General features: G+C 56.7%; 328 protein-coding genes, 13 tRNA genes, 1 other RNA gene, 1 pseudogene and 1 other annotated feature (1 of these 344 running past the window's edge). Of the genes and pseudogenes, 164 read left to right on the top strand and 179 right to left on the bottom strand.

Annotated features, from left to right (window positions below; all coding sequences use genetic code 11):
* Positions 1–53: 53 nt before the first annotated feature.
* From N037_RS15575 to xseB, 4 genes are all read right to left on the bottom strand, one after another.
* Positions 54–1,028: an aldo/keto reductase gene (locus tag N037_RS15575; protein ID WP_023334695.1), complete on the bottom strand. Its 975-nt coding sequence runs from the start codon at positions 1,026–1,028 to the stop codon at positions 54–56.
* A 64-nt stretch (positions 1,029–1,092) separates the two neighbouring features.
* A complete protein-coding gene (dxs, locus tag N037_RS15570) occupies positions 1,093–2,955 on the bottom strand; it encodes a 1-deoxy-D-xylulose-5-phosphate synthase (RefSeq protein WP_023334696.1) in 1,863 nt (620 codons plus the stop codon).
* A 24-nt stretch (positions 2,956–2,979) separates the two neighbouring features.
* On the bottom strand, positions 2,980–3,879 hold the full coding sequence (gene ispA, locus N037_RS15565; RefSeq protein WP_023334697.1) for a (2E,6E)-farnesyl diphosphate synthase: 900 nt from the start codon (positions 3,877–3,879) through the stop codon (positions 2,980–2,982).
* The gene (xseB, locus tag N037_RS15560) at positions 3,880–4,122 is read right to left on the bottom strand and encodes an exodeoxyribonuclease VII small subunit (RefSeq protein WP_008503331.1); all 243 of its coding nucleotides are present in this window, start codon (positions 4,120–4,122) and stop codon (positions 3,880–3,882) included.
* Between the two features lie 191 nt (positions 4,123–4,313).
* Between xseB and thiI the strand changes: the two genes are divergently transcribed.
* A complete protein-coding gene (gene thiI / locus N037_RS15555; RefSeq protein WP_032642000.1) occupies positions 4,314–5,762 on the top strand; it encodes a tRNA uracil 4-sulfurtransferase ThiI in 1,449 nt (482 codons plus the stop codon).
* Between the two features lie 120 nt (positions 5,763–5,882).
* On the opposite strand, the gene yajL is transcribed toward thiI, so the two are convergent.
* Together yajL and panE are read right to left on the bottom strand one after the other, a co-directional pair.
* A complete protein-coding gene (gene yajL / locus N037_RS15550; protein WP_032641998.1) occupies positions 5,883–6,476 on the bottom strand; it encodes a protein deglycase YajL in 594 nt (197 codons plus the stop codon).
* Entirely contained in the window at positions 6,439–7,350 is a 912-nt protein-coding gene (gene panE / locus N037_RS15545) for a 2-dehydropantoate 2-reductase (protein ID WP_032641996.1), read from the bottom strand. Before panE ends, yajL begins: the two co-directional genes overlap by 38 nt.
* 121 nt (positions 7,351–7,471) lie before the next feature.
* Here panE and N037_RS15540 point away from each other — a divergent pair, with 121 nt between their 5' ends.
* A complete protein-coding gene (locus tag N037_RS15540; RefSeq protein ID WP_023334701.1) occupies positions 7,472–7,963 on the top strand; it encodes a YajQ family cyclic di-GMP-binding protein in 492 nt (163 codons plus the stop codon).
* A 30-nt stretch (positions 7,964–7,993) separates the two neighbouring features.
* Here the strand turns inward: N037_RS15540 and N037_RS15535 are convergent, their stop codons facing one another.
* The 8 genes from N037_RS15535 to N037_RS15500 all read right to left on the bottom strand — a co-directional run bounded on the left by N037_RS15535 (position 7,994) and on the right by N037_RS15500 (position 16,931).
* Positions 7,994–9,355: an MFS transporter gene (locus N037_RS15535; RefSeq protein ID WP_023334702.1), complete on the bottom strand. Its 1,362-nt coding sequence runs from the start codon at positions 9,353–9,355 to the stop codon at positions 7,994–7,996.
* 213 nt (positions 9,356–9,568) lie between these two features.
* Positions 9,569–10,456 (bottom strand): heme o synthase, encoded by an 888-nt coding sequence (gene cyoE, locus N037_RS15530; RefSeq protein WP_013095848.1) that lies wholly within the window; start codon positions 10,454–10,456, stop codon positions 9,569–9,571.
* 11 nt (positions 10,457–10,467) lie between these two features.
* Complete coding sequence (locus N037_RS15525; RefSeq protein ID WP_006176899.1) at positions 10,468–10,794, bottom strand: cytochrome o ubiquinol oxidase subunit IV; 327 nt, start codon at positions 10,792–10,794, stop codon at positions 10,468–10,470.
* Positions 10,794–11,408, bottom strand: coding sequence for a cytochrome o ubiquinol oxidase subunit III (locus N037_RS15520; RefSeq protein ID WP_023334703.1), 615 nt, complete (start codon positions 11,406–11,408; stop codon positions 10,794–10,796). Before N037_RS15520 ends, N037_RS15525 begins: the two co-directional genes overlap by 1 nt.
* Positions 11,398–13,389: a cytochrome o ubiquinol oxidase subunit I gene (cyoB, locus tag N037_RS15515; protein WP_014168864.1), complete on the bottom strand. Its 1,992-nt coding sequence runs from the start codon at positions 13,387–13,389 to the stop codon at positions 11,398–11,400. Before cyoB ends, N037_RS15520 begins: the two co-directional genes overlap by 11 nt.
* A gap of 16 nt (positions 13,390–13,405) precedes the next feature.
* Entirely contained in the window at positions 13,406–14,353 is a 948-nt protein-coding gene (gene cyoA / locus N037_RS15510; protein WP_014882770.1) for a cytochrome o ubiquinol oxidase subunit II, read from the bottom strand.
* Positions 14,354–14,830: 477 nt separating this feature from the next.
* On the bottom strand, positions 14,831–16,306 hold the full coding sequence (gene ampG, locus N037_RS15505; RefSeq protein ID WP_023334704.1) for a muropeptide MFS transporter AmpG: 1,476 nt from the start codon (positions 16,304–16,306) through the stop codon (positions 14,831–14,833).
* 46 nt (positions 16,307–16,352) lie between these two features.
* Positions 16,353–16,931: a lipoprotein gene (locus tag N037_RS15500; protein ID WP_032641993.1), complete on the bottom strand. Its 579-nt coding sequence runs from the start codon at positions 16,929–16,931 to the stop codon at positions 16,353–16,355.
* 305 nt (positions 16,932–17,236) lie between these two features.
* Here N037_RS15500 and bolA point away from each other — a divergent pair, with 305 nt between their 5' ends.
* The 11 genes from bolA to N037_RS15445 all read left to right on the top strand — a co-directional run bounded on the left by bolA (position 17,237) and on the right by N037_RS15445 (position 28,323).
* The gene (bolA, locus tag N037_RS15495) at positions 17,237–17,554 is read left to right on the top strand and encodes a transcriptional regulator BolA (protein ID WP_021241655.1); all 318 of its coding nucleotides are present in this window, start codon (positions 17,237–17,239) and stop codon (positions 17,552–17,554) included.
* 330 nt (positions 17,555–17,884) lie between these two features.
* Positions 17,885–19,183 (top strand): trigger factor, encoded by a 1,299-nt coding sequence (gene tig, locus N037_RS15490; RefSeq protein WP_023310569.1) that lies wholly within the window; start codon positions 17,885–17,887, stop codon positions 19,181–19,183.
* A gap of 260 nt (positions 19,184–19,443) precedes the next feature.
* Positions 19,444–20,067 carry an ATP-dependent Clp endopeptidase proteolytic subunit ClpP gene (gene clpP / locus N037_RS15485; protein WP_010428105.1) on the top strand — a complete coding sequence of 208 codons (624 nt, stop codon included), beginning with the start codon at positions 19,444–19,446 and terminating at the stop codon, positions 20,065–20,067.
* A 126-nt stretch (positions 20,068–20,193) separates the two neighbouring features.
* Complete coding sequence (gene clpX, locus N037_RS15480; protein WP_023334705.1) at positions 20,194–21,468, top strand: ATP-dependent protease ATP-binding subunit ClpX; 1,275 nt, start codon at positions 20,194–20,196, stop codon at positions 21,466–21,468.
* A gap of 182 nt (positions 21,469–21,650) precedes the next feature.
* A complete protein-coding gene (gene lon / locus N037_RS15475; RefSeq protein ID WP_023334706.1) occupies positions 21,651–24,005 on the top strand; it encodes an endopeptidase La in 2,355 nt (784 codons plus the stop codon).
* Positions 24,006–24,215: 210 nt separating this feature from the next.
* Positions 24,216–24,488, top strand: a complete 273-nt coding sequence (hupB, locus tag N037_RS15470) for a nucleoid-associated protein HU-beta (RefSeq protein WP_002444653.1) — start codon at positions 24,216–24,218, stop codon at positions 24,486–24,488.
* Between the two features lie 212 nt (positions 24,489–24,700).
* On the top strand, positions 24,701–26,572 hold the full coding sequence (ppiD, locus tag N037_RS15465; protein WP_032641990.1) for a peptidylprolyl isomerase: 1,872 nt from the start codon (positions 24,701–24,703) through the stop codon (positions 26,570–26,572).
* 148 nt (positions 26,573–26,720) lie between these two features.
* On the top strand, positions 26,721–27,101 hold the full coding sequence (locus N037_RS15460; RefSeq protein ID WP_032641988.1) for a helix-hairpin-helix domain-containing protein: 381 nt from the start codon (positions 26,721–26,723) through the stop codon (positions 27,099–27,101).
* Between the two features lie 99 nt (positions 27,102–27,200).
* Complete coding sequence (locus tag N037_RS15455) at positions 27,201–27,599, top strand: YbgC/FadM family acyl-CoA thioesterase (protein WP_023334709.1); 399 nt, start codon at positions 27,201–27,203, stop codon at positions 27,597–27,599.
* Positions 27,600–27,647: 48 nt separating this feature from the next.
* Complete coding sequence (locus N037_RS15450) at positions 27,648–28,007, top strand: type II toxin-antitoxin system RelE/ParE family toxin (protein WP_032641986.1); 360 nt, start codon at positions 27,648–27,650, stop codon at positions 28,005–28,007.
* Positions 27,994–28,323 carry an addiction module antidote protein gene (locus N037_RS15445; RefSeq protein ID WP_050511259.1) on the top strand — a complete coding sequence of 110 codons (330 nt, stop codon included), beginning with the start codon at positions 27,994–27,996 and terminating at the stop codon, positions 28,321–28,323. Before N037_RS15450 ends, N037_RS15445 begins: the two co-directional genes overlap by 14 nt.
* Before the next feature lie 2 nt (positions 28,324–28,325).
* On the opposite strand, the gene queC is transcribed toward N037_RS15445, so the two are convergent.
* Entirely contained in the window at positions 28,326–29,021 is a 696-nt protein-coding gene (queC, locus tag N037_RS15440) for a 7-cyano-7-deazaguanine synthase QueC (RefSeq protein WP_032641982.1), read from the bottom strand.
* Between the two features lie 66 nt (positions 29,022–29,087).
* Positions 29,088–30,788, bottom strand: coding sequence for an SgrR family transcriptional regulator (locus tag N037_RS15435; protein ID WP_032641979.1), 1,701 nt, complete (start codon positions 30,786–30,788; stop codon positions 29,088–29,090).
* Between the two features lie 101 nt (positions 30,789–30,889).
* Here N037_RS15435 and cof point away from each other — a divergent pair, with 101 nt between their 5' ends.
* Positions 30,890–31,708, top strand: a complete 819-nt coding sequence (gene cof / locus N037_RS15430; RefSeq protein WP_032641977.1) for an HMP-PP phosphatase — start codon at positions 30,890–30,892, stop codon at positions 31,706–31,708.
* A 41-nt stretch (positions 31,709–31,749) separates the two neighbouring features.
* Here cof and N037_RS15425 read toward each other — a convergent pair whose 3' ends face one another.
* A complete protein-coding gene (locus tag N037_RS15425; protein ID WP_023334715.1) occupies positions 31,750–32,796 on the bottom strand; it encodes a PLP-dependent cysteine synthase family protein in 1,047 nt (348 codons plus the stop codon).
* Positions 32,797–32,911: 115 nt separating this feature from the next.
* On the opposite strand from N037_RS15425, the gene N037_RS15420 reads away from it, so the two are divergent.
* The 5 genes from N037_RS15420 to amtB all read left to right on the top strand — a co-directional run bounded on the left by N037_RS15420 (position 32,912) and on the right by amtB (position 38,828).
* Complete coding sequence (locus N037_RS15420) at positions 32,912–33,370, top strand: Lrp/AsnC family transcriptional regulator (protein ID WP_023310581.1); 459 nt, start codon at positions 32,912–32,914, stop codon at positions 33,368–33,370.
* A 30-nt stretch (positions 33,371–33,400) separates the two neighbouring features.
* Positions 33,401–35,173, top strand: coding sequence for a SmdA family multidrug ABC transporter permease/ATP-binding protein (locus tag N037_RS15415; protein ID WP_032641975.1), 1,773 nt, complete (start codon positions 33,401–33,403; stop codon positions 35,171–35,173).
* Positions 35,166–36,947: a SmdB family multidrug efflux ABC transporter permease/ATP-binding protein gene (locus tag N037_RS15410; RefSeq protein WP_032641974.1), complete on the top strand. Its 1,782-nt coding sequence runs from the start codon at positions 35,166–35,168 to the stop codon at positions 36,945–36,947. Before N037_RS15415 ends, N037_RS15410 begins: the two co-directional genes overlap by 8 nt.
* A 220-nt stretch (positions 36,948–37,167) precedes the next feature.
* Entirely contained in the window at positions 37,168–37,506 is a 339-nt protein-coding gene (glnK, locus tag N037_RS15405; protein WP_008503304.1) for a P-II family nitrogen regulator, read from the top strand.
* A 35-nt stretch (positions 37,507–37,541) separates the two neighbouring features.
* The gene (gene amtB / locus N037_RS15400; protein ID WP_023334718.1) at positions 37,542–38,828 is read left to right on the top strand and encodes an ammonium transporter AmtB; all 1,287 of its coding nucleotides are present in this window, start codon (positions 37,542–37,544) and stop codon (positions 38,826–38,828) included.
* A 95-nt stretch (positions 38,829–38,923) separates the two neighbouring features.
* On the opposite strand, the gene tesB is transcribed toward amtB, so the two are convergent.
* Positions 38,924–39,784, bottom strand: a complete 861-nt coding sequence (gene tesB, locus N037_RS15395; RefSeq protein WP_032641972.1) for an acyl-CoA thioesterase II — start codon at positions 39,782–39,784, stop codon at positions 38,924–38,926.
* A gap of 200 nt (positions 39,785–39,984) precedes the next feature.
* Between tesB and N037_RS15390 the strand changes: the two genes are divergently transcribed.
* Complete coding sequence (locus N037_RS15390) at positions 39,985–40,512, top strand: YbaY family lipoprotein (RefSeq protein ID WP_023334720.1); 528 nt, start codon at positions 39,985–39,987, stop codon at positions 40,510–40,512.
* Positions 40,513–40,545: 33 nt separating this feature from the next.
* Here N037_RS15390 and N037_RS15385 read toward each other — a convergent pair whose 3' ends face one another.
* Entirely contained in the window at positions 40,546–40,857 is a 312-nt protein-coding gene (locus N037_RS15385) for an MGMT family protein (protein WP_023334721.1), read from the bottom strand.
* A 170-nt stretch (positions 40,858–41,027) separates the two neighbouring features.
* Between N037_RS15385 and ffs the strand changes: the two genes are divergently transcribed.
* From ffs to N037_RS15375, 3 genes are all read left to right on the top strand, one after another.
* An RNA gene (ffs, locus tag N037_RS24120) (signal recognition particle sRNA small type) lies at positions 41,028–41,124 on the top strand.
* 261 nt (positions 41,125–41,385) lie between these two features.
* Complete coding sequence (locus N037_RS15380; protein WP_023310587.1) at positions 41,386–41,637, top strand: hypothetical protein; 252 nt, start codon at positions 41,386–41,388, stop codon at positions 41,635–41,637.
* A complete protein-coding gene (locus N037_RS15375; protein ID WP_023334722.1) occupies positions 41,634–41,849 on the top strand; it encodes a hypothetical protein in 216 nt (71 codons plus the stop codon). The genes N037_RS15380 and N037_RS15375 overlap by 4 nt, the downstream gene beginning before the upstream one ends.
* An 83-nt stretch (positions 41,850–41,932) precedes the next feature.
* Here N037_RS15375 and yczR read toward each other — a convergent pair whose 3' ends face one another.
* On the bottom strand, positions 41,933–43,354 hold the full coding sequence (yczR, locus tag N037_RS15370) for a MocR-like transcription factor YczR (protein ID WP_032641970.1): 1,422 nt from the start codon (positions 43,352–43,354) through the stop codon (positions 41,933–41,935).
* Positions 43,355–43,440: 86 nt separating this feature from the next.
* Between yczR and yczE the strand changes: the two genes are divergently transcribed.
* The 3 genes from yczE to N037_RS15355 all read left to right on the top strand — a co-directional run bounded on the left by yczE (position 43,441) and on the right by N037_RS15355 (position 48,391).
* Positions 43,441–44,052, top strand: coding sequence for a membrane protein YczE (gene yczE, locus N037_RS15365; protein WP_023334724.1), 612 nt, complete (start codon positions 43,441–43,443; stop codon positions 44,050–44,052).
* Between the two features lie 76 nt (positions 44,053–44,128).
* Positions 44,129–45,199, top strand: a complete 1,071-nt coding sequence (locus tag N037_RS15360; protein ID WP_032641968.1) for a LacI family DNA-binding transcriptional regulator — start codon at positions 44,129–44,131, stop codon at positions 45,197–45,199.
* A gap of 102 nt (positions 45,200–45,301) precedes the next feature.
* The gene (locus N037_RS15355) at positions 45,302–48,391 is read left to right on the top strand and encodes a beta-galactosidase (RefSeq protein ID WP_032641966.1); all 3,090 of its coding nucleotides are present in this window, start codon (positions 45,302–45,304) and stop codon (positions 48,389–48,391) included.
* Positions 48,392–48,429: 38 nt separating this feature from the next.
* Here N037_RS15355 and N037_RS15350 read toward each other — a convergent pair whose 3' ends face one another.
* On the bottom strand, positions 48,430–49,242 hold the full coding sequence (locus N037_RS15350) for a nickel/cobalt efflux protein RcnA (RefSeq protein WP_032641964.1): 813 nt from the start codon (positions 49,240–49,242) through the stop codon (positions 48,430–48,432).
* A gap of 134 nt (positions 49,243–49,376) precedes the next feature.
* On the opposite strand from N037_RS15350, the gene N037_RS15345 reads away from it, so the two are divergent.
* Positions 49,377–49,649 (top strand): metal/formaldehyde-sensitive transcriptional repressor, encoded by a 273-nt coding sequence (locus N037_RS15345; protein WP_028012182.1) that lies wholly within the window; start codon positions 49,377–49,379, stop codon positions 49,647–49,649.
* Here N037_RS15345 and N037_RS15340 read toward each other — a convergent pair.
* Positions 49,642–51,207, bottom strand: coding sequence for an EAL domain-containing protein (locus tag N037_RS15340; protein ID WP_032641962.1), 1,566 nt, complete (start codon positions 51,205–51,207; stop codon positions 49,642–49,644). The genes N037_RS15345 and N037_RS15340 overlap by 8 nt on opposite strands.
* A 219-nt stretch (positions 51,208–51,426) precedes the next feature.
* On the opposite strand from N037_RS15340, the gene N037_RS15335 reads away from it, so the two are divergent.
* Complete coding sequence (locus tag N037_RS15335) at positions 51,427–51,687, top strand: type B 50S ribosomal protein L31 (protein ID WP_010428154.1); 261 nt, start codon at positions 51,427–51,429, stop codon at positions 51,685–51,687.
* A gap of 2 nt (positions 51,688–51,689) precedes the next feature.
* Entirely contained in the window at positions 51,690–51,830 is a 141-nt protein-coding gene (gene ykgO, locus N037_RS24115; RefSeq protein WP_003859006.1) for a type B 50S ribosomal protein L36, read from the top strand.
* Here the strand turns inward: ykgO and N037_RS15330 are convergent.
* Entirely contained in the window at positions 51,827–52,537 is a 711-nt protein-coding gene (locus N037_RS15330) for a GNAT family N-acetyltransferase (protein ID WP_023334729.1), read from the bottom strand. The genes ykgO and N037_RS15330 overlap by 4 nt on opposite strands.
* Positions 52,538–52,638: 101 nt before the next feature.
* Between N037_RS15330 and pdxR the strand changes: the two genes are divergently transcribed.
* Positions 52,639–54,099 (top strand): MocR-like pyridoxine biosynthesis transcription factor PdxR, encoded by a 1,461-nt coding sequence (gene pdxR / locus N037_RS15325; protein WP_032641960.1) that lies wholly within the window; start codon positions 52,639–52,641, stop codon positions 54,097–54,099.
* Here pdxR and N037_RS15320 read toward each other — a convergent pair.
* The 6 genes from N037_RS15320 to acrA all read right to left on the bottom strand — a co-directional run bounded on the left by N037_RS15320 (position 54,071) and on the right by acrA (position 60,908).
* Positions 54,071–54,538 (bottom strand): YlaC family protein, encoded by a 468-nt coding sequence (locus N037_RS15320; protein WP_032641958.1) that lies wholly within the window; start codon positions 54,536–54,538, stop codon positions 54,071–54,073. The genes pdxR and N037_RS15320 overlap by 29 nt on opposite strands.
* Before the next feature lie 117 nt (positions 54,539–54,655).
* The gene (gene maa / locus N037_RS15315; RefSeq protein ID WP_024906845.1) at positions 54,656–55,207 is read right to left on the bottom strand and encodes a maltose O-acetyltransferase; all 552 of its coding nucleotides are present in this window, start codon (positions 55,205–55,207) and stop codon (positions 54,656–54,658) included.
* 207 nt (positions 55,208–55,414) lie between these two features.
* Entirely contained in the window at positions 55,415–55,633 is a 219-nt protein-coding gene (locus tag N037_RS15310; protein WP_010428174.1) for an HHA domain-containing protein, read from the bottom strand.
* 27 nt (positions 55,634–55,660) lie between these two features.
* On the bottom strand, positions 55,661–56,035 hold the full coding sequence (gene tomB, locus N037_RS15305; protein WP_008499288.1) for an Hha toxicity modulator TomB: 375 nt from the start codon (positions 56,033–56,035) through the stop codon (positions 55,661–55,663).
* A gap of 510 nt (positions 56,036–56,545) precedes the next feature.
* A complete protein-coding gene (acrB, locus tag N037_RS15300) occupies positions 56,546–59,692 on the bottom strand; it encodes a multidrug efflux RND transporter permease subunit AcrB (protein WP_023334733.1) in 3,147 nt (1,048 codons plus the stop codon).
* Positions 59,693–59,714: 22 nt separating this feature from the next.
* Positions 59,715–60,908: a multidrug efflux RND transporter periplasmic adaptor subunit AcrA gene (gene acrA / locus N037_RS15295; RefSeq protein ID WP_023310601.1), complete on the bottom strand. Its 1,194-nt coding sequence runs from the start codon at positions 60,906–60,908 to the stop codon at positions 59,715–59,717.
* Positions 60,909–61,048: 140 nt separating this feature from the next.
* Between acrA and acrR the strand changes: the two genes are divergently transcribed.
* Both acrR and mscK read left to right on the top strand, forming a co-directional pair.
* Positions 61,049–61,702 carry a multidrug efflux transporter transcriptional repressor AcrR gene (acrR, locus tag N037_RS15290; RefSeq protein WP_023334734.1) on the top strand — a complete coding sequence of 218 codons (654 nt, stop codon included), beginning with the start codon at positions 61,049–61,051 and terminating at the stop codon, positions 61,700–61,702.
* A 113-nt stretch (positions 61,703–61,815) separates the two neighbouring features.
* Complete coding sequence (gene mscK, locus N037_RS15285) at positions 61,816–65,163, top strand: mechanosensitive channel MscK (RefSeq protein WP_032641956.1); 3,348 nt, start codon at positions 61,816–61,818, stop codon at positions 65,161–65,163.
* Between the two features lie 484 nt (positions 65,164–65,647).
* Here mscK and rsmS read toward each other — a convergent pair whose 3' ends face one another.
* Together rsmS and priC are read right to left on the bottom strand one after the other, a co-directional pair.
* A complete protein-coding gene (gene rsmS, locus N037_RS24110) occupies positions 65,648–65,806 on the bottom strand; it encodes a pleiotropic regulatory protein RsmS (RefSeq protein WP_032641955.1) in 159 nt (52 codons plus the stop codon).
* Between the two features lie 14 nt (positions 65,807–65,820).
* Positions 65,821–66,348 carry a primosomal replication protein N'' gene (gene priC / locus N037_RS15280; RefSeq protein WP_032641953.1) on the bottom strand — a complete coding sequence of 176 codons (528 nt, stop codon included), beginning with the start codon at positions 66,346–66,348 and terminating at the stop codon, positions 65,821–65,823.
* Positions 66,349–66,398: 50 nt separating this feature from the next.
* Here priC and N037_RS15275 point away from each other — a divergent pair, with 50 nt between their 5' ends.
* The 9 genes from N037_RS15275 (at position 66,399) to N037_RS15235 (ending at position 75,798) form a co-directional block, all read left to right on the top strand.
* Positions 66,399–66,776, top strand: coding sequence for a DUF454 family protein (locus tag N037_RS15275; protein WP_032641950.1), 378 nt, complete (start codon positions 66,399–66,401; stop codon positions 66,774–66,776).
* 150 nt (positions 66,777–66,926) lie between these two features.
* Complete coding sequence (gene apt, locus N037_RS15270) at positions 66,927–67,478, top strand: adenine phosphoribosyltransferase (protein ID WP_000127359.1); 552 nt, start codon at positions 66,927–66,929, stop codon at positions 67,476–67,478.
* An 88-nt stretch (positions 67,479–67,566) separates the two neighbouring features.
* Positions 67,567–69,495 carry a DNA polymerase III subunit gamma/tau gene (gene dnaX, locus N037_RS15265; protein WP_032641948.1) on the top strand — a complete coding sequence of 643 codons (1,929 nt, stop codon included), beginning with the start codon at positions 67,567–67,569 and terminating at the stop codon, positions 69,493–69,495.
* Positions 68,825–68,889: a sequence feature (DnaX frameshifting element), on the top strand. (Overlaps the previous gene by 65 nt.)
* 53 nt (positions 69,496–69,548) lie before the next feature.
* Positions 69,549–69,881 carry a YbaB/EbfC family nucleoid-associated protein gene (locus N037_RS15260; RefSeq protein WP_003858972.1) on the top strand — a complete coding sequence of 111 codons (333 nt, stop codon included), beginning with the start codon at positions 69,549–69,551 and terminating at the stop codon, positions 69,879–69,881.
* The gene (gene recR / locus N037_RS15255; protein WP_008499298.1) at positions 69,881–70,486 is read left to right on the top strand and encodes a recombination mediator RecR; all 606 of its coding nucleotides are present in this window, start codon (positions 69,881–69,883) and stop codon (positions 70,484–70,486) included. The genes N037_RS15260 and recR overlap by 1 nt, the downstream gene beginning before the upstream one ends.
* A gap of 110 nt (positions 70,487–70,596) precedes the next feature.
* The gene (htpG, locus tag N037_RS15250; RefSeq protein WP_032641946.1) at positions 70,597–72,471 is read left to right on the top strand and encodes a molecular chaperone HtpG; all 1,875 of its coding nucleotides are present in this window, start codon (positions 70,597–70,599) and stop codon (positions 72,469–72,471) included.
* A 228-nt stretch (positions 72,472–72,699) separates the two neighbouring features.
* Positions 72,700–73,344 carry an adenylate kinase gene (gene adk, locus N037_RS15245; protein WP_006809841.1) on the top strand — a complete coding sequence of 215 codons (645 nt, stop codon included), beginning with the start codon at positions 72,700–72,702 and terminating at the stop codon, positions 73,342–73,344.
* A gap of 124 nt (positions 73,345–73,468) precedes the next feature.
* Positions 73,469–74,431, top strand: coding sequence for a ferrochelatase (hemH, locus tag N037_RS15240; protein WP_029741031.1), 963 nt, complete (start codon positions 73,469–73,471; stop codon positions 74,429–74,431).
* A gap of 62 nt (positions 74,432–74,493) precedes the next feature.
* Positions 74,494–75,798, top strand: a complete 1,305-nt coding sequence (locus N037_RS15235) for an inosine/guanosine kinase (RefSeq protein WP_032641943.1) — start codon at positions 74,494–74,496, stop codon at positions 75,796–75,798.
* A 104-nt stretch (positions 75,799–75,902) separates the two neighbouring features.
* Here the strand turns inward: N037_RS15235 and ybaL are convergent, their stop codons facing one another.
* Positions 75,903–77,579: a YbaL family putative K(+) efflux transporter gene (ybaL, locus tag N037_RS15230; protein WP_032641940.1), complete on the bottom strand. Its 1,677-nt coding sequence runs from the start codon at positions 77,577–77,579 to the stop codon at positions 75,903–75,905.
* A 229-nt stretch (positions 77,580–77,808) separates the two neighbouring features.
* Positions 77,809–79,017, bottom strand: coding sequence for an MFS transporter (locus N037_RS15225; RefSeq protein WP_032641938.1), 1,209 nt, complete (start codon positions 79,015–79,017; stop codon positions 77,809–77,811).
* 169 nt (positions 79,018–79,186) lie between these two features.
* Between N037_RS15225 and ushA the strand changes: the two genes are divergently transcribed.
* Complete coding sequence (ushA, locus tag N037_RS15220; RefSeq protein ID WP_023334744.1) at positions 79,187–80,839, top strand: bifunctional UDP-sugar hydrolase/5'-nucleotidase UshA; 1,653 nt, start codon at positions 79,187–79,189, stop codon at positions 80,837–80,839.
* Between the two features lie 92 nt (positions 80,840–80,931).
* Here ushA and ybaK read toward each other — a convergent pair whose 3' ends face one another.
* The 3 genes from ybaK to copA all read right to left on the bottom strand — a co-directional run bounded on the left by ybaK (position 80,932) and on the right by copA (position 84,954).
* Positions 80,932–81,411: a Cys-tRNA(Pro)/Cys-tRNA(Cys) deacylase YbaK gene (gene ybaK / locus N037_RS15215; RefSeq protein ID WP_023334745.1), complete on the bottom strand. Its 480-nt coding sequence runs from the start codon at positions 81,409–81,411 to the stop codon at positions 80,932–80,934.
* Positions 81,412–81,610: 199 nt separating this feature from the next.
* On the bottom strand, positions 81,611–82,405 hold the full coding sequence (locus N037_RS15210) for a TraB/GumN family protein (protein ID WP_032641935.1): 795 nt from the start codon (positions 82,403–82,405) through the stop codon (positions 81,611–81,613).
* A gap of 50 nt (positions 82,406–82,455) precedes the next feature.
* Positions 82,456–84,954 (bottom strand): copper-exporting P-type ATPase CopA, encoded by a 2,499-nt coding sequence (gene copA, locus N037_RS15205; protein WP_032641932.1) that lies wholly within the window; start codon positions 84,952–84,954, stop codon positions 82,456–82,458.
* 108 nt (positions 84,955–85,062) lie between these two features.
* On the opposite strand from copA, the gene cueR reads away from it, so the two are divergent.
* Entirely contained in the window at positions 85,063–85,473 is a 411-nt protein-coding gene (gene cueR, locus N037_RS15200) for a Cu(I)-responsive transcriptional regulator (protein WP_032641930.1), read from the top strand.
* Here the strand turns inward: cueR and N037_RS15195 are convergent.
* Genes N037_RS15195 through N037_RS15185 form a run of 3 tightly spaced genes read right to left on the bottom strand, consistent with a single transcriptional unit; the run spans position 85,470 to position 87,728 of the window.
* Positions 85,470–85,922: an NfeD family protein gene (locus N037_RS15195; RefSeq protein ID WP_032641928.1), complete on the bottom strand. Its 453-nt coding sequence runs from the start codon at positions 85,920–85,922 to the stop codon at positions 85,470–85,472. The two genes, cueR and N037_RS15195, sit on opposite strands and share 4 nt — an antisense overlap.
* The gene (locus N037_RS15190; protein ID WP_023310620.1) at positions 85,919–86,833 is read right to left on the bottom strand and encodes an SPFH domain-containing protein; all 915 of its coding nucleotides are present in this window, start codon (positions 86,831–86,833) and stop codon (positions 85,919–85,921) included. Before N037_RS15190 ends, N037_RS15195 begins: the two co-directional genes overlap by 4 nt.
* Positions 86,834–86,876: 43 nt before the next feature.
* Complete coding sequence (locus tag N037_RS15185) at positions 86,877–87,728, bottom strand: hypothetical protein (RefSeq protein ID WP_032641925.1); 852 nt, start codon at positions 87,726–87,728, stop codon at positions 86,877–86,879.
* A 143-nt stretch (positions 87,729–87,871) separates the two neighbouring features.
* Between N037_RS15185 and fetA the strand changes: the two genes are divergently transcribed.
* Entirely contained in the window at positions 87,872–88,543 is a 672-nt protein-coding gene (gene fetA / locus N037_RS15180) for an iron efflux ABC transporter ATP-binding subunit FetA (RefSeq protein ID WP_032641923.1), read from the top strand.
* Positions 88,536–89,318 carry an iron efflux ABC transporter permease subunit FetB gene (gene fetB / locus N037_RS15175; protein ID WP_032641920.1) on the top strand — a complete coding sequence of 261 codons (783 nt, stop codon included), beginning with the start codon at positions 88,536–88,538 and terminating at the stop codon, positions 89,316–89,318. The genes fetA and fetB overlap by 8 nt, the downstream gene beginning before the upstream one ends.
* 87 nt (positions 89,319–89,405) lie before the next feature.
* On the opposite strand, the gene N037_RS15170 is transcribed toward fetB, so the two are convergent.
* From N037_RS15170 to tesA, 3 genes are read right to left on the bottom strand one after another with little or no spacing between them, the layout of a single operon-like run.
* Entirely contained in the window at positions 89,406–90,260 is an 855-nt protein-coding gene (locus N037_RS15170; protein ID WP_023334754.1) for a co-chaperone YbbN, read from the bottom strand.
* 58 nt (positions 90,261–90,318) lie between these two features.
* Entirely contained in the window at positions 90,319–91,089 is a 771-nt protein-coding gene (locus tag N037_RS15165; RefSeq protein WP_032641918.1) for an SDR family oxidoreductase, read from the bottom strand.
* 28 nt (positions 91,090–91,117) lie between these two features.
* The gene (gene tesA / locus N037_RS15160) at positions 91,118–91,741 is read right to left on the bottom strand and encodes a multifunctional acyl-CoA thioesterase I/protease I/lysophospholipase L1 (protein WP_032642013.1); all 624 of its coding nucleotides are present in this window, start codon (positions 91,739–91,741) and stop codon (positions 91,118–91,120) included.
* Here tesA and ybbA point away from each other — a divergent pair.
* The 3 genes from ybbA (at position 91,712) to N037_RS15145 (ending at position 96,138) form a co-directional block, all read left to right on the top strand.
* Entirely contained in the window at positions 91,712–92,398 is a 687-nt protein-coding gene (gene ybbA, locus N037_RS15155; protein WP_032642011.1) for a putative ABC transporter ATP-binding protein YbbA, read from the top strand. The genes tesA and ybbA overlap by 30 nt on opposite strands.
* Entirely contained in the window at positions 92,395–94,809 is a 2,415-nt protein-coding gene (gene ybbP / locus N037_RS15150; RefSeq protein WP_032641916.1) for a putative ABC transporter permease subunit YbbP, read from the top strand. The genes ybbA and ybbP overlap by 4 nt, the downstream gene beginning before the upstream one ends.
* A 183-nt stretch (positions 94,810–94,992) precedes the next feature.
* Complete coding sequence (locus N037_RS15145) at positions 94,993–96,138, top strand: porin (RefSeq protein WP_023334757.1); 1,146 nt, start codon at positions 94,993–94,995, stop codon at positions 96,136–96,138.
* Between the two features lie 90 nt (positions 96,139–96,228).
* Here N037_RS15145 and mnmH read toward each other — a convergent pair whose 3' ends face one another.
* The 5 genes from mnmH to ppiB all read right to left on the bottom strand — a co-directional run bounded on the left by mnmH (position 96,229) and on the right by ppiB (position 100,297).
* On the bottom strand, positions 96,229–97,299 hold the full coding sequence (gene mnmH, locus N037_RS15140) for a tRNA 2-selenouridine(34) synthase MnmH (RefSeq protein WP_032641914.1): 1,071 nt from the start codon (positions 97,297–97,299) through the stop codon (positions 96,229–96,231).
* Between the two features lie 84 nt (positions 97,300–97,383).
* Positions 97,384–98,451 (bottom strand): 5-(carboxyamino)imidazole ribonucleotide synthase, encoded by a 1,068-nt coding sequence (gene purK / locus N037_RS15135; protein WP_032641912.1) that lies wholly within the window; start codon positions 98,449–98,451, stop codon positions 97,384–97,386.
* Complete coding sequence (gene purE / locus N037_RS15130) at positions 98,448–98,957, bottom strand: 5-(carboxyamino)imidazole ribonucleotide mutase (protein WP_023334760.1); 510 nt, start codon at positions 98,955–98,957, stop codon at positions 98,448–98,450. The genes purK and purE overlap by 4 nt, the downstream gene beginning before the upstream one ends.
* A 119-nt stretch (positions 98,958–99,076) precedes the next feature.
* Entirely contained in the window at positions 99,077–99,799 is a 723-nt protein-coding gene (lpxH, locus tag N037_RS15125) for a UDP-2,3-diacylglucosamine diphosphatase (RefSeq protein ID WP_032641910.1), read from the bottom strand.
* A 3-nt stretch (positions 99,800–99,802) separates the two neighbouring features.
* Positions 99,803–100,297: a peptidylprolyl isomerase B gene (gene ppiB / locus N037_RS15120; protein WP_023334762.1), complete on the bottom strand. Its 495-nt coding sequence runs from the start codon at positions 100,295–100,297 to the stop codon at positions 99,803–99,805.
* Positions 100,298–100,471: 174 nt separating this feature from the next.
* Here ppiB and cysS point away from each other — a divergent pair, with 174 nt between their 5' ends.
* Positions 100,472–101,857 carry a cysteine--tRNA ligase gene (cysS, locus tag N037_RS15115; RefSeq protein ID WP_032641908.1) on the top strand — a complete coding sequence of 462 codons (1,386 nt, stop codon included), beginning with the start codon at positions 100,472–100,474 and terminating at the stop codon, positions 101,855–101,857.
* Between the two features lie 90 nt (positions 101,858–101,947).
* Here cysS and N037_RS15110 read toward each other — a convergent pair whose 3' ends face one another.
* The 5 genes from N037_RS15110 to folD form a co-directional block, all read right to left on the bottom strand.
* Positions 101,948–102,469 (bottom strand): metal-dependent hydrolase, encoded by a 522-nt coding sequence (locus tag N037_RS15110; RefSeq protein ID WP_023334764.1) that lies wholly within the window; start codon positions 102,467–102,469, stop codon positions 101,948–101,950.
* A gap of 73 nt (positions 102,470–102,542) precedes the next feature.
* Entirely contained in the window at positions 102,543–103,559 is a 1,017-nt protein-coding gene (gene malI / locus N037_RS15105; RefSeq protein ID WP_023334765.1) for a Mal regulon transcriptional regulator MalI, read from the bottom strand.
* An 83-nt stretch (positions 103,560–103,642) separates the two neighbouring features.
* Positions 103,643–105,142, bottom strand: a complete 1,500-nt coding sequence (locus N037_RS15100; protein ID WP_023334766.1) for a PTS transporter subunit EIIC — start codon at positions 105,140–105,142, stop codon at positions 103,643–103,645.
* Positions 105,143–105,425: 283 nt separating this feature from the next.
* Positions 105,426–105,638 carry a ribosome-associated protein YbcJ gene (gene ybcJ / locus N037_RS15095; RefSeq protein ID WP_023334767.1) on the bottom strand — a complete coding sequence of 71 codons (213 nt, stop codon included), beginning with the start codon at positions 105,636–105,638 and terminating at the stop codon, positions 105,426–105,428.
* Between the two features lies 1 nt (position 105,639).
* Positions 105,640–106,506 carry a bifunctional methylenetetrahydrofolate dehydrogenase/methenyltetrahydrofolate cyclohydrolase FolD gene (gene folD / locus N037_RS15090; RefSeq protein ID WP_023334768.1) on the bottom strand — a complete coding sequence of 289 codons (867 nt, stop codon included), beginning with the start codon at positions 106,504–106,506 and terminating at the stop codon, positions 105,640–105,642.
* A 310-nt stretch (positions 106,507–106,816) separates the two neighbouring features.
* On the opposite strand from folD, the gene fimA reads away from it, so the two are divergent.
* The 6 genes from fimA (at position 106,817) to sfmF (ending at position 112,828) form a co-directional block, all read left to right on the top strand.
* Positions 106,817–107,380: a type 1 fimbrial major subunit FimA gene (gene fimA, locus N037_RS15085; RefSeq protein WP_023334769.1), complete on the top strand. Its 564-nt coding sequence runs from the start codon at positions 106,817–106,819 to the stop codon at positions 107,378–107,380.
* A 68-nt stretch (positions 107,381–107,448) separates the two neighbouring features.
* Positions 107,449–107,994 (top strand): type 1 fimbrial protein subunit FimI, encoded by a 546-nt coding sequence (gene fimI, locus N037_RS15080; RefSeq protein ID WP_032641906.1) that lies wholly within the window; start codon positions 107,449–107,451, stop codon positions 107,992–107,994.
* 34 nt (positions 107,995–108,028) lie between these two features.
* Positions 108,029–108,721, top strand: a complete 693-nt coding sequence (fimC, locus tag N037_RS15075) for a type 1 fimbria chaperone FimC (protein WP_032641904.1) — start codon at positions 108,029–108,031, stop codon at positions 108,719–108,721.
* 14 nt (positions 108,722–108,735) lie between these two features.
* The gene (locus N037_RS15070; RefSeq protein ID WP_032641901.1) at positions 108,736–111,297 is read left to right on the top strand and encodes a fimbrial biogenesis usher protein; all 2,562 of its coding nucleotides are present in this window, start codon (positions 108,736–108,738) and stop codon (positions 111,295–111,297) included.
* Entirely contained in the window at positions 111,290–112,297 is a 1,008-nt protein-coding gene (fimH, locus tag N037_RS15065; RefSeq protein ID WP_032641899.1) for a type 1 fimbria D-mannose specific adhesin FimH, read from the top strand. Before N037_RS15070 ends, fimH begins: the two co-directional genes overlap by 8 nt.
* A 9-nt stretch (positions 112,298–112,306) precedes the next feature.
* Positions 112,307–112,828: a fimbria assembly protein gene (gene sfmF / locus N037_RS25240; RefSeq protein ID WP_032641896.1), complete on the top strand. Its 522-nt coding sequence runs from the start codon at positions 112,307–112,309 to the stop codon at positions 112,826–112,828.
* 51 nt (positions 112,829–112,879) lie between these two features.
* On the opposite strand, the gene fimZ is transcribed toward sfmF, so the two are convergent.
* From fimZ to N037_RS15045, 3 genes are all read right to left on the bottom strand, one after another.
* Positions 112,880–113,512, bottom strand: coding sequence for a fimbria biosynthesis transcriptional regulator FimZ (fimZ, locus tag N037_RS15055; RefSeq protein ID WP_023334775.1), 633 nt, complete (start codon positions 113,510–113,512; stop codon positions 112,880–112,882).
* A gap of 800 nt (positions 113,513–114,312) precedes the next feature.
* Positions 114,313–115,041 (bottom strand): helix-turn-helix transcriptional regulator, encoded by a 729-nt coding sequence (locus tag N037_RS15050; RefSeq protein WP_023334776.1) that lies wholly within the window; start codon positions 115,039–115,041, stop codon positions 114,313–114,315.
* Between the two features lie 24 nt (positions 115,042–115,065).
* A complete protein-coding gene (locus tag N037_RS15045) occupies positions 115,066–115,761 on the bottom strand; it encodes an EAL domain-containing protein (protein WP_032641894.1) in 696 nt (231 codons plus the stop codon).
* 278 nt (positions 115,762–116,039) lie between these two features.
* On the opposite strand from N037_RS15045, the gene N037_RS15040 reads away from it, so the two are divergent.
* From N037_RS15040 to yahO, 5 genes are all read left to right on the top strand, one after another.
* Positions 116,040–116,116, top strand: a tRNA-Arg gene (locus N037_RS15040).
* 348 nt (positions 116,117–116,464) lie between these two features.
* Positions 116,465–117,481, top strand: a complete 1,017-nt coding sequence (locus N037_RS15035) for an iron ABC transporter substrate-binding protein (RefSeq protein WP_032641892.1) — start codon at positions 116,465–116,467, stop codon at positions 117,479–117,481.
* 24 nt (positions 117,482–117,505) lie between these two features.
* Positions 117,506–119,080, top strand: a complete 1,575-nt coding sequence (locus N037_RS15030) for an ABC transporter permease (RefSeq protein ID WP_032641890.1) — start codon at positions 117,506–117,508, stop codon at positions 119,078–119,080.
* Position 119,081: 1 nt separating this feature from the next.
* A complete protein-coding gene (locus tag N037_RS15025) occupies positions 119,082–120,113 on the top strand; it encodes an ABC transporter ATP-binding protein (RefSeq protein ID WP_032641889.1) in 1,032 nt (343 codons plus the stop codon).
* A 149-nt stretch (positions 120,114–120,262) separates the two neighbouring features.
* A complete protein-coding gene (gene yahO / locus N037_RS15020) occupies positions 120,263–120,538 on the top strand; it encodes a DUF1471 family periplasmic protein YahO (protein WP_023310654.1) in 276 nt (91 codons plus the stop codon).
* A 41-nt stretch (positions 120,539–120,579) separates the two neighbouring features.
* Here the strand turns inward: yahO and N037_RS15015 are convergent, their stop codons facing one another.
* From N037_RS15015 to N037_RS15005, 3 genes are all read right to left on the bottom strand, one after another.
* On the bottom strand, positions 120,580–121,473 hold the full coding sequence (locus N037_RS15015) for an EAL domain-containing protein (RefSeq protein ID WP_231686691.1): 894 nt from the start codon (positions 121,471–121,473) through the stop codon (positions 120,580–120,582).
* Complete coding sequence (locus N037_RS25340) at positions 121,458–123,395, bottom strand: methyl-accepting chemotaxis protein (RefSeq protein ID WP_032641885.1); 1,938 nt, start codon at positions 123,393–123,395, stop codon at positions 121,458–121,460. Before N037_RS25340 ends, N037_RS15015 begins: the two co-directional genes overlap by 16 nt.
* A gap of 131 nt (positions 123,396–123,526) precedes the next feature.
* Positions 123,527–123,997 carry a winged helix-turn-helix domain-containing protein gene (locus N037_RS15005; RefSeq protein WP_023334786.1) on the bottom strand — a complete coding sequence of 157 codons (471 nt, stop codon included), beginning with the start codon at positions 123,995–123,997 and terminating at the stop codon, positions 123,527–123,529.
* A 537-nt stretch (positions 123,998–124,534) separates the two neighbouring features.
* Between N037_RS15005 and N037_RS15000 the strand changes: the two genes are divergently transcribed.
* From N037_RS15000 to pheP, 4 genes and pseudogenes are all read left to right on the top strand, one after another.
* Positions 124,535–125,329, top strand: coding sequence for a winged helix-turn-helix domain-containing protein (locus N037_RS15000; protein WP_050511258.1), 795 nt, complete (start codon positions 124,535–124,537; stop codon positions 125,327–125,329).
* Positions 125,316–125,780 (top strand): hypothetical protein, encoded by a 465-nt coding sequence (locus N037_RS14995; protein ID WP_023334788.1) that lies wholly within the window; start codon positions 125,316–125,318, stop codon positions 125,778–125,780. Before N037_RS15000 ends, N037_RS14995 begins: the two co-directional genes overlap by 14 nt.
* Before the next feature lie 25 nt (positions 125,781–125,805).
* Positions 125,806–126,272, top strand: a pseudogene (locus tag N037_RS24675) (hypothetical protein); the annotation flags it as partial.
* A gap of 103 nt (positions 126,273–126,375) precedes the next feature.
* Positions 126,376–127,764, top strand: coding sequence for a phenylalanine transporter (gene pheP / locus N037_RS14985; RefSeq protein WP_023334791.1), 1,389 nt, complete (start codon positions 126,376–126,378; stop codon positions 127,762–127,764).
* An 86-nt stretch (positions 127,765–127,850) separates the two neighbouring features.
* On the opposite strand, the gene N037_RS14980 is transcribed toward pheP, so the two are convergent.
* Positions 127,851–129,095: a mechanosensitive ion channel family protein gene (locus N037_RS14980; RefSeq protein ID WP_032641881.1), complete on the bottom strand. Its 1,245-nt coding sequence runs from the start codon at positions 129,093–129,095 to the stop codon at positions 127,851–127,853.
* Between the two features lie 65 nt (positions 129,096–129,160).
* Positions 129,161–130,597: an MFS transporter gene (locus N037_RS14975; protein ID WP_032641879.1), complete on the bottom strand. Its 1,437-nt coding sequence runs from the start codon at positions 130,595–130,597 to the stop codon at positions 129,161–129,163.
* 107 nt (positions 130,598–130,704) lie between these two features.
* On the opposite strand from N037_RS14975, the gene N037_RS14970 reads away from it, so the two are divergent.
* From N037_RS14970 to N037_RS14960, 3 genes are all read left to right on the top strand, one after another.
* Positions 130,705–131,574 carry a helix-turn-helix transcriptional regulator gene (locus N037_RS14970; protein ID WP_023334794.1) on the top strand — a complete coding sequence of 290 codons (870 nt, stop codon included), beginning with the start codon at positions 130,705–130,707 and terminating at the stop codon, positions 131,572–131,574.
* Between the two features lie 139 nt (positions 131,575–131,713).
* Positions 131,714–132,043 carry a type II toxin-antitoxin system RelE/ParE family toxin gene (locus tag N037_RS14965; RefSeq protein WP_032641877.1) on the top strand — a complete coding sequence of 110 codons (330 nt, stop codon included), beginning with the start codon at positions 131,714–131,716 and terminating at the stop codon, positions 132,041–132,043.
* Positions 132,024–132,311 (top strand): helix-turn-helix domain-containing protein, encoded by a 288-nt coding sequence (locus N037_RS14960; RefSeq protein ID WP_023334796.1) that lies wholly within the window; start codon positions 132,024–132,026, stop codon positions 132,309–132,311. The genes N037_RS14965 and N037_RS14960 overlap by 20 nt, the downstream gene beginning before the upstream one ends.
* Positions 132,312–132,347: 36 nt before the next feature.
* Here the strand turns inward: N037_RS14960 and nfsB are convergent, their stop codons facing one another.
* The 3 genes from nfsB to N037_RS14945 all read right to left on the bottom strand — a co-directional run bounded on the left by nfsB (position 132,348) and on the right by N037_RS14945 (position 134,070).
* A complete protein-coding gene (gene nfsB, locus N037_RS14955; RefSeq protein WP_032641875.1) occupies positions 132,348–133,001 on the bottom strand; it encodes an oxygen-insensitive NAD(P)H nitroreductase in 654 nt (217 codons plus the stop codon).
* A 120-nt stretch (positions 133,002–133,121) separates the two neighbouring features.
* The gene (locus tag N037_RS14950; protein WP_032641873.1) at positions 133,122–133,490 is read right to left on the bottom strand and encodes an MmcQ/YjbR family DNA-binding protein; all 369 of its coding nucleotides are present in this window, start codon (positions 133,488–133,490) and stop codon (positions 133,122–133,124) included.
* The gene (locus tag N037_RS14945; RefSeq protein WP_023334799.1) at positions 133,480–134,070 is read right to left on the bottom strand and encodes a TetR/AcrR family transcriptional regulator; all 591 of its coding nucleotides are present in this window, start codon (positions 134,068–134,070) and stop codon (positions 133,480–133,482) included. The genes N037_RS14950 and N037_RS14945 overlap by 11 nt, the downstream gene beginning before the upstream one ends.
* Positions 134,071–134,260: 190 nt before the next feature.
* On the opposite strand from N037_RS14945, the gene N037_RS14940 reads away from it, so the two are divergent.
* Positions 134,261–135,364: an MBL fold metallo-hydrolase gene (locus N037_RS14940; protein WP_032641871.1), complete on the top strand. Its 1,104-nt coding sequence runs from the start codon at positions 134,261–134,263 to the stop codon at positions 135,362–135,364.
* Between the two features lie 32 nt (positions 135,365–135,396).
* On the top strand, positions 135,397–135,738 hold the full coding sequence (locus N037_RS14935; RefSeq protein WP_010428317.1) for a RamA family antibiotic efflux transcriptional regulator: 342 nt from the start codon (positions 135,397–135,399) through the stop codon (positions 135,736–135,738).
* A gap of 107 nt (positions 135,739–135,845) precedes the next feature.
* On the opposite strand, the gene N037_RS14930 is transcribed toward N037_RS14935, so the two are convergent.
* Complete coding sequence (locus N037_RS14930) at positions 135,846–137,990, bottom strand: TonB-dependent siderophore receptor (RefSeq protein ID WP_032641870.1); 2,145 nt, start codon at positions 137,988–137,990, stop codon at positions 135,846–135,848.
* A gap of 123 nt (positions 137,991–138,113) precedes the next feature.
* On the opposite strand from N037_RS14930, the gene N037_RS14925 reads away from it, so the two are divergent.
* On the top strand, positions 138,114–139,682 hold the full coding sequence (locus tag N037_RS14925) for an alpha/beta hydrolase-fold protein (protein ID WP_032641868.1): 1,569 nt from the start codon (positions 138,114–138,116) through the stop codon (positions 139,680–139,682).
* On the opposite strand, the gene N037_RS14920 is transcribed toward N037_RS14925, so the two are convergent.
* Positions 139,668–139,916: a DUF1158 domain-containing protein gene (locus N037_RS14920; RefSeq protein WP_032641866.1), complete on the bottom strand. Its 249-nt coding sequence runs from the start codon at positions 139,914–139,916 to the stop codon at positions 139,668–139,670. The genes N037_RS14925 and N037_RS14920 overlap by 15 nt on opposite strands.
* Before the next feature lie 478 nt (positions 139,917–140,394).
* Between N037_RS14920 and N037_RS14915 the strand changes: the two genes are divergently transcribed.
* From N037_RS14915 to N037_RS14905, 3 genes are all read left to right on the top strand, one after another.
* Entirely contained in the window at positions 140,395–143,103 is a 2,709-nt protein-coding gene (locus tag N037_RS14915; protein ID WP_032641864.1) for a cation-transporting P-type ATPase, read from the top strand.
* Between the two features lie 105 nt (positions 143,104–143,208).
* Positions 143,209–144,273 (top strand): efflux RND transporter periplasmic adaptor subunit, encoded by a 1,065-nt coding sequence (locus N037_RS14910; RefSeq protein WP_032641862.1) that lies wholly within the window; start codon positions 143,209–143,211, stop codon positions 144,271–144,273.
* 9 nt (positions 144,274–144,282) lie between these two features.
* Positions 144,283–147,417 carry an efflux RND transporter permease subunit gene (locus tag N037_RS14905; RefSeq protein WP_032641860.1) on the top strand — a complete coding sequence of 1,045 codons (3,135 nt, stop codon included), beginning with the start codon at positions 144,283–144,285 and terminating at the stop codon, positions 147,415–147,417.
* Here N037_RS14905 and N037_RS14900 read toward each other — a convergent pair.
* Positions 147,368–148,489 carry a YbdK family carboxylate-amine ligase gene (locus N037_RS14900; protein WP_032641858.1) on the bottom strand — a complete coding sequence of 374 codons (1,122 nt, stop codon included), beginning with the start codon at positions 148,487–148,489 and terminating at the stop codon, positions 147,368–147,370. The genes N037_RS14905 and N037_RS14900 overlap by 50 nt on opposite strands.
* 105 nt (positions 148,490–148,594) lie before the next feature.
* Between N037_RS14900 and N037_RS14895 the strand changes: the two genes are divergently transcribed.
* Positions 148,595–149,485, top strand: coding sequence for an oxidoreductase (locus N037_RS14895; protein WP_023334808.1), 891 nt, complete (start codon positions 148,595–148,597; stop codon positions 149,483–149,485).
* Here the strand turns inward: N037_RS14895 and N037_RS14890 are convergent.
* Positions 149,482–150,276: an AraC family transcriptional regulator gene (locus tag N037_RS14890; RefSeq protein ID WP_032641856.1), complete on the bottom strand. Its 795-nt coding sequence runs from the start codon at positions 150,274–150,276 to the stop codon at positions 149,482–149,484. The genes N037_RS14895 and N037_RS14890 overlap by 4 nt on opposite strands.
* Positions 150,277–150,352: 76 nt before the next feature.
* Between N037_RS14890 and N037_RS14885 the strand changes: the two genes are divergently transcribed.
* From N037_RS14885 to N037_RS14875, 3 genes are read left to right on the top strand one after another with little or no spacing between them, the layout of a single operon-like run.
* On the top strand, positions 150,353–152,320 hold the full coding sequence (locus tag N037_RS14885) for an FUSC family protein (RefSeq protein ID WP_050511257.1): 1,968 nt from the start codon (positions 150,353–150,355) through the stop codon (positions 152,318–152,320).
* Entirely contained in the window at positions 152,313–152,528 is a 216-nt protein-coding gene (locus tag N037_RS14880; protein ID WP_032641854.1) for a DUF1656 domain-containing protein, read from the top strand. The genes N037_RS14885 and N037_RS14880 overlap by 8 nt, the downstream gene beginning before the upstream one ends.
* Positions 152,525–153,388 (top strand): efflux RND transporter periplasmic adaptor subunit, encoded by an 864-nt coding sequence (locus N037_RS14875; protein ID WP_032641851.1) that lies wholly within the window; start codon positions 152,525–152,527, stop codon positions 153,386–153,388. Before N037_RS14880 ends, N037_RS14875 begins: the two co-directional genes overlap by 4 nt.
* An 86-nt stretch (positions 153,389–153,474) precedes the next feature.
* On the opposite strand, the gene N037_RS14870 is transcribed toward N037_RS14875, so the two are convergent.
* Positions 153,475–154,026 carry a GNAT family N-acetyltransferase gene (locus tag N037_RS14870; RefSeq protein ID WP_072163981.1) on the bottom strand — a complete coding sequence of 184 codons (552 nt, stop codon included), beginning with the start codon at positions 154,024–154,026 and terminating at the stop codon, positions 153,475–153,477.
* A gap of 212 nt (positions 154,027–154,238) precedes the next feature.
* On the bottom strand, positions 154,239–154,694 hold the full coding sequence (locus N037_RS14865) for a hypothetical protein (protein WP_032641845.1): 456 nt from the start codon (positions 154,692–154,694) through the stop codon (positions 154,239–154,241).
* Positions 154,695–155,315: 621 nt separating this feature from the next.
* On the opposite strand from N037_RS14865, the gene cspE (N037_RS14860) reads away from it, so the two are divergent.
* On the top strand, positions 155,316–155,528 hold the full coding sequence (gene cspE / locus N037_RS14860) for a transcription antiterminator/RNA stability regulator CspE (protein ID WP_022647355.1): 213 nt from the start codon (positions 155,316–155,318) through the stop codon (positions 155,526–155,528).
* A gap of 209 nt (positions 155,529–155,737) precedes the next feature.
* Here the strand turns inward: cspE (N037_RS14860) and N037_RS14855 are convergent, their stop codons facing one another.
* The 6 genes from N037_RS14855 to N037_RS14830 form a co-directional block, all read right to left on the bottom strand.
* Complete coding sequence (locus tag N037_RS14855) at positions 155,738–156,328, bottom strand: hypothetical protein (protein WP_032641842.1); 591 nt, start codon at positions 156,326–156,328, stop codon at positions 155,738–155,740.
* Between the two features lie 558 nt (positions 156,329–156,886).
* A complete protein-coding gene (locus N037_RS14850; RefSeq protein ID WP_032641840.1) occupies positions 156,887–157,321 on the bottom strand; it encodes a hypothetical protein in 435 nt (144 codons plus the stop codon).
* On the bottom strand, positions 157,318–157,674 hold the full coding sequence (locus tag N037_RS14845; protein ID WP_032641838.1) for a tlde1 domain-containing protein: 357 nt from the start codon (positions 157,672–157,674) through the stop codon (positions 157,318–157,320). The genes N037_RS14850 and N037_RS14845 overlap by 4 nt, the downstream gene beginning before the upstream one ends.
* Positions 157,675–157,684: 10 nt before the next feature.
* On the bottom strand, positions 157,685–158,176 hold the full coding sequence (locus N037_RS14840; protein WP_032641836.1) for an Hcp family type VI secretion system effector: 492 nt from the start codon (positions 158,174–158,176) through the stop codon (positions 157,685–157,687).
* Positions 158,177–158,668: 492 nt separating this feature from the next.
* Entirely contained in the window at positions 158,669–158,947 is a 279-nt protein-coding gene (locus tag N037_RS14835) for a hypothetical protein (protein WP_032641834.1), read from the bottom strand.
* A gap of 271 nt (positions 158,948–159,218) precedes the next feature.
* Positions 159,219–160,103, bottom strand: coding sequence for a LysR family transcriptional regulator (locus N037_RS14830; RefSeq protein ID WP_032641832.1), 885 nt, complete (start codon positions 160,101–160,103; stop codon positions 159,219–159,221).
* A 120-nt stretch (positions 160,104–160,223) separates the two neighbouring features.
* Between N037_RS14830 and gstA the strand changes: the two genes are divergently transcribed.
* Entirely contained in the window at positions 160,224–160,829 is a 606-nt protein-coding gene (gstA, locus tag N037_RS14825) for a glutathione transferase GstA (RefSeq protein ID WP_032641830.1), read from the top strand.
* A gap of 81 nt (positions 160,830–160,910) precedes the next feature.
* Here gstA and N037_RS24090 read toward each other — a convergent pair whose 3' ends face one another.
* Both N037_RS24090 and N037_RS14820 read right to left on the bottom strand, forming a co-directional pair.
* A complete protein-coding gene (locus N037_RS24090) occupies positions 160,911–161,177 on the bottom strand; it encodes a hypothetical protein (RefSeq protein WP_072163978.1) in 267 nt (88 codons plus the stop codon).
* 246 nt (positions 161,178–161,423) lie between these two features.
* Complete coding sequence (locus tag N037_RS14820; RefSeq protein WP_032641828.1) at positions 161,424–162,305, bottom strand: LysR family transcriptional regulator; 882 nt, start codon at positions 162,303–162,305, stop codon at positions 161,424–161,426.
* Positions 162,306–162,410: 105 nt separating this feature from the next.
* On the opposite strand from N037_RS14820, the gene budA reads away from it, so the two are divergent.
* The 4 genes from budA to N037_RS14800 all read left to right on the top strand — a co-directional run bounded on the left by budA (position 162,411) and on the right by N037_RS14800 (position 166,279).
* Positions 162,411–163,190, top strand: a complete 780-nt coding sequence (gene budA, locus N037_RS14815) for an acetolactate decarboxylase (RefSeq protein ID WP_023310680.1) — start codon at positions 162,411–162,413, stop codon at positions 163,188–163,190.
* A gap of 13 nt (positions 163,191–163,203) precedes the next feature.
* Complete coding sequence (gene alsS, locus N037_RS14810) at positions 163,204–164,883, top strand: acetolactate synthase AlsS (protein WP_032641826.1); 1,680 nt, start codon at positions 163,204–163,206, stop codon at positions 164,881–164,883.
* A 20-nt stretch (positions 164,884–164,903) separates the two neighbouring features.
* Positions 164,904–165,674, top strand: coding sequence for a (S)-acetoin forming diacetyl reductase (locus N037_RS14805; RefSeq protein ID WP_024906954.1), 771 nt, complete (start codon positions 164,904–164,906; stop codon positions 165,672–165,674).
* Positions 165,675–165,805: 131 nt separating this feature from the next.
* Positions 165,806–166,279, top strand: coding sequence for a cold-shock protein (locus N037_RS14800; RefSeq protein ID WP_032641824.1), 474 nt, complete (start codon positions 165,806–165,808; stop codon positions 166,277–166,279).
* Positions 166,280–166,387: 108 nt separating this feature from the next.
* On the opposite strand, the gene N037_RS14795 is transcribed toward N037_RS14800, so the two are convergent.
* The 5 genes from N037_RS14795 to N037_RS14775 all read right to left on the bottom strand — a co-directional run bounded on the left by N037_RS14795 (position 166,388) and on the right by N037_RS14775 (position 171,421).
* A complete protein-coding gene (locus N037_RS14795) occupies positions 166,388–167,092 on the bottom strand; it encodes an ABC transporter ATP-binding protein (RefSeq protein ID WP_023334823.1) in 705 nt (234 codons plus the stop codon).
* Positions 167,079–167,915 carry an ABC transporter ATP-binding protein gene (locus N037_RS14790; RefSeq protein WP_032641822.1) on the bottom strand — a complete coding sequence of 279 codons (837 nt, stop codon included), beginning with the start codon at positions 167,913–167,915 and terminating at the stop codon, positions 167,079–167,081. Before N037_RS14790 ends, N037_RS14795 begins: the two co-directional genes overlap by 14 nt.
* Complete coding sequence (locus N037_RS14785) at positions 167,908–168,741, bottom strand: ABC transporter permease (RefSeq protein WP_032641821.1); 834 nt, start codon at positions 168,739–168,741, stop codon at positions 167,908–167,910. The genes N037_RS14790 and N037_RS14785 overlap by 8 nt, the downstream gene beginning before the upstream one ends.
* Positions 168,741–169,754, bottom strand: a complete 1,014-nt coding sequence (locus N037_RS14780; RefSeq protein ID WP_032641819.1) for an ABC transporter permease — start codon at positions 169,752–169,754, stop codon at positions 168,741–168,743. The genes N037_RS14785 and N037_RS14780 overlap by 1 nt, the downstream gene beginning before the upstream one ends.
* A 98-nt stretch (positions 169,755–169,852) precedes the next feature.
* Entirely contained in the window at positions 169,853–171,421 is a 1,569-nt protein-coding gene (locus N037_RS14775) for an ABC transporter substrate-binding protein (RefSeq protein WP_032641817.1), read from the bottom strand.
* A gap of 201 nt (positions 171,422–171,622) precedes the next feature.
* Between N037_RS14775 and N037_RS14770 the strand changes: the two genes are divergently transcribed.
* Positions 171,623–172,321, top strand: a complete 699-nt coding sequence (locus N037_RS14770) for a GNAT family N-acetyltransferase (protein ID WP_032641815.1) — start codon at positions 171,623–171,625, stop codon at positions 172,319–172,321.
* 33 nt (positions 172,322–172,354) lie between these two features.
* Here the strand turns inward: N037_RS14770 and N037_RS14765 are convergent, their stop codons facing one another.
* The 8 genes from N037_RS14765 to betI form a co-directional block, all read right to left on the bottom strand.
* Positions 172,355–174,049, bottom strand: a complete 1,695-nt coding sequence (locus tag N037_RS14765) for a thiamine pyrophosphate-binding protein (protein ID WP_032641812.1) — start codon at positions 174,047–174,049, stop codon at positions 172,355–172,357.
* Positions 174,050–174,082: 33 nt separating this feature from the next.
* Positions 174,083–174,823 (bottom strand): SDR family oxidoreductase, encoded by a 741-nt coding sequence (locus N037_RS14760; protein WP_023334830.1) that lies wholly within the window; start codon positions 174,821–174,823, stop codon positions 174,083–174,085.
* A 275-nt stretch (positions 174,824–175,098) separates the two neighbouring features.
* Positions 175,099–175,746, bottom strand: coding sequence for an anti-sigma factor (locus N037_RS14755; RefSeq protein WP_032641810.1), 648 nt, complete (start codon positions 175,744–175,746; stop codon positions 175,099–175,101).
* Positions 175,743–176,297 carry an RNA polymerase sigma factor gene (locus tag N037_RS14750; protein ID WP_023334832.1) on the bottom strand — a complete coding sequence of 185 codons (555 nt, stop codon included), beginning with the start codon at positions 176,295–176,297 and terminating at the stop codon, positions 175,743–175,745. The genes N037_RS14755 and N037_RS14750 overlap by 4 nt, the downstream gene beginning before the upstream one ends.
* Positions 176,298–176,340: 43 nt before the next feature.
* On the bottom strand, positions 176,341–176,904 hold the full coding sequence (locus N037_RS14745; protein WP_023334833.1) for a fasciclin domain-containing protein: 564 nt from the start codon (positions 176,902–176,904) through the stop codon (positions 176,341–176,343).
* 536 nt (positions 176,905–177,440) lie between these two features.
* Positions 177,441–179,105 carry a choline dehydrogenase gene (gene betA / locus N037_RS14740; protein WP_032641808.1) on the bottom strand — a complete coding sequence of 555 codons (1,665 nt, stop codon included), beginning with the start codon at positions 179,103–179,105 and terminating at the stop codon, positions 177,441–177,443.
* 13 nt (positions 179,106–179,118) lie between these two features.
* Positions 179,119–180,591, bottom strand: a complete 1,473-nt coding sequence (gene betB / locus N037_RS14735) for a betaine-aldehyde dehydrogenase (protein WP_032641806.1) — start codon at positions 180,589–180,591, stop codon at positions 179,119–179,121.
* A 13-nt stretch (positions 180,592–180,604) separates the two neighbouring features.
* Positions 180,605–181,192, bottom strand: a complete 588-nt coding sequence (gene betI, locus N037_RS14730; protein WP_032641804.1) for a transcriptional regulator BetI — start codon at positions 181,190–181,192, stop codon at positions 180,605–180,607.
* Positions 181,193–181,320: 128 nt separating this feature from the next.
* Here betI and betT point away from each other — a divergent pair, with 128 nt between their 5' ends.
* Complete coding sequence (gene betT / locus N037_RS14725; protein WP_029741651.1) at positions 181,321–183,354, top strand: choline BCCT transporter BetT; 2,034 nt, start codon at positions 181,321–181,323, stop codon at positions 183,352–183,354.
* Between the two features lie 138 nt (positions 183,355–183,492).
* A complete protein-coding gene (nadS, locus tag N037_RS14720; RefSeq protein WP_032641802.1) occupies positions 183,493–183,777 on the top strand; it encodes a NadS family protein in 285 nt (94 codons plus the stop codon).
* Between the two features lie 73 nt (positions 183,778–183,850).
* Here nadS and entD read toward each other — a convergent pair whose 3' ends face one another.
* Together entD and N037_RS14710 are read right to left on the bottom strand one after the other, a co-directional pair.
* Entirely contained in the window at positions 183,851–184,498 is a 648-nt protein-coding gene (gene entD / locus N037_RS14715; RefSeq protein ID WP_032641799.1) for an enterobactin synthase subunit EntD, read from the bottom strand.
* A gap of 112 nt (positions 184,499–184,610) precedes the next feature.
* The gene (locus tag N037_RS14710) at positions 184,611–186,854 is read right to left on the bottom strand and encodes a TonB-dependent siderophore receptor (protein ID WP_032641796.1); all 2,244 of its coding nucleotides are present in this window, start codon (positions 186,852–186,854) and stop codon (positions 184,611–184,613) included.
* 146 nt (positions 186,855–187,000) lie between these two features.
* On the opposite strand from N037_RS14710, the gene fes reads away from it, so the two are divergent.
* From fes to entF, 3 genes are read left to right on the top strand one after another with little or no spacing between them, the layout of a single operon-like run.
* Complete coding sequence (fes, locus tag N037_RS14705; protein WP_032641794.1) at positions 187,001–188,203, top strand: enterochelin esterase; 1,203 nt, start codon at positions 187,001–187,003, stop codon at positions 188,201–188,203.
* Positions 188,204–188,213: 10 nt separating this feature from the next.
* Complete coding sequence (locus N037_RS14700) at positions 188,214–188,426, top strand: MbtH family protein (protein WP_032641792.1); 213 nt, start codon at positions 188,214–188,216, stop codon at positions 188,424–188,426.
* Positions 188,423–192,280 carry an enterobactin non-ribosomal peptide synthetase EntF gene (entF, locus tag N037_RS14695; RefSeq protein WP_032641790.1) on the top strand — a complete coding sequence of 1,286 codons (3,858 nt, stop codon included), beginning with the start codon at positions 188,423–188,425 and terminating at the stop codon, positions 192,278–192,280. The genes N037_RS14700 and entF overlap by 4 nt, the downstream gene beginning before the upstream one ends.
* Before the next feature lie 87 nt (positions 192,281–192,367).
* Here the strand turns inward: entF and fepC are convergent, their stop codons facing one another.
* The 3 genes from fepC to fepD are packed head-to-tail and all read right to left on the bottom strand — an operon-like array spanning position 192,368 to position 195,152.
* Positions 192,368–193,162, bottom strand: a complete 795-nt coding sequence (gene fepC, locus N037_RS14690) for an iron-enterobactin ABC transporter ATP-binding protein (RefSeq protein WP_032641788.1) — start codon at positions 193,160–193,162, stop codon at positions 192,368–192,370.
* Entirely contained in the window at positions 193,159–194,151 is a 993-nt protein-coding gene (gene fepG, locus N037_RS14685) for an iron-enterobactin ABC transporter permease (protein WP_032641786.1), read from the bottom strand. Before fepG ends, fepC begins: the two co-directional genes overlap by 4 nt.
* Complete coding sequence (gene fepD / locus N037_RS14680) at positions 194,148–195,152, bottom strand: Fe(3+)-siderophore ABC transporter permease (RefSeq protein ID WP_032641784.1); 1,005 nt, start codon at positions 195,150–195,152, stop codon at positions 194,148–194,150. Before fepD ends, fepG begins: the two co-directional genes overlap by 4 nt.
* A gap of 108 nt (positions 195,153–195,260) precedes the next feature.
* Between fepD and entS the strand changes: the two genes are divergently transcribed.
* Positions 195,261–196,487, top strand: coding sequence for an enterobactin transporter EntS (gene entS, locus N037_RS14675; RefSeq protein ID WP_032641781.1), 1,227 nt, complete (start codon positions 195,261–195,263; stop codon positions 196,485–196,487).
* A gap of 77 nt (positions 196,488–196,564) precedes the next feature.
* Here entS and fepB read toward each other — a convergent pair whose 3' ends face one another.
* Complete coding sequence (gene fepB / locus N037_RS14670) at positions 196,565–197,524, bottom strand: Fe2+-enterobactin ABC transporter substrate-binding protein (RefSeq protein ID WP_032641780.1); 960 nt, start codon at positions 197,522–197,524, stop codon at positions 196,565–196,567.
* Positions 197,525–197,712: 188 nt separating this feature from the next.
* Between fepB and entC the strand changes: the two genes are divergently transcribed.
* The 5 genes from entC to entH are packed head-to-tail and all read left to right on the top strand — an operon-like array spanning position 197,713 to position 202,539.
* Entirely contained in the window at positions 197,713–198,888 is a 1,176-nt protein-coding gene (entC, locus tag N037_RS14665) for an isochorismate synthase EntC (RefSeq protein WP_032641778.1), read from the top strand.
* 9 nt (positions 198,889–198,897) lie between these two features.
* Complete coding sequence (entE, locus tag N037_RS14660) at positions 198,898–200,508, top strand: (2,3-dihydroxybenzoyl)adenylate synthase EntE (RefSeq protein ID WP_032641775.1); 1,611 nt, start codon at positions 198,898–198,900, stop codon at positions 200,506–200,508.
* A 10-nt stretch (positions 200,509–200,518) separates the two neighbouring features.
* Positions 200,519–201,373, top strand: coding sequence for an isochorismatase (locus tag N037_RS14655; RefSeq protein WP_032641774.1), 855 nt, complete (start codon positions 200,519–200,521; stop codon positions 201,371–201,373).
* Positions 201,373–202,125, top strand: coding sequence for a 2,3-dihydro-2,3-dihydroxybenzoate dehydrogenase EntA (entA, locus tag N037_RS14650; protein ID WP_072163977.1), 753 nt, complete (start codon positions 201,373–201,375; stop codon positions 202,123–202,125). Before N037_RS14655 ends, entA begins: the two co-directional genes overlap by 1 nt.
* Positions 202,126–202,539, top strand: a complete 414-nt coding sequence (gene entH / locus N037_RS14645; RefSeq protein WP_023334856.1) for a proofreading thioesterase EntH — start codon at positions 202,126–202,128, stop codon at positions 202,537–202,539.
* A gap of 89 nt (positions 202,540–202,628) precedes the next feature.
* Here entH and N037_RS14640 read toward each other — a convergent pair whose 3' ends face one another.
* Genes N037_RS14640 through N037_RS14630 form a run of 3 tightly spaced genes read right to left on the bottom strand, consistent with a single transcriptional unit; the run spans position 202,629 to position 204,911 of the window.
* Entirely contained in the window at positions 202,629–203,741 is a 1,113-nt protein-coding gene (locus N037_RS14640; RefSeq protein ID WP_032641771.1) for a M20 family metallopeptidase, read from the bottom strand.
* A gap of 13 nt (positions 203,742–203,754) precedes the next feature.
* Positions 203,755–204,219: a YjiG family protein gene (locus tag N037_RS14635; protein WP_023334858.1), complete on the bottom strand. Its 465-nt coding sequence runs from the start codon at positions 204,217–204,219 to the stop codon at positions 203,755–203,757.
* On the bottom strand, positions 204,216–204,911 hold the full coding sequence (locus N037_RS14630; RefSeq protein WP_032641769.1) for a nucleoside recognition domain-containing protein: 696 nt from the start codon (positions 204,909–204,911) through the stop codon (positions 204,216–204,218). Before N037_RS14630 ends, N037_RS14635 begins: the two co-directional genes overlap by 4 nt.
* Positions 204,912–205,179: 268 nt before the next feature.
* On the opposite strand from N037_RS14630, the gene cstA reads away from it, so the two are divergent.
* Together cstA and N037_RS14620 are read left to right on the top strand one after the other, a co-directional pair.
* Positions 205,180–207,285 (top strand): pyruvate/proton symporter CstA, encoded by a 2,106-nt coding sequence (gene cstA / locus N037_RS14625; RefSeq protein ID WP_032641767.1) that lies wholly within the window; start codon positions 205,180–205,182, stop codon positions 207,283–207,285.
* 59 nt (positions 207,286–207,344) lie between these two features.
* The gene (locus N037_RS14620; RefSeq protein ID WP_006809671.1) at positions 207,345–207,542 is read left to right on the top strand and encodes a YbdD/YjiX family protein; all 198 of its coding nucleotides are present in this window, start codon (positions 207,345–207,347) and stop codon (positions 207,540–207,542) included.
* On the opposite strand, the gene N037_RS14615 is transcribed toward N037_RS14620, so the two are convergent.
* The 4 genes from N037_RS14615 to N037_RS14600 all read right to left on the bottom strand — a co-directional run bounded on the left by N037_RS14615 (position 207,539) and on the right by N037_RS14600 (position 210,294).
* Positions 207,539–207,943 carry a helix-turn-helix domain-containing protein gene (locus tag N037_RS14615; protein ID WP_010428455.1) on the bottom strand — a complete coding sequence of 135 codons (405 nt, stop codon included), beginning with the start codon at positions 207,941–207,943 and terminating at the stop codon, positions 207,539–207,541. The two genes, N037_RS14620 and N037_RS14615, sit on opposite strands and share 4 nt — an antisense overlap.
* On the bottom strand, positions 207,915–208,220 hold the full coding sequence (locus N037_RS14610) for a type II toxin-antitoxin system RelE family toxin (RefSeq protein WP_032641766.1): 306 nt from the start codon (positions 208,218–208,220) through the stop codon (positions 207,915–207,917). The genes N037_RS14615 and N037_RS14610 overlap by 29 nt, the downstream gene beginning before the upstream one ends.
* Positions 208,221–208,404: 184 nt before the next feature.
* Positions 208,405–209,148, bottom strand: a complete 744-nt coding sequence (locus N037_RS14605) for an SDR family NAD(P)-dependent oxidoreductase (protein WP_032641764.1) — start codon at positions 209,146–209,148, stop codon at positions 208,405–208,407.
* A gap of 57 nt (positions 209,149–209,205) precedes the next feature.
* Complete coding sequence (locus tag N037_RS14600; RefSeq protein WP_032641762.1) at positions 209,206–210,294, bottom strand: oxidoreductase; 1,089 nt, start codon at positions 210,292–210,294, stop codon at positions 209,206–209,208.
* 159 nt (positions 210,295–210,453) lie between these two features.
* Between N037_RS14600 and N037_RS14595 the strand changes: the two genes are divergently transcribed.
* The 4 genes from N037_RS14595 (at position 210,454) to N037_RS14580 (ending at position 215,357) form a co-directional block, all read left to right on the top strand.
* Positions 210,454–211,956 carry a sugar ABC transporter ATP-binding protein gene (locus N037_RS14595; RefSeq protein WP_032641760.1) on the top strand — a complete coding sequence of 501 codons (1,503 nt, stop codon included), beginning with the start codon at positions 210,454–210,456 and terminating at the stop codon, positions 211,954–211,956.
* The gene (locus N037_RS14590) at positions 211,953–212,948 is read left to right on the top strand and encodes an ABC transporter permease (protein WP_023334863.1); all 996 of its coding nucleotides are present in this window, start codon (positions 211,953–211,955) and stop codon (positions 212,946–212,948) included. The genes N037_RS14595 and N037_RS14590 overlap by 4 nt, the downstream gene beginning before the upstream one ends.
* A 19-nt stretch (positions 212,949–212,967) precedes the next feature.
* Positions 212,968–214,032: a sugar ABC transporter substrate-binding protein gene (locus N037_RS14585; protein ID WP_032641757.1), complete on the top strand. Its 1,065-nt coding sequence runs from the start codon at positions 212,968–212,970 to the stop codon at positions 214,030–214,032.
* Positions 214,033–214,115: 83 nt separating this feature from the next.
* On the top strand, positions 214,116–215,357 hold the full coding sequence (locus N037_RS14580; protein ID WP_032641754.1) for an LVIVD repeat-containing protein: 1,242 nt from the start codon (positions 214,116–214,118) through the stop codon (positions 215,355–215,357).
* 62 nt (positions 215,358–215,419) lie between these two features.
* On the opposite strand, the gene mtnK is transcribed toward N037_RS14580, so the two are convergent.
* The gene (mtnK, locus tag N037_RS14575) at positions 215,420–216,619 is read right to left on the bottom strand and encodes an S-methyl-5-thioribose kinase (RefSeq protein ID WP_032641752.1); all 1,200 of its coding nucleotides are present in this window, start codon (positions 216,617–216,619) and stop codon (positions 215,420–215,422) included.
* Positions 216,620–216,723: 104 nt separating this feature from the next.
* On the opposite strand from mtnK, the gene mtnA reads away from it, so the two are divergent.
* Together mtnA and N037_RS14565 are read left to right on the top strand one after the other, a co-directional pair.
* Positions 216,724–217,740, top strand: a complete 1,017-nt coding sequence (gene mtnA, locus N037_RS14570; RefSeq protein WP_032641750.1) for an S-methyl-5-thioribose-1-phosphate isomerase — start codon at positions 216,724–216,726, stop codon at positions 217,738–217,740.
* A 42-nt stretch (positions 217,741–217,782) separates the two neighbouring features.
* Entirely contained in the window at positions 217,783–218,253 is a 471-nt protein-coding gene (locus tag N037_RS14565; RefSeq protein WP_032641748.1) for an SRPBCC family protein, read from the top strand.
* Between the two features lie 96 nt (positions 218,254–218,349).
* On the opposite strand, the gene N037_RS14560 is transcribed toward N037_RS14565, so the two are convergent.
* Genes N037_RS14560 through N037_RS14550 form a run of 3 tightly spaced genes read right to left on the bottom strand, consistent with a single transcriptional unit; the run spans position 218,350 to position 220,189 of the window.
* The gene (locus N037_RS14560; RefSeq protein WP_032641746.1) at positions 218,350–218,892 is read right to left on the bottom strand and encodes a 1,2-dihydroxy-3-keto-5-methylthiopentene dioxygenase; all 543 of its coding nucleotides are present in this window, start codon (positions 218,890–218,892) and stop codon (positions 218,350–218,352) included.
* Positions 218,889–219,578, bottom strand: a complete 690-nt coding sequence (mtnC, locus tag N037_RS14555; protein ID WP_023334872.1) for an acireductone synthase — start codon at positions 219,576–219,578, stop codon at positions 218,889–218,891. The genes N037_RS14560 and mtnC overlap by 4 nt, the downstream gene beginning before the upstream one ends.
* On the bottom strand, positions 219,575–220,189 hold the full coding sequence (locus tag N037_RS14550) for a methylthioribulose 1-phosphate dehydratase (RefSeq protein ID WP_032641744.1): 615 nt from the start codon (positions 220,187–220,189) through the stop codon (positions 219,575–219,577). Before N037_RS14550 ends, mtnC begins: the two co-directional genes overlap by 4 nt.
* A gap of 247 nt (positions 220,190–220,436) precedes the next feature.
* On the opposite strand from N037_RS14550, the gene N037_RS14545 reads away from it, so the two are divergent.
* Complete coding sequence (locus N037_RS14545; RefSeq protein ID WP_032641741.1) at positions 220,437–221,597, top strand: pyridoxal phosphate-dependent aminotransferase; 1,161 nt, start codon at positions 220,437–220,439, stop codon at positions 221,595–221,597.
* Here N037_RS14545 and N037_RS14540 read toward each other — a convergent pair whose 3' ends face one another.
* The 3 genes from N037_RS14540 to citR form a co-directional block, all read right to left on the bottom strand.
* Entirely contained in the window at positions 221,598–222,224 is a 627-nt protein-coding gene (locus tag N037_RS14540; protein WP_023334875.1) for an IbrB-like domain-containing protein, read from the bottom strand. It abuts the gene before it with no gap.
* Positions 222,209–223,432 (bottom strand): phosphoadenosine phosphosulfate reductase, encoded by a 1,224-nt coding sequence (locus N037_RS14535; protein ID WP_032641739.1) that lies wholly within the window; start codon positions 223,430–223,432, stop codon positions 222,209–222,211. The genes N037_RS14540 and N037_RS14535 overlap by 16 nt, the downstream gene beginning before the upstream one ends.
* A 128-nt stretch (positions 223,433–223,560) precedes the next feature.
* Positions 223,561–224,481 (bottom strand): DNA-binding transcriptional repressor CitR, encoded by a 921-nt coding sequence (gene citR / locus N037_RS14530; protein ID WP_023334877.1) that lies wholly within the window; start codon positions 224,479–224,481, stop codon positions 223,561–223,563.
* 623 nt (positions 224,482–225,104) lie between these two features.
* On the opposite strand from citR, the gene ahpC reads away from it, so the two are divergent.
* Together ahpC and ahpF are read left to right on the top strand one after the other, a co-directional pair.
* Complete coding sequence (ahpC, locus tag N037_RS14525; protein WP_008501015.1) at positions 225,105–225,668, top strand: alkyl hydroperoxide reductase subunit C; 564 nt, start codon at positions 225,105–225,107, stop codon at positions 225,666–225,668.
* 188 nt (positions 225,669–225,856) lie between these two features.
* Positions 225,857–227,422 (top strand): alkyl hydroperoxide reductase subunit F, encoded by a 1,566-nt coding sequence (ahpF, locus tag N037_RS14520; RefSeq protein ID WP_032641737.1) that lies wholly within the window; start codon positions 225,857–225,859, stop codon positions 227,420–227,422.
* Between the two features lie 60 nt (positions 227,423–227,482).
* Here the strand turns inward: ahpF and uspG are convergent, their stop codons facing one another.
* The 3 genes from uspG to rnk form a co-directional block, all read right to left on the bottom strand.
* Positions 227,483–227,911 carry a universal stress protein UspG gene (gene uspG, locus N037_RS14515; protein ID WP_023310731.1) on the bottom strand — a complete coding sequence of 143 codons (429 nt, stop codon included), beginning with the start codon at positions 227,909–227,911 and terminating at the stop codon, positions 227,483–227,485.
* Between the two features lie 125 nt (positions 227,912–228,036).
* Complete coding sequence (yldA, locus tag N037_RS25355) at positions 228,037–228,126, bottom strand: small membrane protein YldA (RefSeq protein WP_023334879.1); 90 nt, start codon at positions 228,124–228,126, stop codon at positions 228,037–228,039.
* 139 nt (positions 228,127–228,265) lie between these two features.
* Positions 228,266–228,676, bottom strand: a complete 411-nt coding sequence (rnk, locus tag N037_RS14510; RefSeq protein WP_032641735.1) for a nucleoside diphosphate kinase regulator — start codon at positions 228,674–228,676, stop codon at positions 228,266–228,268.
* 244 nt (positions 228,677–228,920) lie between these two features.
* Here rnk and N037_RS14505 point away from each other — a divergent pair, with 244 nt between their 5' ends.
* On the top strand, positions 228,921–229,538 hold the full coding sequence (locus N037_RS14505; protein ID WP_032641733.1) for a flavin reductase family protein: 618 nt from the start codon (positions 228,921–228,923) through the stop codon (positions 229,536–229,538).
* Here the strand turns inward: N037_RS14505 and rna are convergent.
* Together rna and dcuC are read right to left on the bottom strand one after the other, a co-directional pair.
* Positions 229,532–230,305: a ribonuclease I gene (gene rna, locus N037_RS14500; RefSeq protein WP_435786250.1), complete on the bottom strand. Its 774-nt coding sequence runs from the start codon at positions 230,303–230,305 to the stop codon at positions 229,532–229,534. The genes N037_RS14505 and rna overlap by 7 nt on opposite strands.
* Before the next feature lie 130 nt (positions 230,306–230,435).
* Positions 230,436–231,803: an anaerobic C4-dicarboxylate transporter DcuC gene (gene dcuC / locus N037_RS14495; RefSeq protein WP_032641727.1), complete on the bottom strand. Its 1,368-nt coding sequence runs from the start codon at positions 231,801–231,803 to the stop codon at positions 230,436–230,438.
* Between the two features lie 393 nt (positions 231,804–232,196).
* Between dcuC and pagP the strand changes: the two genes are divergently transcribed.
* The gene (pagP, locus tag N037_RS14490) at positions 232,197–232,814 is read left to right on the top strand and encodes a lipid IV(A) palmitoyltransferase PagP (protein WP_023334885.1); all 618 of its coding nucleotides are present in this window, start codon (positions 232,197–232,199) and stop codon (positions 232,812–232,814) included.
* Between the two features lie 190 nt (positions 232,815–233,004).
* Complete coding sequence (cspE, locus tag N037_RS14485; RefSeq protein WP_002439184.1) at positions 233,005–233,214, top strand: transcription antiterminator/RNA stability regulator CspE; 210 nt, start codon at positions 233,005–233,007, stop codon at positions 233,212–233,214.
* Between the two features lie 219 nt (positions 233,215–233,433).
* On the opposite strand, the gene crcB is transcribed toward cspE (N037_RS14485), so the two are convergent.
* Positions 233,434–233,817 carry a fluoride efflux transporter CrcB gene (crcB, locus tag N037_RS14480; RefSeq protein WP_008501029.1) on the bottom strand — a complete coding sequence of 128 codons (384 nt, stop codon included), beginning with the start codon at positions 233,815–233,817 and terminating at the stop codon, positions 233,434–233,436.
* Between the two features lie 67 nt (positions 233,818–233,884).
* Here crcB and N037_RS14475 point away from each other — a divergent pair, with 67 nt between their 5' ends.
* Both N037_RS14475 and tatE read left to right on the top strand, forming a co-directional pair.
* Entirely contained in the window at positions 233,885–234,673 is a 789-nt protein-coding gene (locus N037_RS14475; RefSeq protein WP_032641722.1) for a deaminated glutathione amidase, read from the top strand.
* Between the two features lie 125 nt (positions 234,674–234,798).
* Entirely contained in the window at positions 234,799–235,002 is a 204-nt protein-coding gene (tatE, locus tag N037_RS14470; protein WP_023310742.1) for a twin-arginine translocase subunit TatE, read from the top strand.
* Between the two features lie 81 nt (positions 235,003–235,083).
* On the opposite strand, the gene lipA is transcribed toward tatE, so the two are convergent.
* From lipA to leuS, 14 genes are all read right to left on the bottom strand, one after another.
* Entirely contained in the window at positions 235,084–236,049 is a 966-nt protein-coding gene (lipA, locus tag N037_RS14465) for a lipoyl synthase (protein ID WP_023334887.1), read from the bottom strand.
* 207 nt (positions 236,050–236,256) lie between these two features.
* On the bottom strand, positions 236,257–237,210 hold the full coding sequence (locus tag N037_RS14460) for a YbeF family transcriptional regulator (protein ID WP_032641720.1): 954 nt from the start codon (positions 237,208–237,210) through the stop codon (positions 236,257–236,259).
* Between the two features lie 291 nt (positions 237,211–237,501).
* Positions 237,502–238,143, bottom strand: a complete 642-nt coding sequence (gene lipB, locus N037_RS14455) for a lipoyl(octanoyl) transferase LipB (RefSeq protein WP_023334889.1) — start codon at positions 238,141–238,143, stop codon at positions 237,502–237,504.
* Positions 238,144–238,238: 95 nt separating this feature from the next.
* The gene (gene ybeD, locus N037_RS14450) at positions 238,239–238,502 is read right to left on the bottom strand and encodes a DUF493 family protein YbeD (RefSeq protein ID WP_006177135.1); all 264 of its coding nucleotides are present in this window, start codon (positions 238,500–238,502) and stop codon (positions 238,239–238,241) included.
* A 106-nt stretch (positions 238,503–238,608) separates the two neighbouring features.
* Positions 238,609–239,820, bottom strand: coding sequence for a D-alanyl-D-alanine carboxypeptidase DacA (gene dacA, locus N037_RS14445; protein WP_014069323.1), 1,212 nt, complete (start codon positions 239,818–239,820; stop codon positions 238,609–238,611).
* Positions 239,821–239,959: 139 nt separating this feature from the next.
* On the bottom strand, positions 239,960–241,108 hold the full coding sequence (gene rlpA, locus N037_RS14440) for an endolytic peptidoglycan transglycosylase RlpA (protein ID WP_032641716.1): 1,149 nt from the start codon (positions 241,106–241,108) through the stop codon (positions 239,960–239,962).
* Positions 241,109–241,124: 16 nt separating this feature from the next.
* Complete coding sequence (gene mrdB / locus N037_RS14435) at positions 241,125–242,237, bottom strand: peptidoglycan glycosyltransferase MrdB (protein WP_023310746.1); 1,113 nt, start codon at positions 242,235–242,237, stop codon at positions 241,125–241,127.
* A 2-nt stretch (positions 242,238–242,239) separates the two neighbouring features.
* A complete protein-coding gene (gene mrdA / locus N037_RS14430; protein ID WP_023334892.1) occupies positions 242,240–244,141 on the bottom strand; it encodes a peptidoglycan DD-transpeptidase MrdA in 1,902 nt (633 codons plus the stop codon).
* Between the two features lie 28 nt (positions 244,142–244,169).
* On the bottom strand, positions 244,170–244,637 hold the full coding sequence (rlmH, locus tag N037_RS14425; RefSeq protein ID WP_003858701.1) for a 23S rRNA (pseudouridine(1915)-N(3))-methyltransferase RlmH: 468 nt from the start codon (positions 244,635–244,637) through the stop codon (positions 244,170–244,172).
* Positions 244,638–244,640: 3 nt separating this feature from the next.
* Positions 244,641–244,958 carry a ribosome silencing factor gene (rsfS, locus tag N037_RS14420; RefSeq protein WP_023334893.1) on the bottom strand — a complete coding sequence of 106 codons (318 nt, stop codon included), beginning with the start codon at positions 244,956–244,958 and terminating at the stop codon, positions 244,641–244,643.
* 268 nt (positions 244,959–245,226) lie between these two features.
* A complete protein-coding gene (gene nadD, locus N037_RS14415) occupies positions 245,227–245,892 on the bottom strand; it encodes a nicotinate-nucleotide adenylyltransferase (RefSeq protein ID WP_032641714.1) in 666 nt (221 codons plus the stop codon).
* Positions 245,885–246,916, bottom strand: coding sequence for a DNA polymerase III subunit delta (holA, locus tag N037_RS14410; RefSeq protein ID WP_032641712.1), 1,032 nt, complete (start codon positions 246,914–246,916; stop codon positions 245,885–245,887). The genes nadD and holA overlap by 8 nt, the downstream gene beginning before the upstream one ends.
* Positions 246,916–247,485 carry an LPS assembly lipoprotein LptE gene (gene lptE, locus N037_RS14405; protein ID WP_032641710.1) on the bottom strand — a complete coding sequence of 190 codons (570 nt, stop codon included), beginning with the start codon at positions 247,483–247,485 and terminating at the stop codon, positions 246,916–246,918. The genes holA and lptE overlap by 1 nt, the downstream gene beginning before the upstream one ends.
* Positions 247,486–247,499: 14 nt before the next feature.
* On the bottom strand, positions 247,500–250,082 hold the full coding sequence (gene leuS / locus N037_RS14400) for a leucine--tRNA ligase (protein ID WP_032641708.1): 2,583 nt from the start codon (positions 250,080–250,082) through the stop codon (positions 247,500–247,502).
* A gap of 214 nt (positions 250,083–250,296) precedes the next feature.
* Between leuS and N037_RS14395 the strand changes: the two genes are divergently transcribed.
* Positions 250,297–250,779, top strand: coding sequence for a zinc ribbon-containing protein (locus tag N037_RS14395; protein ID WP_029740138.1), 483 nt, complete (start codon positions 250,297–250,299; stop codon positions 250,777–250,779).
* A gap of 54 nt (positions 250,780–250,833) precedes the next feature.
* On the opposite strand, the gene rihA is transcribed toward N037_RS14395, so the two are convergent.
* The 10 genes from rihA to miaB all read right to left on the bottom strand — a co-directional run bounded on the left by rihA (position 250,834) and on the right by miaB (position 261,107).
* Positions 250,834–251,775 (bottom strand): pyrimidine-specific ribonucleoside hydrolase RihA, encoded by a 942-nt coding sequence (gene rihA, locus N037_RS14390; RefSeq protein WP_032641706.1) that lies wholly within the window; start codon positions 251,773–251,775, stop codon positions 250,834–250,836.
* Between the two features lie 120 nt (positions 251,776–251,895).
* Positions 251,896–252,621 carry an amino acid ABC transporter ATP-binding protein gene (locus N037_RS14385; protein ID WP_029740140.1) on the bottom strand — a complete coding sequence of 242 codons (726 nt, stop codon included), beginning with the start codon at positions 252,619–252,621 and terminating at the stop codon, positions 251,896–251,898.
* Positions 252,621–253,295 (bottom strand): glutamate/aspartate ABC transporter permease GltK, encoded by a 675-nt coding sequence (gltK, locus tag N037_RS14380; protein ID WP_023334900.1) that lies wholly within the window; start codon positions 253,293–253,295, stop codon positions 252,621–252,623. The genes N037_RS14385 and gltK overlap by 1 nt, the downstream gene beginning before the upstream one ends.
* Positions 253,295–254,035: an amino acid ABC transporter permease gene (locus tag N037_RS14375; RefSeq protein WP_023310756.1), complete on the bottom strand. Its 741-nt coding sequence runs from the start codon at positions 254,033–254,035 to the stop codon at positions 253,295–253,297. The genes gltK and N037_RS14375 overlap by 1 nt, the downstream gene beginning before the upstream one ends.
* A gap of 155 nt (positions 254,036–254,190) precedes the next feature.
* Positions 254,191–255,096 carry an amino acid ABC transporter substrate-binding protein gene (locus N037_RS14370; protein ID WP_023334902.1) on the bottom strand — a complete coding sequence of 302 codons (906 nt, stop codon included), beginning with the start codon at positions 255,094–255,096 and terminating at the stop codon, positions 254,191–254,193.
* Positions 255,097–255,496: 400 nt separating this feature from the next.
* On the bottom strand, positions 255,497–257,035 hold the full coding sequence (gene lnt, locus N037_RS14365) for an apolipoprotein N-acyltransferase (protein WP_023334903.1): 1,539 nt from the start codon (positions 257,033–257,035) through the stop codon (positions 255,497–255,499).
* Positions 257,036–257,040: 5 nt separating this feature from the next.
* Positions 257,041–257,919: a CNNM family magnesium/cobalt transport protein CorC gene (gene corC / locus N037_RS14360; RefSeq protein WP_021242574.1), complete on the bottom strand. Its 879-nt coding sequence runs from the start codon at positions 257,917–257,919 to the stop codon at positions 257,041–257,043.
* 89 nt (positions 257,920–258,008) lie between these two features.
* Positions 258,009–258,476 (bottom strand): rRNA maturation RNase YbeY, encoded by a 468-nt coding sequence (gene ybeY / locus N037_RS14355; protein ID WP_008501052.1) that lies wholly within the window; start codon positions 258,474–258,476, stop codon positions 258,009–258,011.
* Positions 258,473–259,519: a PhoH family protein gene (locus N037_RS14350; RefSeq protein WP_008501053.1), complete on the bottom strand. Its 1,047-nt coding sequence runs from the start codon at positions 259,517–259,519 to the stop codon at positions 258,473–258,475. Before N037_RS14350 ends, ybeY begins: the two co-directional genes overlap by 4 nt.
* A gap of 163 nt (positions 259,520–259,682) precedes the next feature.
* The gene (gene miaB, locus N037_RS14345) at positions 259,683–261,107 is read right to left on the bottom strand and encodes a tRNA (N6-isopentenyl adenosine(37)-C2)-methylthiotransferase MiaB (RefSeq protein WP_032641703.1); all 1,425 of its coding nucleotides are present in this window, start codon (positions 261,105–261,107) and stop codon (positions 259,683–259,685) included.
* Positions 261,108–261,242: 135 nt separating this feature from the next.
* Here miaB and ubiF point away from each other — a divergent pair, with 135 nt between their 5' ends.
* Entirely contained in the window at positions 261,243–262,418 is a 1,176-nt protein-coding gene (gene ubiF, locus N037_RS14340) for a 3-demethoxyubiquinol 3-hydroxylase (RefSeq protein ID WP_023334905.1), read from the top strand.
* 123 nt (positions 262,419–262,541) lie between these two features.
* On the opposite strand, the gene N037_RS14335 is transcribed toward ubiF, so the two are convergent.
* The 12 genes from N037_RS14335 to nagB form a co-directional block, all read right to left on the bottom strand.
* Positions 262,542–262,616: transfer RNA gene (locus N037_RS14335), tRNA-Gln, on the bottom strand.
* A gap of 37 nt (positions 262,617–262,653) precedes the next feature.
* A tRNA-Gln gene (locus tag N037_RS14330) sits at positions 262,654–262,728 on the bottom strand.
* 40 nt (positions 262,729–262,768) lie between these two features.
* Positions 262,769–262,845: transfer RNA gene (locus N037_RS14325), tRNA-Met, on the bottom strand.
* Positions 262,846–262,862: 17 nt separating this feature from the next.
* Positions 262,863–262,937, bottom strand: a tRNA-Gln gene (locus tag N037_RS14320).
* Between the two features lie 32 nt (positions 262,938–262,969).
* Positions 262,970–263,044, bottom strand: a tRNA-Gln gene (locus tag N037_RS14315).
* 23 nt (positions 263,045–263,067) lie between these two features.
* Positions 263,068–263,152: transfer RNA gene (locus N037_RS14310), tRNA-Leu, on the bottom strand.
* A gap of 8 nt (positions 263,153–263,160) precedes the next feature.
* Positions 263,161–263,237 (bottom strand) — tRNA-Met (locus N037_RS14305).
* Positions 263,238–263,463: 226 nt separating this feature from the next.
* Complete coding sequence (asnB, locus tag N037_RS14300) at positions 263,464–265,128, bottom strand: asparagine synthase B (protein WP_014069343.1); 1,665 nt, start codon at positions 265,126–265,128, stop codon at positions 263,464–263,466.
* A 248-nt stretch (positions 265,129–265,376) separates the two neighbouring features.
* Complete coding sequence (gene nagD, locus N037_RS14295; protein WP_023310763.1) at positions 265,377–266,129, bottom strand: ribonucleotide monophosphatase NagD; 753 nt, start codon at positions 266,127–266,129, stop codon at positions 265,377–265,379.
* Between the two features lie 45 nt (positions 266,130–266,174).
* Positions 266,175–267,395, bottom strand: coding sequence for a DNA-binding transcriptional regulator NagC (gene nagC / locus N037_RS14290; RefSeq protein WP_021242995.1), 1,221 nt, complete (start codon positions 267,393–267,395; stop codon positions 266,175–266,177).
* Between the two features lie 8 nt (positions 267,396–267,403).
* A complete protein-coding gene (gene nagA, locus N037_RS14285; RefSeq protein WP_032641701.1) occupies positions 267,404–268,552 on the bottom strand; it encodes an N-acetylglucosamine-6-phosphate deacetylase in 1,149 nt (382 codons plus the stop codon).
* A 55-nt stretch (positions 268,553–268,607) separates the two neighbouring features.
* Positions 268,608–269,408, bottom strand: a complete 801-nt coding sequence (nagB, locus tag N037_RS14280; protein ID WP_032641699.1) for a glucosamine-6-phosphate deaminase — start codon at positions 269,406–269,408, stop codon at positions 268,608–268,610.
* Between the two features lie 327 nt (positions 269,409–269,735).
* On the opposite strand from nagB, the gene nagE reads away from it, so the two are divergent.
* The 4 genes from nagE to chiQ all read left to right on the top strand — a co-directional run bounded on the left by nagE (position 269,736) and on the right by chiQ (position 275,756).
* Positions 269,736–271,688 carry a PTS N-acetyl glucosamine transporter subunit IIABC gene (gene nagE, locus N037_RS14275; RefSeq protein WP_032641697.1) on the top strand — a complete coding sequence of 651 codons (1,953 nt, stop codon included), beginning with the start codon at positions 269,736–269,738 and terminating at the stop codon, positions 271,686–271,688.
* A gap of 179 nt (positions 271,689–271,867) precedes the next feature.
* Positions 271,868–273,535 carry a glutamine--tRNA ligase gene (glnS, locus tag N037_RS14270; RefSeq protein ID WP_032641696.1) on the top strand — a complete coding sequence of 556 codons (1,668 nt, stop codon included), beginning with the start codon at positions 271,868–271,870 and terminating at the stop codon, positions 273,533–273,535.
* Between the two features lie 446 nt (positions 273,536–273,981).
* Positions 273,982–275,379 (top strand): chitoporin ChiP, encoded by a 1,398-nt coding sequence (gene chiP, locus N037_RS14265; RefSeq protein ID WP_023334910.1) that lies wholly within the window; start codon positions 273,982–273,984, stop codon positions 275,377–275,379.
* A gap of 47 nt (positions 275,380–275,426) precedes the next feature.
* On the top strand, positions 275,427–275,756 hold the full coding sequence (gene chiQ / locus N037_RS14260; protein ID WP_032642003.1) for a ChiQ/YbfN family lipoprotein: 330 nt from the start codon (positions 275,427–275,429) through the stop codon (positions 275,754–275,756).
* A gap of 95 nt (positions 275,757–275,851) precedes the next feature.
* Here chiQ and fur read toward each other — a convergent pair whose 3' ends face one another.
* The 4 genes from fur to ybfF form a co-directional block, all read right to left on the bottom strand.
* Positions 275,852–276,298: a ferric iron uptake transcriptional regulator gene (fur, locus tag N037_RS14255; protein WP_023310771.1), complete on the bottom strand. Its 447-nt coding sequence runs from the start codon at positions 276,296–276,298 to the stop codon at positions 275,852–275,854.
* 291 nt (positions 276,299–276,589) lie between these two features.
* The gene (gene fldA / locus N037_RS14250) at positions 276,590–277,120 is read right to left on the bottom strand and encodes a flavodoxin FldA (RefSeq protein ID WP_008501067.1); all 531 of its coding nucleotides are present in this window, start codon (positions 277,118–277,120) and stop codon (positions 276,590–276,592) included.
* Positions 277,121–277,275: 155 nt separating this feature from the next.
* Positions 277,276–277,563, bottom strand: a complete 288-nt coding sequence (gene ybfE / locus N037_RS14245) for a LexA regulated protein (protein ID WP_023334913.1) — start codon at positions 277,561–277,563, stop codon at positions 277,276–277,278.
* Between the two features lie 128 nt (positions 277,564–277,691).
* Positions 277,692–278,465 carry an esterase gene (gene ybfF, locus N037_RS14240; RefSeq protein ID WP_032641693.1) on the bottom strand — a complete coding sequence of 258 codons (774 nt, stop codon included), beginning with the start codon at positions 278,463–278,465 and terminating at the stop codon, positions 277,692–277,694.
* 183 nt (positions 278,466–278,648) lie between these two features.
* Between ybfF and seqA the strand changes: the two genes are divergently transcribed.
* Both seqA and pgm read left to right on the top strand, forming a co-directional pair.
* Positions 278,649–279,197, top strand: a complete 549-nt coding sequence (gene seqA, locus N037_RS24890; protein ID WP_023334915.1) for a replication initiation negative regulator SeqA — start codon at positions 278,649–278,651, stop codon at positions 279,195–279,197.
* Positions 279,198–279,221: 24 nt separating this feature from the next.
* The gene (gene pgm, locus N037_RS14230) at positions 279,222–280,862 is read left to right on the top strand and encodes a phosphoglucomutase (alpha-D-glucose-1,6-bisphosphate-dependent) (protein ID WP_032641691.1); all 1,641 of its coding nucleotides are present in this window, start codon (positions 279,222–279,224) and stop codon (positions 280,860–280,862) included.
* A gap of 143 nt (positions 280,863–281,005) precedes the next feature.
* Here pgm and potE read toward each other — a convergent pair whose 3' ends face one another.
* The 9 genes from potE to kdpF form a co-directional block, all read right to left on the bottom strand.
* Positions 281,006–282,319, bottom strand: a complete 1,314-nt coding sequence (gene potE, locus N037_RS14225) for a putrescine-ornithine antiporter (RefSeq protein WP_032641689.1) — start codon at positions 282,317–282,319, stop codon at positions 281,006–281,008.
* The gene (gene speF, locus N037_RS14220) at positions 282,316–284,514 is read right to left on the bottom strand and encodes an ornithine decarboxylase SpeF (RefSeq protein ID WP_032641687.1); all 2,199 of its coding nucleotides are present in this window, start codon (positions 284,512–284,514) and stop codon (positions 282,316–282,318) included. Before speF ends, potE begins: the two co-directional genes overlap by 4 nt.
* A 254-nt stretch (positions 284,515–284,768) precedes the next feature.
* On the bottom strand, positions 284,769–284,873 hold the full coding sequence (gene speFL / locus N037_RS24670) for a leader peptide SpeFL (protein WP_003858645.1): 105 nt from the start codon (positions 284,871–284,873) through the stop codon (positions 284,769–284,771).
* A gap of 278 nt (positions 284,874–285,151) precedes the next feature.
* Entirely contained in the window at positions 285,152–285,829 is a 678-nt protein-coding gene (kdpE, locus tag N037_RS14215) for a two-component system response regulator KdpE (protein ID WP_008501074.1), read from the bottom strand.
* Positions 285,826–288,513 carry a two-component system sensor histidine kinase KdpD gene (kdpD, locus tag N037_RS14210; RefSeq protein ID WP_032641685.1) on the bottom strand — a complete coding sequence of 896 codons (2,688 nt, stop codon included), beginning with the start codon at positions 288,511–288,513 and terminating at the stop codon, positions 285,826–285,828. Before kdpD ends, kdpE begins: the two co-directional genes overlap by 4 nt.
* A complete protein-coding gene (gene kdpC, locus N037_RS14205; protein WP_023334921.1) occupies positions 288,514–289,089 on the bottom strand; it encodes a potassium-transporting ATPase subunit KdpC in 576 nt (191 codons plus the stop codon).
* A gap of 12 nt (positions 289,090–289,101) precedes the next feature.
* Positions 289,102–291,150, bottom strand: coding sequence for a potassium-transporting ATPase subunit KdpB (gene kdpB / locus N037_RS14200; protein ID WP_032641682.1), 2,049 nt, complete (start codon positions 291,148–291,150; stop codon positions 289,102–289,104).
* A gap of 18 nt (positions 291,151–291,168) precedes the next feature.
* Positions 291,169–292,848, bottom strand: coding sequence for a potassium-transporting ATPase subunit KdpA (gene kdpA, locus N037_RS14195; RefSeq protein ID WP_032641680.1), 1,680 nt, complete (start codon positions 292,846–292,848; stop codon positions 291,169–291,171).
* Entirely contained in the window at positions 292,848–292,937 is a 90-nt protein-coding gene (gene kdpF / locus N037_RS24665; RefSeq protein WP_082440898.1) for a K(+)-transporting ATPase subunit F, read from the bottom strand. The genes kdpA and kdpF overlap by 1 nt, the downstream gene beginning before the upstream one ends.
* 308 nt (positions 292,938–293,245) lie before the next feature.
* On the opposite strand from kdpF, the gene N037_RS14185 reads away from it, so the two are divergent.
* The 7 genes from N037_RS14185 to nei all read left to right on the top strand — a co-directional run bounded on the left by N037_RS14185 (position 293,246) and on the right by nei (position 299,353).
* Positions 293,246–293,452, top strand: coding sequence for a YbfA family protein (locus tag N037_RS14185; RefSeq protein WP_014069366.1), 207 nt, complete (start codon positions 293,246–293,248; stop codon positions 293,450–293,452).
* Positions 293,453–294,052: 600 nt separating this feature from the next.
* Positions 294,053–295,465 carry a deoxyribodipyrimidine photo-lyase gene (phrB, locus tag N037_RS14180; protein ID WP_032641675.1) on the top strand — a complete coding sequence of 471 codons (1,413 nt, stop codon included), beginning with the start codon at positions 294,053–294,055 and terminating at the stop codon, positions 295,463–295,465.
* Between the two features lie 10 nt (positions 295,466–295,475).
* A complete protein-coding gene (locus N037_RS14175) occupies positions 295,476–296,219 on the top strand; it encodes a type 2 GTP cyclohydrolase I (protein ID WP_023334925.1) in 744 nt (247 codons plus the stop codon).
* A gap of 14 nt (positions 296,220–296,233) precedes the next feature.
* Positions 296,234–296,890: a 5-oxoprolinase subunit PxpB gene (pxpB, locus tag N037_RS14170; RefSeq protein WP_032641673.1), complete on the top strand. Its 657-nt coding sequence runs from the start codon at positions 296,234–296,236 to the stop codon at positions 296,888–296,890.
* Positions 296,884–297,816, top strand: coding sequence for a 5-oxoprolinase subunit PxpC (pxpC, locus tag N037_RS14165; protein ID WP_032641671.1), 933 nt, complete (start codon positions 296,884–296,886; stop codon positions 297,814–297,816). Before pxpB ends, pxpC begins: the two co-directional genes overlap by 7 nt.
* Positions 297,803–298,543: a 5-oxoprolinase subunit PxpA gene (gene pxpA, locus N037_RS14160; RefSeq protein ID WP_032641669.1), complete on the top strand. Its 741-nt coding sequence runs from the start codon at positions 297,803–297,805 to the stop codon at positions 298,541–298,543. The genes pxpC and pxpA overlap by 14 nt, the downstream gene beginning before the upstream one ends.
* A gap of 18 nt (positions 298,544–298,561) precedes the next feature.
* Complete coding sequence (gene nei, locus N037_RS14155; RefSeq protein WP_032641667.1) at positions 298,562–299,353, top strand: endonuclease VIII; 792 nt, start codon at positions 298,562–298,564, stop codon at positions 299,351–299,353.
* Positions 299,354–299,437: 84 nt separating this feature from the next.
* On the opposite strand, the gene N037_RS14150 is transcribed toward nei, so the two are convergent.
* Positions 299,438–300,721 carry a citrate synthase gene (locus tag N037_RS14150; RefSeq protein WP_023310788.1) on the bottom strand — a complete coding sequence of 428 codons (1,284 nt, stop codon included), beginning with the start codon at positions 300,719–300,721 and terminating at the stop codon, positions 299,438–299,440.
* A 639-nt stretch (positions 300,722–301,360) separates the two neighbouring features.
* On the opposite strand from N037_RS14150, the gene sdhC reads away from it, so the two are divergent.
* The 26 genes from sdhC (at position 301,361) to pnuC (ending at position 323,416) form a co-directional block, all read left to right on the top strand.
* Complete coding sequence (sdhC, locus tag N037_RS14145; protein WP_020684965.1) at positions 301,361–301,765, top strand: succinate dehydrogenase cytochrome b556 subunit; 405 nt, start codon at positions 301,361–301,363, stop codon at positions 301,763–301,765.
* Complete coding sequence (gene sdhD / locus N037_RS14140; protein ID WP_008501088.1) at positions 301,759–302,106, top strand: succinate dehydrogenase membrane anchor subunit; 348 nt, start codon at positions 301,759–301,761, stop codon at positions 302,104–302,106. Before sdhC ends, sdhD begins: the two co-directional genes overlap by 7 nt.
* Complete coding sequence (gene sdhA, locus N037_RS14135) at positions 302,106–303,872, top strand: succinate dehydrogenase flavoprotein subunit (RefSeq protein WP_003858619.1); 1,767 nt, start codon at positions 302,106–302,108, stop codon at positions 303,870–303,872. Before sdhD ends, sdhA begins: the two co-directional genes overlap by 1 nt.
* Positions 303,873–303,887: 15 nt before the next feature.
* Positions 303,888–304,604, top strand: coding sequence for a succinate dehydrogenase iron-sulfur subunit SdhB (gene sdhB, locus N037_RS14130; RefSeq protein ID WP_008501090.1), 717 nt, complete (start codon positions 303,888–303,890; stop codon positions 304,602–304,604).
* A 239-nt stretch (positions 304,605–304,843) separates the two neighbouring features.
* Positions 304,844–307,651 carry a 2-oxoglutarate dehydrogenase E1 component gene (gene sucA / locus N037_RS14125; RefSeq protein WP_023334931.1) on the top strand — a complete coding sequence of 936 codons (2,808 nt, stop codon included), beginning with the start codon at positions 304,844–304,846 and terminating at the stop codon, positions 307,649–307,651.
* Between the two features lie 14 nt (positions 307,652–307,665).
* On the top strand, positions 307,666–308,886 hold the full coding sequence (gene odhB, locus N037_RS14120; RefSeq protein ID WP_008501093.1) for a 2-oxoglutarate dehydrogenase complex dihydrolipoyllysine-residue succinyltransferase: 1,221 nt from the start codon (positions 307,666–307,668) through the stop codon (positions 308,884–308,886).
* 94 nt (positions 308,887–308,980) lie between these two features.
* Positions 308,981–310,147, top strand: coding sequence for an ADP-forming succinate--CoA ligase subunit beta (gene sucC / locus N037_RS14115; protein ID WP_006809579.1), 1,167 nt, complete (start codon positions 308,981–308,983; stop codon positions 310,145–310,147).
* Complete coding sequence (gene sucD, locus N037_RS14110; RefSeq protein ID WP_032641665.1) at positions 310,147–311,016, top strand: succinate--CoA ligase subunit alpha; 870 nt, start codon at positions 310,147–310,149, stop codon at positions 311,014–311,016. Before sucC ends, sucD begins: the two co-directional genes overlap by 1 nt.
* A 731-nt stretch (positions 311,017–311,747) precedes the next feature.
* A complete protein-coding gene (gene cydA / locus N037_RS14105; RefSeq protein WP_023310795.1) occupies positions 311,748–313,316 on the top strand; it encodes a cytochrome ubiquinol oxidase subunit I in 1,569 nt (522 codons plus the stop codon).
* 15 nt (positions 313,317–313,331) lie between these two features.
* Entirely contained in the window at positions 313,332–314,471 is a 1,140-nt protein-coding gene (gene cydB, locus N037_RS14100) for a cytochrome d ubiquinol oxidase subunit II (RefSeq protein WP_023334940.1), read from the top strand.
* A 14-nt stretch (positions 314,472–314,485) separates the two neighbouring features.
* Positions 314,486–314,599 carry a cytochrome bd-I oxidase subunit CydX gene (cydX, locus tag N037_RS14095; RefSeq protein ID WP_003858598.1) on the top strand — a complete coding sequence of 38 codons (114 nt, stop codon included), beginning with the start codon at positions 314,486–314,488 and terminating at the stop codon, positions 314,597–314,599.
* Positions 314,599–314,889 (top strand): cyd operon protein YbgE, encoded by a 291-nt coding sequence (ybgE, locus tag N037_RS14090; protein WP_008501100.1) that lies wholly within the window; start codon positions 314,599–314,601, stop codon positions 314,887–314,889. Before cydX ends, ybgE begins: the two co-directional genes overlap by 1 nt.
* Positions 314,890–315,037: 148 nt before the next feature.
* Positions 315,038–315,442, top strand: a complete 405-nt coding sequence (ybgC, locus tag N037_RS14085) for a tol-pal system-associated acyl-CoA thioesterase (RefSeq protein ID WP_003858593.1) — start codon at positions 315,038–315,040, stop codon at positions 315,440–315,442.
* Positions 315,439–316,131, top strand: coding sequence for a Tol-Pal system protein TolQ (gene tolQ, locus N037_RS14080; protein ID WP_008501101.1), 693 nt, complete (start codon positions 315,439–315,441; stop codon positions 316,129–316,131). The genes ybgC and tolQ overlap by 4 nt, the downstream gene beginning before the upstream one ends.
* A gap of 3 nt (positions 316,132–316,134) precedes the next feature.
* Positions 316,135–316,563: a colicin uptake protein TolR gene (gene tolR / locus N037_RS14075; RefSeq protein WP_003858589.1), complete on the top strand. Its 429-nt coding sequence runs from the start codon at positions 316,135–316,137 to the stop codon at positions 316,561–316,563.
* A gap of 28 nt (positions 316,564–316,591) precedes the next feature.
* On the top strand, positions 316,592–317,878 hold the full coding sequence (gene tolA, locus N037_RS14070) for a cell envelope integrity protein TolA (protein ID WP_029740419.1): 1,287 nt from the start codon (positions 316,592–316,594) through the stop codon (positions 317,876–317,878).
* 134 nt (positions 317,879–318,012) lie between these two features.
* A complete protein-coding gene (gene tolB / locus N037_RS14065; protein WP_013097529.1) occupies positions 318,013–319,305 on the top strand; it encodes a Tol-Pal system beta propeller repeat protein TolB in 1,293 nt (430 codons plus the stop codon).
* Positions 319,306–319,340: 35 nt separating this feature from the next.
* A complete protein-coding gene (gene pal, locus N037_RS14060; RefSeq protein WP_003858578.1) occupies positions 319,341–319,862 on the top strand; it encodes a peptidoglycan-associated lipoprotein Pal in 522 nt (173 codons plus the stop codon).
* 9 nt (positions 319,863–319,871) lie between these two features.
* Positions 319,872–320,666, top strand: a complete 795-nt coding sequence (gene cpoB, locus N037_RS14055; RefSeq protein ID WP_032641663.1) for a cell division protein CpoB — start codon at positions 319,872–319,874, stop codon at positions 320,664–320,666.
* Between the two features lie 161 nt (positions 320,667–320,827).
* Positions 320,828–320,903: transfer RNA gene (locus N037_RS14050), tRNA-Lys, on the top strand.
* A gap of 126 nt (positions 320,904–321,029) precedes the next feature.
* Positions 321,030–321,105, top strand: a tRNA-Val gene (locus tag N037_RS14045).
* Positions 321,106–321,108: 3 nt separating this feature from the next.
* Positions 321,109–321,184: transfer RNA gene (locus tag N037_RS14040), tRNA-Lys, on the top strand.
* A 41-nt stretch (positions 321,185–321,225) separates the two neighbouring features.
* A tRNA-Lys gene (locus N037_RS14035) sits at positions 321,226–321,301 on the top strand.
* Positions 321,302–321,332: 31 nt separating this feature from the next.
* A tRNA-Lys gene (locus tag N037_RS14030) sits at positions 321,333–321,408 on the top strand.
* 222 nt (positions 321,409–321,630) lie between these two features.
* Positions 321,631–322,674, top strand: a complete 1,044-nt coding sequence (gene nadA / locus N037_RS14025; RefSeq protein WP_032641662.1) for a quinolinate synthase NadA — start codon at positions 321,631–321,633, stop codon at positions 322,672–322,674.
* Positions 322,675–322,696: 22 nt separating this feature from the next.
* A complete protein-coding gene (gene pnuC / locus N037_RS14020; RefSeq protein WP_032641660.1) occupies positions 322,697–323,416 on the top strand; it encodes a nicotinamide riboside transporter PnuC in 720 nt (239 codons plus the stop codon).
* On the opposite strand, the gene zitB is transcribed toward pnuC, so the two are convergent.
* Together zitB and N037_RS14010 are read right to left on the bottom strand one after the other, a co-directional pair.
* Positions 323,413–324,351: a CDF family zinc transporter ZitB gene (gene zitB, locus N037_RS14015; RefSeq protein ID WP_032641658.1), complete on the bottom strand. Its 939-nt coding sequence runs from the start codon at positions 324,349–324,351 to the stop codon at positions 323,413–323,415. The genes pnuC and zitB overlap by 4 nt on opposite strands.
* Positions 324,352–324,455: 104 nt before the next feature.
* On the bottom strand, positions 324,456–324,836 hold the full coding sequence (locus N037_RS14010; protein ID WP_032641656.1) for a protein YbgS: 381 nt from the start codon (positions 324,834–324,836) through the stop codon (positions 324,456–324,458).
* A 304-nt stretch (positions 324,837–325,140) separates the two neighbouring features.
* On the opposite strand from N037_RS14010, the gene aroG reads away from it, so the two are divergent.
* Positions 325,141–326,193 (top strand): 3-deoxy-7-phosphoheptulonate synthase AroG, encoded by a 1,053-nt coding sequence (aroG, locus tag N037_RS14005; RefSeq protein ID WP_032641653.1) that lies wholly within the window; start codon positions 325,141–325,143, stop codon positions 326,191–326,193.
* Positions 326,194–326,253: 60 nt separating this feature from the next.
* On the opposite strand, the gene gpmA is transcribed toward aroG, so the two are convergent.
* The 7 genes from gpmA to modE form a co-directional block, all read right to left on the bottom strand.
* Positions 326,254–327,006, bottom strand: a complete 753-nt coding sequence (gpmA, locus tag N037_RS14000) for a 2,3-diphosphoglycerate-dependent phosphoglycerate mutase (protein WP_023310804.1) — start codon at positions 327,004–327,006, stop codon at positions 326,254–326,256.
* Positions 327,007–327,280: 274 nt separating this feature from the next.
* On the bottom strand, positions 327,281–328,324 hold the full coding sequence (gene galM / locus N037_RS13995) for a galactose-1-epimerase (RefSeq protein WP_032641651.1): 1,044 nt from the start codon (positions 328,322–328,324) through the stop codon (positions 327,281–327,283).
* Positions 328,318–329,466 carry a galactokinase gene (galK, locus tag N037_RS13990; protein ID WP_023334948.1) on the bottom strand — a complete coding sequence of 383 codons (1,149 nt, stop codon included), beginning with the start codon at positions 329,464–329,466 and terminating at the stop codon, positions 328,318–328,320. Before galK ends, galM begins: the two co-directional genes overlap by 7 nt.
* Before the next feature lie 3 nt (positions 329,467–329,469).
* Positions 329,470–330,516 (bottom strand): galactose-1-phosphate uridylyltransferase, encoded by a 1,047-nt coding sequence (gene galT / locus N037_RS13985; RefSeq protein WP_023334949.1) that lies wholly within the window; start codon positions 330,514–330,516, stop codon positions 329,470–329,472.
* A gap of 9 nt (positions 330,517–330,525) precedes the next feature.
* Positions 330,526–331,542: a UDP-glucose 4-epimerase GalE gene (gene galE, locus N037_RS13980; protein ID WP_023334950.1), complete on the bottom strand. Its 1,017-nt coding sequence runs from the start codon at positions 331,540–331,542 to the stop codon at positions 330,526–330,528.
* Positions 331,543–331,743: 201 nt separating this feature from the next.
* Positions 331,744–333,216 (bottom strand): molybdate ABC transporter ATP-binding protein ModF, encoded by a 1,473-nt coding sequence (modF, locus tag N037_RS13975; RefSeq protein WP_023334951.1) that lies wholly within the window; start codon positions 333,214–333,216, stop codon positions 331,744–331,746.
* 67 nt (positions 333,217–333,283) lie between these two features.
* Positions 333,284–334,072, bottom strand: coding sequence for a molybdenum-dependent transcriptional regulator (gene modE, locus N037_RS13970; RefSeq protein ID WP_032641649.1), 789 nt, complete (start codon positions 334,070–334,072; stop codon positions 333,284–333,286).
* Positions 334,073–334,199: 127 nt separating this feature from the next.
* On the opposite strand from modE, the gene N037_RS24080 reads away from it, so the two are divergent.
* From N037_RS24080 to modC, 4 genes are all read left to right on the top strand, one after another.
* A complete protein-coding gene (locus N037_RS24080; RefSeq protein WP_008501118.1) occupies positions 334,200–334,349 on the top strand; it encodes an AcrZ family multidrug efflux pump-associated protein in 150 nt (49 codons plus the stop codon).
* A gap of 178 nt (positions 334,350–334,527) precedes the next feature.
* A complete protein-coding gene (gene modA, locus N037_RS13965; protein WP_032641647.1) occupies positions 334,528–335,301 on the top strand; it encodes a molybdate ABC transporter substrate-binding protein in 774 nt (257 codons plus the stop codon).
* Positions 335,301–335,990, top strand: a complete 690-nt coding sequence (modB, locus tag N037_RS13960) for a molybdate ABC transporter permease subunit (protein ID WP_032641645.1) — start codon at positions 335,301–335,303, stop codon at positions 335,988–335,990. The genes modA and modB overlap by 1 nt, the downstream gene beginning before the upstream one ends.
* A 2-nt stretch (positions 335,991–335,992) precedes the next feature.
* Positions 335,993–337,051 (top strand): molybdenum ABC transporter ATP-binding protein ModC, encoded by a 1,059-nt coding sequence (gene modC / locus N037_RS13955; protein WP_029742082.1) that lies wholly within the window; start codon positions 335,993–335,995, stop codon positions 337,049–337,051.
* Here modC and N037_RS13950 read toward each other — a convergent pair whose 3' ends face one another.
* Positions 337,052–337,870, bottom strand: coding sequence for a pyridoxal phosphatase (locus N037_RS13950; protein WP_032641642.1), 819 nt, complete (start codon positions 337,868–337,870; stop codon positions 337,052–337,054). It abuts the gene before it with no gap.
* Between the two features lie 140 nt (positions 337,871–338,010).
* On the opposite strand from N037_RS13950, the gene pgl reads away from it, so the two are divergent.
* A complete protein-coding gene (gene pgl, locus N037_RS13945; protein WP_023334957.1) occupies positions 338,011–339,006 on the top strand; it encodes a 6-phosphogluconolactonase in 996 nt (331 codons plus the stop codon).
* 87 nt (positions 339,007–339,093) lie between these two features.
* On the opposite strand, the gene N037_RS13940 is transcribed toward pgl, so the two are convergent.
* Positions 339,094–340,377, bottom strand: a complete 1,284-nt coding sequence (locus N037_RS13940) for a putative acyl-CoA thioester hydrolase (protein WP_023334958.1) — start codon at positions 340,375–340,377, stop codon at positions 339,094–339,096.
* A 223-nt stretch (positions 340,378–340,600) separates the two neighbouring features.
* Between N037_RS13940 and hutI the strand changes: the two genes are divergently transcribed.
* The 5 genes from hutI to hutH all read left to right on the top strand — a co-directional run bounded on the left by hutI (position 340,601) and on the right by hutH (position 346,846).
* Positions 340,601–341,824: an imidazolonepropionase gene (gene hutI / locus N037_RS13935; RefSeq protein WP_032641640.1), complete on the top strand. Its 1,224-nt coding sequence runs from the start codon at positions 340,601–340,603 to the stop codon at positions 341,822–341,824.
* Positions 341,821–342,759 (top strand): formimidoylglutamase, encoded by a 939-nt coding sequence (gene hutG / locus N037_RS13930; RefSeq protein ID WP_032641638.1) that lies wholly within the window; start codon positions 341,821–341,823, stop codon positions 342,757–342,759. Before hutI ends, hutG begins: the two co-directional genes overlap by 4 nt.
* A gap of 19 nt (positions 342,760–342,778) precedes the next feature.
* The gene (locus N037_RS13925; protein WP_024908773.1) at positions 342,779–343,513 is read left to right on the top strand and encodes a histidine utilization repressor; all 735 of its coding nucleotides are present in this window, start codon (positions 342,779–342,781) and stop codon (positions 343,511–343,513) included.
* A 127-nt stretch (positions 343,514–343,640) separates the two neighbouring features.
* Positions 343,641–345,326, top strand: coding sequence for a urocanate hydratase (gene hutU, locus N037_RS13920; RefSeq protein ID WP_032641634.1), 1,686 nt, complete (start codon positions 343,641–343,643; stop codon positions 345,324–345,326).
* Positions 345,326–346,846, top strand: coding sequence for a histidine ammonia-lyase (gene hutH / locus N037_RS13915; RefSeq protein ID WP_032641632.1), 1,521 nt, complete (start codon positions 345,326–345,328; stop codon positions 346,844–346,846). Before hutU ends, hutH begins: the two co-directional genes overlap by 1 nt.
* Positions 346,847–346,931: 85 nt before the next feature.
* Here hutH and N037_RS13910 read toward each other — a convergent pair whose 3' ends face one another.
* Both N037_RS13910 and bioA read right to left on the bottom strand, forming a co-directional pair.
* Positions 346,932–347,408: a kinase inhibitor gene (locus N037_RS13910; protein ID WP_008501131.1), complete on the bottom strand. Its 477-nt coding sequence runs from the start codon at positions 347,406–347,408 to the stop codon at positions 346,932–346,934.
* Between the two features lie 48 nt (positions 347,409–347,456).
* Positions 347,457–348,746: an adenosylmethionine--8-amino-7-oxononanoate transaminase gene (gene bioA / locus N037_RS13905; protein WP_072163974.1), complete on the bottom strand. Its 1,290-nt coding sequence runs from the start codon at positions 348,744–348,746 to the stop codon at positions 347,457–347,459.
* A gap of 86 nt (positions 348,747–348,832) precedes the next feature.
* Between bioA and bioB the strand changes: the two genes are divergently transcribed.
* Positions 348,833–349,400 carry the 5' portion of a biotin synthase BioB gene (gene bioB / locus N037_RS13900; protein ID WP_032641628.1) on the top strand. Its footprint extends 473 nt past the window's final position, so only the first 568 of its 1,041 coding nucleotides appear in the window; it begins with the start codon at positions 348,833–348,835; its stop codon lies off the right edge, out of view.

Genomic DNA, 349,400 nt, shown 5'->3' with positions numbered 1-349,400 from the left:
AAACAGGGGGCGATCGTAGGCCGGGTAAGGCGAAGCCGTCACCCGGCAAGTGTTTACTTAAACCCCACCACCGGATGCTGCTGATACGGCGTCTCCAGCTCGGCAATCTGCTCCGGCGTCAGCGTGATATCCACCGCATTCAGCAGCTCATCCAGCTGTTCTTCCCGCGACGTTCCAATAATCGGTGCTGCGACCCCGCGCTTGCCCAGAAGCCAGGCCAGCGCCACCTGGGCGCGGGTTGCGCCGGTATCGTCGGCAATTCCGGCTAAGCGTTCGGCAATCAGCGCATCGCTGGCTTCTGTAGCGGCATAGAGATTTTTTCCCACTTCATCCGATACCAGACGGGCCGTGGTTTCCCCCCACGGACGGGTCAGGCGGCCGCGCGCCAGCGGGCTCCACGGGATCACCGCCACGCCCTCCTGATGGCACAGCGGCAGCATCTCGCGTTCTTCTTCACGATAGATCAGATTGTAGTGATCCTGCATGGTGACAAAGCGCGCCCAGCCGTGCTGCGCCTGGAGATCCAGCGCCTGAGCAAACTGCGACGCGTGCATAGACGACGCGCCGATGTAGCGTGCTTTCCCGGCTTTGACCACGTCGTTCAGCGCCTCCAGCGTTTCTTCAATCGGGGTGTTGTAATCCCAGCGGTGAATTTGCAGCAGGTCGACGTAATCCATGTTCAGGCGTCTGAGGCTGTCATCAATAGAGCGCAGGATCTGCGCGCGAGAAAGGCCTTCAGTCAGATCGCCTGACGGATAGTAGACTTTGGTGGCAACGACGATGTCTTCCCGGCGGGCAAAATCGCGCAGGGCGCGGCCGACAATCTCCTCGCTGCTGCCGTCGGAGTAGCTGTTGGCGGTATCAAAGAAGTTAATGCCGCCTTCAATGGCGCGTTTGATAATCGGACGGCTGCTCTCTTCCGGCAGCGTCCAGGCGTGGTTTCCCCGATCGGGCTCGCCAAAGGTCATGCATCCCAGACAAAGTCGGGAAACCTTAAGGTCGGTTTTTCCTAATGTTGTGTATTGCACGGTTCCGCTCCTGCTGTTTAAACACCAGGTTTAAGCATAGCAGGAGCGGAAAAGAGGGAAGGGGTCAGTCCAGCCAGGCGCGGATTTTGGCTTCGATACCGGCGGCGTCCAGGCCAATCGCCGCACGGGCTTCATCCTGGGTACCCTGAGGAATGAAATGATCCGGCAGGCCGAGGTTCAGCACCGGCACGGCTTTACGGTTTGCCACCAGCACCTCGTTCACGCCGCTGCCCGCACCGCCCATAATCGCGTTCTCTTCCAGCGTGACCAGCACGTCATGGGTCTCAGCCATACTCAGGATCAGAGAGTCGTCGAGCGGCTTCACAAAGCGCATGTCCACCAGGGTGGCATTCAGCGTTTCAGCCACTTTCGCGGCCTCCGGCATCAGCGTGCCGAAGTTCAGAATTGCCACTTTCTCACCGCGACGTTTGACCAGACCTTTACCGATCGCCAGCTTCTCCAGCGGCTGCAGCTCAACGCCCACCGCATTGCCGCGCGGGTAGCGAACCGCGCTTGGGCCATCCTGATAGTGGTAGCCGGTAAACAGCATCTGACGACATTCGTTCTCGTCGCTGGGCGTCATGATGACCATGTCCGGGATACAGCGCAGGAACGACAGGTCAAACGCGCCCTGGTGCGTCTGGCCGTCGGCACCGACGATGCCCGCACGATCGATAGCAAACAGCACCGGCAGCTTCTGGATCGCCACGTCGTGGATCACCTGATCGTAGGCGCGCTGCAGGAAGGTGGAATAGATAGCGACAACCGGTTTGTAGCCGCCGATCGCCAGGCCCGCTGCAAACGTCACCGCGTGCTGCTCGGCAATGGCCACGTCGAAATACTGGTCAGGGTATTTTCTGGAGAACTCCACCATGCCGGAGCCTTCACGCATGGCAGGCGTCACCGCCATCAGCTTATTGTCTTTTGCGGCGGTTTCGCACAGCCAGTCGCCGAAGATTTTTGAATAGCTCGGCATGCCGCCGCTGCTTTTTGGCAGACAGCCGCTGGACGGGTCAAATTTCGGTACCGCGTGGAAGGTAATCGGATCTTTTTCCGCCGGTTCGTAGCCACGCCCTTTTTTGGTCATGATATGCAGGAACTGCGGGCCTTTCAGGTCACGCATGTTCTTGAGCGTGGTCACCAGACCCAGCACGTCATGGCCGTCAACCGGGCCGATATAGTTAAAGCCCAGCTCTTCAAACAGGGTGCCCGGCACGACCATACCTTTGATGTGCTCTTCGGTACGCTTGAGCAGCTCTTTGATCGGCGGTACGCCGGAGAAGACTTTCTTGCCGCCTTCACGCAGCGAAGAGTAAAGCTTGCCGGAGAGCAGCTGTGCCAGATGGTTGTTCAGCGCGCCGACGTTCTCGGAGATCGACATTTCGTTATCGTTAAGGATAACCAGCATGTCTGGCTTGATGTCGCCCGCATGGTTCATGGCTTCGAAGGCCATCCCTGCGGTGATGGCGCCGTCGCCAATCACGCAGACGGTGCGGCGCTGCTTGTTCTCTTTTTCGGCGGCAACGGCAATACCGATGCCCGCAGAAATGGAGGTAGAGGAGTGGCCGACGCTCAGCACGTCATACTCGCTCTCACCGCGCCACGGGAACGGGTGCAGGCCGCCTTTCTGACGAATGGTGCCAATTTTATCGCGACGTCCGGTCAGAATTTTGTGCGGATAAGCCTGATGGCCCACGTCCCAGATGAGCTGATCGAACGGCGTGTTATAGACATAGTGAAGCGCCACGGTCAGCTCTACCGTGCCAAGCCCGGAGGCGAAATGGCCGCTGGAGCGGCTTACGCTGTCGAGCAGGTAGCGACGCAGCTCGTCGCACAGCTTCGGCAGGCTCTCTTTCGGCAACAGACGTAACTCCTGGGTGGAGTCAACTAACGCCAGTGTCGGGTATTTGGCAATATCAAAACTCATCAAAGGCTCATCGAGATATATAGTTTATTTATTACGCTGGATTATATAGTCCGCTAGCGCTTCCAGTGCCGAGGTATCCAGCGATTGCGCGGCCAGTTTATTTAGCGACTGGCGGGCATCGTCAATCAGATCCCGGGCTTTACGTTGGGCTTGCTCAAGGCCCAGCAGGGCGGGGTAGGTACTTTTGCCAAGCTGCTGGTCCGCACCCTGACGTTTACCCAATGTTGCAGTATCGCCCACCACATCCAGAATGTCATCCTGAACCTGGAATGCCAGACCGATACTTTCTGCGTATCTGTCCAGAATCGGCAGGGCTTTGCGCCCTTGTTCACCCGCGCTCAGCGCGCCCAGGCGAACGGCGGAACGAATCAATGCCCCGGTTTTATGGCGATGAATACGCTCGAGCTGTTCCAGATTAACCTGACGTCCTTCCGCTTCAAGATCCAGTGCCTGTCCGCCGCACATGCCGGCCACGCCGCTGGCCATTGCCAGCTCGGAGATCATCGCCAGGCGGTCGCGGTCGGCCACTTCCGCCATCGGCGCGTCGCTCAGAATCGAGAACGCCAGCGTTTGCAGGGCATCACCCGCCAGAATGGCATTCGCCTCGCCAAACTTGATATGGCAGGTGGGTTGACCCCGACGCAAATCGTCGTCGTCCATGGCCGGGAGATCGTCGTGGATCAGCGAGTAGGCGTGGATGCACTCAACGGCGGCTGCCGGGGCGTCCAGCGTGTTATCGCTGATACCAAACATATTGCCTGTGGCGTACACCAGGAACGGGCGCAGGCGCTTTCCACCCAAGAGTGCGCCATAGTGCATGGCCTCAACTAGTGGAGTGTTCTGAAAAGGCTGTGGCGCAATAAAACGGCGCAGGGCGTCGTTGGCGCGTACGACACGCGCCTGAAGCTCATTGGCAAAATCCATTTACTCGGCGTCCGGTGTGAAAGGCGTGGTTTTCGCGTCTTCGCTGTCGGAAAGCAGGATCTGCACGCGCTGTTCGGCCTGCTGCAGTTTGACCTGCCCCTGGCGCGCCAGCTGCACGCCACGCTCGAATTCGTTGAGCGCCTCTTCCAGCGGGAGATCGCCGCTCTCGAGGCGGGTAACAATTTGCTCCAGTTCACTCAGCGCAGTTTCGAAACTGGCCGGTGCGTCGTTCTTCTTCGGCATAGTGAATTGACTCTTATATTCTCAGCCCCGACATGGTAACGGACTCAGGGCAATTATCAAATAACGCGCAATGTGCACAGGAGCGGCGCGATGGTGGTATACTTGCGCGCCTGGATGCAGCCACGGGTGTGGGCTGCTGTACTCTTTTCCATTACAAGCCTTAATACGCTTGCCTAAGAAACATTGCCGCCATGAAGTTTATCATTAAATTGTTCCCTGAAATCACCATCAAAAGCCAATCTGTGCGTTTGCGCTTTATTAAAATTCTCACCGGGAACATTCGTAACGTATTAAAGCACTACGACGAAACCCTCGCCGTGGTGCGTCACTGGGACCACGTTGAAGTGCGCGCCAAAGACGAAAACAAACGTCAGGATATTCGCGACGCGCTGACCCGTATCCCGGGGATCCACCATATCCTTGAAGTGGAAGATGTTCCGTTCAGCGATATGCACGACATCTTCGAGAAAGCATTGGTCCAGTACCGCGATCAGATCGAAGGCAAAACCTTCTGCGTGCGCGTGAAGCGTCGCGGCAAGCACGAGTTCAGCTCCATTGAAGTGGAACGTTACGTCGGCGGCGGTTTGAACCAGCATGTTGAAACGGCGCGCGTGCGTCTGACCAACCCGGACGTGACCGTGAACCTTGAGATCGAAAACGATCGCCTGCTGCTGGTTAAAGGGCGCTATGAAGGTATCGGCGGCTTCCCGATCGGAACCCAGGAAGACGTATTGTCCCTGATCTCCGGCGGCTTCGACTCCGGCGTTTCCAGCTATATGCTGATGCGTCGCGGCTGCCGTGTGCACTACTGCTTCTTCAACCTGGGCGGTGCGGCGCATGAAATCGGCGTTCGTCAGGTCGCGCATTACCTGTGGAACCGCTTCGGCAGCTCCCACCGCGTGCGTTTCGTCGCGATCAACTTCGAACCCGTGGTCGGCGAAATCCTCGAAAAAGTGGACGACGGCCAAATGGGCGTGGTGCTGAAGCGCATGATGGTGCGTGCGGCGTCCAAAGTGGCTGAACGCTATGGCGTGCAGGCGCTGGTCACCGGCGAAGCGCTGGGCCAGGTTTCCAGCCAGACGCTGACCAACCTGCGTCTGATCGACAACGTGTCTGATACGCTGATCCTGCGTCCGCTGATCTCCCACGACAAAGAGCACATCATCGATCTGGCGCGCGAAATCGGCACCGAAGATTTTGCCCGCACCATGCCGGAATACTGCGGCGTGATCTCAAAAAGCCCGACCGTCAAAGCGGTGAAGGCGAAGATCGAAGCGGAAGAAGAGAACTTCGATTTTGCCATCCTGGACAAAGTGGTGGAGGAAGCCTCCAACATTGATATCCGTGAGATTGCCCAGCAGACCGAACAGGAAGTGGTTGAAGTTGAAACCGTCAGCGGTTTTGGTGCCAGCGATGTGATTGTGGATATTCGTTCTATTGATGAACAGGACGCTAGCCCGCTGAACGTCGAAGGCGTTGAGGTGGTTTCTCTGCCGTTCTATAAGCTGAGCACGAAATTTGGCGATCTCGACAAGAGCAAAACGTATCTGCTGTGGTGCGAGCGCGGGGTGATGAGCCGCCTGCAGGCGCTGTATCTGCGCGAGCAGGGCTTTGCGAATGTGAAGGTGTATCGTCCGTAGTGTGCGGCCTGATGCCCTCACCCCGACCCTCTCCCACGGGGAGAGGGCGCAAACATTAAAAACGGCAACCTTTGGTTGCCGTTTTGCTTTTACCTCGCGCCACCCGGCTTTTTTTATGCACTACTCTTCATAGTAATTATAAATTCCCGCCGGCATTACCAGCGACGACGCCACTTCGTACGCCTTCTCGCGCCCGACCAGCAGGTCAATAATCTTTAAGCCAAAATCAATCGCGGTGCCTGGCCCCTGGCTGGTCAGCAGGTTGACGCGCGGGTCCCAGACGACGCGTTTATCCACCCAGTGCTCTTCCGGGATCGTATCCTTCAGCCCCGGGAAGCCTGTCATATTGCCGATGGGGAAGATATCGTGCGGAACCAGAACCGTTCCGGCGGCGGCACAGATAGCCGCGACGATACGGCCGGATACGTGAAACTGACGCACGGTCTCAACCAGCAGCGGGCTGTCGCGAAAACATTCCGCGCCTTTTAAGCCGCCGGGCAGCACGATGATGTCATAATCGCCGTCAGCCACCTGAACAAGGGGGGCATCCGCGAGAATTTTCACCCCGCGTGAACAGGTGATTTCCAGATTGCCGTCGCTGGCGACGCTGGCGGTGGTGACCTTAATGCCGCCGCGCACCATCAAATCAATGGTGGTGACCGCTTCCATCTCTTCGCTACCAGGGGCGAGGCAGATCAGGGCTGACGCGCTCATATTCACTCTCCTTACGTTTAACCAGGTCATACAGACGGGCGTTTTCCGGCACGGCGATGCCGTGTGCGCGGGCGCGTTTTAGCAGATAGCCGGTGATGTAGTCGATCTCCGTGTGGCGTAATGCCCGAACATCCTGCAACATCGAGGAGATGTTTTCTGCGGTACTCTCAATGACCTGCTCGACATAGCAGCGCAAATCGTCCGCTGAGGTATGCAGGCCTTCCCGCTCAACGACCGCTGCGACTTCCGCACACAGCGTCGCAACGTCCTGCGGATGATTTTTCAGCTCCCCGTTCGGGCAGTTCCATAGCGCCGTCAGCGGATTGATCACGCAGTTTACCGCCAGCTTCCGCCACAGCTGAGGGAGGATGTTGTTGTGCCAGGCCACGTCCGGCAGCACCTTTTGAAGCACATCGGCCAGATAGCTGTAGTCGCCATCCTGTGTTCTGGCGGGGCCGATATGCGTCACCCCGCTGGCGACATGCACGATGATGTTGCCATCGCGGCGGGCAGCGTGCGTGGTTGTCGCCATCAGCAGGGGCTGCGGGACGCTTTTTAGCTCATCAAGGGTCCCCATGCCGTTATGCAGCAGCAGTATGGGGGAAGTGGGGGGGAGCTGCGCGGCCAGCGTCTTTACCGCGTCTGAGACCTGCCACGCTTTGAGCGTCACCAGTAAAAGGTCGCTTTGCGCCAGGAAATCCGGATCGTTCGCGGTGAGGGATTCGTTAAAGATGCTTCCGTCTTCGCCAATCAGGTTTACACTGCAATAGGGCTGGGGCACGCGCAGCCAGCCCTGAACCTCATGTCCGTGCTTGCACAGCGCGGTCAGCCACAGCTGACCAAGCGCTCCGCATCCGAGCACCGTAATTTTCATTGTTCCTCCTCACCTGCAACTGCGCCAGGTGTTACAGCTTAATTATACAGCTAAGCTTCTGTTGAGTTATGCCTCGTAGCGGGTATTATGCAACGCAACAAAAGTGAAGGGAGAAGAAAAGATGCCATCTTTCGATATTGTTTCCGAAGTTGATATCCAGGAAGTTCGCAACGGCGTTGAGAACGCAACCCGCGAAGTTGAGTCACGTTTCGATTTTCGTGGCGTTGAGGCGTCGTTTGAGCTGAACGACGCAAATAAGACCATTAAGGTGCTGAGCGAGTCTGATTTCCAGGTGAATCAGCTGCTCGACATTCTGCGCGCCAAGCTGTTAAAGCGCGGTATCGAAGGGACGTCTCTGGACGTGCCGGAAGAGTTTGTACACAGCGGTAAAAACTGGTTTGTTGAAGCCAAACTGAAGCAGGGCATCGAGAGCGCGGTGCAGAAGAAGATCGTTAAGCTCATTAAAGACAGCAAGCTGAAGGTGCAGGCGCAGATCCAGGGCGAAGAAATTCGTGTGACCGGTAAGTCCCGCGATGACCTCCAGTCCGTAATGGCGCTGGTGCGCGGCGGCGATCTGGGGCAACCGTTCCAGTTTAAAAACTTCCGCGATTAATATAAAAAGCCCGGTTTAACCGGGCTTTTTTTACGCTTTGAGCGCCTGCTCGACCTCGAAGCGGTTGGTCATTTTACTGTCTATTTTGACGTAAGCGCTGCGTTCTTCAGGAACAATAAGCACCTCGGTCACACCCTCTTTGGCTTCCAGACGCTGTTTCAGCGCATCGCTAATCTCCACATCATCCGGGATTTCTACCCGCAGGCTGCTCACGTAGCGCGGCTCTTTCATGGTGCTGGCGACCAGCAGCCATACTGTCGCCAATAGCGCACCGGCGAGGAACACGGTTTGTGAATCAAACAGACCGTCCACCCAGCCGCCGAGCGAGCCGCCGATCGCCACGCCGAGAAACTGGCTGGTGGAGTAGATGCCCATCGCCGTGCCTTTATACCCGGCGGGGGACTCTTTGCTGATCAGCGAAGGCAGCAGCGCTTCCATCAGGTTAAAGGCCAGGAAGAACAGCTGTACGCCGGCAATCAGCTCCCAGAAGTGCGGGCCGGCGCCCCAGAGCACAATTTCGGCAATCAGCAGGACCGCCACGCAGCCCACGAAGACGCGCTTCATTTTGCGCTTCACTTCGGCGTAGATAATGAACGGCACCACGGAGACAAACGAAATCAGCATCGTGACGAGATAGATTTTCCAGTGCTCAGCCGCCGGAAAACCCGCCGCGGCAAGCTGGCCTGGCAGGGCAACGAATGTGGACATCAGCAGAATGTGCAGACACATGATGCCGAAGTTCAGCTTCAGCAGGCGCGGCTCGACAATCACTTTGCTGAAGCAGCCTTTTACCATCCCCGATTCACGGTTCAGAACGTGGTTCTTGCTGTCCGGCACGACCCACAGGGTTAAGGCAATACCGATGGTTGCCAGCACGGCAATCATCCAGAACAGGGCGTGCAGACCCAGCGTGTGCGTAATGATGGGGCCCAGCACCATCGCAATCGCAAAGGTAACGCCAAAGCTCACGCCGATGAACGCCATCGCTTTGGTGCGGTTCTGCTCGCGGGTTAAGTCGGACAGCAGCGCCATCACCGCGGCGGCAATCGCGCCGGAGCCCTGCAGAGCGCGACCGAGAATAATCCCCCAGATGGAGTGGGAGAGGGCGGCAATGACGCTTCCGAGCACAAAGACCAGCAGCCCGCCGACGATCAGCGGCTTTCGGCCTACCCGATCAGAGAGCAGGCCAAACGGGATCTGGAATACCGCCTGCGCCAGACCGTAGATGCCGATCGCGAGGCCAATCAGCGCCTCGCTGGCCCCCTGCAGCGCCATACCGTACGTGGTCAGAACAGGCAGGACCATAAACATGCCAAGCATCCGTAGCGAGAAGACAGTCCCTAAGCCCCAGGTCGCGCGTAGCTCGCCTGGCGTCATTTTATAATCGTTCATTGCCACCTCAGTTCAAAAGCAGGCACTAGTTTAGGCGGGGTGTTAATTGCGGTAAATAGGTGTTTGTTTAAGAGATATTACCATCGTGCAAAACCGCGTCGGGTGGCGGCGATGCCTTACCCGACCTACCGATCCCGTAGGCCCGTGCAAGCGTAGCGCCGCCGGGCAAAAAAAAAGCCAGGTGATTAACCTGGCTTTTTCAATTCAGCACACTTACCAGACGTAAGTCAGCAGGTTGTGTGAATCTGGCACCATGAAGTCCACGGACATCATCACGGACAGCGAGGTGATGGCCACAATCGAGAACACAAACAGTTTGCGCGCCCAGACTTTGTCATCTTCCACTTTGTAACCGCGCAGCGCCATACCGAGCCACCAGACGCTCACCGCAGCGGCTACCGCCAGATATTTGTATCCAGCGTAACCGCCCAGAGAGAGCATCAGCGTTGCCACGGCAAAGGCGATGATGTACAGCGTGATGTGGTTCTTGGCAACCGAAATGCCCTTCACGACCGGCAGAACCGGAATGTTCGCTGCCTGATAATCCTTAAAGCGGAAAATCGCGATGGCATAGGAGTGCGGCATCTGCCACAGGCTAAAGATAGCCAGCAGGATCAGCGCACCGCTGTCGAACTCGTTCGTGACCGCGCAGTAGCCAATCACCGGCGGCGCAGCGCCGGAGAGAGAACCAATTAGCGTGCCGTAGACGGAGTGGCGTTTCATATACAGGCTGTAGACGCCCACATAGACCACGAACCCCATCACCCCCAGCCAGCAGGCCAGCGGGTTAGCACCAAACCACAGCAGCATAAAGCCAGCAATACCCAGCAAGGTGGCGTACACCAGCGAGACGGAAGGGGCGATCAGGCCTTTCACCAGCACCCGATTTTTGGTCCTTTCCATCTTCTTGTCGATATCCATGTCGATGTAGTTGTTAAATACACAACCGGACGCAACAACCAGTGACACACCGACCAGCGTGTAGATGAAGAGGGTGTAATCAATGCTGCCCTTAGAGGCCAGCAGGAACCCTCCGATCACGGAGATCAGGTTGCCAAAGATGATGCCTGGTTTCGTTACTTGCAGGTATTGCTTAAACATACTCGCCGCTCTTAGTGAACCATCATGTTGTAGTTGAGGTTCCACATAATCCAGATGGAACCGACTACCAGGATAGCGATGATAATCACGGTAAAGATAAAGGCGGTCATATTCCAGCCTTCATCGGACTTGGTGTTCATGTGCAGGAAGCAAACCAGATGCACCAGAATCTGAATCACCGCGGTCACCAGGATTGCACCCAGAATAACCGGTTTAGACGCAGAACCGCTCATCACCATCCAGAACGGGATTACCGTCAGGATGATCGACAGGATGAAACCTGTCATGTAGGTTTTTACGCTACCGTGGGAAGCGCCATGATCGTTTGAATGACTCATTACATCGCCCCCATCAGATATACAACAGAGAACACACAGATCCACACCACGTCCAGGAAGTGCCAGAACAGGCTCAGGCACATGATACGGGTACGGTTAGTGCTGGTCAGGCCGCGACGGGATACCTGGAACATCAGTACCGCCATCCAGATCAGACCAGAGGTGACGTGCAGACCGTGGGTACCGACCAGCGCGAAGAACGCGGACAGGAAGCCACTGCGATCCGGACCGAAACCTTCCAGAATCAGGTGATGGAATTCATAGATTTCCATCCCGATAAATCCAGCACCAAACAGCCAGGTCAACGCCAGCCAGGAAACAACCTGGCTCTTGTTGTTTTTGTACATGGCGATAGCCGCCATGCCGTAGGTGATGGAGCTGAATAACAGCAGTGCGGTTTCAACCAGAACGAACGGCAGTTCAAAGATGTCCTTGCCAGCCGGGCCGCCCGCCGTGCCGTTCACCAGAACGGCATAGGTCGCGAACAGACAGCAGAACAGAATGCAGTCGCTCATCAGGTAGATCCAGAAACCGAAGACTTTGGTCGGTCCTGTATCGTGGTGCGCATGCTCATGCGCGTGGGCAGTTGAGTGCGCCAGAGTATCAGTTGCCATTTTTCAGCCCCGCTTTAGAAATCTCGTCGAAATGCTGATTTTCCAGCTTCTCAACTTCACGGACTGGTACGTAGTAGTCCACGTCCTCGTCAAAGCTCTTCACAATCCAGCTGATTACGATGCCGGCGAAGCCAACAATCGCCATCCACCAGATGTGCCAGATCATTGCGAAACCAAATACCGTTGCGAAGGCGGCAATGACAATGCCCGCACCGCTGTTTTTCGGCATGTGGATCTCTTCGTAATGAGCTGGTTGCTTGTACGCTTCACCTTTCTCTTTCATTTCCCAGAATGCGTCGCGTTCATGAACCTGCGGCACGATGGCAAAGTTATAGAAAGGAGGTGGAGAAGAGGTTGCCCACTCCAGCGTACGGCCACCCCATGGGTCACCGGTCAGGTCACGGTTCTGATCGCGGTCGCGAATAGACACGTAGAACTGAATCAGCTGAGACGCGATACCACAGGCAATCAGCACGGCGCCGCCCGCTGCAACCATCAGCATTGGGTGGAACTGCGGATCGATCTGCTGGCTCAGACGACGGGTCATACCCATGAAGCCCAGCACGTACAGCGGCATAAATGCCACGAAGAAGCCGATGATCCAGAACCAGAATGCGCGTTTACCCCATTTTTCGTTCAGCGTGAAGCCGAACGCTTTTGGCCACCAGTAGGTTACGCCAGCGAAGCAGCCGAAGACCACGCCACCGATGATAACGTTATGGAAGTGCGCAATCAGGAACAGGCTGTTGTGCAGAACGAAGTCAGCACCCGGTACCGCCAGCAGTACGCCGGTCATCCCACCTACGGAGAAGGTCACGATGAAGCCGATGGTCCACAGCATTGCTGAGTGGAACACGATACGGCCCTGATACATGGTGAACAGCCAGTTGAAGATCTTCACCCCGGTAGGGATGGCGATAATCATGGTGGTAATACCGAAGAAGGCGTTTACGTTCGCGCCCGCACCCATGGTGAAGAAGTGGTGCAGCCAAACGATGAACGACAGAACGGTAATACACACGGTTGCCCACACCAGAGAGGTGTAACCAAACAGACGTTTACGCGAGAAGGTTGCCGCGATTTCGGAGAACACACCGAACACAGGCAGAACCAGAATGTACACTTCCGGGTGACCCCAGGCCCAAATCAGGTTGATGTACATCATCATGTTGCCACCCATATCATTCGTGAAGAAATGGGTGCCCAGGTAGCGGTCCAGGGTCAGCAGCGCGATGGTGACGGTCAGAATTGGGAAGGAGGCAATAATCAGGATGTTGGCGCACAGAGATGCCCAGGTAAATACCGGCATCTTGAACATGGTCATGCCAGGGGCACGCATCTTGATAATGGTCACGAAGAAGTTGATACCGGTCAGGGTAGTACCGACACCGGAGAGCTGAAGCGCCCAAATCCAGTAGTCGACGCCAACGCCCGGACTGTACTCAATTCCTGACAGCGGCGGGTAAGCCAGCCAGCCGGTCTGCGCGAATTCGCCCACACCCAGTGACAGGTTAACCAGGATAACGCCGACAACCGTGAACCAGAAGCTCAGGTTGTTCAGGAACGGGAACGCCACGTCGCGCGCGCCGATTTGCAGCGGAACGACAACGTTCATCAGACCGATAACCAGCGGCATCGCCACGAAGAAGATCATGATAACGCCGTGGGCGGTAAAGATCTGATCGTAGTGGTGCGGCGGCAGGAAGCCGGCTTCACCCGCAGAAGCGAGCGCCTGCTGGCTACGCATCATGATCGCATCCGCAAAGCCACGAATTAACATGACGATACCGACGATGCAGTACATGATACCGAGTTTTTTGTGGTCAACCGAAGTCAGCCACTCGTTCCACAGGTAGCTCCACTTACCGAAGTAAGTGATCAGGGCCAGTAAGGCCGCGCCACCAATGATAATTGCAGCCACCGTAACCACGATAATCGGTTCATGGTAGGGCACTGCATCCAGTGTCAATTTTCCGAACATTTTCTTCCTCGGCCCCTTAGTGAGCGGTTTCCGCGTGGCTCATGTCCATGCCTTCCATACCTTCGTGCGCGCTGTGCTCGCCTTCAGGCTGGGTCATGTCCATGCTCTTGCCGTGATCCATAAATTTGCCAATAACGTCTTTGAACAAATCTGGTTTCACATTAGAGAAGTACTCCACCTTGTTGTATTCGCTTGGTGCAGCCACTTTTTCGAACGCCGCCATGTCAGACATGGTGTTTGGAGACTGCTTCGCTTTTTCAACCCACTGGTCGAAAGCGGCACGGTCTGGCGTCGCAATAGCTTTGAACTTCATACCTGAGAAGCCCGGGCCGCTATAGCTGGCGGAGATACCATCATAGGTGCCTGCTTCATTCGCGATCAGGTGCAGGTTGGTCTGCATTCCGGCCATCGCGTAGATCTGGCTACCCAGACGTGGGATGAAGAAGGAGTTCATTACGGAGTTGGAGGTCACTTTGAACTGAACCGGAGTGTTCGCCGGGAAGGCGATTTCATTCACGGTAGCAATACCCTGCTCCGGATAGATGAAGAACCATTTCCAGTCCATGGAGACCACTTCAATGGTAATAGGTTTCTCATCGTGAACCAGCGGTTTGCTTGGCTCAAGTGCGTGAGTGGTTTTCCAGGTCAGTACGGCAAGGAACAGGATGATCAGAATAGGTACCGTCCAGACCACAGCTTCCACTTTATTGGAGTGTGACCAGTTAGGGCTATACTTCGCATCTTTATTGCTCGCACGATACTTCCAGGCGAAACCAACAGCCATCAAAATGGCAGGAATAACCACAATCAACATCAGGCCAAAAGCCGTCAATATCAGTGAACGTTGTTCCAGTCCAATCTGTCCTTTGGGGTCTAGTAGTGCAGAATCGCAGCCACTGAGTAATACAGTGCCCGCGAATAATGACAACCATCCCAAACTTTTATTGTATTTCCCGAGTCTCATTTAACGACCTCAATTCCACGGAGTCTGGTGGCGTTTAAAGTGTGCGGGCATTTTACGGGAAGGTTACATTACTGTAAACATCATTAGGCCTGTGTCAGGAAGGTGTTACCGGGTTCTGCCGCACGTGTCACAAGTGTTGCAAATTATGTCGGTTTTTATGACCGAAGCCGCATGGCGCGGGCTTTATAACGAAAGGACCCCCAAGCATACCCTAAAAGGGGCAATTGGTATAACCATTGTTAAAAATAAACAAAAAATTAACAATTAATTATCAATAAAAAGACATCTAAAAAACGAAAAATCAAACTCTCGTATGCTGAATCGTTTAATGAAAAATAGCGTTTTGGAATGGGAGCCAATAATTTCCAAATCCTATCCCGCACAAAACAACAAATATTTTTTTAGCGGGTGGTGGCTATTTCGCCGTTATAATTTCGCTTGGTGATTACAACGGGAAATAACCTTTCGCATTTTTCTTCAGGTCATCTGCGTTTTACGCAACGCCATGAAATCGAGCAGACCCCCTGTCAGGATCCCGGCGATAGCCAGCAGGGCTCCGACGTCCAGCAGCAGGGCTTCTATGGGAAGTGCGAGTGACGTGCTGGCATTAAGAATAAGCACCACAAGCCAGAGTGCCAGAGCAGCGCAGCCCACCATTAACAGACGTAACGCAAAACGGTAGGCGCGGTGATATTCGGTTCGCGGCATAAAGTGTTCGGTCCGCTGGGTATATTCCAGCGTCTGACGGCAGACCAGCAGCAATAAAATTCCCGGCACGGCAGCCACGACTGAAAAGAGATAAAATGTTGGCCAGCCGTGGGCTTCCACGAACCAGCCGGCAATTGGGCCCACGTACACGCGGCCAACGGCGGAGAGCGCCGAGAGCAGCGCGAACTGGGTAGCAGAAAATGATTTGTTGCACAGGGTCATCAGCAGAGCGACAAACGCCGCGGTGCCCATACCGCCGCAGAGGTTTTCGAAGAACACCGCCGCGGCCATGCTGATCGTATGTTTGTCGGTAATCGACAGCAGCCAGTAGCCTGCGTTAGAGGCGCCCTGAAGGATGCCGAAAATCAGCAGCGCGCGAAACAGCGTCAGACGCTGCATCAGCACGCCGCCATACAGTGCGCCGACGATGGTCGCAAACAGCCCCAGCGTTTTATTCACCACGCCCACTTCACCGGCGTCAAAACCGACACCCCGGATCAGGAAGGTGGTGGTCAGGCTCATGGCAAAGGCATCGCCCAGCTTATAAAGGACGATGAGCAACAGGATCAGCCAGGCGTTGTTGCGGCCAAAAAAGTCGCGTAGCGGTTCGGCGACCGCCTGCTCCAGCGAGCGGGGAACCGGGATGACATCACTCGGTTCGGGCGCGAACAGCGTCGCGATAATGCAGGGGATCAGCAGGGCGGCCATCAGCCAGTACATGCCCTGCCAGCCGAGGTAACGGTCGGCGAGCCACAGCGCCAGCCCGCCGGAAACCAGCATCCCGAGGCGGTAGCCCAGCACGCTGATTGCCGCACCGGCGCCACGCTCTTCCGCAGGTAACACATCCGTCTTCCAGGCGTCGAATACGATATCCTGAGAGGCGGAGCAGAAGGCTATCACCACCGCAAGCGCGGCCATCCAGCGCAGCTGCGTGGCGGGCTCAAGAAAACCCATCGCCGCAATGGCCAGTAGCAGCAGGATCTGCGTCATCACTAACCAGCCGCGCCGACGCCCGAGGAAAGGCGGCGTATAGCGATCCATGACCGGAGACCACAGGAACTTAAAGACATAGGCCTGGCCCACAAGCGAGAAGAAACCGATGGTTTTAAGATCGATGTTCTCAACCGTCATCCACGCCTGAAGCGTGCCGGAAGTGAGTGCGAGGGGTAAACCCGAGGCGAAGCCGAGGATCAGCAGAATCGCTGATTTCGGTTGCTGGAAAATGCGTAAGTAATGGCTGGACATGTTTTTATAAAACTGACCCGGTGATACACCGGGTCAGAGAGCGGGATTAACGCGCGTTCTGTTTGATGAAGTCGTGAATGCTGGTGTCCTGCGCCATGTCGGAAATGGTATCCGTCAGCACGCTGTTAACCGCATCAGCAATATTTTTATTCGATGCCTGGAACGCACCCTCAACAGAGTAGCTGGCGCGGTAGTTTTTGGTCATCTTGTTGCCATTCTTCGCGGTGGCAATGATGGCGATATCCGCTTTAGTCGCGATGTTGTAGCGCACGTTGCCCTGAGACACGTCAGCGTACAGGTTGTTCACGATGATCTGCAGATCGACCGCGCCGCTTGGGCCAATCATGTAGCCGCGAGCGGTCATCTGTTTCTCCAGCACTTCCTGGAGCAGGAAGCGCAGGTCGCGGGACGCGGTGAGGGTAACCTGCTGGTTATCGCGGGTCACTTTTGCCAGCGCCTGGTCCTGACGCTGATCGGCACTGTTAATGCTCACAGTAACGCCCATCAGGCTTGGGTCCTGCTGAGGCAGGGTGATTTTTGGTGAGACATCAATGGTGGTTGGCGGGGTAGCGCAGCCTGCCAGCATAAATAGGGCTACCAACGGAAAGAAGAGTTTTTTTAACATTTTCGGGTTCTCAACGAATCGTAAGCATATAAAGAGAAAAATTGTCGCCATCATAACATCGCCAACGGCGAGGGGAAGTGGTCAACGCATGTAAATTCATCGCCTTGTCCGAAAACTGACCAATTCACCGTTTTTCCCAATCCGTGTATGACAAAACGCATGAGTCTCACAGTGAACTTCATTCGTTTGAATGAGAAAATCAGACGAAAGCTAAATATTTGTTGTCAAGGTGTAATGGAAACGGTAAAAGCGGCTAACATTTAAAGGGATGGGTGACATCCTGGCGTTGTCGGAGGAGTAATTTCATGATGATACGTGAGCATATAGAAGATAAATTAAGGGCAGCGTTCAACCCTGTGTTCCTCGAAGTCGTCGACGAAAGCTATCGTCATAACGTACCGGCAGGTTCTGAAAGCCACTTTAAAGTGGTTCTGGTTAGCGATCGCTTCACGGGAGAACGTTTCCTGAATCGACACCGCTTGATCTACAGCACCTTGACGGAAGAACTCTCCACGACCGTGCATGCGCTGGCACTGCATACCTACACCATTAAGGAATGGGAAGGCTTGCAGGATACGGTTTTCGCATCGCCGCCCTGTCGCGGTGCAGGCACTATCGCCTGATAAATCGGATTTGCAACGGCTGGAGCTTTTCCAGTATGTTGCTTACAGATTTCCTCAAAACGGCCTCCGGGCCGTTTTGTTTTGTCTGAGTTTTGAGCGGATGGTGCGATTTTAAGGCTAAAAATAGCCTTAAAGTGTGAAAAAAGCCGCAGCAACATGCCCCAACCGTTCTCGACTCACCTAAGTGATGCCGCTATAATGCCGCGTCTTATTGAATGTCTTCGGGATGATTCTGGCGACAGGGAATGTGAATCTGCACTAAGAGAGCATCCCGGTATAACAGACAGATTCAGAGTTGACCGAGCACTGTGATTTTTTTGAGGTAACAAGATGCAAGTTTCAGTTGAAACCACTCAAGGCCTTGGCCGCCGTGTAACGATTACTATCGCTGCTGACAGCATCGAAACTGCTGTGAAAAGCGAGCTGGTCAACGTAGCAAAAAAAGTACGTATTGACGGCTTCCGCAAGGGCAAAGTACCAATGAATGTTGTTGCTCAGCGTTATGGCGCTTCCGTGCGTCAGGATGTGCTGGGTGAACTGATGAGCCGTAACTTTATTGATGCGATCATCAAAGAAAAAATCAATCCGGCCGGCGCGCCAAACTACGTCCCAGGCGAATACAAACTGGGCGAAGACTTCACCTACTCCGTAGAGTTCGAAGTGTACCCGGAAGTTGAGCTGAAAGGTCTGGAATCTATCGAAGTTGAAAAACCCGTTGTTTCCGTGACTGACGAAGACGTTGACGGCATGCTGGATACCCTGCGCAAGCAGCAGGCGAACTGGAAAGAGAAAGAAGGCGCTGTTGACGCTGAAGACCGTGTCACCATCGACTTCACCGGTTCTGTAGACGGCGAAGAGTTCGAAGGCGGTAAAGCGTCTGACTTCGTACTGGCAATGGGCCAGGGTCGTATGATCCCAGGCTTCGAAGACGGTATCAAAGGCCACAAGGCTGGCGAAGAGTTCACCATCGACGTGACCTTCCCTGAAGAATACCACGCTGAAAACCTGAAAGGGAAAGCAGCGAAGTTCGCTATCAACCTGAAGAAAGTTGAAGAGCGCGAACTGCCAGAACTGACTGAAGAATTCATCAAGCGTTTCGGCGTAGAAGATGGTTCCGTAGCGGGTCTGCGTACAGAAGTGCGCAAGAACATGGAACGCGAACTGAACGGTGCGGTGCGTAACCGTGTGAAATCTCAGGCGATCGAAGGTCTGGTGAAAGCCAACGAAATCGACGTTCCAGCTGCCCTGATCGACAGCGAAATCGACGTTCTGCGCCGTCAGGCTGCACAGCGTTTCGGTGGCAACCAGCAGCAAGCGATGGAACTGCCGCGCGAGCTGTTCGAAGAGCAAGCGAAACGCCGCGTTGTTGTTGGCCTGCTGCTGGGCGAAGTGATTCGTACCCACGAGCTGAAAGCTGACGAAGAGCGTGTGAAAGGCCTGATCGAAGAGATGGCTTCTGCATACGAAGATCCATCAGAAGTGATCGAGTTCTACGGTAAGAACAAAGAGCTGATGGACAACATGCGCAACGTTGCCCTGGAAGAGCAGGCTGTTGAAGCGGTACTGGCGAAAGCGAAAGTGACCGAAAAAGCGACCTCTTTCAACGAACTGATGAACCAGCAGGCGTAATTTCGCCCCAAAGGTTTAAAGTTTGAACAGAAAACCCGTTGCCTTGCGGCAGCGGGTTTTTTTTATCGCAGCGATAGCCCAGGAAGAGTGCTAAAACGCCCTTTCGGTGTTAGCGTAACAACAAAAGGTTGTTATGCTTGAAATAGGGCACTGTGAACCCCATAAGTACGTAATCATGATGAATGAGACTGGCTGATAATCCGTCCGTAAGGTTACAATCAGTACAGCAGGTGTTTTCAATTTTGATCCAGGAGACGGAAATGTCATACAGTGGCGAACGAGATAACTTTGCACCCCATATGGCTCTGGTGCCAATGGTTATTGAACAGACCTCACGTGGTGAGCGTTCTTTTGATATCTATTCCCGTCTGCTCAAGGAACGCGTTATCTTTCTGACCGGCCAGGTGGAAGACCACATGGCTAACCTGATCGTGGCGCAGATGCTGTTTCTGGAAGCGGAAAACCCGGAAAAAGACATTTACCTGTACATTAACTCCCCGGGTGGCGTGATTACAGCAGGTATGTCCATTTATGACACCATGCAATTCATCAAGCCTGATGTAAGCACTATCTGTATGGGTCAGGCTGCATCGATGGGCGCATTCCTGTTAACAGCAGGGGCGAAAGGTAAGCGTTTCTGCTTGCCAAATTCCCGCGTGATGATTCACCAGCCGCTGGGCGGTTACCAGGGGCAGGCGACGGATATCGAAATCCACGCCCGCGAAATTCTGAAAGTAAAAGCGCGCATGAATGAACTTATGGCGCAGCATACGGGTCAACCACTCGAGCAGATCGAGCGCGATACCGAGCGCGATCGCTTCCTCTCTGCTCCAGAGGCAGTTGAGTACGGCTTAGTCGACTCCGTGTTGACCCATCGTAATTGATGCCCGTGACGCGAGTGTGCCGCTATACTAAGGTAGGGCGGCACGCTGCTGATTGCAGCTTGCGTCTTAGAATGGCATTTGCGTCGTCATGTGCGGCACAAAGAACTTAAAAAGAGGTTTGGACTCATGACAGATAAACGCAAAGATGGTTCGGGCAAACTGCTGTACTGCTCTTTTTGCGGCAAAAGCCAGCATGAAGTGCGTAAACTGATTGCCGGGCCGTCCGTGTATATCTGCGACGAATGTGTCGATTTATGTAACGACATCATCCGCGAAGAGATTAAAGAAGTCGCACCGCACCGTGAGCGCAGCGCGCTGCCAACGCCGCATGAAATTCGTCATCACCTTGACGACTACGTCATCGGACAGGAGCAGGCCAAGAAAGTGCTGGCGGTAGCGGTCTATAACCACTACAAACGTCTGCGTAACGGCGACACCAGCAATGGCGTGGAACTGGGTAAAAGTAACATTCTGCTTATCGGCCCAACCGGTTCCGGTAAAACGCTGCTGGCGGAAACCCTGGCGCGCCTGCTTGATGTTCCGTTCACTATGGCGGATGCCACCACCCTGACCGAGGCCGGTTATGTGGGTGAGGACGTCGAAAACATCATCCAGAAACTGCTGCAGAAGTGCGATTACGACGTACAGAAAGCCCAGCGCGGGATTGTTTACATCGATGAGATCGACAAGATCTCCCGTAAATCAGACAACCCGTCCATCACCCGTGACGTATCGGGTGAAGGCGTACAGCAGGCACTGCTGAAGCTGATCGAAGGTACGGTTGCCGCCGTTCCGCCACAGGGTGGTCGTAAACATCCGCAGCAGGAGTTCCTGCAGGTTGATACCTCCAAGATCCTGTTCATCTGTGGTGGTGCGTTTGCCGGTCTGGATAAAGTCATCTCCCACCGTGTTGAAACCGGCTCCGGCATTGGTTTCGGCGCAACAGTGAAAGCAACGTCCGAAAAACCGAACGAAGGCGAGCTTCTGTCTCAGGTTGAACCGGAAGATCTGATCAAATTCGGTCTGATCCCTGAATTCATTGGCCGTCTGCCGGTTGTGGCAACGCTGAATGAACTGAGCGAAGACGCGCTGATCCAGATTCTGAAAGAGCCGAAAAATGCGCTGACTAAACAGTATCAGGCGCTGTTCAATCTGGAAGGCGTTGATCTGGAATTCCGCGACGAAGCGCTGGATGCTATTGCCAAGAAAGCGATGATCCGTAAAACCGGTGCCCGTGGTCTGCGTTCAATTGTTGAAGCGGCACTGCTCGACACCATGTACGATCTGCCGTCGATGGAAGACGTTGAGAAAGTGGTGATTGACGAGTCCGTCATCAGCGGCCAAACCAAGCCGCTGCTGATTTACGGCAAACCGGAAGCGCAGCAGGCATCTGGCGAATAATTCACCAAATCATACAAGCAGTTAATCAAAAAGGGGGGATTTTATCTCCCCTTTACTTTTTCCGTATTCATAGCGTTGAATGTGTGGCAAACATCCCCATATACTGGATACATGTTAATGGTTATGTGAAGCACAGCGACATGACCAGTTTACCTGGCGGACACTAACTAAGAGAGAGCTCTATGAATCCTGAGCGTTCTGAACGCATTGAAATCCCCGTATTGCCGTTGCGCGATGTGGTGGTTTATCCGCACATGGTCATACCCTTATTTGTAGGGCGGGAAAAATCTATCCGTTGCCTCGAAGCCGCCATGGATCATGATAAAAAAATCATGCTGGTGGCGCAGAAAGAAGCATCAACGGATGAGCCGGGTGTAAACGATCTTTTCACCGTCGGGACCGTGGCCTCTATTTTGCAGATGCTGAAGCTGCCTGACGGCACCGTGAAGGTGCTGGTAGAAGGCCTGCAGCGTGCGCGTATTACCACTCTGTCAGATGACGGCGAGCACTTCTCTGCGAAGGCAGAGTACCTTGATTCGCCTGAGCTTGACGAGCGCGAGCAGGAAGTGCTGGTACGCACCGCGATTAGCCAGTTTGAAGGCTATATCAAGCTGAACAAGAAAATCCCACCAGAAGTGCTGACGTCGCTGAACAGCATCGACGATCCTGCGCGTCTGGCGGACACCATCGCTGCCCATATGCCGCTGAAGCTGGCTGACAAACAGTCCGTGCTGGAAATGTCCGACGTTAACGAACGTCTGGAATACCTGATGGCGATGATGGAGTCTGAAATCGATCTGCTGCAGGTTGAGAAGCGTATTCGCAACCGCGTGAAAAAGCAGATGGAGAAATCTCAGCGTGAGTACTATCTGAATGAGCAAATGAAGGCCATTCAGAAAGAACTGGGCGAGATGGACGACGCGCCGGACGAAAACGAAGCGCTGAAGCGTAAGATCGACGCGGCGAAAATGCCGAAAGAGGCAAAAGAGAAAGCCGAAGCAGAACTGCAGAAGCTGAAAATGATGTCTCCAATGTCGGCTGAAGCGACCGTTGTTCGCGGCTACATTGAGTGGATGGTGCAGGTTCCGTGGAACGCCCGCAGCAAGGTCAAAAAAGACCTGCGTCAGGCGCAGGAAATCCTGGATACCGACCACTACGGCCTGGAGCGCGTGAAAGATCGCATTCTTGAGTACCTCGCGGTACAAAGCCGTGTTAACAAAATTAAAGGCCCAATTCTGTGTCTGGTAGGACCGCCGGGGGTGGGTAAAACCTCTTTGGGTCAGTCCATCGCCAAAGCGACCGGACGTAAGTATATCCGTATGGCGCTGGGTGGCGTACGCGATGAAGCGGAAATCCGCGGTCACCGCCGTACCTACATCGGCTCTATGCCGGGTAAACTGATCCAGAAGATGGCGAAAGTAGGGGTTAAAAACCCGCTGTTCCTGCTCGATGAGATCGACAAGATGTCGTCGGACATGCGTGGCGACCCTGCGTCTGCACTGCTGGAAGTGCTTGATCCAGAACAGAACGTGGCGTTCAGCGATCACTACCTGGAAGTGGACTACGACCTAAGCGACGTGATGTTCGTGGCGACCTCCAACTCCATGAACATTCCGGCCCCGCTGCTGGACCGTATGGAAGTGATCCGTCTCTCCGGTTATACCGAAGATGAGAAGCTGAACATCGCTAAGCAGCACCTGCTGCCGAAACAGATTGAGCGTAACGCGCTGAAAGCCAACGAGCTGACCGTCGAGGACAGCGCGATTATCGGCATCATTCGCTACTACACCCGTGAAGCGGGCGTGCGTAGCCTTGAGCGTGAAATCTCCAAACTGTGTCGTAAGGCGGTGAAACAGCTGCTGCTGGATAAGAGCCTGAAACACATTGTGATTAACGGCGACAATCTGCATGCGTACCTGGGCGTTCAGCGCTTCGACTACGGTCGCGCGGACAACGAAAACCGCGTTGGTCAGGTCACCGGCCTGGCATGGACGGAAGTGGGCGGCGATCTGCTGACCATCGAAACCGCCTGTGTGCCGGGCAAAGGCAAACTGACCTACACCGGCTCGCTGGGTGAAGTGATGCAGGAGTCCATCCAGGCGGCGCTGACCGTGGTGCGCGCGCGCGCGGAGAAACTGGGTATCAACCCTGATTTCTACGAAAAACGCGACATCCACGTGCACGTTCCGGAAGGGGCGACGCCGAAAGATGGCCCAAGCGCGGGTATTGCCATGTGTACCGCTCTGGTTTCCTGCCTGACAGGGAACCCGGTGCGTGCCGATGTGGCAATGACCGGTGAAATCACGCTGCGTGGTCAGGTTCTGCCGATTGGTGGTTTAAAAGAAAAACTGCTGGCGGCACATCGCGGTGGGATCAAAACCGTATTGATCCCTTACGAAAACAAACGCGATCTGGAAGAGATTCCGGACAACGTGATTGCCGATCTGCAGATCCATCCTGTGAAGCGAATTGAGGAAGTTCTCAGTCTCGCATTGCAGAATGAACCCTCCGGAATGCAGGTTGTAACCGCAAAATAGTGACCTCGCGCAAAGAGCGTCAATAAAAACAAGGCTGGTAAGTCATTTCGCACTTGCCAGCCTTTTTTTGTATAGCTAATTTAGATTGCTGATTAGGTCAGCCATCAACAACGGGTGTTGTAAGGTCATGGCAGGCCTGATATAACTGCTGCGCGGTCGCGTTGTGAAGGATTCAGGCGCGATATAAATTATAAAGAGAGGAAGAGAACAGTGAATAAATCTCAACTGATTGACAAAATTGCTGCTGGTGCTGATATTTCTAAAGCTGCAGCTGGACGTGCGTTAGATGCATTAATTGCTTCTGTTACTGAATCTCTGCAGGCTGGAGACGACGTTGCACTGGTAGGCTTCGGTACTTTTGCTGTTAAAGAGCGTGCTGCCCGTACTGGCCGCAACCCTCAGACCGGTAAAGAGATCACCATTGCTGCTGCTAAAGTGCCGGGTTTCCGTGCAGGTAAAGCGCTGAAAGACGCAGTAAACTGATTGCTCTCCCGTTTCAGGGAAGCCGGAAAGTACAAGGGCGCATCATTTGATGTGCCTTTTTTGTTTGTCCAGACCTGATTTGTGCGAGTTTATGCGAGTTGTGGGCTGACAATCGCCCCGTTTTCTTGTCACAATACGTCTTCACGCGCGACGGGCAGGATTTTCCGTCAGCGTCAGGTAACCAGTCACCTACAGCGGAGTGTTGTTACACCATGATGGACAGCTTACGCACGGCTGCTAACAGTCTCGTGCTCAAGATTATTTTCGGTATCATTATCGTGTCGTTCATATTGACCGGCGTGAGCAGTTACCTTATTGGCGGTGGCGCAAACTATGCCGCAAAAGTGAATGGCCAGGAAATCAGCCGTGGTCAGTTCGAGAATGCTTTTGCCGGTGAACGTAACCGTATGCAGCAACAGCTGGGCGACCAATTCTCTGAACTGGCGGCGAACGAAGGGTACATGAAGACCCTGCGCCAACAGACACTGAACCGTCTTATCGACGAAGCGCTGCTTGATCAGTACGCCAAAAAACTGGGCCTTGGCATCAGTGATGAGCAGGTGAAAAAAGCCATCTTCTCCACCCAGGCCTTCCAGTCTAACGGTAAATTCGACAACGCGCGTTACAACAGTATCGTCAACCAGATGGGGATGACGGCCGATCAGTACGCTCAGGCACTGCGTAACCAACTGACCACCCAGCAGCTCATCAATGCCGTCGTAGGCACCGATTTCATGCTCAAAGGTGAAACGGACGAACTGGCCGCGCTGGTGGCGCAGCAGCGTGTTGTTCGCGAAGCGACTATTGATGTGAACGCCCTGGCGGCGAAACAGCAGGTCAGCGATGCAGACGTTAACGCCTGGTACGAGCAGAACAAGAATTCCTTTGTTTCTCCAGAGCAGTTCCGTGTGAGCTATATCAAGCTGGATGCAGCCGCGCTGCAGGAAACCGCGTCTGATGCGGAAATCCAGTCTTACTACGACCAGCATCAGGATCAGTTCACTCAGCCGCAGCGTAACCGCTACAGCGTGATTCAGACGAAGACCGAGGCTGATGCCAAAGCGGTACTGGAAGAGCTGAACAAAGGCGCTGATTTCGCGACCGTTGCGAAAGCGAAATCCACCGACATTATCTCCGCGAAAAACGGCGGTGATATGGGCTGGCTGGAAGACGCGACCACGCCTGACGAGCTGAAAAATGCCGGTCTGAAAGAGAAAGGCCAGCTTTCAGGCGTTATTAAGTCTTCCGTTGGTTTCCTGGTTGTCCGTCTGGACGACATCACCGCGGCGAAAACCAAGCCACTGGCTGAAGTTCGCGAAGATATCGCGGCGAAAGTGAAACAGGAAAAAGCGCTGGATGCCTACTACGCGCTGCAGCAGAAGGTGAGCGATGCTGCCAGCAACGACAATGAATCTCTGGCTGGTGCAGAGCAGGCGGCGGGCGTGAAAGCGGTTGAGACGGGCTGGTTTGGCCGTGACAACCTGCCGGAAGAACTGAACTTCAAACCGGTTTCTGATGCCATCTTCAACGGTGGTCTGGTGGGCGAAAACGGCACGCCGGGCAGTAACTCTGACATCATTACCGTCGACGGCGATCGTGCGTTTGTGTTGCGCGTCAGCGAGCACAAGCCAGAAGCGGTCAAACCGCTGTCGGAAGTGAAGGATCAGGTTGTTGCTCAGGTTAAGCACAACAAAGCGGAACAGCAGGCGAAACTGGATGCTGAGAAGATTCTGTCTGACCTGAAAGCGGGTAAAGAGGACGCGTTGAAAGCGGCTGGCCTGAGCTTCGGTGAAGCGAAAACGCTGAGCCGTACCGGTCAGGATCCGATCAGCCAGGCCGCGTTTGGTCTGACTCTGCCTGCGAAGGACAAGCCAAGCTTCGGTACCACCACCGATACGCAGGGTAACGTTGTTCTGCTGGCGCTGGATGAAGTGAAAGCCGGGACCCTGCCAGAAGCGCAGAAGAAAGCGATGGTTCAGGGGATTACCCAGAACAATGCTCAGATTGCCTTCGAAGCGATGATGAGCAACCTGCGCAAAGATGCCAAAATCAAGCTGGGTGATGTGATGACTCAGCAGCAGTAATTACGTGTCTGCTCGCAGATTTTCGTAACGCTCTGCAATAACTAAAGGCCGCTTTCGCGGCCTTTTCCATTTCTGCAATCTGCTGTTTGTGCCGGTTTTATCTGGCGGCTATCGTGACGTGGCTGTCAACAAACAAGGAGATAACAGCATGAAATGTGGAATCAAAGCACTGTTAATTACGCTGGCTATTGCCACCACCGGGATGAGCGCGGGTGCGATGGCGTCGGCCCCCGCCGCCAAAACACAAACTACCCAGAGCAAGTCCGACGCGGCAGCGCCGGTGCAAGGGCAAACCAAAGCGACAGGAGCCGGCAAAAATGCGGATGATGACGGTACGCGGGTCAGCATCAATTCGGCCTCAGCGGAAGATCTCGCCCGTGCGTTGAATGGCGTGGGCTTGAAAAAAGCGCAGGCCATCGTCAGCTACCGCGAAGAGTATGGTCCTTTCAAAACGGTCGACGATCTCAAGCAGGTGCCGGGCATGGGCAGCGCGCTGGTTGAGCGCAACCTCTCACACCTGACGTTGTAATTACGCAATTTCTTGCACTGCGGCAAAATTTTGCCAGGATAAAGAGGTCATACCAGTTATGACCTCACATCCTACAATAACAGTAAAGGCTATTGCGCTATGCAGACAAAAATCAAAGTACGCGGTTTTCATCTCGACGTTTACCAGCATGTGAACAACGCTCGCTATCTTGAGTTTCTTGAAGAAGCGCGCTGGGACGGGCTGGAAAACAGCGAAAGCTTTCAGTGGCTGACCGCGCACAACATCGCGTTCGTGGTCGTCAATATCAATATCAACTACCGCCGTCCGGCCGTGCTGGGCGATGTACTGACGGTGACCAGCCAGGTGCAACAGATCAATGGCAAAAGCGGGGTGTTAAGCCAGGTGGTGACGCTCGACCCGGAAGGGCAGGTGGTCGCTGATGCGATGATTACGTTTGTCTGTATCGATCTGAAAACGCAGAAAGCGCTGCCGCTGGAAGGGGAACTGCGGGAAAAGCTGGAGTTGATGATCGCTTAGAAAGTTTGTCTTTTATAAAAGACAAAAGGATTTTTCAGGGATAGAATAATGGACAGGGACTACGTTGTTGAACGTTACCGGACCCGTGACGGGAAAGTACCGTTTGAGGAGTGGGTTGCCAGAATGAATCGAAAGGATCCGGATCCGGATATGGTTTTCCGGATCCTTATGCGGATTAACCGTGCGATAAAATATAATTTTGGCGATTACAGGTATCTCAGGGAAGGTGTTTGGGAGATGCGAGTCGACAGTGGCCCCGGCTACAGAATCTATTTTTCAGTAGAAAATCGGCAGGTTTTATTGTTACTGATAGGTGGTGACAAAAAGAGCCAAAAAGCAGATATCAAACTGGCAATAGATTACTGGAAAGATCATCAAACAAAAGGACATTCCAATGAGCGCCGCTGAACGAAAATATTCGAGCTCTGTTAGCCACCATGATGCTGTTGTGAAAATGCTGCGAGAGAATCCTTCCTACGCTCAGCGTTATCTCCAGACAGCCCTGGAAGAGATCTATGAAGACCAGGGGATCCCTGCCTATCTCATTGCACTCCGTCAGGTCATCGAAGCGCGAGGCGGTATCGGAGAAATTTCTACCAAAGCAGGTCTGTCCCGTCAGCAGCTATACCGAACCTTATCAGACAACGGCAACCCAACGCTGACAACGCTGATGAAAGTCACCCGTGCTGCCGGTGTGAAACTGTTCGACAGCACGGTCAAATAACCCTATTTAAGCCCGGTTTTTTTTTGCATCGCGGCCATCACGCCGACTTTATCGGCAAGATAGTGGTTCAGCCCGTTAGCGCGTAGGTTACAGGCCGCGCACTGGCCGCAACCGTCGCCTTTGATGCCGTTATAGCAGGTGAGGGTTTCGCTGCGAACAAGGTCCAGCTTGCCCCAGTAGTCCGCCAGCGCCCAGGTTTCGGCTTTATCCAGCCACATGAGCGGGGTTTCAAAGCGCGTCTCTTTCGCCATCCCCAGATTGACGGCGTGGTTTAACGCTTTCACGAACTCATCACGACAGTCCGGGTAGCCGGAGAAGTCGGTCTCGCATACGCCGGTTATCACCGCTTCGGCTTTTACCTGGTAGGCGTAAATCGACGTCAGGGTCAGGAAGAGGATATTACGGCCCGGCACGAAGGTATTCGGAATGCCGCTGGCATCGGGTTCGTAGTCCGGGACGGGAATACTGTCCCGGGTGAGGCTGCTCACGGCCAGTTCATTTAACAGCGTAACGTCCAGCACCTTGTGCGCGCGTGCGCCCAGTTTCAGGGCAAGTTCACGGGCAACGTCGATTTCAGCGCGGTGACGCTGACCATAATCGAAAGTGACACAGTGAACTTCATCGTACTGATGAAGGGCCTGGACCAGGCAGGTAGTAGAGTCTTGTCCTCCGCTGAATACGACGACGGCACGTTTCATAAATCATCTCGACTGTTACGGTAAAAACGTTATGTTACCGTCTGACCACGACGGCGACCAGCTTCTTCACGATTTCGGGGCGGGTAGCCAGGCTTCGGTAAAATCAAACCACCCGCGGGTGTTAAGACGTATACCGTTAACCCCCGGCGGGGCGCTGATCTGGTATTGATAATTGAACAGGGGCGTTATCACCGCCTTTTCCATGAGGCGGGAGAAAATGGCCCTGAGCCCGGCATGTCTGGCCTGTTCGTCGGCCTGGGTCTGTACGGCATCCAGGGTGGCCTGCAGATGAGCATATTGCGGTGCGCTAAGCACGTGTGGCCAGAGGGCATCACAGCGTAGCCACTGTTCAAGCGTATATTCCGGCGCTTCGCCAATCAGCCTGTCACCCATCATGATGTCCGCATCTGCCAGTTGCTGGCACCCGTCCCAGGTTTTCGCATCGTAAAAGATCGCCGTAAGCTCGCAGCCGTGTTGTGCAAGGTACTGTTTTAGCTGGCGCGCCATCGTGTGTAACTCAACCGGTAAATGATAAATCAGGGTTAATTTCTTGGGCAGAGAGACATGTGTTAAATCCGGCCACTCAGGGATTGCCCAGCCGGGGAGTAACTCCTCTGTCGGGGTAATCAGCCCTTCATTGAGCGGAAGCGTATGCAGAAGCGTTGAGAGATGAATGACGTTGATGAGTCGTCGAGCCTGCATTTCGCTCAGGCGCGGGCTTTGCTTCAGGGTGAGATAACAAAAGCCCAGGCTAGTGCTGTTCGTCACCAGGCGTAGGCTCTCCAGTTCATCCGGCTCGCCAATGGCGATCTGCACCGGATGGCGACAGCTGGTGCCTAACCCATAGTCAAACAGCGACGGTGTGATCCAGTACTCGATAGCCTTAAGCAGCGGATGGCTGAGATGGTACTGCTCATGGCTTTCCAGACGAACCAGATCCGGTTCATACACGCTGACTCTGAAGGGGCCGCTGCCCGTCATGGGCTGTTCGGGATGTGCAAGCCGACTACAGTAGGTGGCCAGGCGATGCGCCAGCCAGTAGTCCGGCTGGTGCAGCGTAAACGTCAGACACTGAGGATGGGTAACGTCAACGCGTAAGACGCTCTGGAACAGTTTACGCAGGGCAGGCAAGGCGAAAAGCGCATCCAGGCTTTGCTGAAGCTGTCCGGTTTCGATTTTATCGCCGTTATGCCAGTGCAGCGTGGAACGAATGTAGAAATGCCAGCGCAAACCGTCCTTCGACACCTCCCAGTGATGAGCAAGATCGCCCGCGGGTTCACTGCTGTTGCCGTGAAATCGCGTCAAACCTGAGAATACCTGTCCTGCCAAATGCTGCTCCGCCCGGCCAGGTAAAAACCCCGGCTGAAGCGGATCCAGCGAGCGGTAATAGGGGATGCGCAGCGTCGGCGTGTCGTTTTGCCACTGCCCGCCCAAAAACGGATGCAGCAACGATCGTAATTCTGCGGGCGCAAGCTGGGCCAGTTCCAGCGCGTTATGCTGCTGCCCGCTTTTCAGCGCCTCCTCCATCATTGCATTGCGCAGTGACTCCGGCGCGACATGGAACGTCAGCTCGCCCCGCTTACCGCGGCCAGACTGCGCTCGCCAGCTCAGCCAGCCCGCCTCCTGGGCCTGACGCAGCAGCGTTCGCACATGCCGCTCGCTACAAAAACAGCGGGCGGCCAGTTCGCCGATGGTGACCTGTTGTGTTGCCCCCAGGGAAGGCTGCCACAGGCGGTGATACTGATTGAGTCGATTGAGCTGGCGCATAAGAAACCCGGAACAATAATTATCATCTATTCACTATTACTTCCGTATATCTCACGCGATACTGATGCACAAGTTAACCGCATCACATTTCGGGAGTAATCATGGCTCGGCTCGCTGCATTTGATATGGACGGTACGCTGTTGATGCCGGATCACCGTTTAGGGGAGAAAACCCTTAACACGCTGAAGCGCCTGCACGAGCGTAATGTCACTCTGACGTTTGCCACCGGGCGTCATGTGCTGGAGATGCGCCATTTGCTGGGGGCATTTTCCCTCGACGCTTTTCTGATCACCGGCAACGGGACGCGAATTCACTCCGTAGAAGGCGACGTGCTGCACCGGCAGGATCTCAACCCGGAAGTGGCGGACATTGTGCTGCACAGCACCTGGGACACGCAGGCCAGCGTCCACGTCTTTAACGATCGGGGCTGGTTTACCGGAAGCGAAATCCCGGAATTATTGCACGCGCATGTTTACAGCGGCTTTAAATACCAGCTTATCGATCTGCGTCGGATCCCTGCCCATGCGGTAACCAAGATCTGCTTCTGTGGCGATCATGACGATCTATGCCGCTTACGGATTCAACTGAATGAGGCGCTGGGCGACCGGGCGCACCTGACCTTCTCGGCGGTGGATTGTCTGGAAGTGCTGCCGGTAGGCTGTAATAAAGGTTCTGCCCTGGCGGTGCTGAGCGACCACCTGGGCGTAACGCTGCAGGAGTGTATGGCGTTTGGTGACGCCATGAACGACCGCGAAATGCTGGGCAGCGTAGGTCGCGGTCTGATCATGGGGAATGCGATGGCGCAGCTAAAAGCAGAACTTCCCCATCTGCCGGTTATTGGCCACTGCCGCAATGAAGCAGTGTCCCATTTTTTGACGCATTGGCTGGACAATAACAACCTCCCATATTCCCCCGAATAGTGAGACCCTTCCAGCAAGCCAGACTTCGGTCTGGCTTTTTTTTATTTCACAAGCTGTGCAATCTGCGCTTTCCACGGGGCGATATCGCCGATGTTGGCCTGCACCCACTCCGCGTTGTAGTAAGTTTCAAGGTAGCGCTCGCCGCTGTCGCACAGCAGCGTGACGATGGAACCGGTGCGGCCTTCTTCGCGCATACGTGCGGCAAGCTGCAGTGCGCCCCACATATTGGTGCCCGTCGATGCGCCCACTTTGCGCCCCAGCTGCGTTTCCAGCCAGTGTGCGGTGGCCACGCTGGCGGCATCCGGCACGCGCATCATCTCATCCACAACGTCGGGGATGAAAGAGGGCTCTACGCGCGGGCGGCCGATGCCTTCAATTTTGCTCCCTACCGGGCTGCGCAGACCGGCATCGCGGTTTTGCCAGTAGTCGAGGAACACGGAGTTCTGCGGGTCAACCACCATCAGCTGGGTATCGTAGCCCTGACAGCGGATATAGCGTCCAATCGTGGCTGACGTGCCGCCGGTACCGGCGCTCATGACGATATAGGATGGAACCGGATGCGGTTCGTGGGTCATCTGGCGGAAAATACTGTCGGCAATGTTGTTATTGCCGCGCCAGTCCGTTGCGCGCTCGGCGAAGGTGAACTGATCCATATAGTGGCCGTTCAGCTCACGGGCCAGCATTTCGGAGGCGGCGTAGATTTCGCAGGCGCTTTCCACAAAGTGGCAGCGACCGCCGTAAAATTCGATCTGTTCGATTTTGCGTTTTGCGGTGCAGGACGGCATCACCGCGATAAACGGCAGGCCCAGCAGGCGGGCAAAATAGGCTTCGGACACCGCCGTTGAACCGGATGAGGATTCTATGATGGTGGTGCCTTCTTTGATCCAGCCGTTACACAAACCGTATAAAAACAGCGAGCGCGCCAGGCGATGCTTCAGGCTACCGGTAGGATGGGTGCTTTCGTCTTTCAGATAGAGCTGAATGCCGTCAAATCCCGGCAGGGAAAGGCGAATCAGATGCGTATCCGCCGAGCGCTGATAGTCGGCATTGATTTCGCTGATCGCATGTTTAACCCAGGTGCTATTCATCGTCGTTATCCGTTTGTCATTTTGTGCCTAGCATAGCGAAAAGCACAGAAAAAATTGTTGCTATCTGGCCTTTAAAATAGAATGAAGGGAGAAAATTTTTCTCTGTGAGGTGGGTATGCTAGATAAAATTGACCGCAAGCTCCTTTCATTGCTGCAGAATGACTGTACCCTCTCTTTGCAGGCGCTGGCAGATGCCGTTAATCTGACCACCACCCCGTGCTGGAAGCGCCTTAAGAAGCTGGAAGATGACGGCATTCTTCTGGGGCGCGTCGCGCTGTTAGATCCCGAAAAGCTGGGGCTTGGGCTGACGGCATTTGTGCTGATAAAAACCCAGCATCACAGCAGCGAGTGGTATTGCCGCTTCGTCACCCAGGTGTCGGAGATGCCCGAGGTGCTCGGTTTCTGGCGTATGGCCGGAGAGTACGATTACCTGATGCGCGTTCAGGTGGCCGACATGAAGCGCTATGATGATTTCTACAAGCGGCTGGTGAACAGCGTACCGGGTTTGTCGGACGTCACCTCAAGCTTCGCCATGGAACAGATTAAATACACCACAGCATTACCTATTGAATAACTTCGTAAAATACCTTCAGGAACAAACCGCGTGCGATTATTTGCCCAACTAAGCTGGTACTTTCGTCGGGAGTGGCAACGCTACCTCGGCGCAGTATTCCTGCTTATTATCATTGCCATCCTGCAGCTGATCCCGCCAAAAGTGGTGGGGTACGTCGTGGATGGCGTCACCGAACAGCATTACACCACCGCACGGGTGTTGATGTGGGTCGGCACGCTGGTGCTGACGGCGGTCATTGTTTATCTGCTGCGCTACGTCTGGCGCGTGCTGCTGTTTGGTGCGTCCTATCAGCTGGCCGTTGAGCTGCGTGAAGATTTTTACCGCCAGCTGAGCCGACAGCATCCCGAATTTTATCTGCGCCATCGCACCGGGGATCTCATCGCCCGCGCGACGAACGACGTCGATCGCGTGGTCTTTGCCGCCGGGGAAGGTGTATTAACGCTGGTGGACTCGCTGGTGATGGGTTGTGCGGTGCTGATCGTCATGTCCACGCAGATCAGCTGGCAGTTGACCCTGCTTGCCCTGCTGCCGATGCCGATTATGGCGCTGGCGATCAATCGCTATGGGGAACAGCTGCACGAGCGCTTTAAGCTGGCCCAGGCGGCATTTTCATCTCTGAACGATCGCACCCAGGAGAGCATGACCAGCATCCGCATGATCAAAGCGTTTGGCCTGGAAGACAGACAGTCCGCGCTGTTTGCCGCCGATGCGGCAGACACGGGAGCGAAAAACATGCGCGTTGCGCGTATCGATGCCCGCTTTGACCCGACCATTTATATCGCTATTGGCATGGCGAACCTTTTGGCGATTGGCGGCGGGAGCTGGATGGTGGTGCAGGGCGCGTTAACCCTGGGGCAATTGACCAGCTTCGCGATGTATCTGGGGCTGATGATCTGGCCGATGCTGGCGCTGGCCTGGATGTTTAACATCGTGGAGCGCGGCAGCGCCGCCTACAGCCGCATTCGCGCCATGCTGGCCGAAGCGCCGGTGGTCATTGACGGTAGCGAAACCGTACCGGAAGGGCGCGGCGTCATGACCGTCGACGTCCGGAGGTTTGTCTACCCGCATACCGAGCATCCGGGGCTGGAAAACGTCAGCTTCACCCTGCAGCCAGGGCAGATGCTCGGCATCTGCGGCCCGACGGGTTCCGGCAAAAGTAGCGTGCTCTCTCTGCTTCAGCGCCACTTTGACGTCACCGAGGGCGATATTCGCTTCCACGATATCCCCCTGACGAACCTGCTGCTGGACGAGTGGCGTGGCCGCCTGGCGGTCGTCAGCCAGACGCCGTTTTTATTTTCCGACACGGTGGCGAACAACATTGCCCTGGGACGCCCTGCGGCAACGCAGGAAGAGATTGAGCATGTGGCGCGTTTGGCCAGCGTACATGATGATATTTTGCGTCTGCCGCAGGGCTACGACACGGAGGTTGGGGAGCGGGGCGTCATGCTGTCCGGAGGACAAAAGCAGCGTATCTCCATTGCCCGCGCGCTGCTGCTGAATGCTGAAATCCTGATCCTGGACGATGCACTTTCCGCCGTGGACGGCCGTACCGAGCATCAAATTCTGCATAACCTGCGCCAGTGGGGCGACGGACGCACGGTGATTATCAGCGCCCACCGTTTGTCAGCGCTTACTGAGGCCAGCGAGATTCTGGTATTGCAGCACGGACACATTGCTCAGCGCGGGCAGCATGAAACGCTTGCCGAGCAGCCGGGCTGGTATCGCGATATGTACCGCTATCAACAGCTTGAGGCGGCGCTGGACGATGCGCCGGAGCAGAATGAGGAGGCCGCCAATGCGTAAGCTCGGAACGATGTGGCCGACGCTCAAACGTCTGCTGGCCTACGGCTCGCCGTGGCGTAAACCGCTCTCCGTGGCCGTGCTTTTACTCTGGATAGCGGCGGTTGCTGAGGTGAGCGGTCCACTGCTCATCAGCTATTTTATCGACAACATGGTCGCCAAAAGCTATCTGCCGCTGGGGCTGGTGGCGGGCTTAGGCGTGGCCTACGTTGGCTTACAGCTGACGGCAGCAGGGTTGCACTATGCTCAGTCGCTGCTGTTTAACCGTGCAGCCGTGGGTGTCGTTCAGCAGCTGCGTACGGATGTGATGGACGCGGCGCTTCGCCAGCCGCTCAGCGAGTTTGATACCCAACCGGTCGGACAGGTGATTTCGCGCGTGACCAACGATACCGAGGTGATCCGCGATCTGTACGTCACCGTGGTGGCAACCGTATTGCGCAGCGCAGCGCTGATTGGCGCGATGCTGGTCGCGATGTTCAGCCTTGACTGGCGGATGGCGCTGGTGGCAATAACCATCTTCCCGGCGGTGCTGATTGTCATGGTCATTTACCAGCGCTACAGCACGCCAATCGTGCGTCGGGTGCGTGCTTACCTGGCCGACATCAATGATGGCTTTAACGAAGTGATCAACGGCATGAGCGTCATCCAGCAGTTCCGCCAGCAGGCGCGTTTTGGCGAGCGCATGGGCGAAGCCAGCCGTTCGCACTACATGGCGCGTATGCAGACGCTGCGCCTCGACGGTTTCCTGCTGCGTCCGCTGCTTAGCCTTTTCTCTGCGCTGGTGCTTTGCGGGCTGCTGATGCTCTTTGGCCTGAGCTCAAACGGTACGATTGAAGTGGGCGTGCTGTACGCCTTTATCAGCTATCTGGGACGCCTTAACGAGCCATTGATCGAGCTCACCACCCAGCAATCAATGCTGCAACAGGCGGTTGTCGCCGGTGAGCGCGTGTTTGAGCTGATGGACAGGCCGCGCCAGGCCTATGGCAATGACGAGCGGCCTCTGCAAAGTGGGACTATCGCCTTTGATAACGTTTCGTTTGCCTATCGCGAAGACCGGCTGGTGCTGCAGGACATCACGCTTGACGTTCCGTCGCGCGGTTTCGTGGCGCTGGTGGGGCATACCGGCAGCGGTAAGAGCACGCTTGCCAGCCTGTTGATGGGCTATTACCCGGTCACGCAAGGTGAAATCCGCCTCGACGGGCGCCCGCTCGCGTCTCTCAGCCACACAGTGTTACGCAAAGGCGTTGCGATGGTGCAGCAGGATCCGGTCGTGCTGGCCGATACCTTCTACGCCAACGTGACCCTGGGCCGAGACTACACCCAGGAGCAGGTCTGGGACGTGCTGGAAAAAGTGCAGCTGGCAGAGCTGGCGCGCGGGTTTAGCGACGGGATCAATACCAAACTGGGCGAGCAGGGGAACAATCTCTCCGTCGGGCAAAAGCAGCTCCTGGCGCTGGCGCGGGTGCTGATTGAAACGCCGCAGATACTGATTCTGGATGAAGCGACGGCCAGTATTGACTCCGGCACCGAGCAGGCCATCCAGCAGGCGCTGGACGCGGTACGCGATCATACGACGCTGGTGGTGATTGCCCACCGTCTTTCCACCATCGTCGACGCGGATACCATTCTGGTGCTACATCGCGGACAGGCAGTTGAACGCGGTACGCACCGTGAACTGCTGGAAGCAAAAGGGCGCTACTGGCAGATGTACCAGCTGCAGCTGGCGGGCGAAGAACTGGCGGCCAGCGTGCGCGATGAAGAGTCGCTTAGCGCCTGATGCACTAAAATGAGGCGACGCGCTAACAGTCATTCCTGTTGGTGCAAAACTGAAACGCACCCTGCACCGGCATGGTGCGTTTTTTTTCACCTGGCCGTTTAACAGTACCGTGTAACGCTCATCGCACCGTTGTTCCCCCTCGTTTTCATTTCTGGCACACCCCTTGCAATACCTTCTGCGTAAGCTGCGGCCATTACCGAATTCTGACTGGAGGGGATCTATGAAGCTGGTTACGGTTGTAATCAAACCATTCAAACTCGAAGACGTTCGCGAAGCGTTGTCTTCAATGGGTATTCAGGGACTGACTGTCACCGAAGTGAAAGGCTTTGGTCGTCAGAAGGGGCATGCCGAGCTTTATCGCGGGGCGGAATACAGCGTTAACTTTCTGCCAAAAGTAAAAATTGATGTCGCGATTGCTGACGATCAGCTTGATGAAGTCATTGATGTCATTAGCAAAGCGGCCTATACCGGCAAAATTGGCGACGGCAAAATTTTCGTTGCCGAACTGCAGCGCGTCATTCGCATCCGTACCGGCGAATCTGACGAAGCGGCTCTGTAAGTAACTCCTGGCACACAGTGATAGGGATCGAGAAAATGAAGATAGCAACACTCAAAACGGGTCTGGGTTCGCTGGCACTGCTGCCGGGCCTGGCGCTGGCTGCTCCTGCGGTGGTCGACAAAGCCGATAACGCCTTTATGATGATCAGCACCGCGCTGGTGCTGTTCATGTCAATTCCAGGCATTGCGCTGTTCTACGGCGGCCTGATCCGTGGCAAAAACGTTCTCTCCATGCTGACGCAGGTTGCCGTGACGTTCGCACTGGTCTGCGTGCTGTGGGTGGTTTACGGTTACTCGCTGGCGTTCGGCACGGGCAACGCGTTCTTTGGTAACTTCGACTGGGTGATGCTGAAAAATATTGAGCTGACCGCGCTAATGGGCAGTTTCTATCAGTACATCCACGTTGCGTTCCAGGGCTCTTTCGCTTGTATTACCGTCGGGCTGATTGTGGGCGCGCTCGCCGAGCGTATTCGTTTCTCTGCCGTCCTGATCTTCGTGGTGGTCTGGCTGACGCTCTCCTATGTGCCAATTGCGCATATGGTCTGGGGTGGCGGTCTGCTGGCAACGCACGGTGCGCTGGACTTCGCGGGCGGTACCGTTGTACACATCAACGCCGCGGTAGCGGGTCTGGTGGGTGCCTACCTGATTGGCAAACGCGTGGGCTTCGGTAAAGAAGCGTTCAAACCGCACAACCTGCCGATGGTGTTTACCGGTACGGCTATCCTCTACTTTGGCTGGTTTGGCTTCAACGCCGGCTCAGCAAGTGCCGCGAACGAAATCGCCGCGCTGGCCTTCGTGAACACCGTTGTGGCCACGGCGGGTGCAATCCTCTCCTGGGTGTTTGGCGAGTGGGCGGTACGCGGTAAACCCTCTCTGCTGGGTGCCTGTTCGGGTGCCATTGCCGGTCTGGTTGGCATCACCCCGGCGTGTGGTTATGTCGGCGTAGGCGGTGCGCTGCTGGTCGGTCTGGTGTCCGGTCTGGCGGGTCTGTGGGGCGTGACCGCACTGAAACGTGTGCTGCGCGTTGACGACCCATGCGATGTGTTTGGTGTCCACGGCGTGTGCGGCATCGTGGGTTGTATCATGACCGGTATCTTCGCCGCGAAATCACTCGGTGGCGTGGGCTACGCAGAAGGCGTCACCATGGTTCATCAGCTGCTGGTACAGCTGGAAAGTATTGCTATCACCGTTGTCTGGTCTGCCGTTGTCGCTTTCATTGGCTATAAGCTGGCGGACATGACGGTCGGTCTGCGTGTCCCTGAAGAGCAGGAACGCGAAGGTCTGGACGTCAACAGCCACGGCGAGAATGCGTATAACGCATGATCTGAGCGATTTGCCGGGTGGCAGCTTCGCCTTACCCGGCCTACAACTGCACAATCCGTAGGCCCGGTAAGCGTAGCGCCACCGGGCTTTTTACATCAACCTCTGTTACGCATCACCCCTTCCTGCACCGTAGAAGCGACAAGCACGCCGTCCTGGGTGTAAAACTCCCCGCGCACAAACCCGCGAGCGCTCGACGCTGACGTACTCTCCACGCTGTAGAGCAGCCACTCATTCATGTTGAAGGGACGGTGGAACCACATGGAGTGATCGATCGTCGCGACCTGCATCCCTTTTTCAAGGAACCCGACGCCGTGCGGCTGCAGCGCCACCGGCAGGAAGTTGAAATCTGACGCATAGCCCAGCAGATACTGATGCACGCGGAAATCTTCCGGCACGGTCCCGTTGGCACGGATCCAGACCTGGCGCTTCGGCTCGGCGGGGTGACCTTTCATCGGGTTATGGAACTCAACCGGGCGGATCTCTAGCGGTTTATCGCAGAGAAACTTCTCTTTGACCTGCGGCGGAAGCAGATGTGCCAGCGCGCGGGCGATATCGGTCTCTGATTTGAGATCGTCAGGCGCGGGTGCCGGCGGCATCACTTTTTGATGCTCGTAGCCGGGTTCCGGCGCCTGGAAAGAGGCGGTCATGTAAAAGATCGGCTTGCCGTTCTGAATGGCCGCTACGCGGCGAGCGCTGAAGCTGTTGCCGTCTCTCAGGACCTCAACGTCATACACGATTGGTTTTGCGCTATCGCCAGGGCGTAAGAAGTAGCTGTGGAATGAATGCACCAGACGGTCTGCCGGGACAGTCTCCTTGGCTGCGTACAGTGCTTGTCCGACGACTTGCCCCCCGAAGACCTGGCGTAAGCCGAGATCTTCGCTCTGTCCGCGAAAGAGTCCTTCCTCAATTTTTTCCAGATTCAGTAATGTCAGCAGATTGTTCAGTGCCTGACTCATAGTTGTCCTCAATAAACGCCGTAGCGAAAGATAGGCAGAGTATAACGCAGAAATGAAAGTGGTCCGATGGGTAGAATAATCTGAATATCGGCACGTTTTCAGGCATAAATCGGTGATCTGTGCCACACTTGAATACGTTATGTGATTGAAACGACATCGGATGGGATCGATCCCGCTGGTGCATTGATAAGGAGACTTCAATGAAACTCGTGCCCATGCTAAGTGGTGTAGCTATTGCGGTGGCGTTGTCCGCCTGTGCCGGTAAGAGCGCCCAGGTGCCGGTACCAGCAGCAGACCCGAACGGGATTAACACCCTTTCGCAGCAATCCATTCAGCAGCCTAACGTTTCCGGTACCATCTGGATTAAACAGAGAGTCGCTCTGCCGCCGGATGCGGTATTAACGGTGACGCTGTCTGATGCTTCTCTGGCGGACGCGCCGTCGAAAGTCGTGGCTCAGCGCGCCGTCCGTACCGAAGGCAAGCAGGCGCCGTTTAGCTTCGTGTTGCCGTATAACCCGTCGGACGTGCAGCCTAACGCCCGTATCCTGCTGAGCGCAGCGGTAACCATCAACGGTAAGCTGGTCTTTATCACCGATACGGTCCAGGAAGCGATTAATAACGGCGGAACCAAAGTCGACCTGAACCTGGTGCCGGTGCAGCAGACCGAAGTGCCGGTCGCACCGCAGACCAATCAGCCGTCCCTGCCAACCCCACCGACTCAGATGTAATGTCTGCATTGCCCCTCTCCTCCGGGAGAGGGGTCAATATACCCAGCGAAATTTCTGCAAATCGATTTGACCCGACCCTGACACCTGCACACCCTCTGAAAGTAACGCCTGACGCTGACGCTGAAGATCCGGCCCGGTGAGCGAAATGGCGCCATGACGATTCACCACCCGATGCCAGGGCAGCGTACTGCCTTCCGGCAGCCGTTTCAGGACGCCGCCAACCTGTCGCGCCGCGCGAGGGGAACCGGCCAGGCGTGCGACATCACCATAGGTGGTGACGTAGCCTTCCGGGATTGAGGCCACAATTTGCCATACGCGCTGTGGAAAGGAGTCGTGTGCGTCCATACCTTCACCTGTGGGGAGTTTCTGGAAAGCTATGGTAAACGAAGATCTTCATGATTGCTGCGCCTGTTTGCGCAAGAAACCAGCATCCGGTTCCTGGTCGCTTGCAATTGGGCCTTAGCACAGGGATAATGCGCCAGCGCGTTGGTTATCAACGCTCTCAATGGGGGCTCTGTTGGTTCTCCCGCAACGCTACTCTGTTCACCAGGTCAGGTCCGGAAGGAAGCAGCCAGGGCAGACGACGTGTGTGCCGGGATGTAGCTGGCAGGGCCCCCACCCATTTGCGGCCTCATAAGATTCTTCAGCTTTACCTCTCCCCTTAAATCGCTATCCCACAATAATACTGCGCCTATATTGTGTAATATATATTTCATTGTACTGAAATATTATTGTCATAAACCTGTAATAATAGACTGTCATTTTATAATTGGATGGTTATTTTCTTCCATAACTCAAAAAAATATATATCTGGATAACATTGTTAACTTCGTGTATTAAATAAAGTACTTATTCCGAAGGGAAGTGACAAACATGGCTACAGCGGTATTAAACGTTAAGATTGATGATGCGCTGAAAGAAAGACTTCGCCACTATGCGGAAGTGAATAACGAGAATTTAAGCGTGACGACAGAGAAACTGCTGCTGCTGGCGTTCGAAGCAGTAGAAGAGGCGGGAGTATCGGAAGAGGATATTGATAATCAGCATACGGAAGAAGAGAGTGTTTCTCCTTTTACTCCTAAAGAAATCAAAGCTCTACGTAAACTTCTGAAGAAGAGAAAATGAAACAACAACTGTCAACTGCCAGTGACTACAAAGAGGCCTGCGATCTGTTGCGTTCAGGCTATGTTAAGCACGTACGTCTTGGCTGGAATGTCGGAAGTGATGAGTTCTTTCGTATTGCGTCTGACTGGTGTGATACCGGTGCGAAAATAAAGAAAGACGGTGAAAGCTTCGTTATTTCACTGAAAGGTTTTCCTATTCCTGCTCAGCACTAACTCCTGACCGGTGAAAACTGCTGACTGCCTCCGTGACAGTCAGCAGTTTTTATTTTTTATGATCGGCTTCAAAAATTTTAATATTAGATCACGCTGCGTTTCATTGATGGCACGTTTTTATTCAGGGCGAGCCATAGCGGTTTTATCCTCAGCAACGCCTGCTCAAGCTCTGTCGATTCGAGCGAGAAGGGCATCCGCAAATAGCGGTCAAACGCGCCGGATAAACCAAACCGCGTACCGGTCCCCAGGTTGATCCCCAGAATCTCAGCCCGCGCGGCAAGCTGTGTCGCCAGCATGCCCGGGAGTTCTATCCAGTAAGAGAGCCCGCCTTCCGCTTCATGGAATTTCCAGTCCGGAAAATGTTCGCGCAACAGCTCACCGCATCGATCGCGTCGCTCTGCCAGCATCTTCCGGCGTGCGGGCAGAAACGTCTCGCTATTGTTAATGAGCCACTCCATCGCCAGCTGTTCCAGCAGCGGAGAGCCTAAATCGAGGGTGTCCCGCGTCTGGGCAAGCGTGGCGATGGTGCGCGAGGAGGCGCGGATCCAGCCGAGACGCAGCCCGCCCCAGAAGCTTTTTCCGGCAGAGCCTAAGGTAATGACGGTGGCCTGCGGGTTGAACGCGGCCAGCGGCGGCGGGGGAGGCGCGTCAAACCAGAGATCCACCATCGTTTCATCCACCACCAGCGCCGTGCGGGTTTGGGCTGCAATATCCGTGATCGCCCGACGGGTTGCGATATCCATACAGCGCCCGGTGGGGTTATGAAAATCAGGCATCAGATACGCCAGGCGCGGCGCCGTCTGGGCAAGCGTTGCCGCGAAGCCATCCGTATCCCAGCCGGTTTCCGGCAGCGACACGCCTACGGGTCGACACTGCGCTCCCTGAATGGCGGCAATCGCCAGCGGATAGGTGGGATGATCGACCACGACGCGATCCCCCGGCCCGGTCATCATCCGCAGTACCAGCGCAAAGCCGCTGACCGCGCCATTGACCACCATCACTTCGTCTGCGCGGGTGGGAAGACCCCGCGCGGTATAGCGCGCAGCAATGGCCTCCCGCAGCGTCGGCAGCCCAAGCTGATCGTAGCCCGTCAGCGAAAGGTGCTGCGTAATGGCCGTGAGCGCATGGGCATAAGCCTGATGGATCTCCGGCCCGGCATTGAGTGCGGCAGTGGAGAGATCCAGTGCCGCACTTGCCGCTGAAAGGGTGGGAATGGCGCGCGTATCCGGGAGGAGCACGCGTGATCCGCTGCCGTGGCGGCTTTCAAGATAACCCTCTTCTCGCAGGTGGGCGAGGGCGCTGCTGATGGTGGTCCGGCTCACGTCCAGCGCAGAGGCCAGCTCACGCTCGCCCGGTAGACGCGTATTCAAAGCCAGACGTCCATCAAGGATTAACAGACGCAGCGCGTCGGCCAGCTGTCGCCAGAGCGGAGTGCGGGATGAGGTTTGCTGCCAGTGGCCTAAAAGGCGTACCAGAGACTGGCTTCCGAAGCGGCGTGATGACATATGCAGTCCACTATTTGAAAACTGGACATTAATCATAGTGCCATTTTAGGTCAGGATGAAAGCCTGGTTCACTGGAGAAGATAAAAATGGTACGTCGTCTGCTACAACTCTATGTCGGTTTAGGACTGTATGGCCTTTCCACCGCAATGTTTATTCGCTCCGATTTGGGTGTCGATCCCTGGGATGTGTTTCACCTTGGGGTGGGGATGCAGCTGGGGATGACTATCGGGACAGTAATTATTTTAGTCGGCGCTGCGGTGCTGCTGCTGTGGATCCCGCTGCGTCAGATGCCGGGGCTTGGCACGATCAGCAACGTGATTTGTATCGGCCTGGCGGCAGACGCCAGCATGGCGCTTATCCCAGAACTGGATTCATTACCCGTTAGAATCGCTTTTCTGGTGTCGGGCATCGTGATGAACGCAATTGCGACCAGCATGTACATCGGCGCAGGTTTCGGGCCTGGCCCGCGCGACGGCCTGATGACCGGCATTCATGCCCGTCTGGGGTGGTCCATTCGCAGCGTGCGCACCTCAATTGAGGTGTCCGTCCTGCTGATTGGGTGCGTGCTGGGCGGCACGTTTGGGGTGGGAACCGTACTGTATGCCCTGACCATTGGCCCGCTTATTCAGCTCTGTCTGCCCTGGTTCCGCCAGAAGCCGCGCATTGCGGAAATTCCTCAGCCGGAGCGGGTTGTTTAATTTTGCGAAGCGCTCACATGCTTTAACGGTGTCGCTGTGCCAGAATAGGGGCACGATAAACGCGATGCCAGAATGCATGAAAGCTATCACTCTCTATGATGTCGCCCTCCTTGCGGGGGTTTCTTACCAGACCGTCTCCCGCGTTATTAACAACGCGGAACATGTGTCTGCCCGCACGCGAGAAAAGGTGCAGCAGGCGATGGCGGAGCTGCACTACGTTCCCAATCTTCGGGCACAGCAGCTGGCGGGGAAACGCACCCGTACGCTGGGCCTCATCACTACCGACCTGGCCCTGCACGCGCCTTCACAAATTGTGTCGGCGGTAAAATCCCGTGCGGAGCAGCAGGGGGCGAGCGTCCTTATCTCCATGGTGGAGCACCCCTGGCAGTGTCAGGCTGCGCTTCAGGCGCTGCTGGCACAGCGGGTGGACGCGCTGCTGGTGAATGTGCCGCTTGACGATACGCACGCCGAAGAGCTCAGGGCGCTGGCGTCGCCTGTTCCAGTGCTGTTCCTCGATGTATCACCCTCAGCGCAGGTACATAGCCTCGTGTTTAACGCCGAGCAGGGGGCGCACCTGGGCGTTGAGCATCTGCTTTCGCTGGGGCATCAGCGCATTGCTCTGCTGAGCGGGCCGGAAAGCTCGGTCTCTGCACGGGCGCGCCTGGCGGGATGGAAAACCGCTCTGACCTTCGCGGGGCTTGAAGCCGCTGCGGTGGCCTACGGTGACTGGAGCGCGGCCAGCGGTTATGAGAAGGGGCATCTGCTGTTGTCTGCGGCGACATTACCGGACGCGATTCTGGTGGCGAACGATCAAATGGCGCTCGGGGTGATGCGCGCCTGCGCGGAAAAAGGGGTAGCGGTTCCGGGCCAGATATCGGTGGTTGGGTTTGACGATACGGCCGACAGCGCCTGGTTTTCCCCGCCGCTAACGACCATTCGTCAGGCGTTTCGCGAGGCGGGCGAACGCAGCGTGGAGTGGCTGCTGGCCCCCTCCGGGGACGAGGCGTGCTGGCAGGTTCAGCTGCCGGTGACGCTGGTTACCCGTCATTCCAGCGCGCGCCGCGCGCCGTTGCAGGCCCAACGCGAGGAACTGGCGCAGCAGCTCAGAAGCCTGGCACTCCTTGCCGAGCAGCTTGCCCGCAAATAAAACTTTGTGATCGGACTCGCTACCCCGCGATTGAACGCTTTACCGTCGCAGAGTGCCAGGGCATGTTAACCAAAATTGTGAGCGCTTCGCAAAGAGGTTACTATGTCCACCACTTCACCGCTGACCCTCAGCGCCATTCTGGCCCGTCGGGACTGGGAAAATCCTGGCGTCACCCAGTGGAACCGTCTGGCCGCACACGCGCCGTTGCACAGCTGGCGCAATGAGCCTTCGGCCAGAGATGACGCCGGATCTGCCAGAAGGCAAACTCTCAACGGGCTATGGCGGTTTAGCTACTTTACCGCGCCGGAGCAGGTTCCTCAGGAATGGGTAACCGAAGATTGCGCGGATGCCGTTGCGATGCCCGTACCGTCTAACTGGCAGATGCACGGGTTCGACACGCCCATCTATACCAATGTCACCTATCCCATCCCCGTTAACCCGCCTTTTGTACCGCAGGAAAACCCGACCGGTTGTTACTCGCTCACATTTGAGGTGGATAACGCCTGGCTTCAGAGCGGGCAGACCCGCATCATCTTTGACGGCGTGAACTCGGCGTTCCATCTGTGGTGCAACGGACAGTGGATGGGCTATTCCCAGGACAGCCGGTTGCCCGCCGAATTTGACCTCTCGGCGGCACTACGCCCCGGACAGAACCGCCTGGCGGTCATGGTATTGCGCTGGTGCGACGGCAGCTATCTGGAAGATCAGGACATGTGGCGCATGAGCGGCATCTTCCGCGATGTGACCTTGCTGCATAAACCCGGGACGCAGATAGCCGATTATCACGTAGTAACGGATCTGAACGCGGAGCTGGACCGCGCGGTGCTCAAGGTTGATGTCACGCTGGCAGGCGCTGGCTTTGAGGACGGCGAGGTGGTCTTTACCCTATGGCGCAAGGGGGAAAAATGCGCCAGCGTTTCCCGACAGCCGGGGTCTGCCATTGTTGACGAGCGCGGCAGCTGGGCCGAGCGGCTAACCGCAACGATCCCCGTCGACCAGCCCGCACTCTGGAATGCTGAAACGCCAGAACTGTATCGCCTGACGATGGCGCTTCTTAACCCGCAGGGGGAGGTGCTGGAGGTTGAGGCGTGCGACGTGGGCTTCCGCCGCGTTGAGATCGGCAATGGCCTGCTGAAGCTTAACGGTAAACCGCTGCTGATCCGCGGGGTTAACCGTCACGAGCATCACCCGGAAAACGGCCAGGTGATGGACGAAGCGACCATGCGTCGCGATATCGAAATCATGAAGCAGCACAACTTCAACGCCGTGCGCTGCTCGCACTACCCGAACCATCCGCTGTGGTACCGGCTTTGCGATCGCTACGGGCTGTACGTCGTTGACGAAGCCAATATCGAAACGCACGGCATGGTGCCGATGAGCCGCCTTGCTGACGATCCGCGCTGGCTGCCCGCGATGAGCGAGCGCGTGACACGCATGGTGCAGCGCGATCGTAATCATCCCTCGGTTATCATCTGGTCGCTGGGCAATGAGTCGGGCCACGGTGCGAATCACGATGCGCTGTACCGCTGGGTGAAGTCCACCGATCCGACGCGCCCGGTTCAGTACGAAGGCGGCGGCGCGAACACGGCGGCGACCGATATTGTTTGTCCGATGTACGCCAGGGTCGATCGGGATCAGCCCTTCCCGGCAGTGCCTAAATGGTCAATCAAGAAATGGATCGGCATGCCGGACGAAACGCGTCCGCTGATCCTCTGTGAATACGCCCACGCGATGGGAAATAGCTTCGGCGGGTTTGCAAAATACTGGGAAGCGTTTCGCAGCCATCCTCGCCTGCAGGGCGGGTTTGTCTGGGACTGGGTCGATCAGGCCCTGACGAAACGGGACGAAGATGGCAATACGTTCTGGGCGTACGGCGGAGACTTCGGCGATAAGCCGAACGACCGGCAGTTCTGTCTTAACGGGCTGGTATTCCCCGATCGCACGCCGCACCCGGCGCTGTACGAGGCGCAGCGCGCCCAGCAGTTCTTTACCTTTACGCGGGTCAGCACCTCTCCGCTGGTGATTGAGGTGCAAAGCGGCTACCTGTTCCGCCACACCGATAACGAAGTGCTGAACTGGACGGTTACCCGGGACGGGGACGTGCTCGCGGCGGGCGAGGTGACGCTGGCGATGGCGCCTGAAGGCGCCCAGCGTCTGGAGATTGCCCTGCCGGAGCTGAACGCCGGGCCGGGTGAGGTCTGGCTGAACGTTGAGGTGCGCCAGCCGCGGGCAACGCCGTGGTCACCGGCGGACCATCGCTGCGCGTGGGAGCAGTGGTCGCTTCCGGCTCCGCTCTTTATTGCTCCGCCAGCCCCGGCGGGCGAGCCGCCGGTGTTAACGCAAAGCGATCGCACCCTGGAGGTCACCCATGGTCAACAGCGCTGGCAGTTCGATCGCGCATCCGGACACCTGACTCAATGGTGGCGAAATGGTGTTGAAACGCTGCTTTCACCTCTGACGGATAACGTCAGCCGCGCGCCGCTGGACAACGACATTGGCGTGAGCGAGGCGACGCAGATCGATCCGAACGCGTGGGTTGAGCGCTGGAAAGCGGCGGGCATGTACGATCTCACCTCGCGCGTGCTGCGCTGTGACGCAGAGCAGCACGCAGGCGAAGTGGTGATCGCAACCCGGCATGTTCTTGAGTATCGCGACAACGCGCTGTTCCTGAGTCGTAAAGTCTGGCGGGTGGACGATCGGGGCGTTCTGCATGGCGATATTCAGATTGATGTTGCGTCTAATATCCCTGAACCTGCGCGCGTTGGTCTGAGCGTTCATCTTGCCGAAACGTCGGAAAACGTTCACTGGCTGGGGCTGGGGCCGCATGAAAACTACCCGGACAGAAAGCTGGCGGCGCAGCAGGGGCGCTGGACATTACCTCCCGGAGACATGCACACGCCGTATATCTTCCCGACGGAAAACGGTTTGCGCTGCGATACCCGGGAACTTGTGGTGGGATCGCATCAGCTGAACGGCGCGTTCCATTTCTCGGTGAGTCGCTATAGCCAGCAGCAGCTGCGTGAGACAACCCATCATCATCTGCTGCGGGAAGAGCCGGGATGCTGGCTGAATCTCGATGCGTTCCATATGGGCGTGGGCGGTGACGACTCCTGGAGCCCCAGCGTCTCGCCGGAATTCATCCTGCAGACACGCCAGCTTCGCTATACCTTCAGCTGGCAGCAGAAGACTTAGCTGCCCGGGAGATGCGGCCACCGGGCGTGGCCGCACGCTTACCCCATAATGCCGTTCAGGCCATGCAGGCTCATATAAATTCCCACCACGGTAATCAGCGCTGCGGAGATCCACGGCGCTTTACGGGAAAAGTCGCTAAACCCGGGCCAGCGTTTTGTCGCATGTTTGAGGCTTAAGGCGGCAATCGCGCCGGACGCGACCAGCGTTAACGCCAGACCAATACTGAAGCTGAATACCAGCGTCGCGCCGAGGGCAAAATGCTTTAGCTGCAGGCAGATCAGCAGCACGGTGATGGACGCCGGGCAGGGGATAAGCCCGCCGGTCAGGCCAAACATCACGATCTGTCCGGTGGTGACATTTTGACCGCTGAAGCGGCGGTTAATATCCTGCGCGTGCGCACGCTGGTGGGCGTCCTGCCACTCTTCGTCAATCAGCGTGTGTTCATGGTGATGATCATGATGGTGGTCATGGTCATGGTGGTGATCATGGTCGTGATGATGATCGTGCGGCTGGCTCTCTTTCCAGGTTCGCCACGCCATCCACAGGGCGATCGCAACGATCAACACCCCGGAGATCAGCTGGAACCAGGGTTCAGACGTATGCGCATCCCAGCCCCGACCAAACCATAATCCCGCCATCGCAACGAGCCAGACCACCGCCGTATGGGAGAGCGTGGCCGCCAGACCGAGCAGCACCGCCTGTTTCAGCGTGCCGCGGATGGCCACGATAAAGGCGGCCATCATTGTTTTTGAGTGGCCCGGCTCCAGGCCATGTAGCGCACCGAGCAGGATAGCGCTGGGAACAAACAGCCAGGCATTGCCCTGCTGAAGGAGTGAAGCAAAATCGGTCATGGGAAATTCCGGAGTGGAAAGCGTGCGGAGATACTACTCCCCCCCAGTAGATTAATACTACCCCCCAGTAGAAAAATACTCAGGGGGAGTAGAGCGTGATATGCTTTAAAAGCCAAAAAATAAGGGATACAGAGATGTCACATACCGTTCGCGACAAGAAAATGTTACTGACTCGCCTGAAGAAAATTCAGGGGCAGAGCACCGCGCTGGAAAAAATGCTCAACAGCGATCACGAATGCGCCGAGGTGTTACAGCAGCTGGCGGCGATCCGCGGGGCGGTCAATGGCATGATGATGCAGGTGATCGAAGGACATTTAACCGATCACGTGGTGAAAGAGCCTGAAGAAGCGCAGCGTGAAGCCGATCTTGGCGTGGTGTTGCAGGTGATCAAATCCTATCTCAAGTAGCGTGCGTGCCGAGGTTATTTTCTGCCCAAAGAATAAATTCGGTTTTTGGCAGCGCTTTGCTGTAGTACCACCCCTGCCCGTACTGCACGCCGTGCCGGTGCAGCCAGGCGAGCTGCCCTGCGGTCTCGACACCCTCCGCCACCATCGCCAGCTTCAGCGACTTCGCTATTTCAATGATGTGCGGCGTCACGTTTTTATATTCCAGCGCATCCACGAAAGACTTATCAATTTTTAGCGTGTCGACGTCCAGATCCTGCAGATAGCTCAGGCTGGAGTAGCCCGTGCCAAAATCATCAATATAGACAGGGTGGCCCGAGCGACGGAATGCGGCGATAGCCGGTGCGCTAATTTTGGGATCGGCAAAGCCGCGCTCGGTGAGCTCAAGGGCGATTTGTCGGGGATGGATTTGCCACTTATTCAGGAGCTGACTCAGCAGAGGCGGCAGGATGCCGGAGGTTAAATCGGCAGGGGCGAGGTTAACCGAGATATGCTGATCCGGATGGCGTTGCAGCCAGTGGCCCATATCTTCAAATACCTTTTCGATGACGAGCTGCGTGAGCTGTGAGATGAGCCCCGTTTGCTCGGCAAGCGGGACGAAAATATCAGGCGAGAGACTGCTTCCGTCCGGCTGAGGCCAGCGCGTCAGCGCTTCTGCACCCACGATTTTTCCGCTGCATAGCGCCACGATGGGCTGATAGTGAACCACAAAATCGCGGCTGTTAATGGCATCAAGCAGGCGATTGCGCGGCGACTGTATACGGCGCAGGACCTGCAGGACAAAGAGCGCGGCAAGCAGGCTCATCAACATGCCGAACGGTAACCAGAATAGAAGCTGCCGGTGCCAGGTTTCAGCCAGCGGTTTGAGCGTAGCCCATGCTACGACGGTAAACCCCAGCTCAGGTACAGACTTCATGACGTACATTGAACCGTTGTACTGCACGCTTTTCACACCCCGCTCCTGAATCATGTCGCGGATGTGCGGATCGAGCTTATTGCTGCTGGCGAATATGCGGTGGGTTGCACTTCCTACCAGGGCGGCATCAATCGCTATCTCACCGAAAGGGATCACGTCCACCAGCGAGTCAGGGTCGACCAGGACAAGGTAATGACCTTTTCCCAGCACGGCCATGTAGCGGTGAAACCCGAGATCGTTCTGCGTGGTCAGCCATGCGCTGTAGCCATCTTCGGTAATGCGCATCGGCGGCGGGAAAGGGGACGCATGGCTGGTTTGCTCCAGGGAGGAGCAGAGCGGTTTAAGGTTGTCGATATAAATGACTTCCTGGATATAGCGCCACGAGAAAGCGACGCGACGCATCTCCCTTAGCTGCAGAGGGCTACACGGCACGCCCTCAACGGTCTGCAGATGATTGAGTGCTTCTTTTGCCTGATCCACGACCCTGTCGGTTCGTATCAGCACGCGTGAGGCATAGTTATCCAGCGCATCGACAAATTTATCTTCCGCCTGGCGATGGGCCAGCCAGATGCTCAGGCAAATGGGGGCCAGCACGGAAAAGATAAGTACGCCAGTCACCAGACTGACCAGATGTCGGGTTTTCATGCTGCCGTGTCCTTCCTCGTATACCCGTTCCTGGGCGCTGAGTTCCCTGCCTGAAGAGAAAGATTTTACCGCGAAATGATATAGTTATAGCACGTGGGTGGCGTGGTTTTCATTTTATCTAAGGCAAACCAGAAAATATCGTCAGAAGAGAGGGGTTGTTTTTTCCACCTGGCCTGGATATTATTTTGTTATGTTATAACAAAACATAAAGGATTTACGATGAAACCCGATATCCATCCAGCCTATCGCACCGTGGTATTCCACGACACCAGCGCGAATGAATACTTCAAGGTTGGCTCAACCATCAAGACCGACCGCGAAATTGAACTCGACGGTGAAACATATCCGTACATCACCATCGAGGTTTCTTCAAAATCGCACCCGTTCTATACCGGTAAGCAGAAAACGTTCTCCACAGACGGCAGCGCAGCGCGCTTCCGCAAGCGTTTTGGCGGCTTTCTCAATGCGAAGCGGGGCTAACCATGCAGGTACTTAACTCATTACGCAGTGCAAAGCAGCGTCACCCGGATTGCCAGATAGTCAAACGCAAGGGACGCTTATACGTGATTTGCAAATCTAATCCGCGCTTTAAGGCGGTTCAGGGACGTAAAAAAAGACGCTAGACGCGCGTTTCTCGCCAGCTTTCCAGGGATCTTTTCTGTTTGCCATCGGCAGTAAAATTGTCGGTGGCAAGCCAGCTTTCAAAGGCGCCCGCCAGCGCTGGCCACTCTTTGTCGAGAATTGAAAACCAGTCGGTATCCCGGTTGTGGCCTTTTATGACCAGCGCCTGGCGAAAGCGCCCCTCAAACTGGAAACCCAGACGCAGTGCCGCCTTACGGGAAGGCTCGTTCAGGCTATTGCACTTCCATTCATAACGCCGGTACCCCAGGGTATCGAACACGTACCGCATCAGCAGATACTGCGCTTCTGTCGACATCGGCGTGCGGCTTAAAAGAGGAGAGAAGTGAACGTGCCCCACTTCCACGACCCCGTTTTTAGGGTCGATCCGCATCAGGGACAGCGTCCCGACGGGGGACTGGGTCCGGTTATCGATAACGGTAAAGTGGATGGGATCGGATAACTCACTTACGCTCGCCACCCATTCGGCAAACTCCTCTGCGGTGGCATCGGGTTCACGCAGCAGCCACGTCCAGCTGCGGGTATCTTCGGCCAGGGAATACGCTGAGAACAGCGCGTCGGCATGCTCCACGCGCAGCGGCTCAAGCCGACAATAGTGGCCCTGTAAGACCACCCGGGACGGGTGTTGACGGGGCTGCCAGTCGGTAAGCGCTTCGCCCACCGGCTGTCCGAACTGATTGAATGTCTTCATCTTCATTTCCGTGACGTTGAAAAGAGCTTCAGACTAGTGAATTGCTGGTTCCTTAAAAAGAACCACTGCGCTATGTTTTGATGGTGCCATGAGGAGGCGAGATGAATATACCGGGTGATGAATTTTATACCCTGCTCCATGCAGCGCTGAAAACACGCGGGGAAGAGACGCTACAGCGTGCGCTCTACCTTGCTTTGCGGGAGGCGATACTGTGCGGAAGGCTACGATCCGGCAGCCAGCTTTCCGGTTCGCGAACGCTGGCTCAGCAGCTCTCCCTTTCCCGGAATACCGTCAATGCGGCGCTGGACCAGCTCACCCTCGAAGGATATTTGCAGCGTAATCGCCAGGGAACGCGGGTGGCACAGCTCGCTCACCGTTCCGTCACCCGGACAATGCCGGACCCTGCCATCACGCTCGCAAAACGGGTTGGGCTGCTACCCGCGCCTGTGCCCCGGGATACGCCGGTTCTGGCCTTTACGCCGGGAACGCCTGCCATCAACTATTTTCCTCTGCCTCTGTGGCGGCGATTGTACGATCGCGTGATGCGGGAGGAGGGAAATGCTCTGTTAGGCTATGGCGACCCGGCCGGCGAGCCGTCGCTGCGGGCCGCGATTGCCCGGCATCTCGCCCTGTCCCGCGGTATTGACTGCGACGCCAGCCAGATTGTAATAACCGAAGGCGCGCTTGAAGGCGTCAATCTCTGCACGATGCTGTTAAGCGAGCCTGGCGATGTCGCCTGGGTGGAAAACCCCGGCTATAGCGGGGCAAAGAGCGCGTTTGTTAAAACCGGCCTGACAATGACGGGAATACCGGTTGATGACGAGGGAATGTGCTGGGAGGGGATGGATGCGCCTGCCCCCTCACTGATTTTTACCTCACCTTCGCACCAGTTCCCTTACGGGAGCGTGCTCAGCGCGCGGCGGCGGCTGGCGCTGCTGGAGCTGGCCCGGCAGCACAGCGCGTGGATCATTGAAGACGATTACGACAGCGAGTTCCGCTATGCCGGCGAGCCCGTACCGGCGATGCTGGGAATGGTCAGCAATGCGCCCGTTGTGTATCTGGGGACGTTCAGTAAAACGCTGTTTCCATCGCTCAGAATGGGGTTCATGGTGTTACCGCCAGCGCTGGCGAAAGCGGCGCGTCCGGCCATCGGCTCGCTGTTGCGCGGTGGGCATCGCGCGGAACAGCGTACCCTGGCGTTGTTCATTGAAGAAGGTCATTACGCCCGCCACCTTGCCGCCATGCGTCGGCTCTATCGTAAACGCTACCGCCAGCTGCGGGAGGTGCTGGACGCAGAGCTTCATACGCCGCACCGTATTCTGGCCGGTGAAGGGGGAATGCATCTGACGCTGGCGATAGACGATATTGACGACCAGAGGCTGGTGGCGCAGGTGAGGGCGTTTCAGCTGGCACCCGCTGCACTGAGCGGGTACTACCTTGAAGCGAAGCAGGGGCAAACCGGTCTGGTTTTAGGTTACGGCAATACCTCTGCTTCTCAGTTTACGCCGGGGATCCGGCGTCTGCAGGCGTTAATTACGCAGCAGCAGGGCGGGAAAGGGTAAAGACATCATAGAAAGAGAGCTGACCTTTGGTAGAAACCATTTTTTGCAGCTTCTCTTTTTGCCCGGCTTCAACCGCCGGAGAGCGCATGATGTTTTCGATCAGCTCTTCTGGCACGTAACGCGTGTTGTACCATTCGCCGTTGTAGCAGACCCGGAAATCGAGCACGTCGATATCTTCGTAACGGTAGCGCGGGTTCACGTCGAAAAAGAAAAAGGCGTTAAAGACAACAAACAGTACAACCAGCAGCCAGACGGAGTCCACCAGCGTTTCGGATTTCAGCATCACAATAAGCGTCGCCAGCCAGGCGGCATACATGGCGACAAACAGGCCAGGATGTTTGCGAATAAAACTAATGCTAAAGCGCGGGCGATTGTCGCGCTTTTCGCGGAGGTTAAGATCGTCGATGGTGGCGGTAAGCAGGCGCTGTATCTCGGTCATTTTTTGCCTTCATAAGAGTTGACAATACAGGGGATCTGCCAATTTTAGGGGAGCCATCAGGCTGAAAAAAGTAACAGTCTGGCGCTAAAAGACCATAACAGTTTGCTCCCCGGAACCTCACAGCGTTTTGATGATTTTTGCCGGGTTGCCGCCAACTACGACGTTAGCCGGGACGTCTTTCGTCACGACGGCGCCGGAGGCCACCACCACATTATCACCAATGGTGACGCCAGGGTTAATGACCGCCCGGCCACCAATCCAGACGTTATTGCCAATGCTGACGGGTTTTCCAAACTCCACGCCACTATTCCGTTCCTCTGCGTCCAGGGGATGGGTAGCCGTATAAATATGAACGCCCGGCGCGAGCATACAGTTATCGCCAATATGAACAGGGCAGACATCCAGCATTACGCAGTCGAAGTTAGCGTAAAAGTTTTTGCCCAGATAAATGTTATACCCGTAGTCGCAGCGGAAGCTTGGTTCTATATAAGCACCTTCACTTTGTCCCAGAAGTTCCGCCAGAATGTTCTGGCGTTCTGTTTTTTCATCAGGTGCGGTGTGGTTATAGCGGTAAACCAGATGGCGGGCGCGCAGTCGGTCGGCCCGTAACGTCTCATCGCCGGGGCGGTAATGTTCACCGGCAATCATTTTCTGTTTTTCTAAGCTCATTGGAAACCTCGCTGGATGTGATTACCGCAGGGTAATCGGAACAGGCCAGAAGGGGAACGTTCCCGAAAAGCCGATGTGACTGGCGTCACAACATTGTTGCTGATGAACACGTTTACACGGAGACCTGGCCTGGGCGCAGGGAGTATAACGGGATAGGTAAAAAAAGTTTAAAACGTGGCGTAGAACTCTACAGACACCCTTCAAAGATTAACGGACAAATTTCCATACAGAAGTAGGGATCTTGTCATACAGTTTATTCATTGTTAGCTCAGCAAGACGATGGTCAGCGGCTGAATAAAATACCGCCAGTTCATTATCAGAGAGCTCGTATTTATTCTTTTCAATGACGCGCTCAAGCGTGTCAATTGACTGACAGCGACGTAAGCGCATCAAATAATCGACCTTTGTGAGTGGTTTATCAGACATAAATTCACCTTAGTAATTGTAATAATTTTAACAGGAAAGACTAACCGGGTTAGCTCTGCTCACGTTGACGAAACAGCGGAATAGCCGGTTTCCCGATTTACGCCATTTTTGCAAATCCTGGGCGTTAATGCCGTAACTGCTGAACAACATAAAGGTGTCGTCCAGGTATTCATCAATTTGCTCAATGAGCTTATTATCTTCATTGTACTTAATTTTATAATTAAGTGCGAAGGTAGCGATATGCTCTATCAGCTCATTCAACTGTAAATTGATGGCAGACGTTGGGTCGTTTACCCAGCCATGGTTGCTTTCATCAAGGTTGGCAAGGCAGTCATGGTACAAGGATTCGCAGAGAAATTTCAACTGCGCGATATCATGCCTTTTTGGCGAGTACTCGTCCATAGCGCATCCCCTTCTGAGTGATTTCTTACTCACCGAACATCATTGTCGGGATGGGTACAACTGACTTAGCTACATGAGTGCTGTGTTCCTGATAACCTAACTATAAGCCACTCCTTCCTGAATTTCATCGCGCTATTACGAAAAATTACAAATAAAACCGCAGACTGCGAGCATGTACGCAAATGGTCATCCTGGACTCCACTTTTTTATCCAAATTAACGAGGGTGTTTTATCGCTTCCTTACGTTTCATTGGGTTAGCAAAAATGATGAGAAAAGTTCAGATTCAGACTTATCTTTGTAAGAACTTCTTATTAGGAATATTCCTAGTGGCTTAAGCGGAGATATGAAATTAAAAAAATCCCGAATTCATGGATTAAGTTATCAGTTAATTATGATATGTCTATTTAAGATGGCAGAAAATAAATAGAACCACAATAAGCGTAATTTATGATTTTTTCTGAAAATGAAAAAGGCCGCTAATGCGGCCTTTTTATCATGTGAAACCGGTATCAGTGAGGTTCTACCGAATGACTGTGTTCAACATCTTCATTCTTTCGGCTAAAGCGGCGGCGAACCACCACGAAGAACACCGGTACGAAGAAGATAGCCAGTACGGTCGCGGTAACCATGCCCCCCATTACGCCTGTACCTACTGCGTTCTGCGCGCCGGAGCCCGCACCGGAGCTGATAACCAGCGGCAGTACGCCGAGGATAAACGCCAGCGACGTCATCAGGATTGGGCGCAGACGCATACGAACCGCCTCAAGCGTCGCCTCAATAAGACCTTTGCCCTCTTTCTCCATCAGATCTTTGGCGAATTCAACGATAAGTATCGCGTTCTTCGCCGACAAGCCAATGGTTGTCAGCAGGCCTACCTGGAAGTAAACGTCGTTGGTTAGCCCACGGAACGTTGCCGCAAGCAGCGCACCGATAACCCCGAGTGGAACCACCAGCATAACGGAGAACGGAATCGACCAGCTCTCGTACAGTGCCGCCAGACACAGGAAGACCACAATCAGTGAAATGGCGTACAGCGCAGGAGCCTGGTTACCGGACAGACGTTCCTGATAGGACATACCGGTCCAGTCATAGCCGATACCTGCAGGCAGTTTACTTGCCAGCTCTTCCATCAGGTTCATGGCTTCACCGGTGCTTCGGCCCGGCGCTGCCTGACCCAGGATCTCCATAGACGGCAGACCGTTATAGCGTTCCAGACGCGGTGAACCGTATTCCCAGCGTGACGTTGAGAATGCCGAGAACGGAACCATCTGACCATTGCTGCCGCGCACGAACCAGCTGTTGATATCGTTTGGCAACATACGGTACTGCGCTTCGGACATCACGTACACTTTCTTCACGCGACCGCGGTCGATGAAGTCGTTAACGTAGCTACCGCCCCAGGCTGCGCCCAGCGTGGTGTTGATGTCACTGATGGATACGCCCAACGCCTGGGCTTTCTCCTGGTCGATATCGATCTTGTACTGCGGCGTATCTTCCAGGCCGTTTGGACGCACGCCAACCAGCAGGTCAGGGTGTTTAGCGACTTCACCAAACAGCTGGTTACGCGCCTGCGTCAGTTTCTCGTGACCCAGGCCACCCTGGTCAATCAGCTGGAAGTCGAAGCCGGTCGCGGTACCCAGTTCAACAATCGCTGGCAGGTTAAAGGCGAAGACCATCGCATCTTTAATCTGCGAGAAGGTGCCCATAGCACGGCCGGTGATGGCTTCAACCTTGTTCTCTTCGCCCGGACGTTCAGACCAGTCTTTCAGAGAAACGAAGGCAATACCGGTGTTCTGACCACGACCCGCAAAGCCAAAGCCGTTAACAGCAAACACGGACTCAACGTTGGCTTTCTCTTTGGTAAGGTAGTAATCCGTCACTTCATCCAGCACTTTCTGGGTACGCTCTTGCGAGGCACCCGCCGGAAGCTGTGCCATCGTCAGGAACACGCCCTGGTCTTCATCTGGCAGGAAGGAGCTTGGCAGACGAACGAACAGGAAAGCCATGCCCACCACGATGATGATATAGAGCAGCAGGTAACGACCGGTGCTGCGCAGGATGTTGCCCACGCTGTCGGTGTAGTGGTGCGTGCTCTTATCAAACATGCGGTTAAACCAGCCGAAGAACCCTTTATGCTCGCCGTGACCGCCTTTCTGAATAGGCTTCAGCATGGTGGCACACAGTGCAGGTGTCAGGATCAACGCCACCAGCACCGACAGCGCCATCGCGGAAACGATGGTAATAGAGAACTGACGGTAAATTGCACCGGTAGAGCCACCGAAGAAGGCCATCGGGATAAATACCGCAGACAGCACCATCGCGATACCGACCAGCGCGCCCTGGATCTGACCCATTGATTTACGGGTCGCTTCCTTCGGCGGCAGTCCTTCTTCCGCCATCACGCGCTCGACGTTCTCCACGACCACGATGGCGTCATCCACCAGCAGGCCGATGGCGAGCACCATCCCGAACATCGTCAGGGTGTTTATCGAGTAGCCAAATATCGACAGGATCGCAAAGGTCCCGAGCAGAACAACCGGCACGGCAATCGTTGGGATAAGCGTCGCGCGGAAGTTTTGCAGGAACAGGTACATCACCAGGAATACCAGGATGATCGCCTCAACCAGCGTCTTAACCACTTCGTGAATCGAGATTTTGACGAACGGTGTGGTGTCGTATGGGTAAACGATTTTCAGACCTGACGGGAAGAACGGTTCCATCTTCTTCAGCTCTGCGCGGATCGCCGTGGCGGTGTCCAGGGCGTTAGCGCCTGTCGCCAGTTTGATACCCAGACCGGAAGCCGGTTTACCGTTGAACTTCGCGATGATGTCGTAGTTCTCACCGCCCAGCTCAACTTTCGCCACGTCGCGCAGGCGAACCTGCGAACCGTCCTGATTCACTTTCAGCAGGATCTTGCTGAACTCATCGGCAGAGGTCAGACGGGTCTGCGCGATGATCGAGGCGTTAAGCTGCTGGCCTTTCACCGGCGGTGTACCGCCTAACTGACCGGCCGCTACCTGGGCGTTCTGCGCTTTAATCGCGCTGATCACGTCGACCGGCGTCAGCTGGAAGTTGTTCAGCTTGTTCGGATCCATCCAGATACGCATCGCGTACTGGGAACCGAACAGCTGCACGTCACCCACACCGGAAGTACGGCTGATGGCGTCCTTCATGTTGGCGCCCACGTAGTCGGAAATATCCTCCTGCGTCATGGTGCCGTTGGTGTTGATAACGCCGACAACCATCAGGAAGCTACTGGACGATTTCTCGACGCTCACACCCTGCTGTTGTACTTCCTGCGGCAGCAAAGGCATAGCCAGCTGCAGTTTGTTCTGCACCTGAACCTGCGCAATGTCAGCATCCGTACCTGACTGGAAGGTCAGGGTGATCTGCACTGTACCGGTGGAGTCACTGTTTGAGGACATGTACATCAGGTTATCGATACCGTTCATGTTCTGTTCGATAACCTGGGTAACGGTGTCCTGCACCGTTTTCGCATCAGCCCCCGGGTAGGTTGCGGAAATTGTCACCGCCGGTGGCGCAATCGTTGGATATTGCGCGACAGGCAGCTTCAGGATCGCAAGTCCCCCGGCCAGCATGATGATAATGGCGATCACCCACGCAAATATGGGGCGATCGATAAAGAAATTAGGCATGTCTTAACGGCTCCTGTTTAAGTTAAGACTTGGTTTGTTCTGACTGGCCAGCGGCCGAAGCTTGTTGTTTATCGTCAGATTTCACTTCCTGTGCTTTAACCTGCGCGCCAGGACGAACTTTTTGCAAACCAGTAACAATCACGCGATCGCCATCTTTCAGACCTTCCGTCACCAGCCATTTATCGCCAATCGCCTGGGTGGCGGTGATATTGCGCGTTTCGACTTTGTCATCAGCCCCCACAACCAGCGCGCTCGCATCGCCGCGTGGCGTACGGGTCACACCTTGCTGTGGAACCAGAAGTGCGGTTGGATTCGTTCCTTCTTCCAGACGTGCGCGAACGAACATCCCTGGCAGCAGATTCTTGTCAGGGTTCGGGAAAATCGCACGTAAGGTAATGGAACCGGTGGTCTGGTCGACCGTCACGTCAGAGAATTCCAGCGTACCTTCCTGCGGGAACTTGATACCGTCGTTGGTAATCAGCTCCACTTTGGCTTTGCCGTTTTCCTGTTTCAGGGTGCCGTTAGCCAGCTCCTGTTTCAGGCGCAGGAAATCGTTGCTGGACTGCGTCACGTCAACGTAGATCGGATCAAGCTGCTGTACGGTCGCCAGCGCAGTGGTCTGACCGTTCTGCACCAGTGCCCCTTCCGTGACGGAAGACTTACCAATACGACCGCTGATAGGGGAGGTCACTTTGGTATAGGCCAGGTTAATGCGCGCGGTTTCGACAGCCGCTTTGGCTGCCACCACGGCCGCGTTAGCCTGCTGGGCATCTGCCAGGGCGGTATCGTAATCCTGTTGGCTGATGTACTTGGTACCGAGCAGTTTTTGGTAACGGTTCAGCGTCAGTTGGGCGATTTTGGCTGCGGCTTGCGCTTTTGCCAGGTCGCCTTTCGCGCTTTCATACGATGCCTGATAGGTTGCTGGATCAATCTGATACAGAGACTCACCGGCTTTCACATCACCACCTTCGGTGAAGTTACGCTTCAGGATAATGCCGCTAACCTGAGGACGCACTTCCGCAATGCGGTAAGCATTTGTACGGCCTGGTAATTCGGTGGTGATTTGTAGAGGTTCAGATTTGAGCGTCACGACGCCTACTTCTGGCGCCTGCTGAGCTCCTTGTTGAGCTGGTTTGTCGTCACATCCTGTAAGCGCTAAGCTGCCTGAGAGCATCAGAACGACCGCCAGAGGCGTTAACCCTCTGTTTTTGTTCATATGTAAACCTCGAGTGTCCGATTTCAAATTGATCAAGGGTCCTGAGTCTAAAACCCATTGCTGCGTTTATATTATCGTCATGCTATGGTACATACATTCACAAATGTATGTAAATCTGACTCCTGTAAATTCACCCACCTATGGCACGAAAAACTAAACAACAAGCGCTGGAAACCCGACAACACATACTGGATGTGGCAATACGTTTGTTCTCTCAGCAGGGTGTTTCATCCACCTCGCTGGCACAAATTGCGCAGGCTGCCGGTGTGACGCGGGGAGCGATTTACTGGCATTTTAAAGACAAGTCAGATCTGTTCAGTGAAATCTGGGAGCTTTCAGAGTCCAGCATTAGCGATCTCGAGAGTGAGTATCGGGCAAAATTCCCCGACGATCCACTCTCAGTATTGAGAGAAATATTAGTATATATCCTTGAAGCGACGGTAGTTGAAGAACGTCGCAGATTAATGATGGAAATTATCTTTCATAAATGCGAGTTTGTGGGCGAAATGGCGGTGGTGCAGCAGGCGCAACGCAGCCTTAGCCTGGAAAGCTATGACCGTATTGAACAGAACCTGAACCTGTGCATGCAGGCAAAGCTATTACCGGCCAATCTCTTGACCCGGCGGGCGGCAATCCTGATGCGCAGCTACATTTCCGGTCTGATGGAAAACTGGCTTTTTGCGCCGCAATCCTTTGACCTCAAAGAGGAAGCCCGCAGCTACGTGGCGATTTTACTGGAAATGCTACAGCTCTGCCCCACGCTGCGCAGCGAAGCACCTTCGCTAACGGCCTGATCCCTTTCCAGGATTTATCTCAGAGGATAACGTTCGCGCTATTCTGCTTCCGGCGAGCGTGATATTCTTCACGCCGGACTATTTTCGGTCATCTTCTGACATCATTCACAACTATGCTGCCCATCAATCGCTCGCAACATCCTGTATTTGCATTGCTCTTTGCGATGCTGTTTTTCTTCGCCACGGCGCCGCTGACCTGGGCCCGCGCCGATAACAGCACTGATATTCCCTCGCGCGGCGATGTTCAGTCGCAGCTCGACACGCTGAACAAACAGAAAGAGCTCTCTCCTCAGGAGAAACTCGTCCAGCAGGATCTGACGGAAACGCTGGAAACGCTGGATAAAATTGAACGCGTCAAAGCAGAAACCGCCCAGCTTCGTCAGAAGGTGGCGCAGGCTCCTGAAAATATGCGCAAAGCGACGGAATCGCTGAACGCCCTGAGCGATGTCGATAACGATACCGAAACGCGCAAGACGCTCTCGACGCTCTCTCTACGTCAGCTGGAGTCGCGCGTCGCGCAACTGCTCGACGACCTGCAAACCGCGCAGTCCGACCTCGCGACCTATAACAGCCAGCTTGTCTCCCTGCAAACCCAGCCCGAGCGCGTGCAAAATGCGATGTACTCCGCGTCTCAGCAGCTGCAGCAGATCCGCAACCGCCTGAACGGCACGACGGTGGGAGAGGGCACGCTGCGCCCGACGCAGCAAACCCTGCTGCTGGTTCAGCAGAGCTTGCTCAACGCACAGATTGAACAGCAGCGTAAAAGCCTGGAAGGGAATACGGTGCTTCAGGACACGCTTCAGAAACAGCGTGATTATGTCACCGCGAATATTAATCGCCTGGAACACCAGCTTCAGCTGTTACAGGAGGCGGTAAACAGCAAGCGCCTGACCCTGACGGAAAAAACCGCTCAGGAGGCCGTATCACCGGACGAAACCGCCCGCATTCAGGCGAATCCGCTGGTGAAACAGGAGCTCGAGGCCAACCACCAGCTTAGCCAGCGCCTGATACTGGCGACGGAAAACGGTAACTCGCTGGTTCAGCAAAATATCAAAGTGAAGAACTGGCTGGATCGCGCGCTGCAGGCCGAGCGCAACATCAAAGAGCAGATCGCAGTTCTGAAAGGCAGCCTCCTGCTGTCGCGTATTCTCTACCAGCAGCAGCAGACGCTCCCCTCCGCCGATGAGCTGGAGGACATGACCAACCGCATCGCGGATTTACGTCTGGAACAGTTCGACGTCAACCAGCAGCGTGATGCCCTTTTCCAGAGCGATTCCTTTGTCGCCAAAATTGAAGAGGGACATTCCAGCGACGTGAACCCGGAAGTGCACGACGCGCTGCTCCAGGTCGTCGATATGCGTCGCGAGCTGCTGGACCAGCTCAATAAACAGCTGGGCAACCAGCTGATGATGGCCATTAACCTGCAGATCAACCAGCAGCAGCTGGTGAGCGTCTCGAAAAGTCTGCAGGAGATCCTGACCCAGCAGATTTTCTGGGTGAACAGCAACAAGCCGATGGACTGGGACTGGATTAAATCCTTCCCGGAGACGCTGAAAACGCAGATCAAGAGCATGAAGATCACCGTAAACTGGGAGAAAGCCTGGCCTGCGGTGACGATTGCCTTGCTGGCGGGATTACCGCTGCTGCTGATTGCCGGCCTGATCCGCTGGCGTCTGGGCTGGCTGAAAAAATACCAGGCGAAGCTGGCCTCCGAAGTGGGGCAGCTGCGCAACGATAGCCAGCTCCATACGCCAAAGGCGATTCTGATCGACCTCATTCGCGCCCTGCCGGTGTGCCTGATTATTCTCGCCGTGGGCCTGATTCTGCTCACCATGCAGCTCAACGTCAGCGATCTGCTGTGGGCGTTCAGTAAAAAACTGGCGCTGTTCTGGCTGGTATTTGGCGTGTGCTGGAAGGTGCTGGAAAAAGACGGCGTGGCGGTGCGTCATTTCAACATGCCTGCGCAGCTGACCAGCCACTGGCGTCGTCAGATTGTGCGCATCAGCCTGGCGCTCCTGCCGCTGCACTTCTGGTCAGTTGTCTCTGAGCTTTCCCCGCTGCATCTGATGGATGACGTGCTGGGGCAGCTGGTCATCCTGCTGAACCTGCTGCTGATTGCAATCCTGATGTGGCCGATGTGCCGCGACAGCTGGCGTGATAAAGAGTCCCACAATATTCGTCTGGCCACCGTGACGGTGCTGGCGATCATTCCGCTGGCGCTGATGGTGCTGACGGCAACGGGCTATTTCTATACCACGCTGCGCCTGTCCGGGCGCTGGATTGAAACGGTCTATCTGGTGATCGTCTGGAACCTGCTCTATCAGACCGTGCTGCGCGGCCTGAGCGTGGCGGCCCGCCGCATCGCCTATCGTCGTGCTATCGCGCGTCGTCAGCATCAGGTGAAAGAGGGGGCCGAAGGCGCGGAGCCACAGGAAGAGCCGACCATCGCCCTGGAGCAGGTTAACCAGCAGACGCTGCGCATCACCATGCTGGTGATGATCGCCCTGTTTGCGGTGATGTTCTGGGCTATCTGGTCCGATCTCATTACCGTTTTCGCCTATCTCGACAGTATTACCCTCTGGCAATACAACGGTACCGAAGCGGGCGCTGCGGTGATGAAAAGCGTGACCATGGGCAGCCTGCTGTTTGCGCTGGTGTCGTCGGTGGTGGCCTGGGCGTTGATTCGCAACCTGCCGGGTCTGCTTGAAGTGCTGCTCCTGTCACGTCTGAATCTTCGCCAGGGGGCGTCCTACGCCATTACGACGATCCTCAACTACGTCATCATTATTGTTGGGGCGATGACGGTCTTTGGCTCGCTCGGCGTCTCGTGGGATAAACTGCAGTGGCTGGCGGCCGCTCTCTCGGTCGGTCTTGGTTTTGGCCTGCAGGAGATCTTCGGTAACTTTGTGTCCGGCCTGATCATCCTGTTCGAACGTCCGGTACGAATCGGCGATACCGTTACCATCGGCACCTTCTCCGGTACGGTCAGCAAGATCCGTATTCGTGCCACCACCATCACCGACTTCGATCGCAAAGAGGTGATCATCCCGAACAAAGCCTTCGTGACCGAGCGTCTGATCAACTGGTCGCTTTCCGATACGGTGACGCGCGTGGTGATCCGCCTGGGCGTCGCCTATGGATCGGATCTGGAGAAGGTGAAAGAGGTGCTGCTGAAGGCGGCGTCAGAACATCCGAAAGTGATGCACGATCCGGCTCCGGCGGTCTTCTTCACCACCTTTGGGCCGAGTACGCTGGATCACGAGCTGCGTTTATACGTGCGTGAGCTGCGTGACCGCAGCTACACGGTGGATGAGCTTAACCGCTCTATCGATCGCCTGTGCCGTGAAAACGATATTAATATCGCCTTCAACCAGCTTGAGGTTCACCTGCGTAACGAGAAAGGCGATGAGCATACGGAAGTGAAGCGCGACATCAAGGGTGACGATCCGACTCCGGCTTAATCTATTTTCCCTCCCCCTGTGGGAGAGGGAACTATTTTCTCCCTTTCCCTCAGGGCTGAGGGATCCCCGGTAATTTTTTAACCGGAAGCGGTGAACGTTGCTTCAGGAAAATGAATGGATTACAGCGATGCCCTGGTCCGGCTGTAAATCGCCGAAGCGTTTCCGTAAGGCCGGGTCGAGGCGCAGGGATGCGCCGAGAGGGCGTGGCCTGCAGGGATGCAGGCTCATGCCCGACCCGATAGCCTGAAGGAATAAGCTGAGGGAACCGCGAAGCGGCGATTTACCGCCGGGAGCCCGGGTTGCCAGGGTGGTGGCGATTGAGCCACCCTGGCACGTTCACTGGTCATGTCGTGACAGAGTAGCAAGGAACATGAAGTGAACGGAATGACCACCAGAGCCGTATGTTCCCCCTCACCCCAGCCCTCTCCCTCAAGGGAGAGGGAGTCGTCCGTGCAGGCATTATTTTGTGGGGAACCCTCAGCCCTCAGGGAGAGGGTCGGGGTGAGGGTAATTTTCCTTCAAAATCCCGCCGCACAATCTCCAGTGCCTTAAGCACCGTCTCGGCGGGGATCTCATGATTCTCCAGCAGCATAATCAAATCGACGGCCAGTTTGACCTCATCGGGTGCATTTTCCAGTGACATGGGTGTGGCTCCTGTTAACGGGTCAAACGTTCAATGACGCGCTCAATCTCATCCCGCGCCTGGCGGCAGCGGGCGAGGCGTCCTTCCAGTGCGCTAATCTCGCGCATCAATAGCTGCTGCTCTTCCAGCGTTTCGCTGTTGTTCAGCCGTAATTCGCGTTCGCGCTTCATCTCAAACAGCCTGCGCTCAAACTCCTGGTTCTCCAGCCGCTTGCGCTGCCATTTTCCGAGCCCCGGCGAGGCGCTGTCCCAGGCGCGCAGCGGCCATGCGGTGATTTCGCGATGCAGAGCGGTGATCTGCTCGGTGAGATGCTCCGCAAGCCACGCCACCTGTTCCTGCTGTTCATTCTCAACCGCATGGCGAAGCTCGTCGAGGTTCGTCTGCGCTTCCGCCAGGTAATCCTGAATGACGGTGCTGCGGGTGCGGAAGAGCTGCCGGTCAAAGCGCGGCTTCAGCGTGGCGTGCCCCATTAGCGGTGTAGCCTGCTCCCGCAGAGCAATCAGCTGATTTTGCAGCCTCTCAAGAAGCAGTGCTGTTTTCAAGGCGCTCTCCAGTGGTAAAGTAGCCGTTCAGTTTGATAACGATTCGCATTATGAAGCGTACTATTTTAATCATCATTGGCTGGCTCGCGGTAGTGCTTGGCACGCTGGGTGTGTTTTTACCCTTACTGCCGACCACGCCGTTTATCCTGCTGGCGGCCTGGTGCTTCGCCCGCTCGTCGCCGCGTTTTCACCACTGGCTGCTCTATCGCTCATGGTTTGGCGGCTATCTGCGGCACTGGCAAAAACACCGGGCCATGCCGCCCGGCGCGAAGTCGCGCGCGATCGCGGTGATCCTCATCACCTTCGCTATTTCATTATGGCTGGTGAAAATGATGTGGGTACGCATTCTGCTGCTGGCGATCCTGACCTGCCTGCTTTTCTTTATGTGGCGGATCCCCGTGGTTGATGAAAAGCAACAAAAGCACTGAAGCCTCATCATGGCTGTTGCAATTATCACGCGCAGCCAGTAAATTCGACCGTTTTCGAGCACAGATGCGCCTGGTCAAAGGTTAAACAATTGTTGCCTTGGCCGACTCGTTGCGCGCTGTGAGTAACACTGTTTTATTTAGGCAAAACCGATGACCGCAACTGCACAGCAGCTTGAATATCTGAAAAACAGCATCAAAAGCATCCAGGACTATCCAAAGCCTGGCATTCTTTTCCGTGATGTCACCAGCTTGCTGGAAGACCCGAAAGCGTACGCGCTCAGCATTGAACTGCTGGTCGAGCGTTATAAAAACGCCGGGATCACCAAAGTAGTAGGTACCGAAGCCCGTGGCTTCCTGTTTGGCGCACCGGTTGCGCTGGCAATGGGCGTGGGTTTTGTGCCGGTGCGTAAGCCGCGCAAACTGCCGCGTGAAACCATCGCTGAGAGCTACGAGCTGGAGTACGGCACCGATCAACTGGAGATCCACGTTGATGCGATCAAGCCTGGCGACAAAGTGCTGGTGGTCGACGACCTGCTGGCAACCGGCGGTACCATTGAAGCGACCGTGAAGCTGATCCGTCGTCTGGGTGGGGAAGTGACCGACGCGGCCTTCATCATCAACCTGTTCGATCTCGGCGGTGAACAGCGCCTCGAAAAACAGGGTATTACCAGCTACAGCCTGGTGCCTTTCCCGGGTCATTAATCCCGGTTTTCACAACCTCGCTCAATGGGTGAGGTTGTGATAGCATTCCCCTCCATAAATTCACCTTCCAGCGTTGCAGAGCCTGCCCATGAGTTATCAGGTGTTAGCCCGTAAATGGCGACCACAAACCTTTGCTGACGTTGTCGGTCAGGAACATGTGCTGACGGCCCTGGCGAACGGCTTGTCGCTAGGTCGCATCCATCACGCCTATCTTTTCTCCGGCACCCGCGGCGTCGGTAAGACCTCTATTGCCCGTTTACTGGCAAAAGGTCTCAACTGCGAAACCGGGATCACCGCCACGCCGTGCGGCGTGTGTGATAACTGCCGGGAGATCGAGCAGGGGCGCTTTGTCGATCTGATCGAGATCGACGCCGCCTCGCGCACCAAAGTGGAAGATACCCGCGACCTGCTGGACAACGTTCAGTACGCCCCGGCACGCGGCCGCTTCAAGGTCTACCTGATCGATGAAGTGCACATGCTGTCGCGCCACAGCTTCAACGCCCTGCTGAAAACGCTGGAAGAGCCGCCCGCGCACGTGAAGTTCCTGCTGGCGACCACCGATCCGCAAAAGCTGCCTGTCACCATCCTGTCGCGCTGCCTGCAGTTCCATCTGAAGGCGCTGGACGTTGAACAGATCCGCGCGCAGCTTGAACACATTCTTGATGAAGAGAAGATTGTCCATGAACCGCGCGCCCTGCAGCTGCTGGCCCGTGCGGCGGACGGCAGCCTGCGTGATGCGCTCAGCCTGACCGACCAGGCGATTGCCAGCGGTGACGGCCAGCTCTCCACCGAGGCGGTCAGCACCATGCTCGGCACGCTGGATGACGATCAGGCGCTGTCGCTTATCGAAGCGATGATTGCCGCCAACGGGGAACGCGTGATGTCGCAGGTGAATGCGGCCGCGGCCCGGGGTATTGAATGGGAAGGACTGCTGGTTGAGATGCTCAGCCTGCTGCACCGCGTGGCGATGCTGCAGCTTTCTCCGTCCGCCATTGGCGCAGATATGGCCACCATTGAACAGCGGATGCGTGAGCTTGCCCGCACCGTGCCGCCTGCCGACGTGCAGCTGTACTACCAGACGCTGCTGATTGGCCGTAAAGAGTTACCGTTCGCGCCGGATCCCCGGATGGGCGTTGAAATGACGCTGCTGCGCGCGCTGGCGTTCCATCCGCGCATGCCGTTGCCGGAGCCGGAAGCGCCGCGCCAGTCTTTCGCGCCAGTCGCCCCTACGGCGGTGATGTCGCCGCAGCAGGTGCCACCGCAGCCGACACCGCCGCCACAGCAAAACGTGCCGCTGTCGGATGCCACCAGTTCGGTGCTTGCCGCCCGCAGCCAGCTGCAGCGTGCGCAGGGAGTAACCAAACCAAAAAAGAGTGAACCGGCAGCGCCAGGAAGAGCGCGGCCGGTGAACAACGCCGCGCTTGAACGTCTGGCCTCGGTAACGGAGCGCGTTCAGTCGCGTCCGGCACCGTCCGCGCTCGAGCAGAAAGCCCCGGTGAAAGAAGAGGCTTACCGCTGGAAGGCAACCACCATCACTGAAACGGTGAAGGAAGAGGTCGCTACGCCGAAAGCGCTGAAAAAGGCGCTGGAGCATGAGAAAACGCCGGAGCTTTCCGCGAAGCTTGCCGAAGAGTCCATTGCGCGCGACGCCTGGGCCGCCGAGGTCAGCAAACTCCAGCTGCCGAAGCTGGTCGAGCAGGTCGCGCTGAATGCCTGGAAAGAGCAGGACGGCAATCAGGTGCGTTTACACCTGCGTCCGGGTCAGCGTCACCTCAATTCCCCTGGCGCGCAAAAGGCGCTGGCCGAGGCGCTCACCGCATTACAGGGCGCGCCGGTTGAATTGACTATCATTGAAGATGATAATCCGGCAGTGAAAACGCCGCTCGAATGGCGCCAGGCCATTTATGAAGAAAAGCTCGCGCAGGCGCGCGAGGCGATTATTGCGGATAACAACATTCAGACCCTGCGCCGGTTCTTCGACGCCGATCTGGATGAAGAGAGTATTCGCCCCATTTGATCGTGAGTCTGACTTACGGTTGTAATCCTTAAACGTGAAAAAGAGAGAAGCCTATGTTTGGTGGAAAAGGCGGTCTGGGTGGCCTGATGAAGCAGGCTCAGCAGATGCAGGAAAAAATGCAGAAGATGCAGGAAGAGATCGCTCAGCTGGAAGTCACGGGTGAGTCCGGTGCCGGTCTGGTCAAAGTGACCATCAACGGTGCGCACAACTGCCGTCGCGTGGAAATCGACCCGAGCCTGCTCGAAGACGACAAAGAGATGCTGGAAGATCTGGTTGCAGCCGCGTTTAACGATGCCGCTCGCCGTATCGACGAAACTCAGAAAGAGAAAATGGCCTCTGTTTCCAGCGGTATGCAGCTGCCGCCTGGCTTCAAGATGCCATTCTGATGCAAACCAGTCCGCTGCTCACGCAGTTAATGGAAGCACTGCGCTGCCTGCCGGGCGTTGGCCCGAAGTCGGCGCAGCGCATGGCGTTTACGCTATTGCAGCGCGACCGCAGCGGCGGGATGCGCCTGGCGCAGGCTTTAACCCGCGCCATGTCAGAAATTGGTCACTGTGCGGATTGCCGCACCTTTACCGAGCAGGACGTGTGTAACATCTGTACGAACCCGCGTCGTCAGGAAAACGGTCAGATTTGCGTGGTGGAGAGTCCGGCGGACATCTACGCCATCGAACAAACCGGGCAGTTTTCCGGCCGCTACTTCGTGCTGATGGGGCATCTCTCCCCGCTGGACGGTATTGGCCCGGATGATATCGGTCTTGACCGCCTTGAACAGCGCCTTGAGTCCGAAACCATCAAAGAGGTGATCCTCGCCACCAACCCGACGGTGGAAGGGGAGGCAACCGCCAACTACATCGCCGAACTGTGCTCGCAGTACGGCGTTGACGCCAGCCGCATCGCCCACGGCGTGCCGGTGGGCGGCGAGCTGGAAATGGTGGACGGCACCACGCTGTCACACTCTCTGGCCGGTCGTCACAAGATTATTTTCTGACCAAACGGAGGCTGCGCGCGCGGCCTCCGCTTGAAAATTTCCTCCCTTATCCCCATCTCTCACTCAACGTTTTACAACCCCATTAAATGGCATTGTTGAGGTCGACTTAGATGAAAGGACAAGAAACCCGTGGTTTCCAGTCAGAAGTAAAACAGCTTCTGCACCTGATGATCCATTCCCTGTATTCCAACAAAGAAATTTTCCTGCGCGAGCTGATTTCCAACGCCTCGGACGCGGCGGACAAGCTGCGCTTCCGCGCGCTGTCTAACCCGGACCTGTACGAAGGCGACGGCGAGCTGCGCGTGCGCGTTTCGTTCAATAAAGAGAACCGCACCCTGACCATCGCCGATAACGGCATCGGGATGAACCGCGACGAGGTGATCGACCACCTCGGCACCATCGCCAAATCCGGCACCAAAGCGTTCCTTGAGTCCATGGGCTCAGACCAGGCGAAAGACAGCCAGCTCATCGGCCAGTTCGGCGTCGGTTTCTACTCGGCGTTTATCGTGGCCGACAAAGTTACCGTCCGCACCCGTGCGGCAGGCGACAGCGCCGAGAACGGCGTGCTGTGGGAATCCAAAGGGGAAGGCGAGTACACCGTTGATGACATCACCAAAGCGGATCGCGGGACCGAAATCACCCTGCACCTGCGTGAAGGGGAAGACGATTTCCTGAACGACTGGCGCGTACGCTCCATCATCAGCAAGTATTCCGACCACATCGCGCTGCCGGTTGAGATTGAAAAACAGGAAGAGAAAGACGGCGAAACCGTGGTCTCCTGGGAGAAGATCAACAAGGCGCAGGCGCTGTGGACGCGCAACAAGTCTGAAATTAAAGACGACGAATACAAAGAGTTCTACAAGCACATCGCCCACGACTTTACCGACCCGCTGACCTGGAGCCACAACCGCGTGGAAGGTAAGCAGGAGTACACCAGCCTGCTGTACATCCCGGCACAGGCGCCGTGGGACATGTGGAACCGCGATCACAAGCACGGCCTGAAGCTGTACGTGCAGCGCGTGTTCATCATGGACGACGCCGAGCAGTTCATGCCGAACTACCTGCGCTTTGTGCGCGGTCTGATAGATTCCAACGATCTGCCGCTCAACGTCTCCCGTGAAATTCTGCAGGACAGCACCGTCACCCGTAACCTGCGCAACGCCCTGACCAAACGTGCGCTGCAGATGCTGGAAAAACTGGCGAAAGACGATGCGGAAAAATATCAGACCTTCTGGAAACAGTTCGGCCTGGTGCTGAAAGAAGGCCCGGCGGAAGACACCGCGAACGTTGAAACCATCGCCAAACTGCTGCGCTTCGCCTCTACGCACACCGACTCCTCCGCGCAGACCGTGTCGCTGGAAGAGTACGTCTCCCGCATGAAAGAAGGGCAGGAGAAGATCTACTACATCACCGCTGACAGCTACGCGGCGGCGAAGAGCAGCCCGCACCTGGAGCTGCTGCGTAAGAAAGGCATCGAAGTGCTGTTGCTTTCTGACCGCATCGACGAGTGGATGATGAACTACCTGACCGAGTTCGACGGTAAGGCGTTCCAGTCAGTAGCGAAAGCCGACGAGTCCATCGACAAGCTGGCGGATGAAGTGGACGAAAGCGCGAAAGAAGCCGAGAAGGCGCTGGAGCCGTTCGTTGAGCGCGTGAAAACCCTGCTGGGCGAGCGCGTGAAAGAGGTGCGCTTCACGCACCGTCTGACCGACACTCCGGCGATTGTCACCACCGATGCCGACGAAATGAGTACCCAGATGGCGAAGCTGTTCGCTGCGGCGGGCCAGGCGGTACCGGAAGTGAAATATATCTTTGAGCTTAATCCGGATCATCCTCTGGTGAAACGCGCGGCGGATACCCAGGACGACGCCCGCTTTGCCGAGTGGGTTGAACTGCTGCTGGATCAGTCCCTGCTGGCCGAGCGTGGCACGCTGGAAGATCCTAACCTCTTCATTAAACGTGTGAATGCGCTGCTGCTGGCGTAATTAAACACCTGCCCCTCACCCTGCCCTCTCCCCAAAGGGGAGAGGGTGTTCAAATTCCCTCTCCCCTTTGGGGAGAGGGTTAGGGTGAGGGGAATCAACCGCACTAACCCAAATAATCTCCCCCCGTTAACCGTTTCAGCCTTCCCGCCTTCCTTGAGCGATGCCCGTTCTGGTGGTATTGTTTAGCGCTTTTGAAAAATTGAAACGACTTTTGAGGGGATTTTCGCAATGCGTATTATTCTGCTTGGCGCTCCGGGCGCGGGTAAAGGAACTCAGGCTCAGTTCATCATGGAGAAATACGGTATTCCGCAAATCTCCACCGGTGACATGCTGCGCGCCGCTGTTAAATCTGGCTCCGAGCTGGGTAAACAAGCGAAAGACATCATGGACGCAGGCAAGCTGGTGACCGACGAGCTGGTTATTGCTCTGGTCAAAGAGCGCATTGCTCAGGAAGACTGCCGTAACGGTTTCCTGCTGGACGGCTTCCCACGCACCATTCCTCAGGCTGACGCCATGAAAGAAGCGGGCATCAACGTGGACTACGTTCTGGAGTTCGACGTACCGGACGAGCTGATCGTTGACCGTATCGTTGGCCGTCGCGTACACGCTGCTTCTGGCCGCGTTTACCACATCAAGTTCAACCCACCGAAGGTTGAAGGCAAAGACGACGTGACCGGCGAAGAGCTGACCACCCGTAAAGACGATCAGGAAGAGACCGTGCGTAAACGCCTGGTGGAATACCATCAGATGACTGCACCGCTGATCGGCTACTACACCAAAGAAGCGCAGGCGGGTAACACCAAATACGCGAAAGTTGACGGCACCAAAGCCGTGGCTGACGTACGTGCAGAGCTGGAAAAAATCCTCGGCTAATCGCGCGCCTCTCACCCGGGCTCCCGGGTGAGAAATATTCTCATCTTACCTATTACAGCAATGGGTTTCGTTTAAACGCATTTCCGCTACAATTGACAACCTATCAAATGGTTAAGAGGCGTGAATGAGTCAGGCGAAAACCGGCATCCTGCTTGCCAATCTGGGCACTCCAGAAGCACCTACATCAGACGCGGTAAAACGCTACCTGCGACAATTTTTAAGCGACACGCGCGTCGTGGATTTCCCGAGACTGCTGTGGTGGCCGCTGCTGCGTGGCGTCATTCTGCCGATTCGTTCTCCGCGCGTTGCCAAACTCTATCAGTCCGTCTGGATGGAAGAGGGCTCGCCGCTGATGGTTTACAGCCGTCGTCAGGAAAAAGCGCTGGCTGCCCGCCTGCCGGATATGCCCGTTGCGCTCGGCATGAGCTACGGAAAACCGTCCCTGAAAAGCGCGGTGGAATCACTGCTGGCGCAGGGCGTGGACCATATCGTCGTGCTGGCGCTCTACCCACAGTACTCCTGCTCGACGGTGGCCGCCGTCTGGGACGAGCTGGCCCGCATTCTGGCGACCCGCCGCCGTATTCCGGGCGTGACCTTTATTCGCGACTATGCGGATAACGATCTCTACATCCAGGCGCTTGCCAACAGCGCGCGCGCGTCCTTTGAAAAGCACGGCGAGCCAGATCTGCTGCTGCTTTCCTATCACGGGATCCCACAGCGTTTCGCCAATGAAGGGGATGATTATCCGCAGCGCTGCCGCGATACCACGCGCGAGCTGGTCTCCGCCCTTGGCCTGCCGCCGGAGAAGGTGATGATGACCTTCCAGTCGCGCTTCGGCCGCGAGCCGTGGCTGACGCCGTACACCGATGAAACCCTCAAAATGCTGGGTGAGAAGGGCGTGAAGCACATTCAGGTGATGTCGCCGGGCTTCTCGGCCGACTGTCTGGAAACGCTGGAGGAGATCGCGGTGCAAAACCGGGAATTTTTCCTTGAGGCTGGCGGCGAAAAGTACGAGTACATTCCGGCGCTTAACGACTCGCCTGAGCATATCGACATGATGGTCTCGCTGGTAACGAACAGCCGCTGATCGCACTCCGGGCCGGGTTTGTGCTACCATTCCCGGCCCATATTCTTCGTACAGTTCAGACCATGAAATTTCCCGGTAAACGCAAATCCAAACACTACTTCCCCGTCGATGCCCGCGATCCGCTCCTGCAGCAAATCCAGCCAGAAAACGAAACCAGCGCGGCATGGGTCGTCGGTATCGATCAGACGCTGGTGGACATTGAAGCGAAAGTGGATGATGCGTTTGTCGCTCGTTACGGTCTGAGCGCCGGTCACTCGCTGGTGATTGAGGACGACGTTGCCGAAGCGCTGTACCAGGAGCTGGTGCGCGAAAACCTGATTACCCATCAGTTCGCCGGTGGCACCATCGGCAATACCATGCATAACTACTCCGTGCTGGCCGACGACCGCTCGGTGCTGCTCGGCGTGATGTGCAGCAATATTGAAATCGGTGGCTATGCCTACCGCTATCTGTGCAACACCTCCAGCCGTACCGATCTGAACTACCTGCAGGGCGTTGACGGGCCGATTGGCCGCTGCTTTACGCTGATCGGTGAGTCCGGCGAGCGTACTTTTGCCATCAGCCCTGGCCACATGAACAAGCTGCGCGCCGAGAGTATTCCTGAAGAGGTGATCGCGGGCGCCTCGGCGCTGGTGCTGACCTCCTACCTAGTGCGCTGTAAGCCGGGCGAGCCGATGCCGGAAGCGACCATGAAGGCGATTGAGTACGCGAAGAAATACAACGTGCCGGTCGTTCTGACGCTGGGCACGAAATTCGTTATCGCCGATAACCCGGAGTGGTGGCAGGCCTTCCTGAAAGAGCACGTCTCGATTCTGGCGATGAACGAAGAAGAGGCCGAAGCGCTGACCGGCGAAAGCGATCCGCTGCTGGCGTCCGATAAAGCGCTGGACTGGGTGGATCTGGTGCTCTGCACCGCCGGTCCGGTTGGGCTGTATATGGCCGGCTTCACGGAAGAAGAGAGCAAGCGCAAAACCCAGCACCCGCTGCTGCCCGGTGCGATTGCCGAGTTCAACCAGTACGAGTTCAGCCGCGGCATGCGTTACAACGATTGCGTGAACCCGCTGCGTATCTACTCTCATATCGCGCCATACATGGGCGGACCGGAGAAGATCATGAACACCAACGGTGCGGGCGACGGCGCGCTGGCCGCGCTGCTGCACGACATCACCGCTAACGCCTACCACAAAACCAACGTGCCTAACTCCAGCAAGCACAGGTTCAGCTGGCTGACCTATTCGTCGCTGGCACAGGTGTGCAAATATGCGAACCGCGTGAGCTATCAGGTGCTGAACCAGCATTCTCCGCGCTTAACGCGTGGGTTGCCGGAACGGGAAGACAGCCTCGAAGAGGCTTATTGGGACAGGTAAAAGAAAACCCCTCACCCTAACCCTCTCCCCATAGGGGAGAGGGAACTTGAACACCCTCTCCCCTATGGAGAGGGCTGGGGTGAGGGGATCAGACCGCACCAAACTTACCCCGTCACCGCCTCTTCAACCGGCGGTTTCTCCAGCAGCGTCAGCATCGTATTCGCAATCTCGCGCTCGCCCATCACTACCTTATTTGCGCCGCGCTCGGTAATGTACTCCACCTCGTCGTCATAATGCGCCCTGGCGATAATCTCAATCGTTGGGCACTTCGCGCGCGCGGAAGCCACAATCTCACCCGCTTCATAGCCGTTAGGTATGGTCAGCAGCAGCCAGCGCGCGCAGTCCAGATGCGCCAGATTCATGATCTCTTCGTTTGCCGCATTGCCCAGCACCGCACGAATACCGCGCTCGCGCAGCTCGTCGACGCGGGTGCGGGAGGTCTCAATCACCACCAGCGGAATGCCCTGCGCCATCAGCTTCTCACCGAGCAGGCTGCCCACGCGGCCAAAGCCGACCAGCAGGGCGTGATTGCAAATATCCACCGGGATCTGCTTCTCTTCTTCTATGACCTCTTCAAGCGTCTGTTCTTCCAGCGTTTCGGTTTTATCGAGGTATTTTTCCAGCAGCGCAAACAGCACCGGGTTCAGCATAATCGACAGGATCGCCCCCGCCAGCACCAGGTTCTGCCCCGCCTGCGGCAGCAGGTTCAGGGCCATGCCCAGACCGGCCAGAATAAAGGCGAACTCACCAATTTGTGCCAGGCTGGCGGCGATGGTGAGCGCCGTCCGCGGAGAGTGGCCAAACATCCGCACCAGGAAGAAGGCGGCGAGCGACTTACCAAAGATGATGATCGCCAGCGTACCCAGCACGGCCAGCGGTTGATGAATCAGAACCATCGGGTCAAAGAGCATCCCGACGGAGACGAAGAACAGTACGGCGAAGGCGTCGCGCAGCGGCAGAGTATCGTGCGCCGCGCGGTGGCTCAGCTCGGATTCGTTCAGCACCATCCCGGCGAAGAACGCGCCCAGGGCAAAGGAGACATCAAACAGCTCAACGGCACCAAACGCGATTCCCAGCGCCAGCGCCAGCACGGAGAGGGTAAACAGCTCGCGTGAGCCGGTTGCCGCGCTGCGGGACATGATCCACGGTACCAGACGGCGGCCCACCAGCATCATGATGGCGATAAACGCCACCACCTTACCGATGGTGATGCCCATATCCAGCGCCAGCGAGGCAAAGCCAACGTTGTCTTTTTCCATCATCCCGGCGACGGCAGGCAGCAGCACCAGCGTCAACACCATCACCAGGTCTTCCACAATCAGCCAGCCTATCGCGATTTGCCCGCGCTGGCTGTCTATCAGCTGTCTCTCTTCAAGCGCGCGCAGCAGCACCACGGTACTGGCGGTTGAGAGACACAGCCCAAAAACGATACCGGTCATTAACGACCAGCCCAGCACCGCCGAAAGCGCCATCCCCAGCAGCGTCGCCACCCCTATCTGGGCGATCGCTCCCGGTATGGCAATCGACTTTACCGCCATCAGATCCTTCAGGGAGAAGTGCAGGCCGACGCCGAACATCAGCAGAATCACGCCCAATTCCGCCAGCTCAGGGGCCAGTTTGGTATCTGCCACGAAGCCTGGCGTAAACGGTCCCGCCAGTACGCCCGCTAACAGATAGCCGACAAGAGGAGAAATACGCAGTTTATTGGCAATCATGCCGAGGATAAAAGCGAGCACAAGTCCACCAACAATGGTGGTGATAAGCGGTGTGGCGTGGTGCATTCCGTCTCCTTTCGTTGTGGGTGTTCCTTTTTGGCAAAAACCAAAAAACCGAGTAATAGTTTATGACAATTTTTACCCTTATGTTTATGAATAATTGTTGAAGTTTGAATAAAACAGCAATATGCACGTAAAAAAGCGCATTTTGATAAATTCAGAGAGGGGATGGCGAGGAAACCCTTATGGCATCAGGGGGACAGGTAGCCAAAGTAAAACTTTGGCTACCCGTAATTTAGGCTTTATGACGGTTATCAGGCAGGAATATGGTTAACATCCCCAGAAGCGGCAGGAAAGCGCAGATTTTATAAACCAGGAAGATGCTGGTGTGGTCCGCTACCATCCCTAACACCGCTGCGCCAAGCCCGCCCATGCCGAAGGCGAAACCGAAAAAGAGGCCGGAAACCATACCGATACGGCCAGGCAGTAGCTCCTGGGCGTAAACCAGAATGGCGGAAAACGCGGAAGCGAGGATAAAACCAATAATCACGGTCAAAATCCCCGTCCATTCAAGGCTCGCGTACGGCAAAATAAGGGTAAACGGCGCCACGCCGAGGATAGAGCCCCAAATGACATATTTACGCCCAATCTTATCGCCCACAGGCCCGCCAATGACCGTACCGGCCGCAACGGCAAAGAGGAAGGCAAACAGGTGGAACTGCGCGTTTTGTACCGATAATCCGAATTTTTGCATCAGATAAAAGGTGTAATAGCTGCTGATGCTCGCCATATAGAAGTATTTCGAGAAAATCAGTACCAGCAGCACGGAGACGGCCAGGATAACCTTATTGCGCGGCAGGGGATTGATAACCCTGGCTTTAGGTTTCCCTTTATTCACGCGATGCTGAGCGGCATACCAGCGGCTGATCTGCGCCAGCACGACAATCGCCAGCAGCGCGGCCAGCACAAACCATGCCACGTTGCCTTTGCCATACGGAGCGATGATCACCGCGGCCAGCAGCGGGCCGAGAGAGCTACCAAAGTTACCGCCTACCTGGAACAGTGACTGCGCCAGACCGTGACGCCCCCCGGAAGCCATACGAGCCACGCGGGAGGACTCCGGATGGAAGACGGACGATCCCGTGCCCACCAGCGCGGCGGCAACCAACACCGCTTCAAAACTCCCCGCCATGGCCAGCAGCACCAGCCCGCTTAAGGTAAAGCACATGCCTATCGGCAGCGACCACGGCATCGGATATTTATCCGTCCAGTAGCCCACCACCGGCTGCAGCAGTGAGGAAGCCAGCTGGAAGGTCAGGGTGATCATCCCGATCTGCACGAAGGTGAGTGAGAACTCGGACTGCAGCAGCGGATAAATGGCCAGAATCAACGACTGGATCATATCGTTGAGCAGGTGCGAGAGGCTGATTGCGCCTAAGACTTTAAAGGAGGTGCGCGACGCCGGCGCGCCCGGAACGGGCTGGGTTGATTCACTGATTGCCATAGAGAGAATTACCACGTCTTGAGTTATTAGAGATGCAGGGTGTAATTATTATCCGACTAACATACCCGCCCGGGACATTTGAAGAAAGTCGCAATTCTGAAAACTTATTTGTCTATTCTTGTTAGTCACTGTAATTTTTGCCTTTGTCTATTGGTCAGGGAGAGAGAAGATGAAGTTAATGAAGCGGGGCGTCGCGCTGGCGCTCATCGCCGCATGGGGCCTGGTAAGCCTGCCCGCGCAGGCGTATGAAAAAGACAAAACCTATAAAATCACCATTCTGCATACCAACGATCACCACGGTCATTTCTGGCGCAGTGAATACGGCGAATATGGCCTGTCGGCACAAAAAACGCTGGTGGACGGCATTCGCAAAGAAGTCGCCGCAGAAGGCGGCAGCGTGCTGCTGCTGTCTGGCGGAGATATTAATACCGGCGTGCCGGAATCCGATTTACAGGACGCGGAACCCGATTTTCGCGGCATGAACTTAATCGGTTACGACGCGATGGCCGTGGGTAATCACGAGTTTGATAATCCCCTGACCGTGCTGCGCCAGCAGGAGAAGTGGTCCAAATTCCCGTTCCTCTCTGCCAATATTTACCAGAAAAGCACCGGTGAACGCCTGTTTAAGCCCTGGGCGCTGTTTAAGCGTCAGGATCTGAAGATCGCGGTCATCGGCTTAACCACTGACGATACGGCGAAAATTGGTAACCCCGAGTTCTTCACCGATATCGAATTCCGCAAACCGGCAGACGAAGCGAAGCTGGTGATTCAGGAGCTGCAGCAAAACGAAAAGCCGGACGTGATTATCGCCACCACGCACATGGGGCACTACGACAACGGCGAGCACGGCTCCAATGCCCCTGGCGACGTGGAGATGGCGCGCAGCCTGCCCGCGGGCTCGCTGGCGATGATTGTGGGCGGTCACTCACAGGATCCGGTGTGTATGGCCTCGGAGAACAAAAAACAGGTGGACTACGTGCCGGGCACGCCGTGCGCGCCGGACCGTCAGAACGGTATCTGGATTGTTCAGGCGCACGAGTGGGGCAAATACGTCGGCCGGGCGGACTTTGAGTTCCGTAACGGCGAGATGAAGCTGGTGCACTATCAGCTCATCCCGGTCAACCTGAAGAAGAAAGTCACCTACCCGGACGGGAAAAGTGAGCGCGTACTCTACACGCCAGAGATCGCTGAAAACCAGCAGATGCTCTCCCTGCTGACGCCGTTCCAGAACAAAGGCAAGGCGCAGCTGGACGTGAAGATCGGTACGCTGAACGGTCGTCTGGAAGGGGACCGCAGTAAAGTTCGCTTCGTGCAGACCAACATGGGCCACCTGGTGCTGGCGGCGCAAATGGCGCGCACCGGCGCTGATTTTGGCGTGATGAGCGGCGGCGGTATTCGTGACTCTATCGAAGGCGGAAACATCACCTATAAAGACGTCCTGAAGGTGCAGCCGTTCGGCAACCTGGTGGTCTATGCCGATATGAGCGGGAAAGAGGTGATTGACTACCTGACCGCCGTGGCGCAGATGAAGCCAGATTCCGGGGCCTATCCGCAGTTTGCTAACGTGAGTTTCGTCGCGAAAGACGGCAAGCTCAACGACCTGAAGATTAAAGGCGAACCGGTTGACCCGGCTAAAACGTACCGTCTGGCGACGTTAAGCTTTAACGCTACCGGCGGCGACGGCTATCCGCATATTGATAATAAACCGGGATACGTGAATACCGGCTTTATTGATGCGGAAGTGCTGAAGCAGTTCATCGAGCAGAATTCACCGATTGACGTGAATGCGTATGAGCCTAAGGGTGAGGTGAGCTGGCAGTAGTGCGGTTGTTTTGTGCCGGGTGGCGGCTTCGCCTTACCCGGCCTACATTCGAATCGTAGGCCCGGTAAGCGCAGCGCCACCGGGCAATTTTCTCAATCCCGGCGTGCAATATCCGCAAACTTCGCGTCCAGCATTTTTGCCAGATCGTTCGCGGCCAGCTCAATATCCAGCCCGCGTTTGCCGCCGGAAATAAAAATGGTGTCAAACTCCTGGGAAGGGGCGTCGATCAGCGTTGGCAGGCGTTTTTTCTGCCCGAGCGGGCTGATCCCGCCTACCAGGTAGCCCGTGGTGCGTTGCGCCACCATCGGATCGGCCATATCCACCTTTTTCGCCCCCAGCGCTTTGGCGACTTTCTTCAGATCCAGCTGTCCCGCCACCGGGGTAACCGCGACGGCGAGGTGTTTCATATCGCCATTCACCGCCACCAGCAGCGTTTTATAAACCTGGTCCGCGTTCAGGCCCAGCTTGCGCACCACTTCATCACCAAAGTTAGTCTCATTCGGATCGTGATCGTAAGTGTGGATCCGAAAAGAAATGTTGTTTTTTTCGAGTAATTTAACGGCGGGAGTCATAGCTATCCTTCTTACGACAGACAAATCATGCCAACAGCATACGCCTGACGTTTGTCTAAAAAATAGCACCATCTTGCGCAATAGTATTGGCAGTGATGGTCACTTTGAGCGACAATCGGCTCAACCGAAGGTCTCCTTCGGCATAATAAAAACGATGAAATTCCTCTTTGACGGGCCAATAGAAATATTGGCCATTTTTTTATTTCAGCAGCGACGGCAAATTCCCTTCTCCGTACAAATGTAACGCCCCGACCGCCACCACGTAATGCCCCGCAGGTAACGCATGCAGCGTCTCCCGCCAGGCTTTGTTGCGAGCATTCATCAACACATCATATAACGATTCGCTGAACGTCGACGGTAACGCCAGCCTGCCGTCTGAGGGCGGCGCGTCCAGCCACCAGCCGATCATGGTCTGCAGAAGGCGCGCGTTGGTGTGCCAGTGGGTCAGCGTATCATCCAGCAGCATCAAACCGTCGTCGGGAAGCTGCCGCAGGAGCGCAATCTGGCTGTCCGTCCCTTCCAGCTCGATGATGGGCAGACGGCGCGCCCTTGCCACGTTCAGCAGCTGGTAATCAATACCGTAGTCACCGCGCAGTCCCAGACGCTGCGCCTGCGTGGCCTGCAGCACCATCGCAATTTGCCAGAGCGGCAGGGTGTCAATCATGGAGAGCGACACGCCGGTTTCATCCGCGACGCGCGTCAGTTCCGCAAGCTGGGCATCATCCAGACGCTCCGTAAGGGGGAGATCGCTCTCGAGTCCGGCAAACGGTGACTCCTGACCTGAAATGTCCGCCTCAACGACCAGCGCATCGGCGCGTTTCAGCAGTTTTATCAGGCCGGGTGGCAGAGGAGACATATCCTGCGTACCCATATGGATGCTGCCGACCAGGTGCAGGTGTTGCCCGCCGGGGAGCGAGATATCCAGACCGGGCCAGGCGTAACGGCGTGGAAAGAGGGCGCGAAACGATGCTTTTATACGATTAAACAGACCCATACGCGCTCCATGAATGGAAAGGTTCATGCTAGCGCGTACGGGTACAAGGTTCAATCCTTCGGTTTAAAGCGCAGCAGCCGGTTGGCGTTGCTCACCACGGTAATGGAGGAGAGCGCCATCGCCGCACCCGCGACCACCGGGTTAAGCAGCGTGCCGGTCAGCGGCCACAAAATACCGGCAGCGATCGGGATACCGAGCGAGTTATAGATAAATGCTCCCAGCAGGTTCTGCTTCATGTTGCGCAGCGTGGCTTTTGAAATGGCCAGCGCGTCGGCAACCCCCATCAGGCTATGGCGCATCAGCGTAATCGCAGCGGTTTCAATAGCCACGTCGCTCCCGCCGCCCATGGCAATCCCCACGTCCGCCTGGGCCAGCGCCGGGGCATCGTTGATGCCGTCGCCGACCATCGCCACCTGACGACCCTGACTTTGCAGTTTCTTGATGGCGTCCGCTTTACCGTCCGGCAGTACGCCCGCAATGACCTCATCGATTCCGGCTTCTTTCGCGATGGCGTTGGCGGTGGTCGGGTTATCCCCGGTCAGCATCACCAGACGGTAGCCGGCGCGGTGCAGGCGCTGCAGGGCGTCCACGCTGTCCTGGCGAAGCGGATCGCGCACGGCCAGCAGCGCGGCGGCTCTGCCATCCACCGCCAGCAGAACCGGCGTGGCGCCCTGAGACGCCTGCGCTTTCAGCTCGCTTTCCAGCGCGGCGGTATCAATACCGTTTTCATTAAGCAATGCCTGGTTGCCCAGCAGCAGCGCGTGGCCTTCTGCTTCACCGCTGACGCCGAGCCCGCGCAGGGTGCGGAAATTGCTGACCTGCGGCAGGGCAGAAGCATTTGCTTTATCGAGAATGGCGCGCGCCAGCGGATGGCTTGAGCCTTGCTCCAGCGCGGCGGCGAGACGCAGCGCGTCCTCTTGCGCAATGCCTGCGGTAGTGACGGCCACCACCTGCGGTTTGCCTTCGGTGAGCGTGCCGGTTTTATCAAACACCAGCGTGTCGAGGGTGCTGGCCCGCTGCAGCGCGTCGGCATCCCGCACCAGTACGCCAAATTCGGCCGCGCGGCCTACGCCGGAGATAATCGACATTGGGGTCGCCAGGCCAAGGGCGCAAGGACAGGCGATGATCAGCACCGTGGTGGCGATCACCAGGGTGTAAACAATCTGCGGTGCGGGGCCGAAGAAATACCAGATCGCCGCGCTCAGCAGGGCAATGCCGACCACCACCGGCACAAAAATGGCCGAGATTCTGTCGGCAAGCTGGCCAATTTCCGGCTTGCTGCTCTGCGCCTGGCGCACCATGCGGATAATACGCGACAGCGTCGTGTGGCTGCCGACGGCGCTGGCGGTAAACAGCACGCTGCCGTCCTGCACCACCGTGCCGGCATGAACGGCGTCGCCGTCTGATTTTTGCTGTGGGATAGGCTCGCCGGTCAGCATTGCTTCATCCAGCCAGGCTTCGCCCTGAGTTATCTTACCGTCAACGGGAACGCGATCGCCCGTCGTCAGGCGCAGCGTCATGCCGGGCTGAACTTCCGCCAGCGGGACGCTTTTCTCCCCCTCGTCCGTGACCACGCGGGCCGTCGGCGGGGTTAAATCGAGCAATCTTTCCAGCGCTTTCGAGGAGCGCTGACGGGCGCGGGCTTCCAGCATATGGCCCAGGTTAATCAGGCCGATAATCATCGCGCTCGCTTCATAATAGAGATGCCGCGCTTCCATCGGGAACCACTGGGGCCAGACGTTCACGCTCATCGAATAGAGCCACGCCGCGCCGGTACCGAGCGCCACCAGCGTATCCATCGTCGCGGTGCGGTTTTTCAGGCTCTTCCAGGCGCTGGTATAGAAATGTCCGCCTGCAAACACCATCACCGCAAGGGTAATCAGACCAATCACCAGCCACAGCGTGCGGTTGTCGTCGGTGACCATCATGTTGTCGCCGATCATCCCCCACACCATCACCGGAATACCCACCAGAAGGGCGACAATCGCCTGCCAGCGGAAGCGTTTCATGGTGGCGATAGCCGTTTCCTGCTGGCGCTCGCGGCGCTCGGCATCATCTTCGATGGCCTCCGCCCCGTAGCCCGCTTTCTCAACGGCCTGCACTAAATCTGCGGCGGAGGCGCTGCCCATCACCAGCGCAGTACGCTCCGCAAGATTGACCCGTGCCTGCGCGACGCCCGGTACGGCCTGCAAGGCATTTTGTACCCGGGTGACGCAGCTGGCGCAGCTCATGCCGTTGATCAGCAGCTGTTGGCTGTCGTCAATATCATCAGCTGCCGGAAGCTCAGGAGTGGCCGCTGTCAGCGCTTCCGACGGGGATGATGACTCTGCCAGCGGTTTAGCCTTTGGGTGGCTTAGCTCCGCCCCGTAACCGGCCTGCTTGATGGTATCGATCAGCGCATCCGCGCTGGCGCTGCCGGTCACGGCGGCACGATCGATAGTCACGTCAGCGCTTTCAACATCAGGGCGCTGTTCCAGGCTTTCTTTAACGCGTTTGACGCAGTGGCCGCAGGAGAGGCCGTCCAGCGTCAGGTCGATAGTGTGAGACATAACAAAACTCCCGTATAATGAACTGGTCAGTAGTTGACCGGAGTAACGCTTTTCGCTAACTGTTATGAAGGTTAAACCTTCCATCAAGGGGAAGGTCAAGGGGGAAATGTGAATATCAGTGACGTGGCAAAAAAAACCGGCTTAACCAGCAAGGCAATCCGCTTTTATGAAGAGAAGGGGCTGGTGACGCCACCGCTGCGCAGCGAAAACGGCTACCGCAGCTATACGAAACTGCATATTGATGAGCTGACGTTGCTGCGTCAGGCAAGACAGGTGGGGTTTAATCTGGAAGAGTGCGGCGAGCTGGTTAACCTGTTTAACGATCCGAAGCGTCACAGCGCCGACGTGAAAAAACGCACGCTGGAAAAAGTGGCCGAGATCGAACGCCACATTATCGAGCTGCAGGCGATGCGCGAACAGCTGCTGCATCTCGCGGAATCCTGTCCGGGGGATGACAGCGCCGACTGCCCGATTATCGATAATCTTGCCGGCTGCTGTCATCGTAAGGCTTCTGCTTAGCAGGCTTTCACCCGCAGGGTAATGCCTTCCACCGCAATGACCTCAACCCGCGTGCCAGCGCTGAGGTCGTCGTCGGCGACTACCGGCCACGAGCTGTCGCCCACGCGCATATGCCCGCGCCCGTTCACCAGCGCGGCGTCGAGCGTAAAACGCTTGCCGACAATCTGCTGTCCACGCTGGTTAAGGTGCGCGTCCAGCGGCTTCTGCTCGTTAACCCGCCGGTTTAGCCAGCGCCACCACAGCCATGCGGCCACCAGCGTCAGCACGGCAAACAGTGCGCCCTGCCACGCCCATTCCAGGGGAAGGATCCAGACCAGAAGGCCAGTAATGACGGCGGCAACACCGCTCCAGAGCAGATAGCCGTTGCCGCCCAGCATCTCCGCCGCCAGCAATAAGCCACCGAGGCTTAGCCAGAAGGCATGAGGATGTGCAACGATGAGCTCAATCATTTTTTACGCTCGTTTCCGCTGTCTTTGATCAGTTCGGCAATACCGGCGATAGAGCCCATCAGACTGCTGGCCTCCAGCGGCATCATCACCACCTTGCTGTTGTTCGCGGAGCCGATCTGTTTTAGCGCATCGGTATATTTTTGCGCGACAAAGTAGTTCACGGCCTGGATATCACCGGCGGCAATCGCCTCGGAGACCATCTGCGTCGCGCGGGCTTCCGCTTCGGCCGAACGCTCACGCGCTTCTGCCTGTAAGAATGCGGACTGACGATCGCCTTCCGCTTTCAGGATCTGCGACTGTTTTTCACCTTCCGCTTTGAGGATCTCCGCCTGACGCACCCCTTCGGCTTCCAGAATGTAGGCGCGTTTGGTTCGCTCGGCCTTCATCTGGGCGTTCATGGAGGCGATCAGCTCGGCCGGCGGGCGTACGTCGCGGATCTCAATGCGGGTAACTTTGATCCCCCACGGGTTGGTTGCCTCGTCGACAATGTGCAGCAGGCGGGTATTGATGCTGTCGCGCTGGGAAAGCATTTCGTCCAGCTCCATCGAACCGAGCACGGTACGGATGTTGGTCATCGTCAGGTTGACGATCGCCAGCTCCAGGTTGCTGACCTCATAGGCCGCTTTCGGCGCATCAATCACCTGAATAAAGCAGACGGCGTCGATGGTGACGTTGGCGTTATCCTTGGAGATGATCTCCTGAGAAGGAATGTCCAGCACCTGTTCCATCATGTTGATCTTGCGACCAATTCTGTCCATGAATGGAACAATCAGACTTAAGCCCGGCTGGAGCGTGTTGGTGTATCGACCGAAACGCTCAACGGTCCACTGATAACCCTGAGGGACAATTTTGACGCCTGCGCCCACAATAACCAGCGCAACAAAAATAAGGACAGGAACAACGATAAGCATAAAAACCTCCTGTTTTGCATGCTGTGACGAGAGATGTGTGTGTTTATTGCTCGTAAGTATAGGTAAAGTCAGAGATGAAGCCATCACCCGCTTCGGCAATGGCTTTGGATAATCCCTGGTAGTACTTCTCCAGCCCCAGCGCTTCAATACGCTGGATCTGTTCGCGAATAGGGGCGCAGAACAGAACGGCGTTCCCCGCTTCTACGCGTTTGTTATTCGGTGGAAGGTCGCCCGCGATGGCTTTGAACCACGTTCTGATACCCTGTTTTAAATTATGCGGCGCTTTTGTCAGGTTATCCATGCCCGTCAGGACCTGCAGGGTGGGGAACTCATCGGCCAGCACGGCGGTTTTCATGCGCGCAAAGAACTGGCTGAACAATTCAAACGATCCCAGATCGGTCACGCGCGGTTTGGTGGTTTTACCGTTCTTATTGCCGATTTTGCCTGCCGCAGACGCTGCGGCCGGAACCGCATTCACCTTTTCCAGCTCCAGCCCGAATAACAAATTACAGTGCGCGCGGCGCTCTTTCAGCGGGTAGGACATCAGCACGTCAATGAACCGGGTAGCCTTTACATCCGCAAGATCGTGGTTAATAAGCCACTGGGTACGAGAAAATTCAGCCGGAGACACGAACCAGTCGGGTACCTCACTGAAACGTTTTGATTTTCCCTTGCCGTCAAATTCCAGGAAGTGTGTCCCGTTGTCGAAGGCGAAATAGCAATTTTTGAAACTGCCGATCGTGGTGTTCACGATGAGCGCCTTCTTAACAAAATCCACCACCTCTGCACCAATGACAAAACGCGTGAGCTCTGACGATTTGATGACTTCCATTAATGTTTCGACATCAGGAACACCAGGCTTCAGGGAAGGAAACTCATAAAAGATATGTGCCATATCGCATACTTCCTGTAGTGATGGTGGTGACAAATAACAAACAAAAAGTTTAACACTTGCTTAAGCGTGAGGCTATTCGCTCTGTGCAGGCGAAAGGATTATGCTACAGACGTTTCTTACAATAAGCGGTTAACGGAAGCGTAATGAACGATAAAAAAAAGCTATTACAACTCAGGGATATCGGATTTCGTGTCGGTGAAAATATTATTCTTCAGCACGTCGGGTTTAGCCTGTCGCCGGGCGAGTTTAAACTCATCACAGGCCCCTCAGGCTGCGGTAAAAGCACGCTGCTGAAGATTGTGGCCTCACTCCTTAGCCCGACGGAGGGTACCATTCTGTTTGAAGGACAGGATATCGCGACCCTGTCCCCGGAAAGCTATCGCCAGCAGGTCTCCTACTGCGTGCAAACCCCCGCGCTTTTTGGCGATACGGTTTATGACAACCTGATTTTCCCGTGGCAAATCCGCAATAAAACGCCGGAGCCGGAAAAATTTATCAGCGATCTGGCCCGCTTTGGCCTGGCGCAGGAGACGTTAACCAAATCCATCAATGCGCTGTCGGGGGGAGAAAAGCAGCGCGTCTCGCTGATCCGTAATCTGCAGTTTTTACCGAAGGTGCTGTTGCTGGACGAAATTACCAGCGCGCTCGATGACGCCAACAAACGCAACGTCAACGAGATTATTCATCGCTACGCCCGGGAGCAGAACATTGCCGTGCTGTGGGTGACGCACGATGCTAACGAAATAACCCATGCGGATGACGTGATTACGCTTCAGCCGCACGGCGGAAAAATGCAGGAGGCAAACCGTGGGTGAGCATAACATTACCAATGAATCCCTGGCGTTTTCGATGGTGCTGGTATTGATTGCGATAGTGGTCAGCTACCGGGAAAAGCTGGGGCTGGAAAAAGATATCGTGTGGAGTATCTGCCGCGCGGTGGTTCAGCTCATCATCGTCGGCTATGTGCTGAAGTATATCTTCAACGTCAACCACGCGGTGCTGACGCTGCTGATGGTGCTCTTTATCTGCTTTAACGCGGCGTGGAATGCGAAAAAGCGCAGTAAATACATTGATAAGGCGTTTATCTCGTCGTTTATCGCCATTACCACCGGGACGGCGCTTACCCTGGCGGTGCTGGTGCTCTCCGGCTCGATAGCGTTTACGCCAATGCAGGTGATCCCGATTTCCGGGATGATCGCGGGGAACGCCATGGTGGCCGTTGGGCTGTGTTATAACAATCTCGGCCAGCGTTTCAGCAGTGAACAGCAGCAGCTCCAGGAGAAGTTAAGCCTTGGGGCAACGCCAAAAGTAGCCTCGGCGCGGCTGATTCGTGAGAGCATTCGCTCATCGCTGATCCCAACGGTCGATTCAGCCAAAACGGTAGGGCTGGTGAGCCTGCCGGGCATGATGTCGGGGCTGATTTTTGCCGGTATCGATCCGGTAAAAGCGATTAAGTATCAGATCATGGTGACGTTTATGCTGCTTTCCACGGCAAGCCTGTCAACCATTATTGCCTGCTATCTGACCTATCGGAAGTTCTACAATTCACGGCATCAGCTTGTGGTGACGCAGTTGAAAAACGTGCGCTGATTGTGCCGGGCGGCACTGCGTTTGCCCGGCCTACGATTCGTGCTTTTGTAGGCCCGGTAAGGCGAAGCCGCCACCGGGCAAAGTGCATCAATATAACAACGCGTACAGCTGGCGACGATACTTCGACGCCAGCGCGTCGCCGGTGCCCAGCGCGGCGAGGATCTCCTGGAACATCTTACGCGCCTGACCGTCTGCGGCTGTCAAATCTTTTTGCAGATGGCTGAACAGCAGCTCCAGCGCCTCTTCGTTGCGGCCCACCTGGTGCAGTTGCAGCGCCAGCTGGCTTGCCAGCGCGGCATCGGCCGGGTTGTCGGCGACCTGCTGCTGCAGCTGCTGAATTTCCGGGGTATCCGCGGCCTGTTTCAGCAGCTCAATTTGTGCGACCAGCCCCTGATAGCGGGTGTCCTGATCCTGCATCGGGATAGTCTTCAGCACGGCTTCCGCGTCTTCTGAACGGTGCAGGGCGATCTGCGTTTCCGCCAGCAGCAGGCCAATCTGGCTGTTCTGATTCGACAGCTGCCATGCCTCTTTGAGCAGAGGCAGCGCCTCGTCGTATTTGCCTTCCTGCATCAGCGCCATGCCTTCCTGCGCTTTCAGCTCCTCTTCGCGCGGCAGCACTTTATCCAGCAGGGCGCGGATAGCCTCTTCCGGCTGCGGCCCCTGGAAACCGTCAACGGGCTGGCCGTTCTGGAACAAATAGACCGTAGGAATGGCGCGCAGGCCAAACTGGGACGCCACCATCGGCTCGGCGTCGCAGTCCAGCTTAGCGAGAATGAACTGACCGTTGTACTGGGCGGCAAGGCTTTCCAGCACCGGCGTCAGCTGCAGGCAGTGTTGGCTGCGTTCAGACCAGAAGTAGAACAGGACCGGTTTGGTCATCGACTGTTCAAGGGTCTGTTGCAGGTTAGCTTCTGTAATATTGACGATATTCTGTACGGACATGCGGCTTTCTCTTTTGTCGGTTTATTCTTTACATGGGGATGCGCGACGTCGCTTCAACTCAGCCGTGTAAAATTTTGTCCATCATCCGGCCTGGCAGCAGGCGTTTTAACCAGCCGACGGCATGGGTGACCAGCGTCACCGGATAGCGCATTTTGGGATGTTCGCTCTCAAAAGCATGGCGCACTTTGGCGACAACCGCTTCAGGACCTAACGTAAAGCGTGCGGCAATGCCGGGGTTTTCGACCGGTTTGTCCGACTGGGTCTGGTTGACGTTTTCGGTAAAGCGGGTGCGGATCGGGCCGGGTTCAATCAGGCTGACCTTAATGCCGCTGTGGCGTAGCTCCATGCGCAGGGCGTCGGACCAGGCTTCCAGCGCATATTTGCTGGCGGCGTAGGCGCCGCGGCCCGGGGTGGAAATCAGCCCCATCACTGACGATGTCATCACGATGCGCCCTTCACCGTGCGGCAGCATCGCGGGGAGCAGACGCATGGTGAGCTGATGCACGCCGAAGAAATTGGTCGAAAACTGTTTCTCCAGCGTTTCGCGGGAGAGCGTATCCAGCGGGCCATACACGCCGTAGCCGGCATTGTTAAAGAGCCCGTACAGACGATTGTCGGTCAGCGCGATCACTTCATCGGCGGCGCGTTCAACGCTCTCCGGCGAGTCCATATCCAGCAGCACGCCGGTAAAGCCCAGCCCGTTCATGCGTTCGACATCGTCGGGTTTGCGACAGGCCGCCAGGACCCGAAACCCCTGGCGCTTCAGTTCGAGCGCGCTTTCCAGGCCGATTCCACTGGAACATCCTGTAATTAAGACCGATTTTTGCATAACTTTACCTGTCAGGATCTCCGCTTAATCAGGAGTCATGGTTAACTAAAGGAGCCAGCCGCGTTGCCATCCAGTCGGCAATAAACGGCTGAGCATCGCGATTGGGGTGGATCCCGTCGTCTTGCATCCACTGGGGTTTGAGATAGACCTCTTCCATGAAAAATGGCAGCAGCGGAATATCAAACTCTTTGGCAAGCTTAGGGTAGATCGCGCTAAAGGCCTCATTATACCGACGACCGTAGTTGGCGGGCAGGCGAATTTGCATTAGCAGCGGCTGGGCGTTTGCCGCCTTAATGTCCTGCAAAATGGTGCGCAGCGTTTGCTCGGTTTGCTGAGGCTGGAAACCGCGCAGTCCATCGTTACCGCCAAGCTCCACCAGCACCCAGCGCGGCTGATGCTGTTTGAGCAGCGCAGGCAGGCGCGACAGGCCCTGCTGCGAGGTATCGCCGCTGATGCTGGCGTTGATTACAGCGGTCTTGCTCTGCCATTTGTCATTGAGCAGGGCGGGCCAGGCCGCGCTGGCCGCCATGCGATAGCCTGCGCTCAGGCTGTCGCCGAGAACCAGTAACGTGTCCGCTGCCGCCGCGCGGAAGGTCATCAGAATCAAAAACAGGAAGGGCAAATGCCAGCGGAAAACAGTGTTGAAGTTCATCATCTTAAGAAGTCCGTCGGTCAGGGGGAACACGAGCTTTCCATCCTTACTGGAGTTGAACTCGTTGTCAAACGCGCTGAAACCATCGCGTTGATTGGCGAATCCGGTTCCGGTAAGTCCACGCTGCTGGCGATTCTGGCCGGTCTGGACGACGGCAGCAGCGGCGAGGTCCACCTTGTCGGGCAACCGCTGCATCAGCTTGATGAAGAGGCCCGGGCCGCGCTGCGCGCGCGTCACGTTGGTTTTGTCTTCCAGTCCTTCATGCTGATCCCGACCCTGAACGCGCTTGAAAACGTCGAACTCCCGGCGTTGCTTCGCGGTGAAAACAGCCGTGAAAGCCGCACGCATGCGAAGGCCCTGCTGGAACAGCTCGGTCTGGGTAAACGTCTCGACCATCTTCCCGCTCAGCTTTCCGGCGGCGAGCAGCAGCGCGTGGCGCTGGCGCGGGCGTTCAACGGCCGTCCCGAAGTCCTGTTTGCCGATGAACCCACCGGTAACCTTGACCGTAAAACCGGAGACCGGATTGCCGACCTGCTATTTTCGCTCAACCGCGAGCACGGCACCACGCTGATCCTCGTGACCCACGATCCTCAGCTCGCCGCCCGCTGCGACCGTCGCCTGCGGCTGGTCAACGGTATTCTTCAGGAGGAGGCATGATTACCCGCTGGTTCTGGCGCGAGTGGCGTTCCCCCTCGCTGCTGATAGTCTGGCTGGCGCTAAGCCTGGCGGTGGCCTGCGTGCTGGCGCTCGGCAGCGTCAGCGACCGCATGGAAAAAGGGCTCAGCCAGCAGAGCCGGGAGTTTATGGCGGGGGACAGGACGCTGCAAAGCTCCCGCCCGGTGTCGTCGGGCTGGATTGACGAAGCGCGCAAAGAGGGGCTGAAGGTGGGGGAGCAGATAACCTTCCAGACCATGACCTTTGCGGGCGACACGCCGCAGCTCGCCAGCGTGAAGGCCGTGGATGACATCTACCCGATGTACGGTGACTTACAAACCAGCCCGCCGGGGTTAAAGCCGACGCCTGGTACGGTGCTGCTGGCATCGCGTCTGATGGCGCTTCTGAACCTGAAGTCCGGCGACAGTATCGACGTCGGTGACGCCACGCTGAAAATCGCCGGGGAAGTGGTGCAGGAGCCTGACTCCGGCTTTAACCCCTTCCAGCTTGCGCCGCGCCTGCTGATGAACACCGCGGATGTTGCGGCAACCCATGTCGTTCAGCCGGGAAGCCGCGTCACCTGGCGCTACAAGTTTGGCGGCACGCCTGCCCAGCTTGACGCGTATGAAAAATGGCTTCTGCCGCAGTTAAAACCAGAGCACCGCTGGTACGGGCTGGAGCAGGACGAGGGGGCGCTAGGTAAATCTCTCGAACGTTCCCAGCAGTTCCTTCTACTGTCGGCGCTGTTAACCCTGCTGCTGGCGGTGGCGGCGGTAGCCGTGGCGATGGGGCACTACTGCCGCAGCCGCTACGACCTGGTGGCGATCCTCAAAACTCTGGGGGCGGGAAGGGCGCAGCTGCGCAAGCTGATCGTCGGCCAGTGGCTGATGGTGCTGGCGCTGTCTGCCATCACCGGCGGGGCCATCGGGCTGCTGTTTGAGAAGCTGCTGATGGTGCTGCTAAAGCCGGTACTCCCTGCCGCGCTGCCGCCCGCCAGCCTCTGGCCGTGGCTATGGTCAATCGGCGCGATGACGGTGATTTCGCTGCTGGTAGGGCTACGCCCGTACCGGCTGCTGCTCGCGACGCAGCCGCTGCGCGTTCTGCGCAATGATGTGGTGGCGAACGTCTGGCCGCTGAAGTTCTACCTTCCGGTGATTACTGCGGTGGCGGTGGGTATGCTGGCGTGGCTGATGGGGGGCAGTACGCTCCTGTGGGCGGTACTGGCCGGGGCGGTGGTGCTGGCGCTGCTGTGCGGCGTGCTGGGCTGGATACTGCTCAACGTCCTGAAGAGGCTGACGGTAAAATCCCTGCCCGTGCGCCTGGCGGTCAACCGCCTGCTGCATCAGCCGTGGTCAACGCTCAGCCAGCTGTCGGCCTTTTCGCTGTCATTTATGCTGCTGGCGCTGCTGTTAGTGCTGCGCGGCGATCTGCTCGATCGCTGGCAGCAGCAGCTTCCGCCGGAAAGCCCGAACTATTTCCTGATCAACATTGCCCCTGAGCAGGTGACGCCGCTGAAGGGCTTCCTGTCGGAGCACCACATTATTCCTGAGTCGTTCTATCCCATCGTGCGCGCGCGTCTGACGCAGATCAACGGTCAGCCAACGGAGGGGAACAAGGATGAGTCGCTGAACCGCGAGCTGAACCTGACCTGGCAGGAGAAACGCCCTGACCACAACCCGATAACCGCCGGCACCTGGCCGCCAAAAGCGGGGGAAGTGTCGATGGAAGAGGGGCTGGCGACGCGGCTGAACGTGAAGCTGGGTGACAGCGTGACCTTTACCGGCGATACCCAGGATTTTACCGCGAAAGTCACCAGCCTGCGTAAAGTGGACTGGGAAAGCCTGCGGCCAAACTTCTTCTTTATCTTCCCGCCGGGCACGCTGGACGGGCAGCCGCAGAGCTGGCTGACCAGCTTCCGCTGGGAAAACGGCAACGGCATGCTGACCCAGCTTAACCGGGAGTTTCCAACGGTCAGCCTGCTGGATATCGGGGCGATCCTGAAGCAGGTGGGGCAGGTGCTGGAGCAGGTGAGCCGCGCGCTGGAGGTCATGGTGGTGCTGGTGACGATCTGCGGCGTGCTGTTGCTGCTGGCCCAGGTGCAGGTGGGCATGCGCCAGCGCCATCAGGAGCTGGTGGTCTACCGCACGCTGGGGGCCGGAAAGCGGCTGCTGCGGATGACGCTCTGGAGCGAATTTGCGCTGCTGGGGCTGGTGGCCGGTCTGGTGGCGGCCATTGGCGCAGAGACGGCGCTGGCGATGCTGCAGACAAAAGTCTTTGACTTCCCGTGGGAGCCTGACTGGCGCCTCTGGTTGATCCTGCCTCTCTTTGGCGCGGTGCTGCTTTCTCTCTGCGGAGGCTGGCTCGGCACGCGGCTGTTAAAGGGGAAAGCCCTGTTCCGTCAGTTTGTGAGTTGATTTAGAGCAGTGATAGTTGCGCGCCGGTTTTTAATGCCGGCGCGTAATGTTTAAATAGCACAAAGTGATAATACCCACTCATTTAGTAGCACAAAACATTAAAAACCCGACCACACAGCCCGATTATTTCCAGTTAATATTCACCCGCTAAATATTTAGCAGCGTGTCTATTAAGGAAAAATAATGACTATAAAAAAATCAGCGCTGGCGGCAACGATCGGCGCGGCAGTGGCATTGACTACCTTCGCTTCTCAGGCGGAAATCACCGTTCTTAAGCAGGATCCTCAGGCGGGTAACCCGCTGAGCCGCCTGAATTTCACCGTTGGCGGCAGTATCCGTCCTCAGTTCCAGAACATGACCGGCGACGACGGTAAAAACAGCTACAAGCGCAACGGCTTTGACGGCGGCACCCGTTTCCGTTTCGCGGCTGATTACTACCTGTTTGATGACATCAGCTGGATCAGCTACTACGAGCTGGGTGTGAATATTCCTGCGCAGTTCAACTGGGATCACCACTACGCCGACGGCGCACACGATACCACGCGTCGTATGCTCTACACCGGTCTGAAGAGCGACACCTGGGGTACGCTGACCTTCGGTCAACAGAACAGCGTTTATTATGATGTGGTGGGCGCGAAAACCGATATCTGGGATTACGACATGATCGGTCAGGCGCCGGGTAACGGTATCAACGGCGATTACGACGGTTCTTACCGTTCACGCCAGATGCTGAAATATAAGAAAACCGTGGGCGATGCTGACATCTACGCATCTTACCTGTTTGAAGACAGCGAATACCTGCCGGGCAACGGCCTGCGTTACAAGCGTAAAGGCGGCGGTTCACTGGGTCTGGATTACCACCTGACCACCGATCTGACCTGGGGCGCCGCGTGGAACTACACCCGTGCGGACATGCGTAACCCGGACAACGGCGACAGCAAAACGTATGACCAGAACATCCTCGGTACCGCGCTGAGCTGGACGCCGGACAACTGGACCTTCTCCGCAGGCGGTGGCTGGTACCAGAACTTCCTGACCACCAAAAAAGTGTCGGTTAACGACTACTTCGCCGGTGATGCATGGGGTATTGAATACTTTGCGGGCTACAAGTTCCCAATCGGTCAGTACGCGGTTAAATCCATCCAGCCATACTTCATGGGCGACCGCATTCAGTATGTGAACGGCCGTAACTACCAGCGCATCGACAACGGCGTGGGTATCAGCTTCCAGCTGGATTACGGTTTCCGCGTGGATTACGAACACGTGTTCACCTCCAGCACCGACAACCTGGGCGACATGAACCTGGTGCGTCTGCGCTACGACTTCTAAGCCGTCTGTTCCCCGGTGGCGCTGCGCTTACCGGGGCTACAAAAGCATATGTAGGCCGGGTAAGGCGTAGCCGCCACCCGGCTTTATTTTTCAGCGATCAAGCCAGTCAGCAACCTCGCCGTACGTCCCGCGATACACAATCTTCTCCGCTTTCTTCTCCAGCTGATAGCCGTACATCGGGTCGTAATAGTCCTTCAGCAGCGGCGCAAGCCAGCTAAAGTGCGCCTCGGTACTGCCAGAGCGTTGCTGTTCCAGCAGGGCGGAATCTAATAGTGCGGTGAATTCTGCATACCGCTGCAGCCCCAGACGGCGGCGAATGGCGAACAGGCCATGATGCAGGTACTCGCTGTACTCTTTCCAGCCCGCTTCCTCACCGTAGGCAGCAGAAAAATCCGCCCACATGTGGTCGAAATACTCTTCGCGCAGGCGCTCAAGGCGGACGTCAAACGGGTCTTCGACGACAACGATAGGGGCTTCAGCCATGCGGTCGCGCAGGCACTCCGGCAGGTGGTTGGAGCCAATCATCCGGCCCTCATCTTCCAGTACCCAGCGCCCGGCGTCTTTTTTCAGTAGCTCAACCGCAAGGTGGTTTTCAAAGCTGGCCTGGGAAAGCTGCGGCGTGAGCGTGCGGCCAAACGACGAGCCGCGATGGTGCGCCAGCCCTTCCAGATCGATCCCCTGCGCGTGCTGTTTCACCAGCAGGGTTTTACCGTTGCCGGTGCAGCCACCGATAAGCACCATCGGCTTTTGCGACTGCTCAATGGTCACCTGAATCGCCGTCTGACGCAGGGCCTTATAGCCGCCGCGGATCAGCGGGTAGTCGATGCCCGCCTCTTTCAGCCAGGCCTGCGAGATATGCGAGCGCTGGCCGCCGCGCGCGCAGCAGAGAAAGCCGTCAGGATGGGCCAGGCTGGCTTCCCGCCAGGCGTTGATGCGTGCCTCACGCGTCTCGCCGCTCACCAGGCTATGGCCGAGCGCCAGCGCGGCCTCGGGACCCTGACGTTTATAGCAGGTACCGACGGCGGCGCGCTCATCGTCGTTCATCAACGGCAGGTTAAGGGCGGCGGGCATCGCGCCCTGGGCAAATTCGATCGGCGCGCGAACGTCGATTAAAGGGGTATCAGACGCGAGGATCGCGCGATAGTCCGTTCCATCGTTCATGGTTATTCCAGAAGAAAACTCAGCAGCAATGGGCGGGGATTGTACGCCGGGGAAGGGGAAGGTCAACTCCCCGGCGCAGATGTCTTACTTGAGCTTTGACTGTGCCCAGACAATACCGCTCGCGTATTCCGGCGGCAGGAGAGGGATCATCGCTTCCAGCGTGGCGCTCAGGCGATCGGTATCACTGTCGTTCAGGTTCAGGTGACCGACCTTACGGCCCGCGCGAACCTCTTTGTCATACCAGTGCAGATGCACCAGCGGCAGCTTCAGCCAGTCGTAGTTCAGATCGGTGCCGATCAGGTTGATCATCACCGACGGGCTGTTCACCACCGGCTGCGGCAGCGGCAGGTCGGTGATTGCGCGCAGGTGCAGCTCGAACTGGCTGATGGACGCGCCGTTTTGCGTCCAGTGGCCGCTGTTGTGCACGCGCGGTGCCAGCTCGTTAATCAGCAGGCCGGAAGGGGTGATAAAGCACTCCATCGCCATCACGCCGACATAGCCCAGTTCGTGCATGATGGCTGAGAGCATCTCTTCCGCCTGCGCCTGCTGGTCAGCATTGGCGTGCGGGAAGGCGACGCTGGTGCGCAGAATGCCGTCCTGATGCAGGTTATGTGTGAGCGGATAAAAGACGGTATGCCCGTCATGCCCGCGCGCGCCCACCAGGGACACTTCCCCGCTGAAGTTAATGCCCTGCTCAACGATGCACTCGCCGTAGCAGTCGTCCGGCAGCTCGGCGGTGTCGTGCGCGCGCAGACGCCACTGGCCGCGGCCATCGTAGCCGCCCACGCGGCGCTTCACGATCGCCAGCTCGCCCAGCATCGCGAAAACGTCATTCCACTCGTTTTTATCAGTCAGGAGCTGCCACGGCGCGGTCGGCAGACCGAGCTTGTCGAACAGCTGCTTTTGCGTGAGACGGTCAGCAATGATCGGGAAGACGTCGCGGTTAACGAAGGCGTTATGACGCGCCAGCTCGCGGGTAAGCGCGGTTTCCGGCCAGCGTTCGATCTCGGCGGTGATCACGCTCTGGTGGAACGGTACGGCTTCAGGTTCAGCATCCAGCCCGACGGGCCAGACGGCAATACCCAGCGGCTCACCGGCCTGACGCAGCATGCGGCCTAGCTGGCCGTTACCGAGGACGCAAACCTGCTTCATGCCGCACCCCGCGGGTCCGGATTGTCCAGCACTTCGTCGGTCTGGGCTTTACGCCAGTCCGCCAGACGCTGATGCAATGCGTTATCGTGCGTCGCAAGAATTTGCGCCGCCAGCAGGGCTGCGTTCGCCGCGCCCGCTTTACCAATCGCCAGCGTGCCGACAGGAATACCGCGCGGCATCTGGACGATGGAGTAGAGGCTATCCACACCGCTTAACGCGGCGCTTTGGACCGGAACGCCCAGAACCGGCACCAGAGTTTTGGCGGCAATCATGCCCGGCAGATGTGCTGCGCCGCCCGCGCCGGCAATGATCACCTCATAACCGTTCTCTTCGGCGCTTTCGGCGAAGCTGAACAGTTTGTCCGGTGTACGGTGCGCGGAGACCACTTCAACGTGGTGCGGAACATTCAGGATTTCAAAGATTTCGGCGGCGAACTGCATGGTAGCCCAGTCGCTTTTGGACCCCATCACGATGGCGACACGCGCCGGATTATTGCGGGAAGACATGCGTCTTAAAACTCCTGTGGTGCGAAACACACTGCTTTCGAGGGCACAGAGAATAGCATGTTATGCGGGCAAGGAAAACGGTTGCGTGGCTGAGAAATAAGCGAAACGACGAGAATACGTTAAAACGGAAAAGCGATCAGCTCGACACCTTCCGGGGTGACTTTGACCATCGACCCCTCAGTGTGCCACGCGCCCAATACCACGCGATGGGCGGGCTCGCCGTTGGCCACCAGCGTATGGACATCGGGACGATGGGTATGACCGTGGATAAGCCACTGGACGTGATGCTTTTCCATTACATTAACGACCGCCTGCGGATTCACGTCCATGATGGTCATGGATTTGCTGCTGTTGGCGGCCTTACTGCCCGCGCGCATTCTGGCGGCGATGCGGTTGCGGATAAACAGCGGCAGAGCAAGGAACGCTTTTTGGATCCACGGGGTGTGGACTTTGGCGCGAAACGCCAGGTAGCCGGTATCGTCGGTGCAGAGCGTGTCGCCGTGCACGATCAGGACCCTGCGGCCATAGAGGTCGAGCACCTGCTCTTCCGGCAGCAGCGTCATGCCGCTTTCGCGGGCGTAGCGCTTGCCGATCAGGAAATCACGGTTGCCGTGAATGAAGTAGCAGGGGACGCCGGAATCTACCAGCGCGTGAATGGCGGCGGCCATTTCACGGTGCAGCGGGTTAGGGTCGTCGTCGCCAATCCAGGCTTCGAACAGGTCGCCCAGGATGTACAGCGCATCGGCGCTTTTCGCTTCACCGCGTAAAAAACGCAGAAAACCGGCGGTAATCGCCGGTTCTTCTGTTTGCAGATGCAGATCCGCAATAAAGAGTGTCGCCACGAATTACTCGCTGACGGTCACGCTTGTAATCACAACGTCTTCTTTAGGAACGTCCTGGTGCATACCGCTGCGGCCAGTAGAGACGGCTTTGATCTTGTCAACCACGTCCATACCTTCAACCACTTCTGCGAATACGCAGTAGCCCCAACCCTGCAGGCTTTCGCCGGAGAAGTTCAGGAAGTCGTTGTCAGCCACGTTGATGAAGAACTGCGCGGTAGCAGAGTGAGGAGCCTGAGTACGCGCCATTGCCAGCGTGCCGCGGGTGTTTTTCAGGCCGTTGTTCGCTTCGTTTTTGATCGCTTCTTTGGTGGCTTTCTGGTTCATGCCAGGTTCGAAACCGCCGCCCTGGATCATAAAACCGTTGATCACGCGGTGGAAAATGGTGTTGTTGTAGAAACCTTCGCGGCAGTAGTCCAGGAAGTTTTTAACTGTTTCAGGCGCTTTGTCATCAAAGGTTTTGATTACGATATCGCCATGATTAGTGTGGAAAGTAACCATTTTTGCATCCTGTTCCGTTATTGTGGTACGTCGACCCGCGTTCGGGTCATCTATAGGGGCTTGTTATAGCATAACCACAGGATGCGATCACCTTGCATTGTGTGCTGCTTCGGGTTTGAATTACGGGTAGAATAGCTGGTTTTCAACCACACACGTGTTTACATGGAATCTTCGATGTTAAAAATCTTTAATACAATGACGCGCCAAAAAGAGGAATTTAAACCTATCCATGCCGGGGAAGTCGGCATGTACGTGTGTGGTATTACGGTTTACGATCTCTGTCACATTGGCCATGGCCGTACCTTTGTCGCCTTCGACGTGGTGTCACGCTACCTGCGTTTTCTGGGCTATACCCTGAAATACGTGCGTAATATCACCGACATCGACGATAAAATCATCAAGCGCGCTAATGAAAACGGCGAAAGCTTCGTTGCGCTGGTGGACCGTATGATCGTTGAAATGCACAAAGATTTCGACGCCTTAAACATTCTGCGTCCGGACAGCGAGCCGCGTGCGACCCACCATATTCATGAAATTATCGACATCACCGAGAAGCTGATCGCGCGCGGTCACGCCTATGTGGCAGAAAACGGCGACGTGATGTTCTCCGTGCCGACGGACCCAACCTACGGCGCGCTTTCCCGTCAGGATCTGGACCAGCTCCAGGCCGGCGCGCGCGTTGACGTGGTTGACGTGAAGCGTAACCCGATGGACTTCGTACTGTGGAAAATGTCCAAAGAGGGTGAACCAAGCTGGCCATCCCCTTGGGGCGAAGGCCGTCCGGGCTGGCACATTGAATGTTCGGCAATGAACTGCAAACAGCTGGGCAAACATTTCGACATTCACGGCGGCGGTTCGGACCTGATGTTCCCGCACCACGAAAACGAAATCGCGCAGTCCACCTGCGCCCATGGCGGCGAGTACGTTAACTACTGGATGCACTCCGGGATGGTAATGGTTGACCGCGAGAAGATGTCGAAATCGCTGGGCAACTTCTTCACCGTGCGCGACGTGCTGAAGTACTACGACGCGGAAACCGTGCGCTACTTCCTGATGTCCGGCCACTATCGCAGCCAGCTGAACTACAGCGAAGAGAACCTGAAACAGGCGCGCTCGGCGCTGGAGCGTCTGTACACCGCGCTGCGCGGTACCGACAAGTCTGTTCCTGCGGCAGGCGGTGAGGCGTTCGAAGCACGCTTTGTTGAGGTGATGAACGACGACTTCAACACCCCGGAAGCCTACTCCGTGCTGTTCGACATGGCGCGCGAAGTGAACCGCCTGAAGTCAGAAGATATGGCCGCGGCGAATGCGCTGGCGTCCCATTTGCGTAAGCTCTCTTCCGTGCTCGGCCTGCTGGAGCAGGAGCCGGACGTGTTCCTGCAGAGCGGCGCGCAGGCGGACGACGGAGAAGTGGCGGAAATTGAAGCGTTGATCAAAGCGCGTCTGGAAGCGCGTCAGGCGAAAGACTGGGCGGCGGCAGATGCGGCGCGTAACCGTCTGACCGAGATGGGCATCATTCTGGAAGATGGCCCGCAGGGAACCACCTGGCGTCGTAAGTAAGTCTGTAACGCCCGGTGGCGCTTACGCTTACCGGGCCTACAAAATAACGACCGTAGGCCGGGTAAGGCGTAGCCGCCACCCGGCTTTCTTTTACCGCCGTCTCCACCACAACAATCCCATCAGCACGACTCCCGGCAGCCACACCCACAGCAGTTCTGAAATGATTACCTGATGCCCGTACGGCGTGGTGTAGCGTGATAGCGCAAACGGCGCGACCTTAATGACCTGCCACGGCGCAAAGAAGCGTTCATCAGACCATGGCCACAGCCAGCCGACGCCTTTCCCGCCTGTCGTTATTGAATCCAGCAGGCTGTGCGACAGCAATGACACGGTTAAAAACAGCCAGCACCGCGTCAGGCTGGCCCGGAACCATCGTCGTCCAGTCAGCACGCAAAGTATCGGCACCACAAAGGCGAACAGCAGGGAGTGGGTAAAGCCGCGATGGCCGAAAATATTGCCGTACGCGACGCCGAACTTGAACGCCAGCACGTCGGCATCCGGCAGCATGGCGAGGACAATTCCGGCAAACAGCAGGCGGGGAGGAATCACTTTGGTTCCCAGGCCTAAGCCCAGACAAAGCGGAACAGCAGCGTGCGTAATAACGGTAGGCATTGACATTATCCATGGCAAATCATGGAAATATACCAGTAATCTCGCGCTAACAGACCTGTTCTAAATTCTGATTTTACGCCGACTCGCGCGCGATAAGCTGCCCGGAAAGCGTAATGCGCTGGGTTTGCAGCGTCGGCTCCTTCAGCGTGCGAATGATCAGCCCGGCAGCCTGACGCCCCGTCTCTTCGCTGGCCGACGAGACGTAGGTAAATGACGGCGAGGTGAGGTTAACGTGCAGCATATCTTCGAAACCGACCAGCGCGACCTGCTGCGTCAAAAACACATCTTTACCCACCGTACGTCCTACCTGATGAATACCGGAGATGGAGCCGATCATGGCATCCGGCGAGTGGCAGAGCAGGGCGGTGATGGTATTGTTTTTTTCCAGCAGCTGGCGGGTGGCGAAACCCGCGGCAAGGGTGTCATCGCTACAGGCCGGAGAGTATTCATCGCGCCAGACCAGCCCGTTCTGCGTCATTGCGCTGCGAAAACCGAGCAGGCGCTGCTCGCGGATAAGGCAGCCTTCACGTCCGCCAATGTAGGCGATATTGCGATGGCCGCGCTCGATAAGATAACGCACCGCCAGACTGGCCGCCTGACGGTTGTCGCGCATCACCAGATTGCATTTTTCATCCAGCAGCGACTGAGAGACCACCACCAGCGGCAGCGGGCAGTGGCGAATGTGTTCCGGCAGGGTAGCGGTGCGGGTATCGGAGGCCAGATAGATCACCCCGGCGACGCCCTGCTGCTTAAACGACAGCAGGCAGCGCTCAAGATGATCGTAGTCGTTCTGAGGCTGACCGAGAAAAACCATATACCCCTGTTTTTCAAGATCCTGGACGATGCTCGCCATCACCTTGATGGAGAAACTGTCGCTAAAGTCACGGAGGATCAGGCCAATCAGATTGGACGTATTGGCACGGAGGTTGGCAGCGGCGACGTTATGAACATAGCCCAGCGTATTGATGGCAGCGTTGACCTTCTCGATCGTTGCCTCTGAGATTTTCCCTTTCTGGCGCAAAACCAGCGAGACGGTTGAGACCGACACGCCCGCGTGCTTTGCGACATCAATAATGCTGACTTTCTTCAAAACCGCTCCCTGAAATTTGCCGATTATCAGCCAGATAAAACACGTCTCCCAGCGTACAGGAGACGTGTCGTTCAGGCATCTTATTATTTGCCGATCATAGTGGACATGGTCTGGGCGATAAACTGTGCTCTGGCACCGAAAATCACCTGAATACCGTTGTCCCCGACGAAGACCACGCCGCGCGCGCCGAGTCCGTTCAGGCCGTCTTTATCAACCGCCTCGCTTTTTGCCACTTCCAGACGCAGACGGGTGATACAGGCGCCGACGGAGTCGATGTTATGCGCCCCGCCCAGCAGGGTGATGATCTCGGTCGCGAGTTCTGAATCAGACTTATCATCCGCGTTGGCGGTCACTTCAGTGCGGCCCGGCGTTTTCACGTCGAAACGACGGATCACAAAGCGGAACGTGAAGTAATAAATCAGGCCCATTGGAATGCCGATGATAATGGCATTCAGGAAGTTGGTCTTGTAACCGTTAAAGGACGGCAGGATCCCGAATGAGAGATAGTCGATAAAGCCCGCGGAGAACGACTTGGCGATATGCGCATGCAGCAGATACATGGTCATATAGGCCAGGCCCGCCATGATGGCGTTAAAGACGTACAGGATCGGCGCCACGAAGATAAAGGTAAACTCAACCGGTTCGGTGATCCCCGTCAGGAAGCAGGTCAGCGCCGCGGAGAACAGAATACCGGCCGCGATTTTCTTATTCTTCGTATGGGCTTCGTGATACATCGCCAGGCACGCAGCGGGCAGCGCGAACAGCATCAGCGGGAATTCACCCTGCATGAACTTACCGGCGTTCTGGTAGGTGTCGCTGCTAAAAGATTTCACCCCTTCTTCCAGCATCTTGAACCAGATGGTCTGGTCGCCGTGGATCACCTGGCCCGCCTGGGTGGTGTAATCCCCGAACGAATACCAGAAAGAAGGGTACCAGATGTGGTGCAGGCCGAGCGGGATCAGCGCGCGCTCCACCAGACCGAAGATAAAGGTCGACGCCGCCTGATTATCGCCGTTCACCACCACGGAGAGGGCGTCGATACCGGCCTGAATATGCTGCCAGACGTACGGCAGCAGCAGCCCCATCAGGAACGAGAGGAACGCCGTTGCAATGGCCACGAAGCGCTTACCGGAGAAGAAGCCCAGGAATTCCGGGAGCTGCATGGTGTGGAAGCGGTTATAGCACCAGGCCGCGAGAATACCGCAGATCAGGCCGCCAAAGACGCCCATCTGCAGCGTCGGGATGCCGACCACCATGGCGTATTTCCCGCCCTGGGAGGCCATTTCCGGCGTGATGCTCAGCACGGTGCTGATGGTGATATTGGTGACAAACACCGAAACTGCCGCAGACAGCGCCGCAATACCGGATTCTGAGGCCAGGCCCACGGCGGAGCCAATGGCAAACAGCATCGGCAGGTTATCAAAAATAACCCCGCCCGCGTTCATCATCAGCGGCAGATGAAACTTATCGCCGAAGGCCAGCAGCAGGCCCGCAGCGGGAAGCAGTGAAATTGGCAGCATTAAGGCGCGACCAATCATCGATAACTTAGACAGTGATTTAACAAACCCTGATATCAGACTCATGCTGATTTCCCCCGAGTAGCGCTTTTTTTGGCGCTGTTATTGTAAGTAGAACGTTTTAGTAGAACGTTCTACTTATCGTGGGCAAAGAGTGAAAAACGCGCAACTGAATTTTCACGTTTCAACAGATGAAATAGTGATTATTTGAAGTTGATCGATAAATAACCGTGATGGGTGTAAGGGGATGGTGAGAGAAATTGCCGGGTGGCGGCTTCGCCTTACCCGGCCTACAAACGGAGAGAGTACGTAGGCCCGGTAAGCGCAGCGCCACCGGGCATCAGACGGCTCAGGCCGTAACGGTTACGCTCTGGCCTTCAAAGCTCACGGTCTGCCCCGCGACAATCTTGCAGCGCTTGCGCGTTTCCACCACGCCGTCGACTTTCACCAGCCCGTCGGCGATAACGATTTTCGCCTGCGCGCCGCTTTCGCTCCAGCCTTCCAGCTTCAGCAGATCGCACAGCTCTACGTGCGGGTGTTTGCCTAATGAAAATGTGGCCATCTTATGCTTCCTCTACGTCGTGGTACTCTTCGCATGCCTGCAAAGTATTCTGAATCAGTGTTGCCACGGTCATCGGGCCTACGCCACCCGGAACCGGCGTGATGTATGAGGCACGCGCCGCGGCGTCTTCGTACACCACGTCGCCGACCACTTTGCCGCTTTCCAGGCGGTTGATGCCCACGTCCACAACAATCGCCCCCTCTTTAATCCACTCGCCCGGAATAAAGCCCGGCTTGCCGACCGCGACGATCAGCAGATCGGCGTTCTCGACGTGGTGACGCAGGTTTTTGGTGAAACGGTGGGTCACGGTGGTGGTGCAGCCGGCCAGCAGCAGCTCCATGCTCATCGGACGGCCCACGATGTTAGAGGCACCAATCACCACGGCGTTCAGACCGTAGGTGTCGATGTTATAACGCTCCAGCAGCGTCACAATCCCGCGCGGCGTACACGGGCGCAGACGCGGCGCGCGCTGGCACAGGCGGCCAACGTTGTACGGATGGAAACCGTCCACGTCTTTATCCGGCGCGATACGCTCCAGCACCTTCACGTTGTCGATACCCGCCGGCAGCGGCAGCTGAACCAGGATACCGTCGATCTCTTTATCGGCATTCAGGGTGTCAATAAGTTCCAGCAGCTCTGCTTCGCTGGTGGTTTCCGGCAAATCGTAAGAGCGGGAGACGAAGCCCACCTCTTCACACGCTTTGCGCTTGCTGCCGACATAAATCTGCGATGCCGGGTTGCTGCCAACCAGCACAACGGCCAGCCCGGGGGCGCGAAATCCTGCCGCTTTACGCGCCTTCACTTTTTCCGCGACCTCAGAGCGCACCTGCTGCGCAATCGTTTTACCGTCAATAATCTTTGCTGCCATCAGAGAGAAGATTCCGTCTGTAACGTTTGAAAGGGGGGATGGCGTGTATTTTGTCAGAAGCGAGCGTCGCTGTCAGTCACCCTTTACGCGTTTTTATCAGTGAGACGCAAAAACCCTTCTTAGGGGATGGTCAATTTCTTAGGTGGGATTAGGATGTGACCTGGCGAAATGGCAGCGTTTTGACATATTTAAAAACTGTGTCCTGAGCTACTTTGTCTCCTCCGAAATAAGCTTTCAATTACCCAATTGAACGTATTTCTTATTCCCGATTATTCGCGGGAAGGGTTATTTACATTTTAAAGGAATAGACATGAAACTCAGCAACATTGCTTCTACTGTTATTGCTACTTTGGCCCTGGTTGCAGGTGCCGCAAATGCAGCAGATCCTGCTACGCCGGTTTCCGTAAATGGCGGGACCGTACATTTTAAAGGTGAGCTGGTTAATGCTGCTTGTTCAGTAAATACTGATTCTTCCGAGCAGACCGTTAATCTGGGTCAGTATCGCACCGCGAAATTTACCAAAGTGGGCGACACCACCTCTAATATTCCATTCAACATTGAACTGAATGATTGCGATCCGTTGGTTGCCAAAACTGCCGCCGTTGCGTTTACCGGTCAGATCGACCCAACCGACAAAACCCTGCTGGCAGTGACCTCCGGTAGCAACGACAACACCGCGAAAGGCGTGGGTATTGAGATCCTCGACAGCAAATCCAGCGTTCTGACCCCAGACGGTGCGACCTTCTCTGCGGCGCAGACGCTGATCGAAGGGACCAACACCCTGAAGTTCACCGCGCGTTATAAATCAACGGCTGCCACCACCGAGCCGGGCCAGGCTAACGCTGACGCCACCTTCGTAATGAAATACGAGTAATTCCTCCGCACAGGGATGTTCAGGCCTCACGGATGAGGCCCGTCATACGCAAATGCCAGGAACGAAGGATGACAAGGACTGGAACACTACTGCTGTTAACCCTTGCGATGGCTTGCCCGGCATCGGCACATACCGTGGTGATCGAAGGTGGCAAGGTTCATCTCCGGGGAGAACTGGTGAACGGCGGCTGCGCCGTGGCCCCCGACAGCCAGAACATGCGCATCGACATGGGGCAGTACCGAACCAATTCATTTTCCGGTGTGGGCAGTTTTTCCACCGTGAATGTGCCCTTCACCGTGCGGCTGCTGGACTGCAGCGTTGATGTTTCGCGCACCGTGGGGATCCAGTTTCAGGGCGTCACACCCGCAGAGGATCCGCAGGTCTTTCTGGCGACATCGCGGCCGGGTGAAACACCTGTCAGCAGCGGCGTTGGGCTGGCCCTCTTTGACGAACAGCAGCGTCAGATTATCCCGAATGCCACGGCCGTCAGCTGGCTGCCGATCGATACCCACAAGCTCGCGTTCCATTTTAGCGCCCGCTATCGGGCTATTTCCGAACACCTCGAGCCAGGCAAAATTCAGTCGGATGTCTGGTTTACGTTGATTTATCCATAACACCTGCGAACACATTATTAAAGGTACGGTTGTGATGAATACCCAAATTAAACCAGGACTTTTTTTATCGTTTATTTTGATGATGGTTTCTGCCTGCGCAAATGCGTCCGGCGGTATTGCGCTGGGGGCCACGCGCGTTATTTATCCGGCAGAGGCGAAGCAAACGTCGCTGGCGATCACCAACAGCAACAAACAGGAACGCTATTTAATTAACGCGTGGATCGAAAATGCAAGCGGACAAAAAGAAAAAACCTTTGCCGTGACTCCGCCCCTGTTTGTTAGCGAGCCGAACAGTGAAAACACGCTGCGTATTATTTACGCCGGGCCGGCACTGCCTGCCGATCGCGAATCGCTCTTTTACATGAACGTGAAGGCGATTCCGTCAGTGAACAAAGCGAAAACCGAAAACAATAACGTGCTGCAGCTGGCGATCCTCTCGCGCATCAAGCTCTTTGTGCGCCCGAACAACCTGGCGATGCAGCCGGAAGAGGCGCTTTCCCTGCTGCGGTTTGAACGCGCGGGCAACCATCTTAAAGTCAGCAACGCTTCCCCGTACTACATCACCCTCGTCAATCTGAAGCTGGGCGGGCAGACGCTGGATAATCTGATGGTTGCGCCGAAAAGCTCGGCTCAGCAGGTGCTGCCAGCCGGTGCCGGCGGCACGCTTTCCTGGCAGAGCGTGAATGACTACGGTGCCATCACCCCGGCGCGTAGCGTCAACCTGTGAGCAGAGTCAGGGCGATGAAAAACCACCAGAGACGTTACTGCCCGGTTGCACTGGCGCTGATGGCTGCGCTCTGGCCGCAGGCTGGCTGGAGCGAAAGTTATTTCAACCCGGCCTTTTTGTCCGACGACGCCGCCAGCGTGGCGGATTTGTCGCGCTTTGAACAAGGACACCAGCAGGCACCCGGCGTTTATCGCGTGGATATCTGGCGTAACGATGAGTTTATCGGAACCCAGGACGTGCGTTTTGAGCAGGCCGAAAACACGCCGCCTGTGGCGGGCGGCTTGTCGGCATGCATTACGCGCGCGATGCTCGATCGCTTTGGCGTCAACGTCGCGGCGTTTCCCGAGCTGGCTAAGGTGCAGGGCGAGACCTGCGTTCCATTGACCACGGCCATACCCGGCAGCGAAACGGTATTCAACTTTGCCTCACAGCGTCTGGACGTCAGCCTGCCGCAGGTGGCGTTGCAAAACAGCGCCCGGGGCTACATTCCGCCTGAACAGTGGGATGAAGGCATCCCCGCCGCGCTGGTGAACTACAGCTTCTCCGGTAACCGGGGAAGCGAAGACGACAGCTATTACCTCAACCTGCAGAGCGGGTTGAACTATGGCGCCTGGCGTTTACGTAACAACGGCGCGTGGCGGTACACGCAGAATAACGGGCAGCGGCACAGCGAGTGGCAGAATATTGGCACCTGGGCGCAGCGCACCGTCATCCCGCTTAAAAGCGAACTGGTGCTGGGCGACAGCAATACCGGAAATGACGTCTTCGACAGCGTCGGTTTTCGCGGCGGGCGGCTCTTCTCGTCCGACAGCATGTATCCGGACAGCCTTCAGGGCTACGCGCCGACCGTGCGCGGGATCGCCCGTACGCCTGCCAAAGTGGTGGTTCGCCAGAATGGCTACGTCATCTATCAAAGCTACGTCCAGCCGGGCGCATTTGCCATTACCGATCTTAACCCGACCTCCTCAAGCGGTGACCTGGAAGTCACGGTCGAAGAGAAAGACGGCACCCAGCAGCGCTATACCGTGCCGTACTCCACCGTGCCGCTCCTGCAGCGTGAAGGGCGCTGGAAGTACGACCTCGTCGCGGGGGATTACCGCAGCGGTAACAGCGATCAGGATACGCCGTTCTTCACTCAGGGCACCCTGATTACCGGTCTTGCCAACGGTTACACGCTCTACGGCGGTACGCAGCTGGCGTCACGCTATACCGCGGTGGCCGTCGGGGCCGGGAAAAACCTGGGTGACTGGGGGGCGGTCTCGCTCGATATTACCCACGCCCGCAGCCAGCTCGCGGACGACAGCAAGCATGAAGGGCAGTCTCTGCGCTTCCTCTATGCAAAATCCCTTAACGGCTTCGGCACCAACTTCCAGCTGCTGGGCTATCGCTACTCCACAAAAGGGTTTTACACCCTCGACGATGTCGCCTGGCGCTCAATGGAGGGCTATCAGTATGCCGATAGCCAGAACGACAGCGATGTGCCGGACGTGCAGAGCTACCACAACCTGACGTGGAATAAAAAAGGCCGCTTCCAGCTCAACGTTTCTCAGTCGCTGGGGGACTACGGCTCGGTCTATATCTCCGGTAGCGAGCAGACCTACTGGGGAACGGACGAGACGAATCTCTGGTACCAGCTGGGCTACGCGGGGGGCGTGAAGGGGATCAACTACTCCGTCTCGTGGTCGTGGAACAAATCCGTCGGGATAGACGGTACCGATCGGATCGCGTCGTTTAACGTCTCCGTGCCGTTCAGCCTCTTTACCCGTCAGGGCTATCGCCGGGACAGCGCGATTGACCGCGCCTACGCGACGGCATCCGCCAGTCGAAACAGCGATGGCGATACAAGCTGGCAAACCGGCGTCAGCGGAACGCTGCTGGAGGACCGCAACCTGAACTACAGCGTGACCCAGGGACACGCCAGCAACAATGGCTCAAGCGGAAGCGCCAGCGCCAACTGGCAGGCGACCTACGGCACGCTGGGCGTAGGCTACAACTACTCCCGCGATCAGCACGATCTCAACTGGCAGCTCTCCGGCGGGGTGGTCGGCCACGCCGACGGCGTAACCTTTAGCCAGCCGCTTGGCGACACCAACGTGCTGATCAAAGCGCCGGGGGCATCAGGCGTCAGTATTGAAAACCAGACCGGCGTGAAAACCGACTGGCGAGGCTACGCGGTGATGCCGTATGCCACCGTCTACCGCTACAACCGCGTGGCGCTGGATACTAACACCATGAGCAACAACACCGATATCGAAAACAACGTGAGCAGCGTGGTGCCGACCAAAGGCGCGCTGGTGCGCGCCAGCTTTGATACCCGCATTGGCGTGCGCGCCCTGCTGACGGTGATGCGCGGCAACCAGCCGGTGCCGTTCGGCGCGGTGGTGCGTGAGACCAAAAGCGGCGTCACCAGCATGGTGGGGGATGACGGACAAATATACCTGAGTGGGCTGCCGCTGGAAGGCGAACTGCTGATCCAGTGGGGCGACGGGGCGCAGTCCCAGTGTCGCGCACCTTACAGCTTGTCTGAACAGAGCCTGCAACAGGCAATCACACTTAAGGGGATCAGCTGTGATTAAAACTCAACTCTTTGCCTTGTCGCTGCTGGCGTTACTGCCTGCGACAAATGCGTTAGCGACCGTGTGCGTCAATGAAAACGGCGTGCCGACGGAAGTACATTACGACCTGACGGATAAATTCAACAGCTCGAATAACCAGATTGGGCAGGTCGTGACGCTCAGCGAGAAATCGCAGTGGGTAGGGGTAAATGCTGTCTGCCCGAAGGGCACGACCGGCAATACCACCAAGCGCAGCTATGTGACCGATTATCCGGTAACGGGGACCAGCGATGGCTACCAGTATCTGAAGCTTAACGACTATCTGGACGGGGCGATGAAAATTACGGACAGCTTTGCTGGCGTATTTTATCCGCCAAAAAGCTATATCCAGATGGGGAGCCATCCTAACGTCTCCAAAAACAAACCGTTTGGCGTTCAGGACTCCAGCCTGGTCTTCCGTCTTAAGGTGACCCGACGTTTTATCAACATGGTGGTGATCCCGCGTGCCACCATGTTCCGCGTTTACGTCACCACTACCTCTTCCGATCCGCTCACCACGCCGGTCTATACCATCAGCTACAGCGGAACCATTCAGGTACCGCAAAGCTGCGCCATCAATGCCGGAAACGTGGTGGAGTTTGATTTCGGCGACATTGGCGCCTCCTTGTTCAGCAAGGCGGGCGTGGGTAACAAGCCTGAAGGAGTCTCATCGCAAAGCAAAACCATCGCCATCAAATGCACCAACGTGGAGGCGAACGCCATGCTGACGATGCGCGTCGAGGCGGAAAAAGTCTCTGATAATGTGATGGTGTCGGATAACCCGGACGTGGGGTTCATCATTGCCAACGAGAGCGGGGCGCCGCTCACGCCCAACAACCTGACGAGCAAAATTCCGTTCCGCCTCGACGATAGCGCGCAGGCGCAGGTGGGGATCCGGGTCTGGCCGGTGAGCGTGACGGGCAATAAGCCGGCGGAAGGGCGCTTCACCTCGCGCGGATATCTGCGCGTGGATTACGACTAAGGAGCCGATATGCGAAACGGGATCCGTTTTATCACCGTGGCGCTCTTTGCGCTTTGCACGCAGGCTCAGGCGGACACCGCGTTGGGCGAGATTAATATTCAGCTCTACGGCAACATCGTCGATTTTACCTGCGTTGCCGAGGGCAGCGACAGCGACAAGACCGTCACGCTGGGCACCTGGCCCACGAAACAGCTCAGCACCACCGGGAGCCGCACGCAGCCTATGCCGTTTACGCTGAAGCTAACCGGCTGTCCGCCGGGTGCGGCATCCATCACGTTTTCGGGGAAAGCCGACGGGAGCAATAGCGGCTTGCTGGCGCTGAATGACGCCAGTACAGCAAGTCATGTCGCGGTGGAGATCAGGGATGCGGATAAAACGCGTCTGGCTCTCCAGCAGGCCAGCCAGCCGGTCTCGGTTGATGCTCAGGGGAATGCGATTCTGTCGTTTTATGCCAATTATATTGCCACTGCCGATAACCCTCAGCCCGGCCGTGCCGATGCGGATGCCACCTTCATGATTAACTATAATTAGCACTGACCGCACTCCCTGCAGCTCAGATAAACTGCAGGGAGTGAATTCAGGTTATAGCAGCTCGTGGGCTTTGGCGTAATCAATTAATTCCACGATGCTTTGCACGCCCAGCTTGGAATAAATATTGGATTTATGCGCGCTAATGGTCTTGTTGCTTAATAGCAGCTGTTCAGCAATTTCCTTGTTGGATAATCCATTCGCCAGATACCGTAATACCGTCACCTCGCGATTCGATAATGGCATATCCACCGCCATCCCTTTCCCTGAACCCAAATGGTTTATAAAGTTCAGCGTTTCCGATGGGAAAAAAGAATAGCCCATCAGGATCATTTCCACGGCGTTGTAGATCTCCCCTAAATCTTTTCGTTTACTGACGAAGCCATTTGCCCCGGCGCGAATAGCGCGACCCGCGTAAAATAACTCTGATTTAGACGAGAGGAACAGAACCTTAATGTCCTTGTTTAAGTTTCTGATTCTCTTAAGTAAAGCGAAAGCATCCGTGCCCGTGAGTTCAATGTCAAGGATCACCAGATCGATAGGGTGATTGCGGATACAGTCAAGGACTTCATGGCTATCGCCAGACTTGAGCTTGACTATGATATTCTTATTTTTCTGTAGCAGGACTTCTATCGACATTCTGACGATAGGATGTTCGTCCATAATGATAACGGATGCCGGTTTCATTTTTAATGCCTCAGATTGTTAAAAGCGTTATGCAGAGTTTGGTAAAACTCTCGAAATGCCGGAAGGATATAAAGTGCAGATCCCTATACCGTAGTATTTCCCTGGAAAGAGCGAAAGCATCCTTGTTTACGTAATGAAAAGAACTATGCCTCAGCGCGGTCATCTCATTAGGCTGGTGTTGGCAAAAAGGTTTTTCTTATTCATATTTGATACGCATCTTATTATACAGGGTAAGTTTTTTCCGAAAACCCTGTAAATTAATATGAGGGTATTGGTTTGTATTATCTTCTGGATCTGAATCGCTATTTTTTTAAAATTAGCGGAAATATCCTGTTATCTCATTTACCGCATATTTTCATCTTTATGTAATAACAAAAAATAACAGATATCTCTGTATGTTGATTAATTGTTAACAAAAATACACCTCTTTTAAAGGGGCTAACCCACAAAAGTGAGGTTAAAAATTGCCCTCGCAGGCCGTCAAACCTTCATCTGAAAGTGCTACCGCCGATCCGGATAACGGCGCCTGTCGTACAGGAGAACATGCTGTCCGCTTCGCTTTTTACTCCTGGTAGTTGTCGCTAAGCTGCTTGTTTTTACATCATTATCATCTTGTTAACGCCTTCTGCATTCACTTAACGGATGGAGGAAAGTGCTGCCGTTCCGCTAATCTGTGGCATTTCACAAGGTTCGCGCCCATAAATTAGGAATAGTTATAAAATCGATTTTATTGTTAAAAATTAACATTTATGCAACGCGATTGGTAAGTAAATTCCTAAACCGCTTTAGGAAATAAGGGGTTAGGACGTGAGTGAAAACGTGCAGTCTGAGAGGTTATTAAGAAGATGTAGCAATTCCTGGCGATGGCTTAGCCCCAGCTTCAGCAGGATGCAGCTGAGACGATAGATAATGCGGCTATAGGGTCGATTCTGCATCAGGGCAATCTGACGCAGCGTCTTGCCCCGGGAAAGCTCCTGCAGGATGGGCCATTCATTGCGCGAAAACCAGTCTTTATCGGTACCGGGCGGAGGGAGGGGATCCAGCAGGCTGTGCTGGAGCGCGGCGGCGTTCAGCTGACGCTCGAGCACATGAAAGGGACCTGCCGCTTTGCAGAAGAGGCGGGTGTCGTAATTATCGGCCCGGACTAACAGCCAGGGCGTCAGGAAAGGAGGAAACAGGCTATGCCGTCTCAACTGATCCAGTTTCTCCAGAAGCCCCGTGGACCGGCTTTCAACATCCACGACCAGACGGGCTGAGGGCCACTGTGTCTGAGCGATAAGGGCGTCATCCAGCGTGGTGTAGTCGCAGCAGCTGCTCAGGGGAAACTGCCCGTTGAGAAAACCGGTGCGCAGGTAGTGATCCTCCGTCACCAGAAGGATGAACGGGGCGTCTGTTTTGCGGGGCTGGCTGATGGACTGGCTCAAAAATTCGAGCCGGTCGAAAAAGGGGGGAGCAAAAGGTGAGCGCGTAAATCCCAGTGCATCACTTCCTGTACGCCGCCGCCGGTAACGGCGCACTGTCATTCGCATGGTCTCCCTCCTGGAAATGGCTTTTTAATCCTCCGGCCATGTCCAGGACGGCCAGTAATATCCCTGGCCGAGATCTGCGCCTGCCTGCAGTGCCCAGGTACGATCGCGTTCAGTCTCAATACCTTCGATAAGCACTTTCCCGGCCAGCTGAAAGCAAAGGGAAACCAGTTGCCTCAGCGCAGGGGTGTTGCGTAAACGCCAGAATGCTTCCTTATCTATTTTGATGCCGCTTAACGGGAGTCGGCAGGATAAAAACGACCGCGCTAAGGCGTCATCCACATCATCCAGCCAGATTGCGTGTCCCTGTCTGCTAAGCTGCTGCAGATTCTGAACCACATGCTGCTTCTGCGCGACGGAAAGCGCCATAAAGGACGCCGGATCGACAATCTCAATATTGAGCGGCACGCCTGGCAACCGGATAAGCCGCTGAAAAGAGGCAGGCTCTGTCAGGACGGTTATCGGCAGATTAATAAAAAGGTTATGACCGTGCGGCGTATTTTTTAACGCGGCAAGCTGAGCTTCAAGCAGCGTTATCGACCAGTCTGCGGACCGATCGCAAAAAAAGTCCTCGCTGTGCCGCGTGTCGGACAGAACGCTAAGGACCTCCACGCCAACCTGGCGCAAGGAGGAAAGGGCGACGATGGGCTCAAGCTTAATGCCGACGATGTCCTGAGAAATGTACTGTAACCGGGGCGTATCGATCAGGTTTTGCGCTGTCACTCCATTGTCCTGTTGTCTGTCAGCCTCCAGGCGGCCGGGATACCTGACCCTAGTGTGACGAGCTGACGTTCAGGAAAACAGCAGGCGTTACTTAAATGCAACTAAGCCTTTTCGCAGCGCTAAATTTTACGGTGAAACAGAGGGAAATGTTGAGAAAATAGCCGTATTTACAATCGGCTAGCGGTAATTGCCGTGGAAAACGGAAAAGGCATTGACTCACCTGCCATTGACCGTATAATTCTTCGCGTTTCACCGCCGCGAAGTTCACGCTTCTCAGTGCGCCCTTAGCTCAGTTGGATAGAGCAACGGCCTTCTAAGCCGTAGGTCGTAGGTTCGAATCCTACAGGGCGTGCCATTCAGCCTATACTGCTTTCATTTTCTCCTGTTTCCGACCAAGGTCATTCTGCTTCCTGAGTCCCTTATCGACCGTTTCTTAGCCCTGTGATACCGCCTTAAATAACGGATTAATAAATAGAAGGCTAATTAAAATCTGAGTATTTTAAACATTAAGGTTTTCTTAATCTTTTATTTGGCTCTGTTTTTAAATTAGATTTTTATCATCCTAATCGCCACGCCAGGGATATTTTACACTTTTACGCGTAAACTGGATTGATACTAATTATCATTAGCGTTGTTGTATGCTTTAATCCTGTCCCACAAAGCTATGAGTCGTTAATCCCGTTGGTCTATTAAGGATATGTTCATGAATTCTCGCCTGCTGTCCTGCTTCTCGCTTGCCTTGTTGTCTTCATCCCTTTTCCTTTCCACACAATCGGTTGCCGCCGATAACAACGAAGGTATCGTTGTTTATAACGCGCAGCACGAAAACCTGGTGAAGTCGTGGGTTGACGGTTTTACCAAAGAAACCGGCATTAAAGTGACTTTGCGTAACGGCGATGACAGCGAGCTGGGTAATCAGCTGGTTCAGGAAGGCAGCGCGTCACCGGCTGACGTATTCCTGACGGAGAACTCGCCTTCAATGGTGCTGGTGGATAATGCAAACCTGTTTGCGCCGCTGGATGCAGACACCCTGAAGCAGGTACCGGTAGAATATCGTCCGGCGCACGGCCGCTGGATCGGCATTGCCGCCCGCAGCACGGTGTTTGTCTATAACCCGGAAAAGCTGAACGAACAGCAGCTGCCTGAATCGCTGATGGATCTGGCAAAGCCCGAGTGGAAAGGCCGCTGGGCGGCATCACCGTCAGGCGCGGATTTCCAGGCCATCGTGAGCGCGATGCTGGCTCTGAAAGGCGAAAAGGCTACCCTGGAATGGCTTAAGGCGATGAAAGCCAATTTTGTTGCCTATAAAGGCAACAGCACGGTGATGAAAGCGGTCAATGCCGGCCAGATTGATGGCGGCGTGATTTATCACTACTACCGTTTTGTCGATCAGTCCAAAACCGGTGAAAACAGCAAAAACACCCAGCTCTACTACTTCAAACATCAGGATCCGGGCGCGTTTGTGAGCCTCTCCGGCGGCGGCGTGCTGGCGTCCAGCAAACACAAAGCGCAGGCGCAGGCCTTCATCAAATACATTACCGGTAAAGAAGGGCAGGAAAGTCTGCGTACCAACAACGCCTTTGAGTATGCGGTGGGCGTGAACGCGGCCTCAAACCCGAAACTGGTGCCGCTGAAAGATCTTGATGCACCGAAAGTTGAACCTTCAACGCTCAACAGTAAAAAAGTTATCGAGCTGATGACGCAAGCCGGTCTGCTGTGATCCTGAGAGTGAAGTGAACGTCTTATGTCTGGTCTGAGTCTCGACATCGGAAAAAACAGAGTGCAGGAGCCTGCCCGCAGGCGTCCTGCACTGCCGATGGTTGCGTTAGCTGTATTGTTTTCATTAATGGCGCTTCTGCCTTTGGGTTTTATCATTGCCATTGGCATTGAGACCGGCTGGGAAACCATTAAGGCGCTGGTGTTTCGCCCGCGCGTGGCTGAGCTGCTCAGCAACACGCTGTGGTTAACGGCTTTAGCCGTTCCGCTGTGTATCGTGACGGGCGTGGCGATAGCCTGGCTCACGGAGCGCACGCGGCTTGCCGGGCGCGGGATCTGGTCTGCACTGGCGGTCGCTCCGCTGGCGATCCCGGCGTTTGTGCAAAGCTATGCCTGGGTAAGCGTTGTCCCGTCCATGCATGGGCTCTCCGCGGGCGTGTTCCTCTCCGTTCTTGCCTACTATCCGTTTATCTATATGCCGGTTGCGGCGGTGCTGCGTCGCCTTGACCCGACGCTGGAAGATGTTGCCGCTTCGCTGGGTACGCCGCCGTGGCGGGTCTTTTTCCGCGTGGTACTGCCCCAGCTTAAGCTCGCTATCTGCGGCGGCGCGCTGCTGGTGGCGCTGCACCTGCTGGCGGAATATGGCCTGTACGTGATGATTCGCTTTGATACCTTCACCACGGCAATCTATGACCAGTTCCAGTCTACCTTTAGCGGCCCGGCGGCGAACATGCTGGCGGGCGTGCTGGCCTTGTGCTGTCTGGCTATCCTGATGCTGGAGGGGGTAACGCGCGGCAAAGCACGCTACGCGCGTATTGGCGCGGGGGCCGCGCGCGAGCAAAAACGCTGGCCGCTGAAGCCTGCGGCTGCCGCGCTGGGGCAGCTGTTTTTCATCGTGCTGATCGCGCTGGCGCTGGGCGTGCCGTTAATTGTCCTGTGTCGCTGGATTTGGCTCGGCGGCGTGCAAAACTGGATGAGTCCCGATCTCTGGCACTCGCTGCGCCAGACGCTGATGCTCGGCGTGGGCGGAGCGCTCCTGACGACGGCGTGCGTGATCCCCATCGCGTGGCTCGGTATCCGCTATCCACACCGTATCTTCCGTATGCTGGAAGGGTGTATCTATATCACCAGCTCGCTGCCGGGGATTGTCACCGCTCTCGCGCTGGTCACGGTCACCATTCATTACGCCCGCCCCATTTATCAGACGGAAATTACCCTGTTCCTTGCCTATCTGCTGATGTTTATGCCCCGCGCGCTCATCAACCTGCGGGCGGGGATTGCGCAGGCGCCGGTTGAGCTGGAGAACGTGGCGCGCAGCCTGGGCAGCACGCCTGCGAAGGCGCTCTGGAGCGTCACGATGCGGCTGGCCGCGCCGGGTGCGGCGGCGGGTGCCGCGCTGGTTTTCCTCGGCGTCAGCAACGAGTTGACCGCCACGCTGCTGCTCTCTCCACTGGGAACGCGCACCCTCTCCACCGGATTCTGGGCGCTGACCAGCGAGATTGACTATGTGGCCGCCGCGCCTTACGCGATGCTGATGATCCTGATTTCACTCCCGCTGACCGCCATTCTCTATATGCAGTCGAAAAAAATTGCAGGGCTATGACATGCTTGAATTAACCGCCATTTCTAAATCGTTTTCTGACGTGCAGGTGCTCGACAGCTTAAACCTGAGCGTGGCGCCGGGGAGCAGGACGGCGATTGTCGGGCCGTCCGGGTCGGGGAAAACCACGCTGCTGCGTATTCTTGCCGGGTTCGAAACGCCTGACACCGGGCGCATTGTCATGCAGGGGAGAACGCTGTTTGATGAAAACCGTTTTGTCCCTGCCCACCAGCGCGGGATCGGTTTTGTCCCTCAGGAGGGCGCGCTGTTCCCGCACCTCAACGTGGCAGACAACATTGCCTGGGGGCTGGACGGCACCCGCCACGAGAAGCGCCAGCGCGTTGAGACGCTGATGGAGATGGTTTCTCTGGACAGGCAGCTCGCAACCCACTGGCCCCACGAGATTTCTGGCGGTCAGCAGCAGCGCGTGGCGCTTGCCCGCGCGCTGGCCCAGCGTCCTTCCCTGATGCTGCTGGATGAACCGTTCTCGGCGCTGGATACCGGCCTGCGCGCCATGACGCGTAAGGCAACGGCCGATCTGCTGGCCGAAGCGGGCGTGGCCTCGATTCTGGTCACCCACGATCAGAACGAGGCGTTGTCCTTTGCCACGCAGGTTGCCGTCATGCGCGCCGGACGCTTCACGCAGGTCGGTACGCCTTATGACGTCTACACCCGTCCGGTTGATGAAGAGACGGCGCTGTTTCTTGGCGATGCCGTGATCCTGCCTGCTCGGCTCGCTGCCGGGTATGCCGTGTGCGCGCTGGGTGAAGTGCCAACGGACAACGCGCAGGCGACAGGTCAGGGCAGGGTCATGATGCGCCCTGAACAATTACGCGTGACGGCATGTGCAGCGCATGAAAGCCCGATCTCGATTCTTGATGTGGACTTCACCGGCCAGCTGTCGACGCTCACCCTTGCGTTAGCCGGGGAGAAACACCCCGTGATTCTGAAGACCGTAAGCCAGCCAGGATGGAACCCGGGCACGGCGGTACGCATTGATATTACTGGCACCGCGCGGGTATTCGAATATTCTTAATATTCGTTAGTAATTTCATGCAACGGATTGTAATAAAAGAATTTTCCTGAGCGTATGGCATTTCCTGAGATTCTCTACCATGCTCATAAAACCTCACCACAATGCGTGAGGTTTTTCGTAGTTGCTGATTAATCTCAAGGAAAAAGGTTATGAAAAAGACGACTGCTATTTTGTTGGGAACGGCGTTACTGTTTACAACCAATGCTTTTGCTGCACAGCTGCTGACTAAAAGCGAGTTCAAGAAAGTTGCGTCTCAGTATAAAAAAATCGGTACGGTAAACACCTCGAATGAAGTATCGGTTGATGATGCAAAAAAAGAACTGATTGAGAAAGCCGATAAGAAAGGCGCGGATGTCCTGGTACTCACGTCAGGGAACACCAATAATAAAATTCACGGTACGGCCAATATCTACAAGAAAAAATAACGTCATTGCAGCCACCCCCAAAGCGGGGTGGCTGTGCTTCATCATGCGTGAATTCTTTCGATAATTTCATGAATTTTCATCGGCTTGCAGAAAAAATAACCTTGTAAAAAATCGCTATTCTTTAAGCGCAGGTAGTCAGCCTGAGCCTCTGTTTCAACGCCTTCTGCAATAATGCTGAGATGCATTTTTTTTGCCAGCTCGATAAGGCTGTCCACGAGCCGGGTATCGCCATTTTCACAAATCTGGCTAACAAACAGTTTGTCTATCTTGATGAATTCGGGTTCCAGCGAGTGAATGTAAGCGAGGTTTGAATAGCCTGTCCCGAAGTCATCCAGCGCCAGCGCGATATTGGATTGACGAAGCGTTGCAAACCATTCACTCAGTTGTGGCGTAAAATGCAGCGGATTTTGTTCCGTGATTTCGATGACCAGCTGAATCTGACCCACTGCAAGTTTTTGCAAAAGCTCAAGAGTATCTGTTTCGAAGCGCGGATCGAGACAGTTATGGGGGCTCAGATTAAGGTTGATATAGAGCCGATCGGGAAAGAGATGGATGCAAGGCTGGAGATCGGCAATAACCTGCTGAATCAGATGATGCGTGAGTGGGGCAATCAGCCGGTGCTTCTCCGCCAGTGGGATAAAGGTATCCGGAGACACTGGGCCATACAGCGGATGATTCCAGCGAGCAAGGACTTCGATACCCGCAATGTTGCCCGTCTGGCTGTCAAAAAAGGGCTGGTAGACCGGCACAATCTCGCGCTTTTCAATCGCCGCGCTCAAGGTGCTTTCCGGGGAGTGGCTAAACAGGCGAGCCAGCAGGGTGGTGAAGCTGCCGAGCATTCCCGGAATTGATTTTGTCATGGTTATCATCGAGAGCCTTAAACGCGCGGCGGCGTGTCCCGGCAGCCGCGCGGAAGTTATCAGAATTTGACCCATTCGTCCTGGTTACGGGGGGAAGGTCGTTTAAAAGGTGCTACGCTGGTGGTCTGTATGCTCTCTTTTGACTGGAGCTCAGGACGCAGGGCGTGAGCTTTCGAGACGCGAAAAATCGATACCACTTTTTCAAGTTGAACCGCCTGGGCCTCCAGAGAACTGGCCGCAGCAGAAGACTCTTCGACCAGGGCGGCATTTTGCTGAGTCGTGGTGTCCATTTCAGCCATGGCCTGGGCAATTTGTGAAATTCCGCGGCTCTGCTCATCGGTGGCAGCGGCAATTTCGTTCATGATGTCACGCACCTGCGCTACGGATGTCTCAATTTTCGTCATTGCATCACCCGCGCTTTCAACCAGACTAAAGCCGGTATCCACATGCACGACCGATTCTTTAATCAGGTTTTCAATCTCTTTAGCGGACTGCGCGCTGCGCTGGGCAAGTGTTCGCACTTCAGCGGCGACAACGGCGAAGCCTTTACCCTGATCGCCTGCCCGGGCGGCTTCAACGGCGGCATTCAGCGCCAGAATGTTGGTCTGGAAGGCGATACTGTTAATGACGGAGGTGATCTCTGAAATACGGTGCGAACTGCTGCGCACGTTTTTCATCGTATCGATCACCTTCATTGAGAGCTGGCTGCCTTCCGTCGCGTTTTGCGAGGCTTCATCTGCCAGGCGCCGCGCGTGGTTGGCATTTTCAGCGTTGAGCGCGACGGTAGAGGTTAACTCTTCCATGCTGGCGGCGGTTTCGACGACGGCGGCTGACTGCTGCTCGGTCCGCGACGACAAGTCCATATTGCCCGCGGCAATTTCTGAAGACGAACGCGCGACGCTATCTACCCCATTGCGCACATCATTAATGATGTTTTGCAGGTTTGCATTCATGGTTGCGACGGCCTGCATTAGCAGTCCTGGCTCATCACGACGCGCGCTGGTCAGGGTGCTGGTGAGATCGCCGCTGGCGATTTGCTCCGCGACGCGCAATGTTTCATTAAGCGGACGGGTGATGGACAGGGTGATGCCCATTGCCAAAAAGATGCCAAGCGCAAGACCGATTGCGGCAACAACGCCCATTTGTAATTGAACGCTATCCACCGTATCGGCCACTTTTTTCTGCTGGAGGCTAAATAGCGTCTGTATGGCATGCGTTAACGTTATGGCTTTACCGGTTAAGGTATCGGAGAGCGTCGACTGTTTATTCCAGACGTTTTGGTAATTCTGCAGCTCAGCCGCGACGTTTTCCATGTCCTCAAGACCAGACTGCAACCAAACCTTTTGTTCCCGGGTAGCAACCGGTAACAGTTGTTCGGTATCTGATTTCGCTGAATCGAGACGCTCGCGGATCCCTTTCATTAACTTATCGCCAGGATGCTGTTTATAAAGCGTTACCTGAGTGTCAATGTCGCTCATGGTAAAAGCAATCTGTGCAGCTATAAGGGTATGCTGAGAGTCCAGCGTACCATTACGGCTTAACGCTGAAGCCAGCACGGAGTTATCGCATAAACCCTGGGTGTTGAGTTTTTGTTCACTGATTCTTTTTTCTGAAAGGGATTTTGTGAAAGGCAACAGGGTAGCGACATAGCTATTCACCGCATTTGCCGTATCATCCAGCGCTTTTTTTCCCTCCGGGGACCAGGGCAGCTTTTCCATACTGGCGACAATGCTCTGCATGCGTTGCGTGCCTGCGTTGGTCTGCTCCAGGTACTTCTGATCAAGGGTGTACTGGAAATTCGTCCGCCCTAAGCGGACCTGCGAAAGTGCGTTAAACATATCGGCGGTATGGCCGTTTTTATCGACTTTATCCTGAATGTTGCTAAGACCCAGAAAACCTGAAATCAGAATAGCAATCGTCACGAGCAATACGAGGGAAAAACCCAAAAATAACTTGTTACGGACTTTTAAATTGGCAAAATGGTTGATTATGCTCATATATAATTCCAGTGTTGGTATAAACCAAACAACAATGCTAATAAATCATTAACGAAAGAATTGATGCTGAAGAGAGATAATAAAAAAAAGCCCCTCGCACAGGTGCTCAGGGCAAAAAACCTGAGTTGACATCACTCACTCAGGCTATCTGTCGTCTCCTCTTTTTTAACGGAATGAGCTGGGAGTTCGCTCATTCTGTAATAAACGGGGATTACATCTGGATAGTTAATAATGTAACCACGCCCTTTAATGTTGCGAATAAAATCTTCGGGTAAGCCTAAGACATTCAGTTTGTTCGTTAGATTATGCAAAACTTGCCATAATCGCTGTGTGGAAGGACTCAGGTTATGCGCCTCCCAAACTTCTTCAAATAACTCTTCTTTTGAGACTGGTCTGGTTCTGCCATTCTTCAATAAAAAAAGAAAAAGTCTAAGCATCGTTTCATTAAAATAGATTGATGCGAATGCAATGCTTTTATCTGTGTGACTGCCTGTGAGTCGGTATAGTCTGCGATTAGATATATCAAAATGGATTTCTTCGCCGATCATAAATCCATATAGTCGATAGCCCATATCATTTACCCACAATTGAGAAACTAACATGCACTCCTACATATAAGCCTGAGATAATCCTTACTCTTTATGTGGTGGATTATATGGCTGCTATGAATGCATTCCAATACACACCCCGACGCGCTATAAGAAACCGGATAGGCCTTACCCTGGCATGGAGTTTTTGTCGATGTAAGTCGTATTTTTAGTTTAAAAAACTACATGGAGTGCATTTGTAGTGCACTCATTCTGTAAATGACTATTCAGCTGATGACTCAAGATAAAATGCTTATTTTAGGAAACTCTCAGCATTTCTCTCTATCTTCTTTGCCAGAAGAGGGTTTCCTGGCGCATCGTTTCGACAACCCCTACATTACGGTGCGTCAGCGATAAAGAGGAGTGAAGTTAAATGATTTATACTGACTAAGAAAAACCTTAAGCATGGCGTTACGATACAAAGTGCCGTCTTCGAAAGGTGTAGTGGGTTGATGTGAAAGCCTTAATTTCTGAATCAGAAAGCGGAAACGGACGCGTAAACATAATAATGATGAATGTACTACTTCCCTTTACCCTCATGGTTGATGCGTCATGAAGTCTGTCTTTTTGATAAATGGCTTAGTGCTTTTTGAGCCCGAGCAGCGTCGACTCTGTCAGCTTTCGGGCTACCCCGAGCGTGCTGTTATCCTGCACGGTCCGGTTAGTGAATGCCTGCTGCTGCTGCTTGAACACAACGGCGAAGTGCTTACACAGCGTTATCTTTTTTCGGCGGTTTGGGAAAAACAGGGCGCGATAGTCTCGACTAATGCGCTATACCAGACGATCGCTTCCATTCGTAAAGCGCTCAAGATGGCTGGTCTGGCAGAGAATGTTGTGCAAACTGTTCCCAAGGCGGGGTTTAAGTCGATTGCACACATTCAAACGGGGACGGTAGAACGCTTTATCTTGCTGGACGTCGCAGCACCGGAGAGTTTGCCCCCTGAATCTTATATCCCGCCACCCTGCGTAACAGATAGCCGGTTCCCTTTTTTCTCGAAAAAAATAGCGTATGGGGCGGCCTCTGCGGTTTTATTTATCCTCTCGTGTACGGTGCTGTTTCAACAGCTACATGTACAGGATTCCGGATTTAAAGCATATCAACCGATAGGTAATATCGCAGGTTGCGACGTTTACTCTTCGTGGCACGATAAAATAAAAAGCCAGGGTATTTATACCGCGTTGACAAAACGTTATTCCATTCAGTGCAATGCTGGTGGGGTAGCCTATATGACGATCAATCGTTTTCAAGACGGCACGTCGGTGATTGTATGCGATAAATTACCCGATATTGCTGGCGCTCAGTGTGATTCAATCATGTATAGGAAGCAATATCATGAAAATGACTAGTCGTAAGGCGTGCGGATTGGTCATTATGCTGATGATTGCCGCGCCATTATTTTACGCCTGGTACATGCATTATCAGCAGAATCACTTTACCTGCGAGAGCCATTTAATCATTGTTGAAGATGATTCCCGGGTGGATTCCCTTATGACGTTTACATTTAATAATGGCAAAGGCACCTACGATTCCACCGGAGAGTATAGTCAGTCGGGCCAGCAGACGGTCATCGTCAGCAATAAGATAGCCTTCAATTACTGGCGTGAGGAGGGGCGAGTGATTATGGTCTCCAGCGACACTAACGAACTGCCGAAAAAAGACGTACTCTTTCGCCGACATATTCCTGATTTTTTCCATTATCGCGATCATGGCATTAGTGTGGACATCGTTCCGGTAAATGCCTCTGGCTATCTCTTCACCTTCGGAAATTCCCCCGCGTTCTACTGTGCCAAAGGATGAGTAGACGCCCCTTTCATCGCGCATCCTGGATACCAACCGCATCAGCGATTCCGTCAGCGGCATGGCGGGCGTTCGCGGTAGCTTCAATACTGGCCTCGTCTCGCACAAGGTCAACGTCGGCTATTCGGCGATGACCAAAAACGAAAAAATCGCGTGGAAAATGTCGGCGACGAAGGATAACCCGACGACCAACATCTACCACAACACCGGCGTCGAGATGCCGGACAGCACCAACTTCAACGGCTCTGGCGGGAAGTACAGCGATCCGCTGACCAGCGTAACCGTGGCGTGGAGCTGAACGTCTTCGGCGAGCCAGTGCTGGGGATGCGTTATCGCTTCGCGGTGAACCACAATGAAAACCAGATGACGGTTCGTGTGGGCATCGACAACGTGACCAATGAAAACTAATGGGCCAGCGTGGACGATTCCGGTACCTATATTACGCAGGGCGAACCGCGCACCTTTAAGGTCTCGGTTGGCTACGCGTTTTAAGCGTTCCACCTCGTTATCCGGGGCAGGGATGCCCCAATCCCTTGCTACCTCCAGCATGAAGTGTTAAAACGTGCCCCTTCTAAAAAAGAGACAGGGGTAGGACGTGAAAGACGCGTCATCCGCTTCAGGCCATGGTAGCGCTGAAGCCTCGTCGGATCAGAATCCGACGCTGCAACGTGGTTTGCAAAATCGACATATTCAGCTCATTGCCCTTGGCGGCGCGATCGGTACCGGGCTGTTTCTCGGTATCGGCCCCGCTATTCAGATGGCTGGCCCGGCGGTTCTGCTGGGTTACGGTATCGCCGGGATTATCGCCTTCCTGATCATGCGCCAGCTTGGCGAGATGGTTGTTGAAGAGCCGGTTTCAGGCTCCTTCGCGCACTTTGCTTATAAATACTGGGGCCCGTTTGCAGGCTTCCTGTCCGGCTGGAACTACTGGGTCATGTTCGTGCTGGTGGGGATGGCGGAGCTGACCGCCGCAGGCATTTACATGCAGTACTGGCTGCCGGATGTCCCGACGTGGATCTGGGCGGCGGCCTTTTTCATCATTATTAACGCCGTTAACCTCGTCAACGTGCGCCTGTATGGCGAAACCGAGTTCTGGTTTGCGCTGATCAAGGTGCTGGCGATTATCGGGATGATCGGCTTTGGCCTGTGGCTGCTGTTCTCCGGTCACGGCGGCGAGCGCGCCACGATCGACAACCTGTGGCAGCACGGTGGCTTCCTGGCCACCGGCTGGAAAGGGCTGATTCTCTCCCTGGCAGTGATCATGTTCTCCTTCGGTGGATTAGAGCTGATTGGTATTACCGCTGCGGAAGCGCGCGACCCGCATAAAAGCATTCCCAAAGCGGTCAACCAGGTGGTGTACCGTATTCTGCTGTTCTACATCGGCTCGCTGGTGGTGCTGCTGGCGCTCTATCCGTGGGTGGAAGTGAAGTCCGACAGCAGCCCGTTCGTGATGATTTTCCACGATATGAACAGTAACCTGGTGGCCTCGGCGCTGAACTTCGTCATTCTGGTGGCGTCTCTGTCGGTCTATAACAGCGGCGTTTACTCCAACAGCCGTATGCTGTTTGGCCTCTCCGTACAGGGCAACGCGCCGAAGTTCCTCACCCGCGTCAGCCGTCGCGGCGTGCCGGTGAACTCCTTGTTCCTTTCCGGCGCAATCACCTCGCTGGTGGTGCTGATCAACTATCTGCTGCCGAAAGAGGCCTTTGGCCTGCTGATGGCGCTGGTTGTCGCCACGCTGCTGCTGAACTGGATCATGATCTGCCTGGCGCACCTGCGATTCCGCGCCGCGATGCGCCGCAAGGGACGCGAAACGCAGTTCAAAGCGCTGCTTTACCCGGCGGGGAACTACATCTGTATCGCTTTCCTGGGGCTGATTCTGGTGCTGATGTGCACCATGGATGAGATGCGCCTGTCGGCGATGCTGCTGCCGGTGTGGGTTATCTTCCTGTTTATTGCTTTTAAGCTCTCGCGCAAAAAGTAGCGTGTTTTTCTCCCTCTCCCTGTGGGAGAGGGCCGGGGTGAGGGCACCAGACCGCACCTGTCTTCACGCCCGGTGTCCGAAACAGATTATTTGACGATAACGCCCGCCAGGGCGCGAATATCATTCCCCGTCGGCGACTGGTGAATACGCAGCCCAAATTCATCCACCACCGCAAAAATATGGTCGAAGATGTCGGCCTGAATCTCCTCATATTCTGCCCAGACCACCGTGTTGGTGAAGGCATATATTTCAATCGGCAAACCGTTCGCGTCAGGCGCTAGCTGGCGCACCATCAGCGTCATATCTTTGCGAATGCGCGGGTGGTTGCGCAGATATTCATTCAGGTAGGCGCGGAAGGTACCAATATTGGTCATCTTACGCAGGTTTAATACCGACTCCCCTTCGCCGTTCTTCTGATTCCACAGGTTAATTTCCTCATGTCGCGCGGACAGATAGGGCTTCAGCAGCTTCGCCTGAATGAGTTTCTGCTGCTCCTGTTCGTCGAGAAAATGAATGCTGGTGGTATCAATATTCAGGCTGCGCTTAATACGTCGCCCGCCGGAGGCAGACATGCCGCTCCAGTTAATAAAGGCGTCGGAGACCAGCGCCCACGTCGGAATGGTTGTAATCGTATTATCGAAGTTGCGTACCTTCACGGTGGTCAGGCCAATGTCCGTCACCGTACCGTTAGCGCCGTATTTCGGCATCTCCAGCCAGTCGCCGAGCTTGAGCATGTCGTTGGCGGAAAGCTGAATACCCGCCACCAGTCCGAGTATCGGGTCTTTAAATACCAGCATCAGAACGGCGGCCATGGCGCCCAGACCGCTTATCAAAATCGCCGGGGACTGGCCGATCAGCAGGGAGATAATCAATATCCCCACCAGGATGGCGCTCACCAGCTTGATGCCCTGGAAGATCCCCTTCAGCGGCAGCTGTGATGCGGTGGCCATTTTCTGCGACAGGTTAAAAATCACGTCCAGCAGCGAGAAGAAAGAGAGCAGGGCATACACCATCACCCACAGCTTTGCGCAGGTGGTGAGAATTTCCGCTGCTTCGCTGCCCTTTTGCAGCCACAGTACCGCCTGGACGTTGACGATTATCCCCTGAAGGGTGAAGGCCAGACGGTGAAATAATTTATTCTGGGTAATGATCTGCAGCCATAAATGGCTGCTGGCCTGCGCGCGTTTTTCGAACGCGCGAAGCACCACTTTGTGCAGAATAAAATGAACGATGATGGCGGTAAGAAAAATAATACCAAAGATAATCACTAAAGAAGTAGTGTGATTAATTTCAATGCCTAACTCTTCAACCTGAGCAATTAATTCCTGCATAACGTCTCCTGTATTGATGCAGCCCCATAATGGCGGCTGCGGATCTATTATGCAAATTCACGGGCTTATTTGGTGGCCTGGCAGACCTTTACCATCGGCAGGCACAGGCGATGGCGGATGTGCAGCGTCGCCAGGGCAAGCACCACCATCATCGCCGTTTCCACCATCAGGAAGACGTTCACCGCCTGGGTGTAATCCCCGTGATGGTTCTGCAGCGCGTGGAGCAAAATCGCGCCAAAAATGGCCGGGCCAAGCCCCAGCGCGGCCTGCTGCAGCGTGCTGAGAATGGCGCTCGCGGCACCCGCGTCGTCAGGCTGAATATCGCGCATCCCGATGCGGTAGAAGCTGTTCACGATCAGCGCCTGCCCGTAGCCGACCAGCCCGGTCGCGGGCGCCAGCGTCAGGGCGGTGTTATCCATTCCCCACACCCGGAACGTAACAATCAGCGCCAGCAGACCGGTAATCTGGATCGCCAGTCCCGTCAGCAGAATGGTACTGGTGCTGTAGCGGGCGATCAGCCGCGGCGCGAACCACGCGGAGATAAAATAAGTCACCCCGAGGGCGATAAAACTGTTCCCGGACTGCCACGGTGCCATCCCCAGACCGGTTTGCATGGTCAGCGCCATACAGAACATAAACCCGGACCAGACGCTGAAAAAGAGCATCGCAATCAGAATGCCAAAGCGGACGCTGCGAAGCTGCAGCAGGCGCGGCGGGATCAGCGGATGGGCATTCTCACGCTCCTTTTTGCGCGCATTCAGCGCCATCAGCCAGGCCAGTGGAATAATGGCAATTAGCGCTGTCTTCAGCGGCCACGACCAGTGCCACTGTGGGCCAAGCGCCATCGGGAACAGCAGGCAGCAGAGAATAATCGCCAGCAGCCCGGTGCCGGTCCAGTCGATGCGCGACGGTGTATCGCGGCGGGTTTCCGGCACGTAGCGGCGGCTTAACGCCAGCACCACCAGGCAGATCGGCACGTTGATAAAGAAGGCGTTCCGCCAGCCCAGCCCGGCAATATCCGCCGATACCAGCCAGCCGCCGCCCATCTGGCCGACGATAAACGCAATCCCACCGATGCCGCCAAACAGGCTAATGGCTTTGGCGTGCGCCGTACCCTTTAAGGTCACGTGCAGCGTGGCGAGAATTTGCGGCATGATGAGCGCCGCGCCCGCGCCCTGAACGATTCGCGCGGCCAGCAGCTGTTCGATATTGCCCGCGATGCCGCACAGCAGCGAGGCCAGGCCAAAGCTCGCGACGCCCCACATAAACAGACGCCGACGGCCAACGTTATCCCCCAGCTTGCTGCCGAGCGCCAGGCAGACGGCGAAGGCCACGCCGTAGAGGGCGACAATCAGCTCCAGCTCGGTGGCGGTGGCGTGCAGCGAATGGGTGATGGCGTCCAGCGCCACGTTGGTGATTGAGGTATCAATCATCGGCAGCATCTGGCCGGTTAGCAGCAGTATCAGGCCAGCGCGGCCCGGTGAAACAACTGACGTATTCATGGTAACTCCATTGCGTCATTCATCAGATGGTCGTAGCATCAACCATCTGATAAACGGGTACCAGTTCTTGCTTATACTGGTACTGGCACTACCATGCAGGGGGATTTATGGCCTTGATGTCTGAACCCGTCGTCTCACTTCAGGATGACACCCGAAAACAGCTGGGGGCATTTTTACGCGCACGACGTGAAAGCCTCGATCCGCAGCGTCTCGGCCTGCCGCGCAGCGGTCGCCGCCGCACGCCGGGCCTGCGCCGGGAAGAGGTGGCGATGCTCGCCGACGTGGGTGTGACCTGGTACACCTGGCTGGAGCAGGGCAGGGACGTCAATCCGTCCAGCGCGGTGATGGCGGCCGTGGCGAAAGCGCTGCAATGCACCCCGACCGAGGCCCGACACCTGTTTGTGCTCGCCGGGTTGCCGCCGGGTGAAGCGCCGCAGGCGGTCTGCTGCGAGGGCATTAGCGAAGGCACGCGCCGCCTGCTGGATACGCTGATGCCGAAACCGGCCAGCATTCAGAAACCGAACTTCGACATCGTGGCGTGGAACGACAGCTTCGGGCACCTGATGGGCGTCGATTTCAATGAAATCCCGCCGGAAGACCGCAACTGTATTTACCTGTTTCTCACCCATCCGGCGTGGCGCGCGCGTCTCGGCAGACGTGACGATGTGCTGCCGATATTTGTCTCCTATTTCCGCGCGGCGATGGCGGAGCACCGGGGCGACCCGCTGTGGGAAGCCAAGCTGGCGCGCTTCTTTGCGGTGTCCGAAGAGTTCAAAACCCTGTGGCACCAGCGCAACGACGTGCGCGGTGTGGAAAATCAGCTCAAGCTGTTTACCCATCCCGAGCTGGGGGATTTTACGCTGCAGCAGATGTACTGGTACTCCGCGCCGCGAAACGGGTCGCGGTTGCTGGTTTATCTGCCGGTGGATGAGGCAGGGGAAAGGGCGATGGACTGGCTGGCGGCGCAGGGGAAATAAGTTTTTTGCGAGGTGTTTTCAGGGAATCAAAGCGGATCCGGTTCAGCTTTTTAAAAACGGGTAAGGTGGGACACGAAAAGCTAAATTAGCCTTTAATGCAAATTGCCTTATATGCTAATATCACCAAGGATGAATAACCGTGTTCAGACTTATCGTTCATGAGGCGGTCAGGGAAGAGATTCTCTCACTGCCTGCTGGGGTCCAGGCAAAGCTGATTCGCCAGCTTGATAAATTACGCGCTAACCCGACAGCACTGCGGGAACCTGACAGCAAACCCTTACCGCATGGTTTGTTCGAAATCAGAACCGTCGGGCTGATCCATACTCGGGGGATTTACGTTTATCAGCGGGACAAGACAATTTTTCTGCTGCGAGTGTTTATCAAGAAAACGCAAAAAACGCCCTCTGCTGAACTTCGTCTGGCACTGAAGCGACAACAGGAGATGTTGGATGAGCAAGAAGATTATTGACTGGGATGAACTCCGATCTGAGCTGTTAAGCGATTCAGAGGTACAGGCCTCTTTTGATGCTGAAGAACGAAAAGAGCGCCTGCGCGAAATGTTGGCGCAATGGCGAAACCAGGCCGGTCTGACACGCGCGCAGGTGGCGGAGCGAATGGGCGTCAGCGCACCCACCGTATCAAGAATGGAAGCGAATATAACCCGGGCGAGCCTTGATACGTTGACGCGTTATGCACTGGTGTGTGGGGTTAAACACCCGCAGATTACGCTTTATTGAAAACAGGCACGCCGGAAGCCAGCGTGCCAGAAGGGATTAGCACTCGGTCACAATCGTGCTCAGCGGCAGGCGTGACTTCGGCAGCGTGGCGTTAAAATCTTCCACGCTGTGGTGCCCAACCGGGACCACCACCAGGCTGGTGAAGCCTTTCTCTTTCAGGCCAAACTCTTCGTCGAGGATCGCGGCGTCGAAACCTTCAATCGGTACCGCGTCCAGACCCAGTGCGCCCACGCCCAGCAGGAAGTTGCCGACGTTCAGGTAAACCTGCTTCGCCATCCACTGGTCGTCATCTTTCAGATCCACACGGTGCATGTCGGCGAAGTAGGTGCGGCCCTTGTGGTTTGCGGCTTTGGCTTCCGGCGTATTGAAACGGCCATCGGCTTCTTCCTGATCCACAACGCGCTCCAGCCAGGCATCGTCCATCGCGGTTTTCGCGCAGAACACCACCACGTGAGAGGCATCCAGCATTTTGCGTTCGTTGAACACGTAGGTGCCCGCAGCAGATTTTGCCACGCGCGCTTTTCCTTCCTCGGTGCTGGCGATAATAAAGTGCCACGGCTGGGAGTTGGTGCTGGACGGGCTGTACTGCAGCAGGGTTTTGATGTTTTCCGCTTCTTCCGCGGTCAGTTTTTTGGTTGGGTCGAACGCCTTGGTGGAGTGGCGTTTCAGGGCGACAGAAATGATATCCATAACAACTCCTGGTGATGAAATTCGCCCGCTCGCGGGCGCGAAAGGAATGCAGATTACAGCGGGACGCGGAAAAAGATAAGTGCGATTCGAGCGGTTATACTGTTCGGCACAGACGAACAATCAGGCCGGACGTATCCACTTTTGGTCTTTTTTCGGCAGCTTATCGACGACCAGATTCCACGAATCCGCGATCAGGTCGGTGACCAGTTCAGGCGTGATGTCCTCGGTGCCGTAGAGCGAAATCCAGTGCTTCTTATTGAGGTGATAGCCCGGCTCAACGCCACGGTAAATCTGCTGGTTTAACAGGGATTTTTCCGGGTCGGATTTCAGGCTTACGTGGGGGCGTCCGTGCGCGGTGGCCATCAGCATAAAAATTTTCCCGCCCACTTTAAACACGTCATACTCCGGGCCGAACGGCCAGCAGTGTTCGGTGAAAGGCATCTCCAGCGCCACGCGCATTGCGTGCTCCTGCAGGGATTTACTGTCCATCGCTATCCTCCTGAGCCAGCCCGCGCCACATGGCCTCAAAACCCAGCGCTTTAAAATCCACGGCGCGTGACGGATCGCGGGTGGCAAACTCCATGGTGGTTTCCGCCAGCGATAAGAAAAGCGCATCGCCAAACGTTTTAAATTCATCCGACATAAACACCGGGCGCACCGAACGACGGCACAGCTCATGGAGTTCCGGGAACATCTCTTTCACCGCCTGTTCCGTTTCGGTGCTTAGCTTTTCACTGACGCCAATCTGGCGGATCGCCGCATGAGACACGGGGTTACGAATACCCCAGTCCACGTAGCTGTTCCAGATATTACGGGTATGCTCTTTGGGAAGCGTGATGGTGCGATCGAGGTTTGCCAGCATGGCCTGGCAGAGATCCTGCTTCAGGTGCAGATAGAGGGCATTCAGCAGATCGTCTTTAGTCGGAAAGTAGCGAAACAGGGTACCCTCGGCGACGCCCGCGTTACGGGCGATTAACGCCGTTGAGGCGGCGATACCCGACTGTGCAAATGCCACCGTTGCGGCTTCCAGTAAGGCCTGTTTTTTATCTTCACTCTTCGGACGTGCCACTAAATTTTTCCCCCTGTCAATTGTAAAAACCCTGATTGAAACACGTGCTTTGACACGCTGCAACGCGGAATGTCAAAGATCGAAAACGTCTTGACGACTTTATCATCATATCTATAATGAGTGCTTACTCACTCATAATCAAGTTTACCCCGCGCAAACTATCGGATGGGGCGCGTTTTCGGGTCAGGATATGAAAAAACCTCTCTTCATCTGCGTGGTGTTAATCATGATCATAGCTTCAGCTGCGAGTTTACCGTTTGTTCTGAATGCCGGATTCGGCCAGCCACCGCAGGGTGAGCAGCTCACTGAAGTGGAGGCCTCCCCCCAGTATCGCGAGGGAAAATTCCACAATACGCTGCCGACGCCGGGTTATAACGGCGACAAAAATATGCTGGTCGCCACGTGGGATTTTCTGACCAAAAAAACCGAAAATGCGCGCCCGGCTCAGCCGCTGCCGCTGGTGAAAACCGATCTTGCGAGCCTGCCGCTGGAGCAGGACACCCTGGTGTGGCTCGGTCACTCCTCGTGGTATATGCAGCTCGCAGGTAAACGCATCCTGATCGATCCGGTGCTCGGTAACTACGCCGCGCCGTTCTCGTTCCTCAATAAAGCCTTTGCCGGGGAGTACCCGTGGAGTGCGGAGAGCATGCCGGAAATCGACCTGCTGATTATCTCGCACGATCACTACGATCATCTTGATTACGCCACCATCAGGGCGCTGCTGCCGAAGGTGAAGCGCGTGGTGACGCCGCTGGGCGTCGGATCCCACCTGCGCTACTGGGGAATGAAGCCTGAGATTATTGACGAGCGCGACTGGAACCAGTCGGTGCGCGTCAGCGATGAACTGACGGTGCATGTTCTGCCAGCGCGTCACTTCTCCGGGCGCGGCATCAAGCGCGATCGGACCCTGTGGGGCAGCTTTATGTTCGTCACGCCAGAGCAGAAGGTTTATTACAGCGGGGATTCCGGTTACGGCCCGCACTTTAAGGCCATCGGCGAGCAGTTTGGTGAGGTGGATTTAGCCATCATGGAAAACGGCCAGTACGACCAGGACTGGAAGTACATCCACATGCTGCCGGAGGAAACGGCGCAGGCCTCGGTGGATCTGAACGCGAAAGCCGTGGTGCCCGGGCACAACGGGCGCTTCGTGCTGGCGAAACATACGTGGAACGATCCGCTGATCCAGCTGGCGCGCGCCAGCAAGGATAAAAACTATCGGCTACTGACGCCGGCGCTGGGCGAGCCCGTCCGGGTGAGTGACGCCACGCAAACCTTTCGCGCGTGGTGGGAATAATGTTTAAGCGAGAAGCAGAGGGGGACAGCTGTATGACCATTTCCGCTCAAGTCATCGACACTATCGTCGAATGGATCGACGACAATCTGCACCAGCCATTACGTATAGAAGAGATTGCCCGCCACGCGGGTTACTCGAAGTGGCACCTGCAGCGGTTATTTATGCAGTACAAAGGGGAGAGCCTGGGGCGTTATATCCGTGAACGCAAGCTGCTGCTGGCGGCGCGCGACCTGCGTGAATCGGACGCGCGCGTGTACGATATCTGCCTGCGCTACGGGTTTGACTCGCAGCAGACGTTTACCCGCATCTTCACCCGTACGTTCAACCAGCCGCCGGGAGCGTATCGTAAAGAGAACCATAGCCAGACACATTAACATGTCGCGCGTAGGCCGGGTAAGGCGTAGCCGCCACCCGGCTTTTTTGTGGGTACAGTGCCCGTAAGTTGCCCGGTGGCGCTGCGCTTACCGGGCCTACAAATAGCTTACCAGCGGTAATTCACCGTTGCCGTCACCGTACGGCCAATCCCGTAGAAGCACGCCGTATCGCTTGCGCACGACGCCACATACTTCGTGTCGGCCACGTTATTGACGTTGAACTGCACGCTCGCCCCTTTCAGGCTGCGGTTCATCTCGCCCAGATCGTAGCTCAGCATCGCGTCATACAGATCCACCGACGGCACCTTGAAGGTGTTCTTCGCATCGCCGTAGCTGGTGCCGATGTAGCGCATCCCCACGCCAGCGGTCAGGCTCTTCAGCGCGCCGCCTGGAACCGTATAGCTGGCAAATGCCGATGCCATATGCGCCGGAATACGCGCCGGGGTTTTGCCCTCGGTGCCCGCCACCGTGGTGCTTTTGGTTTTTGCATCGGTGTAGGTGTACGAGCCAATCAGGTTGATGTTGTCCATCAGCGTAGCGTGGATTTCCGCCTCAACGCCTTTTGAACGCACCTTGCCCGCGTTCTCAAACCAGCCTTCGGCGCTGTTATAGGTCGCCACGTTGTCCTGGGTTAAATCGTACAGCGCGAGGGTCATCAGCGTGCTGTCGACCGGCTGATACTTCAGGCCAATCTCGGTCTGCTCCCCGGTGGTGGGCTTGAAGGGGGCAACGCCCGGCGCGCGGTTGGTTTGCAGGTTCGGTTCAAACGAGGTGCTGTAGCTGACGTACGGCGACAGGCCAGAATCGAACGCGTACAGCAGGCCGGTTCGCCAGGTAAACTTGCTGTCGTTCTGCTGGGTAAGGCTGCCGTCGGTGAAGTCGTTGGTTCGCACTTCGCTCCAGTCGTAGCGGCCGGAGACCAGCCATTCCCAGCTGTTCCAGTTCATCTGATCCTGCAAATACAGCCCCATCTGGTCGAGATTTTGCTGCTCGTCGGTGGCCGTTATGAAGGTGCTTTCATCCACGTTCACGCCGTATACCGGGTTCGTCCAGTCGAGGTCATACTGCGAACCGCTCCCGCGTGCCAGCAGCTGCTTATCTTTGCTGGTCTTGTAGTCGAACCCGCCGAGCAGGGTGTGGCCGACGCTGCCGGTCTCCAGCAGATACTCAAGCTGGTTATCCAGGCCAAATTCGTTGGTGGTGCGCTCTTCATGCTGCGCGCGTCGCGTTAATACCGTGCTGTTGGCCGCGCTGCTGGCGTAAACGAGGTAACGGTATTTCTGTTTGATGGCGGCGTAACGCGCGTTCTGGCGGAAGGTGAGGTCGTCGGCGAACTGATGCTCCAGCTCGTAGCCGATCGTCGTCTGCTCGCGCCAGGACTGATTGTAATTCGGATCGCTGACGTTAAAGTCGCGCGGGATGTATTTCCCGTCGACGCTTTTAACCGTGCCGTAGGCGGGCAGGAAGTTGCGGTATCCGGCATCCGGATCCTTCTGGTAGCTGGTCAGCAGCGTAAAGCGGGTCTGGTCGTTCGGGTACCAGGTGATGGCAGGCGCAATCGCCATCCGCGTCTCTTTATAATCGTCCACCTGATTGTGCTGGGTACGGGCGATACCGTTGACGCGATACAGCACGCGGCCGTCGTCGCTCAGCCTGCCGCCGAAATCAAACGCGCCTTCGGCGAGATCGTTATTGCCGGTGCGGAACTGCACGTTGTGAATGGCCTCCGCCGTTGGGCGCTTGCTGGTCATGCTGATTAACCCGCCAGGATTGACCTGACCAAACAGGACCGACGCCGGGCCGCGCACCAGCTCCACGCGCTCCAGCAGCCACGGGTCAATCGCACCCGTCTGGGACGAGGCCGTCGCGCCGAAGCTCAGGCCGTCGAGGAATTTCGGCACATAGCTAAAGCCGCGCACGAACACCTCGTCGTTACGGTTCGACGAGCCGCGGTACTCGGTAAATACGCCCGCCGAGTAGCGCAGCGCCTGCGACACGGAGGTCACGTCCTGCATGTTCATCTGATCGCGGGTGATCACCGATACCGACTGCGGCGTTTTCACGATCTCCGCGCGGGTCTTGGTGGCGGAGAGCGTTTGGGTTGCCACAATCCCTTTTACCGGAGCAGCGGGGTCTTCACTCACGCCCTGCGTCACCGTTATGGTTTCTTCTCTATTATCAGCCTGAGCCGCCACGCTGGTCGTCGCCAGGCTCAGCAGCCACAGCTGCATTATCTTATTATTTTTAAACATTTTTTCTACTCATCCTTGGTTGCTATCGCCATAAAAACACCGTTAAAACGCGTTAGATGATATTGCAAATTATTACCATTTGCATTAGCGTTGGTAACAAATTTCGGCGGGGAACAAGCGGTAATGAAGAGGGTATGGAGCGGATTATTACTCGGGATAGGCGTGCTGCCTGCGGTGGCGGCAACCTGTGAACACTCTTCCCGGCAGGGAGACGTCCAGGGGAAGTTTGATGCCAGCGGTGAAGTCTGTTTTATGCTGCCAGAGCTTGCTGAAAACTATGTTTCGGCCACGCTGAACGGCGTAACGGATGCCCGCCTGCTGGACGGGGAAAACCGGAATATCCGCACGCTGATCGAAAGCGGGCCAGCCGATGGCGAACACACGCTGCTGTTTGCTCTGCCGGTAAAGCAGGGCACCACTCTGATGCTGCGCGGTGAAGCGGGTAAGCCGTGGCGTTTTCAGTGGCGGATGAAAGAAACTTCCGCACTACCGCGCGTGCAGATGCTGGCGCCTGAAAGCCCGACGCTTCAGGCGCTGGCAAAAGAGATTGCTGCCGGAGGGCGTACCGACGCGTTCTGGCAGACGCAGATTCGGCAGGGAACGCCGATGGTGGAGCCGGTAGACGCAGAACATAAGCGCGTCACCTTCCTGTGGCGCGGCGCGCGGGATAACGTCTTTATTCTCGGCTCACCGGCGGGGGATCACGACCCGCTGTTCCGCCTGGGCAACAGCGACGTCTGGTTCCGCAGCTATGTGGTGCCCGCCGACACGGTGATGCAGTACAAGCTCGCGCCCGATGTGCCGATCGTTGAGGGTTCCTCACGCGATCAACGTCGCGCGATCCTCGTCAGCGCGCAGGCCGATCCGCTCAACCCGAATACCTTTGGCGAACAGAAAGCGGATCGCTGGAACCGCTATTCGCTGCTCGATCTCAGCCCTGCACGCTATTGCTCCGTGCAGGCCACGGCCCAGCCGCTGGTCCACGGATCGTTAAGCCGCCAGAGCATCACCAGCAAAATCCTCGGTAATTCCCGCGAGGTGATGATCTATAAACCGCGCGGCGCACAGCCTGCCCGCTGGACGCTCATTCTCTTCGACGGTCAGATTTATCAGGACGAATACCATTTCGCTAACGTGCTGGACGGTCTTATTGCCCGCCATCATCTTCCGCCGATTAACGTGGTGTTTATCGACAGCCTCGATCACGCCCGACGCGGCCACGAGCTGCCGCCGAACCCGGATTTCGCCGACTTTATGGCGCACGAGCTGCTGCCCTGGCTGCGCAGGCAGGGCATCGCGATGCAGCGGCAGAAAACGGTGCTGGCGGGGTCGAGCTACGGGGGAATCGCGTCGTCATGGGTAGCGCTGCGCTATCCGCGCCTGTTTGGTAACGTGCTGAGTCTTTCCGGTTCGTACTGGTGGGCGCCGAAAGGGGAGGCTCCCGGCTGGCTGACGCGGCAATATCAGCGGTCGCCGCCCTATCCGGTGCGCTTCTGGCTGCAGGCCGGAAAGTTCGAAACTTCGGGGCCGGGCGGGGGCATTTATCGCACTACGCAGGATTTCGAACAGGCGTTGAGGGAGAAAGGATATCGCATCAGCTTCCATCCCTCATCCAGCGGCCACGACTACGCGGCCTGGTGTGAAGCGCTGATCCACGGCATGCGTGAATTCACCGGCTTACGACGCCAGTGAAAACCAGCGGCGCCAGACGAAACGCAGGATGAAGAATTCGATGGCGCCGAGGGCTAAAAACCACAGGCAGAACATAATGGTGTAGAGCTGGTTAAGATCGACCATATGGAAGGTCGTCATCAGCTTCTGCGCCAGCACCAGACCCAGCAACGGCGCGGGTAACAGCAGGCAGGAGATCAGGGCCAGCAATAAAATGCCCCCCGCCGTAAGCAGCGATTCTAACGGGTGTTTCATCGTAATGTTAATCGTCAGTTAAAAATGTCATTGTCCGGCATTCTGTAACGTAAAGCAATATCAGCCCCGCTGGCCTTTTTGAATAAAACAACGACATTATTACTGCGAATAAATAACAATATCCGACCCGGCGTTTATATTAATATCGCGTTATGTAAATAAATGTCCGTATCAGGAAAATAATTTTACAAATGTATAGGTGCTATAACCAATTAACGTGGCAATAACAATGGCTGCGACAATGTATAACGCCAGGCGTCGTCCGCGATAAATACCAAACATGGTTCCCCCTCGTTTAATGTTGGTTTAGAAATATTTTGTAAAAATCAGCTCATAGAAATAGTTTTAATCAGTTTTGAATAACCGAGAAGTCATTATATTGCGGTAGATCAATTTTACCCGCAAGACTTAAAAATGAATTTATTTAGCCAGAAAGGAATTCAGGCTTCTGTTCACCGGATATTGAAGGAAAAATACGATGACCGAAAAAAAATTGTCCCCAAACATGCCGCCTTCCGGCGGGCTGGCATACCAGCAGACCGTCGAGCAGGTGCTCACTCACACGCAGAGCCAGGCCAGCGGTCTGGATCGTGCAGAGGCGCAGGCGCGTCTGCAAAAATCAGGTCCTAATGCGCTGCCGGAGAAAAAAGGGAAACCCGCCTGGCTGCGTTTTTTGGCCCATTTTAATGATGTGCTGATTTATGTCCTGCTGGCCGCCGCCGTATTAACGGCAGTAATGGGCCACTGGGTGGATACGCTGGTTATTCTGGGCGTCGCGGTAATCAATGCTTTAATTGGCCATATTCAGGAAAGCAACGCGGAGAAATCCCTGAAGAGTATTCGCAATATGCTCTCCAGCGAGGCGCGCGTTATTCGTAACGGTAGCCACGAAACCATACCTACAACGGAAATAGTCCCGGGCGATATTATTGTATTACGCGCAGGGGATCGTATTCCGGCGGATATGCGTTTAATCGAAGCGCATAATTTACGCGTTGAAGAGGCGATTCTGACCGGTGAATCCACCGTGGTGGATAAACACATTAATCCGCTGAGCGGTGAACTGCCGCTGGGCGACCGCACCAATATGGTCTTCTCCGGAACGACCGTCAGCGCGGGCGGCGGCGTCGGCGTGGTCACCGCAACCGGTAAGGATACGGAGCTCGGCCACATCAACCAGATGATGGCGGGCATCGAAAAGCACCGCACGCCGCTGCTGGTGCAGATGGACAAGCTGGGTAAAGCGATCTTCGCCATTATCCTGGCGATGATGGCCGCGCTGTTTGTCTTCAGCCTGGTGTTCCGCGAGATCCCGATGGGCGAGCTGCTGCTCTCCCTGATTAGCCTGGCGGTGGCCTCCGTGCCGGAAGGCCTGCCGGCGATTATCTCCATCATCCTCTCGCTGGGCGTGCAGGCGATGGCGCGCAAGCGGGCAATTATCCGCAAGCTGCCAACAGTTGAAACGCTCGGCGCGATGACCGTTGTCTGCTCGGATAAAACCGGCACCCTGACCATGAACGAGATGACGGTCAAAGCCATCATCACCGCCGACGCCTGCTACCGCGTGGACGGCAACAGCTACGAGCCGGTGGGCAACATCTACCTGGAAGGCAGCGACGAGCCGGTCCACATCCAGCCGGGCACCGTGCTGGAGCAGTACCTGCGCACCATCGACCTGTGTAACGACAGCCAGATGATTCAGGACGAGCGCGGCCTGTGGGGCATTACCGGTGGGCCGACCGAGGGCGCGCTGAAGGTGCTGGCGGCGAAGGCCAGCCTTGAGCCGGTCATAACCACGCTGGTTAACAAGATCCCGTTCGACTCGCAGTACAAGTACATGAGCACCCACTACCAGATTGGCGGTGAGGAGCAGATCCTGATCACCGGTGCGCCGGACGTGATTTTCGCCCTGTGCGCCGAGCAGCAGACCCGCAACGGTGCGGAAGCCTTCAATCGCGCGTACTGGGAAACCGAGATGGAGCGCTATGCCCGTCAGGGGCTGCGCATGGTTGCCGCGGCGTTTAAGCCAGCGAACGGCGAGCAGGAACTGACGCACGACGACCTGAGCCACGGTCTGATCTTCCTCGGCATCGCCGGGATGATGGATCCGCCGCGTCCGGAAGCGATTGCTGCGATTAACGCCTGCCAGCAGGCGGGGATCCGGGTGAAGATGATCACCGGGGATCACCCGCAGACGGCAATGAGCATCGGCCAGATGCTGGGGATCACCAACAGCGAGCAGGCGGTGACCGGCTACGAGCTGGAGAAGATGGACGACGCCGCGCTGGCGGATGCGGCGGTGAAGTATGACATCTTCGCCCGCACCAGCCCGGAGCATAAGCTGCGCCTGGTGAAAGCGCTGCAGGATAAAGGCGAAATCGTCGGCATGACCGGTGACGGCGTGAACGATGCGCCGGCGCTGCGTCAGGCGGACGTGGGCATCGCGATGGGTATCAAGGGCACGGAAGTGACCAAAGAGGCGGCGGACATGGTCCTGACGGACGATAACTTCGCGACCATCGCCAGCGCGGTGAAAGAGGGGCGTCGCGTTTACGACAACCTGAAGAAGACCATCCTCTTCATCATGCCGACCAACCTCGCGCAGGGGCTGCTGATTGTGATTGCGCTGCTGGCGGGGAACATCATTCCGCTGACGCCGGTGCTGATTCTGTGGATGAACATGGCGACATCCGCCACGCTCTCCTTCGGCCTGGCCTTTGAGGCCGCCGAGCGCAATATCATGCGCCGTCCGCCGCGTCAGACCGGGCAGCACGTAATGGACGCCTACGCCGTCTGGCGCGTGGCCTTCGTCGGCACCATGATTGCCATCGCCGCCTTTGCGCTGGAAGCCTGGCTGGCCCCGCGCGGCCACAGCGCGGAATTCATCCGCACCGTGCTGCTGCAGATGCTGGTCTGCGCCCAGTGGGTGTACATGATTAACTGCCGCAACACCGAAGGGTTCTCCCTGAACCGCGGCCTGCTGGCAAACAAAGGTATCTGGCTGGTGACGGGCGTGCTGTTCCTGCTTCAGGCGGCGATTATCTACCTGCCGTTTATGCAGATGCTGTTCGGCACCGAAGCGCTGCCGCTGCGCTACTGGTTTGTGACCCTGGCGGTGGCAGGCGTGATGTTCTTCGTCGTCGAAATCGAGAAGCGACTGACCCGCAGGTTCCGCAAGGCTGCATAACCTTTTGCCCTCACCCTATCCCTCTCCCACAGGGAGAGGGAACTCTGACCTCCCTCTCCCTGTGGGAGAGGGCCGGGGTGAGGGGAACACATCTGAGGTACTCCCATGAAACTCCCACTCCTGTTCGCGCTCCTCGCCTGCACCCTGCAACCCGCATTTGCCGCCGCCATTCCCGTTCGCGTCGCCGCCGTGGAGCAGACCGCCCACGCCGCCGAGCGCCAGATCCCGGGCCGTATCGAAGCGATTCACACCGTTGAGCTGCGCGCCCGCACGGAAGGCGTGATTACCAAAATCCACTTCCGCGACGGGCAGTACGTGAAAAAGGGCGACGTGCTGTTCGAGCTGGACGACGCCGAGCCGCGCGCCGCCCTGCGTCTCGCGCAGGCCGAGGTGAGAAGCGCCGAAGCCACGCTGCGTCAGGCGCAGCAGCAGCTTTCCCGCTTTGAAAGCCTGGGCAGCAGCAACGCCATCAGCCGTCACGATGTGGATAACGCCCGCATGCAGCGGGACGTCGCCAGCGCCGCGCTGGAGCAGGCCAAAGCCCGTCTCGACACCCGCAGCGTCACCCTCAACTACACGCGCATTATTTCGCCGATTGACGGGCGCGTGGGGCACAGCCAGTTCCACGTCGGCAGCCTGGTCAACCCTGCCAGCGGCGTGCTGGTGGAGGTGGTGCAGCTCGATCCCATCCGTATCGCCTTTGCGCTGGAAGAGGGGGCGTTTGCCACCAAAGCCGGACAGCATGCGGATATCAGCGCCATGAAGCAGGCCTGGCAGGCGCTGATTGACAGCAACGGCCAGCGCGTCAGCGGTGAGCTGACCTCCGTGGACAACCGCATCGACCCGCGCACCGCCAGCGTGATGCTGCGCGCCGAGTTCGCCAACCCGCGCCATCAGCTGCTGCCCGGCGGCAACGTGAACGTCTACCTGCGTCCGGCAAGCGAGCAGTCGGTGCTGACTCTGCCCGCCGCTGCTGTACAGCAGAACGGCGACGGGTTCTTTGCGTGGGTGGTTAACGCCGACGGCAAAGCCGAAATGCGTCCGCTGAAAATTGCCGGGCAGATTGGCCAGCAGTTCCAGATTGCCTCCGGCGTGAAGCCCGGTGAGCGAGCGATTACTGACGGCGCGCAGCGCGTGCAGCCAGGCGCCGCCCTCCAGATACTGAATTAAGGAGCCATCATGCTGACGTTTTTCATCAAACGCCCGCGCTTCGCGATGGTGATTGCGCTGGTCATCACCCTGCTGGGGGCCATTGCGCTGAGGATTATCCCGGTGGAACAGTATCCGCAGATCACGCCGCCGGTGGTGAATGTGTCTGCCAGCTGGCCGGGCGCCAGCTCGGCTGACGTGGCGGAGGCCATCGCCACGCCGCTGGAGACCCAGCTTAACGGCGTGGATCACATGCTCTATATGGAGTCCACCAGCTCGGACGAAGGCACCTATAGCCTGAACATTACCTTTGCGGCGGGCACCGATCCGGACCTCGCCGCCATCGACGTGCAGAACCGCGTGGCGCAGGCCGTGGCGCAGTTGCCGACCGAGGCGCAGCAAAACGGCGTGCAGGTGCGCAAGCGCGCCACCAACCTGATGATGGGGGTAAGTCTTTACTCACCGAACAACACCCACACGCCGCTGTTCGTCAGCAACTACGCCAGCACCCAGGTGCGCGAAGCGCTCTCTCGCCTGCCGGGCGTCGGGCAGGTGCAGATGTTCGGCGCGCGCGATTACAGCATGCGCATCTGGCTGCGTCCGGACCGCATGAACGCCCTGAACGTCACCACCGACGACGTGGCGCAGGCGCTGCGCGAGCAGAACGTGCAGGGGGCGGCAGGCCAGGTCGGCACGCCGCCGGTGTTTAACGGCCAGCAGCAGACGCTGACCATCAACGGGCTGGGCCGCCTGAACCAGGCCGACGACTTTGCCGACATCATTATCCGCGCGGGCGAGATGGGCCAGCTGGTGCGCCTGAAGGACGTCGCCACCATCGAGCTCGGCTCGCGCAGCTACAGCTCCGGCGCGCAGCTGAACGGGCACGACTCCGCCTACCTCGGCATCTACCCGACCCCGTCCGCCAACGCGCTGCGCGTGGCCGACGCGGTGCGCGCGGAGCTGGAACGCCTCTCGACGCGCTTCCCGGACGACCTGGTCTACGAGGTGAAATTCGACACCACCTCCTTTGTTGCCGCCACCATTAAAGAGATCGGCGTCTCGCTGGCGCTTACCCTGCTGGCGGTGGTCGTCGTGGTGTCCCTGTTCCTGCAAAGCTGGCGCGCGACGCTGATTGTCGCGCTCGCCATTCCGGTGTCGCTGGTGGGCACCTTCGCGGTACTCTACACGCTCGGCTACTCCGCCAACACCCTCAGCCTGTTTGCCATCATTCTGGCGCTGACCATGGTGGTGGATGACGCCATCGTGGTGGTGGAGAGCGTCGAAACGCTGATGGCGGAAGGGCAGAGCCGCACGGCGGCAACCGCGCTGGCGCTGCGCCAGATTGCCGGGCCGGTCATCGCGACGACGCTGGTGCTGCTGGCGGTGTTTGTGCCGGTGGCGCTCCTGCCGGGGATTGTCGGCGAGCTGTACCGCCAGTTCGCGGTGACGCTCTCCACCGCCGTCACGCTCTCAAGCCTCGTGGCGCTGACCCTGACGCCCGCCCTGTGCGCGCTGCTGCTGCGCCCGCGACCGGAGAAACCTGCGGCAGTCTACCGCGCCTTTAACCGCGGGCTGGACGCCACGCGCGGTTTCTATACCCGCATCGTGAACGTATTAAACCTGCGCCCGTGGCTGGCGCTGCTGGCCACCGCAGGCGCGGCGGCCGTGGTGGCGTTCAGCTTTATGTCGATGCCCAAAGGCTTCCTGCCGCAGGAAGACCAGGGCTACTTCTTCGCCAGCGTCCAGCTGCCGGAAGCGGCCTCGCTGGAGCGTACCGAGGCGGTGATGACCATGGCGCGCGAACTCATCGCCAAAAACCCGGCGGTGGAGGACGTGATTCAGGTCTCCGGGTTTAACATCCTCAACGGCACCAGCGCCTCCAACGGCGGGTTTATCTCCATCATGCTCAAAGACTGGAGCGAGCGTCCGCCGCTGGACGAGGTGATGGGCACCCTGCAACGCCAGCTGCTGGCCCTGCCGGAAGCCACCATCATGACCTTCGCGCCGCCGACGCTGCCGGGGCTGGGCAACGCCTCCGGCTTTGACCTGCGCATTCAGGCGCAGGCGGGGCAGAGCCCTGCGGAGCTGGAGCGCGTGACGCGCGCGGTGCTGGCGAAAGCTAACCAGCATCCGCAGCTGAGCCGCGTCTTCACCACCTGGAGCAGCAACGTGCCGCAGCTGACGCTGACCGTTGACCGCGAGCGCGCCGCCCGCCTCGACGTGCCGGTGTCGCGCATCTTCAGCAGCCTGCAAACCGCCTTTGGCGGCACGCGCGCCGGGGATTTCAGCGTCAACAACCGCGTCTACCACGTCGTCATGCAGAACGAGATGCAGTGGCGCGAGCGCGCCGAGCAAATCAGCGAGCTGTTCGTGCGCAGCAACAGCGGCGAGCGGGTGCGCCTGAGCAACCTGGTCACCATTACGCCGAGCGTCGGCGCGCCTTTCCTGCAGCAGTACAACCAGTTCCCGTCGGTGTCGGTGAGCGGCTCGGCGGCGGCTGGGGTGAGCAGCAGCACCGCGATGGCGGCGATGGGCGAGATTCTGGCGGAAAACCTGCCAGCCGGGTACGACTACGCCTGGAGCGGCATGTCGTATCAGGAGCAGCAGACCGGCAATCAGGCGATATGGATCGTGCTGGCGGCGGTGGTGATGGCGTGGCTGTTCCTCGTTGCCCAGTACGAGAGCTGGACGCTCCCGGCGAGCGTGATGCTCTCGGTGCTGTTCGCCATCGGCGGGGCGCTGGTCTGGCTGTGGCTGGCGGGCTATGCCAACGACGTGTACGTGCAGATCGGTCTGGTGCTATTGATAGCCCTCGCCGCCAAGAACGCAATTCTTATCGTGGAGTTTGCCCGCGCGCGGCGCATGGACGGGATGGCGATTGTCGATGCCGCAAGGGAAGGGGCCTCGCGCCGCTTCCGCGCGGTGATGATGACCGCCGTGTCGTTCATCATCGGGGTGTTGCCGATGATGCTGGCGACCGGGGCGGGTGCCCAGAGCCGCCGCATCATCGGCACCACGGTGTTCAGCGGTATGCTGGTGGCGACCGTGGTGGGGATCCTGTTTATCCCGGCGCTGTTCGTGCTGTTCCAGCGCCTGCGCGAGTGGGGTCACGGCCTTACGGACTCGTCGCCCACAGCTCGCAGTGCTTCTGAACCAGAGAAATAAGCGAGCCGCCGTCGGCGATAAACTCCCGCATGCGCTGCGCCTCGCTCTTGCCCTGCTTTAACAGCAGGGCAATTTCATTGATTGCGCTCGTCGCGCCGAGCTTCTCAGCCGACGGCGCAACCTGCTCCAGCAGCCACGAAATGTCTTCCGCCACGGTTTTGTGCTCGCCGGTGTGCACGTCCGTCAGGATCCCCTCCAGCCCGTAGCGACACGCCTGAAAACGGTTAAAGCGGTACAGCAGAAAATCTTTTTCCTGATGCTTATAGGGCCGCGCGGTCAGCAGCCAGTGCGACGTCGCCTGAATCAGCCCGGCGATGTTAATCGCGTGGCCGAGCGTCAGCGGCGTATCCATCACCCGCACCTCGACGGTGCCGAAGTGCGGGCTGGGGCGGATGTCCCAGTGCAGATCTTTAATGCTGTCGATCATGCTGGTGGCGCTCAGGCGGCGGAACAGCCCCTCGAACTCCTGCCAGCTGTTAACCCACGGCATCTGGCCGTTATCCGGGAACCCAGAGAAGATGTTGAGCCGCGACGAGGAGAACTTCGTGTCCGTGCCCTGCATATACGGCGAGGCTGCCGCCAGGGCGATAAAGTGCGGTACGAAGCGCGACAGGCCGTGCAGCAGGTAAATCGCGTCGTCCCCGGTCCGGCAGCCGACGTGTACGTGCTGGCCGAATACCGTCGCCTGCAAAATCAGGTAGCCAAAGCGCTCCAGCGTGACGTTATAGCGCTCGTCGTCGCATACCTCCTGCCGCTGCCACTTCTGAAACGGATGCGTCCCGCCGCCGCAAATCTGGATATGCTGCTCCGCCGCGGCGCGCAGGATGCTCTGCTGCATCACCGAGAACTGTGCCGCCGCCTGGTCGATGTTCTGGCACACGCCGGTGGCGATTTCGAGCATGCTTTCGGTGATGTCGTGTTTGACTTCGCCGCCTTTGATGTCGTCTTTGACGGCGGCGATAAGCGCGGAGGAGTCCTGGCTGAGATCGTACCCCGGCGGGTTAACCACCTGCAGTTCGAGCTCGATGCCGAGGGTGAAAGGTTCAGAGGACTTAAAATCGGGTAAAGGCATGGCGCACTCCGTTGTCTGTTGTGTGTTGAGTATAGACAACGGCGTGGCGCTCACTTTTGAGGGTGGTATAACTGTTAGCAGGCTTAGCGAAAAGGGGAGTTAACCATGTCTGACCATCCTGTGATTGCGCTGATAGGTCCCGGTGCGATTGGGACCACCATTGCCGCAGTGCTGCACGACGCGGGCCGTACGCCGCTGCTGTGCGGACGCACCGCGCATCCTGAACTGCGTTTGCGCTACGACGAGGGTGAAACCGTGGTGCCCGGTCCGGTATTAACCGATCCGGCCGTCATCACGCGCCCCGTCGATCTCGTTTTTGTGGCGGTAAAAACGACGCAAAATGCCGACAGCGCCGGATGGCTGCGCGCCCTGTGCGATGAAAAAACGGTGGTCTGCGCCCTGCAAAACGGCGTGGAGCAGAAAGCCCAGCTTGAGCCGTGGGTTAACGGCGCAGCGGTGCTGCCGTCAGTAGTCTGGTTCCCGGCGCAGCGCGAGCCGGATGCGTCCGTGTGGCTGCGGGCCAAACCGCGCCTGACGCTGCCGGACGTGCCGCAGGCGCAGCGGGTGGTGGAGGCGCTTCACGATACGCGCTGCGCGGTTGAGCTCTCGGCAGATTTCGCCACCGTCGCCTGGCGCAAGCTGCTGCAAAACGCGGTCGCCGGGCTGATGGTGCTTTCTAACCGCCGCGCCGGGATGTTCAGACGCGGGGACATCAGCGAGCTTTCGCTGGCCTACCTGCGAGAGGGGCTTACCGTCGCCCGCGCCGAAGGGGCGAAGCTGGGCGATGACGTGGCCCAGGAGATCCTGACGAACTTCCAGCGTGCGCCTGAGGACCTGGGCACCTCGATCCTTGCCGACCGTCAGGCCGATCGTCCGATGGAGTGGGATATCCGCAACGGCGTGATCCAGCGCTACGGCCGCAAACACGGTATTGCGGTGCCCATCAGCGACGTGGTGGTGCCGCTGCTGGCGGCGGGGAGCGAGGGGCCGGGCTAACGGCCGCTGTTTTTCCGCTCGGCAAAGTAGTGTGCGGGCGTGCTGCCCATCGCTTTTCTGAACATGGTGATAAACGCATTCACGGATTCGTACCCGAGCGTTGTCGCCACGTTCTGGACGGGCACGCCGCTTGCCAGCTCCCGCAGGGCAATAATCAAATGCAGCTGCTGGCGCCATCGCCCGAAGCTTAGCCCGGTCTCGCGCTGCATCAGGCGGGCAAACGAGCGCTCGCTGAGGGCGAGCCGTTTCGCCCAGTCTTTCAGGGTGCTTCTGTCCTCAGGGCGGCTAACCAGCGCGTCGGCCATGGCGCGAATTTTCGGGTCGGCTGAGACCGGCAGGCTCAGCTTCTGCTGGGGCATGCTGGCGAGCTCGTCCAGCGTCACCCGGGTCAGCCTGGCGACGTGGCTGTCGGGGGGATAATCCCCCCCTTCGTGCGTCAGACGATCGACCAGCTCCTTAATCAATGGCGAGATCGCCAGCGTGCAACACTTCTCCGGCAGCGCCGCCGCGCCGGGCTCAATAAACAGATAGTTGAGATGCGCGTTCCAGGTCGCTTTGGCGCTGTGCGGGATCCCGCCGGGGATCCAGACGGCGCAGTCCGGCGGCACGATCCAGATATCGTTTTCCGCATAACAGCTGACCGCGCCGTAGCGGGCAATAATCAGCTGCCCCTTACGGTGGGTGTGTACCGGCACTTCTGCGGCGTAGTCCACGAAGTCCAGATGACGCGCCACGGCAGGGGAGGCGCTAGAGTCAGGGTCATACAGCGTATGAGCGAGTTGAGGTTTCACGATTCTGGCAACTTTTAGGTATTTTTTGACAGAATAGAGTATTTAAGCAGGTCTGCAAGCCGGTAATAATCCCGGCATGAAAAACATTTTCTCTCATCCCGCGCTGCGAAACGATGCGGGCGCGCTGATCTACGCCGCGAAGAGTTTCGCCGCAGCGATGCTCGCGTATTACCTCGCCCTGTCTATCGGCCTCGAGCGTCCTTCGTGGGCCATTATTACGGTTTACATCGTATCGCAGACGTCGGTGGGGGCATCGCTGAGCCGAAGCCTCTACCGGCTGGCCGGTACGGTTGTCGGGGCCTGCGCGACCGTTCTGATTATCCCCACCTTCGCGAATACGCCGATCCTGTGCAGCGTTGTGCTGACGGGCTGGATCGCGTTCTGCCTGTGGCTCTCCCTGCTGGAGCGCACGCCCCGGGCCTATGCCTTCGTGCTGGCGGGCTACACCGCGAGCCTGATTGGCTTTCCGGCGGTATCCGATCCCGGCGGCATCTTTAACGTCGCCATCGTCCGCGTGCAGGAGATCGCGCTTGGGATTTTCTGCGCGGCGCTGATTCACCGCTACGTGCTGCCCGCGCGGGTATCGGGCCAGTTCAACGCTAAGCTATCCCAGACGCTACGGGCCGCGCGCGGGCGGGTGGCGGATACCTTAGCCGGTAAACCCGATGCGGCTTCCGGCCCGCTGCATCTGGCCCTGGCGCTGCAGTTCCTGCAGGGCATCAGCCACCATATTCCGTACGATTTTGCCCTCTCAGCCCCGGTGCGGCAGGCCAGAAAAGGGATTCACGATCGGCTGGCGCGGCTGGTTATCGTCAACTGTGAACTGCACGATCTCCTGCCAGCGATCGGAACCCTGCCCGCCGACGTGCAGGCATTGCTGGAGGAGGTTCAGGCATGGCTGGCCGCTGAAGGCGCGAGTGCCAGCAGCACGGCAGAGGCGCTGCGGCTCCGCTGTGCGCTTCTCATCGATCGGTATGCCGCGCAGGCGCAGACGCTTGACGACGCGCTGCAGGTCAGTTTTATCCGCTACCTCTCGGAGGCGATCGCGCTTCTGCAGCAGTGCGAACGTCTTTCCGGGGCTATCCTCCACGCCAAACTCGTGTTTGGTGAGATGCAAACCCGCGCGGCAAAAGGCTACGTTTTTCACCGCGATCCTCTTACCGCCGCCCGCACGGCGCTGGGGGCTTTCGCCATCATTCTGAGCGGCTGTCTGGTCTGGATCTTTTCAGCGTGGCCGGATGGCGGTACGGCGGTGTCTATCCTGGGGGTCTGCTGCACGCTGTTTGGCAGCTTCGACACCCCGGCGCCACACATTGTGAAGTACATCGTTGGCTCGTTCTGGGGCGTGCTGATAAGCCTGCTCTACAGCTTTGCGCTGCTGCCGCAGGTAAGCGATTTCCCGGTGCTGGTGGCGGTGCTTGCCCCGGCGTATCTGCTGGCCGGGTCGCTTCAGGCGCGTCCGCCCACCACGTTCATGGCGATGGGCATCACCCTGACGCTGCCCATTCTGTGCGAGCTGGGGGCGCACTACAGCGGAGACTTCGCCGTTGCGGCTAACACTGCCATTGCGCTCTTTGCCGCGACCGGTTTTGCCGTCATCAGCATGAGCCTGCTGCAAACCGTGCAGGTGGATGGCGCTATCACCCGCCTGCTGAACCTGTGCCAGCGCGACATTCGCCGCAGCGTGAAGGGCACGCTGCGGATTGATGAAACGCACTGGATCAACCTGATGATGGACCGCACCGCCCTGCTGCTGCCGCGCCTGCAGCGCAGCAAATATGCGCCAGAGCAGGCGCTTGACCGGCTGCTGCACGCGCTGCGTCTGGGGCTTTCGGTCATGCATTTACGCCGCTGTGACGCACCGCCCGGCAGGGAGGTTGACGCGCTTTTTCATCAGATAAACGCCGCAGACCGCCACGTCTTACGCGAGCGTATCGCCACCCTTATCGCGCGCCATCTGCCTGCGGCAGATGAACATACGCGCCAGTTTGTCTTCATGCTGGTGGATCTGCACTGTGCATTACGGGAGCCAGACCATGGTTAACGATCTCAATATCGGCGGCGTTTTTATTCCGGGGCTGCTGATGGTCGCCCTTGCGGCGCTGGTCTGCACGCTGAGCCTCGTGGCGCTTTTCTCTCTCAGCAGGCTCTACCGGCACCTGCCGTTTCGCCCGCTGATGGATGTTTCAACCTGGATTGTCACTTTTTTCCTGCTGATGCAGGGTCTGACCGCGTTGGGGTTATTGTCATGAAATCACTGCTCTCTTTACTGGCTCGTTATGCGCTGACATTGAGCGTCGTCGCGGCGGCCACGCTTCTGGCATTTCTGATGTGGAAACACTACGCGCAAACGCCGTGGACCCGCGACGGCCGCGTGCGGGCGGACGTGGTGCAGATTGCGCCGGACGTCTCCGGGCCTGTCATCAGCGTGGCCGTGCGGGACAACCAGTGGGTAAACCAGGGCGATGTGCTTTACGCTATCGATCCGCGCTGGCTTAAGCTGGCGGTGGTCAGCGCGCAGGCGGACGTCGAGTCGAAACGCCATGAGATGCTGATGCGCCAGGATGCGGCCCGTCGCCGCACGCTGATTAAAAACGCCATCTCCAGCGAAGATTTGCAGCAAACCGGCAGCGCGGCGAACGTCGCGGCGGCCAATTATCACGGCGCGCTGGCCGCGCTGGATCTGGCAGAGCTTAATCTGGCGCACGCCACCGTGCGCGCGCCGGTTTCGGGGTACGTCACGCACCTGCGGCTTCGCCCCGGAGACTACGCGACGGCGGGGGAGACAAAGGTTGCCATCGTCGATGCCCACAGCTTCTGGGTGGTGGGGTACTTTGAGGAGACCAGGCTGCGCCATATTCACGTCGGGGATGCCGCGCAGGTTGTGCTGATGGGGTATGAGCCTGTCATCACGGGGCACGTGGAGAGCATCGGGCATGGGATCGGGGACAGCAACGACGAGACGGGCGGGCTGGGGCTGCCCGACGTGGAGCCTACCTTCAGCTGGGTCCGGCTGGCGCAGCGCGTGCCGGTGCGCATTCATATCGACAGGTTACCGGAGGGAGTTGAGCTGGTGGCGGGGCTGTCGGCGAGCGTGGCGGTGGGGGGATAGAGGTGAGTGTGAATGTCTGTTTTGTGCCAGGAGCGGACAAGTCCATATCTGTATGTTAAATCCTCTAATGCATCAGAAAGTGAATGTTAAACGGATGCGTTCACTTCTGAGTGTCTTAACCACTCATTCATTGATATCGAATAAAGAAGGCTTGGAGGTGCATCTTTAACATCATGAATCTCTTTGACATATTTTAACCCCGACTTCTGGAGCACTTTCTGTGACGCCATATGATTCTCTCGAACAACAGCTGAAATCTCGGTTAATTTAATACTATCAAATCCAAATTTTATCGCGTATAGGGAAAGTTCTGTGGCCAGGCCTTTACCCCAAGCCTCTGTAGATAAGCGATATCCAAGATTATTGATAACAATATCGTCATAATTACGAATCCCCAGCCCGCCAAAACCGATAATTTGATCAGGATTAGTAAGAAGTGAAATTGCCCAGTTTCCAAACCCATGAGCTTGCCAATGGTCGAGCCAGCGATTCATAACCATTTGTGAATGACCAATGTCCGGATATGGTCCCGCAGGATTAAACGTGTTCGTAGCGGGATCACCGTAAATTTTGAATAGATCGTTTACATCTGATGAGATTACAGGCCGAAGGTACAATCGATTTGTTTGAATTATCAACTTTATCGCCTAACGAATCATGCCATCAATATGCTTTATTAGATGGATCCTTTTGATTTAAGCACACTTTTACGTGGGAGTAACTGGCGAATACATTGACAGCTATGTCCGCTTCTCGCTCTTAACCGACATTCAACAGACAGCATTGTACTTTGCATAAGGCCGAAATCCCACTTCTCACCCAGCAGTATTCCCGCCTCCCATCACCCGCCTCAGTGCGCCGTTATATACGGCTCCTTTACAAACTCCGCCAGTAGCCAGACCATATCATGCAGCAGCCCAGTGAGTTCTTTCACCACGCTTGCAGGTAATGTCCCGCCCATCACCGCCAGCGTTAACGCCACGGTATAGTCCACCTGCAACGTCGTCTCCTGCCAGCAGTCTGGCACGCAGGAGATAACCTTTTCCCCTGCAATCAACTGTTCAACCAGATACGGCGGAAGATCATCATCGCAGCACTCACGCAGCCGCTTCAGCGCAGCCAGCAATCGCTCACAGAGCGTGGTAAACGTCACCGCGTCGTCAGTTTCCACCAGCACGCTCACATAAGCGGTGCAGGCATCAGCCAGCCCGAAGAGATCCGCAGAATCGGAAATTGAATGGTTGATGAGGTGATGAACAGCGCTTTCCTCAGAGAGCGCGTAAGAAAATTTAGGAGTAGTCGCCATTTAGCATCCTCTTTGTCCAAAAAACGTCATGTAATGCTAACGGGTTCCTACGCACGGTTACGGATGTGCCGCAACGCAGGCACTTTACGACCGCGAAGAAGGGATGAAAAGGGATCACCCTAAATTACATAAGGTTGCTTGCAGCTTTGCGAGGCGGCTTCCAGAAGGGCATTGCCGGGTGGCGGTTACGCCTTACCCGGCCTACAAAACCGAACCGTAGGCCCGCGCAAGCGCAGCGCCGCCGGGCACAGTTTGCACCGGGCTTACTCCTTATGCAGACCTTTTCATTTTGAGTAACCCTTCTACTCACGTCTGCGTCGCCAGGGAAGATGCCCCCCCCGCCGAACCGATGTCTGGCATCGCGAGCAGCCATCCGGGCGTTTAAATGGTTAAAATAAATAATAATAATCATTGCGCAATAAATTTCGCTGTGTCTTAATAGCGTCATCGGTTTGGAATACAGACCTTATGAAAGCAGTTTTAGTAAAGCAGTCCTCAGTTCAGGTGTTATCCATAGATAATCCTTCTTCGTGAGCCTCCTCCTAAGTGCCAAATAAGTAACTCTCGAAATACAGGCCATCATCGCCGCGCTTAAGTGGCTCATAAATTAAGGATTTATCAATGTCTAATAAAATGACTGGTTTAGTAAAATGGTTCAACGCAGATAAAGGTTTTGGCTTTATCACCCCTGACGACGGCAGCAAAGATGTATTCGTACACTTCTCTGCTATTCAGAGCGACAATTTCAAAACGCTTGATGAAGGTCAGAAAGTTTCCTTTACTATTGAGAATGGCGCAAAAGGTCCTGCAGCTGGAAATGTTTCTCCACTGTAACCTGCGCTAAATATCAGTTTGGCGTACGATAGCGATGAAGACAATAGTCCGAGCAGTTAAGCTGTACTGATAAAAAATAAACCCGCACCTGTGCGGGTTTTTTATTTTTAAAGGGTAATGGCACCTGAGTTTTATATGGCAGCCTGCCCATATTCCCTTCACATTCAGCCTCAAAACCTCCAGTGTTCAGGGCATTTCACAGAAATCCCTCACTTCTGATTTTCAACATGCGACCTGACAGCCTCCAGCGTCCTTTTACGGATCCAGCCGCTCCCAGCCCGTATTGCCAGCCAGTAGACCGCCATTTTGAGTTGAGTACGTTTGTCCGGACAATAGACGAAGGTCTCAGTACAGAGTTCATGTTGACCTGGCGCCAGTTCCGCTACCCGGTAGCGCAGCAACAGTTTTGCGCTGCCCGGCCCGGCGGGTGCCTGAAAAGCAATCGCATCGGGCGCGTTTTCCAGACCGAAATCTGTCCGCCAGAATTGCCCTCTTAAGCCAAAGCAGAGCTCGGATGCTGAGCTGTGCAACAGCGTAAAACTGTGCAGCCCAAAGTTGCCCGTCGAGTTAGCCTGCTGATTGTGCAGAAATTTCTGCGGTAATTGCCGCAAAGACATCAGCCGCCGAATGACGGGGTCTTGCTGGACGTCAAAGTTGGCAATCAACGGCAGAATATTTTCTGGATGGGTAGTGTGAATGACCGCTCGATGTTTTTCATGAAACTGGAACTGGGGAAGAAAAGCGGGAACATCCTGCCACTGAGCAAGCGCTTTGCGGGTAACGAATCCGGGGTTAAGCATTTCACGTCCTTGTCATCCCTTACGTCCAGCCAGAATAACAGATGGTATGTCGCAGGCAATTACCAGGAAAAGATAGGGGAAGAGGGCAGTAAATGTAACGAGTCGGTTGGGTTAACGACGTTCGCTTCTTTGCAAATGGAGAAGCTCAGTGATTTCTTTACGCTTTCTTGTTGCCCATTCAGGCTTGATAGAGAGCATTAAACTATATTCCCTTCTGAAATAAACCTCTCTGAATTCTCGTTCAGATGAATGGTTTGCTGCATAAGTTGAGGCCAGCCCCGCTACGGCACTCTCCGCAAACCGATATTTAGAAGCTCATTTCGTGGTTCTTCAATCGTTTTCATAAGCATCTCTTTGTTCTTAATGTAAACGACTCATTATCGCGAATTGGGGGGGATAACCGCAACGGCGTGATCCTATGTTACAGCACTGCGCAAGATATTGCGGTGCCCATCAGTAACGTGTTGGTACCGCCACGGGCTGTGAGGAGCGTGGGGGGAGTTGAGTTATAGTCTGGAGCGAAGGAAAGACCCGGCCGTTGTGCGCCGGGTAACTCTCTTACTGAGTCTGACGGGCTTTCTCTGCTTTCAACTCTTCCATGGTTGCCTCAAGAATCCAGAGGCACTGAGCACCCTCAAACGTTTCCAGCAGCGCCTGGCGGGTGCGCTGATAGAACGCGTCGATTTCTGCGGGGGATTTCTCTAAAGGCGGCGTACAGACAATATCGCTGCCTACCATGTGCGGCCATTTTCCGGCGTCAATGGAGCGGAGCGCTTTCAGCGTTGCGTTGGTGTTTGTTGTAAGGGCTGCGGCCAGGGCATCCTCCAGTTGCTGCGCCTGCTTGACGTCAGCCGTGGCGGCCAGCGCTGGGGTTTGCTCAATCCAGTGTGCATCACCTGAGGCAATTCCCCTTACTGCTGAAGACCAGTCAGTAACGTCAGCTAATGCCGGGGCTGTAAGAGCACATAGCAGCAGTACGATCGGGTATTTCATCGCACTACCTCAAGCACGCCGCCGTCGCGAAGAATCTTACGTCTCGTTGACGGTGAGAGAATGATGCACCCCTCGGATGCAAACCCCGCGGGACCAAACTTGTGGTCACCATGAATGCGGAATTCTGAGCGACCAAAACTTTCGCCCGAGGTTTGCTCAAGAATGATGGTTATCGGTCCTTTAGAATTCGAATGACCCGCGATTTTATACGTCCCGCGAGGCAGTGGCCCCAGTCCTTTCACATGCTGACGGTCCGGGTTGTTTTTATTCGTAAGAGCACCGGAATATCCGGTCTCAATTAATTTGCCGTCTTTATACATCTTGCCGGTAGACTGCTCATACTTCCATCCCATAACATTCTCCTTATGCCGTCTTGCGGTCGTTCCAGCTATCTGAATGTATGATGTTACCGTCGACATAGCGCCAGGTGATTTTTTCATACAGCAGCTCTACCAGCTCAAGATGGTTATGCTTCTCGTAATCAGGATCTTTGACGTCAAGCATCATTGGACAGATGCTGACGATCGTCACTCCCTCCATAAGGGTGGAGAAATATTCCACTTCCTGACCGGCATCGTTGATACGGTAAAACTTTACCTCTGCGGATTTTAGCTTCTGACCTGTACTGACAGCCTTGTACAAATAGGGGCTGGAGGCGTCGATCTCTTTATCGAAAGAATAGGGGGAATGGACGCGAAGGCTTGTCGCCTTGCCGTTATGTTTGTCCGTGGGCTGCATTATGCCGTGGTTCAGTGCGATTATCTCGATACTTCCATCACGACCATGTATATCGACAGAGCCTTTGATGTCGGCACCACCGTCGTCTTTGAGCCATAAATAAGCGGGAATAGCCATTTGTTTAAAACTCCATTTAAGAAAATCCTGAAAAAACCTTTTGCTTTAGTGGGTTACGTAAGTAGTGCAACGCTAGCGTTTACAAAAATCCCCGTCAATTTTTGTATGGTGTGGATATAAAACGATTTGCATTTTCGTTGATACAAATTAAGAAAAGGTGGGGTCTAACGGTTTGTGCGTGGATAAAGTGTTAATGAGTAATACGGTAGTCTTACTTAAAATTTAATCAAGAGAATATTGGTTGAAAGCTCAATAAATATTTGAAGTGTGGTTGTGTTTGTATCGGGTTGGTAATTAATGATTTTATTTCATGGGCTTGCTAATATCTCATTAATTATTCGTAGCCCTTGGCATAATACAAAAATTGAACGATCTCGAGAACGTTCATAGTTCTTACACTCGCTCATAACAGATATTCACCGAATAAAATTTAATTTTGCGGCAAGCCGAATTCTGTTTTGCCCAGGAGAATTCGGGCTCCCTTCAAATCTCTCAATGTGACGTAATATAAGGCTCCTTCACAAACTCCGCCAGCAGCCAGACCATATCATGCAGCAGCCCGGTGAGTTCTTTCGCCACGCTCGCAGGCAACGTTCCATTCATCACCGCCAGCGTTAACGCCACGGCATAGTCCACCAGCACTCTGACACACGCAGTACAGGCATCGGCCAGTTCGAAGAGATCCGCAGAATCGGAAATTGAAGTGTTGATGAAGTGATGAACTGCGCTTTTCTCAGAGAGCGCGTAAGAAAATCCAGGAGTAGTCGCCATTTAGCATCCTCTTTGTCCGAAAAATGTCATGTAATGCTAACGGGTTCCTACGCCCGGTTACGGACGTGCCGCAACGCAGGCACTTTACGACCGCGAAGAAGGGATGAAAAGGGAGTCCCCTGAATGATATAAGGTTGCTTGCAGGTTTGCGAGGCGGCTTCCAGAAGGGCATTGCCGGGTGGCGGCTACGCCTTACCCGGCCTACAAAACCGAGCCGTAGGCCCGTGCAAGCACAGCGCCGCCGGGCACAGTTTGCACCACGGTTACTCCTTCACGCAGACCTTTTCATTTTGAGCAACCCTTCTAATAACGTCTGCGTTGCTCGGGAAGATTTGCCCGCCTGCGAACAAACCAGCCCAAACTCCCGGCACCGCGAAGGCGTCACGGGCACGACGTACAAACCGCGTAATTCATCCGGCAGGGCGGATTCAGGTATCAGCGCGACGCCCATGCCTTCGCGTACCAGCAGGCAGGCGCTAATCCAGTCGCGGACGGTCACCCGCACGTCAGACAGCTGCAAGCCAGCCTGTTCCATCAGGCTTTTTCCATTAACGGCACAACCGCCGGTTGCGAGCACGAAGGGCTGGTCTGCCAGTTCCTCAAGGGTGATGGCGCGCGTACGTGCATAACGAGCTTGACGGTGACTGGCTGGCAGCACCACGACCCATACATCCTGCCCTAAGATCGCTTCAGCACGCCCGGGAACAGGGTTCATGACCACGCCAAGATCAACCGTATCTGCCGCCAGCCACTCTTCGACCTCCTGGTCCGTGCCTTCGAGTACGACCACCTCGATTTCAGGATGCAGGCGCTTAAAGTCGCGCAGCAGTCCGGGCAAAAATGTAGATGTCACTGAAGGAAAACTGGCGAGACGAATGCGCCCGCCATTCAGCCCCCGGCTCTCATCCGCCAGGGAGCGGATGGCGTCCAGCCGCGCAAGCATACTTCTTGCTTCTTTAACAACCCGCTCACCCAGGGCAGTTACGCCGATGTGCCGACGCTCACGCGTGAATACTGCAAATCCTAATGAGGCCTCTAGCTGGGCGATCGCCTGGCTGGCACCAGACTGCGTCATGCCAACCTCTTCAGCGGCACGCGAAATATTACTGGCATCGGCCACTGCAACCAGCAGGCGCCAGTGCAAAAGATTCATCATGGGTATCAGTAGCTCAGCTAATAGTTTATTTATGAATCATTAATTTTACAGCGAGGGTGGCTTTAAGCACAGTGTATTCAAACCGAATCGTCACCACTTATCAGCTTTAACGGAGAGATTATGAAACTCTATTACGCCCCGGACACCTGCTCACTCTCGCCCCATATCGTGCTTCGCGAACTGGCGATTGAGTTTGAGCTGGTTAAAGTGGACAACCGGAGCAAGCTTACCGCTGACGGGCGCGACTTCCTGACCATCAACCCTAAAGGATATGTCGCTGCGCTTGAACTGGATGACGGAAATATCCTGACCGAGGGGCCAGCGATTTTGCAGTACCTGGCAGATCTCAAGCCGGAGAGGGGGCTGGCACCGGGTGCAGACAGCTGGGAGCGAGTGCGGCTTCAGGAATGGCTAAACTTTATCACCAGCGAAATACACGCGGGCTCGGCACCTCTTTTCAATCGTGCGCTGCCCGAAGAGGCCAAAACAATTTTTCGCGAGAAGCTGTTCAGGCGGTTCGATTTTCTTCAGAAGACGCTTTCCGTAAACGCATATCTGACAGGCACGGCGTTTAGCGTGGCGGATGCCTATCTTTTCACCGTGCTGGGATGGTGCACGTTCTTCTCAATTGAACTCAACGACTGGCCCGCACTACTGGCGTACAGGAAAAAAATCAGTGCCCGTCCTGCTGTTCAGGCTGCATTGCATGCGGAGGCGAAAGTCTAGCTCTGCGTATTCCGGCGCAACAATTAACGCCTGAAGCAGGAGGCCGGTGAGGATGTGGAATCAGGATGCGTTAGCATACTGTCACTCTGCATCTGATTGCCTGGCGCTTTTCACTGCATCCTGCTTCCCCGGATTGCATTGCTGTTTTGTTCCGGGAAGATAAAATTTTCCCGACGCGTCCGGATCTGTTCCGCCCGGACAACCCATATGGCCCGGAGCTGAGACGGTGCCATCCGAACCGTTTCCTCCATCAGAACCGTTTCCGCCATCCCCACCATTACCGCCATCGGCAGCATTTACAGCGAATGCGCCGAGTATGAGCAAAAATGCAATAAATCGTGTAGTCATCAAAACCTCCATTGTTCAGGGTATTTCAAGGCATCTTGCCTGCCTGGATTCAGCATTTCTCTTCCTTGTCATCCCTCGAGTGCAGCCAGAGTAACAGATGGTTTGCGGCAGACAATTACCAGGAAAACGTAGTACCGAAGCGTGCATCAACATGACCTTTACCGTTCTAAGAACGACAGAGGCTGGCATTGCCGGGTGGCGGCTGCGCCTTACCCGGCCTACAAAAGCCACCAACCAAACCGGCTGCTACCCCTCGCTCATCATCGTCAAAAAACGCTTCACCGTCCGCGAGCGTTCAAAACGCCGCCAGCACAGCGCGATATCGGTATAGAGCTCCGGTGAGCTTAGCGCGTGATAGGTGACATTCGGCGGAGAAATAGCCGCCATGGATTTCGGTACCAGCGCGAAGCCGCCGCCCGCGGAAACCATGCTCAGGGACGACGAAAGCTGCGACGACTGCAACGCGTGCTGCACGTCAATCCCCGCCCGCTCGCAGCAGCCGTGAACCCGTTCGTACAGCCCCGGCGCGACCTCCTGCGGGAACAGCACCACCGGCGTATCCCGAAGCTGCTCTAACGCCAGCGAATCGCACGCCGCCAGCGGATGATCGCGATGCAGCGCCACCACCATCGGCTCCCGGTCGAGGATTTTTAACTCGAATGCCTTGCTGCTCTCGCACGGCAGGCGCACGAAGGCAATATCCAGTTCACCCTCCGCCAGCATCGCCGTCAGCGAGGACATATTGGCTTCCACTTGGTGAACCTGCACCGCCATGTTCTGCACCTGAAACTGGCGAATCAGCGCGAAAATTTTGGGATGAAAAGCGTCGGAGCTGGTGATGCCAATCGACAGATTGCCGTTCAGCCCGCGCGCGATGCCGCGGGCCTTTTCCAGCGCGGCGTCGCTCAGCGCCAGGATCTTACAGGCATCCTCATAGAAGGCTTCTCCCGCCTCGGTCAGCTCCACGCCTCGCGTCAGGCGCCTGAACAGCGGCGTGCCCACTTCCTCTTCGAGCCGTTTGATCTGCTGACTCAGAGGAGGCTGTGAAATACCCAGCGCTTCGGCCGCCCGGGTGAAGTGTCGCTCGCGTGCAACCGCGACAAAATACCGCAGATAACGAAGTTCCATATCTAAAACGTCTCAAACCAGCATGGTTTCTATATTGGAACTCTCTGCTGAATCGGGTCAACATTTATTTAACCTTTCTAAATAAAGTTGAAGAGGACCAGCACGATGATGCATTCATCTGCCTGCGACTGTGAGGCCAGCCTGTGCGAGACCCTGCGCGGGTTCTCCGCCCAGCATCCTGACAGCGTGATCTATCAGACATCGCTAATGAGCGCCCTGCTAAGCGGCGTGTACGAGGGAGAAACCACCATCGCCGATCTTCTGGCACACGGTGATTTTGGTTTGGGCACCTTCAACGAGCTGGACGGCGAAATGATTGCCTTCAGCAGTCAGGTCTACCAGCTGCGCGCTGACGGCAGCGCCCGGGCCGCGAAGCCAGAGCAGAAAACGCCGTTCGCGGTAATGACCTGGTTCCAGCCGCAGTACCGCAAAACCTTCGATGCGCCGGTCAGCCGCCAGCAGATCCACGACGTCATCGACCAGCAGATCCCCTCCGACAACCTGTTCTGCGCGCTGCGCATCGACGGCAACTTCCGTCACGCCCATACCCGCACGGTACCGCGCCAGAAGCCGCCGTACCGCGCGATGACCGACGTGCTGGACGACCAGCCGGTGTTCCGCTTTAACCAGCGCGAAGGGGTGCTGGTCGGGTTCCGCACGCCGCAGCACATGCAGGGCATTAACGTGGCCGGCTATCACGAGCATTTCATCACCGACGACCGTCAGGGCGGGGGCCATCTGCTCGACTACCAGCTGGAGAGCGGCGTGCTCACCTTCGGTGAAATTCACAAGCTAATGATTGACCTGCCCGCCGACAGCGCGTTCTTACAGGCCAACCTTCACCCCAGCAATCTTGATGCAGCGATCCGTTCCGTCGAAAACTAACAGGAGAACTACCGTGAACAGTGAGAAACAGTCACGTCAGTGGGCGCACGGCGCCGATATGGTTGTCGGCCAGCTGGAAGCGCAGGGCGTGAAGCAGGTGTTCGGGATCCCGGGTGCGAAAATCGACAAGGTCTTTGACTCCCTGCTGGACTCCTCCATCGAGATCATCCCGGTACGCCACGAAGCCAACGCGGCGTTTATGGCGGCGGCGGTCGGGCGGCTGACCGGCAAGGCCGGGGTGGCGCTGGTCACCTCCGGGCCGGGCTGTTCCAACCTGATCACCGGTATCGCCACCGCCAACAGCGAGGGCGACCCGGTGGTGGCGCTGGGCGGGGCGGTGAAGCGGGCGGATAAAGCCAAGCTGGTGCACCAGAGTATGGACACCGTCGCCATGTTCAGCCCTGTCACCAAATACGCCGTGGAGGTCAGTTCGCCGGACGCGATTGCCGAGGTGGTATCGAACGCGTTTCGCGCCGCCGAGCACGGCAGGCCGGGGGGCGCGTTCGTCAGCCTGCCGCAGGATATTGTCGACCAGCCCGCGACGGGGGCGATTTTACCCGCCAGCGGCCCGGCGCTGATGGGCCCGGCACCGGAGTCCGCCATTAACGACGTGGCGAAGCTTATCGAAAAAGCCAAAAACCCGGTCATCCTGCTGGGGCTGATGGCCAGCCAGCCCGCGAACAGCGCCGCGCTGCGCAAGCTGCTGGAGAAAAGCCGCATTCCGGTGACCAGCACCTATCAGGCCGCCGGAGCGGTGAACCAGGAACACTTCACCCGCTTTGCCGGACGCGTCGGTCTGTTCAATAACCAGGCGGGCGACCGGCTGCTGCATCTGGCGGATCTGGTTATCTGCATCGGCTACAGCCCGGTGGAGTACGAGCCGTCCATGTGGAACAGCGGCGACGCGACGCTGGTGCATATCGACGTGCTGCCCGCTTATGAAGAGCGTAACTACGTCCCGGATCTGGAGCTGGTGGGGGACATCGCCGAGACGCTGAACCTGCTCGCTAACCGGATCGATCGTAAGCTCGAGCTGAGCCAGCGGGCCTCCGAAATTCTGGTCGATCGCCAGCATCAGCGGGATCTGCTCGATCGCCGCGGTGCCTCGCTCAACCAGTTTGCCCTGCATCCGCTGCGCATCGTGCGCGCCATGCAGGACATTGTGAATAACGACGTGACGCTCACCGTCGACATGGGCAGCTTCCACATCTGGATCGCCCGCTACCTCTACAGCTTCCGGGCGCGTCAGGTGATGATCTCCAACGGTCAGCAGACCATGGGCGTGGCGCTGCCGTGGGCGATTGGCGCGTGGCTGGTCAACCCGGGGCGCAAGGTGGTCTCTGTCTCCGGTGACGGCGGCTTCCTGCAGTCGAGCATGGAGCTGGAAACCGCGGTGCGCCTCAACGCCAACGTGCTGCACATCATCTGGGTGGATAACGCCTACAACATGGTGGCGATTCAGGAAGAGAAAAAATACCAGCGCCTTTCCGGCGTGGAGTTCGGCCCGGTCGATTTCAAAGCCTATGCCGACGCCTTCGGCGCGAAAGGCTTTGCCGTGGAGAGCGCCGAGGCGCTTGAGCCGACGCTGCGCGCGGCGATGGATGTGGATGGCCCCGCCGTGGTGGCCATTCCCGTCGACTACAGCGATAACCCGCTGCTGATGGGCCAGCTCCATCTCAGCCAGATTTTGTGAATCAATATAAGGACAGAGAAATGCAAAAAGTGGCTCTCGTAACCGGCTCAGGCCAGGGGATTGGCAAAGCGATCGCGCTTCGCCTGGTGAAAGATGGCTTTGCCGTCGCCATCGCCGACTATAACGTTGAGACGGCAAGAGCCGTCGCCGATGAAATCATCCGTAACGGCGGTAACGCCGTCGCCGTGAAGGTGGATGTCTCTGACCGCGAGCAGGTATTTGCCGCGGTGGAGAAGGCCCGCACCGCGCTGGGCGGCTTTAACGTAATCGTGAATAACGCCGGGATTGCGCCGTCTACCCCCATCGAATCCATCACGCCGGACATTGTCGACAAGGTTTACAACATCAACGTGAAAGGGGTGATCTGGGGCATTCAGGCCGCGATTGACGCGTTCCGCAAAGAGGGGCACGGCGGCAAAATCATCAACGCCTGCTCCCAGGCGGGCCACACCGGCAACCCGGAGCTGGCGGTCTACAGTTCCAGCAAGTTCGCAGTGCGCGGCTTAACCCAGACCGCCGCGCGTGATCTCGCGCCGCTGGGGATCACCGTTAACGCCTACTGCCCGGGCATCGTCAAAACGCCGATGTGGGCCGAGATCGACCGTCAGGTCTCCGAGGCGGCGGGTAAACCGCTCGGCTACGGGACCGAAACCTTTGCCAAACGCATCACGCTTGGCCGCCTGTCCGAGCCGGAAGACGTGGCCGCCTGCGTTTCTTACCTCGCCGGGCCGGACTCTGACTATATGACCGGCCAGTCGCTCTTAATTGATGGTGGAATGGTGTTTAATTAAATTCTAATAAGCTCTGACATGAGTTTTCCCCTGCACCCGTGCAGGGGCTTTTTTTTGTCTCCTCCGTCATTGTGCATTACACTGCGCGCTGCAAAACTTTAGTCATTACGATCTGACAGGCGGTAACAGCGATGAACGGTACAATCACAACGTGGTTTAAAGATAAAGGCTTTGGATTTATCAAAGATGAAAACGGCGACAACCGCTATTTTCATGTGATTAAGGTCGCGAACCCCGATCTGATTAAAAAAGATGCCGCGGTGACCTTCGAGCCAACCACCAACAACAAAGGCCTTTCCGCCTATGCGGTGAAGGTGATCCCGGAAAGCAAACATCTCTATATTGCTGGCGAGCGCGTAAAGCTCACCTCGATCAAATCCTTCGTGGTGTTCAGCGAAGAAGAACCGGCTGATGCCAGAATCGACAAAGAGAACGCGGTGCTGTCGGTCGGGCTGCTGATGAACAGCATCAAGCCGAAGTCCGATAAAAAGCCGGGCGAAATGCGCACGGTGAAGAAGCTGGCGATCACCACCTTCCAGAATACGACGATGATCTTCACCGAAGATGAAATCGACATTGATGCCACGGTGAAGCTGCTGAAGTAACGTTTTGCCGGGTGGCGGCTACGCCTTACCCGGCCTACGAAAAACCATCAACGCGGCACGAAACGTAGGCCCGGTAAGCGCAGCGCCACCGGGCACCGCCGCGCGCACTTACCCCATCCTGTGCTCGCCCCTTAACATTGCCTCGCGGTCAAACACCTTCTGGATCTCCCCGTGCGCCATAAACGCTGCCCGGTCGGACATATGCGCAATCACGTCCGCATCGTGGCTCACCAGCAGATAGGTCATGCCGTGCTCGGCCTTCAGGCGGTTCAAAAGATTGAGAATTTCCGCCTGCACCGACATATCCAGTGCCGAAGTCGGCTCGTCCAGCAGCAGTAGCTGCGGGCGCAGCAGCAGCGCCCGGGCAATCGCCACGCGCTGGCGCTGGCCGCCGGAAAGCTGATGCGGATAACGTTTACCCGCGTCGGCGGAAAGCCCCACCTGCTGCAGCGCATCCGCCATTTTCTCCGCGATCTGCGTCTCGCCGTGGATGCTTAACGGCTCCGACAGCGTGCGCGCAATGGTGTGGTTTGGGTGCAGCGACGCCCACGGATCCTGAAATACCATCTGCACGTTGCGGCGAAGCTCGCCGTCAAAACGCCGTCCTGGCCGTAACGCGTCTCCCAGGATCGAAATGCGGCCGTTCCACTCGCGCTGCAGCCCCGCCAGCACGCGCAGAATAGTCGATTTTCCGCAGCCGGATTCACCGATCAGGCTGAAGGTTTCGCCTTTCTCGATGGCAAAGCTGGCGGCGGACACCGCCGTTTTCTCCCCGAAGCTCACCTGGAGATCCTTAACGTCAACGAGCGTCATTATCGGTCTCCTTCCACGGCTGCGAACGGTCCAGCGTCGGCAGCATCTGGCCGAAGGTGCTGGCGTTCGGACGGCAGGTCCACAGGGTGCGCGTATACGGGTGCGTCGCCTGCGACAGCCGGTTCGCCGCCATCTCATCGACCTTTTCGCCCTGATACATCACCAGCACGCGGTCGCAGTGTTCCGCCACCAGCGGCAGATCGTGGCTGATGAGCAGCATCGCCATCTGGCGCTCTTCACACTGCTGCACCAGCAGCTCGAGGATCTGGTTGCGCAGGCGGGCGTCCAGCGCGGAGGTGGGTTCGTCGGCAATCAGCACCTGCGGGTTGTTGATCAGCGCCATCGCAATCATCACCCGCTGGCCCATGCCCCCGGAGAGTTCGCCGGGGTAGCGCTGGAGGACATGTTCGTTGAGCCCGACGGCGCGGGTGACGTCGTGAATGCGCGCCAGGCGTTCGGCGCGGGGCAGGCGCTGATGCAGGGTCAGCGCCTCATCAAGCTGGGCGGCGACGTTTCTCGCCGGATTCAGCGCGTAGCGCGGGTCCTGCAGGACCATCGCAATCCCGTTGCCGCGCAGCGCCTGCCAGCGGCGGGTGCTCAGGGTCAGCAGGTCGTTGCCGAGCACGGTAAGCCGGTTGGCGCTCACGATGCCGGGCCTACGCACCAGCCCCATCAGGGCGCGGGCGGACATCGACTTGCCCGAGCCGGATTCCCCCACCAGCGCCAGCCGCTCGTTGCCCAGCGTGAAGCTCAGGTTGTTGACCACGCGCGCGGCGGGGTAGTCGATATTCAGCGCATCGACGATGACGCGGTGTTCAGTCATGCTGTGGCTCCAGTACGTCGCGCAGGCCATCGCCCAGCAGGTTAAAGGCCAGGCTGGCAAACAGAATCGCCCCGCCCGGAATGGCGGCAATCCACCACTGGTCGAAAATCACCTGCATGCCGTCGGCGATCATCGCGCCCCATTCGGCCATCGGCGGACGTGCGCCAAGGCCGAGGAAGCCGAGACCGGCGGCTGCCAGAATAATGCCTGCCAGATCCAGCGCCAGCCGCACAATCGCGGACGGCAGGCACAGGGGCAGAATATGGCCGACCAGCAGGCGCGGGCCGCGAATGCCCATCATCTCGGCGGCGGCCAGGTAATCGCTGTGGCGCAGACGCTGAATTTCACTCCGCGCCTGCCGCGCGTAGGCGGGCCAGGTAGTTAAGGCCAGCGCCAGCGCGCCGTTGACCAGCCCCGGACCAAGCATCGCCACAAACGCGAAGGCAAGGATCAGGCGCGGCATCGACATCACCACGTCGGTAAAGCGCATCAGGATGCGCTCCAGCCAGCCGCCGTAGTAGCCCGACAAAATCCCCACCAGCAGCCCGGCGGGCAGGGTGATAACGGTGACTAACGCCACCAGCCCGAGCGCCGGACGGGTGCCGTAAATCAGACGCGAAAGCATGTCGCGCCCGTAGCTGTCGGTGCCCAGCCAGTGTTGGCTGTTCGGTGCCTGCAGGCGCGCGGCGGCGTCCTGCCAGTTCGGGTCAAGCGGCGCGAGCCACGGCGCGAACAGGGCAATAAGCACCAGCAGGGCGATGGCGACCAGCCCGCAAAATGCGGCAGGGGAGCGGCGCAGGCGGCGTAAGAAAAGATAAAACGGCATCAGCGCACCCTGGGATCGGTCGCCCGCAAGAGCAGGTCGGTAAGGTTATTGATCAGCACAAAACAGATACCAATCAGCAGCGTGCCGCCCATGACGGCGGTGGTGTCTCCGGCGAACAGGGCGGTGGTGAGATAGCGCCCGATGCCCGGCCAGGAGAAGACGGTTTCGGTCAGCACCGCACCTTCCAGCATGCTGGTATAGGCCAGCGCGATCACCGTCAGCAGGGTTCCACGAATGTTCGGCAGCACGTGGCGCAGCAGAATGGTCATCTCCCCGGCGCCCTTGGCGCGGGCGAGCAGGATGTACTCTTTGTTCATCTCGCTCAGGCAGGCGGATCGCGTCAGGCGTGTGATGCTCGCCAGCGAGTAGTACGCCAGCAGCAGCACCGGCAGCACCAGGTGGTTGATGGCGTTGCGGAACGCCTCGCGATCGCCGGAAAGCCAGGTATCAATCAGCGCAAAGCCGGTGCGCGGCTCGACGGTGAACTGCCAGATATCGTCCAGCCTGCCGGGGCCTGCGCTCCACTGCAGCTTCGCGTAGAACAGGGCCAGCATCAGCAGGCCGAGCCAGAAAATCGGCACCGAGTTGCCGAGCAGGGTGAGCGTTCTGATGGCGAGATCGAGCGGCGAACCGGCGTAGCGGGCGCACAGCACCCCGGCAATCACGCCGAGCACGGCGCCGATGATTAACGCCAGCGTAGCCAGCTCCAGCGTGGCGGGGAACGCGTGCAGCAGGTCCTGCAGCACCGGCTGCCCGGTGGCGCTGGCGGTGCCTAAATCACCGTGGGCAAGGTTTTGCAGGTAGTGCCAGAACTGCACGGGCAGGGGGCGATCCAGCCCCAGCTGGTGGCGAACCTGATCGTAGGTTGACTGGCTGGCGTGATCGCCCACGATCTGCAGCACGCGATCGACCGGTGAAAACGCCGACAGCGCAAACGTGACGAGCAGCAGCCCGAAGAGCGTGAGCAGCAGGGTCAGCAGACCCTGAAGCACGCGGGTGGAAAGATGTGGCATGGGAAATCTCTTCATGCCGGGTGGCGGCTTCGCCTTACCCGGCCTACAAAAACCGAGAACGTAGGCCGGGTAAGCGCAGCGCCACCCGGCAACAAGGGCTACTTCGTGACGCGATCGTACCAGACCATATCCGCGTTCAGCCCCTGCTGATACCCCTTCACGTTATCGCGCACCACGATCTGAGTTTTGCCCTGATCGACGAACACGTACGGCGAGCTCTGCTGCAGCTGTTCCTGCATCTTCTTGTAGAGATCCAGACGCTTGGCCGGATCCGGCTCGGCTACCGCCGCCAGCGTGGCTTTGTTCAGCTCCGGGATTTTCCAGCCGTTAAGCCCCGCCACGGTGCTGGATTTACCGTCGTTCCACGCGAAGGCGCTGGCGTTAGAGTGCGCATCGAAGTAGTCCGGGATCCACAGACGAATCGCCGCCTGGTGCTGCTTCGCGCGCACGCGGGCATAAACCTGGCTCCCGGCGGCAGGCAGCAGATCGACCTTCACGCCCCCCTGCGCAAAGCTCGCCTGCATCGACTGGGCGATGGTGATAAACGGCGGCTTGTTCTCCACGTCCAGCGTGAAGTGCGCATCTTTGATGCCCGCTTTGGCGAGGATGGCTTTCGCTTTTGCCGGGTCAAACGTAAACGGATTTTCCTCCAGCGCGCCCGGCAGCCCGAGCGGCAGGAAGCTCTGGTGAACAAAGTACTGGCCTTTCAGCAGATTTTTGGTGATGCCGTCGTAGTCCACCAGCCAGCGCGAGGCTTCCCAGAACGCCGGGTTGTTCAGCAGCGGGTTGGCGCTGTTGCCGGTGTTAAACACCAGGTAATTTTGCTCGGCGGACGGAATGCTCAGCACCTTCACGCCCGGCTTGCCGTCCAGGGCGCTTATCTGATCTGCCCCCAGATCGCGCGCCACGTCGGCATCACCTTGCTGGATCAGCAGGCGGCGTGAAGCCGGGTCGGGGACGTTTTTAATGATGATGCTTTTAAGCTTCGGCGCGCCGCCGGGGGCGGAGTCGTTGGCTTCCAGCACGATGGCCTGATGCGGCTGATAGACGCGCATTTTGAACGCGCCGCTGCCCGCCGAGTGCATTTTCAGCCACGCGTTGCCGAAGTCGTTATCCTTCACGTTTGCCGCGACCTGCTTTTCATCGACGATGGAGGCAATCGGCGTGGAGAGAATATTTAGCGCCACCGACGGGCTAACGTCCGCCGTCCAGTGAAGCTGGAGGGTATGGTCATCCACCTTTTTCAGCTGGCTGGTGATGTTGCTCGCGTCCCAGCCCAGCACGTTCAGAATAAAGGCCGGGGATTTGTTCAGCGTTACGGCGCGGGTGTATGAGAAGATCACGTCTTCCGGGCGCAGCGGATTGCCGGAGGCGAATTTGGCATCGGGCTTAAGTTTAATCGTCAGCGTTTTTGCTGCCGCATCGGCTTCCCAGCTTTCTGCCAGAATCGGGGTGATTTTTTCCGGGTTATCGCGGTCCGGCTGCACCAGGCGCTGATACAGGCTCGGCACGGTCTGGATGCTGGAAAGCTCGTTGGCTTCGGCCGGGTCGAGGCTCACGATGTCATCCAGCCCCTGGGCAACAACCAGCGTGTTGGGCGGAGTAGCGGCGTGGGCGGCGCCTGAGAGCGCAGCCAGCACCAGTAACGGCAACAGTTTTTTCGTCATAGCGATCCCTGAGAAGAATATATTGTGATTGTTTTATGCTCCGCTACGTTAGGGCGACTCTTACATTCCGCAAAGTCGAAATTCAGCTTTGCTTATGCCTTCCGGGAATATCGCATGCGCTCGGGCTATTAAAATACGCTGCTTTTCGCCCGCTTTTTAACCTGCTATAACAAACTCCTTACCTTTCAGGGAGTCATCGCCGTGCCAGAAATCAATCAACATGGTCAAACCGTTAACGATACCGTGCCTGGCTGGACGGGCGCGCGCGTTTTAACCCGCACGCCGCTGTTCGGCCAGTTCTGCCGTCTGGAGGTGCTGGATGCCGATCGCCACGCGGCCGATCTCTATGAGGCCTACGCGCTGGGCGACGACAGCGACTGGACGTGGCTTGCCAGCACGCAGCCGACGAGCGTGGAAGCCACCGCGCAATGGATCATGGCGAAGGTGCTGGACGATGAGCTGGTGCCGTTTGCCGTGATCGATTTGCGCACCGAAAAAGCGGTGGGGCTGGTGAGCTATATGGCTAACGAGCGGCTGCTGGGGTCGGTCGAAATCGGTCATGTCACCTGGTCGCGCAGGATGAAAGGCTCCCGCATCGGCACCGAAACGGTGTGGCTGCTGCTGAAAAATGCGTTTGAGCACGGCTACCGGCGCGTCGAGTGGAAGTGCGATTCCATGAACGTGGCGTCGCGCATGGCGGCGGAGCGGCTGGGGTTTGTCTGGGAAGGACGCCTGCGCCAGAAGCTGGTGCGCAAAGGGCGCAACCGCGACAGCGATATGCTTTCTATTATTGACGGCGAATGGCCGCAAAGGGACGCGGAGCTGCGCGCCTGGCTGGCGGCGGAGAATTTTGACGGGGAAGGGCGGCAGATTAAGCGGTTAGAGGCGTTTCGGTTATAAGTTTTTTATGTAGGGTACAGCATCGACGCGCGGCTAATCCGCGGAAATCGCGATTTCAATTAAGTTGGTTTTTCCTGATTGCAGCCCGCGCGTTACCGCTTCGGCGATATCGGCAGCCTCGGTCACCCGGCAGCAGTGGACGCCCATGGCGATGGCCAGCGACTGAAAATCGATATGCGGGTTCACCAGGTCCATCCCGATAAAACGCCCGAGCTGCGTTGAGCTGTAGTCAGCCTGGCTCTTCATAAAGTTTTTCAGGATGTTGTACTCCCTGTTATTCATCACGATAAAGGTGACCGGCAGATTTTCGTGTGCCGCCGTCCAGAGCGCCTGCGGCGAGTACAGGGAGGCGCCGTCACCTATCAGGCATACCACCGGCTCCCGCCCGCGTCCCAGCGAGTGCCCTACTGAGGCCGGCATCCCCCAGCCCAGGCCGCCGCCGCGCATAAAGTAGTAGCGCGGGTGCTGCTGGTCAGAGATGAAGCGGCGAACGTGTCTGGCCGTTGCAATCGCCTCGTCGACAATCGTAATGCCGGGTGGAACGGACTTTATCACCTCGTAGGCCGCGACCATCGGCGAAATCGCCGGGCGCAGCCGCTCGGCTGCCAGACGCTCTTCCTGCCGTTGCCACTCTTTTTCACGTTCAGCGCGTGCCGCTTTGAGCAGCCGCTGATGCGTCAATTTGCTTGCCACCCGGCGTTGCGCAAGCTTCGGTAACAGATCCTTCAGGGAGAGTTTGATATCCCCCATCACCGAGAGACGGGTGGCATACGTGCGGCCAAGTTCGTGCATATCCGCCGAGAGCTGATACACCGCGCAGGTTTCCGGAATGGCCTCGCCCTCGCTATACAAAATGGTGATCAGGCTTCTGCCGCCGATGATAAACACCGCATCGTAGGCATTAACGACGCTGGCGATTTCACTGGCGGTGGTGGGCATATTGCCCCGCCAGAGCGCATGCTGCGTGGGGAAGGGCAAATTCAGCGGCCATGAGGAGCCGTAGACGTGGGCGCTGAGCGCCTCCGCCAGCTGGACAATCTCCTGCGTCGAGCCGCTGGAGTGCACTTCATCGCCCGCCACAATCATGACCTTGCCGGGAGTCACCTCGCTGAGCGCCTCCGCCAGTTCGTCCAGCGAGCCCGCCACGGTGTGGTAGTCCACTCTGGATGCCGTCTGTATCCCGGCGTCGCTCAGTTCTTCCATAACGTTCATCGGGAGAGAGAGCAGAACCGGGCCGGCCGGAGGATAGCTGGCAGCGTGAAACGCGCGGCGCACCAGCACCGGGAGCTGGTCGGCGCTGGTGACCTCCTGCGCCCATTTCATGACCGGGGAACCAATGGACACAATGTCATCATACAAAAGCGGGTCGCGGACGTAGTGCCGCGTGTCCTGCTGTCCAACGGTGACCACCAGCGGGGTTTTCATGATCCGCGAATTAATGAGATTCCCCATGCCGTGCCCCAGACCGCTGGCGGTATGCAAATTGATAAAACCCGTTTTGCCGGAGGCTTTCGCATAGCCGTCGGCAATGGCGACCACGCTGCTTTCCTGGAGTGCCAGAATATAGTGAATATTTTCATGACGAAGCAGGGCATCAATGAGCGGAAGTTCAGTGGTGCCGGGGTTGCCAAAAATATATTCCACGCCTTCACTCTCCAGCACTTCAAGGAGAATGTCGGCGCCCGATCGCATATTTAAATCTGATAAGGACGTTAATGATTTAATCATAATGACACCTCATTCAGTATTATTTAAGGCATGCTAAAATTCTTCCTGCGTAGGACGAACAACAATTTCATTAATATCAACATCAGCTGGCTGTTCAATGGCAAATAAAACGGAACGGGCAATCGACTCTGCCGGAATAGCCTGCTTGTAAAATTCATGCAGGAACTGTTTGCTCGGGGCATCAGAGCTACCGAACTGCAGCTCGCTTTCAACGGCACCGGGGGAAATAAGGGTAGTCCGAATGGTTTTCCCCGCTTCCTGGCGTAACCCTTCACTCAGAGCGCGGACGGCGAATTTCGTGGCGCTGTACACTACGCCGCCAGGGGCAAGGACCTTGATACCCGCCACGGAGGCAACGTTAATAAAGTGTCCGCCCCCCTGACGCTGGAACACCGGGAGTGCCGCCGCGATACCGTACAGCACGCCTTTGAGATTGGTATCAATCATCCGATCCCACTCGTCGGTTTTCAGCTCGCTGATGGGGGCGATAGCCATATAGCCGGCGTTGTTGATCAGTACATCGACGCGCTGGTATGCGGCGATGGCGGCGTTTATCGCCTTCTGTACCTCTTCCTGACGGGTCACATCGGCCTTAACGGCAATCGCCTGCCCGCCCTGCTGAATGATTTGATCCACCAGGGCGTTAATTCTGTCCAGGCGGCGCGCCACCAGGACCAGAGAAAACGGTTTATTGGCTAAATGAAGGGCAATGGCCTGACCGATACCGCTGCTGGCACCGGTGATAACAACAACCTTGTTTGCACTATTATTCATGATCTTATCTCACTGTTGTATGATTCAAAATAAATAAAAAGAAGGGCAAGGTTTAAGAATGATGAAAAATTCTTAAACGCTCGTTTTTGATATATTCTGTATCTGGAATGAAATAATGCTCAATTAAAACTTAATGGAGTGCGGAAGAGAATGTCAATGACGTTTTTTAATAATTAAATTAATTGCAAGCCTAATATTTAATTCTTATATGTAACAATCATATGAACAGAATGAAATTGGCTGCCCCCCGCGTCCCTGCGAATAAGGCCTGAGAATTAAATTTTCCCACTGTAGAGCACGGGACCGGTGGGTTGACCGGTGGGGGATCCCCCCTCGGGTTCAAGGCTTATGGCTATCATCGCGTCAGGGGTAAGGGGGTTGTTCCTGATGGCAACACGTGTCGGGACGTCGCTATGCACCAGGCCCAGGGATATCGGGGCCTTCCCGGCAGGGATCAGCCAAAGCTGCAGGCTATTTTGCACAGCAATAGCGTTCGGTCTAAGAGGGGTAATGCTCAGATACTGGCGGCTGCTGTCCGCACTGACGATCCATTGCCCGTGCTGCTGGGCATCGTTGAGTACCATCAGCGGTGCGAGTTCCGGCGTGCGGGTGGAATACCAGGTCACGACGGTAACGGCGGCGAGGCTGGCCGCGACCATCCAGCCGAGATAAGGCCGGCTTTGGCGCAAAGGCTTTTTCGGCGGCAGATCGAGCGCGATCCTCTTCCACACCGTCTCGGGTGGATGAACGGGCGCAAGGTGGCTATCGAGCGTGCTCAACATTTCCTGCCAGTACGCCACGCGGGCGGCCAGATCTGGCTCAGCGGCAAGCCATTTCTGGAACTGAATCCGCGCCCCGCCGCGCAGGGTGCCGAGGGCATATTCTGCAGCCAGCATGTCATCGCGTTTTTCGCTGTCATTCATAGGCCCACGCACTCCCGAAGATGATCCATCGCGCGGCGGATCCAGCTTTTCACCGAGCCCACGGGCTGCTGGAGCCAGTCGGCAATGTCGCTGTGGGACATGCCCTGATAATAGGCGAGCGTAATGCTCTGACGCTGTTCGTGGCTCAGATGTTCCAGACAATGCCTGAGCCGTGCTGCCTGCGCGTCGTCGTGCCAGTTGTTCTGCTCATTGTTTTCGCTCAGCAGAATATCTTCCGAATACGACTCTTCACGGGCGGCAGCGCGGGTTTGCCCGCTGCGCAGCCAGTCAATACAGCGGTTGCGAACAATATGCGTAAGCCAGGTCATCGGAGAGCTCAGGGCGGCGTCATAGGTTTCGGCTTTACTCCAGACGGTGACAAAACAGTCGTGAAGGATCTCCTCTGCCCAGGCGCGATGGCGCAGCATGCGCAGCGCGACGGCAAACAGGTGAGGCGATGTGAGTCGGTAAAGTTGTTCAAATGCGCGGCGATCGCCGTTTGCGACCGCCTGCATTAATTTCAACTGCTGTTCAGCCAGCGCGTTATCCATGTTTTTCCCGGAAGGCAACGTCACACTTCCGAAGTATAGACAACTACTTAGGCATCAGGACGGTATCAATGACATCGATCACGCCATTTTTCTGATGGACGTCATAGGTGCTGATATTCGCCACGTTACCTTTACCATCCTTGAGCTGAATATTGTGCGGGCCGTTGCTCATGATCCACAGAGGTTGACCGTTCACGGTTTTCAGCTCCGCGTGGCCGCCGCCCTGTTTAATTTTCTGCTCCAGCGCTTTCATATCGTAATTACCCGCCACCACGTGATAGGTCAGGATGCTGGTGAGCAGCGCTTTATTTTCTGGCTTCACCAGATTGTCGACCGTACCCGCAGGCAATTTCGCAAATGCCGCATCGGTTGGCGCAAAGACGGTGAAGGGCCCTTTGCTCTGCAGCGTATCCACCAGCCCGGCCGCTTTCACCGCCGCCACCAGCGTGGTGTGATCCTTTGAGTTCACGGCGTTTTCAACAATATTTTTGCTCGGGAACATTTCCGCTCCGCCCACCATCACGGAGCCTGACGTCATGGCCGCTGATGCGCCTGCACAGAAGAGCAAAGCGCTGGATACGAATGCAACACTGAGTAGCTTTTTCATCATTTATCCTCGGATTAAGGAGCAAAGGCGTTGCTCACATACTCACATACGAGGGCAGGGGGGAAACTGGATGCAGGCAAATGAAAATAAATTTTGGGCGGGGGAGGTTAATCCCCTCTCCCCTTCGGGGAGAGGGTTAGGGTGAGGGGAACATAAGGCTGTAGTGGTCATTCCGTTCACTTTATGTTCCTTGCTACTCTGTAACAACATGACCGGTGAACGTGCCAGGGTGGCTCAGTCGCCACCACCCTGGCGACCCGGGCTCCCGGCGGTAAATCGCCGCTTCGCGGTGCCCTCGGCGTATTCCTTCCGGCTTATCGGGGACGGGCGGAGGTAACGTCCCTGTAAAGCCCGCCCTCTCGGCGCATCCATGCGCCTCGCCCCGGCCGGAAGGCAAACGCCTCAGCGATTTACAGCCGGACCAGGGCATCGCTGAAAGGCTTCAGTCGTTCTTAAACAACGTTATTGCTGCTGCTTAAAAATTACTGGGGATCCCTCAGCCTATGGGGAGAGGGCCAGGGTAAGGGGAAATACCCTCAGCGTCGAACCGGCGCCCCGTTCGCCACATAATACGCCGCCGTGCTCTTCGCCAGCGGTTCGCGCCCGCGAATGGCGTCAGCAATTTTTTCGCCAATCATAATGGTGGTCGCGTTCAGGTTGCCGGTGATGATCTGCGGCATGATCGACGCATCCACCACGCGCAGGCCTTCCAGTCCGTGAACGCGGCCTTCACCGTCGACCACCGCCATCTCGTCATAGCCCATCTTACAGGTGCCACACGGATGGAAGGCGGTTTCGGCGTGGTTGCGCACGAACTCGTCCAGCTGTTCGTCGGTCTGGCATTCGACGCCCGGGCTGATTTCACGACCGCGATACTTGTCCAGCGCGGGCTGGTGCATGATCTCGCGAGTGATGCGGATCGCGTCGCGGAACTCCTGCCAGTCCTGCTCGTGGGACATATAGTTGAACAGGATCGCCGGATGCTGGTGCGGATCGCGCGACTTAATGCGCACGTGGCCGCGGCTCGGCGAGCGCATTGATCCGACGTGGCACTGGAAGCCGTGCTCTTTTACCGCGTTCGAACCGTTGTAGTTAATCGCTACCGGCAGGAAGTGGTACTGAATGTTCGGCCACTCAAACTCTTCGCGGCTGCGGATAAACCCGCCCGCTTCGAAGTGGTTGCTCGCACCCACGCCGGTACCGCCAAACAGCCACTCGGCGCCAATCTTCGGCTGGTTCCACCACTGCAGGGCAGGATAGAGGGAGACCGGCTCTTTGCATTCGTACTGGAGGTACATCTCCAGGTGATCCTGCAGGTTTTCGCCCACGCCGGGCAGGTCGTGCACCAGCGGGATATCGAACTCGGCGAGCAGCTCTGCGCTGCCCACGCCGGAGCGCTGGAGGATCTGCGGAGAGGCGATCGCCCCGGCACTCAGCAGCACCTCTTTGTTCGCCGTCGCTTTGGATGGGATAGTGCTTTCGCCTTCCAGCCACTCGACGCCCACGGCGCGTTTGCCGTCAAAGACAATATGATCGGTCATGGCGTGGGTGCGGATGGTCAGGTTCGGTCGCGATTTCGCCTGGTCAAGATAGCCGCGCGCGGTGCTGGCGCGTCGGCCCTGCGGCGTGACCGTGCGGTCCATCGGGCCGAAGCCTTCCTGCTGGTAGCCGTTGAGATCCTCGGTGCGCGGATAGCCCGCCTGCACGCCCGCTTCCACCATCGCCTCGAACAACGGGTTCACGCCCGGCTTCGAGGTGGTAACGCTCACCGGGCCGTCGCCGCCGTGGTAGTCGTTCGGCCCCACGTCGCGGGTTTCTGCCTTGCGGTAGTAGGGCAGGCAGTTGAGGTAGCTCCAGTGCTCCAGACCCGGCTCTTTTGCCCAGTGGTCGAGGTCCATGGCGTTACCGCGGATGTAGCACATGCCGTTGATCAGCGACGAGCCGCCCAGCCCTTTGCCGCGCCCGCACTCCATGCGGCGGTTGTTCATGAAAGGTTCTGGCTCGGTTTCATACGCCCAGTTGTAACGCTTGCCCTGCAGCGGAAACGCCAGCGCGGCGGGCATCTGGGTGCGGAAGTCAAAGCGGTAATCCGGCCCGCCCGCCTCAAGCAGGAGGACGGTGGTGTTCGGATCTTCAGTCAGTCGCGTTGCCAGTACGTTGCCGGCAGAGCCGGCCCCGATAATGATGTAGTCAAATTGCAAATAAACCTCCCGGTTAAAATATGGACTGGAATTTACCCATCTCAACCTGGATGGACTTCACCTGGGTGTAGCTCTGGAGCGTCATCACGCCGTTCTCGCGGCCAATGCCGGAGTGTTTGTAGCCGCCGACCGGCATTTCTGCGGCGGATTCACCCCAGGTGTTGATCCAGCAGATGCCCGCTTCGAGCTGATGAATGGCGCCGTGTGCGCGGTTCAGGTCGGCCGTGACGATGCCCGCCGCCAGACCGTAGTCGGTGTCGTTGGCGCGGCGAATGGCTTCTTCTTCGCTTTCATAGGTGAGAATGGACATCACCGGGCCGAAGATCTCTTCGCGCACGATGGTCATCTCGTCGGCGCAGTCGGTGAACACGGTCGGGGCCACCCACGCGCCGTTGTCAAAGCCTTCGCCCTTCAGCGCGCCGCCGCCGCACAGCACGCGCGCGCCTTCCTCTTTGCCTTTGGCGATGTAGCGCAGCACGCTGTCGCGGTGCGGGAAGCTGACCATCGGGCCGAAGTTGGTGCGTTCGTCGAACAGATCGCCCGCGCGGATGCGGCCCACGCGCTCGACGATTTTCTGCTCAAACGCGGCCTTGAACGTCGCAGGCACGAACACGCGTGTGCCGTTGGTGCACACCTGGCCAGAGCTGAAGAAGTTCGCCATCATCGCGATGTCCGCTGCGAGATCCAGATCCGCATCGTCGAAAATAATCAGCGGGGATTTGCCGCCCAGCTCCATCGTCACCTCTTTCAGGGACGAGGCCGCGGAGTTGGCCATCACCTTTTTGCCGCTGGCGACGCCGCCGGTAAAGGAGACTTTGGCGATGCCCGGATGCTCGGTCAGGAACTGGCCGGTCTCCGCGCCCACGCCCGGCAGGACGTTAAACACGCCGTCCGGCAGGCCCGCTTCGGTGTAGATCTCGGCGAGCTTGAGCGCGGTGAGCGGGGTGACCTCGCTCGGCTTGAAGATCATCGCGTTGCCTGCCGCCAGCGCCGGGGCCGATTTCCACAGGGCGATCTGGATCGGGTAGTTCCACGCGCCGATGCCCGCCACCACGCCCAGCGGCTCGCGGCGGGTGTAGACGAATGAGGTGTCGCGCAGCGGGATCTGGCTGCCTTCCAGCGCCGGGATCAGCCCCGCGTAGTACTCCAGCACGTCCGCGCCGGTGACGATGTCGACGGTGGAGGTTTCGGAATACGCTTTACCGGTGTCGAGGGTTTCCAGTTTTGCGAGCTCGTCGTTACGCTCGCGCAGGATATCGACGGCGCGACGCAGGATGCGCGAGCGCTCCATCGCGGTCATCGCTGCCCAGATTTTTTGCCCGCGCTGTGCGCTTTCCACGGCGCGATCGACGTCTTCTCTCCCGGCGGCCTGTACGGTCGCCAGAACTTCACCGTTGGCCGGGTTGATGGTCTCGAAGGTGCGACCGCTGGTGGCGGAGGTATAACCACCATTGATATAAAGCTGCTGTTCTGCCATTCGGGACATAAATTCTCCTCGGTTATTCGGTCGGTAAATGCTGGCTGATAAAGTGGCTGGTGAGCGATTGCGCCAGGGTTTTATCAAGCGGCTTGCCGCTCAGCGCGGCGCGTAGCCACAGCCCGTCGATCAGCGCCGCCAGGCCGTAGCCCGCCTCTTCGGCCTGGTCGCGCGGCAGCTCACGGCGGAACTCGTACACCAGGTTTGACAACAAGCGACGGCTGCTCACCTGCTGCAGACGGTAGAGCATCGGCTGGTGCATGCTGCTCGCCCAGAAGGCCAGCCAGGCCTTCATGGCCGCTCCGCTGGTCTGGGTTTCATCAAAATTGCCGCCGACAATTGCCTGCAGGCGCTGCTCCGCGCTGCCGTCCGGCAGGGCGCGTAAGCGGCTTACTACCGCGTCGCGCAGCTGGCCGGTGATGTCGCGCATGGTCGCTTCCAGCAGACCGTTTTTGTCTTTGAAGTAGTGACTGATGATCCCCGTGGAAACGCCCGCCCGACGGGCGATCTGCGCGATCGTCGCGTCGTGCATTCCCACTTCATTTATTGCTTCCAGCGTGGCGTCGATAAGCTGCCTGCGCCGGATCGGCTGCATCCCCACTTTGGGCATTTTTGCCACTCCATTCATCAGCGTTGGTTAACCATTAAAGCGGTTTTTGATTGGACGTTCAATATAAAATGTGTCTTAATTGTTGCGGATTTGGATTTTAATAGTTACAAAAACAGTGGGGATACTGGATGACAGACCTTTCACAAGACAGAGAAAAAGACAAAATCAACCCAGTCGTTTTTTATACGTCCGCCGGGCTGATTTTGTTGTTTTCCCTGACGACGATCTTCTTTCGTGATTTTTCTGCCGAGTGGATTGGACGCACCCTGAACTGGGTGTCGAAGACCTTCGGCTGGTACTATCTGCTGGCGGCGACGCTCTATATCGTCTTCGTGGTCTGCATTGCCTGCTCGCGTTTCGGTTCGGTGAAGCTCGGGCCAGAGCAGTCCAAGCCCGAGTTCAGCCTGCTGAGCTGGGCTGCAATGCTGTTTGCCGCGGGCATCGGCATCGACCTGATGTTCTTCTCCGTGGCGGAACCGGTCACGCAGTATATGCAGCCGCCGGAAGGGGCAGGGCAGACGATGGAGGCCGCGCGCCAGGCGATGGTCTGGACGCTGTTCCACTACGGCCTGACCGGCTGGTCGATGTATGCCCTGATGGGTATGGCGCTCGGATACTTTAGCTATCGTTATAATTTGCCCCTCACCATCCGCTCCGCGCTGTATCCGATTTTCGGTAAAAAAATTAACGGCCCGATTGGTCACAGCGTCGACATTGCGGCGGTGATCGGCACCATCTTCGGTATTGCGACAACGCTCGGGATTGGCGTGGTGCAGCTCAACTACGGGCTGAGCGTGCTGTTTGATATCCCGGATTCGATGGCGGCCAAAGCGGCGCTGATTGCGCTCTCTGTCATTATCGCTACCATTTCGGTGACGTCTGGCGTGGATAAAGGCATCCGCGTGCTCTCAGAGCTCAACGTCGCGCTGGCGCTGGGCCTGATCCTGTTCGTGCTGTTTATGGGCGATACCTCGTTCCTGCTCAATGCCTTAGTGCTCAACGTAGGCGACTACGTAAACCGCTTTATGGGCATGACGCTGAACAGCTTCGCTTTTGATCGCCCCGTAGAGTGGATGAACAACTGGACGCTGTTCTTCTGGGCGTGGTGGGTGGCGTGGTCGCCGTTTGTTGGCCTGTTCCTGGCGCGTATTTCACGTGGCCGCACCATCCGCCAGTTTGTGATGGGCACGCTGATCATCCCGTTCACCTTTACCTTGCTGTGGCTGTCGATTTTCGGCAACAGCGCGCTGCACGAGATCATCCACGGCAATGCGACCTTCGCGCAGGAAGCGATGGCGCACCCGGAGCGCGGCTTCTATAGCCTGCTGGCGCAGTATCCGGCGTTTACCTTTAGCGCCTCCGTGGCGACCATCACTGGCCTGCTGTTTTACGTCACCTCGGCGGATTCCGGCGCGCTGGTGCTGGGCAACTTCACCTCGAAGCTGAAGGACATCAACAGCGACGCGCCGAACTGGCTGCGCATCTTCTGGTCCGTCGCCATCGGCCTGCTGACGCTCGGCATGCTGATGACCAACGGCATCTCGGCGCTGCAGAACACCACGGTGATCATGGGTCTGCCGTTCAGCTTCGTCATCTTCTTTGTGATGGCCGGGCTGTATAAATCCCTTAAGGTGGAAGACTACCGCCGCGTCAGCGCCAGCCGCGACACCGCGCCGCGTCCAATGGGGGCGCAGGACAGGCTGAGCTGGAAGAAACGCCTGTCGCGCCTGATGAACTACCCGGGCACGCGCTACACCAAACAGATGATGGAGACGGTCTGCTTCCCGGCGATGGAAGAGGTGGCGCAGGAGCTGAAGCTGCGCGGCGCGTACGTGGAGCTGAAAAACCTGCCGCCGGAGGAGGGCGAGACCCTGGGGCACCTGGACCTGCTGGTTCATATGGGCGACGAGCAGAACTTTGTCTATCAGATCTGGCCGCAGCAGTATTCGGTACCCGGGTTTACCTACCGGGCGCGCAGTGGGAAGTCGACCTACTACCGGCTTGAGACCTTCCTGCTGGAAGGGAGCCAGGGGAATGATTTGATGGATTACAGCAAGGAGCAGGTGATTACGGACATTCTGGACCAGTATGAGCGGCACCTGAACTTTATCCATCTGCACAGGGAAGCGCCGGGAAATAGCGTGATGTTCCCGGATGTTTGAGACTTGATCTGATAATAGTGCATGAAAGTTGCAGGGCCAGCATGTTATGAATCTGGCCCCGCATTTTTCAAATAGTGCTTATTATATCTCTAACCTGGAGTGTACTATGTACTCCTTTATGTTGTTCCTGGGTATAGAATGAGCATCTATGATGAACTGAAATCTTCGCTTGAAGAGGCTGTTGAGATCCATAGCGGAAGGAAAGCAGCTTCCAGAGTAACTCGCTATGAAGTTGCAGATGTTCGCGCAATCAGAGAACAGCTCAATGTCACGCAAAGTGAGATGGCGAAGGCGCTTGGCACGAGCGTTGATACGATCAAAAGCTGGGAGTCTAAGCGCCGTAACCCAACGGGATTGGCGGCGAAAGTGCTGAATGTGATTCGGGAGAATCCTGCCTTTTTCAGAGCGCTTGCTGGGCAGTAAAGAGTCATCATGCCGGGTGGCGCTAACGCTTACCCGGCCTACAAAAACCGTAGGCCTGATAAGCGCAGCGCCATCAGGCTTTTAGCAGCGTCCACACGTTCCCATCATTATGCTGCCAGACGAGGGTGAAGCGTTTACCTTCAGGATATTCTCCAGCCGGGCGCGAAAGCGCCAGTGTGATTGTTTTTCCCGTTACCTCTGTGACTCTCGCGTAGTCAAAACCCATGTAAGTCTTCACCTGCGGAAAGAGCGCCTTAAACAGACTCTCTTTGGCGCTAAAAGCTAGCGTCAGCGCCAGCGCAAAAGGGTAGCCCGAGAGCGTCAGGCACATTGCCTCCTGTGCATCAACAATGCCGTCCTGGATGTCGCGAGCTTCCCGGTCTGGAAGAATGGCTTCGCAATCAATACCTACGAGCGCATCTTGATGACGGACGACAACCGCCATCGCCTGGGCGCCGCTGTGGGTAATGCTGCCTGAAACCCCTTCCGGCCAGAGCGGTTCGCCGCTGGGGCCGATGCCGGGAACGGTGTGGTCAGGTAAGGCATGCGCGGCGGCGATGCGGCCAGCCAGATGCTCGGCTTTGCGTTTGCGCCCGGCGTTTGAAAGCTCAGCGTGGTGGGGGAGCCAGAGGAGATCGGCGTCGGTGAAGGTGGTGGGATCGAAGGTGACGCGATGGACGGTGTGGCCGGCGAGAATGAACGTGCTGTGGGTGGTGTGCATGTTTTTCCTCTATCAGCAAATAGTGCGGCCTGATGCCCTCACCCCGGCCCTCTCCCACAGGGAGAGGGAGCAAACACTAAAAACGGCAACGGGGTTGCCGTTTTGCTTTTACCTAGAAACGCGTATTCACGCTCATGTACCAGGTGCGGCCCGGTTCATTATACGTATACGCACCCGCACCGTACATATACGCACCGGTGGTGGCGTTGCCCGTGGTCTGGGCATTACCCGCGCGCCACTGGCGTTTGTCGAAGACGTTATCCACGCCGCCGGTCAGGCTGACGTTTTTGGTCATGTCCCAGGTCGCGCTCAGGCCAACGATGCTGTACGGGCTGACTTCGTCTTTCTCAGACCCGGTCACAGGCTGACCTTTGTAGTTGTACTTTTTCGGCTGCTGCTTGCCGTACCAGGTAAAGGTTGACTGGAGCGACACGTCCTGATGCACCTGCCAGCTCAGGGTCGAGTTCAGCGTGTACTCCGGGATGATCGACAGACGGTCGCCGGTCTCCTTGTTCTTGCTCTGCAGCATGTAGGTGATGTTGTTGGTCCAGTTGATCGTATCGCTGACCGGCACGTTCAGAGAGCCTTCCAGCCCTTCGACGACCGCTTTCGGCACGTTTTCCCACTGGTAGATATCCGTCTGCACTTTACCGGAAGAGGTGTGACCAATCGGCGCGTAGCCCGCTTCAATCTTGTTGCGATAGTCGTTGCGGAACCAGGTCACGCCCGCCAGCCAGCCGTCGTGCTTCCACTCCAGGCCAATCTCTTTGTTGATGCTGGTTTCCGCTTTCAGGTCGTCGTTGCCCATCATGTAGCAGCCCACGCCGTCGGAGCTGGCGTAGCAGCCCTGGCCTTTGCTGTACAGCAGGTAGTTCGGGTTGGTCTGATACAGGCTTGGCGCTTTATAGGCGCGCGCGATCCCCATCTTCAGCGTGAAGTCATCCCCCAGACCTTGCGACAGGTTCAGGGACGGGCTCCAGTTATTGCCGACGATGGTGTGGTGGTCGAAGCGCAGCGCCGGGGTCAGCATGGTGCTGTCGGTCAGTTCCATGTTGTTTTCAGCGAACAGGGAGAAGATCTCCGCTGAGGTGTAAGGGCTACGATCGTTACTCATGCCCGGGATCGTGCCGCCCTGCTGGGTTTGCGTAAAGGAGGTGGAGTCCTTCATGCGCTGCTGGTTCCACTCGGTTCCCAGGGTCAGGTTCTGGTTGACGAGGAAATCGATCGGCAGGTTGATTTCGCTGTGCAGCATCACGTCGGCCAGGTCGGTGTCGGTGAATTTATTGCTGTTGAACAGACCTTCCAGCCCGCCCGCCAGACCTTCGCCCAGACGGGAGTTGCGGGTGTGTTCGTACTGCGCCCAGCTGCTGGTGGTGATGCCGTTGTCCCAGCCGCCGTTCCAGGTGACCGCGAAGTTCTGGCGATAAATACGGTTAGTCTCTTTGCCGTAGTTCTTCTTCACCAGCGCGTTGTCGTTATTGGTGTTCTGCGTGTCGCCCGCGTAGAGGTTGTTCTGGCGGCTGTAGCCCGCCTCAAACTCAAGGGACTGCATAGGCGCGAAGTCCCAGCGCACCACGCCGTTGATGTCCTTGTTTTCCACGCCCTCACGGCCTGCGGGCAGGGTGTTGGCGTAGGCACCGGTACGATCGGACTGGTGGCCCTGGTTAATGTCCCACGCGTCGGCCTGGGTTTTGTCCAGGTTGCCGAACATGCGGAAGCTGAAGTCGCCGCCCAGCGGGCCGCTCAGGCTGAAGTTGGTGCGCTTGGTGGAACCTTCGTCCTTATGTTCTGGCGCATTCAGGTAGGTGTTCCAGGAGCCGTGCCACTGGTCGTCGAATTTTTTGGTGATGATGTTCACCACGCCGCCTGCTGCACCGTTGCCGTAGCGCGCGGCGGCCGGGCCGCGGATCACTTCGATACGCTCGATCATCTCCGGTGGCACCCAGCCGGTATCGCCGCGGGTGTCACGCTCGCCGCGCCAGCCCAGGCGGATGGAGTTGCGGCTGGTGACCGGCTTGCCGTCGATCAGGATCAGGGTGTTTTCCGGGCCCATGCCGCGAATATCGATCTGGCGGTTGTTTCCGCGCTGGCCGCTGGTGGAGTTCCCGGTCAGGTTGACGCCCGGCATGGTGCGGATGATTTCAGCCACGTCCCGCGCGGGCGGGTTTTTGCGGATCTCGTCGGCGGTGATGGTCGACACGCCCGGCGCCTGCAAATTCTGCTCGGCGGCGGTGATCACCATCGTGTCTTCGTGCTGCGCGGCGGTGGCGGTGTTGTCGTCTGCCAGAGCGGGCAGCGCGACACCATAAATCCCTAAATTGACCAGCAAGGCCAGAGAGTGAATCTTCTTATTCATTGTACGTCCCGCTTTTATGGTTATTTAATGAGCGCGCTTCCCACAGCGCGGGCATTACGCTATTGCAAATGCAAATAGTTATCAATAATATTATCAATAAAATTTGTCCTGAAACAAAAAAGTCTGTTAAACATGAGGTTATAAGGGTGACGGCGTTAACAACGGGAAGTGAAGCCTGGTGGCAGTCGAAAAACGGGCCAGAATGGGAACGTCTGAAGGCGAGCTATCGCGTCACCTTCTGGTGGCGTGACCCGGCAGGAACGCAGAAAACGTCAACGGTTAAACGCGTCTGGCTCTACATCACCGGCGTGACCGATCATCATCAAAATGCCCGCCCGCAATCTCTTGAGCGCATCCCGGATACCGACGTCTGGCAGTGGCAGGGCGAGTTCAGCCCCGAATGGCGCGGGAGCTACTGTTTTATCCCCTCCGATAACGAAAATGATTTTGCCAGCGCAGTGTTTGAAGGCGCGCAGCCGGACCGCATGGCGCTGCGCGAAGGCTGGCGCAAGCTGTTGCCGCACGCGGTTTCCGACCCGCTGAACCCGCAGAGCTGGCGCGGCGGTCGCGGCCACGCCGTCTCGGCGCTGGAGATGCCGGATGCCCCCGTTCAGCCCGGCTGGGATCGTCCCGATACACCTTATGAGTCGCCGGTCTGCACTGAGTGGAACAGTGCACGTCTCAACAACCGCCGCCGCGTGTGGATTTTTACCACCGGCGATGATGACCCGGATCGCCCGCTGGCGGTGCTGCTCGACGGGCAGTTCTGGGCCGAAAGCATGCCCATCTGGCCTGCGCTGGCGTCGCTGACCCGCGACGGCAAACTGCCGCCTGCGGTCTATGTCTTAATCGACGTGATTGACACCGCACACCGCAGCCGCGAGCTGCCGTGTAACCCTGATTTCTGGCTGGCGGTGCAGGACGAACTTCTCCCGCAGGTGAAAAGCATGGCCCCGTTCAGCGACCGCGCCGACCGCACCGTGGTGGCGGGCCAGAGCTTCGGCGGGCTCTCTTCGCTCTATGCGGGCCTCAACTGGCCGCAGCGTTTTGGCTGCATCCTCAGCCAGTCCGGATCCTACTGGTGGCCGCACCGCGGCGCGCAGCAGGACGGGCTGCTCATCGAACAGCTTAAAGCGGGTGAAAAAACCGCTCGCGGGCTGCGGATTGTCCTTGAGGCCGGGCGCAACGAGCCGCTTATCTTCCGCGCGAATCAGGCGATTTTCGCCGAACTACAACACACGCAGCAGCCGGTTATCTGGCGTCAGGTTGACGGCGGACACGATGCGCTTTGCTGGCGCGGTGGGCTGACGCAGGGGCTGATGACCCTCTGGCAGCCGCTCATTCACTAACGGAGTCTGTATGGAATTCAGCAATCCTTTCGATAATCCGCAGGGACAGTTCGCCATTTTGCAAAACGACCAGGGGCAGTACAGCCTGTGGCCGCAGCAGTGCGAACAGCCGGCGGGATGGCGCGTGGTGTGCGAAGCGCAGTCTCAGGAGGCGTGCCAGCAGTGGCTCGCCGGGCACTGGCACACGCTTGAACCGTCCCATTTTGCGGAGGGGAGCGCATGAACCGTCTTCCTCTAGTCGCCGCCCAGCCGGGTATCTGGATGGCGGAACAGCTCTCCTCCCTGCCAAACGCCTGGAGCGTGGCGCACTATACCGAACTGAAAGGCGCTATCGACGCGCCATTGCTGGCAAAAGCGATTGCTGAAGGCATGATGCAGGCCGATACCCTGCGGATGCGTTTTGCCGAGGTTAACGGCGAGGTGTGGCAGTGGGTGGATGAGAGCTTCATTCTGCCGGAGCCGTCCATCGTTCGCGTTACCTCTCACGACGCCGCCGTGGCGCTGATGGAGTCCGATCTCAATCAAAACCTGCGCGTCGACAGCGGTCAGCCGCTGGCGTTTCACCAGCTGATTCAGGTGGGAGAAAGCCACTGGTACTGGTATCAGCGATATCATCATCTGGTGGTGGATGGCTTCAGCTTCCCGGCCATTACCCGTCAGATCGCCGCCATTTACGCTGCGTGGCAGAAAGGTGAATCCACGCCAGCCTCCCCGTTCACCCCGTTCGCCGAGGTGGTGGAGGAGTATCAGCGCTATCGCGAGAGCGAGGCGTACGCACGCGACGGTGCGTTCTGGGCAGCGCAGCGCAGGCAGCTTCCTTCTCCGGTCTCGCTCTCTTCCGCGCCGCTGCCGGGACGCGCCGCCACCACCGACATTCTGCGCCTGAAAATTGCAATGGACGGCCGCGCCTTTGGCCAGCTTGCACAGGCGGCAGGGCAGGCGCAGCGTACCGATCTGGCCCTTGCGCTGGTGGCGCTGTGGCTGGGCCGCCTGACGGGGCGGCTCGACTACGCCGCCGGGTTTATCTTCATGCGCCGCATGGGGTCCGCCGCGCTCACCGCGACCGGGCCGGTGCTTAACGTCCTGCCGCTGGCGGTCAATATCGATCCGCAGGAGAGCCTGCCCTCGCTGGCGCTGCGCCTGGCGAACCAGCTGAAAAAAATGCGTCGTCACCAGCGCTACGACGCCGAGCAGATCGTGCGCGACAGCGGGCGTGCCGCGGGAGACGAAGCCCTGTTTGGCCCGGTGCTGAACGTTAAGGTTTTCGATTATCAGCTGGATATCGACGGCGTGGAGGCCATCACCCACACGCTGGCAACCGGCCCGGTCAACGATCTGGAGCTGGCGCTGTTCCCGGACGAGCAGGGTGGCTTGAGCATTGAGATCCTCGCCAATAAACAGCGTTATGATGAAGCGACGCTTTCCCGTCACGTGGCGCGTCTGAACGCGATGCTGCTGCAGTTTTCGGCTAATCCGGACCTGCGCTGCGGCGAAGTGGAAACCGTTTCAGAGCAGGAATATCAGCAGCTGGCGCGCATCAACGATACCGGGCTGGCGCTGCCGTCTACCACGCTGGCGGATCTGGTGGCGGAGCAGGCGAGCAAAACGCCGGACGCCCCCGCGCTGGCGGACGCGCATAGTGAACTCAGCTATCGTCAGATGCGCGAGCAGGTGGTTGCGCTGGCAAACCTGTTGCGCGCACGCGGCGTGAAGCCGGGTGACAGCGTGGCGGTGGCACTCCCGCGCTCGGTGTTCCTGACGCTGGCGCTGCACGGCATCGTCGAGGCCGGTGCCGCGTGGCTGCCGCTCGACACCGGCTACCCGGACGACCGCCTGCGGATGATGCTTGAGGACGCGAAGCCGTCCCTGCTCATTACTACCGACGAGCAGCTTCCGCGCTTTAGCGATCTGCCCATTACCGCGTTTAGTTACAACACACTGTTACCGGCTGAGAATGCGGAACCGCTGCGGCTGGCGAAGCCGGAGCAGACCGCGTACATCATCTTTACCTCCGGTTCGACGGGCCGCCCCAAAGGGGTCATGGTCGGCCATACCGCCATCGTTAACCGACTGAAGTGGATGCAGGATCATTACCCTCTCGACGCGGCTGACGTGGTGGCGCAGAAAACGCCGTGCAGCTTTGACGTGTCGGTGTGGGAGTTCTGGTGGCCGTTTATCGCCGGGGCGAAGCTGGTGATGGCCGAGCCGGACGCGCACCGCGATCCGCAGGCGATGCAGATCTTCTTCGCGCAGTACGGCGTGACCACCACCCATTTCGTGCCGTCGATGCTGGCGGCGTTTGTCGCCTCGCTGACGCCGGAAAACGCTGTGTGCTGCAAAACCCTTAAGCAGGTGTTCTGCAGCGGCGAAGCGCTGCCAACTGAACTGTGCCGCGAGTGGGAACAGCTCACCCATGTGCCGCTGCACAACCTCTATGGTCCAACGGAAGCGGCGGTGGATGTGAGCTGGTATCCGGCGTTTGGCCCCGAGCTGGCGGCGGTGGAGGGCAACAGCGTGCCAATTGGCTTCCCGGTGTGGAACACGGGGCTACGCATCCTTGACGCGATGATGCGCCCGGTGCCGTTCGGCGTGGCGGGCGACCTGTACCTCACCGGCATTCAGCTGGCGCAGGGGTATCTGGGACGTCCGGATCTCACGGCCAGCCGCTTTATTGCCGACCCGTTTGCCCCCGGCGAGCGGATGTACCGCACCGGCGACGTGGCCCGCTGGCTGGACAACGGCGCGGTGGAATATCTGGGCCGCAGCGATGACCAGCTAAAAATTCGCGGCCAGCGCATTGAGCTCGGCGAAATCGACCGGGCGATGCTGTCGCTGCCGGACGTGGCCCAGGCCGTGGCGCACGCCTGCGTGTTCAACCAGGCGGCGGCCACCGGCGGCGATGCCCGCCAGCTGGTGGGATACGTCGTCTCCGAATCCGGCTTACCGCTGGACCGCGACGCGCTGCTGGCGTCGCTCAAAGCCCAGCTGCCGCCGCACATGGTGCCGGTGGTGCTGCTGCAAATCAGCGCGCTGCCGCTCAGCGCGAACGGCAAGCTGGACCGCAAGGCGCTGCCGCTGCCGGAGCTGACGAGTAAATCCTCCGGCCGTGCGCCGGAGACGGAAACCGAAGTCGCCGTCGCGCAGGCGTTTTCCGCCCTGCTGGGCTGCGAGGTCAACGACATTGAGGCCGACTTCTTTGCCCTCGGCGGACACTCGCTGCTGGCGATGCGCCTGGCGGCACAGCTTAGCCGCGCGTTCGAGCGCAAGGTTACGCCGGGGCAGATTATGGTCGCCTCCACGGTCAGCAAGCTCAGCGCGCTGCTGGACTCGCAGATGAGCGACGAACAGGCGCAACGTCTGGGGTATGAAACCCTTCTGCCGCTGCGCGAAAGCGACGGGCCGACGCTGTTCTGCTTCCACCCAGCGTCCGGCTTTGCCTGGCAGTTTAGCGTCCTGGCGCGCTACCTCAGCCCGCGCTGGTCCATCGTCGGCATTCAGTCGCCGCGTCCGGAGGGGCCGATGCAGCAGCGTGCGGATCTGGATGGAGTCATTGAGCATCACCTGGCTACGCTGCGTAAGCAGCAGCCGCAGGGGCCGTATTACCTGTTCGGTTATTCCCTCGGCGGCACGCTGGCGCAGGGTATTGCCGCCCGTCTGCGCGAGCAGGGTGAAGCGGTGGCCTTCCTCGGCCTGCTGGACACCTGGCCGCCGGAAACCCAGAACTGGCCGGAGAAAGAGGCCAACAGCCTCGACCCCGAGGTGCTGGCGGAAATCGAACGCGAGCGTCAGGCATTTATCGCCGCCCAGCAGGGGCAGGGCTCCAGCGAGCTGTTTAACGCTATCGAAGGCAACTACGCCGACGCGGTGCGGCTGCTCACCACGGCGCACAGCGCGCGGTTTGAGGGTAAAGCGACGCTGTTTGTTGCCGATCGCACGCGCACGATGGATCCGCAGGTCGCGTGGGCGCCGTGGGTGGCGGAGCTTGAGGTGTATAGCCAGGATTGCGCCCATGTGGATATCATCTCACCGCAGGCGTTTGAGAAGATCGGGCCGGTGTTGAGGGAGATATTGGGATAACGTCAAAAGCGCCGGGTGGCGGCTGCGCCTTACCCGGCCTACGGGAGCCGAGTGTAGGCCGGGTAAGGCGCAGCCGCCACCCGGCAATTACCGCCGACCTAACGGCACAACCAGCGGCGTGCCCGCCACCGGATCGTCAATAATCATGCAGCGCATGCCGTAGATCCGCTCGATCAGCTCCGGCGTCACAATCTCCTTCGGCGCGCCCTGCGCCACAATCTCACCGTCGCGTAGCGCAATCAAATGCGTGGCGTAGCGGCACGCCTGGTTCAAATCGTGCAGCACCGCCGCCAGGGTGTACCCCTGCGTGCGGTTCAGCTCGCTCAGCAGCTCCAGCAGGTCAATCTGATGGCTGATGTCGAGCCAGGTCGTCGGCTCGTCCAGCAGCATGATGGAGGTCTCCTGCGCCAGCACCATCGCGATCCACGCGCGCTGACGCTGCCCGCCGGAAAGGGTGTCCACGCTCTGCTGGGCCAGATCGGTAATCCCCGTCGCCCGCATCGCGCGCTTCACGGCTTCGTCGTCGTCCTTGCGCCAGCGGGTGAACAGCGGCTGGTGCGGATAGCGCCCGCGCGAGACCAGCTCCTGTACCGTGATGTCTCCCGGCGTGGTGGCGTTCTGCGCCAGCAGCCCAATTCGGCGCGCAACCTCTTTGCTGGCAAAGCGCTGGATCTGCTCCCCGTCGAGGAACACGCTGCCTTCAGCCGGCGTCATCAGGCGGCTCAGCGTGCGCAGCAGGGTCGATTTGCCGCAGCCGTTCGGCCCGATGATTGCCGTAAAATGGCCGTCCGGAATGGCGACGGACAGGTCACGGGCAATGATTTTTTTGCCGTAGCCGAGGGTGAGGTTTTCGCCGCGCAAGCGGGTGGTTGTGTCTGTCATTTCCTGCGTGACTCCTGAACGAGCAAGACGATGAGGTAAATCCCGCCGAGGCTGACGGTCACCACGCCCACCGGCAGCTGATAAGGCATAAACAGCCGCTGGGCGCAGAGATCGGCGGCCAGCAGCAGCAGCGCGCCGCACAGCGCCGCCTGGGTTAAGCCCCAGCGCGCCGTCCCGCTAAGACGGCGGGCGATGTGCGGTGCCACGAGGGCGATAAACGAGATCGGCCCGGCGATGGCGGTAGACGCTGCGGTCAGCAGTACCGCGACCAGCATCAGCATCAGGCGCGAGCGCTCAACGCCCACGCCCAGCGCGCAGGCGCTGTCGTCGCCCATCTCCAGCAGGCGCATGCGCCGCACCAGCAGCAGCGCGCCGATAAACATCAGGATAATCAGCGGCGCGGCGGGCCAGGTTTTGCCCCACGTCAGGCCGTTGAGGGAACCGGCGTACCACAGCCCGGCGGAGAGCGCGGTTTCCAGCGAAGCCTGTAGCAGAAGCCAGGTGTTAAACGCCATCAGCATGGCGCGGATGCCGATCCCGATGATGATCAGGCGGAAGGTGTCGATGCCGTTGCGCCAGGCCAGCGCCCAGATCAGTAATGACGTCAGAATGCCGCCCGCCATCGCCGTAAAGGTAATCGCCGTCAGGTGTTGACCAAACAGCACCATCGCCACCAGCACGCCGCTCCAGGCTCCGGTGTTGAGGCCCATCACGTCCGGGCTGCCGAGCGGGTTACGCATCAGCGACTGGAATATTGCACCGCTCACGCCGAGCGCCGCGCCGACCAGAATTGCCATCGCCACGCGCGGCAGTCGCCACTCCGTCACTACCATGGTGACGTTGCGCGGCGCGCTGCCGAGCAGGGCGTTAAAGACCTGCGCAAAATCGAGCGTGACCGCGCCGCTGCGCAGGCTCCAGACCGCCAGCAGCAGAATGGCGATAAGCAGCAGCGAGACGCTGGTGACTAAACGACGGGACGGGGCCATCATGCGCCACCTCCGCGTTTACGACGAACCAGGAAGATCAGCACCGGCGCGCCGATAAAGGCGCTGACCACCGAGACGCGCAGCTCGCCGGGCACCAGCAGGCGGCCCAGCACGTCGGCAAACAGCAGCAGGGCAGGGGTGGCCAGCAGCGTCACCGGCAGCGACCAGCGGTGATCCGCCCCCACCAGCCAGCGCGCCATGTGCGGCATCATCAGGCCTATAAAGGCAATCGGGCCGACCACCGCGGTCGCGCTGCCGCACAGAACCGTGATGGCGAGCAGACCAATCAGCTGCGTGCGCGCCACGCGGTTGCCGAGGGCGGTCGCGGTGTCGCTGCCGAGGCTCAGGCTGTTGAGCGCGCGGCTTAAAAACAGCGTCACGGCGGCAGCGATAATGACCGGGAACGCCACCACTTTTAACGTTTCAAGGGTGCGGATATCCAGCGAACCGGCCTGCCAGAAGCGCAGCTGGTCGTAAACGTCCGGGTTGAGCAGGGCGATGCCGTTGGACAAGCCCTCCAGCACCGCCGCGAGCGCCACGCCCGCAAGCGTCAGGCGGACCGGACTCAGCTGCCCGCCGCCCTGGCTGCCGGTAAAGGCGACGACCAGCGAGGCGGCCAGCGCGCCGCAGAAGGCCATCGCCAGCTGTTCGGAAGGTGAGGTCAACCCGAACAGCGCCGCGCCGAGCACGATGGCAAAGCTGGCGCCGGAGTTAACGCCGAGAATGCCGGGGTCCGCCAGCGGGTTACGGGTAAGGGTTTGCATCAGGGCACCGGCAAGGCCGAGCGCGCCACCCGCCAGCAGTCCGGCAAGCGTGCGGGGCAGTCGGGCGTCGAGCACGATGATGCAGTCAGCGCTCCGGCAGGTGCCGGTGAGCGCATCAATGATAACGGACGCGGGCAGCGGCTTCGCGCCGACCAGCAGGCTGAGTGCAACCGCAAGGCTCAGGAGCAGCAGTAAAACGGGCACGGCAACGGCGCGCACCGCAGAAGAGGAAAACGACATAGCAACATCCATGATTTGATAATGATAGTGATTATCGTTATCTATCTTATTTGGCTATGTTAGCATGTGCGCCCATGGAATGGGTAGAATTACACTCAAGGCTTTGTCATGAATCAAAAATCCTGGCTGCTTAACCTCAGCCTGCTGAAAACGCACCCGGCGTATCGCGCCGTTTTTATCGCTCGCTTTATCTCCATTTTGTCCCTCGGGCTGCTCGGCGTGGCCGTGCCGGTACAGATCCAGACCATGACGCACTCCAGCTGGCTGGTGGGGTTATCCGTCACCTTAACCGGCGGGGCGATGTTCATCGGCCTGATGGTCGGCGGCGTGCTGGCGGACCGCTACGAGCGGAAAAAACTGATCCTGCTGGCGCGCGGCACCTGCGGCGTGGGCTTTATCGGGCTTTGTCTGAACGCGATGCTGCCGGAGCCGTCGCTGATCGCCATTTACGCGCTGGGGCTATGGGACGGTTTCTTCGCCTCGCTGGGCGTGACGGCGCTGCTGGCGGCCACGCCCGCGCTGGTCGGGCGCGAGAACCTGATGCAGGCGGGGGCGATCACCATGCTTACCGTGCGCCTCGGCTCGGTGATTTCACCGATGGTGGGCGGCCTGCTGCTGGCGACCGGCAACGTGGCGTGGAACTACGGGCTGGCGGCGGCGGGGACCTTTATCACCACCCTGACCCTGCTGCGCCTGCCGCTGCTGCCGCCTCCGCCGCAGCCGCGCGAGCATCCGCTGAAATCGCTAATGGCCGCTATTCGTTTCCTGTTCAGCAACCCGCTGATTGGCGGCATTGCGCTGCTCGGCGGCCTGCTGACGATGGCGAGCGCGGTGCGCGTGCTGTACCCGGCGCTGGCGGGAGAGTGGCAGATGAGCGCCTCGGAGATTGGCATTCTCTACGCCGCCATTCCGCTCGGCGCGGCCTGCGGGGCGCTGACCAGCGGGAACCTGGCGCAGGGCGCGCGTCCGGGGCTGATTATGCTGCTTGCCACGCTGGCCTCGTTTGTCGCCATCGGCTTCTTCAGCCTGATGCCGGTGTGGGCGCTGGGCGTGCTGTGTCTGGTGATCTTCGGCTGGCTGAGCGCCATCAGCTCGCTTTTGCAGTACACCCTGATCCAGACCCAGACGCCGGAAGGGATGCTCGGGCGCATTAACGGCCTGTGGACGGCGCAGAACGTGACGGGCGATGCGATTGGCGCGGCGATCCTCGGCGGGCTGGGGGCGATGATGACCCCGGTGGCTTCGGCGAGCTGCAGCGGGTTTGCGTTAGCGATGGTTGGCGTAATTTTATTGGCGGTTTTGGTGGAGTTGCGTCGGTTCAGGCAGAACCTGTAGGTCGGGTAAGGCGTAGCCGCCACCCGACTAAACGCCCGGTGGCGCTGCGCTTACCGGGCCTACGGGAAACGTGCCTCTTATTTAAAAATTGAATTCAAACGCTGCAACACCAACATCGCGCTGTAATAATCCAGGCGGAACGTCTCGGTTCCCAATGCCCAGACCCGTTTGTTTTTCACCGACGGCAGATGCGCCAGCAGCGGGTTGGCGTAAATCGCATCCACGTCTTTCTGGTCGCCGGCAAACACAAACAGCCCTTCGCCGTTCAGCCCCGTCGCCAGGTTTTCTCCACCTAATTGAATAATGTCGTGGCGTTTGCCCTGGCTTTTGGAGGTCTGCAGCCCGGCGGGCAGCTCCGCCAGCGTAAATCCCAGCTGGTGCAGCAGCTTGCCCTGCGCGGATTCCGCGGTCCACAGGTTGGCGCTGTGCGCGGCGGCGGAGTAGACGATGGCGTTTACCGGCTGCGGCGGCAGCGTCATCTGCTGCTTCACCTGGGCGAGCTGTTTATCGAAGGCAGCGATGCGCTCTGCGGCCTGTGTTTCCTGCCCGGTGATCGTCCCCAACTGGGTCAGCAGTTCCTGCCAGCTTTTGTCGTCGTAGTTAATGATAAGCGTCGGCGCGATGGCAGAGAGCTGATCGTACAGCGCCAGCGCGGAATCCCCGCCGGTAGCGCTTACCAAAATCAGATCCGGCATCTGGGCGGCAACCGCTTCGGCGCTCGGTTCGCCGATGTATAGCCGCGCGACCTTGCGCTGTTTCGCAATATCACCCCACTGACGCAAAAAGCCCTGCGCATCCGCCACGCGGTTGTTCGGCGTGGTCGCGCCGCTGGCAACGACCGGCGCGTCAATCGCCAGCAGGGAGCCGGTTAAGGTCACGCTTGTGGAGACAATGCGCGTCGGTTTGCTCTCAAGCGTGTGAACGCCGCGGCTGTCGGTCACCTGACGCGGCCAGTCGGCGGCAGCGGCTGAGGCAAGTCCTAAAACAAAAAGTCCAGATATAAGCAGGGTATTACGGAATAGGGCAGGGAATTTCACAGCGCGACATCCTGTTTTTGTTGAAGATAATGCTTCTCATTTTCATAGCTACCGCGAAGGGATGCAAGCTTTTGTCGCACAAGTTGTTTGCCCGACGGTTGACAGCGAAGCGATGTGGGATTAGGTTAGCCGACGAAAATATAAATGATAATCATTATTGCTTCTTTTATCATTTTGAGGAGGATGATATGGATACGTCCCTGGCTGAGGAAGTTCAGCACACCGCAACCACGCTGGAATCAGACCGCTTTTTCTTTATGTCGCCCTACCGCAGCTTTAGCACGTCCGGCTGTTTTGCCCGCTTCTCTGAACCCGCCGTTGGCGGCGACGATCCGGCGGGGCACTTCCAGCAAAAATTAGCCCAGGCCTTCCGGAATGCGAAAGCCAACGGCATCGCTCATCCGGTGATGGTCGGGGCTATCCCGTTCGATACCCGCAAGCCATCCTCTCTGTTTATTCCGCAGCGCTGGCAGACCTTTTCCCGCCCGGCGCGTCAGCAGTCCGCACGCTATTTTTCCGGCTCGCAGGCGCTGAAGGTGGCACAACGCACCGAGATCCCGCCGCAGCCCGTGTTCGAAGAGATAGTCGCCCGCGCCGCGTCGCTGACCGCCACGCCGCAGGTGAACAAGGTCGTGCTGTCGCGTCTGATCGACATTGCGACCGACAAACACATTGATAGCGGTGCGTTGATGGAGCGTCTTATCGCTCAGAACCCGGCGAGCTTTAACTTCCACGTGCCGCTGGAAGACGGCGGCGTGCTGCTCGGTGCGAGTCCGGAACTGCTGCTGCGTAAAGAGGGCGCGCACTTTAGCTCGCTGCCGCTGGCAGGCTCGGCGCGCCGCCAGCCGGACGACGTATTGGATCGCGAAGCGGGCAATAAGCTGCTGTCCTCCGAAAAGGACCGTCACGAGCACGACCTGGTGACCCAGGCGATGAAGGCCATTCTGGCACCGCGCAGCCACCGTCTCAGCATGCCGGATTCTCCTCAGCTCATCACCACGCCGACGCTGTGGCATCTGGCGACGCCGGTCGAAGGTGACGCGCGTGAAAATGAAAACGCCCTGACGCTGGCCTGCCTGCTGCACCCGACCCCGGCGCTGAGCGGTTTCCCGCATCAGGCGGCAAAAGAGCTGATCGCCGAGCTGGAGCCGTTCGACCGCGAGCTGTTCGGCGGCATCGTCGGCTGGTGCGACAGCGAAGGCAACGGCGAGTGGGTGGTGACTATCCGCTGCGCGCGTCTGCATAAAAACACCGTTCGCCTGTTTGCCGGTGCGGGCATTGTTCCCGCCTCTTCGCCGGTGGGCGAGTGGCGCGAAACCGGCGTGAAGCTCTCCACCATGCTCAACGTTTTTGGTTTGCACTAAGGAAGACTCATGACCATTCCCTTTACCCGCTGGCCTGAGGAATTTGCGCGGCGCTACCGCGAAAAAGGCTACTGGCAGGATCTGCCGTTGACCCACATCCTGACGGACCATGCGGACAGCGACGCGGTCGCGATAATTGACGGCGATCGCCGCATTACCTACCGCGCGTTTAATCAGGCGGTGAACAACCTGGCGTCCGCCCTTCAGGCGCAGGGGCTGCACCGCGGCGAGACCGCGCTGGTGCAGCTCGGCAACGTGGCCGAGTTCTACATCACCTTCTTCGCGCTGCTGCAAATCGGCGTCGCGCCGGTGAACGCGCTCTTTAGCCACCAGCGCAGCGAGCTGAACGCCTACGCGGAGCAGATCAAACCCGCCGTGCTGATTGCCGATCGCGACCACGCGCTGTTTGCGGGCGATGATTTTCTCAACGCCTTTGTGGATGCGCACCGCTCGGTACGCGTCGTCCTCCTGCGAGGCGACAGGGGCGAACACGCGCTGGAAGCGGCGATTGCGCGTCCGGCCGACAACTTCATCCCGAACCCGACGCCCGCCGACGAGGTGGCCTTCTTCCAGCTCTCCGGCGGCAGCACCGGCACGCCGAAGCTGATCCCGCGCACGCATAACGACTACGACTACAGCATCCGCCGCAGCAACGAGATCTGCGGCATCACCGCCGAAACGCGTTACCTGAACGCGCTGCCCGCGGCGCATAACTACGCCATGAGCTCGCCGGGATCGTTAGGCGTCTTCACCGCGGGCGGCTGCGTGGTGCTGGCGAACGATCCGAGCGCCACGCTCTGCTTCCCGCTGATTGAACGGCATCAGGTTAACGTCACCTCGCTGGTGCCCCCGGCGGTGAGCCTGTGGCTGCAGGCAATTGCCGACGGCGCGGGGAATACGCAGCTCGCATCCCTCAAGCTGCTGCAGGTGGGTGGCGCACGCCTCTCCGCCACGCTTGCGGCGCGCATTCCGGCGGAAATCGGCTGCCAGCTTCAGCAGGTGTTCGGCATGGCGGAAGGGCTGGTGAACTACACCGCCCTCGATGACGCGCCGGAGCGCATCATCAACACCCAGGGCCGTCCGATGTGCCCGGACGACGAAGTGTGGGTGGCGGACGAGCACGGCAACCCGCTGCCGCGCGGCGAGGTTGGGCGTCTGATGACGCGCGGGCCGTATACCTTCCGCGGCTATTTCAACAGTCCGGAACACAACGCCAGCGCTTTTGACGCCGACGGCTTTTACTGCTCCGGCGATCTGATTGCCATTGACGAGCAGGGCTACATCACCGTGCAGGGGCGCGAGAAGGATCAGATCAACCGCGGCGGTGAGAAGATCGCCGCCGAAGAGATTGAAAACCTGCTGCTGCGCCACGAGGCGGTGATCCACGCCGCGCTGGTGAGCATGGAGGACAGCCTGCTGGGTGAAAAAAGCTGCGCGTATCTGGTGGTAAAACAGCCCCTGCGCGCGGTGGAGGTGCGCCGCTTCCTGCGCGAGCAGGGCGTTGCCGAATTCAAGCTGCCGGACCGCGTGGAGAGCGTGGATGCGCTGCCGCTGACGCCGGTCGGCAAAGTCGATAAGAAACAGTTGCGCCTGTGGCTTGCTGAACGCGCCCGGGGCTGAGGAACAGAGTATGGCCATTCCAAAATTAACCGCTTACGCGCTGCCGACCGCCGCAGAGCTGCCGACCAGTAAAGTGAACTGGGCGTTTGAACCTGAACGCGCAGCGCTGCTGATCCACGATATGCAGGAATACTTCCTGAACTTCTGGGGCGAAAACAGCGCGATGATGCAGCAGGTGGTGGCGAATATCGCCAGACTGCGCGATTACTGTAAAGCGCATAATATTCCGGTCTACTACACCGCCCAGCCGAAAGAGCAGAGCGACGAAGACCGCGCCCTGTTGAACGACATGTGGGGGCCGGGCCTGACCCGCTCGCCGGAGCAGCAGCGTATCGTCGCTCAACTGACGCCGGACGAAGCCGACACCGTGCTGGTGAAGTGGCGCTACAGCGCGTTCCACCGCTCGCCGCTGGAGCAGATGCTGAAGGAGACGGGCCGCAACCAGCTGCTGATTACCGGCGTCTACGCCCATATCGGCTGCATGACCACCGCCACCGATGCCTTTATGCGCGACATCAAGCCGTTCTTTATCGCCGACGCGCTGGCGGATTTCACCCGCGATGAGCACCTGATGTCGCTGAACTACGTGGCCGGGCGCTCTGGCCGCGTGGTGATGACCGACGAGCTGCTGCCGTCCGTTCCGGCGACCAAAGCCGCGCTGCGCGAGCTAATCCTGCCGCTGCTGGACGAGTCCGACGAGCCGATGGATGACGAAAACCTGATCGACTACGGTCTGGATTCGGTGCGCATGATGGCGCTGGCCGCCCGCTGGCGCAAAGTGCACGGCGATATCGACTTCGTGATGCTGGCCAAAAATCCCACAATCGACGCCTGGTGGGCGCTGCTCTCCCGCGAGGTGAAGTGATGGGATTTGATTTCACCGGTAAAACCGTCTGGGTGACGGGGGCGGGGAAAGGCATTGGCTACGCGACGGCGCTGGCGTTTGTTGACGCGGGCGCGCAGGTGACCGGGTTCGACCTGGCGTTTCCGCTGGGTGATTATCCGTTCGCCACCGAAACCCTCGACGTGGCGGATTTTGCTCAGGTCAGCGATGCGTGTGGCCGTTTGCTTAATACCCTTGAGCGGCTGGACGTGCTGGTCAACGCGGCGGGCATTCTGCGCATGGGGGCGACGGACCAGCTCTCGCAGGAGGACTGGCAGCAGACCTTCGCGGTCAACGTCGGCGGCGCGTTCAACCTGTTCCAGCAGACGATGGGCCAGTTTCGCCGTCAGCAGGGCGGGGCGATAGTCACCGTGGCGTCCGACGCGGCGCACACGCCGCGCATCGGCATGAGCGCCTACGGTGCCTCGAAAGCGGCGCTGAAAAGCCTGGCCCTGACCGTCGGGCTGGAGCTGGCGAGCAGCGGCGTGCGCTGTAACCTGGTGTCGCCAGGCTCAACGGACACCGATATGCAGCGCACCCTGTGGAAAAGCGACGACGCGGAGCAGCAGCGCATTCGCGGCTTTGGCGAGCAGTTTAAGCTCGGCATTCCGCTGGGCAAAATCGCCCGTTCGCAGGAGATTGCCAGCACGGTGCTGTTCCTGGCATCCGATGCCGCCAGCCATATCACCCTGCAGGATATCGTGGTGGACGGCGGCTCCACGCTGGGGGCGTAAATGATCTGGAAACGTCATGTACCGCTCGAGGAGCTGAACGCCACCAGCCAGAACACGATGGTGGGGCATCTCGGCATCGTCTATACCCGTATCGGCAACGACACGCTGGAAGCGGAGATGCCGGTGGATGCGCGCACCCATCAGCCGTTTGGCCTGCTGCACGGCGGGGCATCCGCGGCGCTGGCGGAAACGCTCGGCTCAATGGCCGGTTTTCTGATGACCCGCGACGGGCAGAGCGTGGTGGGCACGGAACTTAACGCCACGCACCATCGCGCGGTGTCGCACGGCAGGGTGCGCGGGGTGTGCCAGCCGCTGCATCTGGGGCGCTCCAGCCAGAGCTGGGAGATCGTGGTCTTCGACGAGCAGGGGCGGCGGTGCTGTACCTGCCGGTTGAGTACGATGGTGTTGGGTTGAACGATGCAGAATTGCCGGGTGGCGGCTTCGCCTTACCCGGCCTACACCTCACACGTAGGCCCGGTAAGCGAAGCGCCACCGGGCAATGTTTACAGCATCGATACCACCTGCTTCAACAGACGAATTCGCGGGACAATCGACGCTTTATCCAGCCATTCCGCAGGGCTGTGGAATCCGGCGCCAATCGGCCCGAATCCGTCGAGCGTCGGGATGCCGAGCGCGGCGGTGTGGTTGGCGTCGCTACCGCCGCCGACCGCCTGCCAGGTAATGTCGATACCCTCCGCTTTTCCTGCCGCTTCAACCTGCTGCATCAGGGTCTGAGTCGCAACGCTTGCTGCCATCGCCGGTTTGTGATTCACCCGCGCAAGCGTCGTGGTCACGCCGTCTAAAAAGCCTTTTTCACATAACGCCTCCAGCGCCTGATTCACCCGATCGTACTCGTCGTTTTCCCAGAAGCGCACGTCGAGTTCGGCTACGGCGCTGTCCGCGACCACGTTCGCCGCGCTGCCGCCGTGAATCACCCCGACGTTGAGCGTGGTGCCGCGATCCCAGTCGGTTAGCGCATTAATCGCGATGATGCTGTTCGCCAGGGCGGTAATTGCCGAGCGGCCTTTCTCGGGGTCGTTACCCGCGTGCGCCGCCACGCCGCTGAAGGTGAGGTGATAGCCCGCCATCCCTTTACGCGCTTTTACCAGCGAACCGTCGGCGCGGGCGGCTTCGCAGACCAGCACGCAGCGGGAACGCTTTGCCAGCTCGCCGATCCATGCGTGCGAATGCACCGAGCCGGTCTCTTCGTCCGGGTTCATCGCCACGGCAATCGCGAGACGATCGTTGTCCGCGGCGTCGAGCTCGCGCATCGCCCACAAAATATTCAGAAGTCCGCTCTTCATATCCGAGACGCCGGGACCGTACAGGCGAGTATCGTCCTCGCTCATCGGGCGCTCGGCGACGGTGCCGGGGGCAAACACGGTATCCAGGTGCCCGACCAGCAGCACGTCAAAGCGTTCCGCCTGCGGTTTGTTGCTGACGAATACGCCGGGGCCCACCTTATCGCCCAGATTAACCTGCTCGGTATGCCAGCCTTCGCGCTGCCAGAGCTGCTGCATGATGCCTGCCACGGCGGCAACGCCCGCAATAGTCTGGGTGCCGCAGTCCACGTTCACCAGGGATTTCAGCTCTTCAATATAGTGGTCAAGATTCATGTTCACGTCCTGTTCAGAGAATAATGCGCATCAGCAGCATGGCTAAAAACGCGTTGACGACCGAGATGGCGATCATCAGCGGGATACGTTTGGCGCGGGTGCCGATCACGCCCAGAATGCGGCCCAGATACTGCACCTGCGAGCCCATCAGGTAGATGGCGGGCGCCAGGATCGCCAGGTGCTCGCCGGAGATAATGCCTTTATCAAACAGGCCGATGGCGACGCCGATCCCGCCGCCCATCGACATCCAGCCGCCAATCAGCACGGCGGCGGCTTCACCCGGCAGGCCGAACAGGCCCATCAGTGGGGCGAAGATCATGCCTAGCCCTTTCAGGGCACCGGTAATTTCCAGCGCTTTGATGATGATAAATGCCATCACCACGTTGGGCAGGGTGCTGCTGGTGGCAATGCTCCAGCCTTTGCGCGCGCCTTCGACGAAGACATCGGTAATCACGGGGTTAGACTGTGGGGCACTCATGCGGCGTCTCCTTTACGGGTGAAGGACAGGATCAATCGCAGCAGATTTGCGCCCACGATCTTCATGATGAACATGACGGCGATACAGGCTCCGATGGACGTGGGAACCGCCGCCGTGCCGTCAACGGCGACCAGCGTGAAGAGGATCGCCCCGGAAGAGAAAAAGTTGGTGATCATCGCCCCGGCGGAGAACTGGAACATGGCGAAAACGTCTTTCTCTTTTTCGCTGATTTGCCCTTCGTCTGACAGATTACGGGTAAGCGACGCGCCCACGTCGGTGCTTTGCAGGCTGCCAATCAGCGCCAGCCCGGTGGTGCCGGGAATGCCCAGCAGCGGGCGCAGCAGCGGGGTTAAGAGTTTGCGCGCGGCACGCAGGGCGCCATAGTGTTCCAGCACGTTGATCATCCCCAGCGCGAACATCACCGCGGGAATTAAACCGAGCGCGAAGAGAAACCCGTCCATCGCGCCGCTGCCGCCGGTGCCGCGAAAGGCGCTGCTGGCTGTGGTTAACGTACCGTCATCCAGACTGGCTTTACTGACCACTTTGCCAAACGCACCGTTGAGGGTGGTGAAATCAAAGACGCCGTACCACTCTTTTCCGCCTAACAGGCCGGAGAAGAAAACGGCTGCAAACGCCAGGGCGAAGTACGCGCCCGGCCTGACCTTATGATCCTGAGGTACAGAACTGTTCATATCCTTTTCCTTGTAAGCGCGCGATTGCGCAGGATCATTCTGTCGAGGTTATGAGCAAAAAAAATGATACAAATCATCCCGTAAGGCCGCGTCTGGCTGAAAAAGGCAAAAGTGTGACCAAGGACGTCGCGAAAGTGATCGGCTTAACAATGTGGTGTAAATCTCTGGTTTGACCACGCATTATTGCGTTTCAAAGTTGTTAAATTTTTCCGGTTGTTCTAGAAACAAAATGTAACATCTCACTGTTTCACAACAACGGATAACCACTATGAACAACTCAGGGAAATACCTTACATGGGCAGGGCTCTCCGTTGTGGGAGCCTTTGCCCTGGGCTATATCGCCCTCAACCGGGGGGAACAGATCAATGCGCTCTGGATCGTCGTCGCCTCCGTCTGCATTTATCTGATCGCGTACCGTTTTTATGGCCGCTATATCGCGAAGAACGTATTAGGGGTTGATGCGACGCGCATGACGCCTGCCGTCCGCCATAACGACGGGCTGGACTACGTGCCGACCGATAAAAAAGTGCTGTTCGGTCACCACTTCGCGGCGATTGCAGGAGCGGGCCCGCTGGTGGGGCCGGTGCTGGCGGCGCAAATGGGCTACCTGCCGGGGATGATCTGGATCCTCGCAGGTGTGGTGCTGGCGGGCGCGGTGCAGGACTTTATGGTGCTGTTCGTCTCCACACGCCGCGACGGCCGTTCGCTGGGTGAGCTGGTGAAAGAGGAGATGGGGGCAACTGCCGGGGGGATTGCGCTGGTGGCGACCTTTATGATCATGGTGATCATCCTCGCGGTGCTGGCGATGATCGTGGTGAAAGCGCTGACCCACAGCCCGTGGGGGACGTACACCGTTGCCTTCACCATTCCGCTGGCGTTGTTTATGGGGATCTACATTCGCTATCTGCGCCCGGGGCGCATTGGTGAAGTGTCGGTGATTGGCCTGGTGTTCCTGGTGTTCGCCATTATCTCCGGCGGCTGGGTGGCGGAAAGCCCAACCTGGGCGCCGTTCTTCGACTTTACCGGCGTTCAGCTCACCTGGATGCTGGTGGGCTACGGCTTTGTGGCGGCGGTACTGCCGGTGTGGCTGCTGCTGGCCCCGCGTGACTACCTCTCCACCTTCCTGAAAATCGGCACCATCGTCGGGCTGGCGATCGGCATTCTGATTATGCGCCCGACCCTGACCATGCCTGCGTTAACCAAATTTATTGACGGCACCGGCCCGGTCTGGACCGGTAACCTGTTCCCGTTCCTGTTTATCACCATCGCCTGCGGCGCGGTGTCCGGCTTCCACGCGCTGATTGCCTCCGGCACCACGCCGAAAATGCTGGCGAATGAAAATCAGGCCTGCCTGATTGGCTACGGCGGCATGCTGATGGAATCTTTTGTCGCTATCATGGCGCTGGTCTCGGCCTGTATTATCGACCCGGGCGTGTACTTCGCGATGAACAGCCCGATGGCGGTGCTGGCACCGGCCGGCACCGTTGACGTGGTGGCGTCCGCCGCACAGGTGGTGAGCGGCTGGGGCTTTGCGATTACCCCTGATACGTTGACGAGCATCGCCAGTGAAGTGGGCGAGCAGTCGATTATCTCCCGTGCGGGCGGAGCGCCGACGCTGGCGGTCGGCATGGCGTATATTCTTCACGGCGCGCTGGGCGGGCTGATGGACGTGTCGTTCTGGTATCACTTCGCCATCCTGTTCGAGGCGCTGTTTATCCTGACGGCGGTGGATGCGGGAACCCGTGCGGCGCGCTTTATGCTGCAGGACCTGCTGGGGGTGATCTCCCCGAACCTGAAGCGTACCGATTCGCTCCCGGCTAACCTGCTGGCGACGGCGCTGTGCGTGCTGGCGTGGGGCTACTTCCTGCACCAGGGCGTGGTCGATCCGCTGGGCGGGATTAACACCCTGTGGCCGCTGTTTGGTATCGCCAACCAGATGCTGGCAGGCATGGCGCTGATGCTCTGCGCGGTGGTGCTGTTCAAGATGAAGCGCCAGCGTTATGCGTGGGTGGCGTTAGTGCCAACCGCATGGCTGCTGATTTGTACCCTGACGGCGGGCTGGCAGAAAGCCTTCAGTCCGGACAACAAGGTGGGCTTCCTGGCGATTGCCAACAAGTTCCAGGCGATGATCGACAGCGGTAAGATCCCGGCGCAGTACACCGAGTCGCAGCTGTCTCAGCTGGTGTTTAACAACCGTCTGGACGCCGGGCTGACTATCTTCTTTATGGTGGTGGTCGTGGTGCTGGCGTTGTATTCTCTGAAAACCGCGCTGGCGGCGTTGAAAGTCGACAAGCCGACGGCGAAAGAGACGCCGTACGAGCCGATGCCTGAAAACCTGGAAGAGATTGTCACCCAGGCCAAAGGGGCGCATTAACCTGTGAGCCGGGTGGCGCTAGCGCTTACCCGGCCTATATTTCCTGTGAGACCAAAATTATGTTCGACACCCTCTCCAAAGCAGGTAAGTACCTGGGCCAGGCCGCCAAAATGATGATTGGCGTGCCCGACTACGACAACTACGTCGAGCATATGCGCGTCAACCATCCGGACCAGACGCCCATGACCTACGAAGAATTTTTCCGCGACCGCCAGGACGCCCGCTACGGCGGCAAGGGCGGGGCGAAGTGCTGTTAACCCTCTTTCGGTAAATAGAGGCTGATTTGCTCCTGCTTGCAGCCGTAAATGGCTGCCAGTTTTTCACGGGTGCGCTTTTGTGGGCGAGAGTCCAGCGCTTCCAGCTGTGACACGGCGGACTGGCTGATGCCGAGTTTCTCCGCCACCTCCTGCTGGGACATGCCGCGTAGGATGCGCCACGCGGCCTGCAGGCTGACGTTCTGCCAGGTCATGATGCTGCACACTTCTCCCGGCAATTCCACGTCATCCAGACTATCGTGTTCGACCTCAATATCCTCCAGATCGTCGTCGGTTTCGTCGTCAATTTCTGCCATCTGTAAGAGCATACGAAAATATTCGTGATAGGGAATAACGACGTACTGCGTTTTCCCGTTATCGTCCTTGATTAGCTGTACAGCCATAGTTGGCACTCTCCTCATGCAGGTAAGTCGTTGAAGTTCTGCGCTTGACGGCCAAAACATAACAATGGTCATCGGGATCGTCCCGAAGCGTATAAATGATGCGGTAATCGCCAACGCGTAGCCGGAAATGATCTTCTGTCGCCGATATTTTTTTGATATCGGGCCTGGGAGCCGAGCGGTCATCCAGCTCGGAGAGCTTCACCTCAATGCGACGCTGATACCGCTCGTGAATCTTTGAAAACGCCTTCTTTGCACCATTGGACCAGACAATCTTCATCCGTACCTCCACTGTACGCCCACACAAAATATAAGGAAATAATAAGACTATTAGATAAATTCCGAATTTCTAATGGGGGTACTGTAGAGCGGCGAAAAAACGGGAGAAAGCGGCAAAATGCGAACCGTCGAGAGCGCTCGGGAAGGCCTCTGTCGGGCGACAGAGGCTTGCAGGAAAAATGCGATCAGGCGTTCAAACCGCCGTCCACGTCCAGGCCGGTACCGGAGATCTGCCCGGCAGCCGAGCTGGCAAGAAACGTGACCGCCGCCGCGACGTCTTCCGGCTGGCCGTAATGACCCAACGCAATAAGCTGACGCTGAGAGTCAGCCTGTGCCCCGTCTTCCGGGTTCATATCGCTGTTGGTGGGGCCGGGGTGGACCAGGTTAACGGTAATACCGCGCGGCCCCAGATCGCGCGCCAGCCCGCGGGTGAGGGAGTTGAGGGCCGATTTGGTCATCGAGTAAACGGCAATGCCCGGCTGCGCCACGCGGTTTGCCAGACAGCTGCCGATGTTGATAATGCGCCCGCCGTCGGACATGTGCACCAGCGCTTCCTGAATGGCGATCACCACGCCGCGGATGTTGACGTTGATAAGGGCGTCAATATCCGCCAGCGTCATGGACTCCAGCGGGCCGCCGCGCGCGATCCCGGCGTTGTTGACCAGAATGTCCAGCCCGCCAAGGGAGCGCGCCGCATGGGTGACGGCATCCTGAATCGCCTGTGCGCTGGCGCTGTCCGCCTGTACGGCTTCGCTGTGTCGCCCCAGCACCTTAATCTCATCGGCGACCGCCTGGGCTTTATCGGCAGATTTTTCATACGTAATAATCACATCCGCACCGGCGCGCGCCAGCGAGAGTGCAATTGCCCGACCCAACCCGCGGCTGGCACCGGTAACCAGCGCCTTTTTACCTGTTAAATCGATCTGCATGATGACCTCGTTACGAGAGTGGTAAGAATCATCATTAGGTATAGCCTGTCGGCGAGATTAACGGCTGAAGGATTCCACTTTCTCAAACGCAGCGCGCAGAACGTCAGGCGTTAATGCAACCGGCAGATAGTGAATCGACTCCACCGGGCGCAGGGTGTGGGCAATGACCTTATCCAGCTCGTCGCGGTTGTGAATATCGACCTCCAGCTCGCGAAGCGTGGTCGGCAGATTGAAGCGCTGGTACGCCGCCACCAGCTGCGCCAGCACGTCGTCCTGGCCGAGCAGCGCGCTCTGCACCAGAATGCCGTAGGCCACCTTGGTGCCGTGCAGGTATTTTTCCGTCTGCGGCAGCACGGTTAAGCCGTTGTGCACCGCGTGCGCCGCCGCCACGCGGGTATAGCGCTCACCCAGACCGCCGACCATTCCGCCTCCGGCAATAATCGCATCCACCACGTCCCGGAACGCCTGCGTCTGTTCGCCGCGCTGCTGATCCGCAAGCGCTTCTTCGCTGCGTGCCAGCAGCACGTCACGGATCGCCAGCGCACCGTTGATGCCCAGCCGCACGGTCAGCGGCAGGTTTTCAGGCTGCGGGGCGAGCACTACCGCTTCGTACCACTTCGCCAGCGTATCGCCGATGCCCGCCAGCAGATATTCCGCCGGGGCGTTAAGGATGATCTGCGGCTCCACCAGCACCAGAAAGTTGGCGTCGTCAAAAATCTCAAACTGTAGCGCCTGACCGGCATCGTTGTACCAGACGGAGAGCGGGGTCCACGCCGCGCAGGTGGCGGCGATAGTGGGAATGCCTACGAACGGCACGCCCAGACGACGCGCCACGGCCTTGACGGTATCCATTACCGCACCGCCGCCCACGCCAATCACCACGCTGGTTTCACTACCAGACTCGTTCACCAGATGGGTGACGTCACTCTCGCTGCAATGGCCCTTAAACAGCAGATGTTTTGCCCCCGTCGCGTTAAAACTCTGCGGCAGATAAGGGCGTGCGCCCTCGATTGCCCGCTCGCCGTAGATCCACACCGCGCGGGAAAGCTGTTCCGGGGTAAAGAAGTTATCCAGCTGCGCAAGGCTTCCGGGATGAGAGAAGTAGTTCGCCGGGCCAGGCACGACGCGGATATCGGTGTTGCTCATGGTGTTGTCCTTTTTTAGCAAGCGCTAACCCGATGTTATGTCTGGACATCCGGATGGCTAATAATATTTCGCTTTATCTTATGCCTTTTCCGTCGTTGTCAGTCAACCGGAGCTGTGAAAAATTCGATAAATCAGAAGAGTAATGAAGGATTTACGCGGATGGTTTCCAGTCGCCTTGAGATGCGCGGTATCAGCCTGGCCTTTTCCGGCTTTCAGGCGCTGTCGCGCGTGGACTTTACCCTAACCGGCGGATCCGTACACGCGCTGACCGGCGCCAACGGCGCGGGGAAATCGACGCTGATGGCGGTGCTGTGCGGCACGCACGACCACTATGAGGGCGAGATCAGCATTAACAACCAGCCGGTGAGAATCCGTGAACCGCTTGACGCCAAACGGCTGGGGATCCACCTCGTGCAGCAGGAGGTGGACGTGGCGCTGATCCCGGGGTTGAGCATTGCCGAAAACATCATGCTCGACCAGCTGGCGCAGCCGGGGCATCGCTTCAACTGGCGCGCGATCCGCCAGCAGGCGAGACAGGCGCTGGCGCAGCTGGACGTAACGCTGGACGTTCGCCGCTCCATCGACGGCTGTTCGCTGGCCGAAAAGCAGCAGATTTTGCTGGCGCGGGCGCTGTCCCACCACTGCCGTTTTTTGATTCTTGATGAGCCCACCGCGCCGCTGGATGCGCATGAGAGCGAGCGCCTGTTTGCGGTAGTGAGACGTTTAAAGCAGCAGGGCATCGGCGTGGTGTTTATCTCCCACCGCATTCACGAGCTGAAGGCCATCTGCGACACCTTAACGGTGCTGCGCGACGGCAAGCTGATCGAGTCCGGCCCGATGGCCGATCTGAGCGGCGAAGCGATCGTCGAGAAGATGCTCGGCCACGTGCTGAGCGACATCTATCCTCCCGCGCGGCCGCCGCACGGCGACGAAACGCTGCTGCGCGTTGAGGGGCTTCACGACGACGCGCTGCTGAAAGATATCTCCCTGCACCTGCGCAAAGGCGAAATCCTCGGGATTGCGGGGCTGGCGGGGGCGGGGAAAACCGAACTCTGCAAGGCGCTGTTTGGCGCCACCAAAAGCCGCGTGGCGCGCGGCGAGCTGAATCATCAAGCCTGGCAGCCGCGCGACCCGGCCGACTCCGTGCTGCGCGGTCTGGCGCTGGTGCCGGAGGAGCGCCGCAAAGAGGGCATTTTTATCGACGAGCCGGTGAGCATGAACCTTGCCGTGTGCGCCGATAACAGCTTCTCGCGCTGGAGCCTGTTTGGCCATCGTCAGGCGTGGCGCTGGGCGGAAGAGGTCATCGCCCGCGTCGGCGTGCGCGCCCGTGGGCCGGGGCAGGTGCTGCGCCGCTTATCCGGCGGCAACCAGCAGAAGGTCGCCATCGGTAAATGGCTGCGCAATGACGCCAGCGTGCTGATATTCGACGAGCCGACCAAAGGCGTGGACGTGAAGGCCAAAACCGATCTGTTCCAGCTGATTGACGGCCTGGCGCGCGAGGGCAAAGGGGTGATTTACGCCTCGGGCGAGTTTGCCGAACTGGTCGGGCTGTGCGACCGCATCTGCGTGCTGTGGGACGGGCGCATCGTGGCGGAAATCGCCGGGGCCGAGGCCCGCGAAGAAACACTACTTTATTATTCAACCGGAGGAACGGCGTCGTGAGCAAGGCCCTTTCAGTGAACGCGGCGGCGTCTGGCCGTCAGCAGATTTTCGATTTTCTCTACAGGTGGGGCATGCTGTTGACCGTCGTCGCGCTGGTGGCCGTCTTTGGCCTGGCGTCGGACAGCTTCCTCGATCCGAACAACATCATCAACATTCTGCGCTCGATTGCCATCGTGACGGTGATTGCCATTGGCGTGTCGATTTCATTGACCATCGGCGGGTTCGATCTCTCTGTCGGATCTACCGCGTCGCTGGCGAACGCGCTGGTGATTTCCCTTTTCGTCTGGCACGGCTTTGGTACCACCGAGTCGATTCTGATCACCCTCGCGCTCTGCACGCTGGTGGGGCTGTTTAACGCTTTTCTGATCGTCATCCTGCGTATTCCGGACATGCTTGCGACGCTTGCCAGCCTGTTTGTCATTCAGGGCGTGGCGATGACCTACAGCTACGGCGGGTCGATTACCGAGAACATGGTGCTGCCGAGCGGCGACATGGCGGAAGGGACTATTCCGGCGGCATTCAGCCTGCTGGGGCAGGTGCCGACCATCGTGATCGTCATGCTGGTGGTGACCGTGCTGGCGCAGCTTGGCCTCTCGTTGACCACTCACGGGCGCCGGATGTACGCCATCGGCGGCAACCCCGAAGCGGCGCGTCTCTCCGGTATTCGCACCACGCGCTACAAGGTGGCGGCCTACGTGATCGCCTCGCTGCTGGCGGGACTGGGCGGAATTTTGCTGGCTTCGCGTATCGGTTCGTCGCAGGTGAATGCGGGGGGCGGATACCTGATGGATGCGGTGGCGGCGGCGTGGATTGGCTTCTCGCTGGCAGGCTCAGGCAAACCGAATGCGCTGGGAACCCTGGTCGGGGCGGTGATTCTGGGCGTGCTGTCGAACGGGCTGGTGATGCTCTCGGTGCCGTATTACGCCATGGACATTATAAAAGGGCTGGTGCTCGCGGTGGCACTGGCGATTACCTACATACAAAAACGCTGACAACACAACGGGATAAAAAATGAAAAAGATTGCACTCTCTTTAGTGGCACTTGGGTTGCTCACGGCTCTGCCTGGCTTCGCGGCTACGCCCGCACCGCTTCCGGCCGCCATTGCCAACCATGACGGGCCGATCCGCATCGCGGTGATCCGTAACCTCGGCTCAGACGACAACACCACGCAGTTTATTGCCGGGGCGATTCAGGAAGGGAAAAAGCTCGGCTTCAAGGTCAGCACCTTTTTAAGCAACGGGGACGACGCCAAATTCCAGGACTTCGTTAACCAGGCGATCAGCCAGAAATATGACGGGATTATTCTTTCTCAGGGGCGCGATCCGTACTCCACCGCGCTGGTGAAGAAGGCGGTGGATGCCGGGATTAAAGTCGCGGTATTTGATACCGCGGTGAACGGCGAGATCCCGGGCGTGACCGTCACCCAGCAGGACGATGCCTCTCTGACAAATCTCTCCTTCGGCCAGCTGGCGAAAGATTTCAACGGCAAGGCCAATATCGTCAAGCTGTGGGTGGCGGGCTTCCCGCCAATGGAGCGTCGTCAGGCGGCCTATAAAGAGCTGCAAAAGCAGTATCCGGACATCAAAGAGCTGGAGTCTATCGGCGCGGTCTCGTCTGACGTGCAGGGTGATACCGCCAACAAGGTGGGCGCGATCCTGGCGAAATATCCGAAAGGCAAAATCGACGCCATCTGGGGCACCTGGGACGCCTTCAGCCAGGGCGCGTATAAGGCGCTGAAAGAGAACGGCCGCACCGAGATCAAGCTCTACAGCATCGACATCTCCAACCAGGATCTGCAGCTGATGCGCGAGCCGGGCAGCGCGTGGAAGGTGAGCGTGGCGGTGGATCCGAAGCTGATTGGCGCGACGAACGTGCGCCTGGTAGCGAACAAGATAGCCGGGGAAGCGACGCCTGCAACCTACGATTTCAAAGCGGCGGCCATTCCGCAGGCGCTGCTGACCGCCCAGCCGGGCGCGGTGAACGTGGCGTCTCTGGGGAAAATTATTCCGGGCTGGGGCCAGACGGAAGATTTTATCGCGCCGTGGTTTGCGACGCTGGAAGCCAGGTCAAAATAATGCCCGGTGGCGCTGCGCTTACCGGGCCTACGGTGTTGTAGGCCGGATAAGGCGCAGCCGCCATCCGGCGTAAGGACTTATACATGTCTGCATTACCTCAACCCGAATACAGCCGCAATATGCGGCTGATTGGCCACAGCGACCAGGGCGGTCGCCCGGACGGCGTGCAGCTGATGGTGCACCGCGGTTTTGCCTATATCGGCCATATGGTGTCGCAGGGGTTTTCGATTGTCGACGTGCGCGACCCAAAGAACCCGAAAGCGGCGGGCTACGTGCCCGCGCCGCCCGGCACCTGGAACGTGCACCTGCAGGCGCATGACGACCTGCTGCTGGTGATCAACGCCCGGGATCTGTTTGCCGATGCGCGTTTTGCCGATGAGAAGGTCTACTACACCCGCCAGGTGGGGGAGACCGTCAGCGACGTGCAGGACAAAGGCTGGAGCGCCGGACTGCGGGTGTTTGATATCTCCACGCCGGACAGGCCGCGCGAAATCGGCTTTCTGCCGCTGAGCGGCATCGGCATTCACCGCATCTGGTACGTCGGCGGACGCTGGGCCTACGTGTCGGCGCTGATCGACGGCTTTACCGACTACATCTTCCTGACCATCGATCTGGCGGACCCGCGTAAGCCTGAAGTGGCGGGGCGCTGGTGGCTGCCGGGGATGAACCAGGCCGAAGGGGAGAAGCCGGACTGGCCGGAAGGAAAACGCTACGCGCTGCACCACGCGATTATCGCGGGTGATACCGCCTACGGCAGCTGGCGCGACGGCGGCCTGACGCTGCTGGACGTGAAGGACCGCGCGCAGCCGAAGCTGATTAGCCATCGCAACTGGAGCCCGCCGTTTGGCGGCGGAACGCACACCGCGCTGCCGCTGCCGGACCGCGACCTGCTGGTGGTGCTGGACGAAGCGGTGCTCGACAATCAGGAAGACGGCGAAAAGCTGATCTGGCTGTTTGATATCCGCGAGCCGTCGAACCCGGTGAGCATCTCGACCTTCCCGCAGCCGGATGAAACCGACTACGTGGCGAAAGGGGCGCATTTCGGCCCGCACAACCTCCACGAGAACCGGCCGGGGAGCTTTGTCAGCTCAACGCTGATTTTTGCCACGTACCAGAACGCGGGCGTGCGGGCGTACGATATTTCCAATCCGTATCGACCGGTGGAAACGGGGGCGCTGGTGCCCGGCGCGCCGGAGAAGATGATGGACACGCGGCCGAATCGCCCGCAGGTGATCCAGTCGTGCGACGTGTTTGTGGATGCGCAGGGGATTATTTACAGCACGGATTATAACGGCGGGTTATCGGTGATTGAGTATTTGGGGTAAGTGCGGTTTGATGCCCTCCCCCCGGCCCTCTCCCAATGGGAGAGGGAGAAAACCAAATGCACTCAGCTGTACTGCCGCACTCGTGCCACCAGCTCTTCCGCGTTGTCGATGCGCTCGGCAATGACGATCAGCGCTTTACCGAGCGTTATCGCGTGGCGCAGGCATTCGTGGCGCATCGCCTCGTCCTGAATGGTGTCGATATCCGCGACGTGAGAAAGCCCGACGCTGCGACGAATGAGCTCGGTGCCGCAGAAGCCGATGGCGTCATGCCAGACCTTTTTCAGAAACGCGGAGGCGTAGCCCGGTGCACTCAGCGCCGTATCGCGCGTTTTCTCGTTTGCCAGCGCCTGGAAGCGCTCCGCGAAGGTGTTCCAGAGTTCCTGAATATCGGTCAGGCGCTGCTCGCGTGCGGCAGCGGCATCGCGAATGCCCAGATGCCCCGGCAGGCCGCAGAAATTAAGCAGCAGGTTGCCGATGGCGGTGCCCAGGTCAAAGCCAATCGGGCCGAAATAGCCGAACTCGGCGTCGATGGCCTTCAGGCTGCCGTCCGCCACGAAGATCGACCCGCTGTGAATATCGCCGTGCAGGAGCGCTTCGGCGTGCGAGAAGAAGCGATGCTTCAGGGAGGCCACGGCAATCTTCAGCTGGGCGTCGTCGCGCAGGGCCGCTACGTCGTTTTCCAGCTCGGCCGGGTAGCTGTTGCGTTCGTGGATCTGGTACGGATCGTTGAAGAACAGATCTTCGGTGATCTCGCACATCTCCGGGTTGATGAATTTCGCCACCTGCGCTTTTTTCTCGTGCGGGTGCAGGTAGAAATCGCTGGTGTGAAACAGCGCGTGCGCGAGGTATTCGCCCAGCTGCTGCGCCGCCTGCGGGTAGTAAATGTTGTTGATCAGCTCGCCGCGCCAGATGCGATGGCTGGAGAGATCTTCCATCACCATTACCGCCAGCTCCGGGTCGAAGTGGTGGATTTTCACGGTGTGCTGCGGGCTGTGCCGGTAGTGCTCGACCAGCGTTTGCGCTTCAAGACGGGCGCGGTCCAGCGTCAGCGGCCAGGACTCCCCGACGCAGCGCACGTAGGGCAGCGCCTGCTTGACGATGATGCGGCTCACGCCCGCGCCGTCGAAAATTTTAAAGACCAGATTGAGGTTGCCGTCGCCTACCTCCTGCGCCTCCACCAGCGATGATGGGTCATCAAGGCCGCCAAACTGCCTAGCATATTCCACGGCGTCCTGAGCGGTAAAGGTACGGTATTGCGACATGGCCTGTTCCTCACGGGTTTGCTAATAAAGACATATAGACGTCTATACATCTGGATTTCATCCTGACACAATGTGCTACATCAACGCAACAGGGAATTAACGACATGCAGACATTACAGACGACCAGCCTGCGGGTGGCGAATAATCAGCTCTTTATTCTCGACCAGCAGGCGCTTCCGCAGGAGAAACGCTGGCTGGACGCCTCGACCGTAGAGGCGCTGGTTGGGCACATTCATGCCCTGCGGGTGCGCGGCGCGCCGCTGATTGGTCTCTCTGCAAGCCTGCTGCTGGCGCTGCTGGCGGAAAACGGCAAAAGCCGCGACGCGCTGGCGGCGGCGCTGGAAACCCTGCGCGCCTCCCGCCCGACGGCGGTGAACCTGATGAACAATCTCGACCGCATGAAGGTTGCGCTGTGGCAGGAAGATTTCGTTCCGGCGCTCGTGGCTGAAGCGCTGCGCCTGATTGACGAAGACAAACGGCTTTGCGACGCGATTGCAAAAGCCGGCAGCGCGCTGGTGAAGCCCGGCAGTCGCCTGCTGACCCACTGCAACACCGGCGGGCTGGCAACGGCGGGCGTCGGCACCGCATTGGGCGTCATTGCCCGCGCGCATCAGGACGGTAACGTCAGCAGCGTCTGGGTCGATGAAACCCGTCCGCTGCTGCAGGGCGGCAGGCTGACCGCGTGGGAGCTTGGCGAGCTGGGCGTGCCGTACAAGCTCATCACCGATTCCATGGCCGCCAGCCTGATGGCGAAAGGGCAGGTAGACGCCGTGTGGGTAGGCGCAGATCGTATTGCCGCCAACGGCGATGTGGCGAACAAGATCGGCACCTATTCCCTGGCGGTGCTGGCGAAGTTCCACGGCATTCCGTTCTACGTTGCCGCGCCGCAAACGACCCTCGATCCGGACTGCCCGAACGGGGATGCGATCCCCATTGAACAGCGCGCCGCCAGCGAGGTATCGGGCGTCGCCGGAAGCTTTGGCGCGGTGCAGTGGGCGCCGGAAAACGCGCAGGTCTATAATCCGGCGTTTGACGTTACGCCTGCCTCGCTGATTAGCGGCTGGGTGCTGGACACGGGCGTGGTTACGCCGGAAGCAGTAGCAAACGGGAAATTCGCCTGAGTCCGGCTATCCTTTAAGGGGTTCCCCTGAGAGGACAATATCGTGACGCTCGATCCTGAAACAGACTTAAAACTGGAGCGCGTGGTGGATGCACCGCGCGACCTGCTGTGGCTCTGCTGGACCACGCCGGAACATATCAAAAACTTCTTCATTCCTGCTCCCCATAAGGTGACCGAATGCGACCTCGACCTGCGGGTGGGTGGGCGGTTCAACACCGTGTTCGAGGTGGACGGGCAGCGGATGGACAACCGGGGCGTATTTCTTGAAATCGATCCCGGTAAAAAGCTGGTCTTTACCGACGGTTATACCGAAGGCTGGAAGCCTGCCGAGAAACCGTTTATGACGGCGATCCTGCTGCTGGAAGACGTAGGTGAGGGCAAAACCCGCTACACGGCGATTGCGCGTCATCCGACGAAGGAAATCCGCGAACAGCACGAGCAGATGGGCTTCCACGAAGGGTGGGGGATCGTGCTGGATCAGCTGGTGGGGTACGTGAAGGGACTGGAGCGTTGAAGCTCGAGCGGCCTGATGCCCTCACCCCGACCCTCTCCCACAGGGAGAGGGAGCAAACACTAAAAACGGCAGCTATAGCTGCCGTTTTGCTTTTACCTATGCCAGCCTTGGATACGCATCCGCGATCGCATCACCCGTAAACTGGGCCACCCAGCCTTCCGGATTGTCGAAGATACGAATCGCCGTAAAGTTCGGCTCTGAACCCATATCGAACCAGTGCGGCGTGCCCGCGGGTACGGAAATCAGGTCGTTTTTCTCGCACAGCACCTGATACACCTCATCGCCAATGTGCAGGCAGAAGAGCCCTGCGCCTTCCACGAAGAAGCGCACTTCGTCTTCACCGTGGGTGTGTTCGTTCAGGAACTTTGCGCGCAGCGCCTCTTTCTGCGGGTTGTCGGCGCGCAGGCTGATCACGTCCCAGCTCTGATAGCCTTTCTCCGCCACCAGCTTGTCGATCGCATGCTGATACGCCTGGATCACGGCTTCGGGCGCGGGATCGTGGCCTAAATCGCGGTCAGCCGCCCAACGTTCGAAGCGCACGCCTTTAGCGTTGAGCTGCTGGGCGATCTCGGCGGCGTCGGTGCTGTGCCACTGGTGCTGACTGGCGTCTTTATCGGAATAAATGGTCAATGCGCTCATGAAGGGATCTGCTCCGGATTAATCTCGTCAAACTGGTGGACCTGATGATGATGGCTTGCGCCGTCATCATCGCCGCGAATCAGCTGCAGGGTGCGAAAACCTGCCTGTTCAGCCGCGTCCAGCTCCTGATGAATATCCGACAGGAACAGGATCTGCGACGGGGCGATGCCCGTTTGCGCCGCAATGTTCTGATAAGACTGCACCTCGCGCTTGGCGCCGATGTGGGTATCAAAATAGCCGCTGAACAGATGAGTAATATCACCTTCGTCGCTGTAGCCAAATAACAGTTTCTGCGCGGCGACGGAGCCAGAGGAATAAACATAGAGATCAATCCCTTGCGCTTTCCACTTTTCCAGCGCAGGCAGGACGTCCGGGTAGAGGTGGCCGGTAAAGTCGCCGTTCACGTAGCCGTCATGCCAGATGATCCCCTGCAGGGCTTTGAGCGCCGTGGATTTGCGGTCCTCATCCATAAAGGCAAACAGGGCGTCGATAAGCTCGCTGACGCTGGCGTGCGGGTGACCGATTTCATCACGCAGGTTGTCCAGAATGGATTTGACCGGCTCGGCGTACTGCTGCGCGGTCACGAAGGCCGCCAGCCGCTCACGCGCGTAGGGGAACAAAACATCATGGACAAAACGGATATCGCTGGTGGTGCCTTCAATATCCGTCACAATCGCGCGAATCATACTCTCTCCAGTTGTCGTAAACGCATTTCGCATTCAAATAAGAATTCTAATCCTTCCAGATGACGGCGGGCCTCGGCCACATCGCGTCCCCAGCAGGTTAAGCCATGACCGCGCAGAAGAAAACCATAATTAAGCGGGCGTTCCTGTGCGTAATGGGCGATTCGGGAGGCGAGGGCGTCAATATCCTGGTCGTTATCAAAGACCGGAATAGCCACCGTATCCAGATGTGTGGTCTGTCCGGTGAGGGATTTTTGCATTTCAAAGCCGCTGATGTTGAGCTCGGCTTCTTTCACCAGACGCGACAGCACCGTAGCGTTGACGGTATGTACATGCAGGACAGCGTTGGCCTCCGGGAACAGGCGATAAATAAGGGTGTGTAGCCCCGTTTCGGCTGATGGCTTACGACCAGACGGCGCGCGGTTGGTGGCGATCTCCACCTGCAGAAAATCCTCCGTCGTCAGGCTGCCCTTGTCTTTGCCGGATTCGCTGAGCCAGCAGAGGCGTTCGTCCTGACGCACCGACATATTGCCGCCGGTGGCGGGTGCCCAGCTTTTGGCGCCAATCCAGCGGCAGGCGTCGACCAGATGTGTGAGTTGCAGGTTGTCTGTCATTTCCTTTTACCCTCGCGGCCATGAATATTCATATGGTTTATACCCGTCATACTTCAAGTTACAGGTGCGTTGGCTGCACTCACTCACCCCAGTCACGTACTTAAGTACGCTCCCGGGGATTCGTTCCCTTGCCGCCTTCCTGCAACTCGAATTATTTAGGGTATAGACGTCTAAGCGTCTTGATTGCCAAAGACTAACATCGTGTTATAGTGGCAGCAACATAAGTATTACAAGCAGGCACGACACAATGAGCAATAACGCATTGATTCCGCAGAGTAAACTTCCCAATCTCGGGACCACCATCTTTACGCAGATGAGCGCGCTGGCACAGCAGCACAACGCCATTAACCTTTCGCAGGGGTTCCCGGATTTCGACGGCCCGACCTATCTGCAGGAACGTCTGGCCTACCACGTGGCGCAGGGGGCGAACCAGTACGCGCCGATGACCGGCGTGCAGGCGCTGCGTGAAGCCATTGCGGATAAAACGGAGGAGTTGTATGGCCATAAGCCCGATGCGAACACCGACATTACGGTGACGGCAGGGGCGACCGAAGCGCTGTATGCGGCCATCACCGCGCTGGTGCGGGCGGGCGATGAAGTCATCTGCTTTGACCCGAGCTACGACAGCTATGCGCCTGCGGTTGAACTCTCCGGCGGCGTGGTGAAACGCGTGGCGTTACAGCCACCGCATTTCCGCCCTGACTGGCAGGCGTTTGCCGCGCTGCTGAGCGACAAAACCCGTCTGGTGGTCCTCAATACGCCGCACAACCCGTCGGCGACGGTGTGGCAGAAAGCCGATTTCGCCGCGCTATGGCAGGCCATTGCCGAACGTGAGATTTACGTACTGAGCGATGAAGTCTACGAGCACATCTGCTTTGCAGAGGAAGGGCACGCCAGCGTGCTGGCCCATCCGCAGCTTCGCGAGCGCGCTATCGCCGTCTCGTCATTCGGTAAGACTTACCACATGACCGGCTGGAAAGTGGGCTACTGCGTCGCACCGGCGGCCATCAGCGCTGAGCTGCGCAAGGTGCACCAGTACCTGACCTTTGCCGTGAACACGCCGGCTCAGCTTGCGCTGGCGGATATGTTGCGCGCCGAGCCGGAGCACTACCGCGAGCTGCCGCACTTCTATCGTGAACGCCGGGATCTGTTTGTGGACGCGCTGAGTAAAAGCCGTCTGGAAATTTTGCCCTCAGAAGGGACTTACTTCCTGCTCGCGGACTACAGCGCGATTTCCGATCTCGACGACGTGAGCTTTTGCCAGTGGCTGACAAAAGAGGTGGGCGTGGCCGCCATTCCGCTGTCGGTGTTCTGCGCCGATCCCTTCCCGCATAAGCTGATCCGTCTTTGCTTTGCGAAGCAGGAATCGACGCTGCTGGCAGCGGCAGAGCGCCTGAACAGGCTCTGATTATTTCACCGTCCAGGCTTCTGAGTAACGACGGTCTGCGAAGAGTTCCAGCAGGCCGTTGATTTGCTTGAGGCGCAACACTTCGTCGTTATCCATCCCCAGCTCCTTGCCAATCCTCTCGTCGTTCCAGCCAAGCTGAACCAGTTCACGAACAATCTCTGACATGGCGTTGATCTGGTGCCGCCCGCGTGCGCGGTTATGGCGGATCGTCGCCGCCATGCGGTTATGTTTATCCTGCCGATCTTCGCGCAGGCAGGTGACGGGCAAGTATCCTTTGAGCTGGCGCTTTAACGACGCCCGGCTGGTGCCAATCTCATGGCGATGAAAACCATCGACAATTTCGTAGTGCTGAGATGCATTTTGCGTCACAACGATAGGTTGCGTGAATCCATCAAGTTCAAGGGATTTACCTAGTAGCCGTTTTTCCGGTGGCGCAACGTTATTGGGGTTGTAGTCGTTGGCGGTGATATCGTCCTGTTTCACCCAGAGCACGCAGTCTATAGGTTGCTCGCTAAACGGGCTGTTTTTGTGTATCGCGACTCGCAGGGCGTTAATGGCGTTTATTCGATCCTCTTCGGGAAGTGACTGCAGGTAGATATCTATTTCGTTGATTATTCGCTGTCGCATAAAATGCCCCACTCCTTGCGTTTCGCCTTCATTCTGTCGCTGTAGCGTTGATAATGTTTGGGTTTATTTGGGCTGAAGGAAAGTGCCCGATACCAGTAATCGTTATTAAGTAAAACCTTACAAATACGTCGCCATGAGGGTATGTCTTTGGCACCAATATCCCCGTCCTGGGTGTCGGGAATAGCGTCCATGCCCCGCTTTTGATACCAGTGAAGATACACCGCGATTTTATTGCGGTAATGCTCTGCCGTATTTTGTGGCATGCTCTCGAGCAGAAGCATGGCGTATTCCCGCCAGCAAAGGCGATCGGGTTTAAGTATTTTGCGATGACCATAAAAATGGTTGTCGTGCCCGGCGTAAATTCCCCCGCTGCGCACGCCGCTGACGCGTTCGCACATGGCGGCCCAGCGATCGGGTTCAACCACATGATAGAGCCAGAGTCCCTGACGCTGCTCGGGACCAAAAGGTTCGCAGATACGCATGTAGCGCGGGGGCACGCCGGCCTGGTACATCAGGTCGTAAAGCGGGTTGTAGCAGCAGCCGGTTTTTGCAAACCAGGTCCAGATATCGGCCGTTTTCCAGTCATAAAGCGGGTAGATGTACCAGGCGTGCCCGCCCGGTGCGACCGTCGTCCAGGGTTTGTCATCAGAAAACCGCTGTTTACGCGCTGAAGCGATGGCCAGAAAGCGGTTATAGGATTCATCGGCGCGGATCCCAACCATGACTGCTGCAGGGCGTTTTTGCGCGTACCATTCCGCAAAATCGCGGACAAAGGCTTCGAACGTCATACCCTGCTGATAAAAATCGAAATAGTGTGGATCGGTAATGGCATCTTCTGGCGGTTGACGCACCCAGTGAGTGTCGGGCGCCCAGCATTGCCATTCAGGTTGAAACTGAGACAGGGAGTTCTGGGTGGTTATCGGTAGCGCGACCCACCAGAACTGATTAATGACGTCCTGATAAAGCGCTCGCACTGTTTCAATATGCTTAATGGTTAATGAGAACTGCGCTTCCCAGTCCAAAAATAAGATGTCTATTTTTCGTTTTAGCCGCCGTGCCTGTCGGGCGACAAGATGTAGCATCACGGTAGAATCTTTTCCGCCAGAAAAGGAGACGCACACTCTTGTAAAATTGTTAAGCGTCCAGTCTATGCGTTCTACAGCGGCTTCAAGAACATTTTCCCGTAGTGGGATTTTATAGATCGACATGATTCATCGCATCCTGCGTGGTAAATGCCTAAATGAAATTCAAGGTTATTATGAAAGTAATTTTCCTTACTTTCACGAAATCATTTTTTTCAATGTATGATTTTTATTTTTCATCCGGGAAATGATTCTTAATCAGAGGATGTGGCAATACAGAGTTTATGCATTTTTTCAATGAATGTTGAAAAAACGCTGCTGTTCAGCGATGAACGACTGTAGAGCATATAAATATGTATTTCAGGCAGTGCAAACGGGGTCTCAACGCTTTTTAGTTTCAACGCCTCTTTATATGTTTCATAGATGGATACGGGAATGAAGCCTAAGAGATCGGATGAGCTAACCATGGAGATAAGCGAACTGATGGAGTCCGTGCGAAAAGCAATGTTTCTTTCCGGGAAAACCTCATTGGCGCGATTCTGAAACTCTTTAACGCCCGGGTGAGCACTTCGATAAAAGGTGTACTTCTCGCGGTATAACGCCTCGATACTGGCCTGCTCGCCAAGCCTCGGATGGTCTTCCCGGCAGATCATCGTTATCGGCACCGTCGTAAAGAGGGTACAGACTACAGAGTGGTTTTTTACCGGAGCCATCGTAAAGATCAGGTCCGCTTTACGGTATGCAAGCAGATCCTCCGCTGATTCCGGAGAGATAAGCATATCACGTTGTTCTACCTCGTAATCTTCCTCAGACATTAACAGCTTCATCGGTTCGAGCATATAACCGGGCGACACCATTTGAGAGCAGTAAATGACGAAGTTTTTCTTGACCCCAGAGTGATGCATCAGGTTGATGGTTTGCTCAATCTGGTTGAGATTCTGTTCAAGATGGTGGTGCAGGTTGATGCCTACCGTGGTCGGTGTAATCCCCTTGCCGGAACGGATAAAGAGGGGGTCATTGAGCTGGTTGCGCAGGCGCTGCAGCGACTGGCTCACGGCAGAAGGCGTGATATAAAGCGTCTCAGCGGCCTTACTGATACTGAGATGCTGGTAAATACATTCGAAAATGACTAACAGATTGAGATCGAATTTTTTAAGCTCATAGAGATTTGCCATTTTTAGTCCTGCGGATGCCGGGTTTGCTGAAGTTATCACATTACTGATAACTATAGATTGAAGTTAACCATTTACAATCTTTGTGGTTCACTGACTTAATTTTATTTTTAAGCCATCTGAATATATCACGGCGTCAGATTAATGAAATAGAACTTCAAGGTTGATTAAGATAATTTTATCTTTAAAGTGTGATTGGCTTATTTGAATGACAAGCGACATTTATATATAGAGGGAAATTCATAATAAAATTAAATTTATAACCTTCTGAAAGCATTTTCGATTTTGCCTATCACAGTCATAGGCAGGATTGCCACTCTTATGGATTGCTCAACGCCGGTACGGATGGTGTAATCAAAGCGCTGTTACCGCCTTGATACTCCAGGTTGTAGAGCGCAACGCAACGCCAGTTTCGGCTGGCACTGAATGTACCTGCGGGGAATTCAGGTATCAGGGCCGCCCGTTGAGGCGGCCTTTTTACTTTCAGGCTTTCCTGTAAAAGGTTCACCTTGTTGTCTTGTCGAGGTTGTAAGGTTTGGCTGATTGATTTGATAAAGCATATGCATTAGCCCCGATGAATAAAGTTGGTTACCTTACATCTCAACGAAAACACGGAGGAAGTACAGATGTCTTTGATTAATACCAAAATTAAACCTTTCAAAAACCAGGCGTTCAAAAACGGTGAGTTCATCGAAGTTACCGAGAAAGATACCGAAGGCCGCTGGAGCGTCTTCTTCTTCTATCCGGCTGACTTTACCTTCGTTTGCCCGACTGAACTGGGTGACGTAGCAGACCATTACGACGAACTGCAGAAGCTGGGCGTAGACGTTTACTCAGTGTCTACCGATACCCACTTCACCCACAAAGCATGGCACAGCAGCTCTGAAACCATCGCAAAAATCAAATACGCGATGATCGGTGACCCGACTGGCGCCCTGACCCGTAACTTCGACAACATGCGTGAAGATGAAGGCCTGGCTGACCGCGCCACCTTCGTTGTTGACCCGCAGGGCATTATCCAGGCTATCGAAGTTACCGCTGAAGGTATCGGCCGTGATGCGTCTGACCTGCTGCGTAAAGTGAAAGCTGCTCAGTACGTGGCTTCTCACCCAGGCGAAGTGTGCCCGGCGAAATGGAAAGAAGGCGAAGCGACGCTGGCTCCATCTCTGGACCTGGTCGGCAAGATCTAAGTCTGTAAAGCCTGGCGGCGCTGCGCTTGCACAGGCCTACAGTATCGTAGGCCGGGTAAACGAAGTGCCACCCGGCAATCAATGGGCGCCCCCCGCGCCCATTTCAATCCAGCACCATGATGCAAGTTGCATTCAGGCCGCCCGTATAAGGCAGCTTGCATGATGACGTCTTAAGAGAGGGAAGAACAATGCTCGACACAAACATGAAAACCCAGCTCAAGGCCTACCTTGAGAAACTGACCAAACCCGTTGAGCTGATTGCCACGCTGGACGACAGCGCCAAATCGGCAGAGATCAAGGAACTGCTGGCAGAGATCGCCGAGCTGTCGCCGAAAGTGACGTTTAAAGAAGATAACGCGCTGCCGGTCCGTAAGCCCTCCTTCCTGATCGCCAACCCAGGCTCCGACCAGGGACCGCGCTTTGCCGGTTCTCCGCTGGGTCACGAATTTACCTCACTGGTGCTGGCGCTGCTGTGGACCGGTGGTCATCCGTCAAAAGAAGCGCAGGCGCTGCTGGAGCAGATCCGCGATATCGACGGTGATTTTGAGTTTGAAACCTATTACTCGCTCTCCTGCCACAACTGCCCGGACGTGGTACAGGCGCTGAACCTAATGTCAGTCCTGAACCCGCGCATTAAGCACACGGCGATTGACGGCGGTACCTTCCAGAATGAAATCACAGATCGCAACGTGATGGGCGTTCCGGCGGTCTACATGAACGGCAAAGAGTTCGGCCAGGGCCGCATGACGCTGACCGAAATCGTTGCCAAAGTGGATACCGGCGCAGAAAAACGTGCGGCGGAAGAGCTGAACAAACGCGATGCCTACGACGTGCTGATTGTTGGCTCCGGCCCGGCGGGTGCGGCGGCAGCGGTGTACTCCGCGCGTAAAGGTATTCGTACCGGCCTGATGGGCGAACGCTTCGGTGGCCAGGTGCTGGATACCGTTGACATCGAAAACTACATTTCCGTGCCGAAAACCGAAGGCCAGAAGCTGGCGGGGGCGCTGAAGGCGCACGTCAGCGACTACGACGTAGACGTGATCGACAGCCAGAGCGCCAGCAAGCTGGTTCCGGCATCGGTCGAGGGTGGTTTACACCAGATTGAAACCGCATCCGGCGCGGTGCTGAAAGCGCGCAGCATTATCATTGCCACCGGCGCGAAATGGCGCAACATGAACGTCCCGGGCGAAGATCAGTACCGTACCAAAGGCGTGACCTACTGTCCGCACTGCGACGGCCCGCTGTTTAAAGGTAAACGCGTGGCGGTGATCGGCGGCGGTAACTCCGGCGTGGAAGCGGCAATCGACCTGGCGGGGATTGTTGAACACGTAACCCTGCTGGAGTTCGCACCAGAGATGAAGGCGGATCAAGTTCTGCAGGATAAAGTTCGCAGCCTGAAAAACGTCGATATCGTGCTGAACGCGCAGACCACGGAAGTGAAGGGCGACGGCAGCAAAGTGACCGGTCTGGAATACCGCGACCGCGTGAGCGGCGACGTCCACAGCGTTCAGCTTTCGGGGATCTTCGTGCAGATTGGTCTGCTGCCAAACACCACCTGGCTGGAAGGCGCGATTGAGCGCAACCGCATGGGCGAAATCATCATTGATGCGAAATGTGAAACCAGCGTGAAGGGCGTGTTTGCGGCGGGCGACTGCACCACAGTGCCGTACAAACAGATCATCATCGCCACGGGCGAAGGGGCGAAGGCGTCGCTGAGTTCGTTTGACTATCTGATTCGCACCAAAACCGCATAATAGAAGAAAGTAAGGCTACACCTGCAATAGCGAGATGCCACCGAAAGGTGGCCTCTTTTTTTATCTTACGACCATCACCGGTATGTGAGTGTGGCGGATCACGCTGGAGGCGTTAGAGCCCAGCAGATGCGTGGTAATGGAAGGGTTGCGCGAACCGATGACCACCACGTCGGCTTTCAGCTCGTTCGCCAGTTCGTTTACCGCATCGCGTACGCTGCCGAATCTGACGTGCGTTTTGATCCGTGAAGGGTCGATGCTGAAGTGGCTGACCATGGTCTGCAGGCGAGTTTCCGCTTCATGCTGCAAATGCTCCTCGAAGCGACGCACGTCGGCGGCAAAGCGGTGAAGGCTCAGGCTGGCAGAGCCCGGCAGTACGTGCAACAGATGGATGACACCGTCCTGCTGCGCCAGGAATTCCGCATGGCGAACGGCCTTGTCGCTCAGCTCCATCTCAAAAACATCAACCGGCATAATAATTCTCTGATACATACCCGTTTCTCCTTGTTTATAAACGCTGAACTCATTCAACCATAAAATAGATATGGTTTCTGTAAGCGCCCCGTCAGTTTTCTTATTTCGCTAGGGAAAATCTTAAAAGAGCGCAATTTCTGCACTCACCAGTGGCGTTCAAGATAAAGCACGGCCGTGACGATAATCGCCGCAATAATCAGAAAAATAAGTGTGATAGCCAGTATCTCACTCATGACCGTCCCCACGGCACCAAAACAAATTAAGCGTGGATTAAGGGCTTTTTGCGCGATATAAGAAATTGGGGTGAATTTGCGGAAAGAGGATGCCGCTGCATCCTCTGTGCAAAGCGGGTAGGCGCTTATTCAGAAGAGATTAACGCAGGTAATCGCCCGCGGCTTCTGGCTGGTAGAGCAGCGCCAGCACTTCCAGATGGGCAGAGGCGCCGCCCGGTAATTCCCAGTGGATGGTATCACCCGTGCGTAGACCCAGCAGTGCGGCACCCACAGGCGCAAGCACAGAAAGCTGCGCGCTGCTGTCCGTCATCTGCGACGGGTAAACCAGCGTGCGGGTCAGCTCTTCACCGGTGGTCAGGTTGCGGAATTTTACCTGGCTGTTCATGGTCACCACGTCATGCGGCATCGATTCCGGCGTGCACATCTGCGCACGGTCGAGCTCCTCATTCAGGGCGTCGGCCACGGGAAGTGAGGCGAACTCTGCTTTTTCCAGCAGCCGGTCGATACGTTCTGCGTCGAGCTCATTGATGATAATTGTAGGTCTGGACATTTTTACTCCATGTCGTTAATGCTGCGTGTAACGCAGAAACCGATCCAAAAGAAAACCCTCGCCGTCTGGCAGCGAGGGTTTAACTCTCCCGATGATACTGGCTGAGCGCCCAAGTTTGAAGTGATGAAGGTCACATTCATGGTCCATATGAATTTTCGCTGAAATTTATTCAGTCTTCATTCCGGGCGGAATACGTTACGCTGAGATCCTGAATCAGGGCGTTGCCCACCAACGAGAGAGAACTATGTACTTCTACCAACCGTCTCAGGGTCACGGCCTGCCGCACGATCCGCTGAACGCCATTATTGGTCCACGTCCGATCGGCTGGATCTCCTCATGCGATAAGGCCGGTCAGCTGAATCTCGCGCCGTATAGCTTCTTTAACTGCTTTAACTATCGTCCGCCGATCATCGGCTTTTCCAGCAACGGCTGGAAGGACAGCGTGCGTAATATTACCGAAACAAAGGAATTTGTCTGGAACCTGGCGACGCGCGATCTCGCGCAGGCGATGAACCAAACCTCAGCGATGCTTCCCCACGATCGGGATGAATTTAGCTTCGCCGGGCTAACGCCGACGGCCAGCCAGCTGGTGAACGCGCCCCGCGTCGCAGAAAGCCCGGTGAACTTTGAGTGCCGCCTGTCGCAGTGCATTCAGCTTACCGGTGCCGACGGTACGCCGGTCGATACCTGGCTGGTGCTGGGGGAGGTGGTCGGTATCCATATTGCCGAAACGCTGCTGGAAGAGGGGATATACCAGACGGCAAAAGCGCAGCCCATCCTGCGTGCGGGTGGGCCGACGGCTTACTACGGCATCAGTGACGATAACCGGTTTGATATGGTGCGCCCTGGCGCGGATCAGTAACCGGCTTTATCAATTACGAACTGTTTTCCGCAGTTACCAGGATGTGGCTGCGGTGCAAATGACGCCGCCGAAAGCGGGTTGTTAATAGTGTCTGCCTTCAGGGAAATCTGCATCTCGGTCAGATACGCCGGATTGCCGTTGCAGGTCAGCTTGATCGCTTTGATGTTCTCCTTGCCCCAGCTTTTGGCTACGGCACTGTCAAAGTCGCTGCGATTGACGGATTTCCCATAGTTATCGGCGAGGAATTTACCGACCGCGCTGCTTTTAACTTCCTGATTCATCCGCACCATCGTGCCGAAATAGGCATCCGGATCGAAACCAAAGCAGACGCCGTGTTTGGCATATTCGTAGCGTTCCAGGCAGGAATTCCCACCTGCGCCCGGCATTACGTCGTTGAGCTTTGCGGCAGCGGAAAGCGACAGTCCGGTTTCGGCGGCATTGCATTTACGGCTGGCCTTCACTTCCGGCATGTTCGGAATGGGGCGCGTGGCGCAGCCAAAACGCATCCATCGACGTTCATCCACGCCGCGTGCGGCAATAGATTTCGGCAGGCCGGGCCATAGCCCGTGAACGGTCAGGAAATCGGCTTTATTCTCGCGCTCTTTTTGCAGGCGACATTCGTCAGGTTCATTCCGGTTGCGCTCGACCATGCTCTGACAAAATCCGGTTTGCCAGGAGAGAGCCAGCACATAGCGATCGAAATCGCCATACTGTGTTGCCTTCAGCGGTTCCGCCTGTGCGGAGAAGATACAGAGTGCAAGCGCCATTGCGCCAGACGGGATGACGATATCCTTCCTGAACATATGATTTCCTGATCGAATGAGCACGATTAATTTCTGGAAGTTATTAAAGCACAAAAAGCGCCCGCAGGCGCTTTTTGGATATCCCTAATTTAGCTTAGGCCGCGCCGGGTACCAGCACTTCCGTGGCGATAATCACGATAATCAGGCCAACCAAAACGGGCACTGAGGTGCGTTTGACGACTTCGAATGGCGAGATTTTCGCCATCCCGGCAACGGCAACGACCACGCCCGACACCGGAGAAATGGTACGGCCCAGGTTTGACGCCTGCAGCATGGGAATGGAGAGATAGGCCGGGTTAATACCGGATGAGTGTGCCAGTTTCGGGATCATCTCAACGAAAGCGTAGAAAGGCGCATTACCGGAACCGGTGGTCATGGCCGCCAGCATGGTGAGCACCACCAGAACCAGCATCAGGATAATACTGGCCGAGCCGAACGAGGTGGCGATAGATATCAGGCTCTGGATAAAGCCGATTGTACTCAGACCCTGGGCAAAAACGCCTGCCGCAACCAGCAGCATCACCACGCCAGCGAAGGCATCCGCCATACCGCGATACGCCACTTCCAGACCCGAGAAGACTTTTTGCGTGTTAAAACCGCGTACAAATTCCAGCACGGCGGCCAGCAGCATGCAGATGACCAGAATGGTGATGATGTGCAGCTGTGGACCCCATTTGCCGTCAAAAATCAGCACCCCGATAATCGGGGTGAACGGCAGAATGGCGTAGAACGCGGGAGCGGTAGTGGTAATTTCACTCACGTCCATCATTTCATGGCTGATGTTTTCTTTCTTATCGAGATAGCGCTGCCAGAAGAAATGCGCGATGCCCATGCCCACGATGGCAACAATCGAGATCGGTAGCGTGGTTTTAAAGGCGAAGTCGATGAGTGACATCTCCGCCGCCTTTGCCGCCAGCACAACGTCGCCGGAGGTTGGGGAGAGAATAATGGCTGCCGGAGACGCGCAAATTGCCGCGGCCGCACCGCGGCTGATACCGACGTTCACCATGACCGGGAACAGCGTCGCCATGAGCAGTACGCCAAGTCCGGTAGCCGACGAAACGGCCAGCGACATCAGGCAGGCGAGGAAATAGGCGGCGACCATCAGCAGATACGGCGAGTTGATGTATTGCAGGGGTTTGGAGGCAAGCTTAACGACCATGTCGTTGGCGCCGATGTGGGTCATGTAGGCCGCAAAACCACACAGCATCATGATCATCATGCCCAGATCGCCGCCGCGGCTCATGAGCAATATTTTAATGTATTCAACGATATCTGTAGCAGTGTAACCGGTGCTGGCCGCGCTGGCGGGTAACACCTGGTGCCCCATTATTGCGCTGATAATCAGCAGTGTTAAACCGCCAACAAATAATACGCCCGTGGCCGAGTAGCCTTTAATGATGTAGCGCGCGACGCCGACAATGACGACGACTCCAATAAGGAGCTCGAATAACGTAAGCATGATTTCCCCTGTATCTCTGCTGCAATGGAGCACAAAAAATCAATAAAAAAATAAGGATGAAAATGTGCCGAATAATTGGCCTGTTCTTGCTGATTAAAATCAATAAACAGACGACTAGAGAACAGAACAACCGTGTTTTTGCCATGGCCCATACATTTATGTCATGAGGCCCTTGACCGTCAGAAATAGTGCAACACGTCCCAATAATGATAACAAATTGTTAATGTTTTGTATGGTTTTGCATGTCACTGATTAACAGGGCTTAACGGGAAAAACCACACCTCCGGTAGGTTTATTTGCGCGTTTCTCTCGCTTTCTTTAAGAATATTCCCGGAAAGAGGCCGAATAATTAGGAATAACGCCGATGCCGTTAAGCCTTGATTCAACTATTTTATGATAAACTTTGCCTCGAATACTAAGAATGGTAATTGCATTGTGATCGTACGTAATACATTTTTCTCTATTTTGTTGTTTATTTTTGGGCAGTTAACGTTTTCATCTGTTGCACAGGCAGAAGGGAACGCGGCGGATAAAGGCTGGTTCTCAACCTTTACGGATAATGTTTCCCAGACATGGACGGCACCTGAACATTATGATCTCTATGTTCCGGCAATAACGTGGCATGCGCGTTTTGCTTATGACAAAGAGAAAACCGATAAATACAACGAGCGTCCGTGGGGCGCGGGCTTTGGTCAGTCGCGCTGGGATGAAAAGGGAAACTGGCATGGCATCTATCTGATGGCCTTCAAAGACTCGTTTAACAAATGGGAGCCGATTGGGGGTTATGGTTGGGAAAAAACCTGGCGTCCGCTAGCGGACGACAACTTCCACGTTGGATTGGGCTATACCGCTGGTGTTACCGCGCGTGACAACTGGAAGTACATCCCGATCCCGGTGCTGCTGCCGCTGGCCTCTATTGGCTATGGCCCCGCAACGTTCCAGATGACCTACATCCCGGGGACTTATAACAACGGAAACGTTTACTTCGCCTGGATGCGTTTTCAGTTTTAACTGACAAAACGTTACGGGGTGGTGAAAAAACGCGCAGGCGTTGATTCATAAACGATAAAAATCTGCCAGCGAAAATTAACGCGACTTTAGTCACTTTTTATCAAAGATCCGCTGGACAAAAGGTCCCACAATTGATGTACTGGTAACCGACACAGCATTTGTGTCGTTTTTTAATGTAAAGGTAATTTTGATGTCTAAGATTAAAGGTAACGTTAAGTGGTTTAATGAGTCCAAAGGATTCGGTTTCATTACTCCTGAAGATGGCAGCAAAGACGTGTTCGTACACTTCTCTGCAATCCAGTCTAATGGTTTCAAAACTCTGGCTGAAGGTCAGCGTGTAGAGTTCGAAATCACTAACGGTGCCAAAGGCCCTTCTGCTGCTAACGTAATCGCTCTGTAATTCAGACGCGTCAGCAAGAATTTCAAAACCCGCTCACTGAGCGGGTTTTTTTCGTTTTGCATCAGCCAAGCAGATATATTTTCAGGAAGCTGGCAACGATCAGCACGCTCAACAACACCATGCCTGCGCTCATCAGACTCTGTTTCATTCTGTCACCCTCGTTCAGTACTGCACTCAGAGTGACAGAGAAAAATTAAGCCAACATTAACGGTTCGGCTGTTAATGCGCGCTTGCGGAAGAAAACAGCCAAAATGCGATCCCCGTCATCGCAAAGGAGCCGAGCATATTGATCGCCATATTCATCAGCGCCCAGCCGATACGGCCTTCCTGAAAGAGAAAAACGGTTTCCGCAGAAAAGGTTGAGAAGGTGGTTAACCCGCCGCAGAATCCGGTGGTAATCAGCACTTTCCACATTGGGTCGATGTGTGTCATTCGGTTAAACCAGGCCAGCCCCATGCCAATGATAAAGGCACCAATCAGGTTAGCAGCAAGCGTCCCCATGGGAATCGCCTGATGCAGGGGGTTAAACCGCATACTGAGAAACCATCGCGCAACGCTACCCGTTCCCCCACCAATAAAAACGGCTAAAAGTAGTTGTAACACGCTAAATACCTGCTATTTGATGTGTAAGAGAAGCGAGTTTAACGCCGTTTATGATGAGGGGACAAATATGTATGTTGCGGTAGGGCAGTTTGCCGTCACGCCTGACTGGCATGAGAATGTGAGAACATGCGTCAGCCTGATGAAGCAGGCCCGGCAGAAAGGCGCGTCGCTGTTGGTTCTCCCCGAGGCGCTGCTGGCCAGGGATGATAATGACCCGGATTTATCCGTGAAGTCCGCGCAGCCGCTGGACGGCGAATTTTTACAGCAGCTGCTCGCCCAGAGCGCGGGCAATACGATGACGACGATCTTAACGATCCATGTTCCCTCAACGCCGGATCGCGCAGTGAATACGCTCGTGGCGATTCGTGGCGGGGCCATTGTTGCACGTTACGCCAAGCTTCACCTCTATGACGCGTTCAGCATCCAGGAGTCGCGACGCGTTGACCCCGGAGACAATATCCCCCCGCTGCTGGAGATTGACGGATTCAGGATCGGGTTGATGACGTGCTATGACCTGCGTTTTCCCGAGCTGGCGCTCTCTCTGGCGCTGCAGGGGGCGGACGTACTGGTACTGCCTGCCGCGTGGGTCAGAGGGCCGTTAAAAGAGCACCATTGGGCAACGCTGCTTGCGGCGCGCGCGCTGGATACCACCTGTTATGTCGTTGCCGCTGGGGAATGTGGCACGAAAAACATCGGGCAAAGCAGGGTGGTCGATCCGCTGGGGGTAACGATCGCCGCCGCTGCGGAAGCCCCGGATTTGCTGGTGGTGGAGATAAACATAGACAGAATTGCGCTTGCACGTCAGCAATTACCCGTTCTTCGCAATCGTCGGTTTGCGCCACCGCAATTATTGTGATGTTTTTTTCAACAATGCTTGATTCACCTTGTTACAGATTGCTATTGTGTGCACGCGCTAAATGACCGTTAATACAGTCAGGTTTTGGCGCTGAATGCAGCCTGTTTTAAGTAAAGAAGGTATCTATGGGTGAGATTAGTATTACCAAACTGCTGGTGGTTGCCGCACTGGTCGTCCTGCTGTTTGGTACCAAGAAGTTACGCACGCTGGGTGGTGACCTGGGGGCTGCCATCAAAGGCTTTAAGAAAGCGATGAACGACGATGATGCAGCGGCGAAGAAAAGCGCCGAGGATGACGTCCCGGCTGACAAGCTTTCTCACAAAGAGTGACAGCAACGCCTGAGGGCTTGCGAAAAAAAACCGGCTCATGAGGCCGGTTTTTTTGTATTACTGTAAAAGAATATTACAGCATTATTTAACTTCTTCGCCTTTTGCCTGCATGTCGGCATGGTATGAGGAGCGCACGAATGGGCCGCAGGCAGCGTGGGTGAAGCCCATCGCCATTGCTTCGGCTTTCATTTCATCGAACTCATCCGGGCTCACGTAGCGCTGTACCGGCAGGTGGTGACGGCTTGGCTGCAGATACTGTCCCAGGGTCAACATGGTCACACCGTGGCGGCGAAGATCGCGCATCACCTCAATGATTTCCTCATTGGTTTCACCCAAACCCACCATCAGACCAGACTTGGTCGGAATATGCGGATGCGCTTCTTTGAAACGCTCCAGCAGTTTCAGAGACCAGTTGTAATCTGCGCCTGGACGCACCTGACGGTAGATACGCGGCACGTTCTCCAGGTTGTGGTTAAACACATCTGGCGGCGTTGCGGTCAGGATATCCAGCGCGCGGTCCATACGGCCACGGAAGTCAGGCACCAGCGTCTCGATTTTAATATTAGGGCTTTTCTCGCGAATGGCCGTAATGCAGTCAGCGAAGTGCTGAGCACCACCGTCACGCAGGTCGTCACGGTCAACGGAGGTGATCACCACATAACGCAGCGCCATGTCGGCGATGGTCTGCGCCAGTTTCTGGGGTTCGTTAGCATCAGGCGCGACTGGACGGCCATGAGCAACATCGCAGAACGGGCAGCGGCGGGTGCAGATAGCACCCAGAATCATAAACGTCGCGGTACCGTGATTGAAACATTCAGCAAGGTTCGGACAAGAGGCTTCTTCACACACAGAGTGAAGGCCATTCTTGCGCATCGCCGCTTTGATCCCCTGGATACGCGAAGAGTCTGCCGGAAGTTTGATTTTCATCCATTCCGGTTTTCTTAACAGCGCCTCGCGCTCTGTAGCCACGTTTTTAACCGGGATAAGGGCCATTTTATCGGCATCGCGGTATTTAACACCGCGTTCCATCACAATGGGTTTACTCATAGCGTGCGTGTTCCAGTTGCGAATATCGAAGGAAAGCGTTTCAATTCAAGGGAATGTTGTATTTATCAACTATTTTTGAACGAACGACAGGCAGTATATCATTGAAACGGTCGTTAAAGCAGCCTGCCAGATCGCCAATTTGTAAAATAGTTGTTGTTTTGTGCCTTTTGCCCTGCCTGGTGCAGGGGCTTGTGCTGGCTAAACCTGTCAGAAGGCCTGACGGATGATGCGGATGACGTTTTCCAGGACCGGATCGCGTAAACTCAACTTGTTGTAATGCAGTGAAATCTCGATGGATTCTGCATTAAGCTGACTGAACGGAATGCTCTCCAGCGGCCAGCATTTTCGTAGCAGGCTGAACAGGCGTGATGGCATAACGCACAGCATGTCGCTGCTGCCGATCAGGGATGCAGTGGTGAACATATTGTAACTGCTGAAGCTGATCTGACGTTCCGGGAAAATTTCATCAATACGCTGACGAAGCGCATGGTTAGATTGCCCTTCGGTCATGAAAGACGAGTGGTCGTAGTTGCGCAGATTTTCTATGGTCAGCGGTTCGCTGAGAACCGGATGCTGCTGTCGGCAAACCAGCACCAGGTTATCCGCATAGAGCACATTTTGCCCCAGCGCTCTGGCACTGAAGCTGCCGCTTTCAATAATCAGGTCCGTCTGGAACTGGGCAAGCTGAATGTCAGGTTCATTGAGCGGCACATTGCGAAGCAGGAGCTGCGGAGCATGCTCTTTCACGGCCTGGAAGATCGCCGGCATCACCAGCACACCCACAGAAGGGGAGCAGCCGATGGTGATGGTTCTCTGCTTATCATAGCTCCCGGTTAAGTCCAGTGCGCCCAGAATCGACTCCAGCCCCTGGCTGATGTACTCGTGGAGATGCGTGGCGTAAGCCGTAGGCGTTACCCCCTGGCCCTTACGGATAAATAGCGGGTCAGGAAATATAGCGCGTAGCTTTTGGATCGACTGGCTTATTGCTGATGGCGTGAGATTAAGAATTTTCGCAGCGTTAACGATACCCTTGTGGACATATACTGCCTCAAAAATAGTCAGTAAATTGAGGTCGATATTACGTAAAGTCCGAAAAATTTGCGGCTTGTCTTCGCCACCAGGTTCATTCAGTCGTTTGGCTGGTAAATTATTATACTCCACGCTTTCACTCCGTATTCATTCACAATATGAATGATAGTTGAATTTATTTATTATGCTTGTAGAGATTCGTAAAGTGTTGGTTTTGTTTCACTTGTTTATCAAAAGCAAACAGTTGTGTGATAATTGCTCACGTTACTTATGCCGTGTTTGCCGTGCTTGCTGGAGGCTAAATAATATGTAGCGGTAATATTCGGGCGCTTCGAAAATATAGAATCTGTGGATTATTGTAAAGTGCAAAAACGGTAAATAAACAGCGGCCCGTCAAATTATCGAGCCCTGTTGTACGATATATTAAGCAGGGATATATTCGTGCGGGGGATTGTTAAGTAGTGCTAACACATTCTTCAAAAGCACGGGACGAATATTTTCAGGCGTAGCGGTTTCTACCCACTGGCGCATTTGCGTCATTTCCATGCCGGCGTAGCCGCAGGGGTTTATGCGCTGGAAAGGTGCGAGGTCCATATTAATATTCAAGGCCAGGCCATGGAATGAGCAGCCTTTACGAATACGCAGCCCCAGAGAGCAGATCTTCATTTCCCCAACGTAGACGCCCGGCGCATCGGCGCGCGGATGTGCGTCAATACCATATTCCGCAAGCGTGTTGACGACGGTTTGTTCCAGCAAGGTCACCAGTTCACGCACGCCCAGCTTTCGGCGTTTCAGATTTAGCAGGACGTACATCACCTGCTGCCCGGGCCCGTGGTAAGTGACCTGACCGCCGCGATCGCTCTGGATAACCGGGATATCTCCCGTCATTAATAGGTGTTCTGCTTTACCTGCCTGACCCTGCGTAAATACCGGCAGGTGTTCGACCAGCCAGATTTCATCTGGGGTACTGTCATCGCGTGAATCGGTGAAGTCATGCATGGCCTGGGAGACAGGCTCATAAGGTTGCAGCCCGAGGTGACGGACCAGAATTTTATCCTGATACAAAACTGCGTCTCCGAAGACGAGGGACAAAAGGTGTGGGGGAGTATATCACAGCGGGGGAGAGGGGTTACCCGGCAAACCGGGTAACCGCAAAGGGACTACAGCACCATACGAACAATTTCGATATTGCCGAGCTCTTCGTACAGCGTTTCCACCTGCTCAATGTGTGTCGCAGTAATGGTAATAGAAACCGAGTGGTAGTTGCCCTTGCTGCTTGGTTTTACTGACGGAGAGTAGTCACCCGGCGCATGGCGCTGTACCACTTCAACCACCTGATCAACCAGCTCAGGTTTCGCCAGACCCATTACTTTGTAGGTAAATGAGGTAGGGAATTCAAGCAGTTCGTTAAGTTTGGTTTTCATGTCAGCTCCGGCGTAACGTCAAAAAATAATAACTCCCACGTCAGGTGGGAGTTATCAGGATACTTAGTATATGGGGATCAAAATCACACTTTCAAGTGTTCAATTTTTAACCAAACCAGTGGTGGAACATCAATTTAATGTAATCAATGATTTTGCCGAAGAAATTGCCTTCAGGAATTTCCTGCAGGACAACCAGCGGACGCTGATCGATCGTTTTTCCATCCAGTTGGAAGTTGATGGTGCCCACAACCTGGTTTTTCTGCAGTGGGGCATGCAGCTCGGTGCTGTTCAGCACGTAGCTGGCTTTCAGATCTTTCATGCGACCGCGCGGAATGGTCAGGTACAGGTCTTTATCAACGCCGAGAGATGCACGGTCGTTGTCGCCGAACCAGACGGGTTCAGACGCAAACTCTTTGCCTGCTTTCAGTGGATTCACGGTTTCGAAGAAACGGAAGCCCCAGGTCAGCAGTTTCTTGCTTTCTGTTTCGCGACCTTTAAAGGTACGGCCGCCCATCACGGCAGAGATCAGACGCATCTGACCTTCAGTAGCAGAAGCCACCAGGTTGTAGCCCGCTTTGTCGGTATGGCCAGTTTTAATGCCGTCAACGTTCAGGCTGTTATCCCACAGCAGGCCGTTACGGTTGGTCTGACGAATACCGTTAAAGGTGAACTCTTTCTCTTTATAGATTGAGTATTCATTAGGTACATCGCGGATGAGCGCCTGACCAATCAGGGCCATATCACGTGCGGAGCTGTACTGACCGTCTGCGTCCAGGCCGTGTACGGTCTGGAAATGGCTGTTTTTCAGACCCAGCGCGGTAACGTAGCTGTTCATCAGACCCACGAAGGCATCCTGGCTACCGGCGGCGAAATCGGCCATCGCCACGCAGGCATCGTTACCCGACTGCAGGTTGATACCCCGAATCAACTGGGAAACAGGAACCTGCATACCCGGCTTCAGGAACATCAGAGAGGAACCTTTGAAGACAGGGTTCCCGGTTGCCCACGCATCGTTACCGATGGTGACCAGATCCGATTCTTTGAATTTACCTGCCTTCATCGCCTGGCCGATAACGTAGCTGGTCATCATTTTGGTCAGGCTGGCCGGGTCACGTCGAGCATCGGCATTCTGTTCTGCCAGCACTTTGCCAGAGTTGTAATCGATCAGGATATAGGATTCCGCGTCGATTTGCGGAACGCCAGGGATCATGGTCTTGATATTCAGGTCATCGGCGTGAGCTGCAGAGAGCGCAGCAGCGCAAAGGGCCGTGGTCAGCGCCATGCGCTGCACAAAACGAGCAGAAAAAGTGGTCTTCATGGTCAGAACTACGACATCCGTGATGGAATTAAAAAAAGTGCCTTACTATAGCAAATGCTATTCAGGCAGGCATCCGACTTTAAGCATGAGTTTGTGAATGTATTTTACACAAACTGACAATTCGGATACCGCCGGTTAATTATTTCGCAACAGCGATAAATGACTGAAGCTGAGCTTCATTCTGCAGACGCTGCTGCAGGGAGGCTGCCTGCGATTTGCTGGCAAACGGGCCCATCTGAATTCGCCAGACCGCGCCGTTCTGCTCAACGCGTCCTGGTACGCCAAACTGCTGGCTCAGACGCTGTTGATACTGTTTGGCTCGGGTCTGATCGCTCACAGCGCCTACCTGAACCAGATAGCTGCCGCTGGCCGCTGCTGGAGCCGCCACCGCCGCACTTTGCGTGGCCGCTGCTGGAGCCGCCACCGCCGCACTTTGCGTGGCCGCTGGCGCCGTTACGGGAGCCGGCTGGGTTGCTGGCGCAGCTACGGGTGCAGGGGTCGGAGTCGGCTCACTGCCTTCCAGCACGCCCGAGGCTAAGGTCGTCGGTGCGCCAAGAAAGCCGCTACTCTTTACCGGTGCGCCCGTTGAATCATCGCTTTGCAGCGTGTCATTGCTGATGGGGCGTATTTCTCCCCCCGGCTGAGCAGGCTCTGCCGGGGACGAGACGCTTCCCATTCCGCCGTCAAGATTTGGGCGGTCAGGAAGGGCATAGGTCTGTTTTGCCACCGTCGTACACGCGGTACCCGGCCCGGAGAGCGAACCATCCTGCGCGACGATAATCGGGTCAATACGGACTTTGGTGTTGTTCGAGGTGTTCAGGCGATCGGCAGACGCGCGCGACAGGGAAATCACCCGGTCATTCCCGTAGGGGCCGCGGTCATTGATACGCACGACGATCATGCGGCCATTCGCCAGGTTGGTGATACGGGCGTAGCTCGGGATCGGCAGCGTCGGGTGTGCTGCGGTCAGCTGCATGGGGTCGAATGCTTCCCCGGAAGCTGTCAGGTTACTCCCCGGCTCGGCATCATAAATGGCGGCAAAGCCCGCCTGACTGAAACGGGAAGGATCCTGAACAATTTTATAGCTTTTGCCGTCGCGCTCGTAATCCTGATTGGCACTGGCATTCAGCGGTTCATAAACGGGATCGGCACCGCTGATTTCAACGATCGGGCCATTACACACCGCAGGCTGCGGCGGCGCGACGGTTGCCTGTTGCTGACCATCATCACTTGTGCAGGCCGCAAGTAAACTTGCCGCGATGCAGATCCCCAGCCACTGCTTACGCATTCCGATCCCCTTATTTTTATACGCTTTTTGACAACATTTTTCTGTGGGTATGGATCGACATCACGATACCAAACCCGGCCATCAACACGATCAGTGCCGAGCCTCCGTAACTCACCAGCGGCAGCGGTACGCCTACCACCGGTAGAATACCACTCACCATACCAATATTTACGAAGACATAAACGAATAAAATCAGCATCAACCCGCCAGCCATGACGCGACCAAAGGTGGTTTGTGCACGCGCTGCAATCCACAATCCTCGCATGATCAGCAGTACATATAGCGCCAGCAATATTAAGATGCCAACCAGCCCCAGCTCTTCCGCCAGTACGGCGAAGATAAAGTCGGTGTGGCGTTCCGGTAAAAATTCCAGCTGCGACTGCGTGCCGTGCAGCCAGCCTTTACCGCGCAGGCCGCCGGAGCCAATCGCAATCTTGGACTGAATAATATGATACCCCGCGCCCAGCGGATCGGTTTCCGGATCGAGCAGCATCATGACGCGCTGGCGCTGGTAATCATGCATCAGGAAGAACCAGAGGATAGGAATGAACGCCGCAATCAGCACCACCGCGATACCAATCAGGCGCCAGCTTAGTCCCGACAGGAAAAGGACAAACAGGCCGGAGAGGGCAATAAGAATTGAGGTGCCAAGGTCAGGCTGTGCCGCAACCAGCAGCGTCGGCAGGAAAATTAGCACCAGCGCGATGGCGGTGTTTTTCAGAGACGGCGGACAGACGTCGCGGTTGATAAAGCGAGCCACCATCAATGGAACGGCGATTTTGGCGATTTCCGAAGGCTGGAAGCGAACAACGCCCAGATCCAGCCAGCGCTGCGCCCCTTTTGAAATGGCGCCAAACGCATCTACCGCAACCAGCAAAATAATACAGAAGATGTAGAGGTAGGGCGCCCAGCCTTCGTAGACGCGCGGCGGAATTTGCGCCATCACCACCATGATGATCAGACCCATGGCGATCTGGCCGATTTTGCGCTCCATCATGCCGATGTCCTGGCCGCTGGCGCTCCAGATAACCAGGGCGCTGTAAACCAGCAGAGCCAGCAGGATCAGCAGCATGGCTGGGTCGATGTGGATTTTGTCCCACAGCGATTTTTTATTCGGATTATCCGTCATGATTATTGGTCCTCCGCCGCAGCGGCGGCCGGGTTTTCAGCCGGCAGTTCGGTGTTGTTATCACCCAGCATAATGTGGTCAAGGATCTGGCGCATGATGGTCCCTACTGCTGGTCCGGCACCGCCGTTCTCCAGAATCATCGCCACCGCGACCTGCGGGTTATCATAAGGGGCAAACGCCGTCATCAGCTTATGGTCACGCAGACGTTCAGCAATGCGGTGCGCGTTATAGGTTTCGTTGGCTTTCAGACCAAACACCTGTGCAGTACCGGACTTTGCGGCCACTTTGTACGGCGTACCGGCGAAGTATTTATGCGCGGTCCCGTTAGGACGGTTTGCTACGCCGTACATACCGTCTTTCGCAATTTCCCAGAAGCCGGAGTGAATGTCACCCACCGGAGCCTCGTGCGGCTGGTTCCACGGCACTTTTTTGCCGTCTTCAACCGTGCTCTGCAGCAGATGAGGCACTTTTACCACGCCGTCATTGATGAGGATCATCATGGCTTTGTTCATCTGAATCGGCGTCGCCGTCCAGTAACCCTGGCCGATACCCACCGGAATGGTGTCACCCTGATACCACGGTTTTTTAAAGCGCTTCAGCTTCCATTCACGTGTTGGCATGTTGCCAGAACGTTCTTCTGAAAGGTCAACGCCGGTGTAATGCCCATAGCCGAATTTGCTCATCCACTCCGACAGGCGGTCGATACCCATGTCATACGCCACCTGATAGAAGAAGGTATCCGCAGATTCTTCCAGCGATTTGGTGACGTTCAGATGACCGTGGCCCCATTTTTTCCAGTCACGATAGCGCTTATCTGAACCCGGCAGCTGCCACCAGCCCGGGTCGAACAGGCTGGTATTACGGTTGATGACGCCGGCACTCAGCGCAGAGACCGCCACGTACGGTTTAACCGTTGATGCCGGCGGGTAAACCCCTTGCGTCGCACGGTTTACCAGCGGCGTGTTCGGGTCATTCAGCAGACCGGAATAGTCTTTACTGGAAATGCCGTCAACAAAGAGATTCGGATCATAGCTTGGCATAGACACCATCGCCAGGATGCCACCGGTACGAGGATCGGTGACCACGACGGCTGCACGGCTGCCCGCCAGCAGGGTTTCAATATACTGCTGAAGTTTTAGATCGAGCGTCAGATAGACGTCATGCCCCGCCTGAGGCGGCACTTCTTTCAGCTGGCGAATCACGCGGCCGCGGTTGTTAACCTCAACCTCTTCGTAGCCGGTTTGCCCGTGCAGAACGTCTTCGTAGTAACGTTCGATCCCCAGCTTACCGATATCGTGCGTAGCAGCGTAGTTGGCCAGCTTGCCGTCTTTATCAAGGCGGTCGACGTCTTTGTCGTTAATCTTGGAAACGTAGCCAATCACATGCGTCAGCGCGGAGCCGTAGGGATAGTAGCGACGCTTATACCCCTTCACTTCCACGCCGGGGAAACGGTACTGATTCACCGCAAAGCGGGCTACCTGTACTTCCGTCAGATTGGTTTTAACCGGAATCGAGGTGAAACGATGAGAACGGGCGCGCTCTTTTTTGAAGGCCGCAATATCGTCGTCGTTAAGGTCAACAACGCTTCTCAGTGCTTCCAGCGTATCCTGAACATTATCGACTTTTTCCGGCATCATCTCGATTTGATAGATGGTGCGGTTTAACGCCAGCGGGGTGCCGTTACGATCGTAAATAATGCCGCGGCTGGGGGCGATAGGCACCAGCTTAATACGGTTTTCGTTTGAACGCGTCTGGTAGTCGGTAAAGCGGACAATTTGCAGATTATAAAGGTTGGCGATCAGCACGCCGGTAAGCAGCAAAATCCCGGTAAAGGCGACCAGCGCCCGGCGCACAAACAGCGCGGACTCAGCCGTATAGTCGCGAAAAGAATTCTGTAGTTTCATCCGCTGCTTAATCTACCCTGGTCAGTCATTACTCGCGGTGATAGGGGTGGTTGGTAGTAATGCTCCACGCGCGATACAGGCTTTCTGCCACCAGTACCCGAACGAGCGGGTGGGGAAGCGTCAGCGCGGAGAGGGACCAACTTTGTTCAGCCGCGGCTTTGCAGGCGGGGGATAACCCTTCTGGTCCGCCAATCAACAGACTGACGTCACGGCCATCCTGCTTCCAGCGCTCCAGTTCGTGCGCCAGCTGCGGCGTATCCCAGGGTTTTCCTGGGATATCGAGGGTGACAATGCGGTTTTTGCCTGCGGCAGCCAGCATCAGTTCGCCCTCTTTATCGAGAATACGTTTGATATCAGCGTTCTTGCCGCGCTTACCGGCAGGAATTTCCACCAGCTCGAACGGCATGTCTTTTGGAAAACGACGCAGATATTCAGTAAAACCGGTTTGTACCCAGTCCGGCATTTTGGTGCCGACGGCGACCAGCTGCAACTTCACGCATTAACCCCAGAGTTTTTCCAGCTCATACAGGCGACGGCTCTCGTCCTGCATGACGTGGACAATCACATCGCCGAGGTCGACAACCACCCAGTCAGCCGTCGCTTCACCTTCAACACCTAGCGGCAACAGCCCTGCGGCACGCGATTCCTGAACCACGTGATCGGCAATCGAAACAACATGACGCGTAGATGTACCGGTGCAGATGATCATGCAGTCGGTAATACTGGATTTACCCTTAACGTCGATAGCGATGATGTCCTGACCTTTCAGGTCATCAATTTTGTCAATAACAAAATCCTGGAGTGCTTTACCCTGCAAGTTTTCCCCCTGGGGTGAATGAGATTGTAAAACTTTGAATTCGAAGCCAGACAGTATACCTGAACTCACGCCTGTATCGGGACAAATGTCTCCGGCCGGCTTTTGAAGGCGGGTATCATCCCACCCTCCGCCTGAGATTGCATCGCCATTTTTGTAAAACAATTTCTGTAAAGCAACGATCGGCGGGAAAGTCTGGCAGCGGAGAATAACAGTATGGCTTAACCTGTCAAGGCAGGATAAACAATAAGCCGCTTTTTATACCCTCCGGCTATTCATCTGCGCTTTTCTGATACAAACCGTGCGTATGGATATAGGCCAGCACGGTGGGCGGCAGCAGATCGTCACACGCTAAACCCTGCTGTAAACGCTCACGAATGAGGGTCGCAGAGATATCGAACCACGGCGTTTCCGCCAGATAGATCTTCCCGGCAGGCTGATTGTGAAGATCTTCAATGTTATCGGTGAGATGGTCTTCCAGCCACTGCTGGTACTGCTCTTCGCGCATGGTCAGCGGATAGCCAGGACGGCGGCAGACAAGAAGATGGCTGTTCTGAAGAATGGTTTCATACTGATGCCACGTGGGGAAGTTGAGCAGGGAATCCTGGCCGATGATAAAGGCCAGCGGCTGGTCTGGCCCTTGTTCGGCGCGCCACTCCTGAAGCGTCTGAGATGTCCAGGAGGGGGTGTCGCGACGCAGCTCACGCTCGTCAAGTCGGAAAAGCGGTTTATCTGCGATAGCAAGGGCAAGCATCTCTTTCCGCTGCTCGCTGGTCGCCTCGGGCTGTGGACGATGGGGCGGGACATTATTGGGCATGATGGTGACGCGCTGAAGGCCGATCAGATTCGCCAGAATTTCAACCGGCTTCAGATGCCCGTAATGTACCGGGTCGAAGGTGCCGCCATACAAGGCCTGTAAAGAATGCATACTATCCATCAATAAAAACGTCTGCCAGCGCCTTGTGGCAGAGCAGCAGAGAAAGGCTTTCCAGCTCCGCCCAGACCGACTGGCCATAGTCTTGTTTTAACGTGAGCTCAGCGTGCATCAGAAGCTGCACAGCCTGACGGAGCTGCTCATGACTCAGGCGGTTGACGGCCTCGGTGGTCAAAGCCCTGCGATTTTGCCACACGCGGTGTTTATCAAACAGCGAACGCAGCGGCGTATGGGCAGACTGACGCTTGAGCGTAATCAGCAGCAGCAGTTCGCGCTGCAGCGTACGCAGCAGAATGACGGGTTCGCTCCCTTCAAGGCGCAGCTGTTGCAGAATATGCAGGGCGCGTTTGCTCTTCGCCGACAGCAGTGCATCCACCCAGTGGAAAGGCGTGAAGTGCGCCGCGTCGTTAACAGCCTGCTCGACGCGCGGCAAGGTGAGTTTGCCGTCCGGCCAGAGCAGGGAGAGTCTGTCGAGCGCCTGCGCCAGGGCAAGCAGGTTACCTTCATAGCAGTAGCAGAGCAGCTGATTTGCCGCATCATCCAGCTGAAGGTTGTTCTGCTTCGCTCTCGCTGCCACCCATTTAGGCAGATGCGCTTGTTCAGGCGTCTGACAGGTAACCTGCACCGCGTGGGTTGCGAGCTGGGTAAACCACGCCGCGTTTTCCTGGGCTTTGGTAAGCTTGTTGCCACGCACAATAAAGAGCAGATCGCTATGTAACAGGCTGACCAGCGTGGCGAGTTGCTCATTCATGGCCGCGTTAGGACCATTATCCGGGAGCAGGAGCTGAATGGTCTGGCGCGATGCAAAAAGGCTCATCGCCTGACAAAGCGAGAAGAGGGCGTTCCAGTCGGTATTGTTATCCAACTGGACGGTGTGGTGTTCATCAAAGCCCTGAGCGGCTGACGCCTGTCTCACGGCATCCAGGCTTTCCTGAAGTAAGAGCGGATCGTTTCCAAGAAGCAGATACGCCGCGCGCAGCCCTTCATTGAGCTGCGCGCGGAGTTGTTCAGGATACAGCCTGATCATCATTTACCCAGAGAGGTGGCAGCAGGAAGCGTGCCGGCATCCGGTTTTTCAACAATGTCAGATCCTTGTTTGGTTGACGCTGCAATACCAGGCAGTTTACGGATCAGTTGTTCCGCTGCCTTGTCGTACATTTCGTTGATGATAATCTGCTGCTCGGCATCTTTTGCCAGCGCCGTCTGCGGGTTATCAAAGAACGAACGGTACACTTTCGTGCTGATCGGATAGATGTCTTTACCCGGGATCAGAACGGCTGCGTTGACCGTCATAACCATCTGATATTCTGCGGTACGACCGTCCTGGAAGATAGATGCTGTATCTTTGCCGAGAGACATCCCCAGAAGACGCAGAGACGGTACATCCTGGCGCAGCGTATCTTTCTCAATCAACTCAACGCCGTTCAGACGCAGCTGATTACGAATTGCCCGGCTGAGTGGACCATTCGGATCTGATGAGTCGAAAATCATCGTTTTCATCTCAGCAGGCACCGCCGTAGTATTGCGCAGGTGCCAGCCACAGCCAGCGGTGACAAGCACCGCCAGAGATAAGAGTATTGTTGCCAGTTGTCGCACGTTTCCTCCCGCGCTTAGCCAACGACCAGATTGAGCAATTTACCCGGTACGTAGATCACTTTACGTACGGTAACGCCCTCAAGATATTTTGCGACCAGAGGTTCCTGGCCTGCACGTTCGCGAACCTGTTCTTCGGTTGCATCGACCGGCACGGTAATTTTACCGCGGACTTTGCCGTTTACCTGGACCACAACCAGCGTCGTGTTTTCCACCATCGCGGCTTCGTCAGCCTGCGGCCATGGCGCGTTGTCGATATCGCCTTCGCCTTTCAGCTCCTGCCACAGGGTAAAGCTAACGTGCGGAGTGAACGGGTTCAGCATGCGAACAACGGCCAGCAGCGCTTCACGCATTAAGGCACGATCCTGCTCGCCGTCCTGCGGGGCCTTCGCCAGCTTGTTCATCAGTTCCATAATAGCCGCAATTGCGGTATTGAAGGTCTGACGACGACCAATATCATCGGTCACTTTTGCAATCGTTTTATGCACATCACGACGCAGCGCCTGCTGATCTTCAGTCAGTGCAGCGGCGTTCAGTGCCGGAGCATCGCCCAGTGCGGTGTGCTCGTAAACCAGTTTCCAGACGCGTTTCAGGAAGCGGTTCGCGCCTTCCACGCCAGACTCCTGCCATTCCAGGGTCATGTCCGCCGGAGAGGCAAACATCATGAACAGACGCACGGTATCTGCACCGTAACGCTCAACCATCACCTGCGGATCGATACCGTTGTTTTTCGACTTGGACATCTTGCTCATGCCGGTGTAGACCAGTTCATGACCTTCGGCATCTTTCGCCTTAACGATACGGCCCTTCTCATCGCGCTCAACGATCGCATCAACCGGAGAAACCCAGTTACGCTCGCCGTTGGCACCGACGTAATAGAACGCATCTGCCAGTACCATGCCCTGACACAGCAGCTGTTTTGCTGGTTCGTCAGAGTTCACCATGCCCGCATCGCGCATCAGTTTGTGGAAGAAGCGGAAGTAGAGCAGGTGCATGATGGCGTGTTCGATACCGCCAATGTAGATATCTACCGGCAGCCAGTAGTTTGCAGCATCGGAATCGAGCATACCGTCCTGATACTGCGGGCAGGTGTAGCGCGCATAGTACCAGGATGACTCCATAAAGGTGTCAAAGGTGTCTGTTTCACGCAGTGCAGGCTGACCGTTTACAGTGGTTTTTGCCCACTCAGGATCGGCTTTGATCGGGCTGGTGATACCGTCCATGACCACATCTTCCGGCAGGATCACCGGGAGCTGATCTTCCGGGGTTGGCATCACGGTGCCATCCTCCAGCGTCACCATTGGGATTGGTGCCCCCCAGTAACGCTGACGTGACACGCCCCAGTCGCGCAGACGGAAGTTAACTTTACGCTCGCCCACGCCCAGAGAGGCCAGCTTATCGGCGATGGCGTTGAAGCCCTCTTCGAAGCTCAGACCGCTGAACTCGCCGGAGTTGAACAGGGTACCTTTTTCAGTCAGCGCGTGTTCAGACAGGTCTGGTTCTGAACCGTCAGCCGCCAGGATAACCGGCTTGATGGTCAGGCCATATTTGGTGGCAAATTCGTAGTCGCGCTGGTCGTGACCCGGAACGGCCATGACTGCGCCTGTACCGTACTCCATCAGAACGAAGTTCGCTGCCCAGACCGGGATCGCTTCGCCAGTCAGTGGGTGAATGGCTTTAAAGCCGGTATCAACACCTTTTTTCTCCATCGTCGCCATATCGGCTTCGGCCACTTTGGTGTTGCGGCACTCGTCGATGAAGGTGGCCAGCTCCGGATTATTTTCCGCCGCTTTCTGCGCCAGCGGATGACCTGCGGCCACGGCCAGGTAGGTCGCGCCCATGAAGGTGTCCGGACGGGTGGTGTAGACAGTCAGGGTCTGGTCGTAGTTCTCAACGTTGAAGGTAATTTCTACGCCTTCAGAACGGCCGATCCAGTTACGCTGCATGGTCTTAACGGTATCTGGCCAGTGGTCCAGGTTATCCAGATCGTTCAGCAACTCATCAGCGTAAGCGGTGATTTTAATAAACCACTGTGGGATCTCTTTACGCTCAACTTTCGTGTCGCAGCGCCAGCAGCAGCCATCAATAACCTGCTCGTTCGCGAGAACGGTCTGGTCATTCGGACACCAGTTAACGGCAGAGGTCTTCTTATAGACCAGGCCTTTTTTGTACAGCTCGGTGAAGAACTTCTGCTCCCAGCGATAGTATTCCGGGGTACAGGTCGCCAGCTCGCGGCTCCAGTCATAGCCGAAGCCCAGCATTTTGAGCTGGTTTTTCATGTACGCGATGTTGTCGTACGTCCACGGCGCCGGTGCCGTATTGTTTTTAACCGCCGCGCCTTCTGCAGGCAGACCGAACGCATCCCAGCCGATTGGCTGCAGAACGTTTTTGCCCAGCATGCGCTGGTAACGTGCAATCACATCGCCGATGGTGTAGTTACGCACGTGGCCCATGTGTAGTCGACCAGAAGGATAGGGAAGCATCGACAGGCAGTAATACTTCTCTTTGCTCTCGTCTTCGGTTACTTCAAAGGTGCGCTTCTCGTCCCAGTGTTGCTGGACTTTTGATTCTATCTCTTCCGGGCGGTATTGCTCTTGCATGGCAGCCAGTGGTCCTGTTTTCAATACAGCTACAAATGTAGCCAATGGATGTGGTAATTCAGATCCGCATAGCATAGCCCAAACGCCCGCGTCAAAACAGCCTTTCGCACAAATGCGCTTTGCAGGAATTTACCGGGTCTGTGCTTCACCTGACAAAGCGGCGATGAAATAAGGTCTATTATTAGAAATAGTTACTTACCCGGGAGGCAAAATGATGAACAAGGTTGCTCAATTTTACCGCGAACTGGTGGCGACACTGACGGAACGGCTGCGTAACGGCGAGCGCGATATCGACGCGCTGGTGGAGCAAGCGCGTGCCCGCGTGACGCAAACGGGTGAGTTAACGCGAACCGAAGTGGAAGAGGTGACGCGCGCCGTGCGTCGCGATCTGGAAGAGTTCGCGCGCAGCTACCAGGAAAGTCAGGAGGAGGTCACGGACAGCGTTTTTATGCGGGTGATTAAAGAGAGCCTGTGGCAAGAGCTGGCCGACATCACGGATAAAACGCAGCTGGAGTGGCGCGAGGTCTTTCAGGATTTGAACCATCACGGTGTGTATCACAGTGGTGAGGTGGTCGGGCTGGGAAATCTGGTGTGCGAGAATTGCCACCACCATATTGCGGTGTATACGCCGGATGTCCTGCCGATGTGCCCGAAATGCGGCCACGATCAGTTCCAGCGTCGGCCGTTTGAGCCCTAGAAAAGCAAAACTGTTCGCACCCTCTCCCCGTGGGAGAGGGCCGGGGTGAGGGCATCAGGCCGCACTATAGTAAGCCAGCCTTTCCGCCAGCAAATCCACAAACGCCTCCCGGTCGATATCTACTATCACCGTGGTATTTGGCGCATTCCCCGTCAGCGAGTAATAATCCACCACCGTCATTCCCTGGGTGTATTTCCCCTGCGTCTCCACGCCAACCCATCTGTCCACCGTGGTAAACATTTCAGGCTTCAGCAGCCAGGCAATGGTGCACGGGTCGTGCAGGGGGGCGCCGTGGAAGCCCCACTTCTCGGCTTTGTGATACTCCATAAAGAAGTCGAGCAGCTCGGCCACGGTTGTCGCAACCGGGTTGCCCACCGAGCGAAAACGCTCAATATCGTCCGCCATAATCTGCGCGCGATGGGTAACGTCAAGCCCTGCCATCACAATCGGTAAGCCAGACTGGAAGACAATCTCAGCGGCTTCCGGGTCGACGAAGATGTTGAACTCCGCCGCAGGCGTCCAGTTCCCCAGCCCCATGGCCCCGCCCATAATCACAATACGCGCAATTTTATTATGCAGCTCAGGATGGCTGTTCAGCAGCAGCGCAACGTTAGTTTGTGGTCCGGTAGCCACCAGCGTTACCGGTTCTGCACTTTCACGCAGCACTTTTGCCATCAGCTCCACGGCGGTACAGTTTTGCGGCGCAAAACCCGGCTCCGGGAGTGCCGGACCGTCCAGCCCGCTTTCGCCATGCACGTTGTCGGCAATAATCAGCTCGCGCATCAGCGGCTTCACGGCCCCACCGGCGACAGGAACATCGGTGCGTTTGAGCAGCGTGAGCATGCGCAGCACGTTGCGCAGGGTTTTTTCAGGCGTCTGGTTTCCGGCGGACGAGGTGACGGCTTTTACGTCGAGTTCAGGGGAGGCAAGTGCAAGGACGAGCGCGATCGCGTCATCATGACCCGGATCGCAATCGAGAATGATCGGTTGTGCCATAGCGTTCTCCATACGTAGCGTTATTTTGTGACAAGGTTAACGCCGCGAAGTGAAGTCGACGAGAAGAAGAGGTGCAAAGCGTGAAGCAGTGCGCAATCCGCAGATTGCGCACCGTGGAGATTAATGCAGGATTTTGGCGAGGAAGTCTTTAGCGCGCTCGGATTTCGGGTTGGCGAAGAACTCTTCTTTCGGAGAGTCTTCCACAATTTTCCCTTCGTCCATAAAGATCACGCGGTTGGCCACTTTACGGGCGAAGCCCATTTCGTGGGTCACCACCATCATGGTCATCCCTTCGTGCGCCAGTTCAACCATCACGTCCAGCACTTCGTTGATCATCTCTGGATCGAGGGCCGACGTTGGCTCATCAAACAGCATTGCAACGGGATCCATGCACAGCGCACGGGCGATCGCCACGCGCTGCTGCTGGCCGCCAGAAAGCTGAGCCGGGAACTTATCGGCATGCGCCGAGAGCCCAACGCGTTCCAGGAGTTTCAGGCCTTTCTCACGCGACGCTTTTTTATCACGCTTAAGCACTTTCACCTGCGCCAGCGTCAGGTTCTCAATAATGGAGAGGTGAGGGAACAGCTCAAAATGCTGGAACACCATGCCAACGTGAGAGCGAAGCTGGGCGAGGTTGGTTTTTTTGTCGTTGACCCTGGTGCCGTTGACGACAATTTCACCCTGCTGCACCGGCTCCAGGCCGTTGACGGTTTTGATCAGCGTTGATTTACCGGAGCCGGACGGCCCGCACACCACCACCACGTCGCCTTTTTTAACCTCAGTGGAGCAGTCGGTCAGCACCTGAAAGTGCCCATACCATTTAGAAACATTTTTCAGGGAAATCATTATACCGTCCTTTTCTTCAGCCAGCTGACCAACAGCGACGCGCTTAAACTAATCACAAAATAGACCGCACCCGCAAAGAGCACCATCTCGACCTGCGTACCATCACGCTCACCGATGGTTGACGCGGTACGGAAGAAGTCTGCCAGGCTCAGAACGTAGACCAGCGAGGTATCCTGGAACAGCACGATACCCTGGGTCAGCAGGAGCGGAACCATGGCGCGAAACGCCTGCGGCAGAATAATCAGCTGCATGGACTGCCAGTGGGTCATCCCAAGCGCCAGCGCGGCGCTGGATTGCCCGCGGGAGATACTCTGAATGCCCGCGCGGATAATCTCCGAGTAGTAAGCGGCCTCAAACATTGAGAACGCCACCATGGCGGAAATCAGACGGATATCGGTTTTCGGCGACAGCCCCAGCACGTTCTGCAGGAAGCCGGGCACAATCAGGTAAAACCACAGCAGTACCATCACCAGCGGGATGGAGCGGAACACGTTAACGTAGGCGGTCGCAAACCAGGCGAACGGCTTAAAGCTCGACAGGCGCATGACGGCCAGCAGGGTACCCCAGACGATACCAATGATGATGGCGATAACGGTGATTTTTAAGGTAATCACCAGGCCATCAAGCAGGTAAGGCATGGATGGAACGATAGAACTCCAGTCAAATTCGTACATTATTTGCCCCCCAGATTGCCCGGCAGGCGGATTTTGCGTTCAACCAGGTTCATCACCAGCATGATGAAAGCGTTAATCAGAACATACGCGAGCGTGATCGCGGTGAAGGATTCCCACGCGTGGGCGGAGTAATCCAGCAGCTTGCCCGCCTGTGCAGCCATGTCGACCAGGCCGATAGTCGAGGCGATGGCCGAGTTTTTCACCAGGTTCATCATCTCGGAGGTCATCGGTGGAACGATAACCCGGTAGGCGTTAGGCAGCAGCACATAGCGGTAGGTTTGTGGCAGTGTCAGGCCCATTGCCAGGCCCGCATTTTTTTGTCCGCGCGGCAATGACTGAATGGCGGCACGCACCTGCTCGCAAACGCGCGCAGCGGTAAACAGCCCCAGACACATCATGGAGGAGACAAAGAACTGCACGTTTGGATCCAGTTCCGACTTGAACCACATGCCAATATTTTCCGGCAGCAGTTCCGGAATGACCAGATACCAGGTAAAGAATTGCACGATCAGCGGAACGTTACGGAACAGTTCCACATACAGGGTGCCAAGTGTTGAAAGAAAACGGTTTGGGACGGTGCGCAGAATACCGAACAAAGAACCGACAAGAAACGCGATGATCCACGCCGTTATCGATAATGCCACGGTGACCTGAAAGCCGCTCCACAGCCAGCCAAGATAGGTGGTGTTGCCGAACGGGGCTTGTTGCAGGAATATGCCCCAGTTCCAGTCTATTGACATAATAAACTCCAGAAAAAAAAGGGTAGCAGCGCTACCCTCGAAGATTGGTGAGAAGCTCATTTTTCGCGCTGAGTGGGGAACGACCACTCAACGTATAGTCTGTCCATGCTTCCCGACAATCGAGAGGGCAGGAGATCCCGCCCCTGTTGTTCTAATTAGTTAAGAGCCTTGTCATTTGGAGATTTGAACAGCGCTTTCATGTCTTCAGACAGTTCAAAATTCATGTTCAGGTTTTTTGGTGGAATCGGGTTCTTGAACCACTTATCGAACCATTTTTCGGCTTCGCCGGAGGTCTGCACCTGAGCGATGGTGTCATCGATCAGCTTTTTGAACTGCGGATCGTCTTTACGCAGCATACAGCCGTAGGCTTCTTTCGACTGCGCGGTACCGACGATATCCCAGTTGTCTGGTTTTTTCGCTTTCGCACGTTCGCCCGCCAGCAGGGCGTCATCCATCATAAACGCGACGGCACGACCGCTTTCCAGGGTACGGAAGGAGTCGCCATGGTCTTTCGCGCTGATGATGCGCATATCCATTTTCTTCTCGTCGTTCAGCTTGTGCAGCAGCACTTCTGACGTGGTACCGGAGGTGACAACAACCGCTTTGCCTTTCAGGTCAGCGAAGTCTTTGATCTCACCGCCTTTCTTCGTCAGCAGACGGGTGCCCACGACAAAGATGGTGTCAGAGAAGGCAGCCTGTTTCTGACGCTCGAGGTTGTTGGTGGTGGAGCCACACTCGAAGTCAAAGGTGCCGTTTTGCAGCAGTGGAATACGGTTCTGTGAAGTGATTGGGATCAGCTTCACCTGCAGGTCAGGTTTGTTCAGCTTTTTCTTCACAGCTTCAACGATGGCGTTGGAGTAATCCTGTGAATAGCCCACGACTTTTTGCGTGTTGTCGTAGTAAGAGAACGGGACAGATGATTCACGGTGGCCGACCACGATGACGCCGTTTTTGGCAATCTTGTCGAGAGTGCTGCCTGCTGCCGGCGCATCTTCAGCGTGAACCACGCCAGCAGACATTCCCATCACCAGCATTGCTGTGGCCAGTTTACGTAATTGCATACCCAACTCCTTTTTTATCAGCGCCAGTGACGCTTTGATACCCATTGTGATGTTGTTATATCTCGCGCAATGCGAGTGCAGTGTTATGCAAGCTTGTTAACATTTAGTCTGGCTTAATGTAAAGATTTTGCTGCGTTATTGTTTATTTTTGCGAAGCGCGCCGCACCATTCAGAGGCAAATATCTCCCGTTGCACCGTTTCGGTGCTACCGATGATCTACGCTGGTGCGACAAAGTTGCACGTTAAGCCAAACTGCGTTTACCTGAATAAACAAAGCAATAGGCGTGCCAGAATGGAAGCCTGGAGGAAATTGTCGGGTGGCGGCTACGCCTTACCCGACCTACAGCACGGGAAAGTAGGCCGGGTAAGCGTCAGCGCCACCCGGCAACAGAAGGTAAGGTTATTTACGACGCTGACGCAGGCTCATCAGCACTGCGCCAAAGCCGAACAGCACGGTCAAAATCCACAGCGGCCAGTTGCCGGTGCGCGCGTATGGCGTCAGCCCCGTGGTTGGCGTGACGTTAGTGGTCAGCACCTCACGGGTAAACTGCGGGATCATCGCCTGGATTTCTCCCTGCGGGCCAATCACGGCGGTGATGCCGTTGTTGGTGCTGCGCAGCAGCGGACGCGCCAGCTCCAGAGAGCGCATGCGTGCCATCTGGAAGTGCTGCCACGGGCCGATTGACTTACCAAACCAGGCGTCGTTGGAGATGGTCAGCAGATAGTCAGTATCCGGGCGGAAGTTATCACGCACCTGCTCGCCGAGAATGATTTCGTAGCAGATGGCCGCCGTCAGGGCTACGCCGTGCGCGTGCAGCTGAGGCTGTACGTACGGGCCGCGGCTGAAGGAGGACATTGGCAGGTCAAAGAACGGGGCCAGCGGGCGCAGAATCGACTCCAGCGGGACAAACTCACCAAACGGTACCAGGTGGTTCTTGTTGTACCGGTCAGTGGAGTGGTAGCTGTACTCGCTGTCTTTGCCGAGCGTAATGATGGTGTTGTAGGTGTCGTAGCGGTTCTGCTGATTCAGACGCGCATCAACAATCCCGGTGATCAGCGTGCTGCCGCGCGCCAGCAGCAGGTCGTTCATCATGTTGAGGAACGGCTGCTGGTTAATTTCCAGATCGGGAATTGCAGACTCCGGCCAGATAATCAGCTGGGATTTACCCATCACCTCTTCGGTGGCGTTGGCGTAGATCTTCAGCGTATTCAGCAGCTCTTTCTCATCCCACTTCATGGACTGCGGGATATTCCCCTGCACCATGGAAACCTGCATGGCGCGCTCGGGCTCGGGCGTGAACCACTGGATATAACGCAGCGGGAAGGGCAGGGCGAACAGCACCAGCGCCACGGCCAGCGGTTTCCAGCATCGCTGGACCAGCGCCAGGACCAGCAGGCCGCTCACCACCATCAACAGGAAGTTGATGGCTTCAACACCCATTACCGGAGCCAGGCCCTTTAGCGGGCCGTCAATCTGGCTGTAGCCGAACTGCAGCCACGGGAAGCCCGTCAGCACCCAGCCGCGCAGGAATTCGGTAATCTGCCAGACCACTGGGGCGGCAATAGCGACGCGCAGCCAGGTGGTTTTTGGCCACAGGCGAGAGAGAATACCGGCAAACAGGCCGGTATAGAGTGAGAGATACGCGGCGAGCAATACTACAAGGAAGACGTTAACCGGGCCCGGCATACCGCCAAACTGGGCGATGCTGACATAGACCCAGTTGATGCCGGAGCCAAACAGCCCCAGCCCCCAGAAGTAGCCGATGGCTGCAGCCTGTACCGGACGACGATTCAGGGTCAGACCCTGAAGCCCCATCAGGGAGAGAATGGCCGCGGGCCAGATATCGTAAGGAGAGAAAGCCAGCGTACCGCTGGCTCCAAGTAACAGCGCCAGCAGCAAACGGACGCGCTGGCGTTCAAGCAGTGGGGCAAATGCCATTTACATTAATCTTCCAGTTTTGGCACCGGTGAGTCGTCCGGCGTTCTGACGTGAACCTGTATAATACGTCGGCTGTCGGCCATTGCCACTTTGAACTGGTAACCGTCAATGTCAACGGTCTCACCGCGCGCCGGGAGGTGGCCAAAGGCCTGCATCACCAGCCCGCCAATGGTATCGACCTCTTCATCGCTGAAGTGGGTACCGAAGGCGTCGTTGAAGTCCTCAATGGAGGCCAGCGCGCGCACGGTCCAGGTGTGGCGGCTAAGCTGACGGAAGTCGATATCTTCTTCTTCGTCGTACTCGTCTTCGATTTCGCCCACGATCAGCTCAAGAATATCCTCGATCGTGACCAGTCCGGAAACGCCGCCAAATTCATCAATAACAATCGCCATGTGGTAACGCTGAGAGCGGAACTCTTTCAGCATCCGATCCACACGTTTACTTTCCGGCACAACCACGGCCTGGCGTAACACTTTTTCCATGCTGAAGGCTTCGGCATCGCTGCGCATAAACGGCAGCAGATCTTTCGCCATCAAAATCCCTTCGATGTGATCTTTATCTTCGCTGATGACCGGGAAACGCGAGTGGGCGGATTCGATGATCACATCGAGGCACTCGTCCAGCGTCTGGTTACGTTTCAGGGTGATCATCTGCGAGCGGGGGATCATGATATCGCGAACGCGCTGGTCGGCGATGTCCATAACCCCTTCGAGCATTTCGCGCGTATCTTCGTCGATAAGGTCGTTCTGCCCGGAATCACGAATCAGCTCCAGCAGTTCATCACGGTTTTTGGGTTCGCCGTGGAAAAGCTGGTTCAGAATGAGGGAGAAAAATCCCTTTTTACTGGTTGTCGTGTCGCTACTGTGTGAATTGTCGTCGCTCATGGCGTTTGTTAAGGGTTCTCTTGTTAGTTCAACGTTTACCGCCACGTGATGTCCTTTCGTGGCGGCATGTGAGTCCGTCAGATGACGGACTATTCTTTCTCGGCAATGTACGGATCCTCATAGCCCAGAGCAAGCATTATCTCTGTCTCGAGGGACTCCATCTCTTCCGCTTCGTCATCTTCAATGTGATCGTAGCCCAGCAGGTGCAGACTGCCGTGTACCACCATATGCGCCCAGTGGGCCTCAAGCGGCTTTTGCTGCTCTTTGGCTTCCTGCTCAACCACCTGACGGCAGATGATCAGATCGCCCAGCAGCGGCATCTCAATGCCCGGCGGTGCTTCAAATGGGAAAGAGAGCACGTTTGTCGGCTTATCTTTCCCACGATAGGTCAGGTTAAGCTCATGGCTTTCTGCTTCATCCACCAGGCGAATCGTAACTTCTGATTCTTCCTGAAACTGCGGAATAACGGCATCCAGCCATTTCTGAAACTGTGCCTCATCTGGCATGCCGGAATTGTCTTCACAGGCCAGCTGTAAATCGAGGATCACCTGACTCATTTCTGTTCTTGCTCCTGCGCTTCGCGCTTACGTTCAGCGGCCAGTTCGGCCTTACGCTTCTGATCCGCCTCTTCCCAGGCTTCATAGGCGTTAACGATACGCGCGACCACCGGGTGGCGTACCACGTCTTCACTGTGGAAGAAGTTAAAGCTGATTTCGTCGACCTCGGCCAGCACCTCAATGGCGTGGCGCAGGCCGGATTTGGTGCTGCGCGGCAGGTCGATCTGGGTGACGTCACCGGTGATGACCGCTTTCGAGTTAAAACCGATACGCGTCAGGAACATCTTCATCTGTTCGATGGTGGTGTTCTGGCTTTCATCAAGAATGATGAACGCATCGTTCAGCGTACGGCCGCGCATGTAGGCGAGCGGGGCAACTTCGATAACGTTACGCTCAATGAGCTTCTCAACCTTCTCAAAGCCGAGCATCTCGAACAGCGCATCGTATAAAGGGCGCAGATATGGGTCGACTTTCTGGCTCAGATCGCCTGGCAGGAAGCCCAGCTTTTCGCCCGCTTCAACGGCCGGACGGGTCAGCAGGATGCGACGGATCTCCTGGCGTTCCAGCGCATCTACCGCAGCGGCAACGGCGAGATAGGTTTTACCCGTCCCCGCAGGGCCCACCCCAAAGGTTATGTCGTGGTCGAGAATATTGGCAATGTACTGCGCCTGGTTTGGCGTACGCGGCTTAATGACGCCACGCTTGGTCTTGATATTGATTGCCTTACCGTAGTCCGGCACGCTTTCCGCGCTCTGCTCAAGCACGCGCGCCTCTTTAATGGCGAGGTGAATTTGTTCCGGTTCGATATCCTGAATTTCGCCGCGCATGGGAGATGTATCCACATACAGGCTACGCAGAATATCCGCAGCGGCGTTGACGCAGATAGGGCGTCCGGTAAGTTTGAAATGATTATCGCGACGATTGATTTCGATACCCAGACGTCGCTCCAGTTGTTTGATGTTGTCATCAAACGGCCCGCACAGGCTCAGCAGGCGAGCGTTGTCTGCTGGCTCAAGGCTAATTTCACGCGTATCTATATTCAAACTGTTCCTCTTTAATTGGTTAACTGACCCATTGCGATAGGGCGTAATAAAACGGTCATTACCGAAATTATTCACGCCACAGAATAAAGGCGCAAGCGTTGCGGAAGATATTGGGGACGATGAGAGGAAATACAAGGCCTGCCGGAAAGGCAGGCCAGGAGGATTAAGGCTGGTAAATCCCCACGCCAGAATCGTTTTCTTTACGGGTACGCGAGATCACGGATTCCGGTGACTCGGCAATACGCAGGCCCATTTCATCCTCGGTGCGTACCAGCTTCGCGCGCAGCGAGTTGGTCAGCACTTCGACAATTTCGACGTCCACGAATTTACCGATCATATCCGGGGTGCCCTCAAAGTTCACCACGCGGTTGTTTTCGGTACGACCGGAGAGTTCCATAATGCTCTTGCGGGAGGTGCCTTCCACCAGAATGCGTTGAACGGTGCCGAGCATACGGCGGCTCCACGCGTTGGCCTGCTGGTTAATACGCTCCTGCAGAATATACAGACGCTGCTTTTTCTCTTCTTCCGGCACATCGTCAACCATGTCTGCGGCTGGTGTTCCAGGGCGCGCAGAGAAGATGAAGCTGTAGCTGACGTCAAAATTCACTTCGCCGATGAGCTTCATGGTGCGCTCGAAGTCATCAGCAGTTTCGCCAGGGAAGCCGACGATAAAATCGGAGCTGATCTGGATATCCGGACGCGCTTCACGCAGCTTACGAATGGTGGATTTATACTCCAGCACCGTATGCGGGCGGCCCATCAGGTTCAGCACGCGGTCAGAGCCACACTGAATCGGCAGGTGCAGGAAGCTCACCAGCTCTGGCGTATCGCGATACACGTCAATGATGTCGTCGGTAAACTCCATCGGATGGCTGGTGGTAAAGCGAATGCGGTCGATACCGTCAATAGCGGCCACCAGACGCAGCAGCTCAGCAAAGCTGCCGGTGGTGCCGTCGTAGTTTTCCCCGCGCCAGGCATTAACGTTCTGGCCCAGCAGGTTCACTTCGCGAACGCCCTGTGCGGCAAGCTGGGCGATTTCAAACAGAATATCGTCTGCCGGACGGCTGACTTCTTCACCGCGGGTGTAGGGCACCACGCAGTAAGTGCAGTATTTGTTGCAGCCTTCCATGATGGAGACGAAGGCGGTTGGGCCATCGGCGCGCGGCTCCGGCAGACGGTCAAACTTTTCGATCTCCGGGAAGCTGACGTCAACAACCGGGCTACGGTTGCCGCGAACCTGATTGATCATCTCCGGCAGGCGATGCAGGGTCTGAGGGCCAAAGACAATATCCACATACGGGGCTCTCTGGCGGATCAGCTTGCCTTCCTGCGACGCGACGCAGCCACCCACGCCGATGATCAGGTCCGGATTTTTTCGCTTGAGAAGCTTCCAGCGGCCTAACACGTGAAAGACTTTTTCCTGCGCTTTTTCACGAATCGAACAGGTGTTCAGCAGCAGCACGTCCGCTTCTTTCACATTTTCTGTCAGCTGGTATCCGTGGGTTGAATCCAGCAGATCGGCCATCTTGGATGAATCGTATTCGTTCATCTGACAGCCCCAGGTTTTTATATGGAGTTTTTTAGTCATCGACTTGCTCAGCTCAGGATTGCAAGCCGCGTATTGTAATGCTTTGGTGGGGTTGTGACCAGTATGAAGGTTATGTGTCTCAGGACCGCAAAAATCCGGTAAACTTAAGGGATTCTCCAATAAGGAAAATTGACCATGACACTCCTACACACCGAAGTTGCCGTTGTCGGCGGCGGTATGGTCGGCGGCGCGCTGGCGCTGGGGCTGGCGCAGCAGGGATTTGAGGTAACGGTAATTGAACAGGCTGCTCCGCCGGCCTTCGATCCCACCAGCAAACCGGATGTACGCATTTCCGCAATCAGCGCGGCGTCCGTCGATCTGCTGCGCGGGTTGGGCGTCTGGGAGGCGGTGCTGGCGATGCGCGCCCATCCTTACAGCCGTCTTGAAACCTGGGAGTGGGAAAATGCCCACGTCGCGTTTGATGCCGCTGAGCTGAAGCTGCCGCGCCTGGGTTATATGGTGGAAAACAACGTGCTCCAGCTGGCGCTCTGGCAGGCGCTGGAGACGCACCCAAAGGTGACGCTGCGCGTTCCGGCGTCGCTTAAGGCACTGCATCCTCATGAGAGCGGCTATTTACTGACGCTCGACAGCGGCGATGCACTGGCCGTGAAGCTGGTCGTTGGGGCGGACGGCGCTAACTCGCAGGTCAGACAGATGGCGGGTATCGGCGTTCATGCCTGGCAGTATGAGCAATCCTGCATGCTGATTACCGTCGAGTGCGAGAATGCGCCGGGAGAAAGCACGTGGCAGCACTTTACGCCGAACGGTCCGCACGCCTTTTTACCGCTGTTTGATAACTGGGCGTCGCTGGTGTGGTACGACAAACCGGCACGCATTCGCCAGCTGCAGGGGATGAACATGGAACAATTGCAGCGGGAAATTCGCCTGCATTTTCCGAGCCGTCTGGGCAACGTTACGCCGGTGGCTGCCGGGGCGTTTCCCCTCACGCGGCGCCATGCTTTGCAGTATGTCCGTGAAGGGCTGGCGCTGGTGGGCGATGCAGCGCACACCATTCATCCGCTGGCCGGGCAAGGCGTGAATCTGGGGTACCGTGATGTCGATGCGTTACTGGATGTGCTGGGCAGCGCCCGCGGGCACGCGGAAAACTGGGCCAGCCATCAGATTCTCAAGCGTTACCAGACGCGACGCATGGCGGACAATTTTATCATGCAGTCGGGGATGGATCTTTTCTACGCCGGGTTTAGCAATGACTTAGCCCCGGTGCGCATTCTGCGTAATATTGGCTTGATGGCAGCGGAGCGTGCCGGCGGTCTGAAACGTCAGGCGCTGAAATACGCCTTAGGACTTTAATCTTTGCTCCGACTATTCCCTCGCCCCTTTGGGGAGAGGGTTAGGGTGAGGGGGAATCAGGCCACACCATTCTGAACAACAAAAACAAAAAAGCCCGCAGAGCGGGCTTTTTTGTTACTTAAGTGGCTGGGGTGCAGGGATTCGAACCCCGGAATGCTGGTATCAGAAACCAGAGCCTTACCGCTTGGCGACACCCCAATTGCGTTAAACAAACTGCTTAACGACTTTTTTAAATTGGCTGGGGTACGAGGATTCGAACCTCGGAATGCCGGAATCAGAATCCGGTGCCTTACCGCTTGGCGATACCCCAACAATTTGTGTTGATTACCGAATAATCGACAATCTTAATTTGGTGGCTACGACGGGATTCGAACCTGTGACCCCATCATTATGAGTGATGTGCTCTAACCAACTGAGCTACGTAGCCAGTACTGCAATCTTCGATGGCTGGGGTACCTGGATTCGAACCAGGGAATGCCGGTATCAAAAACCGGTGCCTTACCGCTTGGCGATACCCCAATACCGCGGAGAACCGCAAAATCGAAGAAATATGGCTGGGGTACCTGGATTCGAACCAGGGAATGCCGGTATCAAAAACCGGTGCCTTACCGCTTGGCGATACCCCATCCGTGCAACGCTTACCTGGGAATGGTGCGGGAGGCGAGACTTGAACTCGCACACCTTGCGGCGCCAGAACCTAAATCTGGTGCGTCTACCAATTTCGCCACTCCCGCAAAAAAGATGGTGGCTACGACGGGATTCGAACCTGTGACCCCATCATTATGAGTGATGTGCTCTAACCAACTGAGCTACGTAGCCATCTTTTTTCGCGTTACCTTATCGGCGTTGCGGGGCGCATTATGCGTATAGACCCTTGCAGCGTCAACACCTTTTTCAACGAAAATAGCCGGAATGTGACTGTTTGGTTAGGTTGCGAACAGCGTGGCCGAATATTCGGCAATTATTGGTTATTAATCAGATTTAGGCGGTGAAATGTGAGGCAAAAAAATCAGGCCCCTGAGGGGCCTGATTGCGATCTGAGTGATTATTTGTAGGCTGACTGGTGAACGCCTACCGCGCGTCCTGATGGATCGTTCATGGATTTGAACGATTCATCCCATTCAATCGCTTTGGCTGAAGAGCAGGCGACGGACGGGCCACCCGGTACGCACTCCGCGGCGCTCGGCACAGGGAACAGCTCTTCAAAAATTTCACGGTACAGATACGCCTCTTTCGAGCCCGGCGTGTTGTACGGGAAGCGGAAGCTTGCGGTTTCCAGCTGTTGGTCAGAAACCTGTTTCGCCGCGACCTCTTTCAGGGTGTCGATCCAGCTATAACCTACGCCATCAGAGAACTGCTCTTTCTGACGCCATGCCACGCTCGCCGGCAGATAGGATTCAAAACATTCGCGCAGGATATGTTTTTCCATTTTGCCGTTGCCGCACATCTTGTCCTGCGGGTTGATGCGCATCGCCACGTCGAGGAATTTCTTATCCAGGAACGGCACGCGCGCTTCCACACCCCAGGCGGACATCGCTTTGTTGGCGCGCGCGCAGTCAAACATATGCAGCGCCTGCAGCTTGCGTACGGTCTCTTCGTGCAGCTCTTTGGCGTTCGGCGCTTTGTGGAAGTACAGGTAACCGCCAAACACTTCGTCAGAACCTTCACCGGAGAGCACCATCTTGATGCCCATCGCTTTGATCTTACGCGACATCAGGTACATCGGGGTCGAGGCGCGGATGGTGGTCACGTCATAGGTTTCAATGTGATAGATCACATCGCGGATCGCATCCAGACCTTCCTGCACGGTGAAATGAATTTCATGGTGCACGGTGCCGAGGTGGTTCGCCACTTCCTGTGCGGCTTTCAGGTCAGGAGCGCCTTCCAGGCCAACGGCAAAAGAGTGCAGCTGTGGCCACCAGGCTTCTGAGCGCTCCTGATCTTCCACGCGACGGGCCGCGAATTTCTTGGTGATTGCGGAGATCACGGAGGAGTCCAGACCGCCGGAGAGCAGCACGCCGTAAGGCACGTCGGACATCAGGTGGCTTTTCACGGAATCCTCCAGGGCCTGACGCAGCTCGGCTTTGTCCGTGACGTTGTCTTTGACCGCGTCGAAATCGAACCAGTCACGCTGATAATACTGACGGATCTCACCGTCTTTGCTCCACAGGTAGCTGCCTGCCGGGAACTCTTTAATGGTGCGGCACACCGGGACCAGGGCCTTCATTTCAGACGCAACGTAGAAGTTGCCGTGCTCATCGTGGCCCATGTACAGCGGGATAATACCGATGTGGTCGCGGCCAATCAGGTAAGCATCTTTTTCGCTGTCGTACAGGGCGAAGGCGAACATGCCCTGCAGGTCGTCCAGGAACTCAGGCCCTTTCTCCTGATACAGCGCCAGGATCACTTCACAGTCAGAACCGGTCTGGAACGCGTAGCGGTCGCCATATTCGGCGCGCAGCGCCTGGTGGTTGTAGATTTCACCGTTGACAGCCAGCGCGTGCGTTTTTTTCTCGTTATACAGCGGCTGTGCACCGGCATTGACGTCAACAATAGACAGACGTTCGTGAGCCAGAATCGCTTTGTCACTGGCGTAAACGCCTGACCAGTCCGGGCCGCGATGGCGCATCAGGCGGGACAGTTCGAGTGCCTTTTTACGCAGTTCGCCCGCGTCAGTTTTAATATCCAGTACGCCAAAAATTGAACACATAACCTTCTCCGTTAACCCTGTTGCGTTGTAATGTTGCTTGCTTATGAAAATGCCGCAAAGGGGCAGGGCGCGCAAGCGTTTTACGGGTGAAAACGGAAATAGTGCAATGGTGATTGCGGAATAGTGAAAAAAGAGTATGTCATGGGTTCTTTTATTGATGATTGTGCAATGAAACGTGTTTTTTGTTAGATGGGTTTCTGTTTGTGTAGGCCATAAATGAAAACCACGCTCTGTGGCGTGGTTCGGTATCAGATGATGTCGATTTCATCGACGGAGGGGTAAATCCAGCTTGGCCGGAACGGCATCGAATCAATGTCATCAAGTTGAGAGACGCCGGAGAGGACCAGAATCGTCTCCAGACCCGCCTGGAATCCGGCCAGAATATCGGTGCGCAGGTTGTCGCCGACAATAACGGTTTCTTCAGAGTGGGCCTGCATCTTGTTGAGCGCGGCACGAATGATCCACGGGCTCGGTTTCCCGACCACAAACGGCTGACGACCTGAGATTTTCTCGATACCGGCGCACAGCGCGCCGCAGGCCGGGTAAAAACCACGGCCGTGCGTATCCGGGTTGGTGGCGATAAAGCGCGCGCCGCTGGCGACAAAGTATGCCGCTTTATGCATCATCTCCCAGTTAAAGGAGCGCGTTTCGCCAACAATCACAAAGTCAGGGTTCACATCGGTGATGGTAAAGCCAGCTTTGTACAGCTCGTGTATCAGCGCACCTTCACCCACCACGTAGGCTTTTTTCCCTTCCTGACGCTTCAGAAAATCCGCCGTGGCCATTGCCGAGGTATAAAACACGCTGTCCGGAACGTCGACGCCCGCCGTGGCAAAGCGGTTAGCCAGATCCTGACCGGTTTGGGAAGGGTAGTTCGTGAGCAGAACCAGAGGCATTCCTTTGTCGATGATGCGGTGCAGAAACTCCGCAGCACCCGGCACGGCAACGTTGTCGTGCATCAGCACGCCGTCGATATCACAAATTACATTCTTAATGGTCATGGACATTCCGACATCAAAAAAAGAAGGCGTTACTATAAGGTCCGATCAGCTTTCCAGCAAATGCTGCAGCAGAATTCCGTTGAGCATGGCGCGTTTGACCAGCGCAAACGCGCCAATCGCCGAGCGATGGTCAAGCTTTGAACGAACCACCGGGAGATTCTGGCGGAATGCTTTCAGCGCCTGGGTATTAATACAGCCCTCAATGGCGGGGAGCAGCACCTTTTCCGCTTCCACAATTTCACCGGCAATCACCACTTTTTGTGGGTTAAACAGGTTAATGGCGATGGCAATGGTTTTCCCCAGGTGGCGTCCTACCTGCTCGATCACTTCGCAGGCCAGCGCGTCGCCTTTATTGGCGGCTTTGCAGATGGTGCCTATCTTGCAATCGTCCAGCGTGACGCGGCTTTGGTAACCCTGTTCAAGGAGATGGCGAACGCGCTGCTCGATGGCCGTGTTGGCGGCAATGGTTTCAAGACAACCGAAGTTGCCGCAGTGGCAGCGCTCCCCGAGGGGCTCAACCTGAATGTGGCCAATCTCGCCGACGTTACCGTTGCGACCAATAAAAATACGGCCGTTAGAGATAATTCCTGCGCCCGTTCCGCGGTGAACGCGCACCAGAATAGAGTCTTCGCAGTCCTGGCTCGCACCAAAGTAGTGCTCTGCCAGCGCCAGCGAGCGAATGTCGTGGCCCACAAAGCAGGTCACTTTAAAACGCTTTTCCAGCGCGTCGACCAACCCCCAGTTTTCAACCTGAATGTGCGGCATATAGCGGATCACACCGCTTTCCGGGTCGACCAGACCGGGCAGAATGACGGAGATGGCAATGAGTTCGCGGATCTTGCGCTGACAGCTTTCAATAAACTGCGCGATGGTATTGAGCAGCGCATGCTCCAGCGTCTCCTGGGTGCGCTCCGGAAGAGGGTAGTGCTCTTCCGCAATGGCTTTACTGCTCAGATCGTACAGCGTGAGCGTGGTGTCATGGCGGCCCAGACGGACGCCAATAGCCTGAAAATTGCGGGTTTCGGTAATAATGGAGATCGCGCGGCGGCCCCCGGTGGAGGCCTGCTGATCGACTTCTTTGATCAGACCGCGCTCAATGAGCTGGCGGGTAATTTTTGTCACGCTGGCGGGAGCAAGCTGGCTTTGTTCGGCTATCTGAATTCGCGAGATGGGTCCGTGCTGGTCAATCAGGCGGTACACCGCCGCACTGTTAAGTTGTTTAACGAGATCGACATTACCGATTTGAGCTTGTCCGCCAGGTGTCATACTTTTACTTACTCAGTGACGACCTCGTTACCATTAACGATGGTCTTAATAATTTTATAATCGTGTGTGAATGCCGTCAGGTTTGCAACCATACCTGGTGCAATTCCGCCGAGCTGTTTATCCACGCCCATTGCACGAGCCGGATAAAGGGTGGCCATACGCAGGACTTCATCAAGCGCTATCCCGCAATGTTCAACCAGGTTACGCACCCCTTCAATCATGGTCAAAGAGGAACCGCTCAGCGTACCGTTTTCATCCACACACAGTCCATTGCGGTAGTATATTGTTTTACTGGCAAAAATGAACTGCTCAATATTTGCACCTGCCGGTGCGGTGGCATCCGTCACCAGACAAAGCTTGTCACCTTTCAGCCGCTTAGCGTTGCGAATATTGGTGTAATCGACGTGTAAGCCGTCAGCAATAATGCCGCAGTAGACGTCTGGCTCATCCAGAATCGCCCCGACCAGGCCAGGCTCACGCCCCGTGATATACGGCATTGCGTTGTAAAGGTGCGTTGCGAAGGTAATGCCCGCGCGGAAACCGGCTTTCGCTTCTTTCAGCGTGGCGTTTGAGTGGCCTGCTGAAACGATAATCCCGGCGCCAGCCAGTTTGCTGATGACATCCGTTCCCGCTATTTCAGGCGCCAGCGTCACTTTGGTGATCACATCGGCGTTCGCGCACATGTAATCAACCAGCTCCGCATCAGGCTTACGCACATAATTCGGGTTATGCGTGCCTTTCTTGACCATATTCAGCCATGGTCCTTCAAGGTGCAGACCCAGCGCCTGATTAGGGTGTTTGGCCAGGTATTCGCGCATCACGCGGATACCCTGTTTCATGAGGTCATCACTGCTGGTGATGAGCGTTGGCAGATAGCTGGTGCAGCCCGATTTCTCGTTGGCTTTCTGCATGATCTCCAGCGTTTCGACCGTCACCGCATCGGCGGTATCATTGAATTGCACACCGCCGCAGCCGTTAAGCTGTACGTCGATGAAACCGGGGGAGATTACTGCTCCATTGAGTGAGCGCTGTTCAATCTCCGGCGGCAGCTCTGCCAGCGGGCAAACACGTTCAATCAGGCCATTAGCGATAACAATCGCATGGTCATCCAGAATTTCATGGCCGGTAAAAATCCGACCGTGGGTTAAAGCGTACATAACGACCCCCGGTTAAAAAAAGCGGCCGCCTCTTGATGAAGAGGCGGTTATTCAATTACAGACCTTTGATGTTCTCAGCTTCTAACTCATTGAAGTATTTCAGCGTTTTGACCTTCAGCTCCATCGTTGACGGCTCGTCGCAGACGATGACGGATTTAGGATGCAGCTGCAGGCAGCTGATGGTCCACATATGGTTAACGTTGCCTTCAACGGCAGCCTGGAGCGCCTGCGCTTTCACGCCGCCCAGCACCAGAATCATCACTTCTTCGGCATCCAGCAGGGTGCCTACGCCTACGGTCAGGGCGTATTTTGGAACCTGGTTAACGTCACCGTCAAAGAAACGGGAGTTTGCCAGGCGCGTGTCATGGGTCAGCGTTTTAATACGGGTACGGGAAGCCAGAGATGACGCCGGTTCGTTGAACGCGATATGACCATCGTTGCCCACGCCACCCATGAACAGGTGGATTTTACCGTAAGAACGGATTTTTTCTTCGTACTGGCGGCATTCTGCGTCAATATCCGGCGCGTTTCCATTCAGCAGGTTAATATTTTCAGCGGGGATATCAACGTGATCAAAGAAATTGCGGTGCATAAAGCTATGGTAGCTTTCCGGGTGGTCTTTCGGTAAGCCAACGTATTCATCCATATTGAAGGTTACAACATGTTTGAAGCTAACCTGGCCTGCTTTATGCATCTCAACCAGCGCCTTGTAGGCTGTCAGCGGCGTGCCGCCGGTCGGAAGGCCAAGAACGAAAGGACGATCGGCGGTCGGCTTGAACGCGTTAATGCGGTTTACGATATGGCGAGCGGCCCATTTACCGACTTGTTCAGCAGTTGCCAGGGGAATCAGTCTCATTGTTCACCTCAAAGTTTAAGTAGAAGAGTGGGCGGATGGCTTCGGAACCTGATACTAAAGCGTAACCTGGAAACTTTCAGGCCGGATCAATCCGTCTTGATTTTTTGAATGATAAAATAAGTTTTCGCTGTTAGCCAGTGTAAGGGAGGGCTGAATACGATATTTGGTGACAAAAATCACAAAAAATAGGTGTTTAATTTGCGATACGAATTAATTTTTCACACACTCAGACTGCCAGTGAATTATCAACGGTATCTATCGTTCGTGACACAATAAAAACATAGTTTATGCGCGAGCCTGAAAAAAGGGTCTCGTAGGGGGAATAGGATGAATATTTTAGGTTTTTTCCAGCGCCTCGGTAGGGCTTTGCAGCTCCCTATCGCCGTGCTACCGGTTGCAGCGCTGCTGCTGCGATTCGGGCAACCCGATCTTCTTAACGTACCGTTTATTGCCCAGGCTGGCGGTGCCATTTTTGACAACCTGGCGCTGATCTTCGCCATCGGTGTTGCTTCAAGCTGGTCAAAAGACAGCGCAGGTGCTGCCGCGCTGGCAGGGGCAGTCGGTTATTTCATCCTGACGAAAGCGATGGTAACGATTAACCCCGAAATCAACATGGGCGTGCTGGCAGGTATCATTACCGGTCTGGTCGGTGGTGCTGTGTACAACCGCTGGGCAAACATTAAGCTGCCAGACTTCCTGAGTTTCTTTGGCGGCAAACGTTTCGTGCCAATCGCGACGGGCTTCTTCTGTCTGGTTCTGGCCGCTATCTTTGGCTACGTCTGGCCACCGGTGCAGCATGCGATCCATGCGGGCGGCGAGTGGATCGTTTCTGCGGGTGCAGTTGGCTCGGGTATCTTTGGTTTTATCAACCGTCTGCTGATCCCAACCGGTCTGCATCAGGTGCTGAACACTATCGCATGGTTCCAGATTGGTGAGTTCACCAATGCTGCGGGTACCGTATTCCATGGCGATATTAACCGCTTCTACGCGGGTGACGGCACCGCAGGCATGTTCATGTCTGGCTTCTTCCCAATCATGATGTTTGGTCTGCCGGGCGCTGCGCTGGCAATGTACCTGGCTGCGCCAAAAGCGCGTCGCCCAATGGTTGGCGGCATGCTGCTGTCCGTTGCGATTACCGCGTTCCTGACTGGTGTAACCGAGCCGCTGGAATTCCTGTTCATGTTCCTGGCTCCGGTGCTGTACCTCATGCATGCGGTACTTACCGGTATCAGCCTGTTTGTGGCAACCCTGCTGGGTATCCATGCTGGCTTCTCCTTCTCTGCAGGCGCGATCGACTACGTGTTGATGTACAACCTGCCGGCGGCAAGCAAGAACGTCTGGATGCTGGTGGTAATGGGTCTGGTCTTCTTCGTCATCTACTTCGTCCTGTTCACTGCGGTTATTCGTATGTTTAACCTCAAAACGCCGGGCCGCGAAGATACCAACGACGAAGTGGTAACCAGCGAAGCCAACAGCAATACCGAGGAGGGGTTGACCCAGCTGGCGACAAACTATATCGCTGCCGTCGGAGGGACTGACAACCTGAAAGCCATTGATGCCTGTATCACCCGTCTGCGTCTGACGGTGGGTGACTCTGCACGCGTAAGCGACGCGATGTGTAAACGCCTTGGCGCATCGGGTGTCGTTAAACTGAACAAACAAACTATCCAGGTTATCGTGGGTGCCAAAGCGGAATCCATCGGTGACGAAATGAAGAAAGTGGTTGCGCGTGGCCCGGTAGCGGCGGCATCAGCCGACAGCGCGCCTGCGAGCACGGTTGCCCCGGTAGCAAAGCCGCAGGCCGTGCCTAACGCCGTGACGGTAGCCTCTTTGGTCTCTCCGGTAACGGGTGATGTAGTTGACCTTGAGCAGGTGCCCGATGAAGCCTTCGCCAGCAAAGCGGTCGGTGACGGTGTGGCGGTGAAACCAACGGAAAAAACCGTTGTGTCTCCGGCAGCCGGTACCATCGTGAAAATCTTCAATACCAACCACGCGTTCTGCCTCGAAACCGAAAATGGTGCGGAGATCGTTGTCCATATGGGTATCGATACCGTTGCGCTGAACGGCCAGGGCTTTACTCGCCTGGTGGAAGAGGGGGCTGAAGTGGTGGCCGGGCAGCCGATTCTGGAAATGGATCTGGACTTCCTGAACGCCAACGCGCGCTCCATGATAAGTCCGGTCGTTTGCAGCAACATTGATGACTTCAGTGGTCTGGTCATTCAGGCGAAAGGTCAGGTCGTTGCGGGTCAAACGCCGCTGTACGAGATTAAAGGCAAGTAATCGCTCCTGAGTAGAGTCATGCCTTAAGCGGCGGGGGATATCCTCCGCCGCTTTTTTTTGCAGCAAATGCCCCCATTATTTTCATCAGAGACGTATTTTCCGTAACTAAGGGTTGTCACTACGTCCGGCTTATAAGATCATACGCCGTTATACGTTGTTTACGCTTTGAGGAATCCACGATGAGTGAGGCAGAAGCCCGCCCGAGTAACTTTATTCGTCAGATCATCGATGAAGATCTGGCCAGTGGTAAGCACACCACAATTCATACCCGCTTCCCGCCGGAGCCGAACGGCTACCTGCATATCGGGCATGCGAAGTCCATTTGCCTGAACTTTGGCATTGCGCAAGACTACCAGGGACAGTGCAACCTGCGTTTCGATGATACCAACCCAGTAAAAGAAGACATCGAATACGTTGAGTCCATCAAGAATGATGTGCAATGGCTGGGCTTCAACTGGTCTGGCGATATCTGCTACTCCTCTGACTATTTCGATCAGCTGTACGCCTACGCGGTTGAACTGATCAATAAAGGTCTGGCGTATGTTGATGAACTGTCTGCAGATGAAATCCGTGAATATCGCGGTACGCTGACCGCGCCGGGAAAAAACAGCCCGTTCCGCGATCGCAGCGTGGAAGAGAACCTGGCGCTGTTTGAAAAAATGCGTGCCGGCGGCTTCGAAGAAGGCAAAGCGTGCCTGCGTGCCAAAATCGACATGGCGTCTCCGTTCATCGTGATGCGCGATCCGGTGCTGTACCGCATCAAGTTCGCAGAACACCACCAGACCGGTAACAAGTGGTGCATCTACCCGATGTACGACTTCACCCACTGCATCAGCGATGCGCTGGAAGGCATTACTCACTCCCTGTGTACGCTGGAGTTCCAGGACAACCGTCGTCTGTACGACTGGGTACTGAATAACATCACCATTCCTGTGCATCCGCGCCAGTACGAGTTCTCTCGTCTGAATCTGGAATACACCGTGATGTCCAAGCGTAAGTTGAACCTGCTGGTGACCGACAAGCACGTTGAAGGCTGGGATGACCCGCGTATGCCTACCATTTCTGGTTTGCGCCGTCGTGGTTACACTGCCGCCTCTATTCGTGAGTTCTGCAAGCGCATCGGCGTGACCAAGCAGGACAACACCATTGAGATGGCTTCCCTGGAGTCCTGCATTCGCGAAGATCTCAACGAAAATGCCCCACGCGCGATGGCGGTTATCGACCCGGTTAAACTGGTTATCGAAAACTACCCGCAGGGCGAGAGCGAGCTGGTGTCTATGCCTAACCATCCGAGCAAGCCGGAGATGGGTACCCGCGACGTGCCGTTCAGCGGCGAAATCTGGATCGATCGTGCTGACTTCCGCGAAGAAGCGAACAAGCAGTACAAGCGTCTGGTGCTGGGCAAAGAAGTCCGTCTGCGTAATGCCTACGTCATCAAAGCCGAGCGCGTAGAGAAAGATGCAGAAGGGAATATCACTACCATCTTCTGTTCTTATGATGCTGAAACGCTGAGCAAAGATCCGGCGGATGGCCGCAAGGTGAAAGGCGTTATTCACTGGGTGAGCGCTTCCCACGCGCTGCCGGTAGAAATTCGTCTGTATGATCGTCTGTTCAGCGTGCCTAACCCAGGTGCAGCGGAAGACTTCCTGGCGACCATCAACCCGGAATCTCTGGTGATCAAGCAGGGTTATGCGGAGCCTTCTCTGAAAGCCGCTGAAGCGGGCAAAGCGTTCCAGTTTGAACGTGAAGGTTACTTCTGCCTGGACAGCCGTTACAGCACGGCGGAAAAACCGGTATTTAACCGTACCGTAGGTCTGCGTGATACCTGGACGAAGATCGGCGAATAATATTGCTGCTCTGGTCAATGAGAGACAAACGCCGCACGATGCGGCGTTTTTTTATTTAACGATCAGGGTATTAAGCAAGGGCCTAAAGAGACATCATGAAAATATCAGGTCAATGAGGTGCTACTTATTTTTTAAAAAAAAGTTTGTGTCATTACGAAAATCAAAAAGGTGATAAAAAAGGAAAGAGAACTCACGTCTATCCACTGAAATACCTGATAATTCCCCGTCATTCCTCGCCTTCCTGTAAATGTTACAAATCACTACCAATTATGTGCACTTCGTCATAATCCTGACTTTTGTCCGCTAAAAAGCATTGATAATTCGCGTCGCGAAAAATAACCTAAAGACGGTAGTTAATTCGAGGGTATTTAAAACTACCCCTGACCATTTGGTCTTTTTTATTTACGCCGTTTCAGGCGTTTTAATTCGTCAAAGAGGAATAATCTATGCGTACGTTCAGTGGCAAACGTAGTGCGCTGGCGCTGGCTATTGCCGGTGTGACAGCAATGTCGGGCCTGGTGGTGACACCAGAGGCGAAAGCCGCGGGCTTCATCGACGATTCTACCCTCACGGGCGGTATCTATTACTGGCAGCGTGAACGTGACCGTAAAGACGTCACTGAAGACAAATATAAAACCAACCTTTCTCATTCCACCTGGAACGCCAACCTGGACTTCCAGTCAGGCTATGCCGCAGATATGTTCGGTCTGGATATTGCTGCGTTCACCGCAATTGAAATGGCGGAAAACGGCGACAGCGGCCATCCGAACGAAATTGCCTTCTCCTCCAGCAACAAAGCGTATAAAGAAGACTGGTCCGGGGATAAGAGCGGTATCAGCCTTTACAAAGCCGCCGCGAAATTTAAATACGGTCCGGTATGGGCGCGCGGTGGTTATATTCAGCCAACTGGCCAGACCTTGTTAGCGCCGCACTGGAGCTTTATGCCGGGTACCTATCAGGGTGCGGAAGCCGGGGCTAACTTTGACTACGGTGATGCGGGTGCGTTGAGCTTCTCCTATATGTGGACCAACGAGTACAAAGCGCCGTGGCACATCGAGATGGACAAGTTCTACCAGAATGATAAAAAAACCAAAGTCGATTATCTGCACTCGCTGGGCGCGAAGTACGACTTCAAAAACGATCTCGTGCTTGAAGCGGCATTCGGTCAGGCACAAGGCTATATCGATCAGTACTTTGCCAAGGCCAGCTATAAATTCGATGTCGCGGGTAGCCCGCTGAGCACCAGCTACCAGTTCTACGGTACGCGCGATAAAGTCAGTAACGGCGGCGTCAATGACATTTATGACGGCACCGCGTGGCTGCAGGCGTTAACTTTCGGCTACAAGGTCGGTCAGGTTGATTTACGTCTGGAAGGCACATGGGTGAAGGCGGAAGGGCAGCAGGGCTACTTCCTGCAGCGTATGACCCCGACCTACGCCTCCTCCAACGGTCGTCTTGATATCTGGTGGGATAACCGTTCCGACTTCAACGCCGACGGCGAGAAAGCGGTCTTCTTCGGCGCAATGTATGACCTGAAAAACTGGAACCTGCCTGGCTGGGCGGTGGGCGCGTCTTACGCTTACGCCTGGGATGCAAAACCTGCCGATATGGCAACACCGGACGCCTACTACGATCCAAACTATCGCCTGAAAGAGTCTTCCTACAGCCTCGATGCTATCTATACCCTGCAGGATGGCCGTGCGAAAGGCACAATGTTCAAACTGCACTTCACTCAGTATGACAACCACTCCGATATCCCGAGCTACGCGGGCGGTTACGGAAACATCTTCCAGGATGAGCGTGACGTGAAATTCATGGTTATCGCACCGTTCACCATCTTCTGATGAATTGTCCGGCGGGTTAGCGCCCGCCGGACCGGAGACTGTACATGATGAAAAAAATCGTAACTATCGCGCTGCTGGCGTCAGGTCTGGTGGCATGTGCTCAGACTCAGGCACCCAAAGAAGATTCCCGCCTGAAGGAGGCGTATAGCGCCTGCATCAATACCGCTGAAGGATCGCCGGAGAAGATTGAAGCCTGTCAGAGCGTATTGAATGTGCTGAAGAAAGAGAAAGCGCATGAGCAGTTTGCGACGCAGGAAAATGTCCGCGTGATGGATTACCAGGCCTGTATTCAGGCGCGTAAAACTGGTAACGATCAGGAAGTGGCGAAGCGTTGCGACCAGATTTGGAAAGAAATTCGAAGCAATAACAGTAACTAATTCGCTGTTATCATGCCCGGTGGCGCTGCGCTTACCGGGCATTTTTTTGGCAAAAAAAAGCCAACCTTACGGCTGGCTCAGAGTATGAATACTGATTATTTCGCGTCGTGCGCGTGATCGTCTTCGCGGCAATCGCCTTCAGCGCAGTGACCATAAAGGTACAGGCTGTGGTTGGTCAGGCGGATGCCATGACGCGCCGCGATTTCACGCTGGCGTGATTCAATGGAATCATCGCTAAATTCAATGACCTTGCCGCAATCGAGGCAGATCAGGTGATCGTGGTGCTGCTGCTGGGTCAGTTCGAAAACAGATTTACCGCCTTCGAAATTATGACGGGTAACAATGCCCGCGTCATCAAACTGGTTCAGCACGCGATAGACGGTAGCCAGCCCAATCTCTTCACCCATGTCGATAAGACGTTTATAAAGGTCTTCCGCACTGACATGGTGATTGTCTGGACCCTGAAGCACTTCAAGGATTTTTAACCGAGGAAGCGTAACTTTCAGGCCAGCCTTCTTTAATGCGGTATTGTTGTCAGTCATGCGGAATCTGTCCTGTTGCTAAACGATTCACTTCTGTAGGAAGTGACAGAAAATGCACCTGGGATAATGCGTCTCATTATAGAACTGCCATGGCTAAATGAAAACTGCAAGTCTCAGGCAAAATATGCTTATAAAAATGGGGTATCACCAACAAACTTGCTCAATGGAAAACCACATTTTATCAGGGAGACATTGTACAGGTCTGGGCGAAAAAGTTAAAAGATTGTAGCGATTAATTTAATCGGTTTGACCTGGAGCACGGGCGCAGCCGCCGCTGCGCCGCGATAAAAATCAGGCGTTCAGAATATCGTCCAGGTGCAGTTCCTCACGGATCTGCTTAACCCACTTCTCAACACGCTCGGCAGTCAGTTCTGGCTGACGGTCTTCGTCGATGGCCAGACCCACGAAGTGATCGTCATCGGCCAGGCCTTTAGACGCTTCGAAGTGGTAACCGGCAGTTGGCCAGTGGCCGACGATCACTGCGCCATTCGGCTCAATGATGTCGCGGATAGTACCCAGCGCGTCACAGAAGTACTCAGCGTAGTCTTCCTGATCGCCGCAGCCAAACAGGGCCACCAGCTTACCGTTGAAGTCCACTTCTTCCAGGGTCGGGAAGAAATCATCCCAGTCGCACTGGGCTTCACCGTAGTACCAGGTAGGAATACCCAGCAGCAGAATGTCATAGCCTTCCAGATCTTCTTTGCTGCTCTTGGCGATGTCATGCACATCAGCAACGTCTTTACCGAGCTGTTTTTGAATGTTTTTTGCGATATTTTCGGTATTGCCGGTATCACTGCCAAAGAAAATGCCGATGATTGCCATGAGTAAAATAACCTCTTGAAACTTAATAGTATGGTGGCGCAATTCGGCCACGGATAAGGGCAATAATAGCAGAACTGGCAACCCTGCGGAAACAGCTATCGCGCAGGACTGCACTCTGTGCTACATGAAAAGGGCGATAAAGGGAATTTTCAGACTTATGCCTGGCTGCGTAACGTCTCAAGCTGGGCGATCAACATCTCTTCAATGAGTTCGCTGCGGCTGATATTTCGCGCGTCAGCCAGCTCGTTCAGTGCATCGACGGCGTCGGCGTTAAGCTTCAGTTCGACACGCTTAAGCCCACGATTTTTATCGCGTTTAAGCTGGTTGCGTTTATTGATACGCAGCTGTTCATCGCGCGAAAGCGGATTCGTCTTGGGTCGTCCCGGGCGACGCTCATTCGCGAACAGATCTAGTGTCGTACGGTCCGTTTGTTCTTTGGCCATGATTCTGAGACTTCGGGGGAAACACGCCGCCCTGCTAATGCCCGGGCGATAAGCGCGCCATCATACATCACCAAAAACGGCACGCCAACGACTGGAAGCCCGCAGCCTTCCAGTCGCTTTCTTTTTAATCAATTTGCAGTATCAGCGAGATAGCGGCGAATGGCGCGCAGTACGGCATCCGGTTTTTCCGCATGCACCCAGTGCCCGGCGCCGGCAATCACGTGGGCGCGAGCCTGCGGGAATTGGGCCAGCAGCGTGTCGCGGTACGCGTCGGTTACGTAAGGAGAGTTACCGCCACGAATGAAGAGGGTAGGGTGTGGCCAGGCAGGTACCGTTTCCCAGCCCACGATATTGTTGTACTGGTCCCAGAGCACCGGCACGTTAAAACGCCATTGCCCGTCAACAAACGACTTCAGCAGGAACTGCACTACGCCTTCTTCATCAAGATGCTCACGCATGACGGCAGCCGCCTGTTGACGTGTCGCGACACCCGCTTCTGTGACCGCATTAATGGCGGCAAAAATCTCGTCATGACGACGGACGTCATAATCCACGGGCGCGACGTCAATCACCACCAGGCCGCTAATACGGTCCGGGGCCAGTGACGTCAGGGCCATCACCGCTTTGCCACCCATGGAATGTCCGATCAGCGTTACCTTCTGCAGGCTATGTGCATCCAGCGTATCCAGCAGATCCTGCGCCATCGCCGCGTAGGTCATCTCGTCGGAACGCCCGGAAAGACCGTGATTGCGCATATCGACCTGTAAAATATCGTGGTCGGTAACCAGATCGCGCGCCAGCACGCCCAGGTTATCCAGGCTGCCAAAAAGCCCGTGAACCAGTACGATGGGAGAATTATTGTTCGGCGATTGTGCAGTTTGCGCTCGGGTATTCAATTTCATGGCAAAGTTCTTTTTTTACGTATGTCAGGTTAGGGTATCATGTTGACCATTCTGCCGCCCGGCTGCAAGGTTCCAGTTTAATCTGACTTTTGCTGCCAACCAGGTTTGACGCTATCCGCTGTTGGGATTTGACCTTATAATCCCAATGACTTGTATTCAGATAAGAAATCGCACTGGATTAAGATGAAAACAATCGAAGTTGATGACGAACTCTATCAGTATATTGCCAGCCAGACGCGGCATATCGGGGAGAGCGCGTCCGACATTTTACGGCGCATGCTTAAAATTTCCGCCGCTGCACAGCCTGCTACCCCAGTCACCAAAGATGTCGTGTCTCAGCCGAGCGTTGTTGCGCAAGCAAAACCTGCCGTGACGCCGGCAAAAGATAAAGTGCGCGCGATGCGCGAGCTGCTGCTCTCCGATGAATACGCGGAGCAGAAAAAGGCGGTTAACCGCTTTATGCTAGTGCTGTCTACACTTTATTCACTGGATAACAAAGCGTTTGCTGAAGCGACCGAGTCGCTTCACGGCCGTACTCGCGTCTATTTCGCGGGCGACGAGCAGACGCTGCTGCAAAATGGCAATCAAACCAAACCCAAACATGTTCCTGGCACCCCGTACTGGGTGATCACCAATACCAATACGGGCCGCAAGTGCAGCATGATTGAACATATCATGCAGTCCATGCAGTTCCCGGCGGAATTGATTGAGAAGGTTTGCGGTACAATTTAACCCTTGCATCAGAAGGACCCGGTAATGGCAAATCACAGCCGTGCAGGCCAACCTGCACAACAAAGCGATTTGATTAACGTCGCTCAGCTGACCGCGCAGTATTACGTGCTGAAACCGGTCGTGGGCAACGCAGAACACGCAGTGAAGTTTGGTACATCTGGTCACCGCGGCAGCGCGGCGCGCCACAGCTTTAACGAACCGCACATTCTGGCCATTGCTCAGGCCATTGCGGAAGAGCGCGCTAAAAACGGCGTTACCGGTCCGTGCTACGTGGGGAAAGATACCCATGCCCTGTCTGAACCGGCGTTCATCTCAGTGGTGGAAGTGCTGGCGGCAAACGGCGTCGATGTCATTGTTCAGGAGAACAACGGCTTCACCCCAACGCCTGCGGTCTCTAACGCCATCCTGGTGCACAACAAAATAGGTGGCGCGCTGGCTGACGGTATCGTGATCACGCCATCCCACAACCCGCCGGAAGACGGTGGTATCAAATACAACCCGCCTAACGGTGGCCCGGCAGACACTAACGTCACCAAAGTGGTGGAAGATCGTGCTAACGCCTTGCTGGCTGACGGCCTGAAAGGCGTGAAACGCATTTCTCTGGATGCTGCTATGGCGTCCGGTCATGTGAAAGAGCAGGATCTGGTTCAGCCGTTTGTAGAAGGCCTGGCGGATATCGTCGATATGGCGGCCATCCAGAAAGCCGGCCTGAAGCTGGGCGTGGATCCGCTGGGCGGCTCCGGTATCGAATACTGGAAACGTATCGCCGAGCACTACAAGCTGGATCTGACCATCGTGAACGATCACGTCGATCAGACCTTCCGCTTTATGCACCTGGACAAAGACGGCGCGATCCGTATGGACTGCTCCTCTGAGTGCGCGATGGCGGGCCTGCTGGCGCTGCGTGATAAATTCGATCTGGCGTTTGCTAACGACCCGGATTATGACCGTCACGGTATCGTCACCCCTGCCGGGCTGATGAACCCGAACCACTATCTGGCCGTCGCGATTAACTACCTGTTCCAGCACCGTCCGCAGTGGGGTAAAGAGGTAGCTGTCGGTAAAACGCTGGTGTCCTCCGCGATGATCGACCGCGTGGTCGAGGCGCTGGGCCGCAAGCTGGTGGAAGTGCCGGTGGGCTTCAAATGGTTCGTTGACGGTCTGCACGACGGCAGCTTCGGTTTTGGTGGTGAAGAGAGCGCGGGGGCATCTTTCCTGCGTTTCGACGGCACGCCATGGTCAACCGATAAAGACGGCATCATCATGTGCCTGCTGGCGGCGGAAATCACCGCGGTCACCGGTAAGAACCCGCAGGAACATTACAATGACCTGGCGGCACGCTTTGGTGCACCAAGCTATAACCGTATTCAGGCGAGCGCGACGTCAGCTCAGAAAGCGGCCCTGTCCAAACTCTCTCCGGAGATGGTCAGCGCAAGCACCCTGGCGGGCGATCCGATCACCGCGCGTCTGACGGCAGCACCGGGCAATGGTGCATCCATTGGTGGTCTGAAAGTGATGACCGAGAACGGCTGGTTCGCCGCGCGTCCGTCCGGCACGGAAGATGCGTACAAAATCTATTGCGAAAGCTTCCTCGGCGCTGAGCACCGTCAGCAGATTGAGAAAGAAGCGGTAGAGATTGTTAGCGAAGTGCTGAAAAACGCATAAGTCGTGTTCTGGTGCGGGCTGATGCCCTCACCCCGGCCCTCTCCCACTGGGAGAGAGAGAAAACATTAAAAACGGCAACCCTTGTGTTGCCGTTTTGCATTGACCTCGTAGGCCCGGTAAGCGCTAGCGCCACCGGGCTTTTTTTAACTATGCTTATTCTTCAATTCAAACCGTGGTGACACCAGACCGTACAGCGTCCAGCCCATAAAGGTCACCATTGCCCCGTAGAGCATCGCTTCCTGGCCGGATGAGTAGAGCGCATAGAAGCTGTAGATTGCCCCAATCAGCGCCACAATATTGGCCGCACGCGCTTTGCGTGGATCCACCTTCGCCACCTTCTGAATAATCACCAGCGCTGCCATCGACAGAATATACGGAATGATATTCGTCACTACCGCCAGGTTGACCAGCACGTTGAACTGGCTGTTCAGCGACGGGCTAATGGTCATCAGCGACAATCCGCTCTGGAAGATGACAATCGCCAGCATGCCCTGCACCGGTGCATCCGCTTTAGTTACGCGGGAGAAGATTTTCGGGAAGTAACCTTCATCAGCCGAAGATTTAAACACCTGCGCGATGGTGAACTGCCAGCCGAGAAGCGAACCGCAGCAGGACATCACCATCAGACCCATGATCGCTTTCCCGACTTCCGGGGTGAACATCTGTGCGAAGGCCAGCCCGAACGGCGCCGTGGAGTTAGCCAGATCCATATTCGGTACGATACCTGCAATCACGTTAGTCGAGACGATATAGATCACCGCCGCGCCCAGCGTACCGCCGAGGACCGCAATCGGGACGTTCTTTTCCGGATTCTCTACCACTTCCGCGTTTGCGCAGGCGGATTCCAGACCCAGGAAGGCCCAGAGCGTCATGGCGATAGAAGAGCCGACCGCGGTAAAGAACGGCACATGGTGCGGGTTCCAGGAGTTGGCGTAGAGTGTCGGGCTGAACCAGAACCAGCCGATGATGCACAGGCCGACAACCGGGATAATCACGCCCCAGACGGTGATGCTGGAGAGCTGTCCGGTGATACGCGCGCCGCCAAAGTTAGCCACGGTGCAGATCCACAGCACGCCGATGGTAGCTAAACCAATCTGTACCGGGCTGAGCGTCGCGCCAAACAGCTCCGTACCGTAGCCTACGGCGGAGATGGCAATCGCCACGTTGGCGATCAGCAGCGACACGCCGTAGGTGTAGTTCGCCATAAAGTTGCCCGACTTGCCGAACGCGTATTCGGCATAGCCGCCCATGCCGCCTGACTTACGGCTGAACATCCCGCACTTGGCGAACGCCCACGCCAGCGCCATCGAACCGACTGCCGTCACCAGCCAGGAGATAATCGAAATGGTCCCCACTTCGGCCAGCTTGGTGGGCAGCATGATAATCCCGGAGCCCATCATGTTTACCATGGTGAGGATGGTCAGCTGCACCACGCCCATCTTATTGGACTTACTCATAATTTCTCTCCTTTCAGCAGCGCGGGCTGAGCGGCGGGTTGTTTGATGACGTTGCAGCGAACCTGTTTGCGACCCTCACACTCCTCGACGTACACACCCTGCAGCTCCGGCGCGAAGCCCGGCAGAAGGTTGATGCCTTCTTCCAGGGCGGCAAAGTAGCGCAGCACGGAACCGCCCCAGACTTCCCCAGGGACAACACACAGCACCCCCGGTGGGTAAGGCAGCGCACCTTCGGCGGCGATACGGCCTTCCGCGTCGCGCAGGGAGACCAGTTCAACTTCACCGCGCAGATAGGCGTAGTTCGCGTCCTGCGGGTTCATCATCACGCGCGGGAAGTGGGACTTGCGGAACATCTCTTTCTGCAGCTGTTTCACGTTGTGGCGGGCGTACAGGTCATGCATTTCCTGGCAGATCTGGCGCAGGGTGTAATCCGCGTAACGTTCCGGATGTTGTTTGTAGAGAGAAGGCAGGACCTCTTTCAGCGGAACATCGTTCTCGAGCAGTTTTTCGAAGCGCACCAGCTGCGCCACCAGCTGCTGCAGTTTGCCCATATCTTCCGCAGGCGTGAGCAGGAACAGGATCGAGTTGAGATCGCATTTTTCCGGCACGATACCGTTTTCACGCAGGAAGTTGGCGAGGATGGTGGCGGGCACGCCGAAGTCCTCATACTCCCCGGTGCGGGCGTTAATGCCCGGCGTGGTCAGCAGGAGCTTGCACGGGTCGATAAAATACTGATGCTCGGCGTAGCCTTCAAACGCGTGCCAGTTTTCACCCGGTACGAAGTGGAAGAAGCGCAGGTCGGTCGCAATTTCCGCCGTGTCCCAGCTTTCCCATGCACGGCCATCCACCGTCTCCGGCACGAAGGGGCGCAGATACCGGCAGTTCTCCAGAATCAGCTTGCGCGCTTCGATACCGTTCACCACGCAGTCCATCCACATGTTGCGGCCGCTCTGGCCTTCATGCATTCGGGCGTTGATGTCCAGCGCGGCAAACAGTGGATAGAACGGGCTGGTGGAGGCGTGCATCATGAAGGCATTATTCAGCCGCTTGTGCGGGACATAGCGTTGTTGCCCTTTGATGTGGCTGTCTTTCTTGTGGATTTGCGAGGTCTGCGAGAAGCCGGCCTGCTGCTTATGTACGGACTGGGTGACCAGGATCCCCGGATCGTTTTCGTTCAGCTCCAGCAGCAGCGGAGAGCAGTCGGCCATCATCGGAATAAACTGCTCGTAGCCCACCCAGGCCGAGTCAAACAGGATGTAATCACACAGGTGCCCAATCTTATCCACCACCTGACGGGCGTTATAGATGGTGCCATCGTAGGTACCCAGCTGGATCACCGCCAGACGGAACGGACGCGCATCGCGCGTACGGCCCGGCGCCACCTCTGCCACCAGCTCGCGCAGATAATTTTCTTCAAAGCAGTGGGCGTCAATGCCGCCAATAAAGCCGTACGGGTTGCGCGCGGTTTCCAGATAGACCGGCGTTGCGCCAGCCTGAAGGAGGGCACCGTGATGGTTAGATTTGTGGTTGTTACGGTCGAACAGTACCAGGTCGCCCGGCGTGAGCAGGGCGTTTAGCACCACTTTGTTGGACGACGAGGTGCCATTCAGCACGAAGTAGGTCTTATCGGCATTAAAGACCTTTGCCGCATGCTGCTGGGCGATGCACGGCGCGCCTTCGTGGATCAGCAGATCGCCCATCGCCACGTCGGCGTTACACAGGTCGGAGCGAAAAAGCGTCTCGCCAAAGAAATCGACAAACTGATTACCGGCAGGATGGCGGCGGAAGAACTGTCCTCCCTGATGCCCCGGGCAGTCAAACGCGCTGTTGCCCTGTTTAACGTAATCGACCAGGGCGCGGAAAAACGGCGGGCGCAGCTGGGTTTCATACTTCTGGGCAGCCGCTTCCAGCTGGCGTCCATAAAAGTCGTTGCTGGTGTCTGAATACTCAAATACGCCATGTATGCGCGATAAATAGTCTGCCGGGATGAACTCTTCTTTGTGCGTCGCGACAAATACAGGAATGCCAAAACCGGTGGCTTCTATTTCGTCCAAAATACCGCTGGCAATATCCGTGACCGCCAGAACAACGGCGGCAACATCAATATAATCAGAGGCGCGGACATCTACCAGTTCTCGTTGGGTAGTAAAGCAATCCGGACATGCACGGCTGGCTGCGATTTTTAAACTTTTCATCTTTCTCTCTTTATTTTAGGTAATAAGCGTCCCTCGATTTCTTGCAAGAAAGAAATCGATAATTTTCCGGAAAAAAAGCAAAGGGTGGCCGCTGATTAAAATCAGTGAATTGCTTTTTTGATGATTGAAATTCAGTCCGCCCGGTGCGGATGAGTCTGAATCAAGATGAATGAGCGCACGAGATCACAGGCAATAGCCTGTAAGATAAGGTGTTTCAGGATAACCTGTAAGCGAGTGCGCCAGAAGTCGAAGGACTAACGGGCATTAAAGAGATGAAAGTCAAAGCAGTTTCGGTGGGCAAACATCATGATATGTGTTGTCCGCCTTATATGGGGCATTAAGCGATTGTTGTTTTCCATGTTTCATTTTCTTTTCAGTAATTGAAAGCATGGTCATTTTATCCAGAGAAAGGCGATTAACCGTGAGGTAGATCACCGTTAACCGATCAAATCAGAAATAAATATTCGTTTTAGATGAATATCGCAGATCAAAATTCTGATTTGTTGGTGTTGCGTTAACAGGTTGTGTTAACAATGTTTTAAATTAGCAAAAATAGCCTGTAAAAATAATTTATGGGTTATTTGTGAAATATTTTATGAGGGGCTTCGTTTATATTTAAAATAAAATGAATAGTTATTCAAAGCATAAAACGATAACCGATACCGGTTTCAGTTAATAAATGGCGGGGGCGAGCGGGGTCAACTTCGAGTTTCTGACGAAGATGTCCCATATATATGCGTAAATAATGACTATGTTCCACCGCGTTGGGTCCCCACACCTGACTTAACAGCTGGCGTTGGGTGAGTACCTTACCGTGGTTGTTGAGCAGCACGGCGAGCAGGCGAAATTCTATTGGCGTGAGGTGAATTTCTTCTTCACCGCGCACAATGCGCCGCGCGGCCAGGTCGACCCGGATATCCCCAAACGTGTAGGTTGGGTCGGCGGGCGTGGTGGCGCTGTGGCGACGCAGCGCTACGCGAAGGCGAGCCTGTAGCTCGCCGATACCAAAAGGTTTAATCAGATAGTCATCCGCCCCGGCATCCAGCGCCGCGATTTTATCCGTCTCTTCAGTACGGGCGGAGAGCACGAGGATCGGCATCTGGCTCCACTGACGCACTTCCCGGATAAAATCGATGCCGTCGCCGTCCGGCAGACCAAGATCGAGGATCACCAGGTCCGGCTTGCGGGTGGCGGCTTCAATTAAACCCCGCTGAAGCGTACCCGCATCATGAACGCGCAGACCGTCTCCTTCCAGCGCAGCGCGCAGAAAACGGCTAATGGCGATCTCATCTTCAACAATCAGAACGTTGATCACAAATCCTCTGGTAATTCATTAAGTTCTGGCGGGGTTTCCAGAGGAAGTGTAACACAAAACCGCGCGCCGCCTTCGGGACGATTCTCTGCGGAGATGGACCCGCCATGGACGTCAACGATCGCCTGGCAAATCGCCAGCCCCAGCCCCACGCCCGGAATGGCTGACTCCTTATTGCCGCGTGCGAACTTTTCAAAAATAGCCAACTCCTGCCCGGCAGGAATGCCCGGCCCGGTATCCCAGACGTCAAGGCGAAGCGTGCCCTCGTCCACCGTCGCATCCACGCCAATTTGCGCGCTGGCGCCCGCATACTTGCCGGCATTTTCCAGCAGGTTGATCAGCACCCGTTCAAACAGCGGACCATCAACGTGAATTAAGGTCAGGGGCTCGGGCATGTTCAGCGCAATATGCCGCCCGCCCAGGCCGGGTTCGAGCATTTTCAGGGCGCTGCCCACCACCTCTTCAAGCGTGAGCCACTCTTTTTTGAGGTTAAAACCGCCTGACTGGATACGCGCCATATCGAGCAGGTTATTCACCAGACGCGTGGTATTCAGCACATGCTGGCGAATCTCGCTGGCCTGAAGCGCGTGTTTAGAGCCTTCCGCCGCCAGGTCCAGCGTCAGGATTTCTGACTGACCAAACAGGACGGTGAGCGGGGTTCGCAGATCGTGAGAGAGTGCCGCCAGCAGCGAGTTACGAATACTTTCACGCTCGCTCGCCAGCCGGGCCTGTTCTTCGCTGGCGGTGAGGGCCAGCCGCTCCAGCGCGCTGGCAACCAGCAGCGTAAAGGTCTCCAGCAGCCGCTGCTGTTCGGGGATCATCAGCTGGCGCAGGTTGGAGGGCTCAACAATCACCAGCCCCTGATTTTTATCGGCGCTGCGCAGCGGCAGAATTTGATAGGGCACGCCGGGCAGGGTGTCGGTCCCTGCGCCCGCCGGTAGCCCTTTATCAAAGCTCCAGCGCGCGATGGCTTCGTCCCAGGGCGTCATGCCTGAGGCCGACGTCAGCGGGCGCAGCTTACCGTGCTCGTCCGGGAGCAAAATCAGGTTGCTGGCATGAAACGTCGAGCGAATAAACTGCTCGCTGGTCTGCACAATATCCAGCGGCGTGCGGCCCACCGCCAGCGATTTCGACATCTCATAGAGATGGCGCGTGCGCTGCTCGCGATAGCGGGCGATGCGCGCCTGATAGCGCACGCCTGCCGTCAGATTCCCGATCACCAGCCCGACGGTGAGCATCACGGCGAAGGTAAGGATGTACTGTACGTCCGACACCGCGAGCGTCCCGCGGGGGGCAATAAAGAACAGATCGAAGCTGATGACGTTGACCACCGTCGCCAGTACCGACGGCCAGCGCCCGTAAAAGAGCGCCACCACCACCACGCCAAGCAGGTAAATCATCACCAGGTTGGCGGCATCAAACGCAATCAGCCACTGGCTGGCAATGACGGTAATCAGGGCACAGAGCACGACGGCGACAAGACAGCCGCGGAGCTGAATGCGCCATTTATCGCTGAAGGTGCGGCTGTCCGGTGGGCGATTGGGTAAGGGGGTAGGTTTGTCATCCAGCGCCACGATCACCAGATCCAGATCCGGCGCACGACGAGCCAGCTTGTCGGCAAAGGATTCGCGGCTAAACCATCGGCGATGCTGGCGACGGCCAATGACGATTTTCCCCAGGTTGTGCTCGCGCGCGTAGCGCAGAATGGCTTTATCTTCCTGCGGATCGGAAAGCGTCGCGGTTTCGGCACCCAGCTCCTGCGCCAGACGCAGCGAACTCAGAATAGCGCGACGCTGGTTTTCAGGCAGCGCGTGCAGCTGCGGCGTTTCGACATACACAGCATGCCAGACGCTGCCAAACTTGGCCGCCAGGCGCGCGGCGGTGCGGACGAGCTTTTCATTGCCGCTGCCGTGGCCGACGCACAGCAGGATGGCATCCCGCGTATGCCAGACGCGTTCCTGACCCTGCAGGTCGCGCCAGGCGCGCATCTGATCGTCGACGCGATCGGCGGTTCGGCGCAGGGCCAGCTCGCGCAGCGCAATCAGGTTACCTTTGCGGAAGAAATGTTCGATGGCGCGCTCGGCCTGGCCGGCGATATAAACTTTGCCTTCGTGCAGGCGCTGGCGCAAATCATCGGGGGGCAGGTCGACCAATACCACTTCATCGGCAGAATCAAAGAAGGGGTCGGGCACCGTCTCGCGCACCTGAATGCCGGTCACGCCGCTGACCACGTCGTTCAGGCTTTCAAGATGCTGAACGTTCACCGTCGTGAAAACATCAATGCCGGCTTCGAGCAGCTCTTCAACATCCTGCCAGCGCTTCGGGTGGCGTGAGCCTGGCGCATTGCTGTGCGCCAGCTCGTCCATCAGGATAAGGGCGGGACGGCGGGCGAGGGCGGCATCAAGATCGAATTCGGTAACTAACCGACCGCGGTGGCTGATGCGGCGGGGCGGCTGGGTAGCCAGCCCCTTCAGCAGTGATGCCGTCTCTTTACGTCCGTGGGTTTCAACCACGCCAATCAAAATATCGAGCCCCTGCGCCCGAAGCCGCTGGGCTTCCGTAAGCATGGCGAAGGTTTTCCCGACGCCTGCGCAGGCGCCAAAGAAAATTTTCAGTTTGCCGCGATGGGCTTCGGCCGTTTGTTCGAGCAGCCTGTCCGGATCCGGGCGCATGGGCTCGTCGGTCATTTAGTTTTTCCTTAGCGCGTCCAGCGCCAGATTCAGCTCAACAATATTCACCACGGGCATGCCGATGAAGCTGACCAGCGGCTTTTGCGTGTGCTCTGCAACCAGCTGGCTAACCTGTTCGACGGTCAGCTGACGGGCCGCGGCGACGCGCGGGATTTGCCATGCCGCTGCTGCCGGCGTCAGGCTGTAGTCCAGTCCGCTGGCCGAGGTGGTCACCAGCTCTACGGGCACCTCACGGCTGGCCTGCGGATTCGCGGCGCGCAGGGCTGCCACGCGCTCAGCGACGGCTTTGTCCAGCTCCGGGTTGCTGCCCGCCAGGTTACTGCCGCCGGATGCCATCGGATTATACGGGCTTTCGGCAGTGGCGGAAGGGCGTCCCTGGAAGTAACGGGCATCCGTAAAGTTCTGACCAATCAGGCGAGAACCGCGGTTTTCACCGTTTTGCAGTATCAGCGAGCCGTTAGCCCGATCCTTAAACCACCACTGGCCCAGCGCGGTGGTCACCAGCGGGTACAGCCCGCCGGTAATGAGAGACAGCAGAATAAACAGAAGTATAGCGGGACGTAACATGGTCATTTGATTCACCTTTTAAACCAGGCCGAACAGCGTCAACAGCAGGTCGATAACCTTGATACCGATGAAAGGCACCACCAGCCCGCCCAGGCCGTAAATCCACAGGTTACGGCGCAGCATGGCGGCGGCGGTGAGCGGCTTGTAGCTCACGCCTTTCAGCGCCAGCGGGATCAGGAAGACAATAATCAGGGCGTTAAATATCACCGCGCTCAGAATGGCCGAGGCCGGGGAGTGCAGGTGCATCACGTTCAGGGCGTTTAATTGCGGATAGGTCGCAGCAAACGCGGCCGGAATGATGGCGAAATACTTCGCCACGTCGTTGGCGATACTGAACGTGGTCAGCGACCCGCGCGTCATCAGCATCTGCTTACCAATGTGCACCACTTCAATCAGCTTGGTCGGGTTAGAGTCGAGGTCGACCATGTTGCCCGCCTCTTTTGCCGCCTGGGTACCGGAGTTCATCGCCACCGCCACGTCGGCCTGCGCCAGGGCAGGGGCATCGTTGGTACCGTCACCCGTCATCGCCACCAGACGGCCTTCCGCCTGATACTGACGAATCAACGCCAGCTTGGCTTCCGGTGTGGCTTCAGAAAGAAAATCATCCACGCCCGCTTCGGCGGCAATCGCCGCGGCGGTAAGACGGTTATCCCCGGTGATCATCACCGTTTTGATCCCCATTTTACGCAGCTGGGCAAAGCGTTCCTTGATGCCGCCTTTGACGATATCCTTCAGGGCAATCACCCCCAGCACGCGCGAGCCCTCGGCCACCACCAGCGGCGTGGCCCCCTGACGGGCCACGCTTTCGACCAGGCTGTCCACTTCCGGTGGGAAGTGGCCGTTATTGGCCTCAATGTGGCGACGGATGGCGTCAACAGAGCCTTTACGGATCATGCGATCCTGAATGTTAATGCCGCTCATGCGGGTTTGCGCCGTGAAGGGCACGAAAGTGGCGTGCAGGCTCTGAACGTCGCGCTGGCGCAGGTTAAAGCGCTGCTTGGCGAGGATCACGATACTGCGGCCTTCCGGGGTTTCATCGGCAAGCGAAGAGAGCTGCGCGGCATCTGCCAGCGTTTTTTCATCCACGCCCGGGGCGGGTAAGAAATCTGACGCCTGGCGGTTACCGAGGGTAATAGTCCCGGTTTTATCCAGCAGTAAGACATCCACGTCACCGGCGGCTTCAACCGCACGTCCGCTGGTGGCGATGACGTTGGCACCGAGCATACGGCTCATGCCGGCTACGCCGATAGCTGACAGCAGGCCACCAATGGTGGTTGGGATCAGGCAGACCAGCAGCGCCACCAGCACCGTGATGGTGACCGCGGTGCCGCCGTAGGCGGAGAACGGCCACAGCGTCGCGGTTGCCAGCAGGAAGACGATGGTCAGGGCCACCAGCAGGATGGTCAGGGCAATCTCGTTCGGCGTTTTACGACGCTGCGCGCCTTCCACCATGGCGATCATCCGGTCGAGGAAGGTTTCCCCCGGGTTAACGCTACACTGGATCACCAGCCAGTCGGAGAGAATGCGCGTCCCGCCCGTCACGGAGGCGAAATCGCCGCCGGACTCACGGATCACCGGCGCGGACTCCCCGGTAATGGCGCTTTCATCCACCGAGGCGCCCCCTTCGATAACTTCTCCGTCGCAAGGGATAATGTCACCGGCTTCCACCAGCACCACATCGCCTTTACGCAGTTCATCCGCCGGAACGTGGTCCATCTGCGCGCCGTATTTCGGCTCACGTAGCTTGCGCGCGAAGGCGGTTTTTTTTACACCTTTCAGGCTGTTGGCCTGGGCTTTACTCCGGCCTTCCGCCAGCGCTTCCGCAAAGTTGGCGAACAGCACGGTAAACCACAGCCACAGGCTGATGGCGCCGGTAAACATCGCATTCCCCGGCATGTGGCCCGTTCCCATGGCAATCGCCAGGGCGGTGGTCAGGACGCTTCCCGCCCAGACAATAAACATCACGGGGTTGTGCCACTGCACGCGCGGGCTCAGCTTTTTCACCGCATCCATGAGCGCCTGGCGAACTAATGACGGTTCGAACAGGGCCAGTTGTTTACGACTCATGACAATTTCTCCGCAAAATCAGCGTAAAGAGAGGTATTCCGCGACCGGGCCTAACGCGAGGGCGGGGATAAAGGTCAGGGCGCCGACCAGTAACACGGTGCCCGTCAGCAGGCCGATAAACAGCGCGCCGTGGGTCGGTAATGTCCCGGTGGTGGTCGGTTGAATTTTTTTATTCACCAGCGATCCGGCAATCGCCATAACCGGCACAATGATCCCGAAGCGACCCACGAACATGCAGAACGCCAGCAGACAGTTCCAGAAAGGAGAGTTGGCGCTTAAGCCTGCAAAGGCGCTGCCGTTGTTGTTGGCGGCAGAGGAGACGGCATACAGCACTTCACTAAAGCCGTGGATGCCGGGGTTAAAGATGCCGCTGCGTCCGGCCTCGGTCATCAGCGCCAGCGCGGTGCCGAGCAGCACAAGCGCCGGGGTGACCAGAATCGCCAGCGCGGTTAACTTCATCTCGCGAACATCGATTTTTTTACCCAGGTATTCCGGGGTGCGACCAATCATCAAACCGGCAATAAACACCGCCAGCAGCACGAACAGCAGCATGCCGTAAAGACCAGAGCCCACGCCGCCAAACACCACTTCGCCAATCTGCATCAGCCACATCGGGATCATGCCGCCCAGCGCCGTAAAGGAATCGTGCATGGCGTTGACCGCCCCGCATGAGGCCGCCGTGGTGACCACCGCATACAGGCTGCTGGCAAGAATGCCAAAGCGGCTCTCTTTACCTTCCATGTTGATTGCGCTGTCGGCACCCAGTGAAAGGAAGTGCGGATTACCCTGCCATTCAGCCCACATCACCAGCGCCACGCAGACCACAAAGATAAGCGACATCGTCCAGAGCAGGGTGCGGCCCTGACGGCGATCGTTGACCACATCACCAAAGGCAAAGCAGAGCGCGGCGGGGATCAGGAAAATCGCCAGCATCTGCACAAAATTGGTCAGGGCGGTAGGGTTTTCAAACGGATGCGACGAGTTGGCGTTGAAGAAGCCCCCGCCGTTCGTTCCAAGCATCTTGATGGCTTCCTGCGACGCGACTGGCCCCATCGGCAGGAGCTGTTTTGCCCCTTCCAGCGAGGTATAAGGCGCGTAAGGCAGCAGGTTTTGCAGGGTGCCCTGCTGAATAAAGAACAGCGCGATCAGCAGCGCAATCGGCAGCAGGATCCACAGCGTAATGCGGGTCAGATCCACCCACGCGTTACCGAGCGTGCTCACTTTCTGGCGCGCAAACGCACGCGTCAGCGCGAAGATCACCGCAATACCGCTCGCGGCAGAGAGGAAGTTCTGCACGGTTAACCCGACCATCTGGCTGAAGTAGCTGAGCGTGGTTTCGCCGGAATAGGACTGCCAGTTGGTGTTGGTGACAAAACTGACCGCCGTGTTCAGCGCAAGATGCCAGGAGAGACCCGGTAACTGTTGCGGATTAAGCGGCAGGATGCCCTGCAGCATCAGCATGGCAAAAAGCGCAACGAGCCCAACGATATTCAGCAGCAGAATGGCGATCAGATAGTCACGCCAGTTCATCTCCCGATCGTCTATTCCGAGTACGCGCCAGATCCCTTTCTCAACGCTTCCCGTGCCGGGCAGGGGGACGTTGTTGATCAATCGTGCTAGCCCCGTTCCCAGTGGTCTTGCCAGAACGAACAGTACCACTAAGAAGCTGGCAATAAGCAGAAACGCCTGAGCAGCCATCAGAAGGCCTCCGCATTAATCAGGGCATAGACCAGATAAGCCAATAACAGGAACACCAGCACGATGCCGGCAATAAGACCTGCACTCACAATCCACCTCCGGGTGACTTTCGTTGTTGTTCTAACGGTAGGATTTCTGGCGCAAAGATTTCGCAAAAATGGGGAGGGCGGGTGTAAAAAAAGTATAAAAATGACAAAGCCCACAATTTAACTATTGATAAGTAAATCGTTAACTTTTTTGTAACTTAATTACGGCGTGAATGTAAATATTCACTAAATGGATAAAAATAAGTGGTCGGATGAGTAGTAAAATTACAGTCAAAGCGATATTATTTTAGCCAGGTCACAGATTTTGAATTTTCCGGATGACGTTTCCGGCCAACTATAGGGGAGAAAATATGGATCTTTATAAAGAGTATCCGGCTCATATCGTGTTCATGCGTCGCACTTTCGCCGTAGTGGCTGGTGTGCTGGCGCTGCCGGTGATGCTGTTCTGGAAAGATCGTGCACGTTTTTACAGCTATCTGCACCGCGTCTGGGCGAAAACCAGCGAGAAGCCGGTGTGGATGGATCAGGCCGAGAAAGCGACCTGCGATTTCTACTGATACGAAGACTACACACAGCTATAAAAAAACCGCCAACAGCAATGTGGCGGTTTTTTTGTCCCTCGGGATTCGCGGTCCGTTGGGGGGGTCTTCAAGCCCTCGTCAGAGGCTTACAAGAATATCTCGGGTCCTTAAGTAATCAAACGGCAAATCCCTAAATAGATTCTTAAAAATCATTTCAGTGGATTACCTTTTACGCGAGGGCCAACTACTATGCAGCGTCCCTTTCCGCCATCTCGCACATGGGCACCGGTCCCGGGAAAGGCGTCACCACAACCGTAAGTCAGGCTCTCGTCAGGGCTTGTGTCCACCGACTTATCACCGGTGGTGAACGGTGGAGCGGTTAGCTGCAGGGACCGCATAATGAAACGCTATTTTTGCATCGCGTTCATTGTCGCCAGCGTACTCGTTGTAAAGAGCGATGAACCGAATGTGTTTGTCGCTTTAACCACGATAGCGCAGGACAAGTAGCGTTAAGGCCGCCTCGGGCGGCCTTTTTTATTTCATCCCGTCTACACTTCATGGCAAAGTAGTTCAATGCATGCTTTTTCCTTTTACGGCATGCCCTTATGGACATAATGGACAATAGCCTGGAGTTTTATGCCCACCCATCTGGTTTGGTTTCGCGCGGACCTGCGCGTACATGACAACATCGCACTGGCGGCGGCCTGTCGCGACAAAGACGCTAACGTACTGGCTCTGTTTATGGCCACGCCCGATCAGTGGCGGCAGCACGATATGGCTCCCCGCCAGGCGGCCTTGCTCCGTGCGTATCTGACCGTTCTGCAGCACTCGCTGGCCGGAAAAGGCATACCGCTTCTCTATAAAGAGGTGAGTGATTTTGCCGCACAGCTTCAGACGGTGCAGGCGATCTGTAAGCAGCACAACGTTACGCATCTTTTTTACAACTATCAGTACGAATTCAACGAGCAGCAGCGCGACCGTCAGCTGGAGAAGATGCTGGAAGGGGTGGTCTGCGAAGGGTTTGATGACAGCGTAATGCTGGCTCCGGGCAGCGTGATGACCGGCAGCCACGAGATGTATAAAGTTTTTACGCCGTTCAAAAATGCCTTTATCAAACGTCTGAAAGAGGCGCTGCCGGAGTGCGTTGCCGCGCCTGCCGTGCGAGGCGAAGCCATAAAGGATCTGCCTGAACTGACGTTTGATTACCCTCAGCAGTCGTTTGATGAAACGCTGTTCCCCGCCGATGAAAAAGCAGCTATCGCCCAACTGCGCCAGTTCTGCAAACAGAACGCAGGCAATTACGACGCGCGTCGTGATTTTCCCGCCATCGAGGGCACCAGCCGCCTGTCGGCCTGTCTGGCGCTGGGCGCGATCTCTCCTCGCCAGTGTTTACATCGCCTGCTGGCGGAGCAGCCGCAGGCGCTGGAGGGGGGCGCAGGGTCCGTCTGGCTGAATGAACTGATCTGGCGCGAGTTCTACCGCCATCTGATGACGTATCACCCTGATTTATGTAAGCATCGTCCCTTCATTGGCTGGACCGATAATGTAAAGTGGCAATCGAACGATCGGCTGCTGAAAGCCTGGCAAACAGGGCAGACGGGTTACCCGATAGTCGATGCCGCCATGCGCCAGCTGAATGAAACCGGGTGGATGCACAACCGCCTGCGGATGATTACCGCCAGCTTTCTGGTGAAGGATCTGCTTATCGACTGGCGTATCGGAGAGCGCTATTTTATCTCTCAGCTGATCGATGGCGATCTCGCGGCGAATAACGGCGGCTGGCAGTGGGCAGCCTCTACCGGCACCGATGCCGCGCCCTATTTCCGGATATTTAATCCGACCACTCAGGGACAAAAATTTGATGCGGACGGCGAGTTTATCCGCCGCTGGGTGCCTGAGCTTAACGGTATACCTGCTAAAGCGATCCACGAACCGTGGGCATGGGCGGATAAACAGCGTGTAAAGCTGGATTACCCTCGCCCGATTGTCGACCATAAACAGGCGCGTGTCGCCACGCTGGCAGCGTACGAAGCGGCCCGCAAAGCATAAGAGAGTGATGATGAAAAACAGCGAACTGGAAAGCCTGATTAACGAAAAATTGAACAGCGCCTCCTTCAGCGATTACGGCCCGAATGGGCTTCAGGTCGAGGGACGCGAGACGGTGCAAAAAATTATCACCGGCGTCACGGCAAGCCAGGCGCTGCTGGACGAGGCCGTTCGTCAGGACGCCGACGCGGTGATTGTCCATCACGGTTACTTCTGGAAAAACGAATCGCCGATTATTCGCGGGATGAAGCGTAACCGCCTGAAAACGCTGCTGGCAAATGATATCAACCTGTACGGTTACCATTTGCCGCTGGATGCGCACCCTGAGCTCGGCAACAACGTCCAGCTGGCGCAGCTACTGGGCATTACCGTGATGGGCGAAGTTGAGCCGCTGGTGCCGTGGGGCGAACTGGCGATGCCGGTTCCGGGGCTGGAGCTGGCATCCTGGATTGAAGCGCGCCTGGGACGTCGCCCTCTGTGGAGCGGCGATACCGGTCCGGATACGGTGAAGCGTGTGGCCTGGTGTACCGGGGGCGGTCAGGGCTTTATCGACAGCGCCGCGCGTTTCGGCGTCGATGCGTTTATCACCGGCGAGGTTTCCGAGCAGACCATTCACTCGGCGCGTGAACAGGGACTGCATTTCTACGCGGCAGGCCATCATGCCACCGAGCGCGGCGGCATTCGCGCCCTCAGCGAGTGGCTGACGGAAAATACCGATCTGGATGTGACCTTTATTGATATCCCTAATCCGGCCTGATGAGAGGTGCCTGAGTGCAGCGAGCGCGTTGTTATCTTCTGGGAGAAACGGCAGTGGTTCTGGAGCTCGAGCCGCCGGTGACCCTTGCCACGCAAAAGCGTATCTGGCGGCTAACACAGCGTCTGGTCGAACTACCGGAAGTGGTTGAAGCCATTCCGGGGATGAATAATATCACCGTGGTGCTGCGTAGCCCGCATACCCTGGCGCTGGATGCCATCGAACGTTTGCAGCGCTGGTGGGAAGAGAGTGAGGCGCTGGAGCCGGAATCGCGTGCCATTGAGATCCCGGTCGTTTATGGCGGTACGGGTGGGCCAGATCTTCGCGTGGTGGCAGACCATTGCGGATTAACAGAAAAGCAGGTTGTTGAGCTGCACAGCTTGGTTGACTACGTGGTCTGGTTCCTCGGGTTTCAGCCTGGATTCCCGTATCTGGGGGGATTATCCCCTCAGCTGCATACGCCACGCCGTGCCGAACCGCGCCTGAGCGTACCGGCGGGGACGGTGGCTATCGGCGGCGAGCAGACCGGCGTTTATCCACTGACATCGCCTGGCGGCTGGCAGCTTATTGGGCATACCGCGACACCGTTATTTGATCCCGGGCTGGAGACGCCAATACTCCTGCGTCCCGGCGATACCCTTCGCTTTATCCCACAGAAGGAGGGGGTATGTTAACGCTAATTCGCGCCGGGCTTTATACCTCCGTTCAGGATGCGGGCCGCTTTGGCATGCGCCAGTCTGGCGTGAGCTATTGTGGCGCGCTGGACAGGCCTGCGCTGGAGATTGCTAACGTGCTGGTGGGCAACCCCGGCAATACGGCCGCGCTCGAAATTACGCTGGGTCAGTGTGTGATTGAGTTTGGTCAGGAGACCTGGTTTGCCTTAACCGGCGCAGGGTGTGACGCCACGCTGGATGGCAAAGCGGTGTGGACCGGCTGGCGGCTGCGGGCGAAAGCCGGACAGCGCCTGACGCTCAAACGTCCGCTGCACGGCGTGCGCAGCTATCTCGCGGTGGCTGGCGGTATCGACGTGCCGGAGGTGCTGGGCTCATCCAGTACCGATCAGAAAGCCGGGGTTGGCGGTCACGAAGGACGTTTGTTGCGCGACGGCGATCGGCTGGCAATCAAGCCCTCAGCACGCCATTTCTCGTCCACGCAGGGCGTAAAACAGCTGCTGTGGGGAAACCAGATCCGCGCCTTACCGGGGCCGGAATATCATGAGTTTGACGAGGCGTCTAAAGAGTCCTTCTGGCGCTCGCCCTGGAAGCTCAGCCCGCAGAGTAACCGTATGGGTTACCGCCTGCAGGGGCAGCCGCTGATCCGCACGACGGACCGGGAACTGCTCTCCCACGGTTTATTGCCGGGGGTCATTCAGGTGCCGGGGAACGGGCAACCTATCGTGTTAATGAACGACGCGCAAACTACCGGTGGTTATCCGCGCATTGCCTGCATTATTGAAGCCGATCGCTACCATCTGGCGCAAATTCCGCTTGGGCAGCCGATTCACTTCGTGCAGTGTTCGCTGGAGGAGGCGCTGAAAGCCCGGCAGGATCAGCAGCGTTATCTGGAGCAGCTGGCGTGGAGGCTTGATGGTAAAGATTGATTTAAACGCCGATCTGGGGGAGGGCAGCAGCGCTGATGCGGCGCTGATGACGCTGGTCACCTCGGCCAACATCGCCTGTGGCTTTCACGCGGGCGATGCGCAAACCATGCTGGAGAGCGTGCGTAATGCCATCAAAAACGGCGTGGCGATTGGCGCACATCCCAGCTTCCCCGATCGGGAAAACTTTGGCCGTACGGCGATGGATCTGCCCCCTGAGACGGTCTACGCTCAGGTGCTCTACCAGATCGGCGCGCTGGAGGCGATGGTGCGCGCCCAGAACGGCGTGATGCGCCACGTGAAGCCGCACGGCATGCTCTACAATCAGGCGGCGAAAGATCCGGCGCTGGCGGAGGCGATTGCCCGTGCGGTGCGGGACTGTAATCCGCAGCTGATCCTTGTGGGTCTGGCGGGCAGCGAGCTGATTCGCGCCGGAGAACGGCTGGGCCTGACCACCCGTCACGAAGTGTTTGCCGATCGGGGATACCTGCCGGACGGCAGCCTGGTGCCGCGGACGCAGGCCGGTGCGCTGATTACCGACGACGCTGAAGCGCTGGCGCAGACGCTGGAGATGGTGCGCGCCGGGCGGGTGACCGCCGTGGACGGAACATTGGCGAACGTGCAGGCCGATACGGTGTGTTTACACGGTGACGGCGAGCATGCGCTCCAGTTCGCGCGCCGCTTGCGGGCGGCGTTCTCTGAAGAGGGCATTCTGGTCAGCGCAGAATAATCATGAAAGGACAATAACATGCCAGAAGGTCCGGAGATCCGCCGCGCGGCGGATAGCCTGGAGGCGGCGATAAAGGGCAAACCGTTGACGCACGTCTGGTTTGCTTTTCCTCAGCTAAAACCGTTTGAATCACAGCTGGTGGGGCAGACGGTGATCCATATTGAAACGCGCGGCAAAGCCTTGCTTACGCACTTTTCCCATAACCTGACGTTATATAGCCATAACCAGCTTTACGGCGTCTGGCGCGTGGTGGAGGCGGACGAGCAGCCGCAGACCACTCGCGTGCTGCGCGTCAGGCTGCAAACGGCGGATAAGGCAATCCTGCTTTACAGCGCGTCGGATATCGAAATGTTAACGCCGGAGCAACTGCTCACTCACCCGTTCTTACAGCGGGTCGGGCCGGACGTGCTGGACATGCGCCTGACGGCAAACGATGTTAAAACCCGGTTGTTATCCCCCAAATTCCGCAACCGGCAATTTTCCGGGTTATTGCTCGATCAGGCGTTCCTGGCAGGGCTAGGTAACTATCTGCGGGTGGAAATTCTGTGGGAAGTGGGGCTGGCGGCGCAGCATAAAGCGTCTCAGTTAAGCGATGAACAGCTGGAGGCGCTATCCCACGCGCTGTTGGATATTCCGCGGCTGTCGTACAACACGCGCGGCGTGGTGGATGAGAACACGCATCACGGGGCGCTGTTCCGCTTTAAGGTGTTTCATCGGGCGGGGAAAAAGTGTGAGCGATGCGGCGGGATTATAGAGAGGACAATGCTCTCCTCAAGACCGTTTTACTGGTGCCCCGGGTGCCAGATGTAAAAAAGCCGGGTGGCGGCTACGCCTTACCCGGCCTACATTTCGCACTTGTAGGCCCGGCAAGCGAAGCTCCGCCGGGCATGTTTATTAGCGCTTCAGGTCAGACTTAAAATCACGCTGCTCGTAGCCGGTATACAGCTGACGAGGACGGGCGATTTTCATGCCTTCGCTGTGCATTTCGTTCCAGTGCGCAATCCAGCCAACGGTACGGGCCATGGCGAAGATGACGGTGAACATGGAAGACGGAATGCCCATCGCTTTCAGAATAATGCCAGAGTAGAAATCGACGTTCGGGTAGAGTTTCTTCTCGATGAAGTACGGGTCGTTCAGCGCGATGTGTTCCAGCTCCATCGCCACTTCCAGCAGGTCATCTTTGGTACCCAGCTCTTTCAGCACTTCGTGGCAGGTCTCACGCATGACGGTAGCGCGCGGGTCGTAGTTTTTGTAAACACGGTGACCGAAGCCCATCAGGCGGAAGGAGTCATTCTTGTCTTTCGCGCGACGCACGAACTCAGGAATGTGCTCAACGGTGCTGATCTCTTCCAGCATCTTCAGTGCCGCTTCGTTCGCGCCGCCGTGCGCCGGTCCCCACAGGGAGGCGATGCCCGCAGCGATACAGGCGAACGGGTTCGCGCCTGAAGAGCCCGCGGTACGGACGGTAGAGGTAGAAGCGTTCTGTTCGTGGTCAGCGTGCAGGATCAGAATACGGTCCATTGCACGTTCCAGCACCGGGTTCACTTCGTACTCTTCGCATGGCGTGGAGAACATCATGCGCAGGAAGTTACCCGCGTAGGAGAGGTCGTTGCGCGGATACACAAACGGCTGGCCGATGGAATACTTATAGCACATCGCCGCCATGGTAGGCATTTTGGACAGCAGGCGGAACGCCGCGATATCACGGTGACGTGGGTTATTCACGTCAAGGGAGTCGTGGTAGAACGCCGCCAGCGCACCGGTAATACCGCACATGACCGCCATCGGATGAGAGTCACGGCGGAACGCATGGAACAGACGGGTAATCTGCTCATGGATCATGGTGTGACGGGTCACGGTGGTTTTAAATTCATCGTACTGGGCCTGCGTCGGTTTTTCGCCGTTCAGCAGGATGTAGCACACTTCCAGATAGTTGGATTCGGTGGCTAACTGATCGATGGGGAAGCCGCGATGGAGCAGGATACCTTCGTCACCGTCAATGTAGGTGATTTTGGATTCGCAAGATGCGGTAGAGGTAAATCCAGGGTCAAAGGTGAATACACCTTTAGAACCCAGCGTACGGATATCAATAACATCCTGACCGAGCGTGCCTTTTAGCACATCCAGTTCAATAGCAGTGTCACCATTTAGGGTGAGCGTTGCCTTTGTATCAGCCATTTACGGTCTCCTTAGCGCCTTATGCTTAAGACTGCGCTTCACCGGATTTGCTTTCAGCTGTTAATCACCGTTACCAGATTGTTATTTGGCTTACCGCTCAGCTCACGAGGACAAACCAGGGTACAGAGCTATGGCGCCTTGCAGGTAAACGAATGAAATATCAGTGAAACAACAGCAAATCAGCGTTTTTGCAGTCCGAATTATTCAAACCTGTATATCACTAATAACTGTCCTGATAACTTCGGTCAATACCATCACACTGTTACATAACTATTTGTCAGGTGAAAGTGAGACCTCATAACTTTTGCGCATTATATGCCTTTTCTGATGACGTTTGTAACAATATTGTTTAACATTTGTCAAATCAGATGATTAAAAATTAAAAAGATGTTGTTATCGTGACCCTGATCACTGTTCCAGAGAAAACCCGACAAACTGTATGTAGGTTAATTGTAATGATTTTGTGAACGGCCTATACTGCCGCCAGGTCTCCGGAACACCCTGCAATCCCGAGCCACCCAGCGTTGTAACGTGTCGTTTTAGCATCTGGAAGCAATGTTTTGCATGACGCGCAGTTATAGAAAAGGAACGCTGCTTGACCCGCATCGCAGTCCGGAGGAAGGAAACAATAAGAACAGCATGTGGGCGTTATTCATGATAAGAAATGTGAAAAAACAAAGACCTGTCAATCTGGATCTCAAAACGATCCGGTTCCCTGTAACAGCAATAGCGTCCATTCTGCACCGTGTTTCTGGTGTGATTACGTTTGTGGCGGTCGGTATTTTGCTGTGGTTACTGGGCACCAGCCTCTCTTCCCCTGAAGGATTCCTCCAGGCCTCTGCCATCATGAACAGCTTCTTCGTGAAATTCATCATGTGGGGCATTCTGACCGCGCTGGCGTACCACGTCGTCGTGGGTGTTCGCCATATGCTGATGGACTTTGGCTACCTGGAAGAGACTTTCGAAGCCGGGAAACGCTCCGCTAACATTTCATTTGTGATTACAGTCGTGCTTTCACTTCTCGCAGGAGTTCTCGTATGGTAAGCAACGCCTCCGCATTAGGACGCAACGGCGTACATGACTTCATCCTGGTCCGTGCTACCGCTATCGTTCTCACCCTTTACATCATCTATATGATCGGTTTCTTCGCGACCAGCGGCACGCTGACGTGGGAAATCTGGAGTGGGTTCTTCGGATCCGCCTTCACCAAAGTGTTCACCCTGCTGGCTCTGTTCTCCATCCTTATTCATGCGTGGATTGGCATGTGGCAGGTGTTGACCGATTACGTTAAACCGCTGGCGATTCGCCTCCCACTGCAGCTGGCCATTGTTGTTGCACTGGTGGTTTACGTTATTTATGGATTCGTTGTGGTGTGGGGTGTGTAATGAAACTGCCAGTCAGAGAATTTGATGCTGTTGTAATTGGTGCCGGTGGCGCAGGTATGCGTGCCGCACTGCAAATTTCCCAGAGCGGCCAGACCTGTGCGCTGCTCTCTAAAGTTTTCCCGACCCGTTCCCACACTGTGTCTGCGCAGGGCGGTATCACCGTTGCGCTGGGTAACTCCCATGAAGATAACTGGGAATGGCACATGTACGACACGGTAAAAGGTTCCGACTACATCGGCGACCAGGATGCCATCGAATATATGTGTAAAACCGGCCCGGAAGCGATTCTGGAGCTGGACCATATGGGTCTGCCGTTCTCCCGTCTGGAAAATGGCACTATCTATCAGCGTCCGTTTGGCGGCCAGTCGAAAAACTTCGGCGGCGAGCAGGCGGCACGTACCGCGGCGGCGGCTGACCGTACCGGTCACGCACTGCTGCACACCCTGTATCAGCAGAACCTGAAAAACCATACCACCATCTTCTCCGAGTGGTACGCGCTGGATCTGGTGAAAAACGCCGATGGCGCAGTTGTCGGCTGTACCGCGCTGTGCATCGAAACCGGTGAAGTGGTTTACTTCAAAGCCCGCGCTACCGTGCTGGCGACCGGCGGCGCAGGCCGTATCTATCAGTCCACCACCAACGCCCACATCAACACCGGTGACGGTGTCGGTATGGCTATCCGCGCGGGCGTGCCGGTGCAGGATATGGAAATGTGGCAGTTCCACCCAACCGGTATCGCCGGTGCAGGCGTTCTGGTAACGGAAGGCTGCCGCGGTGAAGGTGGTTACCTGCTGAACAAACACGGCGAACGCTTCATGGAGCGTTATGCCCCGAATGCGAAAGACCTGGCGGGTCGTGACGTGGTGGCGCGTTCCATCATGATCGAGATCCGTGAAGGCCGCGGCTGTGATGGCCCATGGGGTCCGCACGCGAAGCTGAAGCTCGACCATCTGGGTAAAGAGGTTCTGGAATCTCGTCTGCCGGGCATTCTGGAGCTGTCCCGCACATTCGCGCACGTCGACCCGGTGAAAGAGCCGATTCCGGTTATCCCAACCTGCCACTACATGATGGGCGGTATTCCGACCAAAGTGACCGGTCAGGCGCTGACCGTGAACGAGCAGGGCGAAGACGTGGTCATCCCTGGCCTGTTTGCGGTAGGCGAAATTGCCTGCGTATCCGTACACGGTGCAAACCGTCTGGGCGGCAACTCCCTGCTGGACCTGGTGGTGTTTGGTCGTGCAGTCGGTCTGCACCTGCAGGAATCCATTGCCGAGCAGGGCGCGCTGCGTGACGCGACCGATGACGAAATTGATGCCTCTCTTGAGCGCCTCAACCGCTGGAACGGTAACCGTAACGGCGAAGATCCGGTGGAAATCCGTAAAGCGCTGCAGGAATGCATGCAGCACAACTTCTCGGTATTCCGCGAAGGCGACGCGATGGCCAAAGGTCTTGAGCAGCTGAAAGCGATCCGCGAGCGTCTGAAAAATGCCCGTCTGGACGACACCTCCAGCGAGTTCAACACCCAGCGCGTTGAGTGTCTGGAGCTGGATAACCTGATGGAAACCGCGTTCGCGACGGCGATGTCGGCAAACTTCCGTACCGAAAGCCGTGGCGCGCATAGCCGCTTCGACTTCCCGGATCGTGATGACGAAAACTGGCTGTGCCATTCCCTGTATCTGCCAGAGTCGGAAACCATGACGCGTCGTAGCGTTAACATGGAACCGAAACTGCGTCCGGCGTTCCCGCCGAAGATTCGTACTTACTAATGCGGAGACAGGATAATGAAACTCGAATTCTCAGTTTATCGTTATAACCCGGATGTAGACGACGCTCCGCGTATGCAGGATTACACCCTCGAAGCGGAAGAAGGTCGTGACATGATGCTGCTGGATGCCTTAATCCAGCTGAAAGAGAAAGATCCTACGCTGTCGTTCCGCCGCTCCTGCCGTGAAGGGGTGTGTGGCTCTGACGGTGTAAACATGAACGGCAAAAATGGCCTGGCCTGCATCACGCCAATTTCAGCGTTGCAGCGTCCCGGTCAGAAAATTGTTATCCGTCCTCTGCCAGGCCTGCCGGTCGTGCGTGATTTGGTGGTAGACATGGGGCAATTCTATGCACAATATGAGAAGATTAAGCCTTACTTATTGAATAATGGGCAAAATCCACCCGCTCGCGAGCACTTACAGTCTCCTGAGCAGCGTGAAAAACTCGATGGGTTATACGAGTGTATTCTCTGTGCATGCTGTTCTACGTCCTGCCCGTCGTTCTGGTGGAACCCGGACAAGTTTATCGGCCCGGCCGGTCTGCTGGCTGCCTATCGCTTCCTGATCGATAGCCGCGACACCGAAACCGACAGCCGTCTGGAAGGACTGAGTGACGCTTTCAGCGTATTCCGCTGCCATAGCATCATGAACTGCGTCAGCGTGTGTCCGAAGGGGCTGAACCCGACGCGCGCCATCGGCCATATTAAGTCGATGCTGCTGCAGCGCAGTGCGTAAGTAAAAAACGCCGGATGGCGCTGCGCTTATCCGGCCTACGTAACAGTAGGCCCGGTAAGCGTAGCGCCACCGGGCAAATTGCAGAAACCTTTAAAAACTGCCCTGAAGTCTAGACAGTTTCTAAAGGTTCCTTCGCGGGCCAAATGAAAAGAGCTCGCAGGTGAACCCCGGCACGTACACGTGGTGTGCGTGGTAGTTTCTACGGCGAAAGTAAGCATAAAAATGCTTAAGGGATCACGATGCAGAACGGCGCAATGAAAGCCTGGCTGGACTCTTCTTTCCTTTCTGGTGCGAACCAGAGCTGGATTGAACAGCTCTATGAAGACTTCTTAACCGATCCTGACTCAGTGGACGCAAACTGGCGTTCCATGTTCCAGCAGTTGCCTGGCACAGGGGTCAAACCGGATCAATTCCATTCCAAAACACGTGATTATTTCCGTCGTCTGGCGAAGGATGCCTCACGTTACTCTTCTGCGATTTCCGACCCTGACACCAATGCGAAGCAGGTTAAAGTCCTGCAGCTTATCAACGCTTATCGCTTCCGCGGTCACCAGCATGCGAATCTCGATCCGCTGGGACTGTGGAAACAAGACCGTGTGGCCGATCTCGATCCGGCGTATCACGATCTGACCGAGGCCGATTTCCAGGAAAGCTTTAACGTAGGTTCCTTTGCCATCGGCAAAGACACGATGAAGCTGGGCGATCTGATTGACGCGCTCAAGCAAACCTACTGCGGCTCCATCGGCGCGGAATACATGCACATTACCTCTACCGAAGAGAAACGCTGGATCCAGCAGCGCATCGAATCCGTAGCGGGCCACGCGACCTTCTCGGCTGACGAGAAAAAACGCTTCCTGAACGAACTGACCGCAGCGGAAGGGCTTGAGCGCTATCTGGGCGCGAAATTCCCGGGCGCAAAACGCTTCTCGCTGGAAGGCGGCGACGCGCTGGTGCCGATGCTGAAAGAGCTGATTCGTCACGCAGGCAAGAGCGGCACCCGTGAAGTGGTACTGGGCATGGCGCACCGTGGTCGTCTGAACGTGCTGGTCAACGTGCTGGGTAAAAAACCGCAGGACCTGTTCGACGAGTTCGCGGGCAAACATAAAGAACACCTCGGCACCGGCGACGTGAAGTACCACATGGGCTTCTCGTCGGATATCGAAACTGAAGGCGGTCTGGTTCACCTGGCGCTGGCGTTTAACCCGTCACACCTGGAAATTGTTAGCCCGGTGGTTATCGGTTCCGTGCGCGCACGTCTGGATCGTCTGGACGAGCCGAGCAGCAATAAAGTGCTGCCTATCACCATCCACGGTGATGCGGCGGTAACAGGGCAGGGCGTGGTTCAGGAGACCCTGAACATGTCGAAAGCGCGTGGTTACGAAGTGGGCGGTACCGTTCGCATCGTGATCAACAACCAGGTGGGCTTTACCACCTCTAACCCGCTGGACGCGCGTTCGACCCCGTACTGCACCGATATCGGTAAGATGGTGCAGGCGCCGATCTTCCACGTTAACGCGGACGATCCGGAAGCCGTTGCTTTCGTTACCCGTCTGGCGCTGGACTTCCGTAATACCTTCAAACGCGATGTGTTCATTGACCTCTTCTGCTACCGCCGTCACGGCCACAACGAAGCGGACGAGCCAAGTGCAACCCAGCCGTTGATGTACCAGAAAATCAAAAAACACCCGACCCCTCGCAAAATCTATGCTGACAAGCTGGAGAGCGACAAAGTGACGACGCTGGAAGATGCGACCGAAATGGTCAACCTCTACCGCGACGCGCTGGATGCGGGTGAATGCGTGGTGAAAGAACTGCGTCCGATGAACATGCACTCCTTTACCTGGTCGCCGTACCTCAACCACGAGTGGGATGAGAGCTACCCGAACAAGGTTGAGATGAAGCGCCTGCAGGAGCTGGCTAAACGCATCAGCACCGTACCGGACGCTATCGAGATGCAGTCTCGCGTGGCGAAAATCTACGCTGACCGTCAGTCCATGGCGGCAGGCGAGAAGCTGTTTGACTGGGGCGGCGCGGAAACGCTGGCTTACGCAACGCTGGTTGACGAAGGCATTCCTGTTCGTCTATCCGGTGAAGATGCGGGCCGTGGGACTTTCTTCCACCGTCACGCGGTTGTTCACAACCAGTCCAACGGTTCAACCTACACCCCGCTGCAGCACGTGCACAACGGGCAGGGCCAGTTCAAGGTCTGGGACTCCGTGCTGTCTGAAGAAGCGGTTCTGGCCTTCGAATACGGTTACGCTACCGCAGAACCCCGCACCCTGACCATCTGGGAAGCGCAGTTCGGTGACTTCGCCAACGGTGCGCAGGTGGTTATCGACCAGTTCATCTCCTCCGGCGAGCAGAAATGGGGCCGCATGTGTGGCCTGGTGATGCTGCTGCCGCACGGTTATGAAGGGCAGGGTCCGGAGCACTCCTCCGCGCGTCTGGAACGTTATCTGCAGCTCTGCGCCGAGCAGAACATGCAGGTCTGCGTACCGTCCACCCCGGCTCAGGTCTACCACATGCTGCGTCGTCAGGCGCTGCGCGGTATGCGCCGTCCGCTGGTGGTGATGTCGCCGAAATCCCTGCTGCGTCACCCGCTGGCGGTGTCGAGCCTGGAAGAACTGGCGAACGGAACCTTCCTGCCGGCCATCGGTGAAATTGACGAGCTGGATCCGCAGGGCGTGAAGCGTGTCGTCATGTGTTCTGGTAAGGTTTATTACGACCTGCTGGAACAGCGCCGCAAGAACGATCAGAAAGATGTCGCCATCGTGCGTATCGAACAGCTTTATCCGTTCCCGCATCAGGCGATGCAGGAAGTGCTGAAACAATATGCTCACGTACATGATTTTGTCTGGTGCCAGGAAGAGCCGCTTAACCAGGGCGCATGGTACTGCAGCCAGCATCATTTCCGTGAAGTGATTCCATTTGGGTCAGCCCTGCGCTATGCAGGTCGCCCGGCCTCCGCCTCTCCGGCGGTAGGGTATATGTCCGTTCACCAGAAGCAGCAACAAGATCTGGTCAATGACGCGCTGAACGTCGATTAATTAAAGGATACAAAATGAGTAGCGTAGATATTCTTGTTCCCGACCTGCCTGAATCCGTAGCAGATGCGACCGTCGCTACCTGGCACAAAAAACCAGGCGATGCCGTTAAGCGCGATGAAGTGCTGGTAGAAATCGAAACTGACAAAGTGGTACTGGAAGTACCGGCTTCGGCGGATGGCGTTCTGGACGCGGTGCTGGAAGATGAAGGTACTACCGTAACCTCTCGTCAGATCCTGGGTCGCCTGCGTGAAGGCAACAGCGCGGGCAAAGAGTCCAGCGCGAAATCTGAAGAGAAAGCCTCTACGCCGGCTCAGCGCCAGCAGGCTTCTCTGGAAGAACAGTCTAACGACGCCCTCAGCCCGGCGATCCGTCGCCTGCTGGCTGAGCACAGCCTTGACCCGGCAGCCATCAAAGGCACCGGTGTGGGCGGTCGTCTGACCCGCGAAGACATCGACAAGCACCTGGCGAAAGCGCCTGCTCAGGCAGAAGCGAAAGCCCCTGCGGCAGCACCCGCAGCGCAGCCTGCTCTGGGCGCCCGCAGCGAAAAACGCGTGCCAATGACTCGCCTGCGTAAGCGCGTGGCCGAGCGTCTGCTGGAAGCGAAAAACTCCACTGCGATGCTGACCACCTTCAACGAAGTGAACATGAAGCCAATCATGGACCTGCGCAAGCAGTACGGTGACGCGTTTGAAAAACGTCACGGTATCCGTCTGGGCTTTATGTCCTTCTACGTGAAAGCGGTGGTTGAAGCGCTGAAACGCTACCCGGAAGTGAACGCGTCTATCGATGGCGATGACGTGGTTTACCACAACTATTTCGACGTCAGCATGGCGGTTTCTACTCCACGTGGCCTGGTAACGCCGGTTCTGCGTGATGTGGATACCCTGGGTATGGCTGACATCGAGAAAAACATCAAAGAGCTGGCTGTTAAAGGCCGCGACGGCAAGCTGACCGTAGACGACCTGACCGGCGGTAACTTCACCATTACCAACGGCGGCGTATTCGGCTCGCTGATGTCTACCCCGATCATTAACCCGCCGCAGAGCGCGATCCTGGGTATGCATGCCATTAAAGATCGCCCGATGGCGGTAGACGGTAAAGTTGAGATCCTGCCAATGATGTACCTGGCGCTCTCTTACGACCACCGCCTGATCGACGGCCGCGAGTCCGTGGGCTTCCTGGTAGCGATTAAAGAGCTGCTGGAAGATCCAACGCGTCTGCTGCTGGACGTCTAGTCACTTTTAGCATCACCTGCCCCGTAGGCCGGCACACGCTGCGCCGGTCTACAGGTTTGAAGATAACGATTACCCTGAAGGATGGATAGAACACATGAACTTACATGAATATCAGGCCAAACAGCTGTTTGCCCGGTATGGCTTACCGGCTCCGGTGGGTTATGCCTGTACTACCCCGCGTGAAGCAGAAGAAGCCGCATCTAAAATCGGTTCCGGCCCGTGGGTAGTTAAGTGTCAGGTTCACGCTGGTGGCCGTGGTAAAGCGGGCGGTGTGAAGGTTGTTAAGAGCAAAGAAGAGATTCGTGCGTTTGCTGAACATTGGCTCGGCAAGCGTCTGGTGACCTACCAGACAGATGCGAACGGCCAGCCGGTTAACCAGATTCTGGTGGAAGCGGCGACCGACATCGCGAAAGAACTGTACCTGGGCGCGGTTGTTGACCGTAGCTCCCGTCGCGTGGTGTTCATGGCGTCTACCGAAGGCGGCGTGGAAATCGAAAAAGTGGCGGAAGAGACTCCGCACCTGATCCACAAAGTGGCTATCGATCCGCTGGCGGGCCCAATGCCTTACCAGGGTCGCGAGCTGGCGTTCAAACTGGGTCTGGAAGGCAAGCTGGTTCAGCAGTTCACCAAGATCTTCATGGGTCTGGCAACTATCTTCCTGGAGCGCGACCTGGCGCTGATCGAGATCAACCCGCTGGTGATCACCACTCAGGGCGACCTGATCTGCCTCGACGGCAAGCTTGGCGCTGACGGTAACGCGCTGTTCCGCCAGCCGGATCTGCGCGAAATGCGCGACCAGTCTCAGGAAGACCCGCGTGAAGCGCAGGCTGCACAGTGGGAGCTGAACTACGTGGCGCTGGACGGTAACATCGGCTGTATGGTTAACGGTGCGGGCCTGGCAATGGGCACCATGGACATCGTTAAGCTGCACGGCGGTGAGCCAGCGAACTTCCTCGACGTAGGCGGTGGCGCAACCAAAGAGCGCGTAACCGAAGCGTTCAAAATCATCCTCTCTGATGACAACGTGAAGGCCGTTCTGGTTAACATCTTCGGCGGCATCGTGCGTTGCGACCTGATCGCCGACGGTATCATCGGTGCGGTAGAAGAAGTGGGTGTTAACGTTCCGGTTGTTGTGCGTCTGGAAGGTAACAACGCTGAACTCGGCGCGAAAAAACTGGCTGACAGCGGCCTGAATATTATTGCAGCGAAAAGTCTGACGGATGCAGCTCAGCAGGTTGTTGCCGCAGTGGAGGGGAAATAATGTCAGTTTTAATTAATAAAGATACCAAGGTTGTCTGCCAGGGCTTCACCGGTAGCCAGGGGACTTTCCACTCCGAACAGGCGATTGCCTACGGCACGCAGATGGTTGGCGGCGTAACGCCAGGTAAAGGCGGCACCACGCACCTGGGCCTGCCGGTGTTCAACACCGTGCGTGAAGCCGTAGAAGCGACGGGCGCAACCGCGACCGTGATCTACGTTCCGGCACCGTTCTGCAAAGACTCCATTCTGGAAGCGATCGACGCAGGCATCAAACTGATCATCACTATTACTGAAGGCATCCCGACGCTGGATATGCTGACCGTGAAGGTGAAGCTGGATGAAGCAGGCGTGCGCATGATCGGTCCGAACTGCCCTGGCGTTATCACCCCGGGCGAATGCAAAATCGGCATCATGCCGGGCCACATTCACAAGCCGGGCAAAGTGGGCATCGTGTCCCGTTCCGGTACCCTGACCTATGAAGCGGTTAAGCAGACTACCGATTACGGCTTCGGCCAGTCCACCTGTGTGGGCATCGGCGGTGACCCAATCCCGGGTTCTAACTTCATCGACATCCTGAAGATGTTCCAGGAAGATCCGCAGACCGAAGCGATCGTGATGATCGGTGAGATCGGTGGTAGCGCTGAAGAAGAAGCGGCTGCTTACATCAAAGAACACGTGACCAAGCCGGTTGTGGGCTACATCGCGGGTGTGACCGCGCCGAAAGGCAAGCGTATGGGTCACGCAGGCGCGATCATCGCCGGTGGTAAAGGTACGGCTGATGAGAAATTCGCAGCGCTGGAAGCCGCAGGCGTGAAAACCGTTCGCAGCCTGGCGGATATCGGCGAAGCACTGAAATCCATCATTAAGTAAGTCCTCTCTGCTCCCCGAAAGGGGGGCGTTGAAGTATAAAAATGTCCGTTTCGACATGGTTGGCCGCTGTAAAGCGGCCTTTTTTATTGCCTGCCGGGCGTCATGCAATAGTCACAAATAGGTGTTAATTAGAGAGGGTGTAAAAGTAAAATAATTGTTATTTATTTACCTTTAAGAGAGCAGATGGAAAAAAACGAAAAACCCACTAAAATTTATGTCCTGAATAAATGATGCATTCAGACTGCTAAGTTAATAAAAATCACTTCTGTTTATATTCATCCGTCGATTCGATAACCTTAATTGTATTTTATACACATATCTTTAACATGGTCTTTACTATGTTCACCACATCAAAACACAATTAACATAACGAATTGTTTTTGATTTAAATCAATGTTTAATCCTTGGAAAAACCCGTCAAAAGGCGCTAAATTGTCCCCGATCAAAATGGCCGAAAAGTGGTAATTTTGCTATAAATTGATCACCGTCGAAAAACGTAAATGTGATTCAATAAAAACCTGTTTATTGTAAGGGTTTTGCAGCGTATTATATTTGCGGGATCAATTTGAGTTTTTTATTAACGTATTTGTAACCTCACGTCACCGTTTTTATCCTCCTTCAGGGTAATAACGACGACAAGGATGCGAATAATTTGTATTGGGGCATGCGTGTGGATCTCTCTCTGACGGGGTTCACTCTCGGAGTCTTCATGCGATGAGCAAGGAGTCATGATGTTAGATATAGTCGAACTGTCGCGCTTACAGTTTGCCTTGACCGCGATGTACCACTTCCTGTTTGTGCCACTGACGCTCGGTATGGCGTTCCTGCTGGCCATTATGGAAACCGTATACGTTCTCTCCGGCAAACAGATTTATAAAGATATGACCAAGTTCTGGGGCAAGTTGTTTGGTATCAACTTCGCACTGGGCGTGGCAACCGGTTTGACCATGGAGTTCCAGTTCGGGACTAACTGGTCTTACTATTCCCACTATGTAGGGGATATCTTCGGTGCGCCGCTGGCCATTGAAGGTCTGATGGCATTCTTCCTCGAATCCACCTTTGTAGGTCTGTTCTTCTTCGGTTGGGACCGTCTGGGTAAAGTCCAGCATATGGCGGTGACCTGGCTGGTGGCATTAGGTTCGAACCTGTCCGCGCTGTGGATCCTGGTGGCGAACGGCTGGATGCAGAACCCTATCGCGTCTGATTTCAACTTCGAAACCATGCGTATGGAGATGGTCAGCTTTGCCGAGCTGGTCCTGAACCCGGTTGCGCAGGTTAAATTCGTTCACACCGTCGCTTCTGGCTATGTGTGCGGCGCGATGTTTGTCCTGGGTATCAGTTCTTACTACATGCTGCGCGGTCGTGACTTCGCGTTTGCTAAGCGCTCCTTTGCTATCGCTGCAAGCTTTGGTATGGCTGCAATCCTCTCTGTTATCGTTCTGGGTGATGAATCCGGTTACGAAATGGGTGACGTGCAGAAAACCAAACTGGCCGCCATCGAAGCCGAATGGGAAACCCAACCGGCGCCTGCTGCGTTTACGCTGTTCGGTATTCCGGATCAGGACGCGCAGGAAAACCGCTTCGCTATTCAGATCCCTTACGCACTGGGTATCATCGCCACCCGTTCTGTTGATAAGCAGGTGACCGGTCTGAAAGAGCTGATGGTTCAGCACGAAGAGCGTATCCGTAACGGTATGAAAGCTTACTCGCTGCTGGAACAGCTGCGTGCCGGTTCTACCGATCAGGCCGTTCGCGACCAGTTCAACAACGTGAAGAAAGATCTGGGTTACGGTCTGCTCCTGAAACGCTATACCCCGAACGTTTCTGATGCGACAGAAGCGCAGATCCAGATGGCCACCAAAGACTCGATTCCACGCGTTGCGCCACTGTACTTCGCATTCCGTATCATGGTGGGCTGCGGCATCATCATGCTGCTGATCATTGCGGCGTCCTTCTGGTCCGTGATTCGCAACCGCATCGGTGAGAAAAAATGGCTGCTGCGCACCGCACTGTACGGTATTCCACTGCCGTGGATCGCTATCGAATCCGGCTGGTTTGTTGCGGAGTATGGCCGTCAGCCATGGGCGATTGGTGAGGTACTGCCAACGGCGGTAGCGAACTCTTCCCTGACAGCGGGCGATCTGATCTTCTCCATGCTGCTGATTTGTGGTCTGTACACCCTGTTCCTGGTGGCTGAACTGTTCCTGATGTTCAAGTTCGCGCGCCTTGGCCCAAGCAGCCTGAAAACCGGTCGCTATCACTACGAGCAGTCCACCGCGACTACTCAGCCGGCACGCTAAGACAGGAGTCATCAAATGATCGATTATGAAGTATTGCGTTTTATCTGGTGGCTGTTGATCGGCGTTCTGCTGATCGGTTTCGCCGTCACGGATGGTTTCGACATGGGGGTGGGGATGCTCACCCGTTTCCTCGGTCGTAATGACACCGAGCGTCGAATCATGATCAACTCCATCGCCCCTCACTGGGACGGTAACCAGGTGTGGCTGATCACCGCAGGCGGCGCGCTGTTCGCTGCCTGGCCGATGGTCTACGCGGCTGCGTTCTCCGGCTTCTACGTGGCGATGATTCTGGTGCTGGCCTCTTTATTCTTCCGTCCGGTAGGCTTCGACTACCGTTCCAAGATTGAAGACACCCGCTGGCGCAACATGTGGGACTGGGGCATCTTCATCGGTAGCTTCGTTCCACCGCTGGTGATCGGCGTGGCGTTCGGTAACCTGCTGCAGGGCGTACCGTTCCACCTGGACGAATATATGCGTCTTTACTACACCGGTAACTTCTTCCAGCTGCTGAATCCGTTTGGTCTGCTGGCAGGCGTGGTGAGCGTGGCGATGATCATCACTCAGGGCGCAACCTATCTGCAGATGCGTACGGTTGGTGAACTGCACCTGCGTTCCCGTGCTACTGCTCAGGTTGCGGCACTGGTCACGCTGGTCTGCTTCGCACTGGCCGGTGTGTGGGTGGTGTACGGCATTGATGGCTACGTGGTGACGTCTGCAATCAACCATACTGCGCCGTCTAATCCGCTGACCAAAGAAGTGGCGCGTCAGGCAGGTGCATGGCTGGTGAACTTTAACAATACCCCTGCGCTGTGGGCTATCCCGGCTCTGGGCGTACTGTTGCCGCTGTTGACCGTGCTGACGTCTCGTCTGGAGAAAGGCGCTCTGGCGTTCGTGTTCTCTTCCCTGACCCTGGCATGCATCATCCTGACATCGGGTATTGCGATGTTCCCATTCGTCATGCCATCCAGCACCATGCTGAATGCTAGCCTGACCATGTGGGATGCAACCTCCAGCCATATGACGCTGAACCTGATGACGTATGTTGCTTGCGTGTTCGTTCCGATTGTTCTGGCCTACACCATCTGGTGTTACTGGAAAATGTTCGGTCGCATCACGAAAGAACATATCGAAAGCAACACCCACTCTATGTACTAAGTAAGGAGCTGAATATGTGGTATTTCGCATGGATTTTAGGGACGCTTCTTGCCTGTGCATTTGGTGTCATCACTGCCCTGGCGCTTGAGCACGTCGAAGCGACCAAAGCGGGTGAAGAAAAACACTGATGAATATTATCGCGAAACTTTACGCGGTAATGGATAAGCGCCCGTTACGGGCGCTTTCTTTAGTGATGGCATTACTGCTGGCAGGTTGTATCTTCTGGGACCCTTCGCGCTTTGCAGCGAAAACCAGCGAGCTTGAAATCTGGCACGGCTTCCTCATTATGTGGGCGGTGTGCGCAGGTGTGATCCACGGCGTGGGCTTTCGTCCGAAAGCCGTTCACTGGCAGGGAATTTTTTGCCCGCTGATCGCCGATCTGGTGCTTCTCGCCGGTTTGATTTTCTTCTTCTTCTGAATAAGAAATGTCCGTTAACGTTATGGGCTTACCCGAGCCCATAAAAATTTACTCTCCGTTTACTTTCTCCCATTCCAAACCATCATTCCCGCGCGTATAGTAGCGAAGTTTAAAAGCATTAACTTTTGTTGCATTACCGGGATGTAAAGTGAATACAACGCTGTTTCGATGGCCGGTTCGTGTCTATTACGAAGATACCGATGCCGGTGGTGTGGTTTATCACGCCAGCTACGTTGCTTTTTATGAACGGGCACGCACAGAGATGCTGCGCCATCATCACTTTAGTCAACAGGTGCTGTTGGCTGAGCGAGTTGCCTTCGTGGTTCGCAAGATGACGCTTGAGTATTTTGCGCCTGCCAGACTCGACGATATGCTCGAAGTCCAAACTGAAATTACATCAATGCGCGGGACCTCACTGGTGTTCACGCAGCGGATAGTCAACGCAGAGAATACCGTACTGAACTCAGCTGAAGTGCTGATTGTTTGTGTTGATCCAACCATAATGAAGCCTCGTGCGCTTCCTAAGTCTATTGTCGCGGAGTTTAAGCAGTGACTGACATGAATATCCTTGATTTGTTCCTGAAGGCAAGCCTTCTGGTTAAACTTATCATGTTGATTTTGATTGGTTTTTCAATCGCATCCTGGGCCATCATCATCCAGAGAACGCGTATCCTCAATGCCGCTGGCCGTGAAGCTGAAGCGTTTGAAGATAAGTTCTGGTCGGGTATTGAGCTTTCTCGTCTGTATCAGGAAAGCCAGGGACGCCGTGAAAACCTTACAGGCTCCGAGCAAATTTTTTATAGCGGTTTCAAAGAGTTTGCCCGTCTGCATCGTGCAAACAATCATGCGCCGGAAGCGGTGGTGGAAGGTGCCTCGCGTGCGATGCGCATCTCTATGAACCGCGAGCTGGAAAATCTCGAAACGCATATTCCATTCCTCGGTACTGTCGGTTCTATCAGCCCGTATATCGGCCTGTTTGGTACCGTGTGGGGGATCATGCACGCCTTTATCGCGCTGGGCGCGGTGAAGCAGGCGACGTTGCAGATGGTTGCACCGGGTATCGCTGAAGCACTGATTGCGACCGCTATCGGTCTGTTTGCGGCAATTCCTGCGGTTATGGCTTACAACCGTCTGAACCAGCGCGTGAACAAACTGGAACTGAACTACGACAACTTTATGGAAGAGTTCACTGCGATTCTGCACCGTCAGGCGTTTACCAGCACCGAGAGCAACAAGGGGTAAACCATGGCCAGATCGCGTGGACGAGGTCGTCGCGAGCTCAAGTCCGAAATCAATATCGTTCCACTGCTGGACGTCCTGCTGGTACTGCTGCTGATCTTCATGGCGACAGCGCCAATCATTACCCAGAGCGTGGAAGTGGATCTGCCGGATGCGACAGAATCACAGGCGGTGAGCACCAATGACGATCCTCCGGTTATCATTGAGGTTTCCGGCGTAGGGCAATACAGCGTCGTGGTTGAGAAAGATCGTATGGATCAGCTGCCGCCTGAGCAGGTTATTGCTGAAGCGCAGCGTCGTCTGGAGTCAAATCCGAAAACGGTCTTCTTAATCGGTGGCGCGAAAGACGTACCCTACGATGAAATTATTAAAGCGCTGAACTTGCTACATAGTGCGGGTGTTAAGTCAGTTGGCTTAATGACCCAACCTATTTGATCATCCGCGTAGTTTTTGGGAACCGATAGTGTCAAAGGCAACCGAACAGAACGACAAGCTTAAGCGAGCGATAATCGTCTCCGCAGTGCTGCACGTGATTCTCTTTGCAGCACTGATCTGGAGTTCGTTCGACGAGCATATTGATGCATCAGCCGGCGGCGGTGGAGGGTCTTCCATTGACGCTGTGATGGTGGATCCCGGTGCGGTAGTACAGAACTATAATCGCGAGCAACAGCAGAAGGCGAGTGCCAAACGGGCTGAAGAGCAGCGTGAAAAACAGTCGCAACAGCAGGCGGAAGAACTGCGTGAAAAGCAGGCCGCAGAGCAGGAGCGTCTGAAGCAGCTTGAGAAAGAACGTTTGCAGGCGCAGGAAGCTGCGAAAGAGCAGGCGGAACAGCAGAAGCAAGCCGAAGAGGCCGCGAAAAAAGCACAGGAACAGCAAAAGCAGGCGGAAGAGGCGGCAGCAAAAGCCGCAGCGGACGCGAAAGCACAGGCTGATGCCCAGGCAAAATTAGCGGCAGAAGCGGCGAAGAAAGCCGCTGCTGATGCTCAGAAGAAAGCTGAAGCGGAAGCCGCGAAGAAAGCCGCTGCTGATGCCCAGAAGAAAGCTGAAGCGGAAGCCGCGAAGAAAGCCGCTGCCGATGCTCAGAAGAAAGCCGAAGCGGAAGCCGCGAAAAAAGCCGCTCAGGAAGCAGAGAAGAAAGCTGCTGCCGAGGCCGCGAAGAAAGCGGCTGCTGCTGAGAAAGCGGCTGCAGAAAAAGCTGCCGCCGCTGAAAAAGCCGCTGCCGATAAAAAAGCTGCAGCTGAGAAGGCTGCCGCCGATAAGAAAGCTGCTGCTGAGAAGGCCGCTGCCGATAAGAAAGCTGCTGCTGATAAAGCGGCTGCCAAAAAGGCCGCAGCCGCTGAAAAAGCCGCTGCCGCCGCAGGGGTTGACGATCTGCTGGGCGATTTGAGCTCCGGTAAGAATGCACCGAAAACGGGCGGTGGGGCGAAAGGAAACAACGCAGCGCCGACGGGAAGTGGTAACACTAAGAGTAACGGTGCGACAGGGGCTGAAATCAACGGTTATGCCGCGCAGATTAAATCCGCTATTGAAAGCCGATTCTATGATGCGTCTTCCTATACCGGTAAAACGTGTACGTTGCGTATAAAACTGGCTCCGGACGGCATGCTGCTGGATATCAAGTCTGAAGGTGGCGACCCGGCTTTATGTACTGCGGCCCTGGCTGCAGCGCGTCAGGCGAAGATGCCTAAACCGCCGTCTCAGGCAGTTTACGAAGTCTTCAAAAATGCGCCGCTGGACTTCAAACCTTAAGTTACATTTTCCCCGTGCAAACGGGGAAAAATAGACCAGGTTTAGTCACAGGGTTCTGGTAGTTTTGTCTATTTGAGTTTGTTAACATTCTGCTAAATTATCGTGGGTAAGGTTACCCGGATAAGGGAGATATGATGAAGCAGGCATTACGTGTAGCATTTAGTTTTTTAATGCTGTGGGCAGCAGTACTGCACGCAGAAGTACGTATCGAGATCACCCAGGGGGTGGACTCGGCACGCCCAATCGGGGTTGTTCCGTTCCAGTGGGCCGGTCCTGGCGCTGCACCTGAAGATGCCGGTGGCATCGTGGCGGCTGACCTGCGTAACAGCGGTAAATTCAACCCGTTAGATCGTTCTCGTCTGCCTCAGCAGCCGGGTAGCGCGCAGGAAGTACAGCCTGCAGCATGGTCTGCACTGGGTATTGATGCCGTGGTTGTGGGTCAGGTTACGCCTAACCCGGACGGCTCTTACAACGTGGCCTGGCAGCTGGTGGATACCGGCGGTGCACCAGGTACCGTTCTGGCTCAGAACTCTTACAAGGTCACTAAGCAGTACCTGCGCTACGCGGCACACGCGGCCAGCGATGCAGTATTTGAAAAACTGACCGGCATTAAAGGTGCGTTCCGTACCCGTATCGCGTACGTGGTGCAGACCAACGGTGGTCAGTTCCCGTATGAGCTGCGCGTATCTGACTACGATGGCTATAACCAGTTCCTGGTGAAACGTTCTTCACAGCCGCTGATGTCTCCAGCCTGGTCTCCGGACGGTTCTAAACTGGCCTATGTCACCTTCGAAAGCGGTCGTTCAGCACTGGTTATCCAGACGCTGGCAAACGGTGCCGTTCGTCAGGTGGCGTCTTTCCCACGTCACAACGGTGCGCCTTCGTTCTCTCCGGACGGGTCTAAACTGGCATTTGCGCTGTCAAAAACCGGTAGCCTGAATCTGTACGTGATGGACATTGGCTCTGGTCAGATCCGTCAGGTGACCGACGGTCGCAGCAACAACACTGAACCTTCATGGTTCCCGGACAGTCAAAACCTGGCGTTTACCTCTGACCAGGCTGGCCGTCCACAAATCTACAAAGTCAACATCAACGGCGGTGCTCCGCAGCGTATTACCTGGGAAGGTTCGCAGAACCAGAACGCAGACGTGAGCAGTGACGGTAAATTTATGGTAATGGTGAGCTCCAACGGTGGGCAGCAGCACATTGCCAAACAAGATCTGGTAGCGGGTGGCGTTCAAGTTCTGTCGTCAACGTTCCTGGATGAAACGCCAAGTCTGGCACCTAACGGCACTATGGTAATCTACAGCTCTTCTCAGGGGATGGGATCTGTGCTGAATCTGGTTTCTACAGATGGGCGTTTCAAAGCGCGTATTCCGGCAACTGATGGACAGGTAAAATCACCTGCCTGGTCGCCGTATCTGTAAATAATAATTAATTGATTACTAAAGGAATCATAGAAATGCAACTGAACAAAGTGCTGAAGGGGCTGATGATCGCTCTGCCTGTAATGGCAATCGCAGCGTGTTCTTCTAACAAGAACGCAAGCAATGACCAGAGCGGCGAAGGCATGATGGGTGCCGGCACCGGTATGGACGCGAACGGCAATGGCAACATGTCTTCTGAAGAGCAAGCGCGTCTTCAGATGCAGCAGCTGCAGCAGAACAACATCGTTTACTTCGATCTGGATAAATACGACATCCGTTCTGACTTCGCTGCGATGCTGGATGCTCACGCTAACTTCCTGCGTAGCAACCCATCTTACAAAGTCACCGTAGAAGGTCACGCGGACGAACGTGGTACTCCAGAGTACAACATCTCCCTGGGTGAACGTCGTGCTAACGCTGTTAAAATGTACCTGCAGGGTAAAGGCGTTTCTGCTGACCAGATCTCCATCGTTTCTTACGGTAAAGAAAAACCTGCAGTACTGGGTCACGACGAAGCGGCTTACTCCAAAAACCGTCGTGCCGTACTGGTTTACTAAGAGAATTGCATGAGCAGTAACTTCAGACATCATCTGTTGAGTCTGTCGTTACTGGTTGGAATAGCGGCCCCCTGGGCCGCTTTTGCTCAGGCACCAATCAGTAGTGTCGGCTCAGGCTCGGTAGAAGACCGGGTCACTCAACTCGAGCGTATTTCTAACGCTCACAGCCAGCTTTTAACCCAACTCCAGCAACAACTTTCCGACAACCAGAATGATATTGACTCTCTCCGCGGTCAGATTCAGGAAAGCCAGTATCAGCTTAACCAGGTTGTGGAACGTCAGAAGCAAATCTTGTTGCAGATAGATAGCCTGAGCAGCGGTGGTGGTGCAGCACAAGCACAGCCAGCAGCAGGCGATCAGAGCGGTGCGGCGACATCTGCACCAGCAGCGGATGCGTCTGCTTCAACAGGCGCGCCTGTACAGAGCGGTGACGCGAATACAGATTACAACGCTGCCATTGCGCTGGTGCAGGATCAATCTCGTCAGGATGAGGCGCTTGCTGCGTTTCAGAGCTTTGTTAAGAAATACCCTGATTCAACTTATCAGCCAAATGCGAATTACTGGCTCGGTCAGCTGAATTACAACAAGGGTAAAAAGGACGATGCGGCGTTTTATTTTGCCTCCGTGGTAAAAAATTACCCGAAATCGCCAAAAGCGCCTGATGCGATGTACAAAGTGGGCGTCATCATGCAGGACAAAGGCGACACTGCGAAAGCCAAAGCGGTTTATCAGCAGGTGGTCTCTAAATTCCCGGGTACCGAAGGTGCCAAGCAGGCGCAAAAACGTCTGAATTCGATGGGATGATTATCGCATGACCAGAAATCGCGTTTTTTCTGGTCGTGCAGCATGATTACTAAGCAGTTAAGTGATCTTCATCGAAATTTTTGTTGCGCTGAATTCTTAAATCAGTAATATATGCCGCCGTTGCCACGGGATATCAAACAACGTGAAAACAGCGTAAAAGTGGGTCGTTAGCTCAGTTGGTAGAGCAGTTGACTTTTAATCAATTGGTCGCAGGTTCGAATCCTGCACGACCCACCACTAAGTCAGGTGGAAGTAGTAGTAAAACGTGAAGGATAACGTTGCGTCAGCAACGGCCCGTAGGGCGAGGCGAAGCCGAGTCATCCTGCACGACCCACCACTTAACGCATACTGGCAGTACAGAGTGGGTGATTAGCTCAGTTGGTAGAGCATCTCCTTTACACGGAGGGGGTCGGCGGTTCGAGCCCGTCATCACCCACCACTCGGGTCGTTAGCTCAGTTGGTAGAGCAGTTGACTTTTAATCAATTGGTCGCAGGTTCGAATCCTGCACGACCCACCAATTTTATTGGTTCCGAGTGATAATTCAGGCAACACCCAAATGGGTCGTTAGCTCAGTTGGTAGAGCAGTTGACTTTTAATCAATTGGTCGCAGGTTCGAATCCTGCACGACCCACCAGCCTGAATAAATTTGAAGTACATCCCGCAAGGGGTCGTTAGCTCAGTTGGTAGAGCAGTTGACTTTTAATCAATTGGTCGCAGGTTCGAATCCTGCACGACCCACCAGTGTAGAAAGGCGCCCTAAAGGCGCCTTTTTGCTATCTGCAGTTTTTGTAGGTCGGGTAAGGCGAAGCCGCCACCCGACAAATGCTATCCGCACCTATTTCCGGTGACTTTTCCGCTCATATTCGCTATCTTGTTTAGTATACAAAACACAATTGCCACGCGTTTTGCTATCTCATGCAAAAGAAAGGCAATATTGTTAAGCCCGTAAAACGAGAAGCCATAATGAGTGTGATGTTTGATCCTGAAGCCGCAATCTATCCGTTTCCGCCAAAGCCTGTCCCGCTGAGCCAGGATGAAAAGCAATTCTACCGCGAGAAGATCAAGCGTCTTCTCAAAGAACGAGATGCGGTGATGGTGGCCCATTACTACACAGACCCGGAAATTCAGCAGCTGGCGGAAGAGACCGGGGGCTGTATTTCTGACTCACTGGAGATGGCACGCTTCGGTGCAAGACATCCCGCTTCCACGCTGCTGGTTGCAGGCGTGCGTTTTATGGGCGAAACGGCAAAAATTCTCAGCCCTGAAAAAACCATTCTGATGCCGACGCTTAATGCAGAGTGTTCTCTGGATCTCGGCTGTCCGATTGACGAATTCACGGCCTTCTGTGACGCCCACCCTGACCGCACCGTGGTGGTTTACGCCAACACATCTGCGGCGGTAAAAGCGCGGGCAGACTGGGTTGTCACCTCCAGCATCGCCGTTGAGCTGATTGAACATCTGGACAGCCTGGGTGAGAAGATTATCTGGGCGCCTGACCGTCATCTTGGAAATTATGTCCAGAAGCAGACGGGGGCTGACGTGCTCTGCTGGCAGGGTGCCTGTATTGTGCACGACGAATTCAAAACCCAGGCGCTGGCGCGCATGAAGGCGCTCTATCCTGACGCCGCTATTCTTGTTCACCCTGAATCACCGCAGTCGATTGTCGACATGGCCGATGCCGTGGGCTCAACCAGCCAGCTTATCAACGCGGCCAGGACGTTGCCTCACAAGCAGCTCATCGTGGCGACCGATCGCGGTATCTTCTACAAGATGCAGCAGGCCGTGCCGGAGAAAGAGCTCCTTGAAGCGCCAACGGTGGGTGAGGGCGCAACGTGTCGCAGCTGTGCGCATTGCCCGTGGATGGCGATGAACGGCCTGAAGGCCATTGCCGAAGGGCTCGAGACGGGCGGTGCAGCACATGAAATCCATGTGGATGCCGCTCTGCGTGAAGGTGCGTTGATTCCGCTTAACCGCATGCTGGATTTTGCAGCTACACTACGTACTTAATTCAAAACGCCCCGGGGAAAAGATGGATTTTTTTAGCACACAAAACATTCTGGTTCATATACCGATTGGTGCAGGTGGCTATGACCTGTCATGGATTGAGGCCGTTGGCACGCTGGCGGGGTTACTTTGTATCTGGCTGGCAAGCCTGGAGAAGATCAGCAACTACGCGTTCGGGCTGATTAACGTTACGCTGTTTGCGATTATCTTCTTCCAGATCCAGCTCTACGCCAGCCTGCTTTTACAGCTGTTCTTCTTCGCCGCCAATATCTACGGCTGGTACGCGTGGTCGCGTCAGAACAGCCAGCAGGAGGCAGAGCTGCAGATCCGCTGGCTGTCCTTGCCGAAAGCCATCGCCTGGTTTGTCGCCTGCGTGGTCGCCATTGGCTTAATGACCGTCTATATCAACCCGGTCTTTGCGTTCCTGACCCGCGTTGCCGTCTCGGTCATGTCCGGTTTCGGCCTGAACGTGACGATGCCTGTCCTCCAGCCGGATGCCTTCCCGTTCTGGGATTCCTGCATGATGGTGCTGTCGATTGCGGCGATGATCCTGATGACCCGTAAATACGTTGAGAACTGGCTGCTGTGGGTCATCATCAACGTGATTAGCGTGGCGATCTTCGCCCTGCAGGGCGTCTATGCGATGTCGCTGGAATATCTGCTGCTGACCTTCATTGCGCTGAACGGCAGCCGGATGTGGATTAAGAGCGCGCGTGAGCGGGGTTCTCACGCGCTTTCCAGCTAGTGGTGATGCTGATGTGAATGTCCGGACTGCGCCTCGTTAAGGTGGCAGTCCGGACCGTTACAGGGCTGATACTCCATCTGGATGGTGACGTGGCCAATCTCGTAGTGATGTTCAAGAAAGTGCTGGATGCGTTCAAGCAGCGCATCGTGATCGTGCGGCGGAATGACCTGAACGTGCAGCGTCATGACCGGTTTTTCCCCCACCAGCCAGACGTGAACATGATGAACGTTGCGGACCTCCGGGACAGTACGGCGCAGGTTGCGCTTCAGCTCGTCAATATCCATCGATGCCGGGGCCCCTTCAAGCAGTTCATTCACGCTCTCCTTCAGCAGCCGCCAGGCGCTGCGCAAGACCAGACACGACACCAGCACGGACAGAATCGGATCGACAGGCGTCCAGCCGGTGTAGAGGATCACCAGCGCGGCGACAATCGCCCCTACTGAGCCGAGCAAATCGCCCAGAACATGCAGAGCCGCAGCGCGTACGTTGAGGTTCTTTTCTCCACTGCCGCGGTGCAAAATCCAGAAGGCCAGGATATTTGCCAGCAGCCCTGCCACGGCAATCACCATCATTGTCGCCCCGGCGATCGGCTGCGGGTGTCTGAAGCGCTGTACGGCCTCCCAGACGATAAGAACGGTAATGACCACCAGCGCAATGGCGTTAACAAACGCGGCCAGGGTGGTCAGCCTCAGCCAGCCGAAGGTATGGCGCGCATTCGGAGGACGACGCGCAAACTGCACCGCCAGCAGGGCGAAGAGCAGCGCTGCGGCATCGGTCAGCATGTGTCCGGCATCCGCCAGAAGCGCCAGAGAGCCGGAAATCAGGCCGCCAATGACCTCGATAACCATAAACGTTGCCGTGACGCCAAAGGCCAGCATCAGTCGTTTAGCGTTGTCGTTGCCGGGAGAGTGGGAGTGGGAATGGGAGTGCGCCATGTCTGCTTTCCTGATGTGTTATTGTTTTTAGTGTAGCGTTTTTAATAGGTTACTCCAAAAAGAAAGGAGAGCCAGAGCTCTCCTTTTTCTTCCCGAACCCCCCGTTACTGGGTGGTGCCATCGGTTTTGGTATTCGCGTCGTTTCCTACTTTGTTATTAGGATCGGGGCATTTGCCGTCCTTGCACATTGAGTTCTTATGAACCTCGTCCGAACTCATATTGTCATGATTCATGGTGCCGGAACCGCTGCCGTTGGGATGCAGCATGGTGCCGCCGGTGTTGGTGTTGCCAGTATTGATCTGGCTGTTGTCGACATTATTCGGGGCGATATTCTGTTTCGCATCAGGTGCGGGCTGGCCTGCTGCCGCAGCGGCATTCGCATCACCGTTGCTGTCTGATGTGCCCGTTTCCGCGGCCAGGACGCTGCCGCTGGCCAGAGTGAGTGTGGCGGTCAGGAAGAGGGTTGCCAGTTTCGTCATTTTCATCATGGTGCTCCTGTTCTTGTCGTTACGCTGGATAACATTCTCCAACAGTGCATCTTTTTCAGAGGCGAAAGATTCCGCCTTACGGACTTACGTCAGTAGGGAATCGCGTTTAAGCGTTTAAAAATGGTTGTTACAGTTAAAAAGCTTAGGTTAGATCTCATTTTTCGCTATTTTGTGGCGATTTTTAGGCGAATTCCAGGAATTATCTGCGTGAAGTGTAAAACCGTGTTTACACTTCCTGGTCGACAAGATAGATTGAAAGGATTGCTTTCATTACTAAAGATATGGCAGAGCTGGAAAGAAAATGAATTATCAGAACGACGATTTACGCATTAAAGAGATCAATGAGTTATTACCTCCTGTAGCGCTCCTTGAGAAATTCCCCGCCACTGAAAATGCCGCAAACACGGTTTCTCATGCTCGTAAAGCGATCCATAAGATCCTGAAAGGTAATGACGATCGTCTTCTGGTGGTGATTGGCCCGTGCTCTATTCACGATCCTGCAGCCGCGAAAGAGTATGCCGCCCGCCTGCTCACCCTCCGTGAAGAGCTGAAAGGCGAGCTGGAAATCGTGATGCGCGTGTACTTTGAAAAACCGCGTACCACCGTGGGCTGGAAAGGGCTGATTAACGATCCGCATATGGATAACAGCTTCCAGATCAACGACGGTCTGCGCATTGCGCGCAAGCTGCTGCTGGAGATCAATGACAGCGGCCTGCCTGCGGCCGGTGAATTCCTGGACATGATTACGCCACAATATCTGGCAGACCTGATGAGCTGGGGCGCAATTGGTGCCCGCACGACCGAATCTCAGGTGCACCGCGAGCTGGCGTCCGGTCTCTCTTGCCCGGTGGGTTTCAAAAACGGCACTGACGGCACCATTAAGGTGGCTATCGACGCCATCAACGCAGCGGGTGCGCCGCACTGCTTCCTGTCCGTAACCAAATGGGGCCATTCCGCCATCGTTAACACCAGCGGTAACGGTGACTGCCATATCATTCTGCGCGGCGGCAAAGAGCCGAACTACAGCGCGAAACACGTGGCAGAAGTGAAGGTCGGGCTGGAAAAAGCCGGGCTGCCACCGCAGGTGATGATCGATTTCAGCCATGCCAACTCCAGCAAGCAGTTTAAAAAGCAGATGGAAGTGGGTGCAGACGTCTGCCAGCAGATTGCCGGCGGTGAGAAGGCGGTGATCGGGGTGATGATCGAAAGCCATCTGGTTGAAGGTAACCAGAACCTGGAAGGCAGCGAACCGCTGGTCTACGGTAAGAGCGTCACCGATGCCTGTATCGGCTGGGAAGATACCGACACGATCCTGCGTCAGCTGGCGAACGCGGTAAAAGCGCGTCGCGGTTAATGCGAATGCAGAAATAAAAAAGCGCGGAATGCTCCGCGCTTTTTTTATGTCTGGCGAAAATTACTTCGCTTTACCCTGGTTCGCGACAGCCGCTGCTTTCGCCGCGATCTCTTCTGCGTTACCCAGATAGTAGTGTTTGATTGGCTTGAAGTTTTCGTCGAACTCATACACCAGCGGTACGCCAGTTGGGATGTTCAGTTCGAGGATTTCGTCTTCACCCATGTTGTCCAGGTATTTCACCAGCGCACGCAGGGAGTTACCGTGAGCGGCGATGATCACGCGCTCGCCGCTTTTCAGGCGTGGCAGAATGGTTTCGTTCCAGTAAGGCACAACGCGGTCGATGGTCAGCGCCAGGCTCTCGGTGGTTGGCAGCTCAGCGTCGGTCAGCTTCGCGTAACGCGGGTCGTGGCCCGGGTAGCGCTCGTCATCTTTGGTCAGCTCTGGCGGGGTGATTGCGAAGCCGCGACGCCACTGTTTAACCTGCTCGTCGCCATATTTCTCAGCGGTTTCCGCTTTGTTCAGGCCCTGCAGCGCACCGTAGTGACGTTCGTTCAGTTTCCATGACTTCTCAACCGGCAGCCAGGCCTGATCCAGTTCGTCCAGCACGTTCCACAGGGTATGGATGGCACGTTTCAGCACAGAGGTGTAAGCAAAATCAAAGCTGAAGCCTTCTTCCTTCAGCAGTTTACCTGCTGCTTTTGCTTCGCTTACGCCTTTCTCGGACAGATCAACGTCGTACCAACCGGTAAAGCGGTTTTCGTTGTTCCACTGGCTTTCGCCGTGACGCACCAGAACCAGCTTAGTAATAGCCATCTCTTACTCCTCAAGCATTTTTAGAATGATAACAATTCTCATTATATTGCCGTGGCGGTGCCACCAGCAACGCTTAACCCTAACCATAGCGAAAATAGTCTCTGAGTGTAAGATGCTTGTGAATCCAGGGTTATGATTTTGTCTGCAATCGGCGCTATTTTCAGCAAGGCGCGCAGAAAAAAGCCCTCGTTGTGAGGGCTGGCGTTTTTTGCCGGATGGCGCTTCGCTTATCCTGCCTACCCGTAGGCCCGTGCAAGCGGAGCGCCGCCGGGCATTAAGCGCGCGGAATGAAATGATACTCAGTAACGCTAACGTACTCTTCACCCGGGCGCAGCACGCAGTCCGGCTGTGGCCATTCCGGATGATTCGGGCTGTCCGGCAGGAACTCGCTCTCCAGCGCCAGGCCTTGCCAGTCGCTGTACTCATCGTGTTCGCGCGCCGTCGTGCCGCCGAGGTAGTTGCCTGAGTAAAACTGCAGGGCAGGGGCAGTGGTATAAACCGTCATCTGCAGCTTCTCATCCGCAGACCAGACCTGCGCGGCAGGTTGTTTCACATCGCCTTTGGCCTGCAGCAGGAAAGCGTGATCGTAGCCTTTTACCTTACGCTGATCGTCATCGCTCAGGAAATCCTGGGCGATAGATTTCGCGCTGCGGAAGTCAAAGCTGGTGCCGCTCACGTCTTTGAGGCCCTGATGCGGAATGCCCATCTCATCAACCGGCAGATACGCATCCGCCAGGATCTGCAGCTTGTGGTTACGCACGTCGCACTGGTTACCGTCCAGATTAAAGTACGCGTGATTGGTCAGGTTGACCGGACACGGCTTGTCGACCGTCGCACGGTATTCAATCGCGATACGGTTGTCGTCCGTTAGCGTAAAGCGCGCGGACGCGGTAAGGTTCCCCGGGAAGCCCTGATCGCCATCAGGCGAATCCAGCGAGAACAGCACTTCCCCGTCGTTTTGACGAACAATTTTCCAGCGGCGTTTATCAAACCCGTCCGGTCCGCCGTGCAGTTGGTTCTCACCCTGGCTTGGAAGCAGGGCGTACTGCACGCCGTCGAGCTCAAAACGACTCTTCGCGATGCGGTTAGCATAGCGGCCTACGGACGCGCCCAGATAGGCGGACTGATTGATGTACTGTTCAGGCGAGGCGCAGCCAAGCAGAGTCTCGCGCACGCTGCCGTCCGGCATCGGTACGCGGGCAGAAAGAAGGGTTGCACCCCAGTCCATCACCGTAACGACCATCCCCGCGCTGTTGCGCAGGGTTAACAGGCGATACGGCAGGCCATCCGGTGCGAGTGTAGGCGTTTCATTTAGCACTGTCCGGCTCCTTGTGATGCTTTGCAAACATAGAAGGTTTCTTTGATACCCGTTTTTGCTTCGTACTGCTTCGCCACAGCGTCCTGTACGGCAGGAACCAGCTCCTCTGGCACCAGCGCAACGATGCAGCCGCCAAAACCGCCGCCCGTCATGCGCACGCCGCCTTTGTCGCCGATGGTGGCCTTGACGATGTCCACCAGGGTGTCGATCTGCGGAACGGTGATTTCAAAATCATCGCGCATGGAGGCGTGAGATTCCGCCATCAGCTCACCCATGCGTTTCAGATCGCCTTTCGCCAGCGCGGATGCGGCTTCAACGGTACGGGCATTTTCCGTCAGCACGTGACGAACGCGTTTGGCGACGACCGGATCCAGCTCGTGCGCCACTTTGTTAAATTCATTGAGCGTTACGTCGCGCAGGGCAGGCTGCTGGAAGAAGCGGGCGCCGGTTTCGCACTGCTGGCGGCGGGTGTTGTATTCGCTACCCACCAGCGTGCGTTTAAAGTTACTGTTGACGATCACCACAGCCGCGCCTTTCGGCAGGGGAACGGCTTTGGTACCGAGCGAGCGGCAATCAATTAACAGGGCATGCTCTTTTTTGCCCAGCGCGGAGATCAGCTGGTCCATAATGCCGCAGTTACAGCCCACGAACTGGTTTTCTGCTTCCTGACCGTTCAGCGCAATTTGCGCGCCGTCCAGCGGCAGGTGATAAAGCTGCTGGAAGACGGTGCCAACGGCGACTTCCAGAGACGCAGAGGAGCTTAAGCCCGCACCCTGCGGCACGTTGCCGCTGATAACTAAATCCGCGCCGCCAACGTTCTTGTTACGCTTCTGAAGGTGTTTCACCACACCGCGCACGTAGTTAGACCACTGCTGGCTGTCGTGCGTCACTATCGGGGCATCAAGGGAAAACTCGTCCGTCTGATTATCGTAATCCGCCGCAATCACGCGGACTTTACGGTCGTCGCGCTTCGCGCAGCTGATGACGGTCTGGTAGTCGATGGCGCACGGCAGCACAAAACCGTCGTTATAGTCGGTGTGTTCACCGATCAGGTTAACGCGACCAGGCGCCTGAATAACGTGGGTGGCAGGGTAGCCAAATTTCTCAGCAAACAGGGATTGTGTTTTATCTTTCAGACTCATTTTTTAGACTCCTGATTCGCGATAGTGGACGTCGCTAACGGCACGCAGACGTTCTGCCGCCTGTTCCGCCGTCAGGTCACGCTGGGTTTCCGCCAGCATTTCATAGCCCACCATAAATTTACGCACCGTCGCAGAGCGCAGCAGCGGCGGATAAAAATGGGCGTGCAGCTGCCAGTGTTGATTCTCTTCGCCGTTAAACGGTGCGCCGTGCCAGCCCATGGAGTACGGGAAGGAGCACTGGAAGAGATTATCGTAACGGCTGGTCAGCTTTTTCAGCGCCAGGGCAAGGTCGTCGCGCTGCGCGTCGCTGAGATCGGTGATGCGCTGGACGTGCGCCTTCGGCAGCAGCAGCGTTTCAAACGGCCAGGCGGCCCAGTAAGGGACGACGGCCAGCCAGTGTTCGGTTTCCACCACGGTGCGGCTGCCGTCGGCCAGCTCGCGCTGCGTGTAGTCCACCAGCATAGGCGAACTATTTTCCGCGTAATACGCTTTCTGCAGACGGTCTTCACGCTCGGCTTCGTTAGGCAGGAAGCTGTTTGCCCAGATCTGGCCGTGTGGGTGCGGGTTAGAGCAGCCCATGGCCGCGCCTTTGTTTTCGAACACCTGCACCCACGGATAGCTCTGCCCCAGCTCTGCGGTCTGTGCCTGCCAGGTGCTGACCACCTCTTTCAACGCGTCCACGCTCAGCTCTGGCAGCGTTTTGCTGTGATCGGGCGAGAAGCAGATCACGCGGCTGGTGCCGCGCGCGCTTTCGCAGCGCATCAGCGGATCGTGGCTTTCCGGCGCGTCCGGGGTGTCGGTCATCAGGGCGGCAAAATCGTTGGTGAAGACGAAGGTGCCTTTGTAGTCCGGGTTTTTATCTCCCGTTACGCGCGTGTTGCCCGGGCAGAGGAAGCAGTCCGGATCGTGCTGTGGCAGCGTCTGTTTTGCAGGCGTCTCCTGCGCCCCCTGCCAGGGGCGCTTGGCGCGATGCGGAGAAACCAAAATCCATTGCCCGCTTAACGGGTTAAAACGACGATGCGGGTGATCGACGGGATTAAATTGCGTCATGACATATCCTTAGTCCGGATAGCCTTGCGGGTGGCGTGACTGCCAGTGCCAGGTATCCTGTGCCATTTCATCAAGCGTGCGCGTTACACGCCAGTTTAGCTCTTTGTCGGCTTTGGTGGCATCGGCCCAGTAAGCAGGCAGGTCGCCATCACGACGCGGAGCGAAGTGGTAGTTCACCGGCTTGCCGCAGGCTTTGCTGAAGGCGTTGACCACGTCCAGCACGCTGCTGCCGACCCCGGCGCCGAGGTTGTAAATATGCACGCCCGGCTTGTTGGCCAGCTGCTGCATGGCCGCCACGTGGCCGTCAGCAAGATCCATCACGTGGATGTAGTCGCGCACGCCGGTGCCGTCTTCGGTAGGGTAGTCGTTGCCAAAAATCGCCAGCGAGTCGCGGCGACCGACGGCAACCTGGGCGATATACGGCATCAGGTTGTTCGGGATGCCCTGCGGGTCTTCACCCATGTCGCCAGACGGATGCGCGCCGACCGGGTTGAAGTAGCGCAGCAGCGCGATGCTCCACTCCGGCTGTGCTTTTTGCAGATCGGTCAGGATCTGCTCTACCATCAGTTTGCTTTTGCCGTACGGGCTTTGCGGCGTACCGGTCGGGAAGCTTTCAACATAAGGGATTTTGGGCTGATCGCCGTAGACGGTGGCGGAGGAGCTAAAGATGAAGTTTTTGACGTTGGCCGCACGCATGGCGGAGATGAGGCGCAGCGTACCGTTGACGTTGTTGTCGTAATACTCGAGCGGTTTCGCAACGGATTCACCGACCGCTTTCAGACCCGCGAAGTGGATCACCGCTTCGATGGCGTGGTCATGAAGGATCTCGGTCATCAGCGCTTCGTTGCGGATGTCGCCTTCCACGAAAGTGGGTTGTTTACCGCCAAGACGTTCAATCACAGGCAGTACGCTGCGCTTACTGTTGCACAGGTTGTCGAGGATGATGACGTCGTGACCGTTTTGCAGCAGCTGCACGCAGGTATGACTACCTATGTAACCGCTACCACCTGTTACCAGAACTCGCATATTTCGCTCCATTGGGCTTATGGTATGTAATAACCATAGCATAACAGAGTCGCGAAAAGTGTGACATGGGATAAAATAGTGGAATCGTTTACACTGTTTTTAAAGTCCGATTTTCAGCCGCTGTGGGGCATTGTAGATCAAAGAGATAGCGATGTATTGATGCAAGTTATCTGAAAAAGAGGAGGGCAGAGCCCTCCTGAGTTAGTCAACGTTGCTGAGAAGGTAGCGATAACCCTCACCGTCCGGAACAAACTCCAGGCGATGCGTGATGCAGGAGGGGGCGTCTTCGGCATGGTGTGAAACGAACAGCAGCTGCGTTTCGCCTTCGCTAATCAGCACGTCCACAAAGCGGCGGATAAGCTGTCGGTTTAACGGATCGAGTCCCTGCAGCGGTTCGTCGAGGATCAGAAGCGTAGGGTGTTTCACCAGGGCGCGAACGATCAGGGCCAGACGCTGCTGCCCCCACGACAGGCTATGGAACGGCGCGTCAGCGACCCGGTTGTCCATGCCCAGGATATCCAGCCACTGCTGTGCGAGCTTGTGCTGTTTGTCCGATACCGCCTGATAAATACCGATGGAATCAAAATAGCCGGATAGGATCGCGTTGCGTACCGTGGTACTGACCCGGTAATCCAGATGCAGGCTGCTGCTGACATAGCCGATATGTTTTTTAATATCCCAGATGGTTTCGCCGCTGCCGCGACGCCGACCAAACAGCGTCAGATCGTTGCTATAGCCCTGCGGGTGATCGCCGGTTATCAGGCTAAGCAGCGTGGATTTTCCCGCGCCGTTAGGTCCGACAATCTGCCAGTGTTCGCCGGGATTGACCGTCCAGCTAAGACGGTTAAGGATCGGGCGATCGTCATAAGAGACCCTCCCATCGCGCAGCACGATGCGCGGCTGATCGGGATCAAGCGCGTGGCGGGCCGAAGGGGCGTCAGGTTCCGGAAGGGTAATTCCGTCGAGTTGTTCACTGTGCGCGAGCTGAGCGATGAGCGCCTGCTTAAGCAGCGCTGTTTTTTCACCGGTCTCGGTCAGGTTACAGTCTGCCAGTACGCCCGCGTGCTGGATAAAATCCGGAATTTCATCGAAGCGGTTAAGCACCAGCACCAGGGTATAGCCCTGCTGATTGAGCGACTCCAGCAGGGACGCCAGCTGCGCACGGGACTGCACGTCAAGGCCGTCGAACGGTTCGTCGAGGATAAGCAGCTCTGGCTCGCTCATCAGCGCCTGACAAAGCAGCGTTTTTCGCGTCTCGCCGGTAGAAAGGTATTTAAAGCGCCGGTTCAGCAGGGCGGTGATGCCGAACCGTTCTGCCAGGCGCTGGCAGCGGGCAGGATCTTTCACCTCATCCTGAATAATTTCCGCCGTCGTACGGCCGGTATCTTCTTCGCCAGGGCTGAGTAAATCGGTGTTGTTGCGCTGCCACTCGTCGCTTACCAGCTTTTGCAGTTGTTCAAATGACAGGCGCGTCAGGCGCGTAAAGTCGCCCCGGTATTCGCCCTTGAGGAGGGGGAGCTCGCCGGCCAGCGCGCGGGCCAGCGCGGATTTACCGCTGCCGTTAGTGCCGACAAACGCCCAGCTTTCACCCGCGCGTATCGTCAAATCAGCAATCGTCAGCGTTCGGGTATCGCTAAGGCGAAACGTGCCTTGCGAAATATGCAATGATGACATGATTTATCCCTGTTTTTGCAGCAATAGATATCAGGGATACGCACTGTCGGCGCGATTGTCAATGCGCTCAGCACAATGTGGCGATAATCACCCGGTCCGCGTTGAACCAGGCGGTGACGACAGTACCTTCTTCTAAACCTTCCGCTTCGCTAAGCGGTATCGTCGCGCAAAGCGGTTGCCCGTCTGCGAGGGTCATCAGCACTTCGCAGTGCGCCTGGCCGCGTTCGATATGGCTAATTGCGCCCTGGAGCTGGTTATCGGCTGTCTTTGCGGTGTCGGGATGGCGCGTGATATTGACCCACGGCGCTTTCAGCAGCACCAGCACCTCTTTACCTTCATCCAGCTCAAGGCGCTCTGCACTCTGCGCCGTGATTGCGGCTTTCAGACGGGTGGCGCCATCGGCAAGCAGGATCTCAATATGCTGCTGTACCTGGAGATTGTCGCGCGCCGTCACCGTACCAAACCACTGGTTGCGGGCGCTGGTTTGCAACGAGAAGCGGGAAATGGCGGCCAGCAAGCTGTCCAGCGGCACGTTATCGTCGTCGCTTAACGCATCAAACGCTTTTTGCTGGATCTGGGCCAGGAGGTCGTAAAGCTGAATAAGACGCTGGCCATAGCGCGTCACGATTGCACCACCGCCGCCTTTGCCGCCAGTGGCTCTGTCTACCAGCGGTTGCTCGCTCAGGGTATTCATGTCGTTGATGGCATCCCAGGCGCTTTTATAGCTAATCCCGGCATTTTTCGCCCCCTGGCTAATCGAGCCCGTTTGTTCTATTTGTTTAAGCAGGGCGATACGTCGCGGATCGGCGAAAAGCTTTTGCTGAAGTCGTAGAGTGAGGAGAATTTCGGCCTGCATAACAGTGTCCTGGCAAAAAGAGTATTGTGGCCTAAATGGTGCAGGGCGCAAAGGGTACCGCACAAAAGGGGATGATTTTCCCACCTGAAAGGGTAGAATAAGGCATTCACAATATCTGGAGAAAACCATGTTAGAGTTGTTGAAAAGTCTGGTATTCGCCGTGATCATGGTACCAGTAGTGATGGCCATCATCCTCGGTGCCATCTACGGCCTGGGTGAAGTGTTCAACGTCTTTTCGAACATTGGTCACAGAGACCAGGCTAAAAAGCAGCATTGATTCCCCACAAAACGCCCGGCGAGTCCGGGCGTTTTGCTCTCAAGATTTTCCCATTTTCGCCGATAATATTTAACGCATCACACCGGTTTACCCCTTCAGCGGTACGATTAAACGCTGGGATCTCCCTGACGATATCGTTATATTAATGTGTATATAACGCTACTCACAGGAGTTACAGATGGCACGTACATGGGTACGCCTTTTCGCAGGGGCAACGCTGACGCTTTCACTTACCGGACACGCGCTGGCGGATGAGGGGAAAATCACGGTCTTTGCGGCGGCGTCGCTGACCAATGCAATGCAGGATATCGCGGCGGCGTATAAAAAAGAGAAAAACGTTGAGGTAGTCTCCTCGTTTGCCTCTTCCTCGACGCTGGCGCGCCAGATTGAAGCGGGCGCACCGGCGGATCTGTTCATTTCGGCTGACCAGAAGTGGATGGATTACGCGGCGGAGAAGAAATCGATTGATGCGACAACCCGCGAAACGCTGCTGGGGAATAGCCTGGTTGTTGTGGCGCCAAAAGCCAGCGCGCAGGCGGACATCAGCATTAACAAAGAGACCAACTGGACGAGCCTGCTGAACGGTGGCCGTCTGGCGGTGGGCGATCCGGAGCACGTTCCGGCCGGGATTTACGCCAAAGAAGCGCTGCAAAAGCTGGGCGCATGGGAGACATTGTCACCGAAGCTGGCCCCGGCGGAAGACGTACGCGGCGCGCTGGCGCTGGTGGAACGCAACGAAGCCCCGCTGGGCATTGTGTATGGCTCTGATGCCGTTGCCAGTAAAGGGGTAAAAGTGGTCGCAACGTTCCCGGAAGACTCCCACAAGAAAGTGGAATATCCTGTTGCGATTGTTGATGGACACAAAAATGCGACCGTGACCGCCTTCCGCGATTACCTGAAGGGCCCGGAGGCGTCCGCGATCTTTAAACGTTATGGATTTACGACTCACTGATGATATTGACTGATCCTGAATGGCAGGCTGTGCTGCTGAGCCTTAAAGTCTCTTCCCTTGCGGTTGCGCTGAGTTTGCCCTTTGGGATCTTCTTTGCCTGGCTACTGGTTCGCTGCCAGTTTCCCGGCAAAACGCTGCTCGACAGCGTGCTTCATCTTCCGCTCGTTTTGCCGCCCGTGGTGGTCGGTTACCTGCTGCTGATTTCGATGGGGCGACGCGGTTTTATCGGCGAGAAGCTCTACGACTGGTTTGGGCTGACGTTTGCTTTCAGCTGGCGAGGTGCGGTACTGGCGGCAGCGGTGATGTCATTCCCGCTGATGGTGAGGGCGATACGCCTCGCGCTGGAAGGCGTGGACATGAAGCTCGAACAGGCGGCCCGCACGCTGGGCGCAGGGCGCTGGCGCGTCTTTTTCACCATCACGCTCCCGCTGACGCTGCCGGGCATTATCGTCGGCACGGTGCTGGCCTTTGCCCGCTCGCTGGGCGAGTTTGGCGCGACAATCACGTTTGTGTCGAACATCCCCGGCGAGACGCGAACCATTCCCTCGGCAATGTACACCCTGATTCAAACGCCGGGCGGTGAAGGCGCGGCGGCGCGGCTGTGTATTATTTCAATTGTGCTGGCGCTGGCATCGCTGATGGTGTCTGAATGGCTGGCGCGGCTCAGCCGCGAGCGGATGGGGAAATAAGCATGCTGGAACTCCATTTTACCCAGACGCTGGGAAACCATACTCTGACGCTTAACGAGACGCTGCCTGCAAGCGGCATCACCGCCATCTTTGGCGTGTCGGGAGCGGGAAAAACGTCGCTGATTAATGCCATCAGCGGCCTGACCCGCCCGCAGTCTGGCCGTATTGTCCTGAATGACCGCGTCCTGAATGACGTGGAGAACAAAATTTACCTCTCGCCGGATAAGCGCCGCATCGGCTATGTTTTCCAGGACGCGCGCCTGTTCCCGCACTACAGCGTGCGCGGCAACCTGCGTTACGGCATGGCGAAAAGCATGGCCGGGCAGTTTGATAAGCTGGTGACGCTGTTAGGCATTGAACCTCTGCTCGACAGGCTGCCCTCCTCGCTCTCCGGCGGAGAAAAACAGCGTGTGGCCATTGGCCGCGCGTTGCTGACCGCACCCGAACTGCTGCTGCTCGACGAACCGCTGGCCTCGCTCGATATTCCGCGTAAACGCGAGCTTCTGCCTTATCTACAGCGCCTGACGCGCGAAATTAATATTCCGATGCTCTACGTCAGCCATTCGCTGGACGAAATCCTCCATCTGGCCGACAAGGTGCTGGTGCTGGAAGAGGGCAGCGTTAAGGCGTTTGGCAACCTGGAAGAGGTGTGGGGCAGCAGCGTCATGCACCCGTGGTTACCCCGGGAGCAGCAGAGCAGCATCCTGAAAGTGAGCGTTCTGGAACACCACCCACACTACGCGATGACTGCCCTGGCGCTGGGCGACCAGCATCTTTGGGTCAATAAGATCGATAAACCGTTACAGTCCGCGCTGCGCATTCGCATCCAGGCGTCGGACGTCTCGCTGGTGCTGCAGCCGCCGCTGCAAACCAGTATTCGAAATATTCTGCGCGCCAAAGTCGCGGAGTGTTTTGATGATAACGGGCAGGTAGAAGTGAAGCTTGAAGTCGGCAGCAGGACGCTCTGGGCGCGCATCAGCCCGTGGGCCAGGGATGAGTTAGGGATCAAACCCGGCCTGTGGCTTTACGCGCAAATTAAGAGCGTCTCGATCACCGCCTGATTACAGCAGGTGGGTATAAATGTACTGCGCGATGCTGTCGGTGGTGTTGTCGCCAATCACCACGTTGGCGCGCGCTTTGACCGCGTCGTCGGCATTGCCCATCGCCACGCCGGTTCCGGCGGCTTCCAGCATGCTGATGTCGTTGTAGTTATCACCAAAGGCGATCACATCCTGCATCGACCCGCCCTGAGATTCCACATACTGCGTCAGTCGCTTGCCTTTGCTGTTGCCTTTGCGGGCAATATCCACCTGGTCATGCCAGGACCATTCGCACTCCAGACCCAGCGTCTGCTCCACGTGTTTTGCGAAGGTATTCAGTTTGGTGGTGTCTTCATCCGTCAGGGCGAATTTCCAGATAGCCTCAACGTCCTGGGCTGCCTGACGCAGGGAGGAAACCTGGGTAAAGACCGGACGCTGCGCTTCAGGCAGGGACAACGCCCAGTTGCTGGTGCGCACCACATGGCCAGTAGGGCGCTCGTACACCATCGCGTTGTCCACGTACATCAGGCCGTGAATGGCATGCTCATCCAGCAGATCAATCAGTTGCAGCGCCTGGGGAACCGGCAGCGGGTCGGAGGCTAAAACCTTTTTTGCCTGATAATCATACAAATAAGTGCCATTACAACAAATTGCAGGTGTATCTAACGCCAGTGCCTGATAAAAAGGGTGAATGGCAACGTGATGTCGACCCGTTACGATAAGGAGTTGATATCCCACTTCCTGCGCGCGTTTAAGCGCCTCAAGGGAGGAGGGGAGAAGGGTTTTTTGCGGCGTCAGTAAGGTACCGTCTAAATCCAGAGCAATCACACGCGAGGTCATCTGTTTTCCCGGGTTAATATTGAATTTACGTTTTGATGGGATGGTACACCGAGAGGCGAACGCTTCAAAATTCCTGTCGACAATTCAGCATTCACCGTCAAAAGTTAATTACTTTCATGCGCAGTGAGGAGTGAATATTCATGAAACAAACCGTTTATACCGCCAGTCCTGAAAGCCAGCAGATCCACGTCTGGCGTTTAAATACCGAAGGGACGCTCACGCTGGTTCAGGTTGTTGATGTGCCAGGCCAGGTGCAACCGATGGTCATCAGCCCGGATAAACGTTTCTTGTACGTGGGTGTGCGCCCGGAGTTTCGCGTGCTGGCCTATCGCATTTCTCCGGACGATGGCGCGCTGACGTACACTGCCGAAGCACCACTGCCGGGAAGCCCAACCCATATCTCGACCGATCGTAAAGGCAACTTTGTCTTCAGCGGCTCTTATAACGCGGGCTGCGTCAGCGTAACGCGTCTGGAAGATGGCATTCCGGTCGACACCGTGGATGTAGTGGAAGGGCTTGAAGGCTGCCACTCGGCGAATATCACGCCGGATAACCGCACGCTGTGGGTGCCTGCGCTGAAGCAGGATCGTATCTGCCTGTTCACCCTGAGCGACGATGGTCACCTGGTGGCGCAGAACCCTGCCGAAGTGACTACCGTTGAAGGCGCCGGTCCGCGTCATATGGTCTTCCATCCGAACCAGCAGTACGCCTACGTGGTCAATGAGCTGAACAGCTCGGTGGACGTCTGGGAGCTGAAAGATCCTAACGGCCAGATTGAGTGCGTGCAGACGCTGGATATGATGCCGTCTGACTTCTCCGATACCCGCTGGGCGGCAGATATCCACATTACGCCAAATGGCCGCCATCTGTACGCCTGCGACCGTACCTCCAGCCTGATTACCGTGTTTAGCGTCTCTGAAGACGGCAGCGTGCTGGCGATTGAAGGGTTCCAGCCAACGGAAACCCAGCCGCGCGGCTTTAATATCGATCACAGCGGTAAATACCTGATTGCGGCGGGGCAGAAATCCCACCATATCGCGCTGTATGAAATTAAAGGCGAGCAGGGGCTGCTGGAAGAGAAAGGACGTTACGCCGTCGGCCAAGGGCCAATGTGGGTCGTCGTTAACGCTCACTAAGCGGCTTAAAACAAAAAACCTCGCATGTGCGAGGTTTTTTTATCTCTGTAGGCCGGGTAAGGCGAAGCCGCCACCCGGCAAAACAGCTTACTGTTTCGGCTCAGCAACCACTTTGCTACCCAGACCGCGGTTGTTGTATTCCCACATGCGGTTGAAGTTAGCGTCGTTCAGGTTGCGCTGCACGTTCCCTTTATCATCCACCGCCCCGGTATTGCCGGAGAATGGACGTTTGGAGATCGCGGCATCAGCCCACGGCTTCGCCATGTTGAAGCCTTCGTTGATCACGCTGTCGCGGATCACGACCTGGCCGTTAGTGGCAGAGTCCACGTCCAGGGAGCGTCCCAGCTGCGCCACGCCGTCACCGGCAGCGTTAAAGCGGCTGTTCACGGCCAGGAAGCCGTAGAAGAGGTTAGACTGGGTTGCCGGCGCAAACACGTAGCCTTCCTGCTGGGTACGTGAGTTCACCACGCGGAAATCGGTGTTATCAAACACCACCGCGCCGCGACCGGACACCAGATCCACGTCACCTTCAACGTAGCTGTTGGTCACCAGGGTACGGGTCAGGCGGTTATTCTGCAGGGTGTTCTGCACGCCGCTGTTGGTCACGAAGAAGGTGTTCTGACGGCCCAGAATGTTGACGTTGTTAATCTGTACCTTGTCGCCATCGCTGCGCAGCGCCACGGCCTGGTGGTTACCCGCGTCAACGCTGTCACCCAGGGTATTCTGAATGGTCAGGTTCTGCAGCTGCAGACCGTTATTCTGCGACCAGACCACCGCTGAGCACATCACGCCAATGGTGGCGGAACGCTTGCTCTGGCAGTTATCAAACATGTACCAGGCTGGTTTACCCGGCATATATTTTCCGGCCGGGTTCACCAGGTGGCGCCAGGTGTTGCTGTCGATTTCGGAATCAATCGCCAGACCAATTTTTACGTCAATCGCTTTTTCGCCCAGACCGTAAAGCGTAATGCTGCCTGGGGCCGCCGGCACATACACGGTGCCTTCATATTCACCTGGCAGGATCGCGATGTACTGGCGAGACGCGCTGTGTTTAGTGATGGCAGCATCAACCGCAGCCTGAATAGAGGTATGCGTTACGCCCTGCGCACCTGCCGGGCCGACCACGAAGTCAGGCTGTTTAGGCAGGTTAATAGAAGAGGGTGTCCACGGCGCAGCGTTAGGATCCATCGCTGAGAAGTAATGCGCACGATCGAAGTTCTTCGCTTCATCAGCGGACAAAATCGGGCGGGAGGCGGTACCGGGCGCAGCCTGCTCAGAAGGTCGCTGATCCGGCGGAGTTGAACTGCATGCGGATAAGGTCACGCCAAAGGCGAGTGCTAACGCCAGACGGGAAATCCTGGAAATGTTCAAGGTGAAGCTCCTGGGTATGCAAGTCTTTACGGGATAGACGAAATAGCCTGCTTTTTTATACTAAGTTGAGCGAAACGGGAAGATAAAAAGGGTAAAAGTTGCATTTTAGCCCCGGAGCGGCAGGTAAGTGATCACAAATAAATAACATTTTCCTTCAAGGCGGTTGACAGTAGACGGTGGATGCAAATAAATGTCTATACAACCCATGACAAGTGGAATGCCCATGCAGCAGATTCATCCCGACGATGTGATATGGCGAAATGCGCGGCTGGCTACGATGGCGCCGGACGTACCTGAGCCTTATGGACTGAAAGAGCATCATGCCCTGGTCGTGCGCGGCCACACTATTCTGGCCGTGATCCCTGAATCTGATATTCCTGCCGGACACCCTCACTGTGTCGATCTTCAGGGACGTCTGGTCACGCCTGGCCTGATCGACTGCCATACCCACCTGGTATTTGGCGGCGACCGTGCGGCGGAGTGGGAGCAGCGTCTGAACGGCGTCTCTTATCAAACCATCAGCGTGCAGGGGGGCGGGATTAACGCCACTGTGACGGCGACGCGCAGCAGCTCGCCGGAAACTCTGCTAGAACTGGCGCAACAGCGGCTTCAGCGGCTGATGAATGAAGGCGTCACTACGGTTGAAATCAAGTCGGGATACGGGCTCAACGCCGAGGCCGAAGAGAAGATGCTGCAGGTCGCACGCCAGCTGGGCCTCAATAACCCGATCGATATCAGCCCAACGCTGCTGGCGGCTCATGCGGTTCCGCCGGAATACCGGCAGGATCCCGATGCCTACCTCACGCTGGTCTGCGAGCAGATACTGCCCACGCTGTGGCAGAAAGAGTTATATGAAGCAGTAGACGTGTTTTGTGAAAACGTCGGCTTCACCCCGTCGCAAACCGAGCGCCTCTTTAAGGCTGCCACCGCGCTCGGTATTCCGGTGAAAGGGCATGTCGAGCAGCTGTCTAATCAGGGCGGCGCGGCGCTGGTCAGCCAGTATAAGGGGCTTTCCGCCGATCATATTGAGTATCTCGACGACGCAGGCGTTCAGGCGATGGCGGAAAGCGGCACGGTTGCCGTCCTGTTGCCGGGTGCGTTCTATTTTCTTCAGGAGCGCCAGCGTCCGCCGGTTGAACGGCTCAGAAAACAGGGTGTCCCGATGGCCGTCGCGACCGACTATAACCCCGGCACCAGCCCGTTTGCCAGCCTGCACCTGGCGATGAACATGGCCTGCGTCCAGTTTGGTCTGACCCCTGAAGAAACCTGGGCTGGCGTCACGCGGCATGCCGCGCAGGCGCTGGGCCGTGGCGCAACCCACGGACAGCTGCGGGCAGGGTTTGTCGCTGATTTTATCGTCTGGGATGCTCGTCATCCGGTTGAGATGGTCTACGAGCCGGGACGCAATCCGCTGTATCAACGTATTTTCCGTGGGGAGGCAGTATGAGGTTATGGCGGCCCGTAGCCGAAACGGTCTGGCAGGGGCGCGACGACAGCGCCGAGGCCAGCAATGCAACGCGCATTTTCCAGACGATAAAGCAGCAGGGACAGTTCACGCCGCTTTCATCCGGCATCGCGCTGATAGGCTTTGAATGTGATGAAGGGGTTAAACGCAATCAGGGCAGGCCCGGCGCCGTGCAGGCACCGGATATGCTGCGAAAAGCGCTGGCGAATATGGCAAGCCATCAGGGGCATGAACGGCTGACGGATATGGGCTCGGTGTACGTTGAAGGCGACGAGCTGGAAGCGGCGCAGCAGGCGTTAAGCGATGCCGTCACGGCCTGCCAGCGGTCCGGGATGCGCACGCTGGTCTTTGGCGGCGGGCACGAAACCGCCTGGGCGCACGGTCGGGGCGTTCTGGATGCGTTCCCTAACGAGCGCGTGGCGGTGATCAACCTTGATGCCCATCTTGACCTGCGCAAGGCCGACCGGGCGACGTCCGGTACCCCGTTTCGCCAGCTGGCGCATTACTGCGATGAGCGCGGGCGGGAATTTCAGTACGCCTGCTTTGGCGTGAGCCGGGCGGCGAACACGCTGGCGCTGTGGGATGAGGCCGAACGCCTGAACGTCACGCTGGTGGAAGATCTCCATTTCAGGCGCGATGCGCTATCCGCGCTGGAAAAGGTGCTGACGCAGGCCGATCGTATCTATCTGACGATCGATCTGGACGTCCTGCCCGCCAGCGAAATGCCTGCCGTGTCCGCCCCGGCTGCGTTAGGCATACCGGCGCTGGATCTTCTCCCGGTTATCGAACAAATCTGCCGTAGCGGTAAGCTACAGGCCGCCGATCTGGTAGAGTTTAACCCGCAGTACGATCGGGACGGACAGGGCGCAAAGCTTGCCGCCCGTCTGGCCTGGCAAATTGCTCACTGGTGGGCATAACACTATTCAAGGAGTTACGATGTTTTCACGCTCACCTCTGCCGCAGTCGAGTCCTCCCGCGCCTTTCTACGAAAAGGTGAAGCAGGCGATCAGCGAAAAAATCGCCACCGGCGTCTGGCGGCCGCACGATCGCATTCCCTCGGAGGCCGAGCTGGTGGCGCAGTTTGGTTTTAGCCGGATGACCGTCAACCGGGCGCTGCGCGAACTGACCGATGAAGGGCTTCTGGTGCGCCTGCAGGGCGTGGGGACGTTTGTGGCGGAACCGAAAGGGCAATCCGCCCTGTTTGAAATCCGCAGTATTGCCGATGAGATAACCTCGCGAAATCATCAGCATCGCTGTGAGGTGCTGGTGCTCGAAGAGACCCAGGCCAGCGCCGAGCAGGCCGTAGAGCTGAATGTTAAAGAAGGCAGTCGTATCTTCCACTCCGTGATGGTGCATTTTGAGAACGACATTCCGGTGCAGATTGAAGATCGCTGCGTAAACGCTGAACGGATACCGGACTATCTGAATCAGGATTACACCCAGACCACGCCGCACGCCTATCTCTCACTCGTCGCACCGCTCACGGAAGGGGAGCACATTGTGGAAGCCGTGCGCGCCACGCCGCAGGAGTGCGAGCGGCTGCGCATTAAAGAGCACGATCCGTGCCTGCTGATCCGCCGTCGAACCTGGTCCTCGTCGCACATTGTGTCGCATGCCCGGCTGCTTTTCCCGGGGAATCGCTACCGGCTGCAGGGCCACTTCATGTCATAAGTTTTATAAGCGTGATCGCTAACGCAATATAACAAAATTGTATCTTTTTTGTTAAATCCGACCTTGTGTGTGCTTGTCTATACAAGTATATCTAAATGCATCATCTGTCCCCTATGAGGAGCACACAATGTCGTCAGGTAAATACCGCCAGCAGGATGTCCGCGCCGCGCGCGGCACCACGCTCACCGCCAAAAGCTGGCTCACCGAAGCCCCGCTGCGCATGTTGATGAACAACCTTGATCCTGAGGTGGCGGAAAACCCCCACGAGCTGGTGGTCTACGGCGGCATAGGCCGCGCCGCGCGCAACTGGGAATGCTATGACGCAATTGTAAAATCCCTGACCGAACTCGAACACGACGAAACCCTGCTGGTACAGTCCGGCAAGCCGGTAGGCGTATTTAAAACGCACAAAAACGCGCCGCGCGTGCTGATCGCCAACTCTAACCTCGTGCCGCACTGGGCCACATGGGAACACTTCAACGAGCTGGACGCAAAAGGGCTGGCGATGTATGGCCAGATGACCGCGGGTAGCTGGATCTACATCGGCAGCCAGGGGATCGTGCAGGGCACCTACGAAACCTTTGTGGAGGCCGGTCGCCAGCACTATAACGGCTCGCTCAAAGGCCGCTGGGTATTGACCGCGGGTCTGGGCGGCATGGGCGGCGCGCAGCCGCTGGCCGCCACGCTTGCCGGCGCGTGCTCGCTCAACATTGAGTGCCAGCAGAGCCGCATTGATTTTCGTCTGCGTACCCGTTACGTCGATGAACAGGCAACCGATCTGGACGATGCGCTGGCGCGCATCAAAAAATACACCTCCGAAGGGAAAGCCGTGTCGATTGCCCTGTGCGGCAACGCGGCGGATATTCTCCCGCAGCTCGTCGCCCGCGGCGTGCGCCCGGATCTGGTCACCGACCAGACCAGCGCTCATGACCCGCTGCACGGTTACCTGCCAAAGGGCTGGACGTGGGAAGAATATCAGCAAAAAGCGGAGACCGATCCGGAAGGCACCGTGCTTGCCGCGAAACGTTCCATGGCCGAGCACGTCTCCGCCATGCTGGCCTTTAGCCAGATGGGCATTCCGACCTTTGATTACGGCAATAACATTCGCCAGATGGCGAAAGAGATGGGCGTGAATAACGCCTTCGACTTCCCGGGCTTCGTTCCTGCCTACATTCGCCCGCTGTTCTGCCGCGGCATCGGTCCGTTCCGCTGGGTTGCCCTGTCCGGTGACCCGGAGGATATCTACAAAACCGACGCCAAAGTGAAGGAGATCGTCGCCGATGACGAACACCTGCACCACTGGCTGGACATGGCCCGCGAGCGCATTAACTTCCAGGGCCTGCCGGCGCGTATCTGCTGGGTAGGGCTGGAGTGGCGTCAAAAACTCGGCCTCGCCTTCAACGAAATGGTGCGCAGCGGTGAAGTCTCCGCGCCGATCGTTATCGGCCGCGACCACCTGGACTCCGGCTCCGTTGCCAGCCCGAACCGCGAAACGGAAGCCATGCGCGACGGCTCCGATGCGGTCTCCGACTGGCCGCTGCTGAACGCTCTGCTCAATACCGCCAGCGGCGCGACCTGGGTGTCGCTGCACCACGGCGGCGGCGTGGGGATGGGCTTCTCCCAGCATTCAGGGATGGTCATCGTCTGCGATGGAACCGATGAAGCCGCCGCGCGCATCGCTCGCGTGCTGCACAACGACCCGGCCACCGGCGTGATGCGTCACGCGGATGCGGGCTATGAGATTGCCATTGACTGTGCCAAAGAGCAGGGGCTGAACCTGCCGATGATCCCTGCCACACAAGGAAAGCATTAATGAACGCGTTAACACTCACTCCCGGCTCGCTGACCCTCAAACAGCTGCGTAACGTCTGGCGCAAGCCGGTCACCCTTTCGCTGGATGAAAGCGCCCACGCCGCCATTAACGACAGCGTTGCCTGCGTCGAAGCCATTGTTGCCGAAGGGCGCACCGCCTACGGGATCAACACCGGCTTTGGCCTGCTGGCACAGACCCGCATCGCGACGCACGATCTGGAGAACTTACAGCGTTCGCTGGTGCTGTCACACGCGGCGGGCGTCGGCCAGCCGCTGGATGATGAGATTGTCCGTCTGATGATGGTTCTCAAAATCAACAGCCTGGCGCGCGGTTTCTCGGGCATTCGCCTGAGCGTTATCCAGGCGCTGATGGCGCTGGTGAATGCGGAAGTCTATCCGTGGATCCCGGCAAAAGGCTCCGTTGGGGCATCCGGCGATCTCGCGCCGCTGGCCCACATGTCGCTGCTGCTGCTGGGCGAAGGCAAAGCGCGCTGGCAGGGCGAGTGGCTTCCTGCGAAAGAGGCGCTGAAAAAAGCCGGGTTAAACCCGATCACGCTGGCGGCGAAAGAGGGGCTGGCGCTGCTGAACGGCACGCAGGCGTCGACCGCCTTCGCGCTGCGCGGCCTGTTTGAAGCAGAAGATCTGTTCGCCTCGGCGGTGGTGTGCGGTGCGCTGACCACCGAAGCCGTGCTGGGCTCGCGTCGCCCGTTCGATGCCCGCATCCACGAGGTGCGCGGTCAGCGCGGGCAGATTGATGCCGCCGCGATGTATCGTCACGTGCTTACTGACTCCAGCGAAATTGCCGATTCACACCATAACTGCGACAAGGTTCAGGATCCGTATTCCCTGCGCTGCCAGCCCCAGGTGATGGGCGCGTGCCTGACGCAGCTGCGCCAGGCGGCGGAGGTGCTGCTGGTGGAAGCCAACGCGGTGTCCGATAACCCGCTGGTGTTCGCCCAGGAAAACGAGGTGGTCTCCGGCGGTAACTTCCACGCCGAGCCGGTGGCAATGGCGGCGGATAATATCGCCCTGGCGATTGCCGAAGTTGGCGCGTTGTCCGAACGCCGCATCGCGCTGATGATGGATAAACATATGTCCCAGCTGCCGCCGTTCCTGGTGCGTAACGGCGGGGTCAACTCGGGCTTTATGATTGCCCAGGTCACAGCCGCGGCGCTGGCGAGCGAGAACAAAGCCCTGTCGCACCCGCACAGCGTGGACAGCCTGCCAACGTCAGCGAACCAGGAAGATCACGTTTCGATGGCACCGGCTGCCGGGCGTCGTCTCTGGGAAATGGCCGCCAACACCCGCGGCGTGCTGGCGGTGGAATGGCTGGCGGCAAGTCAGGGTATCGACCTGCGAGAAGGGCTTAAATCCAGCCCGCTGCTGGAGCAGGCGCGTCATGCGTTGCGCGAGCACGTTAAGCACTACGATGACGACCGTTTCTTTGCGCCGGATATTGATAAGGCGATGCAGCTTCTGGAGGAAGGACGGCTGGTGGGGTTGTTGCCTTCGGTGCTGTGATTTTATGCCCGGTGGCGCTGCGCTTACCGGGCCTACGGGTACGAAATGTAGGCCGGGTAAGGCGTAGCCGCCACCCGGCTTTTTTTTAGGAATACATCGCCGTAATCGACGCGCTGCCAAGCGAATGGAAATGCACGTTAAAGCCGACCATCGCGCCGCTCGCCCCTTCGTCGACCTCAATCTTCTCCACATCCAGCGCGTGCACCGTGAAGATATAGCGGTGGGTTTCCCCTTTTGGCGGCGCCGCGCCGCCGTAGCCCGCTTTACCAAAATCGGTGCGCGTCTGAATGGCACCTTCAGGCAGGGCAACCAGGTCAGAGCCGGAGCCCTGCGGCAGGACGCGCGTGTCGGCAGGCAGGTTCGCCACAATCCAGTGCCACCAGCCGGAGCCGGTAGGCGCATCCGGGTCGTAGCAGGTCACGACAAAGCTTTTGGTTCCGGCCGGAACCTCGTCCCACGCCAGGTGCGGGGAGATATTGTCTCCCTGATACCCCATGCCGTTGAATACGTGACGTTCCGGCAGTTTTTCACCGTCGCGCAGATCTTTACTGATGATTTTCATACGGTTTACCCTCGTTGATCGCTCGTTCAGCAAGTGTAATGCATAGGGTTACATCGTGAAATGCGCGGGAATGTTAACGGCTGTTACAACCGCGTCGGTTAATTTACGCAGCTGCTCCGGCGTAATGCTGTACGGCGGCATCAGGTAGATAAGCTTGCCGAAAGGCCGCACCCAGACGCCCTGCTCAACGAAGAAGCGCTGCAGTGCCGCCATATTCACCGGATGGGTGGTTTCAATCACGCCGATGGCACCCAGCACGCGCACGTCCGCCACGAAATTCGCGCCCGAGGCGGCGCTCAGCTCCTCTTTCAGCTGCGCCTCAATTGCCGCAACCTGCTTCTGCCACTCGCCGCTCTCCAGAATGGCGAGACTTTCGCTTGCGACGGCGCAGGCCAGCGGGTTGCCCATAAACGTCGGGCCGTGCATAAAGCAGCCCGCCTCGCCGTCGCTGATGGTGTCGGCAACGTGACGGGTCGTGATCGTGGCGGAGAGCGTCATGGTGCCGCCGGTCAGCGCTTTACCCAGACACAGAATATCCGGCGCAATGCCCGCATGCTCGCAGGCAAACAGCCTGCCGGTGCGGCCAAAGCCGGTGGCGATCTCATCGGCAATCAGCAGAATGCCTTCGCGGTCGCACATCCTGCGAATGCGCCTCAGCCATTCCGGGTGGTACATCCGCATTCCGCCTGCGCCCTGCACAATCGGCTCCAGGATCACGGCGGCGATTTCATGGCGATGCGTCGCCATCAGCCGCGCGAAGCCGACCATGTCCATCTCGTTCCACTCACCGTCGAAGCGGCTCTGGGGTGCCGGGGCAAACAGGTTTTCCGGCAGATAGCCCTTCCACAGGCTGTGCATGGAGTTATCCGGATCGCACACCGACATCGCCCCGAAGGTATCCCCGTGATAGCCGTTGCGGAAGGTGAGGAACCGCTGGCGCGTTTCGCCCCTCGCGTGCCAGTACTGCAGCGCCATTTTCATCGCCACTTCCACCGCCACCGAGCCGGAATCCGCCAGGAACACGCACTCCAGCGATGCAGGCGTCATCGCCACCAGGCGGCGGCATAAATCCACCGCGGGCTGATGGGTGATTCCGCCAAACATCACGTGCGACATCTGGTCAATCTGCGCCTTCATCGCCGCATTCAGGCGCGGGTGGTTGTACCCGTGAATGGCCGCCCACCAGGAGGACATCCCGTCAACGAGCCGTTCGCCGCTGGCGAGGTGCAGCTCGCAGCCGTGGGCCGAGGCCACCGGATAGACGGGAAGAGGGCGGGTAGTGGAAGTGTAAGGGTGCCAGATATGCTGCTTGTCGAAGGCGAGATCGTCCTGGGTCATAATCGACTTGTAAACCATTTTGAAAAGTTTTAGGTTTACGAGTATAAACCGAACCGAAAATTAACAAAACCCTTTGGAGAAGCCCCATGGCTCACCACGCACGCTGGACGATGTCGCAAGTCACTGAATTATTTAATAAACCTTTCCTTGAGCTGATGTTCGAAGCCCAACAGGTGCATCGTCAGCACTTCGATCCTCGCCACGTTCAGGTCAGCACGCTGCTGTCGATCAAGACCGGTGCCTGTCCTGAAGACTGCAAATATTGCCCGCAGAGCGCGCGCTACAAAACCGGCCTGGAATCCGAGCGGCTGATGGAAGTGGAGCAGGTGCTCGACTCGGCGCGTAAGGCGAAAAACGCCGGCTCGACCCGCTTCTGCATGGGCGCGGCGTGGAAGAACCCGCACGATCGCGACATGCCGTATCTGGAGCAGATGGTGAAGGGCGTGAAGGAGATGGGCCTCGAAGCCTGTATGACGCTCGGCACGCTGAACGACGAGCAGGCGCAGCGCCTCTCCGCGGCGGGGCTGGACTACTACAACCACAACCTCGACACCTCGCCGGAGTTTTACGGCAACATCATCACCACGCGGACCTATCAGGAGCGTCTGGACACGCTGGATAAAGTGCGCGATGCGGGGATCAAGGTCTGCTCCG

The organism is Enterobacter sp. EGD-HP1 (assembly GCF_000733275.2).
Classification (GTDB): Bacteria; Pseudomonadota; Gammaproteobacteria; order Enterobacterales; family Enterobacteriaceae; genus Enterobacter.
The sequence above is the reverse complement of the archived record's forward strand: the minus strand, read 5'-3'. Positions and strand labels throughout refer to the sequence as shown.

Coding starts and splice junctions, on each gene's coding strand:
- modC (WP_029742082.1), top strand. CDS start 335,993: ATGCTGGAACTCCATTTTACCCAGACGCTGGGAAACCATACTCTGACG.
- N037_RS15185 (WP_032641925.1), bottom strand. CDS start 87,728: ATGGCACATATCTTTTATGAGTTTCCTTCCCTGAAGCCTGGTGTTCCT.
- chiQ (WP_032642003.1), top strand. CDS start 275,427: ATGAAAAAAATCGTAACTATCGCGCTGCTGGCGTCAGGTCTGGTGGCA.
- pxpA (WP_032641669.1), top strand. CDS start 297,803: ATGGTAAAGATTGATTTAAACGCCGATCTGGGGGAGGGCAGCAGCGCT.
- N037_RS14800 (WP_032641824.1), top strand. CDS start 165,806: ATGAACGGTACAATCACAACGTGGTTTAAAGATAAAGGCTTTGGATTT.
- N037_RS14845 (WP_032641838.1), bottom strand. CDS start 157,674: ATGGGATGGAAGTATGAGCAGTCTACCGGCAAGATGTATAAAGACGGC.
- nei (WP_032641667.1), top strand. CDS start 298,562: ATGCCAGAAGGTCCGGAGATCCGCCGCGCGGCGGATAGCCTGGAGGCG.
- N037_RS15375 (WP_023334722.1), top strand. CDS start 41,634: ATGAAACAACAACTGTCAACTGCCAGTGACTACAAAGAGGCCTGCGAT.
- N037_RS15380 (WP_023310587.1), top strand. CDS start 41,386: ATGGCTACAGCGGTATTAAACGTTAAGATTGATGATGCGCTGAAAGAA.
- N037_RS15050 (WP_023334776.1), bottom strand. CDS start 115,041: ATGCGAATGACAGTGCGCCGTTACCGGCGGCGGCGTACAGGAAGTGAT.
- fepG (WP_032641786.1), bottom strand. CDS start 194,151: ATGATGGCCCCGTCCCGTCGTTTAGTCACCAGCGTCTCGCTGCTGCTT.
- N037_RS14615 (WP_010428455.1), bottom strand. CDS start 207,943: ATGGCTGTACAGCTAATCAAGGACGATAACGGGAAAACGCAGTACGTC.
- pdxR (WP_032641960.1), top strand. CDS start 52,639: ATGAATATACCGGGTGATGAATTTTATACCCTGCTCCATGCAGCGCTG.
- N037_RS14505 (WP_032641733.1), top strand. CDS start 228,921: ATGTACTTCTACCAACCGTCTCAGGGTCACGGCCTGCCGCACGATCCG.
- tesB (WP_032641972.1), bottom strand. CDS start 39,784: ATGAGTCAGGCACTGAACAATCTGCTGACATTACTGAATCTGGAAAAA.
- N037_RS24080 (WP_008501118.1), top strand. CDS start 334,200: ATGTTAGAGTTGTTGAAAAGTCTGGTATTCGCCGTGATCATGGTACCA.
- tomB (WP_008499288.1), bottom strand. CDS start 56,035: ATGGACGAGTACTCGCCAAAAAGGCATGATATCGCGCAGTTGAAATTT.
- N037_RS14640 (WP_032641771.1), bottom strand. CDS start 203,741: ATGAATCTTGACCACTATATTGAAGAGCTGAAATCCCTGGTGAACGTG.
- mtnC (WP_023334872.1), bottom strand. CDS start 219,578: ATGATTCGCGCGATTGTGACGGATATTGAAGGCACCACCAGCGATATC.
- recR (WP_008499298.1), top strand. CDS start 69,881: ATGCAAACCAGTCCGCTGCTCACGCAGTTAATGGAAGCACTGCGCTGC.
- entA (WP_072163977.1), top strand. CDS start 201,373: ATGGGATTTGATTTCACCGGTAAAACCGTCTGGGTGACGGGGGCGGGG.
- betT (WP_029741651.1), top strand. CDS start 181,321: ATGACAGACCTTTCACAAGACAGAGAAAAAGACAAAATCAACCCAGTC.
- N037_RS14755 (WP_032641810.1), bottom strand. CDS start 175,746: ATGAATGACAGCGAAAAACGCGATGACATGCTGGCTGCAGAATATGCC.
- N037_RS14560 (WP_032641746.1), bottom strand. CDS start 218,892: ATGAGCGCATTGACCATTTATTCCGATAAAGACGCCAGTCAGCACCAG.
- N037_RS15025 (WP_032641889.1), top strand. CDS start 119,082: ATGCTTGAATTAACCGCCATTTCTAAATCGTTTTCTGACGTGCAGGTG.
- N037_RS15170 (WP_023334754.1), bottom strand. CDS start 90,260: ATGTCCGTACAGAATATCGTCAATATTACAGAAGCTAACCTGCAACAG.
- N037_RS14710 (WP_032641796.1), bottom strand. CDS start 186,854: ATGAATAAGAAGATTCACTCTCTGGCCTTGCTGGTCAATTTAGGGATT.
- tolR (WP_003858589.1), top strand. CDS start 316,135: ATGGCCAGATCGCGTGGACGAGGTCGTCGCGAGCTCAAGTCCGAAATC.
- ybgE (WP_008501100.1), top strand. CDS start 314,599: ATGAATATTATCGCGAAACTTTACGCGGTAATGGATAAGCGCCCGTTA.
- kdpA (WP_032641680.1), bottom strand. CDS start 292,848: ATGGCTGCTCAGGCGTTTCTGCTTATTGCCAGCTTCTTAGTGGTACTG.
- dxs (WP_023334696.1), bottom strand. CDS start 2,955: ATGAGTTTTGATATTGCCAAATACCCGACACTGGCGTTAGTTGACTCC.
- ybcJ (WP_023334767.1), bottom strand. CDS start 105,638: ATGGCCACATTTTCATTAGGCAAACACCCGCACGTAGAGCTGTGCGAT.
- potE (WP_032641689.1), bottom strand. CDS start 282,319: ATGAGTAAGTCCAATAAGATGGGCGTGGTGCAGCTGACCATCCTCACC.
- N037_RS15195 (WP_032641928.1), bottom strand. CDS start 85,922: ATGATTGAGCTCATCGTTGCACATCCTCATGCCTTCTGGCTAAGCCTC.
- N037_RS14975 (WP_032641879.1), bottom strand. CDS start 130,597: ATGAATACGTCAGTTGTTTCACCGGGCCGCGCTGGCCTGATACTGCTG.
- pgm (WP_032641691.1), top strand. CDS start 279,222: ATGGCAAATCACAGCCGTGCAGGCCAACCTGCACAACAAAGCGATTTG.
- N037_RS14790 (WP_032641822.1), bottom strand. CDS start 167,915: ATGACTGAACACCGCGTCATCGTCGATGCGCTGAATATCGACTACCCC.
- uspG (WP_023310731.1), bottom strand. CDS start 227,911: ATGTATCAGAGAATTATTATGCCGGTTGATGTTTTTGAGATGGAGCTG.
- htpG (WP_032641946.1), top strand. CDS start 70,597: ATGAAAGGACAAGAAACCCGTGGTTTCCAGTCAGAAGTAAAACAGCTT.
- N037_RS15450 (WP_032641986.1), top strand. CDS start 27,648: ATGGACAGGGACTACGTTGTTGAACGTTACCGGACCCGTGACGGGAAA.
- fldA (WP_008501067.1), bottom strand. CDS start 277,120: ATGGCAATCATCGGCATTTTCTTTGGCAGTGATACCGGCAATACCGAA.
- ispA (WP_023334697.1), bottom strand. CDS start 3,879: ATGGATTTTGCCAATGAGCTTCAGGCGCGTGTCGTACGCGCCAACGAC.
- N037_RS15190 (WP_023310620.1), bottom strand. CDS start 86,833: ATGCTTATCGTTGTTCCTGTCCTTATTTTTGTTGCGCTGGTTATTGTG.
- cyoB (WP_014168864.1), bottom strand. CDS start 13,389: ATGTTCGGAAAATTGACACTGGATGCAGTGCCCTACCATGAACCGATT.
- N037_RS13925 (WP_024908773.1), top strand. CDS start 342,779: ATGTTTTCACGCTCACCTCTGCCGCAGTCGAGTCCTCCCGCGCCTTTC.
- N037_RS14900 (WP_032641858.1), bottom strand. CDS start 148,489: ATGCCTTTACCCGATTTTAAGTCCTCTGAACCTTTCACCCTCGGCATC.
- panE (WP_032641996.1), bottom strand. CDS start 7,350: ATGAAAATTACGGTGCTCGGATGCGGAGCGCTTGGTCAGCTGTGGCTG.
- rna (WP_435786250.1), bottom strand. CDS start 230,305: ATGGCGCTTGCACTCTGTATCTTCTCCGCACAGGCGGAACCGCTGAAG.
- N037_RS15070 (WP_032641901.1), top strand. CDS start 108,736: ATGAAAAACCACCAGAGACGTTACTGCCCGGTTGCACTGGCGCTGATG.
- N037_RS15520 (WP_023334703.1), bottom strand. CDS start 11,408: ATGGCAACTGATACTCTGGCGCACTCAACTGCCCACGCGCATGAGCAT.
- gpmA (WP_023310804.1), bottom strand. CDS start 327,006: ATGGCTATTACTAAGCTGGTTCTGGTGCGTCACGGCGAAAGCCAGTGG.
- N037_RS15535 (WP_023334702.1), bottom strand. CDS start 9,355: ATGAACGATTATAAAATGACGCCAGGCGAGCTACGCGCGACCTGGGGC.
- fur (WP_023310771.1), bottom strand. CDS start 276,298: ATGACTGACAACAATACCGCATTAAAGAAGGCTGGCCTGAAAGTTACG.
- maa (WP_024906845.1), bottom strand. CDS start 55,207: ATGAGCTTAGAAAAACAGAAAATGATTGCCGGTGAACATTACCGCCCC.
- nadD (WP_032641714.1), bottom strand. CDS start 245,892: ATGGATAGTATGCATTCTTTACAGGCCTTGTATGGCGGCACCTTCGAC.
- N037_RS14970 (WP_023334794.1), top strand. CDS start 130,705: ATGGCCTTGATGTCTGAACCCGTCGTCTCACTTCAGGATGACACCCGA.
- N037_RS15410 (WP_032641974.1), top strand. CDS start 35,166: ATGCGTAAGCTCGGAACGATGTGGCCGACGCTCAAACGTCTGCTGGCC.
- N037_RS24090 (WP_072163978.1), bottom strand. CDS start 161,177: ATGACTACACGATTTATTGCATTTTTGCTCATACTCGGCGCATTCGCT.
- dnaX (WP_032641948.1), top strand. CDS start 67,567: ATGAGTTATCAGGTGTTAGCCCGTAAATGGCGACCACAAACCTTTGCT.
- phrB (WP_032641675.1), top strand. CDS start 294,053: ATGCCCACCCATCTGGTTTGGTTTCGCGCGGACCTGCGCGTACATGAC.
- N037_RS15005 (WP_023334786.1), bottom strand. CDS start 123,997: ATGTTAGTTTCTCAATTGTGGGTAAATGATATGGGCTATCGACTATAT.
- acrB (WP_023334733.1), bottom strand. CDS start 59,692: ATGCCTAATTTCTTTATCGATCGCCCCATATTTGCGTGGGTGATCGCC.
- rsmS (WP_032641955.1), bottom strand. CDS start 65,806: ATGTCACTGGAAAATGCACCCGATGAGGTCAAACTGGCCGTCGATTTG.
- mnmH (WP_032641914.1), bottom strand. CDS start 97,299: ATGAACGATGGAACGGACTATCGCGCGATCCTCGCGTCTGATACCCCT.
- N037_RS14150 (WP_023310788.1), bottom strand. CDS start 300,721: ATGGCTGATACAAAGGCAACGCTCACCCTAAATGGTGACACTGCTATT.
- N037_RS15260 (WP_003858972.1), top strand. CDS start 69,549: ATGTTTGGTGGAAAAGGCGGTCTGGGTGGCCTGATGAAGCAGGCTCAG.
- dcuC (WP_032641727.1), bottom strand. CDS start 231,803: ATGCTTACGTTATTCGAGCTCCTTATTGGAGTCGTCGTCATTGTCGGC.
- mrdA (WP_023334892.1), bottom strand. CDS start 244,141: ATGAAACTACAGAATTCTTTTCGCGACTATACGGCTGAGTCCGCGCTG.
- galE (WP_023334950.1), bottom strand. CDS start 331,542: ATGCGAGTTCTGGTAACAGGTGGTAGCGGTTACATAGGTAGTCATACC.
- N037_RS15320 (WP_032641958.1), bottom strand. CDS start 54,538: ATGACCGAGATACAGCGCCTGCTTACCGCCACCATCGACGATCTTAAC.
- citR (WP_023334877.1), bottom strand. CDS start 224,481: ATGGCAAATCTCTATGAGCTTAAAAAATTCGATCTCAATCTGTTAGTC.
- N037_RS14700 (WP_032641792.1), top strand. CDS start 188,214: ATGGAATTCAGCAATCCTTTCGATAATCCGCAGGGACAGTTCGCCATT.
- N037_RS14995 (WP_023334788.1), top strand. CDS start 125,316: ATGAAAATGACTAGTCGTAAGGCGTGCGGATTGGTCATTATGCTGATG.
- N037_RS15015 (WP_231686691.1), bottom strand. CDS start 121,473: ATGGGTCAAATTCTGATAACTTCCGCGCGGCTGCCGGGACACGCCGCC.
- modF (WP_023334951.1), bottom strand. CDS start 333,216: ATGTCATCATTGCATATTTCGCAAGGCACGTTTCGCCTTAGCGATACC.
- N037_RS15340 (WP_032641962.1), bottom strand. CDS start 51,207: ATGAAAACCCGACATCTGGTCAGTCTGGTGACTGGCGTACTTATCTTT.
- cspE (WP_022647355.1), top strand. CDS start 155,316: ATGTCTAATAAAATGACTGGTTTAGTAAAATGGTTCAACGCAGATAAA.
- ushA (WP_023334744.1), top strand. CDS start 79,187: ATGAAGTTAATGAAGCGGGGCGTCGCGCTGGCGCTCATCGCCGCATGG.
- entH (WP_023334856.1), top strand. CDS start 202,126: ATGATCTGGAAACGTCATGTACCGCTCGAGGAGCTGAACGCCACCAGC.
- N037_RS14820 (WP_032641828.1), bottom strand. CDS start 162,305: ATGGAACTTCGTTATCTGCGGTATTTTGTCGCGGTTGCACGCGAGCGA.
- N037_RS14805 (WP_024906954.1), top strand. CDS start 164,904: ATGCAAAAAGTGGCTCTCGTAACCGGCTCAGGCCAGGGGATTGGCAAA.
- holA (WP_032641712.1), bottom strand. CDS start 246,916: ATGATCAGGCTGTATCCTGAACAACTCCGCGCGCAGCTCAATGAAGGG.
- N037_RS14605 (WP_032641764.1), bottom strand. CDS start 209,148: ATGCAGATCGATTTAACAGGTAAAAAGGCGCTGGTTACCGGTGCCAGC.
- betI (WP_032641804.1), bottom strand. CDS start 181,192: ATGCCCAAAGTGGGGATGCAGCCGATCCGGCGCAGGCAGCTTATCGAC.
- N037_RS14785 (WP_032641821.1), bottom strand. CDS start 168,741: ATGCCGTTTTATCTTTTCTTACGCCGCCTGCGCCGCTCCCCTGCCGCA.
- N037_RS14765 (WP_032641812.1), bottom strand. CDS start 174,049: ATGATTAAATCATTAACGTCCTTATCAGATTTAAATATGCGATCGGGC.
- N037_RS14950 (WP_032641873.1), bottom strand. CDS start 133,490: ATGGACAGTAAATCCCTGCAGGAGCACGCAATGCGCGTGGCGCTGGAG.
- purE (WP_023334760.1), bottom strand. CDS start 98,957: ATGTCTTCCCGCAATAATCCGGCGCGTGTCGCCATCGTGATGGGGTCC.
- N037_RS14745 (WP_023334833.1), bottom strand. CDS start 176,904: ATGAAAAAGCTACTCAGTGTTGCATTCGTATCCAGCGCTTTGCTCTTC.
- N037_RS15210 (WP_032641935.1), bottom strand. CDS start 82,405: ATGGGTCTGTTTAATCGTATAAAAGCATCGTTTCGCGCCCTCTTTCCA.
- ybaL (WP_032641940.1), bottom strand. CDS start 77,579: ATGCACCACGCCACACCGCTTATCACCACCATTGTTGGTGGACTTGTG.
- fimI (WP_032641906.1), top strand. CDS start 107,449: ATGACAAGGACTGGAACACTACTGCTGTTAACCCTTGCGATGGCTTGC.
- cyoE (WP_013095848.1), bottom strand. CDS start 10,456: ATGTTTAAGCAATACCTGCAAGTAACGAAACCAGGCATCATCTTTGGC.
- corC (WP_021242574.1), bottom strand. CDS start 257,919: ATGAGCGACGACAATTCACACAGTAGCGACACGACAACCAGTAAAAAG.
- N037_RS14550 (WP_032641744.1), bottom strand. CDS start 220,189: ATGACAGACAACCTGCAACTCACACATCTGGTCGACGCCTGCCGCTGG.
- N037_RS15385 (WP_023334721.1), bottom strand. CDS start 40,857: ATGGACGCACACGACTCCTTTCCACAGCGCGTATGGCAAATTGTGGCC.
- N037_RS15355 (WP_032641966.1), top strand. CDS start 45,302: ATGTCCACCACTTCACCGCTGACCCTCAGCGCCATTCTGGCCCGTCGG.
- betB (WP_032641806.1), bottom strand. CDS start 180,591: ATGTCCCGAATGGCAGAACAGCAGCTTTATATCAATGGTGGTTATACC.
- ybeD (WP_006177135.1), bottom strand. CDS start 238,502: ATGAAAACCAAACTTAACGAACTGCTTGAATTCCCTACCTCATTTACC.
- N037_RS15225 (WP_032641938.1), bottom strand. CDS start 79,017: ATGGCAATCAGTGAATCAACCCAGCCCGTTCCGGGCGCGCCGGCGTCG.
- sdhC (WP_020684965.1), top strand. CDS start 301,361: ATGTGGGCGTTATTCATGATAAGAAATGTGAAAAAACAAAGACCTGTC.
- rihA (WP_032641706.1), bottom strand. CDS start 251,775: ATGGCACAACCGATCATTCTCGATTGCGATCCGGGTCATGATGACGCG.
- N037_RS15275 (WP_032641950.1), top strand. CDS start 66,399: ATGAAGCGTACTATTTTAATCATCATTGGCTGGCTCGCGGTAGTGCTT.
- dacA (WP_014069323.1), bottom strand. CDS start 239,820: ATGAAGACCACTTTTTCTGCTCGTTTTGTGCAGCGCATGGCGCTGACC.
- N037_RS15035 (WP_032641892.1), top strand. CDS start 116,465: ATGAATTCTCGCCTGCTGTCCTGCTTCTCGCTTGCCTTGTTGTCTTCA.
- nagB (WP_032641699.1), bottom strand. CDS start 269,408: ATGAGACTGATTCCCCTGGCAACTGCTGAACAAGTCGGTAAATGGGCC.
- sdhD (WP_008501088.1), top strand. CDS start 301,759: ATGGTAAGCAACGCCTCCGCATTAGGACGCAACGGCGTACATGACTTC.
- amtB (WP_023334718.1), top strand. CDS start 37,542: ATGAAGATAGCAACACTCAAAACGGGTCTGGGTTCGCTGGCACTGCTG.
- N037_RS14595 (WP_032641760.1), top strand. CDS start 210,454: ATGGTTTCCAGTCGCCTTGAGATGCGCGGTATCAGCCTGGCCTTTTCC.
- nagD (WP_023310763.1), bottom strand. CDS start 266,129: ATGACCATTAAGAATGTAATTTGTGATATCGACGGCGTGCTGATGCAC.
- N037_RS15500 (WP_032641993.1), bottom strand. CDS start 16,931: ATGTTAAAAAAACTCTTCTTTCCGTTGGTAGCCCTATTTATGCTGGCA.
- fimZ (WP_023334775.1), bottom strand. CDS start 113,512: ATGAAACCGGCATCCGTTATCATTATGGACGAACATCCTATCGTCAGA.
- nadS (WP_032641802.1), top strand. CDS start 183,493: ATGAGCATCTATGATGAACTGAAATCTTCGCTTGAAGAGGCTGTTGAG.
- N037_RS14895 (WP_023334808.1), top strand. CDS start 148,595: ATGTCTGACCATCCTGTGATTGCGCTGATAGGTCCCGGTGCGATTGGG.
- bioA (WP_072163974.1), bottom strand. CDS start 348,746: ATGACCCAGGACGATCTCGCCTTCGACAAGCAGCATATCTGGCACCCT.
- mrdB (WP_023310746.1), bottom strand. CDS start 242,237: ATGACGGATAATCCGAATAAAAAATCGCTGTGGGACAAAATCCACATC.
- N037_RS14655 (WP_032641774.1), top strand. CDS start 200,519: ATGGCCATTCCAAAATTAACCGCTTACGCGCTGCCGACCGCCGCAGAG.
- N037_RS14935 (WP_010428317.1), top strand. CDS start 135,397: ATGACCATTTCCGCTCAAGTCATCGACACTATCGTCGAATGGATCGAC.
- N037_RS25340 (WP_032641885.1), bottom strand. CDS start 123,395: ATGAGCATAATCAACCATTTTGCCAATTTAAAAGTCCGTAACAAGTTA.
- N037_RS14925 (WP_032641868.1), top strand. CDS start 138,114: ATGAAGAGGGTATGGAGCGGATTATTACTCGGGATAGGCGTGCTGCCT.
- N037_RS15425 (WP_023334715.1), bottom strand. CDS start 32,796: ATGAATAGCACCTGGGTTAAACATGCGATCAGCGAAATCAATGCCGAC.
- speF (WP_032641687.1), bottom strand. CDS start 284,514: ATGAAAAGTTTAAAAATCGCAGCCAGCCGTGCATGTCCGGATTGCTTT.
- N037_RS15000 (WP_050511258.1), top strand. CDS start 124,535: ATGAAGTCTGTCTTTTTGATAAATGGCTTAGTGCTTTTTGAGCCCGAG.
- N037_RS14540 (WP_023334875.1), bottom strand. CDS start 222,224: ATGCGACAGCGAATAATCAACGAAATAGATATCTACCTGCAGTCACTT.
- N037_RS14475 (WP_032641722.1), top strand. CDS start 233,885: ATGTATGTTGCGGTAGGGCAGTTTGCCGTCACGCCTGACTGGCATGAG.
- hutI (WP_032641640.1), top strand. CDS start 340,601: ATGCAGCAGATTCATCCCGACGATGTGATATGGCGAAATGCGCGGCTG.
- apt (WP_000127359.1), top strand. CDS start 66,927: ATGACCGCAACTGCACAGCAGCTTGAATATCTGAAAAACAGCATCAAA.
- sdhA (WP_003858619.1), top strand. CDS start 302,106: ATGAAACTGCCAGTCAGAGAATTTGATGCTGTTGTAATTGGTGCCGGT.
- kdpC (WP_023334921.1), bottom strand. CDS start 289,089: ATGACCATGTTACGTCCCGCTATACTTCTGTTTATTCTGCTGTCTCTC.
- N037_RS14915 (WP_032641864.1), top strand. CDS start 140,395: ATGACCGAAAAAAAATTGTCCCCAAACATGCCGCCTTCCGGCGGGCTG.
- fepD (WP_032641784.1), bottom strand. CDS start 195,152: ATGTCGTTTTCCTCTTCTGCGGTGCGCGCCGTTGCCGTGCCCGTTTTA.
- N037_RS14775 (WP_032641817.1), bottom strand. CDS start 171,421: ATGACGAAAAAACTGTTGCCGTTACTGGTGCTGGCTGCGCTCTCAGGC.
- speFL (WP_003858645.1), bottom strand. CDS start 284,873: ATGGAAAACAACAATCGCTTAATGCCCCATATAAGGCGGACAACACAT.
- N037_RS14175 (WP_023334925.1), top strand. CDS start 295,476: ATGAAAAACAGCGAACTGGAAAGCCTGATTAACGAAAAATTGAACAGC.
- N037_RS14930 (WP_032641870.1), bottom strand. CDS start 137,990: ATGTTTAAAAATAATAAGATAATGCAGCTGTGGCTGCTGAGCCTGGCG.
- queC (WP_032641982.1), bottom strand. CDS start 29,021: ATGAAACGTGCCGTCGTCGTATTCAGCGGAGGACAAGACTCTACTACC.
- xseB (WP_008503331.1), bottom strand. CDS start 4,122: ATGCCGAAGAAGAACGACGCACCGGCCAGTTTCGAAACTGCGCTGAGT.
- folD (WP_023334768.1), bottom strand. CDS start 106,506: ATGGCAGCAAAGATTATTGACGGTAAAACGATTGCGCAGCAGGTGCGC.
- N037_RS14830 (WP_032641832.1), bottom strand. CDS start 160,103: ATGATGAATCTTTTGCACTGGCGCCTGCTGGTTGCAGTGGCCGATGCC.
- N037_RS14395 (WP_029740138.1), top strand. CDS start 250,297: ATGAACAAGGTTGCTCAATTTTACCGCGAACTGGTGGCGACACTGACG.
- N037_RS15350 (WP_032641964.1), bottom strand. CDS start 49,242: ATGACCGATTTTGCTTCACTCCTTCAGCAGGGCAATGCCTGGCTGTTT.
- mscK (WP_032641956.1), top strand. CDS start 61,816: ATGCTGCCCATCAATCGCTCGCAACATCCTGTATTTGCATTGCTCTTT.
- clpP (WP_010428105.1), top strand. CDS start 19,444: ATGTCATACAGTGGCGAACGAGATAACTTTGCACCCCATATGGCTCTG.
- N037_RS15235 (WP_032641943.1), top strand. CDS start 74,494: ATGAAATTTCCCGGTAAACGCAAATCCAAACACTACTTCCCCGTCGAT.
- N037_RS14960 (WP_023334796.1), top strand. CDS start 132,024: ATGAGCAAGAAGATTATTGACTGGGATGAACTCCGATCTGAGCTGTTA.
- N037_RS14835 (WP_032641834.1), bottom strand. CDS start 158,947: ATGGCGACTACTCCTGGATTTTCTTACGCGCTCTCTGAGAAAAGCGCA.
- N037_RS14580 (WP_032641754.1), top strand. CDS start 214,116: ATGTCTGCATTACCTCAACCCGAATACAGCCGCAATATGCGGCTGATT.
- hutG (WP_032641638.1), top strand. CDS start 341,821: ATGAGGTTATGGCGGCCCGTAGCCGAAACGGTCTGGCAGGGGCGCGAC.
- ykgO (WP_003859006.1), top strand. CDS start 51,690: ATGCAGGTACTTAACTCATTACGCAGTGCAAAGCAGCGTCACCCGGAT.
- N037_RS14610 (WP_032641766.1), bottom strand. CDS start 208,220: ATGAAGATTGTCTGGTCCAATGGTGCAAAGAAGGCGTTTTCAAAGATT.
- fetA (WP_032641923.1), top strand. CDS start 87,872: ATGAACGATAAAAAAAAGCTATTACAACTCAGGGATATCGGATTTCGT.
- ybfE (WP_023334913.1), bottom strand. CDS start 277,563: ATGGCCAAAGAACAAACGGACCGTACGACACTAGATCTGTTCGCGAAT.
- yajL (WP_032641998.1), bottom strand. CDS start 6,476: ATGAGCGCGTCAGCCCTGATCTGCCTCGCCCCTGGTAGCGAAGAGATG.
- N037_RS15540 (WP_023334701.1), top strand. CDS start 7,472: ATGCCATCTTTCGATATTGTTTCCGAAGTTGATATCCAGGAAGTTCGC.
- cydX (WP_003858598.1), top strand. CDS start 314,486: ATGTGGTATTTCGCATGGATTTTAGGGACGCTTCTTGCCTGTGCATTT.
- yahO (WP_023310654.1), top strand. CDS start 120,263: ATGAAAAAGACGACTGCTATTTTGTTGGGAACGGCGTTACTGTTTACA.
- sucD (WP_032641665.1), top strand. CDS start 310,147: ATGTCAGTTTTAATTAATAAAGATACCAAGGTTGTCTGCCAGGGCTTC.
- N037_RS14980 (WP_032641881.1), bottom strand. CDS start 129,095: ATGCAGGAATTAATTGCTCAGGTTGAAGAGTTAGGCATTGAAATTAAT.
- galT (WP_023334949.1), bottom strand. CDS start 330,516: ATGACGCAATTTAATCCCGTCGATCACCCGCATCGTCGTTTTAACCCG.
- ahpF (WP_032641737.1), top strand. CDS start 225,857: ATGCTCGACACAAACATGAAAACCCAGCTCAAGGCCTACCTTGAGAAA.
- N037_RS15030 (WP_032641890.1), top strand. CDS start 117,506: ATGTCTGGTCTGAGTCTCGACATCGGAAAAAACAGAGTGCAGGAGCCT.
- ybfF (WP_032641693.1), bottom strand. CDS start 278,465: ATGAAATTGAATACCCGAGCGCAAACTGCACAATCGCCGAACAATAAT.
- gltK (WP_023334900.1), bottom strand. CDS start 253,295: ATGTACGAATTTGACTGGAGTTCTATCGTTCCATCCATGCCTTACCTG.
- cpoB (WP_032641663.1), top strand. CDS start 319,872: ATGAGCAGTAACTTCAGACATCATCTGTTGAGTCTGTCGTTACTGGTT.
- galK (WP_023334948.1), bottom strand. CDS start 329,466: ATGAGTCTGAAAGATAAAACACAATCCCTGTTTGCTGAGAAATTTGGC.
- entC (WP_032641778.1), top strand. CDS start 197,713: ATGGATACGTCCCTGGCTGAGGAAGTTCAGCACACCGCAACCACGCTG.
- chiP (WP_023334910.1), top strand. CDS start 273,982: ATGCGTACGTTCAGTGGCAAACGTAGTGCGCTGGCGCTGGCTATTGCC.
- nadA (WP_032641662.1), top strand. CDS start 321,631: ATGAGTGTGATGTTTGATCCTGAAGCCGCAATCTATCCGTTTCCGCCA.
- pagP (WP_023334885.1), top strand. CDS start 232,197: ATGATAAACTTTGCCTCGAATACTAAGAATGGTAATTGCATTGTGATC.
- entD (WP_032641799.1), bottom strand. CDS start 184,498: ATGCACACCACCCACAGCACGTTCATTCTCGCCGGCCACACCGTCCAT.
- kdpB (WP_032641682.1), bottom strand. CDS start 291,150: ATGAGTCGTAAACAACTGGCCCTGTTCGAACCGTCATTAGTTCGCCAG.
- hutU (WP_032641634.1), top strand. CDS start 343,641: ATGTCGTCAGGTAAATACCGCCAGCAGGATGTCCGCGCCGCGCGCGGC.
- sucC (WP_006809579.1), top strand. CDS start 308,981: ATGAACTTACATGAATATCAGGCCAAACAGCTGTTTGCCCGGTATGGC.
- ppiB (WP_023334762.1), bottom strand. CDS start 100,297: ATGGTTACTTTCCACACTAATCATGGCGATATCGTAATCAAAACCTTT.
- N037_RS14875 (WP_032641851.1), top strand. CDS start 152,525: ATGAAATCACTGCTCTCTTTACTGGCTCGTTATGCGCTGACATTGAGC.
- thiI (WP_032642000.1), top strand. CDS start 4,314: ATGAAGTTTATCATTAAATTGTTCCCTGAAATCACCATCAAAAGCCAA.
- fimC (WP_032641904.1), top strand. CDS start 108,029: ATGAATACCCAAATTAAACCAGGACTTTTTTTATCGTTTATTTTGATG.
- N037_RS15100 (WP_023334766.1), bottom strand. CDS start 105,142: ATGAGTCTGATATCAGGGTTTGTTAAATCACTGTCTAAGTTATCGATG.
- entS (WP_032641781.1), top strand. CDS start 195,261: ATGAATCAAAAATCCTGGCTGCTTAACCTCAGCCTGCTGAAAACGCAC.
- clpX (WP_023334705.1), top strand. CDS start 20,194: ATGACAGATAAACGCAAAGATGGTTCGGGCAAACTGCTGTACTGCTCT.
- N037_RS14850 (WP_032641840.1), bottom strand. CDS start 157,321: ATGAAATACCCGATCGTACTGCTGCTATGTGCTCTTACAGCCCCGGCA.
- ubiF (WP_023334905.1), top strand. CDS start 261,243: ATGACACTCCTACACACCGAAGTTGCCGTTGTCGGCGGCGGTATGGTC.
- glnK (WP_008503304.1), top strand. CDS start 37,168: ATGAAGCTGGTTACGGTTGTAATCAAACCATTCAAACTCGAAGACGTT.
- N037_RS15145 (WP_023334757.1), top strand. CDS start 94,993: ATGACTATAAAAAAATCAGCGCTGGCGGCAACGATCGGCGCGGCAGTG.
- N037_RS14185 (WP_014069366.1), top strand. CDS start 293,246: ATGGATCTTTATAAAGAGTATCCGGCTCATATCGTGTTCATGCGTCGC.
- N037_RS14760 (WP_023334830.1), bottom strand. CDS start 174,823: ATGAATAATAGTGCAAACAAGGTTGTTGTTATCACCGGTGCCAGCAGC.
- glnS (WP_032641696.1), top strand. CDS start 271,868: ATGAGTGAGGCAGAAGCCCGCCCGAGTAACTTTATTCGTCAGATCATC.
- N037_RS15110 (WP_023334764.1), bottom strand. CDS start 102,469: ATGCCTACCGTTATTACGCACGCTGCTGTTCCGCTTTGTCTGGGCTTA.
- N037_RS15460 (WP_032641988.1), top strand. CDS start 26,721: ATGAAATGTGGAATCAAAGCACTGTTAATTACGCTGGCTATTGCCACC.
- N037_RS14630 (WP_032641769.1), bottom strand. CDS start 204,911: ATGAACAGTTCTGTACCTCAGGATCATAAGGTCAGGCCGGGCGCGTAC.
- N037_RS14795 (WP_023334823.1), bottom strand. CDS start 167,092: ATGACGCTCGTTGACGTTAAGGATCTCCAGGTGAGCTTCGGGGAGAAA.
- N037_RS14920 (WP_032641866.1), bottom strand. CDS start 139,916: ATGAAACACCCGTTAGAATCGCTGCTTACGGCGGGGGGCATTTTATTG.
- N037_RS14780 (WP_032641819.1), bottom strand. CDS start 169,754: ATGCCACATCTTTCCACCCGCGTGCTTCAGGGTCTGCTGACCCTGCTG.
- tig (WP_023310569.1), top strand. CDS start 17,885: ATGCAAGTTTCAGTTGAAACCACTCAAGGCCTTGGCCGCCGTGTAACG.
- yczE (WP_023334724.1), top strand. CDS start 43,441: ATGGTACGTCGTCTGCTACAACTCTATGTCGGTTTAGGACTGTATGGC.
- N037_RS14370 (WP_023334902.1), bottom strand. CDS start 255,096: ATGCAATTACGTAAACTGGCCACAGCAATGCTGGTGATGGGAATGTCT.
- cyoA (WP_014882770.1), bottom strand. CDS start 14,353: ATGAGACTCGGGAAATACAATAAAAGTTTGGGATGGTTGTCATTATTC.
- lipA (WP_023334887.1), bottom strand. CDS start 236,049: ATGAGTAAACCCATTGTGATGGAACGCGGTGTTAAATACCGCGATGCC.
- ybeY (WP_008501052.1), bottom strand. CDS start 258,476: ATGAGTCAGGTGATCCTCGATTTACAGCTGGCCTGTGAAGACAATTCC.
- N037_RS15330 (WP_023334729.1), bottom strand. CDS start 52,537: ATGAAGACATTCAATCAGTTCGGACAGCCGGTGGGCGAAGCGCTTACC.
- N037_RS14385 (WP_029740140.1), bottom strand. CDS start 252,621: ATGATTTCCCTGAAAAATGTTTCTAAATGGTATGGGCACTTTCAGGTG.
- gstA (WP_032641830.1), top strand. CDS start 160,224: ATGAAACTCTATTACGCCCCGGACACCTGCTCACTCTCGCCCCATATC.
- pgl (WP_023334957.1), top strand. CDS start 338,011: ATGAAACAAACCGTTTATACCGCCAGTCCTGAAAGCCAGCAGATCCAC.
- copA (WP_032641932.1), bottom strand. CDS start 84,954: ATGTCTCACACTATCGACCTGACGCTGGACGGCCTCTCCTGCGGCCAC.
- pal (WP_003858578.1), top strand. CDS start 319,341: ATGCAACTGAACAAAGTGCTGAAGGGGCTGATGATCGCTCTGCCTGTA.
- N037_RS14840 (WP_032641836.1), bottom strand. CDS start 158,176: ATGGCTATTCCCGCTTATTTATGGCTCAAAGACGACGGTGGTGCCGAC.
- N037_RS14375 (WP_023310756.1), bottom strand. CDS start 254,035: ATGTCAATAGACTGGAACTGGGGCATATTCCTGCAACAAGCCCCGTTC.
- N037_RS15345 (WP_028012182.1), top strand. CDS start 49,377: ATGTCACATACCGTTCGCGACAAGAAAATGTTACTGACTCGCCTGAAG.
- sucA (WP_023334931.1), top strand. CDS start 304,844: ATGCAGAACGGCGCAATGAAAGCCTGGCTGGACTCTTCTTTCCTTTCT.
- nagA (WP_032641701.1), bottom strand. CDS start 268,552: ATGTACGCTTTAACCCACGGTCGGATTTTTACCGGCCATGAAATTCTG.
- nfsB (WP_032641875.1), bottom strand. CDS start 133,001: ATGGATATCATTTCTGTCGCCCTGAAACGCCACTCCACCAAGGCGTTC.
- purK (WP_032641912.1), bottom strand. CDS start 98,451: ATGAAGCAGGTTTGCGTCCTCGGTAACGGCCAGCTAGGCCGCATGCTG.
- budA (WP_023310680.1), top strand. CDS start 162,411: ATGATGCATTCATCTGCCTGCGACTGTGAGGCCAGCCTGTGCGAGACC.
- N037_RS15310 (WP_010428174.1), bottom strand. CDS start 55,633: ATGTCTGATAAACCACTCACAAAGGTCGATTATTTGATGCGCTTACGT.
- N037_RS15390 (WP_023334720.1), top strand. CDS start 39,985: ATGAAACTCGTGCCCATGCTAAGTGGTGTAGCTATTGCGGTGGCGTTG.
- zitB (WP_032641658.1), bottom strand. CDS start 324,351: ATGGCGCACTCCCATTCCCACTCCCACTCTCCCGGCAACGACAACGCT.
- N037_RS14535 (WP_032641739.1), bottom strand. CDS start 223,432: ATGTCGATCTATAAAATCCCACTACGGGAAAATGTTCTTGAAGCCGCT.
- N037_RS15445 (WP_050511259.1), top strand. CDS start 27,994: ATGAGCGCCGCTGAACGAAAATATTCGAGCTCTGTTAGCCACCATGAT.
- N037_RS15435 (WP_032641979.1), bottom strand. CDS start 30,788: ATGCGCCAGCTCAATCGACTCAATCAGTATCACCGCCTGTGGCAGCCT.
- N037_RS14905 (WP_032641860.1), top strand. CDS start 144,283: ATGCTGACGTTTTTCATCAAACGCCCGCGCTTCGCGATGGTGATTGCG.
- cspE (WP_002439184.1), top strand. CDS start 233,005: ATGTCTAAGATTAAAGGTAACGTTAAGTGGTTTAATGAGTCCAAAGGA.
- cof (WP_032641977.1), top strand. CDS start 30,890: ATGGCTCGGCTCGCTGCATTTGATATGGACGGTACGCTGTTGATGCCG.
- bolA (WP_021241655.1), top strand. CDS start 17,237: ATGATGATACGTGAGCATATAGAAGATAAATTAAGGGCAGCGTTCAAC.
- adk (WP_006809841.1), top strand. CDS start 72,700: ATGCGTATTATTCTGCTTGGCGCTCCGGGCGCGGGTAAAGGAACTCAG.
- aroG (WP_032641653.1), top strand. CDS start 325,141: ATGAATTATCAGAACGACGATTTACGCATTAAAGAGATCAATGAGTTA.
- N037_RS14010 (WP_032641656.1), bottom strand. CDS start 324,836: ATGAAAATGACGAAACTGGCAACCCTCTTCCTGACCGCCACACTCACT.
- N037_RS14910 (WP_032641862.1), top strand. CDS start 143,209: ATGAAACTCCCACTCCTGTTCGCGCTCCTCGCCTGCACCCTGCAACCC.
- ybbA (WP_032642011.1), top strand. CDS start 91,712: ATGCCAGCGGAAAACAGTGTTGAAGTTCATCATCTTAAGAAGTCCGTC.
- N037_RS14635 (WP_023334858.1), bottom strand. CDS start 204,219: ATGAGTGCCCCACAGTCTAACCCCGTGATTACCGATGTCTTCGTCGAA.
- N037_RS14885 (WP_050511257.1), top strand. CDS start 150,353: ATGAAAAACATTTTCTCTCATCCCGCGCTGCGAAACGATGCGGGCGCG.
- N037_RS14585 (WP_032641757.1), top strand. CDS start 212,968: ATGAAAAAGATTGCACTCTCTTTAGTGGCACTTGGGTTGCTCACGGCT.
- hutH (WP_032641632.1), top strand. CDS start 345,326: ATGAACGCGTTAACACTCACTCCCGGCTCGCTGACCCTCAAACAGCTG.
- cysS (WP_032641908.1), top strand. CDS start 100,472: ATGTTAAAAATCTTTAATACAATGACGCGCCAAAAAGAGGAATTTAAA.
- rlpA (WP_032641716.1), bottom strand. CDS start 241,108: ATGCGTAAGCAGTGGCTGGGGATCTGCATCGCGGCAAGTTTACTTGCG.
- ahpC (WP_008501015.1), top strand. CDS start 225,105: ATGTCTTTGATTAATACCAAAATTAAACCTTTCAAAAACCAGGCGTTC.
- lon (WP_023334706.1), top strand. CDS start 21,651: ATGAATCCTGAGCGTTCTGAACGCATTGAAATCCCCGTATTGCCGTTG.
- pnuC (WP_032641660.1), top strand. CDS start 322,697: ATGGATTTTTTTAGCACACAAAACATTCTGGTTCATATACCGATTGGT.
- N037_RS15525 (WP_006176899.1), bottom strand. CDS start 10,794: ATGAGTCATTCAAACGATCATGGCGCTTCCCACGGTAGCGTAAAAACC.
- asnB (WP_014069343.1), bottom strand. CDS start 265,128: ATGTGTTCAATTTTTGGCGTACTGGATATTAAAACTGACGCGGGCGAA.
- acrR (WP_023334734.1), top strand. CDS start 61,049: ATGGCACGAAAAACTAAACAACAAGCGCTGGAAACCCGACAACACATA.
- yldA (WP_023334879.1), bottom strand. CDS start 228,126: ATGAGTGAGATACTGGCTATCACACTTATTTTTCTGATTATTGCGGCG.
- entF (WP_032641790.1), top strand. CDS start 188,423: ATGAACCGTCTTCCTCTAGTCGCCGCCCAGCCGGGTATCTGGATGGCG.
- modA (WP_032641647.1), top strand. CDS start 334,528: ATGGCACGTACATGGGTACGCCTTTTCGCAGGGGCAACGCTGACGCTT.
- cydA (WP_023310795.1), top strand. CDS start 311,748: ATGTTAGATATAGTCGAACTGTCGCGCTTACAGTTTGCCTTGACCGCG.
- N037_RS14750 (WP_023334832.1), bottom strand. CDS start 176,297: ATGGATAACGCGCTGGCTGAACAGCAGTTGAAATTAATGCAGGCGGTC.
- modE (WP_032641649.1), bottom strand. CDS start 334,072: ATGCAGGCCGAAATTCTCCTCACTCTACGACTTCAGCAAAAGCTTTTC.
- N037_RS14545 (WP_032641741.1), top strand. CDS start 220,437: ATGAGCAATAACGCATTGATTCCGCAGAGTAAACTTCCCAATCTCGGG.
- tolB (WP_013097529.1), top strand. CDS start 318,013: ATGAAGCAGGCATTACGTGTAGCATTTAGTTTTTTAATGCTGTGGGCA.
- leuS (WP_032641708.1), bottom strand. CDS start 250,082: ATGCAAGAGCAATACCGCCCGGAAGAGATAGAATCAAAAGTCCAGCAA.
- N037_RS15455 (WP_023334709.1), top strand. CDS start 27,201: ATGCAGACAAAAATCAAAGTACGCGGTTTTCATCTCGACGTTTACCAG.
- yczR (WP_032641970.1), bottom strand. CDS start 43,354: ATGTCATCACGCCGCTTCGGAAGCCAGTCTCTGGTACGCCTTTTAGGC.
- mtnA (WP_032641750.1), top strand. CDS start 216,724: ATGCAGACATTACAGACGACCAGCCTGCGGGTGGCGAATAATCAGCTC.
- ybbP (WP_032641916.1), top strand. CDS start 92,395: ATGATTACCCGCTGGTTCTGGCGCGAGTGGCGTTCCCCCTCGCTGCTG.
- cydB (WP_023334940.1), top strand. CDS start 313,332: ATGATCGATTATGAAGTATTGCGTTTTATCTGGTGGCTGTTGATCGGC.
- nagE (WP_032641697.1), top strand. CDS start 269,736: ATGAATATTTTAGGTTTTTTCCAGCGCCTCGGTAGGGCTTTGCAGCTC.
- N037_RS14620 (WP_006809671.1), top strand. CDS start 207,345: ATGTTCGACACCCTCTCCAAAGCAGGTAAGTACCTGGGCCAGGCCGCC.
- modB (WP_032641645.1), top strand. CDS start 335,301: ATGATATTGACTGATCCTGAATGGCAGGCTGTGCTGCTGAGCCTTAAA.
- pxpC (WP_032641671.1), top strand. CDS start 296,884: ATGTTAACGCTAATTCGCGCCGGGCTTTATACCTCCGTTCAGGATGCG.
- lnt (WP_023334903.1), bottom strand. CDS start 257,035: ATGGCATTTGCCCCACTGCTTGAACGCCAGCGCGTCCGTTTGCTGCTG.
- rnk (WP_032641735.1), bottom strand. CDS start 228,676: ATGTCCAGACCTACAATTATCATCAATGAGCTCGACGCAGAACGTATC.
- N037_RS15335 (WP_010428154.1), top strand. CDS start 51,427: ATGAAACCCGATATCCATCCAGCCTATCGCACCGTGGTATTCCACGAC.
- tatE (WP_023310742.1), top strand. CDS start 234,799: ATGGGTGAGATTAGTATTACCAAACTGCTGGTGGTTGCCGCACTGGTC.
- fepC (WP_032641788.1), bottom strand. CDS start 193,162: ATGACAGACACAACCACCCGCTTGCGCGGCGAAAACCTCACCCTCGGC.
- sfmF (WP_032641896.1), top strand. CDS start 112,307: ATGCGAAACGGGATCCGTTTTATCACCGTGGCGCTCTTTGCGCTTTGC.
- entE (WP_032641775.1), top strand. CDS start 198,898: ATGACCATTCCCTTTACCCGCTGGCCTGAGGAATTTGCGCGGCGCTAC.
- N037_RS14880 (WP_032641854.1), top strand. CDS start 152,313: ATGGTTAACGATCTCAATATCGGCGGCGTTTTTATTCCGGGGCTGCTG.
- N037_RS13950 (WP_032641642.1), bottom strand. CDS start 337,870: ATGACCTCGCGTGTGATTGCTCTGGATTTAGACGGTACCTTACTGACG.
- fimA (WP_023334769.1), top strand. CDS start 106,817: ATGAAACTCAGCAACATTGCTTCTACTGTTATTGCTACTTTGGCCCTG.
- N037_RS15360 (WP_032641968.1), top strand. CDS start 44,129: ATGAAAGCTATCACTCTCTATGATGTCGCCCTCCTTGCGGGGGTTTCT.
- seqA (WP_023334915.1), top strand. CDS start 278,649: ATGAAAACAATCGAAGTTGATGACGAACTCTATCAGTATATTGCCAGC.
- N037_RS14865 (WP_032641845.1), bottom strand. CDS start 154,694: ATGGCGACTACTCCTAAATTTTCTTACGCGCTCTCTGAGGAAAGCGCT.
- odhB (WP_008501093.1), top strand. CDS start 307,666: ATGAGTAGCGTAGATATTCTTGTTCCCGACCTGCCTGAATCCGTAGCA.
- sdhB (WP_008501090.1), top strand. CDS start 303,888: ATGAAACTCGAATTCTCAGTTTATCGTTATAACCCGGATGTAGACGAC.
- hemH (WP_029741031.1), top strand. CDS start 73,469: ATGAGTCAGGCGAAAACCGGCATCCTGCTTGCCAATCTGGGCACTCCA.
- N037_RS13910 (WP_008501131.1), bottom strand. CDS start 347,408: ATGAAAATCATCAGTAAAGATCTGCGCGACGGTGAAAAACTGCCGGAA.
- N037_RS14940 (WP_032641871.1), top strand. CDS start 134,261: ATGAAAAAACCTCTCTTCATCTGCGTGGTGTTAATCATGATCATAGCT.
- ppiD (WP_032641990.1), top strand. CDS start 24,701: ATGATGGACAGCTTACGCACGGCTGCTAACAGTCTCGTGCTCAAGATT.
- acrA (WP_023310601.1), bottom strand. CDS start 60,908: ATGAACAAAAACAGAGGGTTAACGCCTCTGGCGGTCGTTCTGATGCTC.
- nagC (WP_021242995.1), bottom strand. CDS start 267,395: ATGACACCTGGCGGACAAGCTCAAATCGGTAATGTCGATCTCGTTAAA.
- N037_RS15420 (WP_023310581.1), top strand. CDS start 32,912: ATGCTAGATAAAATTGACCGCAAGCTCCTTTCATTGCTGCAGAATGAC.
- N037_RS15165 (WP_032641918.1), bottom strand. CDS start 91,089: ATGCAAAAATCGGTCTTAATTACAGGATGTTCCAGTGGAATCGGCCTG.
- N037_RS14600 (WP_032641762.1), bottom strand. CDS start 210,294: ATGAGCAACACCGATATCCGCGTCGTGCCTGGCCCGGCGAACTACTTC.
- cstA (WP_032641767.1), top strand. CDS start 205,180: ATGAACAACTCAGGGAAATACCTTACATGGGCAGGGCTCTCCGTTGTG.
- miaB (WP_032641703.1), bottom strand. CDS start 261,107: ATGACTAAAAAACTCCATATAAAAACCTGGGGCTGTCAGATGAACGAA.
- N037_RS14855 (WP_032641842.1), bottom strand. CDS start 156,328: ATGCTTAACCCCGGATTCGTTACCCGCAAAGCGCTTGCTCAGTGGCAG.
- kdpD (WP_032641685.1), bottom strand. CDS start 288,513: ATGACCGACGAGCCCATGCGCCCGGATCCGGACAGGCTGCTCGAACAA.
- tesA (WP_032642013.1), bottom strand. CDS start 91,741: ATGAACTTCAACACTGTTTTCCGCTGGCATTTGCCCTTCCTGTTTTTG.
- ybaK (WP_023334745.1), bottom strand. CDS start 81,411: ATGACTCCCGCCGTTAAATTACTCGAAAAAAACAACATTTCTTTTCGG.
- ampG (WP_023334704.1), bottom strand. CDS start 16,306: ATGTCCAGCCATTACTTACGCATTTTCCAGCAACCGAAATCAGCGATT.
- mtnK (WP_032641752.1), bottom strand. CDS start 216,619: ATGTCGCAATACCGTACCTTTACCGCTCAGGACGCCGTGGAATATGCT.